This is a genomic window from Polaromonas sp. SP1, from assembly GCF_003711205.1.
Lineage (GTDB): Bacteria > Pseudomonadota > Gammaproteobacteria > Burkholderiales > Burkholderiaceae_C > Polaromonas.
The window spans coordinates 3025696-3478935 of the sequence record NZ_CP031013.1; the positions used below are offsets into that span (position 1 = coordinate 3025696).

A 453240-nucleotide genomic window follows, 5' to 3' on the forward strand; every position below is an offset into this window, starting at 1 on the left:
AAGCGGCCGACAGCAAAAAGAGCGTGACGGCCGGTTTGAGCGTCCAGCGCCAGGCCAGCAGGCTGAGCAGCGCCGTGGTGGCCAGTGCAATCACCAGCACCAGGGCCGTGCTGATCACCACAACCTGGCCGCCGGTCAGGCCCGGCAGGCGGGTCAGCTCGCGCCACAAGGCCACGTTGCACACCGTCGCGATCCACAAGCTTGCCATGACCACCAGCCACAGCGGCCGCATGCCGGGGTTCTGGCGGACGGTGGGCAGATGGACGGGCCGCGATGCGGAGGATGCAGAAGAGGAGGGGCGCAGCGGCATAGCGCTGGATTGTATTGGGGCGGCCTTAACGGGGGCTTAACGGTGGCTTAGGGCCGCTTCATGACGTTCAGCCGGGAACAGGCAGCCCCAGCTGCCGCGCGTGGTGGCGCAGGTGCTCGTCCATAAAGGTCGCGATGAAGTAATAGCCATGGTCATAGCCGGCATGGCGGTGCAGCGTCAGCGGCTGGCCCGCTTTGGCGCAGGCCGCTTCAAAGCGCTCGGGGTACAGCTGCTCGGCCAGGAATTTGTCGTCCAGCCCCTGGTCTATGCGGATGCCGCCCGGGTAGGGCGCTGCGGGCATGAGGTTCATCAGGGCGGTGGCGTCGTGTTCAACCCAGTTTGATTCGTCGCTGCCGAGGTAGCCGGTGAATGCCTTGCGTCCCCAGGGGCACTGGCTGGGTGCGCAGATGGGCGCAAAGGCCGAGACGGAATTGAAAAGATCAGGATGCCTGAGCGCGAGCGTCAACGCGCCGTGGCCTCCCATCGAATGGCCGAAGATGCCGATGCGTGCTGCATCCATCGGCAGCGCGCCCGTCAGCAGTGGCAGCAGCTCCGCGGTGATGTAACTCTCCATGCGGTAGTGCTGCGACCACGGCGCTTGCGTGGCATCAAGATAAAAACCGGCGCCCCGGCCGAAGTCCCAGCTGTCGGTTTCGCCCGGAATTTTGGCGCCGCGCGGGCTGGTGTCAGGCGCGATCAACGCCAGGCCCAGCTCGGCCGCCAGGCGCTGAGCGCCAGCTTTGATCATGAAAGTTTCTTCGTTGCAGGTCAGGCCCGCCAGATACATCAGTGCCGGCACCTTCTCCCCGGCCACGGCTTGTGGCGGCAGGAACACCGAGAACTTCATCGGCAGGCCAACCTCGCGTGAGTCGTGCTGGTAGAAACGCTGCACGCCGCCGAAGCAGCCGTGTTCGCCGAGGAGTTCTAGAGTTGTTGCCATTGGGAGGTCTTCACAAGCAGGAGCCGCGGAACCGGCTTTGCCGGACCGCAGGCGGGCGCCCCTTGAGGGGGCAGAGAGCTACACGAAGTGAGCGAACGTGGGGGCTTGCATTAGTACAGGACCACACCACGAATCGATTCACCGCTCTTCATCAAATCAAACCCCTTGTTGATATCTTCCAGCGGCATGGTGTGCGTGATCAGGTCGTCGATATTGATCTTGCCCTCCATGTACCAGTCCACAATTTTCGGCACATCGGTGCGGCCGCGCGCGCCGCCGAAGGCCGAGCCTTCCCATTTGCGGCCGGTGACGAGCTGGAAGGGGCGGGTGCTGATCTCGGCGCCGGCCTCGGCCACGCCGATGATGATGCTGCGGCCCCAGCCCTTGTGCGTGCATTCCAGCGCCTGGCGCATCACCTTGGTGTTGCCAATGCATTCAAAACTGTAGTCGGCGCCGCCGTCGGTCAGCTGCACGATGGCGTCGACCACGTTCTCGGTCTCTTTCGGGTTGATGAAATGCGTCATGCCGAATTTGCGCGCCATCTCTTGCCGCGCGGGGTTGATGTCGACGCCGATGATCTTGTCGGCGCCGACCATCTTGGCCCCCTGGATCACATTGAGGCCGATGCCGCCCAGGCCGAACACCACGACGCTGGCGCCGGCTTCGACCTTGGCGGTGAAGAGCACCGCGCCAATGCCGGTGGTGACGCCGCAGCCGATGTAACAGACCTTGTCAAAGGGCGCGTCTTCGCGGATCTTGGCCAGCGAGATTTCGGGGGCGACGGTGTAGTTGCTGAAGGTGGATGTGCCCATGTAGTGAAAGATGGGCTTGCCGTCCAGGCTGAAGCGGCTGGTGGCGTCGGGCATCAGGCCCTTGCCTTGCGTGCCGCGAATCAGCTGGCACAAATTGGTTTTGCGCGACAGGCAGAACTTGCACTGCCGGCATTCGGGTGTGTAGAGCGGGATGACGTGATCGCCTTTTTTGAGCGTGGTCACGCCGGGGCCGACATCGACCACGATGCCCGCGCCTTCATGGCCCAGGATGGCCGGGAAGATGCCTTCCGGGTCGGCGCCCGAGAGCGTGTAGTAGTCGGTGTGGCAGATGCCGGTGGCCTTGATCTCGACGAGCACCTCGCCGAACTTCGGGCCTTGCAGGTCCACGGTTTCAATCGTCAGGGGCTGGCCTGATTTCCAGGCGACGGCGGCTTTGGTTTTCATGGTGTGGGGCTTGGGCTTGAGGTGGATGAGCAAGGATTCAGTGCGTCAGCCACTATAAGCCAGCACCCGGGCCGGCCCGTCACCTGGGTCCCTTCTGCAGGTACTCAGCTGTTTCATTTTGAGAAAACCTGTGCCTTGCGTGTTGCAAGCCGGCGCGCCGCCATGCAGGATTTTTCGGACTTATAAGTAAAAAAGCCGTCTAGCCCAATCACCATACGGGCAGACAGCTCCTTATTTGATAGCAAACGGTGCTGGCAGGCGACGCCTGCCCCGCATGGCTTCAGCAGCCTTAGCGGCCGATTTCCTTCAGGTACTGCGCGCGTGCGGCGATGGCCGTGTCGGTGAAGTCGGTGAACACGCCGTCAACGCCGGCGCGGTAGAAAGCCAGGTATTCGGCCTTGGGGTCGCCCTGGTAGTCGGCGGCCAGGCGGCGGCGCTCATCGCGGAAGGTGAAGGGGTGCACGAAGAGGCCTGCCTTGTGCGCATCGGCCACAAAGCTGGTGACGGCCGTCGAGGTGGAGTCGGCGTCGTTGAGTTTGCCGTCGCGGTTGATGTCGACCTGCTTGCCGTCGGCGCCGATGGTGCCCGTGGTGCTGATGATGTAGCGCTTCCAGGGGCCCACGCCGTCGGCGTAGGTTTTGATCTCGGCCAGGCCTGCGGGCGTGGTCAGCGCATCGAAGAAACGCTTGTCGCCGGCCTTGGTCCAGTCGTAAGGACGGTCGCTCGGCACGGCGAAGGTCACGCGGCCGGTTTTCGGGTCAATGCCGTCTCCGTCGATCAGCTGGATCAGTTTCGTGTTGAGGCCCTTGCTCTTCATGTACTTCAGGCTGCCCGGCTCAAACGACTGCACGTAGATGGGCGCGGTCTTGCTGTTCCATCCGGCGGCATTGATGATGGCAATCAGCTTGTCTTCCATCGGCAGGCCGAGTTCGCGGAAGTAGGTCGGGTTCTTGGTCTCGGGGTAGATCGCAATCGTGCGGCCGGTCTTGGCGGACTGGGCCTTGGCCATGTCGACGACCTCCTGAAAGGTCGGGATCCTGTACTGGCCGTTGAACTGCTGCGGGCGCTCGGCGTCGGTCGAGATCGCGCCCAGGGTGCGGATTTCAGCCAGCGTGAAGTCGTTGCTGAACCAGCCGGTCTGCGTTTCGCCGTCGACCTGGATGGTCTTCTTGCGCGAAGCAAATTCAGGGCGTTTGGCCACGTCGGTGCTGATGGCCAGGTTGGGGTCGTGGCGGGTGACGAGCACGCCGTCTTTTGTGACGACCAGGTCCATCTCGATCACGTCGGCGCCGAGTTCAATCGCGCGCACATAGGCCTCCATCGTTTCTTCGGGCACATAACCAGAAGCACCGCGGTGGGCGATGACCAGCGGCGCCTTGCCGTCCAGGGTGGAGAGGCCGGCTTGCGATGTCGTGCCTGAGGACGAGCACGCGGCCAGCACTACGCTGCTGCAAACAAGGGCGAGCAGGCTGCCTTGTTTCATCGTCAAGTTCAAGGCCTTGCGGGTCGATACGGTCATGGGTGCATCCCTCTACTTGTTAAAAGGCTGATCGTATGCGCCGGATCACGACAGGCATGTGACAGTGTGTGTGGCGATGATGTCTATACAACAGGCGGCGAACCGCGTGCCGCATACTGGCGTTCATGGGAACACGCGACACCATCAGGAACTGGGCAAAGCGCATCAAACGCGATGGCGTGACGCTTTGGTTTGCCGGCAAACACCCTGCCACGCCCTGGTATGCCAAGGCCCTCGGGCTTGTTGTCGTGGCCTATGCGCTCAGCCCCATCGACCTGATCCCGGATTTCATCCCTGTGCTGGGTTATGTGGACGACGTACTGCTGCTTCCCGGGCTCATCTGGCTGGCCGTCAGGATGTTACCGGCCGAGGTTCTCGCCGATTGCCGCGAGCAGGCGGATATCTGGATAGCGACGAAGGGGGTGAGTCCGCGCAGCCGGGCCGGTGCGGCCCTCGTCGTCGTGCTCTGGATAGGCGCCGGCGCCGCCCTCTGGATCTGGCTCGTTCAGCCGCGGCTGTAATGAGGCCAAAAAAATGCCGGAGCAAGCCCGGCATTTTTGATAAGAGGTGATGAGCGCGCAGGGCGTCAGGCGATCAGGCGCTGAAGAACCCCTTGAGCTTGTCGGCCCAGCCTTCTTCCGTCGGCGAATGTTTGGCGCCGCCTTTTTTCAGCGACTCATCCAGCTCCTTGAGCAGCTTGCGCTGGTGCTCGGTGAGCTTGACCGGTGTTTCCACCGTGATGTGGCAATACAGATCGCCCGGGTAGCTCGAACGCACACCCTTGATGCCCTTGCCGCGCAGCCTGAACTGCTTGGAGGCCTGGGTGCCTTCGGGGATGTCGATCGCGGCCTTGCCGGCGAGTGTCGGCACTTCAATCTCGCCGCCCAGTGCCGCGGTGGTGAAGCTGATGGGCACCGCGCAATGCAGGTCGTCGCCGTCGCGCTCGAAGATGTCGTGCTTCTTCAGGCGGATCTCGATGTACAGGTCACCGGGTGGGCCGCCGTTGGTGCCCGGCTCGCCGTTGCCGGTCGAGCGGATGCGCATGCCGTCGTCGATGCCCGCGGGGATTTTGACTTCCAGCGTCTTGTTGTTCTTGGTCTTGCCCACGCCGTGGCAGGTGATGCACGGCTCGGGAATCAGCTTGCCCGTGCCTTTGCACTGCGGGCAGGTTTGCTGCACGCTGAAGAAACCCTGGCGCATCTGCACCACGCCGTGGCCGTGGCAGGTGGTGCAGGTCACCACCTTGGTGCCGGGCTTGGCGCCGCTGCCGTGGCAGGTGTTGCAGTCGTCCCAGCTAGGGATGCGGATTTGCGCTTCCTTGCCGTTGGCGGCTTCTTCTAGCGTGATTTCCATGGCGTAGCTCAGGTCGCCGCCGCGGTACACCTGCCGGCCGCCGCCGCGCTGCGCACCGCCGCGCTGGCCGCCGAACACGTCGCCGAAGATGTCGCCGAAGGCTTCGGCAAAACCGCCAAAGCCTTCTGCGCCCGGGCCGCCGCGCATGTTCGGGTCAACACCCGCGTGGCCGTACTGGTCGTAGGCCGCGCGTTTGTCGCTGTCAGAAAGCATCTCGTAGGCCTCTTTGGCCTCCTTGAATTTTTCTTCGGCAACCTTGGACGCATCCCCCTGGTTGCGGTCGGGGTGGTGCTTCATCGCGAGTTTGCGATACGCCTTTTTGATGTCTTCATCACTGGCGTTTTTGGGAACGCCCAGTGTGTCGTAGTAGTCTTTTTTGGTGGCCATGGCGGTCAGTCAGGTCAGTCAGAAATCGTTGTTGTGAAGGGCACACGGGTGGCAAACGCAAAAGCGGAAAGCCGGAATTGCTCCCGGTTTCCGCCTTTGCCTTCTGCCTGTGCCGTCTGCTTTTGCATGCAGTTATCGCGCCAATGCAGGGGTGCTTTGTGAAAAGCGCTTAGCCCTTTTTGACTTCCTTGACTTCGGCGTCCACGACATTGTCGTCGGCGGCCGGCTTGGCTTCAGCCTGTGCGGCGCCCGCTGCACCTGCATCACCGGCTGCTGCCTGCGATGCCTGCATGTCGGCGTACATTTTTTCGCCCAGCTTCTGGCTGGCTTCCATCAGGGCCGTGTTCTTGGCGTCGATGGCGGCCTTGTCGTCACCGGTGAGGGCTTCTTCCATGTCCTTGATGGCGGCTTCGATCTTTTCCTTCTCGCCGGCTTCGAGCTTGTCGCCGTATTCGCCCAGCGATTTCTTCACGCTGTGCACCATGGCTTCAGCGTTGTTCTTGGCGGTGACGAACTCGACCTTCTTCTTGTCTTCTTCGGCGTTCAGCTCGGCGTCTTTCACCATCTGCTGGATTTCAGCTTCGGACAAACCGGAGTTGGCCTTGATGGTGATCTTGTTTTCCTTGCCGGTGCCCTTGTCTTTGGCGCCGACGTGCAGGATGCCGTTGGCGTCGATGTCGAAGGAGACTTCAATTTGCGGCGTCCCGCGTGCTGCAGGCGGAATGCCTTCGAGGTTGAACTCGCCCAGCGCCTTGTTGCCCGAGGCGATTTCGCGCTCGCCCTGGAACACCTTGATCGTCACGGCCGGCTGGTTGTCTTCAGCGGTGGAGAAGGTCTGTGCGAACTTGGTCGGGATGGTCGTGTTCTTCTTGATCATCTTGGTCATCACGCCGCCCATGGTTTCGATACCGAGGGACAGCGGGGTGACGTCGAGCAGCAGCACGTCGGTGCGGTCGCCGGAGAGCACCTGGCCTTGAATCGCGGCGCCGACGGCCACGGCTTCATCGGGGTTCACGTCCTTGCGGGGTTCCTTGCCGAAGAGCTCCTTGACCTTCTCTTGCACCTTGGGCATGCGGGTCTGGCCGCCGACCAGGATCACGTCATGGATGTCGGCGGCGGTGACGCCGGCGTCTTTCATGGCGATGCGGCAAGGCGCAATCGTGCGCTCGATCAGTTCGTCGACCAGGCTTTCGAGCTTGGCGCGGGTCAGCTTGACCAGCAAGTGCTTGGGGCCGGTGGCCGGGTCGTGTGCGATGTAGGGAATGTTGACTTCGGTGGCCGGGCTGTTGGACAGCTCGATCTTGGCCTTTTCAGCCGAGTCTTTCAGGCGCTGCAGGGCCACCACGTCTTTGGACAGGTCGATGCCGCTGTCCTTCTTGAACTCGGCCACGATGTAGTCGATGACGCGCTGGTCGAAGTCTTCGCCGCCCAGGAAGGTGTCGCCGTTGGTGGAGAGCACTTCGAACTGCTTTTCGCCGTCGACATCGGCGATCTCGATGATGGAGATGTCGAAGGTGCCGCCGCCCAGGTCATACACGGCGATCTTGCGGTCGCCCTTTTCCTGCTTGTCCAGGCCGAAGGCGAGAGCCGCTGCGGTGGGTTCGTTGATGATGCGCTTGACTTCAAGGCCGGCGATGCGGCCGGCGTCTTTGGTCGCCTGACGCTGTGCGTCATTGAAGTACGCAGGCACGGTGATCACGGCTTCGGTGACCGGCTCGCCGAGGTAGTCTTCGGCGGTTTTTTTCATCTTGCGCAGGATGTCCGCGCTGACTTGCTGGGCCGACAGCTTCTTGCCGCGCACTTCCACCCAGGCGTCGCCGTTGTCGGCGGCCACGATGGCGTAGGGCATCAGCGCGATGTCCTTCTGGACTTCTTTTTCAGTGAACTTGCGGCCGATCAAACGCTTGACGGCGTACAGGGTGTTCTTGGGGTTGGTCACGGCCTGGCGCTTGGCCGATGCACCGACCAGCACTTCGCCGTCTTCCTGGTAGGCGACGATGGAAGGGGTGGTGCGCACGCCTTCCGAGTTCTCGATCACGCGGGGCGTGTTGCCCTCCATGACGGACACGCAGCTGTTGGTGGTGCCCAGGTCAATGCCGATGATTCTTCCCATGATGATTTACTCCTGCTTTTTTGATTCGTTAAAGATTGAAAGTGGGGTGGCCGGGCGTTTGAAGGCCGCTGGCCGCTGTGGATTAACTATGTTGATAACTTGTGGGTAAGTCCTGCGGCTTCAAGGGCCTCAACAAAGGTTTTTTGTGGTTTTTACTTGGGGGCGGCCACCGTGACCAGGGCGGGGCGCAGCACGCGCTCGGCAATCAGGTAGCCTTTTTGCAGCACGTTGACCACGGTGTTGGCTTCCTGCTCGGCGGGCACCATACTGATGGCCTGGTGCTGGGTAGGGTCGAACCTGGTGCCGGGAGCCGGGTCGATGGCGACCACCTTGTTGCGTTCGAGCGCGCTTTTGAGCTGCTTGAGCGTGGCTTCGGCGCCTTCGCGGATCTGCTCGGGCGTGACGTCCTTGATCGCCAGGCCGGCTTCCAGGCTGTCTGCCACAGGCAGCAGGCTTTCGGCAAAGCTTTCCAGGGCGTACTTGCGGGCCTTGGCGACTTCTTCGTCCGCGCGGCGGCGGGCGTTTTCGGTCTCTGCCTTGGCGCGCAGGTAGCTGTCGGCCAGCTCGGTGTTTTTGGCCTGCAGCGTGGCGACCTCGGCCTGCGCGACGGTCAGCGCGTCAAACTCATTGGCCGCCTGCGCCGCTTCGAGTTCTTCCGGGCTGGGCTCACCGCTAAGTGGTTGATTTTGTTCGGGTTGTGTATTGTCAGACATGGCTCGGAGACAGAGTTGAAGAGGTTGAAGCTGGTAATGGACCCAGCTTGGGGTGGCAAAGCCCTTTTCAAGACAAGGGCTTCAATTTTGGTTACGGGGTGACGAAATAGTGGCTGCGGTGCTGGCATCGGCAGCCGGAAGGGCTCATGAATCGCGGGTGGCCCAATCTTCGGCCCACTGGTGCAGCGGCTTGAGCTTGTGCAGCAAGCCGCTTCCGGTGGGTGTCAGGACATAACCGCCGTCCCCCAGCTCGACCAGTCGGGATTCGCGCAGCTCCTTGAGCCGGTCGTTCATGACCGAAGGCGACATGTTTCCGGCGCTTGCCCCAAGTTGCCGGAAATTTTGCGCCTGCCCGTCACGCAACTCCCACAGCAGCCGCAGTGTGCCGCGCCGACCCAGCAGGTCCAGCAGCGCCATCACCGGCCGGCCTGTGGCTGAGCCACGAACCGGTTTGCCGGGAAGGGGAAGCGTTGAAGTCATCCCCGGGATTGTAGGGGCTGGGGCTGTCGTGTTTGCGACGGTTGCTACGGAATGCGTAGCGATATAGTGGCTTGTCGCTACGAAATCCGTAGCGACGGGGCTTGTTTCCCCGTTCCAGATTCAACAGGACGCTTTCATGACAAACGCCAATACCTATATAGATAGCCATGCCGGCCCCCGCATTGCGCCGCTGCGGCCGCCCTACACCCCTGAGCAGGACGCGCTGCTCAAAAAGATCACGCCGCCTGCCGCGCCCGAGGTGCTGGCGCTGTTCCGGGTGCTGGCCGTCAACCCGAAGCTGCTTGAACGCATGCCGGGCTGGGGCGGCTATTTGCTCGGCTCAGCGGCCAGCCTGCCGCTGCGCGACCGCGAGGTGGTCATCAACCGCGTGTGCGCACGTTGCGGCGCTGAATATGAATGGGGCGTGCATGTGGCCGCGTTCGGCCAGGCGGCCGGGTTCACCGATGCCGACAACGCCGCGATCGCCGATCCCCTGTCAGGCGGCCAGGGCCTGGCCCATCGTGACGGCCTGTTACTGCGCCTGGCCGATGAGCTGCACGACAGCAGCACCGTCAGCGATGCGCTGTGGCAGGAGCTCGCCGCGGTGTGGACGGAGCCGCAACTGATCGAGCTCCTGATGCTGGCCGGCTGGTACCACGCGATCAGCTATGTGTGCAATGCGGCCAGGGTTCCGCTGGAGCGCTGGGCTGCGCGCTGGCCGCAGGCGGGAAATCGGTCTGCTATCTAATTGATAGCGTATAGCCTAGACAGCGTATGGGCTGGAGGCCGAAAAGGCTTGAATTTCTGCGGTTCAGGCCGAGGCCAGTTTTTGCATGCGCGTCATCAGTTCACGCTTGTTGTCGCGGCTGCGGTGGGCGTGCTCACGCATCAGCGCCTCGGCGCGAGCGCCTTCGCCTGCCGCCAGCGCGGCCAGCACGTCTTCGTGGTCACTTTGTGCGCGCTGGATGAAGCTGAACTCCAGCAGCGGCAGCGTTCCGTTGAGGCTTAAGGCGCCTGCGCCGGCCATCGGTGTTTTGCTCACATGCGCCAAGGCCGAGACGAGCGTGCTGTTGCCCGCGGCCTGCACCAGCGCGGCGTGAAAGCGCGCGTTCATGGGCACCCAGCGCGCTGCGTCGATCACATGGCCCGAGGCCTGGGCTTTTTCCAGCAGCAGGCGGCCTTCGTCAATGCAGGCCTGCAGCTCGGCCTGGGTTTCGGGGCTGATGCCGCGCTCGGCGGCCTGCCGCGCCGCCATGCCCTCCAGCACCCCGCGCACGTCGACCGCATTGGTGATCTCGTCGACGCTGAACTGCCGCACCCGAAAGCCGCGCGTCGGCAGCCGTTCCAGCAGGCCTTCTTTTTCCAGCTCACCCAGTGCGATGCGGATGGGCGTGCGCGACACCGCCAGTTGGGCGGAAAGTTCGAGCTCCACCATGCGCTCGCCGGGCGCGACCTGGCCGCTCAGGATTCTTCGCCGCAACTCCTGCGTGGTGTAGTCGATCTGGGAGGACATGGGGGAGGGGTTTTAATAGAGCTCGAAGCAAACAGCTTGAATTATTGCATGCAATATATGGCAATATCAGGGTTTACAAGGTAATTGTGCGGGCGATTGCGCGCAATAATGTAAGATGACTAAGCATTTAGCCGGCGGCGTATCGGCGAAATGCGCCAGGCTTGAACCCCTTTTCACAGGATCCCACAGGATTTCACAGGAGACACGATGACTTCGCCCCGTTCCCATTCCCGGCGCCTGCTGGCCGGCACCGCCGCCCTGGCGCTCATGACGCTGCTGGCCCCCGCCGCCCAGGCCCAGGCCCCTGCGGCCTATCCCAACAAACCGGTCAAGCTGATTGTTCCGTTTCCGGCCGGCGGTGGCGGCGACACCCTGGCGCGGCTGGTCATGCTGCGCGCGGCCAAAGAACTGGGCCAGCCCATCGTGGTGGAAAACCTGGGCGGCGCCGGCGGAAATGTGGGCAGCGCCGCCGCCGCCAAGGCGCCAGCCGACGGCTACACCTTGCTCTACGGCACCAACGGCACACACGCCATCAACCATGCGATCTATAAATCACCCGGCTTCAGCGTGCGTGACTTCGAGCCGGTGACCCAGCTCACACGCATCGCGGCCATGGTGGTGGTGCGGCCCACGCTGCCGGTTAATTCCATGGCTGAACTGACCAGGCTGCTCAAAGCCAGCCCGGGCAAGTACACCTTCGGCTCCGCCGGCAACGGCACCACCTCGCACCTGGCCGGCGAGATCTACAAGTCGCGCGCCGGCCTGGCGGTGGTGCACATTCCCTACCGCGGCGGCGCCCAGGCCATGACCGACCTGATGGGCGGGCAGGTCGACATGATGATTGAAGTGATGCCGAACGCCGCACCCCAGGCCAAAAGCGGCCGTGTCAAACCGCTGGCGGTGACGACGGCCACGCGCGTGGCGGGCTGGCCCGATGTACCGACGATTGCGGAGTCGGGCTTGCCCGGTTTTGATGTGAGCGCGTGGGACGCGATTTTTGTCCCCGCCGGAACGCCGCGCCCCATCGTCAACCGCTTGAACGAGGCGATCCACAAAGCCCTGGCTGACCCCGAGCTGCGCGCGCAACTGCAATCACGCGGCGCTGAAGTGGCGCCCGGCACGCCTGAAGAGCTGGCCAAACATATCGCCAGCAACATGACGCTGTGGGGCGATGCGGTGAAGCGTTCGGGCGCCGCAGTCGACTGACGCGGCCATCCATCACGGCCAACAATCATGGCCAACAAACGGCCAATAAACGGCCAACAAAAAAGCGACCCTGGCGGTCGCTTTTTTTATGACGCCGATGAAACCGGCGAAAGGAAAATTTTACTTTTTCTTGGTCTGGCTCACAGCCCACTTGCCGGCAAATGCCTGCAGGTCGTTCAGGCGCTTGAGCAGGTCGCCGCCCAGCGTGGTGACGGTGTAGCCCTCGGTGCCGTGGGCCACCAGGCCGGCTGCGCGCAATTCCTTGATGCGGGTATTGAGGGTGTTGGGAGTGATGCTGCCGATGCTGTCTTGCAGGAGGCGGAACGTCTGGGGGTGGCCGTCTTTCAAGGCCCACAGCACGCGAAGGGCGTAGCGTGCTTCCAGCAGTTCAAGCAATTGGCCTACTGCTGCATTTTCTTTGGCGCTCATCAGGTTATCTCCTCGGTCACAGTTTGGTCACAGGTGGTTGTTAAGCAAAAAGCTTCTATCAGCTTCATCCAAATATAACGCAAATTCCTGGGTGCTACGAGTTTTGTAGCTAGCAACCCACGCTGGATGTGGTCCAGGGCCTACTAGTGCCTGCCAGCCTTGGAAAACCCTGATGCGGCCAGCTCGTGTGCGTGCACCAAAACCGCGCCGGCTACATCACTGGAATCACCGCAGCCGGATGCAGCGGCACCGCGCTGCCTGCTTTGGACGATGCCATGATGGCCTCAATCACCTGCTGCACCCCGAGTGCGGAGCGGCCGGTCACGGCCGGAGCCGCGCCATTTTGCACCGCACGGATGAAGTCTTCCAGCACGGCCCGATGGGCGGCATGATCAAACGCCATCGGGTCCGCGCCGCCGCCCGAGGCTTGGGCCGCGCCGGCCGTAGCCGTCTTGCCGTTGTGAAACGCGGCCCGCATTTCGCCGCCTTCCAGTGTTGCCGTTCCCTGGGTGAAATTCAGTTCGATGCGCTCCGGAAATCCGGGGTAGGCCGCCGTGGTGGCCTGCACCACGGCCACCGCGCCGTTGCTGTAGTGCAGCAATGCCGCAGCGGTGTCTTCGCCTTCCATGCGGTGCACGGGGCTGGTGCCGGCAATGCCCGTCACACGCTGCGGCATGCCGATCAGGCTGAGCAGCAAGTCCAGTGTGTGGATGGCTTGCGTGATCAACACGCCGCCGCCGTCGCGGGCCAGTGTGCCGCGGCCCGGCTCGTCGTAATAACTTTGCGGCCGCCACCAGCGCACGAAAGCAGCGGCGCCGACCAGCTGCCCAAGTTCGCCCGAGGCGATCAGCGCGCGCAGGCCCAGCGCGGCTTCGCGCAGCCGGTGCTGCAGCATCACGGCCAGCGTCACGCCTGCGGTCTCGCACGCCTCCACCAGCGCGTTGGCGCGGTTCAGGTCGATCTCCAGCGGTTTTTCAACCAGCACGTGTTTGCCTGCGCGGGCTGCGCGCTGCACCATGTCCAGGTGCGCGTTGGGCGGCGTCAGCACCAGCACGGCCTTGATGCTGTCGTCCTCGAGGATGTCTTCCAGGCGCGTGGTTTTGCGCGCACCATCCGGCACTTGCACCGCCGCCAGCCGGCCGGCATCCCGCCCATAGACATAGACAAGCTCGGAGATGCCCGCAAGGTCTTGCAGGCTGCGGAAATGCGGCGCCGAGCCCAGCCCGGCGCCTATGACGGCCAGGCGCAGCCGTTCGGGGGAAATACGCGTCATCTTGGGTTCTGTATCTTTCAATCGATTTTGACGTTCAATCGGCGGTGATGCGGCGTGTCTCTATCAAGGTCTTCCAGCGCTCCCACTCGCGCAGCTGGAAGGCGGTGAACTCTTCCGGCGTGCTGGCAACGATCTCCAGCCCCTGGTCAAGCATGCGCTTTTTCGTCTCTGCATCCTGCATGGCGGCGATCACCGCGTCGCTCAAAATCTTCTTCGTGGCGGCCGGCAAGCCTTTGGGGGCGGCCATGCCCTGCCATGAATAAACCTCGGCGCCTTTCACACCGGCTTCGGCCAGCGTGGGCACATCGGGCAGCACGGGCGAGCGCTTGTCGCCGGTGACGGCGATCGCGCGCAGCTTGCCCGCACGGATGTGCGGCAGAACGGCATTCACGTTCTGGAAAGAAAAGTCGACCTGGTTGCCCAGCAGGTCGTTGACCGCGGGCGCTCCGCCCTTGTAGGGCACGTGCACGCCTTCGGTTTTGGACTGCTGCCAGAACAGCTCGGCCGAAAGATGGTCGGACGAACCGTTGCCCGAGCTTGCAAACGAGACCTTGCCCGGCGTCTTGCGCAGCAGCGCGAGCACATCGGCCACCGTGCGTTCGGGCCGCGCCACATTGGCGACCAGCACATTCGGCGCCTGCACCGGCACGCTGATGTAGTCGAAGTCTTTGGTGGCGTCGTAAGGCACGCTTTTGAGCAGGTGCGGTGTGACGACGAACGCACCCAGCGAAGACACCAGCAGCGTGTAGCCGTCAGGCGCCGCGCGCTTGACCTGGCCGGTGCCTATGGTGCCGGTGGCGCCGGGCCGGTTATCGACAACAAAGGTGCCGCCCAGCCGCGTCTGCAATTGCAGCGCCAGCGCGCGCGCCACCATGTCGGTGGAGCCGCCGGCCGGGAAGGGCACAACGATGGTCACGGTCTTGCCTGCGGGCCACGCGCCTTGGGCCGCTGCGGAAAACGGCAGCGCCGCAAGCGCGGCGCCGGCCAGTGCGAAGTGTATGAGGGAGCGGCGTTTCATGGTGTCTCCTGTGCGTGGTGCCGGAATGACGGCAAGGCATGCAGCGGCCCGCGCCGCTCCATGCCTGCCCGGTTCACTGGTTAACTTGTTTACTTGATGGCCTGGATGCGCTCGTACAGGCTCTTGGGCCACGGTGCATCGGCGGCGGTCAGCGACGGCAACACGGCTGCGGCAAAAGGTGTGCGGTCTACCTTGTTGACGGTTTTGCCCTTTTTCTCGAACTCGGCGACCAGGCGGTTTTCGGCGTCGACGATGTCCTGGCTCGCACGGCTGGAAGCCTCCCACAGAACCTGGTCGAACACCTTTTTGTCGGCGTCGCTCAGCTTGGACCACACCGAGCTGGAGACCGCGGTGATCAGCGATTCGGTGATGTGGCCCGTCAGCGTGATGTACTTCTGCACTTCATAGAACTTCTTGGCCTCAATCGTCGGCAGTGGGTTTTCCTGTGCATCGACCGTGCCGTTTTGCAGCGCCAGGTAGACCTCGGCAAATGCGATGGGCGTGGGGTTGGCGCCGACGGCCTTGGGGAACATGGTGAAGAGCGGCGCATCGGGCACGCGCAGTTTCAGGCCCTTCATGTCCTCGGGTTTGGCGATGACCTTGTTCGAAGTCATGTGGCGCAGGCCGTAGTAGGTGTAGCCCGCAATGTGCTGGCCGCCGGTTTTGCCGGCATAGCCCTGCGCCAGCTCCTGGAAGACCGGGCCGTTGCGGAAAGCCTGGAAGTGGTTGTAATCGCGGAACACGAAAGGCGCGGCGGCAATCGACAGCGGCGGGAAAGCGCGCCCGGCAAACGCGGCGCCGGTGTAAATGATGTCAACGGTGCCCAGCGTCAGGCCCTGGTTGATTTCGGTTTCCTTGCCCAGCGATGAAGCCGGGAAGACTTCCACCACATAGCGGCCATTGGTCTTTTTCTTGATCTCGTCAGCGGCCCACACAGCCTGCTTGTGAAAGGTTTCCGACGTCTCGTAGACGTGGGCCCACTTCAATTTGGTCTGGGCCATCGCGCTGCCTGCGCCCATCGCGCCGGCCAGTGCCAGCAATGTTGCGACGGCAAGGCTGCCAAGGGTTCTGCGTTTCATGATGTTTTGTCTCCTGGTGTTTGTAATAGGAATAGCAGAGTGGGTATCGCTGGTGGAAAAAGGGCGCCGGGGTATACCGCCCCCGGTGCGCCTGATGGGGCAAAAAAGCCCATCGCAAAGGACTTCCGGGAGCCTCTAACTTCCCAAAAGCCCTTCTTGAACTTATCGAACCATGCAGGGCATCTTGTTGTTGAACTTCCAGCCGGGGATCAGGTACTGCATGGCGATCGCGTCGTCGCGCGCGCCCAGGCCGTGCTTGAGGTAGAGCTGGTGGGCCTTTTCAACCTCGGCCATGTCCAGCTCCACGCCCAGGCCGGGCTGCTTGGGCACGGCGACTTCGCCGCCCACGATTTGCAGCGGCGCTTTCGTCAGGCGCTGGCCGTCCTGCCAGATCCAGTGGGTGTCGATGGCCGTGACCTTGCCCGGCGCGGCAGCGGCCACGTGCGTGAACATGGCCAGCGAGATGTCGAAGTGGTTGTTGGAGTGCGAGCCCCAGGTCAGGCCCCAGGTCTGGCAGATCTGCGCTACGCGAACGGACCCCTGCATGGTCCAGAAGTGCGGGTCGGCCAGCGGGATGTCGACCGACTGCAGGTGGATGGTGTGCGAGAGTTCGCGCCAGTCGGTGGCGATCATGTTGGTGGCGGTGGGCAGGCCGGTGGCGCGGCGGAATTCCGCCATCACCTCGCGGCCCGAGAACACACCTTCGGCGCCGCACGGGTCTTCGGCGTAGGCCAATACATCGCCGCGCCCCTGGCAGATGCGGATCGCGTCCTTGAGCAGCCAGCCGCCGTTCGGGTCCAGCGTGATGCGCGCCTCGGGAAAGCGCTCGGCCAGCGCGGTGATGGCTTCCATTTCCTCTTCGCCGCGCAGCACGCCGCCCTTGAGCTTGAAGTCCTTGAAGCCGTAGCGCTTGTAGGCCGCTTCGGCCAGTGCCACGATGCCGTCGGCGTCCATGGCCGCCTCGTGGCGCAGGCGGAACCAGTCGTCTTCGGCGTCGGGCGCCGAAGCGTAGGGCAGACCGGTCTGCTTGCGGTCGGCAATATAAAAGAGGTAGCCCAGCATGGCCACCGAGTCGCGCTGCTGGCCGTCGCCCAGCAGGGCCGCCACGGGCACGCCCAGGAACTGGCCGAGCAGGTCGAGCAGGGCGCTTTCCACCGCGGTGACGGCATGGATCGCCACGCGCAGGTCAAAGGTCTGGTTGCCGCGGCCGCCGCTGTCGCGGTCGGCAAAGCGCGTGCGCAGGGTGTTCAGGATGTGGTTCCAGGCGCCGATCGACTGGCCTTCGATCAGCTCACGCGCATCTTCCAGCGTGTTGCGGATCTTCTCGCCGCCGGGGACTTCGCCCACGCCGGTGCGGCCGGAGCTGTCGGTCAGGATGACCAGGTTGCGGGTGAAGAAAGGTGCGTGGGCGCCGCTCAGGTTCAGCAGCATGCTGTCCTGCCCGGCCACCGGAATCACCTGCACGCGGGTGATGCGCGGGGTTTGTGAGGATGCGGAAGCGGAAACGTTGGACGCAGGAGTGGCTTTGGAAGCGGGCATACCGGGCTTGTGTGTAGGATGGTTGATAAGGAATTTATCAGTTATCGTACAACTCACCGATTTTTTATGCAACCAGATTTGTCCCTAGCGGCTGGGCTGCCTGAAGGTCTGCGGCGTTCCCCGGCGGCTGCATGGTGTGGGCATTGTTGCCCCGGCGCAGGCGCTCACGGCTGTTGGAAAGATGGGTGCGCATGGCGGCACGGGCGGCTTCGGCGTCCTGGTTGCGGATGGCGTTGTAAATGCTTTCGTGCTCGCTGTTGACCCGCTGCAGGTAGTTGAAGCGGCCCTCGGGCGCGCTGTGCGCCGTGTTCACCCGGGTGCGCGGGATGATCATGGTGCCCAGGTAGGTCATCAGGTCGGCAAAGTGGCGGTTGCCGGTGGAGCGGGCCACTTCCATATGGAACTGGAAGTCCGGCGGCACCGCGTCGGAGTCCAGGCTGATGGAGTCGTGGAAGGCGCGCAGGGCAGTTTCCAGGGCCTTGAGGTTTTCGGGGGTCCGCCGCTGGGCAGCCAGGCCGGCGGCCTCGGTTTCCAGGCTGATGCGCAGCTCCAGCACCGAGATCACGTCGGCCACGGTGGCGAAGTCCTCGGCCGTGATCCGGAAGTTGCCGGACTCCTGCGGCTGCAGGACAAACGTGCCGATGCCGTGCCGGGTTTCGACCAGGCCCGAAGCCTGCAGCTTGGACAGGGACTCCCGCACGACCGTGCGGCTGACGTCGAAACGAGCCATGATTTCAGCTTCGGTCGGCAGCTTTTCACCGGGTTGCAGGCGGCCCTCGCGGATGCTGGTGGCCAGGCTTTCGACGATCTCGCCGACCAGCCCGCGCGGGCGCCGCACGCGCACCGGCTCCTCGTGAAAGGCAAGCGTCAGGCCTGTTTCAGGGCGACTAGGGGTTTTCCTTGAGTCCATTAAAAAACCATTGACAAGCTAGGGGGCGAATTGGAGAATTCCGAGTCATCAGACAACCTATGACTGATGCGTTTCTAGGTTGACTTTAACAAACTCCAAAAAAAAGTCCAGTGTTTGCGACCACACCGGGCCTCCCTCCAAAAAATGACGATCAAAGTTCATGAAAAACTGCTGCTGACCGGCGCCGCCGGCGGTTTGGGCAAGGCCTTGCGCGAACGGCTGAAGGCCAATTGCTCGGTGCTGCGCCTTTCCGATGTGCAGGCCTTCGGCGCTGCCGCCGCCAATGAAGAAGTGGTGCTGGCCGACCTGGCGGACTCCGCCGCCGTCCACAAGATGGTCGAGGGCGTGGACGCGATTGTTCACCTGGGCGGCGTCTCGGTGGAAGGGCCTTTCGGGCCCATCCTGCAGGCCAACATCCTGGGCGCCTATAACTTGTATGAGGCCGCCCGCAAACACGGCGTCAAGCGTATCGTCTTCGCCAGCTCCAACCACGTCACCGGTTTTTACCGCCAGGACGAGACCATCACCGCCGACCACCCGCCGCGCCCCGACGGCCTGTACGGCTTGAGCAAAGCCTTCGGTGAAGATCTTTCGCGCCTGTATTTCGACCGCTACGGCATTGAAACCGCCTGCGTGCGCATCGGCTCCTCGTTCCCCGAGCCCAAAGACCGCCGCATGCTCGCGACCTGGCTGAGTTTTGACGACCTGCACCGCCTGATCACCGCCTGCCTGACGACGCCGGTGCTGGGCCACAGCATCGTGTTCGGCATGTCCGACAACGCCGTCACCTGGTGGGACAACAGCCGCGCACGCCACATCGGCTATGTACCCAAGGACAGCTCCGACATCTTCCGCGAGGCCGTTTACGCCCGCACCCCCGCGCCCGACCTGAAGGACCCGGTCGCCCAGTACCAGGGTGGCGGTTTTGTCGTCGCTGGCCCTTTCGGCGATTGAGCAGGCGACAACCAGCATGAGCCAATCCCAAGCCGAACTGGTCCTGGACGCGCGCAACGGCACGGGGGAGAGCCCTGTCTGGAGCGCCGCGGAACAGGCGCTTTACTGGGTCGACATCCCGGCGAAGAGGCTGTGCCGCTGGAGCGTGGCAGACGCCGCGCTGACTGAATGGTCCGCTCCCGAAATGCTGGCCTGTGTCGCATCCATCGGGACAACGCAGGATTGGATCGCCGGCACTGAAAGCGGCATCTTCCGCCTGAGCCCGCAAGCCGATGGCCAGCTTGGTTTCAAACAACTTGCCGCCGTCAGCCATGCCATGCCCGGCATGCGCTTTAACGACGGCCGCTGCGACCGCCAGGGCCGCTTCCTGGCCGGCACAATGTTGATGAATATGGCCGCTGGCGCACGTGCAGGCTGCATCTATAGCTATCAAAAAGATAGCAATGGCATTGCGCAGCTGAAAATGCTGCTGGACGGCTTCATCACGCCCAACGGCATGGCTTTCAGCCCCGACGGCCGCACGATGTATTTGTCGGACTCCCATCCCTCGGTGCAGACCATCTGGGCTTTTGATTACGACACCGACACCGGCACGCCCTCCAACCGCCGTGTCTTCGTCGACATGAACCCGCTGCCCGGCCGTCCGGATGGCGCGGCCGTGGACGCCGACGGCTGCTACTGGATCTGCGGCAACGACGCCGGCCTGATTCACCGCTTCACGCCTTCCGGCAAGCTGGACCGTTCGCTTGCCGTGCCCGTGAAGAAGCCCGCGATGTGCGCCTTCGGCGGCGCCGGGCTTGACACCCTGTTCGTGACATCGATACGCCCCGAAGGCATCGACCTGTCTGATCAGCCGCTGGCCGGCGGTGTGTTCGCGCTGCACCCCGGCGTGCGCGGGCTGCCCGAACCTGCGTGCGCGCTTTAAAAAGACCAAGAGTCAGTAACGAGTTTTCAACCACCAACCTAGAGGAAGAGACAATGAAAGCAACCCTGAAACTCACCGCCCTGGCCGCCGGCCTGCTGGCTTTTTCCGCGCAAGCCGTCGAGCTGCGCTCCGCCGATGTGCACAACAGCGACGACTACCCCACGGTAGCCGCCGTGCGCCACATGAGCGAGACGCTGGCCAAGCAAAGCGGCGGCAAGTACACGATCAAGGTCTTCAACAAGAGCGCCCTGGGTTCCGAAAAGGAAACCCTGGACCAGGTGAAGATCGGCGCGCTGGAAATGAACCGCGTCAACATCAGCTCGCTGAACTCGATCTGCCCGAAGAGCCTGGTGCCCACCATGCCCTTCCTGTTCGACTCGATCGCCCACATGCGCAAGTCGCTGGATGGCCCGATCGGCGAAGAAATCCTGAAGGGCTGTGAGAGCCAGGGCCTGGTCGGCCTGGCGTTCTACGACAGCGGCGCCCGCTCCATCTACGCCAAGAAGCCGGTGCGCAACATTGCCGACGCCAAGGGCCTGAAGATCCGTGTGCAGCAGTCCGACCTGTGGGTCGCGCTGGTGCAGGCCATGGGCGCCAACGCCACGCCAATGCCCACCGGCGAGGTCTACACCGCGCTGAAGGTCGGCACGATCGACGCCGCCGAGAACAACATTCCCTCGTACGAAGGCTTCAAGCACTATGAGGCTGTGAAGGTCTACTCGCATACCGAGCACTCGATGGCGCCGGAAATGCTGGTGATCTCCAAGGTGATCTTCGACAAGATGTCGCCTGCCGACCAGGCCATGTTCCGCGCTGCCGCCAAAGAATCGGTGACGTTCCAGCGCCAGAAGTGGGACGAGCAGGAAGCCAAGGCCCTGGACATCGTCGTCAAGGCGGGTTCTACCATCGTCAAGGACGTGGACAAGGCATCGTTCAAGGCAGCGATGGCCCCGGTGTACGCCAAGTTCATCACCACGCCTGACCTGCAGCGCCTGGTGAAAGCTGTTCAGGACAACAAGTAAATCCGGACCTTTCGAAGCCCGGCCGAGCGTTCGGCCGGGCTTCGCGTTTGCTTTCTAGGACCTTTATGACAACCCCCCAAATGTCGGTTTCGGCCGCAGCCACTACAGCGGCCGTCAGTTCTGTTGCCCTGGGCGTGGACCCGGAGCACGAGCGGCCACCCGCGCGTCACTGGTATTCACGCCTGTGCGGCTGGTTGAGCAAGATCAGCCTGATTCTCGCGATCTTCGGCCTGGCCGGCATCATCGTGTCGGTGCAGGTCCAGGTGTTCGGCCGCTATGTCCTCAACGACACGCCGACCTGGGCTGAAGCGCTGGCACTGCAGCTGGTGCTGTATGTGACTGCGCTCGGCGTGGCAGTCGGCGTGCGGGACGCCGGCCACATTGGCCTGGAGTCGCTGGTCTCGCTGCTGCCCGAGTCGATGCGCCTGAAGCTGGAGATCCTGATCCATCTGTTTGTCGCGCTGTTCGGCGGAATCATGGTGCAAAGCGGCATGCTCTGGACCCGCATGAAATGGGACGAGCTGGATCCGATGCTGCAACTGCCCGTGGGTATCGACTACCTGTCGCTGGTGATCGCCGGCGTGCTGATCGTCATGTTCTCCTTCGAACACATCATTGCGTTGCTCAGGGACGAAGAAGTCGTTCCATCCTGGTACTGATTGAAAGAAAAATATGGAACTGACAGTTCTCTCATTGAGCTTTGCGCTGCTGCTGGTGCTGGGCGTGCCGGTGGCCTTCTCGATCGGGCTTGCCTCGGTGGCCACGGTGCTGTATTCGGGCATGCCGATCGCGATCGTCTTCCAGAAGATGGTCGGCGGCATGCAGGTGTTTTCGTTTCTGGCGATTCCCTTTTTCGTGTTTGCCGGTGAGCTGATGCTGTACGGCGGCATTGCCGACCGCATCGTGCGCTTTGCCAACAGCCTGATCGGCCATGTGCGCGGCGGCCTGGGCATGAGTAACGTGATCGGCTGCACCTTGTTCGGCGGTGTCGCCGGCTCGCCGCTGGCCGATGTGTCCGCGATGGGCTCGGTGATGATCCCGCTGATGAAGAAAGAAGGCTACGACGCAGACTACGCCGTTAACGTCACGACGCACGCGGCACTGGTCGGTGCATTGATGCCGACCTCGCACAACCTGATCATCTTCGCACTGGCGACCACCGGCATTGCCTCGGTCAGTGTGTTCAGCCTGATTCTGGCCGGCGTCATCCCTGCGATGCTGCTCACCCTGTGCAACCTGATTGCCGCGTACTATGTCGCCGTCAAGCGGGGCTATCCGGTCCGCGGCAAGTTCTCGGGCTGGAAGGAAGTGCTGATGGCCTTCCTGGGCTCCCTGCCTGGCCTGTTCATTGTGGTGATCATCCTGGCGGGCATCCTGTCCGGCGTTTTCACCGCGACCGAGTCGGCTGCCACGGCGGTGCTGTGGGCGCTGATCGTCACGGTGCTGGTGTATCGCTCGCTGTCGTGGCAAAACTTTTTGAAGGCCTGCGCGAAGGCCTGCAAAACCACCGGCGTGGTTCTGCTGCTGATCGGCATCTCGTCCGCCTTCGGATATTTCATGGCGCTTTATGAGGTACCGCAGAAAACCGGCGAGCTGATGACCTCCGTGTCCGCCACGCCGTGGGTGATCTTCCTGATGATCAACGTGCTGCTGTTCATCCTGGGCACCTTCCTCGACATGGCTGCCACCATCCTGATCTGCACGCCCATCTTTTTGCCGATCGCGGCACAGTTCGGCATGGATCCCGTGCAATTCGGCATCGTGATGCTGATCAACTGCGCGCTCGGCCTGAACACGCCACCAGTGGGGGTCACGCAATTCGTGGGGTGCGCCATCGGGGAGATATCGGTGGGGCAGGTCATGAAATCGATCCTGCCCTTTTATGGCGCACTGACGGCCTGCCTGATGCTGGTGACCTATGTGCCTGCATTCTCGCTGTGGCTGCCCGGTATGTTCGCGAAATGAACGGGCTTGTCTGACGTTCCCATCATGAGCACTTCGCACGCCATCCGGCACATCCGCATCACGCCCATTGCCTTCCGTGACCCACCGCTGTTGAACGCGGCCGGCATCCACGAGCCCTGGGCGCTGCGCTCGATCATCGAGCTGGAAACCGATTCGGGCCTCGTCGGCATCAACGAAAGTTACGGTGACTTGCCGATGCTTGAGGCGCTGGCCAAGGTCGCGCCCACGCTGGTCGGTCTCTCGCCCTGGTCGCTGACCGGGATGGAGGCGCGTGTCGCCGCGCAGGTCACGCCGCCGAAGCAGACCGCCTCGGAGTTTCTCGGCCAGCAGGTGTCCCTGGCGCCGGGAACCCATGTGTCCAAGACCGTGGCCAAGGTCATCAGCGCCTTTGAGGTCGCCATGCTGGACCTGCAGGGGCAATTGGCCGGCGCACCGGTGGTGGACCTGCTGGGCGGTGCGGCGCGCGACCGCGTGCCGTTTTCGGCCTACCTGTTCTACAAGTATGCAGAACACATCGACAAGCCTGCTGCTTCCGGTTATCCGGCCGACCCCTGGGGCGAGGCGCTCACACCGCCGCAACTGGTGGCCCAGGCGCGCCGGATGATTGCAGAGTACGGTTTCAAGAGCATCAAGCTCAAGGCCGGTGCGCTTGCGCCGGATGAGGAAGCTGCGGGCCTGCTGGCGCTGGCCGAGGCCTTCCCCGGCATGCCGCTGCGCATCGACCCCAATGCCAACTGGAGCGTGGCGACCAGCCTGAAGATCGTTGAAAAGCTGCGCGGCGTGCTCGAGTACTACGAAGACCCCGCGCCCGGCCTGGAAGGCATGGCCGCCGTGGCGCGCGAGTGCGAGGTGCCGCTGGCCACCAACATGGTGGTGACCGATTTCGCCGAGTTCCGCCGCAACGCCGAGATGGGCTGCCCGGTCAAGATCGTGCTGAGCGACCATCACTACTGGGGCGGCCTGCGCGCCACGCAGCAGCTGTCGCGGCTGTGCAGCACGTTTGGCCTGGGCCTGTCGATGCACAGCAACTCCCACCTCGGCATCAGCCTGATGGCCATGACCCACCTGTGCGCCAGCGTGCCGCTGCTGACGTACGCCTGCGACACCCACTACCCCTGGCAGGACGAGGAAGTGGTGGAGGGCGGCCGCCTGCGCTTTGAGGACGGCAGCCTGCGCGTGACGACCACCCCCGGCCTGGGCGTGACGCTGGACCGCACGGCATTGGCGCGCCTGCACGACAACTACCTCCATTGCGGCATCCGCAACCGCGACGACCTGGCGCAGATGCGTAAATACGACCCGGCGTTTACGGGCGCGCAACCCCGCTTTTGACCATGGCCGCGCCGCTCCACATCCGCATGCATGCCGCAGACAATGTGGCCATCGTCGCCAATGACGGCGGGTTGCCTGCGGGCACGGTGTTTGCTGACGGCCTGCGCCTCGTCGACAAGGTGCCGCAAGGCCACAAGGTGGCGCTGGTCGATTTGCCCAAGGGCGCGGCGGTGCTGCGCTACAACGTGCCCATCGGTTATGCGCTGAAAGACATTCCCGCCGGCAGCTGGGTGCACGAGCGCCTGCTCGCCATGCCCGATGCGCGCGGCCTCGACGGCCTGCCGATGGCCACCGTCAAGCCGCCGCCACAGGCCCCGCTGGAGGGCTATACCTTCGAGGGCTACCGCAATGCCGACGGCTCGGTCGGCACCCGCAACATCCTGGCCATCACCACCACGGTGCAGTGTGTGGCCGGCGTGGTCGACTTCGCGGTCAAGCGCATCAAGGCCGAGCTGCTGCCGAAGTTTCCCAACGTCGACGACGTGGTCGGCCTGGAACACACCTACGGCTGCGGTGTCGCCATCGACGCGCCTGATGCCATCATCCCGATACGCACGCTGCGCAACATCAGCCTGAACCCCAACTTCGGTGGTGAGGTCATGGTGGTGAGCCTGGGCTGCGAGAAGTTGCAGCCCGAGCGCCTGATGCCGCCCGGAACCATCCAGATCGTCGACGAACGCAGCGTGGCCGACGTCGGCGCCAATGCCGAAGCGCCGCTCGATGTGGTCTGCCTGCAGTCCGAGAACCATGTGGGCTTCATGTCCATGATCGACTCCATCATGCAGGCGGCCGTGCTGCACCTGGAAAAACTCGATGCACGCCGCCGCGAGACCGTGCCCGCCAGCGAACTGGTGGTCGGTGTTCAGTGCGGCGGCAGCGATGCCTTTTCCGGCGTCACTGCCAACCCGGCGGTGGGCTTTTGCACCGACCTGCTGGTGCGCGCCGGTGCCAGCGTGATGTTTTCCGAAACCACCGAGGTCCGCGACGGCATCGACCAGCTCACCTCGCGCGCAGCCACGCCGGAAGTGGCGCAGGCCATGATCCGCGAGATGGCCTGGTACGACGCCTACCTGCAAAAAGGCCTGGTCGACCGCAGCGCCAACACCACGCCCGGCAACAAGAAGGGCGGCCTGTCCAACATCGTCGAAAAAGCCATGGGCTCCATCGTCAAGTCCGGCAGCTCGCCCATCAGCGGCGTGCTGGCGCCCGGTGAAAAACTCAGGCACAAGGGGCTGACCTACACCGCCACGCCCGCCAGCGACTTCATCTGCGGCACCTTGCAGCTCGCCGCCGGCATGAATCTGCACGTGTTCACCACCGGCCGCGGCACACCTTACGGCCTGGCCGAATGCCCGGTGATCAAGGTCGCCACCCGCAGCGACCTGGCGCGCCGCTGGCACGACCTGATGGACATCAACGCCGGCCGCATTGCCGACGGCGACGCCAGCATCGAGGAGGTGGGCTGGGAGATGTTCCACCTCATGCTCGAGGTGGCCAGCGGCCGCAAGAAGACCTGGGCCGAACACTGGAAGCTGCACAACGCGCTGGTGCTGTTCAACCCCGCACCCGTGACCTGATTTATCGCCCAAAAACACGCAAGGAGACATCACCATGCAACGCCGAACCCTGATTCACACTGCCATCGCCGCAGCCGCCGGCGGCCTGTCGGCCCTCTCTGCGTTGGCGCAAGGCGCCTGGCCCACCGGCAAGGCCATCACCTACGTGGTGCCGTTCCCGCCCGGCGGCAACACCGACACGCTGGCCCGCCTGATCTCGCAGCCGCTGTCCGTCGCGCTGGGCACGCCCATCGTCATCGACAACAAGGGCGGCGCCGGCGGCAGCGTGGGTTCGGCCATCGCGTCGCGCGCGCCGGCCGACGGCTACACGCTGCTGGGCGGCACGATCAGCTCCCACTCGATCAACGTCAGCCTCTACAGCACGCCCATCGGCTACGACCCGGTGAAGTCCTTCGCGCCCGTCGCCATGCTGGGCGTGAGCCCGCTGCTGCTGGTGGTGCCGGCCGCCAGCCCGCTGCGCACCCTGGACGATGTGCTCAAGGCCGCCCGCGCCAAGAACGGCGGCCTGAGCTCGGGCTCGCCGGGCATCGGCACCTCGCCGCACATGGCGCTGGAGCTGCTGGCCAGCCAGTCGGGCGTCAAGTTCACCCATGCGCCGTACAAGGGTTCGGGCCCGGCCGTGCAGGACCTGGTCGGCGGCCAGCTCGACATGATGTTCGACACCAGCCTGATCGTCGGCCCCCACATCCAGAGCGGCAAGCTGCGCCCGATTGCCGTGACCGGCAGCCAGCGCGTGCCCGCCTACCCGAATGTGCCGACCATCGCCGAGAGCGGCCAGAAGGGCTTCGACATGGTGTCCTGGCAGGCCATGTTCGTGCCCGCGAACACGCCGCAACCCGTGGTCGACCGCCTGCACGCCGAAGTGATGAAGGTGCTGGCCCTGCCCGATGTGCAGGCCAAACTCAAGGTGTTCGGCATGGAGCCCTCCAGCATGACGCCCGCGCAACTGCTTGCGTACCAGAAAACCGAGGTCGAAAAATGGGCCAAGGTCATCAAGGCCGCCAACATCAAGGCCGAATAGGCCCGTACCCCTTTCAGAGATCAACAGCAAACCACCATGACACAAGTTACCCCTTACCAATCCTTTCCGAACAGCTTCAAACGCGACCTGCTGGCCGGCAAAAAACTGATCGGCTGCTGGTCCTCGCTGTCCAACGCCATCACCACCGAGGTGCTGGGCGTGGCCGGCTTCGACTGGATCCTGCTGGACGGTGAACATTCGCCCAACGACATGGCCACCTACATCCCGCAGCTGATGGCCCTGAAAGACAGCCGCAGCGCGCCAGTGGTGCGCCCGACCTCCAACAACTCGGTGGAGCTCAAGCGCCTGCTCGATGCCGGCTTCTACAACTTCCTGATTCCCTTTGTCGAAACCGCCGGGCAGGCCGCCAGCGCCGTCGCCGCCACGCGTTACCCGCCGCAAGGCATTCGCGGCGTGTCGGTGTCCCAGCGCAGCAACAAGTACGGCACGGTGCCGGACTACCTCAAGTCCATCAACGACCACATCTGCGTGATGGTGCAGATCGAAAGCATCGCCGGCACGGCGGCAGCGGACGAGATTGCCGCCACCGACGGTGTCGACTGCATGTTTGTCGGCCCGTCCGACCTGGCCGCCGGCCTGGGCCACCTCGGCAATGCCGGGCACCCGGAGGTGCAGGCCGCCATGGTGAAAATTTTTGCCGCCGCCAAGAAGCACGGCAAGCCGGTCGGCATCCTGGCGCCGGTGGAAGCCGACGCACGCCGCTACATGGAGATGGGCGCGACGTTTGTCGGCGTCGGCAGCGACCTCGGCGTGTTCCGTGGCGCCACGCAGGCCCTGCGCGACAAATATCTCGCCTGATACCTCGCCTGATTTTCCCGTCATCCTGGATCGGGTCCGGGATGCACCTTGTGGACCGCGCGTGCGGAGCCACTGTTATTTTTTTTACGAACAAGGAGCATTTTTATGAGCAAGCTTGGATTTATCGGCCTGGGCATCATGGGCAACCCCATGGCAGCACACCTGATTGCGGCAGGGCACGAAGTGTTCATGACCACGCTGGGCAAAGTGCCGGCGGAGTTGTTGACGGGCAAGGGCAAGGCCTGCGACTCCATCACCGACGTGGTCAAGCAGGCCGACATCATCTTCCTGATGCTGCCCGACACGCCCGATGTGGCCAAGGTCCTGTTCGGCGAGGGCGGCGTTTCCGCAGCGCTGACCAAGGGCAAGACCGTGGTCGACATGAGCTCCATCTCGCCGATGGACACGAAAGAGTTCGCCAAGAAGATCAACGCCCTGGGCTGCGACTACCTCGACGCGCCGGTGTCGGGCGGTGAAGTCGGCGCCAAGGCGGCCAGCCTGACCATTATGGTGGGCGGCCCGCAGGCCGCGTTTGACCTGGTCAAGCCGCTGTTTGAACTGATGGGCAAGAACATCACGCTGGTTGGCGGCAACGGCGACGGCCAGACCTGCAAGGTGGCCAACCAGATCATCGTGGCGCTGAACATCGCCGCCGTGGGTGAAGCCCTGCTGTTTGCCAGCAAGGCCGGCGCGGACCCGGCCAAGGTGCGCCAGGCCCTGATGGGCGGCTTTGCCTCCTCACGCATCCTGGAAGTGCACGGTGAACGCATGATCAAGCGCACCTTTGCGCCGGGGTTCCGCATCGGCCTGCACCAGAAGGATTTGAACCTGGCGCTCAGCGGTGCTCGCACCCTGGGCCTGGCCCTGCCGCAAACGGCGGGTGCAGCGCAGTTGATGCAGGCCTGCGCCGCCAACGGCATGCAGGACCTGGACCACTCCGCCCTGGTGCGGGCGCTGGAATTGCTGGGCAACCACGAAGTGGCGAAGTCCGCGTCGTAAGCGGACAAAAAAGCTGCAAACGCGGAGCCCGAAGAGGCTCCCGGCGCAGCGAGGGATTGATGCAACTTTCCTTTTTTTTGAACATCCGGAGACAAACATGGCTATCAATCGACGTGAACTGATCGCGGCTTCACTGGCGCTGGGCGCCGGCGCCGCCACCGGCACGGCAAGCGCGCAGGCCGGCTGGCCGTCCAAACCGATACGCCTCGTGGTGCCTTACCCACCGGGCGGCTCATCAGACATCATTGCCCGCGCCATTTCGCAGCCGCTGTCCGAAGCGCTCAAGCAGTCGGTCATCGTCGACAACAAGGCCGGCGCCAACGGCAACCTGGGCGCCGACATCGTGGCCAAGTCCGCACCCGACGGCTACACGCTGCTGCTGTGCGACACCGGCGCGCTGGCCATCAGCCCTTCGGTCTACACCAAGCTGGGGTTTGACCCGTCCAAGGATTTGCGCGGCGTGACGATGCTGGCGTATTCGCCGCACCTGCTGGTGGTGCACCCTTCCGTGCCGGCCAACAACCTCAAGGAGCTGATCGCGCTGTCGCACAAGTCCGACCTGAACTTTGCGGTGACGGCCATGGGAAGCGCGCCGCACCTGGCCGGTGTCGCCGTCGAACGGGCCACCAAGGCCAAGTGGCAGTACATCCCCTACAAAGGCGGCTCGCAAGCGGTGAGCGACACCATTGCCGGCCAGACGCAGGTGCTGATGAACGGCATGCTGGCGACCTTGCCGCATGTGCAAAGCGGCAAACTGAAAATCCTGGGCGTTTCCAAGAGCACGCGCATGCCGCTGATCGGCAACGTGCCCACGCTGGCGGAGCAGGGCATTCCCGGCTTCGAATCCGGCACGTGGCAGGGTCTGCTGGTGGCCAACGGCACGCCGGCCGCCATCGTCAACCGCCTGAACACCGAACTCATCAAGATCATCCGCAGCCCGGACATCCGCGCCAAGCTGGCCGGGCAGGGCGCCGAAGTGGTGACCATGACGCCGGCGCAGCAAGACGCGTACTTCAACCAGGAACGCAGCCGCTGGGCCAAAGTGGTGGCGGAAGCCAACATCAAGCTCGACTGACGTGCTCCTGATTTGATAGCTGCTTGTCCATGATCCATAAGGGCTGGAGGCACTTTTCATGTAAAAGTTAAATCTCGCCATCCCGTTTTTAGCCAGCCATCGCCAGCCACCGAGACCGCCCAAAGAGGCGGCCGGACAAATTCCAAGACCAGGAGACACAATCATGCAAGCATCCCTCAAGGGCCTCATCGCCCTTTCTTTCGCCCTGTGCGCCGCAACGGGCATGGCCCAGACCAAACTGCGCGCCTGGAACATCCACCCCGACGGCTACCCGGTCTCTGAAGCCATGAAAAGCTTCGTCGAGCAGGTCGCCAAAAGCACCGGCGGGCGCTACTCGATAGAGCTGTTCAACAACGGCTCGCTGGGCGACCAGCCCAAAGCCGTGCAGATGCTCAAGAGCGGCGAGATCGATGTGGCCGAGTTCAGCTCAGGCCCGCTGTCCGACGCCGTGCCGGGCATCAAGGTGTTGAACCTGCCGTTCCTGTTCACCGACTCTGCGCACATGTTTCGCCACCTCGACGGCAAGCTGGGCGAGCGTTTTGCCGGCAATCTGAAGGCCGCCGGTTTTGTCGTGCTGGGCTGGTATGACGGCGGCGGGCGATCGTTTTACTGCGTCAAGCCCGTGAGCAATATCCGTGACCTTGCCGGTACGAGCATCCGGGTGCAGCAGTCCGAGATCTATATCGAGATGGTCAAGCTGATGGAAGCCAAACCGGTGGCCTTGCCCTTCAAGGACGTGCTCGGCGCGCTGGAGCAGGGCAAGGTCGATTGCGCCGAGAACAACATGCCCTCGTACGAATCGACCGGCCACTTCAAGGTGGCCAAAAACGTCTACATGACCAATCACGTCATTTCGCCGGAAGCCCTGGTGGTGTCGACCAAGCTGTGGGACAAACTCAGCAAGGAAGACAAGGCCGCCTTTACGGACGCCGGCGCAAAGTCCGCCATCCTGATGCGCGAGCTGTGGAACAAGCGGGTGGCCGCGGCCCTGGAGGCCACCGCCAAACAGGGTTCGCAATTCGTCAAGGTCAAGGATGCGTCGCCCATGGTTCGCCGCATGGGCCCGCTGTATGGAAAATACATGGCCGACCCGACCACACGCGAAGAGCTGCTGACCATCATTTCAAAATAAGCATTCCGGAAAACGCCCATGCTGCTTGACCCCGCACGCTTTGCACGAGAGATCGACGGCAAGCCCGTCGCGCTGTTCACCCTGCGCAACAGCCGGGGCATGGCTGTGTGCGTCACGAACTACGGCGCGAAGATCGAGCAGGTGCTGGTGCCGGACCGCGAGGGCCGCCTTGACGACGTGGTGCTGGGTTACGACAGCATGGACGGCGTGACCGGCGGAGCGGCCTCGGTGGGCGCCTTCATCGGCCGCTATGCCGGCCGCATTGCCCAGGCGCGCTTTACCCTGAACGGCAAGGAGCACGTGCTGACCGCCAACAACGGCCCGCACTGCCTGCATGGCGGCGTGAAGGGCTCGCGCTTTCGGGTGTTCGACGCCATGCAGCGCAGCGACGCCAGCGTTGAAATGAATTATGTGTTTGCCGATGGGGAGGAGGGCTTCCCCGGAGCGCTGGCGCTGCGCCTGACTTACAGCGTGACGGAAGCGAACGAGCTGGTGCTGGACTACGAAGCCATCGCGCGGGATGTGCCCACGGTGGCGAACTTCACCACGCATGCCTTTTTTAACCTTGAAGGCGCCGGCAGCCGCAGCGCGCTGGGGCATGAAGTGCAGGTATGTGCCCGGCGCTACTTCGGCATGACGCCTGACCTCATCGCGACGGGCGAGCTGCTGCCGGTGGAAGACACGCCCTTTGACCTGCGCAAGCCGGTGGTGCTGAACACGCGGGTGAAAGCGCCACAGGCCGCGGGGGGCCTGGCAGGCTACGACGACTGTTTTGAGATTGACCGCGCTGCCGTCAGTGAGGGGGAACTCGCGCTGTGCGCACGTGTGAGCGCAGCCGCCAGCGGTCGCGTGATGGAAGTCTGGTCCACCGAGCCCACGATGCAGTTCTACACCGGCCTGGTGGCCGGCGAGCCGCTGGCCGGCGGGCCCGGCAAGGGCGGCCGGGTTTATGTGCAGCAGCAAAGCCTGTGCTTCGAGCCGCAGGGCTATCCGAACGCCCCCAACCTGCCGGCGTTTCCGTCGGCCGTGCATGAGCCCGGCAAGGGCCGCCACGGCCGCACGCTGTACCGCTTCAGCACGTCGGCGTAAACGGCCCGGCGAGCATTGCCGTGCGTGTCAGAATGCCCGGCAACCAACAAGGAGCCAAACATGCAATGGTGGAAACTGGTGTTGCTGGTGGGTTTGCCGGCACACGTCCTCTGCGGGACGGCGTGGGCCCAGCAGGCTGAGCGCGTCTCGCCGCAGGTCATCAAATTGCCCCTGGTGATTGACGGCAAGTCCTTCGACGTCGTCACCCATGTCTACAAGCCCGCGGGCGACGGCCCTTTTCCCCTGGTGATCTTCTCGCACGGGCGCGCCCCGTCGCGGGTTGACCGGGCCAAACTCGAGAACCCGGTGTTGATAGGGCATGCCAATTACTGGTTGCGCAAAGGGGTGGCCGTGATTGCCCCGGTGCGGCCCGGCTACGGGGATACCGGGGGCTTCGACAGGGAGGACTCCGGCATCCGCTGGAGCGGCAAGGTGTGCACCGGCGATGCCGACTTCACCCGTGTGGCCAGCCACGCGGGCCAGACGGTCGTCGCATTGCACCAGTGGGCCTTGCAGCAGCCCTGGGTGCGCAAGGACAGGCTGCTGCTGGAAGGGCAGTCGGTAGGCGGCATGACGACGGTGTCGGTCGCCGCGCTCAACCTGCCGGGCGTCATCGGCGCCGTCAATTTTGCGGGTGGCTCGGGCGGTAATCCGGAAGACTCCCCCACCAGGAGCTGCAAGCCCGAGAACATGGCCAAAACGTATGGTGAGCTCGGCAAGCTGGTCAAGGTGCCCAACCTGTGGCTCTACGCCGAGAACGACCAGTACTGGGGCCCAGAGGCTCCCAGGGAGTGGCATGAGGCCTTCAAGGCCGGCGGCAGCGACACCCAGTTCATCCAGACCGGCCCGCTGCCGGGCCACGACGGGCATGCGCTGCTGACCTACGGCGGCAAGATGTGGTCGGTGCCACTCGATGCCTTCGTGCGCAAGGTCGGCCTGACGGCGCCTTGAACATCTTCCAGGCATCAAAAAGCCCGGCGCCTTGCGGGGCCTGGCAATCGGATCCCTGATGTGTCTATGGAAGAAGTTCGGTTTTCTGGTTGAGGTCTTCAGCGCACTGATCAGATGCGCTCCGTCAGCGAGAAGAAGAAATCCAGCATATGGAAATGGTCGTCATGGAAACGATCCTCCATGGCGGCCAGTTGATCCACGGGAATCCATTCAGCGGCGGCCGCGTCGTCGGCCGCCTGCACTTCCGGCAACTGGCGTAAGCCCAGGTCAAAGAAGTGGGCATGGGTGATCACGCGGCCGCGCAGGCTGCGGTCCGGATGGTCAAACACGTGGACCGCTTTCAGCGCATTTTTCATATCGCCATCCAGCAAACGCATCCGGGTTTCTTCTTCCAGTTCACGCAAAGCGGATTGGTATACGGTTTCCCGCTGCTCGATGAACCCGCCCGGCACGGCAAACAAGCCCTTGCCTGGGGAACGCCCGCGCTGGATCAGCAGCACGCGGTCACCGCATTTCACGACCGCATCTACCGTCACAAAAACCGGCGCATAGGGAGAGCCGGCCCACTTTGCCTTTTCCAGCCTGAGGCTTTCCCACTCTTGCGCGAGTTCAAGGAAGTAAGGCAAGGCCGCCCAGGTGCGGAGAAATGCAATGGTGCTGGCCGGCGCCTGACTCACCAGGGCGGCGAGTGCCGGTTCCAGCGCCGCGCCGGCATTGCCAAAGTAAGCGTCACGCAAAGCGCTTGCGTCGATCCTGCCTTGCGATGGGACGGCATCCAGCGTCCAGCCGGGAAAGTTCTTCAGGTACTCGCTGGTCGCATCTTTGAAATGCCCGATGAGCACGGGGGATGTCCCGGACTTCCCGCCCGTCAGTTCCGCCACACCGTGCTTGACTGCCGACACCCAGCGGTCCTGGTCATAGTAGTCACGCACAGGCAGAAAACGGATCCGGTCCCGGTCCGCCTCGGGCAGCGCCAGGCGGATCATTTCTGCGCGCTCCTGCCAGGTAAAAGGGTTTTTGGGCGTACGCGCCTGCCAGGCCGAGCCGAGCACGACGATGCAGAGCGGGGCCGCGTCCAGCGCCCGGCGCAGCAGCGCGAGCTGCCCGTTGTGAAAGATCTGGAAGCGGCCGATGTAGACCGAGACCTCGTGTTTTTGGGGGCTTGATGTCATGGCGACCTAGTGGAATTTGGCGGCGATCGGCATCTGCCGGCCGGAACCGAAAGCGCGTGCGCGCAGACGGATGATGGGAGGCGCCTGCCGGCGTTTGTATTCGTTGCGGGCGATCATGCCCTTGATGCGTTCGATCATCGCAATGTTCTCAGGGGCGCGACGCAGCTGCGCGACGAAAGCCGACGCTTTCTCGTACTCCCACGCGGCCAGGCGCCGGCCTTCGATCAGAAGCTTGAGCACCTCATCGAGCACCGGATACGGTGGCAGGCTGTCCACGTCTTTCTGATCGGGCGCCAGCTCAGCGGAGGGGGCTTTGTCGATGATGGCCTGGGGAATGATTTCTTTGCCGGCCGCTTCGTTGAGGTAGCTTGACAAGGCGAACACCTCGGTTTTGTAGAGGTCGCCGATCAGGCCGAGGCCCCCGTTGGTGTCGCCATAAAGCGTGCAGTAGCCCACCGAAATCTCGGACTTGTTGCCCGTGGTTAGCAGCAGGTGCCCGCAGCTGTTCGAGTATTCCATCAGGATGGTGCCGCGCGCTCGCGCCTGAAGATTCTCCAGTGCGATGCCCTGCAACGCCTGGCCGAAGGCGGCTTCAAAGCCACCGGAAAATTCGCTCACGATACCGGCGATCGGATGGTGCAGCAATTCCACGCCGAGGTTGCGGCACAGGGTTTCAGAATCATCGACGGAGCCGGCCGACGAGAAACGCGATGGCATGGTGATGGCGGTCACGTTGGCGGGCCCCAGGGCTTCGGCGGCAAGCGCCAGGGTCAGTGCCGAATCAATCCCGCCGGACGAGCCGATCACGGCGCGGGTGAAGCCGCAGCGGCGCGCATAGTCCTGCAGGCCGAGCACGATCTGGCGCCGGTAGAACGCCATGGTCGGCAATCCCTGGGCAGGGACCGCGGCCGGCTCATCCCCGGCCAGCGTGAGAAAGCGGCCGTTCTCGAAGCGAAGGGTTGTCACGTCTTCGGCGAAGCGTTCGGCCTCAAACACCACGCCGGCCTTAGGCTCCACCGCGAACGATGCGCCGTCATACACAAGCTGGTCATGGCCGCCAACCTGGTTGACGTAGAGGATGGGCAACTGGTTGCGTTTGCTGGCGGCGGCGAAGATCTGGTGGCGCTGCTCGCGCTTGCCGATGTTGGACGGACTGGCATTGATGGAGATCACAAGGTCAGGTGCGGCGTCGCGCATGCGGTCAAAGGGATTGATCGCGTAGTCCAGGCCCTCGTCGTTCCAGCCGTCTTCGCAGATCAGCACGCCCACCTTGGCTTCGCGGATGCGCAAGACCTTGGCCACGTCCTGGCCGGGTTCAAAGTGGCGGCGCTCGTCGAAGATGTTGTAGGTGGGCAGCAACTGCTTGGCATACTCCAGCAGCACCTCGCCGCCCTTGATCACGCACAGGGTGTTGCGCAGCTTCTTGCCCGGCGCTTCGCGGCGCGCTGGAAGGCCTATCACCCAGTAGAGGTTGGGGATCTGGCGCGAAGCCAGCAGGAGATCGTGGAGGGCCGCATCGACACGCTCCATGAAGCCTTCTTCTTCCAGCATGTCGCCGGGGTAGTAGGCTGTGAGCGACATTTCGGAGAAGACAACGATGTCGGATTGGTCACTCCAGGCCTTGCTGGCGGCCGTAACCATCTTGGCCACGTTGCCGGAGAGATCGCCGATCGTGAAGTTCAACTGGGCTGCGGTGATTTTGAGCATGGTGTCCTTAAGCCGATGCAGGGAAACGGAAGACCTGGCGCAGGTAAGCGAGGAAGGTCTGGTCGTTGCATAGCGTCTTGCCCGGGCTGTCCGACAGTTTGGCCACCGGCCGGGCATTGGCGCCGGTCAGTTTCATGACGATGTTCAGCGGTGTGAGCCCGACATCGTTGGTGAGGTTGGTGCCGATACCGAAGCCGGTCTGGGTGCGCCCGGCAAATGCGCGGTAGAGCTTGAGCGCGGTCGGCACGTCCAGCCCGTCAGAGAAGACCAGGCGCTTGTTTTGCGGATCGACGCGCAGCTTGGCGTAGTGGGCCAGGGCTTTCTCACCCCAGGCAAATGGGTCGCCGGAATCGTGGCGCAGGCCATCGAACAGCTTGGCGAAGTAAAGGTCGAAATCCGCGAGGAAGGCGTCCATGCCGACCACGTCCGTCAGCGCCACACCCAAATCCCCGCGGTACTCCTGCACCCAGTCTTCCAGTGCGGCGCGCTGGAAGTCGCGTAGCGTCATGCCGAGCGCCTGGTAGGTCTGCAGGTATTCGTGAGCCATGGTACCGATGGGTACCAGGTTGAGCTCGCTGGCCAGCAGCACGTTGGAAGTGCCTTTGAAATACTGCGGAACTTCCTGTTTGAGCGTGGTGACCACCTCGGTCTGCCAGTCGCGCGAGAAGCGGCGCCGCACGCCGAAGTCGAAGAACTCGAAGGGATTGCGCAGTGAGGGTTCTTTTTCGAAGGCCCGCAGGATGTTTATCTTGTCCTGCAGGCGCTTGCGGCCTTCTGCAAGCGCGGCGGCCTGGTCCGCGCGGCGGAAGTAGAGCTCGTTGACTATGGCCAGCACGAAGATTTCGAAGGCCATGGTGTGCACTTGCGGGCCCACGGCTTTGATCACCAGCGTAGGGCCGTCTGCCGTGGCCTTGATGAATTCCCGCTGGAGCTCAAAGATGCGCAGGAAGTCCACAAAGTCGCTCTTGATGAAGCGAAGGCTCCGCAGGTAGGCCAACTCCTCAGGCTGAAAGCGCAAGGTGCAGAGATGGTCCAGCTGCGCATTGACCTCTCCCAGCAGCTCACCCAGCGGGTAGCCCGGCTGGTTTCGGCAGACAAAGGTGTATTCGGCCTCGGTCTGCGGGTGCCTGTGCAGCATGGTTTGCCACATGGTGAACTTGTAGAGGTCGGTGTCCAGCAGGCTTTGGATGATGGGTTGCATAGTGGCTTTGTGGGGAAAGGGGGGGGCGGTCAGGCGTTCGCTTGCAGGGTGCTCAGCATCGCCGCGCTTGTTGACAGCACGGCGCCGCGGTGAGCCATGTCATCCAGGAAAGCCTGGTGCTGCGCTTCAAAGCCGCCGACGGGACTCATGCAGTCGGTGAGCAGCACCACCTTGCCTGGCTTGCCGGACGGAAGGTTTTCAACAATGTGCTCGGTGGTCGCTTTCACGCAGTGGCTGCTGGCTTCGCCGGCGATGATGAGCAGGTCGGCCTGGTCCAGTGACGCGATCAGGGCCGTATTGAGCTGCGTTGCCGGGTCCTCTTCATCCGGCACCTCGGCCTGCATGGCGCTGTAATGCTCCGTCCAGGGGTTGCTGCCCTTGTTGATCTTTTGCACCATGGCAAGGCGGCTGTCTTCCCAGCGGTTGTAGGCGGCTTTCACGGCGGGGTGCACGTTGTGGCCCCAGCTGCCGATTTCGCAGTGCACCGGCCAGACCATCAAGGTGTAGCGGCCGCGCTGCTCCAGCTCGTCGATGTAGGCCAGGGCTCTGGGCAGCATCGCAGCATCCCTGGGCAGGTAATCGCCCTTGCGTACTTGTGCGGCGGTGATCGGCGTAAATGGCCCCACGTCTGCACCGGCGCCGGTCTTCCAGAACGTCGGGTGAGCAATGTCAAACCTGTGATGGGAGTCCAGCGTCACGCCAATGGCGGAAATACCGGATGCACCTTTCTGTATCAGCGCGGCCAGGCGCAGCATGTCCGCATGGGCGCCTGCAACGGGCAGGGAGGGAGAAGCGATGGCCCCCGTCACAGGATCCATGGGCCGCCAGTCGACAGGCAGATCGCAAAAGTCGTTTTGCGGGTCGATGATCAGAAGCTGGATGTTTTTCTTCATGCTGTCCTCTGTTGATAGTGATTGGGTGCAATGCTGCCGATTCTCGCAGCAGCGGATTGCCGTTATTCCACCAGGACTCCCTTGGTGGCACAAATACCGATGCGGGCTTCCATGCCTGCGGTAAATCGCAGGAAGTCCGTTTCCATGCCGTCCGAGAAAATCACCCCGTTGTCCGGCATGCGTGAGCGCAGCGTCAACACATCACATTCTTCGATCTCTCCGTAGAGCAGGGATGTCTGTGAAGCCCGGCTGGAAAACGGCTCCCGCACGGCGAAGATCAGGTGATCCGTGTCTCGCGGCATGGGCTCATAGCCGTCACCCTGACCGTGCCCCACAGCGTTGGCAATACCGATGGAGCCGGTGACGATGCTCTTGAGCCATGCCGTTGATCCCAGCCCGGTCGAGACAATGAGGCCGGAAGACGATTGCGCTTCCTTCACGCCCCGGAACTCGATGTCGTAAAGCGCCGAGGTATGGCTTTTGGGGCCTATGAAGAGGTCGTTGACGCCTCGCAATACCTGTCCGTCGGACAGGCTGGCCTCCGCCATGGTGACCAACGAGGTGGTGCGGCTGTCCCTGGCGACGCCGGGCAGCACTGAGGCGACCTGCGCCGGCTCAAAAGGCAGCAGAACGCCGTCCCAGCGTTTAGGCTCTGGATTTACACCGATCAACGGCTGGCCGTTCAGGTACTTCAGGGTGTTGGCCACCATGCCGTCCTGGCCCAGTGTCACCACGATGTCGTCGGCCGCGAAGATGTAGTTGGTCAGGTGCGCACGGTCGATGATCTGGTAGCGGCCCCAGGCCTGCAGCGCTTCAGCGACCACCCTCAAGCTGGAGGCATAAGCCTCGTTCTCACGGAGGTAGTCGGTAAAGTCGGCGCCGAGGTGTTCCAGGTAGAACTGGGCCTGACCCAGGGTCTGGTAGCGCGCCACCAGCTCTTCGAGCCGGGTCTGGCGCGTGACCAGTACGACCTTGCGGTTCTCGGCTGCAGACATGTTTGCTTCCTTTCCTGTTTCTACTTATTTCCGGGCGGCATTCGCACCGGCCAGCAGCGAATTGAGCAGTTCGGGCGACATGTTGAGCTGGCCGATCTTCTCGGCCTTGTCGGCGATGCCGCCAAAGGCCTGGGCGATCAGCTGGGCCGGGTCCATGCCGGCCGAAGCCAGCGCCTGGATGGTGCGGGGATCGACCGCCTGGAAGGTCTTCATGATGGCGTCCAGCCGGGCGGCTTCCGCCTCGGCCAGGGTGCGGGAGTTGGCTGCCTGGCCGTTCACGTAGAGCTTGCGTTTTTCTTCGAGCGCCACGTCCGAATCCATCTGCTCTGTGCGCAGGGCGTTTTCCTTGCGCATCACCGAAGCCTTGGCCGCCATCTTGGCGTCCTCGATCTGGCTGCGCTTGTCTTCCACGGCAACTTCGGTGTCCAGTTCGTTCTCGCGGATGGCGCGTTCATTCTGGACTGCCGCCATTCGGCGCAGGTAGATCGCATCGTCGGCAGCCTTGAGGTTGGCCTCGCGGGATTCGGCTTCCAGGGCTCGCGCGATATCGGGGGTCGGCTTGATGGCCAGAATAGAAACGCCCAGGATCTGCAAACCCAGAGCGGCAATTTCGGGCTGGGCGCCCAGACTGGCTTCGGCATGCCGGGCGATTTCGGCGGAGGATAACAGGGCTTCCTTGAGCGTCAGCGCCTGGACTTTTTGCTGGATGATGACCTGTACCTGCATGCCGACGCGGTCACCCAGCTTGAGCGGATCATCCGAGGCATAGCCTTGTCCGCTGGCCTTGAGCGAGAAGTCCATCAGGCGCGCCGTCAACTGAGGCGTTTTGACCTGGTAGGTGGCCTGGCCCTGGACCGTGACGTTCTGGAAGTCGGAGGTCACCAGGGTCAGCATGAAGGGGTGGTGGGCGCTGGCCACGGGCACCGCCACCACGGTAGAGGTGGGTGCGTAGTAATAGAAGGACTGGCCCGCGCCTTCCCGGACGACTTTGCCTCTTTTGAACTGGATCAAATGAACCGTGGGCTGGGACTTGATGAACCGGATACCTAACATGGTGAACGCTCCTTGTGGTTAATTGCTTTTTAGGTTGTATTGAACAACCTATGTATGAGTTGCATAATACAACTTAATTCAAGTTTGTCAAACAGGAGTCAAATAAATGGCAACCAAACCGAAACACCTGGACTTTGAAAGACCGCTGACAACGGTCGACGTGGTGATCTTCACCGTGCTGGACGAACACTTGCAGGTTCTCTTGGTGAAGCGGCCTGTGGGGCCTGAAGAGCCGTTCCCGGATGCATGGGCGCTGCCTGGTGGTTTTGTGGATGTGGACAAGGACGACTCGCTGGAGGCCTGCGCCAAACGCAAGCTGCTCGACAAGACGGGTGTCAAGAGCCCCTATCTGGAACAGCTTGGCAGCTGGGGCGGCAGTGCGCGCGACCCTCGAGGGTGGTCTGCAACGCATGCCTACTTTGCCTTGCTGCCCGCAAACTCCGTGCAACTGGTGCAGGACGAGGTCAAACCGGCCAAGTGGCATCCGGTGGAGCAACATTCGCCCCGGAAGCGACTGGCGTTTGACCACGGCGACATTCTGCAAGCCGCACTGGAGCGCCTGCGAAGCAAGGTGGAATACACCTCGCTGCCGGCCTTCCTCCTGCCGGAGCCGTTCACGCTGCCGCAACTGCAGAAGATGTATGAGGTGGTATTGGGGCGGCCTATAGACAAAAGCGGTTTCCGCACGCGTGCACTGGCGGCGGATTTTCTGAAAGAAGAAGGTCTTCTCGACGTAGGATCGCCCCGGCCTGCCATGGGCTACCGCCTGAAAGACAGGCGTGCAGTGATGTATTTTCCGAGGACCTTCAGTCCCCGCAGTTAAGAGAGCTGCTTATGCCGGACTCTGCGCGGTGTACACCGTCTCGACCGGCACCAGCAGATTTTGATCATCATCCGTGGCTTGTAGTCGCTGCGATGCGACAAAGCTGCTCATGTCGATCACCTCCAGCAACTCAGTGGTGGCCAGAGCGCGCAGGGCCTCCCCGCGCAAACCGAGCTGGATGGCCCGGCGGGCGAGGTTCGCGCCGGACGGTGCGTGGTCCGGATCCCTCTGGCGCCTGACATTCGAAGCCGCAACCGCGGTTTGCCATTCCTGTGGGCTGGCGTAGGCCTCGCTGTCGAACGTGGAAGGCACGGCACCTGCCAACAACGAATCAAAGAACGTGCGCCTGAGCCTCAGACCCAGAACTCCCTCTTGCCCTTCTTTGCTACCCCAGCCCGAGCGATACATCATCCACAAGAAGTTTGGCTTGATCCAGCTCATGCGGTCAAAGCTGAAGTCAGGGCCTCCCAACTGCCCGTGCGCAACGGCGTACGCGGCCGTACTGGGTCGATAAGCCTGGTAAACGACGATGGTATCCGCGTCGTGGTGCGCCAACACATGGCGACCCTCTGTCGGCCATAGCCGTCGCTGCTGTATGTGGGGAGCCGTGGGTAACTTCATTCCAGGCTCCCGGCGTCGATGATAGAGAGGTAAACCGCTGGTACGTGGTCAGTCAGCCACACGTTGTTTTCCGACCGAAAGAACAGGTAACCTTCTGCCGCCATGCGCTGGGTGTCCACCGCAAGCAGAACCGGTTGACCATAACGCCGGCCCACCGCGGTAGCCGTTTCGCTGCTTTCGCTCAGGTGGACGTGATGACGCTGACGTTTGGTCAAGCCCTCGGCCAGGATGGCGTCGAGAGAGCGCGATGCCGTGCCGTGATAAAGCCTCGCCGGCGGCGTCAAAGGCTGCAAGCCAAGTTCAATGTCAACAGAATGGCCCTGGTTGGCGCGGATGTACAGGCCGTCTTCGCTGAAGGAAAAGCGTTTTTTATCGCTTGTTTCAACTACTTTTTCGAGCAACGCACGGGAAAGTGGCTGGTTGGCCGACGCAGCCCTGGCGAGCAGCTCCTCGACATTGGCCCAGCCGGCCGCATCCAGTGAAAGCCCGATGGTGGACGGCTTGTGCCGCAGTACCAGGCTCAGGAACTTGCTGGTGCTGGTGAGGTGCTGTGGGGTCATAAATTTTCCTTCTTTTTGTTATAAGTTGACTTATTAGGTTGCTTTAGACAACCCATATGGTTGTACAATACAACCAATTAGAAAGGAAGTCAAATCCATCAACTTACTGACCGGTGATGAAACCGGATCTGTGGCGAATACCCAAATATGTTGAAGTTCCTTAACCCGATGGCAACTGACTTGCAGGAATATTGTTGATGGAAGATGCGGAACGCTATCGAGGGTGCTTGCTGGGGCTTGCATGCGGTGATGCCGTGGGAACCACGGTGGAGTTTATGTCGCGAGGCAGCTTCGAACCGGTTACGGACATGAAGGGAGGCGGACCGTTCGATCTGCGGCCCGGTGAGTGGACTGACGATACGTCGATGGCTTTGTGCCTAGCGGCCAGTCTTGTGCACTGCCAGGGGTTTAATCCGGTGGACCAAATGAATCGGTATTGCAACTGGCGCAGCGTCGGGTACATGAGCAGCAATGGAAAATGCTTCGACATTGGCGTCACGGTGGCTACGGCACTGAATCGCTATCTTTTGACCCAAGACCCTTTTGCGGGTCAGCCTGATCCGAAAACCGCAGGAAACGGCGCATTGATGCGCCTGGCGCCGGTTCCCATGTTCTTCCGCGGAAATGAAGCGGACACCTTTCGCTTTGCCGGCGAAAGCACGCGCACAACGCATGGCGCGCAGGAAGCTATCGAGTGCTCACGCTTGTTTAGCCTGCAGATCCGGGCTGCATTGTTGGGCGCTACCAAAGAGACGATTCTTGCAACCAAGGTACCCGAGCCCTTGTCCGTCAATGTCGCTGCGATAGCCGCGGCGGAATTCGCCGGCAAGCCACGAGAGGCTATCAAGGGGTCAGGCTATTGCGTTGAGGCGCTGGAGGCTGCACTCTGGTGCTTTATTCACACGGCGTCTTTTGAAGAGGCCGTCCTTGCCGCGGCGAATCTTGGCGATGATGCCGATACCACAGCCGCCATTTGCGGGCAAATTGCCGGCGCCCATTACGGCAGCCAGTCGATTCCCGCTGCGTGGCTGGAGCGCTTGATCATGCGCGAGGATATTGAACTTCTCGCCGATAGTCTCTTGAAAAGCTCTCTTGATGCATGAGTTTGTGGGTTTCGCCTCGACCGGCAGCGTTCAATAAGTTCATCAAGATTGATGCGCGCAGTTGGCGCAAAAATGTGTCGGGCCGCGCTATCGATAAAAGCGGCGGGCATCAAAAAGCCCGGCGCCTTGCGGGGCCGGGCTTTTGAGGATGCAAGCGGTTTTTACAGCGTATCGATAAAGCTGCGCAGCTTGTCCGAACGCGAAGGGTGCTTGAGCTTGCGCAGCGCCTTGGCTTCGATCTGGCGGATGCGTTCGCGGGTCACGTCGAACTGCTTGCCGACTTCTTCCAGCGTGTGGTCGGTCGACATTTCGATACCGAAACGCATGCGCAGCACCTTGGCTTCGCGCGGCGTCAGGCTGTCGAGGATGTCTTTGACCACATCGCGCAGGCCGGCCTGCATCGCGGCTTCCAGCGGTGCGGTGTTGGCGCTGTCTTCGATGAAGTCGCCCAGGTGCGAATCGTCATCGTCGCCGATCGGCGTTTCCATCGAGATCGGCTCTTTGGCGATCTTCATGATCTTGCGGATCTTGTCTTCAGGAATTTCCATCTTGGCGGCCAGGATGCTGGCGTCCGGCTCAAAGCCGAATTCCTGCAAGTGCTGGCGCGACAGGCGGTTCATCTTGTTGATGGTCTCGATCATGTGCACCGGGATGCGGATGGTGCGCGCCTGGTCGGCGATCGAACGCGTGATGGCCTGGCGGATCCACCACGTGGCGTAGGTCGAGAACTTGTAGCCGCGGCGGTATTCGAACTTGTCGACGGCTTTCATCAGGCCGATGTTGCCTTCCTGGATCAGGTCGAGGAACTGCAGGCCGCGGTTGGTGTACTTCTTCGCGATCGAAATCACCAGGCGCAGGTTGGCCTCGATCATTTCTTTCTTGGCGTCGCGCGAGTTTGACTCGCCTTCGTTCATGCGTTTGTTGATGTCTTTCAGCTGGGCCAGCGGCACCACCACGCGGGCCTGCAATTCGGCCAGCTTGGTTTGCAATTCCTGGATGGGCGGCACGTTACGCGCCATCACCACGGACCAGGGTTTGCCGGAGGCGACCTGTTTTTCAACCCATTTCAGGTTGAGCAGGTTGGGCGGGAAGTCCTTGATGAAGACTTCCTGCGGCATGCCGCATTTCTCGACGATGATGCGGCGCAGCTCGCGCTCTTTCTTGCGCACGTCCAGCACCTGGCCGCGCAGCATGTCGCACAGCTTTTCAATGGTCTTGGCGGTAAAGCGCACGGTCATCAGTTCGTCGCTCAGGGCTTTTTGTGCCTTCACGTAGGTGGGCGTGCCGTAGCCTTCCTTGTCGTAGGTCTTGTGGACTTTTTCGAACAGGGTGGCGATCTTGTCGAAACGGCTGAGCGCTTCTTTTTTCAGCTCTTCGAGCTTCTTGGTCAGGGCCTTGGAGCCGCCCTTGCCGTCGTCGTCGTCTTCTTCGTCGAATTCGTCGAAGTCTTCTTCGGCCACATAGTCGTCGGCCTCATTGGGGTTGGAAAAGCCGTCGACCACGGTGGAGATGACAATCTTGCCTTCGCGGATTTCTTCGCCCAGGCGCATGATTTCGGCAATCGTCGCAGGGCTTTCCGAGATGGCTTCCATCATCTTCATGAGGCCGCCCTCGATGCGCTTGGCGATTTCGATTTCGCCTTCGCGCGTCAGGAGTTCGACCGTGCCCATCTCGCGCATGTACATGCGCACCGGGTCGGTGGTGCGGCCGAACTCGCTGTCCACGGTCGACAGGGCGGCTTCGGCTTCTTCTTCGGCTTCTTCTTCGGTCGCCACCGTCGGGCCGGTGTTGTTCAGCAGCAGGGTTTCGGCGTCAGGCGCCTGCTCGTACACGGCCACGCCCATGTCGTTGAGCATGTTGACCACGACTTCCAGCGTTTCGGCATCGACCAGCTTGTCGGGAAGGTGGTCAGAGATTTCGCCGTGCGTGAGGTAGCCGCGGGTCTTGCCGAGCTTGATCAGGGTTTTCAGGCGCAGGCGGCGCTTGAGCATGTCTTCTTCAGACAGCACGGTTTCGTCCAGGCCGAATTCCTTCATCAAGGCGCGTTCTTTGGCCTTGCTGATCTTCATGCGCAGCGGCTTGACCTTCTCGGTCGTCTCCGCCACGGGTTCGCCGACCAGGTCGTCCTCAATGTCGGACATGTCGAGGTCTTCGCCGGGCTTGCTCGCGCCGGCGGCGCTCTTGGGCTTGCGGCCGCGCTTGGCGCCGGTGGCGGCGGGTGCGCTGCCTTCCGCGGCGGGGTTCTTGGGCGGGCGGCCCGGTTTCTTCTTCACGGGCACTTCGGCAACGGCGGCGGCAACTGGCTTGGCTTCGGGACTGGACTTGGTCGGCACGGGTGGGGCTTTCTTCAGGGGCAAATCAGGAGGAGCGGATTTCACGGTTTTTGCGGAGGCCTTGTTGACCGGGGCGCTTGATTTGCTGGCTTTGGCAGATGAAACAGATATGGCGTGTTTTCCGGGTTTTTCAACCTTGGCGCTCTTTGTTACGCCCTTGGCCGCCGGTTTGGCGGCTGCTTTGACTGGAGGCTTGCTTACCGGCTTTGCAGCAGCTTTGGGTGCTGCTTTGGCTTTGGGCTTTGCGGCAGTTTTGGGCTGCGCGCTTTGCGGCTTCTTGTTGCTCGGCTTCATGGGCTTGGCAGTAGGCATGGGACCTCCAGTTGTCGGAAATTGTTTTAAATATCGATCAGCTACCAGTAAACAAAAATGCGCCTTGGCGCCCATGCAAAAGCACGGGCACGGTCACGAGGATTCAGAGACAAAAAACGGGAGAGGCGAAAAACGGGCCCGATAGCGCCACGGGACAAAAGTCCTGGTGGCAATTCACGGTTCAGTTTTTCGGGCAAGCTGTTTGGGCGAACATTTGGTGTGCAGTCCTTGCGGGAATTCCTTGGAGGAATAGGCCGTCTCGTTGGTTGAGTCCCTGATGTTTCAGGGTGGCCGGGCCGGAGGTGCTGCTGTCGCGCTTGCCGTCGAAAATCGGATTATACCCTGTTGCCTGTTTTTTGGGCGGTTTTGGGGTGGGTTTTTGGCGGTTTTTTGGCGGGTTTTTCACCCGAAAAGAGGCTTTTTTGGCCGCCGGCGGCTCAGCGGGCCGTATCGGCGGCGGTTTTGAGGCTGGCGGCCAGTTCCATGTAGCGCTGGCGGGCGGCCGGGTCAGTGGCGGCCCGGGCGGCGAGCTCGCTCATCTCGCGCTGGCGGTGCAGCCGCAGGAGCTGGTCCAGGATGCTGCGCACCTCGGTCCAGTCGCTTTCGATGCCTTCCGGGATCTGCGCGATCTGCGTGGTGGCGTGCCTCTCAAAGGCATGGCCGCGCAGGCCTTCGCGCAGGGCGGCCCAGGGCTGGGGGCCGTGTTCGTGCAACTGGCTTTCCAGCCACACAAACAGCGGGCCGTGCGGCTCGGGCAACTCGACCAGCAGGTGGTGTTCTTCGGTGCTGAGCTGGTCCCAGGTGCCGGATTCCGTCAGCAGCAGGCGCAGCACGCGGTCTTCACGGCTGGCCGGCAGCATGCGGCCGGCCACGCGGCGCGGCGTGCGGCTGGCGCTGCGGTCACCAAAACTGCGGCCGGGCGCCGAAGGGGGCGGGAAGTAACCGGAGGGCTCGGAGGCGCTGTAGTCGCGCTCGTCGGGGAAGTGCGGGGGGTAGTCCGCAGCGTCGGGCATATCGGCGTGTTGAACCGATGTTGAGGATGATTTTGGCTTGTAGCCCGCACCAGGCTTGCGCATGCTGCTATTGTTTTTATAGTCCGCCTTGTAGCCGGAGGCGGCCGGCTGCCACAGCTGCAGCAGTTCGCGGCTGTCGATCTGCACCTTGTCGGCGATCTCGGCCAGCAGCTGGCGCTTGAGGGCGCCGTCCGGCATCAGGCCCCACAGCGGCCGCGCATTGCTGGCCATGTGGGCGCGGCCCTCGGCGGTGTCCAGGTCGCAGCCTTCGCCGGCGGCGTCAAGCATGAAGCGGCTGAGCGGCACGGCCTTGGTGACGGCGGCGGCAAAACCTTCCTGGCCGTGCTCGCGGATGTAGCTGTCGGGGTCGTGCTCGGCCGGCAAGAACAGGAACTTGACGGTGCGCACGTCGGTGGCAAAGGGCAGGGCGGCGTCCAGCGCCTTGCGCGCGGCGCGGCGGCCGGCGCTGTCGCCGTCGAAGCTGAACACCACCGAATCGGTAAAACGGAACAGCTTTTGCACGTGGTCCGCCGTGCAGGCGGTGCCTAGCGTGGCCACCGCATTGGCAAAACCCAGCTGCGCCAGCGCCACCACGTCCATATAGCCTTCGGTGACGAGCGCGTAGCCGTGTTCGCGCAGGGCGGTGCGGGCTTCAAACAGGCCGTACAGCTCGCGCCCCTTGCTGAAGACAGGGGTTTCCGGTGAATTGAGGTACTTGGGCTTTTCGTCGCTGAGCACGCGGCCGCCAAAGCCTATGCATTCGCCCTTGACGTTGCGGATCGGGAACATGACCCGGTCGCGGAAGCGGTCGTAGCGTTTGGCTTCGCCGGCGGCGTTTTCGTCGCCGGGTTCGCCCGTGATGACCAGTCCGCTTTCGACCAGCAGCGGGTCGTTGTAGTCCGGAAAGACGCTGGCCAGGCTGCGCCAGCCCTCGGGCGCATAGCCCAGGCCGAAGGTCTTGGCGACTTCGCCCGAGACGCCGCGGCCCTTGAAGTAGTCGATGGCGCGCTCCGAATTGCGCAAGGCCTTGATGTAGGCAAGGCCGGCTTTTTCCAGCACGCTGGTGAGCGTGGCCTGCTGTTCGCGCATCTGCGCGGCGCGGGCGCGGTCTTGCGGCGAGACATCGTCTTCAGGCACTTGCAGGCCGTATTGCTGGGCCAGGTCTTTGACGGCTTCGATGAAAGTCATGCCGCCGTGGTCCATCAGGAAGCTGATGGCGTTGCCGTTTTTGCCGCAGCCGAAGCAGTGGTAGAACTGTTTGGAGGGGCTGACGCTGAAGGAGGGCGACTTTTCACCGTGAAAAGGGCACAAGCCCATGAAGTTGGCGCCGCCCTTTTTGAGCTGCACATAGCGGCCCACGATGTCCACCACGTCCGCACGCGCGAGCAACTCCTGGATGAATGTTTGGGGGATGGCCATGGCGTGGAAAGAGGGGGGTCAATTTAGCACACGCATCCCCGGCGGGGTGGGCCCGCGCCGATAGTCCCTGGGGGAATGGGCGCTGGGCTGACACGCATTGGAGGCATCCGGCGGCAGTGTGGCCCGCTTTGGCGGTCCATCATGGGATTTTCCCTGCAGCCCCCGCAGCGGGGCGCCCTTATGACGCTTGCACCCAACCTGGCTTATGTTTTCAGCCACCCCGGCTCGTTCACGCTGCGGGTGCTCAAGGGTTTTCGCGCCAACCAGGGCCTGCTGCTGGCCGGTGCGGTGGCCTATTACGCCTTGCTGTCCATCGTGCCGCTCCTGATCCTGGTGGCGATCGCGCTGTCCCATGTGATATCGCAGGACGCGCTGCTGCAGGCCCTGGGCCGCTACATCGGCTGGCTGGCGCCCGGGCAGGGCAGCTTCATTACCGCTGAACTGGCCAATTTTTTGGCCCACCGCGAGGTTCTGGGCTGGGTCCTGCTGGCGACCATGCTGTTTTTCAGCTCGCTGGCCTTCACGGTGCTGGAGAACGCGATGTCGGTGATCTTTTTGCACCGGGTGGCGATTCGCCGCCGCCATCTGCTGGTGTCTGCGTTATTGCCGTACTGCTATATCGTGTTTGTCGGCCTGGGCTTGCTGCTGGTCACGCTGGTCTCGGGCAGCCTGCAGGCGCTGGGTGAAAAAAGCGTGGATTTCCTGGGCCTGCAGTGGTCGCTCAGCGGGTTTTCCGGCGTGCTGCTGTACCTGCTGGGCCTGGCGGGCGAGGTGCTGCTGCTGACCTCGCTCTACATGGTGATGCCGGTGGGCCGCCTGCAATGGCGGCACGCGCTGCTGGGCGGCGTCACGGCCGCGCTGCTGTGGGAGCTGACGCGCCATCTGCTGGTCTGGTACTTCTCCACGCTGTCGCAGGTGGGCCTGGTGTACGGCTCCCTCACCACCTCCATCCTGGTGCTGCTGAGCCTGGAGGTGGCTGCCACCTTGCTGCTGCTGGGCGCTCAAGTCATTTCAGAGTATGAGCGCCTGGGCACGGCCCGGCAGGACCAGCCTGCCAGGCCCATGCGGCTGGGTTAGAGCACAGCCTCAGTCACCCAGCACCAGCCCTTCGCGCCGCGGGTCCGCGCCGCCAAAGAAGCCGCCGGGCGTTTTCTGGATGGCCTGCAGGCCGCTGGTCATGGCCTGCTCGCGCACTTCGGCGCCGCGGCTTCGCAGTGCCTCGACGGTTGCCGGGGAAAAGCGCTTTTCTTCCAGGATGCTCGGGCCGTTGAGCGAGGCGAAGTTGGGCAGGTCGATCGCCTGCTGGGCATTGAGGCCCCAGTTCAGCGTGCCGTAAAGCGTCTTGGCCGTGAAGTGAATGATCAGCGCGCCGCCGGGGCTGCCGCCGCTCATCACGAGCTGGCCTGAAGCCTTGTCGAACACCAGCGTGGGCGCCATCGACGAGCGCGGGCGCTTGCCGGCCTGCACGCGGTTGGCCACGGGCTTGCCGTCGGCATCGGTCGGGGCAAAGCTGAAGTCGGTGAGTTCGTTGTTCAGCAAAAAGCCGCCGGCCTTGCCGGTGCCGCCGTCGGTCATCAGGCGCGAGCCGAACTGGTCTTCAATCGTCGTGGTCATGGCAATCGCATTGCCGTAGCTGTCGATGATGCTGATGTGCGAGGTGCCGTATTCAGGCTGGTCGGGCATGGGCGCGTAGGCGGTGGTGACAGCGCCCGGAACGCCCGGTTTGGCGGTCTTCATGCTGGGGCCGGTGGGCTGGATCAGCCTGGCGCGTTCGCTCAAGTAAGCGGGTGCCAGAAGGCTCATCCAGTTGCCGCCCGGCGCCTGTACAAAGTCAGGGTCACCCAGGTATTGCGCACGGTCGGCAAAGGCCAGGCGCGAGGCCTCGGTGTAGAGGTGCAGCCAGTCGGCCGACGGCGTGGGAGACACCGTGCCGGGAACGCCGCCGGTGCCGGTGACCAGGCCCAGCGTGGCGGCAGGCGTGTTGTTCAGGATGCCGAGGATTTGCCCGACCGCAATCGCGCCCGAGCTGGGCGGCGGCATGCCGCAGAGGCGGTAAGCCTTGCCGGCGGCGTTGTAGTCGGAGCAGATCGGCTCGCGCTTTTTGGGCTGGTAGCCGGCCAGGTCGCCCAGGGCCAGTTTTCCGGGATTGGTGGCGTGGCTTTGCACCTTGGTGACGATGGCTTCGGCAACCTTGCCCTCGAGCAGCGCGCTGGAGCCTCTGGCCGCAATTTGCCTGAGCACATCGGCCAGGGCCGGGTTGCGCAGCACAGAGCCCACATCCACCGGATTGCCGTCTGCCTTGTAGAAGTAGGCTGCGGCCGTAGCGTCTTTTTTCAGGTGCACTTCGCCCTTGAGCAAGGTGTTGAGCCGCGGGCTGACCCTGAAGCCGCCCTCAGCGAGCTGGATGGCCGGCGCAAACAGCTGGGCCCAAGGCAGGCGGCCGTATTGTTTGTGGGCCATTTCCAGCATGCGCACGGTGCCGGGCGTGCCGACGGAGCGGCCGCCGACCACGCCGTCGTAAAACGCCATGGGTTTGCCATCGGCGCCGATGAAGAGCTTCTCGTCTGCCGCGGCGGGCGCGGTTTCGCGGCCGTCAAAAGCCTCGACCTTGCCGCCGTTGGCGTGCAGCAAAAATGCGCCGCCGCCTATGCCGCTGGATTGCGGTTCGACCAGCGTCAGCACCATCTGCACCGCGATCGCCGCGTCAATGGCGGAACCCCCGGCCTTGAGCACCTGGTAGCCCGCATCGGTGGCCAGCGGGTTGGCCGCGGCCACGGCGAAGGTCTTGGTTGCCCAGCCGGGTTTGGGGGTGAAGCCCGAAGCGCCTTCCGGCTGCATGTACTTGGTGCCGCGCGCCACTTCGTCGGCGGGGACCTGGTAGTTGAACGCGGTGGGGCTGCTGGCACAGGCGGCCAGCAGCGCGGTGGCTGCCAGCGCCGGGAAGGCGTGTCTCATGGGATATCCTTGAATGTAGTTGTTGCTTGTGGCAGGGCTCTGGGCCTGCGCTGCAAATATATCGAGCGACCCATCGCCCCACAATGGCGTTTCGGAGAAATCACTCTTCCATGGAATTTGACAATCTCGATACGCTGCGCGTGCTGCTGGCCACGGCAGAAACCGGCAGCCTCACCGGTGCCGGCAAGCGCTGCAGGCTGTCGACCGCGGCGGTCAGTGCGGCGATCAAGCGGCTGGAAACCTCGCTCGGTGTGCGCCTCTTTGAGCGCACCACACGCGCCGTGCGGCCCACGGCCGAAGGCGCCGTCATGGTCGACCATGCGCGCCGCGCGCTCGAGCTGGTGGCCGAAGGCCAGGCCAAAGTCCGCGCCGGCACCTTCGGCCTGACGGGCAGTATCCGCATCACGGCCACCGCCATGCTGGCGCGCGAAATGCTGGCGTACTGGCTGGCTGAATTTGCCGGCACCCATCCCGGGATTGAGATCGACCTGCAGATCAGCGATGCGCGTGTGGACCTGGTGCGCGAAGGCATCGACATCGCCTTGCGCAACGGGCCGCTGATGGACTCGACCCATTCAGCACGCTTGCTGGCGCCGGCGCGGCGCGTGGCCTGCGCCAGCCCGGAGTACCTGGCGCGACGCGGCACGCCGCTGGAGCCGTGTGAGCTGGCGCAGCACGACTGCCTGGTCTGCCATGTGCGCGAGCGCCGGCAGGATCAGTGGCAGTTCGAGCTGAAGGGCGAGGCCAGCGCGCCGTTTCAGGTGCGCGTGGCCGGGCCGCTGGCCTGCAATGACGCGTCCATCGCGCTGCAATGGGCGCTGGAAGGGCGGGGCATTGTTTACCAGTCCGAGATCGACCTGATGGCCTCTTTGGCCGGCGGCAAGCTGGTGCGCCTTTTTGCGGGCCACCTGGGTGAGCCGGCGCCGCTGTACGCCGTGGTGCCGAGCCGCCAGTATGTGCCGGCGCGCGTCAACGAGGTGATAGAGCGGCTTTCAGCGCTGCTGACGGAGCGGCTGGCAGCGCTGCACCCGATTGCACGCTAAACCGGCTTAGCGCGGAGCGAGGCGGATCGCGCCGTCCAGGCGAATGACTTCGCCGTTGAGCATGTCGTTTTCGATGATGTGTTTGGCCAGGCGGGCGTAGTCTTGCGGTGTGCCCAGGCGCGACGGAAAGGGTACGCCGGCGGCCAGCGAGTCCTGCACTTCCTGCGGCATGCCGAACAGCATGGGCGTGCCGAAGATGCCGGGGGCAATCGTCATGTTGCGGATGCCGTTGCGCGCCAGGTCGCGGGCGATCGGCAAGGTCATGCCGACAATCCCGCCCTTGGAGGCGCTGTAGGCCGCCTGGCCGATCTGGCCGTCGTAGGCCGCCACAGACGCGGTGGAGATCAGCACGCCGCGCTCGCCGGTGGCTTCGGGGTCGTTCTTGCACATGGCGTCGGCCGCCAGGCGAATCATGTTGAAGCTGCCGATCAGGTTGACGGTGACGGTCTTGCTGAAAGCGGCCAGGCCGTGCGCGCCGTTTTTGCCCACGGTTTTTTCGGCGGGCGCAATGCCGGCGCAATTCACCAGGCCCATCAGCTTGCCCATGGTGAGTGCCTTGGCCACTACGGCCTGGCCGTCGGCTTCCTGGCTTACGTCGCATTTGACGAAAGCGGCTTTGTCAGCACCCAGCTCTTTGGCGATGGCTTCGCCTTTGTCGGCCTGCATGTCGGCGATGACGACTTTGGCGCCGTTGGCCACCAGCATGCGCGCGGTGCCTTCACCCAGGCCCGATGCGCCGCCGGTGACGATAAATACTTTGCCTGCGATTTCCATGGTGGTTCCTTGAGTGAGAAGAGAAGTTGAGGTGTTGTGGACGCCGTGTGCGCTTCTTGTGCGACATGACGTTAACGTAAACGTCAATTATGGCCCATGAAAAAAGCCCGGCGCCTTTCGGCTGCCGGGCTTTTCGCAAAAACGGGGCGCTGGCTTATTTGTAGCCGACGCGGTCCAGCATCTGCTGCACCTTGAGCTGGTTGTTGCCCACGGCGCTGATGGGGATGGTTTCCGACTTGAAGCTGCCGTTGCCCGAAGGGGACATGGCCTTGAGCGCAGGGTTGCTCACGCCCAGGCCGGGCACGGCGGCCCACTCGTTGTTGCCGTTGGCAAAGTACTCTTGCGCGCTGGGGCTGGCCAGGTATTCCATGAACTTGACGGCGTTGGCCGTGTTCTTGGCGTTCTTTGCCACGGCCGCACCGGCGATGTTCACGTGCGTGCCCCAGCTGTCCTGGTTGGGGAAGACCACGCCGACGCGGTCGGCCACGGTTTTATCTTCGGCCGAGTTCGAACGCATGATGCGCGCCAGGTAGTAGGTGTTGGTCAGCGCAATGCCGCATTCGCCGCTGGCCACGGCCTTGATCTGGTCGCTGTCGCCGCCTTTGGGGTCGCGCGCCATGTTGGCCACCAGGCCCTTGAGCCACTGCTCGGCCTTGGCTTCGCCCAGGTGCTCGGTCACGGCGCCGAAGAGCGAGAGGTTGTACGGATGGGCGCCGGAGCGGGTGCACAGCAGGCCTTTGTTCTTCGGGTCGGCCAGCTTTTCGTAGGTGTCCACGTCGGCTTTCTTGACCTTGAGTTTGTCAAACACGATGACGCGGGCGCGGGTCGAAAAACCGAACCAGGTCGTGCCTTCGGCTGTTTCTTTGGCGCGCAGCTTGGCCGGGATGGCGGCTTCCAGGGCCGGCGACTTGATGGGCTTGAAGAGGCCGTCCACGTCGCCCTTGTGCAGGCGGGCGGCGTCGACCAGCAAAATCACGTCGGCAGGGGAGGCTGCGCCTTCGGCCTTCAGGCGCGCCAGGATGCCGGCGTCGTCCGCGTCCACGCGGTTGACCTTGATGCCGGTGGCTTTGGTGAAGTCGCTGTAGAGCTTTTCGTCCGTCTGGTAATGGCGGGCAGAATACAAGTTGACCACCTGCTCCTGGGCCGAAGCCAGGCCTGCCAGCAGCATCAGCGACGAAAGAACCACTTTTTTGTACATAACTTCCCACTTTCTTACAGGTGTTTTTAAAGCCCGACGATGATAAAGCAAATAAGAATCATTCGTGAAAGAGTCCCTACGCTTACCAAGTCTTCGCGGGGGCAGGGGCGACTTGCCGGGTGGGGCCTGGCGATGGTTTTGTCAGTGCTGGCCGGTTGCGCCACGGTGCCGTCCGGCCCGGCCGCGCCTGTGGCGACGCCGCCCGCAGAGGCCAGCAAAAAGCCGGTGCGCATCGGCCTGGCGCTGGGCGGTGGCGCGGCGCGAGGCTTTGCCCATGTGGGCGTGATCGCGGTGCTGGAGGAGGCCGGCCTCAGGCCGAACCTGGTGGTGGGCACGTCGGCCGGCAGCCTGGTGGCGGCGCTGTACGCCAGCGGCAAGACCAGCGCGCAGCTGCAGCAGACGGCGCTGAATATGGAAGAAGTCGCCATCACCGACTGGATGCTGCCGATCTTCGGCCGCGGCATGTTTCGCGGCGATGCGCTGGCCCGCTATGTCAACGACCTGGTGGCCAACCGGCTGATGGAGAACATGGCCATCCCGCTGGGCATCGTCGCCACCGACCTCAACAGCGGGCAGGCGGTGCTGTTCCAGCGCGGCGACACCGGCTCGGCAGTGCGGGCGTCCAGCGCGGTGCCGGCGGTGTTTGTGCCGGTCAAGATCAACGGCCGCGAGTATGTCGACGGCGGCCTGGTGTCGCCGGTGCCGGTGCGCTTTGCGCGGCAGATGGGTGCGGATGTCGTGATCGCAGTCGACATCTCCAGCCCGCCCGAAGCCAACCCGGCCGGCGACACACTGCAGATCCTGCTGCAGACCTTTGCCATCATGGGCAAAAGCATCAACCAGTACGAACTCAAGGACGCCGATGTGGTGGTCCGGCCCTCGCTGGCGGGCCTGAAAAGCGCGGACTTCTCGGCGCGCCAGCGCGCCATCGATTCGGGCCGCGCGGCCATGCTGGCGGCCTTGCCGCAATTGAAGGCCAAACTGGAAGCCGCGGGATATGCGGTGCAGAGGCCGCAGCCATAGCCGTAGCGCTATTTGCTATTCTTTTGATAGCTTCTTGCCCAGGCAGCGATTGGGCTGGAGGCCGATTTGGCTTAAATTCTGGCCAAAAAAAAGCCCCATCTTGCGATCGGGCTTTAAGGGGTCCGTGAAATGAATTTCGGAAGGGACCCGAGGAGACAACTGGTCTGAAACCCTGTTCAGCTGAACAGGGCCTGCGAAAGCAGCTCCATGAACGGTAGCGCCGGGGCGCCGGTGCTTAGCGCTTTTTGGCGGCAGGCACTTTGGTGGCGTTCACTGCGGAAGCGGCCACCGTGTTGAAGTTGGCTTCAGCGATGTCGCTGGCTTGCTTCACGGCTTTCTGGACCGACTCAAATGCGTTGTTGGCGGCGGCAACGGCGCTCTTCAGAACAGCCACAGCGGTTTCGGAACCGGCAGGTGCGTTCTTGGCGGCGTTGTCGACCAGGCCGACGAATTTCTTTTGTGCGTCAGCGGTCTGGGCTTCGAAAGTCTTGCCCAGGTCGGCGCCGGCGGCGGAAGCGATGTCATACAGGTGACGGCTGTAAGCGGCGGTCTTTTCAGCCAGGGGCTGGACCAGGCCGGCTTGCAGGGCCATCAGTTCCTGTGCGTCTTTCACGCCCATGACAGCTTGCGTGTGGTTGGCGGTTTCAGCCAGGGCAGCCTTGGTGGCTTGCACATTCAGCTCGACCAGCTTTTCAACGCCTTCGAAGGCTTTGTGGGTCAGGCCAAACAGGGTTTCGATGTTGGCTTTGTGGGAAGCGAGGACTTGTTCAGCGGTCAGCATAATGAATCTCCAATATAGGTGGTTAAGGGTCAACTAAGGGTCAACTTGGGTCAACAGTTGCTTTGCGCTGAATTGCTGCACTGCAACATGAGCCCAAGTATAGGGAATACCCGCCCCATTGCAAGCATTTTTTGCTGCACTGCACCAATTTAGAGGCCGAGCCCTATTTGGCGCACTAAAACAGAGTGCAAAAGTATCCAGATTCGGCCTTTCCACGGCGCTGAAACCCTTGGGCCACAATGGCTAAACCCCTACCGGATTCCCACCTTGCAAGCCTTTTACGCCGACAACTTTGTGCTGCCGCTCCCGCAGGGGCACCGCTTTCCGATGGCCAAATACCGGCTTCTGCGCGACCGGTTGGTGAACGAACTCCCGCAGGTGCGCATGGCGCAGGCGCCGGCCGCCACGGATGGCGAGCTGGCGCTGGTTCACACGCCTGCTTATATAGACGCCATCACCCACGGCACCTTGCCGGCGAACGCGCAGCGCGAAATCGGCTTTCCCTGGAGCCCGGGCATGTCCGAGCGCGCGCGGCGCTCTGCCGGTGCCACCGTCGCAGCGGCCCGTGTGGCAATGGGAGCGGGTGGCAAGCAAGGCGAGGGCGTTGCGGCCAACCTGGCGGGCGGCACGCATCACTCGTACGCGCACAAGGGCGGCGGCTTTTGTGTCTTCAACGACGCGGCGGTGGCCGCCAGGCTGATGCAGGCAGAGTGGGCGCGGCTGCACCGCCACCAACGCAAGCCGTTGCAGGTCGCCATCGTCGACCTGGACGTGCACCAGGGCAACGGCACCGCCAGCATCTTTGCCGCGGATGCCAGCGTGTTCACGCTGTCGCTGCATGGGCAGAAGAATTTCCCGTTCCGCAAAGAGGCCAGCGACCTCGACGTGGACCTGCCCGACGGCTGCGGCGACGCGGCCTATCTCCAGGCGCTGGAGCATGCGCTCGACGAGCTGGAGCGGCGCTTTGAGCCGGGGCTGGTGCTCTTCCTGGCCGGCGCCGATCCGTATGAGGGCGACCGGCTGGGGCGGCTGGCGCTGAGCTTCGATGGCCTGGAAGCGCGCGACCGGCGCGTGTTCGACTGGGCCTGGCAGCGCCGTATTCCGCTGGCGTTTTCCATGGCGGGTGGCTACGGCGTCAACATCGACGAAACCGTGCAGGTGCAGGTGAACACCTACCGCGTCGCGCTGGAGTACTGGAAGCGCTGGAACCCCTGGAACCCCTAGCCGGTCGCGGATTGCTGCTACATTGCCTTGGCCCATTCGGGTGGCCCACCGCTGGAACGCGGGAACAACCAGCACAAGAACATGCAGCCTCATCCCGAAAATTCCCCGAAAAGCGTGGCTACCGGCGCGCTTCGCGTCCTGGTGCTGGGCGGCACCGGCTTTATCGGCCGCCATGCCGTGGCAGCGCTGCATGCCGCAGGCGCGCAACTTGCCATCGGCAGCCGCCACCCTGAGCGCCACGAGGCGGCCTATCCCTTTGCCGCCTTGCACAGGGTGCGCTTTGAGCATCTGCTGCAGCCCGATGCCTGGGCCCCTTTGCTCAAGGACGTGGACGTGGACGTGGTCGTGAACTGCGTGGGCATCCTGCGCCAGCGGCCCAGGGAGTCTTATGACCATGTGCACCACCGCGCGCCGGTCGCGCTGGCCGTGGCATGTGCCGGTGCCAACATCCGCCTGGTCCACACCTCGGCCCTGGGTTTGCACGAAGGCGCCAAAAGCCGGTTCCTGTCGAGCAAGCTGCTGGGCGAGCGCGCCATCGCGGCGACCGGCTGCGACCACGCCATCGTGCGGCCGTCACTGCTGGACGGCGAGGGCGGCTTTGGCGCGCGCTGGTTGCGCGGCCTGTCGCGTTCGCCGGTGCACTTCATCCCGCGCGGCGCGCGCGGCGGCATTGCGGCGATGGCGGCCACCGATCTTGGAAAAGCCTTTGCCGCGCTGGCCGCTTTTCCTTCCCTGGCCGGCCACCGTGAGGTTGAGCTGGGCGGCACCCGCCGCTACGGCTACGCCGAATACCTGCGTGAGCTTCGCGCCGACTACACCGGCACCCGCGCGCTGCAGATTCCGCTGCCCAACTGGGCGGCACGCGTGGGCGCGCATGTGTGCGATGTCCTGCACTTTTCGCCGTTCTCTTACGGGCACTGGATCTTGCTGCAGCGGGACAACATGCCGTCGCCCAACCGCTTGCCGGAATTGCTGGGACGGGAGCCGCTTGCGATCAGGCCGGGCAGCCACCCAAAAGCCCAGCCCGGGACCGGCCAGGGTCACACTGGCAAAATAGGTCCTCATGACCTCCCCGACACGCCCGCAGGCTGAAGCCCGCAGCGCCTACAAGGCCTTCCGCCACATCGGCACCCGCTGGTCCGATAACGATGTTTACGGCCACGTCAACAACGTCGTTTACTACAGCTGGTTCGACACTGCGGTCAACGGCCTGTTGATCGAACGCGGCGCCATCGACATCCACACCGGCAGCGTGATCGGCCTGGTGATCGAAACCCAATGCAACTACTTCGCGCCGCTGGCGTTTCCCGAGCCTGTGGTGGCGGGCATCCGCGTGGCGCATGTGGGCTCATCCAGCGTGCGCTACGAGGTGGCTTTGTTCCCGGGCGACGAAAGCGCACTGTGCGCGGCCCGCGGCCATTTCATCCATGTGTATGTCGACCGCGCCACGCGCCGGCCGGCGCCGCTGCCCCCTGAACTTCTTTCTGTACTGGAGACCCTCCGATGACCCAGGCACCGCCCGTGCTTCCCTACATCACGCCGCGCCGCGCAGGCGATGCCCAAAACGCCGTCGACGAAGCCATCGTCAGCCGCCAGTCGATACGCCAGTTCCTGCCCACGCCGGTGCCGCGCGAGACCATCGCCCACCTGCTGGAAGTCGCCAGCCGCGCGCCGTCCGGCACCAACACCCAGCCCTGGAAGGCCTACGTGCTGCAAGGCGCCAGCCGTGACGCGCTGGTCGCCAAAGTCTGCGAAGCCCACGATGCGATCTACGCCAACCCGGCGCTGGCCGCCGAGTACAAAGAGGAATACGACTACTACCCCGAAAAATGGGTGTCGCCCTACATCGACCGCCGCCGCGAAAACGGCTGGGGCCTGTACGGCCTGCTGGGCATCACCAAGGGCGACAAGGACAGAATGCACGCACAGCATCACCGCAACTTCCAGCTCTTCGATGCGCCCGTGGGCCTGATGTTCACGCTGGACCGCGTGATGGGCCGTGGCTCGCTGGTGGATTACGGCATGTTCATGCAGAGCCTGATGGTCGCCGCGCGCGGCCTGGGCCTGCACACCTGTCCGCAGGCGGCGTGGAACGGCTTCGCCAAAATCATCCTGCCGCATATCGGCGCAGGTGACAACGAGATGCTGGTGTGCGGCATGGCGCTGGGCTATGCGGACGAAGCCGCGTTGGTCAACACTTTCCGCACGCCTAGAGTTCCTGCATCCCAGTTCACCACCTGGCTGGACTGACGTGGCCCCCACGCTTGTCGCTTTGTGTAATGCGCGAGGCCTTGCAGGCCGCGGCTCGCGGGACGCTTCGCCTCTGTCGCCTGTCCAAACCTGCTCAAGCAGGTTTGGAGCCGCAGGCTCCAGCCCCTCGGGGGTTAATTTTCCTTGGGGCGGCCCGGCGGAAAATTGCTGCGCCTTCCCTTCCTGTACGGAATTGAAGGCGTGACCTTTTCCGTGGTCCAGCTGCTGGGCGGGCTGTCTTACGCGACCACGCTGTTCCTGATGGCGGCGGGCCTCACGCTGATCTTCGGCGTGACGCGGATCGTCAATTTTGCGCACGGCAGCTTCTTCATGTTGGGCGCATTGTTCACTGCGCACTGGGTGACGCACTGGTTCCCGGCCTGGGGCGAAAGCGCGCCGCTGTACCTCCTTGCTATTCTTTTAGGAGCTGCGTGTGCAGGTGTGGCGGGGGCTGTGGCCGAATTCTTCTTGTTAAGGCGAATGAGCGGCGCGCCCGAGCTCTACCAGCTGGTGGCCACCTTCGGCCTGACGCTGGCGATGCACGACGCGATGCAGTGGGGCTTTGGCCCCGACGAAGTTTTTGCGCCGCGCTTTCCGGGCCTCAAGGGTTCGGTGCAGATTGGCGAGGACTTTTTCCCCGTCTACCAGCTCGCGATGATCGCGCTGGGCCCGCTGGTCTGGCTGGGCCTGCACCTGTTGCTGCGGCGTTCTCTGTTTGGCCAGCGCCTGCGCGCGGCCACGCAAGACCGCGGCATGCTGGCCGCGCTGGGCGTCAACCCGCGCCCCATCATGCTGGGCGCCGTGGTGCTGGGCTGCGCGCTGGCGGGCCTGGCCGGCGCCTTGCAGCTGCCGCGTGAGCCCGCGCACCTGCAGATGGACATGAACGTGATCGTCGAGACCTTTGTCGTCGTCGTCATGGGCGGGTTGGGCAGCATTGGCGGCGCTTTTGTCGCGGCCTTGCTGATCGGGCTGGTGCATGCGTTCGGCATCAGCGTGTTTCCGCAGGCCACGCTGGTGATCGTCTTCCTGACGATGGCGGTGGTGCTGGTGTTCCGGCCGCAAGGCTTGAACGGCAAGGCCATTTCGCAGGACAGCAGCGGTGTGCGTGAAGCGGTGCAGAAGTTTCGCGGCCTGCAGATGGGGCCGGCGGGCTCTTCGCTGATTTCGCTCGCCTTTGTGGCGCTGGCGTGGCTTGCCTGGGCGGGCGGGCCCTACTGGCAAACGCTGGCCGCCGACGCGCTGATCCTGATGATTTTCGGCATCAGCCTGCAATCGATGATGGCGCTGGGCGGCCTGGTCAGTTTTGGCCATGCCGCTTTTTTTGCGCTGGGCGCGTACGGCGCTGCGCTGTCGCACAGCCTCTGGGGCGCCTCGCTTCCGCTCGCGCTTGCCGCCGGCTGCGGCATGGCGCTGGCGGTGGCGGCGGTGTTTGGCGCGGCGGTGGTGCGCAGCAGCGGTGTGTACCTCGCCATGCTGTCGCTGGCGCTGGCGCAGGTGATCTGGGCCGGGGCCACGCAGTGGATCTATGTCACGGGCGGCGACAACGGCCTGATCGGGTTGACGCTGGTCGATGACGAAGGCCGGCCGCTTTTTTATGCCTTGCTGGCCGGCCTGGCGCTGGTGGCGGTGTTTGCGCTGCGTTTCCTCGGCCGCTCGGTCATGGGCGCCGCGCTCCAGGCGCTGCGTGATTCGCCCATGCGTGCGTCGGCGTCGGGGCTGGCGGTGGGCTGGCTCAAGTACCGCATTTTTGTGGAAAGCGCGGTGCTGGCCGGCCTGGCCGGCGGCCTGTTTGCCGCGCACAAGGGCGCGGTGTTTCCCTCGCTGGCAGCGGTTTCCACCTCGGTCGATGCCTTGCTGGTTGTGCTGCTCGGCGGCGTGCACCAGCTCTGGGGCGCCGTGGTGGGCAGCATGGTGCTGACTTACGCCGGCGCCGAGCTGGGCCGCGAAGTGACTTACTGGCGCGGCCTGCTGGGCGTCTTCATCATGGTGATCATGGTGGCGTCGCCTTCGGGCCTGATGGGACTGGTGGGCCGGCTGTTGTTGCTTCTGGCGCGGCTGCGCAGCCGCGGCCGCAAGACAGGAGGCGCCTGATGCTGCAGGTTCAGGATTTGGTCAAACACTTTGACGGCGTCCGTGCGGTGGACGGCGTGAGCTTTGAGGTGCAGCCGGGCCAATGCGTGGCCTTGATCGGCCCCAACGGCGCAGGCAAGTCCACCACCTTTGCCTGCATTGCCGGCCAGTACCCGCTCACCGGCGGCCATATCGCGTGGAAAGGCGTGGCGCTGGAGGGCCTGAGCCCGCAGGCCCGTTTGCAGCATGGCGTGGCGCGCACCTTCCAGGTGGCACAGGTCTTTGAGGCGCTGACGGTGCTACAAAATGTGCAGCTGGCAGCCCAGGCGCGGCGCGGTCTGCGGGCCATTTCGGCTTTCAAACCGCTGGATGGGCAGGCGCGTGAGCCGGCGCTGGCGCTGCTGGCGCAAACCGGCCTGGAGGCGCTGGCCGACCACGATGCGCTGAGCCTGCCCTATGGCGCCAAGAAGCGGCTGGAGCTGGCGATAGCGCTGGCCGCCGGGCCGCAACTGTTGCTGCTGGACGAGCCCGCCGCCGGCCTGGCCGGGCCCGAGCGCGCCAGCCTGATGCAGCTGGTGAAAAGCCTGGCGGGGCAGGGCATGACCGTGCTCTACACCGAACACAACATGGACGCCGTGGCCGGCGTGGCCGACCACGTGCTGGTGCTCATCGAAGGCAAGCTCGCCGCACAAGGGTCGTTCGACGAGATCTCACGCGACGCGGTGGTGCGCAGCCGCTACCTGGGTGAAACTGCCGTTGAAGGGGTTGAAGGTGCCAGCCATGCTTGACGTGCGCAACCTCAACGCCTTCTACGGCCCGGCGCAGGCCCTGTTCGATGTCTCCCTGCAGGTCGCGCCGGGTGAACTGGTCGTGTTGCAGGGCCTGAACGGTGCGGGCAAGTCCACGCTGCTCAAGTCGCTGATGGGGCTGGAAGTGCGTACTGAAGGTCATATCCGCTATCAGGTGCAGACGCAGCTTGAGCCGATCGAACGCTGGGACACCCACCGCCGCGCGCGCGCCGGCCTCGGTTATGTGGCCGAAGACCGGCGGCTGTTCACCGAGCTCACGGTGCGCGAAAACCTGCGCATCGCCGCCGGCCGCGACGCATCGGCGCAAGAGGCGCGCGCGCTGGATCTTTTCCCTGCGCTCAAAGGCATGCTGGGGCGCCGCGCCGCGCAGATGAGCGGCGGCGAGCAGCAGATGCTGGCGATTGCCCGCACCTTGATGACGGCGCCGCGCATCCTGCTGCTCGATGAACCCTGCGAAGGCATCGCGCCCGTGCTGGTCGAATCCATCCGCGATGCACTCCTGAAGCTCAAGCAGGAAGGCCTGGGCCTTCTGGTCGCCGAGCAAAACCAGCTGCTGGCATCCCGTGCTGACAGGCTGGTTTTGCTGGTTGCGGGTAAAGTCAGGGGTTGATGACGAAAGACCGGTTTCCGCCCGTTTTTTGCTCCTTCCTTTTTTCAATCCTCTCATTTTCATTTCCTTCAGAAGGACCTCCCCATGAGCAACATCACCACCACCCCTTCCGGCCTGCAGTACGAAGACACCGTGCAAGGCACCGGCGCCATCGCCAAGGCGGGGCAGCATGTCAAGGTCCACTACACCGGCTGGCTGTACAACGACGGCGTGCAAGGTGCCAAGTTTGATTCCAGCAAGGACCGCGGCCAGCCGTTCGAGTTCTCGCTCGGCGCCGGCCAGGTCATCCGCGGCTGGGACGAAGGCGTGCAGGGCATGTCGGTGGGCGGCACGCGCCGCCTGATCATCCCGGCGGAACTGGGCTACGGCGCACGCGGCGCCGGCGGCGTGATCCCGCCGAACGCCACCTTGCTGTTCGAAGTGGATTTCCTGGGCACCTGAGCCAGCGCAAGTTGAAGAAGGCTGGCGCGCGGCCATCGCGCCCGGCCTGTTCACCTGATTAACCGCCAAGGCGCCTTCGCGCTGCGGCCCTCAAGCGTTCTCCATGATCATCACGAGCCTCTTAGACACGGACCTGTACAAGTTCACCATGATGCAGGTGGTCTTGCACCAGTTTCCGGGGGCGGAGGTGGAGTACAAGTTCAAGTGCCGCAATGCCGGCGCGCCGGGCATAGGCGACCTGGCGCCGTATGTGATGGAGATACGCGAAGAAATCCGCGGCCTGTGCAACCTGCGCTTTCAGGACGCCGAGCTGGCTTACCTCAAAGCCATGCGTTTCATCAAGAGCGATTTTGTCGACTTCCTCGGCATCTTCCGGCTCAACGAAAAATACGTCACCGTCACCGCCTTGCCCTCGGGCGAGATCGATGTGTCGATCAAAGGGCCGTGGCTGCACACCATCCTGTTCGAGATCCCGGTGCTGGCCATCATCAACGAGGTCTACTTTCGCAACACGCAAAAGAACGCCGACCTGGCCGAAGGCCGCAAGCGCCTGGAGACCAAGATCGGCGAGCTGCAGACGCAAGGCCTGCGTACCCTCAAGATCGCCGACTACGGCACGCGCCGCCGCTTCGGCAAGGCCTGGCATGAAGAAGTGCTGCGCACTCTGGTGACGCGGCTGGGCACCGGGGCGGGCGGCCAGCTGGCCGGCACCAGCAATGTGCTGTTTGCGATGAAGCTGGGCCTGACGCCGCTGGGCACCATGGCGCATGAATACCTGCAGGCCTGCCAGGCGCTGGGCCCGCGCCTGCGCGACAGCCAGGTTTTCGGCTTCGAGTCGTGGGCCAGGGAATACCGTGGCGACCTCGGGATCGCGCTGTCGGACGTCTACGGCATGAGCGCCTTCCTGCGCGACTTCGACATGTACTTCTGCAAGCTGTTCGACGGCGCCCGCCACGACAGTGGCGACCCCTTCGATTGGGGCGAGCGCATGCTGGCGCACTACACCAAGAACCGTGTCGACCCGCAGACCAAGACGCTGATCTTCAGCGACGGCCTCACGGTGCCGCGCACCATCGAGCTGTACCAGCAGTTCAGGGGGCGCTGCCAGCTGGCCTTCGGCATAGGCACCAACCTCACCAACGACCTGGGCTACGAGCCGCTGCAGATCGTCATCAAGATGATCCGCTGCAACGGCCAGCCGGTGGCCAAGCTCTCAGACACGCCTTCGAAGAACATGTGCGACGACGAAAAATACCTCGCTTACCTGAGACAGGTGTTCGAAATTGCCTGAATGCCGCTTGGCGTGAGGAAAAAATAATCATTCGGGAAGGGTCTCCGGACCCGGGGCGGTACGGCCTTTTCCCGTCAATAAAGGAGATGTAGTGGGATTTTCACGCGGCGTTGCCATGATTGCCTTGATGTGTTTGCCGGTGCTGTCGAGGGCGGCCGATATCGATGGCAGCAGTCTCTCGTGGGCCTGGGGCATTCCCTTCGCGGGAATTCTCCTGTCGATTGCCTTGATGCCGTTGCTGGCGGCGTCTTTCTGGCACCACCATTTCGGCAAAATTTCTGCCGCATGGACGCTGGCGTTCTTTTTGCCGTTTGCCGCCGTGTTTGGTCCCGCTGTCGCGGGCGCCAGCCTCGTTCATGCCTTGCTGGCTGAATACCTTCCTTTCATCATCCTGCTGGTCGCGCTCTACACCGTGGCCGGTGGCATCTTCATCCGTGGCAACCTCCATGGCAGTCCTGCGGTCAATGTCGCCATCCTCGCCATCGGAACCGTGCTGGCCAGTTTTATGGGCACCACGGGCGCTTCCATGCTGATGATCCGGCCGCTGATTCGCGCCAACGACAACCGGGTGCACAAGGCGCATGTGGTGGTGTTCTTCATCTTTCTGGTCTCCAACGCGGGCGGCTCGCTGACCCCCCTGGGTGACCCGCCCCTGTTCCTGGGCTTCCTCAAAGGCGTCGACTTCTTCTGGACGGTCAGCCACATCTTTCCGGAAACCCTGTTTCTGGCGGGCAGCCTGCTTGGAATCTTTTACCTGCTGGACCGCTGGTACTACGCCAAAGAGGGGGTGCTTCCTGTCGATCCGACCCCCGACACCCGCGGCCTTGGCTTCGACGGCGCCGCCAACTTCTGGCTGCTGGCGGCGGTGGTGGGCCTGGTGCTGCTCAGCGGGTTCTGGAAGACGCCGATGGGCATCACCGTGTTTGGCACGGAAGTGGGCCTGCCGGGCCTGGTGCGCGATGCCGGCCTTCTGGCGGTCACCTTTATCTCGCTGCGCCTGACGCCGGCGGGCGTGCACAAGGACAACCAGTTTTCATGGGGGCCCATGCAGGAAGTCGCCAAACTTTTCGCCGGCATTTTCCTGACCATCATCCCCGTCATCGCCATGCTCAAGGCGGGTGTGCAGGGGCCTTTCGGCGCCATCGTTTCGGCAGTGACCCGGCCCGACGGCCAGCCCGATCCGGCCATGTATTTCTGGGCCACCGGCGCGCTGAGCTCCTTTCTCGACAACGCGCCCACCTACCTGGTGTTTTTTAACACCGCGGGCGGAGACCCGGCGGCGCTGATGACCACGCTGGCGCCGACACTGGCCGCTATTTCCGCCGGCGCGGTGTTTATGGGCGCCAACTCCTACATCGGCAATGCGCCCAACATGATGGTCAAGGCCGTGGCCGAAGAGCGCGGCGTGGCCATGCCCAGCTTCTTCGGCTACATGGCCTGGTCGGGCGCGGTGCTGATTCCCCTTTTCATCGTCATGACCTTCATCTGGTTCAAGTAAGCCATTCATTGAAAGAAAGCGAAAACCCATGAGCAAGCCCAAGATCCTCGTTGCACGCGCCGTATTCCCCGAAGTCATTGCCCGCCTTGAGCAGCATTTCGAGGTCGAATCCAACCAGAGCGACGAAACCTGGTCCAAGGCCCAGCTGACCGAGCGTCTCAAAGGCAAGGACGGCGCTTTCACCACCGGCGGCGACCGCATCGACGGCGAAGTGCTGGCCGCCTGCCCGGGCCTGAAGATCTGCGCCAACATGGCGGTGGGTTACAACAACTTCGACATCGACGCGATGACCGCAGCCGGCGTGCTGGCCACCAATGCGCCCGACGTGCTGACCGAAACCACCGCCGACTTCGGCTTTGCGCTGCTGATGGCCACGGCCCGCCGCGTGACGGAAAGCGAGCACTACTTGCGCGCCGGCAAATGGACCAAGTGGAGCTACGACATGTTCGCCGGCTCCGACATCCACGGCGCCACGCTGGGCATCCTGGGCATGGGCCGGATCGGGCAGGGCATTGCCAAGCGCGGCGCCCACGGCTTCGGCATGAAGGTGATCTATCACAACCGCTCACGGCTCGACGCAGCGCTGGAGGCCGAATGCAAGGCCAGCTATGTCGGCAAGGAAGAGCTGCTCAAGACCGCCGACCACCTGGTGCTGGTGCTGCCGTACTCGCCGGCCTCGCACCACACCATTGGCGCGGCCGAGCTGGCACTGATGAAGCCGACCGCCACGCTGATCAACATCGCGCGCGGCGGCATTGTGGACGACGCGGCGCTGGCTGCGGCGCTGAAGGACAAGCGTATCTCTGCGGCCGGGCTGGACGTGTTTGAGGGCGAGCCCAAGGTGCACCCAGACCTGCTGACCGTGCCCAACGTGGTGTTGACACCGCACATCGCCAGCGCGACCATTCCCACGCGCCTGGCCATGGCCAGCCTGGCGGCGGACAACCTGATCGCATTCTTTGGAGGAAAAAAACCTTTGACCCCCTTAAATCCTGCGGTACTCGCTATCAAATAAATAGCAGTCCAATCGACGCGGCACAATAAGCAGTTCCTCGCAAAACAACAACCCAGTATCGAGACACGCACACCCATGGAACCCTGGTTGATCTTCGCCCTGGCCTTGCTGGTAGCCAACCTGCTGCTGCTGGTCTGGCTGGCGGTGCGCAAGCCCGCCGCGCCTTCGGACGCAGGCCGCGTCGAGCTGCTGGCCGGCATGGCCGCTGGCCACGACAAGCTTGAGCGCGAGCTGCGCCGCGAGATCGGCGACAACTCGCGCAGCAGCCGCCAGGAACTGGCCACTACGTTTGCGACCTTCCAGCAAACGCTGGTGCAGCAAAGCGCCGAAGCCATCCGCACACAAAACGCGCAGATCGACGCGTTCGCGCAGCAACTCACCTTGCTGCAAAAAACCCTGTCGGACACCCTGACCACGCAGCTCCAGTCCGTCAGCGAATCGAACGCGCGCCGCATGGTGGAAGTGCGTGAAACGCTGGAGCAGCAGCTGGCGCAACTGCAGCAGACCAACTCGGCCAAGCTTGACGAGATGCGCAAGACGGTCGACGAAAAACTGCAGACCACGCTGGAGGCCCGGCTGGGCGAAAGCTTCAAGCAGGTGGCCGACCGGCTCGAGCAGGTGCACAAAGGCCTGGGTGAAATGCAGTCGCTGGCGGTGGGCGTGGGTAGCCTGCAGCGCGTGCTGACCAATGTGAAGACGCGCGGCATGTTCGGTGAAGTCCAGCTTGAGGCATTGCTTGAGCAGGTGCTGACGGTGGACCAGTACGCCAAGCAGGTTGAGACCAAGCCGCGCAGCGGCCAGCGCGTTGATTTTGCGATCCGCTTCCCGGGCCGCGGCGACGACGGCTCGCCGGTCTGGCTGCCGGTCGATGCCAAGTTTCCGCGCGACGACTATGAGCGCCTGCTTGATGCGCATGAACGGGTGGACCCGATTGCCGTCGAGGCGGCCGGCAAGGCGCTGGAGGCGCGCATCCGCGCTGAAGCCAAGTCCATTGCCGAGAACTACCTGGCCGCGCCGCACACCACGGACTTCGCCATCCTCTTTTTACCGGTGGAAAGCCTGTACGCCGAGGTGCTGCGCCGCCCGGGGCTGATGGACGCGATCCAGCGCCAGTACCGCGTGACGCTGGCCGGGCCGACCACGCTGCTGGCCATGCTCAACAGCCTGCACATGGGCTTTCGCACCCTGGCGCTGGAGCAGCAGGCCTCCGAAGTGTGGAAGGTGCTGGGCGCCGTCAAAACCGAGTTCGAGCGCTACGGCGAATGGGTCGCACGCATCAAGGAGCAGGTCGCGAAAGCTTCCGACACGCTGGACAAGGCCGACACCCGTGCCAAGCAGATGCGGCTGGCGCTGCGCAAGGTCGAGGCCCTGCCTGAAATCGAGTCGCAATCCCTGTTGCCGCCGGTGGCCGACACCGACCTGCTGGGCGAATGAGCGTCATGGCGTTGCCTGGCCATGCTATTAAATTAATAGCTGGTAGTGCAGGTGGTGATTGGGCTGGAGCCACTTTTTGCTTAAGAAATGACGCCTGAGCTCGCACGCCTCATCGTGGCGCAGATCTGCCTGCATGCGTGCATGGCGGGCACGCGCATGGCGGCGCCGCTGCTGGCGCTGCGCGAAGGCTACAGCCCTGCGGCCGTCGGCGTGTTGCTAGCGCTGTTTGCACTGACACAAGTCTTTCTGGCCTTGCCCGCAGGCCGCTTTGCCGACCGGCACGGCCTGCGCCGCCCCATCAGCTACAGCGTGTTTGCCGCCGTGCTGGGCGCGGGGGCGGCGGTGGCTTTCCCGATTTTCCCGGTGATGTGTTTTGCGGCGCTGATGACGGGCGGTGCCACCGGCGCGGCGGTGATCTCGCTGCAGCGGCATGTGGGCCGGGCTGCTGTGGGCGCATTGCAATTGAGGCAGGTGTTCAGCTGGCTCTCCATCGGTCCGGCGGTGTCCAATTTCATCGGGCCGTTTTCGGCCGGCCTGCTGATCGACCATGTGGGCGCCTCGCCGGGCAGCACGCCGGGCTACCGTGCGGCGTTTTTGCTGATGGCGATTTTGCCGATCGCCAGCTGGTTCCTGGTGCGCAAGACGCGCGAGCTGCCGCCGGTGATCGCCGCCAGCGGCGGCCCGCAGCCCCGCGCCTGGGACTTGCTGCGCCAGGCGACGTTTCGCCGCCTGATGCTGGTGAACTGGTTCTTGTCGTCCTGCTGGGACGTGCACACCTTTGTCGTGCCGGTGCTGGGGTTTGAAAGAGGCATCAGCGCGTCGGTGATTGGCACCATCCTAGGCGCTTTTGCGATAGCCGCGGCGCTGATCCGCATGGTGATGCCGCTGGTGGCGGCGCATTTGCGTGAATGGAAGGTGCTGGCCGCCTCCATGCTGGCGACGGCGGTGCTGTTCGGCATTTACCCGCTGATGTATTCGGCCATCGGCATGGGCGTGTGCTCCATCCTGCTCGGGCTGGCGCTGGGCATGGTGCAGCCTATGGTGATGAGCATGCTGCACCAGATCACGCCGGAAGCGCGCCACGGTGAAGCGCTGGGGCTGCGGCTGATGGCGATCAATGCCTCCAGCGTGGTAATGCCCATGTTGTTTGGCTCGGCCGGTGCACTGGTGGGGATTGCCGGGGTTTTCTGGGCCACCGGCACCATGGTGGGGCTCGGCTCGCGCGCGGCCTGGCTTCTCAAGGATTCCATGCCCGCGCACGGCGGGCACGAACCTGAAACCTAGAGCCTGAAGTTAAAGGCGGTAGAAGTCCTTGATGAGGTCCCAGGCGACCTGTGCGTCGTCCACATACTGAAAGAGCTTCAGGTCGTTGGGCGAGATCACGCCTTCTTCCACCAGCATGTCGGTGTTGAGCAGGCGCTGCCAGTAGCTGCTGCCGAAAAGAATGATGGGCACCGGTTTGGCCTTGCGGGTCTGCACCAGCGTGACGACTTCAAAGAGTTCGTCCAGCGTGCCGAAGCCGCCCGGGAACACCACCAGCGCCTTTGCGCGCATCATGAAGTGCATCTTGCGCAGCGCGAAGTAGTGGAACTTGAACGACAGCTCGGGCGGCACGTAGGGGTTGGCGGCCTCTTCCATGGGCAGGGCGATCGCCAGGCCTACGCTTAAACCGCCGGCCTCATGCGCGCCGCGGTTGGCCGCCTGCATGATGCCGGGGCCGCCGCCGGTGCAGATAAAAAGCTTCTTGTCGGGCGATTGGTTTTCACTGTACTGCGCCACCAGCTTGCCGAAGGCGCGGGCCTTTTCGTAATAGTGGGCGTTGCGCGCCAGTTTGCGTGCGCGGTCTATGACTTCGGCGTCGCCAGTGGCTTCTGCTTCAGCCACCATGGTGACGGAATCTTCTTCGCTGCGAAACCGGGCGCTGCCGAACACGACGACGGTGTTTTCAATGCCGTGGGCTTGCTGCTCGAGGTCGGGCTTGAGGAGCTCCAGCTGAAAGCGGATGCCGCGTGTTTCGCGCCGCAGCAAGAACTCTGGGTCGGCAAAGGCCAGTCGCGACGCGTCGGCTTCCAGCGGGGTGCCTTCTCTGGCATGGGCTTGAAGTTCGGCCCAGGCGTTGGCGAGGCGGCTGACGGAGAGGTCTTGTTTTTGTTCCATGCGCTTATTGTCAACGATCAAGATGACGGTGAGGCTTTGGACGGAGCACCGGCTCACACAAAGCAAAAAGGCTCCGTGAGGAGCCTTTTTTGGGGGGAGCCGGAGCGGGTGCGTTTAGACGCGCTTGCGGTATTCGCCGGTGCGGGTGTCGATTTCAACCACATCGCCCTGTGCCACGAAAATCGGCACGCCGATTTCAAAGCCGGTGGCGAGCTTGGCGGGTTTGAGGACCTTGCCGGAGGTGTCGCCCTTGACGGCGGGTTCCGTCCAGGTGATTTCGCGTTGCACGCTGGTGGGCAGCTCGACCGAGATGGCCTTGCCGTCGTAGAACACGACTTCCAGTTCCATGCCGTCTTGCAGGTAGTTGAGCGAGTCGCCCATGTTTTCGGCTTCGACTTCGTACTGGTTGAACTCGGAGTCCATGCAGACATACAGCGGGTCGGCGAAGTAGGAGTAGGTGCAGTCCTTCTTGTCCAGGACGATTTGGTCGATCTTGTCGTCGGCCTTGAACACGACTTCGGTGTTGAAGTTGGCGACCAGGCTTTTGAGCTTCATGCGCACGGTGGCAGAGTTGCGGCCGCCGCGGCTGTATTCGGTCTTGAGCACCACCATGGGGTCTTTGCCGTGCATGATGACGTTGCCGGCGCGGATTTCTTGAGCGATTTTCATAGCAGTTTCACTGAGGTAGGCCGCTAAACGCTTGCACCGGTGTGCAGGTTCCGCGGCGGGTTGTGCGGGCCGCCCAGGTTGGGTCGATCTTCAGATTGATCCGCAAAGCCTACGATTTTAGCGTTTTTTTGCCACAAAGCCGAGCAATCGGCTCACCAGGTCGTCCTGGGCCGTCAGGCGCCCGCGTGCAGCCAGCGCCGCCGCCTGCCAGGCCGGCCAGTCGGCAAGCATGGGCCCGAGGCCGCCTGCGGCGGGCGCCGGAGCGGTTTTACCGTTCCAGGCGGCGTGAAAGGCCCTGAGTGAGGGCGGCGCCTGCAGCATGTCCAGGAAGGCCTGCAGTTTGGCCAGATGGGCATCGTCATGCTGCGGGTAAATTTGCCAAACGAAAGGCCTACCGGCCCAGAGCGCCCGCACCAGAGAATCTTCGCCGCGCACGAAGTTCAGGTCTGAAGCCCACAGCAGGTGGTCAAACCCGGCTTGCTCCAGCAGCGGGAGGTATGAAATTGATAGCAGACTCCCCTTGTCCTGTATGGGCTGGAGGCCTTTTTCACCCTCAACGATGGCCCGCACCGCATGGGCGGCGCGCCCGGCTGCCACCAGCAAGCGTACCGGGTTGCCCTGCAGGCCGTGCCGGGAAAGCTGCGCCAGCAAGGCCTCCAGCGCCGGCGGCTCGTAACAAAACAGCGAGACCAGGGTTTCGCCGCGCCACGGGATGTTTTGGGCCTTGAGCCAGCCGGCGCGGTCAAAGCGCGCCTGGCGCTCCTGCAGGCCGGGCTCTCGCAGCAGCCCGCCGGTATGGGCGGTGAAGCCCGGGTAGAAAAACCACTTGGTCCAGCCCGCCGCCGGGCCGCTTTGCACGGGCGAGGGCATGGCGTGGTAACGCTCGACATAGGCTTCGGCGGAGAGGTATTCGAGGTTGATCCATACGGGTTTCAGGCCTGTAGCCCTCATGCTGCTTGCGCAGGCTGCTATGAATTCAGGGGCAATTTCGCAGCCGAAGGCTTCAACCAGCACGTCGGGCGGTTGTTGGGCAAAGCCCGCTGCCTGCAAGTCCAGCGGCGTGCCGTCTCGCGGCCAGGGCAATACCTGAACGCCCTCGCTGCCTGCGGGCGCCATCCAGGCCAACGCCGCAGCATCGTCCACCCACAGGCGCACGCTGTGCCCGCGCGCGGCCAGGTCGCAAGCCAGGCGCCAGCACACGCCAATGTCCCCGAAGTTGTCGATGACTTTGCAAAAAATGTCCCACTGGCGGCGATTCATGAAAGGATTGTCCACAATACGGCCAGTTGCATACTTTTAGCCATGACCAAAGCCCACGAATTCGACCCCCAACTGCTCAGCGAAGTCGCCGCCTTGCCCGCCTTACCCGGCGTGTACCGCTACTTCGACGCGGAAGGCGGTGTGCTTTACGTCGGCAAGGCGCGCAACCTGAAGAAGCGGGTCTCCAACTACTTCCAGAAGAACCACGGCGGCACGCGCATCGGCCACATGGTGACCAGGATCGCCCGCATGGAAACCACGGTGGTGCGCTCGGAAGCCGAAGCGCTGCTGCTGGAAAACAACCTGATCAAAACGCTGAACCCGAAGTTCAACATCCTGTTTAGGGACGACAAGAGCTACCCCTACCTCAAGCTGACGGGCGCACGCGCGCCGGAGGAAGGCGCAGCGCCCACGGCCGCCGTCTTTCCGCGCATTGCCTACTACCGCGGTGCGGTCGAGAAAAAGCACCGCTACTTCGGCCCTTACCCCAGCGCCTGGGCGGTGAAAGACACCATCTTGCTGCTGCAAAAAGTCTTCAGGCTGCGCACCTGTGAAGACACGGTGTTCAACAACCGCACCCGGCCCTGTTTGCTGTACCAGATCAAACGCTGCTCCGCGCCGTGCGTGGGGCATGTGTCGCCCGAGCAGTATGCGCTGGACACGGCCAATGCCGAACGGTTTTTGCAAGGTCAGGCGCAGGACATCCTGACCGAGCTCGAGCGAAAAATGCTGGCGCATGCTGACAAACTGGAATTTGAGCAGGCGGCGGAATTGCGCAACCAGATGTCGGCGCTGTCCAAGGTGCTGCACCAGCAGTCCATGGAAATCGGCGGCGACAAGGATGTCGACATCCTGGCGGTGAAGGTGCAGGGCGGCAAGGCCTGCGTCAACCTGGCCATGGTGCGCGGCGGCCGCCACCTGGGCGACAGGGCGTACTTCCCGAGCCATGTGGAGAACGCGACCGATGTGGCGGCGCTGGATGCGGAAATGGATGCGGATGCAAGGCAAGCCACGCAAACCGGGGCAGGCGGTGAAGGCGCTGCGGTGTCGCCCGTGCCCGCCGTTGCAGGCAAGTCGCTGGAGGCGCTGGTGCTTGAAGCCTTTATCGCGCAGCACTACATCGACGTGCCCGTTCCTCCCACCCTGGTGTGCAGCGAGCCCGTCGACAAAGAGCTGATGGAGGCGCTGAGCGCGCAGACCGGCACCAAGGTCACGGCCATCCACCAGCCGCGTGAGCAGCGCCGCATCTGGCTGGAGATGGCGCAGAAAAACGCCGGCCTGCAACTGGCGCGGCTGCTGGCTGAGCAGGGCTCGCAGCAGGCGCGTACGCGTGCGCTGGCCGAGGCGCTGGATTTGCCGCTCGACAACCTGGATGCGCTGCGCATCGAATGCTTTGACATCTCGCACACGGCGGGTGAGTCGACGCAAGCCTCATGCGTGGTGTTCCAGGAGCACAAGATGGTCAACAGCGAGTACCGCCGCTACAACATCGAAGGCATCACGCCCGGCGACGACTACGCCGCCATGCGCCAGGTGCTGACGCGCCGCTACACGCGCCTGGCCGAGGCCGCGCGCAACGGCGAGGCCAAACTGCCCGACCTGGTGCTGGTCGACGGCGGCAAGGGGCAGGTATCGATGGCGCGCGAGGTGTTTGAAGAGCTCGGCCTGGACCTGGGGCTGATTGCCGGCGTTGAAAAGGGCGAGGGCCGCAAGGTCGGCCTGGAAGAGCTGGTGTTTGCCGACGGGCGCGACAAGGTCTATTTAGGGCGGGATTCGGCCGCGCTGATGCTGATTGCGCAGATCCGCGACGAAGCCCACCGCTTTGCCATCACCGGAATGCGGGCCAAACGCGCCAAGGTGAGGGTGGGCGGCAGCAAGCTTGAAGACATCGCTGGGATAGGGCCCAAGCGTCGGGCCAGCCTGCTGCAGCGCTTCGGCGGCATTCGCGGCATCGCGTCGGCCAGCGCCGAAGACATTGCCACGGTGGACGGTATTTCGAAAGACCTGGCCGAAGAAATCTACCGCGCCTTGCATTGAACGCCAGACGTATTTGAGCAACGGAAACCGCCGTTTTGGTGCGCATTGCACCGCCATCCGGCAGGATGGTGCGGCTCATGCCAAAATCAGCGCATGTTTTTAACCATCCCCACGCTGATGACCTGGACCCGCATTGTTGCGATTCCGCTGATCGTGGGGGTGTTCTACCTGAACATCGCCCCGACGGACCGCAACCTGATTGCGACCGTGATGTTTGTCGTTTTCGCCGCCACCGACTGGCTGGACGGCTTTCTGGCCCGCAAGCTCAACCAGACGTCCTCCTTCGGCGCCTTCCTCGATCCGGTGGCCGACAAGTTCCTGGTTTGCGCCTCCCTGCTGGTGCTGGTCCACCTGCAGCGTGCCGATGTATTTGTCGCGCTCATCATCATCGGCCGTGAGATCGCCATCTCCGCGCTGCGTGAATGGATGGCGCTGATTGGCGCCACCAAGAGTGTGGCGGTGCACATGCTAGGCAAGGTCAAGACCACGGTGCAGATGGTGGCCATCCCCTTCCTGCTGTTCCACGGCACCTTGTTTGGCGTGATCGACACGCAGTTGTGGGGCACCTGGCTGATCTGGATCTCCGCCATCCTCACGGTGTGGTCCATGATTTATTACCTGCAAAAAGCCATTCCGGAAATCCGGGCGCGCGCCAAATAGCCCTGTCTTTTAAAGCCGAGTCTTGAGTTCTTCATCTTCTCCCGGTGCGCTGATCCGGGCCATGCCCGCCGTGTTCGTCCTGATCTGGAGCACCGGTTTCATCGTTGCCAAGTACGGCCTGCCTTACGCACCGCCGCTGACCTTCCTGGCCATCCGCTATTTCCTGTCCATCGCCTGCTTCCTGGTCTGGATCGCCCTGGCCCGCGCCGCCTGGCCGCAAAGCCGTCAGCAATGGCTGCACCTGGCCGTGACCGGCGTGCTGATGCATGCGGCCTACCTTGGCGGTGTCTGGGTGGCCGTCAAAGCCGGCATGGGCTCGGGCTTGACGGCGCTCATCGTGGGCCTGCAACCTGTACTCACGGCGCTGTGGGTGTCGTGGATCGCGCAAGGAAGTGATGCAGGGGAGGGCGCCAAAGTCAGCAAGCGCCAATGGGCCGGCCTGGCGCTGGGCCTGGGCGGCCTGCTGCTGGTGGTGTCGCGCAAATTCGGCACGGGCACCGAGGTCACGGCGCTGACACTGGCCTGCACCGTGTTCGCCCTCATCAGCATCACCGCCGGCACGCTGTATCAAAAGCGCTTCATGAAACCCACCGATGTGCGCACGGCCAATGTGATCCAGCTGGCGGCCGCTTTTGTGGTGACGCTGCCGCTGGCGCTGTTCGAAACCGAGGCCATCACCTGGAATGTCCACTTTCTGGGCGCCATGGCCTGGTCGGTGCTGGCGCTCACGCTGGGCGGCAGCTCGTTGCTGTACCTGCTGATCCAGCGCGGCGCGGCAACGTCGGTCACCAGCCTGCTTTACCTGGTGCCGCCCACCACCGCCCTGATGGCATGGCTGCTATTTGATGAGCCCATCACCGTGACCACGGTGGTCGGCACCGCCCTCACGGCGCTGGGCGTGAGCCTCGTGGTGCGGCCCGCGAAGCCGCAGGCCGCGTAGTTTTCCAGGGCGTACTCTGGAACTGCGCCACCAGGTAGTCGATCAGCAGGCGAATGCGCCTGGGCTGATCGGTATGGTAGGGCGCCAACCAGTGAATGTCGGCATCGGGCATGGAATAAGCCGGCAGCATGCGCACCAGTTCACCTGACGCAAGCTGGGGCGCGATGTCCCAGAGGCTGCGCAGCATGATGCCGCGGCCATCCAGGCACCAGTCGCGCACCAGCTCACCCGAGTTGCTGGACAGCGGGCCGTGCACCCGCACGCGCGCCGGCGCCTTGTCGCGCTCCCTGTGCAAGGGCCATACATCAAAACGCCGGCCCGTGGTGTTGCCGTTCTCCCGCACGATCAGGCAGGCGTGGTCCTGCAGCGCCTCCAGGCTGGCCGGCGCGCCGTGCTGCTTGATGTAGCGGGGCGAGGCCACGAGGACGCGCTGGTTGCGTGCCAGCCGCCGTGACACCCATTGCGCCGCCTGCTTGCCCTCCACCGACCAGAGCCAGATGGCGCCGTCAAACCCATCAATCGAAAGATCGGGCAACTGCTCGGTGAGCTGCAGCTGGATTTCGATGCGCGGGTAGCGCTCCTGAAAGCTGGCGAGCGCCGGCCCCAGCCACAGGCGGCCAAACCCGAAGGTCGCGGCCAGGCGGATCAATCCCGTCGGCTCCGCTTTGCGCTCCTGCAGTTCCGACTCAAGCGCGGTGAAGCCCTGCAGCAGGACTTGTGCGCGTTCGCATACCGTCTCTCCCTCGGCCGTGGGGCTCACTCGCCGCGTGGTTCGCTGAAAGAGCCGCTGGCCCAGTTTGGCTTCCAGGGCGGCAAGCCGTTTGGTCACGACCGGCGGCGCCACGTCGAGGGCGAGTGCGGCCGCGCTCAGGCTTCCGCCGTCGCGAACCGCCAGGACAAGTTCAAGGTCGCTGCGTTCCATTTGTGCCTAAAAGGAAATAATCGATTGCCGGATTATTGCTTGAATCAAAACCGTATCTTCTACAGAATTGGCGCCATGATCAAACGTGCATGGCGGCGGGCAAGCAGTGCCTCAAGAGAATCAAGGGCAATCGATGTTTGAAGGTTTTTCATCACGCGACGTGGAAGGTCCCGCGGGAAAGCTGCGTACGCTGCAAGGTGGCAGCGGCGTCCCATTGTTGTTGCTGCACGGGCACCCGCAAACCCATGTGATGTGGCATGCCGTGGCCGGTGAGTTGGCCAAGGGTTTCACCGTGGTGATGATGGATTTGCGCGGTTACGGGGATTCGGTCCGGGCCGCCGGTGACGCGGAGCATCAGGCTTATTCAAAGCGCGCCATGGCGCAGGACGCCATGGCTGTCATGAAAGCCTATGGCTTCGACCGCTTTCAGGTGCTCGCCCACGACCGCGGCGCGCGGGTGGCGCATCGCCTCGCGCTCGACCACCCGGCTGCAGTCGAGCGTCTCATGTTGCTGGACATCGCCCCGACATTGGCCATGTACGACAACACCTCGGACGCTTTTGCACGCGCTTACTGGCACTGGTTCTTTTTGATCCAGCCGCCGCCTTTGCCCGAGGCCTTGATCGAATCCGATCCGGTGCGCTATCTGCGCAGCGTGATGGGCAAGCGCCATGCGGGCCTGGCGGCTTTTGCGCCTGCCGCGCTGGCTGAATACGAACGCTGTGCGCAGATACCCGGCACCGCCGCCAGCATTTGCGAAGACTACCGGGCCTCCGCCACCATCGACCTGGCGCACGACCGTACGGACGTCGCGGCCGGTTTGCGCCTGGCGCAACCGCTGCGGGTGTTATGGGGCCAGCATGGCGCGGTGGGCCAATGCTTTGATGTCATGAGTCTCTGGCGCGACCGCGCGAAAGATGTTTCGGGCCGGAGCCTGCCATGCGGCCACTACATCGCAGAAGAAGCGCCGGCGCTGTTGCTGGCCGAAGCACTGGATTTTTTCAAGCCCTGAATCAACGGCCCTCAACAGGCCCATCGCGGTCAACCCCATTCAACCCAATCCAAAAGGACCATCATGAGCAAGAGCACCGGAAAAAAACGCATCGCAGTCATCGCAGGCGACGGCATCGGCAAAGAGGTCATGCCGGAGGGCGTGCGTGTGCTCGAGGCCGCGGCCGTCAAATACGGCATTGATTTGCAGTTTGACCACTTTGACTTTTCAAGCTGGGACTACTTCGAAAAGCACGGCAAGATGATGCCGGACAACTGGAAGGACCAGATCGGCGGGCACGACGCGATTTATTTCGGCGCCGTGGGTTGGCCCGAGAAGATCGCCGACCATGTGTCGCTGTGGGGTTCGCTGCTTTTGTTCAGGCGCGAATTTGACCAGTACATCAACCTCAGGCCGGCGCGGCTCATGCCAGGCATCATTGCGCCGGTGGTCCGGCGTGACGGCAGCGCACGCCAGCCCGGCGAAATAGATTTTTACATCGTCCGTGAAAACACCGAGGGCGAATACTCGAGTATTGGCGGAAGGGCTTTTCCCGGCACGGAGCGCGAGTTTGTGCTGCAGGAATCGGTCTTCACCCGCATTGGCGTAGACCGCGTGCTGAAGTTTGCGTTCGAGCTGGCGCAGTCGCGGCCCAAAAAGCATTTGACGAGCGCCACCAAATCCAACGGCATTTCCATTTCGATGCCGTACTGGGATGAGCGCGTGGCCGAGATGGCCAAAAGTTATCCGGGCATCCGGCTGGACAAATTTCACATCGACATCCTGACGGCGCACTTTGTGCAGCGGCCCGACTTTTTCGATGTGGTCGTGGCAAGCAATCTGTTCGGCGACATCCTGAGCGATCTCGGGCCGGCCTGTACCGGCACCATCGGCATCGCGCCCAGCGCCAACCTGAACCCCGAGCGCAAATTCCCCTCGCTGTTCGAACCGGTGCACGGCTCGGCGCCCGACATTGCCGGCCGCAATATCGCCAACCCCATCGGGCAGATGTGGTGCGGCGCGATGATGCTGGAGTTCCTCGGGCACAAGGATGCGCACGACGGCATCCTTGCCGCGATTGAAAAGGTATTGAGCCCCGGAAGCGGCGCGCCGCGCACCCCGGACCTGGGCGGAAATGCCGGCACAACGGACCTCGGCAAGGCTGTGGCGGCCGCTGTTTCGGCGGCCTGAAACCGCCATAAAGACGGTTTTTGTCAAGCATGAAAATTACACATCATGCTTACGATTAAGTCCTGAAAGCGTTAAAAAAGCGTCTAGAATCCGCCTCCGCACGTTGTAAAAACTTGCTGCTGTATTGACAGGTTAGAAGTCCATGGCTCTAATTGGAATCAGCAGAAAACCTGCACATGCCGCTCCCGCTGACACGCTCACCACAGTGTCCCGGGAGATATTTTTTAGAGACAACCAGATTAACTTTTTTTATCAACGAGGGGCTCCTTGTGAACAAGACCGAACTGATCGAGCACATTGCCAAGCATGCTGATATTTCCAAAGCTGCCGCCACGCGCGCACTGGAGTCAACCATTGGCGCTGTGAAAACAACCCTGAAAAAAGGAGGCTCCGTGTCTCTGGTGGGTTTTGGTACTTTTGCAGTGGGCAAACGCGCTGCTCGCACCGGCCGCAATCCGCGCACCGGCGATGCGATTAAAATCAAGGCAGCCAAGGTTCCAAAGTTCCGTCCGGGCAAAGCGCTCAAGGATGCTTTGAACTGAGATGAACGTTTGACGTGGGGTGCTTAGCTCAGTTGGTAGAGCAGCGCCCTTACACGGCGTAGGTCGGCGGTTCGAGCCCGTCAGCACCCACCACCCACGAAAAAAAGGCGAACATGGTTCGCCTTTTTTGTTGTTGGGGCGGGGTTTTTTTGCCAGTAAAGCAGTCGTACAGGAAATTCGAGATGTTTGATTTCATTCGCAAGCACACCAAAGTCACCATGGCGCTGCTGTTTTTGCTGATCGTGCCGTCCTTTATTTTGTTCGGCCTTGACGGCTACAACCAGTCAAGGGACAAGGGTGCGGTGGTTGCCAAGGTCGACGGCAAGGACATCATCCAGTCGGAGTGGGACCAGGCGCACCAGCGTGAAGTTGAAAGGCTGCGCGTCACCATGCCTTCGCTGGACCCGAAGTTGCTGGACTCCCCCGAAGCGCGCTATACGGTGCTGGAGCGGCTGGTGCGTGACCGCGTGATTGCGGCGGCAGCCGACAAGTTCAAACTTGCCACGAGCGACCAGCGCCTGGCGCGCGAGCTGCAGCAGACTCCCGAGATCGCCTCGCTGCGCCGCCCGGACGGCAGCCTCGACATGGATCGTTACCGCGCGCTGCTGGCCAACCAGGGCATGAGCCCTGAAATGTTTGAAGCCAACCTGCGCGCCGACCTGTCCAATCGCCAGGTGCTCGTCGGCATTGGCGCCAGCGGCTTTTCCGCCAACGCTGCTGCGGACATGGCGCTGAACGCCTATTTCGAAAAACGTGAAGTCCAGCTGGCCCGTTTCAGTGTTGCCGACTTCGCCGCCAAACTGAGCCCGACGGATGCGGATCTTGAGCAGTTCTACAAGACCAACGAAAAGCTCTTTCAGGCGCCCGAACAGGCCAGCATTGAGTATGTGCAGCTTGACCTGGACTCCATCAAGAAAGGCCTGACGGTCAATGAGGCGGACCTCAAGACCTACTATGAACAGAATGCCCAGCGGCTCAGCGGCACCGAGGAGCGCAGGGCCAGCCACATCCTGATTGCATCCCCGAAAACCGCCCCTGCCGCCGACCGTGAAAAAGCCAGGGCGAAAGCGCAAGAGCTGCTGGCGCTGGTGAAGAAATCACCCGACACTTTCGCCGACGTGGCGCGCAAGAATTCTCAGGACCCGGGCTCCGCACCCAATGGCGGCGACCTTGATTTCTTTGCCCGCGGTTCCATGGTCAAGCCTTTTGAGGATGCCGCTTTTTCGATGAAGAAGGGCGACATCAGCGACGTCGTGGAGTCCGAGTTCGGCTATCACGTGATCAAGCTGACCGACGTCAAGGCGCCGAAGCAGCGCAGCTTCGAGGAAATGAAACCGGAACTGGAAGCCGAACTCAAAAAGCAGCAGGCCCAGAAGAAGTTTTCGGAGACAGCGGACGCTTTTACCAATGGCGTCTATGAGCAGTCTGACAGCCTCAAGCCGGTCGCGGAACGCCTGAAGCTGGAAATCAAGTCGGCCGCCAGGGTCACGCGCCAGCCTGAGGCCGGCGCCACCGGCGTACTGGCAAATCCGAAGTTCCTCGGCGCACTGTTCGCCGCTGATGCCGTCGAGAAAAAGCGCAACACGGAAGCTATTGAAGTGGCGCCAAACCAGTTGGTCTCGGGCCGGATTGTGCAGCACACCCCGGCGCGCACCCAGCCTTTCGCAGAGGTCAAAGACCAGGTGCGCCAGCGCTGGCTGGCCCAGCGCGGCGCAGAAGAAGCCCGCAAGGAAGGCACGGCGAAGCTGGCCGCCTGGAAGGCCGCCCCTGCGTCCGCCACCGGCCTGTCGGCGCCTGTTGTTGTGTCGCGGGAGCAAACGCAGCAGCTGCCGCCCCCGGTGATCGATGCCGCGTTGCGCGTGGATGGGGCCGCCTTGCCGGGCTTTGCAGGTGTCGATCTGGGCACCCAGGGTTACGCCATCGTCAAGGTGGACAAAGTCGTGGCCCGTGATGTGCCGGTGGAGGCGGCTGCCAAACAACAGCGCAACCAGTACGCACAGTGGTGGACATCCGCTGAAAGCCTGGCTTATTACAACGGCTTGAAAGAGCGCTTCAAGGCCGAAATCCTGGTGGCCAAGCCGGCGCCGGATGCGGCAAACGCGCAAGAAGCCGCAACGCGATAAACACTGGCAGCTTTCCCGCTATAATCTAGGGCTCCGGTGGCTGTAGCTCAGTTGGTAGAGTCCAGGATTGTGATTCCTGTTGTCGTGGGTTCGAGCCCCATCAGCCACCCCAGTATTTAAAATCCCGCGCGCCGCATGGTTCGCGGGATTTTTGCTTTGGCTGGCATGTCGTACACAGGCGGCAAAATGCCGGGCAGGGTCCAAAGAGTCGTAGAGTGGTGGGGTATGTGTCCGGTTGCCGGCTTCCGGGTCGAATCCCGGCCGTACCTGAGCCGGAATTGAAGATCCCCACCGCAGGAGCCACCTTGCCCCAAACCTTGCGCTTTCACAACTTGCGTTTTCTGATGGCAGCCCGAAACACCGTCATGAAACTGTTGGCGATGGCCGTGATGGCCCTGGCGGGCCAAGGGGCGTTTTCGGCCGACACGTGGCTGACGATCACCGGTGACCCCGGCAATTCCGGCAACCATTACATCCAGGTCAATCCGGCGGCCATCGACATCAAGGACGATCTGCGGGTGATCCCGGTGCGCATCAATCGCGCCAAAATCTGGACCACCAACGAAGGCGTCCAATTCCGTTCGGTCGAGACGGAAGTGCAGATCGATTGCACCCAGCAAACCGCGCGGTATGTGAAGGCGTCTTTTTACGCGCACCCAGACTTTCGCGGGCAGCCTTTCAAGGTCGCCGTCTACGCCCCGGACGACATACGCCCGATGGTATTCAAGGACATTGCGGACAATCCCAATGTGCGGATCATCAAGGCTGCCTGCATGGCAAAAGGCGCTACCAATAACTGAAGCGCCGCGAGGCTTGCTTGTGCGGCCGGGCCGTGGCGGGCCGCAGTTTCAGTTGACCATGACCAGCTTGCCCTTGACGCCGCGCGATCCCATGTGCGCGTACGCGGCCTTGAGTTCGGCCATGGGCATGGTGCGGTCAATCACCGGTTTGATCTTGCCTTGTGCATACCAGCCGGCCAGCTCGGCCATCATGGCGGCGTTGGCCTTGGGCTCGCGTTTGGCGAAGTCACCCCAGAACACGCCCACGATGGACGCGCCTTTGAGCAGCGTCAGGTTAAGCGGCAGGGAAGGGATCGGCCCCGATGCAAAACCCACCACCAGGTAGCGGCCGCGCCACGCGATGGAGCGAAAGGCCGGCTCGGAAAAATCACCGCCCACCGGGTCGTAGATCACGTCCGGGCCTTTGCCCTCGGTCAGTGCCTTGATCTCGTCGCGCAGGTTCTTCGTGGTGTAGTTGATGGTGGCGTCTGCACCGATCGATGTGCACAGGGCGCATTTCTCGTCGGTCGATGCGGCGGCAATCACGCGGGCCCCGGCGGCCTTGGCAATCTGGATGGCGGCCGTGCCCACGCCGCCGGCGGCGCCCAGCACCAAAACGGTTTCACCGGCCTTCAGTTGTGCGCGGTCCATCAGGGCGTGCCACGAGGTGGCGTAGATCATGATGAAGGCGGCCGCATCGACATGCGCAAAGCCGGCGGGCAGGGGCATGCACAGGGCTGCCGGCGCGATGGTGTGTGTGCCAAAGCCGCCGGTGCCGGAGAGGCAGGCCACGCTTTGCCCCACCTGAAGGTGCCTGACGCCTTCTCCCACCGCCTGGACCACGCCGGCGTACTCCGAGCCCGGCACAAAGGGGAGCGGCGGCTTGATCTGGTACTTGTTCTGCACGATCAGCAGATCGGGAAAGTTCAGGCTGGCGGCCTTGATCTCGATCAGGACTTCACCGGCCTTGGGCTGCGGCGTGGGCAGCTCTTTCCAGCTCAGGGCGTCTACGCCCGTGGGGTTTTCACAAAGCCAGGCTTGCATGAGGTGTCTCCGGTGAGTAAGGGTGTAGTAGCAGCGCCGAATGACAGCGGCCAGGGAAGTGGCCAAAACCGCAACAGCAGCGCCTTCACCGCATCATAGGCAAAGCCGCGGCTTTGATAAGGCCGAAATACGCCCGGGCTGTCACGGCCGTGACCGTAAAATCACCCCATGAAAATTCTCATCTGCAACGACGACGGTTACCAGGCCTCGGGCATCATCGCCCTCTACGAAGCGCTCAAGACCATTGCAGATGTCGAGGTGGTGGCGCCCGAACAAAACAACAGCGCCAAATCCAATGCGCTGACCCTGCACTCGCCGATGTATGTGCAGACCGCGGCCAACGGTTTTCGTTACATCAACGGCACGCCCGCTGACTGCGTCCACATCTCGCTGACCGGCCTGCTGGGCTACCGGCCCGACCTCGTGGTGTCCGGTATCAACAACGGCGCCAATATGGGCGACGACACGATTTACTCGGGCACCGTGGGCGCGGCCATGGAGGGCTACCTGTTCGGCATTCCAGCCATTGCCTTTTCGCAAACCGAAAAGGGCTGGGCGCACATCGATGTCGCCGCCCGGCGTGCGGCCGAGCTGGTGCAGCAACTGATCCCTTCGCTGGAGACCATTGCTGAAGGCGCAGAGCCGACCGTGCCGCCCTGGTTGCTCAATGTGAACATTCCCAACCTGCCGGACGAGCAGATCCTGGGCGTTAAAGTGGCCAGGCTGGGGCGCCGCCATGCCGCCGAACGCGTCATCATGCAGACCAGCCCGCGCGGCGAGACCATGTACTGGATAGGTGGCGCCGGCCCTGCAAAAGAAGCCGGCGAGGGCACCGACTTCCATGCGACCGGCCAGGGGTTCATTTCCATCACACCGCTGCAGGTGGATCTGACCGACCACGAGCGCCTGCCTTACTGGGCCCAGACCGCGGCCCGCCTGACGCAGTCGCACTGAAAGCCTCGCCCATGAAACCCAGCCTCAAGCCGCCTTTCAACCCTTCCGCCAAGGCGCCGGCTGCGGCCACGCGCCCGGCATTTCCGGTGCGCCTCAAGCCTGACGCCGGCGTTCCATCTGCTACAAAATTGGTAGCGAAAGGTCTAGATACTGCAAGGGCTACAGGCCAAAATGGCTTGAAAAATCCCGTGCCTGCCGTATCCCGCGCTGCTTCCGCTGCACCCGTTCCCGCCGTGCGTCCCGGCGGTATCGGGCTTGACTCGCATGCGGTGCGCGCGCGCATGGTGGCCAGGCTGGCCGCGCAAGGTGTCAGCGATGCGCAGGTGCTGGCCGCCATGGGCGCGGTGGAGCGCCACCGCTTTGTCGATACCGCGCTGGTGAACCAGGCCTATGAAGACACCAGCCTGCCGATTGGGCTGGGCCAGACGATTTCAAAGCCCAATGTGGTGGCCCGCATGCTCGAGCTGCTGCGCCATGGCGTGCCCGGCAAGCTCGGTCGGGTGCTGGAGATCGGCACCGGTTGCGGCTACCAGGCCGCCGTGCTCAGCCACCTGGCAAGCGAGGTCTACAGCATCGAGCGCTTGCGCGGCCTTCACGACAAAGCCAGGGAGAACCTGCGGACACTACGGCTGCCCAATGTGCACCTGCTGTTCGGTGATGGCATGATGGGCTACGCCAAAGGCGCTCCCTATGCGGCCATCATTGCCGCGGCCGGCGGCGAGGCCATTCCGCCCGCCTGGATCGAGCAACTGGCCGTTGGAGGCCGCCTGGTGGCGCCCATGCAAACCGCCGGCGGCGCCCAGGCGCTGGTGGTGGTCGACAAAACCCCCCAGGGCGTCAGGCAAACCTTGCTCGAGGCGGTTCACTTTGTGCCTTTAAAATCAGGAACAAGCTGATCGGTACATCAGTACCCCGCCGGCGCCCCCTGGCGCTGCGGCCGGTTACAAACCATCGGCACCTGTCACAGCTGTCAGTCAAGATTGAAGACGAAAGAACCAATGAATCAAACCGTACGGTCAAACAGGCAATCAGCCCTGGTTGCCACAGGCTCAATCTCCAGCATAAGCACAAGCCCGGGCGGCCTGCACGGCGCCCGCTCCATGCTCGGCAGGATCGCCTTGCCGGCTGCGCTCGCGGCGGTGCTGCTGGTCGCGGCAGGCTGCGCATCGCGCTCGCCTACCCATGCCCCGGTCGAAGACCGCGGCACCGGCCTGTCGCGCCCTGTGCCGGGCGCTGTTGATCCGGGCAACGTCAAGCAGCTGCCGGGCTTTGAGAACGCCGGCAAGCCCGGCTACTACACCGTCAAGCCCGGCGACACCATGATCCGCATCGGCCTGGAAAATGGCCAGAACTGGCGCGACATCGTGCGCTGGAACAACCTGGAGAACCCCAACATCATCGAAGTGGGCCAGGTCCTGCGCGTGGTGCCGCCTGCCAGCGAAAGCGCTGTGGTGACCCGCCCTGTGTCCCCCGGCTCCGCCGCGGCATCGTCCACGCCGGCCCAGGCTGCCAGCGCGGCCAAGCCGGCCTCGGCGCCTGCTGCTGCAGCTGCCAGCCCTGCGCCGGCACCGGCGGCCACGGGCGACGAAGACATCGCCTGGATCTGGCCGGCCCAGGGCACCATGGTCGCGGGTTTTGACGAGGCCAAGAACAAAGGCCTGGACATCGCCGGCAAGCCCGGTGACGCCGTGATCGCCTCTGCCGATGGCCGTGTGGTGTATGCCGGCGCCGGCTTGCGCGGCTACGGCAACCTGATCATCCTCAAGCACAACAACACCTTCCTCACCGCCTACGCGCACAACCAGACCTTGCTCGTCAAGGAAGACCAGAGCGTCAAGAAGGGCCAGAAGATTGCCGAAATGGGCAACAGTGACGCGGACCGCGTGAAGCTGCATTTCGAGATCCGCCGCCAGGGCAAACCGGTCGACCCGGCCAAATACCTGCCCGCCAGGTAAGCGACTCGCGCCTACAACGCACGCAAAAAAGCCCGGCTCAGGTCCGGGCTTTTTTGTTGGCGGGCTCCCCCTCAGTGGGGCTGCAAAATCTCGTCGTAGCCGCGGCCCTTGAACTCGAGCAGGTCCAGCCCGTGGCCAAACGGGTCGGCCAGGCCTGCAATGCGCCCCCAGACGCGCTCGGCGACCGGCATTTCCAGCACGGCGCCGTATTGCTGGAGCCGCGCGACGGCAGCTTCAATGTCTTCCACCACAAAATCAAGGTGAACCGGCGTCCAGTGGCGGCCGTAGTGGCGCACGGCCTCGCTGCCGGCGCCGCTGGTGACAGGCCGGGTGCCCGGTGCGTTAAAGAGCAGGTCAATCGGGCTGCCGGCGCCGAGGATCTCCACAAAGTCGCTTTTGAAGCGGCGGCCCACCTGGAGACCGAGTCCCTCGGTGTAGAACGCGACAGCGCGCGCCATGTCGTCAACGTCGATGCAGATGCGAACTTCCATGCGCATTCCTTTGGTTCGTAAACAGATTCCCGGGTGTTCCAAAAATGGTACCGCAGCCTGAGACAATCGGTTGATGACAGAAGAAAGCCAGAACAAGCAGCCCCCCACGGCTGCAGACTACCCGCCGGATGTACTTGAGGTCGAGTCGCTTGACATCGAAGCGCAGGGCATCGCCCACAGGGCCGACGGCAAGGTGGTGTTTATTGAAGGCGCGCTGCCGTTTGAGCGGGTGACGGCCAATGTGTACCGCAAGAAGAGCAGCTTTGAAAAAGCCGTGGTGATGGCGATCCACAGCGAATCGCCCCAGCGCGTGCGCCCGGCCTGCCCGCATTTCGGCATGCACACCGGCGCTTGCGGCGGCTGCAAGATGCAGCACCTGCATGCGAGTGCACAGGTGGCCGTGAAGCAGCGCGTCCTTGAAGACAACCTCCAGCACATCGGCAAGCTCAAGGCGGACAACCTGCTGCGGCCCATCGAGGGGCCCGCGTGGGGCTACCGTTACCGCGCGCGCCTGTCGGTGCGTTATGTGCGCAAGAAGGGCGCGGTGCTGGTCGGGTTTCACGAGCGCAAAAGCGCTTATGTGGCCGACATGAGCGAATGCCATGTGTTGCCCCGGCATGTCAGCGACATGCTGCTTCCATTGCGCGCGCTGATCGCCGGCATGGACGCCAAGGAAACCATTCCACAGATCGAGCTGGCCTGCGGCGATGAGGTAACGGCGATGGTGTTGCGCCACATGGAGCCGCTCAGCGAGGGCGACCTGGCTCGGTTGCGCACGTTTGCTGCGGCGAACCCCGGCCTTCAGTGGTGGCTGCAGCCGGGCGGGCTGGAGACCGTGAAGCTGCTCGATGACGCCGTGCAGGAATTGAACTACGGCTTGCCCGAGTTCGGCATCACCATGCCCTTCAAGCCGACCGATTTCACCCAGGTGAACCCGCACATCAACCAGGTGCTGGTGTCGCGTGCGCTGCGTCTGCTGGCGGTGCAGCCCGATGAACGGGTGATCGACTGGTTTTGCGGCCTGGGCAATTTCACGCTGCCGCTGGCCACGCGTGCCCGCGAGGTGCTGGGCATTGAAGGCAGCGAAGTCCTGGTGACGCGTTCACGTGAGAATTTTGAACGAAACAAGGCTGCAGCCCATACGCGTCATGCACTTGCTGCTACTAAATTTGTAGCGCGCAACCTGTTTGAAATGACGCCCGCCATGCTGGTGAAAGATGGCTCGGCCGACAAATGGCTGGTCGATCCCCCACGCGAGGGTGCGTTTGAGTTATTCAAATCCCTGGCGGCCTTGCATCAGCAACTCGCCAGCGGTGTTCCGTGCGACGACGGCGAAAACCAGCAGAGCCTGGCGCTGGACGGCTGGACGCCGCCCAAACGCATTGTTTACGTGAGCTGCAACCCCGCCACCCTGGCGCGGGATGCCGGCGTGCTGGTGGACAGCGGTGCCTGGCGTTGCACGGCCGCCGGCGTGGTGAACATGTTCCCGCACACCGCGCACGTGGAGTCGATTGCGGTTTTTGAGCGGGTCTGACTGAACTGCAGGCGGCAATAAAAAAGGAGCCCGCAGGCTCCTTTTTTTGTAGGTGGCAGCGCGCTTTTAGTCGCGTTCGCCGCCGAAGATCCCCAGCAGGGCCAACAGGCTCTGGAAGATATTGAACAGGTCGAGGTAGATGGCCAGCGTGGCGCTGATGTAGTTGGTCTCGCCGCCGTCGATCACCTGTTTCAGGTCATACAGCAGGTAGGCGCTGAAAATCGCGATGGCCAGCGTGCTGATCACTGCCATCATCATGGTCGAGCCGACAAACACGTTGATGACGGCCGCCACCATGATGACCAGCGCGCCGGCAAAGAGCCATTTGCTCATGCCGCTCAGGTCGCGCTTGATGACGGTGGCCAGGCTGGCCATCACGAACATCACGCCGGCCGTGCCGGCAAAGGCGGTCATGACGAGCGAGGCGCCGTTGCTGAAGCCGAGCACCATGGCAATCATGCGCGAGAGCATCAGGCCCATGAAGAAGGTGAAACCCAGCAGCACAGGCACGCCCGCAGCTGAATTCTTGGTCTTCTCAATGGCGAAGATAAAACCGAAAGCGCCGCCGAGGAAAACGATCAGGCCCAGTCCGCCGCTGAGCGAGCGGGTGATGCCGGTGGCCACGCCCAGCCAGGCGCCGAGCACGGTAGGCAGCAGGCTCAGGGCCAGCAGCCAATAGGTATTGCGCAGGACCTTGTTGCGTTGCTCGACCGTTGAGGCTACGCCGTAGTCGAGGGTTTGAACATTGTCAGTCATGAGGGTCATCTCCAGGGCGCCAGCAAATGCAGGCAAGATTATTTTAGGGTGCAATGCCGTTTTTCCAGCCTTCACTCCCTACTTTTTGTAAGGGTTCTATAAGCTAATTTGCCCGCAATGCTGCTGAGGACGGGCGTCAAATTTGCGTATGCTCGGTATCTTTGCCAATAAAACCTCTGGGAATCCCGAAGATCATGAAATCCAAAGCAGTGCTTGAATCCGCCGACGTCAAAATCATCGCCGCCGCAGCGGAAGCAGAAGCCCTCAAGAACAACTGGGCCGTCACCATCGCCATCGTCGACGACGGCGGCCACCTGCTGCACCTGCAGCGCCTGGACGGCGCGCCGCCCATTTCCTCCCATATCGGGCCCGCCAAGGCCAACACGGCCGCCATGGGCCGCCGCGAGAGCAAGGTTTATGAAGATGTCATCAACGGCGGGCGCACATCCTTCCTGTCGGCGCCCTACATCCACGGCATGCTCGAAGGCGGCGTTCCCATCATCAAGGATGGCCAGTGCATCGGCGCCGTGGGCGTGAGCGGTGTGAAGTCCAGCGAAGATGCGCAAATTGCCCGCGCCGGCATCGCCGCCATCGGCCTGTAAACCGCACCCTTGACCCTGCAAAGGGGCATGAAAAAAGCCGACCACGGGGTCGGCTTTTTGTTGGGCGTACAGTCATCGGAAAAAAAGCCTGGCTAAACAACCTCGAGAGATCTGTGGCTGGCTAAAAACGACCTTGGGAGCTTGGTAGCCCCGGATCGCCCCACGATGAAACTGTTAAAACGGGTGTCTGCTTACTTGGTCAGGATCAACTTGCCCAGGCGCGTGGCCTGCAGGCGGTAGGTCGACCCGTTGTGGTTGATTTCCACGGCCTTTTGCCCGCGCAGGATTTCGGCGCTGTTCACGCAGCCGGCAGTGCCGACCGATGCCTGGCCGCTTGAGACGGTCTCTGTGTACGCGGGAGCGCGGGCAGGAAGGCTCAAAGTATGGGAAGCGGGGGAAGGCATGGCGATGGACATGATGATTAAACCTGTTTGGGTTTCGTTGGGTTAATGATAACCATTCTCATTTAAAAGTCAAGCGAATTTTGGCTGCGGTGCTTTTTAAATGTCAAAAAAAGCCTGCGTAGCGTGTTGCCGGCAGGCCGGGATCGCCTGGCTTAGTTCTTCGGCTCGGTGATAAAGCCGATCTTGCGCAGGCCGGCCTGCTGCGCGGCTGCCATCGCCTGCGCCACGCGCTCGTAACGCACCGATTTGTCGCCGCGGATGTGCAGGTCGGGCTGGGGGTTTTGCGCCGCCGACGCCTTCAGCTGGGTGACCAGCGCTTCGTCGGAAATCTTCGCTTCGTTCAGGAAGTAGCTGCCCTCGGCATCCACGCTCAGGCGGATGGTTTCCGGCTTGATGTTCTGCGCTTCATTGGAGGCGCGCGGCAGGTCGATATTGACGGAATGCTTCATCACGGGGACCGTGATGATGAAGATGATGAGCAGCACCAGCATGATGTCCACCATGGGCGTCATGTTGATCTCGTTCATCACCTCGTCGCTGTCGTCTTGGGTTCCAAAGGCCATGGTGCTTCTCGGTCACTGAATAGAGGCCCCGCAGCTTTCGGGCGGGCGGAGCGGGATGGATGGGCTGGCGTTCAGGCCTTCTTCATGGGCACAACATTGGCCTGGCCGCCGGCGCTCACGCGGGCGCCGGTGACGAAGTAGGCGTGCAGGTCGTGTGCAAAGCGGCTGAGTTTTTGCAGCACGCCCTTGTTGCCGCGCACCAGCGCGTTGTAGCCCAGCACCGCGGGGATGGCAACCGCCAGGCCCAGCGCCGTCATGATCAGCGACTCGCCGATCGGGCCGGCCACCTTGTCGATGGTCGCCTGGCCGGCTGCGCCGATGGACAGCAGCGCATGGTAGATGCCCCACACGGTGCCGAAGAGGCCTACAAAGGGGGCGGTGGAGCCGACCGAGGCCAGGATGGCCAGGCCGGACTGCAGCTTGCCGGTGAATTCGTCGATGGTGTTGCGCAGCGTGCGCGTGACCCAGTCGCTCACGTCCAGCGCGTCATGCAGGTGCGCCTTGGTGTTGCGGTGGTGCAGGGTGGCTTCACGGCCTTCCAGGGCGAGCTGGCGGAACGGGTTGGTGGGGTCGGCGCCCAGCTTGGTCAGGCCTGCGGCGAAGTCTTCGCTGTGCCAGAAGTCTTCGGAGACGCGGGCGATCTTCTTGTACTTGATGAGGTCAAGCGTCTTGATGATGATGACCATCCAGGAGGCCAGTGACATGACCAGCAAGAGCACAGCCACCGATTTGGTGACGATATCGCCCTGGCTCCAGACGTTGGCAAGGCCGAATTGGGAATTCATGACTTCAATACTCCACAGTTATCAGAAAAAACTTATTCAAGAACGAAATTGATGGGCACGTTGAACCACATGGCTTCGGGCACACCGCCGCGTTTGCCGGGCACATAACGCCAGCGCATCACGGTGGTGACGGCCGCCTGGTCGAGCCGGTCAAAACCGCTGGACTGGCGGATTTCGGATTTCTGCGGCAGACCGTCGGCGCCGATCAACACGCGTACGATCACTTTGCCTTGTTCACCCAGGCGCTTGCTGATGGGCGGGTAGGGCGGCTTGGGGTTTTGCAGGTAGTCGGCGTCGCTGGAGGGCAACTGCACGGCGGGCGGTGAAGGCGGTGCGACGGGGGCCACAGCCACGGGTGCCGGCGGCAACGGCGGCGTGACGACGCCGGTCGGCGCATTGGGCGACGGCGTTGGATCCGTGATGGCCAGGGGCTGGGGTGCGGGTTGCACGGGCGCTTTGGCGACGGCCTTTTTCTGCACCACCGGAGGTGTCGGCGGTGTCGGGGGAACGGGCTCGACTTTGGGGGCTGGCGGATCGACGAACTGCGTGAGTATTTCCGCGGGAACAATGACTTCAGCGGCGCGCATCAGCAGGCCGCTTTGCAGGGCCCAGATAAACGCGACGTGCAGGCCCACAACCACCAGTGCGATCACGGCATTGCGGCTCAAGGGCTGGCGCGGCGCGGGAGGGCGCGGGGCGCTGGAGAAGGCGGTGGCGGGCATCGGGGGATGGGTGGGGTGAATGGGTGAATCGCCGCGTGCTGCTCGCAGGCGGGACCAAAAATTAGGGATTGAGAATTGGATCAGGATTGGCGGCGAAAGATCCAACAGGTGCAGCCTGTTACCAGAAGCAGGCTAACCGGAAGCGCGGCTATCAGGGCTGTGGAGAGTGTTGCGAGATGTTCCATGGGCTGCCTTCCAAAGTGTGGGTGGCGAGCTTGATATTGGCGGTCGGGCAGCTGGTGCTGCACTGCGCGACCACATCGCGGGCGCAGCCTTCGCATTGGCCGCACTGGGTGGCTACGCCGAGTTCGAACTGGATCTCGTCAAAGCCGAGGCCTGCACGCGCATGGCGGGCAATTTCGCGGTCAGAGATTCGGCGGCAGACGCAAACGATCATGGATTGGCTTGGCTGTTGATGGATTCAATCGGTGAAGCAATTATAAATGCGAATCTGTCGCATTTGCAATCGAGTATCCAGTTTATTTGCCGCAGAAAGGACAGCGACGGGGCGTGCAAGCGTCCGCATTTTCCGTTTGCGCGGAAGTTTTATTATCAAAACACCCGCTAGCCATTGCTGGTATTGGACTATTAGCTATCAAATTAGTAGCGCCCGGGCCTGGAGGCAAACCGCCGGAAACAGCCGGTTTCGCGGTTTGGGGGCCCCGGCCAGCCGCCAAAGACCCTTTCAGCGACTGGTTTGGGCCGGGTGGATGGCCTTAAACCTCAGCCCACATGCGAAGCAGGTTGTGATAACAACCCGTGAGCCGGACGACTTCCGGGCTTTCGGCTGCGCCCTGGGCGGCGCGCTCAAGGTCTTTCTGGCGCAGCGAGGTGATCGCCATGTCCATTTCGTACAAAAGCCGGCGCTGGGCATCGGAGCGGACCATGCTTTCGATCCAGAAAAACGAGGCCAGGCGTTCGCCGCGGGTGACGGGCTCCACGCGGTGCACCGAGGTGCCCGGGTACATCACGAGGTCGCCCGCCTCGAACTTGATGCGCTGCTCGCCGTAGGTGTCCTGCACCACCAGTTCGCCGCCGTCGTAGCTGGCCGGGTCGCTGAGGAACAGGGTGCAGGAGATGTCGGTGCGCACGTGGCGCGCGGTGGCGGCGTGCGTGCGCACGGCGTTGTCGATGTGGTTGCCGAAGTTGTTGGCGCCCCCGCCGTAGCGGTTAAAGAGCGGCGGATAGACCGACTTGGGCAGCGCGCCGGTGACGAACATCGGGTTGCGGGCCAGCGCGACCGACACGATGTGGCGCGCCTGCTGGGCGGCGGGCAGCTCTTCAGGCAGCTGCAGGTTGTTCTTGACGGCGCCGCTCTGGCTGCCGGCGGTGATGCGGCCGTCGGCCCAGTCGGCGGCCAGGATCAGCTTGCGCACCTGCGCGAGTTCGTCCGGCTGAAGGGCTTGATGAATGCGAAGCAGCATGGTGGGGCTTCCCGAAAACGACTGAAACAAAAAAGGGCACCCGGAGTATCCCCCAGGTGCCCAAGAACTCACTTTGTTAAATCAGAACTTGCTGGTGAGCGTCACGCGCACGCTGCGCGCATCGCCAGGCGCCACAAAGCCGCGGTACAGCGTGTTGTAGTAGACCTTGTCAAACAGGTTGTCGATGTTGAGCTTGACGGTATTGCCTTCGCTGATGCGGTATTCCAGCAATGCATCGGCTTTCACGTAGCCGGGCGCGCGGTTGGTGGAGGTAACGCTGTTGGCCGGCTTGTTGGTGCTGACGGCGGTGAAGCCGCCGCCGATGCGCCACTTGTCGCCGATGCGGTAGGTGGTAAACAAGGTAGCCTGGCGGCTTGGGCTCAGGCCGGGGTTCTGCCCGACTTCAGCCTGGCCGGCTGCGTTGGAGCCCGACTTGTCGATCCGGGCTTTCAGGAAGCCGATACCGGCAAACACATCCCACTGCGGCGTCAGACGGCCGGCGACCTCGAATTCCAGCGCGTCGGTATGGCGTTTGCCGGACAGCAGATAGGAATTGGTGTTGGTGTCGATGTCGGTGTTGCGCTCGTTGTACTTCTCGGTGCGGGCAAGGGCCGCGCGCAGCGACAGGTCGCCGCCGTAGAGCTCCCATTTGGCGCCGATCTCCATGTTGCGGCTGCTCTCAGGCGCCGTGTTGGCCGAGTTCGGGTCGAACTGGTACAGGTCGCCTGAAGTGTTGAACGACGTGCCGTAGGCCGCGTAGTAGCTGACCTCGTCGGTCGGCTGGTACATGATGCCAAGGCGTTTGCTCAGCAAGCTGTCGGACCTGGAAAGCCTTCCGTTGTTGGGCGGCACGCCCGTGGGGCGGTCGTAGTCGGCCTTGAAGTTGTCGACGCGCAGGCCGGCGACCAGTTTCCAGTAAGGCGTGAGGTCAATCGTGTCCTGCATGTACAGGCCCAGCGTGGTCGCCTTGAACGACGTTTCCAGGCGCTGCGTGAAGTTACCGCCGATGCCGGTGCTGATCGGGTTGCCCACGGTGGTGCCCGGTTTCGCGCCTGTCAGGAGCGGGTAGCTCAGGCGGTCGGAATTCTCGACCGCGTACTCGGCGCCGATGAGCAGGCTGTTCTTGCGCCCGAACCATTGCGTGGTGGTGAGGTAGTCGGTCTGCAGGAAGGTGTGGTGCTCGTTACCGGCCTTGGCATTGCCCGCGCTGGTGTTGCCGCGGCTGACACCGGTGTTGGCGTTCAGGTTGGCCAGGGTGGTGCCGGCGACAAAGCTGGCCTGCGTGGCACGCAGCGTGCGCGAGTAGTAGCCGTCGCGCACCGTGGTCTTCAGGCTGCTGCCGTCGGTCCAGCGGTGGGTATGGCTCAGGGTGAGGGCGTCCGCCTTGTCGTTCTGGAAGTCCGTGTTCAGGCCATACCAGTACTTTTCGGTCAACGGCGCGGGCCGGCTGTTGAACCAGCCAAAGCCCCAGTCGGGCTTGTCGTTGTAATGCAGGTGGTAGTAGCTGATTTCGAATTCATTGGCGGTGCCGATGCCGAAGCGGTAGTCCAGCGCCAGGCCGCGGCGGTGGGTGGACGCGCTGGCGTTTTCGCCGCGGCCGTCGCCGTCCGTGGCCATGGCGTTGATGCGGAAGGCCGCGTCGTCGCCCAGCTTGAAGTTGAAGTCGCCCTGGTAGCGCTGGTAGCCCTTGGTGCCGACGGTGGCGTTCACCTCGTGCTCGGTGATCAGGCGGGGTTGTTTGCTGACCTGGTTGATCACGCCGCCGGTGGAGCCGCGGCCGAACAGCATGGACGCCGCGCCGCGCAGCACTTCCACGCGCTCGACGTTGAAGAGGTCGCGGTTGTATTGGGCGATGTCGCGCATGCCGTCGGAATACATGTCGCCGGCTGCGCTGAAGCCGCGCAGGCGGATGTTGTCGCCGACGCGGCCGCCTTCGCCGGCCTCAAAGGTGATGCCGATGACGTTTTCGAGCGCGCTCTTGAAGCTGTCCTTGCCCTGGTCGTGAATGAGCTTTTCATTCACCACTGTCAGTGACTGCGGGATGTCCTTGGCCGGCACCGGCATCTTGCCGACGCTGGTGACGCCGCTTTGGTAGGTCTGGTTTTCGCGGTCGCGGGCGCCAGTGACGGTGACAGTCGACAGGCTCTTGCCCTCGGTTTGTGTGGCGGCGGCCGGCGTCCCCGCAGTGGGCGCGGGCGTAACGCTTTGCGCCCAGCCGGACACCGACACTGCCAGCATCAGCGCGCCCAGCGGGAGCAGGGCTTTGTCGGACGATGCGGCAGGGGTGGCCGCGGGGTTGGTGAGGGCGGAGAAAGAAGCGGCGCCGGAGAGGCGCGTTTTTTTATTGCGCGCCAGACGTGCAGCGCGAGCGGAAGGGTGTGCCAAGGTGGCCTCCAAGCGGGGCCCAACCTGAGCGCAGGCGGGGCCGGGTTTCAAAAGTTGCTTGGCTGGCCCGGCGAATTCCCTGGGGAACGCGGGTTGGCTGGCATGTAGTTTTCCGCAAAGAAGTTTATATCAAATGATAATGATTCGTAATATCTTGTTTCGGAATGATGAAGAAATTCCTTTAAAAACAGGGGTTTGTGGCGAAAAAGCAAAAACTGAAGTGTTCAGAATCTGGCCAAGACCGCTTCACCGCCTGGCGCGGCAAGGTATGTCAAAACGATCAGGCCGTTGCAGCCTGGCAGGCGCAGGGCGGCAAACCAAATCCATGAATGGGGCCGCAGAAACGACAACGGGGCCCAGAGGCCCCGTGTTGGATGTGCCAGCCGGTACGGCGACTGCGCCCGGCGGCTTTTGATTCACCCGCTTTCGGCAAAGCGCCTTAGCTGAACTCACCCATCTGGCTTTGCAGGTAATTCTGGATGCCGACCTTGCCGACCAGATCGATCTGGGTTTCCAGGAAGTCGATGTGCTCTTCGGTGTCGTCCAGGATTTCCTGCAGCAGGTCGCGCGAGACATAGTCGCGCACGCTTTCGCAGTGGGCAATGCCGTCCTTGATGGTCGCTTGCGCGCCGGTTTCGGCTTTGAGGTCGCAGTTCAGGGCCTCGACCACGTCTTCACCGATCATGAGTTTGCCCAGATCCTGCAGGTTGGGCAGGCCGTCAAGCATGAAGATGCGGTCCATCAATTTGTCGGCGTGTTTCATCTCGCCGATGGATTCTTCGTATTCCTTCTTGGCCAGCTTGTCCAGGCCCCAGTGCTTGTACATGCGGTAGTGCAGGAAGTACTGGTTGATGGCTGTCAGTTCGTTCTTGAGCTGCGCCTGCAGGTGAACGATGACTTGTGCGTCGCCTTTCATGTGAATTCCTTGTTTGTTTGTATTGCGGATCGCCCATTGTCACTGGGCGAGGGCCGCAACTCAAGCATTACCCTGCTGGCGCGGTCTGTCTGCGTTTGATTGTGATAACCGTTCGTATTGCAAACGGCCCGCCTCCAGACGCAGCTTGTATGTTGAGGATCAGCGCTCGGCGAATGCGCGTTCAACCACAAAGTGGCCGGCGTGCTGCATGTTGCCTTCGTCAAAGCCCTGGGCTTCGAGCATGGCCTTGATGTCGCGCAGCATGTCGGGGCTGCCGCACAGCATGATGCGATCGTTCTCGGTAGAAATCTTCGGCAGGCCCAGGTCGGTGTAGATCTTGCCCGACTGCATGAGCTCGGTGATGCGGCCTTCGTTGCGAAAGCGCTCACGCGTCACGGTGGGGTAGTACATCAGGCGGCCGCGCACCAGCTCGCCCAGAAACTCGTGCTCGTGCAGCTCGTGTTCGATCAGTCCGCGGTAGGCCAGCTCTGCGCTGGTGCGGCAGCCGTGCACCAGCACGACGCGCTCAAAGCGCTCATAGGTGTCCGGGTCCTTGATCAGCGAGAGGAAGGGCGCCAGGCCGGTGCCGGTAGCCAGCAGCCACAGCGTTTTGCCGGGCAGCAGGTTTTGCAGCAGCAGCGTGCCGGTGGGCTTGCGGCCCACCAGAATGTCGTCGCCGGGCTTCAGGTGCTGCAGGCGCGACGTGAGCGGGCCGTCGGGCACCTTGATGCTGAAGAACTCGAGCTGGTCTTCGTGGTTGGCGCTGGCCACGCTGTAGGCGCGCATCAGCGGTTTGCCGTCCACGGGCAGGCCGATCATGGTGAACTGGCCGTTGACAAAGCGAAAGCCCGAGTCGCGCGTGGCGGTGAAGCTAAACAGCGTGTCGGTCCAGTGGTGGACGGAAATAATGCGTTCGGTGTTGAAGGCGCTCATGAGAAGAAGAGGATGAAAAGAAAGAAGGAAGGACGAGAAACGGTTCTGCGTATGCCGGAGCAAGTGGCTCGCCGCGCATCCCTTCAGATCGTGCGTGAGCAGCCATGGATTTTATAGCGCCGGTGGGCCGGTTGTGGGTGGCGCCTATGGCCGCCATGCGGGCATCAAGGTCGCCGGTGTATCGTTTTTTTGTGCTTGTCCAGGGGTTATGCTATTAAATTAATAGCTACAAGCCAAGTATCAATAAGGGCTAGGGACCGATTTTGCTCAAAACTCAAAGTAGTCCCGTGTGGCCTTAGATTGGATTGGTATATGCCGAATGACGTTGCATGCCTTCGACATCGTTTGCGGCCATACAGGCGCACCAGGGCCGCAAGCTAGGATTTGCGGCGAACCTGCCGCTTGCCTGGCGCCCAGGCAAACCAGGCCATGACGGCCACAGGCAAGCCCAACGCCAGCCATGACCACCAGTCACCCCAGCCGCCGTCAGACACCAGCGCGCTCAGAAGGCCAGTCGCGCTGAGCACGCCCAGCACGATGGGCCAGCGCCACAGGTGCCAGAACATGTATGTTTTCATGCGGCACCGCCAGTCGCCTTGTGGCCCGCAGCAGGCAGCGCGGGTGCTGTTTCCGGCTCCACTGCCGCCTTCGTTTGGGCGGCCTTGGCCGATTTAGCGGGGTTACGCCGACCCACCCACAGGTAAAGCCCGCTGCCCAGCACGATGATGGTTGCGATGTCCAGCAGCGCCCAGAGGATTTGCATGGGCATGCCGCCGTAGTCGCCGAAATGCAGCGGCTGCGACACCAGCAGCGCCGTGAGGTACCAGGGCAGCGGCGGGCTGGCGGTGAGCGCGTTGGTGCCGGCATCCACCAGCACAGGTTTGAGCAGGCGCGAGTTGAAGGGCTCGTTGCCGCGCAGGAAGACGGTGTAGTGGTGCGGGCTCGAAAACGCCGTTCCCGGGAAGGCGATGAACGCCATCTTCATCTCGGGCGCCAGCGCTTTTGCCGATGACGCCGCCTGCTGCACCGAGGCCAGCTGCGCGGGCGGCTTTTGCCCCTGGTAGGGCGCCAGCAGCGCGCTGAGCTGGTCGTACTGCCAGTATTTGATGATCAGGTCGGCCCAGGTGTTGATCATGCCGGTGGCGCCCACGGTAAAGGCCCACACCAGCGTCACGATGCCCAGCAGGTTGTGCAGGTCCAGCCATTTGGCGCGCGGGCGGTTTTGCCGCACCTCGCCGAAGTCGAGCTTGCGCATAAAGGGCGCGTACAGCACCACGCCCGAAACAATCGCCACCAGCAGCAAAAGGCCCATGAAACCCAGGAAAAGTTTGCCCGCCAGCCCGGCAAACAGGTCGACGTGCAGCTTGAACATCACATACATAAAGCCCTCGTCGAACTTCGGCTGGGCCAGCACGGCGGCCGTGCGCGCGTCGACGGCGACGGTCTTGTTGTTCTCCTGGGACATCGGCGTGTCGCCCAGCGTGACGTACCAGAAACGGTCGTCGTCGATCTCGTGCGATGCGAACATCGGCACTTTGCCTGGGTGCAGCGCCTGCGCCACTTCCATGACCTTGTCCAGGCTGGCGCGCGGTGTGGCTTTGGGTAAATCGGGCGCCTCGACTTCGGTGCCCAGCAGGTGGCCGATTTCGTGGTGAAAGATCAGCGGCAGGCCGGTCAGGCACAGCAGCAGCATGAAGACGGTAGTGACCAGGCTGCTCCATTTGTGCACCCAGGTCCAGGTCTTGATGCTGCGGCTGCTCATCGGCGCCTTGGCGGTCTTCGTGCTCATCGTGGGTTTCCTTGCAGTGGACTAGAAACGGTAGGTGGCGCTGGCCACCACGTTGCGCCGTGCGCCGTACCAGCAGTCGCCGCGCGCCAGGCACGTGCTGAAGTAGGTTTTGTCGGTCGCGTTGTTGATGTTGACGGCGTAGCGCCAGTTCGCCGTGTCGTACGCGAACATCAAATCCAGCAGCGCTGTGGCGGGGATTTCCGGGCCGTTGCCGCCGCCTTGCTGGTCCTTGAAGGAGCCCATCCAGCGCACACCCGCACCGGCTGAAAACCCGTTCATGCCCGCGATGGAAAACCGGTACTTGGCCCAGGCGCTGGCCTGGTGTTTGGGCAGGCCTTCGAGCTGCTTGTCCAGGTCGGTGTAGTTGTAGTGCGCCACCAGTTCCAGGTTGGGCGTAAGCGGGCCTTTGACTTCGAGCTCAAGCCCCTTGGTGCGCGTGGCGCCGACCTGGGCGTAGACGTTGGGCAGCGGCGAGGAGATCTGGTTTTTCTCGCGCAGGTCGTACAGGGCCGCACTGTAGGCCAGCGCATGGCCGGCCGGCTCGTACTTCAGGCCCAGCTCCCACTGCTCGCCGCGCAGCGGCTTGAACAGCTGGCCCTTGATGGCGGCCTGCGGCGTGAACGATTCGCTGTAGCTCAGGTAGGGCGACCAGCCCGAGGCAAAGGCATACAGCACGCCCAGGCGTTTGGTGGTGGCCGAGCTTTCCTCCTCGGGGCTGCCGTCGGCGCTGGACACGGCCTTGTCGTGGCGCAGGCCCGCCGTCACGATCCAGTTGTGCAACTTCATCTGGTCCTGCAGGTACAGGCCTGTCTGGCGCTGCCGCGTGCCCGGCAAGGCGGTACGGTCGGGCACCAGCAGGTTGCCGTAGACCGGTGCGTAGGCGTTGATGGTGCTGACGGTCGCGCCGGACCAGACGTTTTCGCGGTGGCGCGCAAAGACGGCGCCCACCAGCACCGTGTGTTTGAGCGCGCCGGTCGTGAAATGGCCCTCGGCGTGGTTGTCCAGCGCGGTGATGCGGTTGCGTGTGAGCGAGCTGTCGTTGATGCGGCCCAGCCGCCGTTTGGCCACCGGGTCGGCGCCCCAGCTGCCGGGGCTGCTGAAGAAGTCGCCGTAGTGGTAGCGGTTGTCGTTCTCGTTGCTGGAGGTGCGAAAGTTCTGGCGCACCGTCCAGGTGTCGTTGAACTTGTGTTCCAGCAGCCAGCCGAAGCTCTTGCGCTCGGAGTTGTAGTAGTCGCCCGGTTCGCCGATGAAGCGGCTCGTCGGCAGGCGGCCGTTGGGGTTGGGCAGCAGAGTGCCTTCCCAGGGGAAGAACTGCGAGGTCGAGCCGCTTTTGTCCTTCTGCCACAGCGCCTGCAGGGTGAACGAGGTGGCGGCACTGGGCCGCCAGGTCAGCGAAGGCGCGATCAGGCTGCGGTCGTCGGGCACGTAATCGACCTGCGTGTCCGAGTTGCGCTTGAGCGCGACCAGCCGGTACAGCCACTCGCCGTCTTCCGTGAGCGGGCCGGTCAGGTCGGCCTGGACCTGCCTGCGGCCGTAGCTGCCGTATTGCACGCCCACTTCGCGCTGGGTATCGGCCTGCGGCCTTTTGCTGACCATGTTGACCACGCCCGCGGCCGTACCAGCGCCGAACAGCATGCCCGAAGGGCCGCGCAGCACTTCGAGGCGCTCCAGCGTGTAGGGGTCGGCACGCGTGCGGCTGGTGTAGTAGCCGTAGGCTTCGCGCAGGCCGTCGAGGTAGTTGTCGGGGTTGGCGCCGCGCACACGCACCGAGTCGGTCCGCGAGTCCAGCCCGTAAGCGTCTGAGCGCACACCGGCGGCATAGCCCATCGCGTCCTGCAGGTTGGTGGCACCCTGGTCGGTGATCTGCTGGCTGGTGATCACGGTCACAGCCTGCGGTGTTTCAGACAGCGGCGTGTCGGTCTTGGTGGCCGTGGCGGCCCGTTTGGCGCGATAACCTGTCACCGGGCCGGTCGCGGTTTCCGCGTCGGAGCGCACCTGCACTTCGCGCAGGGTGGTCTCGGCGTGAGGGGCTGGAGCTGCGGTCTGCGCATACGCGCCTTGAAGTGCGGCAACCAGGGAAAGGGCGGTGAACGGGGCCAGGCGGCGCGTGGCGCGCGGCAGGTGCAAGGTGGGCAAGGTCAAAACTCCTGGGGAGGACGCCAGGAAACTGGCGTGCGCACAGGCACCCGAACGCCACGGTGTGGGGCGAAGATCGAAGGGGCTTGTGAGCGGGTTGTTGGCTTGCTACGCCTGGCAGCGAGGCTGCTGCTGGGATGTTCGGCTAGCGAAAGAGGGCGTTGTGAACTATACCATTAGATGAGAGTTATTCTCATCTGAGTTGTACGTGAATGTCACCCGGAACGCCGCTCGGGTCGCGGGCAAGGCGCGCAGAAAGAGCGCTCAACGGCCCCGCCCGTTGAGGGCCGCCATTGAGCGCATCACATCACTGCGCGGCGATCGGGCTGCGGATCAGGTAGTCAAACGCGCTGAGCGCCGCCTTCGCGCCTTCACCGGCCGCGATGATGATCTGCTTGAAGGGCACGGTCGTTGCGTCGCCGGCAGCAAACACGCCCGGCACCGAGGTCTGGCCTTTGGCGTCGACGATGATCTCGCCGTGTTTGGACAGCTCCACCACGCCCTTTAGCCAATCGGTGTTGGGCACCAGGCCGATCTGGATGAACACGCCTTCCAGCTCAACCGTCTTAAGCTCACCGCTGGCGCGGTCCTTGTAGACCAGGCCGTTGACCTTCTGGTCGCCGGTGATTTCGGTGGTCTGCGCGTTGGTGAACACCGTCACGTTTTCCAGGCTGTTCAGCTTGCGCTGCAGCACGGCGTCGGCACGCAGCGCGGTGTCATATTCGATCAGCGTCACATGGCCGACGATGCCGGCCAGGTCAATTGCCGCTTCAACGCCGGAGTTGCCGCCGCCGATCACCGCCACGCGTTTGCCCTTGAAGAGCGGGCCGTCGCAGTGCGGGCAGTAGGCCACGCCTTTGTTCTTGAACTCATGCTCGCCGGGCACGTTGATGTTGCGCCAGCGCGCGCCGGTCGAGATCACGATGGACTTGCTCTTGAGCGAGGCGCCGCTTTCAAGCTGCACTTCAATCAGGTTTTTGTCCGGCCCGCTGTTCGGCACCAGCGCCTTGGCTCGCTGCAGGTTCATGATGTCCACGTCGTAGTTGCGCACGTGCTCTTCCAGTGCGTGGGCAAACTTGGGGCCTTCGGTTTCCTTGATGGAGATGAAGTTCTCGATGCCCAGGGTGTCCAGCACCTGGCCGCCGAAGCGCTCGGACGCCACGCCGGTGCGAATGCCCTTGCGCGCGGCATACACGGCCGCTGCCGCGCCGGCAGGGCCGCCGCCGACGATCAGCACGTCGAAGGGGTCTTTTTTGTCGATGATCTTGGCTTCGCGCTCGACGCCGCTGGTGTCGATCTTGGCCAGGATTTCTTCCAGGCTCATGCGGCCGTTGCCGAACATGGTGCCGTTCAGGAAGACGGTGGGCACGCCCATGATCTCCCGCTCCTTCACTTCGTCCTGGAAGGTGCCGCCTTCGATCATCGTGGTCTTGATGCGCGGGTTCTGCACCGCCATCAGGTTCAGCGCCTGGACGACATCGGGGCAGTTGTGGCAGGTCAGCGAGACATACACCTCGAAGTCGAAGTCGCCATCGAGCGCGCGGATCTGCTCCAGCACGGGTTGCTCGACTTTGGGCGGGTAGCCGCCGATCTGCAGCAACGCAAGGATCAGCGAGGTGAATTCATGGCCCATGGGCAGGCCGGCAAAACGCGGGCCGTGGTTCTCACCGGGGCGGTTGATCGAGAAAGAGGGCTTGCGATGCGGGTCGTCGCGGCTCTCGGTCAGCTTGACCAGCGGCGAGGACTCGGCCACGTCTTTCAGCAGCGACAGAACTTCACCCGAAGCCTCGCTGCCGTCAAGCGAAGCGACGATTTCAATCGGCTGCGTGGCGCGTTCGAGATAGCTTTTCAGTTGGGCTTTGGTGGCGTCGTCGAGCATGGGGAACTCACTTTCAATTTCAATGGGGAACAAAAAAGCCCGGGACGGCACACACGTGTGCCGGGGCCCGGGCCTCCGTCAGGAAGGCAACAGGGCGGTTAATGCCTGTTCTTAGATCTTGCCAACCAGGTCGATCGACGGCGCAATCGTCTTGGCGCCTTCGTTCCACTTGGCAGGGCAGACCTGGCCGGGGTGGGCGGCGGTGTACTGGGCAGCCTTCAGCTTGCGCAGGGTTTCCTTGACGTCGCGTGCGATCTCATTGGAGTGCACTTCAGCCGTCTTGATCACGCCTTCGGGGTTGATCACGAAGGTGCCGCGCAGTGCCAGGCCTTCTTCGGGGATGAACACGTCAAACGCCTTGGTCAGCGTGTGGGTTGGGTCGCCCACCAGCGGGAACTTGGCCTTGCCGACTGCGGGCGAGGTTTCGTGCCAGACCTTGTGCGAGAAATGCGTGTCGGTGGTGACGATGTAGACCTCTGCACCAGCCTTCTGGAATTCTGCGTAGTTGTCGGCAGCATCTTCAACTTCGGTAGGGCAGTTGAAGGTGAATGCGGCCGGCATGAAGATCAGGACGGACCATTTGCCCTTCAGCGATTCGTCGGAAACGTCGATGAACTTGCCATTGAGGAAAGCCTGGGTTTTGAAAGGCTGGACTTGCGTGTTGATCAGGGACATCTATTTGAATTCCTATAGGTGATTAAAAAAGGCTGAAACTTGCCGGCGAATTGATAGTATAACTCTTTTAATCTGTATTGTTCGATAGTTATTTACTATTCATTGAATAGGCGTAACGCTCCGTATCCGGCCCTTCATCCTTACCGGCTGCCGTGACCGGACGATGACCGCTACAGAGGGGAAGACGCACAAGCGGGGCAAATTTCCTGCAGGAATTTTGCATCCAAATGTTGCGAATGAGAACAATTCGCATATACTTCGATCTTCCCCAAGCCAGCCACAAGCAACATTAGCCGCCAGGTCTGCGGCAGTTGCGGTAGCAAGCCCCTCCAAACCATCTTTTTTGGGCTTGTTACGTGATCTCTACCAATCAATTCCCCCGCTTCGCCCTGCGCGAAATCTCCCTGGTTGCAGCGCTGGTCTGCAGCTGCGGCTTTGCCGCACATGCACAAACCGCTCCCGTTGCCTCCGCCCCGGTGCAGGTCGCCTTGCTGAAAGAAGTCGTCGTCAGCGGCTCGCGCAACGAGCAATCCGTGGAAGACATCCCGCAAACCATTGACGTGCTCAATGCCGCCGACATCGAGCAGGGGCAGATCCGCGACATCCGTGATGCGGCCAAAAACATTCCCAACGTGTCGGTGCGCCGCGCGCCCGCGCGTTTCGGCCTGGCGCAAGGCGACACCGGCCGCGAAGGCAATGCCGGTTTCAACATCCGCGGCCTTGACGGCAACCGCGTGCTGATGATGGTGGACGGCATCCGCATTCCGCGCAGCTATGCCTTCAGCCCCAACTCCTTCGGCCGCGACAGCGTGTCCATCGACCTCATCAAGCGCATTGAAATCGTCAAGGGCCCGGCCTCCGCGCTGTACGGCTCCGACGGCATTGCCGGCCTGGTCAACTTCATCACCAACGAGCCGGACGATTACCTCAAAGATGGCAAGACGCTGGGCGGGCGTGCCTCCATCGGCTACAGCGGCGACAACAACGAAACCGCCGTCAGCGGCACGGTTGCAGGCCGCGTCAACGAGATGCTGGCCTGGCAACTCAGCGTGGCCACCAGCCGCGGCAATGAACTGGAAAACCGCGGCGACAACAGCGGCACCGGCTTTACCCGCACGGCGCCCAACCCGCAAACCGACAAGGCCAACTCCCTGCTGGCCAAGGTCGTGCTGAACCCGACGGCCTCGCAAAAACACGTCATCACCTTCGAGCATGTCAACAAGAAGAGCGACTACAACCTGCTGACGGCACGCTCGGCCACGGTGCAGGACTCTTATTCGTCCGGCAAGATGGACCGCGATCGCCTGACCTGGGATGCGAAGTACAAGGTCGACACGCTGCTGACCGACAACATCCAGACCGTGCTCAGCTACCAGGACGCGAAGTCCAACGACTTCACCTATGAGCGCCGCACCGCGCTGCCGCAGGTGCGCACGCGCGACACCACCTACAGCGAGCGCACGCTGCAGGCCAGCGTCCAGGCCGACAAGACCATCCGCATGGGCGGCAACTCGGCGCAGAAGATTACCTACGGCCTGGACTACACCCGTGCAGACATTGAAAACCTGCAGACCGGCCTGGTGCCGCCTGCCGGCGAAACCTTCCCGCTCAAGCGCTTCCCCGACACGAAAGAAACCGCCACGGCGGTCTACGTGCAGGACGAATTCATCCTCGGCGACTGGAGCGTGACGCCGGGCGTGCGCGCCGACAGCTTCAAGATCGACGCGGCGCAGGCCGGCTTCCCCGTGCCCGCCGTGTCGCTGTCGGGCTCGGCTGTGTCGCCCAAGGTCGGCGTCGTTTACCGCGCCACGCCGCAGTGGAGCCTGTTCGGCAATTACGCCAGCGGCTTTCGCGCACCCAATGCCGGCCAGGTCAACGGCTTCTTCCAGAACCCCACCGGCGGCTACCGTACCGTTCCCAACCCCAACCTCAAGCCTGAAAAGAGCCGCAACGTCGAGTTCGGTGTGCGTGCGCGGCTGGACCAGCTGAGCTTTGACACGGCAGTGTTCTACGGCCGCTTCAAGGACCTGATCCAGGACGGTGCCATCGTGAGCGGCGCTTTCGGCAACCCGGGCAACCCCGCCGTGATCCAGTCGATCAACATCGACAACGCGACCATCAGCGGTTTTGAGATCAAGGGCGACATGAAATGGGGCAAGGTCGTCGACGGTCAGCTCAGCACGCCGTTCTCGTACGGCTACACCCGCGGCACCGTGAAGAACACCGGCAAGCCGCTGGACACCATCGACCCGTCCAAGCTCAGCGTCGGCCTGAAGTACGAGACGGCGTCCTGGGATGTCCGCCTGGACGCGAGCCACCACTCCGCCAAGAAGTTCGACGACATCAGCGCGCAGACGATTGCCGCCGCGCCGCCCGCAGTGCCTGTGGCCACGCCGCAGTTCGCCGTGCCGTCCGCCACCACGCTGGATTTGACCGGCCAGTGGCGCATCAGCAAAACCTTGCGTATCAATGCCGGCCTCATCAACCTGACGAACAAGAAGTACTGGAACTGGTCGGACGTCCGCGGTGTGGCGGCCAACTCTTCCTTCCGCGATGCCTACAGCCAGCCCGGCCGTTACTTCAACGTCTCGCTGGTCGCGGATTTCTGATTTCCCGACTTCCTGATTTCTTCCTGAACGTTTTACAAAAAAAGGAAAGCCCATGAGCCAGTTTCCCGACCCCACCAGCAGCGACACCGGCAGCGATAGTGATGCGGCCGACATGCCCCACATGCCCCCCGCGGCGCTGCTGGCCGGGACACTGGCCCTGATGACCGGCCACGCCCAGGCCTGCTGCGAAGGGCAGCGGGCGGCGATGGCCAGGAAGGTCATTACCCACCTCTCGATGCTGTCGGCCCACCCCGACGCATCACCCAATTTCAAGGCCATTGCCGCCAACCTGCATTCCCTGTGGGTGCGGCTGCTGAAGCAAGACCCTGAACAGCCACAGCAGGCACTCCCGTCTGCAGACCATTTTGACCCCCACCGCGTGCTTTGGCACACAACCCCGGAGACCCTTCAATGAGCGCAGTCCTTCCAACCCAGACGCGGCTGGATGCCGCAAACCAGGCAATGGCCAGCACTCCCTTTCATCACGGTAACCCCGCCGCACTGCGTGACAGCTTTGCCGCCGCGCGCAGCAGCGGCAAGCGCGCCAAAGACGCCGCCGAAAGCCTCGGCATCACCGAAGGCCAGGCCATCGCGGCCCACGCCGGCGCGCACGAGCACGCCCTCAAGGCCACGCCGCTCAAAGGCCCCTGGGTCGAAATCCTGCAGGCGCTGGAGCTGTGCGGCCCGGTCATGGCGCTGACGCGCAATGAATCCACCGTGCACGAGAAAACCGGCGTCTACCGCAACATCAGCGCCCAGGGCCACATGGGCCTGGCGCTCGGCGAAGAGATCGACCTGCGCATTTTCTTCAGCCGCTGGCATGCCGGCTTTTACGTCTTCGAGCCGGCCAACGACCCGAAAAACCCGGCTTCGGAAAGCCTGCAATTTTTTGATGCACACGGCGTCGCGGTGCACAAGATATTCGCGCGGCCCGAGACCGACCGCGAAGCCTTCCGGGATGTCGCCAACCAGTTCACCGACGCGGGCAAGGCTTACACCTTCACGCCTGCCGTAGCCAAAGACGCGCCCAAGCCCGATTCCGAAATCGACGCCGCCGCACTGGCCAAGGGCTGGAGCGAAATGAAAGACACGCACGAATTTTTCGGCCTGATCGGCAAGGCCGGCGCCGAGCGCCAGCAGGCCTTCCGCCTGGTCGAAGGCCGCTTCACGCAGAAGGCCGACCTGACCGTCGTGCGCAAGCTGCTCGACGAAGCCTCCATCGACGGCACGTCCATCATGGTGTTTGTCGGCAGCCTGGGCTGCATCCAGATCCACACCGGCCCCGTCAAGCGCATCGAGCCCATGGTCACGCCGACCGCGCAATGGATCAACGTGCTCGACGCAGGCTTTAACCTGCACCTGCGCGAAGACATGATCAAGAGCGCCTGGGTGGTCGAGAAGCCCACCTCCGACGGCGTGGTCACCTCGGTCGAGGTGTTCGACGGCGCGGGCGAGCTGATGGCGATGTTCTTCGGTGCACGCAAACCCGGTACGCCCGAGCTGCAGCCTTGGCGCGACCTTGTGGCGCGTTTGCCCCGCCTCCAGAAAGCTGCATGAGCGGCCCTATGAAAAGTTCTTCATTTCAACTCCGCCGGCGCGACGCGCTGAGGTTTCTGTCGCTTCCGGCAGCCTGCGCCGTGCCTGGTGCATTCGTTCTTTCGGCAACGGCCGTGCACGCCCAGACGGCTACGGCAAAAATGCCGCGCATCGTGTCGGTGAGTGGTGCCACAACGGAAATCGTCTACGCGCTGGGCGCTGAAAAACAGCTCGTCGGCAGCGACACCACCAGCCTCTTTCCGGCTGCGGCATTGCAAACGCCCAAGGTCGGCTACATGCGCCAGCTGTCGGCCGAAGGCCTGCTCTCGCTCAAGCCCGACGCGGTGATCGGAACGACCGAAGCCGGCCCGCACGTGGTGATCGACCAGATCCGCACCGCCGGCGTCAAGGTCGAACTGGTCGAAGCCGACCACACCTGGAGCGAAGTGCAGCGCAAGGTTGCCGCCGTGGGCCGCGCAACGGCGCGCGTCGCGCAAGCCGCGGCGCTGCAGGCCAAACTGGATGCGCAGTGGGCCGAGGTGCTTGCCACCGTGGCCCGCAAGGGCGGCAAAAAGCCCCGCGCTGTTTTTATCCTGTCGCATTCGGGCTCACCACAAGTGGCGGGCGAGAAGACGGCCGCGCACGCGATGTTCGGTTTTGCGGGCCTGGACAACGCCCTCATCACCCCCGGCAGCGCCAGCAACTTTGCCGGCTACCGCGCGATGACGCCTGAAGCGGTGGTGACCGCCGCACCCGACGTGATCGTCACCACGACGCAAGGTATTGAAGCCATCGGCGGGATCGGGAAATTCTGGCAACGCCCGGGCCTGGAGCTCACGCCCGCCTACAAGCGCCGCGCGCTGGTGGCGCTGGATGCGCTCTACCTGATCGGCTTTGGACCCCGCTTGCCGCAGGCGGTGGCTGACTTGCACCAGGCGAGCTTGAAAGCGCTGGCATGAGCGCTGCCGCATCGCACGGCGACCACCGGCGCTGGCCGGCTTCGCTGGTGCTGGGCGCGGGCCTGGTGCTGCTTGCTATCAGTTTTATAGCGGGTAGTGCACGTGGAGCTTACGCAATCAGCCCTTTTCAGTTATGGAATGTGCTGCTCGACATGCTCGCCGGCAGCACCCAGCCGTCGCCCGAACACCTGGTCTTCATGAACATCCGCCTGCCGCGGCTGCTGCTGGGCGTGGCCGCTGGCGCGGCGCTGGGCATGTCGGGCGCGCTGATGCAGGGCCTGTTTCGCAACCCGCTGGCCGACCCCGGCCTGATCGGCGTCAGCAGCGGCGCAGCGCTGGCTGCCGGCATGACCATCGTGCTGGGCAGCATGTGGTTCCCCGAGATGCCGCGCACGCTGGGCAGCTGGACGCTGGTGTCCACCGCCTTTGTCGGCAGCCTGCTGGTGACCGTGCTGGTGTATGCCTTGTCGCAACAGGACGGCGCCACGCGCGTCGGCATCATGCTGCTGGCCGGTGTGGCCATCAACGCCCTGGCCGGCGCTGGCTTGGGCTACCTCACCTTTTTGGCCACCGACGAGCAACTGCGCAACATCCAGTTCTGGCTGCTGGGCAGCCTGGGCGGCGCGCGCTGGAGTGCGGTGGCCCTGGTGTTTTCAATCGTGACGGTGGCGTGCGCTGCGGGCTTGACGCTGGCCCGTCCGCTCAACGCCATTGCGTTGGGTGAGACGCAGGCGGCGCTGCTGGGCGTGCCGGTCGAACGCGTCAAGCGTTTTGCCGTGCTGCTGACCGCGCTGGCGGTGGGGGCTGTCACGGCCACCACCGGCATCATCGGTTTTATCGGCCTGGTGGCGCCGCACTGCGTGCGCCTGGTGGCCGGGCCGGACCACCGCATCGTGCTGCCGGGCTCGGCCCTGCTGGGCGCCGCCCTGGTGCTGGCCGCCGACAGCGTGGCGCGCACCATGGTCAAGCCGGCCGAGTTGCCGCTGGGTGTGCTGACGGCTTTTGTCGGCGTGCCTTTCTTTTTACTGCTGCTGCGGCATTTCCGCAGCAGGCTGTGAGGTTGGCATGAACGCGCGCAACCAGACAGATTTTTCACCGCTGGCAGGCATGCTGGAGGTGGTGGGCGTGGGGGTCGAGGTGCCTGGCCGCTCGCTGCTGCAGGCGGCGTCGGCGCAATTCATCGCCGGTCAGGTCACTGCGGTGCTGGGGCCCAACGGCGCCGGCAAGTCCACCCTGATGTCGCTGCTGACCGGCCAGCGCCAGCCCACAGGCGGCCATGTTTACCTGGCCGGCAAGGCGCTGGCCAGCTATGCATCGGCCGACCTGGCGCGGGTACGCGCTTCGGTGGCGCAAGAAACCCAGGTCGCGTTTGAGTTCACCGTGCGCGAAGTGGTGGAACTCGGCCGTTACCCGCACCGCCGCCACCCCGGCCAGCGCGATGTAGACCTGGTGCTGCAGGCCATGCAGGCGACTGCGGTCGAACGTTTGCAGCACCGCGCGCTCAACACGCTGTCAGGCGGTGAGAAGGCGCGTGTGCACCTGGCGCGCGCACTGGCGCAGGTGTGGGAGCCTGTCACCGGCGTTGCGGGTGACAGCTCAGTGCGCTGGTTGCTGTTGGATGAGCCGACTGCCGCGCTCGATCTGCAGCACCAGCACCGCATGCTGCAACTTGTGCGCGCCTGGGCCACAGCGCAGGGCGTGGGTGTGGTCGCCGTGCTGCACGATTTGAACCTCGCCCTGCGCTACGCCGACCGCTGCGTCGTGCTGCAGGGCGGGCAGGTGGTGGGCAGCGGCGCCACGGCCGATGTGCTAACGCCTTTTTGCATTGAAAAGGTCTGGGGCGTGGTGGCACACCCGGTGGCGACAAAGGGCGGGGCGCCCGGGCCGCGTCAGTATCTGTTCGACGCGCCTGTCTAGAACGCCCGCTGTTCAGGTCGATAAAGCAATCACCACGGCGGATTCGTCAACCAGGGCTTGAACCAGGGCTTTGGTTTTCAGTCCGCTGCCCGCCGCCGCAAACCCCACCAGCTGCAAGCCGCCTTCCAGCTGCAGCGACACCTCATCGCCTGTTGCCCCGCGGCTGATACGAACGGCCTGGCCGTTGAGGCCTTGCACGCCCGGCGCTGTGGCGGCCGCAGGCGACTGCGCCGTCACCGTCACTGCCGTGGCCTTGCACAGCGCCAGCACGGTTTGCCCTTTTTGCAGCCCCAGCAGTTCAGCGCTGGCCTTGGTGATGCGCGAGACCAGCGAAGCCCCGCCCGGCAGTTTTAAATGCACGCGGGCCATCTGGCCCCGCAGCTCCAGCTTGTCGACTTCGCAGGGCAACTGGTTGCGCATGCTGGTGCGCACGCTCATGTTGGAGAGCGCGGGCAGGGCGCGCGGCAGCAGCAGCTCGTTGGACTTGAAGGCGCCCAGCACCTGGCTGCGCGTTTCATTCAAAAGGCCGGCGACGGCCAGCAGCTTCTGGCCGGCCGGCGTCAAGGTGGCGCCGCCGCCGCCCGAGCCGCCCACCGCACGCTCCACCAGCGCCACACCGGCCAGGTTGGTCAGCGTGTCGATGGCCTGCCACGCCGCCTTGTAGCTGACCCTGGCCTGCCGCGCCGCCTGCGAGATCGAGCCGCTCTCGCCGACCAGCCGCAGGATCTCGATGCGTTTGTCGGCCGGCTCGTGGCTGAAGGCATTGGCGAAGGAAGGGGCGGTAGACATTGAAGGTGGCGGCTTTGGAGAGGCTGAGACAGGTAGCGCTATTCTAAAATAGAATAGCGAATCGGCCAACGCGCTTGGCCTTCAGACCGTTCTTTATTCCGATCCCTGCTTTGGAGTCCTGCCATGTCTCTTTCTGGCTTGCGTTACCTGCCGGCTTTGTGCGCCGCCCTCGTATCAAGCGCGTCCTGGGCCGACGAAGTCCAGGTCGCCGTCGCAGCCAATTTCACCGCGCCCATGAAGCTGATCGCCGCGGACTTTGAAAAAGACACCGGCCATAAAGCCGTGCTGACCTTCGGCGCCACCGGCAAGTTTTATGCGCAGATCACCCACGGTGCGCCGTTTGAGGTTTTCCTTTCGGCCGACGACGAAACGCCCGCCAGGCTCGAGAAAGAAGGGGCCGCCGCCAACGGCAGCCGCTTCACTTACGCCACCGGCCGGCTGGTGTTGTGGTCGGCCCAACCCGGTGTGGTCGATGCGCAGGGCGATGTCCTCAAGAAGGGCGACTTCAAGAAGATCGCCATTGCGGCGCCCAAGCTCGCACCCTACGGCGCTGCGGCGGTCGAGACGATGAACAAGCTCGGCCTGCAGGCAGCACTGGAGCCCAAGCTTGTGCAGGGCGAAAGCATCGGCCAGGCTTTCAGTTTTGTCTCCACCGGCAATGCCGAGCTGGGCTTTGTCGCACTCTCGCAGGTGTATGAAGACGGCAAGATCAAGTCGGGCTCGGCCTGGATTGTTCCTGCCAGCCTGCACAGCCCGATTCGCCAGGACGCCGTGCTGCTGGCCAAAGCCAAAGACAGCCAGGCTGCGGGCCGGCTGATGGCCTTCCTCAAAACCGAAAAAGCCAAAGCGGTGATCCGCTCCTTTGGTTACGAGCCCTGAAGCAGGGCATGAAAGACCGCTGACCCATGCTCGACGATGCAAGCCTTCAGGCCCTGGCGCTGACCTTTCGGCTGGCGGCCACCACCACCGTGTTGCTGCTGTTGGCCGGCACACCCCTTGCCTGGTGGCTGGCGCGCACGCGTTCGTGGCTCAAGGGGCCGGTGGGTGCGCTGGTGGCCTTGCCGCTGGTGCTGCCGCCGGTGGTGCTGGGTTTTTACCTGCTGGTGCTGATGGGGCCGAACGGCCCGGTGGGGCAGCTCACGCAGTCGCTGGGCTGGGGCGTGCTGCCGTTCACCTTTGCCGGGCTGGTGGTGGGCTCGGTGCTGTATTCCATGCCCTTCGTGGTGCAGCCGCTGCAAAACGCGTTTGAGGCGATTGGCGAGCGGCCGCTGGAAGCCGCCGCCACCTTGCGCGCCTCGCCGCTGGACACCTTCTTCAGCGTGGTGCTGCCGCTGGCGCGGCCCGCTTACCTCACGGCCGCCGTGATGGGCTTTGCGCACACGGTGGGCGAATTCGGCATCGTGCTGATGATGGGCGGCAACATTCCCGGCAAGACGCGTGTGATGTCGGTGCAGATTTACGACCATGTGGAGGCGCTGGAATACCGCCAGGCACACTGGCTGGCCGGCGGGCTGCTGGTGTTTTCGTTTTTGGTATTGCTCGCGCTGTACACCTTGCAGTCCGGGCGGCGCAAAGGGCAGGGCGCATGACGCCGAACGTTTTGGCCGAAGGCATCACGGCATCGTTTCGCCGCACGTTTGCCGATTTTTCGCTCGACGTGGCGCTGGCCATACCCGGGCGCGGCGTTACCGCCATCTTCGGCCCCTCGGGCTCGGGCAAGACGAGTTTGCTGCGCAGCATTGCGGGCCTGGAGCGCGCGGGCAGCGGCCGCCTGGTGGTCAATGGCGAGGTCTGGCAGGACGATGCCGCCGGCGTTTTTATGCCGGTGCACCAGCGCCCGCTGGGCTATGTGTTTCAGGAGGCCAGTCTTTTTGCCCACCTGGACGTCGCCCGCAACCTCGACTTCGGCCTGCGCCGCGTGCCGGCCGCCAAGCGCCGTGTTTTGCTGGACCAAGCCATCGAGCTGCTGGGCCTGCAAAAGCTGATGCAGCGCGCGCCCGGCACGCTCTCGGGCGGCGAGCGCCAGCGGGTGGCGATCGCGCGGGCGCTGGCCACCAGCCCGCGCCTCTTGCTGATGGACGAACCGCTGGCCTCGCTCGACATCGCCCGCAAGGCCGAAATCCTGCCCTACCTGGAGCGCCTGCACGACGAGCTGGACATCCCCGTGTTGTATGTGAGCCATGCGCCGGATGAAGTCGCCCGGCTGGCTGACCACCTGGTGCTGCTGGACGCGGGCCGCGTCACGGCCTCGGGCCCCACACGCGAGCTGATGACGCGGCTGGATTTGCCGCTGGCGCACGGCGATGCCGCTGCCGCGGTGATCGACGCGGTGGTCAGCGCCGTCGAGCCGCACTGGCACATGAGCCATGCCGAGTTTGCGGGCGGGCGCATCAGCCTGCTCAACCCGACGCTGCAGGTAGGCCAGCGCGTGCGTGTGCGCATCCAGGCGCGCGATGTGAGCCTGACGCTGGCGCGCCAGGACGGCACCAGCGTGCAGAACATCTTTGCCGTCACCGTCACGGCTTTGTCGCCCGACAGCCCGGGCCAGGTCATGGTGGGCCTGGACGCCGGCGGCAGCACGCTGCTGGCCCGGCTGACGCAGAAGTCGGCCGAGGCGCTGCGGCTGCAGCCCGGCAGCCGGGTGTTCGCGCAGGTCAAGGGCGTGGCCGTTCTTGGTTGAGGCGATCAGGCATTAAATCGGCCTCTAGCCCAATCGCTGCCTTGGCTTATAGCTATCAAATAAATAGCAAAACAGCAACTTCACAGCCGGGCAGGGCGCTAGTACTCCAGCCGCTCGGGACGGATTTCCTGCAGGATGGTGGTGGAAATCTCTTCAATCGACTTGGTGGTGGTCGACAGCCAGCGAATGCCTTCGCGCCGCATCATGGCCTCGGCCTCGTGGATCTCTTCGCGGCAGTTCTCCAGGCTGGCGTACTTGGAGTTGGGCCGGCGCTCGTTGCGGATCTGCGCCAGGCGCTCCGGCGCGATCGTCAGGCCGAAGATCTTCTTGCGGTGCGGCACCAGCGCCGGCGGCAACTGGCGGCGCTCGAAGTCTTCCGGGATCAGCGGGTAGTTGGAGGCTTTGAGGCCGTATTGCATGGCCAGGTAGAGCGAGGTCGGCGTCTTGCCGCTGCGGCTCACGCCCACCAGGATGACGTCCGAGCCGGCCAGGTCGCGGTTGCTCTGGCCGTCGTCATGCGCCAGCGAGAAATTGATGGCCTCGATGCGGTCGTCGTATTCCTTGCTCTTGGAGGCATCTGAAAACCGGCCTACCCGGTGGTTGGACTTGATGCCCAGCTCGCCTTCCAGCGGCGCGACGAACATGCCGAACATGTCCAGCAGCATGCCGTTGCAATGGGTTTTGATGACGGCCAGGATTTCCATGTTGACCAGCGTGGTGAAGACGATGGGCCGTTTGCCCTCGACTTCGGCCGTGTGGTTGATTTGCCGGATCGCCTGGTGGGCCTTGTCCACGCTGTCGATAAAGGGCAGGCGGACGTGGCGCGGCTTGAACTCAAACTGCGCCAGGATGGCGTTACCAAAGGTTTCAGCGGTAATGCCGGTGCCGTCGGAGATGAAAAACACGGTGCGTTGGGACATGAAGGGGCTTCAAAAGAGCTTGAAAGGGCGGAAATGGGGGTTTGGCTGGTTGAAAGCCGGGTGAAAGCCTGACGCGGCACGCCCGGCCCCAGCCGCCTACAATCGTGGCAATTATCCAGTTTGTCACATCATGCCCCGCCACAACCCCTTCGAACAACAACAAGGTTGCCTGCCGCGCATGGTGAATTCCCCGGTTTTTAAACCTCCCGGAGTATTTTCATGTCCAAGCTGTTTGAGGCGACCGCCCTGGTCGTACCGTTTGAAAACCTGAGGATGACAGACGTCGAGTCTGTCGGCGGCAAGAACGCCAGCCTCGGCGAAATGATCTCGCAACTGCCCACCGGCCCCCAGGGCGTGCGGGTGCCCACCGGATTTGCGACGACGGCCCACGCTTTCCGCGTGTTCCTGGCCCACGACGGGCTCGACAAAAAAATCAACAGCGTGCTGGACGCGCTGGACACCGACGACGTGCGTGCCCTGGCCACAGCCGGCGCCAAGATCCGCGCACTGGTCGAAGCCCAGCCTTTCCCGGCCGATCTGGAAAAAGCCGTTCGCGACAGTTTTGCCGCTCTCAGCGCCGGTAACGCCCAGGCCAGCTTCGCGGTGCGCTCGTCCGCCACGGCCGAGGATTTGCCCGACGCGTCGTTTGCCGGCCAGCAGGAAACCTTCCTGAACGTCGTCGGCATTGACGACGTGCTGCACAAGATGAAAGAGGTGTTCGCCTCGCTCTACAACGACCGCGCCATCAGCTACCGCGTGCACCAGGGCTTTGCCCATTCCGACGTGGCGCTGTCCGCCGGCATCCAGCGCATGGTGCGCAGCGACAAGGGCGCGGCCGGCGTGATGTTCACCATCGACACCGAAAGCGGCTTTGAAGACGTGGTGTTCATCACCTCCAGCTACGGCCTGGGCGAAACCGTGGTGCAGGGCGCCGTCAATCCCGACGAGTTCTATGTGCACAAGCCCATGCTCAAGGCCGGCAAGCGCGCCGTGATCCGCCGCAACCTGGGCTCCAAGCTGCTGCAGATGGAGTTCACCACGGCGGAAGAGAAAAAATCCGGCGGCAAGCTGGTCAAGACCACCGACGTGCCGACCGAATTGCGCAACCGCTATTCGCTGACCGACGACGACGTCGAGCAGCTCGCGCGCTACGCCCTGATCATCGAAACGCATTACGGCCGGCCGATGGACATCGAGTGGGGCAAAGACGGCACCGACGGCCAGCTCTACATCCTGCAGGCGCGCCCCGAGACGGTGAAGAGCCAGTCCAAAGGCAAGGCCGAGCAGCGCTACAAGCTCAAGGGCACCGGCACCGTGCTGGCTGAAGGCCGCGCCATTGGCCAGAAGATCGGCACCGGCCCGGTCCGCATCGTGCACGACATCAAGGACATGGACCAGGTTCAGCCGGGCGACATCCTCGTCACCGACATGACCGACCCGAACTGGGAGCCGGTGATGAAGCGCGCCAGCGCCATCGTGACCAACCGCGGCGGGCGCACCTGCCACGCGGCCATCATTGCGCGCGAGCTGGGCATCCCGGCCGTGGTCGGCTGCGGCGACGCCACCGAAACGCTGAAAGACGGCATGCTGGTGACGGTTAGCTGCGCAGAAGGCGACACCGGCAACATCTATGACGGCCTGCTCGAAACCGAAGTGACCGAAGTGCAGCGCGGCGACATGCCGCCCATCGACCTGAAGATCACGATGAACGTCGGCAACCCGCAGCTGGCCTTTGACTTCTGCCAGATCCCGAACCACGGCGTGGGCCTGGCGCGGCTGGAATTTGTCATCAACAACAACATCGGCGTGCACCCCAAGGCGATCCTGGACTACCCGAACATCGACGCCGACCTGAAAAAAGCGGTGGAAAGCGTGGCCCGCGGCCATGCCTCGCCGCGCGCCTTTTACGTCGACAAGGTGGTGGAAGGCGTGGCGACGATTGGCGCGGCCTTCTGGCCCAAGCCGGTGATCGTGCGCCTGTCGGACTTCAAGTCCAACGAGTACCGCAAACTGATAGGCGGCTCACGTTATGAGCCGGAAGAAGAAAACCCGATGCTCGGTTTCCGCGGCGCATCGCGTTACCTCAGCCCCGACTTTGGCGAAGCCTTTGCCATGGAATGCGAGGCGCTCAGGCGCGTGCGCGACGATATGGGCCTGGTCAATGTCGAGGTCATGGTGCCGTTTGTGCGCACGCTGGGCCAGGCGAAGAAGGTCACCGACCTGCTGGCCCAGCACGGTCTCAAGCGCGGCGAAAAAGGCCTGCGCGTGATCATGATGTGCGAGGTGCCGAGCAACGCCATCCTGGCCGACGAGTTCCTGGAGTACTTCGACGGCTTCTCGATCGGCTCGAACGACCTGACCCAGCTCACGCTGGGCCTGGACCGCGACTCGGGCATGGAGATCCTGGCGCAGGACTTCGACGAGCGCGACCCCGCCGTCAAGGCCATGCTCAGCCGCGCCATCCAGGCCTGCCGCAAGCAAGGCAAATACGTCGGCATCTGCGGCCAGGGCCCCAGCGACCACCCGGACTTTGCGCAGTGGCTGAAGGACGAGGGCATCGGCTCCATCTCGCTGAACCCCGATACGGTGATCGACACCTGGAAGCAACTGGCCAACTGAAGGCCTGCTGAAATGTGTTGAAAAGGTGCGCTGCGGAGAAATCCGCAGCGCTTTTTTTTGGCCGTTCCCGAGGGAAAACCCCCGGTGGCGGGAGGTTTCCCCGGTAAGCAACCGGCAAGGCCTCCGGTGACAATCGAGGCCGTGTCCCCCTTTCATTCTTTGCCCGCCCCGAGCCATGCTTGCCGTCGCCATCACCGTCAAACTGCTCGCTGAGATTGCGCTGCTGGCATTGGCCGGCCAATGGCTGGTGGGCGTGATGGCTGGCGGCGCGAAGGGCAGCAATCCGGTTTACCGCGTGCTGCAGCTGGTTGGCCGGCCTTGGGTCAAGGCTGCGCGCTGGATATCCCCGCCGGTGGTGATGGAGCGCCACCTGCCGCTGGTGGCGTTTCTGGTGCTGTTGCTTGTGTGGGCTGTTGCTGCCATCGCCAAGGTTCGCATCTGCCTGGAGATCGGGGTGGCGCTGTGCAAATAGGGGCTGGCTTGCACTATGTGTTCCTGAAAGCGCGCGCCTTGCTTTTGCTCGCCTGCGCCAAACGACCCGCCGCACTGGCAACGTTTGACCGGATGCTGCAACTGCGGCCCGCCGATCCTTATGCACTGGCCAGCCGCGGCCATGTGGCGGCTCAACTCCATCTGACGCAAGAAGCCATTGCCAGCTTGAGGCACTTGACCGTTGTCAGGCCCGAACAGGCGGCGGGCTGGTTCAACCTGGGCTACCTGCTGCAGCAAGCCGGCCGGCATGACGAAGCAGGACCCGCATTTGAGCGGGCGCTGGCGCTGGATGCGCGCCTGGACCAGGCCTGGTACGGCCTGGCGCTGGTGCTGATCCAGGCCCGGCGCTTCGAGGAAGCCGCTGAGGCCCTGCAAAAAAATACGGCCCTGCAGCCGTTGAGCCCCTACGGCTGGTACCGGCTCGCGCAGGTCTGGCTGGCGCTGGGCCAGCCGGGCAAGGCGCGCAAGGTGATTGCGCACCTCAGGCGCTTTGAGCCGCGTGTGGCCGCCCAGTTTGAGCGCGAAAACGAGGCTGTTTTTGCGGCCGCCGGTGAGGTCACCCATGCAGCCCACTGAGAGCCATCGCCGCTACTGGCGCAAGAACCTGGCCGTGACGGCGGTGTTGCTGCTGGTCTGGTTCAGCGTCTCCTTCGGCGTGAGCTATTTCGCACGGTCGCTGAACTTCACGTTTTTCGGCTGGCCCTTCAGCTTCTGGATGGGCGCGCAGGGCGCCCTGGTGGTGTATTGCCTCATCGTCGGCTTTTATGCCTGGTACATGAACCGTCTCGACATCGAGCATGACGTGGCGGACGAGGACTGAATGGCCGGCTTCTTTGGTTCACGCGAGGGGGTCCTGCTCTCGAGCCAGCAGTTCAAGCGGCAGCTGGACCGCGTCTACCGCTGGTACACGCTGGGCCTGGTGGTATTTGTGGTCATCCTCGCGCTGCTGGAGCGCGCGGGCCTGCCGCGCCTCTGGATAGGCACGGCCTTTTTGCTGGCCACCATCGGCCTGTACGCGGGCATTGGTGTCATGAGCCGCACCACTGACGCCTCTGAATACTATGTGGCGGGCCGTCGCGTGCCGGCGGTCTACAACGGCATGGCCACCGGCGCCGACTGGATGTCGGCCGCCTCGTTCATCGGCCTGGCGGGCACGCTCTACCTCACGGGTTACAGCGGGCTGGCTTTCATCATGGGCTGGACGGGCGGCTATTGCCTGGTGGCCCTGGTGCTTGCGCCTTACCTGCGCAAATTCGGCCAGTTCACCATTCCCGACTTTTTGGGCGAACGCTACGGCGGAAGCCTGCCGCGGCTCATCGGCGTGGCGGCGGCCATCCTTTGCTCCTTCACCTACCTGGTCGCGCAGATTTACGGCGTGGGCCTGATCACCTCCTACCTGACCGGCATCGCGTTCGAGCTGGGCATCTTTCTGGGCCTGGGCGGAATTCTTGTGTGCTCCTTCCTGGGCGGTATGCGCGCGGTGACCTGGACGCAAGTCGCCCAGTACATCATCCTGGTGGTGGCTTACCTGATCCCGGTGGTCTGGCTGTCCGTCAAGCAGACGGGCGTGCCGGTGCCGCAGCTGGTTTACGGCTTTCAGCTCGAAAAGGTGACGGCCAAGGAAAAAGAGCTGACGGCCGATCCCAGGGAACTGCAGGTGCGTGAACTCTTCAGGCAGCGGTCGGAAGCGCTATCGGGCAAGCTGGCGCAGCCGGCGGAATCACTGGCCGCCGACAAACTGGCCGCCGCCAAACGGATGGAGCAGCTCAAAACCGGCAATGCCTCGGTAGCGGACATCTCTTCGGCCGCCAAAGCCCTGGCCACCATGCCCAGAGACGAGGCGGCCGCCGTCAAGGCCTGGACGGCCGCCAAAGCCGCTGCCGACATCAAGACCCAGCCGCTCAACGGCATGCCGGCCCACGCGACGCAGTTCTCGGGCAACCCGGACGGAACACCGAAAGAGCAGGAGACCTACGACACCTCGCGCCGCAATTTTCTGGCGCTGGTTTTTTGCCTCATGGTGGGCACGGCGGCCTTGCCGCACATCCTGATGCGCTACTACACGGTCCCCAGCGTGCGCGAGGCGCGGCAATCCGTCACGTGGTCGCTGGTGTGCATCTTTCTGCTGTATTTCACCGCACCGGCGCTGGCGGTACTGGTGAAGTACGAGATATTCACCGTGCTGGTCGGCATGCCGTTTGACCAACTGCCGGCCTGGGTGAATTCCTGGACGCGGGTAGACCCTTCGCTGCTGTCTGTCACCGACATCAACAAGGACAACATCCTGCAGCTCAATGAGATGAACATAGGCGGCGACATCGTCGTGCTGCTGACGCCCGAACTGGCGGGCCTGCCCTATGTCATTTCAGGCTTGGTGGCGGCGGGCGGGCTGGCCGCGGCGCTGTCGACCGCCGACGGCCTGCTGCTGACGATTGCCAATGCGCTGGGGCACGACCTCTATTACAAGATGATCGACCCCAACGCCTCGACGGTAAGCCGGGTCACGGTGTCCAAGATCCTGCTGCTCATCGTCGCCTTGCTGGCCGCCTACGTGGCGGCGCAAAAGCCGGCGGACATCCTGTTTCTGGTCTCGGCCGCGTTCTCGTTTGCCGCCGCCTCCTTCTTCCCGGCCCTGAGCCTGGGAATCTTCTGGAAGCGCGCCAATGGCATAGGCGCGGTGCTGGGCATGGTGTGCGGTCTGGGCGTGACCTCGTACTATATGTTCACCAACCAGGCCTGGCTGCGCGCCACCTTCGGCATCACCTCGCCGGTGCAGCTGTGGTGGGGCATAGACCCGATTTCGGCCGGACTTTTCGGCGTTCCGGTCGGTTTTGCGGTAATTGTGCTGGTCAGCCTGGTCACCCGGCCTCCCAGCCAGAAAGTCCAGGAACTGGTCGAATACATCCGCTACCCGGACCTGAAACGCCTCTAAAAACACCCGGCACAGCCGGAATGCGAGGGATTTCGGCGTTTTCAGGTCCAGTGCGGATCTTCCCCGTCTTTACCAGCATGAGCCACGGAACCGGCTTTGCCGGGCCGTAGGCGGGCGGCCCCCTCGGGGGGCAGCGACTCACACAAAGTGGGGGAGCGTGGGGGTGGTATATAATCATGGGCTTCGCCTTGCTGCACCCTTAACGACGCTGGGGCAGCTTCAATCAACCACAAGGAGAGTTTATGCGTCACTATGAGATCGTCTTGCTGATCCACCCGGATCAAAGCGAGCAAGTCCCAGCCATGCTGGAACGTTACAAGGGCATGATTACCGCCGGCGGTGGAAAAGTGCATCGTGTTGAAGATTGGGGCCGCCGCCAGCTGGTGTACCTGATCCAGAAACTCGCAAAAGCCCACTACCTCTGCATCAACATCGAAGCCAGCCAGGCCGTGATGGAAGAAATTGAACACGCGTTCAAGTTCAACGATGCCGTGCTGCGCCACCTGACTGTCGTGAAGAAGAAGGCCGAAACCGGCCCATCCCTCATGATGCGCAACGTCGAGAGGGAAGAAGCCCGTAAAGCCCAACAGCAGGAGTATGCGGCTTAATAGCCAACATGCTGTTGAACGCCTCGCTGACGCGCAGCTGCCATTGAGCAAAAGCACGCAGTGAACCACGTTGAACTGACCGCCTGTATCGCCGAGGCAAGTCCTCTTCGCTACACGCCCGCTGGAATCCCCGCTGCCAATTTCGTTCTCGAGCACGAGTCCGAAGTCGTCGAAGCCGGAGTCACCAGGCAGGTCAAGTTGACGGTCAGGGCGGTGGCCTTCGGAGCGCTGGCTGAGCAATCAGCCAAGTCCCCCCTAGGCAAACCCTTCAGGTTCACCGGTTTTCTCATCAATGCGCGCACCAGCAAAGGTGTTGTTTTCCATATTCAAGCTCTTCACCAGGCAGACCCGGTAGAGCAAGTACAGAACCCCCATTAAGGAGTCCATCATGGCCGGACCAAAACGTTTCAACAAAGACAAGCGCCCCAAGCGCAATACCCAATCCCTGCTGTTCAAGCGCAAGCGTTTTTGCCGCTTCACAGCCGCTGGCGTTGAAGAAATCGACTACAAAGACATCGACACCCTGCGCGATTTCGTAGCCGAAAACGGAAAAATCATCCCCGCACGCCTGACCGGCACGCGCGCGATTTTCCAGCGCCAGATCAACACCGCCGTCAAGCGCGCTCGCTTCCTCGCGATGCTGCCTTACAGCGACCAGCACCGTACCCTGTAAGGAGCGCGACCATGCAAATCATTCTGCTCGACAAAGTCGTGAACCTCGGTAACCTCGGCGAAATCGTCAAGGTCAAAGACGGCTACGCACGTAACTTCCTGATCCCTTCGGGCCGCGCACGCCGCGCCACGGAAGCCAACAAGGCCGAATTCGAAGCCAAGCGCGTCGAACTCGAAAAGGCTGCGGCCGCCAAGCTGGCCGAAATGCAAGCCCAGGGCGAAAAGCTCGGCGGCACCACCGTCAAGCTGACGCAAAAAGCCGGTGTTGACGGCCGCCTGTTCGGCTCCGTCACCAACCACGACATCTCGGCTGAGCTGACCAAGCAGGGCTTCCCCGTGCTGAAGTCGCAAATCCGCATGCCTAACGGCCCGCTGAAGGTGGTTGGCGACCACGCCGTGACCGTTGCCCTGCACACCGACGTGGCAGTGGACATCACCGTCACCGTGTACGGCGAAACCGCTTAAGCGTTTTCTCCCTCCGCAAAAAAGCCGCTCGCCGAGCGGCTTTTTTCATGGTTGTTCCTGTCGATGGGCTGTTCACAAGTTCACAGCCCATTTCCACCCGATTTCCCCCGGTTATCCACAACCTTATCCCGCAGGGGTTTGTGCTCACGGCGTACCATTCACCCTCTCCCAAGGAAACCCATGTCTGCCGTACTTTCCACCTACGACGATCCCGGCTACAGCCCCGACCGCCAGATCGCCCAGCTGCGCATTCCACCGCACTCCATCGAGGGTGAATCCAGTGTTCTGGGGGGCTTGCTGCTCGACAACGGCGCCTGGGACCGCGTAGGCGACCTGCTGGTCGACGAAGACTTTTACCGCTCCGAACACAAGCTGATTTACGCCGCCGTGGGCGCGCTGATCAATGCCACAAAGCCGGCCGACATCATCACTGTCTATGAGTACCTGCAAAACCAGGGCAAGGCCGATGAAGTAGGGGGCCTGAGCTACCTCAATTCACTGGCGCAGTACGTGCCCAGCGCCGCCAATATCCGCCGCTACGCCGAGATCGTGCGCGAGCGCGCCATCCTGCGCAAGCTGGTCTCCGCCTCCGACGAAATCGCCACCAACGCCTTCAACCCGCAGGGCAAGGATGTCGCGGCCATCCTGGACGAAGCCGAGCAGAAGATCTTCAAGATCGGCGAGCAGGGCTCGCGCATGAAGGAGGGTTTCCAGAGTATGGACACGCTGGTCGTGAGCCTGCTCGACCGCGTGACCGAGATGGCCGAGAACCCGCAGGACGTCACCGGCGTGCCCACGGGCTTCTACGACCTGGACCGCATGACCTCCGGCTTCCAGGCCGGCGACCTGATCATCCTGGCGGCCCGGCCCTCGATGGGCAAAACGGCCCTGGCCATCAACATCGCCGAAAACGTGGCCTTGCTCGAAGGGCTGCCCGTCGCCGTCTTCTCGATGGAAATGGGCGCCTCGCAACTCGCGGTGCGTATCGTCGGCTCCATCGGCCGCATCGACCAGACCCATTTGCGCACCGGTGCCCTGACTGACGAAGAATGGCCGCGCCTGACGGAAGCGATTGAAAAGCTGCGCACCGTCTCGCTGCACATCGACGAGACGCCCGGCCTGACCGTGAGCGAGCTGCGCGCCAACGCGCGCCGCCTGGCGCGCCAGTGCGGCAAGCTCGGCCTCATCGTCGTCGACTATTTGCAGCTCATGAGTGTCTCGGGCGGCATGGCCGAAGAAAACCGCGCCACCGCCGTCGGTGAAATCTCCCGCGGCCTGAAGATGCTGGCCAAAGAACTGCAATGCCCGGTGATCGCGCTGTCCCAGCTCAGCCGCGGCGTCGAGTCTCGCACCGACAAGCGCCCCATGATGAGCGACCTGCGCGAGTCCGGCGCCATCGAGCAGGATGCCGACATCATCATGTTCATCTACCGCGACGAGTACTATACCAAAGAGGCCTGCAAAGAGCCGGGCGTGGCCGAAGTCATCATCAGCAAGCAGCGTAACGGCCCCACCGGCACAGTGAAGCTGGCCTTCCTCAACCGCATCACCAAGTTCGAAAGCCTGGCCACGGGCGGAACCGGGGACTTCTGACGCAGGGCGCGCACCCGGCGCTTGCCGGATGCGCCCACACTGCTGGAGTTGTCCTACACCACAGCGCTTCAGCCCGGCCTAGCATGACTTCTCACCCTTGAAACGCCATGCAAACAAGCTACACACTGCGACTGGCAACGCACATCTTGTGCGTGTGCGCAGTTGCGGCCTTTTGCGCAAGCGCAGGTGCACAAGACCCGCAAGGCACCACCACCACGCGCACCACACTCCCGCCCGTCACCATCTCGGCCAAGGCCAACCGCGACCCGGTCGAAAAGTCCTACCGCAAGATGATCCGCGGCATGGACCTTTTCGAAAAAGAGCGCAGCGCCATGTCGCCCGGCGCGTCGCTGCGCTTCAAGCTCCTGCCGCGCAAACGCGAGACCGACATGAGCCGCATCGAGATGGAAGTGATCGGCTCGACCGAGGCGTTTGAGGTGCCCATTGCGCCGGACCACACCTTTACCCTGGTGCGCAACCAGAAGGCCTACGATGAAAACGCGCAGGTCATCCCCAACCGCAAGGCGCAGACCATGACCTGGCGTACCGAGATCCGCACGCCCGGCCTGCCGCCCAACACCCGGCGCCTGGGCGACCTGCGGCTGGAATGCCGTGTGGGCATGGAGGCCGGCCTGGTCTCCAACAGCACCAATATCGTCGGCCGGCTGGCCAGGGTGATCATGGATACCCCGTCGTACTGCGACCGGAAAGACCCGCTCTACCTTTTCTTTTCAGACAAGCCCCTCTTCAGCGTGACGATGGTGGCCGGGGAGCGCAGGGAGGTCTTGCCGGTGAACAAACTCTGGGCCGCTGCAAGCGACGACGCCAGCCTGAACAGCGACCTGCCGGTTTGCGATTGTGAGGTGCTGGTAGACCGCACCTATGTCTTGCCGCTGGGTGACCGCAGCTGGCCCGACGACACACGGGTGGAGTTTGAGTACATGGAGGACGGCGAATGAGCAGGCGCATCACGGGCTTATTGGCCGCTGCCTGCCTGGTCCTGGCCGGCTGTGCCAGCACCATGGACGCGCAGGAGGCCCGCAATGCGGTGCCCGAGTTCCGTGAGCCCGGGATGTCGGTGCAGGCAGCCAAGGACGCCGTGCTGCCCGGCAAGTCGACCAAGGCCGATGTGGCCGCGGCGCTGGGCCAGGGCACGGTGGTCAAATTCGACAGCGGTTATGAGGTGTGGGTGTACCGGGCAAAAAACTACAAGCCCGCGGTGGACGCACCCGGCACGACCGAATTTATCGTGCTGTTTTCACCCTCAGGCGTCGTCAGCAAGACCCGCATCCGCCCTGTGTAGGCGAGCCGCTCAGCGCACGCACTCAAACCCGTACTGCCCGGGCTCCGGCTTGGTGATCAGCCTGGCGCGCATGCGGCTGCGTTTGTGGCATTCGGTTTCGGCAATCTCGGTGATTTCCACCAGTTGCGAAGGGCGGCCTTTGACGACGATCAGTTTTTCGTTGGTGCTGACGAGTTGGGCTGCGCAGCCGGACAGGAAGGCAGAGGCCAGCAGCAGGGACGCCAGGAGCGGGAGTTTGTTCATGAGGGTTTCCTTTTGGGTTGACTATACGAGCCGGCAGATTCTATAAAGGGGCAAGCCGGTGGGTTTATCCCGGGAGTTTGATGATTCTAAGTAAAAATCACCTCCAGCCCATATGGTTGCTGGGCTGATAGCTATCAATTTTGTAGCATTTACTGCGCGAGCCCGAGCGCCATATACACCCGCAGCGCACCATACGCGTCGTTGGCGGCATACACGATTTGGGCTTCTGTCAGCCGCTCATTGGCCCAGTTCGACGTCGCCGCCTTTTTGGATTTGAGAAAACGCTTGTTGAACACCACGGCGATGGCGCCGCGCACGCCCATGTCCTTGCGGTAGCCGCGTTCGCGGAACACCACGTTCAAATCCAGCACGCCCTGCAGGTCCACGCCCAGCTTGTGGATGATGCGGCGCTGGTCGTCGCCCAGGCCGAAGCCGGCCTTGATGATGCCGGGCGAAGCCAGCAGCAGGCCGACCACGCGGCGGCACTCGGCGTCTTCGAGCTGGAAGATCCAGGCCTTGTGCGGCGCCGAGAGCTGCACGATGTGCGGGCCTTCAGAGGCTTCGTTTTTGGCAAACGTGGGTTTGGACTCGGTGTCAAAGCCCAGCACGGTGGCGCCTGCCAGCTCCTTCAGCGCGCCGGCCGCCTGGGCCGGCGTGGACACCACCTCGATCTGGTCCAGGCCCAACCGCTCAAAAGGATCGAGCAGGGCGATTTCTTCTTTGCCGGGGGTGGGGTGGCGCTCGGTCATAGGGATCCGTGGGAAAGATAAAACAAAACAGGGTTGGTGCAGGCCTTAGAGCTTACAGTCAGAAAAACTCACGGGAAAAGGGCGTCGCACCGCACAGCCCAACTGACTCACATCATGGCTACAGCACAGAGCATCACTACCGAGCATTACAAGCTCTTCCCGTCGCCGCGTAACCGGCACCGCACGATTTTTGCGCACCAGGTGTTTGTCCCGCATTCTTTCATGCTGATCGACATGGAAAGCTATCAGTTCAAGGGAAAGTACAGCCTCTTCGGCGCGTGCCGCCTGGCCGACATGCGCATGGGCCAGCTGGTCACGCTGGATCTGCCCGAAGACGAGCTGACCTTCATGGCGAAGTTTGTGCCTGACTGACAAAGGGGGTTCTGCATTGCCGGAATAAACCCCGGGGCATTCTGACAAGCGCGTTCGTGTAATCGCCGCTCGCTTGATTTGGATCAACAGCGCTTGCGGGCGTGCTCCTATAGTGAAAACTGGCGAAACATCTCCGGCCAGCGCTCCTTGCAATTGACTGGGCGTCGGCTGGCAGGGTGCTGCCATTTACAAGGGGCAGATCATGATCGCTCATCACGCCAGTTCCCCGAGCGGGGACCCCGTCGCGACTCCCGCCGGTTTGGGCGCGGCCGACCTTTCGGTACCGTTGACGGGCTTCTCCCAGTGCCACTTCGGTATTGCGTCCCAGCTTCAGGCTTTTATCGAGCTCCCGGCCTTGCTGACTGCGGCCGTGCAGGCGCGCAATATCGCAACGCACACGCTCAGCCTCTTTAAGTACGCGGTGGCAAGTCACCATGCCGATGAAGAAACTGAACTGTTCCCCGCGGTGCTACGCAGCGCCGCCAAGGGCGAAGAGGCCGATAAGGTCAAAGCACTGGTCAAGCGCCTGGTGGCTGATCACCGCAAGATCGAATCCCTCTGGAAAAACCTCGAACCGGCAGTGAAAGCCATCGCGAAAGACCAGCCGGTAGAGCTGGACCTGGAGCTCGCGGAGGCACTGGTGCAAGCCTATCTGCAACACGCGCGCCTGGAAGAGGAGGAATTTCTGCCGCTGGCGCAAACCATCCTGGGGCGCAACGGCAACCACATGGCCGCCCTTGGCCTGTCACTTCACCTCAAGCACGCCCCCATGGTGGTGGGGCACGTCTAGGCGCGTGCGGGGAGGGTGTATATGCACCCTCAAATTCAAACAAAAATGGCCTGAAGCCCAATAAATACGTGGGCTGCATGCTCCTGAAACAATAGCAAGCGGCCTCTTGCGGGCGTTCAATACGCCTGGCGCGCTAACCCTGCAACTGCCGCGCCAGCAACACCGCCACATGCACCGCCTCGCGCTGCGCGCCGTCCTTGATCTGGTGGCGGCAGCTGGTGCCGTCGGCCACCACAATCGCATCGGGCTGCTTGCGCACCGCCGGCAGCAGGCTGAGCTCGGCCATCTGCATCGACACCTCATAGTGGCTGGCCTCGTAGCCAAAGCTGCCGGCCATGCCGCAGCAACTGGATTCGATCAGCTCCGGCTTGGCGCCGGGGATCAGCTTGAGCACATCCATGATGGGCGTGACCGCGCCAAAGGCCTTCTGGTGGCAGTGGCCGTGCAGCAGGATGGGCTGCGTTGAAGGCTTGAGCCGGCCCTTGAGCATTTCGAGCTTGCCGTCGGCCGCCTCACGCGCGAGGAACTCTTCCAGCAGCAGCGCATGGCGGCTGATGGTCTGCGCCGCGTCGCCCAGGCCCATCACCAGCATCTCGTCGCGCAGCGTCAGCAGGCAGGAAGGCTCCAGCCCGACGATGTCAATGTCGCGTTCGGCAAAGGGCAGCAGGGCGCCCACCACCTCGCGCGCCTTGGCCTTGGCCTTGTCGACCATGCCGTTGGCCAGATAGGTGCGGCCGCAGCACAGGCTCTTGCCGTCGGGTGCGGTTTTGGCGGCCACATGCACGGTGTAGCCGGCGGCCTGCAGCACCTTGAGTGCCGCCAGCGCGTTTTCAGATTCAAAGTAGCCGTTGAAGGTGTCGACAAACAGCACCACCGGCCGGGTGGCGGCCAGCACTTCGTCGCGGCTGGCGGTGTGGATGCGGCCGTGCGGCGCCGCGCCGGGCTCGCCGGATGCCTCCAGCTGCGTCCAGAAGGTGTTGCTGCGCCACTGCGGCAGCGTGCGGCGAGCTGACAGGCCCAACAATTTTTCGCTCCAGGCCGCCAGGCCCGGGATCCTGTCGCGCAGGTTGAGCAGCGGCGCAAAACGGCTGGCCCAGTGCGCGTAGTCGGGCAGGCCGGCGATCAGCCGGTCTTTCAGCGTGTGGCCGTGTCTGGCCTTGTAGTGGTGCAAGAACTCCACCTTCATCTTGGCCATGTCCATGCCGGTGGGGCAGTCGCGCTTGCAGCCCTTGCAGCCCACGCACAGGTCCATCGCCTCCTGCACCGCTTCGCTGGTGAAGGCGTCTTCTGCGCTCAGGCCGTCGAGTTGGCCCGACAGCGCCAGGCGCAGCGTGTTGGCGCGGCCGCGCGTCAGATGTTTTTCGTCGCGTGTGGCGCGGTAGCTCGGGCACATGGTGCCGGCGTCGAACTTGCGGCAGTGGCCGTTGTTGTTGCACATCTCCACGGCCTTGGCAAAGCCGTTGGCCGGGTCACCGCCGCTGCCCGGTGCGCTGGTCTTCTCGGTCACCGGGTCGTTCTGCACGTCCCAGGCGGTCCAGTCCAGCGCCGTCCTGATCGGGATGACCTTGTAGCTGGGCGGAAAGCGCATCAGCCGGGTATCGTCCATTTTGGGCGGGTCAATGATGCGGCCGGGGCTCAGCAGCTTGAGCGGGTCCAGGTAATTCTTGATCTGTGCGAAGGCTTCGTTGATCTTCGGGCCGAACTGCCATTCGATCCATTCGCCGCGGCACAGGCCGTCGCCGTGTTCGCCGCTGTAGGCGCCCTTGTAGTGGCGCACCAGGGCCGAGGCCTCTTCGGCAATCGCGCGCATCTTGGCGGCGCCCTCGCGGCGCATGTCCAGGATGGGCCGCACATGCAGCGTGCCGACAGAGGCGTGCGCATACCAGGTGCCCTTGCTGCCGTATTTGCGGAACACGTTGGTCAGTGCGTCGGTGTACTCGGCCAGGTGTTCCAGCGGCACGGCGCAGTCTTCAATAAAACTCACCGGCTTGCCGTCGCCCTTGAGGCTCATCATGATGTTCAGGCCCGCCTTGCGCACCTCCCACAGGTTTTTCTGCGGCGCGTCGTCGATCATCTCGACCACCGAGCCGGGCAGGCCCAGGTCGCCCATCAGCTCGACCAACTGGCGGATCTTGGGCGCCAGCTCGGCCTTGGAGTTGCCTGAAAACTCCACCAGCAAGATCGCATCGGGCTGGCCGATGAGTGCGGTACGCACCGTGGGCGCAAAGGCCGGGTTTTGCAGCGACAGCTCAATCATCGTGCGGTCCACCAGCTCGACAGCGCTCAGCGTGCCGTCGTTGCCCAGCTGCACGATGTGCTGGGCCGTGTCCATTGCTTTGTAGAAGGTCGGGAAGTTCACCACGCCCAGCACCTTGGTGCGCGGCAATTCAGACAGGCGCAGCTTCAGCGATTTGGTCAGCGCCAGCGTGCCTTCGCTGCCCACCAGCAGGTGCGCCAGGTTGACCGAGCCGTCGCGCGTGTACGGCTTTTCGCTCTGGTTGTTGAAGATGTCCAGGTTGTAGCCCGCCACGCGGCGCATCACCTTGGGCCAGTGCGCCTCCAGCTCGGGTTTCAAGTGGTCAGACAGCGCCTTGACGTAGTCGCCCAGCTCGCGCGCCGCGCCGCCGGCCGTGTCGTAGCGCCCCAGTTCCAGCAGGCTGCCGTCGGATCGCCAGGCCGTGGCGCCCAATACGTTGTGCACCATGTTGCCGTAGGCAATGCTGCGGCTGCCGCAGGAGTTGTTGCCCGCCATGCCGCCCAGCGTGGCCTGCGCGCTGGTCGATACATCCACCGGGTACCACAGGCCGTGCTGCTTGAGCGAAGCGTTGAGGTGGTCCAACACGATGCCGGGCTCGACCTCGGCGGTGCGCTCGTTCAGGTCGACCTCGAGGATGTTGCGCACATGTTTGGAGTAGTCGATGACCAGGCCCGTGCCTACGGTTTGCCCGCACTGGCTGGTGCCGCCGCCGCGCGGCACGATGGGCACCTGCATGTCGCGGCAGATGTCGAGCGCGGTTTTCACGTCGTCTGTAGAGCGCGGCACAAACACGCCCACCGGCATGACCTGGTAGATCGACGCATCGGTGGCGTAGCGGCCCCGGTCTGCGGGCGAGAACAGCACTTCGCCCTGCGTTTCGGCGGCCAGCCGCGCGGCCAGGCGGCCTGCCACTTCATTGCTCACGCGCGCAACGTCGTCGTAGGCCTGGGCTGCGGTCTGCCGGGTGATCTTGAGGGGGAGGGGAGCGTTCATCGCGGCGTCGTTTTTATGTGGGGCTATCAGTTGTCGGGATTCAAGCCGGCACAGGTCCGGTCTGCAAGACTCAGGCCTTGGCGGTGTTCGTGGCGGTGTTCGCCTCATTGATGGCGCGCAGCTGCTGCACCACCACATCGCGCTTGCTGGTCAGGTGGCGCAGCAACACCTCGCGCATGGCCGCGCCGTCGCGCGCCTCCAGCGCCTGAACCATCAGCTCGTGTTCTTTCACGGCTGATTTCCATTTCTCTTCGTCCTGGTTGGAGCGAAAGCGCAGTGCCTGCAGGCGCGCATTGACCTGCGTGTAGGTGCTGGTGAGCACCGGGTTCTTGGCGGCGGCGTTGATGGCGCTGTGGATGGCGGAGTTGAGCCGGTAATAGCTGGGCAGGTCGCGGCGCGTGTAGGCGGCCATCATTTCAAAATGCATGGCCTTGATCTCGGACAGCTCGGCGTCGGTGATGCGCTGGGCGGCCAGCTCGCCGGACTGGGCCTCCAGCCCGGCCATGACCTCAAAGGTATTGAGCACGTCGGCTTCCGTCAGCTCCACCGCGATGGCGCCGCGGTTGGGCAGCAACTCCACCAGGCCTTCAGCGGCCAGCATCTTGATGGCCTCACGCAGGGGCGTGCGCGAGACGTTGAGGACCTCGCTGAGTTCACGCTCGTTGAGCTTGGCGCCCGGCGAAATGCGGTTTTCGACCAGCATCTGGCGCAACCGGTGGGCCACCTGTTCATGCAGCGCAGCGCGGGGAATGGGGATGATTTCTGCAGCCATGATGAAATTTTGTATGCAAAAAACCCAGGTGTCAAATCAAACTGTAACCCTTTGGTCTATTGACAAATGAATTTTGTATGCAAAAAATAGGGGCTTACTTCAGGAGCACCCCGCCATGTTGACGCTTGATTTCCATCCCACCGGACGCCACTTCCTGCAAATTCCCGGCCCGTCGCCGGTGCCGGACCGCATCCTGCGCGCCATGAGCCTGCCGACGATTGACCACCGCGGCCCCGAATTCGCCGCGCTCGGCCTGAAGGTGCTGACGGACATCAAGAAGATCTTCCAGACCAAACAGCCCGTCATCATTTACCCGGCCTCCGGCACGGGCGCCTGGGAAGCCGCCCTGTCGAACACGCTCAACCCCGGCGACCACGTGCTGATGTATGAAACCGGCCATTTCGCCGCGCTGTGGCAAAAGCTCGCCGCGCGCCTGGGCCTGAAGACCGAAGTCATCGGCTACCCCGGCGCCGACATCTGGCGCCACGGCGTGCAGGCCGCCCTGATTGAGGAGCGCCTCAAAGCCGACACCCAGCACAGCATCAAGGCTGTCTGCGTGGTGCACAACGAAACCTCCACCGGCGTCACCAGCAACATCGCCGCCGTGCGTAAGGCGATGGACGCGGCCAAACACCCGGCGCTGCTGCTGGTCGATACGATCTCGGGCCTGGCCTCCGCCGACTACCGCCATGACGAATGGGGCGTCGACGTCAGCATCAGCGGCTCGCAAAAGGGCCTGATGCTGCCGCCCGGCATCAGCTTCAACGCCGTCTCCGCCAAGGCGATCGAAGCCAGCAAAAAAGCCACGCTGCCCAAGGCCTTTTGGGCCTGGGACGAAATCATCGAGATGAACAAGACCGGCTACTGGCCGTCGACCCCCAACACCAACTTGCTGTACGCGCTGAGCGAAGCCTGCGACATGCTGCTGGAGCACGGCCTGGAAACCGTGTTTGCCCGCCACCAGCGCTGGGCCGTGGGCGTGCGCGCGGCGGTCAAGGCCTGGGGCCTGCAGATCCAGTGCGCCGACGCGGCCGTGTACTCACCCGTGCTCACCGGTGTGATGACGCCCGAAGGCATTGATGCCGACGCGGTGCGCAAGATCATTTATGAACGCTTTGACTGCTCGCTCGGCACCGGCCTGGGCAAGGTAAAGGGCCGCATGTTCCGCATCGGCCACCTGGGCGACTGCAACGACCTCACCTTGATGGCAGCGCTCTCCGGCTGCGAGATGGGCCTGAAGCTGGCCGGCGTGAAGCTGGCGGGCTCGGGCGTGCAGGCCGCGATGGACCACTTCTCCAGCCATGCGGCGGTGGTGCCGCAGCGCAAGGCGGCCTGATAACAACACCCAACGGCAACCCACTTCAAACTGTCACCGAGCTTATTTAAATTCACCCATCAGGAGGGAAACCATGCAACGCAGAACGTTTATCAGCGCAACGGCGGCCACGGCAGCCGTGGTGGCGTCACCCATGCTCAGGGCGCAAACCCTGCCCGGCGGGCCGGTGCGCATTGTCGTGGGTTTCCCGCCCGGCGGCGGCACCGACGCGCTGGCGCGCGTGGTCGGGCAAAAGCTCTCCACCATGTGGAACACCTCGGTGATCATTGAAAACAAGGCCGGCGCAGCCGGTGTGATCGCGGCCGACTACGTGGCCAAGCAGGCCGGCGACGGCAACACGCTGCTCATGGCCCACATCAACAGCCATGCGCTGGCGCCTGCAATGGGCCTGAAGCTGGGTTACAACGCCGAGCGCGACTTCGTCCCCATCAGCATGGTCGGCGTCACGCCCAACCTGCTCGTCTGCAATGCAGACCAGCCCGCCAAAACCGTGAAAGACCTGGTCGCGCTGTGCAAGTCCAGGCCGGGCCAGATCAGCTTTGCCTCCGCAGGCGGCGGCTCGGCCCAGCACTTTGCGCTGGAGATGTTCAAGCTGCAGGCGAAAATTTTTGCGCTGCACATTCCTTACCGCGGCTCCGGCCCGGCGCTGGTCGATTTGATCGGCGGGCAGGTCAACTACTGCTTTGAGACCATGACCTCGGCCACGCCGCACGTGAAAAGCGGCAAGGCGATTGCGATCGCGCAGACGCGCCTCAAACGCGCCAAGGGACACCCCAACGTGCCCACCATGGCCGAGTCCGGCTTCCCCGGTTTTGAGGCCACGGTCTGGTACGGCCTCATGGGCCCTTCAAAAATGCCGCCCGCCATGGTGCAGCGCATGAACGAAGACGTCAACAAGGTGCTGGCCATGCCCGATGTGCAGGAAAAGATGGAGCTGTACGGCGCCGAAGACGGCGGCGGCAGCACCGAAAAATTTGCCGCCTTCATCAAGGCAGAGCAAAAAAAATGGGCGCAGGTGGCACAAGAGGCCAAGGTCAGGGTTGACGGCTGACACTGCGCGCCGAATGTACAGGCCGGCCTCGAGCCGGCTTTTTCATAGCAGTTTTTTTAACCAAGAGGGTAGGGATTCGTTTCATGAAAGTTGTTTCTTTTTCAAAGGCCGGCGGTTTGCTGGCTGCTCTTTTTTTGAGCCTCGCCAGTTCGGTCGCATCCGCCGACATCGTGCTGGGCCATTCGGGCGATTTGTCGGGCACCAGCGCCGCGCTCACCACCGACTACGTGCGCGGCATGAACGCGTACTTTGACGACATCAATAAAAAAGGCGGCATCCGCGGCGAGAAGATCAAGCTCGTCAGCATGGACGACGGCTTTAACCCCGACAAGACTGCTGAAAACACCAAGGCCCTGATCGACCAGAACGCCGTGGCGCTGGTGGGCTTTCGCGGTACGGCCAACATGCTGAAGATCGTGCCCATCGTGCAGGCCGCCGGCATCGCCCAGATCGGCAACACCAGCGGCGCCAAGTCGCTGCGCGACCCGTATGTGCCCAACCTGTTCCATGTGCGCGCCAGCACCACCGACGAAATCGAAGCGGCCGTCAACCACGCCTGGACCATCGGCATCAACAAGATCGCCGTCGCCTACCAGGACGACGCTTTTGGCAAGGAAGGCCTTGATGCACTGAACGCCGCCATGCAAAAACGCGGCGCCAAGCCCGCCGCCGTGGCCCCGGTGCCGCGCGGCACGGTCGACGTGGCTAAGGCGGTGGACGTGATCGCCGCCGCACAGCCGCAAGCCGTGATGCTGATCGCCCAGGCCAAGCCCAATGCGGCTTTCATCAAGGCCTACAAGGCCAAGGGTGCGAGCGCACAGTTCATGGTGCTCAGCGTTTCGTCGGGCCTGCACGCCGAATTGAAAGAGCCGGCCGCCGGCACCATCGTCTCGCAAGTCGTGCCTTACCCCTTCACCGAGCTGGGCAACGCCGTCGTGAAGGAATACCAGACCGTGATCTCCGGCACTGCCGACAAGAAGTTCAGCTACAACAGCATGGAAGGTTTCCTCAACGCCAAGCTGGTGGTGCGCGCCCTGCAGAAGACGCCGGCACCCATCACGCGCGCCAAGCTCATCAGCACGCTGGAAAGCTTCACCAGTGAAGACCTGGGCGGCTTTGCGCTGACCTACAGCAAGCAGAGCAATCTGGGTTCGCGTTTCGTTAACTTGACGATGATCCGCGCAGACGGCACCTTCGCCCGCTAAGGGCCGGCTCCGTTAGAGCCTCAAGCCGCCGGCATCGGCGTCTTGGGCTCAAAGTCGCACCAGGGCGCCACCGCACACTGCCAGCACAGGGGCTTGCGTGCAATGCACACATAGCGCCCGTGCAGGATCAGCCAGTGGTGCGCGTCCACCAGGTATTCAGTGGGCACGCGCTTGAGCAGGCCCAGCTCAACCTCCAGCGGGTTTTTGCCGGGCGCCAGACCCGTGCGGTTGCTCACGCGAAAGATGTGCGTGTCGACCGCCATCACCGCTTCGCCAAAGGCCGAGTTCAGCACCACATTGGCCGTCTTGCGGCCCACGCCGGGCAGGGCCTCCAGCGCCTCGCGTGTGCGCGGCACCTGGCCGCCATGCTGCTTCACCAGGATCTCGCAGGTGGCCAGCAGGTTTTTGGCCTTGGTGCGGTACAGCCCGATGGTGCGGATGTACGACTCCAGCCCTTCCAGTCCCAAATCAAGAATCGCCTGTGGCGTATTGGCCACCGGGTAGAGCTTGCGCGTGGCCTTGTTCACGCTCACGTCGGTGGCCTGGGCGCTGAGCAGCACCGCAGCCAGCAGCTCGAACACGCTGGTGTATTCCAGCTCCGTCACCGGCATCGGGTTGGCGGCTTTCAGCGTGGCGAAGAATGGGGCGATCGCTTCTTTTTTCATGCTCCGCAGTGTATCGGCGCATGGCGGCGCGCGCGGCGCTTGCCACACGCCCGTCACCGGCTTGTCACCCGGCCCCTCAGAAATTTACAAGAAATCGGGCTCTAGCCCAATATCCACCTGGGGATTGCGCTATTAAAGTAATAGCAATCCAGTCTCAGGCCACCATGCGCGGCACGTCCCACACCGAGCTGGGCGGCTCGCCGGCGCGCTGCAGCTGTTCGTGCACGGCCGTCCAGATGGCGCTGCAGTCGTTGGGCTGGGCGGTGCTGGCTGCGGCATACGCCAGGCGGGCTTCTGCGGCCATGCCCTGCATGCGCACGTGGGTGGCGGCGTCCGGCGCGATGCCGAGCAGCGTGGGCGTGACCGGCAGGCCTTCGCAGGCGGCCACCATGCGGGCCATGAATGCATCGTCAAATTTGGGTGCGCCGCAAAACAGCATCACAAAATGCGGCCAGTCGGGCAAAAAGGCCCGGCGCAGGCCGTGGGCCAGGCCGTTGCGGGCCACGGCGATCATGCGGCACGGGTGGTTGCCTTCCATGAACTCGACGTACTCGCTGTTGCCGTCCATGTCCTGCTCGCCGGCAAAACGCCGCCTGGCCACGGTTCCCCCTGTCCGCTGCGCCAGCCACGCGATCATGCCGAAGGCTTCGTTGCCGCCGGCGGCGGCGATGCCCACGCGGTGAAATGCCTCCGGGTCGGCCAGGCCTTGCGCCTGCGCCAGCTGCATGGGCGCAGACAGGCGCCGCAGCACGGACGAGGGCGCGTATTGCGTGCCTTTGTCAAACTGCTCGCGCAGCGTCATCACACGGCGGCCGAAGTGCACAGCCGATTCGGTGGCCTGCGACATCATCATGGACCACGGCGTGGGCAGGATGCGCCGGCCGCGGCTGGTGTGCAAGGTATGCGGTGAATGGTGGCGCGGGTCGTGGGCCAGAATCTGCAGCAGCCCGCGCACCGATGGCGCCGGGCCTTCCATCCAGTGCAGGAACCAGCCGCTCTGGTGCAACAGCACCGCACGGATGTCGTGTATCGCGTTGTTTTGCAGTGAGGCGGCGCGGATGTTTTCCATCTGCGAGAAGATCCCTTCGCGGATGTGGCAGATGCTGGCCGTCACGACACGCTCGACTTCAACATGCCCCGGGGACGCCACATACGGCGCTACGCTGTTCACCATGCGGCCATCCTGCCCCAGAAGCAAAATCCGCGTCAATCTCTGCACAGGAAAGGTGCTTGTGAATAGTGGCAAAAATGCATCTGCAAAAAGTGCGCAACATTTTTTTGCAAGTGCGCGAGTGGCGAAGTTTTAGTTACTGCACGTCGATTTACGAAAACTAAAGTTCAGCAACGGTGGACGTGCAAGGGTGTTTACCGGTCTCGCATCACCCTAAAGTCCACTAGCATCCATCTCATGAAAGCACACACATTTTTACGACTCGCCATCTGCACTTTTGCGGCGGTGTTGCTGGCCGCTTGCGCTGGTGCGCCGGATACATCGGCCAGTGCGCCGGGCTCTGCGCCGCGCCCCAAACTGGTGGTGCTGTTGGTGGTCGACGGCCTGCCGCAGCGGCAGGTGCTGGACTACCGCGACCAGCTCGCGCCTGACGGCTTCGCGCGCTTCCTGGAACGCGGCGCCTGGTTTGCCAACGCGCACTACGGCCACGCCTTTACCGTCACAGCCGCAGGGCACGCCACCATGCTTACCGGCGCCTATCCGCACCGCACCGGCATCATCGGCAACGACTGGCGTGACCCGCTCACTGCCGAGCCGGTGTACTGCACCAGCGACACCTCGGCCACCTACATCGGCCACGCCACCCAGGCGCTGGACGGCACCAGCCCGAAAAACCTCAAGGCCGAAACCGTGGGCGACGTGCTGCGGCGCGCAGACAAGCGCTCGAAGGTGATCGGCATTTCAGGCAAAGACCGCGGCGCGATATTGCCCGCGGGCAAGACCGGCACTGCCTATATGTACATGGGCGCCACCGGGCAGTTTGCCTCCAGCACGCACTACATGCCGGCACACCCGGCCTGGGTCGACAACTTCAATGCAGCCAAGCCGGCCGACCGTTACTTCAAGGCCGAGTGGAAAGCGCTGCTGCCTGAAGCCGCGTATGCGCGCTCGGTGCCCGACCAGCAAAAATGGTACGGCCCTGCTGGGGGCGGGTTGCCGGCCTTGTACGGCGCGCCAGGCGATGCGGCGCCGGGCGCACGGTTTTACACCTCCTTGCTGCGCGGCCCGTATGTCGATGCCATGTCGCTGGACTTTGCCCGTGCGGCCATTGCCGGCGAACAGCTCGGGCAGGGCGACACGCCTGACATCCTCTCCGTCAGCCTTTCGGGCCACGACTACGTGAACCACGCCTTCAGCGCCGAGTCGCGCCTGTCGCATGACCACCTGCTGCAGCTGGACCGCATGCTGCAGGCTTTCTTCCAGGACCTGGACGCCCGCATCGGCAAAGACAGCTACCTGGTGGTGCTCACCGCCGACCACGGCTTCATGCCGTCTCCCGAATACAACACCAGCCAGGGCCGTGAGGCCGGGCGCGTCAACGGCGGCCAGGTGCTGGCGCGCGTGAACGCCGGCCTTGAGAAACGCTTTGGTGAAGGCAAATGGGCGGCAGGTTATTCAGGCTCCAGCGTGCTCTTCAACAAAACCCTGATCGCGCAAAAACAGGCAGACGCCAACGCGCTGGCCGAAGAAACCCGCACGCTGTTGATGGCCGAGCCCGGCTTTGCCGCGGCCTATACCCGTCGCGAGCTGGCCAGCGGCAGCCGCGCCGGCGCGCCGCATTTTGCGCAGATGCAAAAGTCATGGCACGCCGATGTGTCGGGCGACGTGCAGTACGCGCTCAAGCCCGGGTGGATGTTCGGCAACTCGGTGGCCACGCACGGCTCGCCGCATCCGTATGACACGCAGGTGCCCATCCTGGTGTACGGGCCCGCGTGGGTAAAGCCGGGGCGTGTGGATGCGCGCGTGGAGGTGGTGGACATCGCCCCCACGCTCGCACGCGTGCTGCGCATTGCGCCGCCTTCGTCGGCCGAAGGCAAGCCGCTGCCCTTGCCTGGCCTGTAAGTCCTTTCAGGGCTGGCCGAAGTTGTAGCTCACCAGTGCGCTCAACCTGATCTTGCGGTCGGGGTTGGACGGCGAGGCATCGCCCAGCGGCTTGGACGCGGCGACATCCAGTGAGTAGTACTTGTTGTCCGAGATGCGCACGCCCAGGCTGGCCGACCACAGCTTTGAGGGGCTGAAGGTTCCGGTTTTGGTCGTAACACGCGCACCTTCCAGCAGCACATAGGGGCTCACCTGCCGCAGGTAGGGGGTGTCCAGCGCAAAGCTGCGGTTGACCTCCAGGCCGATACCCCAGCCCGAATCGCCCGACACTTCACCGGCGGCATAGGCGCGGGCAAACTTGCTGCTGCCGAAGGACACGCGCTCCGTACTCGGCAGCGAGTGGGGGGTGTACTGCGCCAGGGCGGTCACGGCCGTGCCCCAGTTCTTGCCCCAGCGGTTGCGCTGGCTGCCCTCCACCAGCAGGCGTGTGAAGTCCAGCCGCGCCGGATTGGTGGGAAGGGGGCCGGGCACATTCGCACGAATGCTGCTGCCCGCACCCAGCGATGTCAGCCCGTGCGTCAGGCGCAGCGAAAGGCTTTGGGCCTGGTTGTCATCAGCGTGGGTGTAGCTGGCCTGGGCATACACGGCACGCACATTGACCTCGTCCGTCAGCATCACGCCGTTGGCGGGGTTGGCGTAGTTGTCCGCGTTGCCCACGCCGTAAATTCCGCCGCTCAGGTACAGGCTCTCACTGCGGGTCAGTATCAACGGGTATTGCGCCGACAACTCGAGCCGCTTGTAGTCGGTCTCGCGCTGGATCAGCGGCGGCGTGTCCAGCGCCGCGTCGGGGTTGCCGCGGTAGATCGACATCTCCGCCTTGAGCGTGAGGCCCTCACTGCCGACCACCTGCGAATAGCTGGCGGCGCCGAAGTGCTCACCCTTGAGCGCGCCTATCAGCGTCGAGGCGGTGAGCCGGCTGCCTCCGGTGAACGGGTCGTTGAGGACGCCGGTGGCCACGACGCGCGGCCGGGATCCGCGCACGTCGGTGGCCAGCGCCACCAGGTAGGGCTGCCGCACAACTTTCAGCAGCAGCGTGCCTGCGCCGTCGGTGGTGGCGGGCGGCGTCGCGCTGGCCTCCACCCGCAGGCCGGGCATTTGCGCCATCAGCTGGGTGTAGCGTTCAAAGCTGGCCAGGCGCAGCGGCCTGTCTTGCTGCAGGTGAACGGCAATCTCGCGCAGCTTGGCTTCGGCCAGGCCGGGGTCGCCCTCGATCTTCACCGTGGCCACATAGCCTTCGACCGCCACGATGCGGACCACGCCGTCCTTGAAGTCCTGCTCCGGTACAAAGGCAAACGACAGGGCATAGCCGCGTTGCTTGTAGAGCGCGGTGACTTCACGGCTGACCTCGGCAATCCGCGCGACGGTGACGGTCTGGCCCGCCAGCGGCTTGAAGAGCCCGGCAACCTCGTCAAAGTCAATGGACTGCACGCCTTCGATCTGGAAGCGTTGCGGTGTGACGTTCAGGCTGCGGCGGGGCTGCGCCTCCAGTTGCGAAGGCAGGATGGTGATGCTGGGGTCGGCCTTTTGCTCACTCGGCAACTGCGGCACGGGCAAGGTGTCGATCGGGTTGCCGCCAGGCGTCTGGGCCGAAGCGAAGGGGTAAAAAAGCCCCACCGCTGCCAGGCAGACGGCGGGGGCAACGGGGTGTTGCCGTACGGGCATGCGATGCGGGGCCCGTACTGCTTAGCGGATCAGGCCTGTGATGCCCCCCAGGAGATTGGCCACCGGTGTGGTTGCTCCGGACGTGGAGCCCGTGGCCCCACCGGTTGTCGTGGTGACGGTGCTTACGACGCTGGTCACCACCGTCGTCACTGGTGCGAGCACGGAAGTTGGCGTGCCGCCGCTGAGGCCGCCTGTCAGGCCCGACACGGTGTTGGTGACTGGCGCGAGCACGGAAGTTGGCGTGCCGCCGCTGAGGCCACCTGTCAGGCCCGACACGGTGTTGGTGACGGGTGCGAGTACCGAGCCCGGCGTTCCGCCGCCGGTCAAACCGCCGGTAAGGCCGGACACCGTATTGGTCACTGGTGCGAGCGGCGAATTCGGCGTTGTGCCGCCCAGTCCGCCGGTGATGCCCGTCACAACACTGGAGAGTGGCGCAAGGGGACTGCTGACGCCGCCGCTGCCGGCCGGCGCATTGACCGCGCCGCCCAGGCTTGCCACGGTGGTGCCCACGGCGCTCACGAGCTGGCCGGTTTCAGCAATGACAGGTTGATTCGTGGCGGTCAGGCCGTCACCCAGGTTGTCAACTGCACCGCCCACACGCACCAGCAGTCCGTCCACGGGCTGTCCCAGTCCGGTGGTGTCACCCACAGCCTGGGTGGTGGACATCACGGTTTCTGCAATCGGCCTGATGAGGGTGCTGGTCGAGTTGGTCACGCGCTCAATCACAGGGTTTTGCATACCCGTACCCAGCTGTGTGCCAATGGATGTGACTGTTTCTCCGACGCGGGTGACCAGCGCGCCTGTGGGGTCCGTCACTGGTTGCAGGATGCCCAGTGCGCCGCTGTCCAGCGAACTCACCGCGCCGCCGGCGCTGCCGACTGCCGCACCCACATATTCAACGGCATTGGGAACGCCAGCCAGCGTGGTGCCGATGGGGTTGGTGGTCAGGTCGCCGATCTGCCCCAGGCCGGCTGCGGTGCTTTGCCCCAGCGCATCGACGGCCGAGCCGGTGTTCTGCAGCACGCCCCCAAGTCCTTGCATCACGCCGTTGTCCATGCCGGGCATGGTCACACCTGCTACGGTGTCGCCGAGGCTGCTGACAAGGTTGCCGCTGCTGCTCACAATGTTCGAAACGCCATCGCCGATGGCGCCAGTCGCGGCCAGTGCCGATGTGACACCGCCGCCGCCGCCGGTGCCAGTGCTGCGTGCTGCAGAGCGGCCGGAAGCCGTGTCTGAATCAAGACCCAGACTGCCGGTGGCAGAGCATCCGCTAAAAAGTATCGAACTGAAAACCGCCATAGCAATCACGCTGCGTTTACCGGAGAATTGAGAGAGAGAATGAATCTTGGACATGGAAGCCTCCGCTGTTGGTTGAGGCATCTGTTAAGGCAATTTGCAGGCCCGCTTTTTGGGTCACCGGGTTTCCTCTTATCCAGTAACAGAAAGTAAGTACAAAAAAGCTTCTTTGTGTTCACTTTTTTTCAAAAGAGTAGTAAATCATTACTTTTAAAAATGTGATTTTTGAGCGGTGTTACCGGCACGTGTGCCACATGGGGTAACAAATCGGTAACGTTGTTTAGGTCTTAAGACCATGTATTCAGGTTTTGCTGGCCTTCAAAACCGAAAAAATAATTAAAAAGGCCGTTAGGGGAGTGTTTATGGTTCGTGAAATATTTCACGCTTGTCCTTGTTGCTTGCGTTGCAGGATTAATTCCATCGACGGCGCGGCTGACTGGAGGTTGAGGAGTAGTGCGGCATGACCGTCAAGGCCAACTACTCCAACATCAGGCTATTTGTTGCGGAGGGCAACGCCAATTTTTTTGATCGGGTCGCCCGTTGCCTCCGCCCCCTGGGCACCGTCGTCAGCCGGGCGGACACCGTGCCCCTTGGCGATATCGTTCCTGGAGACCAGTCCCTGGCGCTGGTCAGCGTGAGCGTATTGGCCCATAACCCGGGCTGGTATGCGCACAACGACATGCCCGTGATATGGGTTGGAACCGAGCGGCGCGACGGGCCCACGCTTGACCCGATGGGCGGCACCAGCCTGCTGCCGCCCGACTTCACGGATGTCGAGTTGCGAACCATGGTGACGAGCGTGGTCGGTGAACTGGCTCCCTTAAGCCTGCCCCCTTTGGCCAACGGCGCGACCGTGGTGGCGCGCTCCATGTCCATGATCTCGCTGCTCGATGAAGTCATGGCGTTTGCCAACAGCGACCAGAACGTGCTGATCCGCGGCGAGACCGGAGTCGGCAAGGAACTCATCGCTGAGCTATTGCACCGCGGCAACAAACACTATTCCCATGGGCAGTTTGTGCCCGTCAATTGCGGCGCCATTCCCGACGGGCTTTTTGAGTCGCTTTTCTTCGGCCATGTGAAAGGCGCTTTCACCGGTGCCGTGCAAATGCACAAGGGCTACCTCGAGCAAGCCAACGACGGCACGCTCTTCCTCGACGAGATAGGCGACTTGCCGCTGTTCCAGCAGGTCAAGCTGCTCCGTGTGCTTGAGTCGGGTGTCATGACGCGTGTGGGCTCTGAAACGCCCATCCAGCTCGACTTCAGGCTGGTGGCGGCCACCAACCGGAACCTGCGCGAGCTGGTGCAGGCGGACCGCTTCCGCTCCGACTTTTACTACCGGCTTGCCGTGATTGAACTCGAGGTGCCCAATCTTGAGCAGCGCGGCGCCGCCGACAAGATCGCCATCTTCAAGATGGTCCTGGCCCGCATGATGACGCCCGGCCAGGAGGGCCGCGCCAACGATATTCCGGGTTGGCTGGTCGACAGTGTTTCCAGCCTCCAGTTCCCCGGCAACATCCGCCAGTTACGCAACCTGGCAGAACGCATCGGCGTGATCGTGCGGCAAACCAATCAATGGGACGAAAAGCTCATCAACCGCGCGCTTGAGATGGTGGTGGACACCGGCACTGAGGTGGCCCCCGTCGTGGCGGCGCGGCGCAGCGCTGACGCCAGCGAGCGTGCGCGCATCCTCAGCGAGCTGGACCGCAACGACTGGCACCGCGAGAAAACCGCGCAGGAGCTGGGCATGAGCCGCAAGTCGCTGTGGGAGAAGATGCGCAAGCTTGGGATCATGGGCTGAGCGGCGAAGCGCGCCCCGCCAGGACCCGGCGTTACAGCGTCCGCACCGGCACGCAGAGCCAGCAGCTGAACGCGCCGGTCTTCGGGTCCACCACGAAGTCTTCGTCGTACAACTCCAGCGCCGGGTTGTTGTCGGGCTGGTAGCCGCTTTGCGGCAGCCACACGGCAAACATGTGCGTCCACGCCTCGTGCACGTCGTTACCGGCCCGGCCGGTAAAGCGCCCGCAGGCATAACGCCCGCCACCAAAGTTTTGCACGCCCATATCGCCTTGCGGCTTGAAGGCCTCGTCCACTTCGATGCAGGCGTCGTAGCGGCATTTGTCGGCGGGCGTGATCTCGGGATTGTCCTGGCTGATGCCGTACATCTTGCGGCGCGGGTGCATGTAGCCCTGCTGGCCGCACCAGGCGGCAAAGCGTTGCCACAGCTGCGCCACGGCTTGCCCGTACGGCCCTGTGTTGCGCATATAGGCCAGGCGCATCGGGGGAATGGTTTTCAGTTCAACGTGCATGGAAAAAGCTCTTTCAGATGAAGGTACCGGCCCGGCGGGCCAGAGGTTTCTATCTTTAAAGAGCGTCGCCGCCACGTCTTGATTTGCCTTGTGATGGGCTTGATGAATCTTGCGGAGTTCCATCTGGTGGCGCGTCGCCCAGTCGCGCCAGCCGCCGCGCCGCCAGGCCGTGGGCGTCATGCCGAAGTGCGCACTGAAGGCGCGGCTGAAAACTTCCGCCGAAGCAAAGCCGGTGTCGAGCGCAACCTGCAGCGCCGTCTGCCGCGTAAAAATCAGGCCCTGCGCGGCCGACTCAAGCCGCAGCCGGCGCACGCAGTCGGCCAGGGTTTCGCCCGTGACGGCCTGAAAGACCCGGTGAAAGTGCCAGGGCGAAAAGTACGCCACATCGGCCAGCGCCTGTAAGTCCAGCGTGCCGGCCAGGTTGGCGCTGATGTGGTCTATCACCCGGTTGATACGGGCGATGTAGGTGGTTTGGGCGTTCTGTTGGGGGTTAGGAGGTGCGATTGGCGGCTGGCTGGAATGCATGCCGGCAAGTCTAGCGCCGCCACCTGCGGTTTTAGCCAGCCTTGCGAATGGTGCCTTGTGCCGCGGCGCATAGCGTGCGCTCTTCACCGCGCAGCACAAAGATATCGCAGCGGCACACGGCCTGCGTCTTGCCGCTGCCCACCACGGTGGCCACGGCCAGCAGGCGCTCGGCGTCTTTGGCCGGGCGCAGGTAGTTGATCTTGAACTCCGCCGTGACCGAATCGCCCAGCACCGAGCCGCCCGCAAAAGTAAGCGCGTTGTCGGCCAGGTAAGACAACACACCGCCGTGTACAAAGCCGTGCTGCTGCAAGAGGCCCGGCACTACCGGCACCGACAGTTCAGCAAGGCCGGGCGCGAAAGCATCGAGCCGCGCGTTCAGCATTGCGCTGAAGGGCTGGCGGCTGAGCGCATCGCGGCCAAAGGCGAAAAGGTCGGCAGGTGTGGGCATGTCAGCGGGCATGTTGACTCCGGGGAATGGGCGGCGCCAAGCGCTTGCCGCCCGAAGCCAGCCAGTGCAGCAAACGCGTTCGCGCCGGCCAGGGGACTGGCTTGGGCGCATTGCCCAGCGATGCCTGCGCCTGCGACAGCGCGTCTTCCACACACGCGTCATGCAGGTGCCGGACGGCGAACGCCCAGGTCAAGAGGGCAGGGCCGCGCGCATCCATCTCGATGCGGTGCTCCAGCACACAATGCGCGGCCGTGGCGTCCAGCACTTCAAAGCCGTGCCAGCCGTCAAAGCCTTTGGGCCCGGTGAACCGGAAGCGGATGGCGTGGCCCGGCGTGTAGGCCTCCACCACATAGCGAATAGGCCCATGCCCGCCGGCAGCGCCAACGCCCAGCGGCCGGTCGAACTTCATGCGCGGCCAGGCGCGGCCGGGCCACAACGCGTCAGCCGGTGAGGCCAGCGTGTCGATGAGCGCGCCCACCCGTTCGGGCCTGGCGTGCAACAGGCGCTGGTGAACGTTCACGACTTTCATGGGGACACTCCTTTAATTCAGTTCAAGCGGCCACGGCCATCCATGCGCCATGCTCCAGCGCGGCCCGCACCTTGGGCGCCACTGCCGGCTGGGGCTGGCTCACCCACCGCTGCGTGAGCGAGAGCGCCGGCGAAAACACCAGCGCCATCCACACATGAAACGGCATGGCCCGCATCTCGCCCGCTTCAACGCGTTGCGCAATCCATGTCGTCAGCGTGCCAAATGCCTCGGCATTCACGGCGTCCCGCTCGGCCTCATTGGGGCCATCGGCGCCGTTAGAGATATCGCCGCTGCGCCGTAGCGCATGCAGCAGCTGGGCACTTTGCGGGTTCTGCAGCACCCACTGGATGTAGGCGCGGATCAAACCCTTCACGCCTTTCTCAGCCGGCACGGCGCGGCCCGTGATGGGCGGCAGCAGGGCGGCATGAAAGCTGCGCAGGATGTGGGCATACAGCGCGTCGGCCAGTTGCGCCTTGGTCGGGAAGTGGTGGTACAGGCTGCCGTTGCTCACGCCCGCCTCCTGGCGCACCATGTCCATCGAGGCGGCGGTGAAGCCGTGGGCCAGAAACACCGTGGCCGCGGCGTCCAGCAGGCGTTCGCGCGTGCTGCCGGCGTTCTGTTTGGCGGGGGAGGGGGTGCTCATGACTAGAGTATTACTCTAGACCAATACTCTGTCAACTTTTCGGCGGCCGCAGCGCGATCGGCGGCCCAGGCCGCAGGAAACCTGCGCGCAAATTGGCGACAATACCCACCAGAAAGCGAGAAACCCATGCCACTGCAATTTGCGGACCGCCTCAACAATGTCGAAACCTCCGCGATTCGCGAACTCTTCAAACTGCTGGGCAAGCCCGGCATCGTCAGCTTTGCCGGCGGCTTTCCGGACCCGGCCATGTTTGATGTCGAAGGCATCAAGGAAGCCAGCAACAAGGCCCTGACAGAAGAGCCCGGCGGCGCACTGCAGTACGGCGCCACCGAAGGCTACGGCCCGCTGCGCGAGCAGCTCAGCGCCTTCATGGCCACCAAGGGCGCCAAAGACGTCGCCCCCGACCAGCTCATCGTCACCACCGGCAGCCAGCAGGCGCTGGATCTGCTCGGCAAGACCATGATCTCGCCCGGCGACAAAGTCATTGTTGAGGGCCCGACCTTCCTCGCCACCATCCAGTGCTTTCGCCTCTACGGCGCAGAACTCATCAGCGCACCGATTGATGCGCACGGCGTCAAGACCGACGAGCTCGAAAAACTCATCGCCCAGCACAAGCCCAAGTTTGTTTATCTGATCCCCACCTTCGGCAACCCCAGCGGCGCACTGCTGAGCCTCGAGCGCCGCAAGCAGGTGCTGGAGATGGCCGTCAAACACAACACCCTGATCGTTGAAGACGACCCCTACGGCGACCTCTACTTCGGCGAAGCGCCACCGCCCTCATTGCTGGCCCTGAGCGCCACCGTACCCGGCAGCCGTGAGCTGCTGGCACATTGCGGATCCCTCAGCAAGGTGCTGAGCCCCGGCCTGCGCGTGGGCTGGATGATCGCCCCCGCCGAGCTGCTGGCCAAAGCCACCATGTGCAAGCAGTTCAGCGACGCGCACACCAGCACCTTCGCCCAGGCCACCGCCGCCCAATACCTCAAAGCCGGCCGCATGCCCGACACACTCAAGCACGTGCGCAAGGTGTATGGCGAACGCGCCCTAGCCATGGGGGCCGCCCTCAAGCGCGAGCTGGGCGACGCGATTGCCTTCACCCAGCCGCAAGGCGGCCTGTTCTTCTGGGCCAGCCTCACCGGCGCCAACGGCAAAAGCAAAGATGCCGGCGACTTCGCCAAAAAGGCGATCGAGCAACTCGTGGCCTTTGTGCCCGGCGCGCCGTTTTATGCGGCCAATCCTGACCTGGCCACGTTGCGCTTGAGCTTTGCCACGGCCGATGTGGCGAAGATTGAAGAGGGCGTGGGGCGGTTGGGGCGCGCAATTTAGCGGGAGTCGAAGGATCTTCAGGGATGTCTTCTCAATTCGCTCTCAAGCTTCTTTACGGGGCGAATGCCGCTTTAGTTGCTCTCGCAGGGGTAATGTGCTTTGGAATTGTTTTTCTAGCAGGTGGGCATCTTCTATTAATGTCCGTCCCGTTAGGAATCGTTTTCTTTACTTGGGCCGCCATCAGCTTCAGCATAAAACTCAAAGCCGACAGTTTGCCGAAGGCTGTGGGAGTTGCTGTGGCCCCTTTGGTATTCGCCCCAGTTTGGTACACCCTGATCTACAAAATAATGGATACAAATTGCTCTGGTTGGAGCTGCTTCTGAGCTTCCTGGCCGCTTCCTCGCTTGACGATACCGGAGAGGGTGATTAGCCGGGAGGCCGCTTCTTGGTGGCTTGGATTGCCAAGGCAATGCTTCTACGATGGCTACGATAAGCTGGCGCGTTCGCAAACCATCAGCAACGCCGCCCCATCCGGCGTCTGCACTTCACCCACCGCACGAAACCCGGCCTTTTCATAACAACGGATCGCACGCGCGTTGCGCGGGTCCGGGTCGGTCTGGATGTGGGTGACTTGCGGGTCAGTGAACAGCTTCGCAACCCAGGCTTTCACCATCGCCGTGCCCAGGCCGCGGCCTAGCTGCGTGGCGTCAGCGATGGACTGGTCGATGCCGCGCACCCCGGGGTCGGTTTCATCCTCCCACCAGCCATCGCCCGAACCCATGGCCACATACGACTGGATGTAGCCGAAAGGCTGGCCGTCCAGCAACGCAATGTGCGGCTGTACCTGAGTAGGGTCCTGGATCCAGGGGCCGTATTCGGCTTCGACCTCCGCCAGGGTGGGCGCCGGCCCCCACCACTGCGTCCAGTGGGGCTGTGCCACCCATTCGTGCAGCATGGGCAGGTCGGTCATTTGCAGGGGCCGAAAGCTGAAGCGTTCAACCAGGCTGGTTTCTACATTCGTGTCATTCATGTTGCGGCAGTCTCCGGTGCGGCTGGCATGGTGTCTCCAAATTCAGGCAAGCTGCGATTTTGCACAGCGGGGCAGGGACGTACAGTATTCCAGTAGGGCGCGCACGGGTTTTACCTGCGCTGCCTACAATCCAAAAGAGCGCCGGCCTGTTGCCTGCGGCACCTTGATTCGGGCCTGTTCACCTTCATGACTTCCGCTGCCGCGCAAAGCGCCACCCATTCCAGCATTTCCCCGGCCACCCGCCGCTCCATCCTTCTTCTTTCCTTCGGCACCTTCTCCAGCATGTGCGCACAGCGCATCTGCGACGCCATGCTGCCCGAGCTGTCACGCGTGTTCGCCGTCAGCATCGCGCAGGCGGCGCAGGTTGTGTCGATATTCGCCATCACCTATGGCGCGTCACAACTCTTTTACGGCCCGCTGGGCGACAGGCTGGGCAAGTTCCGCGTCGTCACCTTTGCCACCTTCGGCTGCAGCGTCGGCAGCGTGCTGGCCGTGTTGTCCCAAAGCCTGGACATGCTGATTTTTGCCCGGCTGTTGATGGCGCTGGGCGCGGCCGCGCTGATCCCGCTGGCCATGGCCTGGGTGGGCGACAACGTGCCCGCTGACGAGTTGCAGGTGATGTTGACGCGCACCGGCCTGGGCAGCACGCTCGGCATTGTGGGCGGGCAACTGTTGGGCGGCTTGTTTACCGACCTGCTGGGCTGGCGCTGGGCCTTTGTCTTTATGACAGTGCTGTTCGCCATCGTGGGCACACTGCTGTGGCGCGACCTGCGCCGCCAGACCGCCGCGCAGCATTGCGAGATGAAATCACTCGTCGCCACGCCCAGCCAACCGGTGCAACGCGCCAACTTCATCAAACAGGCGCTGGAGATCATCACCGGCAAATGGTCACGCGTCGTGCTGCTCATGGCCATGGTGGAGGGCGCAGTCGGCTTCGGCGTTCTGGCCATCTGGGCATCCCACCTGCACCGCTCGCTGGGTTTGTCACTCTCCATCTCTGGCGCCATCGTCGCGCTCTTCGGCCTGGGCGGCATGTTCTACATGGCCGTTGGCCCCCACCTGATCCGCCGCTTCGGCCAACAAGGCCTGGTCATCATCGGCGGCGCCATCGTTGGCGTGAGCGCATTGGTGCTGGCCTACACCCCTCACTGGGGTCCCGCCATTCCCGCCAGCCTATTAGCAGGCTTCGGCTTCTTTGCCTTTCACAACACCATGCAGGCGAATGCCACGCAGATGACGCCGCATGCGCGGGGTACGGCGGTGTCCTTGTTCTCGTCGTTCCTGTTTTTGGGCCAGTCGCTGGGGGTGGTGCTGGCTGCCGGCTTGATTGACCGCATAGGGACTAGTGCGGTGGTGGCGCTCGGTGGGTTGGCGATTGCGGTGGAGGGGGTTTACTTTGCTTGGGCGTTGAGGCAAAGGGATGTCGTTGGTGGCGAAACCCAAAGGTGATATGGCAAAAGGGGACTCGCCCTTTGAGAAGGGTAGCCTTTAGATCTCGATTTAGTTGAAGGCGTGAAGATATTCTTCTCGAACTGTGACGTATCGAATCGGAGAAGAGATGGTCTGAGAGGCGTGATCTCAGATTAGGACGTATTACTGTGCGGATTTTGTGAAATCGCCTAGACTGGAAGCTTGGATTGCCGCGATAAGTTAAAGCGCTCGACCTTGCCTGCGTCTAGCCGCACCATTTAGATCAATAAAAACGAATTTGGGAGATTCTCTTGAAACAAGCACCACAGAGTCGCGGCGCCGAACATTCAGTTTTGACAGATCAAAACAGTCGCTGGCATTTTCAAGGCCTCAGCAATACGGTAATTGTTTTCATTCACGGCCTGTTATCTAGTTCAAACACATGCTGGATGAATGCCAATGGACAGTTCTGGCCAGATTTGGTGATGGGGGATCCTGTATTCCAGAATAGTTCCGTATATCTTGCTGGGTATCACACTAGTGTCGATGCAGGTTTATATGATGCGGCTCAATGCGCTCAGGAGGTTTTTTCTAGTCTGCGATTTGACAACGGCTCTTCCAGAGCCCCGATGGACTATGACCGTATTATTCTTGTGGCACACAGCTTAGGTGGCGTTGTCGCTCGACGAATGCTAGAGGAGAATGCCGCAGCTTTTTCGGCCAAAGCCGTTGGTTTAATTCTTATGGCGTCACCAACATTAGGATCGGCATATGCTGCCGCCCTCACGCCTCTCGCCAAGCTTTACAAAAATCGAACTGGCTTGGAGCTAATCCCCGAGGACAGAATATTAGAAGATCTTGATCATCGCTTTAGACGGTTGCTAGATGAGAAAAAGATTCCTCGATTAGTCGGTGCAGAGGCCTCTGAGCATCACGGCCCCCTAAAGTGGAAATATCTTCCTTGGCGAAGTAGACAAATCGTAGAAGTTTCGTCGTCTTCTCGTTATTTTGGTAGCCCTCGGATTATTGCTAATACTGATCATTTCACTATTGTCAAACCTGAGAGTCGCAATCATCTCAGTCATAAATTTATATCGAACTTTTACATAGAAAAATTTTCGGGTAATTCTGTTCAACCATCTTTAGCACCTATCGAGTATGTTCTAACGGAGAGCTTGCAGGCGAGGGTTCTTTTTGACGTCTACCACTCTCAATGTAGGGAGTATTGTCTTCGACGTACTGCGGATAGAACGTTCTCTGAACTGTTGGCGATTGCCAGTGTTTGGATATGCGGAGAGTCTGGTGTCGGAAAGAGCACTATCGTCAAACGATATCTAGATATGCAGGCATTTCGTCCCGTTGAATTAACACTGGGTCACGTGGCCGGAGAGTTGAGCGACGATCGCTTGTTGGCAGAGTTAATTCAAACCATTAATACGATTGAGCAGGGCCGCAAAAGGAGTACAACTTTTGCAGAGGCAGTTGATGCTCTGACAGAGGTTCGGAAGAAATCCGAAGTTGTATTGTTCATCGACGAAGTTCCTCTATCGGAACTGTCAACTGCATCCGCAGCCAGGCTGTTGAAATTCTTCTCGGGCCTGATAGATGCAGTGAAAAAAAAGGCCGGCCCCGGAGCCCAATTTGTTATTTGTTCAATAGATGAACCGGAAATTAAAGCGGGAGGCGAAAAATTGGTTGAGCAGATGCATCTACTCAAGCTTTCTAGTTGGTCTAGTGACGAGCTTCTAGATTTGGCAAGAGCTATTGAATCAGCTATACCCACGCTTCAAACTCAAGGCCTATTGAACTCAGCCCTCATTGGGGCTGCAAGCGGTTCACCGCGATTTCTTAAAAGCTTCTACAAGCGACGGTTGAGTGTTGGTCAGAACGAAACTGAAGCAATGAGTCTCGAAATAACAGCTGGTGATTTTGAAAAAAATAAGGTTCACTCATGAGCAAGCTTCGCAGTCACACCATTGTTCCAGGAAACTTATATGTTCGACGAAAGGCCGATGAGCAGGTTGCTCAGATCATCGAAGATATGGGAAGGCCTGGATATGTTCTGGTTGCACGGCAAATGGGGAAGACCAACTTATTACTAAACGCCAAACGTGAAGCCAGTGAAACCGATCTGTTTGCTTACCTTGATGTGTCAAATGTTTTTCCTGACTTGAGAGGATTTTTCCGAAATATCGTTGACGTAGCCACTGAGGCTCTAAAAGAGCAGGGCGTGTTTCTCGCGGAGGCAATAAATCGGGATCGCGGTAGCGAAGAGTTGTTGTCGCATAAGGAACATGAGCGCGAACTAAGGCGGATCTTGCAGGTTGTTACGGGAAAACTCATTATTTGCTTAGATGAGATTGACGCTCTCACTAAGACACCCTATTCGGATCAAATATTTTCATTTATTCGTAGCATCTATTTCTCAGGACGATCAAATATTCCTGAGTTTTCTCGTCTTACATATATTCTTTCCGGTGTTGCTGAGCCCACCGAATTAATTCGAAACAAGGCAATTTCCCCATTCAATATTGGTGAAAAAATCTACCTTGATGATTTCACTTTCGATGAATTTGATCGCTTTCTGAAACTCACGGAAATCGAGTTTAGCGAAGAGGTTTGTGATCGAATTTTTTACTGGACGAGTGGCCATCCTCGAATGACGTGGGATGTTGTTTCTGCTGTCGAGAAACGCTCCCCCCCGTTCACTGGTGAGGTAGTTGACTCGGCTGTGCAAGAGCTTTATTTCTCAGCTGTTGATTTGCCGCCAATTGACCATATTAAAAGCATCGTAGAAAACAGTCGGGAAATCCGCGATGCCGTTGTGGCGATTCACTATGGAAAGGCTGGAAGCCTGACTGAGAGTTTGAGGACAAAGCTCTACTTGGCTGGAATTAGTCGATTTGACGTGCAGACTAGACAGGTATTTTTTAAGAACAAGGTCCTCGAGACGTCTTTGTCCGAAGAATTCCTACGAAGCGTCGGTGAACGGCAAACCTCATTTGAGGTAGGCCTAAAGTATTTTGGCAACGCCATTTTTGATGAATCTCTGAGCGCGTTCGCCGAGTTCATAACTAATCAACCGTCTGATCCACGGATTCCGTTGGCGCAATATTGGGCAGGTGTTTCATGTTATCGCCTAGGACGCTATAAAGAGGCCATTGCCTTCTTTGGAGTGGGCAACGCGAGCCTCCCCGTTAAAAGCATTGTTGCTCGATACTTCTTTTTGGGAATGTGCCATTTAGCGGTTCAGGAATACGTCATGGCCGTCGAATTTTTGCAACAAGCGGTAGCTGGCCGTCAAGTGTCCGATTTTCCTCAAACTTACTATGAAGCGAAGATCGCCTTGTCTGGGGCTCTTCTTCATCTTAAGTCTGCTCAGAATGAGAAAACATTCTTAGACGCAATTGCTCTTAGTCGAAGTGTTCTTGAAGAAGAAGGGGACATGAGATCCCTCTTTGATGATGAAAGTGCGGTCAAGTCACTTTTATTGCGCGCCCATCTAAACATCGCGAGAGCAGCGGGTCAAACGAGCACCAAAGAACAAGCCATGGCTTCTATTGAAGAAGCCCGACAGTATGCGGATGGTGCCGCGAGGTTGACCCTATTATTGTTTGAGCACGATCTCTCTGGAAGCTACTCTGAGAGTGCCTCAATATTGGATAGAGCTGTCCAGGAAGTATTTGGTGTTCGGACCTTTGATGCTGACACTGTTGGTGGCGGTACCTCCACGATGGGGGATGTGGTGCAACTCCTGGGGAAACTACAAAAAGCGGGGAAATTAGATCAACTTGCGCAAGTAATTGATCATGTGGCTGATCACCTAACGGCCACGGTGAACATATACGACTTCGTGAGCGACCTAGTTGTTGATCTGTTTAACGCAGGTAAGCATCAACTTGCGCGAAGAATAGTTGATAGATCTTTGAAGACTCAGGCCACCCCACATTCGCTTGAGGATAGGCGAGGGATGCTGACTCTTGCGATCATCATTAACGAAGCCGATGCCGATAGATATGGTGAGGCTTATCTTGCGACTTTTGAGTCCGGGGAGGCGGTCGCTGATGTTGATCTGCGCTTTTTAGCTGCGATTACCGCCGCTGCCCTAAATAGATCTAATGGGACTCTCGCAAAGCGTGCTCGTGATGTGGCCCTTAAAGTCGAAACTTATCAGAGCCTCACCGAGAACGGTTCTCAATCCATTCACGGTTCCGAACTGGTGAAGGAGTATTTGGATCTGCTGGTGAAGCTTCGAACGAGCCCCGATCCCGGCGTCGCAGCTCAAGCATCGGTATTCTTACGGCGCTTAGCTTCACTTAAAAGTTTTAGCCTTACCTATTTTCCGGAGAATTTCCATCGAACGATGCAAGTAGAGCTATTGCGTCGTATGCGCGGAAACGTGAGAACGGTGCCCTTCAAGCGAGATAAAAAGAAGTACGGTCGAAATGATCTAGTCGTTGTGGACTATGACGGTGTGCTGAAGAAAGGCAAATATAAACTGTTCTCCAACGACATCGACCGCGGACTATGCAAGCTGGTCGACGTGCCTGAGATTTCCACCCCACGCAAGACTTAACTCATCTTGCTGCTTTTTACCCATCCTCACTTGAAAGCTTCTCCACTCTGAACGGAGGTCTCGTGGAAGTTCCACAGATCTTCGCTCTTCAGCTGAATTACCCTCACCCCGTCCTAATCACGGTCACAAACTCCGTCCCACTCTCCGGCAACCAAACCTCCCCAGCCCGTCCCAGTATCTGCCGCACACTGACAGCAACACGCGGCAGCGGGATCACATCAAAATTCTCACGCGCCGGATCAAAGCGCAGCATGGCGTTGTTGCTCCACTCTGAGGCCCAGACGATGTCTTTGTTGTCTACGTAGACGACATACATGTGGGTTTCGTTGCCTGGGGCCTTCCAGGTTTTCCAGCTGTTGGTGCCTGCGCCTAGGGAGCTTTTTCCAAAGAAGGCTCACCAAAGTCCTTCGATGACAAACCCGCATCGCCATCAAACGCTCTTGAGACAGCGGCCGCATAAGCAGGTGCCCAGTCTTTCAAAGCCTCATAGATTTTTTTACGTTCGGTGCCAAGCGAGACTGAGCTTGGATTCCAGTCGTTGAATGTGCGTTCTGGTCTCTTGCTCCTTGCTGTTCCATAAGGTTCGGGGTTGAACGCAATGCGCATGGCGAGAAAGTCATAGTTTGTGTATTTGGTGACGGTGACGAATGGCATGTCTGGCGAATACTTGATGCCTTGCGCAACGATGTTCCGCGCCCACGTTTGGTAGTCTTCCCCTCGGGCGCCATCTACTACGCCACTGAGATAGCCCACGCGAATGCAAAACTGGTCGTTGAAGCCTCGTTTGCGATCATCGATCCAGTAGGCGTCCCCCTTTGTTTTGCAGGGCTCATCAATCCAGTTCAGGTTTCGCGAGTATTTGGTTGCTGAGATCAGTAGAAGCCTGTCCAGGCGGCCATCAACGATCTCGTCAAAAGATGCGTCGAGCATGGTTGCTCCTCCACCCGACGTGCTGGAATCTCGCTCTTTGTAAGTCGTCAATCTCCACGTGCCTGCGGGCAGCGTGATGATGCGGCGTCCGTACTTGACGGCACCTGAAACACTGTCCCCCACACGAAGTGACTCGGCCGGTACAACCTGTTCTTGCGAGTGAGCTGCCCGCAGCGCAACCAATAAAAAGAAAGCCAGGATTAACTTGCCGGGGGCAAGCAGCTTTATGGTGGAAATGAATGACATGTAGCTCCCTCGATATGCCGTGTTTTTGCAAACAGTCTATCGAGTATGGTGCGAGTCAATCGTTATGTCATCCCGCAGTTGACGGGGCTCGAAACGCAGGCAGGCCGATCAGCCCTGCAAATACCGCGGCAACAACCGCGCAGCGCGCTGCAAAAACTCGAACTCCTCATCCGTCAACGGCTGTTCCCCAAAGTCAAAGTGGCACAGGGTGCCAAACATCTTGTCGGGGGCCGACATTAACGGCAGGCCGACGTAGCTTTCGAGAACGCTTTGGTAGGGGTGGCCGTTGAGCACTTCCATGCCGGTGGTCCGGCTGGTGCGGAAGAAGCCGTCGCGCAGCACAAACTGGCAAAAGCTGTCGCCCATCGGAACGGACTGCAACCCACTGCGGTCGAAGTCGTCGTCGACTTTGTCGATCAGCTCTACGTTGTGCAAGACCATGTCCTCCAGCCGGTAGATGGCGGTGAAGCGGTGGTCTACCCGTTGATTGAGGAATTTGAGCCCAGCTTCCAGGCCTCCGCGCTTGAGGTGTTCCGAGAGCTGGTCGTAGTCGTGCATGGGGTGACTTTAGCCTAGTGGGCGGTTTGCTGCTCTTTCAAGGCTACTTGGGGTGGTGGACGATCCACGCGGGCTTGTTCGGGCTCAGCGCTTCGACCCGATCCGAATTGGTGGTGCTGTGGCTTCCCTTGAGGTGCATTTCCACATCGGCGGCTTTGTCGCCCACGGCCGCAATCGCTTCGCGCAGTTGCTCGCGCGTGGCGCTGAGCTTCTGGGTCCAGGTGTCGGTCGATGCCTTGTCGTTGAGGTTGATGCGTTCAGGCTGTACACCGGCTGGCGGGTGGGCGTGGGTCATGTAGTTCCAGGGAGAAGGGGGGTAAAGAACAACTTTGGCCCCCGGCCTGCGGCGCCGCTGTAGTCCATCGCGCCCTTGGGGGCGGGGCGCTTGAGACCTTTCTCCGCTGGATGGCCCCTCGGCGGATGGGGCTACTTGCCGGCTTGCGCCACCGGCACGGGCCGTCGTCACGCTCACGGCCTGAAATTCCGGTGTTGCCGTGTCACCGGCCCTCAAATCCCCTGGCCCCCGGACACCTCAATCCGCTGTGCGTTCACCCAGCGGTTATCTTCGGTCAGCAGGCTCGCAATCATGGGCCCGATGTCGTCGGGCAAGCCGGCGCGGCCCAGGGGGGTCATCTCTGCAAAGATTTTGTTGATGTCGGGGTTGTCGCGCACGGCGCCGCCGCCGAAGTCGGTTTCGATGGCGCCTGGGGCGACGGTGTTGACAGCGATGCCGCGAGCGCCCAGCTCTTTGGCCATGTAAACGGTGAGTATTTCGACCGCGCCCTTGACGGCCGCATAGGCTGCGTAGCCGGGATAGGACACGCGCGTGAGGCCTGACGAGAGGTTCACAATGCGGCCGCCGTCTGCGATCAGTGGCAGCAGGGCCTGCGTCAGGAAGTAGACGCCTTTGAAGTGCACATTGACGAGGCCGTCGAACTGCGCCTCGGTCGTCTGGCCGATCAACGCGTAATCGCCGTGGCCGGCATTGTTGACCAGGTGGTCGATGGTGTCGCGGTGCCAGGTGCCACGCAATGCGGTGCGCAGGCTTTCGGCGAAAGGGGCAAAGGCGGCTGCGTTGCCGGTGTCGAGCTGGAAGGCGATTGCTTTGCGGCCCATGGCGGTGATCTCGGCGACGACGGCCTGGGCGTCTTCGGCGCGGCTCTGGTAGGTGATCACGACATCGCCGCCGCGGCGGGCGATGCTCAGAGCGGTGTTGCGGCCGAGGCCGCGGCTGGCGCCGGTGATCAAGGTGATTTTTGTCATGTCTGAACTCCTGTGTTTTGACCTGTTCAGTGTCTTGCGCGGGGGGGCAGCCCGTGTTGCCGGAAGCTCGGCGTTTCTTGCCTGATCCTCCAAATGGCGTGCGAAACGGCACGTGACCGGTTAGGCTTGCGCCATGAACACACTTCGTGAGGTGGTGGGCCGCTATGCGCAGGCCCACGCCAATGCCGCCGGCCTGGCGCAGACCCCGATTCCTGGCCTTAGCGTCGTGCGCGCCCCCGCGCCCAGCGGGCTGACGTACGCGATTTCGCAGCCGATGGTTTGCCTGGTGCTGCAGGGCGCCAAGCAGGTGACGATGGGTACGCGGCCCTTCCCGTTCACCGCGGGTGAGTCCCTGCTGATCACGGCGGATGTGCCGACTGTCAGCCAGATTACGCGCGCGAGTTTTACCGAGCCTTATCTGTCGCTGGTGCTGGAGCTTGACCTGGGGGTGATCGCCGGGCTGGTGGTGCAGATGAAGGATGAGCACGCGGCCGACCCTGCACCGGTGCGCGTCGGCCCCACCGAGCTTGAAGTCGCTGACGTGGCGCTGCGGCTGATGCGCCTGCTGGAGCGGCCGGCGGCGGTGCCGGTGCTGCAGGCGCAGTTGGTGCGCGAGATGCACTACTGGCTGCTGGCGGGCCGGCTGGGTGCGGCGATACGGCGGCTGGGCTGGCCCGACGGGCATGCGCAACGGGTGGCGCGCGCGGTGGCGGTGCTTCGGGCCGAGTTTGCACAGCCACTGCCTGTCGAACGGCTGGCGGCGGTGGCGGGCATGAGCCCCTCGTCATTTCACCAGCACTTTCGCAATGTCACTTCGCTCTCGCCGCTGCAGTTTCAGAAACAGCTGCGCTTGATTGAAGCGAGGCGGTTGATGCTGTCTGAAGATGCGAGCGCCAGCAGCGCCGCCTTTGCGGTGGGTTACGAAAGCGTGCCCCAGTTCACGCGCGAATATGGGCGGATGTTCGGCTTGCCCCCGGTGCGCGAAACGGGTGTGACCCGGAGCCGGGCGCGGTCACCCGCATAAGCTTGCCCGGTTTGCGCCCCGCTTACTTGCCGGCCTGCGCCACCAGCACGGGCTTTTCACGCCACACCTCGGGCATGGTGGTCTTCAGGTTCTCGATCTTGGGCAGGTCAAACCTGGCGATGTAGGGCTGGTTGGGGTTGAGCGTGGCGTAGTCCTGGTGGTAGGCCTCTGCGGGGTAAAAGGCGGCCAGCGGCGCGACTTGTGTGACGATCTTGCGCGGGAAGGCTTTGGCGGCGTCCAGTTGGGCGATGTAGGCCTCGGTGACTTTCTTTTGGTCTGCCCCTTGGTAGAACACGGCCGAGCGGTATTGCGTGCCGGTGTCGGGACCCTGGCGGTTGAGCGTGGTGGGGTCGTGGGCGACGGAGAAGTAGATCTGCAGCAGCTTGCCGTAGCTGATCTGCTTGGGGTCGTAGGTGATCTGCACGGCTTCGGCGTGGCCGGTGCGGCCTGAGCCAATCTGGTTGTAGGTGGCGGTGGAGGCGTCGCCGCCGGAGTAGCCAGACACGGCGTTGAGCACGCCCTTTGTGTGCTGGAAGACGGCCTGCACGCCCCAGAAGCAGCCGCCGGCGAAGACGGCGGTGGCGGTGCCTGCTTGCGCGGCGGCCGGTGTGTCCAGGGCCGGCAGGGGCAGCTTGACGGCTTTTTCTTCAGCGGCACTGATGGCCATGCCGCCACCCAGGAAAGTCCAGGTGGCGAGGGCGATGGCGCCCAGGGAGAGAAGGTATTTGTTCATGGGTTTGTCCTGGCTTGTTTGGGCTTTGAGGGCGGGTGTGGCTGTTGGTCGGCTTCAGGGGCGGTTTCTTACGCGGGCCTGTGCGGCTTTGGGATGGAAGGTAGATAGAAGGGCAGGCCGTTCGGTTCCCCTTGCCCGCGCCAAAACCACGGGCCGGGATAGGGAATAACGGGGCAAGACAGGCTGTACGCGCTTCAACCAGTCCGCCTATTTGCTATCAAAACTGTAGCTACAAGCCAAGGTGGTGATTGGGCTGGAGGCCGATTTGGTGAATAAACCCCGCCGCCGGCCCATAACGGCCATTTTTCGCTCCAATCAGGCCATTTTTCGCCGCGCCGCCGTCCTACAGGGTGGTTTACAGCCGGCCTTTAGACTTGCGGGCAACGATGAATCAGTTCCCGACTCCATGAACAAGCTCCAGACTCTCCTGACCCAAGCCCGCGAATTTGCGGCGACCATACCCGGCCGCCTGCGCCACCCGACCCGGCGCGGCGTTTTGCTGGGGCTGGCGGCCATCCCGGCGCTGATGGTGTTGTATGTGCTGCTGCTGATTCCTTTCACGCCCAGCATTTCAGACCTGCAAAAAGCCAAGACGGCCAAGCCTTCTGTCGTGATGTCGTCTGACGGGCAGGAGCTGGCGTCTTTCAAGCGGGCCAACCGCGAATGGGTCAAGCTCGAAGACATCTCGCCCAATGTGATCGCCGCGCTCATCGCGACCGAAGACCACCGCTTTTACGACCACCACGGCATGGACATCAAGCGCACCGTGTCGTCGGTGTTTAAAACAGTCACGGGCAAAAAGCAGGGCGGCTCCACCATCACGCAGCAGCTGGCGCGCAACCTCTACCCTGAAGACATCGGCCGTGCGGCCACGCTCACACGCAAGCTCAAAGAGGCCATCACGGCCTTCAAGATCGAGGCGGTCTATACCAAGGACGAAATCCTGGAAAGCTACCTCAACACCGTGCCTTTTTTGTACAACGCCTACGGCATCGAGATGGCGGCGCGCACCTACTTCGACAAATCGGCTGAAGAGCTGGACGTGCTGCAAAGCGCCACGCTGGTAGGCATGCTCAAGGGCGCCAGCTACTACAACCCCGTGACCAGCCCCGACCGCGCGCTGCAGCGCCGCAACATCGTGCTGGCGCAAATGGTCAAACACGAGAAGCTGCCGCAAGACAAGTTTGCGGTGCTGAAAAAGCAGCCGCTCAAGATCGACTTTGAGCGGCAAGAGGCCGAGCTGGGCGCGGCCCCGCACCTGTCGCAGCAGCTGCGCCGCTGGCTGATCGAATGGGCCGACCGCAACGACTACAACATTTATGCCGACGGCCTGGTGGTGCGCACCACGGTGGATTCGCGCCTGCAGGCCATGGCCAATGCGGCCGTCACGCGCCAGGGCGACAGGCTGCAAAAGATCGCCACCTCGGCGTGGGGCGGGCGCAATGTCTGGCAAGCCAAGTCGGGCTCGAATAAAGAACTGGTGCAGACCTGGGTGCGCGACACCGCGGAATACCGGGCCGCGCGCACGGCGGGTAAAACGGACGAAGAGGTGCTCAAGGCCTTGCAGGCCGACAGCGGCTTTATGGACACGCTGCGCGACGAGAAGACGCGCATACAAGCCGGCTTCCTGGCGCTGAACCCATCTAACGGCCATGTCCTGGCGTGGGTGGGCAGCCGTAATTTTGCGGACGACCAGTTTGACCACGTGGCGCAGGCGCGCCGCCAGCCGGGCTCGACCTTCAAACCCTTTGTGTATGCCGCTGCATTTGAAGCCGGCGCCAAACCGTATGAAGGTTTTATGGACGGCCCGGTAGAGATTCCTTTGGGCAACGGCGCCTTCTGGCGGCCCACCGACGGCGGCGGCCCCAGCAACGAGATGATGACGCTGCGCCAGGGTTTGATGTATTCCAAGAACACCATCACCGCGCAGGTGATGCAGGTGGTCGGCCCGGCACATGTGGCCAAACTGGCCAAGTCCATGGGCGTGCGGCAAAGCAAACTGGAGGAAGTGCCTTCACTTGCGCTGGGCACCAGCCCGGTCACGCTGAAAGAAATGGTCTCGGCCTACGGCACGATTGCCAATGACGGCCGCTATATCGAGCCCATCCTCATTACCCGGGTGGAAGACCGCAACGGCAAGGTGCTTGAAGAGTTCCAGCCCAAGCTGGCCGAAACCGCCATGACCGCCTCGGTGGCCGAGACGCTGCTGGACGTGATGCGCGGCGTGATCGACCAGGGCACGGGCGCCGGTATTCGCAGCCGCTTCGGCATACGCGCCGACGTGGCGGGCAAGACCGGCACCACACAAGACAACACCGACGGCTGGTTCATCCTGATGCACCCGCAACTGGTGGCGGGGGCGTGGGCGGGCTTTAACGACAACCGGGTCACCATGGGCAACTCCTGGGGGCCGGGCGCGCAAAGTGCGTTGCCCATGGTGGGTGAGTTTTTCCAGCAGGCCATCAAGGCCAAGGTGATTGACCCGCAGGTGCGCTTTCCGGTGCCCGAGGGCTCCAGCGTGATTGACCCGACCATCGCGCAGGGTGCGCCTGCCGAGGCGCAGCCGCCGGTTGAACCGCCGGCCGAAAACCCGGCCGCCGTGGCGAACTCCGGCGGGATTGGGCCCGCATGGGGCAATTCAGTGCCCGCCAACCCGGAGCCGCGCGTGTGGCAGCCTGCGCCGGTGATCAAGTACGTGACGATCAATGTGCCGGGGAATGCGCCCGTGAATCCGCCTGTGAATGCACCTGCCGCCGACAGTGCGCCGTCAATGCCGGTTGTGCAGGGGGCCGTGGCGGGGGCGGGGCAGGGCGGTGGTCAGGGCCAGGGCTCACCCATCAGCCAGCCCGGCATGGTCCTTTCCCCAGTTGAAACGCGCAGGCCGCAGCGCGTGGATGTTTCGCCTGATACGCCGCAGGAAAACTTTCCGGTGTTCCCGGGTGTGGTGGTGGGCGCGCCGATTGCGCCGCGCTGACGATGGCGATTCTTACTTCCTCTCCCAGAGGGGAGAGGGAGTAAAACCAACCTATGCCTTGCTTCTTTTCTTCGGCCGGTCGTCCGTGTTGATATAGCTCGCATTCCCCAGCCCGGTGCCCACCGTCAGCACCGCCCAGCGCTTTACGCCCTGCATAAAGGGCAGCTCGGACAGGCCTTGCACCACCGCATCGTTGTGCAGCCGCACCTGCGTGGCCTGGCCGTTGATGTCGGGCAGGCGTTCGCACAGCTCATGCGCCAGGTTAAAGCGCGCGGTCTCCCAGTTGCCCGGCAGGTTCTGCGCGCCGGCTGAGATGGAGCCGTCTTCATTGATCAAACCCGGGCAGGCCACACCCACAAAGGGCGCCAGCGACAGGCCTTTGCGCTTTGCCTGCTTGATCAGCTTTTTGAGCATGTCGGCAATGCCTTGCACCAGGTCTTCACGGCGCGTGGCGTCGCTGTCGCCGGCGTGGCCCCATTTCTCCAGGCCCATCACCCGCACGTCCGTCAGGTCGGCGGCCTTGTGGAGCCGCGGCCGCACGATGCCGCAGCGCACGTTGGTGCCGCCTATGTCTACCGCCATGAAGCAGTCGTATTGCGCCAGCAGCTCGGGCGGCGCCAGGTGCACCCAGCCGATCAGGCCGCCTTCGTCGGGGTGGTGGCGCAGCGTCATCAGGTGCACGCGGCTGCTCTCCTGGTAGAGCAGCTCGGCTGCGCGGTCTATGGCCAGCTCGCCCACCAGGCTTTGCTGAAACCCGCCGCCCACCACAATGCGCCGCACGCCTTGCCACGAGGGCTGCGCCAGAAAGCGGCGCACCACGCGCGCCAGTTGCCAGGCGTAGTCTTCTGACGCGGCGGAAATAATCGCCGCGGCCTTGCCGTTGCGGCGCAGCAGTTCATCAAGCCGCTTTTTGCTGATGTCGCGTGTGGCCTTGGCGCCCAGCGGGTCCAGGCCGCTGATGCGGCGGTACAGCTGGCGCCACACATCCAGAATCTCGCTGTAGGCCACGCGGCTCACGCTGTCGCCGACAAAGCCGTCGCCGTCGTGCAGTGCCAGGCTGTAGCCGTTGATGGTGACGCCGGGGCGTTTGAGGCCGCCGTGGGTGAGGTCGTCGGGTAGCGATGCGCGGGGTGGTTTACGGGGCATTCAAATAATCCAGTCGTTGGCTTTTCACCATCATGGGCAACGCGATTCAACCGCGCTATCGGCAAAGCGCCCGTGGCTGCGTCAGAAAACAAAAAAGCCGCTCATGGAGCGGCCGTTTTGCAGGGGAAGGAGTTATCAAGGCTTCAGCGGATCGCGGTTCAGATCCTTCTTCACTTCCTTGGCGGTGTCCTTGACGTTTTCTTTCACGTCGCCGTAGGCCTTTTGCACCTTGCCTTCAACTTCGCGGGCGTGGCCCTTGGCTTCCTGTTCGGTGCTGCCAACCATGCGGCCGGTGTGCTCCTGCACTTCGCCGGCGACTTCCTTGATCTTGCCTTTGACTTGGTCCTTGTTCATGGGATGTCCTTTCAGGTGGTTATGGAAAATTCCATGCCTTCAAGTTAACGCCCTGCACTGGTGCCCGGCGCAGGGCTGCAGCGCAGCTTGTTGTCGGCTGGCACCTACAGGGCCCATTTGACGCGGGTTTGCAGGGGATAGGCCTAATTTTCATTAGCGGAACCAGGCACATACCAGTAGACTGACAAAAATGTGACGTCGTGTAAAAGTGCACGGCGCGGTTGGCCTCAAACCAGCCGCAAAGCGCGATGGGTGCCGCCACATCACCCCCTAAAGAGAACGTATAGAGAAGCCATGAAGACAGCGATCATTGGTGCGAGTTTGCTCGCGGGTTTCGGCAGTGTGGGCCCTGTGCATGCGCAGACCACCTGGTTCAATGTGATGGGTGACCCGAAAGATGCCACTGTCAACACCATCGAAGTCGACCCCGTTCCCGTGGCCGTCAGCGGCGACTTGAAGACCATGCGCATCCGCGTCAGCCGCTCTGAGCAACGCACGAGCTGGGACGGCGTGCCTTACCGTTCCTACACCTCCACCGTGGTGTTCGACTGCGCCAATAAAAAAGCCCAGTACCTCTCGCTCGACTTCTACATGGAGCCGGCGTGGAAGGGCGCTTCGCACAAAACATCCACCTACACCGGCGAGGTGAAGCGGCCCATGGAGTTCAGGGACGTGACGCCCAACCCGACGCAGCGCCTGGTTCGCGCCGCCTGCCGCACGACCGTCGCGAAGAAGTAAGCGACGGCGGGGGCGCGCCCTTGTGCGGGGGCGGTAGCGGCGCTACGATGGTTCGTCGCCTGCCGCATAGGGCGTGCCCGGCGACCCATCCTGCAGAAAGGCCCCCATGCCGCAACTCATTGCATCGGTCGAAGGCGTTGAGATCAAACACGTGTATCTCAAGAGCGACCGGACCACGCTGGGCCGCCGGCCCTACAACGACATCATCCTGGACAACCTGATCGTCAGCGGCGAGCACTGCGCGTTTTTGATGAAGGGCATCGCAGACGTCTACCTGGAAGACCTGGGCAGCACCAACGGCACCTACCTCAACGGCCACATGATCAAGTCGCGTGAACTGCTGCAGGACAACGACGTGATCAACATCGGCAACTTTCGCATCGTGTACCTGGCCAGGTCCGAGCATGAAGAAGAGGCCGACGCCAGCCAGGAAACCACCGCCATGTCGCTGGACGCGATCGGCCTGCCCGGCACCAGCGGCGCGATGCAGGCCAGCCTGAAGGTGCTGTCGGGTTCATCCGCGGGCCTTGAAATGCCGGTCGTCAAGGCCGTCACCACCTTCGGCCAGCCGGGCGTGGCCGTGGTGTCGATCTCGCACCGGCGCGACGGCTATTACGTCGCCCATATGGATGGCCCGACCCCTTCAACCTGCAACGGCAAACCGATAGGCCCCAAAGCCATGCCGCTGGCACACCACGATGTGCTGAACCTGGCCGGGACCGAGATGGAGTTTTTGCTGAAGGGCGGTTAGGGCCTTACTCCCTCTTCCTCTCCCTCACCCTCCGGGAGAGGGCGCAAACCCCGAGCAGGCGGCAATCAGATGATCGAGCTGCTGGTGCTTGTGCTGGGGTAGCCCATGTGCCTGCGCGGCGGCGCTTCGCCAGCCACCCGCAACGCAAAGGCCCGGGCCAGCGCCCGCAGCTTGAGGGTTGACTTCAAATGCAGCGGTGTCAGCCCGGTTTTCGTGAGGTCCGACGCGTTGCTCGACACGCGCGACAGCTGCGGCTGCTCAAGCTTCGCAGGCGCAGGGCGGGGCGCCGGTTTTGCGGGCTTGGCGGCTTCGGCATTGGCCGGGCCGATGAATTTTTCCCGCAGCAGCGCCGCGCTGGGCCGGCGCTGGCTTTCGACGATCCAGTAGGGGATGCCGGCGCGCGCCAAAAGCTCGCGCTTGAACGCGTGTTTGCGGTCCGTCACCTCGCCGCGCCCCAGCACGTCGATGCAACCCAGGACAGTGCCCGAGCGGTCGGCCACCGCGCAGGAAAAGCTCACCGTGCTCAGCAGCGCCTGCCAATGCGCATCGCCGCCGCGCTGGTTGGGTTCAATAAAGCCGGTAAAAGGCACTTTCACCAGGACGCGATGCTCGGGAAAGACTTCTTCGAGCCAGCGCCAGACGGCGAGTTCGTCCCGGCTGGTGATCGGCTTGCGGCGCAGTGCGTGGTTGCGCGCCACCTTCTTGCGGGCCGACACCACATGCGACAGCCAGCGCTCGTAGCCCAATGCCCCCAGGGCAACGCTGCCCACAAAGATAAAGAAGCCGATCAGAAAACTCGTACCCGTCATTGTTCTAGTCCTCAAGTCGCCCGGAAGTTGTTATGTGCCGAAGGGGGGCGTACTGTCTATCCCTGCCGTGTTTATAAGGTACATTTCCTTTTTTTCGTGAAGTAAGTCACGATTTTTTCCGGGCGGTCGTTCTAAAACTACACCTTTCGTGTTGATTCGGCGCCGGGCGGCCGCGAGTGTCTCCCGAGCGACTTTCTTCTGTACCTTGTTCGGTTTTTCCACGGTTCAACCGCGGCCCGGTTAACAATCCCCCCATGAAAAAAACGTCCGCCAGCGGCGGCCTTGTGTATTCCACCGACGCAGGCCGCATGTGCCCCGGCTGCCGCCAGCCCGTTGCCGCCTGCACCTGCCAACAGGCGCCGACCGTACCCGCCCCGGGCGCCGTGGCGCGCGTCAGCCGTGAAAGCAAAGGCCGCGGCGGCAAAACCGTCACGGTGATCAAAGGCCTGCCGCTGGACGCCCCGGCACTGGCGCAACTCGGCAAGCAGCTCAAGGCCGCGTGCGGAACCGGCGGCACCGTGAAGGACGGCGTGATTGAAGTGCAGGGCGACCACTGCGACACCGTCATGCAGGCGCTGCAAAAGCTCGGCCATGCCGCCAAGCGGGCCGGCGGCTAAGCGGCTAAGCGGCTAAGGCCAAGCCCTTAAAGCAGACATGAACCCCGAAGACCTTCTCTTATTAGTGACGCGTGAAATGCCCTACGGCAAACACAAGGGCACGCTGATTGCCGACCTGCCCGGCAACTACCTCAACTGGTTTGCCCGTGAAGGTTTCCCCAAAGGCGAGATTGGCCGCCTGCTGGCGCTGATGCAGGAGATCGACCACAACGGGCTCAAGCCCTTGCTCGATCCGTTGCGGCGTTGACGGGGGACTATTTTTAAGCCAAATCGGCCTCCAGCCCTTTATCTACCTGGGCTGGTAGCTATCAAAAGAGTAGCGCCCCGGCCAAGCTCAGATCGCCGCCGCCACCCGCGTTCCCTGGTCAATCGCACGCTTTGCGTCCAGCTCGCTGGCTTCGTCGGCGCCGCCGATGAGGTGTGTCTTGACGCCGGCTGCGCGCAGGGGCTCCAGCAACTCACGCAAAGGCTCTTGCCCGGCGCACAGCACGATGTTGTCGACCGTCAGCACGGTGCCGTCCAGGCGCTTTTCGCCGAAGGTGATGAAGAGGCCCAGGCCGCCGTCGTGCTCGCCGATGCGTTCGTAGTTGACGCCCGAGAGCATCTCGACGTTTTTCATCTTCAGCGCGGCGCGGTGAATCCAGCCGGTGGTTTTGCCCAGGCCTGCGCCCAGCTTGCCGGCTTTGCGTTGCAGCAGGGTGACCTGGCGTGCGGGGGGCGAGACTTGCGGGCGCACCACGCCGCCGCGCACGTCGGCCGGGTCGGCCACGCCCCATTCGGCCAGCCAGGCGGGCAGGTCGAGCGCGGTGGAATGCCCGGTGGGCGTGACAAGAAACTCGGCCACGTCAAAGCCGATGCCGCCTGCGCCAATCAGCGCCACGCGTTCGCCCACCGGTTGGCGGCCGAGCAACACGTCGATGTAGCTGAGCACCTTGGGGTGGTCTTGCCCGGGGATGCGCGGGTTGCGCGGTGTGACGCCGGTGGCGAGCAGGACTTCGTCGAACTTCTGCGCGATAAGGTCTGCGGCGCTGACACGCGTGTTCAGGTGCAGGCGCACGCCGGTGCCGGTGATGCGGTGGCCGAAGTAGCGCAGGGTTTCTTCAAACTCCTCCTTCCCGGGCACGCGTTTGGCCAGGTTGAACTGGCCGCCGATTTTGTCGGCCGCGTCATACAAATCAACGCTGTGGCCGCGCAAGGCCAGCGTGGTGGCGGCGGCCAGGCCGGCGGGCCCGGCGCCGATCACGGCCACGCGTTTTTGGGCTGGCGTGATGTTGATGATGAGCTCGGTCTCGTGCCCGGCGCGGGGGTTGACGAGGCAGCTCGCCAGCTTGGCTTTGAAGGCGTGGTCCAGGCAGGCCTGGTTGCAGGCGATGCAGGTGTTGATCTCTTTGCTGCGGCCCTGGGCGGCCTTGTTGACGAACTCCGGGTCGGCCAGGAAGGGGCGGGCCATGCTGACCATGTCGGCGGCGCCGTCGGCCAGCACCTGCTCGGCCAATTCAGGCATGTTCAGGCGGTTGCTGGTGACGACGGGGATGGTGAGGCCGGCGGCGCGCAGGTCGGCCCGTAATTTTTTGGTCACCCAGGTGAAGGCGCCGCGCGGCACCGAGGTGGCAATCGTCGGCACGCGGGCTTCGTGCCAGCCGATGCCACTGTTGATGAGCGTGGCGCCGGCGGCCTCTACCGCCTTGGCCAGCAGCACGACTTCTTCCCAGCTGCTGCCGCCGGGGATCAGGTCGATCATCGAGAGGCGGTAGATGATGATGAAGTCGGGCCCGACGGCTTCGCGCGTTCGGCGCACGATCTCGACGGCCAGGCGCATGCGGTTGGCGTAGCTGCCGCCCCAGTCGTCGGTGCGCTGGTTGGTGTGGGTGACGAGGAACTGGTTGATGAAGTAGCCTTCGCTGCCCATGATTTCGACGCCGTCGTAGCCGGCGTCGCGGGCCAGCATGGCGCAGCGGATGAAGGCGCGGATTTGCCGCTCGATGCCGCCGGCGCTGAGCTCACGCGGGGTGAAGGGCGAAATCGGGCTCTGGATGCGTGAAGGCGCCACGCACAGCGGGTGGTAGCCGTAGCGGCCGGTGTGCAGGATTTGCAGGGCGATCTTGCCGCCTTCTGCGTGCACGGCGTCGGTCACCTGCTTGTGGCGGCGCGCCGCGCCCGAGCTGGCGAGCATGCCGGCGAAGGGCTTGGTCCAGCCCGCGATATTGGGCGCAAAGCCGCCGGTGACCATCAGGCCGACGCCGCCGCGTGCGCGTTCGGCAAAGTAGGCGGCCATGGCGGGAAAGTGTTTGCGCCCGTCTTCCAGGCCGGTGTGCATGCTGCCCATCAGCACGCGGTTCTTCAGCGTGGTGAAGCCCAGGTCCAGCGGGGCGAGCAGGTGGGGATAAGGAGAAGATGAACCAGAAAAGGAAGCGGAAGCGGGGGGCGTTGTCGCCGAAGAGGGGGTCGCGGCCAAGGCAGGTCTCCTGTCAAAAACTGCCTGCATGGTAGTCGCAACATGGCGCGCTACAAAGGCGGCCGGGTGCTCTAGGGGACAAGCTCTACCGGGGCTTCGGGCTTACCCTAGGGTGGTTTACCGGTTCTCATTTGCTATGAATTCAGGAGCGGGTAGCCAAGGTGGATATTGGGCTGCAGGCACTTTTTGCTTGAATTTCCGATGTCGTCGCAGAAAGCCTTGCGGTTTTGTCCGACACCCGCTTTCCACCGGCGGGGGTAATTTAGGTGCAACACCATCCGGAGCCTCCATGCCCAAACCCAGCACCAGCCCGACACGCGCCAAAACCGGTGAAGGCGTAAGTCCGCCGCATCCCCATCCCACCGAGCCGGATGACGAAGCCGACGGCAACGATGCCAGCACCTTGATTGAAAACCCGGTGAAGCCGCCTCAACCTGGCGAGGCAAGCAAGCTCAAACAGCACACTTTCCCGGATGGTGGCGGCAGCGGCGGTGCGGAAGCCTTCCGGCGCGGACCGCGCAAGGGGAAGCCCTCACCGGGTGTTTGACCGCTACTGATGAAACTCGCGACCTTTAACGTCAACGGCATCAAGACGCGGCTGCCGCAGCTGCTGGCGTGGCTCGCCAAAGAAGCGCCCGACGTGGTGTGCCTGCAGGAGTTAAAGGCGCTGGACGGCGTCTTTCCGCGCGCTGCGTTGGAGGACGCCGGTTACGGCGCGTTGTTCAAAGGCCAGCGCTCGTGGAACGGCGTGGCGATCCTGGCCAAAGGCGAGGCGCCGATTGAAATCAGGCGTGAGCTGCCTGGGGACCCGGCCGACGACCAGAGCCGCTACCTTGAGGCGGCGGTAGACGGCATCGTGGTCGCCTGCCTGTATTTGCCCAACGGCAACCCACAGCCCGGCCCCAAGTTTGACTACAAGCTGGCCTGGTTCAAGCGGCTGCAAAAGCACGCTGCGGGGCTTTACGCGTCAGGCCACCCGGTGGCGCTGGCGGGGGATTTCAATGTGATCCCGACCGACCTGGATGTGTACAACCCCAAATCGTGGAAACGCGACGCGCTGATGCAGCCCGAAAGCCGGGCCGCGTATGAAAAGCTTTTGGCGCAGGGCTGGGTCGACAGCCTGCGCCATCTGCACCCCGATGAGCGCATTTACACCTTCTGGGATTACTTCAGGCAGCACTGGCAGCAGGGCAAAGGCTTGCGCATCGACCACGTGCTGCTCAATGCCGAGCTGGCGCCGCGGCTGAAGGCTGCGGGCGTAGACCGCTGGGTGCGTGGGGAAGCGCACGCCAGCGACCATGCGCCGGTGTGGGTGGAGCTGGGCGCGCCGGCGCGGAAGGCCGCACCCCGAAAAAAAGCTCCCTGACTTTGCTATGAATTCAATAGCATATAGCCAAGGCGGATATTGGGCTAGCGGCTCTTTTTGATCGCAATCGCGGCGCTGGTGACGAGCTCGGGGCCTTTGTAGATCAGCCCGGTGTAGATCTGCACCACGTCGGCGCCGGCCTTGATTTTGGAGACGGCGTCAGCGCCGCTCAGGATGCCGCCCACGCCGATGATGGGAAAGCCCTTGCCCAGCGCGGCGCGCAGCTGGCCGATGACGCGGTTGCTGGCTTCGAGCACGGGCGCGCCGCTCAGGCCGCCGGCTTCTTCCGCATGGCGCATGCCTTTGACGGCGTCGCGGCTGAGCGTGGTGTTGGTGGCGACCACACCGTCCATGGCGTGGCGCTTGAGCGTAGCGGCAATCACGTCGACCTGCGCTTCGTCGAGGTCGGGCGCGATCTTCACAAAAATCGGCACACGTTTGCCGTGCTGCGCCGCCAGGGTTTCGCGGCGCTCTGCAATGCGGCCCAGCAGGGCGTCGAGCGCTTCGTCGCTTTGCAGTGCGCGCAGGTTTTTGGTGTTGGGGCTGGAGATGTTGACCGTGACGTAGTCGGCATGCGGGTACACGCCGTCCAGGCAAATCAGGTAATCATCGACCGCGTTTTCGATCGGCGTGGCGGCGTTTTTGCCGATGTTCAGGCCCAGCAGCAGCTGGCCTTTGCCTTGCGCGGCCTGCTTGCGCACGCTGGACTTCTGCACATTGGCCAGAAAAGCGTCCAGCCCTTCGTTGTTAAAGCCCAGGCGGTTGATCAGCGCGTTGGCTTCCGTCAGGCGGAACATGCGCGGCTTGGGGTTGCCCGGCTGGGCCTTCGGCGTGACGGTGCCCACCTCGACAAAGCCAAAGCCCATGGCGGCCAGGCCGTCGATGCAGCGGGCGTTTTTGTCGAGTCCGGCGGCCAGGCCCACGCGGTTGGGGAAGGTGAGTCCGGCCAGCTCGATCGGGTCGCTCACGCGGCTGGACAAATAGGCCAGCGACAGCGGCGTGCCCTGGGTGCGCGCCAGTGAAGCCATGGTCAACTCGTGGGCGGTTTCGGGGTCCAGCCCGAATAAAAACGGACGGGCCAGGGCGTAGGGGAGCAGGGACATTGGATAATTCAGTGCAAGTGGCTATGGATGGGCGTCAGAGCCCTGATTGTCGCAAAACCGTTTCATCCTCCCGATTTCCCTCTCCACACCTTCCCTTCCCAACACACCATGACCCAAGACGAACTCAAAACCCTGGTCGGCCAGGCGGCCCTGCACTACGTGGAAGCCGGCAGCATTGTCGGCGTCGGCACCGGCTCGACCGTCAACAAATTCATCGACGCGCTGGCCACCATGAAGGACAAGATTGCCGGCGCGGTGTCCAGCTCGGTGGCTTCGACCGAACGCCTGCAGGCGCTGGGCATCAAGGTGTTCGATGCGACGGAAGTTGACGAGTTGGCGGTCTACATCGACGGCGCCGACGAGATCGACAACGCCGGCTACATGATCAAAGGCGGCGGCGCGGCGCTCACGCGCGAAAAAATCGTCGCGGCCCAGTCGCGCAAATTTGTCTGCATCGCCGACGAGTCCAAGCTGGTGCCGGTGCTGGGCAACTTCCCGCTGCCGGTTGAGGTGATTCCGATGGCGGCCAAGCGCATCACGCGGCAGTTTGCCGGCCTGGGCGGCAAGGCGGCGCTGCGCCTGAAAGACGGCAAACCGCTCATCACCGACAACGGCCAGCACATCCTGGACGTGACGGGCCTGAAGATCACCGACCCGCTGGGTTTTGAGTCGCAAGTCAACCAGTGGCCGGGTGTGGTGACGGTGGGGGTGTTTGCCTTCCAGAAGGCGCATGTGTGCCTGCTGGGCGCGCCGGGTGGCGTCAAGACGCTGGTGTTTTAAAACCCCGCAAGACGGTAAGACGGTAAGGGGCCTGCTTCAGGCCCGGAAAGCAAAACGCCGGGTTGAGCCCGGCGTTGTTGTTTCTGAAGTCAGGTCCCGTTTAGAACTTGATGCCGGCCGGGTTGTCTTCTTGCGGAGGTGCCACAGGAGTTGGCGCAACAGGGGCCGCCGCGGCAGGCCGCGCGGCGGCCGATGCGGTGGTGGGTGCGCTCACGGTCACCAGCGGCGTGGCCGCAGGGCGGCGATAGCTTGCGGGAAGCGTCGAGGTTTGTGGATAACCCGCAGCGTTCAGGAACTGCGTCCACTCCGCGTCGGAAAACCCCTTGAGCTGCTGGCCGCCGATGGTGGCGAAGGGCAGGGAGGCGTCGCCGCTCAGGCGCTGGAGCGCCTGGACATCTTCGCTGGTGGAGACGGTTCGCTCGGAAAAGGGAACGCCACGGTTGGTGAGCAGGGCCCGCGCCGAGCCACAGGGGCCGCAGTTGTCACTGGTATACAGGGTGACGGGATATTTGCTGGCGATCTGCCGGAGCTCAAAGGGAAGGCCGGTGGATGCGCTGCCGCCGCCGGAGCCGGTATTGGCCGTGCTCACCCTGCCCGTTGCGGCGGGCGGCGGTTGGTCGGAGAAGGTCACTTTGCCGTCGGGGCCCACGATGCGGTAGACCTGCTGGGCCTGCGCCAGCGGCGAAAACAGACCGCCTGCCAGCACCGCCAGGGCCGCGAGTGCGTGAGGCGCGAGAGATTTCATTGCGTTTGATTTCATGATTTTCCAGTCGGTCTCAGGGACGGTATTTGAATACGGGGCAAAGGTGAAGGTTTCAAAGGTTAGAAGTCTAATAAGTCTACTAACGTTTTCAAGCCATTCCCTGATGACGCAATAAAGCATCAATCGAGGGTTCACGGCCTCTAAAGGCCTTGAATGACTCCATTGCGGGGCGGCTTCCGCCTGCTTCGAGGATGGCTTGCCGGTACTTTCGGCCGGTTTCCACGGTCACCGTGGTCTTGCCGCCATCGTCGCCAGGGGCCGAGGCGGCCGCTGTCGCGGTTTCCTCAAAGGCGGCGTAGGCATCGGCCGACAGGACTTCTGCCCACTTGTAGCTGTAGTAGCCCGCGGCATAACCGCCTGAAAAAATGTGACTGAATGTGTGAGCCGTGCGGCTGTAGGCTGGTGCAGGGATCACAGAGACCTCCTTGCGCACCTCATTGAGCAGGCCCATCAGGTCGTCTGCGGGGTTGTGCGAGGTATGCAGCAGCATGTCGAACAGCGAGAACTCGACCTGGCGCAGTGTCTGCATGCCGCTCTGGAAGTTCTTGGCGGCGAGCATCTTGTCGAACAGTGCGCGGGGCAGCGGCGCGCCGGTGTCGACGTGGGCCGTCATGTGCTTGAGCACATCCCATTCCCAGCAGAAGTTCTCCATGAACTGGCTAGGGAGCTCGACGGCGTCCCACTCCACGCCGCTGATGCCGGAGACGTCGCGTTCATTGACCTGTGTCAGCATGTGGTGCAGGCCGTGGCCGAACTCGTGGAACAGCGTGGTCACGTCGTCGTGTGTGAGCAGCGCAGGCTTGCCGCCCACGCCGTCGGCGAAGTTGCACACCAGGTGCGCCACCGGGGTTTGCAGCTTGCCGGTGTCCGGGCGCAGCCAGCGGGCGCGCACATCGTCCATCCAGGCGCCGCCGCGCTTGCCGGTGCGGGCCGGCTGGTCGAGGTAAAACTGGCCCACCAGCTGGCCGTTGCGCTCGATGCGGTAGAACTCCACGCCGGGCTTCCACACCGGGGCCGAGTCCTTGCGGATGGCGACTTCGAACAGGGTTTCCACAATCTTGAACAGGCCGGCCAGCACCTTGGGGGCGGTGAAGTACTGTTTGACTTCCTGCTCGCTGAAGGCGTAGCGCGCTTCCTTGAGCTTTTCGCCGATATAGGCGTAGTCCCAGGGGTTGGGGTCTGACAGACCGAGCTGGCTGGAGGCAAAGGCGCGCAGGTCGGCAACGTCTTTTTCGGCATAGGGGCGGGCGCGCCGGGCCAGGTCGCGCAGGAACGAAACCACCTCTTCGGGCGACTTGGCCATCTTGGCCACGACAGACACTTCGCCGAAATTTTTGTAGCCCAGCAGCTTTGCTTCTTCAAGCCGCAGCGCCAGGATCTCTTGCATGATTGCGCTGTTGTCGAATTGGCTGAACTCGGGCGCTGCCTGGTCGCTGGCGCGGGTGGTGTAGGCCTTGTACAGGGTTTCGCGCAGCTTGCTGCTGACGGCAAACTGCATGACGGGCAGGTAGCTGGGCATCTTCAGGCTGAGGCGGTAGCCGGTTTTGCCTTCTGATTCGGCCTGGGCGCGCGCGGTCTGCAGCACGTCGGCGGGGATGCCGGCGATTTCAGCCTCGGTGGCGTAATAGGCAAAGGCATCGGTCGCGTCCAGCGCGTTTTCGCTGAATTTCTGGCTGAGCTCGGCCTGGCGCTCCTGGATTTTCGCGAAGCGGTCGCGGTCGGCGCCCTGCAATTCGGCGCCTGAGAGCACAAAGTTGCGGATCGCGTTTTTGTGCGCCTGGCGCTGTTCGGCATTCAGGGTGCTGACGTCGATGGCCTTGTATTTGGCGTAAAGGCGCTCGTCGGCGCCCAGGCGCGTCCAGAACTCGGTCACGCGCGGCAGGGCGGCGTTGTAGGCGACGCGCAGCTCGGGCGTGTCGGCCACGCTGTTGAGGTGGCTGACGGCGCCCCAGGCACGGCCCAGGTTTTCGGTGGCGACGTCCAGCACGCGGGCGATGCCGGCCCAGGTGGCCGGGAAGTCCGCCGCCGTGACTTCTTCCAGCGCCGTATCGGCTTTGGCCAGCAATTCGTCAACGGCCGGAGCCACATGTTCAGGCTGGATCCGGTCAAACAGCGGGAGGTCGGAAAAATCGAGGAGGGGATTGGTCATGACGGTAGCTGTGGGCGAAAGTCTCGAATCTAAAGGCTTGCGGGCCGTGCGGCGAAAAGAATGTCGCTATGGCAGCGATTGCCCCGGGCCTTTTTGGGGCCGCCGGGGCGGGGAGCGCGTCAGCCTTGCGCGCTTTTCTTGACGCTTTTGAGCTGGGGCTTTTTGGCGCGCTTGACGGTGCCGCCCGGCGTGAGGCGCTGGTTGCCCAGCACGCGCAGGGTTTTGACCTCGGGCCGCTGGCCGTAGCGGGAGCTGTTTTTCAGGACCTTGACGTCGCGCGGGCCGGGCATGCGGTCTTCATTGACCTTTTTTTCCTTGGGAGGCATCGGGCGCCACAGCACCAATAGCTTGCCGATGTGCTGGATGGGCGCGGCGTTGAGTTCGTCGGCCAGGGTCTGGAAGATCTCTTCGCGGCCGGCGCGGTCGTCGGATTGCACCCGCACCTTGATGAGCCCGTGGGCGTTGAGCGCCGCATCGGTTTCTTTCTTGACGGCAGCGGTCAGGCCGTCTGAGCCGATCATCACAACCGCATTGAGGTGGTGGGCATCGGCGCGGTGATCCTTGCGCTGGGCGGGGGTAAGTTGTATTTGAGCCATGCCCCAATTATCGGGCGTGTCGGGAAGAGGACAATAGACCCCATGAAAGTAAATGCCAAGACCGATTTCAAGCCCGGCGTCCAGACCGACGCCAAAGCCGCTGCCAAGGCGGCCGGGAAGGTCGCCGCAAAAGCCGGCGGGAAGGGGAAAAAGGTCAATAAAGCGTGGCTGCACGACCACATCAACGACCCTTACGTCAAACTCGCCCAGAAAGAGGGCTACCGGGCGCGCGCAGCTTACAAGCTGAAGGAAATCGACGAAACCTTCGGCCTGGTCAAGCCGGGCGACTGCGTCGTTGACCTGGGCAGCACGCCGGGCGCCTGGAGCCAGTACGTGCGGCGGCGCCTCTCGCCCACGGGGGCCGCGGCCGGCACGCTCAACGGCCGCATCATCGGGCTCGATTTGCTGCCCATGGAGCCGATCGAGGGCGTGACCTTCATCCAGGGCGACTTTCGTGAGGCCGAGGTGCTGCAACAGCTTGAAGAGGCCCTGGCCACGCCGGAGGGGCAGGTTCGGGTGGATCTTGTGATCTCGGACATGGCGCCCAATCTTTCGGGTATTGAGTCGGCCGACGCGGCCCGTATTGCCCATCTCATCGAGCTGGCGGTGGAATTTGCCCGGAACCGCATGAAACCCGACGGCACGCTGGTGGTCAAACTCTTTCACGGCAGCGGCTACGACCAGCTGGTCAAGCTCTTCAGGGAGACCTTCAAAGTAGTGAAACCCCTGAAGCCCAAAGCCTCGCGACCCGGCTCCTCCGAAACCTTCCTGATCGGCAGGGGGCTGAAAAAGCGGGCAGAAGCCGCTCAATGAGTGCATCCTGAACACACCTGAGCGGTAAAAGTCACCTAAACCCGCTTCAAACCAAGGGCCGGGACGGGAATACGCGGTTTTTGCCCTTGAAACGCCTAAAATCAGGCGCATGTGACTTTTGTTCTTATATCGGAGTAGTCCTTGAACAATCAGTGGTTTTCCAAAATTGCAATCTGGCTGGTGATCGCCATGGTGCTGTTCACCGTATTCAAGCAATTTGATACACGCGGTGTTGGTAGCGGTACTACGGTGGTCTACTCCGAGTTCCTGGAGCAGGTTCGCGCCAAGCGGATCAAGTCCGCGGTTATCGCCGAAAGCCCCGGCGGTACCGAAATTCTGGCGACCACTGTGGACGAAGGCAAAGTCCGCACCATGGCCACCTTCCGTGACCCTGGCCTGATCGGCGACCTGATCACCTACGACGTCAAGTTCGAATTCAAGCCCCGCGAAGAAACCTCTTTGCTCACCTCGCTGTTGATCAGCTGGGGCCCGATGCTGCTCCTGATTGGCGTATGGATTTATTTCATGCGGCAGATGCAAGGCGGCGGCAAGGGCGGCGCATTCAGCTTCGGCAAATCCAAGGCCCGCCTGCTCGATGAATCCACCAATCCCGTCACCTTTGCTGACGTGGCCGGTTGCGACGAGGCCAAGGAAGAGGTCAAGGAAGTGGTCGACTTCCTGCGGGACCCGCAAAAATTCCAGAAGCTGGGCGGCCGTATTCCGCGCGGGCTGCTGCTTGTGGGCCCTCCCGGCACCGGCAAAACCTTGCTGGCCAAGAGTATTGCCGGCGAGGCCAAAGTCCCTTTCTTCTCGATTTCCGGCTCCGACTTCGTCGAAATGTTTGTCGGCGTGGGTGCATCGCGGGTGCGCGACATGTTCGACAACGCCAAGAAAAACGCTCCTTGCATCATCTTCATCGATGAAATTGATGCCGTTGGCCGCCAGCGCGGCGCCGGCCTGGGCGGCGGCAACGACGAACGTGAACAAACCCTCAACCAGATGCTGGTCGAGATGGACGGCTTTGAAACCAATGTCGGCGTGATCGTGGTGGCCGCCACCAACCGTCCCGACATCCTGGACGCTGCCTTGTTGCGCCCCGGCCGTTTTGACCGCCAGGTGTATGTGACGCTGCCCGACATCCGCGGCCGCGAGCAGATCCTGAACGTGCACATGCGCAAGGTCCCGCTTGGCCAGGACGTCAGCCCCGGCGTGATCGCCCGCGGCACGCCCGGCATGTCTGGTGCCGACCTTGCCAACCTCTGCAATGAAGCCGCCCTGATGGCCGCACGCCGCAATGCGCGCACCGTCGAGATGCAGGACTTCGAAAAAGCCAAGGACAAGATCCTCATGGGCCCCGAGCGCAAGAGCATGGTCATGCCCGAGGAAGAGCGCCGCAATACGGCGTACCACGAGTCCGGCCATGCGCTGCTCGGCAAGATGCTGCCCAAGTGCGACCCTGTCCACAAGGTCACCATCATCCCGCGTGGCCGTGCACTGGGCGTCACGATGAGCCTGCCGGCGCAAGACCGTTACAGCTACGACCGTGAATACATGCTCAGCCAGATCAGCATGCTGTTTGGCGGCCGTATCGCCGAAGAAGTCTTCATGAACCAGATGACGACCGGCGCCAGCAACGACTTTGAACGTGCCACCGCATTGGCCCGCGACATGGTCACGCGCTACGGCATGACGGAAGCATTGGGCCCCATGGTCTATGCTGAAAACGAAGGCGAAGTCTTCCTCGGCCGTTCGGTCACCAAGACCAACAACATGAGCGAGTCGACCCTGCAAAAGGTCGACGGCGAAGTGCGCCGCATCATCGACCAGCAATACGCCCTGGCGCGCAAGCTGATCGAAGAGAATCAGGACAAGATGCACGCCATGGCCAAGGCCCTGCTCGAATGGGAAACCATCGACGTGGACCAGCTCGATGACATCATGGCCGGCAAGGAGCCGCGCCCGCCCAAGGACTGGACACCGCGCAATTCGTCCGTCGGCGGCGGTGGCGGCCCGACGGGCGGCACACCGGCCGTCAGCACCGATCCGGCGCCGACGGTGGCCTGAAGGAACGAACAACCAGTGGCTGCCAGGCAGTCGCCATAACCGGGGCCAGTCCCCGGTTTTTTATTTCCGGCAAATATGGTCCCCACGCTTGTCACTCATCGTGTACTACGCTGCCCCCCCGAGGGGGCTGTGCTTGCTTCGGGCGGCCCGGCGCTGCGCACGACTTCTGGATGCTGTTTGAGGATAATTTTGTGATCTGGCAAACCTCCCGCTTTCAAATAGACCTGTCGCAGCCCCGCGTCATGGGCATCGTCAATGTCACGCCGGACTCGTTTTCTGATGGCGGCAAGTACTTCACTCCGGACGGCAGTTTTGCAAGCGTCCTGAAACACTGCAACAAGCTGCTGCGAGACGGCGCCGACATGCTGGACATCGGCGGCGAGTCCACCCGCCCCGGTGCGCCGCCCGTGCCGCTGGAAGAAGAACTCGCGCGCGTGTTGCCGGTGGTGAAGCATGCGGTCAAGCTGGGCGTGCCGCTTTCGATAGACACCTACAAACCGGAGGTCATGCAGGCTGTGCTTGATTTGGGCGCCGATGTCATCAACGACATCTGGGCGCTGCGCAAACCGGGAGCTGCTGAAGTCGTGGCGGGCCACCCCAGCTGCGGTGTTTGCCTGATGCACATGCACCGCGAGCCTCAGACCATGCAGCTTGCCCCCATGGACGGCGACGTGGTGCCGCAGGTGCTGGCATTCCTGGAGGCGGCCGCGGCCCGCCTGCAGGCGGTGGGTGTCGACAAGTCCCGCATCGTGCTGGACGTGGGCGTGGGCTTCGGCAAAACCGTGGCGCAAAATTTTGCCTTGCTGGCACGCCAGAACGAGCTGCTGGCCGCAGGCTACCCGCTGCTGGCCGCCTGGTCACGCAAATCCTCATTGGCCGCCGTCACCAGCACCTCGCTGGCCGCAGTCGCCCAGCTTGATGTGGCCGACCGCATGGTGCCCAGCGTAGCGGCAGCCTTGCTGGCTGTAGACCGCGGCGCCCGCATCGTGCGCGTGCACGATGTGAAAGAGACTGTTCAGGCGCTGAAGGTGTGGTCGGCCGCACGCCAGCAACCCGTCTAGGCCGTAAGCCGGTTCTGGTTCTGAGACTTTGGCTGACAGGCGGGCAGGGCGGCGCGACCTAAAATAGCCCTGCATTTTTCCGAACCTCCGGAACAACAAGCCCAGAACAACAAGCTTTACAGGGACAAAAACCCATGACCAGAAAATACTTCGGCACCGACGGCATTCGCGGCACGGTGGGCCAGGCGCCCATCACGCCCGACTTCGTGCTGCGCCTGGCGCACGCCGTGGGCCGCGTGCTGCGCCGCACAGAATCCCGCCCTACGGTGCTGATCGGCAAGGACACCCGCATCTCGGGCTACATGCTTGAAAGTGCGCTGGAGTCGGGCTTTAACTCCGCCGGGGTGGATGTGGTGCTGCTCGGCCCCCTGCCTACACCCGGCGTGGCCTACCTCACGCGGACCTTGCGCGCCAGCCTGGGTGTGGTCATCAGTGCCAGCCACAACGCCTACCCCGACAACGGCATCAAGTTTTTCAGCGCCCAGGGCACCAAGCTCGACGACGCCTGGGAGCTGGCCGTCGAGGCAGCCGTCGAAGAGCCGCCCGTATGGGTCGACTCCGCCACCCTGGGCAAGGCCCGCCGCCTCGACGACGCCGCAGGCCGCTACACCGAATTTTGCAAAAGCACGTTTGCCAACGACCTCACGCTCAAGGGCCTGAAGATCGTCGTCGACGGCGCCCACGGCGCGGCGTACCACATTGCTCCCATGGTGTTCCATGAACTGGGCGCTGAAGTCATCGCCATCGGTTGCGCGCCTGACGGCCTCAACATCAACCGCGACGTCGGCGCGACGCACCCCGAGGCGCTCATCAAGTCGGTGAAGGCCAACAAGGCCCACTACGGCATCGCGCTCGATGGTGACGCCGACCGCCTGCAGATGGTGGACGCCGACGGCCGCCTCTTCAACGGCGACGAGGTGCTCTTCCTGATGGTCAGCGAACGACTGGCGCGCGGCGAGAAAGTCCCCGGCACCGTCGGCACGCTGATGACCAACATGGCGGTGGAAGTCGCACTCAAGAAAAAAGGCGTGGAGTTCGTGCGCGCCAAGGTGGGCGACCGCTATGTGCTCGAAGAGCTCGACAAGCGCGGCTGGCTGCTGGGCGGCGAGGGCTCGGGCCATTTGCTGGCGCTCGACAAGCACACCACCGGCGACGGCCTCATCAGCGCCCTGCAGGTGCTGCAGGCCTGCGTGCGCAGCGGCAAGACGATTGCGCAATTGCTCAGCGAGGTGGTGCTCTTCCCCCAGACCCTGATCAATGTGCGCCTGAAGCCCGGCCAGGATTGGCAAAGCAGCAAGCAACTCGCCGCCATGACAAAAACGGTGGAAGCCGAGCTTGGTGACACCGGCCGTATCCTGATCCGTGCCAGCGGCACCGAGCCGCTGCTGCGTGTGATGGTCGAGGCGCGTGACGCGGGCCAGGCCAAGAGTTGCGCCGAGCGCGTGGCCGACACGGTGCGCTCCTGAAGTTTCTTAAGGAAAAAGTGGCTGCAGCCCAATAACCACGTGGGCAAGCAGCTACTAAATCGATAGCACTCCGTCAACCTGTCCAGGTGGCGGCGGCCTGCATCAAGCGGGCCCGCTCATCCGGCGTGAGCACTTTGGGATGCACACGCGGCGTCCCGTCATCCGGATTGAAGAAGGGCGTGATCTTGTAGCTCCCATTGAGCCGGGTGCGTATCAACTTCGCCATGAACCCGAAAATCGCCACGGTGGTGCTGACCGCCATGCCTTGGGGCGTGCCCTTGGCGCTCTTCATCCCGACCTTCATGCGCACGGGCCCGAAAGCCTTGTCCAGGCTCGTCGAAGGATCTTGCAGGCAGTTGTGCAACAGCCCGACATGCGAGACCTTGAAGTCCCGCGCCGTATTGCCGATGGGCGTGTTGCAGCAGCTCGCGTACCAGCGCAGCATGCCCCTGTTGCTGAGTGACATGCAGGTCAGTGATTCAATACCGTGGCTGAAGGTGACATGCTGGGGCAGGGTGGCGATCACATCCGAGCCGCCCATGTCGTCCAGAATCTCGCCGGGTTTTCCCAGGAAATGCGCATAGACCTGGCAGTCCTTGCAGTAGCAGATGCCGCGGCAGACGGATTCAGGATGGTTGACGTAGCCGCGGAGAGTGCCGCATTGGCATTGCAATGGGTGGTTCATGGCTGTTGCGTTCCTGACTCGAGGTGGAGCACATGCGACGCCAACATCCACAACACCACCGGCAACAGAAGCGCCGCAGCCGCGACCTCGGAAAGAATCGTGGCGTTGGCGATCCAGGGGTGGAACTCAATGGGCGCCAGTGCATAGTGGCCCAGGCCGTCAAAGCCCATCGCCGCATACACGGCCATCAACAGCAGGCCCGTGGCCATGTATTTCTTGCGCATCAGCAGCAGTCCCACCACGCCGACTGACGTGATGGCCGCCCACACCGCATAGACCTGTGCACGGGTCAGCCAGGCCGGCAGGTTCGGGTATTCGCAAATGAACTCCGCGTTGTGGCTGAAGTGGCCGAGGCTGGTGAGAAAGTAGGCCGCGGTCAGTGCGAGAAGTATCCTGGGGATGTGGTTGAGTTGGAGCATGGGTGGCGCTTTGAATGGTCAAGAGGGATGACGCGAAAGACCGCGCGTCTATTTTCCGAATCCGAGAAGCGGCATGGCCAACGCGAAGGCGGACAAGAACAGCGCGATCAGGCCCAGGCGGCGGACCATGACGCGATTTTCGGCGAGGCTTAAGGGACGAAGTCTGGCTTGAACTGCCAGCCCGATGAGGAAGGCAGGGAAGGTCGCAATAGCCGCGCCAAACCACAAACTTTCAAACCAGCGGGGGAATTGCGGAAACACCAGGCCGGCAAGCCCACCGGCAATCTGCGCGCCAAACACGATCACTGCCAATGCACGGACGGCTGAAGGTCCGCCCACGAGTAATGGAAACCAAACTGGGATTCTTTCATGGGCGTGTCGATGTGGGTTGATCGGCTGAAGGATGATCTGACCGATTCTATGAAGCTTTCACCTCGCGTCATATATTTCAGCGCTCTGCACCGGCTGGCCGCAACGCCGTTGCGACACGTCCGCTTGAGAGACGATGCCGCACCGGGCACCGCCGCCTCACTAACCTCAGGCCAGCGTATACGCCGTCTTCACCGTGGTGAAAAACTCCTGTGCGTACCTGCCTTGTTCACGCGGGCCGTAGCTGGAGCCCTTGCGGCCGCCAAAGGGCACGTGGTAGTCGACGCCCGCTGTCGGCAAATTCACCATCACCATGCCGGCCTGGCTGTGGCGCTTGAAGTGGGTCGCGTATTTGAGGCTGCTGGTGGCGATGCCGGCTGACAGGCCAAAGGGCGTGTCGTTGGCGGTGGCCAGGGCTTCGTCGTAATTCTTCACGCGGATGATGCTGGCGACCGGGCCGAAGATTTCTTCGCGGTTGATGCGCATGCCGGCTGCGCTTTCGGTGAAGAGCGCCGGCTGCATGAAGTAGCCTTCCGCGCCGCTGCCGGTATGGCATGGGATGCGTGCGCCGCCAAAAGCCAGCTTTGCGCCTTCGGCCTTGCCGATTTCGATGTAGCTCAAGTCCTGCTCCAGCTGCGCCTGTGACGACACCGGGCCCACGTCGGTGCCGGCGGTGAGGGCGTCGCCCACCTTGATGCGTGCCATGCGCGCCTGCAGTGCCTCGATAAAAGCCGGGTAGATGCCGTCGGTCACGATGAGGCGGCTGGACGCCGTGCAGCGCTGGCCGGTCGAGTAGAAGGCGCTCTGCGCGCTCAGCTCAACGGCCTGCGTCAGGTCGGCATCGTCCAGGATGATCTGTGGGTTCTTGCCGCCCATCTCGAGCTGAACCTTCTTCAGGTTCTTGGCGCAAGCCTCGGCAATGCGGCCGCCTACGCCGACCGAACCGGTAAAGCTGATAGCGTTCACGCCGGGGTGGTTGACCAGCGCATCGCCGATCACGCGGCCCGGGCCCATGACCAGGTTGAACACGCCGGCCGGGATGCCGGAGCGCGAGATGATTTCAGCCAGCGCCCAGGCACTGCCCGGCACCAGGTCGGCGGGTTTCAACACCACGCAGTTGCCGAATGCCAGCGCCGGTGCGATCTTCCAGGCCGGGATGGCGATGGGGAAATTCCATGGTGTGATCAGGCCGACCACGCCCACAGGCTCGCGTGTGATCTCCACGCCGATACCGGGGCGCACCGAGGGCATCGTTTCACCCGACAGGCGCAGGCATTCACCGGCGAAGAACTTGAAGATATGGCCGGCGCGGGTGGCCTCGCCAATGCCTTCGGGTTTGGTCTTGCCTTCTTCACGTGACAGCAGGGTGCCCAGCTCTTCGCGGCGCGCGAGGATTTCGGTGCCGATTTTGTCGAGCGCATCCGAACGCGCCTGAATGCCCGAGGTAAACCACGCCGGGAAGGCCGCCTGCGCCGCCTTGACCGCCGCATCCAGGCCGGCCGCATCGGCCTGCGTGTACTGGCCGATCACGTCAGACAGATTGGACGGGTTCAGGTTGTCGGTAGCGCCCGTGCCCTCCACCCATTCGCCGTTGATCAGGTTGCGGTGCAATGTGTCGGTCGAGGAAGTCATGGTGTCCTGAAGATAGGTTTGGTTTAGCGGGCCCGGCGCAAGACCATCGGATCCAGTCGGCGGGCGGTTTCAAGGAGGCCGGCGCGCACCGCAGGGTGCATGGCGGGGAAGGGGTGGCGCGGCGCCTCAGACGCAATGATGCCACCTTCCTTCATCAGCGACTTGGCCGTGAGGATTCCCCCTGGCGGTTCTCACCACCACCAACCTGATCGCCGAGACCGACATGGTGGGCGTGATGCCGCTGTCGATTGCCGGCACCTATGCCAGACACGGCTTGCTGGCCATCCTGCCCGGCCACATCCAGCACAAGATGGAGGCCTTCGGCAGCATCACCCGCAAGGACAGGCCGCTCAGCGAGGCGGCGGGGCTTTTCCTGGCGGCGCTGCACGGGCGCTGAAGGTTCATACCGGACTGATGCCATTTGCTATATTTTTAATAGCTAAAGGCCAAGACAGGGATTGGGCTAGAGGCCTTTTTTCCCTAAAAAGATGAGGACCGGGCGCGCGGCCCCCGGCGCTTACTTGGCCGCTTGCCAGCCGCCACCCAGTGACTGGATCAGCGCCACCGCCGTGGTCTGGCGGTCGGCCATGGCCTGCACCAGCGCGCGGCGGGCGCTCAGGGCGGTGGCCTGGGCCGTGATGACCTCGGTGTAGCCCACCTGGCCGCTGCGGTAGCGGTTCAGCACCTGCTGCTCGACCTGGTCGGCCGCAGCGGACGCCTGGCGGCGCAGCTCCTGCTGCGTGAGGAGCACGCGGGTGGCGGAGAGCTGGTCTTCCACGTCCTGGAAGGCGACCAGCACCGTTTGCCGGTAGCGCGCCACGGCTTGCTCGTGCTGGGCGGTCGCACCGTCCACGCGGGCGCCGGTCGCACCAAAGTCAAAAATCAGTTGCGCTGCAGACAGGCCCAGCGACCAGACGCTGCTGGACGCCTTGAAAAGATCGGCCACACGGCTGGCGCCCGTGCCGGCCGAGGCGCTGAGCGACAGGCTGGGGTAGTAGGCGCTTTTGGCAATGCCGATCTGCTCGTTGGCCGAGGCCACGCGCCGCTCGGCTGCGGCGATGTCGGGGCGGCGCTGCAGCAGTTCAGACGGCACGCCCACCGGCACCTCGGGCACCACCGGTTTCCATTCGGCCGGCGGCAGCGAGAAGTTGCCCGGCGCTTCGCCCACCAGCACGGCAATCGCGTGCTCCAGCTGCGCACGCTGGCGCTGCAGCCCGGCGTTGTCGGCCTGGGCGTTGGCCAGCTGGGTTTGCGCCTGCAGCACATCGGTCTTGGCGGCGATGCCGGCGGTGTAGCGGTTTTGCGTGATCTCGAGTGCGCGCTGGTAGCCGGCCAGCGTCGTTTCAAGCAGCGCTTTTTGTGCGTCGGTCTGGCGCAGCGAAAAGTAATTGGCGGCCAGTTCGCCCTGCGCCGACAGCTTGGCCGAGGCCAGGTCGGCGGCGCTGGCCTGCTCGCCCGCCGTGGCGCTGTCGACAGCGCGGCCCAGGCGGCCCCACACATCGGGCTCCCAGCTGCCGCCTATGCTGAGCTGGTAGTTGTTGCCGACGCGGCCGGTGGTGCCGGTGGCCACGTTGCCGCTGGCGCGCGAACGCGAGGCGCCGCCGTCCAGCGTGACCGAGGGGAACAGCGAGGCACGCTGCTCACGCACCAGCGCGCGCGCCTGGGCATAAGCGGCCACCGCCAGCGCGACGTTCTGGTTGGACACGTCCACGCGCGACTGCAGCTGGTCCAGCACGGGGTCATTAAAGAGGCTCCACCACGGGCCGCGCTCCAGCGCATCAGCGGGCGCTGCGGGCACCCAGCCTTCGGCTTCCTTGAAGGTGCTGACGTCGGCGGTGGCGGGGGTTTTGTAGTCGGGGCCGACGGCGCAGCCGCCGAGCGCAAGCACCAGCGCGGCGCTGAGCAGATGGAGCGTGAATCGCGGCGTCGGGTATGTGAAGGTGTAGTTCATGGCAGTCATTCGTCAATCACTGCAGTTGCAGCGGGGCGCCGGGCGGCGTCATGCCGGGCTCGTCAGGATGGCGGCCAAGCTGGCGCTCGGATGGGCTGCGGCGGCGCAGCTTGTCCATCAGCACATAGACCACCGGCGTGGTCAGCAGCGTCAGCACCTGGCTGGCGATCAGCCCGCCGATGATGGCGATGCCCAGGGGGCGGCGCAGTTCTGCCCCTTCGCCGAAACCGATGGCCAGCGGCAGCGCACCCAGGATAGCCGCCAGCGTGGTCATGAGGATGGGGCGAAAGCGCAGCAGGCAGGCTTCGCGCACGGCTTCCAGCGCGGACAGCCCACGTGAGCGCTCAGCCTCCAGTGCGAAGTCGATGATCAGGATGGCGTTCTTTTTGACGATGCCGATCAGCAGGAACACCCCGATCAGCGCGATGATGGAAAAGTCCAGCTTGAACATCAGCAGGGCCAGCACCGCGCCCACACCGGCCGAGGGCAGGGTAGAGAGCACCGTGATCGGGTGCACCAGGCTTTCATAGAGGATGCCCAGCACGATGTAGATCACCACCAGTGCCGCCAGGATCAGCAGCGGCTGCTGCTTTTGCGAGTCTTGCGCGCTGCGCGCCGTGCCTGCAAAACTGCCGCGCACGTTGTTGGGCAGGCGGATATCGGCCTCGGCCTGGTGAACCGCCGCCTCGCCGTCGCTGAGGGTCGCGCCCTCGGCGAGGTTGTACGAGATCGTGGTGGACAGCTCGCCGTCCTCGTGGCTGACCGAGGCGGCCGTCGGGTTCTCGCTGAAGCTGGCGATGGCCGACAGCGGCACCATCGTGGTGGCCGTGGTGCTCAGGACCTGGCCCGTGGAGCCGTCGCGCAGCGAGGGATTGGCGGAGCTGGAGCTTGTAGATGAGCTCGATGAACTCGACGTTGCTGTCTGCGTGGTGGTGCTGGCGATCGATGTGGCGCCCGTACCGGTGCTTGTTGCAGCGGTGGTTGTCGTGCTGGTGGCGGCGGCCGTGCCGCCCCCGCCCGCATTCCTGGCCGGCACATAGATGTCTTTGAGCGCCTCGGGGCTGCGCGTGTAGCGCGGCGCCACCTCCATGATCACATGATACTGATTCAATTCAGCATAGATGGTGGCCACCTGCCGCTGGCCGAAGCCGTTGTAGAGCGCGTTGTCGACGTCGCGCGAGCTGATGCCCATGCGCGCCGCGCTTTCCTTGTCGACGGTGACCATGGTCTCCACGCCGTTTTCCTGCTGGTCGGTGTCCACATCGATCAGGTCGCCCTGCAGCTTCATCTGCTCGGTCAGACGTGTGGCCCACACTCGCAGGTCGGCGGCATTGTCGCTTTTCAGGGTGTACTGGTAAGTCGAGTTGCTCTGGCGTCCGCCCCCGCGCAGGTCTTGCACGGTGTTGAGGAAGAGGCTCACCCCCGTCACTTGCGCCAGCTGCGGCCGCAGCCGCGTGATCACCGCCTGGCCTGAGACGTCGCGCTGGCCCACCGGTTTGAGGTTGATGAACATGAAGCCGCCGCCTGCGCGCGAGCCGCCGGTAAAGCCCACCACGGTGTCGACCGCCGGGTCGGCGCGGATGATGTCGACCAGCTGCTTGAGTTTGGCCTGCAGCGCCTGGAAGGAAATGCTGCGGTCGGCCCGCAGCCCGCCATTGATCTGGCCGGTGTCCTGCTGCGGGAAGAAGCCTTTGGGCGCCTTGACGTAGAGGTAGACATTCAGGCCCACCACCGCCGCCAGGATCAGCATCACCAGCAGCTTGCTGTGCAGCGCCCAGTCCAGGCTGGTTTCATAGCTGCGGTGTACGCGGTTGAAGGCGCTTTCAAACCATCGCGCCACGCCCGAGAAGCGGCCCGTTTTTTTCTGGTGAGCATCGGGCTTGAGCAGCCAGGCGCACATCATGGGCGTAGTGGTCAGCGAAATCACCAGCGAAATCAGCACCGCTGCCGACAGCGTGACGGCAAACTCGCGGAACAGCCGACCGATCTGCCCGCCCATGAAGAGCAGCGGGATGAACACCGCCACCAGCGACAGGCTGATGGACAGCACGGTAAAACCGACTTCGCGCGCACCCAGCAGCGCCGCCTTGAAGCGGTCCATGCCGGCCTCGATGTGGCGGCTGGTGTTTTCCAGCACGACGATGGCGTCGTCCACCACAAAACCGGTGGCCACCGTCAGCGCCATCAGGCTCAGGTTGTTGAGCGAAAAGCCCAGCAAATACATCACGCCGAAGGTGCCCAGCAGCGACACCACGGTGGCCACCGCCGGGATGATGGTGGCGCGCGCGCTGCGCAAAAAGGCGCTGACCACCAGCACCACCAGCACGATGGAAATCAGCAGCGTGACTTCAATCTCATGCAGGGACGCGCGAATGGAGTTGGTGCTGTCCGACGCGACCTGCAGGTTCACGTCTTGCGGCAGCGCCGCCTGCAGCTCGGGCAGCAGGTTGCGCACGCCGTCCACGGTGGCGATCACGTTGGCGTCGGGCTGGCGCGTGACCAGCACGATCACGGCGGGCTCACCGTTAAAAAGGCCCAGCGTGTTGATGTTCTCCACACCGTCGACCACTTCGGCCACGTCCGACAGGCGTATGGCCGCATTGTTGCGCCAGGCCACCACCAGGTTGCGGTAGTCGACGGCCTTCAGCCCGCCGGTAGTGGTGTTGGAGCCCGAGTAGATCTGGAAGCGCTGTCCGTTGCCTTCAATCGCACCCTTGGGCCGGTTGGCGTTGGACGCCTGCAATGCGGCCCGCACGTCTTCCATGCTGACGCCGTAGCGGTTCAGCGCAAAGGGCAATAACTCAACCCGCACGGCAGGCAGCGAGCCGCCGCCGAGCTCCACATCGCCCACGCCCGGCACCTGGGCGATTTTTTGCTGCACAAGGTTGGACACCTCGTCATAAATTTGTCCCGGCGAACGCGTCTTGGACGTGAGCGCCAGGATGATGACGGGTGCCGAAGCCGGGTTGGCCTTGCGGTAAGTCGGGTTGCTGCGCAAGGTGGCCGGCAGGTCGGCACGTGAAGCATTGATGGCGGCCTGCACTTCCCGCGCGGCCGCGTCGATCTTGCGATTGAGGTCAAACTGCAGGCTCACGCGGGTCGAGCCGTTGCTGCTGTTGGACGTCATCTCGTTGACGCCCGCGATCACGCCGAGGCGCCGCTCCAGCGGCGTGGCCACGCTGCTGGCCATGGTGGAAGGGCTGGCGCCTGGCAGCGAGGCGCTGACGGAGATGACCGGGAAGTCGACTTGCGGTAATGGGGAAACCGGCAGGACGAAGAAGGCACCTATGCCCGCCAGGGCCAGGCCGATGGTCAGCAGGACGGTGGCTACTGGGCGGCGGACGAACGGCTCTGACAGGTTCATGGCCTTGCTCCTCCGAATCCGCTCGGGCTGAGGTATCGAAGCCTTGACCCTGCCGTTCGGGCTGAGCTTGTCGAAGCCTCTGGTTGTTCTGTCGATGCGTTTTTTGTTGAGGATGGCTGGCCGGGGGTTGCCCGGCGGCAACTCACTTTTCTTTGCTTCGCCAAAGAAAAGTAAGCAAAAGAAAGGCGACCCTGGCTCCTGCGTCCCCTACGCTTCGCTACGGGGCAACCTGCGGTGCTCGGCCCAGCCGGGGTCAAAAACAACTCGCTTCGCTCAAACAAGTTTTTGCCCTGATCCGTCTGGTCCTGCGCTCCTCGGCGCATCCACAAGGGGTAATCGGGAGCGGGAACGCGGACAAATACCAACAAGGACTCGCCGTAGCGAGTCCTTGTTTCTTCCTGTATTCGGGGTTCTGCCTTCGGCTGTTGGGATTTGGAGTTCTGGGTTTTTGGCTGTTCGGTATGGGTATTCCTCTCCCCACCCCTTCTGGCTGCGCCGAGGAGCGCAGGGCCAGACGGATCAGGGATCGCGATTGTCTGAGCGAAGTGCAACGTAGCGAGTTCGAGCGAGACCCCGTCTGGACCGAGCACCGCAGGTTGCCCGCAGCGAAGCGGAGGGACGCAGCCAGTAGGGTCGCCTTTTCTTTGCTTACTTTCTTTTGGCGAAGCAAAAGAAAGTGAGTTGCCGCCGGCAAACCCGGCCCCGGAACCAAGCACACCAGAGAAGAAAGAAAGAGAAGCCGGCCTCACAAAGAAACCTCCTCAACTTTCCTCTTACCCCGAAACCTCTCCCCCAACCGATCAAACGCCAAATAGATCACCGGCGTCGTAAACAGCGTGAGCACCTGGCTCACAATCAGCCCGCCAAAAATCGACAACCCCAGCGGCCTGCGCAACTCCGCGCCTTCACCCCAACCCAGCATCAGGGGCACAGCTGCAAACAGCGCCGCCAGCGTGGTCATCAGGATCGGCCGGAAGCGCAGCAGCGCTGCCTGGTGGATGGCGTCTTGCGGCGACTTGCCCTGGTTGCGTTCGGCGTCGATCGCAAAGTCGATCATCATGATGGCGTTCTTCTTCACAATGCCGATCAGCAAAATGATGCCGATGATGCCGATCACCCCGAGGTCGGAGCCGCTGATCATCAGCGCCAACAGTGCGCCAACGCCCGCCGAGGGCAGGGTCGAAAGAATCGTCAGCGGGTGGATATAACTTTCATACAGCACGCCCAGCACGATGTAGACGCAGATCACCGCCGCCAGGATCAGCCACAACTGGTTGGAGAGCGATGCCTGGTAAGCCCCGGCCGCGCCGAGGAAGGTCATGGTCACGCTGGCCGGCATGGCGATGTCTTTGGCAGCCTGTTTGATCTCGTCGACCGCCTTGCCGAGAGAGACGCCGGGCGCGGTGTCAAAGCCCAGGGTGGTAGCAGGGTACTGGGCCACGCGGGTGATCTGCAGGGGCGCGGGCTGCTCGGCGATGGTGGCGATCGCCGACAGCGGTGTGGGCGTGCCCGAGCTGGTCTTGAGCTGCAGGCTGCCGAGCGAGGCGGGCGTGCGCAGCTGGTCGGGCATGGCTTCCAGAATCACGCGGTACTGGTTGGTCTCGGTGAAGATGGTGGAGACGATGCGCTGGCCGAAAGCGCTGTAGAGCGCATCGTCAATCGACGAGGTGGTGACGCCCAGGCGCGAGGCGGTGTCGCGGTCGACCGTGATGTAGGCCCCGGCGCCGCTGGAGCCTGCATCGGACGCCACATTGCGCAGGGTTTTGAGTTCCTGCATGCGCCTGGCGAGTTTGGTGGCCCATTCCACCACCGTGGCGTTGTTGGAGCCCTCGAGCGAGACGCGGAACTGCGTGGGGCCGGTTTCGGCGTCAATCGTCAAATCCTGCGTGGGCTGCAGGTAGAGCGTCACGCCGGCCACGGCGGCCGCGCGGCGCTGCAGGCGGTCCATGGTTTCCTGCTGGCTGGTGGTTCGCTCTTTTTTCAGGTTGATCAGCATGCGGCCGGTGTGCAGCATGGTGTTGTTGGCTGCATCGACGCCGATGAAGGAGCTCAGCGTTTCAACGTCGGGGTCTTCCAGGATCGCCTTGGCCGCGGCCTGCTGCAGATCGGCCATGCGGGCGTATGACACCGACTGCGCCGTTTCCACGCGTGCCTGCAACTGGCCGGTGTCTTGTGTCGGGAAGAGGCCTTTGGGAATCAGCACATACAGCAGCACGGTGAGCACCAGCGTACCCAGCGCCACCAGCAGCGTCGCGCCCTGGCGCTTGAGCACCCAGGTGAGCCAGATGTCGTAACGCGCAATCACGCCGTCAAAGAAGCGCTGCATCCTGGCACCGGCCTTGGCCAGCCGGCCGTCGCCCGTGGTTTCAGGCACGTGCTTGAGCCACCGGGCCGACATCATCGGCACCAGCGTGAGCGAGACAACCGCCGAAATCAAAATCGTGATGGCCAGCGTGATGGCAAATTCGCGGAAGAGCCGGCCCACCACGTCGCCCATAAAGAGCAGCGGGATCAACACCGCAATCAGCGACACCGTCAGCGAAATGATGGTGAAGCCGATCTGCGTCGCGCCCTTGAGGGCCGCGGCCATCGGGTCTTCGCCTTCCTCGATGTAGCGCGAGATGTTCTCGATCATGACGATGGCGTCGTCGACCACAAAGCCGGTGGCAATCGTCAGCGCCATCAGGCTCAGGTTGTTCAGGCTGTAGCCGAGCAGATACATGGCGCCGCAGGTGCCGATCAGTGAAATCGGCACGGCCAGGCTGGCGATCACGGTGGCGCGCAGGCTGTGCAGGAAGGCAAAGATCACCAGCACCACCAGCAGCACGGCCAGAAGCAGCTCGATCTCTACATGCATGACAGAGGCGCGTATGCCGGTTGTGCGGTCGCTCAGCACATCGACCTTGATCGAGGTGGGCAGGCCGGCCTGCAGCTCGGGCAGGCGCTCCTTGATGGCGTCGACCGTGGCGATCACGTTGGCGCCCGGTTGGCGCTGCACGTTGAGGATGATGGCCGGTTTCAGTCCGGACCATGCGCCCAGCTTGACGTTTTCTGCGCCGTCCACCACCTGCGCCACATCCGACACCCGCACGGCGGCGCCGTTGCGGAAAGCGATGATGAGATTCTTGTAGTCGGTCGCGGCCACGAGCTGGTCGTTGGAGTTGATGGTGTAGGAGCGCGTGGGGCCGTCAATGCTGCCCTTGGCGGCGTTGGCGTTGGCGGCAGAGATGGCGGTGCGCAATGAATCCAGCCCCAGCCCGTAAGAGGCCAGCGCACGCGTATCAGCCTGAATGCGCACGGCAGGGCGCTGCCCGCCGCTGAGCGACACCAGGCCCACGCCGTTGACCTGGCTGATCTTCAGCGCCAGCCGGGTGTTGACGATGTTTTGCACCTCCGTCAGCGGCATGGTGTCGGAGGTGATGGCCAGCGTCAGCACCGGTGCATCGGCCGGGTTGACCTTGGCATAGACGGGCGGGGCGGGCAGGTCGGCCGGCAACAGCGAGCCGCCGGCGTTGATGGCGGCCTGCACCTGCTGCTCGGCCACGTCGAGCGCAAGGCCCAGGCCGAATTGCAGCGTGACGATGGAGACACCGGCCGCGCTGGTGGAGCTCATGCGCGAGAGCCCGGCCATCTGGCCGAACTGGCGCTCCAGCGGCGCTGTCACGGTTTGCGCCATGACCTCGGGGCTGGCGCCGGGGTAGAGCGTCTGCACCTGGATGGTCGGGTAGTCGACTTGCGGCAGGGCCGAGAGCGGCAGGAACTTGAAGCCCACCAGGCCGGCCAGCACGATGGCCACCATCAGCAGCGAAGTCGCTACCGGGCGCAGGATAAAGGGACGTGAGGGGCTCATTCGCAGGAGTCCCGGATCATTGCGCCGGCCGTTCGCCCTGGCGGCGGTTGTCCTTCATGCCTTGCCAGCGGGCCAGTGCGGCCGGGTCGCCCTTGTCGATCTGCTCCAGAAAGCGTTTGCGGCGTTCCAGCGCGGCCGGGTCGTCTTTGACCTGGTCCAGCATGCGCTGGCGTTGTTCGGCCGTGGGGCCGGCAATCGAAGGCGGGGCGGCGTTGGGTTGCAGCGCTGCGGCTGCGGGCGCCGATGACGCCGGCGATGGAACTGCAACCGGCGCCGTAATTGGTACTGAGCCTGCTGCATCGGATGCCGCACGGTTGCGCGCTCCCGGCGCGCCGCTGCCCGGTGCGCTGGCCCCGCGGCGCCTGCCGCCTGCCCCCGCTCCGGCGCCGGGGGCGTCGCCGGGCAGCACCACGCTGGCACCGTCCTTGAGGCGGTCGGCGCCTTCGGTGATGACGCGCTCGCCGGCTTTCAGCCCGGAGGCGATCACGATTTTTTCAGCTGTGGCCTGGCCGCGCTTTACCGGCCGCAGCGAGACGGTGCGGTCGGCGTTGAGCACATACACATAGTCACCACTGCCGCCCAGGCGCAGCGCCGTCACGGGCACGACGACGGCGTCTTCAATCGTTGTGACCTGCAACTGCACGTTCACGAACTGGCTGGGGAAGAGGTTGAGCTTGCTGTTGGCAAAGCGCGCCTTGGCGCGCACGGTGCCGGTGGTGGTGTCGACCTGGTTGTCGAGCGAGGCGAACACGCCGGTGTCCAGCGGGGTGGTGCGGGTGCGGTCCAGCGCGACGACCTTCATGGGTGTGCTGCCGCTGGCGTTTTGCTGCAGCTCGCCGGCGCGGTCTTGCGGGACGGAGAACACCACGTCAATCGGGCTGACCTGCGTGATCAGGGCCACGCCGTTGGCGTCGCCGCTGCTCACCACGTTGCCGACGTCGACCGTGCGCAGGCCGACACGCCCGCTGATGGGGGCCACCACGCGGGTGTAGCCCAGGTTCAGGCGTGCCGTGCCTTCATTGGCCTTGTCGATCACGACCGTGGCTTCGAGCTGCTTGACCAGTGCGGCCTGGGTGTCGACCTCCTGGCGCGCAATCGAGTCTTGCTCCAGCAGGGTCTTGAAGCGTTGCAGCGTGACGCGGGCGCTTTCAAGTTGCGCTTCATCCCGCTGGCGCTGGCCGCTGGCCTGCATCAAGGCCATCTCAAACTGGCGCGGGTCGATGGTGGCCAGCAGTTCGCCGGCCTTGACCATCTGGCCTTCCTTGAAGAGCACTTTTTCCAGCACGCCCGAGACCTGCGGCCGCACCCGGACGGTGGCCTGCGGCGTGACGGTGCCCAGGGCTTCGAGGACGATGGGGATGCTGCTTTTCTCGGCGGTGGCCACGCCCACCGTGGTGGACGGAGCGCCGCGCCGGAAGGCGCCGCCGGGGCCTGCGGCTGCGCCGGGCTCGGCGGGAGGCCGCGTCAGGTGCCAGGCCAGCCAGCCGGTGCCGGCCAGCGCCAGCACGGCAATCACGCTGCCGATGATGGACGCACGGCGGCTCAGGCGTTTGCGGGGAGGGGTCACGGCGCCGTCTTGCGGCGTTTCTGCTTTCGGGTCCATCAGCTGTCCTTGGTGCCCGCCGCTTCAACCGGTTTTACCCAGGCCGGCGCGGCATTTTTTTGTGTTTGATGGTCGGAACCGGCAGGTTCCAGCCACTGCCGGATCAAGGCTTTGGGGGCTTTGTACGGTCAGCGCTGAATAATTATCACTGCAACACTGCGGGTGCAGATATACGCCCGGAAAGAAGCTCGTAAACGTCCTGTAAAGGAGAGGCCGGACTACAGGCCGGCGGGCAATTCCGGCGTTGCCGTCAGCCTGCGAGGCGGATTGCTATCGTTTTGATAGCTAATAGCCAAGGTGGTTATTGGGCTGGAGGCCGATTTTTCTTAAGGCCGGGCTTGTTCAGCCCAGCAGCGCCGCGACCTCGGCATGCCGCGGGATGCCGTCGATCGCGCCGTGCTTCGTGACCGACAGCGCTGCCGCAGCGTTGGCCCATTGCATGGCCGCGGCCAATGTTTCACCGCGTGCCAGTGCCGCGGCCAGCGCGCCGGTGAAGGTGTCGCCCGCGCCTATGGTGTCGCGCACGGGCATGGTCCGGCCCGCCAGCGTGACCGGCGCCTGGCCCTGTTGATAGAGCCGGCAGCCTGCTGCGCCCAGTGTGACCAGCACGGCGCGCGCGCCGCGCCCGAGCAATTGCCGGGCGGCCTCGGCAGGTGAGCCGTCATGCCCGGGGCCGGCCAGCAAATAGAGTTCGCTTTCGTTGGGCGTGAGCACGTCTACCAACGCGAGCAGCTCGTCCGCCAGTGGGTGCGCGGGCGCCGGGTTCAGCAGGGTGACGGCGCCGCCTGCCCGCGCCAGGCGAAAAGCCTCCAGGGTGGCTTCAGCCGGCACTTCGCACGATGCCATCACGACGCGACAACCCGCGAGCAGCTGCGCCGCGTCCTGCGCATGGCGCACGCCCAGGCCGGTGCCCGCGCCGGGGTAGACGGCAATGCTGTTGTCGCCGTCTTCATAAACCAGGATTTGCGCGATGCCGCTGCGCTCGCCCGCCACCTGCTCGACATGGCGGGTATCAATACCCTCGTTGTGCCACAGCGTCATGCCCATCCGGCCAAAGTCGTCGTCGCCGATGCGGGCGATCAGCGCCACATGCGCTCCCTGGCGCGCGGCCGCCACGGCGGCATTGCTGCCTTTGCCGCCGGGGCTGATGCTGAAGCTATTGGCCATCAGGGTCTCGCCACGCGCAATCGGCCGCGCCACCTGCGAAATCAGGTCGGCGTTCCAGCTGGCAACGCAAACGACATCGGTATTCACTTCGTCATTCATATCAATCTATGGAGAAAAGCGTCGGCCTGAGCTGAGGGCGTGAGTGACCAAGCAGGCGCCACGGAACCGGCTTTGCCGGGCCGTAGGCGCACGGGGGGAGCTACTTGTACCCCATGGTCTGGGGCAACCAAAGAACGATTTGCGGGAAAAAAGTCATCGCCAGCAGCAAGAGCAGCAGCATCGCCAGGAAAGGCCAGCCTTCTTTCATCATCTCGCCGATCGGAATACCGGTGAGCGCCTTGGTCACAAAGAGCAGCATGCCGAAAGGCGGGTGGATCAGGCCGATCATCATGTTGAGCACCACCAGCACGCCGAAGTGCACCAGGTCCACGCCCAGCAGCTTGGCCGCGGGCAGCAGCATGGGCACAAACACCAGCAGCAGCACCGACACGTCAAGGAAGCAGCCCAGCACCAGGAACATGACATTCACCATCAGCAGGAAGCCGATCTGCGAAAGGTGCATGCCGTCGACCCAGGCGGCCATGGCTTGCGGCACGCCCTCGGCAGTGAAGGCGTAATTGAGCATGAAAGAGCCGGCCAGGATCATGGTGATCACCGCGCTGCCGCGGGTCGACTCCATCACCACGCCCCAGAAGCTGCGCCACGTGAGCGCGCGAAACACCACGGCGGCCAGGATCAGCGCATGCAGCGCCGCCACGGCGGCGGCTTCGGTCGGCGTGAAGACACCCGAGTAAATACCGCCCAACAGCACGATGGGCATGGACAGCGGCAAGGCACCGCGAAAAATCAGCCCCGCCCACTCCGAGCGCGGCACGGGTTCGTCGCGCGGCATGTTGCGTTTTTTTGCGATGATCGCGACCACGCCCATCATCAGGCCGGCCATCAAAAAGCCCGGCACCACACCGCCCAGAAAGAGTGCGCCCACCGAAGCGCCAGACACCAGCGCGTAAATCACCATCGGGATCGACGGCGGAATGATGGGCCCCAGCGTGGCGCTGGCCACCACCACGGCGCCGGCAAAGCCGCGCGTGTATTCGGGCTTCTTCAGCATCTGGCGGATGGTGACGAGGCCTGGGCCGGCCGCGTCGGCAATCGCGCTGCCGCTCATGCCCGAGAAAATCACGCTGACCAGAATGTCCACCTGCGCAAGCCCGCCGCGAAAGCGGCCCACCAGGATGCGGCAGAAGTCGAAAATACGCTCGCTCACCGTGCCCGCATTCATGATGTTGGCGGCAAACACAAAAAGCGGCACCGCCAGCAGCACGTAGCTGTTGTAAAGGCCGTTGCCGATCTGTTCGGCCACCAGGCCAATGTCTTGCCCCTTGACCGCCAGGTAGCCGATGCCGGCAGCAATCATCGAAAAGCCGATGGGCATGCGCAGCAGCATGCCGCCCGCCAGCACCCCCACCAATATCCAGAGACCGCTTGTCATATCCGCAACTCCGCTTCAAGACCCTTGCCACGGATCGCGTTCCAGATCGCCCAGGCCGAGCGCACCGCCAAAGCGGCGAGCAGCAGCACAAAAGGCATGAAGACCCACTGGAAGGACACGCCCAGAACGGGTGTTCCCTCGCGGGCCATGAAGTGCACGTAGTCCCAGCAGCCCGGAATGCCCCAGGCCGCCAGGCCGCCGACCAGCAGGTTGCCGATGATGGCCATGGCCTGCCGGCCGCGATAGGGCATGCTGTTCCACACCAGGTCAAACACCACATGCTCACGCTCGGGCACCACCACGGCAGCCGCCCACAGGATGACCCACACGTAGAGGATCACGGCGGCTTCATCCGTCCAGGCCAGGGGCTTGCCGAAGAGAAACCGCGCCGTGATCTGGATCACGAACACGATGAACAGGGTCAGGAAGAGTCCGCCGCCAATCAGGTTGGCGGCTTTTTGAGGCCAGCTTTTCATGGGAGTTGTTGTGGTGCCTGGTGCTTGCCGCCGGACTTACTTCGTCGCGTTGATGCGCTCGAGCAGGCCTTTGGGCCAGACCTTGGCGTAGTCGGAGTTCAGGTAAGTCGTCTGCACGGTCTTGCGGAAAGCGTCCACGTCCGGTGTGGTGACCTGCAGGCCTTCTTTCTTGAAAAAGTCCACCAGCTGGCCTTCTTCCTTGATGCGGTTTTCATTGTTGTAGACGGCTGCGGCCTGTGCTGCGGCAGTGACCTTGGTCTTTTGCGCCGCGTTCATGCCGTTCCAGGCCTTGTTGGAAATCGCGATGAAGATGCCGTCCACCAGGTGGCTGGTCATGACGATCTGCTTGGTCACTTCGTAGAACTTGGCCGCACGCACGGAGGGCAGGGGGTTGTCCTGGCCGTCGATGGTGCCGGTCTTCAGGCCCAGGTAGACCTCGCCGAAGGCCAGCGGCGTGGGGGTGGCGCCCAGGGCTTCACCCAGAAACAGCCATTCCTTGGAGCCCGGCATGCGCAGCTTCACGCCTTTGAGGTCGGCCGGCACCTTGACGTTGCGGGCTTCGCGCAGGTTGACCTGGCGCGTGCCGAGGTAGACGGTGGACAGCGGTGTGACTTCCATCTTTTCCGCGACATGCTTGAACATCTCGGTGCCGATGGGGCCGGAGAACACCTTTTGCTGGTGGTCCGGGTCGCGCACGATGTAGCCGGCAGTGAAGATGGAGAACTCGGGCACCAGCTTGGCGATGTCGAAGGCCGAGATGGACGAGAGCTCCAGGTTGCCGCGCGCCATGGCGGCCGGCTCCGTGCCTTGCTTGAAAAGCGACGCATTCAGGTTGATCTGCACGTCGAATTCGCCAGGCGCGCTTTTTTCGAGGTTCTCCTTGAAGACCGTCCACATCTTGGCGTGCCAGTCGTCCGGCACGGCGGGCGTCGACACGCGCAGCACCATCTTGTTCTGGGCCTGGGCGGCGGGCAGCAGGGCGCCCATCAACACGGTGGCGGAAGCCGCGGCCAAAAGGGTGCGGCGAAGGGTGGATGAGAGGGAAGTCTTCATGGTTGTCTCCTTTTTTAGGTCAATCGTTGGGGCTCAGGCCCCGGTTCTACTTTGGGCAATCAGTCGGATTTTGTATCAATCCCGAAAGCGGCGATGGTTTTTTCCAGCGCCTGGTACTCGTCGGCCGTCAACGCCACCAGCGGCGCGCGCACGCGCAGCCAGGCCTTGTCGCCGCTCAGCATGGCCATGATGCCCTTGAGCGCCGGCATCAGCGAGTAGCCGTTCAGCAAGCCGATCAGCTGGACGACGCGCTCGCGTTCGGCCGGTGTGGCGGCGGCTTCGGGCTCTGTCACCAGGCGTTTGACCAGGCGCGGCATGAAGTTGGCCAGGCCGCTGATGGCGCCTGTGCTGCCGCGCCTGCCCATCTCTGGAAGGTCGGGCTCAAAGCCGACGTAAACCGTCATGTCTTTCATGAAGGCGTTCGCCAGGCCCACCGAATGCTCGGTGCTGCAGGCGCTGTCCTTGATGCCGACGATGGTGTCGGGGTATTGCTTTTTGAGTGTGCTGATGACGTGGTGCGACAGCGGCACGCCCGTGACCTGGGGGATGTGGTACAGGTACATCTTGAAGGGCGTGCCGGCCATGCCGTCGATGACATAGCGGTAGCCGTCGATGATGCCCTGGTCGGACACGCCCTTGAGGAAAAACGGCGGCAGCATCAGGCAGCCGTGCACACCGGCCTTGACGGCGTGGCGCGTGAGCTCCAGCGTTTCGGGCAAGGCGGCGCAACTGGTCGAGACCATGATCTGCGCGGCCGGAATGCCGTTTTTGATGAGCTGGTCGATCGCGTCCTTGCGCTCTTGCAGCGAGAACGAAGGGCCTTCGCCCGTGGTGCCGAAAGCCGTCACGCCTGGGCAGCCGGTGGCGATCAGCGTCTTGCAATGCGCCGCAAATTTGGCGTGGTCAATGTCTAGCCCGGCCGTGAGCGGCGTCAGCAGGGCGGGCCAGATGCCGCGAAAGGATTTGTCGGCGGCGGGGAAAGAACGCGTCATTCAAGGGTCTCCAAAGACCACGGCATATCGGGCCGCGGCAAACCGAGCACGCGGCGGTGCGCACTGTCGATGTGGTGGCTCAGGCGGTCGACCACGGCTTGTGCGTCGCGCCGCTTGAGGGCGTCAATAAACCAGAGGTGCTCTTCCATCGCGGGAATCAGCACGTCCGGGGAAAGGGTGGAGCCTTCGAGCTTGATCAGCCGCACCCGCAGGCTGTTGATGCGGTAGACCTCGGAGATCAGTTCGTTGCCCAATGCGTCGATCATCAAATCGTGCAGGCCCCAGTCGACCGTGGTGGCGTCTTCCAGCAGGGCGTCGTCAATGGCTTTCTTTTTGGCGCGCTTGACGATGTTGAGGTGGGCCAGCTCAATCATGGCCAGGTCGGAGTCGGACACCGTCGTCACAAAGCGGCTGGCGGCCTCGCGCTCGAGCAGGCGGCGCAGCTGGAAGGCGTTGTTGATCAGCTTCAGATCGACATGGGCCACCTGGAGGCCGCGCTGCGGCACGGTCTTGAGCAGGCCTTCGGCTTCCAGGCGCGGAATCAGCTCGCGCACCGCGCCCAGCGGCATGCCCAGCAGTTGCATCAGCTCGCGCTGCGAGATGAATTGGCCCGGGCGGATGTTGGCGTCAACGATCTGCTGCTGGAAACTCTCGTACGCCTGCGCGCGCAGGCTGATCGGAGCGGAGGCCGTGGAGTGCGCAGCGTTGCTCATGAGCTTCAGCTCGCGTCGCTGGAAATCACACCCTTGCGAAGCAGGATGTTGCCGTACTTTCGCTGCTCACCGGTTTGCAGGATGAGGAAGGCGTTTTGGGCTTGTGCGTAAAAGTCAAAGCGCTCAAGCGAGACGGCGGGGCGCTCGCCGGCTTGGCGAAGTACGTTCGTAAATTCGGCCACGGGCTCGGGAATGGCTGAAGCATCACCGACGACCTGCATGGTCCAGGCAGCGTCGGGCACAAAGTTGTCTAGCGGCAGAAGCTGCAGCACCGCTTGAAGTGCTTGAGGCGCAGTGGCACCCGCCAACTGCACCAGCCGTGCGCCGCTTTTGCCTGCCACCTGGGCAGCAGGGAAGTTCGCATCCACAATCGCCACGTCGTCGCCATGGCCCATGCTGGCCAGGGCATGCAGGGCGTCGGGCGTGAGCAGGGGGGAAATGTTTTTGAGCATGGGAGCAATGTGGTGAACAGCTGCGGAGCCCGGTTTTTGCAAAACCTCGGGATTTCCCGCTGTCGATCACTGACATGTTAGTCATAACATAACTGACCTTTTATCAGGACTAACCCTGAATCCGAACGAAATTGAACAAAGTCAAAGCCGACATGACCACTGCGACTGGGGGCATGGCCCCTGTTTTTTCTGCCTGCGAAGGAAGCGGCCTCAGGCTGGGCCTGGGCGGTGCGCCGCTGGGCAACCTGTTCAGCGCCGTCTCTGATGCCGATGCCAGGGCGCTGGTGGATGCCGCCTGGGCCGATGGCTGCCGCACCTTTGACACCGCGCCGCATTACGGCCACGGCCTGTCGGAGCGGCGCCTGGGTGATGCGCTGCGCGGGCACCCGCGGGACAGCTATGTGCTCTCCAGCAAGGTGGGCAGGCTGCTGCTGCCCGATGCGAATGCCCCGCGCGCGCAGCACGGCTACGTCGACATACTGCCCTTTAACCAGGTGTGGGACTTCAGCGCCGCCGGCACACGCCGCAGCGTGGAAGAAAGCCTGCAGCGCCTGGGCCTGCCGCGGCTGGACGTGGTGTATGTTCATGACCCCGATGCCGCCTCGCACGGTGAACGCGCGCCTGCGGTACTGCGTCAGGTGATTGAGGAGACTTTGCCCGAGCTGCGGCAGATGAAGCGGGAAGGGTTGATACGCGCCATCGGCCTGGGCACCAACGACGTGGATGTGGTGTTGCAGGTGCTGCGCGAAGTCGGGCTGGATGTGCTGATGCTGGCCGGGCGCTACAGCCTGCTGGACCACAGCGCGCTGGCTGCGCTGCTGCCCCAATGCGCGGCGCGCAACGTCCTTGTTGCACTGGGTGGGGTGTTCAATTCGGGTATCCTGGCCACGGGCGCACGCGGCGGCGCGGCGAGCTTTAATTACGCGCCCGCTGCCGGCGAATGGCTGGAGCGGACTTCCCGCATTGAGTTGGTTTGTGAGGCGCATGGCGTGCCGCTGCGCGCGGCGGCGCTGCAGTTTCCGCTGGCCCACACGGCGGTGGAGATCGTGATGCTGGGCGCACGCAAGGTCGCCGAGTGGGCCGATGCGGTGGCGATGATGCAGCACCCGATTCCCCCGGAATTCTGGGCCGACTTGCGCAAGCAGGGCCTGCTGCCATCAGAGGCACCTACGCCATGACCGCGATGGCAAAGATCGACGCGCACTTTCATTGCTGGCAACTCGCGCGCGGCGACTATGGCTGGCTGACCCCGGCGCTGGCGCCGATTTACCGCGATGTGGCCGTGGCCGACTGGAAGGCGCAATCCGTGCCGCACGGCATCACGGGTGGCGTGCTGGTGCAGGCTGCACCGGCCGAGGCGGAGACACAGTTTCTGCTGGCGCAGGCCGATGCCAACCCCGCCGTACTGGGCGTGGTGGGCTGGGTAGACCTGCTGGCCGCTGACGCTCCGGCCCGTATCGAAAAACTGGCCAGTCACCCGCGCCTGAAGGGTTTACGGCCCATGCTGCAGGACATCGCGGATCCCGAATGGATATTGCAACCCGCACTGGCGCCGGCCCTGCGCGCCATGGCCGATTGCGGCCTGGTATTTGACGCGCTGGTGAAGTCCGTGCACCTGCCGCACATCCTGACGCTGGCTGCGCGCCACCCTGAGTTGCGCATGGTGATAGACCATTGCGCCAAGCCGGACATCGCTGCGGGCGAGTGGCAACCCTGGGCAGATGGAATGGCGCGCATCGCCAAGGAAACCAATGCCATGTGCAAACTCTCAGGCCTGATGACCGAGGCTGGTCCGCGACCACAGCCGGGCGCTGTAAGGCGCTGGGGCGAACATGTGCTGCAGAGCTTTGGCGCTGACCGTGTCGTGTGGGGAAGCGACTGGCCGGTGCTGGAGCTGGCCGGTAGTTATGCGCAATGGTGGGGCGAGACGCAACAATTGCTTGCCGGGCTGGATGCGAAAGACCAGGCGGCGGTGATGGGGGGCAATGCAGCGCGGCTTTACCGGTTGGGCGGGGCTTAAATATTCTCGTCACTCAGGCTCCACACCGTTCGGGCTGAGCGTGACGAAGCCCTTCGCCACCGACAGGGTGGTCATGGTTTGCGTAAACCCCATTGAAGTGATGAGGTATTTAGAATCGCCCGATGACTGAATCAACAACTTCCTCCTCCGTACGCGTCTGCCGCGCAGACTACGCTAACCCCGTGCACGCAGCCGCAGTCGTAGACCTACTCGATGTGTATGCGCGCGACCTGGCCGGCGGCGGCCACCCGCTCAGCGACTTCGCCAAAGGCAACCTCATCAAGGAACTCGCCGCGCGCCCACAGGCTTTTAGCGTGCTCGCCTTCGAGGGCGAGCAGGCCGTGGGCCTCATCAACTGCATCGAGGGCTTCTCCACCTTCGCCTGCCGCCCACTGGTCAATGTCCACGACGTGTCCGTGCGCCCCGGTCATCGCGGCCAGCGCATCGGCGAAAAGATGCTGGCGAAGGTGGAAGAGATCGCGCGAGAACGCGGCGCCTGCAAGCTGACGCTGGAAGCACTGCAAGGCAATGAGCGCGCCATCAAGCTGTATGAGCGCGTGGGCTTTGGTGGCTTCCAGCTGGACCCGGCCATGGGGCAGGCGCGGTTCTTTCAGAAGTGGCTGGAGTGAGGGCGCCTCAATGCCTCAATCGGTCAGAACCAGATATCAGGATCCAGAAGCATGAAACGCTGGTGGAACAGTCCTTATCTTTCCTTGATCGGCAATATCGCCGCGCTTTGCTTCGCGCTTATTCTCGGACGGGTTTGCCTCCAGGCCGTGTTTACTGGCGAAATCAAGTTCAGCAAGGCCAATCGATGGATTCGCCTGGAAAGCGAGCCAACGGTGTTTTGGCTTGCTTTCTGATTTCAATTCGCCCTCGCAGTTTTCGTGGCGATAGTGACTCCCAGATCCATACGCAAAGACGTTCACGCCATCCGGGAAAGTCGAGCACAACAAAAGAAGGCATGACGTCCGCTTGGGGCCAAAGCAGCCTTTTTCCCCACTGACTGCAGGCTCGCTTCGATCTAACCAGCCTTCGCTCCCTCCTACGGCTGGTCGCGTGTTTTTCTCCTTCTTCCAGGTAGCAGGCCCAAGCACCATGGCTTTTTAGTATCAGCCACGGATGCAACATGAAAAACAACGGTCTGCTTTTCTCCGCCCTCATCGGCGCGGTCGCCTGCGCGCGCTCCATGACGCCAATGGCCACCATCGCGGCAGCACGGGTTCTTGGCCGTCGCACGCCGGGGAGGCTTGTCCTGCTGGACCGCCCGCTGTTCAGGCATGGCGCCCTGGCCATGGGTGTGGGCGAATTGTTGGGCGACAAGATGAAGACCGCACCTGACCGCACCGTCTTTCTGGGACTGCTGGCGCGCGTGATGAGCGCAGGCATCGCAGGCGCTGCACTGGCTCCCCGTGGCCGCGAACAGGCCGGCGCTTTAACGGCGGTTGCAACGGCCGTACCGCTGGCCTACATCACGCTCGCAGGCCGCAAGCGCGCGATGGCACGCATGGGCCAGACCCGCAGCGGTTTGATTGAAGACGCGCTGATTGTTGCCGCCGGGGCGGCGGTTGTGGCGCTGGCGGTCCGGCGGTAAACGGTCCGCCTGCTTCTCTTCGACAGGAATTAATTCTGACGCTGGGCCTTTACGCGCGAAGAGTCTTGCAGCAGCATCAGCGCCGCAAAAGCCACCAAACCCAATGCCGCTGAAAACCACAACGCGCCCGCGCCGAAGCGGTCAATCGCCAGGCCGAACAGCCACGGCGCCGTGGCTTGCGCAAAACGCGCCGGCACCATCAACACGCCTTGGCGCGCACCGTAGTCGCGCACACCGAACAAGACCAGCGGCAGCGTGCCTTTGGCAATCGTCAGCACACCGTTGCCGGCGCCGTGCAGCACGGTGAACAGTGCACCGGCCGGCACGCCGAAAAACAGAAACACCGCTGCGCCCAGCGTGTGCATCGCACCGGCCACGCGGGCTGAGATCAGCGGGTGGATGTTGCGCAGCAGGCCGTATTCCAGCAATCGGCCAGCCACCTGCGCGGGGCCGACCAGGCCGGCAAAAATCAGTGCGGTGGCCAGCGGCACGCCATGGGCCTGCAGCAGACGCGGCAGGTGGGCGGCCATGGCGGTGCTGATGAACCAGGTCACCGCGAACACCAGGGCGAGCAGGATGGCGGTGCGGGTGGCGGAGTTTGCCGTTGATGCGGCTGCGGGGTTTGCTGTTTCAACGGGGGTGACTTCAAGCGGTGCTTCTGCGGCTCCGTGCGGCGTCGCGTGAGCCGGCGAGGCGGGCAGCCGCCAGTTGAGCGGCAAGCCCAGCAGCAGATGCAGCGCCGCCCAGGTGAGGCAGGTCGCGCGCCAACCCCATTCCAGCTCCAGCCAGGTTGTGAGCGGCCAGCCCACGGTGCTGGCAAAACCGGCAAACAGCGTGATGCCGGTGATGGCGCCGCGCGCGTCTTTGCCGTAGAGATGCACCAGCGCAGCAAAGGCTGCTTCATAAAGGCCTGCGGACATGGCCACGCCCAGGATCACCCATCCGGCAAGGAGGCCCACCGGCCCCTGCGCGAAGGCCAGCGTGGCCAGCCCGGCGGCAAAAATCAGGCTGTTGGCCGCCAGCACAGGCTTGCCGCCGTGCCGGTCTATGGCTTTGCCGGCCGCCGGCCCCAGCAGTGCGGACACCACCAGCGCGGCAGAGAACGCGGCAAACACAGTGGGTGTGCTGACGCCGAGGTCGCGCGCCATCGGCACCGCCAGGATGGCCGGCAGGTAGTAGCTCGAAGCCCAGGCCAGCGTCTGGGCAATGCCCAGCTGGACGATGGTGGCGGTGCGGCTGGTCGAAGTCACGAGCCCAAGGGTACCAAGGATGCGCCCGCCTCAGGCTGGGTCGGGCGCCTGCCGTACGCCGAGCGCGCGGTGCAACACCACACCCGCCAACGCCCCGGCCGCCTGCGCCAGCACAAAGCCCGGCGCACTGACGGGCGCGATGCCGGCAAAGCTGTCGGACAGCATGCGGCCCAGTACGGCCGCCGGGTTGGCAAACGAGGTGCTGGCGGTGAACCAGTAAGCCGCGCCGATGTAGCAGGCCACCAGCGCCGGCGCCTTGGCGGGCGGCGCGCGCAGCACGACCAGGATCAGCCCGCCAGTCGCCACGGCTTCGGCCAGCCACTGGCCGCTGCCGGTGCGGACCTTGCTGCTGAACTGCATCACGTTCATGTCAAACATCGCATGCGCCAGCCAGGCGCCGGCCACCGCACCCAAAAGCTGGGATGCTATAAAAGATATAGCTAGAAGCGCATGCGCAGTATGGGCTGGAGGCCTTTTTGACCACATAACCAGGGTGACCAGCGGATTGAAGTGCGCACCGCTGACCGGGCCCAGCACCTCGATCAGCACATACAGCGCAAACACCGTGGCCAGCGTGTTGGCCAGCAGCGCCACGCCCATGTTGCCGCCCGACAGGCGCTCGGCCATGATGCCCGAGCCGATGACGGCGCAGAGCAGGGCGGCGGTGCCCACAAACTCCGCGAGCGCCTGGCGCGCGAGCGAAGGCGCGTCAGGGAGCTGCGGCGTTGGAGCCGCGGCAGGACTTAACAGCACGCCGCTTTTGCGCCGGAGGGTGCGTCAGCCGGCACGGCGCAGCAAGCCTTGCCGGTGGCGGGCTTGGCTTCGCTGAACACCGGAATGTTGTCCAGCGTATGGAACTGCTCCCAGGCAATACCCTGCGGGTCGGTCAGCCAGTATTTGTCGCTGCGGGCATAGCAGCAGGTGGTGGGGCCTTCATCCAGCAAGGTCATGTCGGCGCGGGTGGCGCTGGCCTTGAGGGCATCCAGCTCTTCGGCCCGCTCGACCTGGATGCCCAGGTGGTCCACGCCGGGTGCGTCGCCGCGTGTGGAGATGGCGAAGTTGACCGGTGGGTCGTTCAGCATCCATTTGGCGTAGTCGGCCTCGGTGCGTGCGGGTTGCTGCTCGAACATGGCCGAGTAGAAGGCGATGTTTTTTTGGAGGTCTTTGACGTGCACATGGACGTGGAAGCGTTTCATGAGGTTCTCCTTGACGTAGGTGTGTGGGTGGAATATTGGTTAGCAGGCGGCGCAACCGGCTTGCGCATCGACTTCGCAGCTGCCGCCTTCGCAGCAGTGCTCGGTCAGGTAGCCGAGCAGGGCGTTCATCTGGCCGAAGCTGGCGCGGTAGATCAGGTTGCGCCCGCGTGCCTCGCTGCTCGCCAGGCCTGAGTTCGCGAGTTCTTTCAGATGGAAAGACAGGGCGCTGGGGGCAACACCGAGCTGTTCGGCCATGACGCCTGGCGTCAAACCTTCAGGGCCGGCGACGACGAGGGCGCGGAAAGCACGCAGGCGCTGGGCTTGCGCCAAGGCGGCCAGTGCCTTTACGGCGGTGCTCTCGTCGAGTGTGGTGAATTGCGGCAAAGGGGTTAAAGATTCCATAATTCAAATATAATTGAATTATTGAATCGATGCAAGCCACCCACAATCCATTCATCTTCAAGGAGCTCCCATGCCGTCCCACCCGCCAGTCACCATCTATCACAACCCGAAATGCGGCACCTCACGCAACACGCTGGCGCTGATCCGCAATGCCGGCATCGAGCCGGAAGTCATCGAATACCTGAAAACACCGCCGACGCGGGAAAAGCTGCAGGCGTTGGTGGCCCAGATGGCAGTGCCGGTGCGTGAGGTGATCCGGCAAAAAGAAGCGGCGTATACGGAGCTGGGCCTGGACGACCCGGCGTTGGGTGACGACGCGTTGATTGACGCGATGCTGGTCCACCCCATCCTGATCAACCGGCCCATCGTGGTGACGCCGCTGGGCACGCGCCTGTGCCGCCCTTCGGAAGCCGTGCTGGACATCCTGCCCTTGCCGCAGCGCGGTGCGTTTGCCAAGGAAGACGGCGAGCAGGTGATTAACGAGCGGGGTGAACGTGTTGCAGGCCGTTGATACCTTGATGGCCGACCTGCCGAACATTGACCCTACGCTCTTTGCATTGCCCTCGCTAGGGCTGCGAGACTCCGCACCCGGCACGCATGCGCCGCGCATCCTGCTGCTCTACGGCTCGGTGCGTGAACGCTCCTACAGCCGCTTGGCCAGTGAAGAAGCGGCACGCCTGCTTCAGGCCATGGGCGCGGAGACGCGCACCTTCAACCCGAGCGGCCTGCCTCTGCCCGACGACGCGCCGGACACGCACCCCAAGGTGCAGGAGTTGCGGCAACTGGCGCAGTGGGCCGAGGGCATGGTCTGGTGCTCGCCCGAGCGGCACGGCGCCATGACCGGCATCATGAAGTCGCAGATCGACTGGATTCCGCTGGCCGATGGCGCGGTGCGGCCCACGCAGGGCAAAACGCTGGCGGTGATGCAGGTCTCGGGCGGTTCGCAGTCCTTCAACGCCGTCAACCAGATGCGCGTGCTGGGCCGCTGGATGCGCATGCTGACGATTCCCAACCAGTCGTCGGTGGCCAAGGCTTTTCTGGAGTTCGACGAAGCCGGGCGCATGAAGCCCTCGGCGTATTACGACCGCATCGTTGACGTGATGGAGGAACTGGTGAAGTTCACGCTGCTCACCAGGGATGTGTCGCCTTACCTGGTGGATCGCTACAGCGAACGCAAGGAAAGCGCCGAAGCCTTGTCCAGGCGCGTGAACCAGCGCGCCATTTAAAGAAAGCTGCGGCCCCTGTCGGGCCGTTATTTCGCCGAGGCCGCGTTGCGCCTGCGGGTGGCCGCGGCTTTTTTCGCCGACGCTGAGCGCTCCGCTGCGGGCCGGGCGGCCGCTGCGGAGCCGCCCAGTCGCCCGCCCTTGCGTGAAGCCGAATGGTTCTCCGGCTTGCCACGCCCTGAGCCGGACTTTTCGCCGCCGCCGCTTTCCTTGTTCACCGTGGCCCAGGCGCGGCGTTCGGCTTCTTCCTTGCCGACGCCGCGGTCTTCATAGCCTTCTTCAATGTGTTCGGCCTTGCGCTTTTGCTTGTCGGTGTAGGCCGACTTGTCGCCTTTTGGCATGGTGCGTCTCCTTTGGGTGCATGAGTCCTTGATGCTGGGACCTCCAAATTAATGCGCGGGAAGCGGGGCCTTTGAACGCGGCATTCCAAAAGCGAAGTCGGCCGTTTCCTACGTGAAAAAGGCCGCCAGCCAAGACGGGGTATTGGCTTTTAGCTATTGATTTAATAGCAAGCTGGATACCCGTGCGCAGGGTTTCCGGCAAAACGCGGTTTCAGCAGATTTCTTTGGCGCTGTCACACAACTGCCATTGAACTGACACGAACGCGTCACCCCCCACTTCCAGAATCACGTCATGACCAGCATGACAGAGCACCCGATGGGAACCGAATCGACACAAGCCAGCCGCAGCTTGAGCGCCGGCATTCAAGACCTCAACAAGCAGTGCCTGCGCATTTTGCGTTGCACGGCCCAGGCTTTTGCCAACAGCCCGGGTGGTTTGCGTTTCAAGGCAGGGACCCGGCCCTGGCTGGAAGGTTTGTCAAATGCGCGGCCCATGCTGGCCGCGGGTTTGGGGCGACGTGACAAGGCGGGTTTTCTGACCGCCGGTGATTGAGAGTCGAAGCCCCATTTCTGGGGCTTTTTTACAGCGCGATTTGAAGTTGTCGAGATTGTTGAGACACAAGGAAACAAGGAGTTAGCCATGAAAGAACTGCCCAATCCCACCTTTGCATTGTCGCCAGTCGCAATGCCACGGGGGTCACTTCATCAAAGCGGTCATGCTGTCATTCCCGCCGTTGTTCAAAGGCCTGCCGTGGGGAAAATCTCGGTCAGCTGGGCCCGGCACCAGGACGAGGTCCGGCAGGCGCAGCGCCTGAGGTACCAGGTCTTCGCGCTCGAAATGGGCGCGAACCTGTCGAAGACGCTGCCCGGCCACGACGTAGATCTGTTTGACGACTATTGCGAACACCTGCTGGTGCGCGATGAGGCGACGCAGGACGTCATCGGCACCTACCGCGTGCTGACGCCGACGCAAGCCCGGCGCGTCGGCAGCACTTACAGCGACACCGAGTTCGACCTGACCCGCCTGCGCGCGTTGCGCGAGCGCATGGTCGAGCTGGGCCGCAGCTGCGTGCATGCCGACCATCGCCACGGCGGCGTCATCCTGGCACTGTGGGGCGCGCTGGCCGAGTTCATGTCGCGCAACCAGCTCGACACCATGATCGGCTGCGCCAGCATCCCGATGCAGCACAACGGTGTATCGAGCGGGCATGCGGCCGCCAGCATCTGGCGCCAGGTGCGTGAAACGCATCTCGCACCTATCGAATACCGCGTTACGCCGCGCCTGGCGCTGCCGGTGGAGCAGCTGGACGACACGCTGGATGTGGAGCCGCCCGCACTGATCAAGGGTTATTTGCGCCTGGGCGCCAAGGTGCTGGGCGCACCGGCCTGGGACCCCGATTTCAACTCGGCCGACCTGCCCATGATGATGCGCATCGCCGACCTGCCACCGCGCTACCTGAAACATTTCTCCGGCAAACCGCTAGCCGGCAACTCGTCGGAGGCCTGATGCGAAGCATGTTTGACGCGATGGGCGCGCTCGGTTCGTCTGGGAGTGGCTTTGGCGGGGGCAGCGACGACCATGACGACGACGACTCGCTGCGCAAACGCTACCGCACCATCTTTATCTCCGACATCCACCTGGGCACGCCCGGCTGCCAGGCGGCCGCGCTGCTGGACTTTTTGAAAGCCCACCCCAGCGACAACCTCTACCTGGTGGGCGACATCGTGGACGGCTGGCAGCTGCGCCGCCGCTGGTACTGGCCGCAGTCGCACAACGACGTGGTGCAAAAACTGCTGCGCCGCGCCCGCAAAGGCTGCCGCATCATTTATGTGCCCGGCAACCACGATGAGTTTGCGCGTGAATTTATCGGCAACCAGTTCGGCGGCATCGAGGTGATCGATGAAGCCGTGCACACCACCGCCGACGGCCGCCAGTTGTGGGTCATCCACGGCGACTACTTCGACGCCGTGGTGCAGTGCGCCAAGTGGCTCGCCTATGTGGGCGACAACCTGTATGAATTCACGCTCAAACTCAACCGCCACCTGAACAGCCTGCGTGCCCGCATGGGACTGCCTTACTGGTCGCTGTCGGCCTACCTGAAGCAAAAGGTCAAGAGCGCGCTCAACTACGTCACCGATTTTGAAGTGGCGGTGGCCAACGAGGCACGCCGGCGCGGCCACCAGGGCGTGGTCTGCGGGCACATCCACCGCGCTGAAATGCGCACCATCAACGGCGTGCTGTACTGCAACGACGGCGACTGGGTGGAAAGCCGCACCGCGCTGGTGGAAAACTTCGACGGCACGCTGGAGCTGGTGCACTGGGCGCCCGCACATGAAACGCAGGGCCGCGGCCATGCGGCATCGACGGTGGTGGCATGAAGGTCGCGCTGGTCACCGACGCATGGCAACCGCAGGTCAATGGCGTTGTCACCACCCTGGTTGAGCTGGTGCGCGAACTTGAAGCCCTGGGGCACCAGGTGGAAGTCATTCACCCGGGCCTGTTCAAGACGCGGCCTTGTCCGGGTTATGCGGGCATTGACCTGGCCGTGCGGCCCAAACGCGGCCTGACGGAAAAGCTGGACGCGTTTGGCCCCGAAGCCATCCATGTCGCGACTGAGGGCCCGCTGGGCTGGGCGGCACGCGGCTACTGCCTCAAGCGCGGCCTGCGTTTCACAACCGCGTTTCACACCAAATTCCCCGAGATCCTTCACGCTGCGCTCAAAATCCCGCTTTCATGGGGTTATGCGCTGTTCCGCCATTTCCACAGGCCGTCGTCCGGCGTCATGGTGCCGACCCACGGCGTGCTGCGCATGCTGGAGCAGCGGGGCTTCCAGAACCTGCGCAGCTGGACGCACGGGGTGGACACAGCGCTTTTCGGCTTTGAGCCGCAGCCGCGCCTGTACCCGCCCATGGGCACGCTGGTGCGCCCGGTATCGCTGTTTGTGGGCCGGGTGTCTTATGAGAAAAACATCGACGCCTTCCTGAAGCTGGACATTCCCGGCACCAAGGTGGTCTGCGGGGTGGGGCCGCTGGAGGTCTCGCTCAAGGAGCGTTATCCGCAGGTTCGCTGGATGGGTGTGCTGGCGCGGGACGAACTTGCCAAGGTGTATGCGGCTGCCGATGTCTTTGTGTTTCCCAGCCGGTCGGAAACCTTTGGCCTGGTGATGCTGGAATCCATGGCTGCCGGCACGCCGGTCGCGGCCTACCCGGTCGATGGGCCACTTGAAGTGCTGGGGAAACCCGACGGAAGCTGTCACGGCGGTGTCATGAATGAAGACTTGCAACAGGCTTGTTACAGCGCATTGGCGGTGCCGCGCCATGAAGCCCGTTTGCGCGCATTGGACTTCAGCTGGGGTCAAGCCGCGCAATTGTTCGAGTCTTACCTCGTGCCGGCAGCACCAAACACTGCAAAAGCAACCCCCGTAAGCCCAAGGGCAACCCTTGTCAGTCCACTCAGGTAGGTGCAACATCAGTCAAAAGTACTGTCACGCCTTTGTCATAAAAACCGTCAACACTGTGACTTACTTTTACTGACAGATACCTCCTTGTTGATGCCCACCTCACCCGCCTCGGTGGCCGCCGCCGCGCCACCCGTCCAGTTCCTGGATCGCGACCACAGCATTCTTGCCTTCAATGAGCGGGTGCTGGACTGGGCCAAGCGCCCGGACGTGCCCTTGCTGGAGCGGCTGAGGTATTTGTGCATCGTCTCGTCCAACCTGGACGAGTTCTTTGAGGTTCGCACCGCGCCGCACCTCACGGCCGCCCAGGCCGGCGAATCGAAGGGCGTCTATACGGCCGATTCCTTCAAGGCCCTGTCTGCCGCCGCGCACGACATGGTGGCACGCCAGTACTCGCTTTACAACGACGACCTGCTGCCGGCTTTTGAGCGCCAGGGCATACGCATCGTCTCCCACGGCGAGCGCAATGCGGCCCAGCGCCGGTGGGTGAAAGAGTATTTCGAAAGGGAAGTGCGGCCTTTGCTGATCCCGGTGGGGCTTGATCCTTCGCACCCCTTTCCGCAGGTGGCTAACAAATCGCTCAATTTCATCGTGCGCCTGAGCGGCCACGACGCCTTCGGCCGCGAAAACGACATTGCCATCGTCAAGATTCCCCGGGTGCTGCCGCGCTTTATTCACATGCCGGCCCACGGCAAGGACAAGAGCCGGCTCTTCGTGTCGCTCTCCAGCGTGATCCGTGCGCACCTGGCGGAGCTGTTCCCCGGCCGCGATGTGGGTCAGTTCTCGCAGTTCCGCGTCACGCGCCACTCCGATCTGGCGGTGGATGAAGACGATGTGAAAAACCTGCGCACCGCCTTGCGCCAGGGGCTGGAGCAGCGCCACTACGGGCAGGCTGTGCGGCTGGAGGTTTCTGCAGGGTGTTCCGAGCACCTGGCCAGCTTTTTGCTCAAGCAGTTCAACCTGCCGGCGCCCTCGCTGTACCGCGTGCATGGCCCGGTAAACCTGGTGCGCCTGACGCAGCTGGTGGATCTGGTCAACGACCCCAAACTGCTGTTCCCCAGCTACAGTGCCTGCTACCCCACGCAGCTGCAGCCCGGCGAGTCCTTCTTTGAGCGGCTCAAGGAAGGCGATGTGTCGATTCACCAGCCTTTTGAGAGCTTTGACGGCGTGCTCGCCTTCCTGCGTGAAGCCGTCAACGACCCGCAGGTGCTGGCGATCAAACAAACCATTTACCGCACCGGCGCCGACTCGGAGCTGATGGTGCTGCTGCGCGAAGCCGTGCGGCGCGGCAAGGAAGTCACCGTGGTGGTGGAATTGAAGGCGCGCTTTGACGAAGAGGCCAATATCAACTGGGCCGAAATGCTGGAGTCGATAGGCGCGCAGGTGGTGTACGGCGTAGTTGGACTGAAGACCCACGCCAAGATGCTGCTGGTGACGCGCCGCGAAGGCAGGCACCTGGTGCGCTACGCCCATCTGTCGACCGGCAACTACAACCCGCGCACGGCGCGCCTGTATACCGACCTGAGCTACCTCACGGCCGACCACCTGATGACGGCCGACATCGACAACGTGTTCGTGCACCTGGCCAGCCAGAGCCGCCTGCCCAAGCTGCACCATTTGCTGCTGGCGCCGTTACAGCTGCACCGCAAGCTGATCGAAAAAATCGACGCGCTGGGCGAGGCCGCCTTGCAAGGCAAAGACACGCGCATCGTGGCCAAGATGAATGCGCTGACCGACGAAGACCTGATGCTCGGGCTGGTCAAGGCCGGCCAACGCGGCGTAAAGATCGATCTGATCGTGCGCGGCGCCTGCATGCTGCCGGCCCAGGTGCCGGGCGTGACGGACAATATCCGCGTGCGCTCCATCATCGGCCGTTTCCTTGAACATTCACGGGTGTTTTACTTCCGCAGCGGCGAAGAAGAGACCTTGCTGCTGTCCAGCGCCGACTGGATGAACCGCAACATGCTGCGGCGGGTCGAGCTGGCCTGGCCGGTGAACGACCCGGTGCTCCGCCAGCGCATCATCGACGAATGCCTGGTGGCTTATTTGCACGACGGGCGCGATGCCTGGGACCTGCAGCCCGACGGCACCTACCTGCGGGTGAGCCAGCAGGGCGACGCCCCGCGCCACGGCGCGCAGGCGGCCCTGATGGCCCGCTACTCGGCCCCCCAACACCAGGACAAATGACATGGACCTCATCCTGTGGCGTCACGCAGAGGCAGAAGACTGGCCCGAAGGTGACCCGCAGGGCGGCAGCGATCTTGAACGCTCGCTGACGAGCCGGGGCGAGAAGCAGGCAGCCCGCATGGCCAACTGGCTGGACCGCCAGCTGCCTGAAGGCGCGCGCATCTTCGTCAGCCCGGCGAGGCGCTGCGAGCAGACCGCTCTCGCACTCGGCCGCAAGTACAAAATCCGCAACGAGCTGGCGCCCGACGCCACGGTGGAACAGCTGCTGGAATTGGTGCAATGGCCCACGGCCAAGTCACCGATTCTGGTGGTGGGTCATCAGCCCATACTGGGCCAAACCATTGCGCATTTGCTGGGGCTGCAGGAAAGCGATTGCCCTGTGAAGAAGGGCGCGCTCTGGTGGCTGCGCAACCGCGACCGCGATGGCATGGACCAGACGGTGGTGGTGACGGTGCAGTCGCCTGAGGTACTCTGAGCTGGCGCGAATCGGCTCAAGCCGCGACGAGCCTTTGCGTCCATGCCGGTGAATAACCAAACGTACTGAAGCTTTTGAGTCCAAAGCCATAGCTTAAACACCGCATCGTTCCCGGACTTGATTCAGGAGTGGATAGACGGCGATACAGCGCTACGGGTTTCCCTGAAATTCTGCTGTCGGTAGGACTTCCGTAAACTGCCTGAAAGTCCAATACGTGGTCGGCTTGCAGGAGGTTTGGATGTCCAGATCAGATTGCAGTCGCCAGGTTATGCCGCAGGTTTTGCGGCATACATTACTTTAGGCGGGATTGCGGGACGGTTCTGCAGTTGCCTTATTAAACGTTAGCCAAGATCAAATGTCATTCTGGATTGAAGGTTGGGTGGAAGTTGCCTGCTCGGTGGATACACCGGAGAAGAATGCCTGGGCGGGTTTAATTCGCTTAGGGCCTCTCATTGACACTTATGACGAGGTGTCGGAAGAGCTTTTTTGCTTGTCCAAGCGCGTTGTGACTGGCGAAGTACAAATCCGTGCACTGGCGCCATTGCGTGGTATCCCCGATGACGCTTCAACCTCCGTGAAATATGATCTTGCAGGCATTGCTGACCATGAAGAGCAGTTTGGCACCGGAGAATTCGGTGGCTACACGCATGCTACATGGCGCGATATGAAAACCCACCCGTTAACGTCGGAAGTAGCACCGCACACTGAGTGGTCAACGGTGTTTGATCTTCTCCGTACCTTGGAACGATCTGGTAAGTACAACGATGAAGGCATCCGTATCGTCGTCTGGTACAACTGGTGATGGCAAAGTTTGGGTGACGCTTGTAACGCCATTCATCCGCCGTCTGTCAGTTCCGCCCAACCCTTCGTTACCCCGACATGCTAAAGCTGCCTTCCCTGGCCTCCACAGGCGGGCGCGTTTAAACGTTAACCGCATAACGTGTATGTGTCGGAGAGTCATAGATGCATTATTGGAACCAAACAAACTTCGAAGGCTTGGCGTCCATTGGAGCCGCCTATAGGTCTGAGACCGATTTGGCACTTTTCGGCCAATACTGCCTTCTTCGCGAGAAAGGCCTCAGGAAACAGGCGCACGAAGCCGCGTCATTGTTTTCCAGGCATCTCAAAACCCTGGACCTTGCATCTCAACGGAAAATTTGTGTGCGCCTGGTTCAACTCCAAAGCGCAAATCCCGGCGTGCATCAACTACTTCCGCATCCGATAAAAACGGAACTGATGCACATTCTGGAGGAGTGGATTGAGGCCTGCCCACAGGAAGTTTTGCCTCGCGTTAACCTGGGGCTTCTGTCGCATGACATCCGGCATTTCCAGGCCGCGCTGGAGCTTCAACCAGATGAACAAACCTCCGTTGTGCGGCTCGCCGAATGTTGTTTGAGCGATGTAGATTTTCAAACGCATCACCTGTCGGAATCTCGCCTCATCGGAACCGTCGATGAAGCGAACGAGACGCTTTGCAAAGCTGCAGGATTCATCGGGAAGGTAGAGAGTCTCCCTCATCGAGCTGCCTTAAATAATGAGCTGGAGCATTACAGGCGCTTGATGTCAGAGTGGGCTACCTACTGCGCAGAGATGCCGGATGCGGCATTCGCGCAGTGGAGTCAAGCTCGTGGGAACAACTTCGAATTCCCATCCGTCGTTTATTACGACAAATAAAGCCGTTAGATTTGCTTACTGCAGTTGCCTCATAACCAGCGCTCTTGCGAGCGCTGGAAGTTGCCTTTGCGTGGCTTAAGAACCGAGCGTAGGGCGACCAGTCTTGATGGCGGGAACCTGCTCCAGCGCCGTCAGGAAAGCCGCATCGGAAATGCTGGCCAGCAGCTTGATGCCGGCGCGCAGCAGTTCGCTTTTCTTGGCCGGGCGGGTGAGCTTGGCGGCGCGTTGTTTGAGGTCGTCGAGGACCACATACTCAGCCTTGGGGATGGTGAAGCTGTCGCGCACCAGTTTTGGTTTTTTGGTTTTTTCGGGCTTGGTGGCTTTGGCGGGCTTGGTGCTGGCCTGGGGTTTTGCTGCGGGCTTTTTGGCGCCGGCCTTTTTCACGGTGGCTTTTTTGACGGTGCCTTTGCCGGCGGGGGCCTTGGCGGGGGATGCCTTTTTCGGGGCGGGCTTGGCCGCGGTTTTCACAGGGGCTTTCGGCGTTGCAGCCGGTTTGGCCGGCGTTGCCGGAGCGGCCGTTGCAGAGGTTTTCGCAGTTGCTTTTTTGCTGGTTGCCATGGATTGATCCTTTTAGTTGAGCGGTCAAATAAACCGTATATACAGTTTATACGGTTTAATTGGGCGCGGTCAAGCCTGCCCGGCTGCGGCTGCATTGCGAGGCGAAAGAGGGGAGGCGGCGGCTCAGGCGCTGGGAACGACCAGCGTCCATGGCGTTTTTTGCCACGCCAGGACTTCTTCCTGCAGCAGGTGCGCCGATTGCGGAAAGGCCTGCGCCCAGCCGGCGCGGCAGTTCAGCACAAAGAGCCTGCCGGGCTCGGCGCCGCTTTCAAGTTGCAGGCCTTTGAGGTCGGGGTCGCGCCGGGCGTGGCAGAGGATGACGGCCAGGCGCAGGCACAGCAGCTGCTGGATGAACACCCGGTCTTCAAAATTGACTTCCAGCTTGCGCAGCTTGCCGCGGTGGCCCAGCACCAAGAGGCTCAGGCGGTGCAACTCGGGCAGCGCAAAACCCGGCGCGTCGGCGTTGTCCAGGATGTAGGCGCCGTGCTTGTGATAGTCGCTGTGCGAGATCTGGCTGCCAATCTCATGGAGTTCGGCCGCCCATTCAAGCTTGCGCTGAAAGCGCGCAGATTCCGCGGCGGGCATGCCGGCGCAAACCATAACGAACAATTGCTTGGCGACTTTGCTGACGCGCTGGGCTTGTGCGCTGTCGGCGTTGAATTTGCTGGCGAGGCGCTGCACGGTGGTGGAGCGCAGGTCCGTCAAATCCTGTTCGCGGTCTACCAGGTCATAGAGCACGCCATGACGCAAGGCGCCTTGCGCGGCTTCCATCTGCGTGATGTCCAGCAGGTCGAACACGGCGCGCAGCACGCTGACGCCGCCGCCTATCACGGCGCGCCGGTCGTCTTTCATGCCGTCGAGCTTGAGGCGGTCTGCGCTTTGCGCCTTGAGCAGGCGGTCCAGCAGCCAGTCGAGGCCTTCGCGCGTGACATGGCCTGCAGGCCAGCCCGATGCGGTCAGCACATCGCTGACGGCCCCAATGGTGCCGGAGGACCCGTAGGCGGTGTCCCAGGCGCTGGAGCGGTAGGCATTGACGGCTTCGTCGAGCACCGCCTTGGCGGCCACCTCGGCCGTCTGGAAGGCGCGGGCGGTGAACTGGCCGTCGGGGAAATACTTCATCGACCAGGCGACGCTGCCGACGCGATAGGACTCCATGGTGCGTGCGTCCAGCCCTTTCCCCAGAATCATCTCGGTGGAGCGCCCGCCAATATCGACGACCAGCCGGCGTTCGTCGGACTGCGGCAGCAGGTGGGCCACTCCCTGGTAAATCAAGCGGGCTTCTTCGCGGCCGGGGATCACGTCGATGGGAAAGCCGAGGATTTTGTGGGCGCGCGCCAGGAACTCTTCGCGGTTGCGGGCCTCACGCAGGGTCTGGGTGGCGACGGCGCGCACCTGGTATTTCTTGAAGCCGGCCAGGCGCTCGCCGAAGCGTGCCAGGCAGTCCCAGCCGCGCTGCATGGCTTCAGGAGTCAGGTTGCGGTCGGCGTCGAGCCCGTTGCCCTGGCGGACGGTTTCCTTCAGGTATTCGGTGCGGTGGATGCGGCCGTGGTCAAAGCGGCCAATTTCAAGACGAAAGCTGTTGGACCCGAGGTCAACAGCGGCGAGCAGCGTTCCATTTTGCATGCCTGAGTTTAAGAACCTATTTACGATTTATTGGGGGCCGCGCAGGAATCTTTTCGGGATGGGATGCAAGGCGCGGTGCGCCGCCAATAGCCCGCTATTGGCTAGCGCCGCAACGCCGCAGACCGCCCGAAAAGGCTCCTGCCCTCCGGGTTGGGGTGACGCAAACGCTGTCGCGTTTGCATCCCCGTTGGGGCAGCTGCACGACGCCCAGCCGGCCGGCTGGGCGGTCAGGCGATTTGGCGCCCCAGTCCCTTGCATGGGCATGAGCCCATGCAGCGGGCCCTGGGCCACCAACTCATCCCGATTGCACCCCAACGTGGCCCTCAATAAATCGTAAACAGCTTCTATGGGCTGGGCATAGTGTTCACGTGGGACTCGCATCAGCATTACCCGCTCTTACCCAATGAGCCGGCCGTCGACTGTCATCATGCTTTGCGTGACGTAGGTGCCGCTACGGCGCTGGGGGTTGAAGCTGACGGCGAACCCGCCGACGTTCAGGTTGGTTCGGCGCTGGAAAGCGCTCAGAACGCTTGCGCGGTTCAGGGCGCCTTCCACGTCGTTCAGCACCTCGTAGGTGTAGCGTGCGGCGATAAAGCCGGCCAGGCTCAGCGGTGTGGGCGGCTCGTCAAACAGGCGGGCCAGTGTTTCGCGGTAACTGCGCACGACCGGCAGGCTGGCATTGACCAGCGGCACCGGCTGGGTGGCGATGACGGGGGTGTTGCGGCCGGCGCCCATTTGCAGCATGGTCTGCAGGTTGACGTCGGCCAGGGCCACGATGTAGCGCTGGCGGGCCTGCTTTTCCATGCCCTGCGTGAACTCGGCCAGTTCGGGCGTTCCGCCCACAAACAGCAGAACGGCGGGCGTCTTGGGGGTGAGCTTCTGGCCCAGGGCGCGCAAATCACCCGCTGCCCTGAAAGCCTGCAGCTTGAGCTGCATGCCGGCGGCGATGCGTTCGACGTCGGTGTGGTACGCGGCGTAGTCCTGCGCGGTGGCGTAAATCGCCCCCAGCTCCTTCAGGCCCATGGCCGTGAGGCTTTTCAGGGCATAGGCAATCTGCTCCTGGCGCGCGGCAAAGATGGGGAAGGTTTTGTCGTCGATCTCAAGGCTGGAGTTTTGCAGCCACGGCGCGGCGTGGGGGATGTTCAGCCCGCCCTGCATGGAAAGCGCCACGATCTGGCTGGCAACCTGGTCGCCGACGCTGCCCGAGAGCACCACGCAGGAGGGGTTGTCCTTGACCGAGTCGAGCGCGGTGCGCAGGCTGGCGGGCGTGCCGTCCGTCTCCAGCGCCTGGTGCTGGACCTGCCGGCCGCGAACGCCGCCGCGCAGGTTGATGTCCTGCCAGGCGGCACGTGAGCCGATCAGGAAGTCCTTGGACACGTCCTGCTGCGCCTGGGAAAAGTCGACCGCTTGCGCCACCGTGATGCTGCGCGATGAAGCGCTTTTGCCGGGCTGTGCCCAGGCGGGGCGTGCAACCGCTGCGGCTGCCGTGATCAGGCTGGCGCGTTGCAGCAACTGGCGGCGGCTCAAGACGAGCGTTTGAAATGGCATTGAATGCTCCCTGGTGGGCGATGCCGCCCCGGTATGTTTGCTATAAAAACAGTAGCTGAAAGTGCAGGCTGTACCTGGGCTAGAGCACGAAAACGCTATAAATTCAAATGAAAAACGGGCCAAACCCGGAGGCTTGGCCCGTTGATGTGACTGCCGATTTACCTGGCGGGTGGAATCAGCACCGCGTCCACGATATGCACGACGCCGTTGGTGGCGGAAATGTCGGCCTTTTGGACCAGGGCTTCCTCGACGGTGACGAATTCACCGGCTTTGGAGAGCGCCACATTGGCGCCGTTGACGGTTTTGGTGTTGCCGTTCTTGACGTCGGCGGCCATCACCTTGCCGGGAACCACGTGGTAAGCCAGAACCGCCTTGAGTTTGGCGGGGTCTTTGCCCAGTTCGTCCATGGTTTTGGCGGGCACTTTGGCAAAAGCCTCGTTCGTGGGGGCGAACACGGTGTAGGGGCCCGTGCCCTTGAGCGTGTCGGCCAGCCCGGCCTTGGCCACCAGGCCGTTGAGCGTGCTGAGCTGGGATTGGGCGGCGATGGTGTCGGTCACGGACACCGGCGTGGAGGTGGTGGCGCAGCCGGCGAGGGCGGCAACGGCGGCGGCAAGGACCAGAAAGCGACGGTTGGACATGGAAAGTTCTCCTGATTAATCCTGATTGAGACGAGGCCAAGGGTAGGAGAACCGGATGACAAATTCGTGACGCTAATTTGAAGGTTTTGTGACGCTCCCGAGTGGAAAAGAGGGGTAAATGAGTGGGCAATGGCCGCCCCCTGAGGACTGTCATAGTTGTCACAAGCCTGTCACACAAGATTTCTACAGTCAACGCATGTCACCGCATCGTTCCTGCCAATCCCAACCGATTTCCCTTATTTCCAACCCAAGAGGTGTTCTGATGAACCTGACTTTCAAAGCTTCCCTGACGACCGTAGTGGGCCTTGCCCTGGCATCGTTTGCCACGCTGGCCGCCGCCCAGGACGTGACCGGCGCCGGCGCCAGCTTCCCGGCTCCCCTGTATTCCAAATGGGCGGCTGATTACAACAAGGCCACCAGCGTCAAGATCAACTACCAGTCGGTCGGTTCCGGCGCTGGTTTGCGCCAGATTGAAGCCAAAACCGTCGATTTCGGCGCTTCTGATGCGCCTCTGAAAGACGAAGAACTGGCCAAGAAAGGCCTGATGCAGTTCCCTACCGTGATCGGCGGCGTGATTCCCGTGGTCAACATCAAGGGCATCACCCCAGGCCAGCTCAAGCTGAGCGGCCAGGTGCTGGGCGACATCTACCTGGGCAAGATCACCAACTGGACCGACCCGGCCATCAAGGCCCTGAACCCTGGGCTGGCATTGCCTGATGCAGCCATCGCACCGGTTCGCCGTGCTGACGGCTCCGGCACCAGCTTCATCTTCACGAACTACCTGAGCAAAGTGAATGCCGAGTGGAAGTCCAAAGTGGGTGAGGGCACCGCAGTGAACTGGCCCGTGGGCGCCGGCGGCAAGGGCAATGAAGGCGTGGCGGCATTCGTCGGCCGTCTGCCCAACTCGATTGGCTATGTGGAATACGCCTACGTCAAGCAAAACAAGATGACCTTTGCCCAGCTGAAAAATGCAGCCGGCAATTTCGTGTCCCCTGAAGACGGCGCTTTCAAAGCCGCCGCCGCGGGTGCCGATTGGTCCAAGAGCTTCTACCAGATCCTGACGGAACAGCCCGGCAAGGATTCGTGGCCCATCACCGGCGCTACCTTCATCCTGATGCAAAAAGTACAGGACAAGCCTGCCCAGGCCGCTGCCTCGCTCAAGTTCTTTGAGTGGGCCTACAAAAACGGCGACAAGACCGCCGACGACCTGGACTATGTGCCCATGCCCGCCGCCGTGAAAACCATCATCGAAAAAGCCTGGGGCGACATCAAGGACGCATCGGGCAAAACGGTTGCCTACAAGTAAGCAAGTCAGCATACCCAGCTGATTTCCGCAGTTGTTACAAACCATAGGGGTTTCTCACGTGTCCTCTACACTTCCGGCTAGCCGGGCTGCTTTTGACCCCCCGGCCAAAGCGACCGGACGCGATATGACCAATCCTCCCCCTGGCAGCGCTGTGCGCAGAAGCCCCCTGGCAGACCGCCTTTTCGGCTGGGCTGCACAGGGCGCGGCCTGGCTCACACTGGGCCTGCTGTTTGGAATCCTTGTTTCGCTGGTGATCGGTGCCTGGCCCGCCATCAGCAAATACGGCCTCGGCTTCCTGACCAGCAGCGTCTGGGACCCTGTCAAGGGCGAGTACGGCGGCCTGGTCATGATTTACGGCACCATCGCCACCTCGCTGATCGCACTGGTCATCGCGGTGCCGGTGAGCTTCGGCATTGCGCTGTTCCTGACCGAGCTGTCGCCCGCATGGCTCAAAAGGCCGCTGGGCACCGCCATCGAGTTGCTCGCTGCCGTGCCGTCCATCGTTTACGGCATGTGGGGCCTGCTGGTGTTCGGCCCCATCCTGGCCACCTATGTGCAGCAGCCGCTGCAAAGCCTGTTGACCGGCGTGCCTTACCTCGGCGCCCTGGTTTCCGGGCCTCCGGTCGGCATCGGTATTCTTTCGGCCGGCATCATCCTGGCCATCATGATCATCCCCTTCATCGCTTCGGTGATGCGGGACGTGTTTGAAGTGACGCCGGTGCTGCTCAAGGAGTCGGCCTACGGGCTGGGTTCCACCACCTGGGAGGTCGTCTCCAAAGTCGTACTGCCTTACACCAAGGCCGGCGTGGTGGGCGGCATCATGCTGGGACTGGGCCGCGCGCTCGGCGAGACCATGGCGGTCACCTTCGTCATCGGTAACTTCAACCAGCTCGATTCGCTCAGCCTCTTCCAGGCGGCCAACAGCATCACGTCGGCACTGGCCAACGAGTTTGCCGAAGCGGGCGAAGGCCTGCATCAGGCGGCGCTGATCTATCTGGGCCTCGTGCTGTTCTTCATTACGTTTGTCGTGCTGTCGCTGTCCAAGCTGCTGCTGGCCCAACTGCGAAAGAGTGAAGGGGTGAAAACATGAGTACCGCGATGCAAGACGCACGCCTGGCCAAGTTCGCCCGCCGCAAGCGGGTCAACGGGATCGCGCTGGTGCTGTCCCTGGCGGCCATGTCGTTCGGCCTGTTCTGGCTGGCATGGATCCTGTGGGAAACCATTCGCCTGGGCGTGGGCGGCCTTTCATGGGCAACCCTGACCCAGATGACGCCGGCGCCCAATGAAGAGGGCGGTATTGCCAATGCGCTTTACGGCTCCTTCCTGATGGTGCTGCTGGCCACGTTTGTGGGCACGCCCATCGGCATCATGGCGGGCATCTACCTGGCGGAGTACAACACCAAGGGCATGCTGGCTTCGGTGACGCGCTTTGTGAACGACATCCTGCTGTCGGCGCCGTCCATCGTGATCGGTCTCTTCGTTTATACGGTCGTCGTGTCGCAGTTCAAGTCCTACTCGGGCTGGGCCGGTGTCCTGGCGCTCGCGCTGATCGTGATTCCGGTGGTCATCCGCACCACCGAAAACATGCTGCAGCTGGTTCCGCCGGGCCTGCGCGAAGCCGCGTATGCCCTGGGCGCACCGAAGTGGAAGGTGATCACCAGCATCACGCTGCGTGCCGCACGTGCCGGCGTGACAACCGGCATCCTGCTGGCGGTTGCGCGCATTGCAGGCGAAACGGCGCCTTTGCTCTTCACCGCGCTGAACAACCAGTTCTGGACGTCCGACTTGAGCCAGCCTATGGCCAGCCTGCCCGTGACGATCTTCAAGTTCGCGCTGAGCCCCTATGAAAACTGGCAACAGCTGGCATGGGCAGGCGTTTTCCTGATCACGATGGCCGTGCTTGGCCTGAACATCCTGGCGCGTGTTCTCACGCGTGCAAAAAACTGACCGGCTGACGCTCCTTGGCTTTAGCCCAACCCAACACAACAAGGTCACAGATGGACACCATCACCGCACAACGCGAGCAATCGAAAATCTCGGTCAAGAACCTCGACTTCTACTACGGCAAGTTCCACGCCCTGAAGGGCATCAACCTGGAAATCCCGGAAAAAAAGGTCACCGCCTTCATCGGCCCGTCGGGCTGCGGCAAATCCACGCTGCTGCGGATCTTCAACCGCATGTACGAGCTTTACCCCGAACAGCGTGCCGAAGGCGAGATCATGTTCGACGGTGAAAACCTGCTGACATCCAAAAAAGACGTGGCGCTGATCCGCTCCAAGGTCGGCATGGTGTTCCAGAAGCCAACACCGTTCCCCATGTCGATTTACGACAACATCGCTTTTGGCGTCAAGCTGTTTGAAAGCCTGAACGCCTCCGACATGGATGAGCGTGTGGAGTGGGCGCTGCGCAAGGCAGCGCTCTGGACCGAAGTCAAGGACAAGCTGAACCAGAGCGGCTCCAGCCTCTCGGGCGGCCAGCAGCAGCGCCTGTGCATTGCCCGCGGCATCGCCATCAAGCCTGAAGTGCTGCTGCTGGACGAGCCTTGCTCGGCGCTGGATCCGATCTCTACCGCCAAGGTGGAAGAGCTGATCGCCGAGTTGAAGAACGATTACACCGTGGTCATCGTGACACACAACATGCAGCAGGCCGCACGCTGCAGCGACTACACCGCCTATATGTACCTGGGCGACCTGGTCGAGTTCGGCGCGACGGAAGACCTGTTCTTCAAGCCGAAACGCAAAGAAACTGAAGACTACATCACCGGCCGTTTCGGCTGATACGGATTAGGGAGCACACATGCCTGATAAACACCTCTCGACCCAGTTTGACAGCGAACTCAACGGCGTTTCTTCGCGCGTGATGGAGCTGGGCGGGCTGGTCGAATCGCAGATTCGCCTGGCCATTTACGCGCTGTCGCAGTTCAATGCAGAGAGCGCCAACCAGGTGATCGAAACCGAATCACGCGTCAATGCGATGGAAATCGACATCGACCGCGAGCTTTCGTCCATCATTGCGCGGCGCCAGCCCACGGCCCGCGACCTGCGCTTGCTGATCGCCATCTCCAAGACCACGGCCAACCTTGAACGCGCCGGCGATGAAGCCGAAAAAATCGCGCGCATGGTCAAGTCCATCATTGAAAGTGGATCGTCCCGCGCGCTGCCTTCTTCCGACCTCCGTGTGGCGGCGGAACTGGCTTCGGGCCTGCTGCGCAAGGCGCTCGATGCCTTTGCGCGCCTGGATACTGCGGTGGCGGTTTCCATCCTCAAGGAAGACGACCAGATCGACCAGGAATTCGACGGTTTTGTGCGCAAGCTCATTACCTACATGATGGAAGACCCCCGCACCATTTCGCCGAGCCTGGATCTGCTGTTCGTGGCCAAAGCCATTGAGCGTGTGGGTGACCACGCCAAAAACATCGCAGAATTCATCATCTACATCGTCAAAGGGGCTGACGTCCGCCACACCCCGATGGAGCAGATTGAGTCTGCAGTAAAGTAAAACTGGAATGAAACATCTGCCACGCGTATTGATTGTTGAGGACGAGCCGGCCATCGCCGAACTGATTGCCGTCAACCTGCGGCATGGCGGCTTTGACCCCGTGGTGGCGGAAGACAGTGTCTCGGCGCAGCGCGAACTCGATGCCGTGTTGCCCGATGCGATATTGCTCGACTGGATGTTGCCGGGGCAAAGCGGTATTGCGCTGGCCCGCCACTGGCGCAAACAGGCGCGCACCAAGAGCATCCCCATCCTCATGCTGACGGCGCGCGGCGACGAACCCGACAAGGTGGCGGGCCTCGACGCCGGCGCGGACGACTACATCACCAAACCGTTTTCGACCCAGGAACTGCTGGCGCGAATTCGCGCCGTATTGCGCCGCCGTGCCCCGGAGTCGGTCAATGACAGCGTGACGGTCGGCGCCCTGGTGCTGGATGCGGCCACCCACCGTATTTCCTACCAGGGCCAGGAGCTCAAGCTGGGCCCCACCGAGTTCAAGCTGCTGCACTACCTGATGAAGCACGCCGAGCGTGTGCACAGCCGCAGCGCCCTGCTCGACAAGGTGTGGGGCGACCACGTCTTCATTGAAGAGCGCACGGTCGACGTGCACGTCAAACGCCTGCGGGAAGCGCTTGGATCCGCGGGTGTAATGGTGGAGACCGTTCGCGGCGCAGGCTATCGCCTGACGGCGATGGCCGCCAACAATCCGGTAGCTGCTGCACAATCCAGCGCATGATCAACCGCTGGATCATTTTTGCCGCCTGCATGCTTGCCGGTGGCGGTTTGGGCTTTTGGGCGCGCACTGCCAATGGCTTGACCTTCGGACTGGGCATAGGCTTGGCAGTGGGTGCCATGGTCTGGCTGCTGATCGACAGCTTCTTCATCAACCGCCTGCTGCGCTGGCTGCGCACCGAGCAAAACAACGACACCCCAGCCATCACGGCGGGCAGCGCCCCCAGCATGCCTGGTGTCTGGGGCGAGGTCGCCGACCGCACCCGCAGGCTGTTGAAGAACCGCGACCAGCAGTTGCGGGAAAGCCAGGCGCGCCTGGACGAATTCCTGGCGGCCATGCAGGCCTCACCCAGCGGTGTGGTGTTGCTCGATGCCCAGGGCCGTATCGAATGGTGTAACCAGATGGCAACGGAGCATTTTGGCTTCGACGCCCAGCGCGACGTGCTGCAGCACATTGCCAACCTGGTTCGCGACCCGGCCTTCAAGGCTTACGTGGCGGCGGGCAATTTCTCCCACGACGTGGTGATTCCCGGCAACTTCAGCACGCCCGCCCGTCCCGTCAAGCTGTCTGTGCACGTGCACTCTTACGGCAAAGACCGCAAGCTGCTGCTGTCGCGCGACATCACCGCGGTCGAACTGGCCGAAGCCATGCGCAGGGATTTTGTGGCCAATGTGTCCCACGAAATCCGCACGCCGCTGACCGTGCTGTCCGGATTTATTGAGACCTTGCAGACCCTGCCGCTCAAGGAGCCGGAGCGCGCCCGCTACCTGTCGTTGATGGCGCAGCAGTCCCAGCGCATGCAGACGCTGGTGAACGATTTGCTGACGCTGTCGCGCCTCGAAGGCAGTCCGTTTCCGGGTGCCCATGACTGGACCACCCTGAGCGCGCTCCTGGCCCAGTGCGAGCAGGAGGCGCGAGCCCTGTCAGGCGTCATCGCGCCGCAGGGGCACCACCTGGAGTTCGACGCCGGCCCGGCCTGCGAAATCGCTGGCGTGCAAACCGAGCTTTACAGCGCCATGTCCAACCTGGTCACGAATGCCGTGCGTTATACCCCCGAAGGCGGCCTGGTCCGCGTCAGCTGGGCGTTGCTCGAAGACGGACGCGGTGAGTTCAAGGTCAAGGACACCGGCCCGGGTATTGCGCCTGAGCACCTGCCGCGGCTGACCGAGCGCTTTTACCGGATTGACCGCAGCCGTTCGCGCGAAACCGGCGGAACCGGGCTGGGCCTGGCCATCGTCAAGCATGTGGCCCAGCGCCATGGCGCGGAATTGCACATCACCAGCGAATTGGGTCAGGGCTCCTGCTTCTCGATCATCTTTCCGATGACGCGCGTGCGCCGGATTCAGGCGGCTCAAGCTGCGCAGGCGACTCAGGCGGCCTGAGCTGCAGGCGCCACCGCCACCCGCAGGCTGCGCCTGACGGCGTACCACAGCAAACCCAGAAAGCAGGCCGCTACCAGCGCAATGGCCACCGTGCTGGCTGCCCAGAAGCTTGTGGTGGACTGCGTGGGCGCGTGGCCGGCAATGCCGGTGTAGGCCAGCCGGTAGCCGCCCAGCAGCCCCAGGCCCCACAGCAACACGCCATAAAGCGCCAGCGGCGTGATCGTGATGCGGTAGCAGCGCAGCAAGAAGGCGGTCAAAGCCTGGGTTGCATCGGCCACATGGTAGAAGGCCACCCACACCAGCAGCGACGAAGCGAGGGCTACGATCTCGGGACTGCCTGAATACCATCCCGCAAGCACGGGGCCAGCCAGGGAAACAAGCGCTGCCAGCGTGATCGCGGCAAATCCTGTGAGTTTGAGCCCCAACAGAACGACGCGTTTGGCGTAGTCCGGGCGGCCCGCACCGATCCAGAACGACACGCGTGCGCTGCAGGCAATCGCCATGGACAGCGGCATCATGTAAAGCACGGCCGCCACGCTGGACGCAATCTGGTGGCTCGCGGATGCCACCGTGCCCAGCCGGGCGATAAACAGCGCCATCAGGGTGAACGACGTCACCTCAACCAGGTAGGCCAGCCCGCCCGGGATGCCGAGCCTGGCGAAGTTGCCGATCTGCGACCAGTCGGGCCGCTCCATGCGGCGCCAGATGTTGTACGGCTGGTAGAGCGACTGCGAACGCAGCATCACAATGGCCAGCACCAGCAGCAGGTAGTTGACGATCAGCGTCGCCCAGGCACAGCCCACCGCGCCCATGGGCTCTACACCCGCACCGCCGGCCACCAGCCAGATGGACAGCGGAATCTTGACCGCCAGGGCGCCGACCTGCAGCCAGGTGACCAGCAGCGGTTTGCCCAGCGCCTGGTTGAAGGTGCTGTAGATGCGAAACAGCAAGGAAGGGGCGAAGGCAAAGGCCAGCACCGCGAGGTAATGCTGCACTTCATCCCGCATCAGTTCGGGCACCTGCGCCCAGCGCAGCAGCGGGCCGGGAAAAAGCATCGCGGCCATGCCGGCCACCACGATAAAACCGCAGAGGTACATGCTTTGCCGCACTGATGCGCCCACGGCCTCATGCCTGCGTGCGCCCAGCATCTCGGACCAGATCGGCAGCAAGGCCTGCACGATGCCTATCAGGCCTACGTAGACGCTGACATACAGGGCGGAGCCAATCGACAAGGCAGCCAGTGCTTCGTCGCTGTAGCGGCCGGCGATCACGGTGTCGGCCACCCCGAAAGCCATGATGGCCAGTTGTCCGATGAGCACCGTGCCTGCGTGCCGGCTGAGGATCTTGAGTTCGCTCAAGGACTGGTTCTGGGTTTGGCGCGGCGGGCGACGCCGGCAGGCTTTGCCGCCGGCCCGGCGTCAGAGCTCACGCGCTTGTAAAGAAGGACGTTCTCCGTCTTGTCCGTGGGCCTGCGCACTGTTGCCTGGAACGCCCAGTCGGGCAGGTTGACGGTGTTGCTGAGCGTGCCTTGGGCTTCGATATCGACAATCAGGTAGGGGCAACTTGCCTGGGGGCCGGCCTGGCGCAATTCAAGTTGGCCGTGGTACTGCAATGCCGCTGCCTGTGCGCTGCCGATGCCATAGATCTCGACGCAGGCATTTTTGTCGACCAGGCTGGCGATCTGGCGTGACATGGGCGCAAAGCTGCGCGCGTAGTCCAGCAGGGGCATCCAGAGCGTCATCAGCAGCAGCCAGCACAGGGTGGCGCCGCCGGCAGGCAGCACCAGCGATTTCCACACGGCCGCACGCTGCGCGCCGGCCCGCCATTTGACGAGCCAGGCCCAGGCCAGCGTTGCCATCAGGGCGACCAGGAAGGCCAGCCATGAAAAGCTGGGCTCAAAGCCGGGCGCCAGTTTGGCGACGTTGGCCGCAGGCTGGCGCGGCACGCCGGTTTGCATGGCGATCCACACCACCCAGATGATGATGCCGCACCCCGTGAAAAACAGCAGCGTGAACCAGTCAATGAGCGAAGCCACGCTGCGCTTGAGCGTAGGCAGCGCAAAGGCCGCCAGCGCGGCAAGGGGCGGCAGGCTCAGCAGCAGGCTGCGGTCGGAGGCTGCCGTGGTCAGCGTGGCGGCGACCGCCATGGCGGCGAACCAGAGCGGCAGTGCGACGTGGCGGCTGGCCAGTTGCCTGCGCCAGCGAAAAAGCGTCCACATCGCCAGCGGCCAGGCCGGCCAGGTGAACCACAGCAACAGGCGCCCCAGGCTGCGCAGGTCTTTCCAGGCAGAAGGCTCATCGGCCCCGGGCAGGTCAATGCGCCAGCGCCATAGATCCAGCCAGTACGCCAGCACCGAGACCCCCAGCGTGATGGCGGTAATCAGCAGCACCCAGTGCCAGGACTGCTGCTTGGCCGCAGGGTCGTCCTGATTCATGCCCCAGCGCATGTGGGTCCATTCCACCAGCGCGCCGCCCACCCCGAACAGCAGGGCCAAGGTAGGGGCGCCGCTCAGGGCCAGGCCCCCGAGCCCGATCAGCAGGCCGAAGGCGGGGCCCAGTATTTTGGTGGCCCTGCGGTACGGGCTGGCCGCCATGGCGTAAAAGGCCAGCGCGGTAAAGCCCAGCTGCGCCAGCGCCGGCGTGGTTTCGTGGGAGAGCTGCGCCAGGCCCAGGCAGGCGATCAGCGCCAGCAGGCCGGCATCGGCAATGGCCCGGGCGTAATCCACCGGGCTGGCCTCGCCGCCGAAGGCAAAGGCCACCGGCTGGGCTTGCGGGCTGCGGGCAAGGTAATAAACGGCATACCAGGTGGCCAGCAGGGCCAGCACAAGCAGCATCACAAACGGAATGCGCACGGCCAGGGCCGGATCCAGGACGGGCAGGATTTTGATGGCAACGGCGCCGAGCCAGTAAGGCACGAGCGCATCGAAACCTGTGACCTGACCGAGAAGCTGCGGCTGAAGCCAGTTGGATGCGGCAGAAGCGAGTTCGCGCATGACCCCGAATGCCGCAATGTCCTCGTTCTTCCAGGGGCCCCGCCCCAAAAAGCCCGGCAGCACATAGGCAATGCAGAACAGCAGGAGCGCCAGCCGGGGCAGGCGGCGCACGGCGGACTGGGCAATGATGGCGGGCGAGGGTTTGTTCAAAACGATGGTTGTTTGAAAAGCGGAAGCGGTGAGGCGTGCAGACGAAGCGATCGGCCCACTTACTGCGGACCGTCAGTGATTTTGCGTCAAACCGGGCCGGGAGACCGGGGGCCCCCGGCGAATTTTGCCGAAAAAAAAGCAGCCTGAAATTCAGGCTGCTTTTTGGCAGGCTGGCGAAAAATTCGCAGCTTACTTCGAAGCGGCGGGTGCGGCCTCTTTGGCAGCGGTTTTGCCGAAACGGTTGCGGAATTTCTCAACGCGGCCGCCCATGTTGTCCACGGATTTTTGCGTGCCGGTGTAGAAGGGGTGCGATTCGCTGGACGTATCGAGCTTGTACAGGGGCAACTCGCGACCGTCGTCCATCGTCACCATTTCTTTGGTGTTCACGCAGGAACGGGTCACAAACTTGAAGTTGTTGGACAGGTCCAGGAAACAAACTTCGCGGTAATTGGGGTGAATGCCTTCTTTCATGATCTTCCTTGTTCGATGCGGGAGCCACACAAGCCAGTCCTGGGCACTTTCCGCTAAGCCACACATTATAGCACCCCTGTCCAAGCTCACTGCGTGTAGCTTGTTCTCCCCTCGAGGGGACGGCGCCTGCGGTCTGGCGAAGCCAGTCCCGCGGCTGCCCGCTGGCGAAGACCCCCGCTGGTCGCGCCCAAAGAATCTTCAAACCAGCATGAGCCCGCGGAACTGGCTTTGCCAGGCCGCAGGGCGGGCGGCCCCCTCGGGGGGCAGGGAGCTACACGAAGTGAGCGACCGTGGGGGCCATATTTGGCGGGGTGGCTTCAGCCACCTCGCCGCATCATGTCGAAAAACTCGTGGTTGTTCTTCGTAGCCTTCATGTTCTTGAGCATCAGCTCCATGGACTCGATTTCATCCATGTTGTACATGAATTGACGCAAAATCCGGGATTTTTGGAGGATTTCGGGTGCAAGTAGCAGCTCTTCCTTGCGGGTGCCGCTGCGGTTGAGGTGAATTGCAGGGAACACGCGCTTTTCATACAAGCGGCGGTCCAGGTGGATTTCGCAGTTGCCGGTGCCCTTGAATTCTTCAAAGATCACTTCGTCCATCCGGCTGCCGGTGTCGACCAGGGCAGTGCCGATGATGGTCAGGCTGCCGCCTTCTTCAATATTGCGGGCCGCGCCGAAAAAGCGCTTGGGGCGCTGCAGCGCATTGGCGTCTACGCCGCCGGTCAGCACTTTGCCCGATGAAGGCAGCACGTTGTTGTAGGCACGGGCCAGGCGGGTAATCGAGTCGAGCAGGATGACCACGTCCTTGCCGAGCTCGACCAGGCGCTTGGCGCGCTCGATCACCATTTCGGCTACATGCACGTGGCGTGCGGCGGGTTCGTCGAAGGTGGAAGAGATGACTTCGCCGCGCACGCTGCGCTGCATTTCGGTCACTTCTTCAGGGCGTTCGTCCACCAGCAACACCATCATCACGACTTCAGGGTAGTTGGCGGTGATGGCGTGGGCGATGTTTTGCATCATCACCGTCTTGCCGGACTTGGGCGGCGCGACCAGCAGGGCGCGCTGGCCCTTGCCGATAGGCGAGACGATGTCGATGATGCGGCTGGTCAGGTTTTCTTCACCCTTGATGTCGCGCTCGAGCTTGAACTGCTCGCGCGGGAACAGCGGGGTCAAGTTCTCGAACATGACCTTGTGCTTGTTGTCTTCAGGAAGGCCGTCGTTGACCTTGTCCAGCTTGTTCAGGGCAAAGTAGCGCTCGCCGTCTTTGGGGGTGCGCACTTCGCCTTCGATCATGTCGCCGGTGTGCAGGTTGAAGCGGCGGATCTGGCTGGGGCTGATGTAGATGTCGTCGGTCGAAGCGGTATAGCTCGAATCCGGTGCGCGCAGGAAACCGAAACCATCGGGGAGCACTTCCAGCACGCCGTCGGCCACGATGGTCTCGCCGGTTTTTGCACGTTTTTTGATGATGGCGAACATCAGCTCCTGCTTGCGCATACGGCCAACGTTTTCGATCTCAAGGGCTTCGGCCTGCTTGAGGACTTCAGACACGTGCAGTGCCTTGAGTTCGTTTAAGTGCATGGAATTACTCCTTGCGGAGTTCATTGATGGAAAACGGGGGAGGTTTGAAAAGAAGCCGCAGAAGATGGCTTACAAACCGGGAACTCGAACCGGAGGGCGGAGGGCCAGCCGGTGAATAAAACACATTATGACAGGAAAATCAGGCGGGAAATCAGGCCGTTTTCGTGTGGCCGGGGCGGCCGTTGAAGGGGCTGGAGCCGGAGAGGAAGCGGCAGGGCGCCGGGCTTCCTTTCCGATACCCAATAAGGTTCATCAGGCCAGTTGCTGGTCGATGAACGCGGTCAATTGGGCTTTGCTCATGGCGCCCACTTTGGTGGCGGCCAGCTGGCCGTCTTTGAACAGCATGAGCGTGGGGATGCCGCGGATGCCGAACTTGGCGGGGATATCGCGGTTTTCGTCGACGTTCATCTTGGCGATTTGCAGTTTGCCGTCGTAGCCGGTTGCCACTTCGTCAAGGATGGGCGCGATCATCTTGCACGGACCGCACCATTCGGCCCAGTAATCCACCAGCACAGGTTTGGAGGATTGCAGCACGTCGGCTTCGAAGGTGGCATCGGTGGTATGTTTAATCAGTTCGCTTGCCATGACGGCTCCTTTTTTGGTCTGTTTAGGATGGGTACCATAAGGTACAGGGCTGAGTTGCAGTCATTGTGGCAGAAAGCAAGTGGCGGGGTCGGGCGGGCGGGGGCTATCACCCTGATAGCGACGTCCTCCATTGACAGGGCGCTCCTGGCGCTTTTTGCCTTATGCCCGCCGCAGGCCGCTGCCTGTTTTCCCGTGTTTTGCAGATTGACCCGCCTTTCCCACTCCTTCATCCATGCCACCTGCCCAGATTGCCGACACCACCCTGGCGCCGCCTGATGCGCTTTGCTGGCAGCAGGCCGTGGCGCAACTGGCCGCAACGCTGCAGGCGCGGGGCGTTCACCCGGCTGAGGCCGTCGTGCTGCTGCCGTATGCCCAGCTGATCCAGCAGGCGCGCCAGGCCTGGGCCGCGCAGGCCGGGGCGACGTTTTTTGTGCCGCGTTTTGAAACTACCATGAACTGGGCCAGCGGGCTGGGCGGCACGCTGGGCCTTTTTGCGCCCTCGGGCGACGACTTGCGCATGGACATGGCGGTCGACATGCTGACCGCCGCGTCTTTGCTGGCGCGCGCCGGGCTGGGCGGCCAGCAGGATGCCCTGGCCGGGCGCCTGGTGGAAGCGGCCTGGAGCCTGGCGGGCGTGGCCGCCGCCGTCATGCCTGCGCGGCGCCAGGCCTGGAGCGAGCGCCTGGCACTGACGCTGGGCGCGGGGCTTGACTCGCCCGCGCTGGCGCTGGAAGCCGCCGTGGGCCGGATTGCGCTGGCCTGGGCCGCCAACTCCGCTTACCCCACAGACCGCCTTTTCCAGGCGCAGCCCTTGCTGTTTGCTGTGCTCGAAGGCTTCCAGGCCGACCCGCTCACCGAGGCGCTCAAGGCACATTTCGGCGAGCGCGCCGTATCCATCCCGCTGTGCATTCCGCTGGTGGACAGCCCGCAGCCGCCGGCGCTACACGCCGCGCAGGATGCCGAAGACGAGGCCGGGCGTGCCGCCGCCTGTGTGCTGGCGCACCTGGCGCAAGGCCGCAGCCCGGTGGCGCTGATTGCGCAAGACCGGCAGCTCACGCGCCGCGTGGGCGCCATGCTGGCCGAGCGCGGCATCGCCATGCGCGATGAAACCGGCTGGAAGCTTTCGACCACACGCGCCGCCGCCAGCCTGATGAGCCTGCTGCGCGCGATGCCCTGGGACGCCTCGACCGACGCCGTGCTGGATTGGCTGAAGAATGCGCCGGCCTTTGACGGCGCCATGCTGACTACCGCCGAAACCGAGCTGCGCCGGGCCGGCGTGCGCGCCTGGCGCGACCTGCCGGACTTTCCGGAAGAGGGGATCGTGCCGCCCGCATTTGCCGCAACCGGGCCGCTGGCGCGCCAGGTCAACGCGCTGCGCACGCCTTTTGCCCGCGCGCGCCCTTTGGCGATGTGGCTGCGCGACCTGCGCACCGCCCTGCAATCGGCCGGCCAATGGGATGCGCTGGCCCAAGACGAAGCCGGCCAGACGGTGCTCGACGTACTGCGCCTGCACGAAGGCGCCGAGGCTGAATTTGAAGCCTCGCCGGTGATGCGGCTGCACGACTTCACCCAGTGGGCCAACCAGGCGCTGGAGGGCGGCAAGTTTTCCCCAGCGCATCCGCCCGCCGAGCAGGTGGTGATATTGCCGCTGCCGCAATTGCTGGGCCGGCCCATGCAGGCGGTGGTGCTGCCAGGCTGCGACGAAATCCGCCTGCCGGTTTCGCCCGAGCCCACCGGCCCCTGGACACCGGGCCAGCGCGAACTGCTGGGCCTGGCTTCGCGCGAAACCCTCGCCGCCGCCCAGCGCCAGGCCTGGCAATACGCGCTGCGCATGCCGCATGTCGATGTGCTGTGGCGTACCAGCGAATCGGGCGAGCACCTGATTCCCAGCGGATTTGTGCAGGAGCTTTTGCTGGCCCAGGATGACGCGGAAGGGGCGCCCCCCGTTGCCGCCGACCCGCGCGTGCTGCGCGCCGTCGACATCCAGCCCACGCCGCACCCCTTTCCAACAGGTGAGGCCTTGCCCGTCACCCGCCTGTCGGCCAGCGCGTATGAAGACTTGCGGCGCTGCCCCTACCGGTTTTTTGCGTTGCGCCAGCTCAAGCTGCAAGAGTCCGAAGAGCTCGAAAGCGAGCTCGGCAAGCGCGACTTCGGCAACTGGCTGCACAACTTGCTGCACCACTTCCATGAAGCATTAAAAACGGCTTCAGCCCAGGACCTGCCTGGGCGTATAGCTATGATTAATATAGCAGCCGACACCGCCACGCAAGAGCTGGCGCTGAGCGAGAGCGAGTTTTTACCCTTTGCCGCTGCCTGGCCGGGCGTGCGCGAGGGCTACCTGAAATGGCTGGCCGAGCACGAAGCCACCGGCGCCACCTTTGAGGCCGGCGAAGCCTGGCGCGAAGTTCCGCTGGGCAGCATCACGCTGCTGGGCAAGCTGGACCGCATAGACCGCCAGGCCGACGGCCACGCGCTGCTGATCGACTACAAGACCGAGCCGCGCAGCACCACGGCGGAGCGCATCAAGAACGGCCAGGAAGACACCCAGCTGGCTTTTTATGCCGCCCTGATGACGGACGACACGCTGGCCGCCGCCTATGTGAACCTGGGTGAAAAAGAGCCGACCAAAACTTACGAGCAACCCGACATCGTTGGTTTGCGCGACGAGCTCATCGACAGCATCCTGACCGACATGGCACGCATCGCGCGCGGTGCGGCGCTGCCGGCGCTGGGCGAAGGCAAGGCCTGCGACTACTGCGCGGCGCGCGGTTTATGCCGCAAAGACTTCTGGAGCCTGGATGAATAAGGCCCCCACGCTTCTCGCTTCGCGTAGTACGCTGCCCCCCGAGGGGGCCGCCCGCCCTGCGGCCCGGCAAAGCCGGTTCCGCGGCTCATGCTGGTATGAGACATCTGTGCCTACCGCGAGGAGTGGACTATGAAAATCGCCCACACCGCCGCCTACGAGTGCAACGGCGAGCCGGTCTCGGCCGAGGCCTTCTACGCCATCGCCTGCGACCCGCGGCGCAGCGTCGCAGTGGAGGCCTGCGCTGGCGCGGGCAAGACCTGGATGCTGGTGTCGCGCATCGTGCGTGCGCTGCTGGATGGGGCCACGGCCGAGGCCGGCAAGCAGGTGCTGCCGCATGAAATCCTGGCCATTACTTTCACCAAAAAAGCCGCCGGTGAAATGCGCGAGCGCCTGGACGACTGGCTGAAAGCTTTCGCCCATGCCGACGATGAGACCTTGCAGCGTGAACTTGAAATGCGCGGCGTCCGGCTCGACGTTTCAACCCAAAAAGGCCTGAAGTCCGCACAGGACGTGCGCCAGCAGCTATCAAATTTATACCGCTCGATTTTGTCCAGCGGCCGCTCGGTGCAGATCCGCACCTTCCACAGCTGGTTTGCCGCCTTGCTGCGCAGCGCGCCGGTGGCGGTGCTGCAGCGGCTGGAGCTGCCCGTCAATTACGAGCTGCTGGAGGATGACGCACCGGCGCGTGCGCTGGTCTGGCGCCGCTTTTATGCGGCGGTGGCGGCAGACGCCTCGCACCGGGCCGACTTCGAAGCCGTGGTGCTGGCGCATGGGCGCTTTCAGACCGACAAGGCCTTGCAGGCCGCGCTCGACAAGCGCACAGAGTTCACGCTGGCTGATGAAAAGGGTGTCATCGATGCGTCGGTGCAAACGTTCGGGGAGCAGTTCCCCGAGTTCGCCGGGCTGAATTTGCCTGAAGACTGCCTGGCTGCGGATGCCGCCGATGCTTCCAACCACCGCCTGCTGCTGGAAGCCGCCAAGGCGCTGGGCCGCGCCAGCGCGCCGACCTTCTCGGCCAAGGGCGTAGAGCTGGAACTGGCCTTGAGCGCCGGCAACATGCCCGCCGTTCTTATCGCGCTGCTGACGGAGAAGGGCACGGCCCGCAAGTTCGGCGACAAGATCGTGGGCATTGAACGAGTCCGGGAAGCGCAAGACCTGGTGCTGCGCGTGGCGCAAGCCCGCCAGCAACATGACGCCTGGCAATACCAGCAGCGCATGGCGCGCCTGACGCGCGTGCTGATCGCGCAGTTCACCGCCTTGAAGCGCGACCGCGGCTGGGTCGACATGAACGATGTCGAGCGCGCCGCGCTGCTGATGCTGGCCGACCCTGTCCTGTCGGGCTGGGTGCAAGAGCGCCTGGACGCGCGCATCCGCCACCTGATGATTGACGAGTTCCAGGACACCAACCCGCTGCAGTGGCAGGCGCTGTACTCGTGGCTCATCGGCTACTCGGGCGCGGGCACGGCGCCCAGCGTGTTCCTGGTGGGCGATCCCAAACAGAGTATTTACCGCTTTCGCCGCGCCGAGCCTCAGGTGTTCCGCGCCGCGCAGGCCTTTGTGGTGCACGGCCTGGGCGGCGATTTGCTCAGCTGCGACCACACGCGGCGCAATGCCGAAGCGGTGATCGACACCGTCAACGCCGCCATGGCCACGGCGCGCGAAGCCGACGGTTATGAAGGCTTTCGTGAACACACCACGGCATCAGGCGTGGCCGGCGCCGCAGGCCGCCTGCCGCCGATTGCACGGAACAGGGATGAGGAAGACGCCTCACCCCTGGCCGCCGGCTGGCGCGACAGCCTGACCACGCCGCGCGAGCTGCCTGAAGAAACCCTGCGCACGCGCGAGGCCCGCCAGGCCGCGGCGTGGATTTCAGAGCAGTTGGCCGGTGGCCTAAGGCCGCAAGACGTGATGGTGCTGTCGCGCAAACGCGCCGGCCTGCTGCCGCTGCAGGACGAATTGCGCGCACTGCACATCCCCGCCCAGGTGGGCGAGAAAACCGAGCTCATCGATTGCTGCGAAGTCCTGGACGTGGTGGCGCTGCTGGACGTTCTGGTGTCGCCGCAGCATGACCTGTCTTTGGCGCGCGCGCTGCGCTCGCCGCTCTTTGGCTTGGGCGACGACAGCCTGGTGCAACTGGCGCTGCTGCATCGCGAGCACGGCATGCCCTGGTACGACTTGCTACAAAAAGAGGAGCTGCTGGCCCACAGCCTGATTGGGCTGGGGCCTGTTTTGGCCAAATGGAAAGGCTGGCTGGACAGCCTGCCGCCGCACGATGCGCTGCAGGGCATTTATGACGACGGCGATGTGCTGGCGCGCTTTGGCGCGGCCGCGCCGGCGGCCGAGCGCAGCGCGGTGGTCGCCAACCTGCGCGCGCTGCTGGGCGTGTCGCTGGCGCTGGACGGCGGGCGTTACGCCACGCCTTACAGCTTTGTGCGCGCCCTCAAGGCCGGCGGCACGCAGGCGCCCGCCACCGTCAGCACCGAGGCCGTGCGCCTCTTGACGATTCACGGCGCCAAGGGCCTGGAGGCCGAGGCCGTGCTGCTGCTGGACACCGACACGGTGGAGCGCAACGCCGACAGCATGGGCGTGCTGGTCGACTGGCCCGGTGAGGCGACCGAGCCGCGCAAGTTTGTTTTCCTCGTCAGTGAAAGCCGTCCGCCTGCCTGCGCGGCCGAGACGCTGGCCAACGAGCAGGCCGCCCGCAAGCGCGAAGAGCTCAATGCGCTGTATGTGGCGCTGACACGTGCGCGCCACACGCTGGTCATCTCGTCGATAGAGCCGCACCGCGTGACGACCGAGAGCTGGTGGCAGCGGCTGCAGGGGCTGGTGGGCGAATTGCCCGCGCCGGTGGCGGACGAGTCCGCGGGCGAGCATCTTGATGCGGCGGACGCCGGCGTGTTCTACCTGCCTGAGCTGCCGGAACTGCCCGAAGCGCTGATGCCCGCCGTGCCCGCCGCGGAGCGCGTGGAGGAAGACTCTCTCACGGCGCGCGTCGGCAGCGCCATGCACCGTTTACTGGAGTGGGGCGGCGCTCTGTCGGTGGAGCAGGTGAAAGCGGTGACGCGCGAATTTCGCCTGAGCCCGGTTGAAGCAAAGCGGGCAGCCGAGTCGGCGCGGCGAATTCTGGTGGGCGAGGGCGCGTGGGCGTGGAGCCCGCAGGCCATTGCCTGGCAGGGCAATGAGGTGGGCTTGGTGTATGAGGGGAAATCGCTGTACCTGGACCGCCTGGTGCAGCGCAAGGACGCCGGCCACGAAGGCCATTGGTGGGTGCTTGACTACAAATCCAGATTTGCACCGCAAGACCTCCCTGAACTGGTCGCCAAGATGCAAAGCTACCGCGCGGCGGTGCAGCTGATTTACCCCGGCGTTCCCGTGAAAGCAGCTTTTCTCACGGGGCAGGGAACTGTGGTGATGGTGGATTGATCTCACCGGGCCTGTCCGGCGCACATTCCGATCACCTTCCGATCCTTCCGATCCTTCCGATTACATGCCGGCTGAAAGGCACCTCATGATCAAGTTCAAGCACCTGGCCACTTCGCTGGCGTCCCTCGTTTTGCTGGCCGCCGTTCCCCTCGCGACGGCGCAGGCGCCCGCCAACCCCACGCTGCGCCTGCGCGCCACGATTGAAAAAGTCGACGCCACCAGCCTGACCGTGAAGGAGCGCAGCGGCGAAGTCATCACGCTGGTGCGGCCCGCGGCCATGGATGTGTCCGAGGTGTATCCGCTGGCGCTGGCCGACATCAAGCCGGGCAGCTACATCGGCACCGCCGCCATGCCGCAGGCGGACGGCAGCCAGCTGGCGCTGGAGGTGGTGGTGTTTCCGGAAGCAGCGCGCGGCGCCGGTGAAGGCCACCGGCCCTGGGACTTGCGGCCCGATAGCACCATGACCAATGCGACGGTGGCCGACCTCGCGGCCGCGCCTTCGTCGGTGCCCGGCGGGCAAAAGTTGACGCTGCGCTACAAGGATGGCGAGAAAACGGTGATCGTGCCGCCCGGTGTGCCGGTGGTGTCGTTCAAACCCGGCAAGGCCGATGAAAACGTGTTGCTGGTGCCGGGCGCCAAGGTGATGATCACCGCGCAGGAGCAGGCCGGCAAGCCGACCGCGCTGCGGGTGATCGTCGGGCGCAACGGGTTTGCGCCGCCTATGTAGCCACTCATTCCCGTTCGCCCTGAGCCTGTCGAAAGGCTCAGCCCGAACGGTTGACGGCCATCAGGTCAGCAACCGCCCGTCAAAGCCCACCACGCCGACGTCGACAAAGGTGCTGCCCACGCGGTTGCCGTTGCCGTAGTTGACGCGCATGCCGCCCAGGTCGAAATTCGTGATGCTGTCCAGCCCTGCGATCAGCGATTCCCGCGTCACTTTGGCGCCGGCGCGGCGCAGGCCTTCGGCCATGACGCGTGCATTGACGTAGGCCTCCAGGCCAAACAGGGTGAAGTCTTTCCAGCCGCTGGCCTGCATGTCGGCCTGGTAGCCGCGCACCAGCGTGTTTTTGCTGGAGGCCGGCGAGGGCACGATGATGGCAAAACCCACACCGCGCGCCTTCTCGCCCATGGCCGCAATGTTGACGGCGCTGGCCGCGTTGGACAGGCCGTAGACCGTGCTGGTGCCGCCCGCATCGCGCAGGGCTTTCACAAACAGCGGCGCCACGCCCGACAGCACCATGATGACCACTTGCGGCTGCGCCTTCGCGATCGCCTTGGCAGCGGGCTCGACTTCCGTGCTGGTGTTGGTCGGCGTCGTTGCGATGATGGCCGGCTCCAGCTTCATCTCGGCCATGACCTTCTGGAACGATGCCAGGATCGAGAGGCCCAGCGGATCCTTCGGGTGCACGATGCCGATGCGGGTGGTGCCCAGCGTGACGGCGGTGTGAATCAGTTTTTCGATTTCGGCGTCGAAGGTGGCGCGCACCCAGAACACGTTGGACGGGCTGTTCTTGCGCACCGCCGCAGCGCCGGCAACCGGCCCCACCACCGCGAAGTCGCGTATGGTTTCAACGATGGCTGCGCAGGGGCGTGTGCCCAGCGGGCTCAGGATGCCGAGGACGGAGCTGTCGGCCTGGAAGGCCTGCGCATTGGCCTTGGCGATGTCGGGCTTGAACTGGTCGTCCGAAGTGACGAGTTCGATCCTGGCGCCGTTGATGCCGCCGGCCTTGTTCACCGCGTTGAAGTAGGCCGTGGCGCCCCGCACCAGGTCGCTGCCGATGCCTTTTTCGAGGCCGGTCTGGTCTACCGTGGTGCCCAGGCGCAGGGTGCGCGACTGCGCCCAGGAGGGCGCTGCAAAGACCGCTGCGGCCGTTCCGCATTGCTGGAGGAAATGCCTGCGCGCCAGCGGGCGGGTGGCTGTCTGGGTGGCTTTGCTGTCTCGTGTCGTCACTTGTAAATCCCTCGTTGTTTTTTCGGGTGTCTGCCTATTTAGTAAGCATGCTTACTAAATGCTAGCACCGCAGTTTATGCAATTTGTGACAGGTCAATAGTCCTGTGCAGAATATTTTTTTGAACCGTCTCAATCTGCGGTGATGGGTTAGGTTGTTCGTATTAAGTCTTTGAAAATTCTGTTGTTTTGCGGGCGTGCGTGGTGCTTTCGGTGCACCTGCAATAATTGCGGACTCCCGTTGTGCAGCGCGCCAGCTGCTGCCTGCAGCTGCTACCCAACACGGGCTCTGCGGTTTTGGCTTTGCCCGCTGCCGGCTTCCCTGAGAACGGCTTTTTCTTTCATTCAACTTGTGACCCGCAACAGGCGGCAACCCCATTGACCTCTACCGCCGCACCTTCTGACTCTTCCCTGACCCGGCCGCTGCGCATCGCGGTGATCGGCGGCGGGCCTGCCGGCCTGATGGCCGCCGAGGTGCTGGCCGGCGCTGGTGCGGCGCTGTCTGTTCAGGTGTATGACGCCATGCCTTCGGTGGGCCGCAAGTTTTTGCTCGCCGGCATCGGCGGTCTCAACCTCACGCATTCGGAGCCGCCGCAGATTTTCATGAGCCGTTATGGCGAGCACGCCGCACAGCTGCAGCCCTTGCTGGCCGGTTTTGGTGCGGCCGAGTTGCGTGCCTGGGCCGAGGCGCTGGGCGTGGAAACCTTTGTCGGCACTTCAGGCCGCGTGTTTCCCAAAGACATGAAAGCCGCGCCGCTGCTGCGCACCTGGCTGCAACGCCTGCGCCAGTCCGGTGTGCAGTTTTCCATGCGGCATCGCTGGCTGGGTTGGGCCGATGACGGCGCGCTGAAATTCTCAACGCCCGCGGGTGAGGTGCTGGCCGGGGCTGACGCCGTGGTGCTGGCGCTGGGCGGCGGCAGCTGGGCGCGGCTGGGCTCAGACGGCGCGTGGGTGCCGCTGCTGGCCGCGCACGGCGCGGCGGTGGCGCCGCTTTTGCCGTCCAACTGCGGCTTTGACGTGGCCGCAAGGCCCGACAGCCCGGCGCAGATCCAGGAAGCCGCCGCAGAGCCCGGCGAAACCCGGCGCGAATTTTTGCAGGAGCTCATCGGCAAAAAACCGCAAGCACCCACCGGCTGGACAGAACACTTCGCCAGCCGCTTTGCCGGCCAGCCCTTCAAGTCGGTCGCCATTCATTTCACCGACTCGCGCGGCCGCAGCTTCAGCCGCAAAGGCGAATTCATCGCCACGGCCACTGGCGTGGAAGGCAGCCTGGTCTACGCTGCCTCCAGCCTGCTGCGCGACGAGATCGCCGCCCACGGCAGCGCCACCTTCATGCTGGATCTGCTGCCCGACAAATCGCCCGAGCAGGTGCTGGTCGAAGTGCGTCACCCGCGCGGCTCGCGTTCGCTCTCCAGTCACCTCAAGAGCCGGCTGAACCTGGACGGCATCAAGGCCGCCATGCTGTATGAGCTGCTGGGCAAGGACGCGATTGCAGACCCCGTGCGCCTGGCCGCCGGAATCAAGGCGCTGCCCGTGCGCGTCACAGCCACCAGGCCCATTGACGAAGCCATCAGTACGGCGGGCGGCGTGATGTTTGAAGGCATGACTGCACAGTTGCAGCTGGCCGCCGCTACCGTGCCCCAACCCGTGTTCTGCGCCGGCGAAATGCTTGATTGGGAAGCGCCCACAGGCGGTTATTTGCTGACAGCGTGCTTTGCCAGCGGCCGCGCCGCAGGGCAGGGCGTTATGAGCCATTTTGGCCTCTAGCCCAGGAACGGCGTGGGCTACCAGCTATTGATTTGATAGCGTTTGCAGGAAGGAATCAACACCATGATCGTGCGTTTTCACATCGACCCGATGATGCAAGAAGAGTTTGAGTACCGCGTCAGCTACGAAGGCGAAGAGCTATACGGCGACGCCGGCCTGGACAGCGTGGAGGCCTGCATCATCGCCGCCACCGAAGGCCTGGGCCAGGACGCCATCGCGGCCGAGATCGCCTACAAAGGCATCATCAGCGGCACCTATGCGTTGGCATCGCTGGCGCTGGCCTCAGCGCAGATCGCGCAGCACGCATTGCAGACCACCGAGGCGATTGAAGAGGCTGCCCGGTAAGGGCACCGTCACATGAAGCGGTATTCCATCCTCTTCGTCTGCATGGGCAACATCTGCCGCAGCCCTACAGCCCACGGCGTGTTCCAGCAAAAGGTCAAAGACCGCGGCCTGGCCCAACTGATCCAGGTCGACTCCGCCGGCACCCATAACTACCACCCCGGCAACCCGCCCGACGAGCGCTCGCAGGCACATGCATCCAGGCGCGGCTACGACCTGTCTGCCCTGAGAGCCCGGCAAATGTCAGATGCGGATTTCGAGCGCCACGATTTGATCCTTGCGATGGATTGGGACAACCTGGCTTTGATCCAGGAGGAGTGCCCCGCCGAACACCTCCGCAAGGTACGCAGGCTGACGGAGTTTTGTTTAAAGCATGACAGCCCGGTCGTGCCTGATCCTTATTACGGCGGCAAGGACGGCTTCGAGCACGTGCTCGACCTGGTCGAGGATGCCTGCGAGGGCTTGCTTCAGCATGTTGAGCGCCAGCTGAAGCCGGCGCTTTGAGAGGGCAGCGGCTGCGTGCGCTGCAATTTGAATAAGGTGACGAGCCTTGACCCCGGCACTGACTCCACAGTTAGGGCTGCTTGGTTCCCCACCTGACCCGGTTGGCCGCTTTACCATGCGGGAAGGCCCGTCGCTTCTCATTGTACGCGGTGAAATCACATCACGAAATAACCACGCGCCTCTGTGGCACAATTTTGGCAACTCTGCTTAAGGAACTATGCGGCATCTGGAGCCCAAACAATTGATGGACGAGGATGCCAAGCGGGTTCAGCCAAAAAAAGGCCATCTGTTTCCTCTTGTGGCAGGCGTGATTCTTATGGTCGCACTTGGTGGTTTTGGGTTAACCCGTCTCTATCCGCCGTCAGTTCCAGATCATGTAAGCCAATCCGAAGCGAAGGAGCGCAGCGAAGCCTTCGCGAAGATAAAAAGCTTCCCCGTCTCAATCGTCCCCCAGGAAAAGACTGTCGCGACCCTGGCAAATATGGGGCTCAAGCCTCCCGAACTGGAGGCGTTGTCGCAGGCGCTGGCACAGCCTTCCGCCAAGACCACGCCTGTTGGATCACCTTCACCAGCCGCCGCAGTTGGCAGTGAACAGAAAGTCAGTCTGGTCGAACTCGTTTTGTGGGATACGCATGCGCCGGATGGTGATATGGTGCGCATCACCAGTGCAGGTTATGCGCGTGATGTGCTTCTCTCGAAAATTCCTACCGTCATTCATGTTCCCGGCATCGGTGCAGGTGTGATTCAGGTGACAGGTCTTAAGGACGGCGGCGGAGGTATTACCCTGGGGATCAAGGGTTCGCAGCAGTCAGTTCTCATGCCGATCATGAGCGAGGGGCAGTCACTTTCTTTGCCCGTGAATTTTCAGTGATGTACTAAAGACATGCTTGCATGGCTCAATCGCTACTTGCCCGTATTTATTGCCCTGAGCGTGCTGATCATGGTGGTTCAGCTGCTGCGGCAGGTATGGCCGGCCACTTCGGCTCTCTCGTCCTGGTATGTGGCAACGGAGCTTTTTTTGCGGACCTGGAGCTGGTATTTCATCGCGGCCGGATTGACTTTAGTATTTCTTAGCCTGGTTTGCTGGCTGCATTGGCTGGATCGGGCCCCTCAATGGATTTACCGGGTGATAAGCATGGACATACTTGACCGTCTAACCAACAAGCAGCAGGTGCAGGATGCTGCCGCGCTCATGGATCAGGAGTCGCTTGTTATTGACGCTGAGAGCCTTGGTGCGGCGTTGAAAGCCAAGGTCGTGGGTCAGGATGCGGTGTGCAACGATTTGTCGATGCAATTGCGCCGCCGGCTCGCTTTGATGCAGCGGCAAAAACCCGCAGGGGTTTTCCTGTTTGCGGGCCCTCCGGGGACGGGCAAGACCTATCTGGCCAAGGTGTTGGCTGCGGAACTGAACCGCAAGCTGCTTCACTTCGATATGACGCAGTTTTCCGCCGGTTCGTTTTCCGCGACGCAGCTCTTTGGCATGACCAAGGGTTATGTAGGCTCCGACTCCTACGGCAAGCTGACGGGAGGCCTGAGAGATCATCCTGCGGCGGTTGTTCTTCTTGATGAGATTGAAAAAGCCCACCCGGAAGTGTTGAAAGGCTTTCTGACTGCGTGGAATGACGGGTTTGTCACTGAAGCTTCTGATGGAAAACAGATTTCGACCAGCCAGGCGATTTTTATCCTGACTTCCAACGCGGCCACCGATGTACTGACGGCTCTGCAAAAAGATTTCGCCGCCGATCCTGACAGCTTGCGGATGGCATCGGTCAATGCATTGAAAGAAAACGGATTTGCGCCGGAGGTTCTCAACCGCATTGACCGGATATTCGTCTTTGCAGCGCTTGCAGGCCTGGACGTGGCGCGCGTTTGCGCGCTCGAAATGGAGGCGATGATTCGCGGTTACGGACTGGAAGTTGCGGGCGGGGGAGTGGATCCGGTAATTATTGTGCAACTAATGCAAAGGTACCGGCGCATGGGATCGGCCGCATCTTCACGTGATGTGGTTCGTGCTCTGGAAGAGTCAATTGCCGATTCCCTGATCAAGGCGCGTCAGTTGGGCTATGACCTGATCGAGTTGCGCATTGAAGATGGAAAGATTCGGGCCAAGGCGTCACAGAAAGCGGGCCTGGCAGCCAAACCGCAAGACGCTGACAGAGAATGATCGCGCTTGCACGGCAGAGCCTGTGGCACCAGTCCAGCTATTGGCGATGGCTTACCAGCTTTGCCGTACTGGCGTTGGCATTGGGTATAGCGGGTTCCCCGTGGCGCCAGAATCAATCCGGTGCAGAACTCGCGCCACCCACTTATGCCGCGCCACAATCTCCGGCGATGACTCAGCCGGGAAACGGCGCTTCGCAGATAGCCGGTGCACCGGTCAGAACACAATCTGCGGGTAGTGCGGATACCGACAAACTTGACACGGCGTCGTCGCCTCCCTCGCTGGCCAGAGAGCCGGCGGGAGCGCCCCCTCAGGCAACGGGCGTCCAGTCACGCGGTGCTGTGGTCTGGAGTGGTGGAGGGCGGGCTACCGGAGGGACGATTTCAGGTGGCGGGCTAATAGCGGCGTATTGCTGTGCAGGCGCGATGTCTACCGTGTGGACTTCAAAGCACGTCTCTAATGGCCGCCATTACTGGGAACTGACGCTTTCGGCCCGTCCCGGCGAGCAGACGGCCGATACGTGGACCTCCGCAGGGGTTGCATCGCACGGCGCGGGCGGCGGCAGTAGCCCCATGCCGATAAGCAGGGGCAGCGGGACGCAGACGGCCTTGAACATTGAAGTCGGCAGAGACAAATCCATCCGCAGCGGAGATGTGCTTATGTTTGCCCTGGATGCCGACAAGAAGCTCGCTTTTTGGGGTGTCAATGGCCAATGGCGCAACGGCACGCCTGGCCTGCAAGGGGGAACACCACTGCAGTTGACGCCGGGGGAGCAATTTTCCCCTTTCGGCTCACTGAGCGCGTCGTCAGGCAACACAGCGCCGGAAGGCGACCGCTGGATTGCCAACTTCGGTAACCAGAAATTCCGGTTTCCGCTACCAGCGGGATTCGATTCTTACGGCACTTCAGGAGGGGCGGTTTCTTCTGCGCAAACTCCGGCTGTTGCTTCGCAGCAAGCGGCGGCGCACTCAGGATTGCCAGGACTGCCGGACTCTGTGATTGGACGGATGAGCAGCACCTCGGTCATGGTGAGCGGGCAATCCATCCCGTTGCCGGAGGGGCAATGGATGACGCTTGCGCTTTTCAAGGGTTCGCAAGCCGCGCCGGGTGATGCCATGCTGTTGGGCCAGATCGTCTCTGGACAGCTCAAGCGGATGGTTGCCATTCGTGCTTACCGTAGAACCAGCGAGGCAAGCTTCAAGGCGGTTCCGATGAAATCCTGCTCGCGGCAAGACATGGCCTTTGTTGAGGACGTCGGGGACAATCCCGATTCAACCCGATGCTGGTGGGTAAACCATGCAACGTCGGTTTGGGAAAACCAGGCATTGTTTCGCTCCGCAAGCCTCGAACTGGCACAGCGCAAGGTTAATTTTTCAAGTGTTTTCCTGAATGTGGGATTTCATCGGGCCAATTCGGACGGCTTTGCAACGGCTTTCTATTATTTTGATCCTGCTGAGGCGGGCATTGCCAGCAGCGCAACACAGTGGCAACTCAGCGAGTGGCACAAGAGCAGGATTTCAAGCGATTCGCAGCGGGTCGCCTATGTCGAAAAATCCATTGCTTGGGGGCGTGGCTGGGCGCCTATCTACTTCGCCATCAAATAGCCGTCAGGCTGGCACCCGGCTGGTTTGCGGGTTTTCGGATTTGCAGAGGTAGCACCTCGTAGAATTGGGTGTATGTCCTATCTCGTTCTCGCCCGCAAATACCGCCCCAAAAATTTCTCTGAAATGGTGGGGCAGTCGCATGTGGTGCAGGCGCTGGGCAATGCGCTGGCGACCCAGCGCCTTCATCATGCCTATTTGTTCACCGGCACGCGGGGTGTGGGCAAGACGACGATCTCGCGGATTTTGGCCAAATCGCTCAATTGCCTGGGGCCGGACGGGCAGGGCGGCATCACGGCCACGCCTTGCGGGGTGTGCCAGGCCTGCACCGATATCGACAGCGGCCGCTTTGTGGACTACACCGAGCTGGACGCGGCGTCCAACCGCGGTGTCGATGAAATCGCCCAGTTGCTTGAGCAAGCCGTTTACAAGCCGGTCGTCGGACGCTTCAAGGTCTTCATGATCGATGAGGTGCACATGCTGACGAACACGGCGTTCAACGCCATGCTCAAGACGCTGGAAGAGCCGCCTGAATACCTCAAGTTTGTGCTGGCTACGACCGACCCGCAGAAGGTGCCGGCCACGGTGCTGTCGCGCTGCCTGCAGTTCAACCTGCGGCCGATGGCACCCGAGACGGTGCTGGAGCACCTGACGCAGGTGCTGGGCGTGGAGAACGTGCCGGCCGAGCCGCAGGCGCTGCGCCTGCTGGCGCGCGCGGCGCGGGGCTCGATGCGTGACGCGCTCTCGCTGACCGACCAGGCCATTGCCTTTGGCTCGGGCTCGCTCGAAGAAGCCAGCGTGCGCACCATGCTGGGGAGTGTGGACCGCAGCTATGTGTACCGCCTGCTCGATGCGCTGGCGCGCGGCGACGGCAAGACGGTGATGGAAACCTCCGAAGCGCTGCGGCTCAATGGCCTGAGCGCGGCATCTACGCTCGAAGAAATGACGTCCGTCCTCCAGCGCATGGCTGTGTTGCAGGCTGTGCCTGAAATGGGCGCGGGCGACGACGGCGCCGACCCGGACATCGCCGAGACGGCCCGGCTGGCGCAGGCGCTGCCTGCCGACGAAACCCAGCTGCTGTACAGCCTGTGCCTGCATGGGCGCGGTGAACTGGGCCTGGCGCCCGACGAATATGCCGGCCTGACCATGGTGCTGCTGCGCCTGCTGGCCTTCAAACCTTCGGGGTCTGCCGCACAACCCGCCATGGGGGGTGCCGCCGAGCCTGGAAAAAAGCCTCAGCCTGAGCCCGCCCGGGTGAGCGCGCCCGGGCCGCCCGTATTGCCTGAACGCGTTGCAGCGCCGCCCCGTGCGCCTGCGCCTGAACCGGTTGCGGCGCGGACCCCGCCCGCAGCGGCGCCGCAAAATTTTGAATCAAATCAGCCTTCGGCCCAGGCAGCGCCTGCACAAGCAGCTCCTGATTTGATAGCAAGCCCTGCCGCCGTGCCTGAGCTCGCCCCCATGCAGGCAGCACCGCAGCCACAGCGCCCGCAGCCCGGAGCGCCTTCCGCAGCGCCCGCGCTGCTGGTGCCTGTGCCTCTGGGGGAAGCGTGGAGCCAGACCGTCAACCAGATGGTGGCGGCCGAGGCGGTGGCCGCGCTCACGCGTGAGCTGGGCCTGCAGTCGGAGTTGCGCAGCCAGGACCAGGGACTGTGGACGCTGCGCGTGGAACGCGAATCCCTGAATCAGGCCGCCGCGCGCGAGAAGCTGCAGGCTGCGCTGCAAGCCCATGTGGGCAATGCGGCCCTCAAGCTGGTGGTGGAAGTGGGCCCGGTGACCGACACCCCGGCGCGCCGCAATACCGCCGCGCAGGCCGAACGCCAGCGTGCGGCTGAAGAGATGATCCAGGGCGACCCGCTGGTGCAGGACCTGATGCGCGACTGGGGCGCCCGGATTGTCCCCGGCAGCATCCGGCCGCTGGCGGCCAAGTCGATATGATCAAAGGCAGTCTTTGAGACGCATTTCAGACGCAGAAGCACAACCCGATTTCAAGTTTTAAAAGGAACAACCATGTTTAACAAAGGACAACTCGCAGGCCTCATGAAGCAGGCGCAGGCGATGCAGGACAACCTCAAGAAGGCCCAGGAAGAGCTGGCGTTTGTCGAAGTCACCGCCGAAGCCGGCGCCGGCCTGGTGAAGGTCACCATGACCTGCAAGCACGACGTCAAGCGCGTTGAAATCGACCCCAGCCTGCTGGCGGACGACAAGGACATGCTGGAAGACCTGGTCGCCGCGGCGTTTAACGCGGCCGTGCGCAAGGCCGAAGAAGTGAGCCAGGAAAAGATGGGCAAGCTGACGGCCGGGATGCCAGGCCTGCCCGGCGGCATGAAGCTGCCCTTTTAAGGGCCACTGCCCTTAATGGCTGACTCCAACGCCCTTGAAGGCCTGACCCAGGCGCTGCGCAAGCTGCCGGGTGTGGGCGCGAAGTCGGCTGCGCGCATGGCGTTTCACCTGCTGCAGCACGACAAGCCTGGCGCCTTGCAGATCGCCAGGGCGATGGAGCATGCCGTCAACAGCGTGAAGCACTGCAGCTTGTGCAACACCCTGACAGAGCAGGAGCTTTGCTCCACCTGCGCCAATCCGCAACGCGATCGCAGCAAGCTCTGTGTGGTCGAGACGCCCGCGGACCAGGCAGCGCTGGAGCGCACGCTGGCCTACAAGGGCCTTTACTTCGTCCTCATGGGCAAGCTCAGCCCGCTCGACGGCATCGGCCCCAACGACATCGGCCTGCAAAAACTGTTTGACCGTGTGGTGCCGAAAGATGCACGCGGCGAGGCGCTGCCGCCCGCGTCACGCGAAGTGCAGGAAGTGATCCTGGCGACCAATTTCACGGCCGAGGGCGAGGCCACGGCCCATGTGATCGCCCAGGCGCTCAAAAGCCGCGGCGTGCAGGTCACGCGCCTGGCGCGCGGTGTGCCCGTAGGCAGCGAGCTTGAATACGTCGACCTGGGCACGATTGCCCATGCACTGGTGGACCGCCGCTAAGCCCGGCGATCTCACAACCGGAAGAACTGAAAACCGAAGCCCGCAATGGGCGATAACAAACGAAAGACGAAAGAGATTCCACCATGACATTCGCACGCTTCACCATCGCCTACTGGTGTGTCCTGATCATGGCTTTGATGCCGATTGCCTGCGCCGCCCTGGCCAAGTACGGGATGATGAGCACGCCACGGCGAGACGGCGGCTACGACAACCACAACCCGCGCGGCTGGCTGGCGCGGCAAAGTGACTGGCGCGGCCGTGCCAATGCGGCGCAGGCCAATACCTTCGAATCGCTGCCGTTTTTCTTTGCTGCTGTCATCATTGCGCACCTGCTGCAGGCCGGGCAGACGCGGCTGGACATCCTGGCGCTGCTCTTCGTGTTCCTGCGCATCGCCTACATCATGATGTACGTAGCCGACCTCGCCAAAGCCCGCTCGGCGATCTGGGCTGTCGCGCTGTTCATCAATATCTGCATTCTGTTTTCGGGCTATCGCTGATGGCTCATTGCTGATACGTGGGGCGCTGCGGTAACCATTGGTAACCTTCCGCCCTTACGGAAAAACCCGCACGGGATGACCCCGATGCGGGTTTTTTTACGCCTCGATAAGCTTGCGACAACTATAAAGAGAGGCCCAGCATGAACCGCCAACCCCTGATTTCACGCCGGATTTTTGCCGGCGGCACCGCGCTGGCTGCAGCAACGCTGGCACTTCCCGCCCTTCGCGCCCAGCCCAAGCTGGAGAAGACAAAAATTTCGATTGCAGTGGGCGGCAAGGCAGCGTTTTATTACCTCCCGCTCACCATCTCAGAGCAGCTCGGCTACTTCAAGGCCGAGGGCCTGGACATTGAAATCAGCGACTTCGCCGGCGGTGCGCGTGCGCTGCAGGCTGTGGTGGGCGGCTCGGCAGATGTCTGCTCGGGTGCTTATGAGCACACCATCAACCTGCAATCGAAGAACCAGATGTTCCAGGCCTTTGTGCTGCAGGGCAGGGCGCCGCAGATCGCCTTTGGCGTGTCGACCAAGAACATGCCCAACTACAAAACCGTGGCGGACTTGAAGGGCAAGAAGATCGGCGTGTCGGCGCCGGGCTCGTCCACCAACATGATGGCCAACCTGGTGCTGTCGCGTGCGGGGCTCAAGCCCGGCGACGTGAGCTTCATCGGCGTGGGCACGGCGGCCGGCGCACTCACCGCGCTGCGCTCGGGCCAGATCGACGCGATGAGCAACACTGATCCGGTGATGACCATGCTGGAGCAAAAAGGCGAGGTGAAGATCATCAGCGACACGCGCACCCTCAAGGGAACGGTGGAGGTCTTTGGCGGCTCCATGCCGGCCGCCTGCCTGTATGCGCCGGTCGAGTTCATCCAGAAGAATCCCAATACCTGCCAGGCCATGGCCAACGCCATCGTGCACGGCCTCAAATGGCTGCAGACCGCGGGCCCGGGCGACATCATCAAGACCGTGCCCGAGAGCTATTTGCTGGGCGACCGGGCGTTGTATCTCGCATCGTTCAACAAGGTGCGGGAATCGATCTCGCTGGACGGCATCATTCCCGACGATGGCGCACGTACGGCGCTCAAGGCACTGGCGAGCTTTGATCCGACGGTCAAGGCCGACAAGATTGATCTTGCCAAGACGTATACCAACGAGTTCTCACGCAAGGCCAAGGAGCGCTTCAAGGCCTGAGCCTCCGATCACGCCTTGCTGCCTGCTTTTTGCAAGCAGCTTGCCATAAGCTCCCGTCATGCCTGAACCCGACAACGCCCACGCCCTTGAGTTGATTGACATCAGCTGCACGTTTCGCTCGCGGGACGATGCGGGCCAGCGCTACACCGCGGTCAGCAACACCACGCTGCGCATCAGCGCCGGCGAGTTCGTGTCCGTCGTCGGCCCCACCGGCTGCGGCAAATCAACCCTGCTCAATATCGGCGCGGGCCTGCTGGCGCCCTCATCGGGCGAAGTGCGGGTTTTCGGTGCACCGCTGGCCGGCATCAACACCCGTGCCGGGTACATGTTCCAGACCGAGGCCTTGATGCCGTGGCGCAGCGCCATTGCCAATGTGATGATGGGCCTGCAGTACCGGGGCGTCGCCGACGACGAGGCGCGCCGGCAGGCGCAGGCGTGGCTGGAGCGTGTGGGCCTGGGCGAGTTTGGGGATCGTTACCCGCACCAGCTCTCGGGCGGTATGCGCAAGCGCACCGCGCTGGCCCAGGTGCTGGCGCTGGATCCCGACATCATCCTGATGGACGAGCCCTTCAGTGCACTCGACATACAGACCCGCCAGCTGATGGAAAACGAAGTGCTGGACCTGTGGGCCGCCAAAAAGAAGGCGGTGCTGTTCATCACGCACGACCTGGACGAAGCGATTGCCATGAGCGACCGGGTGGTGGTGCTGTCGGCCGGCCCGGGCACGCACCCCATCGGTGAATTCACGATCGACCTGCCGCGTCCGCGCGACGTGGCCGAGGTGCGAAGCCAGCCGCGCTTTGTGGAACTGCACAAACAGATCTGGGATGTGTTGCGCGATGAGGTGCTCAAGGGCTATGCGCAGCAGCTCAAAAAGGCTGCCTGACCATGTGGCGCCATATCAAGCCCACCGAAAGCAATCTGCGCGCATGGCAAATCGGTTTGCTGGTGTTCATCCTGATCGGCTGGCACCTGGCTTCACGTGACGAGAAGATTGCGTTTTTCCTGGGTGAGCCCATCAAGGTGGCGGGCAGGGTGTGGAGCTGGTTCATGCCCTTCGGGTTCGGCCCAAGCCTTCTCTTCCCCGATGGCCTGAAGGGCAACGCCGACATCTATTTGCACCTGGGCACCACGCTGCTGGAGACTGTTCTGGCCTTCGGCATCGGCACGGCGCTGGGCCTTGCCTGCGGGCTGTGGCTGGCCCTGGCGCCCACGGCCAGCGCGATCCTGGACCCTTACATCAAGGCCGCCAACTCCATGCCGCGCGTGATCCTGGCGCCCATCTTCTCGCTCTGGCTGGGGCTGGGCATCTGGAGCAAGGTGGCGCTGGCCGTGACGCTGGTGTTTTTCATCGTGTTCTTCAACGTCTACCAGGGCGTGAAAGAAGTCAGCCCGGTGGTGCTGGCCAATGCCCGCATGCTGGGCGCCAACCAGCGGCAGCTGCTGCGCACCGTGTATTTGCCGAGCGCCACCAGCTGGGTGTTCTCCAGCCTGCATACCTCGGTGGGCCTGGCGTTTGTGGGGGCGGTGGTGGGTGAATACCTGGGCTCCGCGCGCGGGGTGGGTTACCTCATCCTGCAGGCTGAGGGCACGTTTGACGTCAACACCGTGTTTGCCGGCATCGTGGTGCTCACGGCATTCGCGCTGGTGCTGGACGGCATTGTCGGCCGGGTGGAAAAGCGGCTCATGAAGTGGCAACCGCGCAGCGGCGAGACGGAAAAGCTCTAGGGCTTTGGCTATTGGCACCCGCCCTGCGTAGGAGGGAGCCGCTCGTGTGCATAACTCTTCCTGTCGTCCTACAACCCCATGTTGTGCGCCTTGCGTAAAGTCGGGTCTCGCATCCAACCTTACAAGGAAAACACCATGAACCTCTCACTCAGCATCGGACCTCTCATGTCCCTGATCGCGGGCATCCTGATCCTGATCATGCCGCGCCTGCTGAACTACATCGTTGCGATCTACCTGATCGTCATGGGCCTGATCGGCCTGTTCGGCATGGGCTCGATGAAGCTGTAGTCGTTCTGCGGCGGTTGACGAAGAGGCCGTTTAAAAAAAGCGCCTCAGCGCTTTTTGGACTTCACAACGGGTTTTGCGCTGCTGCGCTTGACGGCCTTGACATTGCTGCGGCTGCGGCCATGGCTGGAAGATGCCGCATGGCTCTTGACCGGCAGAAACACCACCACCTGGTGGCCCAGCTTGAATGCGGTGGAGGTGCTGACATTGTTCCATTCGGCCACGCTGGCGGCGCTCAGCCCATAGCGTTTTGCGATGGTAGCCACCGATTCGCCTTTGCGGGCCTTGACCGTGGTGCGCCGGGTCACAATTTCAGGTGCAAGTGAAACCTGGGCGTTGTCGGCGACATGGCTGGTCACATCGGTTTCAACCTTGGCTGAGCGAGGCACCAACAAGGTGGATCCAGCCTTGATCAACATACGCGGCGGGATATTGTTGACGCCGCGAAGGTCGGCTTCGCTCATGCCGGTGCGCCGTGCCGCTTCAGCCGGGTTCATGGTGCTGGGGGCGGTCCAGGCCGTCCAGCTGGCGTATTGCCCCTGGCTGTAAGCCTCGAAGTTGCGCTGGAACACCGTGGCGTTGTCCCACGGCAGCAGGATTTGCGGTGTGCCCGCAGCGATGATCACGGGGCGGTGTGCCGAAGGGTTGAGCGCCTTGAAGTCTTCAATCTTGACGTCGGCCAGCCGTGCCGCCAGGGCCACGTCGATGTCGCGCGTGATCAGCACCTGCTGGAAGTACGGGTGATTTTCAATGAGCGGCAACTCGGTGCGAAAGGCCTGCGGGTTGGCGACGATGTTTTTGACCGCCTGCAGCTTGGGCACATAAAGGCGGGTTTCGGCCGGCATGTTCAGGTCGGTGTAGCTGGTGCCAAGGCCGGCCTTCTGGTTTTTGGCAATGGCGCGGCCCACGCTGCCTTCGCCCCAGTTGTAGGCGGCCAGCGCCAGGTGCCAGTCGCCGAACATGCCGTAGAGCTTTTGCAGGTAGTCCAGCGCAGCGCGGGTAGAAGCCAGCACGTCGCGGCGGTCATCGCGAAAAGCGTTCTGCTTCAGGTCGAAATATTTGCCGGTGGCCGGCATGAATTGCCACATGCCGGCGGCTTTGGCGCTTGAAACGGCCTGCGGGTTGAAGGCGCTTTCGATAAAGGGCAACAGTGCCAGCTCGGTCGGCATCTGGCGGCGCTCGAGCTCTTCAACGATGTGAAACAGGTACTTGCTGGAGCGCTCGGTCATGCGCTGGATGTAGTCCGGCCGGCTGGCATACCACTGTTCGCGGTCGGTCACCAGTTCGTTTTGCAGGTCCGGCATGGCAAAGCCGCGGCGGATGCGGTCCCAGAGCTCCTTGGGGGGCTCGGTCGAGGCGATCTGGTGTGAGCCGGCCTGGCCCGGCGTGATGGCCTGCAGCGGGCCGCTGGGCAAGATGGGTTTGGAAGCAGAACCTGCACCCGTGGTGAGCACCGGGTCGCCCGGCATGCCCGGGGGCTGTTGTTGCGTGGCGCAACCCGCCAGCAGCGCTGCGGCCAGGAGAAACGCGAACGAAACGATGCGGGAATTGAGGGAGTTGAAAGAGCGGGGGGCTGCAGTGGTGCGGTGATGTGGCGTCATTTGAATTGGTTTTTCCACTGCCGGATGGCGGCAAATACGGTGGTGTCGTCACGGGCCGACGCATCAAAGTGCCGGGCAGCCGCCATGATAGTGGCTTGCCGGGTTCGTAAAAAGGGGTTAACCAGCAGTTCCTGCGCAATCGAGGTCGGCAACGTCGGCCGGCCTTGCTCGCGAAGGCCGATGCATTGCGCCTGGTAGTTCGCGAGGTCGGTGTTGCCCGGCTCTACGGCCATGGCAAAACGCAGGTTGCTCAGTGTGTATTCGTGGGTGCAGCACACCACGGTGTTGCCGGGCAGGGCGGCGAGCTTGTCGAGCGAGGCGAGCATCTGCGCCGGCGTGCCTTCAAACAGGCGCCCGCAGCCACCGGAAAACAATGTGTCGCCGCAGAACAGCAGCGGCTTTCCGTTCACAGCTTGTGTGTAATAAGCGATGTGGCCTGCGGTGTGGCCCGGCACGTCGATCACCTGAAAATCCAGGCCGAGGGCGTGCGCTGTGTCGCCGCCGTTGAGGTGCGTGTAGGGTTGCGGAATGCGTTCGGTGGCCGGGCCGTAGACCTTGGCGCCCGTTGCCTCGCGCAGGGCATCCACACCGCCTGTATGGTCCGCATGGTGGTGCGTGACTAGAATCGACTCCAGTTGCAAGGCATGCTGCTCCAGCGCACGCTGCACCGGCCCGGCATCTCCCGGGTCCACAACCAGGGCGCGTTTGCCGTCATGCAACAACCAGAGATAGTTGTCGTCGAAGGCGGGGATGGGAATCAAATACATGCGGTGGTTTCGATGAACATGCGGGATCTCGATGAGCTCTGAAATTATAGGTTTGACCGACTGGCTGAAGACCCCGCCCGGCGCTTATCTGCTGGACTGGGAGCGTACGCATTTCGACGAGGCCGTCAGCGATGTGTTTGGATATCACGCCCTGCAGTTGGGCCTGCCTGAACTCGACGCGCTGCAGGCCAACCGCATGCCGCACAAATGGCTGGCGCTCGAATCGCCGCCCGCCCTTGCCGCAGCTGCGCCGCCTGACGGTGCGACTGCCGTTCCTGCCGCAAGTTCCCGGCGCGCGGCCTTGCTGACCGATTCAGGTGCGCTGCCGTTTCCGGAAAGCAGCCTGGACCTGGTGGTGCTGCCGCACACGCTGGAGCTCAGCCGCGACCCGCACGCCACCTTGCGTGAAGTCAGCCGCGTGCTGGTCCCTGAAGGACGCGTGGTCATCAGCGGCCTGAACCCCACCAGCTTGTGGGGCCTGCGCCAGCGGCGCGGCCACCTCTACCAGCGCTGGGGTTACGACAGCCTGTTCCTGCCCAAGACCGGCGAGTTCATCGGCTACTGGCGCTTGCGCGACTGGCTGCGGCTGCTCGACTTTGAGGTAGAGTCGGGGCGCTTTGGCTGCTACCGCCCGGCGCTGACCAGCCAGGCATGGCTGGACCGCTTCGAGTGGATGGATGCCGCCGGCGAGCGCTGGTGGCCCATCTTCGGCGCTGTGTACTTTCTCGCGGCGGTCAAGCGCGTGCGGGGCGTGCGCCTGCTGGAGCCCGCCTGGAAGGCGCGCAAAGCCCCTGCTGCGGCGCCCGCCGTAGTCGCCAACAAAGAGACGGCAACCCGTTCGCGGCCGCCGGCCTGATCCATTTTTTTAACGCATGACCGATTCATCTTCAACTGCAGACACTCCATCTTCCCAACGCGTCGTTATCTATACCGACGGTGCATGTAAGGGTAATCCCGGGCCCGGCGGCTGGGGCGTCCTGCTGTCCCAGGGCGGCACCGAAAAGGAACTGTTCGGCGGCGAACTGGGCACCACCAACAACCGCATGGAAATGATGGCCGTCATCGAGGCCCTGGCGGCGCTCAAGCGGCCCTGCAGCGTCACGCTCTACCTCGACAGCGAGTACGTGCGCAAGGGCATCACCGAGTGGATTCACGGCTGGAAGGCCCGGGGCTGGCGCACGGCGGCCAAGGCGCCTGTCAAGAACGTGGACCTGTGGCAGCGGCTGGACGCGCTGGTGAGCTCCAGCGGCCACAAGATCGACTGGCGCTGGGTCAAGGGCCATGCCGGCGACCCCGGCAACGAGCGTGCCGACGCGCTGGCCAACAAGGGTGTGGAGCGTGCGCTGGGCCGTTTGTAACAGCGCCGCTTGAAGCAGTCCGGCAGCGGCCCGGCTGCACCGAAAAAAAGCGCATGAGCACATACGCATTTGTCCGCACCATAAGCGTACTTAGTGTTTGCACCAATACGGCCGCGCAGCCTTGCGTAAAGCCGTTGTAAAGCTACCGCGCTTACCCCTTGGCTGGGCTTCAAAAAGGCTGCTTCTGCCATGGTGTCCTGCTACATTGGAAGTTTGTATCTTTGTATAACAAGCTTTCCTTCCCATGGCATCAAAAGTAATCTACATCGCGGTTGCCGCAACGGGCATTGCAGTCGCATCGGGCGCTGCCTGGTGGCTCCAGAAACCCAAGGCGCCGGGCAACGCTGCGCAGGCCTCATCGGCCGCCACCGGCAATGGCGCCGAGGCGGGAAAGCCGGTCGCTGTGGAAGCCGCCAAAGTGGAGCTTGCCAGGCTGTCGGATGACACGCAGGCCGTGGGCAGTCTTCGTTCACGCCGCGGTGTCGTGCTACGGCCCGAGGTCAGCGGACGCATCACCCAACTCAATTTCACCGACGGCCAGCGCGTGCGCAAAGGCCAGGTGCTGGTGCAGTTCGATGACCAGTTGCCGCTGGCGCAGGTGCAGCAAAGCCAGGCCGAGTTGTCGATTGCCCGGGCCAACCAGAAGCGCAACCAGGAACTGGTGGCGCAAAACTTCATCAGCCAGCGCTCCCTTGATGAAAGCGCGGCCAACCTCCAGGTCGCCGAGGCCAAGCTGTCGCTGGCCAAGGCCACTGCGGCCCGCCTGAAAATCGTCGCGCCTTTTGACGGCATTGCCGGCATCCGGCTGGTCAACGTCGGCGATTACCTCAAGGACGGTGCGGACATCGTCAACATCGAAGACATCGAAGCGATCTTTGTCGATTTCCGCCTGCCCGAGCGCTTCCAGAACAAGGTCAGGCGCGGCCAGACGGCCAAGCTCGACATCGACGCCTTGCCCGGGCGTTCCTACACCGCGCAAATCCAGGCGATCGACCCGCTGATCGACGCCAACGGCCGCTCCATCGGCATCCGGGGTTGCATCGACAACCGCCAGCTGCAGCTGCGCCCCGGCATGTTCGCCCGTGTCAACACCGTGTTCGGCGTGCGCGAGAACGCCCGCGTGATACCCGAAGAAGCCATTGTTCCGCAGGGCGGCCGGCAATTCGTCATCAAGCTGCTGGAGGGGCCGAAGGCGCAGACCTGGACCACCAAGCGCGTGGAAGTCAAGGTCGGCCTGCGCAGCCCCGGCAAGGTCGAGATCCTGGAAGGGCTTGAAGCCGGCGACACCGTGGTTGCGACCGGCCAGCAGCGTGTGCAGAAGGACGGCACCGTGGTGAGCATGGTGGAAGTCGCGCGCGGCAACCGCCCGGCCGCTGCCGAAAACGCCGCCGGCCCTGCGGCGGCGCCTGGCGCGGTTGCGGCAGCACCGGCCTCCGCGCCCTCCGCGCCTGTATCCGGCAGCCAGAACGTGGCGGCCAAAGCCCCGCAACCCGCATTGGCCGGCCCCAATCCGTGCGGCGTGGTGGTCTCGGAGGCCGCCGCCATGGTGGTGCCGGTTCGCAGCGTCAGCACGCCGCCACGCAGCCCGGCCCCCACGGCCGCTCGCGACCCGGCCTGAGCATTGAGCGGCACCGACCCGACAGATCACCATGCAACTCGCTGAAATCTCCATACGCCGCCCGGTTTTTGCCACCGTGCTGTCGCTTCTGATCGTGCTGATTGGGGCGGTCAGCTTCAACCGCCTCACGGTGCGCGAATACCCCAAGATCGACGAGCCCGTCGTCACCGTCAGCGTGCGCTATGTGGGCGCGTCGGCCGAGGTGATCGAGTCGCAAGTCACCAAACCGCTCGAAGACTCCATCGCCGGCATCGACGGGGTGGACGTGATCACCTCCATCAGCCGCGCCGACCAGGGGCAGATCAGCGTGCGCTTTCGCCTTGAAAAAGACGCCGACTCCGCCGCCGCCGAGGTGCGCGACCGCACCTCGCGTGTGCGCAACCGCCTGCCGCAGGCCATCGAAGAGCCGGTGATCGCCAAGGTCGAGGCCGACGCCTTCCCGGTGATCCAGATCGCGTTTTCCAGCGAGTCGATGACGCCGCTGCAGATCAACGACCTGGTCAACCGCATCGTCAAGCCGCGCCTGCAGACCGTCACCGGCGTGGCCGATGTCCGCATCTTCGGTGAGCGTAAATACGCCATGCGCGTGTGGCTGGACACCGACAAGCTCGCGTCCTACCGCCTGACCACGCAGGACGTCGAAGACGCCATCCGCCGCAGCAACCTGGAGCTGCCGGCCGGCCGCATCGAGTCGCAGCAGCGCGAATTCAGCGTGACCTCGCAGACCGACCTGGTCAGGCCCGGCCAGTTCGGCGAGATCGTGATCAAGAACGTCAACGGCTTCTCCGTCAAGGTGCGTGATGTGGCGCGGGTGGAAGAGGGCGCGGCCGACGAGCGCACCGCCGTGCGCCTCAACGGCCGTTCCGCCGTGGCGATCGGCGTGATCCGCCAGGCGACGGCCAATCCGCTGGATTTGTCCAAAGGCGTGCGCGAGGCCATTCCCAAGCTCAAGGCCGATCTGCCGCCCGACGTGCTGATCGACATTGCCAACGACAACTCGGTGTTCATCGACCGTTCGGTCAAAAACGTCTACCGCACCATCGCCGAGGCCATCGTCCTGGTGGCGCTGGTGATCTTTGTTTTCCTGCGCACGATGCGCGCCTCCATCATCCCCATCATCACCATCCCGGTGAGCCTGATCGGCACCTTTGCCCTGATGGCGCTGGCCGGTTTCACCATCAACACGCTCACGCTGCTGGCGCTGGTGCTGGCCATCGGGCTGGTGGTGGACGACGCCATCGTGATGCTGGAGAACATCTTTCGCCACATCGAAGAAGGCATGGACCCGTTTTCCGCGGGCATCAAGGGGGCGCGTGAAATCGGTTTCGCGGTGATCACCATGACGGCGACTTTGGTGGCCGTGTACGCGCCGCTGGCCTTTACGCCGGGCCGCACCGGGCGTCTGTTTGTCGAGTTCGCGCTGGCGCTGGCCGGTGCTGTGGTGGTGTCGGGCTTTGTGGCGCTCACGCTCACGCCCATGTTGTGCACCCAGCTGCTCAAGCACAACCCCAAGCCCAACCGCTTTGACCGCACCATGGAAAAGGTGCTGACCGGCATCTCCGACCGTTACGGCGATTTGCTGCGCTGGATCGTCACCAAACGCTGGGAGCCGTCCGGCGGCAACCCGGGCTGGGGCCAGAGGCTCAGGGCGTTCGCCTTCCAGGCGCGCTGGATCGTGGTCGGCGTGATGGCGGTCAGTGCGCTGGCCATCGCCCTGGTTTTCCCGACGATGAAGCAGGAGCTGTCGCCGATTGAAGACCGCGGCGTGATCCTGGCCAACGTGACCGCGCCCGACGGCGCCACGCTGGACTACACCAACCGCTATGCGCAGGCCATTGAGAAGATGGGCCAGCCGTTCCCCGAGTTCGACCGCATTTTTGCCAACGTCGGCAACCCGACAGTGGCCCAGGCCAGCGTGGTCTACCGCACGGTGGACTGGGACGAGCGCAAGCGCTCGACCATCGAGATGGCGCGCGAGTTGCAACCCAAGTTCAATGCGCTGCCGGGCGTGAACGTCTTCACCATTACGCCGCCGTCATTGGGCCAGGGCTTTCGCGACCGCCCGATCAACTTCGTGATCCAGACCTCCGACAGCTACCAGAACCTGAACGCCGTCACGCGCCAGATGCTCGACGAGATCGCCAAGAACCCGGGCATTGTCTCGGTCGACGTGGACTTGCGGCTGAACAAACCCGAGCTGCGCATTGAGGTCGAGCGCGACAAGGCGGCCGACCTCGGCGTGAGCGTCGAGGTGGTGGCCAAGGCGATTGAAACCCTGCTGGGCGGGCGCAACGTGACACGCTACAAGCGCGATGGCGAGCAATACGACGTGATCGTGCAAACGCAGGCCAGCGGACGCACCACACCCGACGACATCGACCGCATTTATGTGCGCGGCCGCAACGACGCGATGATTCCGCTGTCGGCGCTGGTCAAGGTGCGCGAAAGCGTTTCGCCGCGCGAACTCAACCACTTCGGCCAGCGGCGCTCGGTGTCGTTTACCGCCAGCCTCTCCGGCGACTACTCGCTGGGCGAAGCGCTCAAGTTCATGGACCAGACGGCCTCCAGGGTGCTCAAGACCGGCTACAGCACCGACCTGAACGGCACCTCGCGCGAGTTCCGCAACTCGCAGGGTGCGCTGGCCATTGTGTTTGTGCTGGCCTTGCTGTTCATTTTCCTGGTGCTGGCCGCGCAGTTTGAAAGTTTTGTCGACCCGCTGGTGATCATGCTGTCGGTGCCGCTGTCCATGCTGGGCGCGCTGCTGGCGCTGAAGTGGACGGGCGGCTCGCTCAATGTGTATTCGCAGATCGGGTTGATCACGCTGGTGGGTCTGATCACCAAGCACGGCATTTTGATTGTCGAATTCACCAACCAGCTGCGCGGGCAGGGCATGGAGATGATCGACGCGGTCGTCAAGGCCTCGTCGCAACGCCTGCGGCCCATCATGATGACCACCGGCGCCATGGTGCTGGGCGCCTTGCCGCTGGCCCTGTCGCACGGCGCGGGCGCCGAAAGCCGTACGCAGATCGGCTGGGTCATCGTGGGCGGCATGACGCTGGGCAGCGTGCTGGCCGTGTTTGTGGTGCCCACCATGTACACGCTGTTTGCCCGCAAGGCGATTCCGGGCGCCAACAAGGCTGTGGCCAGGGATGAGCCGGATGCACACCATGCGCACGAGCATCCCGAATACGTAGCCAAGTAGCGGCTCCAATTTCCTCCCATGCAAAACGCCCTCTCCGGAGGGCGTTTTGCTTCGGGGCCACAAAACCCATTCCCTTCGTGTCGCCCAGTGCCCCGCCGCGGCTGCCTGGCGGCGAAACCACCGGCGGTATTTCGGTTGCTATTATTTTGATAGCTGAATGTGATTGCCTGGTATTGGCTGCAAGGCTTTTTCTTTAAAAGAATACGTCTGGCGGCCATGGCTGCCGGGGCGACTGCTTATTTGTCTTGCGTCGCGGATTGGTAGTTCATTTGTATTAGGTGGAAACCTAAAGTCGGAAATAGGTACTAGCGAACCGAAAGCCGCGCGATGGTCCTCAGATCCGCTGTTTTTCGTTTTCGGCGCCCGCGTTTGTGAGTGCGACTGAACTTGCCGAGACAGGCGGATTGCAGGCTTGCCGACTTCAGCCGGCAGCGTTCATCCAGTCCATACGCGGGTTTTGTCATGACACATCAGGTTAAATCGCCCCAGGAGTCCCGGCTGTTACGGGATTTTCTGGCCGTGCATCAAGCGCACCCAGCGCACGAAGTCGTTGAGGCATCGCGCACCCCAGGCAGGGGCCCTGCTGCGCTGACGGGGAAACCGGCTTGACCGCGAACCCTGCGGGCCGAATCCGCACAGTTGCGTCTTTCCTGATTCCCTTCTTGCTTGCGCTGGCCCATACGGCTTCTGTGCAAGCCCAGGAAGCGCCCGGCGCGAGGGCCTATGGTGTGCAGTTCGTCTGCTCGCCTGCCCAGCTGGCGCAGCTCAGCCCCGGGATGCTCCGCTATCTCCGGCAACTGGGCATCCCGGCCCACCTGGTGCAGGAAACTTTCGACAAGTCCCGGGGCGCCGTAACGTATTCCCTGCTGGGCCCAGGCGCAGCCGTAAGCACCCTGTTTCTGGCGCAGCGCCCGGAGCTGGCGATCGAGAACGAGGTGGTGGTGCTGCCGGTGCGAAACAACAAGACACGCAAGCTCAAGACGGTTTCCAGAAAAGAAATCCTGTTGGCTTTGCTGCACCCGGGCCGTTTGACTGAATTCCGGGGAAAGGCCTGTGATGTGCAGGCGCTGGTTGACCATGTAGGCATTCGCCAGAACATCGTGGCCTGGGCACAGAAACTGGAGTGGGGGTGGCCCGAGGGCGGCCCTGCAAAGTGGAATTCCCGTTACTGGATCAAGGGGACACCCAGGCCAGATGTCCCTTTGTATAAAGCCCTCAACGACATGTTTTTTGAGCAGGGGAAATACGCCATTGGCTGCTACACCGCGACCAAGATGGTGTACGCCCACGGTTTGCTGGACTACTTCCGCCGCGTCAAGGGCGACGCGGATGCGGCACACGCCGTGGAGCGGCGATTACTGGGCGACGGGTGAGCGCTGGTTGACGTCGAACCCGGCGCCATGTGGAGCTTTGAAACGGACTTTGACCCGCTGGAGCTGGAGCGGCCGGGCAAGATCCTGCGCATGACCGGCGGTGCTGCCCCTGGCAATTTTGTTCCCGGTGATTGGACCTATCTGCTGAATACCGATGTGCGCACCAGCCAGAAAACGGGTTATGAAGGCTCCAATGCCATCTACCTGGGCGGCAACCGGTTTGACGACTATTACAACGACAACAACCACTACTACACCTACAAGGAAAAACTCAGTGAGGTCTATCAGTGGCGCCACGATGTTTTCAGCCGGCGACGCGATTTCAAAAAAATAAGGCACCTGAGCCCGCAAGACTATGAGCGCCTGAACGCTGCGCCGGAACACGGCGGCTTGCTGATGAGTTATCGGGTGGTGCCGTATTTTTTCGGCTACGAAGACTTGCCGCCGCTGCAGGAAGCCCGGCCAGACTAGGGCGCTGCCAGCGCCGCGCATGCAGGCGGTCTACAGCGCACCCTCAAACATGAGGACGTCGACCTCGTCGCCCACCGCCACATTGCCCTGCGCGTGGTGCAGCACGATCAGGCCGTTGGCTTCGGCCATGGAGCGCAGCACGCCCGAGCCCTGGCTGCCGGTGGTTTTGACCTGCAGCGACCCGTCGGCCGCAGTCGATACCCAGCCGCGCTGGTATTCGGTGCGGCCGGCTTTCTTGCGGATGGCTTCCGTGCTGCGGGCCTTGAGCAGCGGCGGCTGCGCCGCGCTGGCACCCATCATCTGCAGCAGGGCGGGGCGCACAAACGCGAGGAAAGTCACCATCACCGCCACCGGGTTGCCGGGCAGCCCGAACAGAATGGCGCCATTCGGATTGCTATGATTTTGATAGCTATCAGCCCTTGCGTTATCTGGGCTAGAGGCCAATTTGGTTGGTGAAATTCGCCCCACGGCCATAGGCCGTCCAGGCCGCATCGCAATGCGCCAGAAGGCCACGTCGCCCAGCTTCTTCATCATGGCCTTGGTGAAGTCGGCCTCGCCCACGCTCACGCCGCCCGAAGTGATGATGGCGTCGGCCTGCAAGGCGGCGCGGGTAAACGCCGCCTCCAGCAAGGCCGGTTCGTCGCGCACCACGCCCATGTCGATCACCTCGCAGCCCAGGCGGGTGAGCATGCCGAAGACGGTGTAGCGGTTGCTGTCGTACACGGCGCCTTCGCGTGGCGCTTCGCCCAGCGACAGGATCTCGTCACCGGTAGAAAAATAGGCCACCCGCAGCGGCCGCCAGGTGGCGAGAGTTTTAAGGCCTAAAGAAGCCGCCAGCCCAAGCCGGGCAGGGGTCAGCTGCTCTCCTTTTTGTAGCGCCGGCCGGCCCTGCATCAGGTCTTCGCCGCGCAGGCGGCGGTTGTCGCCGGCGCGCAGCAGCTTGGGGGGAATGGTGATGAATTCGGTTTGGCCGGCCCCGGCGCGGACGGAGACGAACTCCTGCGGCACCACCGTGTCCAGGCCAGGCGGCATGATCGCGCCGGTCATGATCTTGACGCACTGGCCGGGCTGCACGCTGCCTTGCCAGGCCTTGCCGGCCAGCGCGGTGCCGGGCGCCACCTGCAGCTCCAGCGCCGAGTCCGACAGTTGGCTGCCGTCAAAGGCGTAACCGTCCATGGCCGAGTTGTCGTGCGGCGGCACGTCAAAGGGCGAGACCACGTCGGCGGCCAGCACGCGGCCAAAGGCCTGCATCAGGGGCAGCTCAACCACGTCCTGCACCGGCATGACCAGCCGCGAGAGGAAGTCCAGCACCTGGCTCGCAGACAGGGCTTGCGGGTCGTAGCCTTGCAGCTCCGCGGCGATTTGGTCCAGGGTTTTCACGGCAGGCATCAGTCGCGGCGGGATTCCAGCTGGTGCAGCTCGGCCAGCGTGTTGGCGTTGAAAAAGCCGCGCGTGTCGTCGCCGGGCCGGTCAAAGGGCACGATGGCGGTTTTGTGCTGCGCCGTCCAGGCGTCGATCTTGCGGCCGCCGCTGTGGGTAAAGCGCACCAGGCTTTCCAGCATGTGGGTGCCCATGAGGCAAAACACCGGCTGGGGCCTGAGCTGGCCGTCTTCTTCAGGCGCCGCGGCCATGGCGAAGTCGGCGCCTTCGCGCACAAAGGCTTCTGCCAGCCGTGCCACCAGGTCGTCCGGGAACAGCGGCGTGTCGCAGGGCACGGTCAGCATGTAGGGCGTCTCGCAGCGCTCCAGGCCGGTCAGGAAACCCGCCAGCGGCCCGGCATAGTCGCCCAGCCCGGTGCTGTCGGGCCACACCGGCACGCCAAAAGATTCATACGCCGCCAGGTTGCGGTTGGCATTGATCATGACCTCGCCGACCTGCGGCGACAGCCGCATCAGCGTATGCAAGGCCAGCGGCACGCCGTTGAAGTTTTGCAGGCCCTTGTCGACCCCGCCCATGCGCGACCCCCGGCCGCCGGCCAGGATCACGCCGGTAATGGCTTCGGCGTGGAGGGGCATGGGGTGGTGGTCATTGGGTGTCAAATCATCCGCCTATGTAGCTCATCTCGACCCGTTTCGCATTGGAGTCGGGTGTAGTGGTGTCGGCCGGCATCGCAGCGCGCAGTTCCGAATAGCGGTCATCACGCCCCTGCCAGATGTGCGCCACGGCGGCCGAGATCTGGTCGTCGGCGTAACCGCCGCGCAGCAGGGCGCGCAAGTCCTGGCCCTGGCTGGCAAAGAGGCACAAAAACAGCTTGCCTTCGGTCGATAGCCGTGCCCGGTTGCAGTCGCTGCAAAAAGCCTGGGTCACGCTGCTGATCACGCCGATCTCGCCGGCGCCGTCGGCATACCGCCAGCGCTCGGCCGTCTCGCCGGCGTAGTTCGGGTCTATGGCCACCAGGGGAAACTCAGCGTTCAGCCGCTCCACCACCTGGGCAGAAGGCAGCACTTCGTCCATGCGCCAGCCGTTGGTGGCGCCCACGTCCATGTATTCAATAAAGCGCAGCACCGCACCGCTGTGGCGGAAATGCCGGGCCATGGGCACGATCTCGGCGTCATTGGTACCGCGTTTGACCACCATGTTGACCTTGAGCGGCGCGAGGCCGACTTTTTGCGCGACCTCGATACCCTTGAGCACATCGGCGACGGGGAAGTCCACATCGTTCATGCGCCGGAAAATGGTGTCGTCCAGCGCGTCCAGGCTCACTGTAACGCGCTGCAGGCCTGCGTCCTTGAGCGACTGGGCCTTTTTGGCCAGCAGGGATGCGTTGGTGGTGAGCGTGATGTCCAGCGGCTTGCCTTGCGGCGTTTGCAGTTTGGCCAGCATTTCAATCAGCACCTCCAGGTGCTTGCGCAGCAGCGGCTCGCCGCCGGTCAGCCGGATCTTCTCGACGCCGTGTGCCACAAAAATCTTTGCCAGCCGGGTGATTTCTTCAAAACTGAGCAGCGAGGTCTGCGGCAGGAAGGCGTAATCCTTGTCGAACACCTCGCGGGGCATGCAGTAGCTGCAGCGGAAGTTGCAGCGGTCCGTCACGCTGATGCGCAAGTCCCGCAGCGGCCGGCCCAGGGTGTCGCTGAGCAACCCGCTGGGCGCCTGCAGTTGCTCGGGCACATACGGTACGCGCGAGGCGTAGCGTATGTCGGCAATGGGAATGATTTTCTCGGTCATGTGAGGGCCAGGCGGTGAATTTACCCTATTGGCTATCACCAGGGCCATGACAGGTGAATGTATGACGGCGTTGCCGCGGCGTCCCGTTCAGCCAAGCCAGCGCACGTTTTCCACAATCTCTGCGAAAAAAGCCCTCAAGGTGGAGGTGCTCATGGCATAGGGGTCGAAGTCCGAGGAGCTTGAATATTTAAGAAAGATCTGCCGGTTCTCCTCCAGTGAGGCAACCAGCCCCATGGACCAGCTCGAAAACCGGCGGTGCGAGATTTCCGAGAAGTCGAGTACCGCAAACTCTCTGTGGCGCCCGTCGCGCAGGATACGGTGATACAGGGCGTTGACCGCCATCTTGTCGCCTTCGAGTTGCTGCAGAAAAATGCCGTTGTTCAGGCACAGCGCGCCCGTTACCCCGGCCCGGCTGTTGTTGCGCTTAGATGAAGCCAGAATGTCCTTGATATCGCCCGGGCCCAGCGCGCCGGTAGTCCGGCTTGCATAAGTGAGTTGTACCAGCATCGTTGTCCCCAGAAAAGTTTCAGTTTGTCACAAAGACAAATACCCTGTAACGCACTGGGGTGTGCCTCAAACGCAGCGGGCGCCGTCGACTTCAAGGCATACGCCGCTGATGAAATCGGCCTCGTCGCTGGCAAGATAAAGCGCGGCATTGGCTACATCCAGCGCTGTCGAAAAGCGCCCCAAAGGAATGCTCGCGCGAAAGCGGGCTTTGCGCTCCTCATCCACTGGCCCACCGGCAAATTCGGCAGACAAGCCTGTGTCCGGGTTGAACACCGGGTTGATGCAGTTCACCCGGATGTTGTCGGGGCCCAGCTCGGCCGCCAATGACTTGGAGGTGGTGATGACCGCCCCTTTGGAGCCGTTGTACCAGGTCAGGCCCGGGCGCGGGCGCACGCCGGCCGTCGATGCGATGTTGATGAAGCTGCCGCCGCCCAGGCTGCGGAACACGGGCGTGGCATGGATGGTGGCGAGGTAAATGCTTTTGACGTTGATGGCGTAGCACTTGTCGAAATCGTCTTCGCTCACGTCCAGCGCGGGCTGGTTGCGGTGCGTCCAGCCGGCGTTGTTGACCATCACGTCGAGCCGGCCGTAACGGTCCACGGCGGCCTCGACCAGCGCTTTCACCTCGGCGGATTTCGTCACGTCGGCGGCAAAGAAGGAGGCCGTGCCGCCGGCTTTGGTGATGGCGGCTACCACTTTTTCGCCCAGCGCGACGTTGATGTCGTTCACGATAACCTTGGCGCCCTCGGCCGCCAGTCGCCTGGCAATGCCTTCACCGATCCCGCCCCCGGAGCCGGTGACGATGATGGATTTGTCTTTGACCCGCATGGGTTTGTCTCCAGGTATTTTTGGTTTTGGGCTTTGAATTACTACGTGAGCTTATTACATCTCAGCCGTGGCGAACGGCCACCGTCTTCAGCGTCGTAAACCCGTACAGCGCCTCAAAGCCTTTCTCACGCCCGTAGCCCGAAGACTTCACGCCGCCAAACGGCAGCTCCACGCCGCCGCCGGCGCCGTAGTTGTTGATGAACACCTGGCCGCTTTTGACACGTTTGGCCATGCGGAACTGGCGCGCGCCGTCGCGCGTCCAGATGCCGGCGACCAGCCCGAACTGGGTGGCGTTGGCCAGCTCGACCGCGTGGTCTTCGTTCTTGAAGCTCATGGCGCACAGCACGGGCCCGAACACTTCGTCTTGCGCCAGCCGGTGCGTCACCGGCACATCGCGCAGCAGTGTGGGGGCCTGGTAGAAGCCGGTGTCGGGCGCCTCGTCGACGATCTGGCCCTGGGCCACCATGGGGATGTTGGCGACCTGCGCGTCGCTCAAAAAATCCCACACGCGCTGCTGCTGGGTTTGCCGGATCAGCGGGCCCACGTCCAGGTCCATGGCGGCGGGGCCCACGCGCAGGTTTTCAAAGGCCTCGCCCAGGCGCAGCAGCAGCGGCTCGTAAATCGCCTGCTCCACGAGCAGGCGCGAGCCGGCCGAGCAGGTTTGGCCCGCGTTTTGCACGATGGCATTGATGATGGCCGGGATGGCCATGTCCAGGTCGGCATCGGCAAAGACGACCTGCGGGCTTTTGCCGCCCAGCTCCAGCGTGACGGGGCAGTGGCGCTCGGCCGCCACCTGCTGGATCAGCGTGCCCACCGTGGGGCTGCCGGTAAAGCTGATGTGGTCAATGCCTTTGTGGCGGGCCAGCGCGTCGCCGACTTCATGGCCGTAGCCGGTCACGATGTTGATGGCGCCGGCCGGAAAGCCGACCTCGGCGGCCAGCTGCGCCACGCGGATCAGTGACAGGCAGGCGTCTTCAGCCGGCTTGACGACGCAGACATTGCCCGCAGCCAGCGCACCGCCCACGCTGCGGCCGAAGATCTGCATCGGGTAGTTCCAGGGTATGACGTGGCCGGTCACGCCGTGCGGCTCGCGCCAGGTCATCACGCTGTAGCCGTCCAGGTAGGGAATGGTGTCGCCGTGCAGCTTGTCGCAGGCGCCGGCATAAAACTCGAAGTAGCGCACAAGGGCGGCCGCGTCAGCGCGGGCCTGTTTGGTCGGTTTGCCGCAGTCGCGCTGCTCGATCATGGCCAGCTCTTCAGCGTGCTCGGCGATCTTGGTGGAAAGCCGCATCAAGAGGCGCCCGCGCTCGGCGGCGCTGAATCGGCTCCACACCAGCTCCAGGCATTCGCGGGCGCTTTGCACGGCGGTGTCGATGTCGTGCGCGTTGCTGCGCTGGATTTCGTCAAACACCTGGCCGTCGGACGGGTCGATGACGGGGATGGTTTTGCCGGAGGTGGAAGGAACGGAGGCGTTGGCGATGTAGTTGAGCTGCATGCGTAGGATTTTGCTTGAAACCGGGTCATGGCGTTCCCGGGGATAAATTTAAGAAAAAAAGGCCTGTAGCCAAGGAGCTGCCTAGGCCTGCAGCTATCAATTCAATAGCAACAGGGTTTCACGGGGCCGGCCAGGCGCTGCGGCCGCGCGCTTGCCGTATGGCCTGCCCGCAGGGCCATCAAAAAAGCCCGCCGAAGCGGGCTTTTTGACGGATTGGCCGGGCGCTTATTTCGACGCGGCCGGTGTTGGCGTGGCCGCTGCATCGGCTGCCTGCGTGGGCGCCGGCGCCGGCATGGCAGGCGCTGTGGGCGTTGCGGCCGGTGCGCTCACCGCGGCGGGCGCTGCCATGGGGGCGCTGGGCGCAGCTTGCGCGGGGCCGCCGTGGAACTTCATCACCAGCGGCACGATGAGCAGCGCCACGATGTTGATGATCTTGATCAGCGGGTTGACGGCCGGGCCGGCGGTGTCCTTGTAGGGGTCGCCCACGGTGTCGCCGGTCACGGCGGCCTTGTGCGCCTCCGAGCCCTTGCCGCCGTGGTTGCCGTCTTCAATGTATTTCTTGGCGTTGTCCCAGGCGCCGCCGCCGGTGCACATCGAGATCGCCACAAAAAGGCCGGTGACGATGGTGCCCATCAGCAAGCCACCGAGGGCCTGCGGGCCGAGCGCCAGGCCGACCACAATCGGCACCACCACGGGCAGCAGCGACGGGATCATCATTTCCTTGATGGCGGCGGTGGTCAGCATGTCGACGGCGGTGTCGTACTCGGGCTTGCCGGTGCCGTCCATGATGCCCTTGATGTCGCGGAACTGGCGGCGCACTTCCACCACCACGGCGCCGGCGGCGCGGCCCACGGCTTCCATCGCCATGGCGCCAAACAGGTAAGGAATCAGGCCGCCGATGAAGAGGCCGATGATCACGTAGGGGTTGCTCAGGTCAAAGCTGATGGTGTTGCCATAGGCCTCAAGCTTGTGGGTGTAGTCGGCAAACAGCACCAGCGCAGCCAGGCCGGCGGAGCCGATGGCGTAGCCCTTGGTCACGGCCTTGGTGGTGTTGCCCACGGCGTCCAGCGGGTCGGTGATGTCGCGCACACTGCTGGGCAGCTCGGCCATCTCGGCAATGCCGCCGGCGTTGTCGGTGATGGGGCCGTAGGCGTCGAGTGCGACCACGATGCCGGCCATGCTCAGCATGGAGGTGGCGGCAATCGCGATGCCGTAGAGGCCCGCCAGCTTGAAGGCCACCAGGATGGCAATGCAGACAAAGATCACGGGCCAGGCGGTGGAACGCATGGACACGCCCAGGCCGGCAATGATGTTGGTGCCGTGGCCGGTGGTGGAGGCTTGCGCGATATGCTGCACCGGTTTGTATTGCGTGCCGGTGTAGTACTCGGTGACCCAGCAGAGCGCGCCGGTCAACACCAGGCCGACCGCGCAGGCGCCGAAGAGGCGCATCTGCGTGCCGGTGGCCGTCACGGCGTTGTCGGGCATCAGCCACACCGTGACGAAGTAGAACGCGATCAGCGACAGCACGCCCGCGATGGCCAGGCCCTTGTAGAGGGCCGGCATCACGTTCTTCATGCCGGGCGAGGCCTTGACGAAGAAGCAGCCGATGATGGAGGCGATGATGGACACGCCGCCCAGCGCCAGCGGATACACCGCGGCGGTGGCGCCCGCGCCGGACAGCAGCAGCGCGCCCAGCACCATCGTGGCGATCAGCGTGACGGCGTAGGTCTCAAACAAGTCGGCGGCCATGCCGGCGCAGTCGCCCACGTTGTCGCCCACGTTGTCGGCAATCACGGCCGGGTTGCGCGGGTCGTCTTCGGGAATGCCGGCTTCGACTTTGCCCACCAGGTCGGCGCCGACGTCAGCGCCCTTGGTGAAGATGCCGCCGCCCAGGCGGGCGAAGATGGAGATCAGCGAGGAGCCGAAGGCAAAACCGATCAGCGGGTTGAGCAGGTTGGCCAGTTTCAGGTCGGGCGTGTAGTTGCCGTTGCCGACCAGGAACCAGTAAAAGCCGGCCACACCCAGCAGGCCCAGGCCCACCACCAGCATGCCGGTGATGGCGCCGCCGCGGAAGGCGACGTCCAGGGCGGGGCCTATGCCCCGGGTGGCGGCCTGCGCGGTGCGCACATTGGCGCGCACCGACACATTCATGCCGATAAAGCCGCAGGCGCCCGAAAGCACCGCGCCGACCACAAATCCGACGGCGGTCTTGCCGTCAAGAAAGAAGCCGATGAGCACCGCCAGGATGACGCCGACGATGGCGATGGTTTTATATTGCCGTGCAAGGTAAGCAGCGGCGCCGGTCTGGATGGCGGCCGCGATTTCCTGCATGCGGGCATTGCCTGCGTCCTGGGAAAGAATCCAGCTGCGTGCCCAGATGCCGTAACCGACGGCGATGAGCCCGCAGACCAGCGCAAGAATGAGCGCCGAGTTGCCTGTCATGGATGACATGTGAAATCTCCTACGTTGTTTTTCGCTTGGAGGGGGTTGCAACGCTAGCAAATGGTGTCTTAACCCCCGCTGCGTTGCTTCCTCGTTGCTCTCAACATGCTGTGGAGACGATTGGCCAACCTTTGAAATTTACTGCCAAAACGTGACAACTTGGCCAGGCGTAAGGTATGAATCAGTAAAATGAGGGTAAATACCGAGCGCTGGCTCAGGCAGCCTGGTGGTATTCGCCACGACTGGCCCTCTTGTTTTCATCCCCCGTTCTCTCTTTTCATTCTTTTTCCTTACCTACCCAAAGCGACCATGTCCCTCGATAAAGTTTCCCCCGGTAAAAACGTTCCCGAATCTTTTAACGTGATCATCGAAATCCCGATGAACGCCGACCCGGTGAAGTACGAAGTGGACAAGGAGTCCGGCGCGATTTTTGTGGACCGCTTCATGAGCACGTCCATGCACTACCCGACCAACTACGGTTATGTGCCCAAGACCATCAGCGGCGACGGCGACCCGGTCGACGTGCTGGTGATCACGCCCGTGCCGCTGATCCCCGGCGTGGTGGTCACCTGCCGCGCCATCGGCATTTTGAAGATGCAGGACGAGGCCGGCGAAGACGGCAAGGTGCTGGCTGTGCCCATCGACAAAAAATGCTCGCTCTACACCCAGTGGCAGAAACCGGAAGACATGAACCCGCTGCGCCTGAAGACCATCTCCCACTTCTTTGAACACTACAAAGACCTGGAAGAAGGCAAGTGGGTCAAGGTGCTGGGCTGGGAAGGCCCGGACGCTGCGAAGAAAGAAATCACCGACGGCATTGCCAATTACGCGAAAGACGGCAAGGCCTGAAAATTTAAACGATTTAGGGCTCTGGCCCAATTGCAGTGTGGACTGGCTGCTATCAATAAGATAGCGATGTCTCGCTGCAGAACATGAAAAAGCGCCTGAAGGTCGATTCCTTCAGGCGCTTTTTGTTTGTCTGGCCGGCGAGGGCTAGGCCCGCGCAGGGTCCGGGTACACCAGGCCGTGCAGCCGGCCTTTGTCTTCACGCGGAAACGGCTTCCAGCGGCCTTCGGCTTGCGCCAGCCGGTCGGCCACGGCCCACCAGGCGCTGGGGTTCACGCCCAGGCCGATGTGGCTGGCCAGCACTTCGATGTTTTCGGTGTGCGGGTTCGCGGCGGCCGGCGCCTGGATGCTGGCTTGCCAGGCCACCACGCCGTCGGTGCGTGAATAGATGCTGGTGGTCGGCACCGGCGGCGCGGCGGGCAGGTCGTAGTTCTCGGACTCGCGTTCCACATTGCGGCCGCTGGTCAGTTCATAGATGCGCCAGGCGTTGGTGGCCTTGTGCGAACCCGCAAAGGGCGTGCCCAGGGTGATCACGCCACGCACCATGTGCGGCATTTCCTTGGCCAGTTCGCGCGCATACACGCCGCCCAGGCTCCAGCCGATCAGGCTGACCTTGCGGCCCGTGGATTTGAAGGTGCGCGCCAGGCTGTCGCGGGCTTCTTCCAGCACGCCGGCGCGCGGGCCGAAGTTAAAGCCCTGGTCCCAGCCCCAGGGGCTGTAACCGAGCGACTGCAGGTAGTGGCGCAAGGGCACGGTGCTGACGTCATTGGCCGAGAGTCCGGGGAACACCATCACCGCATGGCCGTCGCCCCGTGGGGCACGCGCCAGCAGCGGCCAGCTGGGAAGCAGGGCGCCAAACTCCCAGAACGCGCGCAGCTCAAGCGCCAGCAGCCAGGCGCTGGGGGCTACGTCGTGCAGGGGCGGTTTGTTGGTGTCTGTAGGGGGACTGGAAGAATTTCGCTTGGATGACGGGCTTGCCATGGCTTGGAGCATTGAATGTCTTTTTGGAGTTCCGACTTAAACAGTATGGAGGCGGTTGCGGTTGTTTACAGAGGGAGGCGCCTCTAACCTGGCCGCTTCGCTGTCGTTTTCGTCGCCTTCGGGACAGCGGCTTTGCGGGTTTTTACGGGGACTGCTTTCGCGGGTGCCTTTGCAGCTGCTTTCTTGACGGGTTTCTTTGCCGCTACCTTGATGGTCTTTTTGGGTACGGGTGCCGCAGCAGGCTCTGCCGGCGGGGCTGTAGCCATCAGCGTCTGTGCTTCCGCGAAGGCATCTTCAATCGCCTTCGCCAGGTCTTTCGCATGCGGCAGCGCCTTCTTGTCGGCAATGATGCCGAAGTCCACATGGCCGGCATAAGTCTGGATGGTGATATTGAGCGCCAACCCGTGCAGGATGATGGACAGCGGGTGAAATGTCAGGAACTTCGCACCGGCCAGGTACAGCGGCACCGGTGGGCCCGGCACATTGGAAATCGCCAGATTGGCCACCATGGGCAGGCGGCTGGCCATGCCGCTTTTGCCGTAGGCGTTCAGCGCCATCTTGGCCGCGCCGCCCACCAGCCACGGCGCCAGCAGGGAAGGGTAGTCCGTCGGCAGCAGCCCCTTGAGGCTTTGCATCGAACTTTTGACCTTGCCGGTAGAAGCCATGATGGCGTTCATGCGTTTGAGCGGATGCGCCAGGTGTGTGCCCAGCTCGACCAGGCTCATGCTGACCTGGTTGCCCAGGTTGCTGGCGTCGCTGGCGCCGGCTTCGCGCAGCGACACCGGCATGGCAGCCACCAGTGATTTTTTGGGCAGGCTGTGGTGCTGCGTGAGGTAGTTGCGCAGCGCGGTCGAGCAGATCCACAGCACCATGTCGTTGAAGGAGCCGCCCACTGCCTTGCCCATGGCCTTGGTCTCGGCCAGCGGGATGGTGGCGGTGACGAAGACACGGCCCGTATTGATTCCGGCGTTGAAAGGCGTTTGCGGCGCCAGGCGCATCGGTATCTTGGCCTTGACGCCGGTGGCCGAGCTGCCGATGGATTGTTTGGCCAGGGTGCTGCCGAAGGTGGAAGCCGCCGCCGGCAGCGATTTGGCCACCTTGGCCAATTGTCCAAGGGAGCTGGAAAACACCGAGCCGATCATCTTGCCCAGCTTGAGGTCGGCTTCCAGCTTGCGTTTGCGCTCAGGGTCCGGCGGCGCCACGTCACGCGGCACGGGGCTCAAGTCCAGCATGGCGTTGGCCAGCATCACGCCGCCTTTGCCATCCAGCGCGGCGTGGTGGATCTTGGAGAAAAAGCCCGCCACGACCTTGCCGCCTTGCGACGCCGGCAGCTGGATGCGGTCAAAAATATAGAACTCCCAGAGCGGGAAGTTGCGGTCTATCACCTCGCCGTGCAGCTGCGCGCACAGCTTGTGCACCTCGGCCAGCGTCATGGGCGCAGCGCCTTTCTTGACAGGGTCGGCACGCCGGATATGAAAGTCGATGTCGACCTCATCGGCGTCCACCCACAGCGGATGGCCCAGGTCGAGCGGCATGAACACCAGCTTGCGGCTGAACACCGGCGCCAGGTGCATGCGTTTGCCGATGTGGTCCTTCACGGCCTTGTGAAAGCTGCCTTTGAAGCCTGCCGGCAGTTCACACAGGTTGAGCGAACCCACGTGCATGGGCATTTCGGGGGTTTCGAGATAAAGAAAGGTGGCGTCGAGGCCGGTGAGGGATTTCATGGTTGTTGTCTCCGTGCGGAGACCTTAACCGAGCGGGTCGTTTTGCGGCACTAGGGTTTGCCGTAGCCGCATGTGTCGCCGCGGGCTCAGCGCGCGGCCGGCATCCGCTTCACGCTTCGCAGTCGCCCAGCATGCCCTGCTCGTCATCAAGCAGCCCGGCCACCGGCGTCGCCTTGGCCAATGCCATCCACACACCCAGCGGCAACTGCTGCCGCGTACGGCGCGGTGCCGCACGCACGACGGCCAGGCGATTGTTTTCCATCACCATCACGCCGCATTCGGTGGGGATCTCATCGGCGCTGCCGATGGGCCGGCCCTTCGCGTCGCAACCCAGCACATACCAGCATTCGCCGCCCAGGTCGAGGTAGGCCGCGCGTTTTTCGGGGCGGCGCAGGTCGCCCAGCAGGTCGGAGCGGTGCACCTTGATCTCGTGAACGATCGGGTCCACGTACGCTTGCACGGTGGTATTGCGGATGGAAAACACGTCGGGCCGCGCGATGCACCAGCGCACCTTGCCGCCTTCGGTTTCGGGCGGCAATTGGGCGCGCAGGCCCAGGCCGCGCCAGGTGATGCGGCCGGCGCGCACCATCTCGCCGGCCACGTGCCCGACCAGCGCCTCATGCTTTGACAAGGCCGTGCGGTTGCGCAGCAAGGTGGCCGCCAGGTAGGCCACACCGGCATCGGTGACGCGCACCGTTTCATGTCCGGCCGGGCCGGCCACGCGCTGCAGCATGCCGTTGGCCAGCAGTTCAATCTCCAGCAAATCCTGGCTGGGCCAGCCCGCCGAACGGTAGATTTCGCGCAGGCGCCTGGCATGGTGGCGGCCCAATGGCGCGGCGGCGGCGGGAGGGGTGATATCACTCATCGAACAGAAGACCTTGCGGCTTTCAGAGCGGGACGATCTCGAAGCGCGCGTTGTCCTGGTTGTCGCCCAGCGGCCTCATTGCAGCCAGAATCGCATCGGTTTCGGCGTGCTGCCACAGGGCGATGACTTGCTCCTCGGCTTCGGAGGCGCCTTCCAGCGGCAGGTCTTCCTGCAGGGTTTGCGCCAGCATGTAGGCCTGCAGCGAAGGCAGCACGTACTCGGGGTCGCCCAGCGCAAATTCAAGCGCCATGCGAAAGCGCAACTCGGCGGCGGCGCGCGCGTCGGCGCTCAAGCTGTTGGCGTCGACCATGTTGACGGTGTAGGTTGGTGTGGCTGCCATGTGGTCCTTGCGGTAAGTCAAAAAAATGCCAATGAAAAAAGCCGGGACAAGCCCGGCCTTTTTTGAGGAGCGCAGCTTATCAGAAAGCGTATTTAAGGCTGATGCCGTAGTTGTCGCCACGGATGGCGGTGCCGGAGACGCGGTTGTTATCGTTAAATTTGCCGAAGTCTTCGTATTCGAAGCGTACCGCCAACTGGGGCGTGAAATTGTAAGCAACGCCGATACCGATCATCGGCGAGGTTTTGGTGCCGCTGTTCCCGACTGAGCTGACCTTTCCGTGGTTGCTGGAAATGCCCAGCTTGCCGAAGAGCGAGAAATTGGACGACAGCGGCAGCGTGCCGGTGCCGGCAACGCTGTACTGCGATGCTTTCAGGCTGCCTGTGCCGACCAGGGCGCCTGTTGCGTCGCGAACCGCCAGGTCCCGGTTGCCGAGGTCGGAGTACTGGGCCTCTACGCCCCAGTTGGGAGTGATCTGGTAGCCGCCGTAGATCTTGACGGAGGCCTTGCTGGAGTCGCCGCCGGTAAGGGTGAACGGGGCGACCGTACCATCTACGCCGCGAATCGAGGATGAACCCACGCCGCCGCCGATATACCACTGGGCCGAAGCCGGCATCGCTACGAACGCTGCGGCAATTGCGCCAGCCAGGAAAACTTTTTTCATCGAAATATCTTTCAAAAAATGGAACACTAGGAAACCGGGGCTGAGGATAATTAGCCCGGTAAAAATGTCGGCTACGGATGGGTTACCGCTTCAACATTCACCTATTTGCAACATTTTTTGTTCGATGGCGCGGCCGTGGCGGCGCGCTCTCATTCAGTTGGAGGGGGCGCTTTGAACGGATTGCGTCGCTCCAGGTCGTCCATGTAGTTTTCAATGCCGGCGCCTTCACGCTCGAGAAAGCGCTCCACCGCGTCGGCAAATGCCGGGTGCGCCAGCCAGTGGGCGCTGGTGGTCTTGACGGGCAGCAGGGCGCGGGCCATTTTGTGTTCACCCTGCGCGCCGCCTTCAAAGCGCTGCACACCGTGCGCGATGCACCATTGCAGCGGCTGGTAGTAGCAGGCCTCGAAGTGCAGACAGTCGACGCGGGCGAGGGCGCCCCAGTAGCGGCCGTAGGCGGTCAGGGGCTGATCTTTTGCATCAAATTGGCCTCCAGCCCAGGTGGCGCCTTGGCTTATTGCTATCAAACTTGTAGCAATGGGCCGGCGCTCGCCGTTGGCGTTTTGTTCGGCCACAAACAGCAGCCAGTTCTCCGGCATGGTGTCCTGCATGCGCTGGAAGAAATCGCGGCTGAGGTAGGGCGCATTGCCGTGCTCGTAGTAAGTGCGCTCGTAGCAGCGGTAGAAAAAATCCCAGTCGGCGTTGCTGATGTCTTTGCCCAGCGACCAGCGGAAGGTGATACCGGCCTCCGCTACCTTGCGGCGCTCCTGGCGGATTTTTTTGCGCTTTTCCTGCGTCAGCGACATCAGGAAATCGTCGAAGTCGCGGTAGCCGGCGGGTGATCCGGTCCAGTGGAATTGAACCGTGTGGCGCAGCATCAGGCCGGCTTCCTTGCAAGCCGCGACGTCTTCATCGGCGGTAAACAGCAGGTGCAGGGACGAAAGCTCTTCTTGCGTGCACCAGGCCACGAGGGCGTTGACCAGCAGCGTGCGTTCGGCCGCCGTGCGCGCCAGCAGGCGGGCGCCCGGAACCGGCGTGAAGGGGACGGCCGCCACGGCTTTGGGGTAGTACGCGAGCCCGTGCTGCTGGTAGGCGTTCGCCCAGGCGTGGTCGAACACGTATTCGCCGTAGGAGTGCTCTTTGAGGTAGAGCGCGCAGGCGCCGGCCAGCGTGTCGCCCTTCCAGAGGGTCACAAAGCAGGGCGTCCAGCCGGTCTCGGGTGTGGCGCTGCCGCTTTCGTGCAGCGCGGCCAGGTATTCATGGCGCATGAAGGGATTGACGGCCTCGCCCGGGCATTGCGCCGCCAGCAGGGCGTTCCACTCGGCGGCATTGACCTTCAGCGGCGAATCCAGCACGCGGATGACATAATCGTTTGAGTCTTTTTTCACGTGTTTCGGGGTTTTACTTCTACATGCCACTCAAAATCTGCGTTGCCCAGCTGAACTATTGTGTGGGGGACATGCCGGGCAATGCGCAAAAGATCATCGACGCAGCGCGCACAGCCTATGCGGACGGCGCCCGGCTGGTGCTGACGCCCGAACTGGCCATTTGCGGCTACGCGGCCGAAGACCTGTTTTTGCGCCCCTCTTTCATCCAGGCCTGTGATGATGCCGTGAATCGGGTGGCCAGTGAGCTGGCCGGGTTAAAAGGCCTGACAGTGGTGGTGGGCACACCCACCCACGGCGACAACGGCAAGGGCCTGCGCACCAAAAGCGTGGAAGTGCAGCAGCGCCACAACGCCGCCAGGGTGCTGCGTGAGGGCCGCATGATCGAAACCTACGCCAAGCGCGAGCTCCCCAACTACCAGGTGTTTGACGAGCGCCGCTACTTCACGCCGGGGCAGGGCACCTGCGTGTTTCAGGCCGGCGAAGGCGATGAGGCCATCAGCATCGGCCTGCTGATTTGCGAAGACGCCTGGTTTGAAGAGCCGGCGCGCCTGGCCAAAGAGGCCGGCGCCGAGCTGCTGGTGGTCATCAACGCCTCGCCCTTCCACGTGGGCAAGGGCGGCGAGCGCGAACAAATGATGCAGGTCCGCACGCAGGCCACCGGGCTGCCGCTGATCTACGCCCACCTGGTGGGCGGGCAGGACGAGATCGTGTTTGAAGGCCGCTCTTTTGCGCTGCAGGCCGACGGCACGCTGGCCGGGCGGGCCGAGAGTTTTAAGGAAAATCTGTTTGTAGCCCAGGCGCAGCGTGCACAAGACGCTATTAAATTAATAGCGGGCATCGTCCCCGAGCGAAGCCATGAGGCCGACTTGTGGGACGCGCTGGTGCTGGGCGTGCGCGACTACCTGGGCAAAAACGGCTTCCCGGGCGCGATTTTGGGCCTGTCGGGCGGCATCGACTCGGCGCTGGTGCTGGCGATCGCGGTCGATGCGCTGGGCGCCGACAAGGTGCGTACGGTGATGATGCCTTCGCCCTACACGGCCGACATCTCCTGGATCGACGCGCGCGAAATGGCCGAGCGTGTGAAGGTGCGCTACGACGAAATTTCCATCGTGCCCGAGTTCGAGGCCTTCAAGGCTTCGCTGGCCGGCGAGTTCAAGGGCCTGAAGGAAGACACAACCGAAGAAAACATCCAGGCGCGCATACGCGGCGTGTTCTTGATGGCGCTGTCCAATAAATTCGGCTCCATCGTGCTGACCACCGGTAACAAGAGCGAAATGGCCACCGGCTATTGCACGCTTTACGGCGACATGGCGGGTGGCTTTGCGGTCATCAAGGACGTGCTCAAGACCTCGGTGTTCCGCCTGGCGCGCTGGCGCAACGCCAACGACCCGTACGGCACCGGCAGCAACCCGATTCCCGAGCGCATCATCACGCGCCCGCCCAGCGCTGAGTTGCGCCCCGACCAGACCGACCAGGACAGCCTGCCGCCCTACGAGGTGCTGGACGCCATCCTGTCGCGCTACATGGAAAACGACGAAAGCGCCGAAGGCATCATCGCCGCCGGCTTTGACCGGGCGGTGGTCGAGCGCGTGGCGCGCCTGATCCGCATCAACGAATACAAGCGGCGGCAGGCGCCGGTGGGCATCAGGGTCACCCACAGGAGCTTCGGCAAGGATTGGCGCTATCCTATTACCAGCCGATTCAGGCAATGAGGCCCCCACGGTCGCTCGCTTCGCGTAGCTTCCTGCCCCCCGAGGGGGCCGCCCGCCTTGCGGCCCGGCAAAGCCGGTTCCGCGGCTCATGCTGGTGAAGAGCTTCTGGTGACCTTCAAATGCTTTTGACGATTTTTAGAACTACTAACGGAGATATTCAGTGAAACAAATTACCGCTGTCCTCAAGCCTTTCAAACTCGAAGAAGTCCGCGAGGCTTTGGCCGAATGCGGCGTGACCGGTCTGACCGTCACGGAAGTCAAGGGTTTCGGCCGCCAGAAGGGCCACACCGAGCTGTACCGCGGCGCCGAATACGTGGTCGACTTCCTGCCCAAGGTCAAGGTTGAGGTCGTGGTGAAAACCGAAGACGTGGAGCGCTGCGTGGATGCCATCGTGCGTGCCGCACGCACCGGCAAGATCGGCGACGGCAAGATCTTCATCACCAGCGTGGAGCGCGTGGTGCGCATCCGCACCGGAGAAGAGGACGAAGCGGCCGTCTAGATGGCCCCCACGTTCGCTCACTTCGTGTAGCTCCCTGCCCCCTCGAGGGGGCCGCCCGCCCTACGGCCCGGCAAAGCCGGTTCCGGGGCTCATGCTGGTTGAGAAAATCTCGCTGCCCGTATTAGATCTGGTCAAGGCGTGTGGCTGTTGGTGTCATGCCGGCTGCCTGCACCAGGGCTTCGAGTAGCGGCTCCGCGTCCGTGCCGGTGCGTATCAGGTCCATCAGCCATTCGTTCATGAACCCGGTCTTCACCGAAGACGCCAGGAACGCCAGCAGGCTGTCGTAGTAGCCGCCCATGTTGAGCAGGCCTACCGGCTTGTCGTGGTAACCCAGCTGGCGCCAGGTCCACACTTCAAAAAACTCTTCCAATGTGCCGATACCGCCCGGCAGCGCCAAAAATGCGTCCGCCTTTTCGGCCATGATGCGTTTGCGCTCGTGCATGTTCTCGACAATGTGCAGTTCGGTGCATCCTGTGTGGGCCCATTCCTTTTCAACCAGCGCTTTGGGAATAACCCCCACCACACGCGCGCCGGCCGCCAGCGCGGCGTCGGCCAGGATGCCCATGAGCCCGTTACGGCCGCCGCCGTAGACCAGTTGCCCGCCGCGAGCCCCGATCCAGGTCCCGACGAGGGCGGCAATGGCGGCAAATTCAGGCTGGTTGCCGGGGCGCGAGCCGCAATAAACGCAAATGGAAAAGGCGGGTTTTTGGGCTTCTGTCACTTCGTTGATGCGCTTGTTCATGCCGTAAACCGTTGAAAGAGCGCCAGGGCCCAGGTGCCTGCGCAAAGCAGCAGGCTGAGCAAGACGGCGGCACTGCCCATGTCCTTGGCACGCTTGGAGAGGTCATGCCATTCGGGGCCGATGCGGTCGATGGCGGTTTCGATGCCGGTGTTGAGCAACTCCACAATCATGATGAGGATGACCGTGCCGGCCAGCAACACGGTTTCGACCCAGCTGCGGCCCAGCCAGAAGGCAGCGGGTATCAGCACGATGGAGGCGATGGCTTCCTGGCGAAACGCTGTTTCATGCCAGCCGGCGCGCAGGCCGGCAATGGAATAACCCGTGGCGTGCCAGACGCGGTTCAGGCCCCGGCGGTACTTTTGGGGGTTGACCGGCTCCTCGGCGGAAGAGGTTGGGGCGGTGCTGCTGGCGGAAGCTGGCGCAGACGTGGAAAACGGGACTTGTTCGGGCATGGGGCGATTGTCGCGCAGCTTTATGGCATGTTGATGTTAGAGCCTGGCGCTACCGGGATGTTTCGGCGGCTGGCTTGCTTTTGCTTTTGCGGCCGGGCCTTTCCGGCGCCACCCAGGTAATCAGCCGCGTGCCTGCAAAGGCGTCATGCCAGAACTGCTTTTGCGGGTGAAAGCGCGCCAGGATCGCCCAGATCGCCACCCAGCCCAGCGCCAAAACGGCGCCTTCGCGGCCCGGCAGTGCAAATATCCAGCTGGCGGCCAGCGGCGGCAGGAACCAAAGCCAGCTGAGCGCATAGCGCAGCAGGGCGCGTTTTTGTGTGATGGGCGCACCGTGAACGTCCACCACGCGGATATTCCAGGTCTTCATGGCCAGCGTCTGGCCTTTGGCCCAGAACCAGACAAAGTAGATGCCAAATATGACGAAAACAAAGGCTTGCAGCGCATGGCGGTTGTCCAGTGCATTGCGGGTCTGACTGAGGGTGCTGAAGAGGTATCCGGCAAGGAAAACCACGCCGAACATCAGCATGCCTTCGTACATCCAGCAGGCCATGCGCCTGGGGATGGACGGTATTTGGGAAGTGTCGGTGACGGTCACGTGTGTTGCTATGAATGCCCGCTGGCAGCGGGGCTGCAGCAAGGCGGGGCCAATATTTCGGGCCGGCTGGGCGCCGGCGGCGCTTCAGCGCAGCGGCGTGGCGGCCGGACCACCGGCGGCGCTGCTTGCAGGTAAAACTGCAGCGGCGGCTACCGGCTGTGAAGCAATGATTCTAGGTGCAGGTTTGCTGGCGGCCTTGACCGTATGCGGCGGGACAGGGGCCAGCTTTTGCGGCGCCACCGGTTTGACGGCTGTTGCCGCGCCCAGGGGTTTGGGGTTGGCCTTGGCTGCCAGCTTCTGTTTTTCTTCGGGGCTGAGGGCCTGATAGGTCTCCCACTTGGCCTTTTTCTCTTCGGGCGTCAGTTGCTTGGAGAGCTCTTTGGTCCTGGCGAAGTTAAGCCGTGCCTGTGCCCGCTGCTGGGGGCTCAGGGTGACCCATTCGTTCATGCGGCTGTGCATGGTGGCCTGCTCTTCAGGCGAAAGCGAAGGGTAGTTTTTCGAAATTTCCAGCCATTTGCGCTTTTGCGGCTGACTGATGTTGGTGTTCCAGCTTGAAGCCAGGGGCTTGAGAGCCTGCTGCTGCATGGGGCTGAGTTCAGCCCAGGAGGGTTTGGATGCCATGACCTTGGCAGGAGCGCTGGCGGCTGATTTAGTGGCGGCGGGCGCGCTGGACGCGGTCGGTGCAGGCTTGACCGCTTGCGCAAAACTGAAGGATGGCAACGTCAGCAGTGCGGCGATCAAGAGTGCCCCGCCGAACGACAGCCACTGCAGCCGTAACTGCGTCGAGTGGCCAGAAGGCAATAGAGTACGTCTAACAGCGGCTTGCAGGATCATTGGACCGTAGGGGCCTGACGGGTGGTTTTAAGGTACTGGACAAACCCAGGGTCTGCGAAAGCGGCTGGGGGAAGTTCGTCAGTCAGCAGCGCCACGTCAACTTCTGCCACTTCCTGAGCGCGGTTGTCGTCCTGGATCGAATTGATAACCAGCAAACCCACCACCAGCGCAACAAGGGGTAAAACCGACCCGATACGCGCCCACCAGCCCAGGCCATCTTCGGAGCCCCAGGTGAGTGCGGCACTTCCGCCCGTCGCGATGACGCTGGAGGACGTCTGGATTTTTGCCACTTTGCGCCTGGAAACGGCTTGGGCGCGAGCAGCGCGCAGGCGCTCGGAGACGTCGTACGGCAGATCTGCCGCGCCTGCGGACAGGTATGACGCGGTTTTCAGGCCAAAACGGTCCTGCAGGATATCGGCTCTTTTTTGTAGTGAATTAGTCATAGTCTTATACCTTTGGCGCTCAGGGCTTTACTGAGGGCGTGGACCGCGCGGGAACAGTGCGTTTTGACACTGCCCTCTGAGCAGCCCATGGCAGCCGCTGTTTCGGCAACATCCATTTCCTCCCAGTAACGCATCAGAAAGGCTTCCCGTTGACGGCCGGGCAATTCCTTTACCTGCAGTTCGATCTCATGCAATATTTGCGCCCGCTCAGTGGCATCCTGGGCGCTTTCTGTACCTTCAGAGTTGGTCAGGCTCTCTAAAGTTTCCAGAAGGTCGAAATCTCCTTCTTCCCCTGGCGATTCAAAGTCGCTCATGTTGGAAAAAAGCGCATTGCGGGTCTTGCGGCGGCGAAACCAGTCCAGGGTGGTGTTGGAGAGGATCCGCTGGAACAGCATCGGCAGCTCCGAAGCGGGCTTGTCGCCATAGTGCTGCGCCAGCTTCATCATGCTGTCCTGAACGATATCGAGAGCTGCTTCCTCGTCCCGCACGTGGTAAATGCTGCGCTTGAAAGCCCGTTTTTCAACGTTTTTCAGGAAATCGGAGAGTTCTTGTTCAGTTGCCAACGGTGTGGGGTCCGGTTCGTCCAGCGCTGCATTGAGGAATCCGCGAATGCCGCAGGGCGAGTCAATGTCAATCAGGCCGCATCCGGTGACGCAGCTGGAAAATTATCGCACTGCAACCGACGGTAGCAGGCCCCTTTTTAGGCATCTGCTGCCATTGCGCAACGCGAAATGCCATAATACGGCCTGCAATTCAAAAGGCAAACGGGTCATGGCTCGGCGGTTTATGTTTCCGCTTATGGTTTTGGCCTCAAGTTTCAACGCCGCTTCACAAGAGTAGGCGAAGAAGCACCCAAGGTATTTCGTTAGAGAAATTCACAAAGGTTCATCATGGAAATCTCCAAGGCGGAAATCGCTTCCGCAGCAGCTGCGTCTGCACAAACAAATTCCCAGGAACTCCGCGGCGCGGAAATCCTCATCAAGTCGCTTCAGGCCGAGGGCGTCAAATACGTCTGGGGCTATCCCGGCGGTGCAGTCCTGCACATTTACGACGCTTTTTACAAGCAGGACTCGATACAACACATCCTGGTTCGCCACGAGCAGGCGGCGGTGCATGCCGCCGATGGTTATGCGCGCGCCACGGGCGATGTCGGTGTTGCGTTGGTCACCTCCGGCCCCGGCGTGACGAACGCGGTCACTGGTATTGCCACGGCGTACATGGACAGTATTCCGATGGTCATCATCACGGGCCAGGTTCCCACCCACGCCATCGGCCTGGATGCGTTCCAGGAATGCGATACGGTCGGAATCACCCGGCCCATCGTGAAGCACAATTTTCTGGTCAAGGATGCACGGCATATGGCCGAGACCCTGAAAAAGGCCTTCCATATTGCCAAGAGTGGCCGGCCCGGTCCCGTGGTTGTAGACATTCCCAAGGACGTGTCTTTCAACAAGGTGCCCTACAACGGCTATCCGCAAAGCGTCGAGATGCGGTCTTACAACCCGGTTCGCAAAGGCCACGGCGGGCAAATCCGCAAGGCCCTGCAACTGCTGTTGTCCGCCAAGCGGCCTTATATCTACACGGGCGGTGGCGTATTGCTCAGCAATGCCTCACAAGAGCTGCGCACACTGGTCGACATGCTGGGCTACCCCTGCACCAACACCTTGATGGGGCTTGGCGCCTACCCGGCCAGCGACAAGAAGTTCCTTGGCATGCTGGGCATGCACGGCACGATCGAAGCCAACAATGCAATGCAGAACTGCGACGTGCTGCTGGCCGTTGGTGCCCGGTTTGACGATCGCGTGATCGGCAACCCCAAGCATTTTGCGCAGAACGAACGCAAGATCATTCATATAGACATTGATCCTTCAAGCATCTCCAAGCGTGTGCGGGTCGATATCCCCATCGTGGGCGACGTGAAAGACGTGCTGACCGAGCTGATCAGCATGATCAAGGAATCCGGCCTGAAGCCCGACGCCAGTGCACTGGGCGGCTGGTGGGAGACGATTGACGGCTGGCGCAAGCGCGACTGCATGAAGTACAGCATGGGCAAGGGCGATGTCATCAAGCCCCAGCATGTGGTCGAAACGCTCTGGAACCTGACCAAGGATGCCGACACCTACATCACGTCCGATGTGGGCCAGCACCAGATGTGGGCCGCGCAGTACTACAAGTTTGACGAGCCGCGCCGCTGGATCAACTCCGGCGGCTTGGGCACCATGGGCGTGGGTATTCCTTACGCCATGGGTATCAAGATGGCCAAACCTGAGTCGGAAGTGTTCTGCATTACCGGTGAGGGCTCTGTCCAGATGTGCATCCAGGAGCTCTCAACCTGCCTGCAGTACAACACGCCGATCAAGATCGTGTCGCTGAACAATCGCTACTTGGGCATGGTGCGCCAGTGGCAGGAAATCGACTATGAAGGCCGCTACAGCAGCAGCTACATGGACGCGTTGCCCAACTTCGTGAAGCTGGCTGAGGCCTATGGGCACGTCGGCATGCTGATTGAAAAACCGCAAGACGTGGAACCCGCGCTTCGCGAAGCGCGCAAGCTCAAGGATCGCACGGTCTTCATGGACTTCCGTACCGACCCGACCGAAAACGTGTTCCCCATGGTCAAGGCAGGCAAAGGCATCACTGAAATGCTGCTGGGGTCGGAAGACCTCTAAGCCCTTCGTCGCCATCCCTATTCATTCACCGTCACCCTGACGAATCTATTGTCTGCCGAGCCTGCGCATTACCGTGCGCAGGGGAGGGCAGCGAAAAGAGGAATCTTCTTATGAAACACATCATTGCAGTTTTGCTGGAAAACGAGCCGGGGGCTCTTTCCCGTGTAGTCGGCCTGTTCTCAGCGCGCGGCTACAACATCGAAAGCCTCACCGTCGCGCCTACCGAGGATCCGAGCCTCTCGCGCATGACGATTCAGACCACTGGCTCCGACGACGTCATCGAACAGATCACCAAGCACTTGAACCGCCTGATCGAAGTGGTCAAGGTGGTTGACCTCACTGAAGGCGCCTACACCGAGCGTGAGCTCATGATGGTGAAGGTGCGCGCGGTCGGCAAGGAGCGCGAAGAGATGAAGCGCATGGCGGATATATTTCGCGGGCGAATTATCGACGTGACAGAAAAAAGCTACACGATCGAGCTGACCGGCGACCAGTCCAAGAACGATGCTTTCCTCGAAGCCATAGACCGCAGCGCGATTCTGGAGACGGTGCGAACCGGCTCCAGCGGCATCGGCCGCGGCGAGCGAATTTTGCGAGTTTGATTCAAGCCGTCCGTGCGCGCGTTTCGACAGGCTCAACGCGAACGGACTTCCAAGTGGCGATATGCGGTTACCGTTCGCCCTGAGCCTGTCGAAGGGCATTTTCGCCAATACTTATCCCGGAGAGAAAAATGAAAGTTTTTTACGACAAAGATTGTGATTTGAGCCTGATCAAGGGCAAAACGGTCGCCATCATCGGTTACGGCAGCCAGGGCCACGCCCACGCGCAAAACCTGAATGACAGCGGTGTCAAGGTTGTGGTGGGCCTGCGCAAGGGCGGCGCCTCATGGCCGAAGGTCGAAAAGGCCGGTCTGAAGGTTGCTGAAGTCGCCGATGCTGTCAAGGCCGCCGATGTGGTCATGATTTTGTTGCCTGACGAGCAAATCGGCTCGGTTTACAAGAATGACGTTGCTCCCAACATCAAACAGGGCGCTTCGCTGGTGTTTGCCCACGGTTTCAACGTGCACTACGGTGCCGTGATCCCCCGCGCTGACCTCGATGTCTGGATGGTCGCTCCGAAAGCTCCCGGCCACACGGTGCGCAACACGTACACCCAAGGCGGCGGTGTGCCACATCTGGTCGCAGTGCATCAAGACAAGTCCGGCAAGGCCCGCGACCTGGCGCTCTCCTACGCAATGGCCAATGGCGGCGGCAAAGCCGGCATCATTGAAACCAACTTCCGTGAAGAGACCGAAACCGACCTGTTTGGCGAGCAAGCCGTTCTGTGCGGCGGTACCGTTGAACTGATCAAGGCCGGCTTTGAAACGCTGGTGGAAGCTGGCTATGCCCCTGAAATGGCCTACTTCGAATGCCTGCACGAACTCAAGCTGATCGTTGATCTGATCTATGAAGGCGGCATCGCCAACATGAACTACTCGATCTCGAACAACGCCGAATACGGCGAGTACGTGACCGGCCCCAACATCGTGACCTCGGCAACGAAGGATGCGATGCGCAAATGCCTGAAAGACATTCAGACCGGCGAATATGCCAAGAGCTTCCTGGTGGAAAACCAGGCTGGTGCGCCAACCCTGTTGAGCCGCCGCCGCCTGAATTCCGAGCACCAGATCGAAATCGTGGGTGAAAAACTGCGCGCGATGATGCCCTGGATCGCGAAAAACAAACTGGTCGACCAGACTCGCAACTGATTTCAGGGCCCTGTGAGGGGCCTTGTCCTGCAAAAAGCCGCGCAAACTTCCTGCGCGGCTTTTTTGTTGATGGCGTCAGGCTCACATGAGCGATGCTGCGATAAAAATAATTGCGGCGTTGATCTTGGTATCCTTGGCGCCTTGATCCGGAAATTGCAAGTCTTTGGCGGACAAACCGGTTCCTCGATGGTGTCCTTGGATGCTATGAAATTAATAGCTAATTGCGCGCACCAGTTGTGCTTCAGGAGTGTTTTTATGCATGATGGCGAAGAATCCACGGGCAACAACCCGGCGGTGGTGATACGCAAGCGCCGCAAGGGCATTTACATATTGCCCAATCTGTTCACGCTGGCCGCATTGTTCGGTGGCTTCTACGCCATCGTCATGGCCATGAACGGGCGGTTTGACCAGGCCGCTATCGGTGTCTTTTGCGCAATGATCCTTGATAGCCTGGACGGCCGGGTGGCCCGCATGACCAATACGCAAAGCGCATTTGGTGAGCAGATGGATTCGCTTTCCGACATGGTGTCGTTCGGGGCTGCGCCAGCCCTTATTGCTTACGTCTGGGCATTGACAAGCCTGGGACGCTGGGGTTGGATTGGCGCATTCGTTTATTGCGCCTGCGCTGCGTTGCGCCTGGCCCGCTTCAACGTGAACACGGCGGTTGTCGACAAGCGCTTCTTCCAGGGTTTGCCGTCACCGGCTGCGGCTGCGCTGGTAGCGGGCTTTATCTGGTTGATGACCGATGCAGGCATTAGCGGAATGGAAGTACGTTGGGTGACATTTGGCCTGACCTTGTATGCGGGCCTCACGATGGTGACCAACGTCCCGTTCTACAGTTTCAAGGATGTCCAGATGAAACGCAGCGTGCCTTTTGCCGCGATTGTGTTGATTGCGCTCGGGATCGCCGTCATCAATATTCACCCACCTACAGTCATGTTCGGACTGTTTGTCCTCTATGGCCTGTCGGGTTACGTGCTGTATGGCTGGCGCAAGGCCAAGGGCCAGCAAACCAGCGTGATTTCGACCTCGACCGACGAGCCCGACGAGCGCGGCCTTCACAAATAAATTGTGGTACATTGACCTGATGAAACGAATTTCGCTAGCACTACTGCTATCTGCCAACGGGCGGAGACGGTAGCGCACGCGTACACCTGATTCAACGGCCCGTTTGCACCAGCAACGGGCCGTTTTTGTTTGGGTTGCTGGTTTTTGTAATCTTTGGGGTTGACGAGATGACCATGTTGAAAACACCTTCCAGCAAATACAAATCCTTCGCGCCAGTCAGACTGGCAGACCGCACCTGGCCAGATGCCGTGCTGACGCAAGCGCCCATCTGGTGCAGCGTAGACTTGCGGGACGGCAACCAGGCGCTGATCGAACCAATGGACATTCCCCGCAAGCTGCGGATGTTCGATACCCTGGTGAAGATCGGCTTCAAGGAAATCGAAGTGGGTTTCCCTTCGGCCTCCCAAATCGAATTCGACTTCCTCCGTCAGCTCATCGAGGGCAACCTGATTCCCGATGACGTGACCATCCAGGTGCTGACCCAGGCGCGCGAGCCGCTGATTCGCCGCACTTTCGAATCGCTCAAAGGCGCCAAGAAGGCCATCGTGCATCTCTACAACGCGACCGCGCCGGTCATGCGCCGTGTGGTGTTGGGCATGGATGAGGACGAGATCGTCAAGCTTGCCACCGACAACGCGCGCCTCTTTCAGCAATTGGCCGCGCAGCAACCTGAAACGCGATGGACTTTCCAGTATTCACCCGAAATGTGGTCGGGCACCGAACTGGTGTTTTCCAAGCGCGTGGTCGATGCCGTGACCGATGTCTGGCAGCCGACACCTGAACGCAAATGCATCATCAACCTGCCGTCCACGGTCGAACATTCCACGCCGAATATTTTTGCGGACATGATGGAGTGGATGCACCGCCACCTTGCCAGGCGCGATTCCATCGTGATCTCGGTCCATCCGCACAACGACCGTGGTACGGGCACCGCGGCCGGTGAATTGGCATTGATGGCAGGCGCCGACCGGATTGAGGGTTGCCTCTTCGGCAATGGGGAGCGCACCGGCAATGTGGATCTCGTGAACATCGCGCTCAACCTTTACACCCAGGGTGTATCACCCGGGCTGGACTTCTCCGAAATCGACGAGATTCGCCGGACGGTGGAGCATTGCAACCAGCTGCCTGTGCATCCCCGCCACCCCTACGCAGGTGACCTGGTCTATACGTCTTTCTCGGGCTCACACCAGGATGCGATCAAGAAAGCTTTCGCCGCACGCAAAGAGGGCGATGTGTGGGACATGCCCTATCTGCCCATCGACCCCAAAGACCTGGGCCGCAGCTATGAGGCGGTGATTCGCGTCAACAGCCAGTCGGGCAAAGGCGGCATTGCCTACTTGCTCGAAAGCGAATTCGGCCTGGAGCTTCCACGTCGCCTGCAGATCGAGTTCAGCCAGGTCGTGCAGTCGGTGATGGATGCGACCGGCAAGGAACTGACGGGCAAAGATATCTTTGCCTTGTTTGAGAAAGAGTACGGCGTGCAAACCATTGCCGCGCCCCAGCGCCTGGTGATCGAAGAGACGGGGAAAACAGGCGCAGAGGCGTTTCATATCAAGGCCAATGTTCAGTTCGCTGACAGCCTCCACACCATTGAAGGAACCGGAACCGGGCCCATTGACGCCTTTGTGGCAGGCTTGATGGCGGCGACCGGCCATACGGTGCGCGTGCTGGACTATCACGAGCATGCGATTGGCGCCGGTGCAGGTGCGCAGGCCGTGGCGTATCTGGAGCTGCGCATTAACGACCAGACGCTTTTCGGCGTTGGCATGGACGGCAACATCGTGTCGGCATCGCTCAAGGCCATCGTCTCCGGGCTGCAGCGCAGCAGGGCCGGGCAGTCTGTCGACCAAGCTACCATCACGAACTGAGCCTCTTTCGGCCACCCAAAACACAGAGCGCCCGGCGCATCAGGAGTCCCACCATGACTGAAAAACTCATTATTTTTGACACCACCTTGCGCGACGGGGAGCAGTCGCCCGGCGCCTCCATGACCAAGGATGAAAAATTGCGGATCGCCCGCCAGCTGGAGCGCCTCAAGGTCGACGTGATTGAAGCCGGGTTCGCGGCCAGCTCCAACGGCGATTTCGAATGCGTGAAAGCCATTGCGGAAGTCGTCAAGGACTCCACGGTCTGCTCACTGGCCCGCGCCAACGACAGGGACATCTCCCGCGCCGCCGAAGCCCTCAAGCCGGCAGCCTCCGCACGCCTGCATCTGTTTTTGGCGACCAGCGCCCTCCACATGGAAAAGAAGCTGCGAATGACACCTGACCAGGTGTTTGAGCAAGCCAAACTCTCGGTGCGTTTTGCCAAGAACCTGATGGGCGATATCGAGTTCAGCCCGGAAGACGGCTATCGCTCGGACCCCGATTTCCTGTGCCGTGTGCTGGAGGCCGTGATCAACGAAGGTGCGACCACCATCAACGTACCCGACACCGTGGGTTATGCCATCCCTGAGCTCTACGGCAACTTCATCAAGAACCTGCGCGAGCGCATTCCCAACAGCGACAAGGCGATCTGGTCGGTGCATTGCCATAACGACCTGGGCATGGCCGTGGCCAATTCCCTGGCCGGCGTCAAGATCGGCGGTGCACGGCAGGTGGAGTGCACCATCAACGGCCTTGGCGAGCGCGCGGGCAACTGCTCGCTCGAAGAAGTCGTGATGGCCGTGAAGACGCGCAAGGATTACTTCTGCCTCGACCTGGGCATAGACACGCAGCACATCCTGGCGGCCAGCCGCATGGTGAGCCAGACCACAGGTTTCGTCGTGCAGCCCAACAAGGCTGTCGTCGGCGCCAACGCGTTTGCGCATGCCTCCGGCATTCACCAGGACGGTGTGCTCAAGGCGCGCGATACCTACGAAATCATGCGCGCGGAAGATGTGGGCTGGAGCGCCAACAAAATCGTGCTGGGCAAGCTGAGCGGGCGCAACGCCTTCAAGCAGCGCTTGCTCGAGCTCGGCGTTTCCATGGAAAGCGAAACGGACATCAATAACGCGTTTGCCAAGTTCAAGGAACTCGCCGACCGAAAAAGCGAGATCTTTGACGAGGACATCCTGGCGCTCGTCAGCGACGAAAGCGCTTCCCATACCAACGAGCAATACGGCTTTGTGTCGCTGTCGCAGCACAGCGAAACCGGTGAGCGCCCGCAGGCCAGCGTGGTGTTCACGGTTGCCGGCAAGGAGGTCAAGGGTGAATCAGACGGTAACGGTCCTGTAGATGCCTCCCTCAAAGCCATTGAGTCACACGTCAAAAGCGGTGCGGAGATGGTGCTTTACTCTGTGAACGCCATCAGCGGATCGACAGAAAGCCAGGGGGAAGTCACGGTGCGCCTGCAAAACAGCGGGCGGGTGGTCAATGGCGTGGGGGCGGATCCCGATATCGTGGTGGCGTCGGCAAAAGCCTATTTAAGTGCCTTGAACAAACTCCAAAGTAAAGCTGATCGCGTGGCGGCGCAGGGCTAATGTAACAATTCAGAAAATAAAATACTTTAAATTCAATGACTTAGGATTGTGAGTTGCGGCAAACAGTGCTGATGGCAGCAAAATTGCTTCAAAGTGAGTGTGTTTTTAGGAAAGTCACGCAAGTTTTTGATATTGCGTGACTTTTTCTATTTGTATACACTCCAGCCATCCCATCCATTGCAATCTCCACGCAGGCAATACCACCATGTCTCATCTGATTTTCAATCGCGCATTAAAAATCGTTGGATTCCTGGCCCTGGCAGCCGCCTTTGCAATCCCCGCCGCGAATGCCGCGGGCAAAAACACCATCGTCAAAAAGCAGCACGCTTCGAAGGCGGCCACTTCCAAAAAAGTTATCTCCACGCGCAAGAGCGTACGTTTTGTTGCAGGTGCAAAACAGCGCAGAAGCATCATCCGCGTGTCGGCGCCGCCAAAACCTTCTTTCGGCCAGATCGCCGGCCTGCACAGTGCGCAGGATCCGCTGGAACTCAAATCCAGCGTGGCTTTGGTGATTGACCAGGAAACGCGTGAAGTGTTGTTCAGCAAAAACGACCACGCCGTGCTTCCGATCGCATCCCTCACCAAACTGATGACCGGCGTGATCGTCAGCGGCGCCAAGCTGCCGATGGACGAACTGATCACCGTGACGCAAGACGACGTGGACACCGAGAAGGGCAGCAGCTCGCGCCTGAAGGTCGGCACGACGCTGACCCGTGGTGAGTTGCTTCACCTGGCGCTCATGTCCAGCGAGAACCGCGCGGCGCACGCCTTGGGCCGGACCTATCCAGGCGGCATGGGTACTTTTGTGAGCCTGATGAACGCCAAGGCCAAAATGCTGGGGATGAACGACACCAGCTATGTCGAACCTACCGGTCTTTCCAGCCGCAACCAGTCGAGCGCACAAGACCTGGCTACGCTGGTCAATGCCGCACACGGTGACCCCATGCTGCGTGAGCTTTCCACCTCCACCGGTTATCAGGTGGCTGTCGGCAGCCGCACGCTGCAGTACAACAACACCAACCGCCTTGTGAAGAACCCCGAGTGGGACATCGGCCTGCAGAAAACCGGCTACATCTCGGAGGCCGGCCAATGCCTGGTCATGCAGACCAAAATCGCCGGCCGCAAGCTGATCATGGTGTTCCTGGATTCCGCGGGCAAGCTCAGCCGCCTGGGCGATGCGGAGCGCGTACGCCGCTGGGTGGAGTCCAATCCGGTGAGCGTTGAGCAAAAGCTCAATGTCAGCGCACCTGCCAGGCAGGTGAACGGCTAAACAGCTGTTCTTGCCGTAACCCGGACCGGGGCTGCCCCCGGTGCAAGCTTCGCCCGGCCCTATCCTTTGCTATCGTATTGATAGCTGTAGGCCAAGGATCCAAAAGGGCTGGAGCCTGTTTTTACTAAAAGAAGTGCTACTTGGGCTTGTAGCCCAGCGCTGCCGATATTTCGTTGGCCGTTGCCTGTAGCTTGGGCAGCCAATGCTCGTCCAGCCTGTCGGCGGGCGCCGAGATGGACAAGCCTGCCACCAGCTTGTTCTGGTCGTCATAGATGCCTGCGGCCATGCAGCGCACTCCCAATTCCAGCTCTTCGTTGTCACGCGCAATGCCATATTGCCGCGCCTTGGACAGCTCTCTTTCGAGGATTGGCAGCTGGGTGATGCTGTTGCGCGTCTGCCCCGAAAGGCCGGTGCGCGTCGCATAAGTGCGCAGTCGTTGGGGGTCGTCAAAGGCCAGGAAGAGCTTGCCCACGGATGTCAGGTGGAGCGGCGCGCGGCCGCCAATGGCGCGCACCACCTGCATGCCGGAGCGCTCGCTATAAGCGCGCTCCACGTACACAATCTCGTCGCCCTGGCGCATGCTCAGGTTGACCGGCTGCTGGATGATTTTGTGCAGCTCGCGCATCGGCAGCAGCGCCGCATCGCGGACATCCAGCCGCGCCTTTACCAGATTGCCCAGTTCAAGCAGGCGCATGCCCAGCCGGTAACTGCCGGCAGCAGGACGGTCCACAAAGCGCCCCGTCGCGAGGTCGTTCAGGATGCGGTGCGCCGTCGACGGGTGAAGGCCCGATTTCTCGCTGATTTCCTTGAGTGAGAGCGCTTCTTCACGATTGGCCAGAATTTCCAGCAACGTGAACATCCTCTCAATGACCTGGACGGTCGGTGTGGCGGGCAGTGCGGCGTCGGGTTTTTTCATATGCAGGCTTCCTGCTGCAAATTTTACCCTGTGAAATGTAAGTGCACTTAGTGATTTTGCGGACAGCGGTCAAAGCCCAGTGCCATCCGTGGCGTTTCCGTCATGGGCATTGCCTAGGCCCGCTGCAGCATCGGGGGCGCCGGAAGCGCTCCCGGCAAGCATCCACCGGCCGTCAACCAGCACTTCATTGGGTTTGAACCCCGCCTTGTAGTTCATTTTCGGGCTTTCGGCGATCCAGTAGCCCAGGTAAACATAAGGCAGATCCAGCGTGCGGGCCTGCTCGATTTGCCAGAGCACGCTGTAGTTGCCATAGCTGGCTTTGGCGTCAGGTTCATAGAAGGTGTAAACCGCCGAAATGCCGTCTTCCAGGACATCCAGGATGGACACCATCTTGAGCGCGCCCGGCTCGCCGTTGGGCAGGTTTTCGCGGAATTCCACCAGCCGCGAATTGACGCGGCTTTGCAGCAGGAACTGCGTGTACTGGTCGATGCTGTCGTGGTCCATGCCGCCGCCGGCGTGCCGGCCATTCTGGTAGCGCAGGTAGAGCTGGTAGTGCTCGGGCATGAAGCAGAGCTTGAGGATGCGGGCATGCAGCGTGTGGTGGCGGTTCCAGGCGCGGCGCTGGCTGCGGTCGGCAGTGAAGCTGTTGACGGGCACCCTGAGCGGCACGCAAGCCTGGCAGCCGTCGCAATAGGGGCGGTAGGTAAACATGCCGCTGCGCCGGAACCCGTTGGTCACGAGGTCCGAATAGGCATCATTGTGAATGAGGTGGCTGGGCGTGGCGACCTGCGAGCGGGCCTGCTTGCCCGGCAAATAGCTGCAAGGGTAGGGCGCCGTTGCATAAAACTGCAAGGTTTGCAGGGGCAGATCTTTGAGGTGCGTCACGGTAGGTCTGGCATTCCCGTCGATAGAAGCTGATTCCAGTATACGGGTTTGAACTGCCAGCCGGGGGCGGTTTTGCCCACGTTGCCGTGGAGGTGGGCGACAAATTCCGGCCTGCTGATTTCACCTGCCCCCAGCGAGGCGAGGTGCTGGGTGTTTTGCTGGCAGTCGATCATGTCGATCTCGTGGGCACGGCAAAAGGCAACCAGAGCCGACAGCGCGATCTTGGAGGCATCGGTCTGGTGGGCAAACATCGATTCGCCAAACACCATCCCGCCCAGGTTGACGCAATACAAGCCCCCCGCCAGTTCGCCGTTGATCCAGGTCTCCACGCTGTGGGCGTGGCCTGCCCGGTGAAAAGCTGTGTAGGCCTGCACCATGTCGGGAACAATCCAGGTGCCCGGCTGGCCGGCTCGCGGTTTGCTGGCGCAGGCATTGATGACGCGTTCAAAATCGCTGTCAAACCGGATTTCGCAGCCTGGCTCTTCCTGAAACCGGATGATCCGTTTGCGCAGCGAACGATGCAGCCTGAAATGGGGTGTCTGCAACACCATTCTTGGATCGGGACTCCACCACAGCACCGGCTGGCCCAGGCTGAACCACGGGAAAATACCTTGCGAATAAGCCTCAATCAGCGTGGGCACGTCCAGCGCCGCACCCGCTGCCAGCAGACCGGGTGCAGGATCGTGGTGGCTCCAGGCGTTTTCCAGTGGCGGGAAACTTTCGCCGGCTGCCAGCCACGGAACAGGGCGCGGGAGTTTTCCCATGGCTTAAAAGCGCATTGGCATCAATGCCGTGAAAAAACGATGTGGAGGCAGAGGCGGCGGGTGCATGCGCACATGGTAGCCGAGCAGGTTCCGGCGGCGAAGCCGGTTTCCGCGGTCAACGCGGTTCACGGTTTTGCTATTAATTTGATAGCTATTGCTGCTTGCAATGCAAGGGCTGCAGGCCGATTAAATAAGGGGTCTATGCTGCGATGCAAAGATGGCGCAGGTCAGAATCGGCCGCACTTAAAAAGCATAAAAAATGACGCTATAATCTAAGGCTGTATTCCTCAATAGCTCAGTTGGTAGAGCGCCGGACTGTTAATCCGTAGGTCCCTGGTTCGAGCCCAGGTTGAGGAGCCAAAAATAAGCCGAACAGGCACCCCGAAAGCCCGCAGTCCACCCGATTGCGGGCTTTTTTGTTGCGTGCGTTGCGCATCCCATGGGTGTGGCAAGCCGCAATGCAGCGTTCCGTGATAATTGACTTTGCATGCCCGTGCTGTACGGGCAAATGCCCGCGACACCGCGCCCGCGAGCACCTCGCCCCAAGGAACAAATGGCTCCCACTCTTTCTGCTGCAGATCTCTGGTCGGACCTCGTGGCGGTCCGTGAGCGTTCGCCGCTGGTGCATTGCATCACCAACCTTGTGGTGATCAATTTCAATGCCAATGTGCTGCTGGCCGCAGGCGCCTCGCCTGTCATGGCCCACGCGCATGAGGAAGTACAGGACATGACGGGCATCGCCCAGGCTCTCGTGCTTAATATCGGCACACTCGACCCCTACTGGGTGCAGAGCATGAAACTGGCGCTGGCGGCAGCGGCAGCGCGGGGGATTCCCTCGGTGCTGGACCCTGTCGGCGCCGGTGCGACGCCTTACCGCAATGCCACGCTGGAAAGCCTTCTGGATGTCGCCGCGCCCAGTGTGATTCGCGGCAACGGCTCTGAAATCATGAGCACCGCCGGCGCCGCCGTGAAAACGCGCGGTGTCGACAGCAGCGCCGCAGCGGGTGACGCGTTGGGCGCAGCGCAGGCGCTTGCGGCGCGCACCGAGGGCGTGATCTGCGTGAGTGGCGAGACCGACCACATCCTCGATGCCGGCCATCGCTGGGCCCGGCTTTCCAATGGACACCCGTGGATGACGCGCATCACCGGCGTGGGTTGTTCGGCCACCGCGCTGGTGGGCGCTTTCTGCGCGGTGCAGCCCGATGCCTGGCGCGCCACGACGGCGGCCATGGCCTTTCTGGGTGTGGCCGGCGAAGTCGCCGCAGAAAAAACGCAGGCGCGCGGCCTGGGCGTGGGCAGCATGGCCGTGCAACTGCTGGACGAGCTGCAACTGCTCGACCAGGCCACGTTTGAATCCCGCCTGAAGCTGCAACTGGCGAGCTGGTGAGCCAGTAAACAGGTGACCTTGTGGCACGACTGAACCCTGACGTATTGCGGCTGTACCTGGTCACCGACCAGACGCTGACGCGCGGCCGGCCCCTTGCGGATGTGGTGGCGGCTGCCGTGCAGGGCGGGGTGACTTGCGTGCAACTGCGCGAAAAGCAACTGGGCACACGTGAGTTCCTGGCCCAGGCCTTGATTCTCAAGGCGCTGCTGGCGCCCCAAGGCATTCCGCTGGTCATCAACGACCGTATCGACATTGCGCTGGCCTGCGGTGCGGACGGTGTGCATCTGGGCCAGAACGATTTGCCGGCGGACGAGGCGCGCAAGTTGCTGCCGCCCGGCGTCTTCATCGGGTGGTCGGTCGAGTCCATGGACGATGTGCAGCAAAGCGCGGCGTTGCCGGTTGATTACCTGGGCGTAAGTCCCATCTTTTCAACGCCGACCAAAACCGACACCAAAGACCCCTGGGGCCTGGAAGGCCTGGCGGTGGTCAGGGCCGCGACGCCATTGCCGCTGGTGGCCATTGGCGGCGTCCACGCGGGTAACGCGCGTGATGTGCTGCGCGCCGGGGCCAACGGCCTGGCGGTGGTGAGCGCCATTTGCGCCGCAGGCGATCCGCAGGCTGCTGCCGCTGCGCTCAGGGCCTTGTGTGTTTAGCGCAAGGCCTGCCAAAACAAACAATGAATGCCATCCATGACTGACAACGCTTTTGATTCCGAATACCCCCGCGTGCTGAGCATCGCGGGTTCCGACAGCGGCGGCGGGGCCGGCATCCAGGCCGACCTCAAAACCTTTGCGGCGCTGGGCTGCTATGGCATGACGGCCATTACCGCGCTGACGGCCCAGAACACCCGCGGCGTTCGCGCCATCCATGGTGTCCCGCCGCAAATGCTGCGCGACCAGATCGATGCCGTGATGGAAGACATAGGCACAGACGCCGTGAAGATCGGCATGCTGCATGCGCCGGACATCGTGCAGACCGTGGCGGAGGCGATTGACCGCCATGCGCTGAAGAGTGTGGTGCTGGACCCGGTCATGGTGGCGACCAGCGGGGCGGTGCTGATCGACAACCCGGCCATCGCGGTGTTGGTGCGCGAGCTGTTTCCACGCGCCCTGGTGGTCACGCCCAACCTCGACGAGGCTTCTTTGCTGGTCGGCAGGCCGCTGGCGACCGAGCAGGATATGCAGGTTGCGGCTCGGGAACTGCTGGCCAAAGGTGCGCGTGCGGTCCTGCTCAAGGGCGGACACTTGCCGGGCGATGTGGTGGCCGATTTGCTGGCGACGCAAGGTGGCGAGCTGCACTGGATGCGCGGGCCGCGCATTCCAAGCCCGAATACCCACGGCACCGGTTGCACGCTGTCGTCGGCGATCGCTGCGCACCTGGCGCTGGGGCAGACCTTGCTGCAGGCCGTGCAATCCGCGCACGCCTATGTGCGTGCAGCACTGGAGGCAGGCGCCCGGGTGCGCACCGGCGCCGGCAGCGGGCCGCTGAACCACGGCCATGCTCCCATCGTGATGCGGCTCAAGCCGCTGCGGTAATACCGGTGCGGGCGCCGCGGGTGAGGCGTGCCAATGCAAACGTCAGCACCAGCGTTGGCAGGGCGGCACCCCACTCGGGGGCAAATTTCGCACACAGGTGGTAGCAGGCAATGCCCAGAAGCCAGATGGCAACCGCACTTGCATTCACCTTTCGCTGCGTCACCAGCGAAGCGACACCGGCCGTGCCGGCCAGCCGCGCCAGGATCACGCCGTACAAAGGCACGAACACGGAGCTGAGCATCAGCAGGAACGGCTCCAGGCTGTGCATGGGCAGCACCAGCGCCAGCGCGGTGCACAGCAGGGCCAGGCCGACGCCCCAGCGCCGCACGCTCCAGCCCGGCTTCAGGCTGTGGCCGGCGACCGAGCCCGAGTACAGGTCGCCGTAAGCGTTGTCCACTTCGTCGATCAAAATCAGCCCCAGCGCAATCAGGCCGCCTTGCGCCAGCAGCAATGCGGCGACCAGGTCGGTGCTGGGGGCGGTGATGGCGACCAGAACCCCCAGGGCATAACACCAGATGTTCGCGATCGCGTAGCCCAGCCAGGTGCCGCGCAGCGCGCTGTTGCCGTCACGCCCGTGGCGTGCAAAGTCAGCCACCAGCGGCAGCCACGAGACCGGCATCGCAATCACCAGGTCCAGTGCCGACAGCGTGCTCATGCCGCCTTCGCCGGGACGGTTCCACAGCGTGCCCAGGCCCTGGGCGTTGGCCTTGGACAAAAATTGCCAGCTCAGCCATAGCAGCGAGGCGATCACCAGTGGCAAGCCATAACGGCCGATGAATTTGCGCACCAGTTTGACCATGGAGCCCGACAGCAGCGCCAGCAGCACGGCGCCCCACAACAAGGTGGCCAGCAGCGGCCACAAGGCGCCTGAAAAACTGCCGGACTGGCGTGCGATGGCGACCGTGCCGTCGCGCATCACCACCAGCTCAAAAGTGGTCCAGCCGATCAGTTGCACGATGTTGAGCAGCACCGGCAGGCGCGCAAAGCTGCTGCCGTAGGTGGCATGCATCAGCCCGGCGCTGGAGAGCCCGCTGTCGCAGCCGATCTTGGCTGTCCAGGCCAGCAGGCCCGCACCCAGGATGGAGCCGCAAACGATGACCGCCAGCGCTGTCTGCGTGCCGACCGCCGGCACCAGGTAGGCGCCGATCTGCATGACCAGCAGGCCCACGCCCAGGCTGAGCCAGAGCGCGGCATGGTCGCTCCAGCCGAAGAGGCGGTCGCCTGCGGGCAAGGGCGAAAGTGCGGTGTTGTTGTTCGAAGCAGAGGCAGAAGGGGCAGAAGGCGTGGTCATCAGCAGTTCCAGTCGTCAATGACAGGTCGGCCTGCTTGAAGCCCGCAAGAACAGCGGACGTCCGGAACATGCTTCCCTGCGCGAGGATTACCTCAAATCAGGTTCAAAGGGACTTTCTCAGCCGCTGCCGTCCGCTATCACGAACCGCAGCAACACCCCCAGCGAAAACGCCCTTGCGGGCGCTGCGTAAATTGTAGGCGGGTTCAGCCCGGTTTTGCCGGTTGGGCGGCGCTGGCGGGCCGGGCAGTAAAAAGCCCGCACTCGGCGGGCTTTTAGTCGAGGACCGAACCGCGCACTGCCGGCTCAGTCATCAAATACCGGCGACTCCACACCCAATACCTTGTGCAGTTTCGGGCTGGTCGTGGTGTATTGCAGGTGGATTTTTTTGTCGGGGAAGATGAAGGGGGCGGCGCCGAAAGCAGCGAGCGCGCATTCATGAAAGCCGCTCAGGATCAGCTTCTTCTTGCCGGGATAGGTGTTGATGTCGCCCACCGCAAAGATGCCCGGGACGTTGGTGGAAAACTTTTCGGTGTCGACCTTGAGCTGCTTGCGCTCGATGTCCAGGCCCCAATTGGCGATAGGGCCGAGTTTGGGTGAAAGGCCGAAGAACACCAGCAGCACGTCCAGCGGCACGATGCGTGTGATGCCGTCGGAGCCGGTGACCTTGGCGCCGGTCAGTTTTCCGTCTTTTTCTTCGTAGCCGGTGATCTGGCCCACGACGAATTGCATTTCATGGGCGTCGCAGAGCTCGCGCATTTTGGCCACGCTGGCGGGCGCGGCCTGGAAGCCGTCACGGCGGTGGATCAGGATGACGCTCTCGGCCTTGTTCGGGCCGTCCGCGACAAAGTTCAGCGCCCAGTCCAGCGCGGAATCACCGCCGCCCACGACCACCAGGTTCTTGCCGGCAAAGTCGGCGGGGTTCTTCACCCGGTAGAACAGCTGGCTGTCGTCAAACTGGTCCAGGCCGTCCACGCGCAGCAGCTTGGGCTGGAAGGCGCCGACACCCGCGGCGATAAAGATGGTCTTGGCCAGGAAGCGCGTGCCTTTGGAGCTCTCGACAAGAAAACGGCCGTCCTGCTGCTTCTCGACCAGGCTGACTTCCTGCCCGAAATGAAAAGTCGCACCAAAGGGTTCGATCTGCTTGAGCAGGTTGTCGGTGAGCTCCCTGCCGGTGCACACCGGCACGGCGGGAATGTCGTAAATCGGCTTGTCGGGGTAAAGCTCTATGCATTGGCCGCCGGGGTAGGCCAGCGAGTCGATCACGTGGGCCTTGATCTCAAGCAGGCCCAGCTCAAACACCTGGAACAGGCCCACAGGCCCGGCGCCCACAATGACCGCATCGGTTTCGATGGGGCCGTCGTGCTCGGCCGCGGTGTTGATCACTTCTTGGTTCAGTTGAGGTTCCATGGGGTTGGGGGCAATGCCGGGGAGCAGGGATGCCCCGGCCGTCGCCTGGGGCGCCGGCGCTCCCGGTCCGGTCAGCGGACCAGCTCGGACAGCTTGCCCGTCTTGTCTTTCCATTCCTCGGCATCAGGCAGCGCGTCTTTGCGCTTGGTGATGCTTTTCCAGCCTTCGGCGCGGCTCAGTTCGACATTGAGCTTGATAAAAGCGATCTGGTCGGCCGGCACGTCTTCTTCGGCGTAGATGGCATTGACGGGGCACTCGGGGATGCAGACGGCGCAATCGATGCATTCGTCCGGATCGATCACCAGCATGTTGGGGCCTTCGCGGAAGCAATCCACCGGGCAGACGTCCACACAGTCGGTGTATTTACAGCGGATGCACGATTCGGAGACTATGTGAGTCATGTTGTTCTAGGCTGGTCGGTGGAAACCCTTGATTTTAAGAGGTTTCCGCCAACAGGGTTATCGGGAATGCGAAGGGCCGTGCGCCCCGGGTCAAGGCCGGCTCAAATGACCAGCGCCGCGCCGGAGGTCCGGTGCGAGGCAGTATCCACAAGCACCAGGGAGCCCAGGATGCGCGAACGGGCATAAGGCAGGGTGGCCAGCGGCTCCTGCAGGCTCAACTCGATATGGCCGATCGCATTGGGCGGCAGCTCGCTGGCGTCTTCCTCGGCCAGGGTATTCACATCGAGCTTGTGCACGATGCGCTTGACCTTGGCCTTGACCCAGCGATGGCCGTGCAGCGTCCAGTACACACGCCCGGCCACCAGCGGCTCGTCGTCCATCCAGGCAATGGTGGCCGATATCTCACGCGATGGTTCAAAGGTGTTGACCGCCAGCAGCCAGTCACCGCGCGACACGTCCACTTCGCGGTCGAGCACGATGCCGGCGCTGTGGCCGGCCAGGATGGACTTGGGCTGGCGCGTGTGGTCCAGTACCTGGGCCACCACCGCCGTCTTGCCGCTGGGCAGGATGGTCACGCTCTGGCCGGGTTGCACGCCGCCCGTGGCGACACGGCCCCAGAAGACGCGGCGGCCCTGGGAGGTGTCGGACGAGGACGAGAACTTTTCCACCCACTGCACCGGGAAGGAAAACGCTTCGGTCGTTTCTGCCGTGGTGGCGGGCAGGTGTTCCAGCAGTTCCAGCAGCGACAGGCCTTCATAGCCGCACCAGCCGGGTTTGGCATCGACGACGTTGTAACCCTTGAGGGCCGACACCGGCACGGTGGCTTTCACCGGAATTTGCGCGGCTTGCGCGAAAGCCGCCAATGCCGAGCTGATGTTCTTGAACGCCAGCACCGGGTCTTCGACCGCGTCGAGCTTGTTCACCGCAAACACGATGGACGGCACGCGCAGCAGGTTGACCAGCAGCGAATGGCGCCGGGTTTGCTGCAGCAACTCCAGCGACGGGTTTTTCCAGTCGAGCTTGGTGGCGTCGACCAGCACCACCGCGGCGTCGGCACTGGAGGCGGCCGTCACCATGTTGCGGGTGTATTGCTCATGGCCGGGCGCGTCGCCGATGATGAACTTGCGGCTTTCGGTGGCGAAATAACGGTAGGCCACGTCGATGGTGATGCCCTGCTCACGTTCGGCCGACAGGCCGTCGGTCAGCAGCGCCAGATCGGTTTCACCGCCGCGCTGCACGCCGGCCAGGTGGTCCTGCAGCACCGCACGGCTGTCCACCAGCAGGCGGCCGATCAGCGTGCTCTTGCCGTCGTCGACCGAACCGCAGGTGATGAACTTCAGTGCGGATTTCAGGTCATTTTGGCCTGTAGCCAGCGCGGGCTCTGGGCCTTTAGCTATCAAATCTATAGTGCTCATCAGAAATACCCATCTTTCTTGCGCTTTTCCATGGAGGCGTCCGAGGTCTTGTCGTCCATGCGCGTGGCGCCGCGCTCGCTCACGTCGGCGGCCAGCGTTTCAATCACGATCTCGGCGGCCGTGGCGGCGGGGCTGTCGACCGGGCAGGTGCAGGTAATGTCGCCGACGGTGCGAAAACGCACGGTTTTTTCAACGACCTGCTCGCCGTCGCGCGCGGGGGTGAGGTCCGTCACGGGGACCAGCAGGCCCTTGCGTTCGACCACCTTGCGCTGGTGCGCGTAGTAGAGCGAGGGCAGCGCGATCTTTTCGCGCTCGATGTATTGCCAGACGTCGAGTTCGGTCCAGTTGGAGATCGGGAACACCCGAAAGTGCTCGCCGGGCTGCAGCCGGGTGTTGAAAAGTGTCCAGAGCTCGGGCCGCTGGGCCTTGGGCTGCCACTGGCCGAAGCTGTCGCGGTGCGAAAAGATGCGCTCTTTGGCGCGGGCTTTTTCTTCATCGCGGCGGGCACCGCCGATCAGCGCGTCAAAACGGAATTCGTCGATCGCCTCGAGCAGCGTGACCGACTGGTGCACATTGCGCGATTCGCCCGGGTGGGCCAGGCGCACGGTGCCGCGCTTCATCGAGTCTTCGACGTTGCGCACGATCAGTTCGGCGCCCAGTTCTTTCGCCCGCAGGTCGCGGAAGTCGGTGACTTCGTGGAAGTTGTGGCCGGTGTCGATCATCAGCAGCGGGTAGGGAATGCGGCCCACGCCGAAGGCTTTCTCGGCGCATTTGAGCATCACCAGCGAGTCCTTGCCGCCCGAAAACAGCAGGGCGGGGCGCTCGAAGGCGGCTGCCACTTCACGCAGGATGAAAATGGTTTCCTCCTCGAGCGCGTCGAGGTGGGCGTTGGACAGCCGCGCGATGGAGATCGCCGGGTCGGCAGGCAGCAGTTGGGAGGGTGTACGGGCGTTCATAGGTCAGTCAGTGCGCAAGGTGCAGGCCGCATTCGCGGTTGTCCTCGCCCTTGGTGGGGTCCACATAGTCGAAGTTGTTGGGCAGGCCGTTGATCTCGCAGTACTGGTAAAGGTCCTTGGACGACCAGTGCAGCAGCGGCGCGACCTTGATCAGGCCGTCGGGGTTGACGCTGACCGGGTCCATCTGGGCGCGCACCGCGGTGTCGGTGGCGCGCAAGGCTGTGAACCAGACCTGAGGCGCGGTCTCACGCAGCGCGCGGGCAAAGGGCTCGAGTTTGACTTCTTCCGTGAAGGCCGCATGGCGCGGGTCGTCCAGCGCCGGGGTCGGGCCTTCCACCGCCTCGCGGTGCGCGCGGGAGCGGCGCGGCAGATAGATATGCAGGTCCAGCTTGAGCAGCTTTGTCACTTCGTCAGCGAAGCGGTAGGTGGCCTCGGTGTTGTAGCCGTTGTCCATCCACACCACGGGAACGTGCGGGTTGGCGCGCGTCACCATGTGCAGGATCACCGCCTCGAAGGGACGAAAATTGGTGGTGACGATGGCGGGCCGGCCCAGCCCGACGGCCCAGCCCACCAGGCCCTGCGCGTTGCGGCCGAGTTCTTCGTTGATTTTTGCAAGGTCGAGGCTCATGGTGTTCAGGCGGCAGCCGCTTCCTTGAAGTGGGGTTGTACGTCGACCGCGTCGCCCTGGTATTTGCCCGCGGCATAGCCCGGGTAGCTGCCCAGCACGCGCTGCGCAACGGCCAGGTCCTGGTCGGCGCGCAGCACGGCGGTGTCAAAGCCGCTGCGCTCCATCTGGGCCAGCTGGTCCACCAGCACGTCGCCGGTGGCGCGGATTTCACCCTTGAACTCGCGGCGGCGGCGCAGCAAAAAAGCCTGGCTGTAGGCGCGGCCGTCGGTGAACTTGGGGAAGTGCAGGTCGATGCGCGTGACGCCGTCAAGCGCGGCCTCGAAGGGGTCCGCATCGTTGGCCAGCACCAGGGTGCCGGTTTGGTCGGCGCCGCTTTGTTCGCTGAAAGGCAGTAATTTCATGATGGCTTCCTTTCAATGCTCAGTGCGCGACGGTGTTGGGGGCAAAGCGCGCAGCCTTGGCGGCGGCTTTGTACGGATCGATTCCGACGCGGCGGAAGGTGGCGATAAAGGTTTCGCCGTCTTCGCGCAGTTGGCGGTAGGTCTCCAGCACCGCCTCGATAACTTCAGGCACTTCGGCGCCGGTAAACGAGGGGCCCACCACCTTGCCGGGCACCGGGGTGCCGCTCAGCGTGGAGCCGTCAGAGCCGCCCAGCGAGACCTGGTACCACTCCAGGCCGTCCTTGTCGACGCCCAGGATGCCGATGTGGCCGCTGTGGTGGTGGCCGCAGGAGTTGATGCAGCCGCTGATGTGCAGGTCGATCTCACCCAGGTCGTGCAACTCGTCCATGTCCTGGTAGCGCTCGGTGATCGCCTCGGCGACCGGGATGGAACGTGCATTGGCCAGCGAGCAGAAATCACCGCCCGGGCAGGCGATCATGTCGGTCAGCAGGTGGATGTTGGGTTTGGCAAAGCCGGCCTTGCGGGCGGCGCGCCAGAGTTCGGGCAGCTCGTCGCAGCGCACCCAGGGCAGCAGCAGGTTCTGGTCGTGCGTCACACGCACTTCCCCGGCGCTGAACTGGTCGGCCAGGTCGGCGGCGATGTCCAACTGGTCGGCGGTGGCGTCGCCGGGCGCCTGGCCCAGGCGCTTGAACGACAAGGTCACGGCGCGCAGGTCGGGGTTCTGGTGCGGGGCCACGTTGCGCTGCAGCCAGCGGCCGAACTCCACGTCGTCCTCGGCGGCGGCGCGCAGGATGTTGGCGATCTTGACGTCCGCGCTCTTGCGGTCGCAATTGAGCGCGGGCGGCACAAAGGACGCCGTCACGCGGTCGAGTTCGGCCTGGGTGATGGTGTGCGGTGCACCGTCGTGCTCAAGAATTTGCTTGTATTCAGCCTCGACGTCATCGATATAACGCTGGCCTTCGGCCTTCACCAGGATCTTGATGCGGGCCTTGTAGATGTTGTCGCGGCGGCCGTAGCGGTTGTACACGCGCACCACGGCTTCCAGGAAATTCATGATCTGGTTCCAGGGCAGGAACTCGCGGATCACGGTGCCGATGACGGGTGTGCGGCCCATGCCACCGCCCACCAGCACCTTGAAGCCGAGTTCGCCCTCGGCGTTGCGGATCAAATGCAGGCCGACGTCGTGCCAGGCGGTGGCGGCGCGGTCTTCGCGGGCGCCGCTGATGGCGATCTTGAACTTGCGCGGCAGGAAGGCGAACTCGGGGTGCAGCGTGCTCCACTGGCGCAAGATTTCGCCGAAGGGCCGCGGGTCGGCGATCTCGTCGACCGCGATGCCGGCGCGCTCGTCGCTGGTGATGTTACGGATGCAGTTGCCGCTGGTCTGGATGCCGTGCATGTTGACGCTGGCCAGCAGGTCCATCACGTCGGCGGATTTATCGAGCGGGATCCAGTTGTACTGCACGTTCTGGCGTGTCGTGAAATGGGCGTAGCCGGTGGACAGCTTGGAGCTGACGGACAGGCCGTTTTTCAGGTTGACGGGGCCAAGCTTGTCCTGTTTGGCCTGCGCTTCATTGAACAGCGCGGCATTGGGCTGGTCGTACTCGCGCGCGATTTTGGCCAGCACGCGCACCTGCGCGCTGGAGAGCTCGCCATAAGGCACGGCCACGCGCAGCATGGGCGCATAACGCTGCACATACCAGCCGTTTTGCAGGCGCAGGGGGCGAAACTCGTCTTCCGGCAACTGGCCGGCCTGCCAGCGGGTCAGCTGGTCGCGGTATTGGTTGGCGCGGGCTTTGACAAACTCTCGGTCAAATTCTGTGTATTGGTACATGGCTGTCGGGGTTCAACGTCGTGGGGATTTTTATAAACAGAGCGGGTTCAGATCAGGTCAAGTCAGATCGAAATCAGTTTCACGCCGGCATAGGCCAGCAGTACGGATAAAAGCGAGCGGATCACGCGGTCTGGCGTTTTGTGCACCAGGTGCGAGCCCAGCCAGATGCCGGGCAGCGAGCCGGCCAGCAGCTTGACCAGCAAAGGCCAGTCGACCGAGCCGATGGAAGCATGGCCCAGGCCCGCCACCAGCGTCAGCGGCACGGCGTGCGCAATATCGGCCGCCACAATGCGCGGCAGCGGCAGGGTGGGGTAGAGCAGCATCAGCACGATCACGCCGATGGCGCCCGCGCCGACGGAGGTCAGCGTGACCAGCGTGCCGATGACGGCGCCAAACAGGATGGGCAGCGACCGGTGGCGCGCCCGCGTGGCCTGGCCGATGAGTTCGGGTGCGATGGTGGTCGGGGCGGCCTTGCCGCGCAGCACCTTGTAGAAAGTGGCGCCGGCCGTCAGCAGCAGCGCCAGGCCCAGCGTGGTGGTCATGATGCTCTGCGTGGCCGGGTTGGCGGGGCCCATGCGCTGCAACATATAAAGAGTGGCCAGAGCCGCCGGGATGCTGCCCGCGGCGGTTTGCCCAACGATTTTCCAGTCGACCACCCGGGCGCGAGCCAGGCTGACGGTGCCGCCCATTTTGGTGAAAGCCGCAAAAAGCAGGTCGGTGCCGATGGCCAGGTGTGGTTTGACGCCGAAAAAGAAGATCAGCAGCGGCGTCATCAGCGAGCCGCCGCCCACGCCCGTCAGGCCCACCACCAGGCCGACAGCAAACCCGGCAAATACAAAGGCAAAGTCATGCATAGCCGGAAAATGTAAGTGTGCTGCTTATAAAAACAAACTACACATTTGTTCGACCGTTATCCGGATAAGCTTATTCGCCTGATTTCATGCGGGTTTGCGGGGGATTTGGTGTTAAGTCTGCTTAAGGCTTGTGCCTGCTGCGCACAACATCCTCCCCGTATTCACAATGCGCTGGTACAGTCCCTGCTTTTCCCGCCTGACGCACTGCGTGCCTGTCAGCCCGGTGGACCGAATCGCTTACTTTCTGGAGAAAACCGTGAAATTTACGAAATCTGCCCTGCTGGGCGGTTTGTTGCTTGCGTCCGCGGCGGGCCTGGCGCTGGCGGAAAGCAGCGCAAAAGCGCCCATCAAGATCGGCGAAATCAACAGCTATTCGACCATTCCCCAATTCACGCAGCCCTACCGCCAGGGCTGGCAATTGGCGGTTGAAGAGATCAATGTCACCGGCGGCTTGCTGGGCCGCAAGGTCGAAGTCATCGCGCGTGACGACGCAGGCAAGCCCGAAGAAGCCTTGCGCCACGCCATCGAGCTGACCTCCAAAGAGAAGGTCGACGTGCTGGCTGGCGGTTTCCTGTCCAACGTCGGGCTGGCGCTGGCCGACCATGCCCAGAAGAACAAACGGGTGTTCATCGCCAGCGAGCCGCTGACCGACGCGCTGATCTGGGACAAGGGCAACCGCTACACCTTCCGCCTGCGCCCCGGTACTTATATGCAGGCGGCCATGCTGGTCGAAGAAGCCGCCAAGATGCCGGCCAAGCGCTGGGCCATCATTGCGCCCAATTACGAATACGGCACCAGCGCCGCCGCGGCCTTCAAGGAGCTGCTCAAGGCCAAACGCCCCGACGTCGAGTTCGTCGGCGAACAGTGGCCCGCACTCGGCAAGCTGGAAGCCGGCACCACGCTGCAGGCCACCATGCAGAGCAAGCCCGACGCGATCTTCAACGTCACCTTCGGCGCCGACCTGGCCAAGCTGGTGCGCGAAGGCAACCAGCGCGGCATTTTCCCGCGCGTGCCTGTGGTGTCGCTGCTTTCGGGTGAGCCTGAATACCTGGATGTGCTGAAAGACGAAACGCCCAAGGGCTGGATCGTCACCGGCTACCCCTGGGACCAGATCGACTCGCGCGAGCACGCCAGCTTTGCCGCCAACTACTACCGCCGCTTCAAGGAATACCCCAAGGTCGGCTCGGTGGTGGGCTACGCCACCATGCAGGCGATTTTTGCGGCAATCAAAAAAGCCAATTCCACCGACAACGAAAAACTGGTGACGGCGCTGCGCGGCCTGAAGTTCTCCACGCCCTTCGGGCCGGCCGAGTTCCGCGCCATCGACCACCAGTCCACCATGGGCGCGTATGTCGGCAAGCTGGACCTGCGCGGCAACAAGGGCACGATGGTGCAGTGGCGCTACGCCGACGGCAAGGCCTATTTGCCGGGCGACGCCTATGTCAAGGCCCGCCGCCCGGCAGAAGCGATGAAGTGACCTTTTGACAACGCGGGTGCTGATTTGATTGGAATGGGCGCGCGGAATCCCCGCATAATCGGGCGCAAATGACGAATACGGGTGGCGAGGCTGTCAAGCGGATTTTTGTAAAAGTGTTCGGGTTCGATGACGTTGAACGTCATGCCCTGAACACCGTGTTCCGCCTTTCTGAAACCCGGCCAACGGGCTATGCACTCTGGACGCCTTCCGCGCCCGAAGACGCCGACCTGGCCCTCATCGACGGCGACAGCTGGGAAGCGGCGCTGGAGCTGGCGAATCCCGCCAACGACCATCTCAAACTCATCTGGATAGGCAGCAACGCGCCCGACCGGGCCATCCTGGTTTTCAGGCGACCCCTGCAGTGGGCCGCCGTGATCGACGGCATGGACAAGCTGCTGGAGCAGGCCGTGCATGGCGCGGCGCCCGATCTCGATCTTGACCTGCTGTCCGAATCCACCGCCTTGCTGGACCTGGACCTCGATGTGGACGCCGAGGCGCCCACCGCGCCGTCGCCGCTCGATACACTGCCGCCCGAGGCCGGCCACGCGCGCGTGCTGGTGGTCGACACCGACCTCGGCGCCCGCCTGTACCTGCGCGCCCGGCTGGCCATGGCCCGCCTGACGCAGGTCGACGAGGCGGCCACCGGCGTCGAGGCGCTCAAGCTCATGCAGGCGCAGCGCTACAAGCTGGTGGTGCTCGACATGGACCTGCCCGACATCGAGCACCGGGAGATGGTCAAACGGGTAGGGGCGGTGCGCCCGGCCCCGGAGTTCCTGATCCTCACCGGCAGCAGGCTGTCGCCCGCCGACGCGGTGCGCGGCTGGTTTGCCGGCGCGCGCGGCAGCCTGCGTAAACCCCTGCATCCCGGAAAACTCAAACGCCTGCTGCGCAGCGTGAACTGAAGGCCCGGCCCCGGCCCGGTTTTGCTATCAATTCAATAGCTGAAAGCCTAGGTGGTAATTGGGCTGGAGGCCGATTTCGCTGAAATTTCGCCGCCTCAGTTTTTTGCGGCCCATTGAGGCGCCAGGCCGTCTGCCAGCCGCTGTTCCACGGCCAGCGGTTCCGCGTGCAGGCGGGCCGCCAGCAGCTCTGCGCACAGCGCGGCAAATGTCAGGCCCCGCGACCCCATGCCGCTGCACACCCAGACACCGGGCGCTTCTGACGCCTGCAGCGGGCCCAGCATGGGCAGGCGGGTCGGCGTGGCGCAGCGCACGCCCGCCCAGTGCTGGGCTTTGCCCGGCCCAAACTGTGGGGCCAGCACGCGCGCCGCGCCCGGCAACAAGTCTTGCAGCTTGCCGAGGTTGTGCAGGCCGTCTTCAGGCTTGATCTCGGCGCGCTCGTTGTCGCGCTCAAAACTCGAACCCATGACCCAGGCCAGGCCGCCTGCCGCTTTATTCATGGGCACAGCCGGCGCCAGGCTGCCATGGCCGTTCACGGGGAAGGGCGGCAGCGCCTCGGCCGTACCGGCTTCATGCGCGCCCCAGGTGACCTGGCCGCGGATGGCCTGCAGCGCCAGACGCTTACTTTCGTCACTGCCTTGAATACCGGCGGCCATCGCGCGGCTGGCATGGCCAGCGGCCAGCACCACCAGTGCGGCTGAGGCCAGTTCGCGGCCTCCGGCATCCAGTACCCGCCATTGATCGGGTGCGGACTGTTCCACGCGGCTGGCAACGCACTGACCCCGCCATTGAATACCTGGCGTGGCCAGCCAGGCGTTGACCAGCTGTGCCGGCCGGACCCATCCGCCACGGGCATGCCATAGCGCCGGCACTTCAGCCGGCAGGCCGCATTGCGCCAGCTGCCCGGCGCTGGCGGGCTGTGTCCAGTCGCTTGCGGCGTCTGCCCAGTCGTGCTGCCAGGCCTCAGGCAGCTTGCGCGGGTGCTCCACGCAGTGTTCCAGCACACCGGTGGCGGCCCAGTCGCTGCCGGCTTGCAACAGCGCACCCGCCTGCTGCAGCGTGGCGCGGATGCCGCTGCGCGACAGGCGCGACAGCGGGTTGTCGTCGGGCGAAACATGCGGCGCCAGCAGGCCGGCCGGCAGGCCCGAGGCGCCCGCGGCGGGCGCCTCCGCCGCATCCAGCACCGTGACTTGCCAGCCGCGGCGCGCCAGGCTGGCCGCCACCGCCGCCCCGGCCAGGCCTGCGCCAATCACCACGCAGGTGGAGGGCGTACGCCGCGCGGGCGGTGGCTGCGCTTTTTTGGGCGCCCAGGCCGGGTTGAACTCGCCCTGCAGGTTGTCGCGCTTGGGTGGGATGCCCGGCACCTTCTTCGCCACAAAGCCGCACTGCGCCAGTGCGTCGCGCACGCTGCGTGCGATCGTCCAGGTGGCGATGCGCGTGCCGCGCCGGCTGCAGCGCGCCACCGCCTTGAAGGTGTGCAGGTCCCAGATGTCGGGGTTGCGCTGCGGGCTGAAGCCGTCCAGGTAGACCGAATCGGCCTCGAACGATTGCTCGCGCAGCATGGCCTTGGCGTCGCCGATGCACAGCGTCAGCAAAACATGGCCGCCCTCAAATACCAGGCGGTGAAAGCCCGGCAGCAGGCCCCACAACTGGTCCCGCAATTGTTCGGCAAAGGGAATCAGTTCGGGGTGGGTTTGCGCGCTGCGAAACACGTCGTCGGCGCTGGCCGGAAACGCTTCGGTCGAGACGAAATGCAGCAGGCGGGGGCGCTGCGGGTCGGCCTTCCAGGCGGCCCAGGTGACGAGGAAATTCAGGCCCAGGCCAAAGCCGGTTTCCAGCACCGTCCATTGCGGCTGGCCGCCCCAGGCTTCTGGCAGGCCGCAGCCTTTGAGGAAAACTTCTTTGGCCTGGTCGAGCCCGCCCAGCTCGCTGCGGTAGCGGTCGCCAAAGCGCGGGCTGAAGGGGCTGCCGCCGGCGGTGCCGTCGTCCAGCCACTCGATGCGCTCGGGCATGCCTTTAGATCAAGGCGTGGGGGTCGTAGGCGGAACGTAGCCCTGGACGGCGTCTGCGCCGTCGCCGAAGAAGTGTTTCTCCATCTGGCGCGCCAGGTACTGGCGGGCGCGGGCGTCGGCCAGGTTCAGGCGGTTTTCATTGACCAGCATGGTTTGCTGCTTCATCCACTCCGCCCAGGCTTCCTTGCTGACTTCTTCCCAGAGGCGCTTGCCCAGCGGGCCGGGGTAGGGCGGGAAGTCCAGGCCTTCGGCTTCTTTACCGAGCTTGATGCAATTGACGAGGCGTGCCATGGCGGGGGTTCTTTCGTGTATCGAGGGGGCTAAAACGGGACCCGAAAAGCGGATCCGGTGAGTTCTAAGGATGATTACAGAATAAAGAACTGAGTTTTTATTCGTTCCAGTTTTCTAAGGCTGCTTCCAGAATCCATTTTGTCTGCATTTACACGCATTTTTCTGGAAAAGAGAGCAACCATGACTTCACGCCGCAACTTTATCAATGTTTCCACCCGCACGGCCACCGCCCTGGGTTTGGGTTTGACGCTGGCAGGGTCACTGCTGACGGCGCAGGCCCAGCCGGCGCCTGTCACGCTGCTCAACGTGTCTTATGACCCGACGCGTGAGCTCTATGTGGAATACAACGCCGCCTTCGCCAAATACTGGAAGGCCAAGACTGGCCAGGAGGTGACGATCAAGCAGTCGCACGGCGGCTCCGGCAAGCAGGCGCGCTCCATCATTGACGGCCTGGACGCCGACGTGGCCACGCTGGCGCTGGCCGGCGACACCGATGCGCTGGTCAAAAACGGCGGTTGGCTGTCGGCCGACTGGCAAAAGAAGCTGCCGCACAACTCGTCCCCCTACACCTCGACCATCGTGCTGGCCGTGCGCCAGGGCAACCCCAAGGGCATCAAGGACTGGGATGACCTGGTCAAGCCCGGCATCACCGTGATCACGCCCAACCCCAAGACCTCGGGCGGCGCCCGCTGGAACTACCTGGCCGCCTGGGAATTCGCCAAGCGCAAATACGGCAGCGACGCCAAGGCCAAGGAGTTTGTCGCCAAGCTGTACGGCAATGTGTCGGTGCTGGACACCGGCGCCCGCGGCTCCACCATCACCTTTGCCCAGCGCGCCCAGGGCGACGTGCTGATTGCCTGGGAAAACGAGGCCTATTTGCTCGAAAAAGAATTCGGCGCCAAGTTTGACGTGGTCGCGCCTTCACTGAGCATCCTGGCCGAGCCCGCCGTCGCCGTGGTCGACAAGAACGTCGACAAAAAGGGCACCCGCGCCATTTCCGAGGAATACCTGAAGTACCTCTACTCGGAAGAAGGCCAGGACATCGCCGGCAAAAACTTCTACCGCCCGGCCGTCTCCCAAAAAGCGATTGCCAAATACGCCAAACAATTCCCCAAGCTGAACCTGTTCACCATCGACCAGGCCTTCGGCGGCTGGGCCAAGGCCGATAAAGAGCATTTCGCCGACGGCGGCTCCTTCGATCAGATTTACACGAAGAAGTAAGCCGCGCGCATCAGAAGTCACACGCATCAGTTCTTTCCAAGTGCCAGCGCGGAACCGGCTTTGCCGGGCCGCAGCTGGCGCCCCTTGAGGGGAGGCGGCCGCAGGCCGCTTCGGGGAGAACTTCATACCTTCAGGGAAAAATTAAATAATGTCTGCGCAACAATCCGTTTTGCTGATTGCCGGCAGCCCGTCCGAGCAGTCGCGCTCGTCGGCGCTGCTGGACTCGATCAGCCACAGGCTGGCCCTTCGCGGCGGCCTGTCGGTTGAGCGGCTCAACATCCGTGAACTACCGGCCCAGGCATTGCTGCTGGCCGAATGGAACCACCCGGCCATCGTCAAGGCGATTGACCAGATCGCGCGGGCCAAGGCCGTTGTGGTGGCTACGCCGGTTTACAAGGCGGCCTACAGCGGCCTGCTCAAGGTGCTGCTCGATCTGCTGCCGCAAAGCGCACTCAAAGAAAAAACCGTGCTGCCGCTGGCCACGGGCGGCAGCCCGCACCACATGCTGGCGCTCGACTACGCCTTGCGCCCGGTGCTGCAGGCGCTGGCCGCCCGCCACATCCTGCCCGGCGTTTACGCCACCGATTCCCAAGTGCCGCAGGCGGCCGACAAGCGTTATGACGTCGGCCCCGAGATCACCGTGCGGCTGGACGACGCGGTGCTCACGCTGCTGGCCGAAACCTTTCGCCAGCCGGCCACCACCGGTTTTGAGCCGGTGCATTTTTCGCGGGTGCGATGTAGCGTTTAACGCCGCGCCAGGCGGCAGGCCTGATTGGCTGTAGCCGCACCAGATATCCCTGAACGCAGATTTTGAAACCGCCTCGCAGGCGGCCGGGGAGAGGCTTTGCCCATGACGGCCCAGCCACCCGGAAGACCACCAAAAAGGACAAGACCATGACCATCGCATCCGACTATCCGTCGAACATTGAACCCAGTTTTTCATCCGGCATTCCAGATCGGCCAAAACACAAGGCGCGCATCTGGTTCGACCTCATCCTGAGCCTAGTACTCGTCGGCCTGCTGGCCGGCGTCATCACCCTGCTGACCCTGCCTGTGGCGCACGCACAAGACAAGGTCGAGTTGCGCATCGGCTACCAGAAGTCCGCAAGCCTCTTTGTGCTGCAAAAAGCCCAGGGCACGCTGGAAAAACGTTTGCAGCCGCTCAACGCCACCGTGAAGTGGGTGGAGTTCCCGGCCGGCCCGCAGCTGCTCGAAGGCCTGAACCTCGGCGCCGTCGACGTGGGCTATGTGGGTGAAGCACCGCCGATTTTTGCGCAGGCCGCGGGTGCCAAATTTGCCTACATCGGCTACGACCCGGCCGCGCCTGAGGCCGAGGCCATCGTGGTGCCCAAAGACTCCACCATCAAGTCCGTGGCCGAGCTCAAGGGCAAAAAAGTCGTGCTTAACAAAGGCAGCAATGTTCACTACCTGCTGGTCAAGCTGCTGGAGAAAAACAAGCTCAAGCTCAGCGACATCCAGGTCGTCTACTTGGCCCCGGCCGATGCACGCGCGGCCTTTGAAAGCAAAAACGTCGACGCCTGGGTGATCTGGGACCCGTTCACCGCCGCCGCTGAAAAAGCCATTGGCGCCCGCGTGTTGGCCGACGGCACCGGCGTGGTCAACAACTACCAGTATTACCTGGCCGAGCGCAACTTCGTGAACAAGAACCCCAAAGTCATCCAGGCGCTGTTTGACGACTCGGTGGAGCGGGGCGTCTGGCTCAAGGCCAACATCAAGAAGGCCGCCGAGCTGATCGCGCCGCTGCAAAGCCTGCCGGTCGATGTGGTGGAGCTCAGCCTCAAGCGTTACGAATTCAACGTCAAGCCGGTGCCGGCCAGCGTGATCGCCGACCAGCAAAAACTGGCCGACACCTTCTTTGAGTTGAAGCTGATCCCCAAGGCCATTGTTGTCAGCGACGCCGCCTACAAGCCGGCCCCCTGATTGCCACTAAAGGAATCACACCATGAACACCATCACACCGCTGCAATTGCGCCGCCGCTTCCTCAAGATCGTCGCCACCACGGCATCGCTGTGGGGCTTGGGCCTCAAGGACGCAAGTGCCCAGTCCGCCGCCGGTAAAACGGAGAAAGCCCCCGAGCAACTGCGCATCGGCTACCAGAAGTCCGCCGTCAACCTCGTCGTGCTCAAGCAAAAAAGCGTGCTCGAAAAGCGCTTTCCCAACACCAAAATCGTCTGGGCCGAGTTTCCCGCCGGGCCGCAGTTGCTCGAAGCACTGGCCGTGGGCAGCCTGGAGTTCGGCCTCACCGGCGATTCGCCGCCCGTGTTTGCGCAGGCCGCCGGCAAAGACCTGGTCTACGTCGGCGTCGAGCCGCCCAAGCCTGACAGCTCGGCCGTCCTGGTGCTGGGCGATTCGCCCATCCGCAGCCTGGCCGACCTCAAGGGCAAAAAGATTGCGCTGCAAAAAGGCTCGAGCGCGCACTACCTGCTGGTGCGCGCGGTCGACAAGGCCGGCCTGAAGTGGGACGACATCCAGCCCATCTACCTGGCGCCTGCCGATGCGCGCGCCGCCTTTGAGCGCAAGAGCGTCGACGCCTGGGCCATCTGGGACCCGTTCTACGCCGCCATTGAACTGGCCATCAAGCCGCGCGTGCTGGCCACCGGCCGTGATCTCTCGAGCAACAACTCGTTCTATCTCGCATCGCGGCCCTTTGCCACCCAGCACGGGCAAACGCTGGCCGCGCTGTTTGAAGAGCTGACACGCGCCGATGCGCTGGTGCAAAGCGACCGCAAGCAGGCCATCAAGCTGGTGTCTGACTTCAGCGGCCTGGATGCCGGTGTGGTGAGCCTTTTTATCCAGCGCCGGCCGGTGTCGCCTGTCGGCCCGCTTAACGCCGCTGCAATCGCCGACCAGCAGCGCGTGGCCGATGCTTTTTTGCGCCTGGGATTGATCCCGCGCGCAGTCAAGGTCGCCGACATAGTCTGGCGGCCGGAAGCCACACAAGTGGCGCGCAACTAACACCACCCACCCATCCACGGCACAACACAGGAGTTTTTCATGCAGGTTTTCTGGTTCATCCCCACCCACGGCGACAGCCGCTACCTCGGCACGGGCGAGGGTGCCCGTGAGGTCAACCACGACTACCTCAAGCAGGTCGCCCAGGCGGCAGACACGCTGGGCTATGAGGGCGTGCTGATTCCCACCGGCCGCTCTTGCGAAGACCCCTGGGTGGTCGCCTCCAGCCTGCTGCCCGTCACCAGGAACCTCAAGTTTCTGGTGGCCGTGCGGCCCGGCCTGCACCAGCCCAGCCTGGCCGCGCGCATGGCCGCCACCTTTGACCGGCTTTCGGGCGGGCGCCTGCTGATCAACCTCGTCACCGGTGGCGACCAGACCGAGCTGGAAGGCGATGGCGTTTACCTCGACCATGCACAGCGCTATGAACAATCGGCCGAGTTCATCCGCATCTGGCGCGAGATCATTGCGCGCAGCCATACGGGCGAAAGCTACGACTACAAAGGCCAGCACCTGAGCGTGAAGGGCGCCAAGCTGCTTTACCCCTCGGTGCAAAAACCGTATCCGCCGGTGTACTTCGGCGGCTCCTCGGCTGCCGCGCACGACCTGGCTGCCGAGCAGGTCGACACCTACCTGACTTGGGGAGAGCCCCCCGCCGAAGTCGCCAAAAAAGTCGCCGATGTACGGGCACGCGCCGCCAAGCACGGCCGCACCGTCAGGTTCGGCATCCGTCTGCACGTCATCGTGCGCGAGACCGACGACGAGGCATGGCGCGCCGCCGAAAGCCTGATCAGCAAGCTGGACGACGACACCGTGGGCCGCGCGCAAGCCGCGTTCTCGCGCATGGATTCGGAAGGCCAGCGCCGCATGGCCGCGCTGCATGCGGGTGGTGGCAAACGCACGCGGGCCGAGCTTGAGATCAGCCCTAATCTCTGGGCCGGCGTTGGGCTGGTGCGTGGCGGTGCCGGCACAGCGCTCGTCGGTGACCCGAAAACCGTCGCCGCCCGCATCGAGGAATACGCCGCGCTGGGCCTGGACACCTTTGTGCTCTCGGGCTACCCGCACCTCGAAGAGGCCTACCGCTTTGCCGAGCTGGTGTTCCCGCTGCTGCCGCGCAAGCTGCGCCAGAAGCTCTCTGGCCAGGTTCTGAACGGCCCCTTCGGCGAAGTCGTGGCCAATGAGTATTTGCCGCGCGTTTCGCAAAGCTGAACTCCACTACAACGGAACAAAGGACTTCCCATGACTGAACAGGTTCGTGAACTGCAGGTCACGCCGTTGCCCGATGCGGTCGATGCGCCGGGGCTGGGCTTTTTGCCGCTCGGCAATGTCGGGCCTTCCCAGACTGCGGCCTTTCTGCGCGACATGGGCCAGCGGCTGCTGCCCTGGGTGGTGCCTGTCGGCCTGATCGCGCTCTGGCAGATTGCCTCGTCACTGGGCTGGCTGTCGACGCGGGTCTTGCCCGCGCCTTCCGAAGTCCTCAAGGCCGCGTGGACGCTGGCCGTCTCTGGCGAGCTGTGGACGCATGTGAAGGTCAGCGCCGGGCGAGCGCTGGCGGGCCTGGCCATAGGCGGCGGCCTGGGGCTGGTGTTGGGGCTGCTGACGGGCTCGGTCAGGTTTCTGGAGACCTTGCTGGACTCGACCATCCAGATGGTGCGCAACATCCCCGCGCTGGCGCTGATTCCGCTGGTGATCCTCTGGTTTGGCATTGACGAAACCGCCAAGCTCTTTTTGATCTCGGTGTCGGTCTTCTTCCCGATCTACATCAACACCTTTCACGGCATCCGCAATGTGGATCCGGGCCTGATCGAGATGGGCCGCACCTACGGCCTCACGCGCTGGCAGCTGTACCGCGAGGTCATCCTGCCCGGCGCACTCTCGTCCATCCTCGTGGGCCTGCGTTTTTCGCTGGGGCTGATGTGGGTCATCCTGATCGTGGCGGAGACCATTTCGGCGCAGTCCGGCATCGGCTACCTGACGATGAATGCGCGTGAGTTTTTGCAGACTGACGTGGTGCTGGTCGGCATCCTGCTGTATGCCTTGCTGGGCAAGCTGGCCGACGTGTTTGCGCGGGGCCTGGAGCGCTACTGGCTGCGCTGGCATCCCGGCTATCAATCGGTTGCTGCCTGAGGACGCACTATGAGCATCGAAATCAATCCCCCCAAGACCCGGTTTTCCTCCGTTCGTCCTGAGCTTGTCGAAGGACTTTCCCCGGCTTCGCCCGTTCGCCAGGCTCAGGACCGGCCAAGCTCAGCCCGAACGGATGGGGGCGAACCCAACCGCGGCGTGCGCCTTGAAATCCGCGGTCTGTCCAAACGCTACGGCCAGCGCCAGGTGCTGCAGCACACCGAGCTCGTCATCGAGCCCGGCGAGTTTGTCGCCATCGTCGGCCGCAGCGGCTGCGGCAAATCCACTTTGCTGCGCCTGGTGGCAGGCCTGGAAGCCGCCACGCAAGGCAGCATCCGGCTGGACGGGCAGGACGTGACCGGCCTGCGCGAAGACACCCGCATCATGTTTCAGGATTCGCGGCTCTTGCCATGGCGCCGCGTGATCGACAACGTGGCGCTGGGCCTGGCCCGCGGTGCGCATGCCGCGGCGGCCAATGTGCTGGCGCAGGTCGGTTTGGCGGACCGCCAGCCCGACTGGCCGGCGCGCCTGTCGGGCGGGCAGCGCCAGCGCGTGTCGCTGGCCCGGGCCCTCGTGCACAACCCGCGCCTCTTGCTGCTCGACGAGCCGCTGGGCGCGCTGGACGCACTGACCCGCATCGAGATGCACCAGTTGATTGAGGGCCTGTGGCAGCGCAACGGTTTTACCGCCTTGCTCGTCACGCACGATGTGCAGGAAGCCGTGGCGCTGGCCGACCGCGTGATCCTGATCGAAGACGGCCGCATTGCGCTGGACGAGCGGGTGAACATCGCCCGGCCGCGTGAGCGCAGCGACCCGCTGTTCGGCCAGATCGAAAAGAAGATCCTCGACCGCGTGCTCCAGCAGCCCGGTGACGTTGCCCCTTCCACCGAGCCCGTGTGGCCGGGCACGCCTGCGCATGGCCTGCGCTGGGCGGTCTGAACCCTGCCTTCCAATTTTCAAACCCGTTTTTTAACCAAGCTCCAGGAGAACCCCATGTCCATCCAAGCCATCAATGTCCGCAACCAGTTCCGCGGCAAGGTCAAAGAAATCATCCGCGGCGACGTGGTGTCCGAGCTCGACGTCGAAACGCCCTGGGGCATCGTGACCTCGGTCATCACCACGCGCTCCATCGACCAGCTTGAGCTGGTGGTAGGCAGCGACGTGGTGGCGCTGGTGAAGTCGACTGAAGTGTCGATCGCCAAGCTGTAATTGACGGCCGGCCAGGCTCTGCGGGCTTCAGGAATTTCTTAAGTAAAAAAGGCCTGAAACCCTTTTTCCGTCTGCACTTACAGCTATCAAAAATATAGCAAACCCGGCGAAGCTGCTACTGCAGCTCCACGCCGGCCTTCTTCACCAGCCGGGCGTACTTCACCATCTCCGTGCGAAAGAACTGCGCGGCAGCCTCGGGCGTGCCGGGGTTGATGGTGTTGCCCTGTTTGGCCATGGCTTCCTTCACTTCGGGCGTGGCGTAGGCCGCGGCCACGGCGGCCTGGATGCGCCTGGCTTCGGCCAGCGGCAGCTTGGCCGGGCCGATCACGGCAAACCAGCCTTCGATGTTGTAGTTGGGCAGGCCTTGTTCGGCGATGGTCGGGATCTCGGGCGCGGCCGCCACGCGCGCCGCGCTGCCCACGCCGATGGCGCGCAGTGCGCCGCTCTTCAAATGCGCCTGCACGGAGGGCAGCGACAGCACGCCAATCTCCACCTGGCCGCCAATCAGGTCGGTCACCATGGGGCCCACGCCCTTGTAGGGGATGTGTTTGACCTTGACCTGCGCTTCTTCCATGAACATCTCGGTCGCCAGGTGCAGGATGGTGCCGTTGCCGGACGAGGCGTAGTTGTAGCTGTCCGGCTTGGCCTTGAGCTGCGCGACAAGGTCCTTCACGTTGGTTGCCGACACTTTGGCCGGGTTGACCACCAGCACAAACGGCGTGCTGCCCAGCACGGTGATGGGCGTGATGTCGTTGATCGGGTCAAACGGCAGCGACTTGTAGACGCTGGGGTAGACGACGTGGTTGTTGGACACCACGCTGAGCGTCATGCCGTCCGGTGCTGATTTGACCAGCGCCGAGGTGCCGACGATGCCGCCGGCGCCGGGCTGGTTTTCAATCACCACCGGATGGCCGAGGGTCTTGCCCAGGGCGGCGCCGGCGGCGCGAACAATGGTGTCGACGCCTGAACCTGCGCCCACCGGCAGGATGAAACGCACGGCGCGCTCGCTGGTTTGCGCCAGCAGGCTGAGCGGCGAGCTGATCAGGCCGCTGCCGAGGAGCAGGGCGCCCAGGCCGCGCAGGGTGTGGCGGCGGTTGGTGTGTGTAGGTGCTTGATGTGTTGTGGGGGTCATGCTTGTCTCCGGTTTTATGTTTTTGTTCAGTTCAACTTAGCTCAGGTCAACTCACAACGGCCTGCTGGTGCAGCCGCTCGATTTCGCCTGCACCGTAGCCCAGTTCGGCCAGCAGTTCGGCGGTGTGTTCGCCCAGCGTGGGCGGGTCCAGCCGCACGCCCAGGCGCTGGCCGTCCATGGTGAAGGGGCACAGCGTGGTGCGCGCGGTTTCGCCGGCGCGCGCGCCATCGGGCAGGGTGATCTCGGCCAGCCCGCCGGTGGCCAGCAGGTGCTCGTCGTCGTACAGCTCTTCGGGCCTGCGGATGGGGGCGAACGGCAGGCCGGCTTTTTCAAACAGCGCGGCCAGTTCTTCCGCGCTGCGCAGCGCCAGGCGCTCACGCAGTATCGGCATCAGCGTGGGGCGCTCGGTCACGCGCGCGTTGTTGCTGGCGTAACGCACGTCGCCCCTGAGGTCGTCAAAACCCAGCACCTGGCAGAAGGTGGCCCATTGCCCGTCGCTGACGGCCGCCAGGAAGATCTGCTCGCCGTCTTTGACGGTGAACACGTCGTACACCGCCCAGGCTGAAATACGGTCCGGCATGGGCGCGGCGGGCCGGCCGGTGATGGCGTACTGCAGCATGTGCTGGCCGACCAGGAAGACGTTGTTCTCAAATAAGGCCGACTGCACCTCCATGCCTTTGCCGGTGATGCCGCGCTGGATCAGCGCGCCCATCACCGCGATGGCGCCGAACATGCCTCCCATGATGTCGTTCACGCTGCTGCCGGCGCGCAGCGGGTCGCCGGGCCGGCCTGTCATGTAGGCCAGGCCGCCCATCATCTGCACCACTTCGTCCAGCGCAGTGCGGTGGTCGTACGGGCCGGGCAAAAAGCCTTTGTGGCTGGCGTAGATGAGGCGCGGGTTGGCGGCGCTGAGCGAGGCGTAGTCCAGGCCGTACTTGGCCATGGTGCCGGGCTTGAAGTTTTCGATGACCACGTCGGCGCCGGCGCACAGCTTGCGCGCCACGGCGGCGCCGGCTTCGTCGAGCAGGTTGATGCCCATGCTTTTTTTGTTGCGGTTAAACAGCGGGAAAAAGCCCGCGCCCGCGCCCAGCAGGTGGCGCGTGCGGTCGCCGCCCGTGGGCTCGACCTTGATGACCTCGGCGCCCATGTCGGCCAGCACCATGCCGCAGGTGGGGCCCATGACCATGTGGGTGAATTCCACGACGCGAAGGCCGGCCAGGGGCTGGGGAGGGTTTGGTTTGTCTTGCATGCTTTTTGATCAGGAAAGAGATGTCGCCGGTGTGTTCGTTGATGGATCCGGCCAGTGAAATTTGAACCGTTCGCCCTGAGCCTGTCGAAGGGCTTCGACAAGCTCAGCCCGAACGGATATTGGGTTCAGGGCCAATGGTTCAAGCTTCATCGGATTGGATCAGCGGGTTGCCGTTTGTGCCAGCATGGTTTTGGGCAGGCCCGCACGCCAGAGCGTACCGTGCAGCGTTTCCCCTTGCAGCCACTCAGCCACCTGGGCGCGCAAGGCCATCAGCTTGTCGAAATCAATGCCGGTTTCGATGCCCATGCTGGCAAACATATAAGCCAGGTCTTCGCTGGCCACATTGCCGCTGGCGCCCGGCGCATGCGGGCAGCCGCCTATGCCCGCCAGGCAGGCGTCGAAGCGTGTGATGCCGGTCAGCAGCGCGGCATACACATTGGCCACGCCCATGCCGCGTGTGTCGTGAAAATGCCCGCAGGCCAGCTTGTCGCCCGCCACGGCAAACGCGGCTTCAAAAAGGCTTTGCACCATGGCCGGGTCGGCGTACCCCACCGTGTCGGCCAGGCCCACGCGGTCGGCGCCGGCGTCCAGCACGGCCTGCAACAGGCGCAGCACCTCGGCCGGCTCGACCCGGCCCTGCAGCGTGCAGCCGAAGGCCGTGCTCATGCCGACTTCAATCATGATCTTCGAGCCCGACGCGTCGCGCGCCGCGCGTATGCGGGCTATTTCAGCGACCACTTCGTCGGGCGTCTTGCGCAGGTTGGCCAGGCTGTGCGCGTGGCTGGCCGAGAGCGGCACCAGCATCTGGTGCGCGCCGGACTCGATGGCGCGCTCGGCGCCCTTGAGGTTGGGCACCAGCACCGAGGCCACCAGGCCCGGCAGGGTTCTGGCAAACGCCACCAGCTCGGCAGTGTCTGCCAGCTGCGGCAAGAGGCGCGCCGGCACAAAAGAGCCGACTTCGATTTCGCGCTGGCCGGCGTCATAGGCCTGCTGTATCCACTGCAGCTTGCGGGCCGTCGGCAAGGTGGTGGCAATGCTTTGCAGGCCGTCGCGCAGGCCGACTTCGCGGATGCTGACACGGCGCGGCAGGGTGTTGGGGCTGAATGGGGAGGGTGGGGTCACCGGTCGTCTCCAGGGTTCGGAATTTGGTGGGTTGATGCCTTGCGTGGAGTTTAGAATTTCCTGAAACGTTTGGTTTTTCAATTTTGGAAGCTTTGGTGTTCCATTTAGGAATATCTTAAAGGCCCCAATGACCGCAGGAGGCACGCCATGAGAGAGCTCGACCTGACCACCCTGCGCCTTTTTGCTGCTGTGTGTGACGCACGCAGCATCGCCCGCGCGGCCGAGCAGGCCAACATCGTCGGCTCGGCCGTCAGCAAGCGGCTGGCGCAGCTCGAAGACACCGTCGGCACGCCGCTGCTGCAGCGCCGCCGCCACGGCGTGGAGCCTACGCCCGCCGGCGAAAGCCTGCTGGAACACGCACGCGCCATGCTGGCCAGCGCCGACCAGATCGAGCGCGACATGGGCGCCTATGCGCTGGGCATACGCGGGCAGGTGCGCATCCTGGCCACCGCGTCTGTCATGGCCGAATCGCTGGCCGACGACGTGGCGGCTTTTTTGCAAATCGAAGCGCACCACGACATCCGCGTCACCATGGAAGAGCGCGTCAGCCCCGACGTGATTCGCGGCATCAAGGAGGGCGTGGCCTCGGTCGGCATCTGCTGGGACGCGGCCGACCTGACGGGCCTGCAATCGTGCAGCTACCGCCACGACCACCTGGCCATCGTGGTGCACCCCTCGCACCCGCTGGCCGGCCACGAGACGCTGACCTTCGAGCAGACGCTGGCGCACGAACATGTCAGCCTGCCGGCGCACAGCGCGGTGCAGCTGATGCTGCAGCGCGCCGCGGCGCTCAAAGGCCGGGCCGTGGTGCACCGGGTGATCGTCTCCAACTTCGAGGCGGCGCTGCGTGTGGTGCGCGCCAACCTGGCCATCAGCGTGGTACCGCGCGAGGTGGCCGAGCCCTATGCCCGTACCTACGGCCTGCGCGTGCTGCCGCTGACGGACGAGTGGGCCAAACGCCGCTTTGCCATCTGCTTTCGGGGCGAAGCCGGCCTTTCGGCGGCGGCCAGGCTTCTGGTGCGGCACCTGGCGGCCACTGCGGTGGATTAATGACCGATTTGCTATGAAATCAGGAGCGGGTGGCGCATGTGCAGCAAGGGCTTGAGCCTCATTTGATGCAGAATCGCCAACTTGCGAAATCTGCCGAAACCCCTAAAACCCCAAGGCCGTCTGCGGTGAAGGGGCGGCGCCGCGCTTTTGCGTTAAAATAGGCCTCCAACCCACGGCAGACAAGCGCCACCCGCTATAAAAAATATAGCACCCAGGGCTGATCCAGGCTAGGCCCAAACGGGCCTGGTTGCCGCCGAAAGGCCGGCGTCCTGGGCCCGCAGGCGCTTGATTTTGGGGAAGGAAGCCCCAGATTCACTGCATGAACGCCACCCATCCTCACCCCCACAAAACCGACCTGACGGTCACCCACGTGCTGGCCGAGTTGCTGGAACGGCTGGAGCACAGCGCTGTGCCGGTCGGGCCCGAGCAATACCGCTCCGTGGTGCTGCATTTGCTGGATGAGCTGGGCGACGTCGAGCCGGGGACCGCGCTGGGCGCCTTGCTGGACACCCATCCGGCAGCCGCCGAGCTGTATGAAAACGTCAACTACCAGTACGCGGGCCTGTGCCGCTCAGAACTGGACGCCTCGCTCGCCGCCGAGCTGAAGGCCAAAGAGGCCATTGAAAAGGCCATGAAACCCATCAACCCCCAACTGAAGGAAGACCCCAACCATGGCAAGAGCTGACGCAAAAACCGCCGTACTCGCTGACGGCCTGCGCTACAAGTCCAAGGTATCGGGCTCACCGTTCGCTGCCACCACGTCTTTTGGCGCCGCCACCATGTCGTGCTTCATGTGCGGCAAACACCGTGCCCGCTCCCTGATGGGCACCCGCAAGGTCCTGGGCAAGTCCCAGGCCGTGTGCTCGCCCTCCTGCAAGGCGCTCGACGAAGCGCTTGAGAACGCCGCCAACCAGAGCTGATCAGCCGATCGGCTCACCTACAAAGGCCGCCTTGCGCGGCCTTTGGTCTTTGTTTGCCCCGCAAGGGCCGCAACGCAGGCTTTGCTTACCTTGTCAGCCGGCTGCCGTCTTGATCACCGCACACCCCCGGGCGCATACTGTGTTTGCAAAAACGCACAGCTGAAAGGTGACTTCCATGGCCTCCCTGCCCACGCCGGACCCCATCCTCGAACCTGACGAGGCCATAGACCACATCCGCGGCCGCCAGTCCGCGCCGGTCACCGTCGTCGAATACGGCGACTTCGAATGCCCCTCCTGCTTTCAGGCCCACGCCGCGCTGAAGATCATGCTGCCGCACTTCGACAAACAGCTGCGTTTTGTCTTCAGGCACTTCCCGCTGCGCGAAATACACCCCCACGCCGAGATGGCCGCAGAAGCCGCCGAGGCCGCCGGCGCACAGGGCAAGTTCTGGCCGATGTATGAGTTGCTGTTTGCCCACCAGCAACACCTCAAAGACAAACACTTGCTCGAGTACGCCGAGCAGGTCGGCCTGGACATGGCCCGCTACCAGAATGAGATGAGCGACCACGTCTACCTGCAACGCGTGCAGGAGCACATGCAAAGCGGCCGCCACCTGGGCGTGCGTTCAACGCCGGCGTTTTATGTCAACGGGGTGTTTTGCGATGTGTCGTTTGGCCTGCAGCATCTGCATGAGGCCATCGACAAGGCGCTGGCCGGCCAACAGAGTTAGCCCTTAGCCATCCACCGGCTGCAGCGGCGTTGTCAGCGTCTTCTGCAAAAACGCCAGGTCCAGCCAGCGGCCGAACTTGAACGCCGCCTGTTTGATGGTGCCGCAGTGCTCAAAGCCCAGGCGCTTGTGCAACTCGATGCTGGCGCTGTTGTTCAGGTCAATCGCGCCCACCACGACGTGCATGCCTTGCCCTTCAGCCTTGGTCACAATCGCCTCCAGCAGCTTGCGCCCCAGCCCCTGGCCGCGGCAGCTTTTTTCAACGTAGACCGAGTGCTCCACCGTGTACTTGTACGCCGGGAAGGCACGGAAGGTGCCGTAACTCGCAAAGCCCAGCAGCTTGCCGGCGTCGTCCTCCAGCCCGATCACCGGAAAGTTGTTGGCCCGCTTGGTGGCAAACCAGGTCACCATGCTTTCCGGCGTGCGCGGCTTGTAGTCATACAGCGCTGTTGAGTTGGCAATCGCCTCGTTGAAGATGGCGAGGATCTGGCCGGCGTGGCGTTCTTCGGTGCAGGTGACGGGGTGCATTTTTTTGGGGGGACGATGTGGGAGCTTGCTCTGCCCGCTGGCCTCAGGCACCAGCGGGCGTAGCGCGTGCAGGTATTTTGCCGGGCTTCAGCCCGCCGCAGCCGAGCCGGGCAGGGCGCCCGCCTGCGCGGCATTGCGTGCACGAATGCGCCGCACCTGCAGCGTCCCGCCAATGATGTAGAGCAACAGCAAGACCCCCGTGGCAGCCTTCAACTCGGGTGCGTCGGGATTGGGCAGCAGCGGCGCCCCCAGCGGCAGGCGGGTCGATGTCTCGGTAATTGCCGGGATCATGTGGAAGACAAAGGTGATCGAGTAGCTCAGCGTTTCGACATAGGCAGAGGCGCGGCCCAGCACCTTGGTGTTGCCTGCCACCCAGGCAATGCCCAGCACCAGCAGCGTGATGATGCCCAGCGCATGCGGCTTGCCGAAGCCGCCATGCTGGAAGATGCCGAAGCCCGTGAGGCAGGTGAAGATGGTGGTCCAGATATAGACCTTGCCCAGCGTGGACGCGGCGATGATTTCCTTGTCGCGAAAAAAGGCAATGAGGGCGGCCGCGACGGCCACCAGGCTGATGGCGGTGTGGATCACACCCAGGTACGTTAAACCGTAGATCATCGGAATCTCCTTATGCCCTGTGACGCCAGGGCCGTGGGGTTGTTGTTGAAGCTGGCGTCCATCCCAAGCAAACGCCATGCCGCGCCGATTGTGGCCCGCACGGCCGGTTTCGGCTACCGTCCTGGGGGGTAAGGGCGGCTACGGCCCGATAATCGGTAGAACATCGTTGCAACAGCGTGCAAAAGCTCTAAACCAAAGTACTCATGAAAAAAACATTCCAGCTCAAAGTCGAAGGCAAGAACCGCGAGCGCCTGCTCGAAGCCGCCAAACACGACATCCGCAAATACTTCAAGCGCGAACGCGCCAAGGCTTTGCCCAAGGGCGTGGACTTCTGGGACTTCGACTGCAAATCCGGCTACAGCCAGGACTCGGCCACCGCGGTGCCCGAGGCCGGTCTCATCAAGTCGATTGACGAGATCGTCAAAGACGGCGGCGAGCAGTTTTATGTCGAGGTACTGGCCAAGGCGGGCGTGAAAGCGCCCCGGCCCCAAGGTGACGGTGACGACGGCTTTGATGACGGCGAATAAGGCATGCGCAAACTCCTGGCGCTACTTTTGATGACAACCTCCATGACCCTTCACGCCGGCAACTTCTTTCCGCCCGACTACAAGACCTTTCCGTTTAAAGAAGGCGACCTCCTGGCCAGCCAGCGCGCCGATGGAAAATTTTCCGTCAACAAGGTTTTGAAGATTGACCGCGTGGCGCTGAAGAAGGGCGAATCCATCAACATACAGGGACAGTCTTTTGCGGCCACCGAAGACGACTTCCTGCTGGTTGTCGGCTGCTCTTACGGCGCGGCAGAATTCAAGACGATCGAAGAGGCCCGCGCAGCGGCAGCCAGCGGCAAATGGACCGTCCAGCTCGGCCATGCACCCAACCGCGCACCCGGCGCGGCAGCGGGCCAAACCCGCATCGGGCATGCCGCAGTGACAGAAAGCGAATTGGCCGGCTACCGCGAGTGGCGAGCCGCGTTCGACAAAGGCCAGGCAGGTGTTTTCTAAAGCGCTTTCGCCCGGCCGGCTGTTGCGGCATGCAACGCATGGATAGAGATACCGAGGCCTTTCAAGGCCCGTTTTCCGGCACCATCCAGCAAGGCGACATATTCTGGATAGAAGCCGACCCCTCACGCGGCGCCATCCCCGGCTCCCCGCATCCCCACGTCGTCGTGCAAGACGATCTGTTTAACCGCTCACGCATCAGCACCGTGGTGGTTTGCGCACTCACCTCCAACCTCCATCGCGCCACCGAGCCGGGCAATGTCCTGCTCGAGCCCGGCGAAGGCAGCCTGGAAAAGCAGAGCGTGGTGGTCGTCTCCCAGGTATCCAGCGTCTACAAGACGCGCTTGGGCCAACACATCGGCACGCTATCGGCCGAACGGGTTCAACAAATATTGGCCGGAATGCGTTTTCTCCAAACATCGTTTCATCGCCGCTGACTTCAACGCGCGATTCTTACGGAACGCGGCGCATTGCGGCCCATCGCCAGGTTTTCGTGGGTGCTCATCCACGCCAAAGAATGATTGAACGAATGGGCCTCCAGCCCAATAACTGTATTGGCTCGTAGCTATTGATTTGATAGCGAACTTTGACGGCCACTGGCGAGGGTTGACGGATCAATAACCACATGGTTATGATTTGGGCATGCAAACAGTCGCGAATGTCGTTTCAAACCAGGTTTCGGACGAAATCTTCAAGGCCCTGGCCGACCCCACCCGCCGGGCGATCTTTGAACGCCTGGCCCGCGACGGGGCGCAGACCGTGCGCGCCTTGACCGACCAGGCCGGCGTGTCTCAACCCGCCGTGTCCAAACACCTGCGTGTCCTGAAGCAGGCGCAGCTGGTCATCGACAGGCCCGAAGGCCGCGAGACGCATTACAGCGCCCAGCCGCTGGCGCTCTCGGCCCTGCGCGACTGGGTCAGCTTTTACGGCGCCTTCTGGAACGACCGCATCGACGATCTCGAATCACTTTTAAAAAGGATGGACCAATGAGCACTCACCTTGCCACCGAAACCCGCTCCGTCGTCATCGAGCGCGAAATCGCCTATCCGCCCGAAAAGATCTGGCGCGCACTCACGCAGCCGCACCTCATCCAGGAGTGGCTGATGAAAAACGACTTCAAGCCCAGCGTGGACCACCGCTTCAAGCTGACCGCAGATTGGGGCGCTGTCGAATGCCAGGTGCTGGTGGTTGAGCCGAATCAGACGCTGTCTTACACCTGGGCCGCCTACGGCCTTGAGAGCATCGTCACCTGGACGCTCACCCCCGCGGGCACCGGTACGCACCTGCGCATGGAGCAGTCAGGCTTCAAACCAGAGCAAGAGCAGGCTTACCAAGGCGCCAAACACGGCTGGCAGCAGTTCTTTGCCAACCTGGAGAAAGTGCTGGTGCGGGCGGATTGACCACCTGACGGCACTCTTCAAAGCGAGAGGCAGCAATGAACGCAACGCCCAAAAAGACAAGCGCGACGGCAGCGAAGAGCGCCAAGCCGGCCCCCAAACCGGCGTTGCTGTCAGGCGGCAACCCGCAGATCCCAAAAGGCGAGGGCGACGCCCCCGTGCAGGCCTATATCGCCGCCATGCCCGGCTGGAAGCGCGATGTGGGACGTAGTCTCGACGCCCTCATCGTGCGCACCGTGCCCGGCGTACACAAGGCCGTCAAATGGAACTCGCCGTTTTACGGCGTGAAAGAAGAAGGGAAGGGCGAGGGCTGGTTCCTCAGCTTCCATTGCTTTAACAAGTACATCAAGGTCGCCTTCTTTCGCGGCCTGTCGCTAAAGCCCGTGCCGCCCGTCGAGTCCAAAAGCCAGGACACGCGCTACTTCCACATCCATGAGGGCGAGCCGCTGGACGAAGCGCAGTTAGCCGCCTGGGTCAGGCAGGCCAGCCAGTTGCCGCTTGAAAAGATGTGAGCCGTATCAACACGAACAACACGTAGAAAGGAAAAACACCATGCCCAAAACCACCGCGACCAAACCACCCGCAGCCACGAGCAAAAAAGCTGCGACAGAAAGCAGCGTTCCAGCCTCCCAGCTGATCGACGAAAAAATCGCAAGCCTGAACGACTGGCGCGGCGAAACCCTCGCCAGGCTCCGAGCCATCGTCAAGCAGGCCGTCCCCGGCGTGGTCGAAGAATGGAAGTGGAGCGTCCCGGTCTGGTCCCACAACGGCATCATCTGCACCGGCGAGACCTACAAGGCGGCTGTGAAGATGACCTTTGCCAAAGGCGCGAAGGTCGACGACCCCTCAGGTCTTTTCAACTCCAGCCTCGAAGGCAACACGCGGCGTGCGATTGATTTTCATGAGGGGGATGAGGTTGATGAGAAGGCTTTGAAGGCGCTGGTGCGGGCGGCTGCGACGCTGAACAAGACGTAGCCCTTCAATTTTTACCGCCCCCAAAGGTCTCGGTCGGCGAGCATGCGGCAAAATCGATGCATGCCCACCCTTCTCCCAAAGCAGGCGTTCATCCCCCGTTCCATCGCCAACGAGAACGAGCGCCGCCAGTTCGCTGAGAAACGCGACCGGCTGTTCGCACTCTGCACGGAGCCGGAACAGTGCTGCCTGCTCGCCCTCGCCGACTGGTACGAGTCGCATTGGCACCGGTTGATCGCCCAACCCAATATCTTTGCAACCTGCATGGGAGCCTCCTTCGGGCTGCGCTACCAGTGGATGCCCGGCCCCAAACAGCACCCGCTGCTCGTCGCGTGGATTCAGGCTATGGCGGTGGTCGGACGTGGCATCAACGCCGTGGAGAACCGCATTGGCGCCTGGTCGCAGTGGCGTGGCATCGCGTTCCTGCGCTCGTCCGTGCAGCCGGGGAACGACGATGTATTGCTAGGGGTCGTGGACTTCCTGCGCGTGTTGCCGCTTCAGGTGGGGGTGTCCTGGGGCAAGAGGTCACTCCAGGATCGCCTGGCGGCCTTGACGACGAGCTGCATGGCGAGCCCACGGGTCTCGGCGCGCCGGCGCATGGATGCAGCCATGCGCTGCATCGATCGAAACTACGAACCCAAGAACTACACACTGCCTGACGGCACCAATCATCTGCGCAAGCAATGCTGGCCACTGTTGCTGGAGTTGACGCAGGAGGACATGCAGGCGGCCCTGCACATCGTCGACGAACAGAAGGCGCGCCACGGCAAGGCGAATGGCTTCAGCACGTTGGACCTGCACGAGGCACCCGAGCTCGCCTACCACCTGGCCCGGGCTCTGCGGCCGCACCGGTCTGCGTTCGCGGCGGTGCTGCTGCGCGAATCGATTCAGTATTCGTCGTTCCAGCGCTCCCGGCTCACGGGCGAGCCAGCGGCAGTACTCGACCGGGTGATGGACGCGTCTTGCCGACTGCTAGCGGATTGGATCGCGCCCGATCTGGGCATGTCCGAAGACGAGGTGCTGCAATCCATCCACCAGCTGCTCTGGTATGGCAACCCCGCGGACGCCTACTGGGCCACCCTGCCCGCACGAGCTTTGGAACTGGTGCGCCGGCTGCCCGAACGCGACCTCGATCGCCGCTTGCGTGTGAGCGCGCAAATCGCGTTCTACGGGGAGGCGACCGATCCCGCTGCGGCGAAAGAGGCGCACACACTCTTTAACGAATGGATCACGCTGGAGCTGGATCGCGTGCAATTGATGGAACGGGACCGCGAACGGGACCAAGACGATCTGTTCTCCACCGTCGGCCATGCTGTCTGGGAGATGAGCCGGTCGCTAGAGATACTGGAGGACAAGCAGGGCAGCATGCGCAACCGCCACATTGCTGCAGCGCCGGACCATCGGCTCATGCGCACTTTCGAGATGCGCCTGGAACCCTTCGTCCAGAGATTGCTTTCACAAGAACCTGCCGTGGCCCTTCATCAGCTAGGGCGCATCGCCGCGTACATTCACCACGAGGGCCTGTTCCGCAAGTACCACGCCCTGTTCCGGGAGCAGTTCACCCAGCGCGCACCCCTGTTCCCCGAGGATGCGGGGCGTGCCCTGAAGACTGTGATCAAGTCCTGCGGTTACAGCCAGTCCGACGATGAGGTTTACCGTAAGGCCGTCTGTAAGGAAACCTTCGAGGCCATGCTGCCCTTGCTGGAGTCGATCTCGCCCGAGGCCGCCGCGCACGCGCGCACAGGCATTGGCTGGAGCCCGCGTGGCGACATTTGAGACCGGCGTTGCGGGACGGCGCAGCCGCGCAATTCAACCCTCGGCAAGGAGCCAGTGGATAGGCGCTGCAAGGAGAGGATAAAAGACGTAGGAAAGGTCGGTATCACCGCCTGACGTGCATATGCGTAGGGAAGCGCAGCCGGCGATGGCGAATCCACTGGCAACAGTGGTACCTATCGTGACAAGAAAAGCAATCCCGAAAGCGCCGCTTTTTCCCGTGTTGATTTTCTGACGCCTGTTCTTGCGACCCATTAATGAGGCGATGACAGCGCCGGCCAGCACCACACAGAAAACTAGAATTAATTTAGTCATCGCGCACTCTCTCAACTGTCTGTCTGTCCTTGCGCAGCCCGCAACTTATCTTTCTTGCTAGGCCGCTTCCCCTTGATCCCACCAGTCCTCGCAGGATCAGCCGGATTCGGCGCCAGCACCTCCACAGGCTCAAACCCCACGACCTGCTCACGCGCTACCTTGATGCCCTGACGTTTCTCGATGAGGCGGAAATGCGCCTCGGTCGCCGCGCTCACAAAACTCACCGCCAAACCCGATTCACCAGCCCGCCCGGTGCGGCCTATGCGGTGGGTGTAGTCGGTGGCTGAGCGCGGCAGGTCGTAGTTCACGACTACGGGCATTTGCGCGATGTCGATGCCGCGGGCGGCGACGTCTGTGGCTACCACCACTTGCACGGCCTTGATCTTGAAGTCTTGCAGGACCTGGGTGCGTTTGCCCTGGCTGAGTTCGCCGTGGAAGGGTTCTGCTTCTATGTCTGCTTTGCGGAGTTTGTCGGCGACGATTTCGGCGGCGTGTTTGGTGGCGACGAAGACTAAAACCCGTGCCCATTTCTCGGTCTGCACCAGGTGGCGCAGCAACTGGGTGCGGCGGGGTGCGTCTACTTCGATGGCGCGTTGGGTGATGTCGGGGATGGCTTGCTCTACGGGTGCGACTTCTACGCGCAGCGGGTTGCGCAGCAGGCTTGAGGCCAGGGCTTCGATGGCGGGCGGGAAGGTGGCTGAGAAAAACAGGGTTTGGCGCTTGGTTGGCAGCAGGGCCAGGATGCGGTTGAGTTCTTCGCCAAAGCCGAGATCCAGCAGACGGTCGGCTTCGTCGAGGACCAGGGTGCCGGTGTGGGTCAGCGTCAAGGCGTTGTGGTCGATCAGGTCTAGCAGGCGGCCGGGTGTGGCGACGACGATGTCGGCGCCGCCGCGCAGGTTCATCATCTGCGGGTTGATGGAGACGCCGCCGAAGACGACTGCGACCTTCACGCGCTGTGGCAAATATTTCGCAAACCCAACAATCGCTTCACCGACCTGCGCGGCCAGCTCACGTGTGGGCACCAGGATGAGCGCGCGCACGGGCCGGTGCTGGCGTTCAGCAGACGCCGGCGCATTGACCAGCTTCTCCAGCAGCGGCAGCGAAAACGCCGCTGTCTTGCCGGAGCCCGTCTGCGCCGAGCCCAGCACGTCGCGCCCTTCCAGAATGGCGGGGATGGCGGCTGACTGGATGGCGGTGGGGGCGGTGTAGCCCTGTTCCTCCATGGCGCGCAAGAGTGCGGGCAGCAGTGCGGGCGAAAAGCCCAGTGAGGAAAATGGCATGGGGTTGGGTGTGGAAGAGGGTGTGAGAGAGGGCGGTTTGCGCGGCCGCTTGAAGCCGCAAGTTTAAGCTTCGGGCCTTTGGCAGCGCCATTCGAGGGCGCCGCACACGTCACGTCCCACGTCGCGTGATTCACCCTGCAAGCAGTTAGCTATCAAAAAAGGAGCTGCAGGCCCAGGTACCGCATGGGCTACAGGCCTTTTTCGCTTAAGAAATTCAGCGAGGCCTCATCGTGCGGGCCGGCCAGCCGGCGCCAGAAACACCAATGCGCACGCCGACGCCCCCAGCGCGCACAGCGCACAACCCAGCACCACCCAGCGAAACGCGTTGATCAGTACCTCAGGCGCCGCTGATTGCACCGGCCCCTGCAGGCCGGCGGCAAACACCACACCGAGAACCGCCACGGCCAGCAGGCCGGCCACGCGCGCGACCGCGTTGTTGATGCCCGAGGCAATGCCGGCGTGGGCGGTCGGCACCGCGTTCATCACGGTGGTGGTGAGCGGCGCGACGGCGATCGTCATGCCCAGGCCCAGCACCACCATGGCCGGGAAGAAGCCCACCCAGTACGACCAGCCCACACCAGGCAAGGCCAGCAGCGCAAAACCGGCAGCGGACACCGCCGGCCCGGCGATCAGCATGTTGCGCGCACCAAAGCGTTCGGTGATTTTGGCCGTGCTGGACGACAGGAAACCCAGCAGCAGCGAAAACGGCAGCAGCGTGGCGCCGGCGGCGGTGGCGGAATAGCTGAAGGCGCCTATCAAGACAAAGGGCAGAAAGAACAGCGCACCGCTGAGCGCAAAGTACAGCAGCAGCGTGAGCAGGTTGGTGCCCACAAAGTCGCGCGACTTAAAAAGGCCCAGCGGCATCATGGGCGCACGCGTGCGGGCCTGCGTGACCACAAACGCCACCAGCAGCGCCGCACCGAGTGCGATAAAGCCCAGCACGGCGCCCGCCTGCCAGCCGCGCTCAGGCGCCAGCGTCAGGCCGTAGGTGAGGGCGCCCAGCCCGCCGGCCACCAGCAGCACGCCCAGCCAGTCGAGCTGCTGCGGCGCGTCCGGGTCGCGGCTGTCGGGCACGGCGTAGAGCGCCAGCCACACCGTGGCCACTGCCATCGGCACATTCAAAAAGAAGATGGACCGCCACGACACCGCATCGACCAGCCAGCCGCCCAGCACCGGCCCGGCCGCGCCGGTGATGGCGGCCCAGGCGGCCCAGGTGCCAATCGCCTTGCCGCGCGCCTCGCCCTCAAACACATTGCCGATGATGGCGAGGCTGGCCGGCACCAGCAGCGCCGCGCCCACGCCTTGCAGCGCGCGTGCGGCAATCAGCGCCAGCGGGCCGGGCGCAAAACCGCAGGCTACCGATGCCGCCGTGAAGATCGCAATGCCGAGGATAAAAATGGTGCGGCGGCCAAAGCGGTCGCCCAGCGAGCCGCCCACCAGCACCAGCGAGCCCAGCGCCAGCAGGTAAGCATTGATGACCCACTGCATGGCCGCCAGCCCGTCGGCCGAGCCGCCCGTCAGGTCGCGCTGGATGGCGGGCAGGGCGATGTTGACCACCGAGCCGTCGATGAACGCCATGGAGGAGCCCAGCACCGTGGCCGCCAGCGCAAAACCGGGGTGCGGTGCGTTGCCGGTTTTCGGGTGCTGGGCGCGGATGATGCCTTCGTCGCAAGGGGCGTGCGGGTTGCCGGGCATGGGGGCTCCTGGTGTGCGGGTGGTATCTGCGGTGAATGGATGCTTGTTTGGTATTTGACAAATAGTCTAACAATGGATAATATTTCCAGATGACTTCAAGCCATGTCCAGGCAGCGCATTGCCCTCCATCCTGCCAGCTTCCCCGCCCCAGCGTGAATCTTCCCGGGAGCCGCCATGCGGGCTGATGCGCAACTGCTGCTGCTCGACAAACAGCAGGTCGAATCCATGCTCTTGCCGGCCGATGTGCTGGAGGCGGTGCGTGAGGCCTTTGTGCTGCACAGCCAGGGCGAGGGACGCGTGTTCCCGGTGGTGCGAGAGGCGCTGTCCACCGGCGGCGTGTTCGGCATCAAGTCGGGCAGTGTGCCGGCGCAGGGCGTGCTGGGCTTCAAGGCCGCAGGCTTTTGGCCGGGCAACCGTGAGCAGGGCGGCGAGCCGCACCAAGCCACCGTCATGCTGATGGACCCGGCCACCGGCCGGCCGCTGTGCGTCATCGACGGCAATGCCATCACCACCCAGCGCACGGGCGCGGCGGGCGGCCTGGGCTTGCAGCAACTGGCGCGGCCGGGCAGCACGCGGCTGTGCGTCTTTGGCGCGGGTGTGCAGGCGCAGGTGCAGCTCAGCTTTGCGCTCAGGTTGATGCCATCGCTGCGCGAGGTGCGCTATGTCACGCATGACGGCAAGCCCAATGCGGCGTTTGAAGCGCGTTTTGCCGGGCAGTGCCGGCTGGCGCATGCGCTTGACGGCAACGCCGCCGTGGCAGACAGTGATGTCGTGATCACCGCCACCCCGGGCGCAGGCCCCTTGTTTGATGTTGCGGCCGTGCAACCCGGCACGCACCTGAACTGCGTGGGCGCAGATACCAAAGACAAGCGCGAATTGCCTGAAGGCCTGCTGGCGCGGGCCCGGCTGTTTGTGGACGACCTCACGCAGGCGCGGCAGATTGGTGAAACGCAATGGGCGCCTGAAACACCTGCCGTTGAACTGGGAGACCTGCTCACCGGCAAGGCCCAGGCGAATCGCCAGCCGGCCGACATCACCGTGTTTGACATGACGGGCCTGGCGCTGCAAGACCTGACCGTCGCGCGCTTTTTGTACACGCGTGCCCTGACGGCCGGCACGGGCCACCGCATGGCCTGGCCCTGGTGAAATTGTTTCAATCGGAGAACCCTCTTGTCTGCCATCCCTGAATCCCTCACAAGCCTCGAAACGCCCGCTGCGCTGATCGACCTGCCGCGCATGCAGCGCAACATCACCCGCATGCAGGCGCGCATGAACGCGCTGGGCGTGCGCTTTCGCCCGCATGTCAAAACCAGCAAGTGCACGCCGGTGGCGCAGGCCCAGCGGGCTGCGGGTGCGCAGGGCATCACGGTGTCGACGCTGAAAGAAGCCGCGCAGTTTTATGCCGATGGTTTTGGCGACATCCTTTATGCCGTCGGCATGGTGGCGACCAAGCTGCCGCAGGCGCTGGCCCTGCGCCGCCAGGGTTGCGATTTAAAAATCATCACCGACAGCGTGGCCTCGGCCGAGGCCATCGCCGCCTTTGGCCGCCAGCACGGCGAGGCCTTCGAGGTCTGGATCGAAATCGACAGCGACGGCCACCGCTCGGGCATCAAGCCCGGTGAGGCCGCCTTGCTGGAGGTGGCGCGCACCCTGCACCAAGGCGGCATGCAACTGGGCGGCGTGATGACGCACGCCGGATCGAGCTACGACCTCAACTCACCCGAAGCGCTGGCGGCCATGGCCGAGCAGGAGCGCGCCGCCTGCGTGCTGGCCGCCGAACGCGTGCGCGCGGCGGGTTTTCCGTGCGCGGTGGTCAGCGTGGGCTCCACGCCCACGGCGCTGTCGGCCGCGCAGCTTGACGGCGTGACGGAAGTTCGCGCCGGCGTGTATGTTTTCTTTGACCTGGTGATGCACAACATCGGTGTGTGCGAGACCTCGGACATCGCGCTGAGCGTGCTCACCACAGTGATCGGCCACCAGGCGGAAAAAGGCTGGGCGATTGTGGATGCCGGCTGGATGGCCATGAGCCGCGACCGCGGCACGCAAAAGCAGCGGCACGACTTCGGCTACGGCCAGGTCTGCAGCACCGATTGCGAAGTGTTGCCCGGCTACGTGCTCAGCGGCGCCAACCAGGAGCACGGCATCCTGTCGCGCGAAGGCGAGGCCGATACGGACATCGCTACGCGCTTTCCCATCGGCACGCAACTGCGCATCCTGCCCAACCACGCCTGCGCCACCGGCGCGCAGTACCCGGCGTACCACGCGCTGACGGAAGACGGCGAGCTGGCGACCTGGAGCCGGTTGCACGGCTGGTAGATTCCCGGTCGCCTGTTTGCTATTAAAAACATAGCTGAAAGCCAAGACTCCGCCTTGGCTGTGGCTATTATTTCCTTAAACTTTCTGCGATGCCGGATCCGGCAGCGCCCTACCGGCACATGCTGAAGCCGCCGGTCTCCAGGTGAAAGTGGTCGCTGTGCACGGCGTTGTAGTCCGGGCCCAGCACGCCCTTGAAGTACTTGCAGGCGCCGCTGTGGGCGTCTCTCAGCAGCAGCGCTTCGGCACTGGGCGGCGTTGCGGCTTCTTCCTTTGGCCAGTCGCGCAGCACCGTGATGCGTTTGCCGCTGGCCAGCGTGAAGGCGGCAATGTCCAGCGCATTGGCCGTGGCATGGCGGCTGCGTGAGCGGGCCGGCGCATTGGGCGGCGCGCCTTCGCCGCCGTTGATGTTGCGGCAGGCATAACTGCCGAGGTGGTCGATGCCCGCCACAGGCTGGCCCATGTGTAATTGCGCGGCGGGCTGCAAGGCATGCCTTTCCCACATATAGAAGGACAGCGCCATCGGGCAGCTGAGCGACAGCGGCGCGCCGATGCGGACCGCCGCCGTGCGCAGCCGCACCGCATTGCTGAAGCCGCAGCCGTCGCCGGTGACCCGGTCGGGCAGGGTGTCGTACTGCATGCCGGTGCTGGCCAGCGCGGCCAGGCAGCGCGCCGGGTCGCTGCGGGCGCGTGAGAGTTTGTAGCCGGTCAGCAGGTTGGGCTGCGCCGTCACGTCCAGCGGCGCCCAGGGATTGAGGTGGCCGGGTATCTCAAGGACGCCGTTGTAGATGCCCCAGGCGCCGGCGCCCAGCGCACCCCAGATCAGCAATGCCAGCCAGCGGCCCCAGCGAAAGCGCCGGGCGGGCGGTGAGGAAGACGTATCAGTGGAGGGGTCGGGAGCCGGCATGGTCCTTTATAACGCGGGCCCAGCCTGCGGGTGTGCTACTTTCCCGTTCATCCTCAATTCATCGTCTAATGACACAAGCGTCAACTGACCGGAGCTTTCTGATGGCCGACGACCCGACCCGTAACCCAATTTCCGCACCGCCAACCCCGCCCACGCCAGACACCAGCCGCCGGCACCAGATGTTCCCGGTGCTCACCGCGGCGGAGATTGCGCGCATCCAGCGCTTCGGCACGGTGCTGCAGTTCAAAAAAGGCGACAGGCTGTTTGCCGCCGGTGAGCCCGGCCCCGGCATGTTTGTCATCCTCAAGGGCTCGGTCACCATCACCCAGCGCGACGGCCTGGGCCATGTGGTGCCCATCGTCACCCAGGGGCCGGGTGAGTTTCTGGCGGAGGTCGGGCAGCTCTCAGGCGCACCCGCGCTGGTAGACGGCCATGCCGAAGAGGACGTCGACACCTTGTTGGTGCCGCCCGGCCAGCTGCGCGCCCTGATCATTGCCGAAGCCGACCTGGGCGAGCGCCTGGTGCGTGCGCTGATTTTGCGGCGCGTGGCGCTGATCGAAGCCGGCGCCAGCGGCCCGGTGCTGATCGGCCAGCCGCAGTCGGCCGGCGTGATCCGCCTGCAAAGTTTCCTCAACCGCAACGGTGAGCCCAACCACGTCATCGACATCGCCCATGACGCCGGTGCCGCCGCGCTGGCCGAGCAATACGGCGCTGCGGCGACTGACGTGCTGGCCGTCTGCCCCGACGGCTCAGTGCTGCTCAACCCGAGTGAAGACCAGTTGGCGCGCTGCATGGGCATGGTCGACACCGCAGAGCACCCCGAGCTGTTTGACGTGATCGTCGTCGGCGCCGGGCCCGCCGGCCTGGCCACGGCGGTGTATGCGGCCTCCGAAGGTCTGCAGGTGCTGGTGCTGGATTGCCGGGCCTACGGCGGGCAGGCCGGCGCCAGCGCACGCATTGAAAACTACCTGGGCTTTCCCACCGGTATCTCCGGCCAGGCGCTGGCCGGCCGCGCATTTGTGCAGGCGCAAAAGTTCGGTGTCGAGATGCTGATCCCCGCGCAAGCCCAGTCGCTGGATTGCGCACACAAGGCGATCAAGGGCGAGCTGCATTTGAAGCTGACCGACGGCCGCAACCTGCGCGCCAAAACCGTGGTGGTGGCCAGCGGCGCGCGTTACCGCCGGCCCGAGGTGCCGCGGCTGGAGGAGTTCGAAGGCCGCGGCGTCTGGTATTGGGCTTCGGCGCTGGAGGCCAAGATGTGCAGCCAGACCGAAGTCGTGCTGGTGGGCGGTGGCAATTCAGCCGGCCAGGCGGCCGTGTTTTTGTCGCAGCACGCGGCCAAGGTCAACATGCTGGTGCGCGGCCCCAGCCTTGCGGCCAGCATGTCGCGCTACCTCATTGACCGCATTGAAGCGGCGCCCAACATCGAGCTGCGCCCGAACACCGAGGTCGTGCAACTGCACGGCGACGGCGACGCGGGCCTTTCGGCTGTGACTTGGCGGCACCGCAAAAACGGCAGCGAACAGGAAGCCGCCGTGCGCAATGTGTTCCTGTTTGTCGGCGCCGACCCGGAAACCAGCTGGCTCACCAGCTGCGGCGTCGCGATTGATGCGCACGGCTTTGTCATGACAGGCGAGTCCGTCACCTGCAAACACTCCGACTACAAACCCGCCCCGCTGGAGACCAACATCCCCGGCCTGTTTGCCATCGGCGATGTGCGCAGCGGTTCTGTCAAGCGCGTGGGCGGCGCGATAGGCGAGGGCGCTGCTGCGGTGGCGATGATTCACCAACACCTGGCGGCGATGGAACGTGCAGCGGCTGCTGCCTGATTGACGTTTTCTGGAGTTCTCTATGCGTATCAAACCCTGTACCCATGTCCCCGCCGAGATTCATGGCCCGAATTCAAGAGGCTGCGAAGAGTGCCTGAAGATGGGGGATACCTGGATGCACTTGCGGCTCTGCGTGCACTGCGGCCATATCGGCTGCTGCGACGACTCGAAAAACAAACACGCCAGCAAACACCATGCGGCAACAGGCCATGCGGTGATCCAGTCGTTTGAGCCGGGTGAGAGTTGGATGTGGTGCTACGAGCACAAGCTGCAGGTGGGTTAGCCCCAACGTAGTTCATTGAAGTGCTGCTACAACCCCGTTCGGGCTGAGCTTGTCGAAGCCTGTTTGCGCTCTCGCGACCCTTCGCCCCTTCGACAAGCTCAGGACAGGCCAAGCTCAGGGCGAACGGTTGTGCGGGCAGTATTTGGGTTAGCCCGCGCCGTCCGGCTTTTGCGTGGTCTTGGTGAATTCGGTCGAAGCCACCATCACCGGGCTGGATTTGGGGCTGCGCTGCCAATGCTCATCGGCTGCTTTTTGAACAGCCGCCTTGTCGTAAGCGCCTTTCGACAGATCAGCCCACACATGCTCGTAGGCCCGGCACCACGCGTCGTGGGCTTCATTGATCTTCTCTTCGGAGAGCTCCGGCGCTGGTTCTGGCTCGGGGGTGGGGTCGGGTGTCATAAGGTCATCCTAGCCAGCCCGCTGCAGTGAGTCCACGCCGGCAGTCGTTTTGCGGTGTCGGCTTACAAGCGGATGGAACTCACGGGTTTTGGTAGACCTTGTCGCTGTGCGGCGCCGCCACAAACTCCGGCAACTGCTCAGCCCGCGCCGAGAACTCCCGCAAGGCCGGGTAATCCGCCGCATTCACCACCTCGGGAATCATCGCCTGCGTGAAGTGCCACACGATGCCGACGGTGACGCCGTCCTGGCCCATGGTGTCACTGGTCATGGCCAGTGGCTTGCGTTGCAGCTCTGACTCCAGTTCGCCATAGGCCGCCAGCAGCTGGGTGGTCACGCGTGAGACCCAGGGCTGGTGCAGTTTTTCAGCAGGGCGCAGCATGCGTTCATACACAATCTGCACACTTTTTTCACAGGCGGCCAGGGCCAGACCGATGACGCGCAGGGCCTGCTGGCGCTCGGCAATCGTGGCCGGCATCAGGCTTCTGTGGGCCGGGGCCTGGGCGGCCAGCGCCTCGGCGTAGTCGATGATGAGCGTGGAATCCATCAGCACGGTGCCGTCGTCGCAGACAAGGCTGGGGGCCTTGACCACCGGGTTGATGCTGCGGAATTTCTCGAACGTGCTGAACACCGAGACCGACTGGTGTTCAAAGCGCAGGCCGAGCAATTGCAGCGAGATGGCTACGCGGCGGACGTAGGGCGAGTCGAGCATTCCGATGAGTTGCATGGGGGTTCCTTTTGCGGGGCTTGGCGGGTAGCTGTGACATCGTATCAAGGGTGTTGTTCTTGTTTTTTACTGGGCTTTTGTTGAGGACGGCTGGCCGGGGGTTGCCCGGCGGCAACTCACTTTCTTTTGCTTCGCCAAAAGAAAGTAAGCAAAGAAAAGGCGACCCTGGCTCCTGCGTCCCTTCGCTTCGCTACGGGCAACCTGCGGTGCTCAGCCCAGCCGGGGTCAAAAACAACTCGCTTCGCTCAAACAAGTTTTTGCCCTGATCCGTCTGGTCTTCCGCTCCTCGGCGCATCCACAAGGGGCAATCGGGAGCGGGGACCAAAGACAAATACCAATACCAATACCAACAAGGACTGGCCGTGGCAAGTCTTTGTTTCTTCAGGTATTCGGTATTGGTATTCCTGTCTCCACCCCCCTTCTGGATGCGCCGAGGAGCGGAGATTCAGGCGGATCAGGGATCGCGTTGTTTGAGCCGCAGGCGAGTTTAGCGAGACCCCGCCTGAATCGAGCACCGCAGGTTGCCCGTAGTGAAGCGGAGGGACGCAGCCAGCAGGGTCGCCTTTCTTTTGCTTACTTTTGGTGTTTGCGTAACTTCGCTACGCGAAGTGAGCAAACCCCGCGCGCATAGCGCGCCTTTGGCGAGCAAAGAAAACCCGCTTTGCGGTTTCGGTAAAAGTGAGTTGCCGCCAGGCAACCCCCGGCCAGCCGTCCTCATTAACGATAACGCCGTAAAAATCAACAACGGCCTAAATCAAGCGCTTGATCGCCCGCTTGCGCCACACGAGGCGGTAATACGCCGTCTGCAAACCCAGCATCGCCACAAAGGTCACCGGGTAGGCCATCCAGATCCCGTTGATGCCGATGCGGTGGCTCATGAACCAGGCCACGGGAACCTCGATCAAGGCGATGCAGAAAATCGAAATACCCATGGGCACCCAGACCGTGCCGCTGGCGCGCATCACGCCCGACACCACCCCCTGCATGCCGAAGACCACGCTGCTCCACAGCATGATGTGCAGCAGGGTTTGCGACAGCTCGATCACCGGCTCGCTGGTGATGAAAAAGCCCATCAGGTGGCGCGAGAAAAGATAGCCCAGCAACACCAGCACGCCGGTCAGCGCCAGGTTCATCTGCAGGCCGGTGCGCGTGATGGCGCCCAGCTTGTCGGTGCGGCCCGCGCCAATGGCCTGCGCGCCGAGGACGGAGGCGGTGATGGCGATCGAAATCGCCGGGAACTGCACATAGGCCACGACCTGGTTCACCGCGCCGTACGCCGCCGTGGCGCTGGAGCCGTAGCCGTTGACCAGCGAGAGCAGCGCGATCTCGGCCAGCGAGATGACGATGAGCTGCACACCGGTGGGTATGCCGACTTTCAGCACGGTCTTGAGGATGGCCGGGTTCACGCGCAGGTGCCGCCTGAACTCGGCGTCAGGCGCCAGCGGGCTCTTGATGCGGTGCAGGCGCCAGGCCAGCCAGCCGGCCGCGACGATGAAGGACACGATGGTGGCAATGGCGCTGCTGGCCACACCGAGTTGGGGCAAGCCGCCCCAGCCGAGGATGAGCGCAGGCGTCACCACGAGGCCGCAGGCTGTTGAAATGCAGAGCGTGTAGAGCGGCGTCACGGTGTCGCCCACACCGCGCAGCATGGACGTGGACAGCAGGAAGACGAAGAGCGCGGGCATCGCCATCAGCATGATGCGGGCATACAGCGTGGCGTCGGCCAGGATGTCGGGCGGCGTGCCCAGCGCCTTGAGAAGCGGCGCGGTGAAGGCGCCGCCGAAGATCGCCACCAACAGGCCAAAGCCCGCGCCTACCGCCAGCGTGGTGCCGGCAACGGCCTTGACCTTGCTCGTATCGCGAGCCCCCCAGGCCTGGCCGATCAGCACCGACGCGCCTGCGCCCAGCCCGATGGTGAAGGCAATGAAGAAAAACATGATGGGGAAAAAACTGGTCACGGCCGCCAGCGCGCCCACGCCAATCATCTGCCCGATGTAGATGTTGTTGATGGTGCCCGAGAGCGACTGCAGGATGTTGGCCAGCAGCATCGGGCCGAGGAAGGCCGCGAAGGTCTTCCACATCGGCACGCTGTCGCTCAGGGCTTTGGGCGCGATCGGTTTCATTCGGCGCTCCAGCTGGCGGCGGCAAGTTTGGCCAGTTGGATGCGCACATCTTCAGGCCAGGGCGCGACCAGGTTGTCGAACCGGGCTTTGTCGCCGGCAAACAGCGCACGCGTGGCTTCTTCAAAGCCGGCAAAATCGCCCGCCATTTCGCTCATGAAGCGGTAGGCGTTCTCGCGCGAGGCGCGCACGCTGACACGGCCTTCGCTCGCCTTGCGGGATTCGTCGACCAAACGGCGCAAGGTGACGGAGGCGCCGCCCGGCTGGCTGCCCAGCCATTCCCAGTGGCGCGGTAGCAGGGTGACTTCACGCGCGACCACGCCGAGTTTGGGGCGGCCCACCGGGCGCGGTGCAGCCGCTTCTTCGGCCGGGGCGGGTGAGGCGGGTGAGGGCGCCGGCTCCGCTTCGGGGCGCAGGTCCAGGTCGATGCGCTCGCCGGTGGTGTCGTTGAAAACGCGGATCAGCGTTTCTTCGGTGGTGAACAACTTGCGCAGCGCGTGCACGACCTGCGTGCGGTCGCCGGCGGCGACTTGCCGGAAGCCTGCAAAGGCAACCAGGCGCGGAGAACTGTCGGGTGATGAAAGAGATGACATGGAGAGGGACTCGTGAAAGGCTTTAAAAGGCTGTTAAAAGGCTCAACAGGAAGGCAAAACGGAAGCAAAAGTGGATTAATTAAATCCGGGTGAATTAATTCTATAACACCCGGATATAAATTGTCCAGAAGAATTTTAGCCGGGTTAAATTGCACGGTATTCTTGTTCTATATCCGAAATCAATCTAATTACCTTATTTAATATTCTTTTGAGTTTGAGGTTTAAGCCTTTACATTCCCTACCTGTTCAAAAAGAGCCGGCACTTTCCACAAGAAAGAAGGGCGGCAGAAAAAAAGGTCAGCGGATTTTCATGATCGAGCTCAAGGGTATTTTTCAAACCTACAAGGGTCCCACGGGCCCGGTCCAGGCGCTCCGGGGTGTGGACCTTCATATCCAGCCGGGCGAGGTCTACGGCATCATCGGCCGCAGCGGCGCAGGCAAAAGCTCGCTGGTGCGCGTCATCAACCTGCTGAACCGGCCCACCGAAGGCCAGGTGCTGGTGGGCGGGCGTGAGCTGACTTCGCTGAACGGCGACGCCCTGCGTGTGGCGCGCCGCGACATCGGCATCATCTTCCAGCACTTCAATTTGCTGTCGTCCCGCACGGTGTACGGCAACGTAGCCTTGCCGCTTGAGATCGCCGGCTTGTCCGCGGACGAGATCAAGGCCCGCGTGGGCCCGCTGCTGGAGCTGGTCGGCCTGAGCGCCCTGGCTGACCGCTACCCGGCGCAGATCAGCGGCGGGCAAAAGCAGCGCGTCGGCATTGCGCGCGCCCTGGCCAACCGGCCCAAGGTGCTGCTGTCGGATGAGGCCACTTCGGCGCTGGACCCGGAAACCACACGCTCCATCCTCGGCCTGCTGCGGCAGATCAACAAGGAATTTGGCCTGACCATCGTGCTGATCACGCACCAGATGCAGGTCATCAAGCAGGTGGCCGACCGCGTGGCGGTGATTGACGCAGGGCGCATCGTTGAAAGCGGGCCGGTGATCGATGTCTTCACCCGCCCGCAGCATGAAACCACCCGCAGCCTGATCGCTGAGATCGTGCCGCAAGACTTGCCCGACAGCGTGCTGGCGCGCATCCGCACGCTGATGAGCGCAGAGCACGCCGAAGAAGGGCAGTTGCTGCGCCTGGCGTTTGCGGGTGACGAATCGGATCGGCCGCTGCTGTCGGACGTGATTCGCCGCTTCGGCATTGACCTTTCCATCGTGCACGGCCAGGTGGACGAAATCCAGGGCAAGCCCTTCGGCTCGCTCGCGGTGTTTGCGCGCGGCGCGCGTGAGCAGCTCAACGCAGCCGTGGCGCACCTGCGCGGCGCGGGTGTGCATGTCGACCAGGTCGGCGCGGATTTGCCTGGAGGCGGTGCGCCGCGCCGGGCCGCCCCAAGCAAGCACAGCCCCCTCGGGGGGCAGCGCATTACACAAAGTGAAAAGCGTGGGGGCTCGTTAATTCATGTTCAGTAATTTCTCGCAAGCATTGCTCGAGCTCTTTGTCAGCTCGCTGTGGGAGACCATCGTCATGGTCGGCATCTCGGGCCTGGTGGGCGCGCTCATCGGCATCCCGCTGGGCGTGTTTTTGCGCCTGACGGACCAAGGCGGCGTGCTGCAGAACGCGGCCACGAATCGCGTAGTGGGCGGCATTGTGAATGCGGTGCGCTCCACGCCTTTCATCATTTTGCTGGTGGCCATCATTCCGTTGACGCGTTTTCTCACGGGCTCGTCCATCGGCACGGCGGCGGCGGTGGTACCGCTCACGATTGCGGCGGCGCCCTTTATTGCGCGGCTGGTGGAAACGTCCTTGCGTGAAGTCGACCACGGGTTGATCGAAGCCGCTTTGGCCATGGGCGCGACCACGCGGCAGATCGTACTCAAGGTCTTGCTGCCCGAAGCGCTGCCCGGCATCGTTGCCGGCCTGACCATCACTTTTGTGAGCCTCACCGGTTACTCCGCCATGGCTGGCGCGATCGGCGGCGGCGGCCTGGGCGACCTGGGCATCCGCTACGGCTACCAGCGCTTTTTGCCGGAGGTCATGCTGGCCGTGGTGCTGGTGCTGATCCTGTTTGTGCAGGCGGTGCAAAGCCTGGGCGACTGGGCTGTGCGCAGGCTGAGCCACAAGTGAGGCCGCCCATGAACACCCTGCAGATTTGGCAGATCGGCACGCGATGTTGAGCTTGCTATTGTTTTGATAGCTGCTTACCCATATAGCCATTGGGCTAGAGCCTTATTTTCCTTAAATTTCTTTCTGCGACCGCAAGGCCGCATTCACTTTATCCTCTTCTTCACAAGGCAACACCATGAACAAACGCACTCTTATCAAGTCCGCCGCCGCGCTCGCGCTGGCCGTATCGCTGCCGGCCGCCGTGCTCGCGCAAGACAAGCCGCTGAAGATCGGCGTCACCGCCGGCCCGCACGCCCAGATTTTTGAGCAGGTCAAAAAGATCGCCGAAAAAGACGGCCTCAAAATCCAGATCGTGGAGTTCAGCGACTACATCCAGCCCAACGCCGCGCTTGCCGCCGGCGACCTGGACGGCAACAGTTACCAGCACAAGCCTTTCCTCGACCAGCAGGTCAAAGACCGCGGCTACAAGATCGTCAACGTCGGCTACACCGTCAACTTCCCGATCGGCCTCTATTCCAAAAAGGTCAAGAGCCTGGCCGAGCTGAAAGAAGGCGCGCGCTTCGGCATCCCGAACGACCCGACCAACGGCGGCCGCGTGCTGCTGGTGCTGCAGGACAAGGGCCTGATCAAGCTCAAGCCCGAGGCAGGCCTCAAGGCCACGCCGCTGGACGTGATCGAGAACCCCAAGAAGCTCAAGTTTGTGGAGCTCGACGCCGCCCAGCTGCCGCGCTCGCTGGACGACCTGGACGCCTCGGCCGTCAACACCAACTACGCGCTGTCCGCCGGCCTGAACCCCAAGGACGCCATCGCCCAGGAAGCGGCCAAGTCGCCGTACGTCAACCTGCTGGCCGTGCGTGAGCAAGACAAAGACAAGCCATGGGTGGCCAAGCTGGTGAAGGCCTACCACTCGGAAGAAATCCGCAAGTACGTGCAGGCCGAGTTCAAGGGCGCGGTGCTGGCCGGGTTCTAGTCCTGGCTTGTAAAAAGCCGGCGCAGGTAAGGGGCGGTACGGCTGTCAGCAGCCTTGCAGACATCGGCGGGCGGCCCTTGTGCCACGATGCGCCCGCCTTCCTCGCCGGCCCCTGGCCCCACGTCGATGATCCAGTCGGCTGCGGCCACCACGCGCAACTCGTGCTCCACCACGATCACGGTGTTTCCGGCGTCGACCAGGCCCTGCAGCTGCGCCATCAGTTTGTCGACATCGGCGGGGTGCAGGCCGGTGGTGGGTTCGTCCAGTACATAGAGCGCGTCGCCGCGCTGGGCGCGTTGAAGTTCAGTCGCCAGCTTGATGCGCTGGGCTTCGCCGCCTGAGAGTTCTGTGGCGGGCTGGCCCAGCCGCAGGTAACCCAGGCCGATGTCGCGCAGCAAGGCCAGCGGCTTGAGCACGGCGGACTCATCGGCAAAAAACACGCAGGCTTCTTCAACCGTCATCTGCAGCACTTCGGCGATGTTCTTGCCCTCCCACGTCACCTTCAGTGTCTGCTCGTTGTAGCGAGCGCCATGGCAGGTGGGGCAGGGCGCGTACACGCTGGGCATGAAGAGCATCTCCACGCTGACGAAGCCTTCGCCTTCGCAGGTGTCGCAGCGGCCCTTGGCCACGTTGAAGGAGAAGCGGCCTGCGTCATAACGTTTTGCGCGGGCGGCTTTGGAGGCCGCGAACAGTTTACGCACGTGGTCAAAGAGGCCGGTGTAGGTCGCCAGGTTGGAGCGTGGTGTGCGGCCAATGGGTTTTTGGTCGACCCGCACCAGCCGGCGAATGCCTTCCATGCCGGTGTGCAGGTGCCCGCGCGTGATGGCGGCGACGCTGGGCCCTGGTTCGTCGCTGTCGTCCTCCGCGTTTTCGGGCTCGTGGCCCAGGTGTCCGCCCACCAGCTCGACCAGCGCCTGGCTGACCAGGCTGGATTTGCCTGATCCCGACACCCCCGTGACTGCCGTCAGCACGCCCAGCGGGAAGCGTGCGTCCAGTCCGTGCAGGTTGTTGCGGGTGATGCCGCGCAGCTCGAGCCATCCTTTGGGCGATCGCGGCGTGCGGGCCTGCGCCGACGCATCCGCAAACAGGTAACGCGCAGTCTGCGAGTCCGAATGGCCTTTCAGCCCTTGCGGTGGCCCGCTGTAGAGAATGTGCCCGCCATGTTCGCCGGCCAAGGGGCCCACATCCACCAGCCAGTCGGCTCGCCGCATCATGTCCAGGTCATGCTCGACCACAAACAGGGAGTTGCCGGAGCCCTTGAGCTGGTCCAGCGCGATCAGCAGCGCTTCGCTGTCGGCGGGGTGCAACCCGGCCGAAGGCTCGTCGAGCACATAGACCACGCCGAAGAGGTTGGAGCGAATCTGCGTGGCCAGCCGCAGGCGCTGTAGCTCACCGGGGGAAAGGGTTGGTGTGCTGCGGTCCAGCGACAGGTATCCCAGACCCAGCTCGCGCAGGGTGCTGACGCGGGTCAAAAGGTCTTGGGCAATGCGTTGGGCGGCAATGCGTTTTTCTTCTGACAGATTGGGTGTGCGCCGCACGTCGCTGGAGGCTGCGTGCGCCGAACCGCCCGAAGCCACGCGGCGGGCGGTGTCTTTTTGGGAGGCCTCACGGCTCAAGCTGGCCTGGGCTGACTTGGCCTTGGCCTCTGCCTGGTCAAAACGCCCGTCCGCCGCAGCCTGCAACACATCGGCCAGGCGATTGAGCGGCATCTGTGAGAAGGCGCCGATGTCCATGCCGGCGAAAGTGACCGACAGCGATTCGCGCTTGAGGCGTTTGCCCTCGCAGACGGGGCACAGGCTGCCGGCCATGAAACGCGAGACACGCCTTTTCATGAGTGCACTTTGTGTGGTGGCAAAGGTGTGCAACACATATTTGCGTGCCCCGGTAAAGGTGCCCTGGTAGGCTGGCTCGGTCTTTCGGCGCAGCGCGGTTCTGGTTTCGGCCGGCGTGAAACCGGGGTACACCGGCACGGTGGGTTGTTCCTCGGTGAAGAGTATCCAGTTGCGGTCTTTTTTGGGCAGGTCGCGCCAGGGGGTGTCGACGTCGTAGCCCAGGGTGACGAGGATGTCGCGCAGGTTTTGCCCATGCCAGGCGGGCGGCCAGGCGGCGACAGCCCTTTCGCGGATGGTGAGCGTATCGTCAGGCACCATCAGTTTTTCCGTCACCTCAAACACATGGCCGAGGCCGTGGCAATGCGGGCAGGCGCCTTGCGGTGTATTGGGTGAAAAGTCTTCGGCATACAGCATGGGCTGGCGCGGCGGGTAGTTGCCGGCACGCGAATACAGCATGCGCACAAAGCTCGACAAGGTGGTGACGCTTCCAACGGAAGATCGGGCGCTGGGTGTACCGCGCTGCTGCTGCAGGGCCACCGCAGGGGGCAAACCTTCGATGGAGTCGACATCCGGCACGCCGACCTGGTCGATCAGGCGGCGGGCGTAGGGGGCGACCGATTCGAAGTAGCGCCGCTGTGCTTCTGCATAGAGCGTGCCGAAGGCCAGCGAGGACTTGCCCGAGCCCGAGACGCCGGAGAACACCACCAGCGCGTCGCGCGGGATATCGACGTCGATGTCTTTCAGGTTGTGCTCGCGCGCGCCACGCACGCGAACGAATGCGTCGCGCGTAGTGCCTGCCGCGCCGGCAGCAGCAGCGTTTATGACGTCTTGGGGAGGTTTGCGATGCACGTGGCGGCCTGGCTTGGGGTTTATTGAAGGCGCCGGAACAGGTCTCCAGGTCACGCCGCAACCAGTATTCGTGCGGGGCAAGCAGCGCTGTCGTCGGCCCGGGGCCTGGGCCGCTGTAGGCCGAAGTGACTTTCATGCTGCCATCGGTCAGTGCGGTGGGACAACGGGCCGCATACCCCCGGTCTCACAAGGTGTTTCACTTGCGCGCGGGCCGGACGCAGCAGCACTTTGCATAATGGTTCGAGGGCTGCAGGCCGATCCGCTTTCGCTGCCCGTGATGATTCATCCCCATTTCCAGGAGAACCCATGGCCCAATACAACATCGCCGTCATCGTCGGCAGCATCCGCAAGGACTCGTTCAACAAAAAGCTCGCCCTGGCGCTTGAAAAGCTGTTCCCCGCGGACTTCAGCTTTACCCATGTGCGCATTGACGACCTGCCGCCCTACAACCAGGACGACGATGCCAACCCGTCGGCCGAGGTGAAGCGGCTCAAGGGCGAAATCCTGGCAGCGCAGGGCCTGCTGTTTGCCACGCCTGAATACAACCGCTCGATTCCCGGCGTGCTGAAAAACGCCATCGACCATGCCTCGCGCCCTTATGGCCAAAGCGCCTGGAACGGCAAGCCCGCCGGCGTGATCGGCGCATCGGTCGGCCCCATCGGCACGGCGCTGTCGCAGCAGCACCTGCGCAACATCCTGGCCTACCTCAACGCGCCCACGCTGGGCCAGCCTGAAGCCTTTATCCACAACAAGGAAGGCCTGTACGACGCCGACGGCAATATCGGCGAGGCCAGCCGCAAGTTCTTGCAGGGCTGGGTCGATGCCTATGTGGACTGGGTCAAGAAGCACGCCTGAGTACGTCGGACTTGGGCCGCACCCTTTCGCCGGTTATTTGGCCCACGCTACGCGGTCGCTATTGACCGTTGGGTTGCAATCATCCGCAACTTGCGTACAATTTGAACGGGGAAAGCCGTCTTCGTAGAACTACCCGCCTTCTCCCGCTACCGGGCCGGCTATTTGGATGACGAGGGCTTTCGTGGCCTGCAAGAGGCCATGATGAGGAACCCCGAAGCCGGCGACGCGATCGAAGGTACGGGCGGTCTGCGCAAGTTGCGGCATGGTGATCCGCGTCGAGGCAAGGGCAAACGCGGCGGCTTGCGGGTGATTTATTACTGGTGGGATGGCGGCTCGCAATTCTGGTTGTTTACGTTGTACGACAAGGACGAAATGGCCGACCTGAACGCCGGCGAGAAGAAGGCGCTCAAAGGAATGTTGAAAATGGAACTGGAGGCGAAGCGATGAAAAAGCGGAACCTGTTTGCAGAAATTACCGAGGGCTTTGACGCCCTGTCGAACGCACGGGCCGGCAAGCAGACGCTGCGCACGCATGAAGTGGAAATAAACCCTGCGCCAGACGTGACCGCTGACGAACTGCTGGCTTTGCGCGAAAGCCTGCACCTGTCGCGTCCGGTGTTTGCCCGCTATTTGCGAACAAACCCGCGTACGCTGGAGAACTGGGAGCAAGGGCGGGCCAAACCCAACGCCCAGGCCGCCTTGCTGATTCGCCTGGTCGAGAAATTCCCGGACACGGTGGACCGGCTGGCCGCAGTGTGAGATCCAGAATGCTGCAGCTCAGCGGAAACGCGAGGGCGACAGCTACCTGATAAGGTCCATCCATAAAAAAGCCCGCAGTTGCGGGCTTTTTGCTGTGCGCACGATGGCGCCGGGATCAGGCGGCGAGGGCGGCCTTGGCCTGGTTGGCGGACGGCTGTGTGTGCGTCACGATTTCGATTTCTGCAGCAGCCAGCGCGGCCGCCTTGGCAGCTTCGCCCATGGCCAGGCCTTCGGCGCGCACAAAGCGCACGTCGGTGATGCCGAAGAAACCGAACACCACTTTCAGGTAGCTTTCTTGATGCTCCATCGCGGTAGCAGCTTCGCTGGTCGAATACACACCGCCGCGGGCGGAGGCCACGATCACCGTCTTGCCGCCGGCCAGGCCGACGGGGCCTTTGTCGGTGTACTTGAAGGTGCGGCCGACTTGCGCGATGCGGTCGATCCAGGCCTTGAGCTGGCTGGGGATGGCGAAGTTGTACAGCGGTGCGCCCACCACGATGACATCGGAGGCCAGGAATTGCGACACCAGGGCTTCAGACACGGCGTTTTCGCGCTTTTGCGCGTCGCTCAGGGTGGCCTCGGCCGGCATGCGGAAACCCAGCGATTCGGCCGACAGGTGGCTGGGCGTGTTGACGGCCAGGTCCAGGTAGCTGACTTCGGTGCCGGGGTTGGCGGTGCGCCAGGAAGCCACGATCTGGGCGGTGAGCTGGCGGGACACCGAGTTGCCGCCAAGAATGCTGGAGTCGACGTGAAGAAGCTTGGTCATGATGGAAATCCTTGAAAGTTACGTTAAGAGGGTTTGTGAATCAGGTTCTTAGGCCGTGTTCACCATGAATCGCAGCCATGGATAGATTGTGCGGATGAGGCGAGTGTTTGATAAGTCAGTGAAAATGTGACTTATCGTTCTATTGGTGGGACAATAAAGGCCTGAAAATCCTGTTTTGCGTCGTAGAAAGGAAGCCGCGCCATGCAAGACCTCAATGACATGCTGTATTTCGCCGAAGTGGTGGAGCGGGGCGGTTTTGCCGCCGCCGGGCGGGCGCTGGGCCTGCCCAAGTCGCGCCTCTCGCGCCGCGTGGCCGAGCTGGAGACGCGCCTGGGGGTGCGCCTTTTGCAGCGCACCACACGCAAGCTCTCGCTGACGGAAGTCGGCGAAATCTATTTGCGCCACTGCAACGCCATGCGCGACGAGGCCCTGGCGGCGTCTGAAGCGGTCGCGCAAATGCAGGTCGAGCCGCGCGGCACGTTGCGCATCACCTGCCCCGTCACGATGGCGCAAGGCGCGGTGGGCTACCTGGTGCCGCGTTACATGGCGCTCTACCCGCAGGTGCGCATCGACATGCGCGTGACCAACCGCGTGATCGACCTGGTGGAAGAGGGCATCGACATCGCGCTGCGCGTGCGGCCCACTCTGGACGAAAGCGGCAGCCTGGTCATCAAAAACCTGGGCTCCAGCACCGGCCAGCTGCTCGCCAGCCCGGCTTTGCTCAAGCGCCAGGGCACGCCCGAAAAACCCGAAGACCTGCACAAGCTCGACACCGTGGCCATGTCGTGGGCAGACGGGCGCACCTCATGGACGCTGATCGGCCCGGAAGGCAAAGAGTTTGTGCTGCAGCACCAGCCGCGCTATGTGGCCGACGACCTGCAAACCCTGAAGCTGGCCGTGCTGGCCGGCACCGGCATGAGTTTTCTGCCCGAGTCCATGAGTGCGGCCGAGCAGCAGGCGCAGCTGCTGGTGCCTGTGTTGCCGGGTTGGGCCATACGGCCCGGCTTGGCCCATGCGGTGTTTACCTCCCGGCGCGGGCAGGTGCCGGCGGTGCGGAGCTTTCTGGATTTTCTGGGCGAGCGGATGCGGGGCGAGATGCTGGTTTAAGCATTTTTGGCCTCCAGCCCTTGCTGTACCTTGGCAGACCGCTACCGAATTGATAGCAACTACCCTGTTTCTGCGGCGTGTGCAGCCTGGCGCAGGCCACGAGTCAAATTTTTGTTATGCACAAATTCAAATAAATTAAGAGCGATATATTCTTTTGAGTTTTAACGCTAGCTCCCCACAATGCTTTGAACCAGCAATTTAAGGAGCAGCACATGGCCACCCTCAGACTCGGCGACACCGCCCCCGACTTCACCCAGGACTCCACCGCCGGCAAGATTTCTTTCCACGAATGGGCCGGTGATTCATGGGTTGTGCTCTTTTCGCATCCCGCAGACTTCACGCCCGTTTGCACCACCGAACTCGGCAAAACCGCCGCTTTGGGCGGTGAATTCGCCAAGCGCAACGTCAAGCCCATCGCCATCAGCGTGGACGCGCTTGAATCCCACGGCAAATGGGTCAACGACATCAACGAGACGCAGAACACCACGGTGAACTTCCCCATCCTGGCCGATGCCGACCGCAAGGTCGCCAACCTGTACGACATGATTCACCCGAATGCCCTGAGCACCGGCCCCACGGCCACCGTGCGCAGCGTGTTCATCATCGACCCGAAGAAGGCGATCCGCACCACCTTCACCTACCCGGCCAGCACCGGCCGCAATTTCGACGAGATCCTGCGCGTCATCGACTCGCTGCAGCTGACCGACGGCTACAAGGTGGCCACGCCGGTGAACTGGAAAGACGGCGACGACGTGATCATCGTGCCCAGCCTGCAGGACCCGGCCGAGCTGGCCCAGCGTTTCCCCAAAGGTTTCAAGGCCGTCAAGCCTTACCTGCGCATCACACCGCAGCCTAATAAATAAGCCACAGCGGACTCAAGCAAAGTGCGTTTCATCATCGTTCCCGGCTGGCGCGACTCCGGACCCGGCCATTGGCAAAGCCTGTGGGCCGAGCGCCTGAGCAATGCGGTGCGCGTCAAGCAGGACGACTGGATCACGCCTTCGCGCAAATCGTGGGTGGCGACGCTGGCCAACACCATCTTGCTGCAAGACGAGCCGGTGGTGATCGTGGCGCACAGCCTGGGCTGCATTGCCACGGCCCATCTGCCGCCGGAAGCGGCGCAACGCATCCACGGCGCTTTGCTGGTAGCACCGGCTGACCCTGAGCGCCGCGCCGTGCTGAGCGACTTTGCCCCCGTGCCCTACCAAAAGCTGCCTTACCGCAGCGTGCTGGTGGCCAGCAGCAACGACCCTTACTGTCCGGTGCGCCTGGCCGGCGCTTATGCCCGTGCCTGGGGCAGCGAGTTTGTGCGCCTGCAGGACGCAGGGCATATCAATATCGAATCGGGCCATGGCGAATGGCCATTGGGCATCGCGCTGCTGCAATCCCTGGCAGGCGATGTGTCACTGTCAGCCACCCGCCTTGATTTTTCTTCTCAGAGCACTTCTTCATCTTCTTCTTTTGGATCCCTGGAAACGGCATGACTTCTTCAAAACTCAAAATCGCGCTTGCAACACTGGCTTTGGCAACCAGTGCAGGTTTTCCCGGTGTGACCTCGGCGCAAACCCAGACGCTGCTCAATGGTTCGTACGACGTGGCGCGCGAGTTTTATAAAGACTACAACGCCGCCTTTATCGCCAACTACAAAAAGACCACCGGCAAGGACGTGAAGGTCGACCAGTCGCACGCAGGCTCCAGCGCCGTGGCGCGCTCGGTGGCCGACGGCCTGGACGCCGACGTCGTCACGATGAACACCTCGACCGATGTCGACTTCCTGGCCAACGCCGGTGTGGTCTCCAAAGACTGGACCAAAAAGTTTCCGGACAACGCGTCGCCCACCACCTCGACCATGCTGTTTCTGGTGCGCAACGGCAACCCCAAGGGCATCAAGGACTGGGACGACCTGATCAAGCCCGGCATCCAGGTGATCGTGGTCAACCCCAAGACCGGCGGCAACGGCCGCTACGCCTACCTGGCTGCCTGGGGTTATGCCAAGAAAAAGGGTGCGACCGACGCGCAAGCCGCCGAGTTCGTCGGCAAGCTCTACAAAAACGTGCCGGTGCTGGGCAAGGGCGGGCGCGACGCGACCACCGTGTTCCTGCAGCGCAATATCGGCGACGTGTTGATCACCTTTGAGTCCGAAGTGCTGTCGGTCAACAAGGAATTCGGCGAAGGCAAGGTCGACGCGATTTACCCGTCCATCAGCATCGTGGCGGAAAACCCGGTGGCGGTGGTTGAACGCACCGTCGCCAAGAAGGGCTCGGCAGACCTGGCCAAGGCGTACCTGAACTACCTCTATTCGGAAGAGGGCCAGGAAATCGCCGCACGCCACGCGCTGCGCCCGCGCTCGCAGGCCGTGCTGAAGAAATACGCCAGCACCTTCAAGCCGCTGCAGCTCTTCACGGTGCAAGACGTCTTTGGCAGCCTGGGCGAAGCGCAAAAAGTGCACTTCAACGACGGCGGCCAGTTCGACAAGCTCTACACCGTCAAATAAAAATCATGACTGCCTTGTCTTCTGTGGCGCCGCCTTCCGCGGTGGCGCCGGGTGTGCCTGCGGGCAGCAAAAGGGCGGCCAAACGGGTGTTGCCCGGTTTTCGCCTCACGCTGGGCTACACCGTGCTCTACCTCAGCCTGATCGTGCTGATCCCGATCTCGGCGCTGTTCTTCAAGACCTTCACGCTCAGCTGGGACCAGTTCATCACCGCGGTGACCTCGCCGCGCGTGCTGGCGTCTTACCGGTTGACTTTCGGTGCGTCGTTGATCGCGGCGTTGGTGAACCTGGTGTTCGGCCTGCTGCTGGCCTGGGTGCTGGTGCGCTACAAGTTCCCGGGCAAAAAGATTGTCGACGCGCTGGTGGATTTGCCTTTTGCACTGCCCACGGCCGTGGCCGGCATTTCGCTCACGGCCTTGCTGGCCGGCAACGGCTGGATTGGCCAGTACCTGGAGCCCATGGGCATCAAGCTGGCCTTCACGCCTGCGGGCGTGGTGATCGCGTTGATCTTTATCGGCCTGCCGTTTGTGGTGCGCACGGTGCAGCCGGTGCTCGAAGACGCCGAGAAAGAGCTTGAGGAGGCCGCCACGTCGCTGGGCGCCACGCGGCTGCAGATCTTCACCAAGGTCATCCTGCCGCACATCACACCTGCGCTGCTCACGGGTTTTGCCATGGCGTTTGCGCGGGCGATCGGTGAATACGGCTCGGTCATCTTTATCGCCGGCAATATGCCCATGATTTCTGAAATCACGCCGCTCATCATCATCGGCAAGCTCGAGCAATACGACTATGCCGGCGCCACCGCTGTGGCGGTGGTGATGCTGCTGGTGTCGTTTGTGCTGCTACTGGTCATCAACGGCCTGCAAGCCTGGCAGCGCCGCAATGCAGGAGCGCCGGCATGAGCGGCCCCTTGAATCAACCTGTGCGCCGTGCCACAGCCGGCACGACCGAATCCCCGTGGGTTCGCTACACGCTGATCACTGTGGCGCTGCTGTTTGTGGTCTTGTTCCTAATCCTGCCGCTGGCCGCCGTCTTCACCGAAGCCCTGCGCAAAGGCTTTGGCGCCTACCTCGCCGCACTGCGGGAGCCCGACGCCTGGTCCGCCATCCGCCTCACGCTGATCGCCGCCGCGATTGCTGTGCCGCTGAATCTGGTGTTCGGCGTGGCCGCCGCCTGGGCGATTGCCAAATACGAATTTCGCGGCAAATCAGTGCTGACGACGCTGGTGGACTTGCCGTTTTCCGTCTCGCCCGTGGTGGCCGGCCTGATCTACGTGCTGATCTTCGGCGCGCAGGGCTGGTTCGGGCCCTGGCTGCTGGCGCATGACATCAAGATCATCTTTGCCGTGCCGGGCATTGTGCTGGCCACCGTGTTCGTGACCTTTCCGTTCATTGCGCGGGAGCTGATTCCGCTGATGCAGGCGCAAGGCAACGACGAAGAGCAGGCCGCCATTGTGCTGGGCGCGACCGGCTGGCAGACCTTCTGGCATGTCACGCTGCCCAACATCAAGTGGGGCCTGATCTACGGCGTGATCCTGTGCAATGCGCGCGCCATGGGTGAATTCGGTGCGGTGTCGGTGGTCTCGGGTCACATCCGCGGGCAGACCAACACCTTGCCGCTGCACGTCGAGATCCTCTACAACGAATACCAGTCGGTCGCCGCCTTTGCCGTGGCGTCGCTGCTGGCCATCCTCGCGCTGGTCACGCTGGTCATCAAGTCGGTCGCCGAATGGCGCCATGAAGCAGAAATGAAAGCCGCGGCCGATTTGCCGCCTGAACGCCCGCAGCCCCAGGCTGCCGTGGCCGCCGTTCGCTAAGGAAACATCATGAGCATCGAAATTCGCAACGTCAGCAAACATTTTGGCGACTTCCAGGCGCTGGGCGACGTGAGCCTGGACATTGAATCGGGTGAGCTGGTCGCCTTGCTCGGCCCCTCGGGCTGCGGCAAGACCACGCTGCTGCGCATCATCGCCGGCCTCGAAACCGCCGACCGCGGCAGCATCCTCTTCAGCGGCGAAGACACCACCGACGTCCATGTGCGCGAGCGCCAGGTCGGTTTTGTCTTCCAGCACTACGCCTTGTTCCGCCACATGACGGTCTTTGAAAACGTGGCTTTCGGCCTGCGCGTGAAACCCCGCGGCCTCAGGCCCAGCGAAGCGCAGATCAAGGAGAAAGTCCATTCGCTGCTCAACCTCGTGCAGCTCGACTGGCTGGCCGACCGCTTTCCGTCGCAGCTGTCCGGCGGGCAGCGCCAGCGGATTGCTTTGGCACGTGCCCTGGCGGTCGAGCCCAAGGTGCTGCTGCTCGACGAGCCCTTCGGCGCGCTCGACGCCAAGGTGCGCAAGGAATTGCGCCGCTGGCTGCGCCGCCTGCACGACGACCTGCATGTCACCAGCATTTTTGTGACGCACGACCAGGAAGAAGCGCTGGAAGTGGCCGACCGCGTGGTGCTGATGAACCAGGGCAAGGTCGAGCAGATCGGCTCGCCCCAAGACGTCTGGGACCATCCGGCCAGCCCTTTTGTGTACGGCTTCCTGGGCGACGTCAACCTGTTCCACGGCCGTGCGCATGAGGGCGAGGTGCAGCTCGAAGGCCTGCGCCTGAACGCCCCCGAACACGCCGGCGCGCAGGACGCCAAGGCTTTTGCCTATGTGCGCCCGCATGATCTGGAGGTGCAGCGCTATGCGCCCGGCGCCGAAGGCATCGTGGCCCACCTGGAGCGCGCCATCGTCATCGGCCCCATCGCGCGTCTGGAGTTGATTCCCGCCGAAGGCTACGAGCAAAAAGGCAATGTCTCAGGCGACGCCATCATCGAAGCCCAGATGCCTTCGCAGCAGTTCAGGGAAATGGGGCTGCGTGAAGGCGACATGCTGGTCGTGACGCCGCGCAAGGCGAGGGTGTTTGTGGAGGGCTAGTTGCCGGTTCGCGCGGGCAGCCGGATATGCAGATCGAATCTCGCCCGGCTTCAGCCAATATGCTGCTGCAAACCTTCGACCAATGCGTCGAAGGTGACACGGCAACGCGGGCTGTGGCGCAGGTCTTCGTGCATGGTCAGCCAGGTTTCGAGTTTGAAGGACAACTCGCCAGGCAGAACCCGCACCAGGGCGGGGTCACGCGCCGCCAGCGCTGACTGGCACACGCCGATGCCGGCGCCGGCGCGTATCAATGCCAGTTGCGCGAGGTCGCTGTCGGTGCGAGTTGAAAACGCCGCCCGCTTCCAAGCGGGCAAGGCTTTGCGCGCCGAGCGCAGAAAGGGCGTCTCTTCGTCGAACCCAATCAGCGCATGCCGCGCCAGGTCCGCTGACGACTGTGGCGTGCCACGCGCGTCCAGGTAATCGCGGCGTGCATAAAGACCCAGTTCCACTTCGCCCACACGGCGAGCGATCAACAGTTCCTGCTTAGGCTGTGTCATGCGCACGGCGATGTCGGCTTCGCGTTGCAGCAGGTCCTGCACGCGGTTGGTCAGCACCAGTTCGATGGTCAGACCCGGGTGCGCGCGCTGCAACTGCGCGACGATGGGCGGCAGCACTTCGACACCGATGACTTCGCTCACGGTGACCCGCACCGTGCCGCGCACGCCGTCCCCCTGGCTTTCGGCGGCGCGGCGTAAGGCGGCTGCGGCGCTGGCCATTTCTTCAGCGAAGGGCTGCAGTCCCAGCGCGGCCTCGGTTGGCGCAAAACCGGTTTGTGAACGCGTGAACAGCGCCAGATCGAGCGACTTTTCGAGTGAGGCAACATGGCGTCCGACCGTAGGCTGTGCCACCCCCAAAGACCGTGCCGCACCGGAGAGCGAACCCTCGTGCAGCACCCCCAAAAACGAACGATAAAGCTCCCAGCCGGCATCTTCTTCCATGCAAAAATGTATAGCCGTTACCCTCTCTTAGTCAATTCCATTTTGACCTTTCAAGGCTCAGACTTTCCCCATCGCAACTTTTCAGGGAATTGGCATGAGCAACAAACAAGACAGATCAAGCACAGCACTTGTGCTGGGTGCAACCGGTGGCATCGGCGGTGAAGTCGCCCGGCAACTGGAGGCGGCAGGCTGGCAGGTTCGCGCGCTTAGCCGCAGCGAGCCGCCGCCGAGCGAACTACGTGGCGGCATTACCTGGCTGCGTGGCGACGCGATGAATCCGGGGGATGTCTTGGCTGCGGCACAAAGCTGCGGCGTCATAGTGCACGCCGTCAATCCGCCCGGCTATCGTCGCTGGGGCGAACTGGTGCTGCCCATGCTGGATAACACGATTGCTGCCGCCCGGGCGCACGGCGCGACCATCGTGTTGCCTGGCACGGTCTACAACTACGGGCCAGACGCATTTCCCAGCCCCCGGGAGGATTCACCGCAACACCCGCACACTGCCAAAGGCGCGATTCGTGTGCGGCTTGAGCAGCGGCTCAAGGACGCGACCAGCGACAGTGGCCAGTGCGGCTGCCGGGTGATCATCGTGCGCGCGGGCGATTTTTTTGGGCCGAGGGCCGGTAACAGCTGGTTCTCGCAAGGCCTGATCCGGCCGGGCGCTTCGGTGCGCAGCATAAAGCTGCCTGGCAAGCCTGGCGTCGGCCACCAATGGGCCTATTTACCGGATGTTGCGCGTACCATGGTTGCCTTGCTCGCACGGCGGGACGTTCTGCCTGCATTCGCAACTTTCCATATGGACGGCCAGTGGGACACCGACGGCCGCCAGTTGGCCGAAGCGATCTGCCGTGTCGTCGCGCGGCGCGGCGGTCCTGCGCCATCCATAAAATCCTTTTCCTGGTGGGCGGTGACGCTGGCCGCGCCCTTTGTCGAGACCCTGCGCGAGCTGCGCCGGATGCGCTACCTCTGGAACACGCCGGTACGCATGGACAACGCCTCCCTGGTGGCGGCGCTCGGTGCGGAGCCGCGCACGCCGCTGGACACTGCTGTGGAGGAAACGCTGCAAGGGCTGGGTTGCCTTGGTACGCATGGCGAGGATATAAACCACAGTGGTGTGCGCCGCGGTGACTGATGCAAGCCAGGCTCCGGCTACCGGCTCGTGCCAAACCTCATTGCTGACCTGGTACGTGCCCGTTCGGCCTCAACCTCCCGATTGCGCGGTTCGGCGTTGGTTACCAATGTCCGGATGAGAACCCGCGCAGAGGCCGCAACTTCTTCCACCGCGCGGTCAAACGCGGCTTCGTTGGCCTTGGACGGTACGTTGAAGCCGCTGAGCTTTCTGACGAACTGCAGCGACGCGTCGCGGATTTCGAGCTCGGTGGCGGGCGGCTCGAAGTTGAACAAGGTCTTGATGTTGCGGCACATGGCTACTGCTCCTTGAGGCAAAGACTTGGAATCATTCAAGGCGCATTTTGCCGCCGGCCGCAGCCCCTTGCCGGACTTGCGCCTGGTCAGGCAGGTTTGATCACCACCGACTCAGCCGAAGCCGTGAAAGGCCCGTGGTACACGGCCTCGATGTTGTTGCCGTCCGGGTCCAGCACAAAGGCGGCGTAGTAGCCGGGGTGGTATTTGCGGTCACCCGGCGCACCGTTGTCGGTGCCGCCTGCGGCCAGGGCCGCCTCGTAAAACGCTTTGACTTCTGCGTGGTCTTTGGCCCGGAAGGCCAGGTGGACGTGCGAAGTAGGGCCGTCGGCCTGGTCTATCCATAACTCGTCGGCCGAGAAATAGGCCTTGTCTTCAATGATGGCCTGTGCCTTGTTGAGTGACTGCAGCACGGCGCGGTAAAAGCGCTTGCTGGCGGCCAGGTCGTGGGCCCGTAGATGGATGTGGTCGACAAGGCGACCGCGGTGTATTTCCATGACATCTCCTTGGTGTGGTTCAGCCCGGCCAGCGAGCGGTTCGATCCTGAAATTTACGCGCGCCGATTCACCGTACCTGTAGGACAAATGCGGGCAAGCCGCCCTGAAACCCGGCAACAAAAAGACAAAGATTGGCCCTGATTTTGTGGCTCGAAGGAACTAATGCCGGTCCAAAAGCCACGAACCATCGGACAATTCACAATCACGCTCACGCCAATTCAAAAAAGAGGGTTCCGATGCTTTTGACGTATTTCGATGCCATGCCGCGCCGTGTGCTCGCCCTGGTCGCTGTCGCCTGTGTGGCCATGCTGGCGTTTGGCCTGTATTTGCAGCATGTGGTCGGCCTGGAGCCTTGCCCGATGTGCATCGTTCAGCGTTATGCCCTGGTGCTGGTGGCGGTGGTGGCCGGCGTGACCGCCATGGCCAAAAGCCGCGGCCTGCTGGTGGCCGGTTCGGGCCTGATGGTGTTGCTCTCCGGCTTCGGCGCTTTTGTGGCGGCGCGCCAGAGCTTTCTGCAGTGGTACCCGCCTGAGATCGCTTCTTGCGGGCGTGACTTTTACGGAATGATCGAAACCTTTCCGCTCAAGCGCGCCATTCCGATGATCTTCAAGGGCAGCGGCGACTGCACCAAGATTGACTGGACCTTCCTGGGCCTGTCGATTGCCAACTGGTCTTTCCTGTGTTTTGTGGCGATTGCGGCTGTGGGCTTGCTGCTGATGGCTCGCCAGCTGCGCAAGCGTTAAGGCCCACGCACTTTGCCGATCAGTCGATGATCGGTCGCCGTCCGGGATGAATTCACTCCCGGCGGCATGGATGGATTGAGGCCAGGCATCCATTTGGCCCCGTGTTGAGTCGGCCAATCCGGCATATTTGCCAAGGTTTGAATCGGCAATATACTGTACATAAATACAGTATTTTCGCCCATTTGAACCTGCCGCCATGCTTTCCCCCAACTCACTGGACCGCGCCTTGCCGGACCTCGCCCACGTATGGCGCGCCGGCGAGCTGGGCAGTGCGAGCCTGCAAACGGCGGCAACGGGCTATGCGGCGCTGGACGGCGCTTTGCCGGGTGGCGGCTGGCCGCAGGGCGCTTTGGTTGAAGTGCTCCAGCCGCAGGCGGGCCTGTATGAATGGGGCCTGGTGGCGCCGGCCCTGGCCGCTTTGCAGGCAGAGGCACCCGGGCTGTTGACGGTGATGGTGGGTGCGCCGCACCTGCCTTTTGGGCCGGCGCTGGGCGCGCGCCGGCTTTCGATGCAGCGGCTGCTCAGCATTCATGGCAAACCGGGTGATGCACCGTCTCTTCTGTGGGCCACGCGTGAAGCCCTGCAGTGCGGCGACGTGCACAGTGTGCTGGCCTGGCTGCCCGATGCGCGCAGCGCGCATTTGCGCCGCCTGCAGATCGCCGCCCATGCGCACAACAAGCTGCTATTTGTCTTCAGGCCGCTGCGGGCGCAGCAGGAGTCCTCGCCGGCGCCGCTGCGTTTGCTGCTTGAAGGTGCGGCGGCCGAGGCGGGCAACCTGCTTGTGCACGTGCTTAAACGCCGCGGCCCGCCGCTGGCCGCGCCGCTGCTGCTCGACACCCGGCCGGCCCGGCTGTCGGCGCTGCTGGCGGCCAGCCGTGAAAGGGCGCGGCGCCAACGCGAGGACGTGGCGCCCATGCTGCTGCCTTCGCTGGTGTCGCTTCCCGTCACTTCACCCGAAAGTCCGATTCATGCCTTGCTGGATCGCATTGCACATCTCGATCACCACTGAGGCGGCTTCCCCTGGGCCGGCCTTGCTGGATGCCTCTGCCGTGCAGCGGGCCGCGGCCAGCATCGCGCTGGGCTTCACGCCGCGCGTGGCGCTGGTGGACGAAACCGTGCTGATGGACGTGACGGGCAGCCTGCGCCTCTTCGGCGGGCTGGCCAAACTGGCGGAACAGCTGCAGCGCCAGCTGCACCTGTTTTTTGAATCAAATCGGGCTCCAGCCCAGGTTGTGCTTGCACAAGGCGCTACATCTTTGATAGCAATCGCCCGTCTGCGGCTGCAGCTTTCAGCGCAAAAAAGCGGCGCCGCCACCCGCAAAACCCGCGTGGCCGACTTGCCCCTGCACACCCTGACGGCAGCCCGCCCGCACCTCGATGTGCTGGAGCGCATCGGCTGCCGCAGCTGGGACGGCCTGCTGCGCCTGCCGCGTGACGGCGTGGCGCGGCGTTTTGGCGCCGGCTTGCTGGCGGCGCTGGACCGCGCCCGGGGCAGCGCGCCAGACGACTACGCGTGGCTGGTGTTGCCTGAGCACTTTGAGGAAAAGCTCGAGCTCAACGCGCTGGTCACCCACGCCCCGGCGCTGATGGCGGGTGTCGAGCAGCTTCTGGTGCACCTGCATGCCTGGCTGCTGGGGCGCCAGAGCGGCCTGTGCGCGCTGAAGATCACCTGGCACCTGGACCCGCGCCGCGACGTGCCGCCCACCGGCGAGCTCGACATCCGCACCGCCCAGCCCGCGCAAGACCTGCGCCATGTGGCGCGCCTGATCGCCGAGCACCTGGCGCAGCAAAAGCTGCCGGCGCCGGTGCACAGCGTGAGCCTGCAGTCGCTGGCGACCGAGCTGCTGGCCGATTCGGCGGCGGCCACCGGCAGCCTGCTGATGGAAGCGCGCCAGCAGGGCGACACCGCGGTGGAGCTGGTCGAGCGGCTGAGCGCGCGCCTGGGCGATGCGCGGGTGCAGGCCTGGCAGCCGTGCGAAGACCACCGGCCGGAACACATGCAGCGCTGGGTGGAGGCCCGTGGCGCTATTAAATCGATAGCGGGTGGCGCAGGCACCGCCTTGGCTACAGGCCTGAAACGCTTGAAAAATTCACCCGGTCCAGCGGCGCCGGCGCCGCGTGTTGAAGCCCTGTACCCGAGCTGGCTGCTGCCCGAGCCGCTGCGCCTGGCGACCGAAGGCCACAAGCCGGTCTACCAGGGCCCGCTAACGCGCCTGGCCGGGCCGCAGCGGCTGGAGGCCACCGGCTGGCTGGCGCCCAGCGAGGGCGCCCACCAGGTGCATACCGAGCGCCAGACACCGCCGGCGATGCGCGACTACTACATCTACCGCAGCGAGCAGGGCAGCTTGCTCTGGGTTTACAGCGTGCGGCTGGCCTTGCTGGCCTCAGACGGCACGGCGGCGCTGCAGCCGCGGCACCACTGGTACCTGCACGGTTTTTTTGCCTGAGTTGCTGCGATGCTGCCCGACGCCTTGTCAGAAACCCCTCGGCTGCCCGACTACGCGGAGCTGCACGCGCTGAGCAATTTCAGCTTCCAGCGCGGCGCCTCGCATGCGCAGGAGCTGGTGGTGCGCGCGGCCGAGCTGGGCTACCGCGCGATTGCCGTCACCGACGAATGTTCGGTCGCGGGTGTGGTGCGGGCGCATACGGCGGCCAAGGCGCTGGCAAAACTCAGCGTGTTCATCCAGCTGCTGCCGGGCGCCGAATTCCTGGTCAAGGACCGGAACGGGCATGACGCCTTCCGCCTGGTGGTGCTGCCGCACACCGCCACCGGCTGGGGCAACCTGTGCGAGTTCATCACCACGGCACGCCAGGTGGGCGACAGGATTGAAAAGGGCAGCTACCGCGTGGCCCTGGGCGAGACGGATTTTTCGGTGCTGTCGCACTGCGAGGTCTTGCTCTCGCCCTTGCCCGGCGCCATCGAGCTTGACAGCCTGTGCACCCATGCCCAGTGGGCGGTAGCCTGTTTCGGCGCCAGCGCCTGGCTGGCCGTGACCTTGCTGCAGGGCATGGACGACGCCTTGCGGCTGGCGCAGCTGCGCGAAACCGGCCGGCGCACCGGCATCGCGCTGGTGGCGGCCGGCAACGTGCTGATGCACATCCGCTCACGCAAGCCGCTGCACGATGTGCTGACGGCCATCCGGCTGGGCTGCACCGTGCATGAATGCGGCTTTGAGCTGCAGGCCAATGCCGAAGCGCACCTGCGCCAGCGCATGAAGCTCGCCGAGGTCTACCCGCGCGACCTGCTGCGCGCCACGCTGGAGGTCGCCGGCCGATGCTGCTTCAACCTTGATGAAATCCGCAGCCTGTACCGCTACCCGCAGGAAGACATCGTGCCGCGCAGCGAAAGCCCGGCGCACTGCCTGCGGCGCCTGGCCTGGCAGGGCGCGCACCAGCGTTACCGGCACGGCATTCCGCACAAGATACGGCGGCAGGTGGGCAAGGAGCTGGCCCTGATCGAGGAGCTCGGCTACGAGATGTACTTCATCACGGTGCATGACATCGTGCGTTTTGCCCGCAGCCAAAACATCCTTTGCCAGGGCCGCGGCTCGGCGGCCAACTCGGCGGTCTGTTATTGCCTGGCGGTGACGGCCATTGACCCGTCGGAAAGCAAGCTGCTGTTCGAGCGTTTCATCAGCCGCGAACGCAGCGAGCCGCCCGACATCGATGTCGACTTTGAACACGAGCGGCGCGAAGAGGTCATCCAGTACATCTATGAAAAGTACGGCCATGACCGCGCCGCCATTGCCGCCACCGTGATCAGCTACCGCTCGCGCAGCGCCGTGCGCGACGTGGGCAAGGCCCTGGGCATAGACCCCGACACGGTGGAGCTCTATGCCAAAGAGCATTTCTGGTTTGACGGCAGCCAGGTGCTGGAAGAAAAAATCCGCGAGGCCGAGGTGCAGGCCGATATCGGGCCGGTGCTGCAGTGGCTACAGTTGGCGCGGCTCTTGATGGCGGTGTATCCGGACAAGGAAGACGAGATCGCCGAGGCCGATGACCGCAAAAAGCGCGAAAAGGAACGCCCGGCCTTCCCGCGCCACCTGAGCCAGCACGTGGGCGGCTTTGTGCTGACACAAGGCAAGCTCACGCGGCTGGTGCCGGTGCAGCCGGCGTCGATGAAAGACCGCCGCATCATCCAGTGGGACAAAGACGACCTGGAAGACATCGGGCTGATGAAGGTGGACGTGCTGGCGCTGGGCATGCTCTCGGCCATCCGGCGTTGCCTGGAAATGGTGAACCGGACAAGGAAAACGCAGTATGAGATGCATTCCCTTCCCCTGGAGGACCCGCAGACCTACGACATGATCTGCGAGGCTGACACCACGGGCGTCTTCCAGATCGAGAGCCGTGCGCAGATGTCCATGCTGCCGCGCCTGCAGCCGCGCTGCTATTACGACCTGGTGGTGGAAGTCGCCATCGTACGGCCGGGCCCCATTCAGGGCGGCATGGTGCATCCGTATTTGAAGGCTCGGGAGCTGGAGCGCGGCGGCGGCAAGGTCGAGCCCGAGTACCCGTCCCTGAACCCCGCGCTGCAACGCACCCTGGGCATTCCCATCTTTCAGGAGCAGGTGATGCAGGTTGCCATGATTGCGGCCGACTTCACGCCCGGCGAGGCCGATGAATTGCGCCGCGCCATGGCCGCCTGGAAGCGAAAAGGCGGCGTCGGGAAGTTTCACGCCCGGCTGGTCAACGCGATGGTGAAAAACGGCTACAGCGAAGAATTTGCCGAACGCATCTTCAGCCAGATCAAGGGCTTCGGCGACTACGGTTTTCCTGAAAGCCACGCCGCCAGTTTTGCCAAGCTGGTCTACGTGAGCTGCTGGCTCAAGTGCCACGAGCCGGCGTGTTTCCTGGCCGCGCTGGTCAACTCGCAGCCCATGGGTTTTTACGCACCCTCACAACTGGTGCAGGACGCGCGCCGGCACGGGGTGGAGTTGAGGGCGGTCGACGTGATGCACAGCGAATGGGACTGCACGCTGGAGCCTATTGAGAACACACCTCCATCGCAATACCCAGGTATCCATAAAGACCAGCCCGCCGTCCGCCTGGGCTTGCGCCTGGTGTCCGGCCTGTCTGAAGCAGCGGTGATCCGGCTGGTGCAGGCGAGGGCGGACGCGCCCTTTACCTCGACCGAAGACCTGGTCTCACGCGCGCAGCTGGGCTCGCTCGAGGTCAACGCCCTGGCCGCGGCCGATGCCTTGCTGCCGCTGGCCGGCCACCGCCGCCAGCAGGTCTGGGAAGCCTCGGCCATCAAGCCGGCGCCGGGCTTGCTCAAGGCCGTGCCCACGCACGAGGCGCCGCTGGTGCTGCCGGACACGCCCGAAGGCGAAAACATTTTGTTCGACTACAACGCCACGGGCCTGACCTTGCGCCGCCATCCGCTGGCCTTGCTGCGCGCCCGCCTGGCCAGGCGCGGCCTGCTGACCGCCAGCCAGCTCAACGCCTTGCCCGACGGCCAGGAGGTCGCCGGCTGCGGCATCGTCACCGTGCGCCAGCAGCCGCAAACCGCCAACGGCACCATCTTTGTCACGCTGGAAGACGAGACCGGCCCGGTCAATGTCATCGTGTGGAAATCATTGCGCGAAGCGCAGCGCGCCGAGCTGCTGCACTCGCGCCTGCTGGCGGTGCACGGCGTGTGGCAACGCAGCGAGGAAAGCGGCACCGCCAAAGGTTACGGCGCGGTGCGCAACCTGGTGGCAAGCCGGCTGGAAGACCTCACGCCGCTGCTGGGGCGGCTGGGAACTTCCAGCCGGGACTTTCATTGACGCTTGCAGGCGCATGTTCAGCATCAGGTAAAACGAGGTGGTTTTTCTGGCGGCTATGTACGATAACGAACATATGAAACGCCGCCAAACGCCTACACTGGCGGGCTGATGCAAGACCTTTTCCGGTAGTGCCCCTGAAGCCAACCCGACTGGGACTTTCCTGATGGCCACTTCCGCCCACGCCTCCCCCGCCAAATCACTGCCCCGCGACAACCAGTTGCTGGCAGCCCTTCCCGAGGCCGAACTTGAGCGCTGGCTGCAGCAGCTCGAATGGGTGGAAATGCCGCTGGGCCATGTGGTCTATGAGTCGGGCAAGGTGCAAAGCCATGTTTACTTTCCGACGACCGCCATCGTTTCGCTGCTTTATGTTCTCGAAAACGGGGCGTCCGCCGAGATCGCCGTGGTCGGCAATGAAGGCTTGGTCGGTGTATCGCTTTTCATGGGAGGCGGCTCCACACCCAGCCGCGCGGTGGTGCAAAGCGGGGGCCAGGGCTTTCGCTTGAGCGCAAGCGCCATGAAGGAAGAGTTCGACCGCTCCGGTCCGGTTCTGCATTTGCTGCTGCGCTACACGCAGGCGCTGATTACGCAAATGGCACAGACGGCGGTCTGCAACCGCCACCATTCACTCGACCAGCAACTGTGCCGGTGGCTGCTGCTGAGCATGGACCGCCTGCGGGGGAACGAGCTCGTCATGACGCAGGAACTGATCGCCAACATGCTGGGTGTGCGCCGCGAAGGCGTGACCGAAGGGGCAACCAAACTGCAGCAGGCCGGGCTGATCAAATATTCGCGCGGGCGCATTACGGTGCTGGACCGCCTCGGTCTGGAGCAACGTACTTGCGAGTGTTATGCGGTGGTCAAAAAAGAATACGACCGCCTTCTGCCCGAGAATAAAACCCCATAACAGTATTTCCCTGGGACTTTGTGTCCTGGTGAACAGGCGGGATACCGCCACTGCGATAGACTGGGGCACCTGCCAAAACTGCCATCGACAGCAGCCGGGCCGTGACGCAGCCTCCCGCCCCGGGAGGTCGGCAAGCACACCAGAGAACGCCCCGTGAAACCTGTCGAAAACAACTTGCTGGCGCTTTTGCCCCGCCAGGATCGCGCACGGCTGCTCAAGCAGTGTGAACCCGTGGAACTGGTACTGGCGAAGGTGTTGTCCGATCCGGGCCAACCCACTCGCCACGTCTACTTTCCCACCCAGGGTTTTATTTCATTGATTGCGGTCGTTCAAGGCAGCCCCGGCGTGGAAGTCGGGATGGTCGGCCGTGAAGGCATGTTGGGGGTACAACTGGCGCTCGGCGTGGCTACCGCGCCGCTGCATGCGCTGGTGCAGGGTGCCGGCACCGCCTGGCGCATCGGAAACCGGGCCTTCAAGGCAGAACTCGCCGCCAGTCCGGCCCTGCAGCGCAGCATGAACCGCTACCTCTATGTGCTGATGGCCCAACTGGCCGAATCGACCGCCTGCGTGCGCTTTCACCAGATCGGCCCGCGCCTGGCGCGCTGGCTGCTGATGAGCCAGGACCGTTCGCAGGCGTCCAGTTTTGACGTGACGCAGGAGTTCCTGGCTTACATGCTGGGTGTGCGCCGCGTGGGGATCACGGCGGCGGCCGGTGAGCTGCAGCGCAGCGGCCTCATCGCCTACAGCCGCGGCAAGCTCACGGTGCTGGACCGCAAAGGGCTGGAAGCGGCCTCTTGCGGCTGCTATGCGGCTGACCGCAAGGCCTACATGGACCTGCTGGTCAAGTAGGCGTCCGGCTGCGGGTCTGCCGCGGCTTGTTGGACGGCCATTTCCAGCAGCTTGCTGTAGTTCTCCAGTTTTTTATACAGCAGGCGCACTTCCAGCGCGTTGTGGATGCGCGTGCGGACTTCGATCAGGTCAAACGGTTTGCTGATGAAATCCTTGGCGCCGGCTTGCAGCGCGCGCAGTTTGTGGCCAGGCTCCGCCGTCAACACGATGACCGACAGGTATTTGTCGTGCTTGTCCTGCTTGAGCGCCTCCATCACCTCAAAGCCGTCCATGCCTGGCATTTTCAGGTCGAGCAGGATCAGGTCGTAGCGATGTTCGGCATGCAGCGCGGCCACCTCCAGCGGATTCATGGTGGAGCTGACGCGGGTATAACCCGTCTCGCTGAGCAATTGCCTGAGCAGCTGCACGTTGACGGGCTGGTCGTCCACCACCAGGATGGCGGCATTGAGGAGGTCGAATTCAGTGTTCATGAGAGGGTTTCGTTGGCAGCCGCACGGTCGGTCCGGGTTTTTGCGAGCGTGGCCATCAGGTCAAGCGTCTCCATGAACTCGTTGATCTTGATCGGCTTGGTCAGGTAGCGGAAGAAACCGGCCTGCAGGCCTTTTTCAATGTCGCGGGGCATGGCGTTGGCGCTGAGCGCCACCACGGGAATGTGTTTCGTCAAAGCGTCCTCTGACAGGATCTTCATGGCCGTGATGCCGCTGATGCCCGGAAGGTTGATGTCCATCAGGATGAAATCCGGCAGCGAGGCTTTGGCAATCGCAATGCCGCTGATGCCGTCGCGTGCGGACAGCAGGCGGAAATCCGCGCGCCTGGCGATCAGGTCCTCCACCAGCATCAGGTTGGCGGGGTTGTCCTCGACATACAGCACGGTGCAGGTTTGCGGGTCGGCGGGCTCGTGCGCGGTGCGACCCAGCGCCAGATCGAGCAGCTCCGGGGAGAGCTTTTGCTCGGTGGTGACGTTCAGGTCGATCCAGAACATGCTGCCCTTGCCTATCGTGCTTTCCACGCCGATGGTTCCGCCCATCAGCTCCACCAGCCGCTTGGTCATGACCAGGCCGATGCCTGTGCCCTGTTCTGTGCTGGCTTCCTGGCCGAGGCGGTTGAAGGGCTGAAAAAGCTGCTCCAGCTTCTCCCCAGCCAGGCCTTCACCGGTGTCTTCCACGCAAACGCGGAAGCGCCCGGGCGCAAGGTCGACGTACTTGAGCGTTACCTTGCCGTGCGCCGTGTTGTATTTGATGGCGTTGGACAGCAGGTTGATCAGCACCTGCTTGAGGCGTGTGCGGTCCACGTTGACGAAGACGGGCGCGGCCAGCTCGGGGAAGCTCACGGCAATGCCGCGTTTTTCGGCTTGCGACTCAATCATGGTTTCGCACTCGCGCACGACTTCGGCGAGCGACACCGGCTCGAGCGACAGCGAGAGCTTGCCCGATTCAATCAGCGCCAGGTCCAGGATCTCGTTGATCAAGTCCAGCAAATACCAGCCGGCCTGCAGGATCTGGTCGACGCTGCGCTTTTGCGACGGCGTGGGTTGCGGTGTGCCGGACTCGATCAGCTGCGCAAAGCCGAGGATGGCGCTGAGCGGCGTGCGCAGCTCGTGGCTCATGCTGGAGAGGAAATCGGATTTGGCGAGGTTGGCCTTCTCGGCCACCGCCATGGATTCCTTCAGCGCCATTTCGACCTGCTTGCGCACCGAGTTGTCGGTGCCGATCAGCAGGTAGCCGATGATGGTGCCGAAATCGTCGCGCAGCGCGGTAATCGACACGATGGCCGGAAAACGGCTGCCGTCCTTGCAGATGCAGGTCAGCTCGTAAATGTCTTCGATGCCGCGCGAGGCCTTGAATGTGAGCGCCTCAAAGCCCGGCGCGATGGTGGTGGCGAGCTCCTCGCTCAGCGCCTCAGCGCGCGCCATCACCTCTTGCGGGTCGTGGATGTCGCTGGGGTTGAGTTTGTTGACGACTTCGGCCGCCATATAGCCCAGCATGCGCTCGGCGCCGACATTAAAGAGCTGGATGATGCCTTTTTCGTCGGTGGCGATGATCGAGAAGTTTTCGCTCGTCAGGATGGCGGTTTGCAGCGCGCCGGTTTTGAGCAGCGCTTCCTGGCGCAGGGACTCTATGCCGTCGGCCCTGGCAATAGCGTCAAGGACGCTCAGGCTGGAAATAGGTGACATGGGCCATGTTGTGTAGAAGTAACGACGATCCTGCGGGGCGCCGGCTATGGGCGGCGCCTCCAGGATCCTGGCCGGGGGTGTGCGAAGTCTTTTTAAAGACTCCGCGAGTATGACAGCTTGGTCTGGAAAGTCTGTTCGTCAACGCACATAAGACATAAGACGAGGCCTCGCGGGCCTGCGGGGCGCCTAGGTGTTGGCCCGGCGGTAAAACGCCAGCGAGCCGGCCAGCGCCAGCAGCGCGCCGCCGCAGGCGCGGTCTATCCAGCGGGTGGCCGAGGCCTTGAGCAGGCGGATCGCCTTCGCGCCGATAAAGGCGTACGCGAACATGACGGAAAAATCGATACCCGCAAACACCAGCGAAATCGCGAGGTACTGCGGCGCCTGGGCGGCGGTGGGGTCGATGAACTGCGGCAGCAGGGCCGAGCAGAACAGGTAGCCCTTGGGGTTGGTGACCGCCACCAGGAAGGACTTCATGAAGATCGCCCGGCCGCCGTGCTGCGTGCCGGCGGCGCCTTCGGCCGGAATCTCAAACCCGCCGCGCGAGCGCAGCAGGCGGATGCCCAGCCAGGCCAGGTACACGGCCCCGGCCCACTTGAGCACGGAAAACCAGAACTCGGACGCGGCCAGCAGCGCACCCAGGCCCAGCGCGACTGCGCCCACCAGCACGAAGTCGGACACCACTGCGCCCAGCATGCCGGGTACCGAGCGGCGCACGCCATAGCGCGAGCCGTTGGCCAGCGCCAGCAGCACGGTCGGGCCGGGCGTGGCAATGGCCACCAGCGCGACGATGGAAAAAAGCAGCAGGGTGGTGGTGTTCATGCCGCCGCCGCGCAGCCTTCAGGCTTGTAGACGCGCTCGGTCGAGGGCGGGTATTTGGCGAGGAGGCGCTCAGGGCGGCTGGGCCGCACCGTAAAACCGCCGCCGCAATTGGGGCAAACGCCCTTGAGCCGGGTGTCGGCGCATTCGGCGCAGAAAGTGCATTCAAAGGTGCAGATGCGTGCGTCGGGCGACTCGTTGGGCAGGTCGCGGTTGCAGCATTCGCAGTTGGGACGGAGCTGGAGCATGGTGGGCCTTCCGTGTTGATGAGCGGCCATTATGGCCAAAGTGATGCCCGGCCGTCAGCTCAGCTTCTTGACCAGCACCTGGCTCTTGCGGTCCCAGTTGTACTTGCGCTTGCGGGCTTCGGGCAGCCAGTCCGGGTCGACCTGGACAAAACCGCGTTTGATGAACCAGTGCATGGTGCGGGTGGTCAGCACAAAAATGCTTTGCAGGCCGGCGGCGCGGGCGCGTTGCTCGATGCGTTTGAGTATCTTCTCGCCGTCGCCCTGGCCCTGGCTTTGCGGCGACACGGTGAGCGCCGCCATCTCGGCTGTTTTAGCCTCGGGGTAGGGGTAGAGCGCGGCGCAGGCAAAGATCACGCCGTCGTGTTCGATGATGCTGTAGTTGTCGGCGTCGCGTTCGATCTCGGTGCGGCTGCGCTTGACGAGGGTTCCGTCGTTTTCAAAGGGCTCGATCAGCTGCAGGATGCCGCCCACATCGTCGCCGGTGGCTTCGCGCAGCTCCTCGAGCTTTTCATCGACCACCATGGTGCCGATGCCGTCGTGCACATAGATTTCCAGCAGCAGCGAGCCGTCTACCGCAAAAGGCAGGATGTGGCTGCGCTCTACGCCGGCCTTGCAGGCCTTGACGCAATGCTGCAGGTAAAACGCGGTGTCGGTGGGGCGCTCGCCATTGGGCAGGCCGGCCAGCAGCTTTTCGGCGGCGGCCAGCGGCAGTTCGGTGTCGATGGGGTTGTCTTCGCTTTCGGGCTGGTCGTGGTGGATGCGGATGCCCGGGATCTCGGTCAGGAAGATCAGCTTGTCGGCCTGCATGGCGATGGCCACCGAGGTGGCGACTTCTTCCATCGTCAGGTTAAAGGCCTCGCCGGTGGGCGAAAACCCGAAGGGCGAAAGCAGCACCATGGCGCCGAAGTCAAGCACCCGGCCGATGGCGGCCGTGTCGACCTTGCGCACCATGCCCGAATGCTTGAAGTCCACCCCGTCCAGGATGCCGACCGGCCGCGCCGTGAGGAAGTTGCCGGAAATCACCCGCACCGTGGAGCCGGCCATCGGCGTGTTGGGCAGGCCCTGGCTGAAGGCGGCTTCAATTTCATAGCGCAGCTGACCGGCGGCCTCTTGGGCGCTGTCCAGCGCCACTTCGTCGGTGATGCGCATGCCGTGGGAGTACTTGGCCGTGTGGCCTTTGGCCTTGAGCTGCTCGTTGACCTGCGGGCGAAAGCCGTGCACCAGGACGATCTTCACGCCCATGCTCTGGATCAGCGCCAGATCCTGCGCAATATGCTGCAGTTTGCCGGCGGCAATGGCCTCACCGGCGATGCCCACCACAAAGGTTTTGCCGCGGTGCGTATGGATATAGGGCGCCACCGAGCGGAACCAGGGAACAAAGGTGAAATTGAAGACGGCGGACATGGGCGCGCTTTCGGGATCGGTTGGGGGCAGGCCAGGGGCGGAAAAGTCCAGTGAGTGTAAGGGAGACGCCGCTTTTACGCGGTCATGGCGGGGCCGGCCGGCCGGGCGGCCCGCGGGCGGGCGGCGTAGTCAAATTTGGGGATAGCGAAACCGGGCGCGGCAGGTTATGGTTGACGGCTATGGACAAATACGCGATCGGCTTTTGGGGCTGCTATTTCGGGGCGGCCGGGCTGATGCTGGCCGGCTCGGTGTTTGCCTATATCCGCTCCCTGCGCCGCATTGCGGTCAACGCGGCTGCTTCGGCCGTGGCCTCGACATTTTTTGTGGTGGCTTTTCTGGGCGGCCTGCCGATCAGCGACGGTGCCACCCTGGACCGCTTCCTGGCGCATGTGGCCAGCCTGGTGTCGGTGCTGCTGGCTTACCTGCTGTTTTCCATCCTGGGCCTTCTGCGCAGCCCGAAGGCGCAGCGCAGGGCGCTGGTGTTGCTGGCGGCGCTGGCGCTTTCGGTCATTGCCGCGGGCTGGGCGTTCAGCCCGCAGCAGGCCCTCTTGCTGAGCCTGGCTGGGGCCATGTTGCTGGGCCTGGTGGCGCTGGCATTCAGCCTGCGCAACGCGCGGCGCGGGGATCGGCTGGCCTGGGTGGCCGTTTCGGGCGTGCTGTTCATGCTGGTGGCCATTGCGGGTCTTGGCTGGATGGCGCTGGACCGTGCCCATGTGCCATGGCAGGCGCATGCCGTCACCGCGCTGGCCGGCACTGCCTACCTGGCCACCATGGCCTCGGTGCTGTGGACGCGCTACTCCTATCTGATCGAGCTGAACCGCGTGATGGCACACGGCCCCGCCTATGACCCGGTCACCCGCATGCGCTCCAACAGCGAGACCAACAACATGGTGAGTGCGGCTTTCAGCCACTACAGGGACCAACCCGTGCCGCTGGGGGTGATCGTGGTGACGATCGCCAATCTGTATGTGCTGGAAAAACTCTATGGCCTGGCGGCCGTCAACCATGCGCTGTTTGTGTGCGCCGGACGGCTGCGGCGAGCTGTCCCGGCCCATGTCGAGATGGGCCGCCTCGGTGAGGACGGGTTTTTGCTGCTGATGCGCAATTGCCATGACAGCGGCGACCTGGTTCACCTGGCACGCCGGGTTCAGGAGACTTTGTCCCGTTCAGTGGTGCTCAACACGACCCTGGACCCGGGCACCGCGGCGAACCATCAGACACGATGGGGGGCGGAAACCGGCGTGGGCGTGCTGAGGGTGTCCAAAACAGACGCCCGTGCCGATTCAGCGGCGGGTATAGGGCGCAGCATGTCACGGGCAGCGCTGGGTTACCCCAGCCGGATTGCCTGGTTTGACGAGACCAGCGGGGAAATTGTCGACATGCCCGTGCTGACGGACTGAGCAGGCGCGAAGGCCTGCGCGGGAACCGCCGATAATTGACGGCTTTGGCCGCTCCGGCGTCCCCACCCTTTTTTCTCCGCTCTTGCTTTGCCGCCTGCTTTGTCCCCCCTGACCATCACATTCCCCGAATCGCTGCCCGTATCGGGCAAGCGCGACGAAATCACCGCCGCGATGACGGCCCACCAGGTCATCATCGTCTGCGGCGAAACCGGCTCGGGCAAAACCACGCAGTTGCCCAAGATCGCGCTGGCCATGGGGCGCGGCAAGCTCAATTACCCGGCGGGGCAGGGCCGCCTCATCGGCCACACCCAGCCGCGCCGGATTGCAGCATCGAGCGTGGCCAAACGCATTGCCGAAGAGCTGAAAACACCGCTGGGTGACGTGGTCGGCTACAAGGTGCGTTTCCAGGACCGGCTCTCGCGCGACGCCTCCGTCAAGCTGATGACCGACGGTATCCTGCTGGCCGAGACGCAGACCGACCCGCTGCTCAAGGCCTATGACACCATCATCATTGACGAGGCCCATGAGCGCAGCCTGAACATCGACTTTTTGCTGGGCTACCTGCGCCAGCTGCTGCCGCGCCGGCCCGACCTGAAAGTGGTCATCACCTCGGCGACGATTGATGCGCAGCGGTTTGCGGATTACTTTGCTTCGGCCAAAGGGCCTGCCCCCGTGATCATGGTGTCGGGTCGCATGTTCCCAGTGGAGCAGCGCTACCGTCCCTTTGAAGAGTCGCGCGAGCATGACCTGAACGACGCGATTGCCGATGCGGTCGACGAGCTCTGGCTGAGCCCGCACAGCGCGGGCGACATCCTGGTATTTTTGCCCGGCGAGCGCGAGATCCGCGAGGCGGCAGACCATTTGCGCAAACACCTGGCGCACCAGCCGCTGACGCGCAACGCCGAGGTGCTGCCGCTGTTTGCGCGCCTCAGCCAGGCCGAGCAGGACCGCATTTTTGACGGCCACAGCGGCCGGCGCATCGTGCTGGCCACCAACGTGGCCGAGACCTCGCTGACCGTGCCTGGCATCCGCTATGTGGTCGATGCGGGCACCGCGCGCGTCAAACGCTACAGCTTTCGCAACAAGGTCGAGCAGCTGATGGTCGAGCCGGTGTCGCAGGCCGCCGCCAACCAGCGTGCGGGCCGCTGCGGCCGCGTGGCCGACGGCATCTGCATACGCCTCTACGACGAGAAAGACTTTCAGGGTCGTCAGCCTTTCACCGACCCTGAAATTTTGCGCAGCTCGCTGGCTTCGGTGATCTTGCGCATGAAGGCGCTGCACCTCGGCAACGTCGAGGAATTTGCCTTCATCGAGCCGCCGCAGCGCCGTGCCATTGCCGACGGCTACCAGTTGCTGGCCGAACTGGGCGCCGTCGATGCCGACAACGAGCTCACGGCCGTGGGCCGCACGCTGGCCAAGCTGCCGCTGGATCCGCGCGTGGGCCGCATGATCCTGGAAGCCAAAGACCGCAATGCGCTCGACGAGGTGCTGGTGATTGCCAGCGCGCTCAGCGTGCAGGATGTGCGCGACCGGCCCATGGACAAGCAGGCCCAGGCCGACCAGCAGCACGCCAAGTTCGACGACGAGAAAAGCGAGTTCAGCGGCTACCTCAAGCTGTGGAAATGGCTGGGCGACGCGCGTGGTGGCCACGGCACCGACCATAAACTCTCCAATCGCCAGTACGAGAACCTGCTGCGCGAGAACTACGTCAACATCCGCCGCGTCCGTGAATGGCGCGACATTCATTCCCAGCTCCACACGGTGGTGGGCGAACAGAAGTGGGTCTTGAATGACAAGCCGGCCAGCTATGAACAGCTGCATCTGTCGATGCTGTGCGGTTTGCTCGGCAACATCGGCTGCAAGAGCGACGAAGAAGACTGGTACCTGGGCGCACGCGGCATCAAGTTTTACCGCCATCCCGGCGCACGCCTGAGCAAGAAGCCGGGCCGCTGGATCGTCGTGGCCGAGCTGGTGGAAACCACGCGCCTCTTCGGCCGCGGCATTGCCAACATCGACCCGGCCTGGATAGAGCAGGTCGCCGGGCATTTGCTCAGCAAACAGCTGCTGGACCCGCACTGGGAGAAAAAAGCCGCGCAGGTGACGGCGCTGGAGCGCGCCACGCTGTACGGCCTGGTGGTCTACAACGGCCGGCGCGTCAATTTCGGCCGTGTCGACCCCATCACGGCGCGCGAGATTTTCATCCGCGAGGCGCTGGTGGCCGGCAACTGGGACACCAAACTGCCCTTCCTGGCGGCTAACCTGAAGCTGATCCAGCAGGTGCAGGACCTGGAGCACAAGGCCAGGCGCCAGGACGTGCTGGTGGATGAAGAGCTGATCTACGCCTTCTACGACCAGCAGTTGCCTGCCGATGTGCACAGTGGTGCGAGCTGCGAGCACTGGTACAAGGAAGAGTCGAAAAAGCAACCCAGGCTTTTGCTGCTGACCCGCGAGGAGCTGATGCGCCACGAGGCGGCCGGCATCACCACGCAGTCTTTCCCCAAAACCCTGCGCATGGGCGGCGTGGATTGCACCGTCACCTACCTGCACGAGCCCGGCGATGCGCGGGACGGCGTGACGGTCGATGTGCCGCTGTTTGCACTCAACCAGGTGAACGAGGAACGCTGCGAGTGGCTGGTGCCCGGCATGCTCAAGGACAAGGTCCAGGCGCTGATCAAGACGCTGCACCAGCGCCCGCGCTCACGCCTGGTGCCGCTGCCGGACACGGCCGCACGCATGACGGAGCAGCTGCTTCAGCCTGAAATCTTCGGCGCCGGGTCGCTGACGGACGCGGTGCTCAAGCTGGTGAGGGACGCCACCTCGCTGGACATCAAACGCAACGACATGAAGCTGGACATGTTGCCGGCCCACCTGTTCATGAACTTTCGGGTGGTGGACGAGCACGGCCGGCAACTGGGCGCCGGGCGCAATCTGGGGGCGCTCAAGGGCGAGTTGGGGTCTCAGGCGCGTGGCGCTTTCCAGGCACTGGCAGGGCTCAAGAACCTGGCGAAGGCTGTCGAGCCGGAGAAATTCGCCGGTCAGGGCTCTTCCAAAGATTCAGCATCAAATCGGCCTCCAGCCCAATCGGGGCATGGACAATCTGCTATTGAAAAGATAGCGCCCAGGGCGCCGGAGCGCTACACCGGCTGGAGCTTTGGCGAGCTGCCGGAGCTGATGGAGATCAGGAAGGGCGCCCAGACGCTGATCGGGTTTCCGGCGCTGATCGACCTGGGCGACGCGGTGACGATTGAGGTGTTTGATGAGCCGGAAGCTGCTGCCGCCAAACACCGCGCCGGCCTGCGCAGGCTGTTTTCGCTGCAGATCAAGGACGCGCTGAAGTACCTGGAAAAGAACCTGCCCGACCTGCAGAAAATGGCGACCAGCTACATGCTGGTGGGCCGCGCCGCCGACAACTCCGGCGGCGGCACGCTCGAAGAGCTGCGCGAACAGATCATTGAAGTCGCGCTGGACCGCGCTTTCCTGCAGGAGCCGTTGCCGACGAACGAGGGTGAGTTCAAAAAACGCATCGACGACGGCCGCGGACGCCTGACATTGATCGCCAGCGAAGTGGCCAGGCTGGCCGCCGGTATCCTGGTGGAGTTTGCCGTGGCCCAGCGCAAGATCAAGGACAGTAAAAACGCCGCCGAAGCCGCAGCCGATGCCGCCCAGCAACTGCAGCGCCTGGTGCCCAAACGGTTTTTAACCGCCACGCCTTACGGCCAGCTGCAGCACTTTGCGCGCTACCTCAAGGCCATCACGCTGCGCCTTGAGAAATGGCGCGCCGACCCGGCACGCGACGCCAGCCGTCTGGTCGAGTTGCGGCCGCAAGAGCAGCGCTACTGGCGCCTGGTGGCCGAGCGCAAAGGGGCAGTCGACGCCCGCATGCAGGAATTCAGGTGGCTGCTGGAAGAGCTGCGGGTGAGTTTTTTCGCGCAGGAGTTGCGCACGCCGCAGCCGGTCAGTATCAAAAGGCTTGAGAAGGTCTGGCAGCAACTGAATAGCTAAGCCGGACTTCGGATGCAGACAAAAAAATGGCCTTGCAATGCAAGGCCATTTTTTGTGAAGCATGCGGTAAGACTAGATGCGTCCCATCAGCAGCAGGATCACCAGGATCAGCACCACGAGGCCGATGCCACCACTGGGCCCGTAACCCCAGCTGCGGCTGTGGCCCCAGGTTGGCAGTGCGCCAACCAGGATCAGGATAAGAACAATCAGCAGAATGAGCGAGAGGGACATTGAAAGCACTCCTTGTTATGTGTGCCTCGATTCTTGCCCGGCGCCGGGCGGAATCAAGCAGGAGGAGGGCGTGTCCAACCGTCGGCAGGCACTGACAGCCTGCGCCTACAGACCACAGGGTTACAGCTTCGCCAGGCGCTGCAGTGCCGTGTTCAGCGTCTCGTCTTTCTTGGCAAAACAGAAACGCACCACGCGCTGGTCAAAGCCGTTGCCGTAGAAGGCCGACAGCGGAATGGCGGCCACACCGATCTCGGTGGTCAGCCATTTGCAGAATTCGGCTTCGCCCAGGTCGCTCACCTCAGAGATATCCACGCACTGGAAATAGCTGCCTTCGCTCGGCAGCAGCTTGAAGCGGGTTTTGGCCAGGCCTTCGCGGAACAGGTCGCGCTTGCGCTGGTAGAAGGCCGGCAGGCCCAGATAGGGCTGCTCATCGGCCATGTAGCTCGCCAGGCCGTACTGCACGGGCGTATTGACGGTGAAAACATTGAACTGGTGCACCTTGCGGAATTCGGCCGTCAGCGCAGCGGGCGCGGCCACATAGCCGACCTTCCAGCCGGTCACGTGGTAGGTCTTGCCGAAGCTGCTGACGATAAAGCTGCGCGCCGCCAGGCCAGGAAAGCGGGCCGCGCTCTGGTGGATGCGGCCCTGGGCGGCGTCGAACACCATGTGCTCGTAGACCTCGTCGCTGATCAGCAGCACGTCGGTGGGCGCCAGCAGGTCCTGCAGGGCGAGCATGTCGGCCTCCGTCCATACCGTGGCGCTCGGGTTGTGGGGCGAGTTGACGATGATCGCGCGCGTGCGCGGCGTGATGGCCGCGGCGATCTTGCCGAAGTCGGGGCGGAAGGTGCCGGGCGTGAGCGGGACACGCACGACAACGCCGCCGGCCAGCTCGATGTTGGGCACATAGCTGTCGTAGCAGGGCTCGAGCACGATGACTTCATCGCCGGGATGGACCACCGCCAGGATGGCGGTGATGATGGCCTGTGTGGCCCCGGCCGTGATGGTGATCTCGGTGTTGGCGTCGTAGCGGTGGCCGTACAGTTTGGCCACCTTGGCGGAAATCGCCTCGCGCAGCACCGGTACGCCCGTCATGGGCGGGTACTGGTTCAGGCCCTTCGTCATGGCGTCCGTGACGGCATTGACCAATTGCGGGTCACATTCAAAATCAGGAAAGCCCTGGCCCAGGTTGACGGCGCCTTTTTCGGCGGCCAGGGTGGACATCACGGTGAAGATCGTGGTGCCAACGGCGGGGAGCTTGGTGGTCAGCTTGGGGGTGCGTTCGAGGATGGTTGTCATGATTGAAGCAATGAGTGTTTTTTATTCAAGTGGCCGCCGCGGAACCGGCTTAGCCGGGCCGCTAGCGGCGCCCCCTTGAGGGGGAGGCGGGCAAAGCCCGCTATGGGGGGAGTCAAACCTCATAATCGTTGACGCGGCCGGCCATGGCCTTGGTAATGAGCGCACGGTCCAGCTTGTCGCTGAGAAGCTCGGCGAATTTATACACAAAGTTGCGCAGGTAGGCGCTGCGCTTGAAGGCGACACGCGCCACATTGATGCCGAACAGCGGGCCTGCCGGGATGGCGACCAGGTCGCTGTTGGTGCCGTCTTCCTTGATGGCCATTTCGGCCACGATGCCCACGCCCAGGCCCAGGCGGACATAAGTCTTGATCACGTCGGAGTCGATGGCCTCCAGTGCGATACGCGGCTGCAGGCGCTTGGCGGCGAAGGCCAGGTCGATCTTGGTGCGGCCGGTGAACGACGGGTGGTAGGTGATCAAGGGCTCGTCGGCCAGGTCTTCGAGCGTGATGTTTTCTTTTTTGGCCAGCGGGTGGTCGACGGGGATGACAAGCATGTGCTGCCATTCATAGCAGGGCAGGGTGACCAGGTCTTCATATTGGGTCAGCGACTCGGTCGCGATGCCGATTTCGGCCACTTCGTCGAGCACCATGCGCGCCACCTGGTCGGGCGAGCCCTGGTGCAGGCTGACATTGACTTTGGGGAAGGCTTCACGCAGCTTGGCCACCGGTTGCGGCAGCACATAGCGGGCCTGGGTGTGGGTGGTGGCGATCGACAGCGTGCCGCTGTCCTGCGCCGAGAACTGCTCGCCGATGCGGCGCAGGTTGCCGACCTCGCGCATGATCAATTCAATGCTTTTGAGGACATGCTCGCCGGGTTCGGTCACGCGTTTGAGGCGCTTGCCGTGCCGGGCAAAGATTTCCACGCCCAGTTCCTCTTCCAGTTCGATGATGGCTTTGGACACCCCGGGCTGCGACGTGTGCAACGCCTTGGCCGTCTCGGTGAGGTTCAGGTTGCGCCGGATGGCCTCCTGGACGAATCGGAATTGGTGGAGGTTCATATCAAATTCAGGCTAATTATTCACTTCATTATGCCTGTTTTGCCCTAAGGAGGCGTGGTGGCTGCGTGGCCTTTAGCCGCGCCAACCGGCCTTCAAGCCAGTGCGATACCGGCCATCAGGGCGGTCAGTTCGTGGTACTCGCCGGCAGTCGGCAAGAGCTCCACGTCGACGCCTGGATGGTTTGCGCGAATCTCATTCACCAGCCGGGGCAGGTCTTCACGCGCGTGTTTGCCAACCCCAAAAAAAAGCGGGAAGACCCTTATGGAGCTTGCACCTTCAGCTATCAAATTTATAGCAGCTTCAGACAGGGAGGGGGCGCAAAGCTCCACGTAGGCGCACAGCACAGGCGTGTCGGGTGCGGTGGTGCGGATTAGCGCCGCAACGGCTTCGATGGGCGCGCGCCATTGCGGGTCGCGCGAGCCATGGGCCAGCAGGATGATGCCGCGGGTGGCGGCTATAGCGGGTGCTGCAGGCATCCGTTAGCGCCTCAACACCAGCCAGCCGAAGGCGCCCAGCGACACGGCCATGTAAAGCAGGCCCGGCGTGGCCGCTGCCAGCCAGGGTTGCCAGTTGCGCAGGTTGCCGATGTAGCCAAACACGTTGTTCAGCAGGAAAAAGCTGATGCCGATCATGACGCCGGCAAAAACGTAGCCCGCGATGCCGCCTGAGCGGAAATGCAGGTAAGCAAAAGGCAGGGCCAATATCACCATCACCAGGCAACTGAGGGGGTAAAAGACCTTTTTCCAGAACTCGATCTCATAGCGCTGGGCGGTCTGGCCGTTGGCGTCGAGGTGGCGAACATAATTAAAGAGGTCGATGGTGCCCATGCGCTCCGGCTTGAGCAGGGCCACCGAGACCATCTCTGCGCTGATTTCGGTGGGCCATCGGAAGGTTTCAAGCGTCGCGCGGTTGACCCTGGCGGCGTCTTGCGGCTTGCCGGTGCCGGTGATGCCGGCGGAAACCTCAAACTCGGCGCGGACCGCCTTGTGAAGCACCCAGGCATCGCCTGTGGCAAAAGTGGCCAGCGGCGCCTGGGTGGTCGAGACCACCAGCCCCTTGTTGTTGAATTCAAAAACCTGCACGCCCTGCATTTCGTTGTCGGGCGACAGCGTTTTGACGTTGACGACATAGGTGTTGTAGGCCTGTTTTTCCTTGAGCCAGGCGCCGGTCTGGCCGATGGTGATCTTGTTCTGGTAGCGCGCCTTGAGCAACTGCGCCGCCCGTTCGCTGGCTGGCGCAACGTAGTCGCCGATCGCGAAGCTGAACACCACAAACAGCGCACCCAGCGCCAGCAGCAGTTTCAGCGCGCGCCAGGGACCCAGGCCGCTGGTTCGCAAAATCGTGTATTCGGAGCTTTGGGCCAGCCGGGCCATCACGAAGATCGTGCCGATCAGCACCGAGATCGGCAGGAGTTCATAGAGGTGATTGGGAATCAGGAGCCCGACGTACAAAAGCGCATGGCGTATCTGGTAGATGTCTGCGGCATTGATGCCGGTGCTTTTGCCGAGGTACTGGAGCTCGTCGACCAGGTCAAAAAAGAAGAACAGCGCCAGGAAACCCAGGGCCACCAGGGCGATGGCGGCCAGGATTTCACCGTAGATGAGGCGGCGTATGGTTTTCATGGGTGGCTTTCGCTGCCGCGAACGGCCAGGGGCGACCTGTTGAGCCGGCGGGCGGGCCGCAAAACCCAGTTGAACTGCCGCTTGGACAGCCAGGCCAGTCCAAGCACGAGGACGCCGCCGTGAAGCAGCAGCAGGAAGTTGCTGAAGCTGATCAGGCCGACAAAGATCCAGCTCTGGCCGAGGTTGACGAGGTTGTTGTAAACCACGAAGGTCAGCAGCACAAAAATCATGTTGCCGCTGCGCCCGCCCCGCGGGTTGACGCTGGCCAGCGCCACCGCCAGGATCACAAAATTGATCGAAGCCAGCGCCAGGCCCACGCGCCAGGCGAGCTCGCTGAGGTTGCCGCGCGTGGGGGCCTTGATCAGGTCGCGCGTGGACAGCAGTTTGGACTCGGGGGCGTTTTCGATCAGCGGGTTGGAGTCGCCGGTCTTGGTGCCGTACTCTTCAAAGTCGCTGATCTTCAGGCCCGGCTGCCCGATGACGCTTTCAAGGCGCTGGCCGTTTTCAAGCATCAGGAACTGGGCGTCGCCGAGGGCGTCGATGCGGCCGGAGCGTGCGGTGGTGATGGAGCTTTTGCCCTTTTCGGTGGAGGCAATGAAGACGTTGTTGCTGGCCCGCTCGCCCGCCAGGTTCCGGTCGATAAAAAACACCCGGTTGCCGCTGGAAGACTCCTGGAACTGGCCCGGCGCGATGCGGTCAAGGTCGCCGCGCTGCTCGTAGCGGCTTTGCATGTCTTTGGTCTGCTGGTTGGTCCAGGGCCAGACAAAAAGCGCCATCAGGGTGATGACCAGCAATACCGGCCAGGCAAAACGGAAGAGCGGCCTTAAAAACCCCGCCAACCCCTGGCCGGCGGTGAACCACACCACCATTTCGCTGTCGCGGTACATGCGCGACAGGGTGCTGACCATGGCGATGAAAAGCGACAGCGTCAGGATGGTCGGCAGCCGGCCCAGCGCGGAGTAGGCCATGAAGAGCATCACGTCCTGCGGATTGATGAAGCCGCGCGAAGCCTGGCCCAGCGTTCGGATCAAAACGATGGTCATGACGATGGTGACCAGCACCACCAGGGTGGCCCCGAAACTGCGCGCCAGCTCTTTGCGAATCGAAGATTGGAATAACATTGACTGACTGTCTGCTTTTGCCTGTGTTCTATTTCGGTTTGATTTTTGTCTTATTTTTGTTCTGCCCGGTGTATTGCCCGGTTTATTTACCAAACCCCTGAATTATGGACTTTGAACTCAAAACACTGACCCGCGCGCGTATTTGCAGCGAAAAAACCGACGCACTGGTCGTGCTCGTTCCCCAGGACATGGCCTCCGGCGCCGACGCTTTGTCGGTGCTCGCCGCGCTGGCGATCAAGTCGGGGGACTTTGAAGCCAAGCCAGGCAAGCTCCTGAGTGCCTATCGCACGACCGGCATTGCGGCCACGCGTGTGGTGCTGGCAGGCGTGGGCGATGCCAGCCCCAAAAATGTCCGTTCTGCAGTCAGCGCAGCCCTGGGCGCACTGAAGTCCAGCAACGCGCAGCGCCTGACCCTGTGCTTCAGCACGCTGGATGGCGTGCAGGCTGAAGCCGTTCGCGCTGCCGTGACGGCGTGCAGCGACGCAAGCTATACCTACACCACCACCAAGTCCAAAGCCACCCCCGCAAGGCTGCGGCATGTGGTCGTTGCTGTGCAGGACGCCGCGACCGCCAAAACAACCAGGGCCGGCTTCGACAAGGGCGCGGCGCTGGTCAAGGGTGTGGAGTTTGCCAAGGAGTGGGCCAATCGCCCGGCCAATCACGCCACGCCAACCTTGCTGGCCGGCGCGGCCAAAGAGCTGGGCAAGCTGCGCAATATCAAGGTCGACATACTGGGCCCCAAAGAAGTGGCCAAGCTGGGCATGGGCTCTTTCATGGCCGTCGCCCAGGGCACGGCCGAGCCCTTGCGCTTCATCGTGCTGCGTTATGCGGGCGCTGCCAGGGATGCGGCGCCTGTGGTGCTGGTCGGCAAGGGCATCACCTTCGATACCGGGGGCATTTCCATCAAGCCCGCGGCGGAAATGGACGAGATGAAGTTCGACATGTGCGGCGCCGCGAGCGTGCTGGGCACCTTCCGGGCTCTGGCCGAGCTCCAGCCGGCGCTGAATGTAGTGGGCCTGATCCCGGCCTGCGAGAACATGCCGGGTGGCCGCGCCATCAAGCCTGGCGATGTGGTCACCAGCATGAGCGGGCAGACCATTGAAATCCTCAACACCGATGCCGAAGGCCGCCTCGTGCTGTGCGACGCACTCACTTACGCCGAGCGTTTCAAGCCCAGGGCGGTGGTCGATATCGCCACGCTGACCGGCGCCTGCGTGATTGCGCTGGGCGGGGTGCGCAGCGGCATGTTTTCCAGCGACGATGCGCTGGCTGCCGCGCTGTCGGAGGCGGGCGAATCGTCCATGGACCTGTGCTGGAGGATGCCGCTGGACGACGACTACGCAGAGGGACTCAAAACCAATTTCGCCGACGTTGCCAATGTGGCGGGCCGGGCCGGCGGCGCCATCACGGCGGCCAAGTTCCTGCAGCGATTTTCGGCCAGTTTCCCGTGGGCACACCTGGACATTGCCGGTACGGCCTGGAAGAGCGGCGCCGCCAAAGGCGCCACGGGACGGCCCGTGCCCCTGCTTCTGGACTACCTGCTCGGCCAGGTTTCCGCTGAAAAGGCCAAGCCTTCGGCCAAACCGTCCAGGCCGTCGGCGAAGGCGTCAGCCAAAGCCAGGCCAGCACCAAGAACCCGGGCATGACAGAAATCGCCTTTCACTTCAACGTGCCCGACAAGCTGGCGTACGGCTGCCGGCTGCTTCGCAAGGCCTACCTCAGTGGCGCCAGCGTGGTGGTCACTGCGGAACCGGCGGTGCTGGCCGAACTGGACCAGCTGATGTGGAGTTTCTCGGCCGCCGAATTTGTGCCGCATTGCCGGGCAGATGCCGGCGACAGCACGCTGGCTGCGACGCCCGTGGTGCTCGCCGAATCGCCAGGCATGTCTCCCCATCACGGCGTGCTGGTCAATCTGGGGCAGGAGATTCCTGCTGAATTTGAGCGCTTCGAACGCTTTATCGAGGTGGTTGCACGAACGGACGACGACCGCCTGGCTGCGCGCAGCCGATGGAAGCATTACACCGACAGGGGCTACGCGATGAAGCGGCATGACCTTGCAACGGCCGGGGAGGGTGCATGAGCCGCCCGCCCACGCCGCCCCGGTTTGTTCCCACGCTGACGGAAGTCATCCGGCCGATGCCAGCGCCGGCCGCATCGGCCGTGGCGCCGCCGGCCCCGATGACCGCAAGCGAGCCTCCGCTGGCTGCCGCGCCGTCGCCGGCAGCGTCCTCCCTGGCGCCCTCAGCGGATGTGCAGGAACAGATGGTGCAGCGTGTACTGCAGCGGGTGGACCTGGTCCTGGAGCGGCGCTTGCGGGAGGTGGTCGGGCAGCTGATTCTGGAGCACACGCAAAACCTGGCGCCGCGTCTTCGCGAAGAAATTGAAGTGGTCGTGCGCCAGTCCGTCAGCCAGGCTTTTGACTCCGAAGCGGCAGCGCCAAACAGGCCTTCGTGACCGAGCGTTTCAAGGTCGCAAAGGCGACTGTTCGTCAGCCTGTTTTACGCGTGCGGAAAGCCGTGAAAACACAAGTTCACATAAGGCAATCTGCTCCCCGGGTAAACCCCCTTATCAGAATTTAACCTAGGGACGTTGCTATGGTGCGGGCCCGGAAATTGCGTTATGTTCGGCCCCGTTGAGTAAAAAAATTGTTCTCAACCTTTAACGGTAATTTCCTAATCGGAGTGTTTTTATGCAAATGAAATTAAAACTGACAGTAGTGGCTGCTCTCGCTGCGGTAGCGGGTTTTGCCTCTGCCCAAGACGCAGTGGTCAAAATCGGTCACGTGGCGCCGCTGTCCGGCTCACAAGCCCACTACGGCAAAGACAATGAAAACGGCGTGCGCATGGCCATCGAAGACCTGAACGCGCAAAACGTGGTCATCGGCGGCAAAAAGGTCAAGTTTGAAATTGTTGCTGAAGATGATGCTGCTGATCCAAAACAGGGCACCGCAGCCGCACAAAAACTGTGCGACTCCAAAGTTGCCGGCGTGGTCGGCCACCTGAATTCCGGAACCACCATTCCTGCATCCAAGGTGTACAACGACTGCGGCATTCCTCACGTCACGGGCGCTGCAACCAACCCCAACCTGACCAAGCCCGGCTACAAGACCACCTACCGCATCATCGCCAACGACAACGCCCTGGGCGCTGGCCTGGCTTTCTATGCTGCCGACACGCTGAAGCTGAAGAAAGTCGCCATCATTGATGACCGTACCGCTTACGGCCAAGGCGTTGCTGAAGTGTTCAAGAAAACGGCCCTGGCAAAAGGCATGACCGTGGTTGACGAACAGTTCACCACCGACAAGGCAACCGACTTCATGGCCATTCTGACGGCTATCAAGGCCAAAGCCCCTGATGCCATCTTCTACGGCGGCATGGACCCACAAGGCGGCCCAATGCTGCGCCAGATGGAACAACTCGGCATGGGCAACGTCAAGTACTTCGGCGGCGACGGCATCTGCACCGCAGAGCTGGCCAAGCTGACCGCAGGCGCCAAGACCATCGGCAACGTGGTTTGCGCTGAAGGCGGCGCATCGCTGGCCAAAATGCCAGGCGGCGAAGCATGGAAAAAGCGTTACGACGCCAAGTACCCGAACCAGTTCCAGGTTTACAGCCCGTACACCTATGACGCGACTTTCGTTCTGGTCGACGCCATGAAGCGTGCCGGTTCGTGGGATCCAAAGGTCTACACGCCTGAGCTGATCAAGTCCAACTTCAAGGGCGTGACCACCACGATCGCTTTTGAACCCAATGGCGAACTGAAGAACCCCGCCATCACCCTGTACGTCTACAAGGACGGCAAGAAATCTGCTCTGAACTAATCGTTCACTGCCGGTAAAAAAGCCACCGCAAGGTGGCTTTTTTTTGCCTGCTCCCTGCCAAAGGAAGAGGGCGCAGGAAGGGAGCCGGGAATTAGGAGGTGGCGCCGCACGTGTCGGGCTGGAAAGCGAAGCGGGCACAAAAAAGCCCAGACTGGCTGGGCTTTCAGGTGTTTTTGCTGCCGTGTGGAACCTCACGGCAACTAGACATTTTGGCGGAAGAGGCGGGATTCGAACCCGCGGTAGGTTTAACCCTACGCACGCTTTCCAGGCGTGTGACTTAAACCGCTCATCCACCCTTCCGCGAAGCCTTTGATTATAGCAGTGCTGCAGGTGTATGGCGCCAATCAGTCCAAATACGTGAACCTAGTGCACCGCGCCCTGGAACCGGTGCTTCTCCAGTTGCGCGAGGGTAACAAACTCCAGCGCCTTGCTGTGGGTCGACTCCAGGATAACGGGTGGTGCAAAGCCGGCTTCCAGCGCCTCCCGCCAGCGGTTGGCGCAAAGGCACCAACGGTCGCCCGCCTTCAGCCCGGCAAAGCGATGCTCGGGCCGCGGCGTGGAAAGGTCGTTGCCGCGGGCGGCGGAAAACACCAAAAACTCGCTGGTGACCCGAACGCACACCAGGTGTGAGCCCAGGTCCGAGGCGTCCGTGTTGCAGCACCCGTCACGGAAATAACCGGTAAGCGGGTCGTAGGAGCAGGGCACGAGGTCCGTACCCAGAACATTCTTGGCTTCCATGGCGTCGTCTGTGAAAAGAAGATGGGGTTCGAGTGAAAAGCGCGGCTTCAGGTTCCGGTTTTAGGCCTTGTTGGCCTGCACCATTTTCATGGCCGAGCTGATGAGGGCGGTGACCTCGGTCATATTGCTAGGCACCACCAGCGTGGTTTTGGCATCCTTGGCCACCTTGGAATAGGCGTCGACAGCCTGTTCAGCCACCTTCAGCTGCACGGCCTGCTCGCCGCCGGGCTGGCGGATCGCTGCGGCCACCATCTCGATGGCCTTGGCGTTGGCGTCGGCAACGGCCATGATGGCGGCGGCTTCACCCTGGGCGTTGTTGATGGCTGCCAGTTTTTCGCCTTCCGAGCGGGCGATAAAGGCTTCGCGTTCGCCGGTGGCGATATTGATCTGCTCTTGCCGGCGGCCTTCGGAGGCGGCGATCAGCGCGCGCTTTTCGCGCTCAGCCGTGATCTGCGACTGCATGGCATGCAGGATTTCCTTGGGCGGCGTCAAATCCTTGATTTCATAACGCAGGACCTTCACGCCCCAGTTCAGCGCGGCTTCGTCGATGGCGGCAACCACTTGCGCATTGATGATGTCGCGCTCTTCAAAGGTCTTGTCGAGCTCCAGTTTGCCGATCACCGAACGCAGCGAGGTTTGGGCCAGCTGCGTGACGGCGACGATGTAGTTGGACGAGCCGTAGCTGGCGCGCATCGGGTCGGTCACCTGGAAGTAGAGAATGCCGTCGACCTGCAACTGCGTGTTGTCGCGTGTGATGCAAACCTGGCTGGGAACATCCAGCGGGATTTCCTTCAGGCTGTGTTTGTAGGCCACACGGTCCACAAAAGGCACCAGGAAGTTCAGCCCCGGCGTGAGGCTGCCGTGGTATTTGCCCAGCCGTTCGATCACCCAGGCGTTTTGCTGCGGCACGACCTTGATGCTGCGGACGATAAAGATGCCAGCCACGATCAGGATGACGAGTGCGATTTCCATGGTTTCTCCGTTCAGTTATTCGTTATTGATGCGTTTTTTGACGCGTCCCGGTCCTGGCTTTCGGGCACAGGCCGGGTTTCCCTCAAAGCCTACAGCTTCTCGATGACCAGCCGGTTGCCCAGCATTTCCTTGATGCGGAAGCTGCCGGGGCTGCCCGGTTCCGCCGGATCGGCCGCTACCGCGGTCCAGTTGGCGCCACGGAATTTCACCGTCGCCGTGCCGTCGGGGTTCCATTGGGCCACCTGCACTGGCTCACCGATGTCCAGGTTGACATCGCGGTTCGCGTTGGCGGGCAGCGGGGCCGGGCTTTTGCCGCGCTGCCAGTGCCAGGCTGCGACTGCGCCGCCGCCAACCACCGCCGCCGCCACGATCTGGGCAACCAGCGGCAGGCCCAGGTGGGCGGCGATGGCACCTGCCACCAGGCCCACGGCGATCATCAGCAGGTAAAAGGTGCCGGTCACCAGCTCCACCGCGACGGCCACACCGGCCAGCAACCACCAGATAGTCGATTCACTCATGCTTCCTCCTTTTGTCGGTCATCCGCGACATTTTGGGGCAATTAGACCCCAAGACAAGCGTAGCGCAACAATATGTCCTTACACTTCGCTGCTTGGAAAAAGCTTCCTCTCACCGCCCGGGCTCAACCTGTCTATGCCCTTTGAGCGTTCCCCATGCCCTCCGACAGGTTCAGGGCGACCATGAACTCCAGCCCACGCCATGAAATTTCGCTTTCCCATTGTCATCATTGACGAAGACTTCCGCTCCGAAAATACCTCCGGGCTGGGTATTCGCGCGCTGGCGCAAGCCATCGAAAGCGAGGGCTTCGAGGTGCTGGGCGTCACCAGCTACGGCGACCTGTCGCAGTTTGCCCAGCAGCAAAGCCGCGCCAGCGCCTTCATTTTGTCGATCGACGACGAAGAGTTCTCGCCCGGCCCCGACCTCGATCCCGCCGTGCTGAACCTGCGCACCTTCATCGAGGAGGTGCGCCGCAAGAACCTGGACGTGCCGATCTATGTCTACGGTGAGACCAAGACTTCGCGCCACATCCCCAACGACATCCTGCGCGAGCTGCACGGCTTCATCCACATGTTTGAGGACACGCCCGAATTTGTGGCGCGCCATATCCTGCGTGAAGCCAAAAGTTATCTGGAGGGCGTGCAGCCGCCATTTTTCAAGGCGCTGCTCGATTACGCCGAAGACGGCTCCTACTCCTGGCATTGCCCGGGCCACTCCGGCGGCGTGGCTTTTCTCAAAAGCCCTGTGGGGCAGATGTATCACCAGTTCTACGGTGAGAACATGCTGCGCGCCGACGTCTGCAATGCGGTGGAAGAGTTGGGCCAGTTGCTTGACCACAATGGCGCGATCGGTGCCAGCGAGCGCAATGCTGCGCGCATTTTCAATGCCGACCATTGCTTCTTTGTGACCAACGGCACATCGACCAGCAACAAGATGGTTTGGCACCACACGGTGGCGCCCGGCGACGTGGTGGTGGTCGACCGCAACTGCCACAAGTCCATCCTGCACTCCATCATCATGACGGGGGCGATCCCTGTTTTCCTGAAGCCGACGCGCAACCATTTCGGCATCATCGGGCCGATTCCCCAGAGCGAATTCGAGCCGGATGCCATCCGCGCCAAGATCGATGCCAACCCGCTGCTCAAGGGCGTGGACAGCAGCAAGGTCAAGCCGCGCGTGCTGACGCTGACGCAGTCCACCTACGACGGCGTGCTCTACAACACCGAAACCATCAAGGGCATGCTGGACGGCTTTATCGACAACCTGCACTTCGACGAAGCCTGGTTGCCGCACGCAGCTTTCCACCCGTTCTACGGCACCTACCACGCGATGGGCAAGAACCGCATACGGCCGAAAAACGCCGTCGTCTATGCCACCCAGTCCATCCACAAGCTGCTGGCCGGTATCAGCCAGGCCAGCCACGTGCTGGTGCAGGACTCGCAGGACGTGAAGCTCGACAGGCACCTCTTTAACGAGGCCTACCTGATGCACACCTCGACTTCGCCGCAGTACAGCATCATCGCCAGCTGCGACGTGGCCGCCGCCATGATGGAGCCGCCCGGCGGCACCGCGCTGGTGGAAGAAAGCATTGCCGAGTCGCTGGACTTCCGGCGCGCGATGCGCAAGATCGACGAGGAATACGGCGACGACTGGTGGTTCAAGGTCTGGGGTCCGGACAAGCTGGTCGAAGAAGGCATCGGCGAAGCCCAGGACTGGATCATCAAGGGCGAATCCCGCAGCGCCAAGACGGCCAAAAACGGCGCCAACAACTGGCACGGCTTCGGCCAGATGGCCACCGGCTTCAACATGCTGGACCCGATCAAGTCCACCATCGTCACGCCCGGCCTCGACCTGAACGGCAAGTTCGCCAAGACCGGCATCCCGGCCAGCATCGTGACCAAGTTCCTGGCTGAGCACGGCGTGATCGTCGAAAAAACCGGCCTCTACAGCTTCTTCATCATGTTCACCATCGGCATCACCAAGGGCCGCTGGAACACGCTGCTGACGGCGCTGCAGCAGTTCAAGGACGACTACGACAAGAACCAGCCGATGTGGCGCATCCTTCCGGAGTTTTGCCAGAAGTACCCCAAATACGAGCGCATGGGCCTGGCCGATTTGTGCCAGCACATCCATGCCCTGTACGCCAAGTACGACATCGCCCGCCTGACCACCGAGGTGTATCTGAGCGACCTGGCCCCGGCCATGAAACCCAGCGACGCCTATGCCCACATCGCGCACCGCACAACAGAGCGGGTCGAGATTGATCACCTGGAAGGCCGCATCACCGTGGGTCTGGTGACACCTTACCCGCCGGGCATTCCGCTGCTGATTCCGGGCGAGGTGTTCAACAAGCGCATCGTGGACTACCTCAAGTTCTCGCGCGAGTTCAATGCGCAATGCCCGGGCTTTGAGACCGATATCCACGGCTTGGTGGAAGAGGTCGATGCCAAGGGCAAGACCCGCTACTACGCCGACTGCGTGAAGAAATAAGCCCGCGGCGTTCCGTCAGGGCGGCAAAAAAAGCCGGTGCATTTGCACCGGCTTTTTTGATGGTGCGCTCACCAATGGGTTCTAAAGGGCTGCCTCTTCGCGCGTGCGCATAAAGCTGGCAAAGCGGGGAATGCCGCTGTCGTTCAGGCCCCGAAAGCGGTAGGTGACGGTGCTGCCCACCGGCGGCGGGTTGCGGCGCTGCTCGTCGCTCAGGCCTGTGCCCAGCTTGAAGCGCCGGGCGGCCTTGCCATCCTGCCCCGGCATTTCTACCAGCAGGGCGCCCACCACACCGGCATATTTGCCTTTGCCCGGAATGTGCGCGACCACGCGGGCTTCCGTGTCTTCGTGGGTTTTGGCTTTGAGCAGGTCGTCATTGCGCCCGCTTTTATAGAGCGACGCGCCCCGGTGCAGCATCAGCCCTTCGCCGCCGCTCTTGGCGGTCCTGGCCAGCATTGCCTGCAGGGCAGGGTGATTTGCCACTTTTGATTGCGCTACGGCCTGCACCCAGGGCTGGTCGATCCGGCTCACCAGCCCGCCCAGGGCGGGAATCCGGTCGCTGAAGCTGCCGCCGTGCGCGGGCAGGTCGAACACCATGAAGCGCATCGCCCGCCATGCCGCATCGTCCGGGGTTTGCTGGCGCACCGTGGAGACGGCCCGGGCGAACTGGCCGCGGCCTGCCCATAGCTCCCCGTCCAGGGGCGTCTTGGGCCAGCCCGCGGTAAACCAGGCGGGGGCGGCAATGCGCTCGCCGCCCCGGGTCAGCAATTTTTCACCGTCCCAGTAGCCGCGTACCCCGTCGTATTTTTCGCTCACCCAGTGGTCGGACAGGGAAATGCCTGGCTGGTAATTTTTGGCCAGCATGAGTGGCGGGGCGCCCAGCGTGGAGGAGGTGGAAGAAGTAGAAGAAGTAGCGGAAGGGACAGCGGCAGATGCAGCAGAGACGAAGGGAAAGGCCGGTGTCAGAAGGCCTGCCGCCACCAGCAGCAGATGCAGTGCAGTCAGGCGAAAACGCGTCACGCGGGGACGGTGAGTGGTGGCTGGAGCGGCTGGAGCGTCAAGCCGGAATTCGTTTTTCATGGTTGATTTGACTTTTTGCTGTATGAATATACAGTCTATATTTCACCGTGCCGAGGTGCAAGCGTCTCTGTGCAATCGGTTGGCCATCTGTAGCCCCTTTCACTGGCCGCTCGTGATCAGCCCCACCATTGACCCACGTTCAGTCTGCAAATGACCAGGAAAGGATTCGGCCATGACGACCCAGCAAGGAAGCTGCCACTGCGGAAAAATCGCTTTTGAGGTGGAGGGCCAGCCTGAAAGTGTGCTGGCCTGCAATTGCTCCATGTGCCAGCGCAAGGGTTCGCTGCTCTGGTTTGTGGCCCGCGACAAACTCCGGCTGCTGACGCCGGAAGACAACGCCAGCACCTACCTCTTCAACAAGCACGCCATCCGCCACCGGTTTTGCCCGACCTGCGGCATTCACCCTTATGGCGAGGGAACCGACCCAAGCGGCAAGGGCATGGCCGCCATCAATGTGCGCTGCCTGGAAGGCATCGACCTTGCCGCCATTCCCGTCCAGCATTTCAACGGGCGCGCTTCCTAGTCTCGGGGGCGCCTTGGCCCGCTTCGCCGGGTTGAGACGCATCTGGCGAGGCGGCCCGCCTCTATGTCGCGTCTCTCGGGCGCTCCCCAAGATCCCCGAATGCGCCAATAATCAGCAGGACTGACAACTGACTTCCTGCTGCGCCCGGCGCTGTGGGCTTTCCTCCAGAGACAATGAATTCGAGCGACATCGACTCCATAGAGCGCGCCACCGTTGCGGCGGTATCCCCCGAAGCCGTTGAAGAATTTGACGGCTGGCTGCTGGCCTTTGACCACGGAACGGTCAACCGGGCCCACTGCGCTGTCCCGCTGAGACATGCACCCGCCGGGAACACCGTGGTCGGCCAGATTGAGGCACGCTACCGGGCGCGCGGGCTGCGCACGCTGTTCCGGCTGGCCAATGAGCCCTGTTTCGACAGCTTGCGGCTGGAACTTGAGCGGCGCAATTACCAGCGCGGCCGGCCGGTGCTGGTCCAGGTGGGCTCCGCGCAGGCCATGCGCGATGGCTGTGCCGCCACCCCTGCCGAAACCGCCGATGTACCGGATGCGCAATGGGCAGCGCTGTTTCTCGCCGCAGGTTTTGACCCGGTCGATGGCGCGAGCCGGGTCAAGGCCTTGGGCCGCGCCCGCGGCTCTGTGTTTGCCAGCGTCCGTGAAAACGGCAAAACCGTGGCGGCGGGCGCCGGCGCGTTCAGCCATGGCTGGTCTAGCGTGCACGGCATGCGTACCGACCAGGCGTGGAGGGGGCGGGGGCTTGCCGGGCGGGTGCTGGCGGGCATTGCGGACGTGGCGATCCAGCGCGGCATTGAGCGGGTGTTCCTGCAGGTGGAAGATATCAACGCCCCCGCGCTGTCGCTTTACCGCCGCGCGGGGTTTGAAACGGCCTGGAGTTATGACTACTGGAGCCAGCCCGCAGTGTGAGTGGACGGCGGGGCGTCTGGCTACCGCTCTTCTTTTGATAGCAGCCAGCCCATGTAATTAAAGGGCTGGAGGCCAAAATGGGCCAAACTGGCATAAAAAAGGACTTCCGCTGCTCGCGCATCGGGCAAGCACCGGAAATCCCTTGGGTTTCAGCATCAAAAAGGCCTGAAGCCCTTTAAAAACCTGGGCTAGCTGCTCCTGAATTGATAGCGTGAGGCCTCAGCCTGCTCAGCCCGCCTCGGCCGGCTCGGCAATCCCGCCCACCACGTGGCTGAAGCCGCCGTCGACATAAGTGATCTCGGCGCTCACACCGCCGGCCAGGTCGCTCAGCAAAAAGGCCGCGACATTGCCCACATCCTCAATCGTCACGTTGCGGCGGATCGGCGAGGCCTCGGCGACCACGCTCAGGATCTTGCCGAAGCCCTTGATACCGCTGGCGGCCAGGGTTTTGATCGGGCCGGCGCTGATGCCGTTGACGCGCATGCCTTTGGGGCCCAGCGATTCGGCCAGGTAACGCACCGACGCCTCCAGGCTGGCCTTGGCCAGGCCCATGGTGTTGTAGTTGGGCACGGTGCGCACGGCGCCCAGGTAGGTCAGCGTGAGCAGCGCCGATTTTTTGTTCAGGTAGGGCAGGGCGGCCTTGGCCATCGCCGGGAAGCTGTAGGCGCTGATGTCGTGGGCGATCTTGAAGCTCTCGCGCGAGAGGCCGTCCAGGAAGTCGCCGGCAATCGCCTCACGCGGCGCAAAGCCGATGCTGTGCACAAAGCCGTCAAAGGTCGGCCAGGTTTTGGAGAGATCGGCAAACATTTTTTCGATCTGCGCGTCGTCGCCCACGTCGCAGTCAAAAATCAGCTTGGAGTCGAAGTCGGCGGCGAACTCGGTGATGCGGTCCTTGAAGCGCTCGCCGACGTAGCCGAAAGCCAGTTCGGCACCCTGTGCATGGCAGGCCTTGGCGATGCCGTAGGCGATGGAACGGTTGGAGAGGACCCCCGTGATCAACAGTTTTTTGCCAGTGAGGAATCCGGTATGTGTCGCCATTGAGGTGCTCCAGTAAATGCGCTTCGGGTATGCCGGCAGCGGCGCGGCGTCTGCGCGCCGGAATTTTGCCGACTCAAGTAGTGCAGAATTGTCGCATGCGAAGTTTGCTGGTCTGGGCCCTGATGGGAGTTTCATCGCCGTTGTGGGCCGCGCACGGCTACGCGCTCTGGGGCGACCTCAAATACCCCGCGGGCTTTGCCCACTTCGACTACGTCAATCCTGCCGCGCCCAAGGGCGGCGACCTGCGCCTGGTCAGCAACCTGCGCTACTCGACCTTCGACAAATACAACCCCTTCACGATCAAAGGCTCGGCCCCGGCGTACCTCTCGGACTTCATGTTCGACTCGCTGCTGACCGGCGCCATGGACGAGACCGCCTCGGGCTACGGCCTGCTGGCCGAAGACGTCGAGGTGGCGCCTGACGGGCTGGCGGCCACCTTCCGCCTGCGCAAAGAGGCGCGCTTTCACAACGGCGACCCGGTGCTGGCCGCCGACGTCAAGTACAGCTTCGACACCCTGATGGGCCCGCATACCTCGCCGAGCTACAAGACCCTGCTCGAGGACGTCGCGGCCTGCGAGGTAACCGGTGAGCGGACCGTGCGCTTTCGCTTCAAAAAGCCGAACCGCGAACTGCCGCTGACGGTGGGCGGCCTGCCGGTGTTCAGCCGCAAATGGGGTATGGACGGTGCCGGCAAAGCCAAGCCTTTTAACGAGGTAGTGACCGACATCCCCATCGGAAGCGGTCCCTACCGTATCGGCCCGGTGGTGTTCGGCAAGGACATCACCTACGTGCGCGACAAGGCCTACTGGGGCGAAAAGCTCAATGTCCGGGTCGGCACGGAAAATTTCGACAACGTGACCGTCAAGATATACAGGGACAACACCGCCAAGTTGGAGGCGCTCAAGGCCGGCGAGTTCGACATCATGCGGTTCTTCTCGGCCGGCGACTGGGCCCGGCGCCTGAGCGGCAAGCGCTTTGACAGCGGCGAGCTCGTCAAAGGCGAGTTCAAGCACCGCCTGCCCTCGGGTTTCCAGAGTTACGTGCTCAACACCCGGCGCGAAAAGCTCAAGGACCCGCGCGTGCGCGAGGCCCTGGGCCTGGCGATCGACTACGAATGGATGAACCGCCAGCTCTTTTACAACGCCTACCAGCGTGTGACCGGCATTTTCGGCAATACCGATTGCCAGGCCACCGGGACGCCGTCGGCCGAAGAACTGGCGCTGATGGAACCCTGGCGCAAACAGATTCCGGTGGGCGCCTTCGGCCCCATGTACGTGCCGGCGCGCACCGACGGCGATGCCTCCCTGCGCGCCAACCTGCGCCGCGCCCAGACGCTGCTCAAGGAGGCCGGCTGGGAAGTAAAGGACGGCAAGCTGCGCAATGCCAAGGGCGAGGCCATGGTGCTGGAATACCTGGATAGCAACGAAGGCGGCGTGCGTACGATTTCGCCCTGGATGCGCGCCCTCGACAAGCTCGGCATCCAGCTCAACTTCCGCCAGGCGGATTTCGCGCTGTATCAGCAGCGCCTGCAGAAGTTCGAGTTCGACATCGTCTCCATCGCCTACGGCGGCACCAACAACCCGGGCCAGGAGTTTGCCGACCTCTTCGGCAGCAAGGCTGCCGGCATCGAGGACTCAGGCAACTTCAGCGGCGCCGCCAATCCCGCGATTGATGCCATGATCGCGAAGATGACCAGCGCCAAGACCAAGGCCGAACTGCTGCCCGCCTGCCATGCGCTGGAGCGCATCGTGGCGCACAGCCATTACCTGTTGCCGCAGTGGACGGCGGGCACCCACCGCGTGGTGTACAACGCACGCCGCCTGGCCATGCCGGGCCAGATGCCGCCTTATGCGCCTGGGGAAACCTGGATCATCAATACCTGGTGGGCTAGATGAACACCCCCGTCGAAAAGATGTACCCCCCCGTCGGACGTTCGCTTCGCGTAACGCCTTCCCCCCTCCAGGGGGCGGCGCCTGTGGCCTGGCGGAGCCAGCTCCACGGCGCCTGCTGGGTTTGAGAGGTCTGGCTATTCATGTTTGCCTACATCCTCAAACGCTGCCTGTTGATGATTCCGACCTTGTTCGGGGTGCTGCTGATCACCTTTGTGGTGATGCAGTTTGTGCCGGGCGGGCCGGTCGAGCAATATATGGCCGAGGCCAAGGCCGGTGCGGGCCGCGGCACTGAAGGCGGGGGCCTGAGCTACCGGGGCGGGCAGGGCGTGGACCCGAAGCGGGTCGAGCAGATCAAGGCGCTTTACGGTTTCGACAAACCGGCGCCCGAGCGCTTTTACCTGATGCTCAAGCAGTTCCTGAGCTTCGACCTGGGCAGGAGCTTCTTCCAGAACAAGGAGGTTTGGCAGCTGATCAAGGAGAAGCTGCCGGTTTCCATCAGCCTGGGCCTGTGGACTTTCTTCATCAGCTACCTGGTGGCCGTGCCGCTGGGTGTGGCCAAGGCGGTGCGCGCCGGTTCGCGCTTTGATTTCGTCACCACCTTGCTGGTGCTGGCCGGTTATGCAATACCGGGTTTTGTGCTGGGCGTCGCGCTGCTGGTGATCTTCGGCGGGCAGTTGCAGTGGTTTCCGTTGCGCGGCCTGACCTCGTCCAATTGGGAAACCCTCAGCTGGGGGGCGCGCATCACCGACTACCTCTGGCACATCACCTTGCCCGTCACGGCCATGGTGCTGGGCAGTTTTGCCGTCACGGCCATGTTGACCAAAAACGCCTTTCTCGAGGAAATCCGCAAGCAATACGTGCTGACCGCCCGCGCCAAGGGCCTGGGCGAGCGCCAGGTGCTCTGGAAGCATGTGTTCCGCAATGCGCTGATTCCCATCATCACCGGCTTTCCGGCGGCTTTTATCGGCGCGTTTTTCACCGGCTCGCTGCTGATCGAAACCCTGTTCTCGCTGGACGGCATGGGGCTGCTCAGTTACGAAAGCATCATCCGGCGCGACTACCCGGTTGTGCTGGGCACCCTTTACCTGTTTACCTTGATCGGCTTGTTCACCAAGCTGATTTCCGATTTGTCTTATGTCTGGGTGGATCCGCGTGTCAGATTTGACTAACCCCCCCGAAGCGGCCTCCGGCCGCCTCCCCCCCAGGGGGGCGCCGTTGGCGGACGGGCGAAGCCCGATCCGCGACGGCACTGGCGAAAACCAGTCCCCCGCTGCCAGCCTTAGCCCGATCCGCGGCGGCGCTGAGCAGGAAAAATACGTGTCGAATTCCCCCGCGCGCCGGGCCTGGAGGCGGTTTCGGCGCAACAAGCTCGGGTTCTACAGCCTGGTGCTGTTCTGCACATTGGTGGCGCTGAGCCTTTTTGCAGAGCTGGTTTCAAACGACCGGCCGCTGCTGGTGCGCTATGAGGGTAGCTATTACTTCCCCATGGTCAAGAACTACAGCGAGAAAACCTTTGGCGGTGATTTCGACACGGCGACGGACTACCTGGACCCTTTCATTCGCGAACGGCTGGCGCAGGGCAGCAATTTTGCGCTGTACACGCTCAATCCCTATGGCCCGAATACCCTCAACTATTTTGCGAAAGAGCCCAACCCCTCCAAACCCACACGCGCCAACCTGCTGGGCACCGACGACCGCGGGCGTGACCTGTTGGCCCAGCTGATCTACGGCTTTCGGGTGAGCGTGCTGTTTGCGCTGGCGCTCACGGCCACCGGCGTGCTGCTGGGCCTGCTGACCGGCGCGCTGCAAGGCTACTTCGGCGGTAAAACCGACCTGCTGTTCCAGCGTTTCATCGAGATCTGGGGCTCCATGCCAGAGCTGTATTTGCTGATCATCTTCAGCGCCGTCTTTGCGCCCAGCGTGGCGCTGCTGCTGATCCTCCTCAGCCTGTTCGGCTGGATGGGCTTGTCCGATTACGTGCGCGCCGAGTTCCTGCGCAACCGCCAGATGGACTACGTGCGCGCGGCCCGCGCGCTGGGCGTGGGCAACCTGCAGATCATCTGGCGCCACATCCTGCCCAACAGCCTGACCCCGGTCGTGACCTTCCTGCCGTTTCGCATGAGCGGCGCGATTCTGGCGCTGACCTCGCTCGACTTCCTGGGCCTGGGCGTGCCGCCGGGAACGCCCTCGCTCGGCGAGTTGCTGTCGCAGGGCAAGAACAGCATCGACGCCTGGTGGATTTCGCTGTCCACCTTCGCCGTTCTGGTGATCACCTTGCTGCTGCTGACCTTCATGGGCGACGCCTTGCGCGACGCCATGGACCCCAGGAAGGCCGACTGATGGCCACGCCGCTGCTTGACGTCCAGAACCTGCGGATATCGTTCGCGGGCAAATCCGTGGTCCACGGCATCGATTTTTCCATCGCGCCCGGCGAAAAGCTGGCGCTGGTGGGCGAGTCGGGCTCAGGCAAGACCGTGACGGCGCTGAGCCTGCTGCGGCTGGCGCAAAACGCCGCCGTTAACGGAAAGGCCGTTTTTACCGGCGTCGACGGGGCAGGGCGGACGGCCAGCGGGGCGCCGCCCAGGTCGCCCGTGGACCTGCTGTCTTTGCCGGAGCAGTCGCTGCGCGGGATACGCGGGCGCGACATCGCCATGATCTTCCAGGAGCCGATGACGGCGCTGAACCCCCTGTTCAGCGTGGGCAACCAGATCGCTGAAGTTATACAGCTAAAACAGGGCCTGGCCCAGGCGGAGTCTGCACAAGCCGCTATCAAATTGCTAGCAGATACAGGGATTACCGAGCCTGAAAGGCGGGCCAATTCCTTCCCGCACCAGCTTTCGGGCGGGCAGCGCCAGCGGGCCATGATCGCGATGGCGCTGGCTTGCCAGCCCAGGCTGTTGCTGGCCGACGAGCCCACCACGGCGCTGGACGTCACCCTGCGCGGGCAAATCCTGGACCTGCTGGGCGACTTGCAGCAGCGCAACGGCATGGCGGTGCTGATGATCACCCATGACCTGAACCTGGTGCGCAAGTTCGCCGACCGTGTGGCCGTGATGGAAAACGGCCGCATCGTGGAGCAAGGCCCGGTGGCAGAAGTTTTCGCCCGGCCCCAGCACGCCTACACCCGCAAACTGATCGACAGCAAACCGCAGCGGGACGGGCTGGCCGCGGCGGACGGCGGCGCCGACCGCGATGCGCCCGCCATGAAGGCGGACAAGCTGCGCGTTGCCTACCCGGTGCCCATTCCCGGCATCCGCGGCTGGTTCCGGCATGCCGAATTTGTGGCCGTCAAAAGCGCCAGTTTCCAAATCCCCCCCGGCAGGACGCTGGGCGTGATCGGCGAATCCGGCTCCGGCAAATCCACCCTGGCCCTGGCCAGCCTGGGGCTGCTGCCTTTTTCAGGGGAACTGCAGGCGGCCGGCCAGGCCTGGAGCCGGCAAGCGGCACGCAACAAGGCCATCCGCCGCGCCGTGCAGGTGGTGTTCCAGGACCCGTTTTCCTCGCTGTCGCCCCGCATGACCGTCGAAGCCATCGTGGAAGAGGGCCTTTTGGTGCATGAGCCCGGGCTGGCCGCCCTGGGCCGCAGGGAGCGGGCGCTGCAGGCGCTGGCCGATGTCGGCATGACCGACGCCCAGTTTCCGGGGCTGCTGCAGCGTTATCCGCATGAGTTTTCAGGCGGGCAACGCCAGCGCCTCGCAATTGCCCGCGCGCTGATCGTCAACCCCAGCCTGCTGGTGCTGGACGAACCCACCAGCGCCCTGGATGTGACCATTCAGAAGCAGGTGCTGGGGCTGCTGCAACGGCTACAGCGCGAACGGGGCTTGAGTTATTTGCTGATCACGCACGATGTCGATGTGATTCGTGCCATGGCCCATGAAGTCATGGTGATGAAAGACGGCGACGTGCTGGAAGCAGGTTCGTTGAGCGCTGTGCTGGATACGCCGCAGCATCCTTACACGCGGGTTCTGGTGTCTGCCGCCTGAGGCTGGAGGTCGGAAATTTCTCATAAATCACTTTAACTATAAAAAATAGTAGATTGATTTATATGGATATTTTAGAAAAAAAGTCTTGACTTGAACAAGACCGGCCAAGTCCCATTTATTTTCCCGGGGACTCCTTTTCTTCTCCATTGCATTAGGGTGTTCAAGCGCCGATTGAGGTTTCAGGCTTCAGTCACCAGCTGCATATCTGACAATTCATATTTGCAGCAACGGGTTTCAGGCGTTCCCTTTGGTTTCAGGCACGGAAATTGTTTGCATCGAAGGGCGCGGCACGTTACAATAAGAGCTTCACGACCAAATGGGCGGGTTTTCACCGCCCATTTTTTTTGGGCGTTTGTTTTTGAACGATTGATTTAAACCGGGTATTAAAAGACTGAATGGCATTGCAAGAGACGATTGAGCAAACTGTGACTGGGCTGGGCTACGAGCTGGTCGAGATCGAGCGCACCGGCGGCGGTTTGCTGCGCGTCACGATCGACATGCCCTACGTCCAGGGCGCCGAACAGTTCATCAATGCCGAAGATTGCGAAAAAGTCACCCGCCAGCTCCAGTTTGTGCTGGAAGTCGAAGGCGCCGAATATGCGCGGCTGGAGGTCAGCTCCCCCGGCATCGACAGGCCCCTGCGCAATGAAAAGGATTTTGAGCGTTTTGCCGGGGAGTTGATCGACATCACCCTCAAGGCGCCGATTGGCGTGGCAGCCAGCGCCGGTTCAACCGTCGCGGCCAGCCGCAAGAAATTCCGCGGCACGCTGGAACGTGCCGCGACCGGTACAGCCGGCTGGCAAATCGTCTGGAGCGACGAGCCCGCCGTGAAACCTGGCCAAAAAGTTAGCAAGAAGAAGGTCCCCGCACCGCTGCAGGCGCTGGGTTTTACGCTCGACGAGATCCATCAGGCGCGCCTTGCGCCCGTGGTTGATTTCAAGGGGCGTAAACCCAAAATAGCCCCTGGTGCCGAACCCTCTACAGACAATTAAATTTCAAGAAATGAAGAAAGGCAGGCTTGTGAAATGAATCGCGAACTGTTGATGTTGGTGGATGCCATCTCGCGTGAAAAAAATGTGGAACGTGACGTCGTCTTTGGCGCCGTCGAGCTCGCGCTCGCCTCGGCCACCAAGAAGGTGTACGAAGGCGAAGTGGACATCCGCGTGGCCGTCGACCGCGACAGCGGCAATTACGAGACCTTCCGCCGCTGGCTGGTGGTGCCTGACGAGGCCGGCCTGCAAAACCCTGAAGCCGAAGAGCTGGTCAGCGATGCCCGCGACGAAATCGCCGACATCGAAGAGGGCGACTACATCGAAAAGCCGGTGGAAAGCCTGCCCATCGGCCGTATTGGCGCGCAAGCCGCCAAACAGGTCATCCTGCAAAAGATCCGTGACGCCGAGCGCGAAATGCTGCTCAACGACTTCATGTCGCGCGGCGACAAGATTTTTGTGGGCACCGTCAAGCGCATGGACAAGGGCGACATCATTGTCGAATCCGGCCGTGTTGAAGGCCGCCTGCGCCGTTCCGACATGATCCCGAAGGAAAACCTCCGCTCCGGCGACCGCGTCCGCGCCATGATCATGGAAGTGGACACGACCCTGCGCGGCGCGCCCATCATCCTCTCGCGCACCGCGCCCGAGTACATGATCGAGCTGTTTCGCCAGGAAGTCCCTGAAATCGAGCAGGGCCTGCTGGAGATCAAATCCTGCGCCCGTGACCCCGGCTCTCGCGCCAAGATCGCCGTGCTGTCGCACGACAAGCGCGTCGACCCGATCGGCACCTGCGTCGGCGTTCGCGGCACCCGTGTCAACGGCGTGACCAACGAACTCGCCGGCGAGCGCGTCGACATCGTGCTGTGGAGCGAAGACCCGGCCCAGTTCGTGATCGGTGCGCTGGCTCCGGCCAACGTGTCTTCCATCGTGGTGGACGAAGAGCGCCACGCCATGGACGTCGTCGTCGATGAAGAAAACCTGGCGATTTCGATCGGCCGGGGCGGGCAGAACGTGCGCCTTGCCGCCGAGCTGACCGGCTGGAAGATCAACATCATGACGGCCGACGAGTCTGCCCAGAAGCAGGCCACCGAAACCGACACCAGCCGCAAGCTTTTCATGGAAAAGCTCGACGTGGACGAGGAAATCGCCGACATCCTGATCTCCGAAGGCTTTACCAGCCTGGAAGAAGTGGCTTATGTGCCGCTGCAGGAAATGCTGGAGATCGAATCCTTCGACGAAGACACCGTCAATGAGCTGCGCACGCGCGCCAAAGACGCACTCTTGACGATGGAAATCGCCAAGGAAGAAAATGCCGAAGGCGTTTCGCAGAACCTGCGCGACGTTGAAGGCCTCACGCCTGAGCTGATCGCCAAACTTACGGAAGCGGGCATCAGCACCCGCGACGACCTGGCCGATCTGGCTGTGGACGAACTTACCGATATCACCGGCCAGTCTGCGGACGAAGCCAAAGCCCTGATCATGACCGCTCGCGCGCATTGGTTTACCGATGAGCCCGCTGCCGCTGACACCCCTGCACCCGCAGCGGCCCAAGAGCAATGATCATGAAAGGCCTGCAGGAAAAAAACATATGTCCAGTACCACTACCGTCGCTGAATTCGCAGCTGAACTCAATAAATCTCCCGCCACGCTGATCGAGCAATTGACCAGCGCCGGGGTTGCCAAGGCGCAAGCCAGCGACCCCCTGTCCGAGGCGGACAAGCAGAAGCTCCTGGGCTATCTGCAGGCCAGCCATGGCACCGTCACGGCCGAGCGCAAAAAAATCACGCTGGTGAAAAAGTCCACCAGCGAAATCAAGCAGGCCGACGCCACCGGCAAAGCCCGCACCATCCAGGTGGAAGTCCGCAAAAAGCGCACCTTCGTCAAACGCGAGGACGGCTCCGACCTGCCCGCGGAAGAAGTCCAGCCTGAAGTGGCTGCAGCGCCGCAGGCGCCCGTCATCGACCAGGCCGAACTCATCCGCCGCGAGGAAGAAGCCAGCCGGCACGCAGAATTGCTGCGCCGCCAGGAGCAGGAACTCGCCGAAAAACGCCGTCTGCGTGAAGAGCAGGACGCCAAGGACGCCGCCCGCGAGCAGGAACGCCTGGCCGCCGAGCACACCGCCCAGGCGGCCGCCGCCGCTGCTGAAGCCGCCGTCGTCAAGAAGGCCAAGCCCGCCGGAAAAGCCAAGGAAGCCGCTCCGGCCACGGCCGAAACGGCCAAGGCCGCAGAGACCGCCGCCGCCGAGCAAGCCACCAAGTCGGCTGATGCCGCCGCGGCCGCCGCTGCCGCCAAAGCCAAGGCCACCGCTGAATTCCAGGCCGATGCCGCCAAGGCGCAAGAGCTGCAGGATCGCCGCCGCAAGGCCGAGGCCGAGGCGGCCGGCATCCGCGCCATGATGTCGGCGCCCAAGCGCGTCCTGGTGCCGCACGTCGACCCCAAGGCCGCCATCAAGGGCACGTTGCACAAACCGGCCGGCGCGCCGGGCGCAGCCGCCAGGCCCGGCGCTCCCGCTGCTGCGGGCGCACCGGCCGCAGCAGGCAAGAAAGAAGTCAAGTCGGAGAACCTGTCTTCGACCTGGAAAGACGACGCAGCCAAGAAAAAGGGCATCCCGAGCCGTGGCGCGCCCGTCGTGCCGGGCCGTGGCAATTTCCGCAGCGGCCCGCGCGGCCGCCGCAGCAACGACCGCGAAGCACGTCCGGAATCCACGTTTGTGGCGCCGACCGAGTTCAAGGTCATTGAAGTGCACGTGCCCGAAACCATCACCGTGGCCGAACTCGCCCACAAGATGAGCGTCAAGTCTTCCGAGGTGATCAAGCACTTGATGAAGCTTGGCCAGATGGTCACCATCAACCAGCCGCTGGACCAGGACACCGCCATGATCGTGGTGGAAGAAATGGGCCACAAGGCGGTCACCGCCGCGCTGGACGATCCGGAAGCCTTTACCGACGAAGACGTCCATGGCCAGCAGGCAGAACTTCTGCCGCGCGCACCGGTTGTCACGGTCATGGGCCACGTCGATCACGGCAAGACCTCGCTGCTGGACTACATCCGCCGCGCCAAGGTGGCCGCGGGCGAAGCCGGCGGCATTACCCAGCACATCGGCGCCTACCACGTGGAAACCCCGCGCGGCATGGTGTCCTTCCTGGATACCCCGGGCCACGAGGCGTTCACAGCCATGCGTGCCCGTGGCGCTCAGGCGACCGACATCGTGATTCTGGTGGTGGCTGCCGACGACGGCGTGATGCCGCAAACCAAGGAAGCCATCAAGCACGCCAAGGCGGCTGGCGTTCCCATCGTGGTTGCCATCAACAAGATCGACAAGCCGGGCATCAACCTGGAACGCGTCAAGGGCGAGCTGGTCACCGAAGAAGTGATTCCCGAAGAGTTCGGCGGTGATGTGCCTTTTGTGGGTGTCTCCGCCCATACCGGCGCCGGCATCGACGCCCTGCTGGAGCAGGTGCTGCTGCAGGCCGAAGTGCTTGAGCTGAAGGCGCCGGTGGATGCACTGGCCAAGGGCCTCGTCATTGAAGCCCAGCTGGACAAGGGCCGCGGCCCCGTGGCCACCGTGCTGATCCAGGCCGGTACGCTCAAAGCCGGCGATGTGGTGCTGGCCGGCTCGACCTACGGCCGCGTGCGCGCCATGCTGGACGAAAACGGCAAGCCGATCAAGAGCGCGGGTCCGTCGATCCCGGTCGAGATCCAGGGCCTGACCGACGTGCCCCAGGCCGGCGATGAGTTCATGGTGATGACCGACGAGCGCCGCGCCCGTGAAATCGCCACCTACCGCGCCGGCAAGTTCCGCAATACCAAACTGGCCAAGCAACAGGCCGCCAAGCTGGAGAACATGTTCTCCGACATCGGCGCCGGCGAAGTCAAAATGCTGCCCATCATCATCAAGGCCGATGTGCAGGGTTCGCAGGAAGCCCTGGCCCAGTCGCTGCTCAAGCTGTCGACAGACGAGGTCAAGGTCCAGCTGGTGTACTCCGGGGTCGGCGGTATTTCCGAGTCCGACGTCAATCTGGCCATCGCCTCCAAGGCGGTGGTGATCGGCTTCAACACCCGCGCCGATGCCCAGGCCCGCAAGCAGGCCGAAAACAACGGCGTGGACATTCGTTACTACAACATCATTTATGACGCTGTGGACGAGTTGCGCTCCGCGATGTCGGGCATGCTGACGCCGGACAAGAAGGAAGAAGTCATCGGCAATGCCGAGATCCGCCAGGTGTTCAAGGTCAGCAAGATCGGCTCGATCGCCGGCTGTATGGTCACCGCCGGTGTGGTTCGCCGCAACGCACGCCTGCGCCTCTTGCGCGAGAACGTGGTCATCTTCACGGGTGAACTCGACTCGCTCAAGCGCTTCAAGGACGACGTCAAGGAAGTCAAGGAAGGCTTCGAGTGCGGCTTGAACGTCAAGGGCTACAACGACATCCAGGTTGGCGACATCCTGGAATTCTTCGAAATCAGGGAAGTGGCCCGGACGCTGGAGGCCTGAAGCCCGGCCGGCCGGCAAGCCCTTCAAGCTGCCGGCCACCGCCCAACAGGCCCCACCATTTTTTGACATGCGTAAAAAATCTTCCACCCCCAACCGCGGCTTTCGCGTTGCCGATCAGATCCAGCGGGATCTGACGGAGCTGATCGCGCGCGAGTTGAAAGACCCGCGGGTCGGGATGGTGACCATCCAGGCCGTCGAGGTGACGGCCGACTATGCGCATGCCAAGGTGTATTTCAGCGTGCTCGTCGGCGACCCGAAAGAGTGCGAAGAAGCGCTCAACCAGGCGGCCGGCTTCCTGCGCAACGGCCTGTTCAAGCGCCTGATGACGCACACGGTGCCGACCCTGCACTTCCACTTCGACCGCACGACGGAACGTGCGGCCGACATGAACGCCTTGATTGCCAAGGCGGTTTCTTCTCGCGCGCAAGACGACTGAGTTCGCGCCGTTTCCCTTGATGACAGGTTCAGGGACAACGGTGCCAACGGAGCGCCCGGGCCAGCCCGCGCGCTGAGCCTGTCGGAATTTATGACGCAAACCTCTTCACATCGCCAGAAAATCCAGCGACGTCCCGTGCACGGCGTGCTGCTGCTCGACAAGCCGCTGGGCCTGTCGAGCAATCAGGCCTTGCAGAAGGCCAAATGGCTGCTGCGCGCCGACAAGGCCGGCCACACCGGCACGCTGGACCCGCTGGCCACCGGCGTGCTGCCGCTGTGCTTCGGCGCGGCGACCAAATTCAGCCAGATCCAGCTCGACGCCGACAAGACCTACGAGGCCGTGTTGCTGCTGGGCCAGAAAACCACGACAGCCGACGCCGAAGGCGACGTGATCGAAACCCGGCCTGTGCCCGAGATCACGCCCGCCTTGCTCGAGGCCCTGACGGCGCGTTTCACCGGCCCGCTGGCGCAGATCCCGCCGATGTACTCGGCGCTCAAGAAAGACGGCAAGGCGCTGTATGAATACGCCCGCAAGGGCGAAGACGTGGAGCGGGAAGCCCGCCATATCACGATTTTCAAGCTGAATATGGCTCTGGCCCAAGACAGCCGTGCACCTGCTGCTATCAAAATAATAGTGACCTGCAGCAAAGGCACCTACATCCGAACGCTGGGCGAAGACATCGGCGAGGCCATCGGTTGCGGCGCCCACCTCGGCTCGCTCAGGCGGCTGGAGACCGGCGGCTACGGGACGCAGCAGTGCGTGACCTTGCCGGCGCTGGAGGCCATGACCGAGCCCGAACGCGAAGCCTGCCTGCTGCCGGCGCAGTCGCTGGTGTCGGCGTACCCGTCTGTCACATTGGACGCCGACAATGCAGGGCGGTTTTTAAGCGGCCTGCGCCGCCGGGGCGAGCCCGGCCAGTGGGGCGCCGATGCGCCGCTGGTGCAGGTTTACGGCACTGCACCCCCGGCCTTCCTGGGCTCGGCCCATGTGACGGCCGACGAATTGATTCCGCAGCGTCTGCTGAGCCCGATTGAAATACAGGACATCCTGCAAGCCGCCAAAACGCGTGCCGAACTTTTTTCACCCGATCCCGCTGCCGCGCCCACCGGCGCCGAAGCTCCTTCTTTCCAACATTAACCCGTACCGTTTCGAGTCTTCCTGAAAGCCAACCATGAGCCATAAACAAATCCGCAATATCGCCATCATCGCCCACGTTGACCATGGCAAAACCACCATGGTTGACCAGTTGCTGCGCCAGTCCGGCACCTTTGCCGAGCACGAAAAGGTGGTCGACACCGTGATGGACAACAACGCGATCGAAAAAGAACGCGGCATCACCATCCTGGCCAAGAACTGCGCCGTGACCTGGGAAGGCACGCACATCAACATCGTCGACACCCCGGGCCACGCCGACTTCGGCGGTGAAGTGGAGCGCGCGCTGTCCATGGTCGACGGTGTGGTGCTGCTGATCGATGCGCAGGAAGGCCCCATGCCCCAGACGCGTTTCGTGACCAAGAAGGCCCTGGCGCTGGGCCTCAAGCCCATCGTCGTGGTCAACAAGGTCGACAAGCCGGGCGCCAACCCCGACAAGGTCATCAACGCCGCTTTCGACCTGTTCGACAAGCTGGGCGCGACCGACGAGCAACTCGATTTCCCGGTGGTGTACGCCTCGGGCATCAACGGCTGGTCTTCGCTCGAAGAAGGCCCGCCGAACGAGCAGTGGGGCCCCGACATGTCGGCGCTCTTCAACACCATCCTCAAGCACGTGCCTGCGCAAAAGGGTGACCCCGCAGCGCCGCTGCAACTGCAGATTTCCGCCCTCGACTTCTCGACCTTCGTCGGCCGCATCGGCGTGGGCCGTATCAGCCAGGGCACGATCAGGCCCATGATGGACGTGGTTGTCATGGAAGGCCCGGACGGCAAGGCCGTCAAGGGCCGCATCAACCAGGTGCTGACCTTCCAGGGCCTGGAGCGTGTGCAGGCGACCGAAGCCGGCCCCGGCGAGATCGTGCTGATCAACGGCCTGACCGACATCGGCATCGGCGTGACGATCACCGACCCCACCAACCCGGCGCCGCTGCCCATGCTCAAGGTCGATGAGCCGACCCTGACCATGAACTTCTGCGTCAACACCAGCCCGCTGGCCGGCCGTGAAGGCAAGTTCGTCACCAGCCGCCAGATCTGGGACCGCCTGCAGAAAGAGCTGCAGCACAACGTGGCCCTGCGCGTGAAGGAAACCGACGAAGAAGGCATCTTCGAAGTCATGGGCCGTGGTGAGTTGCACCTGACCATCCTGCTGGAAAACATGCGCCGCGAAGGTTATGAAATGGCGGTGTCCAAGCCGCGCGTCGTGATGAAGGACGTCAACGGCGAAAAGCACGAGCCTATCGAACTGGTCACCGCCGACATCGAAGACCAGCACCAGGGCGGCGTGATGCAGGCCCTGGGCGAGCGCAAGGGCGAGCTGGTGAACATGGAGCCGGACGGCCGCGGCCGTGTGCGCCTTGAGTACCGCATCCCGGCGCGCGGCCTGATCGGCTTTACCAACGAGTTCCTGAATCTGACGCGTGGTTCCGGCCTGATCTCCAACATCTTCGACAGCTACGAAGCGCACAAGGGCGACATCGGCGGCCGTAAAAACGGTGTGCTGATCTCGATGGACGACGGTGAAATCTTCACCTACGCCCTGGGCAAGCTGGACGACCGCGGCCGCATGTTCGTGCGCGCCAACGACCCGGTGTACGAGGGCATGATCGTCGGCATCCACAGCCGCGATAACGACCTGGTGGTCAACGCCACGCGTACCAAGCAGCTGACCAACTTCCGCGTCAGCGGCAAGGAAGACGCGATCAAGATCACGCCGCCTATCGAGCTCACGCTCGAATACGGTGTCGAGTTCATTGAGGACGACGAGCTGGTTGAAATCACGCCCAAGTCGGTTCGCCTGCGCAAGCGCCACCTCAAAGAGAGCGATCGCAAGCGCGCCGGACGGTCTTGAGCCCCACGCTGAGTAGCGCCCCCACGGTCGCTCACTTCGTGTAGCTTCCTGCCCCCCGAGGGGGCCGCCCGCCTGCGGTCTGGCAAAGCCAGTCCCGCGGCTCATGCTGGCATGAAGAAAGGGCAGCTCCGTGTAGTGCGGTGAATCGCCAGAAACCAGGCCGCTGTGTGTGTAAGCTCCAGCGGCCTTTTTAACTTTTTTTGTGTTCGCTTTCAGCCTGAATTGATTGCCCATGAAACTCACGCATTCCAAAGCCGTTTTCCTGATGATCCTCGTGACGATGATGTGGTCGATTGCGGGTGTGGTCACGCGTCACCTGGAGTCGGCACGCAGCTTTGAGGTCACGTTCTGGCGCAGCTTTTTCACGGTGGTCTCGCTGCTGGTGATCCTGCCGTTGTGGCAGGGCAGGGCAGTCTTCACCAAAATCCGCAACGGCGGCTCGGCGCTCTGGATCTCCGGCTTTTGCTGGAGCGTGATGTTCACGGCTTTCATGGTGGCGCTGACGCTCACCACGGTGGCCAATGTGCTGGTGACCATGGCGGTCAGCCCCTTCATCACGGCCTTGCTGGCCCGGGCCTTTATCGGCCACAAAATCCCCGGCCGCACCTGGCTGGCCATTGCCATGGCCGGCGCCGGTATTGCCTGGATGTACGGCGGGCAAATGGACCTTTCCAGCCACCTGGGCGGCACGCTGGTGGCCCTGATGGTGCCGCTGGCCAGCGCTAGCAACTGGACGGTGGTGCAGCACAGCCGCGCGCACGGCAAAAACATCGACCTGGTGCCGGCCGTGCTGGTGGGTGCGGTGATTTCGACGCTGGCGACCTTGCCGCTGTCGTTTCCGTTTTCCGCGACGCCGCACGACATCGGCCTGCTGGCCTTGCTGGGCCTGGTCCAGCTGGCCATTCCCTGCGTGTTGTCGGTAATGTGCGCCGGCGTCCTCAAGGCGCCCGAAGTGGCCTTGCTGGCGCTGCTGGAAGTGATTTTCGGGATTTTGCTGGCCTGGTTTGGCGCGGGCGAAGTGCCCGGCGCCAGCGTGCTGACCGGCGGTGCGCTGGTCATAGGCGCATTGGTGGTCAATGAACTGATTGGATGGAGGCAGCGGGCATGAGTGGAATCAGTGGAATGAGCGGAATGAATGCGGAAAGCAAAACCGAGGTGCTGGTGGAGCGGCGTGCAAACGCCGGGCTCATCACCCTGAACCGGCCCAAGGCGCTCAACGCGCTGTCGCTGCAGATGATCCGGGACCTGACCCAGGCCTTGCTGGCCTGGCGTGACGATGCGTCGGTGCAGGTCGTGGCGATTCGCGGCTCCAACAAAAAAGGACAGCCCGGCACGCCTGAAAGCCTTTTTGGCGGTTTCTCGGCGGGCGGCGACATCCGCTTCTTTCACCAGGCCGTGCTGGCCGGTGACCCGGCGCTCGAAGACTTCTTCACCGAGGAATATGCCCTCAACCACCTGATCCACACCTATCCCAAGCCGTACATCGCCTTCATGGACGGCGTGGTCATGGGCGGCGGCATGGGCATCAGCCAGGGCGCGCGTGTGCGCATCGTGACGGAACACACCAAGATGGCCATGCCGGAGACCAACATCGGGCTGTTTCCGGACGTGGGCGGTGGCTACTTCCTGAGCCGCTGCCCCGGACACGCCGGCGAATACCTTGCGCTGACGGGCGACGTCATCGGTGCAGACGACGCGCTGGCTTACGGGCTGGCGGACGTCAAGGTCGATGCAGCGCGCCAGCCGGCGCTGTGGGACGCCCTGGGCAATGAGTCATTTGCTTCGACCGCAGATGCTGAGCGATGGATTGCTACTGAATTGATAGCTAAAAGTCCAGGTTCCACCTGGGCTGGAGGCCAAATCGACACTTATTTCTCGCTGGACCGCGTGAAACACATCGTCGACGCGCTGGAAGCTTCGTCCGAGCCTTGGGCCGTCAAAACGGCGGCCACCCTGCGCAAACGCTCGCCCTTGATGCTGCACGTGACGCTCGAGCAGATCCGCCGCGCCCGCAGCATTAGCCTGGCGGACAACCTGCGCATGGAGCGAGACATGGTGCACCAGTGCTTTCACTTGCGGCCAGGCACGGCGAGCGAGACCGTCGAGGGCATACGCGCGCTGGCTATCGACAAGGATTACAAACCGCAGTGGAACCCGGCGCGCATTGAAGACGTGAAGCCGGACATGGTGAAAGCGTTTTTTGCCAGCCCGTGGACGGCCCAAACGCATCCTTTGCGTGGCTTGACGTAAAAAGCGCTTTACCAGGCCAGTTACGCTATTAAATCGATAGCTGAAAGCCTATGTACCGCCTGGGCTGGAGGCGGATTTCATTTAAATTTGCGGGCCGGGCCTCAGAGTTGCTGATACACCAGCTGCGCCAGCCTCATCAGCTCTTCCCGTGAAACTGCGCCGCTCAGCGCATACCCAAAGCCCTGGTCCACCCAATAAAACGAGGGCACAGGCCCGTCGCCGCTGTAGCGGAAGGCGGTTTCCAGGCTGCCAGGCTGGGGTGCAACCGGGGGAGGTGCAAGGCTGACTGAAGCACCGGAAGCACCGGAAGCACCGGAAGCGGTGGCATCCAGCGCCCCCAGGTACAGCGTCAAACGCAGGCCGGCCGCGTTCTGGAACATGAACTGCGCCCGGGCGCCGCCGTCACCGGACAGCAGCCGCCCGCCGACCAGCTCATAGCCTTGCGAAGCCAGCACCGGAACCTTCAGCGGGCGCCCCACACGTTTGGACAGCCACTGCACCAGATGGTCTTGCTGCGCGGCTGTGACCTCGACCGGGTGGCGCACCTCGGGTGAGAACACCGCGTGCGCCAGCGAGGCCTGGCGTACAAAGGATTGGGAAGATTGCATCGCAAGCTGCCCCCGCGCCGGGCCGCCGATCTGGCCACGCGACAGCCAGCCCACACCAAAAGCCAGCATCACCGCCGCCGCCATGCCGCCCCAGCGCTGCCATTGCCCGATCCGGCGCCTGCCGGCCTCGCCGCGCCGCGCTGCCGCCAGCAGCGCATCGGGAATGGCTTCGTCCAGCACCGGGCGGTGCAGCGCGCGCAAGGCCTCGCGTTGGGACTTCCACGCGGCCAGGGTCTCGCGGGCAGCGGCATCGCCGGCCAGCAGGGCCTCCAGCTCCGCACGCCGTGCGGGCGGCAACTGGCCGTCGACCATGGCATTGATCTGGTCGTGCATCGGTTCGCCGTGAGGGTCAAGGGAAGTGCCTTGCGGTTTGTCCATGGTCGTCATGCCTTTATTTCAGGCGCCTGAGCTGCGGGGGTGCACCGGTTTCGGCGGGGGTAGCGGGTGTGGCGGGCATGGCCGGTGCGTCCATCAATTCCCGCAGGCGGCTGCGCGCCCGCGACAGGCGCGACATGACGGTCCCGACAGGCACACCGGTGATTTTGGCGACTTCGTCATACGAAAGGTCTTCCAGGCTGACCAGCAGCAACACCACCCGCTGGTCTTCGGGCAGTCGCAGCAGGCAGCGCTGCAAGTCCAGCGACTGCGCCGTGCCGGCTTCGGGTGCGGCCATTTCGTGCTCGACGTCATCGACATTGACGGTGGCGCCGGCTGCCGCCTGTCGCACAGAGCGCCGAACCTGGTTGATAAAAATGTTGTGCATCAGCGTGAAGAGCCACGCGCGCAAGTCGCTGCCCACCGCCCACAAGCGCCATTTGGTGCAGGCCCGCTCCAGCGTGTCCTGCACCAGGTCGTCCGCCATCCAGGCGTCACCCGTCAGCGCGCGCGCATAGCGGCGCAGGCTGGGGATGTGGTCGGTCAGCGGGGCCATGGGTTGGGGATGCCTGCGGCCATCGTAGCGAAGTCAGCTGCAGGCCTCACAGCATTGCGGCGTCAGGGCTTGACGACGTGCCAGACATTCATGAAGCCATCACCGGTCTTGTCGCCGGGCTTGGCATCCTTGGCCCAGTAGTAAAGCGGCTTGCCCTTCATGGCCCATTGTTTCTTGCCGTCGTCGCGTGTGATGACGCTGTAGTCACCGGCGGCTTTGTCGGCGTCTGCGGCCATCAGCGGCGGCCAGTTGGTCGCGCAAGGGCCGTTGCAGACAGACTTTCCGCTGCCTGCCGCGTCGCGGTCAAAGACATACAGCGTCATGCCGTTGGGGCCCACCAGCACGCCGTCGGCGACTTTGGCCGGGCTGCTGGCAGTCATGGAGGCGCAGCCGCCGAGCAGGGCGGCCGTCAAAAGGGCGGTGGACAGCAATTTCATGGAATTCTCCGGTGTGGTGGTGGGCAGGGTATCGGTTTGCACGCCACGTTTGACGCGGCTGCACACGGATAAACACCGGCCGGGGCCGGTTTATTCCATCGCCGGAGAAAAATAAACGGATGTGCTGCGGCCAGCCGGCCGCGTGCCTGCCGATCAGCGGTTGCGGGACTTCATCGCGCGCTCCACCTCGCGTTTGCCTTCGCGGTCCTTGATGGTGTCGCGCTTGTCGTGCTCGCCCTTGCCCTTGGCCAGGCCGATTTCGCATTTCACCTTGCCGGCCTTCCAGTGCATGTTCAGCGGCACCAGCGTGAAGCCTTTTTGCTCGACTTTGCCGATCAGGCGGCGGATCTCTTCCTTGTGCATCAAGAGCTTCTTGGTGCGCACCGAGTCCGGACGCACATGGGTCGAAGCCGTGCCCAGCGGGTTGATCTGGCAGCCGATGATAAAAAGCTCACCGCCGCGCACCACCACATAACCGTCGGTCAGCTGCACCTTGCCTTCGCGCAGGGACTTCACCTCCCAGCCTTCCAGCACCATGCCCGCTTCAAAGCGCTCTTCAATGTGGTAATTGAAAAGCGCTTTTTTGTTGTCGGCAATGCGCACGGCCGCCGCAGCTGCCTTGGGGGAGAGATTGGCGGAAGGCGTTGCGGCCGATTTTTTCGAGGAGGATGCTTCTTTGGTGGCCATGGATAAGAGATAAGGGCGAAATCTGGAAAGTACAGTGTCAGCAACGCGGCTAATACAATTGACAATTGCGCCCAGACCCTGATTGTATGAAAACCGTTCACAAGTCCGTTTTAATTTGGTACAGCGCCGCCGAGATGTTTGCGCTTGTGACGGATATCGCCAGGTATCCCGAGTTTTTGCCCTGGTGCGACCAGGCTTCGGTGCTGGAGGAAGATGCCAACGGCATGACCGCCAAGGTCGGCATTTCGTTTGCCGGCCTCACGCAAAGCTTCACCACCCGCAACACGCACCAGAAAGACCGCAAGGTCAGCCTCAAGCTGGTCGACGGCCCCTTTTCAAAACTCGACGGGCATTGGGATTTCACGCCGGTAGGCAAGGGCGGCGAAAGGGCCTGCAAGGTCGAGTTCACCCTGCGCTATGACTTCGACAACGCAGCGCTGGCGGCCCTGGTCGGGCCCGTGTTTGAAAAGATCGCCGGCAGCCTGGTCGATGCCTTCGTCAAGCGGGCGTCGGACGTCTATGGCGAAGGCTGAGGCCACGGCGCTCCTGGCGGTCGCTATCGTTTATTCGCCCGCGCCCCGGCAGGTGCGCGAATGGCAAGTCAAGATCCCCGCCGGAACAACTGTTGCCAAGGCACTGGCGGCCTGCGGGGTGCTGGATGAATTTCCGGAACTGCAGGCGAGCCGGCCGGTGCTGGGCATCTGGGGCCGCAAAACCGTGCCCGGGCATGTGCTGCTGGAGGGTGACAGGGTGGAAATCTATCGCGGCCTGCGTGTGGACCCGAAAGTCGCCCGGCGTGAGCGGTTCCGCCGGCAGGGCGCAAAACGGGCAGGGCTTTTTGCCAAAACCCGGATGGGCGCCAAAGCGGGCTACTAAGCCATCACAGGGCCATGCGGCCTATTTGCAATCGCTGTCAATAATCGCTTGAACGCGCTTTGTTTCTGCGGCCTTGGCGTTGTCATCCATGATTTCCCGCTCGCCCTTGGCGTTGACCGCAGCCATTCTGACGCCGGCCTGCAGATTGGCCTGGGCTTTTTTGGCGCGCTCACAGTTGTCGGCCCTTGCCTTGGCGACTTTTTCCTCGTCGGCCTTCTTTTTGGCCGCTTCTTCTTCGTCGGCCTGCTTCTTTTTGGCTTCCAGCTGGGTGTCTTTGCCCGAAAGCTTGGGGGCAGTGCCTGCGTTGGGTTTGGGTGCAGCGCCTGCTGGAGCCGGTGCTGCCGCTGAATCTTCAGGCGCAACGGGCGCCGCAACCATCCGGGATCCGGCCGGCCTTTTCAGAATGTTTTTTTCCTGGATGTCGGCAGGCGGCGAGCGGTCGCTGTAGACCTTGCGGCCGTCCTTGTCGATCCATTGCCACTGGGCCAGCGCCGGGATGGTGAAAGACACGCCGGCCAAGGCCAGGAGGAGTGTTCTTGAAACGAGTTTGAGGTCCATTTTGCGAGTGTAGCGCCGCGCCGTGCGGATTGTTGGCTGTCGCGGTGCAAAGCAGCCTTTTTACAACCGCAGAGCAACAGGTGCGCCGCAAGCTGCCCCGGCGGCGCCAGGGACGCTAGGGTTAGTACCGACGGGTCTTTACGACAAGGGTACAATCGTGTTTTTGGAGCCATCCCTATGCGCCTACTCGGCAAAGCGCTCACCTTCGACGACGTATTGTTGGTGCCAGCGTTCTCCCAGGTCCTGCCCAAGGACACTTCACTTTCCACCCAGTTCTCCCGAAACATCCGCCTGAATCTGCCGCTCGTGTCGGCCGCCATGGACACGGTCACTGAAGCCCGGCTGGCCATCGCCATTGCGCAAGAAGGCGGCATCGGCATCGTTCACAAGAACCTCACGGCCCAGCAGCAGGCCGCCGAGGTCGCCAAGGTCAAGCGCTACGAAAGCGGCGTGCTGCGCGACCCGGTTGTCATCACTCCCACCCACACGGTGCGCCAGGTCATGGCGCTGAGCGAGCAGCTCGGCATTTCCGGATTCCCGGTCATTGATGGCGGCCGGGTCGTCGGCATCGTGACGGGGCGTGACATGCGCTTCGAATCGCGCATGGACGTGCCGGTCAGCACCATCATGACGCCGCGCGAGCGCCTGATCACCATTTCCGAAACCGCCTCGCTGGCCGACGCCAAGGCGCTGCTCAACAAGCACCGCCTCGAGCGCGTGCTGCTGGTCAATGACAATTTCGAGCTCAAGGGCCTGATCACCGTCAAGGACATCACCAAACAAACCACCTTCCCGAATGCTGCACGCGACTCGCACGGCCAGCTGCGCGTGGGCGCCGCGGTCGGCGTGGGTGAGGGCACTGAGGAACGCGTCGAAGCGCTGGTCAAGGCCGGCGTTGACGCCATCGTGGTGGACACCGCCCACGGCCACAGCAAGGGTGTGCTCGACCGGGTGCGCTGGGTCAAGCAGAACTACCCCCAGGTCGACGTGATCGGCGGTAACATCGCGACCGGCGCCGCGGCGCTCGCATTGGTTGAGGCCGGCGCCGACGGCGTCAAGGTCGGCATCGGCCCCGGCAGCATCTGTACCACCCGTATCGTCGCCGGCGTGGGCGTGCCCCAGATCATGGCCATCGACAACGTGGCCACGGCCTTGCGCGGCACCGGCGTTCCGCTCATCGGCGACGGCGGCATCCGCTACAGCGGCGACATCGCCAAGGCCATCGCGGCGGGCGCCAACACGGTGATGATGGGCGGCATGTTCGCCGGTACCGAAGAAGCGCCGGGCGAAGTCATCCTGTTCCAGGGCCGCAGCTACAAGAGCTACCGCGGCATGGGCAGCATTGGCGCGATGCAGCAGGGCAGCGCCGACCGCTACTTCCAGGAATCAAGCACCGGCAACCCCAACGCCGACAAACTGGTCCCCGAGGGCATTGAAGGCCGCGTTCCTTACAAGGGTTCCATGGTCGCCATCGTGTTTCAGATGGCCGGCGGTCTGCGGGCCAGCATGGGTTACTGCGGTTGCCCCACCATCGAAGACATGCGCGACAAGGCCGAGTTTGTGGAAATCACGTCCGCCGGCATACGCGAAAGCCATGTCCACGACGTACAGATCACCAAGGAAGCGCCGAACTACCGGGCTGATTGAGCCTGACAGCGGCCCAAGGCGTCTGATAAACCAGACGCCTTTTTCTTTTTTTGCCTTGGAGTAACACCCTCATGCAGCACCAGAAAATCCTCATCCTCGATTTCGGTTCCCAGGTCACCCAGCTGATTGCCCGCCGTGTGCGCGACGCCCACGTGTTTTGCGAAGTGCATCCCTGCGATGTCAGCGACGATTGGGTCCGCGAATACGCCAAAGACGGCACGCTCAAGGGCGTCATCCTGTCGGGCAGCCACGCCAGCATTTACGAAGAAACCACCGACAAGGCGCCGCAAGCCGTCTTTGAACTGGGCCTTCCGGTGCTGGGCATCTGCTACGGCATGCAGGCCATGGCGCACCAGCTGGGCGGCAAGGTTGAGGGCGGCCACAAACGCGAATTCGGCTCCGCCGACGTGCGGGCCCGCGGCCACACCGCCTTGCTCAAGGACATCGCCGACTACACCACAGCCGAAGGCCAGGGCATGCTCGACGTCTGGATGAGCCACGGCGACAAGGTCACCGAAATGCCGCCGGGCTTCAAGCTCATGGCGTCGACCGATTCCTGCCCCATCGCCGGCATGGCTGACGAAGACCGCCGCTTTTACGCGGTGCAGTTCCACCCCGAAGTCACCCACACCAAGCAGGGCAACGCCATCCTCAAGCGTTTTGTGCTGGATATCTGCGGCACCCGCCAGGACTGGGTCATGGGCGACTACATCAGCGAGGCGGTCGAGAAGATCCGTGCGCAGGTGGGCGACGAGGAAGTCATCCTGGGTCTCTCGGGCGGTGTTGATTCATCGGTGGCCGCTGCGCTGATCCACCGCGCCATCGGCGACCAGCTGACCTGCGTGTTCGTCGACCACGGCCTGCTTCGCCTCAATGAAGGCGACATGGTCATGGAGATGTTTGTCGGCAAGCTGCATGCCAATGTGATTCGTGTGGACGCAGCCGGCCAGTTCCTCGGCCATCTCGCAGGTGTCAGCGAGCCGGAGGCCAAACGCAAGATCATCGGCCGCGAATTCGTTGAAGTTTTCAAGGCCGAGGCCGCGCGGCTCAAAGCCGGCACCGGCGGCCACAAGGGCGCCAAATGGCTGGCCCAAGGCACCATTTACCCTGACGTAATTGAGTCGGGCGGCGCCAAGAGCAAAAAAGCCGTCACCATCAAAAGCCACCACAACGTGGGCGGCCTGCCTGAGCAACTGGGCCTGAAGCTGCTCGAGCCCCTTCGCGAGCTGTTCAAGGATGAGGTTCGCGAACTGGGTGTTGCGCTGGGCCTGCCGCACGATATGGTTTACCGCCACCCGTTCCCCGGCCCGGGCCTGGGCGTGCGCATCCTGGGTGAAGTCAAAAAGGAATACGCCGACCTGCTGCGCCGCGCCGACGCGATCTTCATCGAAGAGCTGCGCAACTTCAAGGACGCGGAAACCGGCAAAACCTGGTACGACCTGACCAGCCAGGCCTTCACCGTGTTTTTGCCGGTCAAGAGCGTGGGCGTGATGGGCGACGGCCGCACCTACGACTACGTGGTGGCCTTGCGCGCGGTGCAGACCAGCGACTTCATGACGGCTGACTGGGCCGAGCTGCCCTATGCACTGCTCAAAAAGGTCTCCGGCCGCATCATCAACGAAGTGCGCGGCATCAACCGCGTGACCTACGACGTCAGCAGCAAGCCGCCGGCGACGATCGAGTGGGAATAAAGCGGCCACGGCATGTCAGCGCAGTCGTCATTTCCGGGGTTTGACGAGCCCAAGGCAACTGACCGCCTTTTTCTGGCGCTGTTCCCGCCGCCGGAGATTGCCCTGGAGATCGCCTCGCTGGCCGGCCGGCTCCGCGCAGACCACGGGTTGCGCGGCCGGCCGCTCGAGGCGGCACGCTTTCACATCACCTTGAACCATTTGGGCGACTACGCCGGTCTGCCGCCCGACATCATCAGGCAGGCCGGTACCGCAGCGCGAAAGACCGCAGCCGGCGCAGCGCCGTTTCAGGTCGCGTTCAACCGCGCCGAAAGCTTTGCCGGCAAGCCCCGTAGCCGGCCTCTGGTTTTGCGCGGGAATGACGGTCTGGCGGATTTGCTGGCCTTTCAGCAAACGCTTGGCACCGCGCTCAAGCAGGGCAACCTGGGTCAATGGGCCAAAGGCCCTTATACGCCGCACGTGACCTTGCTCTACGACGACCAGTTGCTGCCGCCAACGCCGGTGCCGGCCATTGGTTGGACGGCGACGGAAATGGTTCTGGTGCACAGCCTCCTGGGCGAAACCCGACATGTGCACCTGGAGCGCTGGCCGTTGTCGGGCCGCGGCGCCTGAAACGCACCAGGCCTGCTGTCTCCGCGGATCGCACACTGCCTTAATCCCTGTCGGAAACAGATGTTTTGGCGCTTTTGAATCCGGTGCCTGGCCATTTGCGTAATACTTTGGTGCACATTCGGCTTTTTTTTGCCTTTCCCTGATTGATTGCGATGCTCCTAGCCCCCATTCCGGACACCGACAACGAGCGCCTGGATGCCTTGCGCAACGGCTTTTGTGCATATGCACCGCGTGAGGAGCGGTTTGATCGCATCACCCGCACCGCCAAAAGGCTGCTCGATGTGCCGATTTCCCTGATCTCCATCGTTGAAGAGGATGAGCAGTGGTTTCGCTCGGTGCAGGGCATCGAGGTCGACCACACCGCACGGGACATCTCTTTCTGCGGCCACGCCGTGGCGATCAACAAACCCCTGTGCATCCCGGACGCCTGGGAAGACATCCGGTTTCATGACAATCCGCTGGTGCTGGGCCCACCCGGAATTCGCTCTTACCTCGGTTGGCCGCTTGAAATCGCGCCCGGCCTGCCGGTCGGCTCGCTCTGCGTGATCGACACCATGCCGCGCACCTTCGGGCCTGAAGAGTGGGAGGCGCTGAGAGACCTGGCGGCCATGGCCGAAGCCGAATTGAGGGTCAGGGCGATGTCCAGCCTGCAAGGCAAGCTGATGATGCGGCTTTCCGCACTGCAGCGCAAAGGAGCCCTCGATCCGCTGACCGGCTGCTGGAACATCCGGGGATTTCGTGAGCTGCTCGCGTTGGGGGTTGAAGATGCACGTGCCAACGCGACCGACCTGGCGGTCTGCAGCTTGCGCGTGGACAACCTCGAAGAGGTCGCCGAGGTCGCCGGCTTTTCCAACCACGACGCCCTGACGTTGATGCTGGCGCAAGTCCTGCGGCAGCGGCTGCCGCAAAATGGCGCCCTTGCGCGCCTGGGCCCCCATGATTTTTGCGCGCTGGTGCCGGCCAAATCAGCCATGGCGCTGGAAGAGGAACTGGCCAAGCTCTCCTTTCCTTCTGCCACAGTGAACTTGCCGGGCAGCAAGCTCAGGCTCGACATTGCGCTTTCGATTCGCGTGTCGTGGCTGGCAGATCTGGGCCCCAAAGCCAGCGCCGACAAGCTGTGGGCACATGCGCTGCTGACCCGCGCCGCCTGAATTTCCCTGTTTTTGGCCTATGCTTCAGGCCATGTACACGCCGCCCCAATTCAAAGGCGACCGCGCAAAGGCTGCGGCGCTGATCCAGGAACATCCTTTTGCCAGCCTGATCAGCATCGACGACACCGGTCTGCCCTACGTCACGCATTTGCCGCTGCATCTGGAAGATCGCGGCGAGCAACTGGTGCTGCTGGGCCACGTGGCCAAGCCCAACCAGCACTGGCGCTACCTGCAGGCGCGGCCCCAGGCGGTGGTCACGTTTCTCGGGCCCCATGCCTACCTGTCGCCCAAGGTCTACCCCGACCTGGCGCGCGTGCCGACCTGGAACTACCTCGCCGTGCATTGCACCGTGCAGGCCACGCTGATCGAAGACCCGGTGGGCAAGGACGCCTTGCTGAAAAAGCTGATCGGCGACCATGAGCCGCCCTATGCCCAGCAGTGGCGCGACCTCGGCGAGGAGTTCGGCCACAAGATGATGATGGGCATCGTGGCGTTTGAACTGCAGGTCACCGACTTGCAGTGCAAGGTGAAGATCAACCAGCACCGGCCCGAGTCCCACGCCGCGATGAAGGCGATGTACGCGGCCGGCAACGAAAACGAGCGCGGCCTGGCCGGCTGGATGGACCGCCTGGGCATGGCGGGTGCAGACAACGCATCGCCGGAGGTTTGACGTGCGCGCTGTTTTCAGCATCGTGAGCCTGCTGGTCGTCCTGGCCATCGTGGGCTTCGTGGTCAAGAAGCAATTGGGCAGCCAGGTGACTGCGGCGCCACCTGCGGCCGGCATGCCCGCTGTTTCTCCCGGCGCGACGCCGCAAGCGCAGGGCCAGCAAGTGCAGCAGCAGGTCAAGGAGGCCCTGCAAGGCACCCTGCAGCAGGCACGACCCATGCCGACTGATGACAAGTGAATTTTTAATGAAAACAGGCTCTAGCCAAGGTGGTATATTGGCTTTCAGCTATCAAAATAATAGCAAACAGCAACGATGAGCGACGCCACCTTCATGCAACAGGCGCTGGCAGAAGCCCGCGCGGCCGCTGCGGCAGGCGAAGTGCCTGTGGGCGCCGTGGTGGTGCGCCGCGGCGAGGTGATTGCCACCGGCCGCAATGCACCGGTAGACGGCCATGACCCGACAGCCCACGCCGAGATCGTGGCCCTGCGCGCCGCGGCGCGTGCGCTGGGCAATTACCGGCTCGACGACTGCGAGCTGTTTGTCACGCTGGAGCCTTGCGCCATGTGCAGCGGCGCCATGCTGCATGCGCGGCTCAAGCGGGTGGTGTTTGGCGCGCCCGATCCCAAAACGGGCGCGGCCGGCTCGGTGCTCAACCTGTTTGCCGAGCCCCGACTGAACCACCAGACGGCGTTGCAAGGCGGCGTGCTGGCACCGGCCTGCGGCGAATTGCTGCAGGAGTTCTTTCGCCAGCGCCGTTCCGACAAACGCGAGGAGTCGAGGCTGGCGCACCCGCTGCGCGACGACGCGCTGCGCACGCCCGACGCGGCATTCGCCGCCTTGCCGGGCTACCCGTGGCAACCCCGCTATCTCAGTGATTTACCGGCGCTGGGCGGCTTGCGCATGCACTACCTGGACGAAGGTGAAGGTGGGGGCGAGGGTGGCGAGGGCGGGTTGACTTACCTTTGCCTGCACGGCAACCCGGCCTGGAGCTACCTCTACCGCAAGATGATCCCCGCGCTGCTGCAAGCCGGGCACCGGGTGGTGGCGCCCGACCTGATCGGTTTCGGCAAAAGCGACAAACCCAAGAAGGACAGCTTTCACAGCTTCAGCGGGCACCGGCAGATATTGCTCGAACTGGTGGAAAGGCTCAACCTGCAGAACATCGTGCTGGTGGTGCAGGACTGGGGCGGGCTGCTGGGCCTCACGCTGCCCATGGCCGCGCCGCAGCGCTACCAGGGCCTGCTGGTCATGAACACCACGCTGGGCACGGGCGATGCGCCGCTGCCCGCAGGCTTTCTCGCCTGGCGTGAGATGTGCGCCAAGAACCCCGAGTTCGACGTGGCGCGCCTTTTTGCCCGCGGCAACCCGCAGATGAGCCCCGCGGAATGCGCGGCCTACAACGCGCCGTTCCCCGACAAGGGGCACCGCGCCGCGTTGCGCGCTTTTCCGCCCATGGTGCCGGACACGCCCGATGCCGACGGCGCGGCCGTGTCGCGCCAGGCGCGCGCCTTCTGGCAAAACGACTGGACCGGCCAGGCGCTGATGGTGGTGGGGGCGCAAGACCCGGTGCTGGGCCCGCCCGTCATGCGGCAACTGCAGGCCTTGATCCGGGGTTGCGGCGAGGCTGTGGTTCTGCCGCAGGCGGGGCATTTTGTGCAGGAGCACGGCGAGCCGGTGGTGCAGCAGGCGCTGCGGTTTTTCAGGCCGGCAGCTTGAAGACCGGCAAGTGCCAGCCCAGGAAGATGGCACTGAGCCGCAGCGCCGCCACGGCCACCAGTCCGATTCCGAACGCCCAGGAGGGTTTGAGGCCGAGCGCCTTCAGGGCCAGGTAAAGCGCAATCCCTGCAATCGCCGCGCTGGCGTAGATGTCCTGGCGCAGCAGCAGCGGGATCTGGTTGCTGCAGATGTCCCGCATCACGCCACCGGCCACGCCGGTCATGGTGCCCATCAGCACCACGATGATCGGCGAGAGCCGGGCCGCTTCAGCCAGTTGCGCACCCGACAGCGCAAATACCGCCAGCCCGACGGCATCGGCCACCAGCAGGGCCTGAGCCGGGATCGGCAAGAGCTGCACATACAGCACCGTGCCCAGCGCCGCCGCGCAGATCACCACCAGATAGACCGGGTTGGCCATCCAGAACACCGGGTGCCGGTTCATCAGCAGATCCCGCAGCGTGCCGCCGCCAATCGCTGTCAGTGACGCCAGAACCAGCACGCCCAGCAAATCAAGCTGCAGGCGCCCGGCCGCCAGCGCGCCGCTCACCGCAAACACGGCAACACCGAAGAGATCAAGCAGGTACAAAAGCATGGTTGCCGTTTATACCCGCAGCCGCTTGGCAGAGGGGCCCGGGACAGTACGGAGGCAGTGGGATACTTGCAGCCGTGAAAAAACATATCTATATCTACTCCCCGTCCAGCGCCGTGCGCGACAAGGCAGCCTTCAAACGCGGCGTCAAGCGCCTGACGGCACTGGGCCATGAGGTCGAAGTCGACACCGACGCGCTGGCGCGCCACCAGCGCTTTGCCGGCGACGACGACACCCGCCTGGCCGCCATTCACCGCGCGGCGGCCAGCGGCGCCGACATCGCCCTGATCTCCCGTGGCGGCTACGGCCTCACGCGCATCCTGCCGGGCATCAATTACAAAGCGGTCGCCAAAGCCATTGCCGGCGGCACCCGTTTTGTGGGCGTGAGCGACTTCACGGCCTTCCAGATTGCGGTGATGGCCAAAACCGGCGCCGTGACCTGGGCCGGCCCCGCACTGGGCGAAGACTTCGGCGCCGAGGCGCCCGACGACATCATGGAAGCCTGCTTTGACGACCTGATTGCGGGGCAGGGCGAAGGCACCGGCTGGCAGCTGTCCAAGTCTGCTATGGATTTAATAGCTGAAAGCCCAGTCATGGCAAGGGCTAAAGATGGATTTATCATCAAAGATGCGGTGCTGTGGGGCGGCAACCTGGCCATGCTGTCTTCGCTGGTCGGAACGCCTTACCTGCCGGCCGTCAAAGGCGGCATCCTGTTTATCGAGGATGTCAGCGAGCACCCTTACCGGGTCGAACGCATGCTGACGCAACTGTTGTATGCGGGCGTGCTGGCCCAGCAAAAGGCCATCATTTTTGGCCAGTTCACCAACTACAAACTTGTGCCCCACGACAAGGGCTTCAAACTGGCCTCCGTCGTGACCTGGCTGCAGAGCAAGGTCAAGGCTCGCGTGCTGACCGGCCTGCCGTTTGGCCATGTGCCGACCAAGGTGCTGCTGCCCGTGGGCCTGAAAACCACCCTGGCGCTGGAAGGCCGCGATGCTTTCCTGCTCTGGGGCCACTTGGGCGGTGAACACGATCACCATTCGCACGAGCCTCATCACCCGCACGACGCCCATCATGGGCACCACGGACATCACGGCCATTGATGGGCTGAAAGCCCGGTTTCCGGCTGCTGGCAGGCAAAAATAAACCAGCCGAAGCTGGTTTAAAGGACCTTGGAGGCCAGGAAGAAACTGAAAGTTTTTTTCAGGTGGTCAGTGGGCTTGACCGTGAGCTGAGGCCGCGTGGAAGCATGCCTTTAAATTTGTCGCTGATGCGGCTGACCTTTTCGCGGGCGATGGTTTCGCCATGCATGGCGGCCAGTACGGCCATCACGTCGCCTCGGGTGTACCAGAGGCCCTGGACGTCCTGGGCATAGCGCACGCGGCGGGTAATTTTGGGATAGTGTTTTTCGCCGAATTCACCGAGCTCGTCGAGGATGAATTCGCGAATCTCTTCGGTGCGGTCTTCCAGCACGGAAGGTGTCACTTCGCCTGACCCCAACAAGGCCATGAAACTGCTTTTCAGATTGGGTTTTAACCAGCGCATGTGTTTCACAACTTTCTACCAGACATCCGTGGGTATGTGTTTGCGTTCCCATGGAACGGCTTCTTCTGTTAGATTAAGACTGCCCGGGTTCATATGCAAGTTGTTTTGTGTGAAATGGTTAACGTAAAACAACAAATGAATCAAGGAGTTAGTAACCAGATGTCATGTCGATTCTGGAATTGAACACTGTTTAAATCTTTAGGCCTACACAAATTTTTACGAGTGAGCCAAAAGACCTTTTCCCGCCATAACCCCCAAAAAACCCCGAATCCCTTCATTTTTCAGGTTGCCTGACCGCTATGAGCACTTCAATGACTGTTTATCCCGCGCACTACATCAACGGCCAATGGGTCAAGGCCCAGTCTTCCGAAACCCTGCCGGTTCATGACTCCAGCACCGAGGAACTGATGGCGACGGTGCCCGCCGGCACGGCCGCCGAGGCCGAAGCCGCCGTGCTGGCGGCGCGTGCCGCGTTTGACAGCTGGTCCAGCTTGCCGGTGGAGACGCGCGCAGCCTACCTCGACAAGGTGGCGGCCGGCGTCAAGGCCCGTACCGAAGACCTGGCGCTGGCCATTGCCCGTGAGGTGGGCATGCCGCTGAAGATGGCGCGCATGGTGCAGGTCGGCGGCCCGGCCTGGCATTGGGGCAACTTTGCCAAGGTGGCGCGCCAGTTTGAGTGGGAGAAAAAGGTTGGCAACTCGCTGGTGGTGCGTGAGCCTATCGGCGTGGTGGGCTGCATCACGCCCTGGAACTTCCCGCTCAGCCAGATCACGCTGAAAATCGCGCCCGCCATGGTGGCCGGCTGCACCGTCGTGCTCAAGCCGAGCGAAATCGCACCCGTCAACGCCATGATCCTGGCCGAAATCATCCATGAGGCAGGCCTGCCGCCCGGTGTCTTCAACCTCGTCAACGGCCCCGGCCCGGTGGTCGGCGAAGTGCTGGCCACGCATCCCGAAGTCGACATGGTGAGCTTTACCGGTTCGACCCGCGCCGGCAAGCGCGTCGGCGAGCTGGCCAGCCAGTCGGTCAAGCGGGTGGCGCTCGAGCTGGGCGGCAAGTCGGCCAGCTTGGTGCTGGACGACGCCAATTTCGAGGCGGCCGTCAAAGGCACGGTGTCGGCCTGCATGCTCAACAGCGGGCAGACCTGCTCGGCGCATACCCGGCTGCTGGTTCCGGCCAGCCGCTATGAAGAAGCCAAGGCGCTGGCCCAGGCCGCCATCGCCAAATTCAGCATTGGCCCCAGCCTGGAAGAAACCAGCAGGCTGGGCCCGCTGGTCAGCGCCGCGCAGCGCGACCGCGTGCTCGGCTTCATCCGCACCGGCATTGAAGAGGGCGCGGATGTGATCGCCGGTGGCGCAGACGCACCGGCCATCGCCAGGGGCTACTTTGTCCAGCCCACCATTCTGGGCATCAAGCCGACGGACACGCTCGCGCAGGAAGAAATCTTCGGCCCCGTGCTGGTGGTCATCCAGTACAAGGATGAAGACGAGGCGGTGGCCATCGCCAACAGCACGATTTACGGGCTGGGCGGCGCCGTGTGGGCCGGCACCGATGAGCGCGCCATGAAAGTGGCACGCCGGTTGCGTACCGGGCAGGTGGATATCAACGGCGGGCCCTTCAATGGCCAGGCGCCGTTTGGCGGCTACAAGCAGTCGGGCAACGGGCGGGAGAACGGCGTCTACGGGTTTGAGGAGTTCCTGGAATTCAAGGCAATGCAGCTCAAGCCCGCCGCGGCCTGAGATACCGGCAGGGGCCGGCAGGGAAAAACGGAATCCGGCCCGCCGCGCCGCATTCAAGCTCCGGTCATATGGCTATGTTTTAATTACGCACAATAACTACAAGCAGTTACACCAGACCCATGGCAGAAGTTACCGTCGTTTTTGCCGATCTCACAGGAAGCACAGGGGTTTTTGAATCACTGGGCAACGCCAAGGCAACACAGGCCATCACACGGCTCACGCAATGGATAGGCAAGGTCTCTGAAGCCTACCGCGGCCACGTCGTGAAGTACCTGGGCGACGGTGTGCTGGTTGTCTTTCCGGACAACGCCGACGCCGTCGATGCCGTGATCGAGTTGCAGCGCGTTCACCGCGAACGCATCCGCAACTGGCCCGAGCAACTCAAAATGCGCCTGCAGCTGGGCGTGGCGCGCGGTGAAATCGTTGAGCAGGACGGCGACTGCTTTGGTGACGCGGTCAATATCGCCTCCCGCCTGAGCGATCTGTCGGGCCCGGACCAGATCCTCGCGACCGATGTCGTCATCGACCGCCTTCCGCCCGATACGCTGATACGTTCGCGAAACCTGGGCGCCATGGACATACGCGGCCGGGTCGAGGCCTGCATGGTGCACCGGATCGAGTGGCAATCCGAAGTCGCCTCGGAGGCTTTTACGGTGCCGGCCAGCCTGACGGTGCGTCCTGCCGAGCCTGCCGGGCCGGTACCTGCCATCGAGTTGTCCTGGCTGGACATCAACACCGCTTTTGTGTCGAGCGACCTGCCGATTTTCCTGGGCCGCGACCACGATGCGGAGTTTGTCGTGACGGACCCGCGTGTGTCCCGCAGGCACGCCCGGATCGAATGGCGCGCCGGCAAGTTCTACCTGGAAGACGTCAGCAGCTACGGCACCTGGGTGCGCTTTTCCGACAGCACCGCCGCCGTGGCCCTGCGCCGGCAGGAATGCGTGTTGATGCTGGAAGGCGAGATTGCGCTGGGCGCGCCTTTTGAGGATTTCACGGTGCCGACGGTCACCTTCAAATTTGCCGACGGCAAAGTGCACCTGAAAAAGAAGTAACACCGGCGCACCCTGTTGCCCCCTGGCGGCGGGCGGGCCTGTACCATGGCTTCGCGTTACGGCTGCAATTTACGGGGAGCGTGATCTTGATCTGGTTGAAGCGGCTGTCTGCCGGACTGCTGGTGCTGGTGTTGCTGGCTGCGTCTGCAGCGGCGATTTATGTGTATCGCACTTTTCCTTCGCTTGACGGCGAACTGAAGCTTGACGGCCTGCAGGGCCCGGTGGCCGTGGCGCGTGACGCCGCCGACGTCACCCACATCAAAGCCCGGTCGCCGCGCGACGCATGGTTCTCCCTCGGCTATGTCCATGCGCAAGAGCGCGGCTGGCAGCTGGAGTTGAACCGGCGCGTCATGCACGGCGAACTCTCCGAGGCGTTTGGCCCGGCCACGCTGGAGACCGACAAGCTGCTGCGGACCCTGGGCATCGTGCGCGCCGCCGAGCGGCAATGGCAAAACCTGCCGGCCGAAGGGCGTGACGCCATGCAGGCCTACAGCGACGGCATCAACGCGTTTTACGCCAACTCATCGCAAGCGCTTTCCCCCGAATTCCACATCCTCGGCGTCAAGCCGGGCGGCCCTTCGGGCAAGGCCTGGTCGCCGGTCGACAGCCTGGCCTGGTCGCTGATGATGGCGCTGGACCTGGGCGGCAACTGGGGCACCGAGTTTGCGCGCCTCTATGCCGCACGCACGCTGAAAACGGCGGAGCTCTGGCAGCTGTTTCCGCCTTACCCCGGTGAGCAGCCGGCTTCCGGCGTGGACTTTTCAAAGCGCTATGCCGAGCTGGGCGTCTACCGCACCGACATCCCGGTTGCTACAAAAAAGGTAGCGGTATCCCAAGGTGGGGATTGGGCTGGAGGCACTTTTGATGCCCAATCGCCGGTGGCTGCGGCCACAGCGGCGGTGGCCGGCGGCATCAACGACTGGGCCGCGGCGCTTGGCCAGGCCGACGGCAAGGGCTCCAACAACTGGGTGGTGGCCGGCAACCACAGCCGCAGCGGCAAACCGCTGCTCGCCAACGATCCGCACCTGGGCCTGTCGGCCCCGGCGGTCTGGTACTTTGCGCACCTGCAGGCCGACGGGCTGGACGTGATCGGCGCCACCTTGCCGGGCTTGCCGTTTGTCGTGTTGGGGCGCACCCGGAAAGTGGCGTGGAGCTTTACCAATACGGCGCCGGATGTGCAGGACCTCTACCTGGAACAAATCAACCCGGCGAATCCGAAGCAGTACCGCGTTCCGGACAGCAATCCGAACGCAGAGGCTTGGGCGGAATTCCAGACCCGCGAGGAAACCATCAAGGTCAAGGGCCAGCCCGACCTGGTGCTGACCGTGCGCGAAAGCCGCCACGGCCCGGTGCTCAGCGATGTGCAGAAGTCGCATGCGGACCTGCTGGACACCCGCAAGTATGTGATTGCGCTGCGCTGGAGCGCGCTCGACGCAGACAACCAGACTGTGCTGGCAGGGCTGCGCGCCAACCGGGCCCAATCAGGCGATGAAATGATCGCCGCGTTTGCCGCTTATCACTCGCCCATGCAAAACCTGGTCACGGCCGACGTCGACGGCGGCATGGCCTTCAAGGCGGCCGGCAAGGTCCCGCTGCGCAAACCCGGCAACGACATTCGCGGCATCGCACCGTCGCCTGGGTGGGATGCCCTTTACGACTGGGCCGGCTGGGCGCCCTATGACCAGACACCGCAAACCGGGCAGGGCGAGATCGAGGCCAAAGGCTGGCTGGCCACCGCCAACCAGCGCATCACGCCGCCCGGCTTCCCGATCTTCATGGGCCAGGACTGGACCGTGCCTTACCGCTACGACCGCATTGAGCAGCTGCTGGCGGCCACGCCGCTGCACGACATGGCGTCGATGCAAAAAATCCAGGCCGACCAGCTGTCGCCCGCCACCGTCAAGCTGCTGCCGTTTCTGCAGAAAGCGCTGTCGCAGCCTTCCGGGCATCCGCTGGCGGAGCCGGCCCGCAAGGCCATGGCCGGTTTTGACGGCGTCATGCGTGCCGACCAGGCCGCACCGCTGATCTTCGCAGCCTGGGCGGACGAGCTCACACGCGGCATCGTCGGCGGCAAACTGGGCGAGCCGGCACTGGGGGCGCTTTACGGCAAGCGCCATTTCAGGAGCACGCTGGAAGACGTTCTTGCGCGCAACGACGCCAACTGGTGCGGCACTGCCGGGTGTGCCGCGCAATCCACGGCCGCATTGAGCCGCGCGCTGGATCGCCTGCAGGCGGCTTACGGTGCGGATGTTGCCAGCTGGACGTGGGGCAGGGCGCATCCGGCGCTGTCGGCCCACAAGCCGTTTGGCAATGTGCCGTTGCTGGCGCGCTTTTTTGACGTTCGTGTGCCCACCGGCGGCGACGCATTCACCGTCAACGTCGGCCAGTACTGGGCCACCAGCGACGACACACCGTTTGCCAACCGGCAGGCGGCCTCACTGCGTGCCATCTATGACATGGCGGATCCCGAAAATTCCCGCTTTATCTACCAGACAGGGCAAAGCGGGCTGGTGTTCTCCAGCCGCTATCGCGACATGCGGGGCAGCTGGGCGGCCGTTGAATACCGGCCCCTGCAGATGAACCCGCCCGCATTTGCGCACGAGCTCACGCTGAAGCCCTGACGCCGGTGCTTACGCCGGAATGGCGTCGACGTTGAGCCGGTCCCAGTGGCGGTGCAGGGCAATAGCGGCCATGAAATCCTGCGACACCTGGCCGTCCGTCACCTTGCGTGCATCGGCAATGATCACACCCGGGGTCGGCACATGCAGTGATTCCGGGTCTTTGCCCATGCTGAACCCCAGCGTGCCCAACAACTGCACGCCGTCGTTCACGGCGCAGATCGTCTTGCAGTGTTTGTAGGCTTCCAGCACAAAGTGCACGGCGTCGCCCATCGCACCCAGCGCAGCGGCGCTGTCGCTTCCGCCTGGAATCAGCACCGCATCGAACATCACCGACGGCATGTTGGTAAAGGTATGGTCCACCGCCAGCTGCCGGCCCGAGGACGTGCTGATGGTGCCCAGGTGCGGCGCGACAAGCTTGCACTGGGCGCCGGCCTCTGTCAGGTCCTGCTGCAGGCGCTTGAGGGCGCCGGCCTCCACGCCGTCGGCCACCAGGATCGCCACCTTGCGTGTTTTGATGCTGCCGCCCGGCCGGCCCACCATGCGCAGGGCCGGGTCTTCCTCGACCTTGCTGGTGATGCGGTAGTCGCGAAAGCCCAGGCGGCCGGCGGCGGCTTTCGGGTCCGGCGGCTTGATGCCCAGCGGCGCCGCCACGCGGGCCGCCAGTTTCAAATCGACATGGGCCAGGTTGTCCACCATGCGCTGGCGCACCTCGGGCGTTTCAACCTTGGAGAGCTCAAAACGGAACGCCGCCACGATGTGGTCTTTTTCGACCGTGCTCTGGCTGTTCCAGAACAGCGTGGCCTGTGAGAAATGGTCGTCAAACGACGGGCTGCGGCGGCGGATTTTCGGCGACTCGAGCTGTTCGGGATAAGACTGGAAGCCTTGCGCGCCGCCGTCCACCCGGAACTCCGTGCCATTGCCCAGCGTATTGGGCTCATAGGCCACGCGGCCCTTGGCGATGGTCTGGCGGTGCAGGCCGTCGCGCTGGAAGTTGTGCATGGGGCACACCGCGCGGTTGATGGGAATCTCATGGAAATTCGCACCGCCCAGGCGTGACAGCTGCGTATCGGTATAGGAAAAAAGACGGCCCTGCAACAAGGGGTCGTTGGAGAAATCGATGCCCGGCACCAGGTGCCCGGGGTGAAACGCCACCTGCTCGGTCTCGGCAAAGAAGTTGTCCGGATTGCGGTTCAGCACCATCTTGCCGATCAGCTGCACCGGCACCCGCTCTTCCGGGATCAGCTTGGTCGGGTCCAGGATGTCGAAGCCCAGTTCGTCTTCCTTGCCTTCGTCCACGATCTGCACGCCCAGTTCCCATTCGGGGAAATTGCCGCTCTCGATCGCTTCCCACAGGTCGCGGCGGTGAAAGTCGGCATCCTTGCCGGCGATCTTTTGCGCCTCATCCCACACCAGGCTGTGAATGCCCAGCTTGGGTTTCCAGTGGAACTTGACGAAGTACGACTCGCCGCGCGCATTGATGAAACGAAAGGCGTGAATGCCGAAACCTTCCATCATGCGCAGGCTGCGCGGGATGGCGCGGTCCGACATCGCCCACATCAGCATGTGGGTGGACTCGGGCATCAGCGAGGCGAAGTCCCAGAAGGTGTCGTGCGCGCTGGCGGCCTGGGGCATGCCGTGATGGGGCTCGGGTTTGACGGCATGGATCAGGTCCGGAAACTTGATTGCATCCTGGATAAAGAACACCGGGATGTTGTTGCCCACCAGGTCGTAGTTGCCTTCAGAGGTATAGAACTTGACGGCAAATCCGCGAACGTCCCGCACGGTGTCGGCGGAGCCCTGGGAGCCCGCCACGGTGGAAAAGCGCACGAAGACCGGTGTTTCCACATCCGGGTCCTGCAAAAACGCGGCACTGGTGTACTGCACCATGGACTTGTAGGGCTTGAAGTAACCGTGCGCGCCGGAACCGCGCGCATGCACGGCGCGCTCCGGGATGCGTTCGTGGTCGAAGTGGGTGATTTTTTCGCGGAGGATGAAGTCCTCCAGCAGGGTGGGGCCGCGCCCGCCCGCCTTCAGTGAATTGTGGTTGTCGGGCAGTTGCAGGCCCTGGTTGGTCGTCAGCACCGGCGCAACGCCGGTGGTGAAACCCTCAAGCTGTGTCTTCTTGTCTTTCGCGCCATCCGTATTTCGGCCTGGGTTTGCAGCGTTGCGCTTGGAGGGCGGCATGGAGAGTCCTTGATTGAATGAAAAAATGCAGAGGAACCCGGTGCTTCATGACCGGGTGGCCGGGTGAGTCAGGAAATCAGAAAAAGAAAAAGAAAGGTAATGAGAAAGGAAATGCAGAACTGCGCAGTGACTGCCGTGATCACGTGTCCAGCAGGCCTTCCAGAACCTTCACGCCGGCAAGCAGTGCCAGCGCACCGACCGTTCCGGCCAGGCACCAGGCCATGAATTCCTGAACAACGGCCGCCAGCGACTCAGGCAATGCCATGGAGAACAAAAACAGGCCGGCAGCGCACACCAGCACGGTCAGGAAGGCATGAAGCAGGTCAATGTCTTTGCGGTTTTCGCGAACGCGCCAGGTCGTGAAAAGCCCGGCGGCCATTCCGGCCAAAAGTCCGGCCAGCAGTTTCATGATGTTTCTCCGTGGTTGTTCGCTTGTTGCAGTTCAGGTTTTGCAGCCCCGGGCAGTTTTAGCGGCCCGTTGCCAGACCATAAATGCAGGGGCCCCGCAAACCAGTAGCCCGATGACGGCCCCCTGTGTAAGGCCTTTCTTTTCCTGGCGTAAGACTTGGCTTACCGCCGGCGGAGTACGCGGCGATGCGGGCGAGTGGCCGCACGTGGCCTTTTCTCCTACACGGCCATGGTGAGCCTTCCGGCAATGCGCCAGGCATGCGTCACGTAAATTCAAAGGCATGAAACCCGTCGAGATTTACACCTGCTACTAAGGGCCTGAACATGAAAATGAGAACCTACCTGGTAGAGGACAACCCCACCATCCGCGAGAACCTGATCAGCACGCTGGAGGAACTCGCTCCGGTTGAAGCGGTCGGCTGCTCGGAAACCGAAGATGAAGGCGCAGCGTGGCTGACCCGCAACGAAGCGCAGTGGGACCTGGCCATCGTGGACCTGTTCCTTAAAAAAGGCAGCGGCCTCCATGTGCTGGAGGCTTGCCGCAGGCGCAAGCCCCTCCAGAAAGTGGTGGTCTTCAGCAACTACGCCACCCAGGAAATGCGAAGGCGCTGCGCTGAACTCGGCGTGGATGCCGTATTCGACAAATCCACAGAGATCGATTGCCTGCTTGCCTATTGCGTCACCCAGGGCCAGAAGCTTGGCGCTGTGGCCAATGACGATTGCCAGCTGCAAACGGCTTGATAAACGGCCTGATTTTTAACGCCTGTGATTTTTAATGCCTGATATGTCAACCGTTTTATCTACACCGTCATCCACACTGTCGCCCCTGGTGAACCCGCCGTCGTTACCGGCTGCCGTCTTGCCCAACGGCGGGTCGCGGGATCTGGGGGAGGATGTGCTTCAGTCGGCGGAAGAGGCGGTGCTGGCGCGAGATCCGCTTACCGCGGCGGTAGATGCGGCGCCCTTCAGCGCAGCGCGCACTGGTCGCCGAACCGCCGGCCATCCGGCGGGCAAGTCTTACCTGGGTGCCATTCGCTCGCAGGTTGCCGCCCACCCCGGCCGGTGCGCCTTGATTGCCGCCGCTGCCGGCGCGCTGGTTGCCGCCTTGTTGCGCCGGCAGTGGAGGGGGCGGTAAGCGGGGCAAGAGCCAAGAGGCCGTCAAGAGGGCGTTGCAAGCTCGGCCCAGCAACCAACGCGTGCGCAGGTTGTGCCCATGTGGATCGCTATTAATTTAATAGCATAAAGCCTATATAAATAAAGGGCTGGAGGCCGATTTTCCATAATTTCAGGCGCCAGCGTTTCCGTCCACCCTGTCCACTCCGTCCACTCCGTCCATTCTTTCCCTTTTTCAGTAAGGAATCTCCATGCATCTTCAGCTCCACGTTCCCGTGCCGCAGCCAAGCCCAGGCGCTCCCACCTATGTCCCGAATGAAGTTCCGCCTTTAGTTGTTCCGCCGGCGCCCGGCACCCCACCTGAGGTCACCGATCCTCCGCCTGCAGGACCCACTTTGCCGATCCGCGAGCCAGGGACGAATATTCCGCCGCAGGCTTCACCGCATTAAAGGCACGGCCTACAACGGCGTCTGCTGACGCTGGTATTCGGCCCGCTTCATGACCAGGTAGTCTTCCTTGTCCACCTCATGAAGCTGGCGGGGGTATTGTTCGGTCGCATCAAACCAGTGCTGCAGGCGCAGTTCAAGCTGCTGCGCCGCCGGCTTGTCGACGGAGGCCAGGTACGCTTCGATCGCCAGGTAGTAGCGCATGGTGTTGCGCTCGACGGCCCCGCGCATGCCTTCGACATAGACATTGGCCGGCCCCTGGTGCACCTGGGTGAAACCGACCTTGCCGTTGCCCACCGTGGCGAGGTAGCCCTGCATGGCCAGGCGGCTGGCCACGCCGTAACCATACGAGTAGCGCATGTGCATGAAGGTCTTGCCGCCCGGCAGCGGAACGGCCTGCAGTTCGATCCGGTAGTTGTTGGTGCCCAGCGGGCCCTTGTCGGCCTGAAGCTGCGCAGCCAGGTAGTTGGGGGATGCGGCGGCAAGCCGGTAGGCGAACTGGAGCGAAAACGCGTCCGCCAGCTCTTGTGCCGTTTTCTTGCCCACGCTGACTCTCAGCATGCTCGGGCTGCCGTCGGACCCTGCGTGGCAGTATTTGGTGTTGATGTGCAGGATCAGCATTTCACACCAGCGGTGGGGGCTCTTGAATGTGGTGCTGACAGTGCTGAAGGGTGAATCAAGCACCGCATAGGCATTGCCGCTGACCATGTTGTTGCCCTCCGAAGAATCCAGGAACAAAGGCCGGCGATAAGCGTTTTCCGCCAGTTGTTTGCTCAGGGCGGCGTGCTTTTCCAGCAGGGCCGCGGCGCCTGGTTCGGTGCCCGTTGCGGCAACGTGCTGCGCCTGTACAAGGCCGGGGGTAGCCAGGGCCAATGCCGCGAGGCAGCTCAGCCGGACAACAAAATTCGAAAGGTTCGGGAAAGGGTTCGGGAAAGGGTTCGGGATAGTGCGCATGGCACCAGTTTGCCAGCGGGAAAGCATTGGTTTGGCGATACGCTCCGCCGTCCTACAAGCATTTGTTGCAACGGGGAAGGCGAAAGGCGCGAGTGTTTTGTTCAGGCCTGCCCGGCCATGCTTACATCCTGGGGGGCGTTCTGGGTGGCGGATGGAAATGCCATCACCACCTCGTCTTCGGTATGGCTCAGGCGGACAAGGGTGCCGGCCAGCGCCTGCACATCGCGCCACTCAATGCGCCGGTAAGGTTTGCTGCCCGGCAGGCTCGCCGGTGCATTGGTCTTCTTCAATGAGACCCGGATGGAAACGGTGCCGTCTGAAGACTCTGCCTCGACCACGATCTCATGCGGCGTGGCCGTCGCGTCGGTCAGGGCAATCACGGCGGCGGTAAATACGTTGCGAAGCGCCGTAAGGGAGATCTCCCCCTCGGCCTGCGACGTATTGTTGGTGATGGAAAAGCTCCTGAAGGAGAGCTCCGTGGCGATCATGTCCAGGCACTCCGCCACGCCCTTGCTGGCGGCAACGAGCGGGTCCTCCTTGGGCGCAAACCAGCCCATCAGGCTCATGCAGGACGCTGCCGCCTCTTTGGACAAGGCGACGATATCGCGGGCGTTTTTTAACAGGGCTTCCGGGGCAGTCTCCGGTTTTTGCAAACGTCTTTCCAGCATGCCGGCAACCATGGCAATAGGCTGCAAGGACCCGGCCATGTTGTGGCGGATGACGGGCGCCAGCCGTCGCAGGAGTGCGTACTGCGCCGCTTCTGCCTGCGTGTTGCCTGAATCTGCTTGCTGGTTTGCCACGCGGTTTGACTGAGTGTTCATGTTGCTTGTACCGTTGAAATGCGCCGCGAAATTGCGCGCCCTGACGCAGGCCAAACCACGCAGCCCGCGAAACATTTGCTGCCTGTTTTTTCAGGACGTAACTGAAAAATATACAGCGTTTGCAAAGGAATCCGCGTAGGCCAAAACCTACACTTCGCGCCTTGTATCGAACACGCCTCAATTTACTTTTCCCAGAGGGGAAATACCCCGCGATTTTGTTGTCACCCTGGATATTCGCGAGTAATCTCGGCACCCGTTTATACAAAACGTTACCGTCAACACAGGATGAATGACATGGAGGCAATTACAAAGCTTTCGGTGGTGGAGCGCGAGCGCGACAACGAGCTCAAGGCCATTCTCAAATCGCTGGGCGCACTGCGGCGCGGCGAGGCCGGCGTGACACTTCCAACCGAGTGGGAAGGTGTTCACGGAAAGATTGCCGCCGAGTTCAACCAGCTGTCTGCCATGACCTCTGCAACGACAAGCCGCTGCAAGGGGCTTGCCACCAAGAGCCGTTCTTCGGCCCGTGCAAACCGCCGCTTGCCGGAAGAAAAACTGTCCGGGTTCTGGCTCGAGAACGCGGTTGCCATCAACACCGTGCTCGATGAAGCCGATGAAGGGGCCGATCACGCCAAGACCATTCTGGCGGCTTTGATCGACCTGAAAAAAGGCGATGTGCATGCGTCGCTGCCGCAGGACTGGACCGGCGTGGCCGGCAAACTGGCCGATGCTTTCAATGATGTGGTTTCCGAAAACGTCAGGATGTCGCGCGAGCTGGAGCGCTTGAGCCGCGTGGTCGGCAAGGAAGGCCGTTTGAAGGAGCGGGCGTTTGTTCCTGATGCTACCGGCTTCTGGCGGGACTCCGCGGAGTCCATCAACTCCCTGATCGCGGACCTGGTTCACCCCACCAGTGAAGTGGCACGCGTGATCGGTGCGGTTGCGCAAGGCGACCTCTCCAAGAGCATGGCCCTGGAAGCCGAGGGCAAAGCGCTTGAGGGCGAATTTTTGCGCACCGCCATGATCATCAACAAGATGGTGGAGCAGCTCGGCACCTTCTCTGCCGAAGTGACGCGTGTGGCGCGTGAGGTGGGTACTGAAGGCAAGCTGGGCGGCCAGGCCGATGTGCAGGGTGTGGCCGGTACCTGGAAGGATTTGACAGACTCGGTCAACTCCATGGGCTCCAACCTGACGGCGCAGGTGCGCAATATTGCCGAGGTGACCACCGCTGTGGCGGCGGGTGACCTTTCCAAGAAGATCACGGTGGACGTGAAGGGTGAAATTCTCGAGCTCAAGAACACCATCAACACCATGGTGGACCAGCTGCGGTCGTTCGCGTCTGAAGTGACGCGGGTGGCGCGCGAAGTGGGTACCGAGGGCAAGCTGGGCGGCCAGGCCGATGTGCAAGGTGTTGCGGGTACGTGGAAGGATTTGACCGACAACGTGAACTTCATGGCCGGTAACCTGACCAGCCAGGTGCGCAACATTGCCGACGTGACCAAGGCCGTGGCGGCCGGTGACCTGTCCAAGAAGATCACGGTGGACGTGAAGGGCGAGATTCTCGAGCTCAAGAACACCATCAACACCATGGTGGACCAGCTTTCTTCATTCGCCTCCGAAGTGACGCGGGTGGCACGGGAGGTGGGTACCGAAGGCAAACTGGGCGGTCAGGCCGATGTGCAGGGCGTGGCCGGTACCTGGAAAGACTTGACCGACTCGGTCAACTCCATGGGCTCCAACCTGACGGGCCAGGTGCGCAACATTGCCGAGGTGACGACGGCCGTGGCGGCCGGTGATCTCTCCAAGAAGATCACGGTGGACGTGAAGGGCGAGATTCTCGAACTCAAGAACACCATCAACACCATGGTGGACCAGCTTTCTTCTTTTGCCTCCGAGGTGACGCGGGTAGCGCGCGAGGTGGGTACCGAGGGCAAACTGGGCGGACAGGCTGACGTGCAGGGCGTGGCAGGTACCTGGAAAGACTTGACCGATTCAGTGAACTCCATGGGTTCCAACCTGACGGGCCAGGTGCGCAACATCGCCGAGGTGACCAAGGCCGTGGCCGCCGGGGATCTTTCCAAGAAGATCACGGTGGACGTGAAAGGCGAAATCCTGGAACTCAAGGCCACCATCAACACCATGGTGGACCAGTTGCGGTCTTTCGCGTCTGAAGTGACGCGGGTGGCGCGAGAAGTGGGTACGGAAGGCAAGCTCGGCGGCCAGGCCGATGTGCAGGGCGTGGCCGGTACCTGGAAGGACTTGACCGACTCGGTCAACTCCATGGGCTCCAACCTGACCGCGCAGGTGCGCAACATTGCCGAGGTGACGACCGCTGTGGCGGCTGGTGACCTTTCCAAGAAGATCACGGTGGACGTGAAGGGCGAAATCCTGGAGCTGAAGAACACCATCAACACCATGGTGGACCAGCTGCGATCGTTTGCCTCTGAAGTGACGCGTGTGGCCCGTGAGGTGGGTACCGAAGGCAAACTGGGCGGCCAGGCCGATGTGCAGGGCGTGGCGGGTACCTGGAAGGATTTGACAGACTCGGTTAACTCCATGGGCTCCAACCTGACGGCGCAGGTGCGCAATATTGCCGAGGTAACGACGGCTGTGGCAGCCGGTGACCTTTCCAAGAAGATCACGGTGGACGTGAAGGGTGAAATTCTCGAGCTGAAGAACACCATCAACACCATGGTGGACCAGCTGCGGTCGTTTGCCTCCGAAGTGACGCGGGTGGCGCGTGAGGTGGGCACCGAAGGCAAGCTGGGCGGGCAGGCCGATGTGCAAGGTGTTGCGGGTACGTGGAAGGATTTGACCGACAACGTGAACTTCATGGCCGGTAACCTGACATCCCAGGTGCGCAACATCGCCGACGTGACCAAGGCCGTGGCGGCCGGTGACCTGTCCAAGAAGATCACGGTGGACGTGAAGGGCGAAATCCTGGAGCTGAAGAACACCATCAACACCATGGTGGACCAGCTACGGTCTTTCGCGTCTGAAGTGACGCGTGTGGCCCGTGAGGTGGGTACCGAAGGCAAACTGGGCGGCCAGGCCGATGTGCAGGGCGTGGCCGGCACGTGGAAGGATTTGACCGACAACGTGAACTTCATGGCCGGTAACCTGACCGGCCAGGTGCGCGGTATCGCCAAGGTGGTGACGGCGGTGGCCAACGGCGACCTGGACCAGAAACTCACGGTGGAGGCCAAGGGCGAAATCGCCGCGCTGGCCGACACCATCAACAGCATGACCGACACGCTGGCCACTTTTGCCGACCAGGTGACGACGGTGGCGCGTGAGGTGGGGGTGGAGGGCAAGCTGGGCGGCCAGGCCAAGGTGCCGGGCGCCGCAGGCACCTGGAAGGGCCTGACCGAAAACGTGAACCAGCTGGCCGCCAACCTGACCACCCAGGTGCGCGCCATTGCCGAGGTGGCGACCGCCGTGACGCAGGGCGACTTGACCCGCTCCATCACGGTGGAAGCGCTGGGCGAAGTCGCGGCGCTGAAAGACACGATCAATGAAATGATCCGCAACCTGAAGGACACGACCCAGGTCAATACCGAGCAGGACTGGCTGAAGACCAACCTCGCCAAGTTCAGCCGGATGCTGCAGGGGCAAAAAGACCTGGTGGCAGTCGGCCACCTGATCCTGTCGGAACTTGCGCCGGTGGTGGGGGCCCAGCAGGCGGAGTTCTATGTGCTGAGCTACACGCAGGAAAGGCCGCGCCTGCGCCTGATGGCGAGTTATGCCTCTGAAGGGCAGGGCGCTTACGGCAAGGAAATCGACCTCGGCCAGGGACTGGTGGGGCAGTGCGCCTATGACAAGCAGAAGATCCTGCTGACCTCTTCCATGCCGCAGGGGCTCAAGATTTCTTCGGGCCTGACCGAGATCGCGCCGATGGACATCCTGGTGCTGCCCATTATTTTTGAAGGGCAGGTCAGGGGCGTGGTGGAGCTGGCCTCGGTGGAGCGCTTCAACCCGACCCACCAGGCTTTCCTGGACCAGCTGACGGAAAGTATCGGCATTGTGATCAACACGATTGAAGCCAATATGCGCACCGAGGACTTGCTGACCCAGTCGCAGTCCCTGGCGCAGGAGCTTCAAAGCCGCCAGGAAGAGCTGCAGCAGACCAACGAGGAGCTGCAGGAAAAAGCCCACCTGCTGGTCCAGCAGAACGACGAAGTGGAGCGCAAGAACCAGGAGGTCGAGCAGGCACGCCAGGCGCTGGAAGAAAAAGCCAAACAGCTGTCGCTGACGTCCAAATACAAGTCGGAGTTCCTGGCGAACATGTCGCATGAGCTGCGCACGCCGCTCAACAGCCTGCTCATCCTGTCCGACCAGCTTTGCAAAAACTCGGAAGGCAACCTGACCAACAAGCAGGTCGAGTTCTCCAAAACCATCCACTCGTCGGGCAATGATTTGCTGATGCTGATCAATGACATCCTGGACCTGTCCAAGATCGAGTCCGGCACGGTGGTGGTGGACGTCAACGAGCTGCGCCTGTCCGACCTGCAGATGTATGTGGAGCGCACTTTCCGCCACGTGGCCGAAGCCAAGAATGTGGACTTCCTGATCACCACCGGGCTGCAACTGCCGGTTTCCATGGTGACGGACGTCAAGCGGATGCAGCAGATTCTCAAGAACCTGCTGTCCAACGCCTTCAAGTTCACACACCAGGGCCATGTGGCCTTGTCGATTGAAGAAGCCTTTACCGGCTGGAGCCCGGACAACGAAGAGCTCAACCGCGCGCAGCAGGTGCTGGCGTTCTCGGTCACCGACACCGGCATCGGTATCTCCTCCGACAAGCAGCAGATTATTTTTGAGGCTTTCCAGCAGGCCGACGGCAGTACCAGCCGCAAATACGGCGGCACCGGCCTGGGCCTGGCCATCAGCCGCGAGCTTTCGCGCTTGCTGGGCGGCGAGATCCGCCTTTCGAGCGCGCCGGGCGAGGGCAGCAGTTTCGTGCTGTACCTGCCGCTGACCTATTCTTCGCCGCGCGGCGCACGCAAGCCGGGCAGCAGCGCCGAGCAGCGCATCGAGCCAGGCGCACCCGTTGTCAGCCGGCTGGGTTTTGAGAAGCTGGAGGCCTCATTCGACGACTCGTCGCTCGCGCCGGATGCGCAAGCGTCCGTCAACGAGGCCGCCGATGACCGGCAAACCATACAGCCCGGCGACTTTGTGCTGCTGATTGTCGAGAACGATCTGGCGTTTGCCAGTTTCCTGCTCGATGCCGCACGGGCCAAGGGCTTCAAGGGCCTGGTGACCTCGCTGGGCGCCCGCGCGCTGACGCTGGCGGCCGAGTTCAAGCCCTCGGCCATCACGCTGGACATGCACCTGCCGGACATGGAAGGCTGGCGCGTGCTGGACCGCATCAAGCAGGACATCAGTGTCAGGCACATCCCGGTGTGCGTGATCTCCACGGATGACTCCAGGGAGCGCGCCTACCGTTCGGGCGCCATGGCCTTCATTGAAAAGCCGATACAGGCCAAGGAAGTGCTGGACGAGATGCTGGACCAGCTGCATCGCTATGTGTCGCGCCCCGTCAGGCACGTGCTGGTTTCGCTGAAAGACGAACAGGTGCGCAGCGAGGTGACGTCCCTTTTGGGCCACAGCCACATCCAGTGCATGGCCGTGCCCTCGCTGGAAAACGTCAAACCCCAAGACCTTGCCCGCTTTGAATGCGCCATCACCGATGAGCCTTCGCTCGCGGGCGGGCTTGAACTGATGCGCCATGCCTTGCTGGCGCCTTCAGCGTTGGGGCCGCTGTCGGTCGTGCTCTGGCGCGAGGGCCCGATTGATGCGCAGAACCAGCCGGCCTGGCAATTCCGGGACGGCTACGTGATCCGCGAAGCCAGGTCGGTTCCGCGGGTCATCGACCTGGCCCTGCATGCGCTGCATGTGAACGAGGCGCGCATGACGGACAGGCAGCGGGGCACCTTGAGGAACCTTCACGATGCCAACAAGTCGCTGGCGGGCAAGCGGGTGCTGATCGTCGACGACGACATGCGCAACATCTTCGCCCTGGCCACCGTGCTGGAAGAAGAGGGCATGGACATCGTCTGGGCGGACAACGGCCATGACGCCATCGCCAAGGTGGCGGCCGACCCGAAACTCAGCGTGGTGCTGATGGACATCATGATGCCGGTGATGGACGGGCTGGTCACCATGCAGGAAATCCGCAAACTGCCGGCGGGCAAGAGCCTGCCGATGATTGCCGTCACGGCCAAGGCCATGAAGGGCGACCGCGAGAAATGCATCGAGGCCGGCGCCTGGGATTACCTCTCCAAGCCCGTCAATACCGAGAACCTGCTGGGGGTGCTGCGCGCCTGGCTACCGCGGTGAGCGCCGTTTTGCAGCCGCAGGAGCCGGCCAACATGCCCGACGTGAACCAGGTCAACATCCTGATCGTTGACGACCTGCCCGAAAAGCACGTCGTCATGGGCAGCATCCTGGAGGAACTGGGGCAAAACATTGTCAGTGCCCGGTCGGGCAGGGAAGCGCTGCGCCTCATCCTGCAGATGGAGTTCGCGGTCATCCTGCTTGACGTGAACATGCCCGACATTGACGGCCTTGAAACAGCCAGCCTGATACGGCAATACAAGAAAACGTCGCAGACACCGATCCTGTTCATCACCGCTTACGTGGATGAGGCGCAAGCCACCAAGGGCTATGCGCTGGGGGCGGTGGACTACATCTCCTCGCCCGTTATCCCGGAAATACTGCGCTCCAAGGTCAAGGTGTTTGTCGACCTGCACCGCATGAACCGGCAACTGCAGCAGCAGGCGACGGAGCGGGAGGCGCTGGCGCGGGCCGAGGCGGCACGCACGGCTGCCGAGGACGCGACAAAACGCTCCGACTATTTGTCAGATGCCAGCCACCGCCTTTCGATGTCGCTGAACATCGATGCGACGGTGCATGCGCTGGCGGATGTGGCCGTGCCTCGCCTGGGGGCCGCCGCGGCGGTGGTCTTGCTAGATGCCCATGGCGAACTTCATTGCAGGTGCCTTAAAGGCTCTTATGACGAAGAGCTGCCGGCAGACCCTGTCTTTGTCGGCCGCCACCGCAAACTGAACCCCAAAATAGCGGCCGCCATTCAGGCTGCGATGCATTCGCGCAGGGTCGAGTTCTCGCCTCCCGTGCCGATCTGTGAAGCCGAGGACGCTGCCGGCAAGCCTTCTTTCACCTGGCCACGCCTGCCGCATGAGCCCGAGCGGATGGCGATCTGCCCGCTGGTCGCCGGCGAGCAGATGCTGGGGGCGCTGGTCCTGTTTGGTGATGCAGCGGAATTCAGGCAGGCCGATGCGGCCTTGCTCAGCGAGGTGGCGGGCAGGGCGTCCATCGCCATGGAAAACGCCAGGCTGTATTCGCTGGTCCAGGACGCTGACCGCCGCAAGAACGAATTCCTCGCCATGCTGGCGCACGAGCTTCGCAACCCGCTGGCCCCGATCCGCAACGCCGTGCACATCATTCACGCCGCCCCGGTGGTAGAGCCCACAGTGGCCTGGGCGCGCGACGTGATCGCCCATCAGGTCGACCACATGTCGCGGATGGTCGATGACTTGCTCGATGTTTCGCGCATCGTCCGGGGCAAGGTGACGGTGCATACAGAGCCCCTGCTGCTGTCGACGCTGTGCGAGCGCGCGGTAGAGGCCAGCAGCCCGCTGCTGGCAGCCCGGCACCAGGAGCTGGAGGTCAGCATGCCGGCCGAGACCGTCGTACTGCAGGGGGATCTGGTGCGCCTGTCGCAGGTGCTTTCCAACCTGCTGAACAACGCGTCGAAGTTCACCGACAAGCACGGAAAAATCACGCTGGGTGCTTCGTTTGAAGGCGAGACCGTGACCATCATCGTGTCGG

At 63.1% G+C, this 453240-nt stretch carries 426 protein-coding genes, 4 tRNA genes, 1 other RNA gene, 1 pseudogene and 1 riboswitch (2 of these 433 cut by a window edge); of the genes and pseudogenes, 240 read left to right on the forward strand and 192 right to left on the reverse strand.

Annotation, left to right across the window (positions count from 1 at the left end):
* The 4 genes from DT070_RS14400 to DT070_RS14415 all read right to left on the reverse strand — a co-directional run.
* A protein-coding gene (locus DT070_RS14400) for a phosphoethanolamine transferase (protein ID WP_122956025.1) crosses the window boundary here: on the reverse strand, positions 1-310 show its beginning. 1385 nt of this gene lie to the left of the window's left edge; 310 of the gene's 1695 nt are visible here — the first part of the coding sequence; its start codon is at positions 308-310; the stop codon falls past the left edge of the window.
* A gap of 67 nt (positions 311-377) precedes the next feature.
* Positions 378-1250, reverse strand: a complete 873-nt coding sequence (gene fghA, locus DT070_RS14405; RefSeq protein WP_122956026.1) for an S-formylglutathione hydrolase — start codon at positions 1248-1250, stop codon at positions 378-380.
* Between the two features lie 110 nt (positions 1251-1360).
* Entirely contained in the window at positions 1361-2467 is a 1107-nt protein-coding gene (locus DT070_RS14410) for an S-(hydroxymethyl)glutathione dehydrogenase/class III alcohol dehydrogenase (RefSeq protein WP_122957416.1), read from the reverse strand.
* Positions 2468-2756: 289 nt separating this feature from the next.
* Positions 2757-3950 (reverse strand): glycerophosphodiester phosphodiesterase, encoded by a 1194-nt coding sequence (locus tag DT070_RS14415; protein WP_122956027.1) that lies wholly within the window; start codon positions 3948-3950, stop codon positions 2757-2759.
* A gap of 161 nt (positions 3951-4111) precedes the next feature.
* Between DT070_RS14415 and DT070_RS14420 the strand changes: the two genes are divergently transcribed.
* Positions 4112-4507, forward strand: coding sequence for a YkvA family protein (locus DT070_RS14420; RefSeq protein WP_122956028.1), 396 nt, complete (start codon positions 4112-4114; stop codon positions 4505-4507).
* 73 nt (positions 4508-4580) lie between these two features.
* On the opposite strand, the gene dnaJ is transcribed toward DT070_RS14420, so the two are convergent.
* The 4 genes from dnaJ to DT070_RS14440 all read right to left on the reverse strand — a co-directional run bounded on the left by dnaJ (position 4581) and on the right by DT070_RS14440 (position 9032).
* The gene (gene dnaJ / locus DT070_RS14425) at positions 4581-5726 is read right to left on the reverse strand and encodes a molecular chaperone DnaJ (protein WP_122956029.1); all 1146 of its coding nucleotides are present in this window, start codon (positions 5724-5726) and stop codon (positions 4581-4583) included.
* 169 nt (positions 5727-5895) lie between these two features.
* Complete coding sequence (dnaK, locus tag DT070_RS14430; protein WP_122956030.1) at positions 5896-7839, reverse strand: molecular chaperone DnaK; 1944 nt, start codon at positions 7837-7839, stop codon at positions 5896-5898.
* 152 nt (positions 7840-7991) lie between these two features.
* Positions 7992-8552 carry a nucleotide exchange factor GrpE gene (grpE, locus tag DT070_RS14435; protein WP_122956031.1) on the reverse strand — a complete coding sequence of 187 codons (561 nt, stop codon included), beginning with the start codon at positions 8550-8552 and terminating at the stop codon, positions 7992-7994.
* Positions 8553-8696: 144 nt separating this feature from the next.
* On the reverse strand, positions 8697-9032 hold the full coding sequence (locus DT070_RS14440) for a helix-turn-helix domain-containing protein (RefSeq protein WP_122956032.1): 336 nt from the start codon (positions 9030-9032) through the stop codon (positions 8697-8699).
* Between the two features lie 136 nt (positions 9033-9168).
* Between DT070_RS14440 and DT070_RS14445 the strand changes: the two genes are divergently transcribed.
* Complete coding sequence (locus DT070_RS14445) at positions 9169-9780, forward strand: carboxymuconolactone decarboxylase family protein (protein ID WP_122956033.1); 612 nt, start codon at positions 9169-9171, stop codon at positions 9778-9780.
* A 63-nt stretch (positions 9781-9843) separates the two neighbouring features.
* Here DT070_RS14445 and DT070_RS14450 read toward each other — a convergent pair whose 3' ends face one another.
* Entirely contained in the window at positions 9844-10545 is a 702-nt protein-coding gene (locus DT070_RS14450; RefSeq protein WP_122956034.1) for a GntR family transcriptional regulator, read from the reverse strand.
* A gap of 207 nt (positions 10546-10752) precedes the next feature.
* Here DT070_RS14450 and DT070_RS14455 point away from each other — a divergent pair, with 207 nt between their 5' ends.
* On the forward strand, positions 10753-11751 hold the full coding sequence (locus DT070_RS14455; RefSeq protein WP_122956035.1) for a tripartite tricarboxylate transporter substrate binding protein: 999 nt from the start codon (positions 10753-10755) through the stop codon (positions 11749-11751).
* 120 nt (positions 11752-11871) lie between these two features.
* On the opposite strand, the gene DT070_RS14460 is transcribed toward DT070_RS14455, so the two are convergent.
* From DT070_RS14460 to DT070_RS14485, 6 genes are all read right to left on the reverse strand, one after another.
* Positions 11872-12180 carry a helix-turn-helix domain-containing protein gene (locus DT070_RS14460; protein ID WP_122956036.1) on the reverse strand — a complete coding sequence of 103 codons (309 nt, stop codon included), beginning with the start codon at positions 12178-12180 and terminating at the stop codon, positions 11872-11874.
* Between the two features lie 211 nt (positions 12181-12391).
* Positions 12392-13453: a Gfo/Idh/MocA family protein gene (locus tag DT070_RS14465; protein WP_122956037.1), complete on the reverse strand. Its 1062-nt coding sequence runs from the start codon at positions 13451-13453 to the stop codon at positions 12392-12394.
* A 34-nt stretch (positions 13454-13487) separates the two neighbouring features.
* Positions 13488-14471, reverse strand: coding sequence for a tripartite tricarboxylate transporter substrate binding protein (locus DT070_RS14470; protein WP_122956038.1), 984 nt, complete (start codon positions 14469-14471; stop codon positions 13488-13490).
* Between the two features lie 89 nt (positions 14472-14560).
* The gene (locus DT070_RS14475; protein WP_122956039.1) at positions 14561-15550 is read right to left on the reverse strand and encodes a sialic acid TRAP transporter substrate-binding protein SiaP; all 990 of its coding nucleotides are present in this window, start codon (positions 15548-15550) and stop codon (positions 14561-14563) included.
* Positions 15551-15712: 162 nt separating this feature from the next.
* Positions 15713-17089: a glucarate dehydratase gene (gene gudD / locus DT070_RS14480; protein ID WP_194965915.1), complete on the reverse strand. Its 1377-nt coding sequence runs from the start codon at positions 17087-17089 to the stop codon at positions 15713-15715.
* A 64-nt stretch (positions 17090-17153) separates the two neighbouring features.
* The gene (locus DT070_RS14485; protein WP_228778492.1) at positions 17154-17999 is read right to left on the reverse strand and encodes a FadR/GntR family transcriptional regulator; all 846 of its coding nucleotides are present in this window, start codon (positions 17997-17999) and stop codon (positions 17154-17156) included.
* A 144-nt stretch (positions 18000-18143) separates the two neighbouring features.
* Between DT070_RS14485 and DT070_RS14490 the strand changes: the two genes are divergently transcribed.
* The 14 genes from DT070_RS14490 to DT070_RS14555 all read left to right on the forward strand — a co-directional run bounded on the left by DT070_RS14490 (position 18144) and on the right by DT070_RS14555 (position 32860).
* Complete coding sequence (locus DT070_RS14490) at positions 18144-18953, forward strand: NAD(P)-dependent oxidoreductase (protein ID WP_122956040.1); 810 nt, start codon at positions 18144-18146, stop codon at positions 18951-18953.
* A gap of 16 nt (positions 18954-18969) precedes the next feature.
* On the forward strand, positions 18970-19878 hold the full coding sequence (locus DT070_RS14495) for an SMP-30/gluconolactonase/LRE family protein (RefSeq protein WP_122956041.1): 909 nt from the start codon (positions 18970-18972) through the stop codon (positions 19876-19878).
* Positions 19879-19931: 53 nt separating this feature from the next.
* Positions 19932-20900: a TRAP transporter substrate-binding protein gene (locus DT070_RS14500; RefSeq protein WP_122956042.1), complete on the forward strand. Its 969-nt coding sequence runs from the start codon at positions 19932-19934 to the stop codon at positions 20898-20900.
* 65 nt (positions 20901-20965) lie between these two features.
* Positions 20966-21559 (forward strand): TRAP transporter small permease, encoded by a 594-nt coding sequence (locus tag DT070_RS14505; protein ID WP_369973876.1) that lies wholly within the window; start codon positions 20966-20968, stop codon positions 21557-21559.
* A gap of 13 nt (positions 21560-21572) precedes the next feature.
* Positions 21573-22865 carry a TRAP transporter large permease gene (locus DT070_RS14510; RefSeq protein ID WP_122956044.1) on the forward strand — a complete coding sequence of 431 codons (1293 nt, stop codon included), beginning with the start codon at positions 21573-21575 and terminating at the stop codon, positions 22863-22865.
* Positions 22866-22889: 24 nt separating this feature from the next.
* Positions 22890-24197, forward strand: a complete 1308-nt coding sequence (locus DT070_RS14515; protein WP_122956045.1) for a glucarate dehydratase family protein — start codon at positions 22890-22892, stop codon at positions 24195-24197.
* Positions 24198-24199: 2 nt separating this feature from the next.
* Complete coding sequence (gene garD, locus DT070_RS14520; protein ID WP_194965914.1) at positions 24200-25774, forward strand: galactarate dehydratase; 1575 nt, start codon at positions 24200-24202, stop codon at positions 25772-25774.
* Positions 25775-25808: 34 nt separating this feature from the next.
* Complete coding sequence (locus tag DT070_RS14525; RefSeq protein WP_122956047.1) at positions 25809-26795, forward strand: tripartite tricarboxylate transporter substrate binding protein; 987 nt, start codon at positions 25809-25811, stop codon at positions 26793-26795.
* 36 nt (positions 26796-26831) lie between these two features.
* Positions 26832-27614: a 2-dehydro-3-deoxyglucarate aldolase gene (gene garL, locus DT070_RS14530; protein WP_122956048.1), complete on the forward strand. Its 783-nt coding sequence runs from the start codon at positions 26832-26834 to the stop codon at positions 27612-27614.
* Positions 27615-27719: 105 nt separating this feature from the next.
* Positions 27720-28613, forward strand: coding sequence for a 2-hydroxy-3-oxopropionate reductase (gene glxR, locus DT070_RS14535; protein ID WP_122956049.1), 894 nt, complete (start codon positions 27720-27722; stop codon positions 28611-28613).
* A 97-nt stretch (positions 28614-28710) separates the two neighbouring features.
* A complete protein-coding gene (locus DT070_RS14540) occupies positions 28711-29688 on the forward strand; it encodes a tripartite tricarboxylate transporter substrate binding protein (RefSeq protein ID WP_122956050.1) in 978 nt (325 codons plus the stop codon).
* A 163-nt stretch (positions 29689-29851) separates the two neighbouring features.
* Positions 29852-30820 (forward strand): TRAP transporter substrate-binding protein, encoded by a 969-nt coding sequence (locus DT070_RS14545; protein ID WP_194965913.1) that lies wholly within the window; start codon positions 29852-29854, stop codon positions 30818-30820.
* Between the two features lie 18 nt (positions 30821-30838).
* On the forward strand, positions 30839-31909 hold the full coding sequence (locus tag DT070_RS14550; RefSeq protein WP_122956051.1) for an aldose epimerase family protein: 1071 nt from the start codon (positions 30839-30841) through the stop codon (positions 31907-31909).
* Between the two features lie 60 nt (positions 31910-31969).
* On the forward strand, positions 31970-32860 hold the full coding sequence (locus tag DT070_RS14555) for a dienelactone hydrolase family protein (RefSeq protein ID WP_122956052.1): 891 nt from the start codon (positions 31970-31972) through the stop codon (positions 32858-32860).
* Between the two features lie 110 nt (positions 32861-32970).
* Here DT070_RS14555 and DT070_RS14560 read toward each other — a convergent pair whose 3' ends face one another.
* The 6 genes from DT070_RS14560 to DT070_RS14585 all read right to left on the reverse strand — a co-directional run bounded on the left by DT070_RS14560 (position 32971) and on the right by DT070_RS14585 (position 39881).
* Positions 32971-34032 (reverse strand): NUDIX domain-containing protein, encoded by a 1062-nt coding sequence (locus tag DT070_RS14560; protein ID WP_122956053.1) that lies wholly within the window; start codon positions 34030-34032, stop codon positions 32971-32973.
* Between the two features lie 6 nt (positions 34033-34038).
* Positions 34039-35739 (reverse strand): NAD+ synthase, encoded by a 1701-nt coding sequence (locus DT070_RS14565; RefSeq protein ID WP_122956054.1) that lies wholly within the window; start codon positions 35737-35739, stop codon positions 34039-34041.
* Between the two features lie 7 nt (positions 35740-35746).
* Positions 35747-36940 carry a nicotinate phosphoribosyltransferase gene (gene pncB / locus DT070_RS14570; protein ID WP_122956055.1) on the reverse strand — a complete coding sequence of 398 codons (1194 nt, stop codon included), beginning with the start codon at positions 36938-36940 and terminating at the stop codon, positions 35747-35749.
* Positions 36941-36969: 29 nt separating this feature from the next.
* On the reverse strand, positions 36970-37833 hold the full coding sequence (locus DT070_RS14575; RefSeq protein ID WP_122956056.1) for a cysteine hydrolase: 864 nt from the start codon (positions 37831-37833) through the stop codon (positions 36970-36972).
* Between the two features lie 62 nt (positions 37834-37895).
* A complete protein-coding gene (locus DT070_RS14580) occupies positions 37896-38828 on the reverse strand; it encodes a sugar kinase (RefSeq protein ID WP_122956057.1) in 933 nt (310 codons plus the stop codon).
* Positions 38829-38852: 24 nt separating this feature from the next.
* Positions 38853-39881, reverse strand: a complete 1029-nt coding sequence (locus tag DT070_RS14585; protein ID WP_122956058.1) for an SPFH domain-containing protein — start codon at positions 39879-39881, stop codon at positions 38853-38855.
* Positions 39882-39987: 106 nt separating this feature from the next.
* On the opposite strand from DT070_RS14585, the gene DT070_RS14590 reads away from it, so the two are divergent.
* On the forward strand, positions 39988-40704 hold the full coding sequence (locus DT070_RS14590) for an NUDIX domain-containing protein (RefSeq protein ID WP_122956059.1): 717 nt from the start codon (positions 39988-39990) through the stop codon (positions 40702-40704).
* Between the two features lie 9 nt (positions 40705-40713).
* On the opposite strand, the gene DT070_RS14595 is transcribed toward DT070_RS14590, so the two are convergent.
* Both DT070_RS14595 and DT070_RS14600 read right to left on the reverse strand, forming a co-directional pair.
* Positions 40714-41325 (reverse strand): DUF4291 domain-containing protein, encoded by a 612-nt coding sequence (locus tag DT070_RS14595; RefSeq protein ID WP_122956060.1) that lies wholly within the window; start codon positions 41323-41325, stop codon positions 40714-40716.
* Positions 41322-41885 carry an RNA 2'-phosphotransferase gene (locus DT070_RS14600; RefSeq protein WP_122956061.1) on the reverse strand — a complete coding sequence of 188 codons (564 nt, stop codon included), beginning with the start codon at positions 41883-41885 and terminating at the stop codon, positions 41322-41324. The genes DT070_RS14595 and DT070_RS14600 overlap by 4 nt, the downstream gene beginning before the upstream one ends.
* 197 nt (positions 41886-42082) lie before the next feature.
* Between DT070_RS14600 and DT070_RS14605 the strand changes: the two genes are divergently transcribed.
* Positions 42083-42988 carry an ADP-ribosylglycohydrolase family protein gene (locus DT070_RS14605; protein WP_122956062.1) on the forward strand — a complete coding sequence of 302 codons (906 nt, stop codon included), beginning with the start codon at positions 42083-42085 and terminating at the stop codon, positions 42986-42988.
* A 161-nt stretch (positions 42989-43149) separates the two neighbouring features.
* On the opposite strand, the gene rpoD is transcribed toward DT070_RS14605, so the two are convergent.
* Entirely contained in the window at positions 43150-45366 is a 2217-nt protein-coding gene (rpoD, locus tag DT070_RS14610) for an RNA polymerase sigma factor RpoD (protein ID WP_228778491.1), read from the reverse strand.
* Positions 45367-45385: 19 nt separating this feature from the next.
* On the opposite strand from rpoD, the gene DT070_RS21605 reads away from it, so the two are divergent.
* On the forward strand, positions 45386-45778 hold the full coding sequence (locus DT070_RS21605) for a hypothetical protein (RefSeq protein WP_228778490.1): 393 nt from the start codon (positions 45386-45388) through the stop codon (positions 45776-45778).
* A gap of 292 nt (positions 45779-46070) precedes the next feature.
* On the opposite strand, the gene dnaG is transcribed toward DT070_RS21605, so the two are convergent.
* The gene (dnaG, locus tag DT070_RS14615; RefSeq protein ID WP_122956064.1) at positions 46071-48065 is read right to left on the reverse strand and encodes a DNA primase; all 1995 of its coding nucleotides are present in this window, start codon (positions 48063-48065) and stop codon (positions 46071-46073) included.
* A 180-nt stretch (positions 48066-48245) separates the two neighbouring features.
* On the opposite strand from dnaG, the gene DT070_RS14620 reads away from it, so the two are divergent.
* Positions 48246-49142 carry a YihY/virulence factor BrkB family protein gene (locus DT070_RS14620; RefSeq protein ID WP_122956065.1) on the forward strand — a complete coding sequence of 299 codons (897 nt, stop codon included), beginning with the start codon at positions 48246-48248 and terminating at the stop codon, positions 49140-49142.
* A gap of 9 nt (positions 49143-49151) precedes the next feature.
* Here the strand turns inward: DT070_RS14620 and DT070_RS14625 are convergent, their stop codons facing one another.
* Positions 49152-51020 (reverse strand): gamma-glutamyltransferase family protein, encoded by a 1869-nt coding sequence (locus DT070_RS14625; RefSeq protein WP_122956066.1) that lies wholly within the window; start codon positions 51018-51020, stop codon positions 49152-49154.
* Positions 51021-51130: 110 nt separating this feature from the next.
* On the opposite strand from DT070_RS14625, the gene DT070_RS14630 reads away from it, so the two are divergent.
* The gene (locus DT070_RS14630) at positions 51131-52063 is read left to right on the forward strand and encodes a LysR family transcriptional regulator (RefSeq protein WP_122956067.1); all 933 of its coding nucleotides are present in this window, start codon (positions 51131-51133) and stop codon (positions 52061-52063) included.
* A 6-nt stretch (positions 52064-52069) separates the two neighbouring features.
* Here the strand turns inward: DT070_RS14630 and DT070_RS14635 are convergent, their stop codons facing one another.
* Together DT070_RS14635 and DT070_RS14640 are read right to left on the reverse strand one after the other, a co-directional pair.
* Positions 52070-52837, reverse strand: a complete 768-nt coding sequence (locus tag DT070_RS14635; protein ID WP_122956068.1) for a 3-hydroxyacyl-CoA dehydrogenase — start codon at positions 52835-52837, stop codon at positions 52070-52072.
* A 154-nt stretch (positions 52838-52991) separates the two neighbouring features.
* On the reverse strand, positions 52992-54035 hold the full coding sequence (locus tag DT070_RS14640; RefSeq protein WP_122956069.1) for an extracellular solute-binding protein: 1044 nt from the start codon (positions 54033-54035) through the stop codon (positions 52992-52994).
* A 132-nt stretch (positions 54036-54167) separates the two neighbouring features.
* On the opposite strand from DT070_RS14640, the gene DT070_RS14645 reads away from it, so the two are divergent.
* Positions 54168-55058: a patatin-like phospholipase family protein gene (locus DT070_RS14645; RefSeq protein WP_122956070.1), complete on the forward strand. Its 891-nt coding sequence runs from the start codon at positions 54168-54170 to the stop codon at positions 55056-55058.
* A gap of 235 nt (positions 55059-55293) precedes the next feature.
* Here DT070_RS14645 and DT070_RS14650 read toward each other — a convergent pair whose 3' ends face one another.
* On the reverse strand, positions 55294-55842 hold the full coding sequence (locus DT070_RS14650) for a phasin family protein (protein ID WP_122957420.1): 549 nt from the start codon (positions 55840-55842) through the stop codon (positions 55294-55296).
* Positions 55843-56106: 264 nt separating this feature from the next.
* Between DT070_RS14650 and DT070_RS14655 the strand changes: the two genes are divergently transcribed.
* The 13 genes from DT070_RS14655 (at position 56107) to DT070_RS14715 (ending at position 69765) form a co-directional block, all read left to right on the forward strand.
* Positions 56107-57063 (forward strand): histone deacetylase, encoded by a 957-nt coding sequence (locus DT070_RS14655; RefSeq protein ID WP_194965912.1) that lies wholly within the window; start codon positions 56107-56109, stop codon positions 57061-57063.
* An 81-nt stretch (positions 57064-57144) separates the two neighbouring features.
* Complete coding sequence (locus DT070_RS14660; RefSeq protein WP_153976360.1) at positions 57145-58155, forward strand: NAD-dependent epimerase/dehydratase family protein; 1011 nt, start codon at positions 57145-57147, stop codon at positions 58153-58155.
* Positions 58127-58570 carry a thioesterase family protein gene (locus DT070_RS14665; RefSeq protein ID WP_122956073.1) on the forward strand — a complete coding sequence of 148 codons (444 nt, stop codon included), beginning with the start codon at positions 58127-58129 and terminating at the stop codon, positions 58568-58570. Before DT070_RS14660 ends, DT070_RS14665 begins: the two co-directional genes overlap by 29 nt.
* The gene (locus DT070_RS14670) at positions 58567-59313 is read left to right on the forward strand and encodes a nitroreductase (protein WP_122956074.1); all 747 of its coding nucleotides are present in this window, start codon (positions 58567-58569) and stop codon (positions 59311-59313) included. The genes DT070_RS14665 and DT070_RS14670 overlap by 4 nt, the downstream gene beginning before the upstream one ends.
* A gap of 201 nt (positions 59314-59514) precedes the next feature.
* Positions 59515-61404 carry an ABC transporter permease gene (locus tag DT070_RS14675; RefSeq protein ID WP_122957421.1) on the forward strand — a complete coding sequence of 630 codons (1890 nt, stop codon included), beginning with the start codon at positions 59515-59517 and terminating at the stop codon, positions 61402-61404.
* Positions 61404-62171: an ABC transporter ATP-binding protein gene (locus DT070_RS14680; protein ID WP_122956075.1), complete on the forward strand. Its 768-nt coding sequence runs from the start codon at positions 61404-61406 to the stop codon at positions 62169-62171. Before DT070_RS14675 ends, DT070_RS14680 begins: the two co-directional genes overlap by 1 nt.
* Complete coding sequence (locus DT070_RS14685; protein ID WP_122956076.1) at positions 62164-62802, forward strand: ABC transporter ATP-binding protein; 639 nt, start codon at positions 62164-62166, stop codon at positions 62800-62802. The genes DT070_RS14680 and DT070_RS14685 overlap by 8 nt, the downstream gene beginning before the upstream one ends.
* A 93-nt stretch (positions 62803-62895) precedes the next feature.
* A complete protein-coding gene (locus DT070_RS14690) occupies positions 62896-63243 on the forward strand; it encodes an FKBP-type peptidyl-prolyl cis-trans isomerase (protein WP_092127293.1) in 348 nt (115 codons plus the stop codon).
* A 103-nt stretch (positions 63244-63346) separates the two neighbouring features.
* Positions 63347-64534, forward strand: a complete 1188-nt coding sequence (gene pncB, locus DT070_RS14695) for a nicotinate phosphoribosyltransferase (RefSeq protein ID WP_122956077.1) — start codon at positions 63347-63349, stop codon at positions 64532-64534.
* 115 nt (positions 64535-64649) lie between these two features.
* On the forward strand, positions 64650-66032 hold the full coding sequence (locus DT070_RS14700; RefSeq protein WP_122956078.1) for a sodium:proton antiporter: 1383 nt from the start codon (positions 64650-64652) through the stop codon (positions 66030-66032).
* A 28-nt stretch (positions 66033-66060) separates the two neighbouring features.
* On the forward strand, positions 66061-67047 hold the full coding sequence (locus DT070_RS14705) for a D-glycerate dehydrogenase (RefSeq protein ID WP_122956079.1): 987 nt from the start codon (positions 66061-66063) through the stop codon (positions 67045-67047).
* Positions 67048-67122: 75 nt separating this feature from the next.
* Entirely contained in the window at positions 67123-68481 is a 1359-nt protein-coding gene (locus DT070_RS14710; RefSeq protein WP_122956080.1) for a DNA recombination protein RmuC, read from the forward strand.
* Between the two features lie 87 nt (positions 68482-68568).
* The gene (locus DT070_RS14715; protein ID WP_122956081.1) at positions 68569-69765 is read left to right on the forward strand and encodes an MFS transporter; all 1197 of its coding nucleotides are present in this window, start codon (positions 68569-68571) and stop codon (positions 69763-69765) included.
* A gap of 9 nt (positions 69766-69774) precedes the next feature.
* On the opposite strand, the gene DT070_RS14720 is transcribed toward DT070_RS14715, so the two are convergent.
* The 3 genes from DT070_RS14720 to earP form a co-directional block, all read right to left on the reverse strand.
* Positions 69775-70638, reverse strand: coding sequence for a TIGR00730 family Rossman fold protein (locus DT070_RS14720; protein ID WP_122956082.1), 864 nt, complete (start codon positions 70636-70638; stop codon positions 69775-69777).
* A 114-nt stretch (positions 70639-70752) separates the two neighbouring features.
* Positions 70753-71307 carry an elongation factor P gene (gene efp / locus DT070_RS14725; RefSeq protein ID WP_092126478.1) on the reverse strand — a complete coding sequence of 185 codons (555 nt, stop codon included), beginning with the start codon at positions 71305-71307 and terminating at the stop codon, positions 70753-70755.
* Positions 71308-71424: 117 nt separating this feature from the next.
* A complete protein-coding gene (gene earP, locus DT070_RS14730) occupies positions 71425-72567 on the reverse strand; it encodes an elongation factor P maturation arginine rhamnosyltransferase EarP (RefSeq protein WP_122956083.1) in 1143 nt (380 codons plus the stop codon).
* A gap of 42 nt (positions 72568-72609) precedes the next feature.
* On the opposite strand from earP, the gene uvrC reads away from it, so the two are divergent.
* The 3 genes from uvrC (at position 72610) to DT070_RS14745 (ending at position 76204) form a co-directional block, all read left to right on the forward strand.
* Positions 72610-74604, forward strand: a complete 1995-nt coding sequence (gene uvrC, locus DT070_RS14735; protein WP_122956084.1) for an excinuclease ABC subunit UvrC — start codon at positions 72610-72612, stop codon at positions 74602-74604.
* A gap of 93 nt (positions 74605-74697) precedes the next feature.
* Positions 74698-75264, forward strand: a complete 567-nt coding sequence (pgsA, locus tag DT070_RS14740) for a CDP-diacylglycerol--glycerol-3-phosphate 3-phosphatidyltransferase (protein WP_122956085.1) — start codon at positions 74698-74700, stop codon at positions 75262-75264.
* Positions 75265-75325: 61 nt separating this feature from the next.
* Positions 75326-76204, forward strand: coding sequence for a DMT family transporter (locus tag DT070_RS14745; RefSeq protein ID WP_194965997.1), 879 nt, complete (start codon positions 75326-75328; stop codon positions 76202-76204).
* Here the strand turns inward: DT070_RS14745 and DT070_RS14750 are convergent.
* The gene (locus tag DT070_RS14750; protein WP_122956087.1) at positions 76149-77126 is read right to left on the reverse strand and encodes a LysR family transcriptional regulator; all 978 of its coding nucleotides are present in this window, start codon (positions 77124-77126) and stop codon (positions 76149-76151) included. The genes DT070_RS14745 and DT070_RS14750 overlap by 56 nt on opposite strands.
* 133 nt (positions 77127-77259) lie before the next feature.
* On the opposite strand from DT070_RS14750, the gene DT070_RS14755 reads away from it, so the two are divergent.
* From DT070_RS14755 to DT070_RS14785, 7 genes are all read left to right on the forward strand, one after another.
* Positions 77260-78138, forward strand: a complete 879-nt coding sequence (locus DT070_RS14755) for an alpha/beta fold hydrolase (RefSeq protein ID WP_122956088.1) — start codon at positions 77260-77262, stop codon at positions 78136-78138.
* A gap of 63 nt (positions 78139-78201) precedes the next feature.
* On the forward strand, positions 78202-79308 hold the full coding sequence (locus DT070_RS14760; RefSeq protein WP_122956089.1) for a tartrate dehydrogenase: 1107 nt from the start codon (positions 78202-78204) through the stop codon (positions 79306-79308).
* 269 nt (positions 79309-79577) lie between these two features.
* Complete coding sequence (locus DT070_RS14765) at positions 79578-79850, forward strand: HU family DNA-binding protein (protein WP_007874140.1); 273 nt, start codon at positions 79578-79580, stop codon at positions 79848-79850.
* A 17-nt stretch (positions 79851-79867) separates the two neighbouring features.
* Positions 79868-79943 (forward strand) — tRNA-Val (locus tag DT070_RS14770).
* Positions 79944-80032: 89 nt separating this feature from the next.
* Positions 80033-81973, forward strand: a complete 1941-nt coding sequence (locus DT070_RS14775) for a SurA N-terminal domain-containing protein (protein WP_122956090.1) — start codon at positions 80033-80035, stop codon at positions 81971-81973.
* A 36-nt stretch (positions 81974-82009) separates the two neighbouring features.
* A tRNA-His gene (locus tag DT070_RS14780) sits at positions 82010-82085 on the forward strand.
* 193 nt (positions 82086-82278) lie between these two features.
* Positions 82279-82773 (forward strand): surface-adhesin E family protein, encoded by a 495-nt coding sequence (locus DT070_RS14785; RefSeq protein ID WP_122956091.1) that lies wholly within the window; start codon positions 82279-82281, stop codon positions 82771-82773.
* A 48-nt stretch (positions 82774-82821) separates the two neighbouring features.
* On the opposite strand, the gene DT070_RS14790 is transcribed toward DT070_RS14785, so the two are convergent.
* A complete protein-coding gene (locus tag DT070_RS14790; RefSeq protein ID WP_122956092.1) occupies positions 82822-83796 on the reverse strand; it encodes an NADPH:quinone oxidoreductase family protein in 975 nt (324 codons plus the stop codon).
* 168 nt (positions 83797-83964) lie between these two features.
* Between DT070_RS14790 and surE the strand changes: the two genes are divergently transcribed.
* The 3 genes from surE to DT070_RS14805 all read left to right on the forward strand — a co-directional run bounded on the left by surE (position 83965) and on the right by DT070_RS14805 (position 86705).
* Positions 83965-84750 carry a 5'/3'-nucleotidase SurE gene (gene surE / locus DT070_RS14795; RefSeq protein ID WP_122956093.1) on the forward strand — a complete coding sequence of 262 codons (786 nt, stop codon included), beginning with the start codon at positions 83965-83967 and terminating at the stop codon, positions 84748-84750.
* Between the two features lie 11 nt (positions 84751-84761).
* Positions 84762-85646 (forward strand): protein-L-isoaspartate(D-aspartate) O-methyltransferase, encoded by an 885-nt coding sequence (locus DT070_RS14800; RefSeq protein WP_228778488.1) that lies wholly within the window; start codon positions 84762-84764, stop codon positions 85644-85646.
* Between the two features lie 204 nt (positions 85647-85850).
* A complete protein-coding gene (locus tag DT070_RS14805; RefSeq protein ID WP_122956095.1) occupies positions 85851-86705 on the forward strand; it encodes a peptidoglycan DD-metalloendopeptidase family protein in 855 nt (284 codons plus the stop codon).
* Positions 86706-86776: 71 nt separating this feature from the next.
* On the opposite strand, the gene DT070_RS14810 is transcribed toward DT070_RS14805, so the two are convergent.
* A complete protein-coding gene (locus DT070_RS14810) occupies positions 86777-87196 on the reverse strand; it encodes a VOC family protein (protein ID WP_122956096.1) in 420 nt (139 codons plus the stop codon).
* 73 nt (positions 87197-87269) lie between these two features.
* Between DT070_RS14810 and rlmD the strand changes: the two genes are divergently transcribed.
* On the forward strand, positions 87270-88730 hold the full coding sequence (gene rlmD / locus DT070_RS14815; protein ID WP_122956097.1) for a 23S rRNA (uracil(1939)-C(5))-methyltransferase RlmD: 1461 nt from the start codon (positions 87270-87272) through the stop codon (positions 88728-88730).
* A gap of 66 nt (positions 88731-88796) precedes the next feature.
* Here rlmD and DT070_RS14820 read toward each other — a convergent pair whose 3' ends face one another.
* Complete coding sequence (locus DT070_RS14820) at positions 88797-89486, reverse strand: Bax inhibitor-1/YccA family protein (protein ID WP_122957422.1); 690 nt, start codon at positions 89484-89486, stop codon at positions 88797-88799.
* A 194-nt stretch (positions 89487-89680) separates the two neighbouring features.
* Here DT070_RS14820 and DT070_RS14825 point away from each other — a divergent pair, with 194 nt between their 5' ends.
* Positions 89681-90088, forward strand: coding sequence for a heme-binding protein (locus tag DT070_RS14825; protein ID WP_122956098.1), 408 nt, complete (start codon positions 89681-89683; stop codon positions 90086-90088).
* A gap of 191 nt (positions 90089-90279) precedes the next feature.
* Here the strand turns inward: DT070_RS14825 and DT070_RS14830 are convergent, their stop codons facing one another.
* The 14 genes from DT070_RS14830 to ahpC all read right to left on the reverse strand — a co-directional run bounded on the left by DT070_RS14830 (position 90280) and on the right by ahpC (position 104699).
* Positions 90280-90504, reverse strand: a complete 225-nt coding sequence (locus DT070_RS14830; RefSeq protein ID WP_122956099.1) for a hemin uptake protein HemP — start codon at positions 90502-90504, stop codon at positions 90280-90282.
* Between the two features lie 140 nt (positions 90505-90644).
* Entirely contained in the window at positions 90645-91055 is a 411-nt protein-coding gene (locus DT070_RS14835; RefSeq protein WP_092126439.1) for a biopolymer transporter ExbD, read from the reverse strand.
* Positions 91056-91126: 71 nt separating this feature from the next.
* Positions 91127-91840, reverse strand: a complete 714-nt coding sequence (locus tag DT070_RS14840; protein WP_122956100.1) for a MotA/TolQ/ExbB proton channel family protein — start codon at positions 91838-91840, stop codon at positions 91127-91129.
* Positions 91841-91872: 32 nt separating this feature from the next.
* A complete protein-coding gene (locus DT070_RS14845) occupies positions 91873-92562 on the reverse strand; it encodes an energy transducer TonB (protein ID WP_122956101.1) in 690 nt (229 codons plus the stop codon).
* Between the two features lie 151 nt (positions 92563-92713).
* On the reverse strand, positions 92714-92959 hold the full coding sequence (locus DT070_RS14850) for a bacterioferritin-associated ferredoxin (RefSeq protein ID WP_122956102.1): 246 nt from the start codon (positions 92957-92959) through the stop codon (positions 92714-92716).
* Positions 92960-93278: 319 nt separating this feature from the next.
* Complete coding sequence (locus tag DT070_RS14855) at positions 93279-93986, reverse strand: Fe2+-dependent dioxygenase (protein WP_122956103.1); 708 nt, start codon at positions 93984-93986, stop codon at positions 93279-93281.
* Between the two features lie 81 nt (positions 93987-94067).
* Positions 94068-96371, reverse strand: coding sequence for a TonB-dependent siderophore receptor (locus tag DT070_RS14860; RefSeq protein WP_153976357.1), 2304 nt, complete (start codon positions 96369-96371; stop codon positions 94068-94070).
* A 439-nt stretch (positions 96372-96810) separates the two neighbouring features.
* Positions 96811-97287: a bacterioferritin gene (gene bfr, locus DT070_RS14865; protein WP_122956105.1), complete on the reverse strand. Its 477-nt coding sequence runs from the start codon at positions 97285-97287 to the stop codon at positions 96811-96813.
* A 159-nt stretch (positions 97288-97446) separates the two neighbouring features.
* Entirely contained in the window at positions 97447-98220 is a 774-nt protein-coding gene (locus DT070_RS14870) for a ferredoxin--NADP reductase (RefSeq protein ID WP_122956106.1), read from the reverse strand.
* Positions 98221-98597: 377 nt separating this feature from the next.
* Positions 98598-98798 carry a hypothetical protein gene (locus DT070_RS14875; RefSeq protein ID WP_122956107.1) on the reverse strand — a complete coding sequence of 67 codons (201 nt, stop codon included), beginning with the start codon at positions 98796-98798 and terminating at the stop codon, positions 98598-98600.
* Positions 98795-99982, reverse strand: a complete 1188-nt coding sequence (locus DT070_RS14880; RefSeq protein WP_122957423.1) for a PepSY domain-containing protein — start codon at positions 99980-99982, stop codon at positions 98795-98797. The genes DT070_RS14875 and DT070_RS14880 overlap by 4 nt, the downstream gene beginning before the upstream one ends.
* Before the next feature lie 48 nt (positions 99983-100030).
* Positions 100031-102145, reverse strand: a complete 2115-nt coding sequence (locus DT070_RS14885; RefSeq protein WP_194965911.1) for a TonB-dependent siderophore receptor — start codon at positions 102143-102145, stop codon at positions 100031-100033.
* A gap of 307 nt (positions 102146-102452) precedes the next feature.
* Positions 102453-104024, reverse strand: a complete 1572-nt coding sequence (gene ahpF, locus DT070_RS14890) for an alkyl hydroperoxide reductase subunit F (RefSeq protein ID WP_122956108.1) — start codon at positions 104022-104024, stop codon at positions 102453-102455.
* A gap of 111 nt (positions 104025-104135) precedes the next feature.
* Entirely contained in the window at positions 104136-104699 is a 564-nt protein-coding gene (gene ahpC, locus DT070_RS14895) for an alkyl hydroperoxide reductase subunit C (protein WP_007874200.1), read from the reverse strand.
* Between the two features lie 356 nt (positions 104700-105055).
* On the opposite strand from ahpC, the gene DT070_RS14900 reads away from it, so the two are divergent.
* Genes DT070_RS14900 through DT070_RS14925 form a run of 6 tightly spaced genes read left to right on the forward strand, consistent with a single transcriptional unit; the run spans position 105056 to position 111720 of the window.
* Complete coding sequence (locus DT070_RS14900) at positions 105056-107308, forward strand: TonB-dependent hemoglobin/transferrin/lactoferrin family receptor (RefSeq protein ID WP_122956109.1); 2253 nt, start codon at positions 105056-105058, stop codon at positions 107306-107308.
* 52 nt (positions 107309-107360) lie between these two features.
* Positions 107361-107723, forward strand: a complete 363-nt coding sequence (locus tag DT070_RS14905) for a hypothetical protein (protein WP_122956110.1) — start codon at positions 107361-107363, stop codon at positions 107721-107723.
* Positions 107724-107770: 47 nt separating this feature from the next.
* Positions 107771-108865 carry a hemin-degrading factor gene (locus tag DT070_RS14910; RefSeq protein WP_164483814.1) on the forward strand — a complete coding sequence of 365 codons (1095 nt, stop codon included), beginning with the start codon at positions 107771-107773 and terminating at the stop codon, positions 108863-108865.
* An 8-nt stretch (positions 108866-108873) separates the two neighbouring features.
* A complete protein-coding gene (locus tag DT070_RS14915; protein WP_122956112.1) occupies positions 108874-109803 on the forward strand; it encodes a hemin ABC transporter substrate-binding protein in 930 nt (309 codons plus the stop codon).
* Positions 109800-110861 (forward strand): iron ABC transporter permease, encoded by a 1062-nt coding sequence (locus DT070_RS14920; protein WP_122956113.1) that lies wholly within the window; start codon positions 109800-109802, stop codon positions 110859-110861. Before DT070_RS14915 ends, DT070_RS14920 begins: the two co-directional genes overlap by 4 nt.
* Positions 110862-110868: 7 nt before the next feature.
* A complete protein-coding gene (locus DT070_RS14925) occupies positions 110869-111720 on the forward strand; it encodes a heme ABC transporter ATP-binding protein (protein WP_122956114.1) in 852 nt (283 codons plus the stop codon).
* 12 nt (positions 111721-111732) lie between these two features.
* Here DT070_RS14925 and DT070_RS14930 read toward each other — a convergent pair whose 3' ends face one another.
* Positions 111733-112509: a TOBE domain-containing protein gene (locus DT070_RS14930; protein WP_122956115.1), complete on the reverse strand. Its 777-nt coding sequence runs from the start codon at positions 112507-112509 to the stop codon at positions 111733-111735.
* A 123-nt stretch (positions 112510-112632) separates the two neighbouring features.
* On the opposite strand from DT070_RS14930, the gene modA reads away from it, so the two are divergent.
* From modA to modC, 3 genes are read left to right on the forward strand one after another with little or no spacing between them, the layout of a single operon-like run.
* The gene (gene modA / locus DT070_RS14935) at positions 112633-113388 is read left to right on the forward strand and encodes a molybdate ABC transporter substrate-binding protein (RefSeq protein ID WP_122956116.1); all 756 of its coding nucleotides are present in this window, start codon (positions 112633-112635) and stop codon (positions 113386-113388) included.
* 26 nt (positions 113389-113414) lie between these two features.
* Positions 113415-114098 (forward strand): molybdate ABC transporter permease subunit, encoded by a 684-nt coding sequence (gene modB / locus DT070_RS14940; protein ID WP_122956117.1) that lies wholly within the window; start codon positions 113415-113417, stop codon positions 114096-114098.
* Positions 114095-115189 (forward strand): molybdenum ABC transporter ATP-binding protein, encoded by a 1095-nt coding sequence (gene modC, locus DT070_RS14945; RefSeq protein ID WP_122956118.1) that lies wholly within the window; start codon positions 114095-114097, stop codon positions 115187-115189. The genes modB and modC overlap by 4 nt, the downstream gene beginning before the upstream one ends.
* 98 nt (positions 115190-115287) lie before the next feature.
* Here modC and DT070_RS14950 read toward each other — a convergent pair whose 3' ends face one another.
* The gene (locus DT070_RS14950) at positions 115288-116109 is read right to left on the reverse strand and encodes a pyruvate, water dikinase regulatory protein (RefSeq protein ID WP_092126396.1); all 822 of its coding nucleotides are present in this window, start codon (positions 116107-116109) and stop codon (positions 115288-115290) included.
* A 219-nt stretch (positions 116110-116328) separates the two neighbouring features.
* Between DT070_RS14950 and ppsA the strand changes: the two genes are divergently transcribed.
* The 12 genes from ppsA to DT070_RS15010 all read left to right on the forward strand — a co-directional run bounded on the left by ppsA (position 116329) and on the right by DT070_RS15010 (position 126793).
* Positions 116329-118728: a phosphoenolpyruvate synthase gene (ppsA, locus tag DT070_RS14955; protein ID WP_122956119.1), complete on the forward strand. Its 2400-nt coding sequence runs from the start codon at positions 116329-116331 to the stop codon at positions 118726-118728.
* Positions 118729-118903: 175 nt separating this feature from the next.
* Positions 118904-119200 (forward strand): hypothetical protein, encoded by a 297-nt coding sequence (locus tag DT070_RS14960; protein WP_122956120.1) that lies wholly within the window; start codon positions 118904-118906, stop codon positions 119198-119200.
* Between the two features lie 38 nt (positions 119201-119238).
* Complete coding sequence (locus DT070_RS14965) at positions 119239-119796, forward strand: tetratricopeptide repeat protein (RefSeq protein ID WP_240642553.1); 558 nt, start codon at positions 119239-119241, stop codon at positions 119794-119796.
* Positions 119783-120040, forward strand: a complete 258-nt coding sequence (locus DT070_RS14970; protein WP_122956121.1) for a DUF4212 domain-containing protein — start codon at positions 119783-119785, stop codon at positions 120038-120040. Before DT070_RS14965 ends, DT070_RS14970 begins: the two co-directional genes overlap by 14 nt.
* Complete coding sequence (locus DT070_RS14975) at positions 120041-122152, forward strand: sodium:solute symporter family protein (protein ID WP_122956122.1); 2112 nt, start codon at positions 120041-120043, stop codon at positions 122150-122152.
* Positions 122153-122394: 242 nt separating this feature from the next.
* Positions 122395-122760 carry a 30S ribosomal protein S6 gene (rpsF, locus tag DT070_RS14980; protein WP_007871089.1) on the forward strand — a complete coding sequence of 122 codons (366 nt, stop codon included), beginning with the start codon at positions 122395-122397 and terminating at the stop codon, positions 122758-122760.
* A 60-nt stretch (positions 122761-122820) separates the two neighbouring features.
* Entirely contained in the window at positions 122821-123138 is a 318-nt protein-coding gene (priB, locus tag DT070_RS14985) for a primosomal replication protein N (RefSeq protein WP_122956123.1), read from the forward strand.
* 10 nt (positions 123139-123148) lie between these two features.
* Positions 123149-123433: a 30S ribosomal protein S18 gene (gene rpsR, locus DT070_RS14990; RefSeq protein ID WP_007871078.1), complete on the forward strand. Its 285-nt coding sequence runs from the start codon at positions 123149-123151 to the stop codon at positions 123431-123433.
* A gap of 11 nt (positions 123434-123444) precedes the next feature.
* Positions 123445-123897 (forward strand): 50S ribosomal protein L9, encoded by a 453-nt coding sequence (gene rplI / locus DT070_RS14995; protein WP_122956124.1) that lies wholly within the window; start codon positions 123445-123447, stop codon positions 123895-123897.
* A gap of 180 nt (positions 123898-124077) precedes the next feature.
* Positions 124078-125490: a replicative DNA helicase gene (dnaB, locus tag DT070_RS15000; protein ID WP_122956125.1), complete on the forward strand. Its 1413-nt coding sequence runs from the start codon at positions 124078-124080 to the stop codon at positions 125488-125490.
* Between the two features lie 107 nt (positions 125491-125597).
* Positions 125598-126449 carry a hypothetical protein gene (locus DT070_RS15005; RefSeq protein ID WP_122956126.1) on the forward strand — a complete coding sequence of 284 codons (852 nt, stop codon included), beginning with the start codon at positions 125598-125600 and terminating at the stop codon, positions 126447-126449.
* Positions 126446-126793: a hypothetical protein gene (locus tag DT070_RS15010; RefSeq protein WP_122956127.1), complete on the forward strand. Its 348-nt coding sequence runs from the start codon at positions 126446-126448 to the stop codon at positions 126791-126793. The genes DT070_RS15005 and DT070_RS15010 overlap by 4 nt, the downstream gene beginning before the upstream one ends.
* Before the next feature lie 9 nt (positions 126794-126802).
* On the opposite strand, the gene DT070_RS15015 is transcribed toward DT070_RS15010, so the two are convergent.
* Positions 126803-127036 carry a hypothetical protein gene (locus DT070_RS15015; RefSeq protein WP_122956128.1) on the reverse strand — a complete coding sequence of 78 codons (234 nt, stop codon included), beginning with the start codon at positions 127034-127036 and terminating at the stop codon, positions 126803-126805.
* 149 nt (positions 127037-127185) lie between these two features.
* Entirely contained in the window at positions 127186-127785 is a 600-nt protein-coding gene (locus tag DT070_RS15020; RefSeq protein ID WP_122956129.1) for a 3'-5' exonuclease, read from the reverse strand.
* Positions 127786-127899: 114 nt separating this feature from the next.
* Between DT070_RS15020 and DT070_RS15025 the strand changes: the two genes are divergently transcribed.
* Positions 127900-128157: a hypothetical protein gene (locus tag DT070_RS15025; RefSeq protein ID WP_122956130.1), complete on the forward strand. Its 258-nt coding sequence runs from the start codon at positions 127900-127902 to the stop codon at positions 128155-128157.
* A gap of 202 nt (positions 128158-128359) precedes the next feature.
* Positions 128360-128947: a hemerythrin domain-containing protein gene (locus tag DT070_RS15030; protein ID WP_122956131.1), complete on the forward strand. Its 588-nt coding sequence runs from the start codon at positions 128360-128362 to the stop codon at positions 128945-128947.
* Between the two features lie 133 nt (positions 128948-129080).
* Here the strand turns inward: DT070_RS15030 and DT070_RS15035 are convergent, their stop codons facing one another.
* Positions 129081-132197: an FAD-binding and (Fe-S)-binding domain-containing protein gene (locus DT070_RS15035; RefSeq protein ID WP_122956132.1), complete on the reverse strand. Its 3117-nt coding sequence runs from the start codon at positions 132195-132197 to the stop codon at positions 129081-129083.
* Between the two features lie 70 nt (positions 132198-132267).
* The gene (locus DT070_RS15040) at positions 132268-132969 is read right to left on the reverse strand and encodes a GntR family transcriptional regulator (RefSeq protein ID WP_122956133.1); all 702 of its coding nucleotides are present in this window, start codon (positions 132967-132969) and stop codon (positions 132268-132270) included.
* 115 nt (positions 132970-133084) lie between these two features.
* Between DT070_RS15040 and DT070_RS15045 the strand changes: the two genes are divergently transcribed.
* The 3 genes from DT070_RS15045 (at position 133085) to DT070_RS15055 (ending at position 136561) form a co-directional block, all read left to right on the forward strand.
* Positions 133085-134305 carry an alanine--glyoxylate aminotransferase family protein gene (locus DT070_RS15045; RefSeq protein ID WP_122956134.1) on the forward strand — a complete coding sequence of 407 codons (1221 nt, stop codon included), beginning with the start codon at positions 133085-133087 and terminating at the stop codon, positions 134303-134305.
* Between the two features lie 73 nt (positions 134306-134378).
* Positions 134379-135356, forward strand: a complete 978-nt coding sequence (locus DT070_RS15050) for a tripartite tricarboxylate transporter substrate binding protein (RefSeq protein WP_122956135.1) — start codon at positions 134379-134381, stop codon at positions 135354-135356.
* 83 nt (positions 135357-135439) lie between these two features.
* Positions 135440-136561, forward strand: a complete 1122-nt coding sequence (locus tag DT070_RS15055) for an ABC transporter substrate-binding protein (protein WP_122956136.1) — start codon at positions 135440-135442, stop codon at positions 136559-136561.
* Between the two features lie 20 nt (positions 136562-136581).
* Here the strand turns inward: DT070_RS15055 and nth are convergent, their stop codons facing one another.
* Together nth and DT070_RS15065 are read right to left on the reverse strand one after the other, a co-directional pair.
* A complete protein-coding gene (gene nth / locus DT070_RS15060; protein WP_122956137.1) occupies positions 136582-137226 on the reverse strand; it encodes an endonuclease III in 645 nt (214 codons plus the stop codon).
* Positions 137227-137380: 154 nt separating this feature from the next.
* Complete coding sequence (locus tag DT070_RS15065) at positions 137381-138400, reverse strand: BLUF domain-containing protein (protein WP_122956138.1); 1020 nt, start codon at positions 138398-138400, stop codon at positions 137381-137383.
* Between the two features lie 234 nt (positions 138401-138634).
* Between DT070_RS15065 and DT070_RS15070 the strand changes: the two genes are divergently transcribed.
* Positions 138635-140299 carry an alkaline phosphatase family protein gene (locus tag DT070_RS15070; RefSeq protein WP_122956139.1) on the forward strand — a complete coding sequence of 555 codons (1665 nt, stop codon included), beginning with the start codon at positions 138635-138637 and terminating at the stop codon, positions 140297-140299.
* Positions 140300-140305: 6 nt separating this feature from the next.
* On the opposite strand, the gene DT070_RS15075 is transcribed toward DT070_RS15070, so the two are convergent.
* Positions 140306-142000, reverse strand: a complete 1695-nt coding sequence (locus tag DT070_RS15075) for a ShlB/FhaC/HecB family hemolysin secretion/activation protein (RefSeq protein ID WP_122956140.1) — start codon at positions 141998-142000, stop codon at positions 140306-140308.
* A gap of 21 nt (positions 142001-142021) precedes the next feature.
* On the reverse strand, positions 142022-143353 hold the full coding sequence (locus tag DT070_RS15080; RefSeq protein ID WP_164483764.1) for a collagen-like triple helix repeat-containing protein: 1332 nt from the start codon (positions 143351-143353) through the stop codon (positions 142022-142024).
* Between the two features lie 403 nt (positions 143354-143756).
* Between DT070_RS15080 and DT070_RS15085 the strand changes: the two genes are divergently transcribed.
* Positions 143757-145094, forward strand: a complete 1338-nt coding sequence (locus tag DT070_RS15085) for a sigma 54-interacting transcriptional regulator (protein ID WP_122956142.1) — start codon at positions 143757-143759, stop codon at positions 145092-145094.
* Between the two features lie 31 nt (positions 145095-145125).
* On the opposite strand, the gene DT070_RS15090 is transcribed toward DT070_RS15085, so the two are convergent.
* Genes DT070_RS15090 through DT070_RS15105 form a run of 4 tightly spaced genes read right to left on the reverse strand, consistent with a single transcriptional unit; the run spans position 145126 to position 147747 of the window.
* On the reverse strand, positions 145126-146127 hold the full coding sequence (locus DT070_RS15090; protein ID WP_122956143.1) for a GyrI-like domain-containing protein: 1002 nt from the start codon (positions 146125-146127) through the stop codon (positions 145126-145128).
* A 31-nt stretch (positions 146128-146158) separates the two neighbouring features.
* The gene (locus DT070_RS15095) at positions 146159-146587 is read right to left on the reverse strand and encodes a PaaI family thioesterase (RefSeq protein WP_228778487.1); all 429 of its coding nucleotides are present in this window, start codon (positions 146585-146587) and stop codon (positions 146159-146161) included.
* Positions 146577-147104 (reverse strand): SRPBCC family protein, encoded by a 528-nt coding sequence (locus DT070_RS15100; RefSeq protein WP_122956144.1) that lies wholly within the window; start codon positions 147102-147104, stop codon positions 146577-146579. Before DT070_RS15100 ends, DT070_RS15095 begins: the two co-directional genes overlap by 11 nt.
* Positions 147105-147126: 22 nt before the next feature.
* A complete protein-coding gene (locus DT070_RS15105) occupies positions 147127-147747 on the reverse strand; it encodes a TetR/AcrR family transcriptional regulator (protein WP_122956145.1) in 621 nt (206 codons plus the stop codon).
* A gap of 132 nt (positions 147748-147879) precedes the next feature.
* Here DT070_RS15105 and DT070_RS15110 point away from each other — a divergent pair, with 132 nt between their 5' ends.
* Both DT070_RS15110 and DT070_RS21385 read left to right on the forward strand, forming a co-directional pair.
* The gene (locus tag DT070_RS15110) at positions 147880-149070 is read left to right on the forward strand and encodes a PLP-dependent aminotransferase family protein (RefSeq protein ID WP_122957427.1); all 1191 of its coding nucleotides are present in this window, start codon (positions 147880-147882) and stop codon (positions 149068-149070) included.
* Positions 149071-149093: 23 nt separating this feature from the next.
* A complete protein-coding gene (locus DT070_RS21385; RefSeq protein ID WP_153976356.1) occupies positions 149094-149393 on the forward strand; it encodes a hypothetical protein in 300 nt (99 codons plus the stop codon).
* A 101-nt stretch (positions 149394-149494) separates the two neighbouring features.
* Here the strand turns inward: DT070_RS21385 and DT070_RS15115 are convergent, their stop codons facing one another.
* Positions 149495-150040, reverse strand: a complete 546-nt coding sequence (locus DT070_RS15115) for a GNAT family N-acetyltransferase (protein WP_122956146.1) — start codon at positions 150038-150040, stop codon at positions 149495-149497.
* A 186-nt stretch (positions 150041-150226) separates the two neighbouring features.
* Here DT070_RS15115 and DT070_RS15120 point away from each other — a divergent pair, with 186 nt between their 5' ends.
* From DT070_RS15120 to DT070_RS15130, 3 genes are all read left to right on the forward strand, one after another.
* A complete protein-coding gene (locus DT070_RS15120) occupies positions 150227-151489 on the forward strand; it encodes an MFS transporter (protein ID WP_122956147.1) in 1263 nt (420 codons plus the stop codon).
* A gap of 272 nt (positions 151490-151761) precedes the next feature.
* Entirely contained in the window at positions 151762-153405 is a 1644-nt protein-coding gene (locus DT070_RS15125; RefSeq protein WP_164483765.1) for an alpha/beta fold hydrolase, read from the forward strand.
* A complete protein-coding gene (locus tag DT070_RS15130) occupies positions 153402-156026 on the forward strand; it encodes an AAA-like domain-containing protein (protein ID WP_122956149.1) in 2625 nt (874 codons plus the stop codon). Before DT070_RS15125 ends, DT070_RS15130 begins: the two co-directional genes overlap by 4 nt.
* 103 nt (positions 156027-156129) lie before the next feature.
* On the opposite strand, the gene DT070_RS15135 is transcribed toward DT070_RS15130, so the two are convergent.
* The 5 genes from DT070_RS15135 to DT070_RS15155 form a co-directional block, all read right to left on the reverse strand.
* On the reverse strand, positions 156130-156342 hold the full coding sequence (locus tag DT070_RS15135) for a hypothetical protein (protein WP_228778486.1): 213 nt from the start codon (positions 156340-156342) through the stop codon (positions 156130-156132).
* 53 nt (positions 156343-156395) lie between these two features.
* Positions 156396-157202 (reverse strand): hypothetical protein, encoded by an 807-nt coding sequence (locus DT070_RS15140; RefSeq protein ID WP_122956150.1) that lies wholly within the window; start codon positions 157200-157202, stop codon positions 156396-156398.
* Between the two features lie 108 nt (positions 157203-157310).
* The gene (locus tag DT070_RS15145; RefSeq protein WP_122956151.1) at positions 157311-157760 is read right to left on the reverse strand and encodes a GAF domain-containing protein; all 450 of its coding nucleotides are present in this window, start codon (positions 157758-157760) and stop codon (positions 157311-157313) included.
* A 43-nt stretch (positions 157761-157803) separates the two neighbouring features.
* Entirely contained in the window at positions 157804-158055 is a 252-nt protein-coding gene (locus DT070_RS15150; protein WP_122956152.1) for a DUF3606 domain-containing protein, read from the reverse strand.
* Positions 158056-158267: 212 nt separating this feature from the next.
* Positions 158268-159023: an SDR family NAD(P)-dependent oxidoreductase gene (locus DT070_RS15155; RefSeq protein ID WP_122956153.1), complete on the reverse strand. Its 756-nt coding sequence runs from the start codon at positions 159021-159023 to the stop codon at positions 158268-158270.
* Positions 159024-159156: 133 nt separating this feature from the next.
* On the opposite strand from DT070_RS15155, the gene DT070_RS15160 reads away from it, so the two are divergent.
* Positions 159157-160047, forward strand: coding sequence for an AraC family transcriptional regulator (locus tag DT070_RS15160; protein ID WP_122956154.1), 891 nt, complete (start codon positions 159157-159159; stop codon positions 160045-160047).
* A gap of 22 nt (positions 160048-160069) precedes the next feature.
* Here the strand turns inward: DT070_RS15160 and msrA are convergent, their stop codons facing one another.
* A complete protein-coding gene (gene msrA, locus DT070_RS15165) occupies positions 160070-160780 on the reverse strand; it encodes a peptide-methionine (S)-S-oxide reductase MsrA (RefSeq protein WP_122956155.1) in 711 nt (236 codons plus the stop codon).
* 406 nt (positions 160781-161186) lie between these two features.
* Between msrA and DT070_RS15170 the strand changes: the two genes are divergently transcribed.
* Complete coding sequence (locus DT070_RS15170; RefSeq protein WP_122956156.1) at positions 161187-163754, forward strand: transglycosylase domain-containing protein; 2568 nt, start codon at positions 161187-161189, stop codon at positions 163752-163754.
* 51 nt (positions 163755-163805) lie between these two features.
* On the opposite strand, the gene DT070_RS15175 is transcribed toward DT070_RS15170, so the two are convergent.
* Together DT070_RS15175 and DT070_RS15180 are read right to left on the reverse strand one after the other, a co-directional pair.
* The gene (locus DT070_RS15175) at positions 163806-164900 is read right to left on the reverse strand and encodes an ROK family protein (RefSeq protein WP_122956157.1); all 1095 of its coding nucleotides are present in this window, start codon (positions 164898-164900) and stop codon (positions 163806-163808) included.
* Positions 164901-165035: 135 nt separating this feature from the next.
* Complete coding sequence (locus DT070_RS15180; protein WP_122956158.1) at positions 165036-165254, reverse strand: CsbD family protein; 219 nt, start codon at positions 165252-165254, stop codon at positions 165036-165038.
* Between the two features lie 294 nt (positions 165255-165548).
* Here DT070_RS15180 and DT070_RS15185 point away from each other — a divergent pair, with 294 nt between their 5' ends.
* Positions 165549-165992 (forward strand): surface-adhesin E family protein, encoded by a 444-nt coding sequence (locus tag DT070_RS15185; protein ID WP_122956159.1) that lies wholly within the window; start codon positions 165549-165551, stop codon positions 165990-165992.
* A 106-nt stretch (positions 165993-166098) separates the two neighbouring features.
* Positions 166099-166743 carry an FHA domain-containing protein gene (locus tag DT070_RS15190; RefSeq protein WP_122956160.1) on the forward strand — a complete coding sequence of 215 codons (645 nt, stop codon included), beginning with the start codon at positions 166099-166101 and terminating at the stop codon, positions 166741-166743.
* 65 nt (positions 166744-166808) lie between these two features.
* On the opposite strand, the gene DT070_RS15195 is transcribed toward DT070_RS15190, so the two are convergent.
* Positions 166809-167552 carry a DUF2726 domain-containing protein gene (locus DT070_RS15195; protein WP_122956161.1) on the reverse strand — a complete coding sequence of 248 codons (744 nt, stop codon included), beginning with the start codon at positions 167550-167552 and terminating at the stop codon, positions 166809-166811.
* 254 nt (positions 167553-167806) lie between these two features.
* Here DT070_RS15195 and DT070_RS15200 point away from each other — a divergent pair, with 254 nt between their 5' ends.
* Both DT070_RS15200 and DT070_RS15205 read left to right on the forward strand, forming a co-directional pair.
* Positions 167807-168169, forward strand: a complete 363-nt coding sequence (locus DT070_RS15200; protein ID WP_122956162.1) for a translation initiation factor Sui1 — start codon at positions 167807-167809, stop codon at positions 168167-168169.
* Between the two features lie 37 nt (positions 168170-168206).
* Positions 168207-168416, forward strand: coding sequence for a DUF3820 family protein (locus tag DT070_RS15205; protein WP_122956163.1), 210 nt, complete (start codon positions 168207-168209; stop codon positions 168414-168416).
* Positions 168417-168503: 87 nt separating this feature from the next.
* Here DT070_RS15205 and DT070_RS15210 read toward each other — a convergent pair whose 3' ends face one another.
* The gene (locus DT070_RS15210) at positions 168504-170624 is read right to left on the reverse strand and encodes an NADPH-dependent 2,4-dienoyl-CoA reductase (RefSeq protein ID WP_122956164.1); all 2121 of its coding nucleotides are present in this window, start codon (positions 170622-170624) and stop codon (positions 168504-168506) included.
* Between the two features lie 289 nt (positions 170625-170913).
* On the opposite strand from DT070_RS15210, the gene DT070_RS15215 reads away from it, so the two are divergent.
* Positions 170914-171171, forward strand: a complete 258-nt coding sequence (locus tag DT070_RS15215) for a hypothetical protein (protein ID WP_122956165.1) — start codon at positions 170914-170916, stop codon at positions 171169-171171.
* 9 nt (positions 171172-171180) lie between these two features.
* Positions 171181-171990: an exodeoxyribonuclease III gene (xth, locus tag DT070_RS15220; RefSeq protein ID WP_122956166.1), complete on the forward strand. Its 810-nt coding sequence runs from the start codon at positions 171181-171183 to the stop codon at positions 171988-171990.
* A gap of 44 nt (positions 171991-172034) precedes the next feature.
* Here xth and DT070_RS15225 read toward each other — a convergent pair whose 3' ends face one another.
* Entirely contained in the window at positions 172035-173093 is a 1059-nt protein-coding gene (locus DT070_RS15225) for a quinone-dependent dihydroorotate dehydrogenase (RefSeq protein WP_122956167.1), read from the reverse strand.
* A gap of 108 nt (positions 173094-173201) precedes the next feature.
* Between DT070_RS15225 and rpiA the strand changes: the two genes are divergently transcribed.
* On the forward strand, positions 173202-173873 hold the full coding sequence (rpiA, locus tag DT070_RS15230; protein ID WP_122956168.1) for a ribose-5-phosphate isomerase RpiA: 672 nt from the start codon (positions 173202-173204) through the stop codon (positions 173871-173873).
* A gap of 100 nt (positions 173874-173973) precedes the next feature.
* Here the strand turns inward: rpiA and DT070_RS15235 are convergent, their stop codons facing one another.
* From DT070_RS15235 to DT070_RS15245, 3 genes are all read right to left on the reverse strand, one after another.
* Entirely contained in the window at positions 173974-174633 is a 660-nt protein-coding gene (locus DT070_RS15235; protein WP_122956169.1) for a glutaredoxin family protein, read from the reverse strand.
* Positions 174634-174724: 91 nt separating this feature from the next.
* The gene (locus DT070_RS15240; RefSeq protein ID WP_122956170.1) at positions 174725-176785 is read right to left on the reverse strand and encodes a M3 family metallopeptidase; all 2061 of its coding nucleotides are present in this window, start codon (positions 176783-176785) and stop codon (positions 174725-174727) included.
* A gap of 119 nt (positions 176786-176904) precedes the next feature.
* Complete coding sequence (locus tag DT070_RS15245) at positions 176905-177381, reverse strand: YhbY family RNA-binding protein (RefSeq protein WP_122956171.1); 477 nt, start codon at positions 177379-177381, stop codon at positions 176905-176907.
* Between the two features lie 42 nt (positions 177382-177423).
* Between DT070_RS15245 and DT070_RS15250 the strand changes: the two genes are divergently transcribed.
* From DT070_RS15250 to glmM, 4 genes are all read left to right on the forward strand, one after another.
* Positions 177424-178194 (forward strand): RlmE family RNA methyltransferase, encoded by a 771-nt coding sequence (locus DT070_RS15250; protein WP_228778485.1) that lies wholly within the window; start codon positions 177424-177426, stop codon positions 178192-178194.
* Between the two features lie 141 nt (positions 178195-178335).
* Positions 178336-180258, forward strand: coding sequence for an ATP-dependent zinc metalloprotease FtsH (gene ftsH, locus DT070_RS15255; protein ID WP_122956172.1), 1923 nt, complete (start codon positions 178336-178338; stop codon positions 180256-180258).
* A gap of 191 nt (positions 180259-180449) precedes the next feature.
* A complete protein-coding gene (gene folP, locus DT070_RS15260; protein ID WP_122957429.1) occupies positions 180450-181319 on the forward strand; it encodes a dihydropteroate synthase in 870 nt (289 codons plus the stop codon).
* 134 nt (positions 181320-181453) lie between these two features.
* On the forward strand, positions 181454-182785 hold the full coding sequence (glmM, locus tag DT070_RS15265; RefSeq protein ID WP_122956173.1) for a phosphoglucosamine mutase: 1332 nt from the start codon (positions 181454-181456) through the stop codon (positions 182783-182785).
* A 73-nt stretch (positions 182786-182858) separates the two neighbouring features.
* On the opposite strand, the gene DT070_RS15270 is transcribed toward glmM, so the two are convergent.
* The 5 genes and pseudogenes from DT070_RS15270 to DT070_RS21610 form a co-directional block, all read right to left on the reverse strand.
* Complete coding sequence (locus tag DT070_RS15270) at positions 182859-183470, reverse strand: DUF6151 family protein (RefSeq protein WP_122956174.1); 612 nt, start codon at positions 183468-183470, stop codon at positions 182859-182861.
* Positions 183467-183889, reverse strand: coding sequence for a hypothetical protein (locus DT070_RS15275; RefSeq protein ID WP_122956175.1), 423 nt, complete (start codon positions 183887-183889; stop codon positions 183467-183469). Before DT070_RS15275 ends, DT070_RS15270 begins: the two co-directional genes overlap by 4 nt.
* Positions 183890-183937: 48 nt before the next feature.
* Positions 183938-184201, reverse strand: coding sequence for a hypothetical protein (locus DT070_RS15280; RefSeq protein ID WP_122956176.1), 264 nt, complete (start codon positions 184199-184201; stop codon positions 183938-183940).
* 225 nt (positions 184202-184426) lie between these two features.
* Complete coding sequence (locus DT070_RS15285; RefSeq protein WP_122956177.1) at positions 184427-185890, reverse strand: aldehyde dehydrogenase family protein; 1464 nt, start codon at positions 185888-185890, stop codon at positions 184427-184429.
* A gap of 23 nt (positions 185891-185913) precedes the next feature.
* Positions 185914-186072 (reverse strand): annotated as a pseudogene (locus DT070_RS21610) (dihydrodipicolinate synthase family protein); the annotation flags it as partial.
* 41 nt (positions 186073-186113) lie between these two features.
* Here DT070_RS21610 and DT070_RS15295 point away from each other — a divergent pair.
* Positions 186114-186287: a hypothetical protein gene (locus DT070_RS15295; RefSeq protein WP_228778700.1), complete on the forward strand. Its 174-nt coding sequence runs from the start codon at positions 186114-186116 to the stop codon at positions 186285-186287.
* Between the two features lie 120 nt (positions 186288-186407).
* On the opposite strand, the gene DT070_RS15300 is transcribed toward DT070_RS15295, so the two are convergent.
* From DT070_RS15300 to DT070_RS15355, 11 genes are all read right to left on the reverse strand, one after another.
* Complete coding sequence (locus DT070_RS15300; protein WP_122956178.1) at positions 186408-187841, reverse strand: efflux transporter outer membrane subunit; 1434 nt, start codon at positions 187839-187841, stop codon at positions 186408-186410.
* A gap of 16 nt (positions 187842-187857) precedes the next feature.
* Entirely contained in the window at positions 187858-191205 is a 3348-nt protein-coding gene (locus tag DT070_RS15305; RefSeq protein WP_122956179.1) for an efflux RND transporter permease subunit, read from the reverse strand.
* A 745-nt stretch (positions 191206-191950) separates the two neighbouring features.
* A complete protein-coding gene (locus DT070_RS15315; RefSeq protein ID WP_122956180.1) occupies positions 191951-195055 on the reverse strand; it encodes an efflux RND transporter permease subunit in 3105 nt (1034 codons plus the stop codon).
* Positions 195056-195071: 16 nt separating this feature from the next.
* The gene (locus tag DT070_RS15320; RefSeq protein ID WP_122956181.1) at positions 195072-196658 is read right to left on the reverse strand and encodes an efflux RND transporter periplasmic adaptor subunit; all 1587 of its coding nucleotides are present in this window, start codon (positions 196656-196658) and stop codon (positions 195072-195074) included.
* Between the two features lie 342 nt (positions 196659-197000).
* A complete protein-coding gene (locus DT070_RS15325) occupies positions 197001-197924 on the reverse strand; it encodes a ribokinase (RefSeq protein ID WP_122956182.1) in 924 nt (307 codons plus the stop codon).
* A 100-nt stretch (positions 197925-198024) separates the two neighbouring features.
* A complete protein-coding gene (locus tag DT070_RS15330) occupies positions 198025-199317 on the reverse strand; it encodes a TRAP transporter large permease (protein WP_122956183.1) in 1293 nt (430 codons plus the stop codon).
* Positions 199314-199793, reverse strand: coding sequence for a TRAP transporter small permease (locus DT070_RS15335; protein WP_122956184.1), 480 nt, complete (start codon positions 199791-199793; stop codon positions 199314-199316). The genes DT070_RS15330 and DT070_RS15335 overlap by 4 nt, the downstream gene beginning before the upstream one ends.
* 36 nt (positions 199794-199829) lie before the next feature.
* Positions 199830-200846: a sialic acid TRAP transporter substrate-binding protein SiaP gene (locus DT070_RS15340; RefSeq protein ID WP_122956185.1), complete on the reverse strand. Its 1017-nt coding sequence runs from the start codon at positions 200844-200846 to the stop codon at positions 199830-199832.
* 59 nt (positions 200847-200905) lie between these two features.
* Positions 200906-201838 carry a dihydrodipicolinate synthase family protein gene (locus DT070_RS15345; protein ID WP_122956186.1) on the reverse strand — a complete coding sequence of 311 codons (933 nt, stop codon included), beginning with the start codon at positions 201836-201838 and terminating at the stop codon, positions 200906-200908.
* Positions 201835-202551, reverse strand: coding sequence for a GntR family transcriptional regulator (locus tag DT070_RS15350; RefSeq protein ID WP_122956187.1), 717 nt, complete (start codon positions 202549-202551; stop codon positions 201835-201837). Before DT070_RS15350 ends, DT070_RS15345 begins: the two co-directional genes overlap by 4 nt.
* A gap of 5 nt (positions 202552-202556) precedes the next feature.
* Complete coding sequence (locus DT070_RS15355; protein WP_122956188.1) at positions 202557-203003, reverse strand: RbsD/FucU family protein; 447 nt, start codon at positions 203001-203003, stop codon at positions 202557-202559.
* A gap of 152 nt (positions 203004-203155) precedes the next feature.
* On the opposite strand from DT070_RS15355, the gene DT070_RS15360 reads away from it, so the two are divergent.
* The 5 genes from DT070_RS15360 to DT070_RS15375 all read left to right on the forward strand — a co-directional run bounded on the left by DT070_RS15360 (position 203156) and on the right by DT070_RS15375 (position 206617).
* Positions 203156-204181 carry an aldo/keto reductase gene (locus DT070_RS15360; RefSeq protein WP_228778484.1) on the forward strand — a complete coding sequence of 342 codons (1026 nt, stop codon included), beginning with the start codon at positions 203156-203158 and terminating at the stop codon, positions 204179-204181.
* Positions 204182-204186: 5 nt separating this feature from the next.
* Positions 204187-205023: an amidohydrolase gene (locus DT070_RS15365; RefSeq protein ID WP_122957431.1), complete on the forward strand. Its 837-nt coding sequence runs from the start codon at positions 204187-204189 to the stop codon at positions 205021-205023.
* A 122-nt stretch (positions 205024-205145) separates the two neighbouring features.
* Complete coding sequence (locus tag DT070_RS15370; RefSeq protein WP_122956189.1) at positions 205146-205652, forward strand: GNAT family N-acetyltransferase; 507 nt, start codon at positions 205146-205148, stop codon at positions 205650-205652.
* 51 nt (positions 205653-205703) lie between these two features.
* The gene (locus tag DT070_RS21390) at positions 205704-205886 is read left to right on the forward strand and encodes a hypothetical protein (protein WP_153976355.1); all 183 of its coding nucleotides are present in this window, start codon (positions 205704-205706) and stop codon (positions 205884-205886) included.
* Positions 205887-206152: 266 nt separating this feature from the next.
* Complete coding sequence (locus DT070_RS15375) at positions 206153-206617, forward strand: hypothetical protein (RefSeq protein WP_122956190.1); 465 nt, start codon at positions 206153-206155, stop codon at positions 206615-206617.
* Positions 206618-206646: 29 nt separating this feature from the next.
* On the opposite strand, the gene DT070_RS15380 is transcribed toward DT070_RS15375, so the two are convergent.
* The 4 genes from DT070_RS15380 to DT070_RS15395 all read right to left on the reverse strand — a co-directional run bounded on the left by DT070_RS15380 (position 206647) and on the right by DT070_RS15395 (position 209465).
* Positions 206647-207867 (reverse strand): MFS transporter, encoded by a 1221-nt coding sequence (locus DT070_RS15380; protein WP_122956191.1) that lies wholly within the window; start codon positions 207865-207867, stop codon positions 206647-206649.
* A gap of 30 nt (positions 207868-207897) precedes the next feature.
* Positions 207898-208539 (reverse strand): aquaporin, encoded by a 642-nt coding sequence (locus DT070_RS15385; RefSeq protein WP_228778679.1) that lies wholly within the window; start codon positions 208537-208539, stop codon positions 207898-207900.
* A 71-nt stretch (positions 208540-208610) separates the two neighbouring features.
* Positions 208611-209063 carry an ArsI/CadI family heavy metal resistance metalloenzyme gene (locus tag DT070_RS15390; RefSeq protein WP_122956192.1) on the reverse strand — a complete coding sequence of 151 codons (453 nt, stop codon included), beginning with the start codon at positions 209061-209063 and terminating at the stop codon, positions 208611-208613.
* Positions 209064-209102: 39 nt separating this feature from the next.
* Positions 209103-209465: a helix-turn-helix transcriptional regulator gene (locus DT070_RS15395; protein ID WP_122956193.1), complete on the reverse strand. Its 363-nt coding sequence runs from the start codon at positions 209463-209465 to the stop codon at positions 209103-209105.
* A 70-nt stretch (positions 209466-209535) separates the two neighbouring features.
* Here DT070_RS15395 and arsC point away from each other — a divergent pair, with 70 nt between their 5' ends.
* Together arsC and arsH are read left to right on the forward strand one after the other, a co-directional pair.
* The gene (gene arsC, locus DT070_RS15400; RefSeq protein WP_122956194.1) at positions 209536-209976 is read left to right on the forward strand and encodes an arsenate reductase (glutaredoxin); all 441 of its coding nucleotides are present in this window, start codon (positions 209536-209538) and stop codon (positions 209974-209976) included.
* Between the two features lie 7 nt (positions 209977-209983).
* Entirely contained in the window at positions 209984-210691 is a 708-nt protein-coding gene (gene arsH / locus DT070_RS15405) for an arsenical resistance protein ArsH (protein WP_122957433.1), read from the forward strand.
* A 26-nt stretch (positions 210692-210717) separates the two neighbouring features.
* On the opposite strand, the gene DT070_RS15410 is transcribed toward arsH, so the two are convergent.
* A complete protein-coding gene (locus DT070_RS15410; RefSeq protein WP_122956195.1) occupies positions 210718-211029 on the reverse strand; it encodes a plasmid stabilization protein in 312 nt (103 codons plus the stop codon).
* Positions 211030-211321: 292 nt separating this feature from the next.
* On the opposite strand from DT070_RS15410, the gene DT070_RS15415 reads away from it, so the two are divergent.
* The 8 genes from DT070_RS15415 to DT070_RS21395 all read left to right on the forward strand — a co-directional run bounded on the left by DT070_RS15415 (position 211322) and on the right by DT070_RS21395 (position 218823).
* Positions 211322-211582 (forward strand): hypothetical protein, encoded by a 261-nt coding sequence (locus DT070_RS15415; protein ID WP_122956196.1) that lies wholly within the window; start codon positions 211322-211324, stop codon positions 211580-211582.
* A gap of 87 nt (positions 211583-211669) precedes the next feature.
* Positions 211670-212536: a GNAT family N-acetyltransferase gene (locus DT070_RS15420; protein WP_122956197.1), complete on the forward strand. Its 867-nt coding sequence runs from the start codon at positions 211670-211672 to the stop codon at positions 212534-212536.
* A complete protein-coding gene (locus DT070_RS15425; RefSeq protein WP_122956198.1) occupies positions 212536-213408 on the forward strand; it encodes a UDP-2,3-diacylglucosamine diphosphatase in 873 nt (290 codons plus the stop codon). The genes DT070_RS15420 and DT070_RS15425 overlap by 1 nt, the downstream gene beginning before the upstream one ends.
* Positions 213405-214490, forward strand: a complete 1086-nt coding sequence (locus DT070_RS15430) for a glycosyltransferase family 1 protein (RefSeq protein ID WP_122956199.1) — start codon at positions 213405-213407, stop codon at positions 214488-214490. Before DT070_RS15425 ends, DT070_RS15430 begins: the two co-directional genes overlap by 4 nt.
* Positions 214491-214580: 90 nt before the next feature.
* Entirely contained in the window at positions 214581-216674 is a 2094-nt protein-coding gene (ppk1, locus tag DT070_RS15435) for a polyphosphate kinase 1 (protein ID WP_122956200.1), read from the forward strand.
* A gap of 1 nt (position 216675) precedes the next feature.
* Positions 216676-217149 carry a histidine phosphatase family protein gene (locus DT070_RS15440; RefSeq protein WP_122956201.1) on the forward strand — a complete coding sequence of 158 codons (474 nt, stop codon included), beginning with the start codon at positions 216676-216678 and terminating at the stop codon, positions 217147-217149.
* Positions 217150-217504: 355 nt separating this feature from the next.
* Positions 217505-217951, forward strand: a complete 447-nt coding sequence (locus DT070_RS15445) for a hypothetical protein (RefSeq protein WP_122956202.1) — start codon at positions 217505-217507, stop codon at positions 217949-217951.
* A gap of 161 nt (positions 217952-218112) precedes the next feature.
* Positions 218113-218823: a hypothetical protein gene (locus DT070_RS21395; protein ID WP_153976354.1), complete on the forward strand. Its 711-nt coding sequence runs from the start codon at positions 218113-218115 to the stop codon at positions 218821-218823.
* A 75-nt stretch (positions 218824-218898) separates the two neighbouring features.
* Here the strand turns inward: DT070_RS21395 and DT070_RS15455 are convergent, their stop codons facing one another.
* The 4 genes from DT070_RS15455 to DT070_RS15470 form a co-directional block, all read right to left on the reverse strand.
* The gene (locus tag DT070_RS15455; RefSeq protein ID WP_122956204.1) at positions 218899-219381 is read right to left on the reverse strand and encodes a hypothetical protein; all 483 of its coding nucleotides are present in this window, start codon (positions 219379-219381) and stop codon (positions 218899-218901) included.
* Between the two features lie 123 nt (positions 219382-219504).
* Positions 219505-221004 (reverse strand): exopolyphosphatase, encoded by a 1500-nt coding sequence (gene ppx, locus DT070_RS15460; protein ID WP_122956205.1) that lies wholly within the window; start codon positions 221002-221004, stop codon positions 219505-219507.
* A gap of 396 nt (positions 221005-221400) precedes the next feature.
* Complete coding sequence (locus DT070_RS15465; protein WP_122956206.1) at positions 221401-222552, reverse strand: ABC transporter substrate-binding protein; 1152 nt, start codon at positions 222550-222552, stop codon at positions 221401-221403.
* Between the two features lie 158 nt (positions 222553-222710).
* Complete coding sequence (locus DT070_RS15470) at positions 222711-223190, reverse strand: fasciclin domain-containing protein (RefSeq protein ID WP_122956207.1); 480 nt, start codon at positions 223188-223190, stop codon at positions 222711-222713.
* A 262-nt stretch (positions 223191-223452) separates the two neighbouring features.
* Between DT070_RS15470 and pstS the strand changes: the two genes are divergently transcribed.
* The 7 genes from pstS to phoR all read left to right on the forward strand — a co-directional run bounded on the left by pstS (position 223453) and on the right by phoR (position 230106).
* The gene (gene pstS, locus DT070_RS15475) at positions 223453-224496 is read left to right on the forward strand and encodes a phosphate ABC transporter substrate-binding protein PstS (protein ID WP_122956208.1); all 1044 of its coding nucleotides are present in this window, start codon (positions 223453-223455) and stop codon (positions 224494-224496) included.
* 124 nt (positions 224497-224620) lie between these two features.
* Positions 224621-225586 carry a phosphate ABC transporter permease subunit PstC gene (pstC, locus tag DT070_RS15480; RefSeq protein WP_122956209.1) on the forward strand — a complete coding sequence of 322 codons (966 nt, stop codon included), beginning with the start codon at positions 224621-224623 and terminating at the stop codon, positions 225584-225586.
* Positions 225583-226443 (forward strand): phosphate ABC transporter permease PstA, encoded by an 861-nt coding sequence (gene pstA, locus DT070_RS15485; RefSeq protein ID WP_122956210.1) that lies wholly within the window; start codon positions 225583-225585, stop codon positions 226441-226443. The genes pstC and pstA overlap by 4 nt, the downstream gene beginning before the upstream one ends.
* 50 nt (positions 226444-226493) lie before the next feature.
* Complete coding sequence (gene pstB / locus DT070_RS15490) at positions 226494-227273, forward strand: phosphate ABC transporter ATP-binding protein PstB (RefSeq protein ID WP_092126178.1); 780 nt, start codon at positions 226494-226496, stop codon at positions 227271-227273.
* Positions 227274-227292: 19 nt separating this feature from the next.
* Positions 227293-227994, forward strand: a complete 702-nt coding sequence (gene phoU, locus DT070_RS15495; protein ID WP_122956211.1) for a phosphate signaling complex protein PhoU — start codon at positions 227293-227295, stop codon at positions 227992-227994.
* Between the two features lie 7 nt (positions 227995-228001).
* Positions 228002-228727: a phosphate regulon transcriptional regulator PhoB gene (phoB, locus tag DT070_RS15500; RefSeq protein ID WP_122956212.1), complete on the forward strand. Its 726-nt coding sequence runs from the start codon at positions 228002-228004 to the stop codon at positions 228725-228727.
* The gene (phoR, locus tag DT070_RS15505) at positions 228724-230106 is read left to right on the forward strand and encodes a phosphate regulon sensor histidine kinase PhoR (RefSeq protein WP_228778483.1); all 1383 of its coding nucleotides are present in this window, start codon (positions 228724-228726) and stop codon (positions 230104-230106) included. The genes phoB and phoR overlap by 4 nt, the downstream gene beginning before the upstream one ends.
* Here the strand turns inward: phoR and DT070_RS15510 are convergent.
* The 5 genes from DT070_RS15510 to trxA all read right to left on the reverse strand — a co-directional run bounded on the left by DT070_RS15510 (position 230094) and on the right by trxA (position 235884).
* Positions 230094-231464: an MATE family efflux transporter gene (locus tag DT070_RS15510; RefSeq protein WP_122956213.1), complete on the reverse strand. Its 1371-nt coding sequence runs from the start codon at positions 231462-231464 to the stop codon at positions 230094-230096. The genes phoR and DT070_RS15510 overlap by 13 nt on opposite strands.
* Positions 231461-233248, reverse strand: coding sequence for a hypothetical protein (locus DT070_RS15515; protein ID WP_122956214.1), 1788 nt, complete (start codon positions 233246-233248; stop codon positions 231461-231463). The genes DT070_RS15510 and DT070_RS15515 overlap by 4 nt, the downstream gene beginning before the upstream one ends.
* A 189-nt stretch (positions 233249-233437) precedes the next feature.
* Positions 233438-233719, reverse strand: a complete 282-nt coding sequence (locus tag DT070_RS15520; RefSeq protein ID WP_122956215.1) for a type B 50S ribosomal protein L31 — start codon at positions 233717-233719, stop codon at positions 233438-233440.
* A 317-nt stretch (positions 233720-234036) separates the two neighbouring features.
* Complete coding sequence (gene rho, locus DT070_RS15525; RefSeq protein WP_007875125.1) at positions 234037-235299, reverse strand: transcription termination factor Rho; 1263 nt, start codon at positions 235297-235299, stop codon at positions 234037-234039.
* Positions 235300-235551: 252 nt separating this feature from the next.
* Positions 235552-235884 (reverse strand): thioredoxin TrxA, encoded by a 333-nt coding sequence (gene trxA, locus DT070_RS15530; RefSeq protein WP_007875124.1) that lies wholly within the window; start codon positions 235882-235884, stop codon positions 235552-235554.
* A 232-nt stretch (positions 235885-236116) separates the two neighbouring features.
* On the opposite strand from trxA, the gene DT070_RS15535 reads away from it, so the two are divergent.
* The 3 genes from DT070_RS15535 to DT070_RS15545 all read left to right on the forward strand — a co-directional run bounded on the left by DT070_RS15535 (position 236117) and on the right by DT070_RS15545 (position 242840).
* Positions 236117-238690 (forward strand): PD-(D/E)XK nuclease family protein, encoded by a 2574-nt coding sequence (locus tag DT070_RS15535; protein WP_122956216.1) that lies wholly within the window; start codon positions 236117-236119, stop codon positions 238688-238690.
* 129 nt (positions 238691-238819) lie between these two features.
* Positions 238820-242113 carry an exodeoxyribonuclease V subunit beta gene (locus tag DT070_RS15540; RefSeq protein WP_122956217.1) on the forward strand — a complete coding sequence of 1098 codons (3294 nt, stop codon included), beginning with the start codon at positions 238820-238822 and terminating at the stop codon, positions 242111-242113.
* Positions 242114-242198: 85 nt separating this feature from the next.
* On the forward strand, positions 242199-242840 hold the full coding sequence (locus DT070_RS15545; protein ID WP_122956218.1) for a hypothetical protein: 642 nt from the start codon (positions 242199-242201) through the stop codon (positions 242838-242840).
* A 60-nt stretch (positions 242841-242900) separates the two neighbouring features.
* On the opposite strand, the gene DT070_RS15550 is transcribed toward DT070_RS15545, so the two are convergent.
* Complete coding sequence (locus DT070_RS15550; RefSeq protein ID WP_122956219.1) at positions 242901-244064, reverse strand: ABC transporter substrate-binding protein; 1164 nt, start codon at positions 244062-244064, stop codon at positions 242901-242903.
* A 375-nt stretch (positions 244065-244439) separates the two neighbouring features.
* Between DT070_RS15550 and DT070_RS15555 the strand changes: the two genes are divergently transcribed.
* The 3 genes from DT070_RS15555 to DT070_RS15565 all read left to right on the forward strand — a co-directional run bounded on the left by DT070_RS15555 (position 244440) and on the right by DT070_RS15565 (position 246674).
* A complete protein-coding gene (locus DT070_RS15555) occupies positions 244440-245828 on the forward strand; it encodes a TIGR03862 family flavoprotein (protein ID WP_255416836.1) in 1389 nt (462 codons plus the stop codon).
* Between the two features lie 63 nt (positions 245829-245891).
* Positions 245892-246173, forward strand: coding sequence for a hypothetical protein (locus DT070_RS15560; RefSeq protein ID WP_122957436.1), 282 nt, complete (start codon positions 245892-245894; stop codon positions 246171-246173).
* A gap of 12 nt (positions 246174-246185) precedes the next feature.
* Positions 246186-246674: a low molecular weight protein-tyrosine-phosphatase gene (locus tag DT070_RS15565; protein ID WP_122956220.1), complete on the forward strand. Its 489-nt coding sequence runs from the start codon at positions 246186-246188 to the stop codon at positions 246672-246674.
* Positions 246675-246709: 35 nt separating this feature from the next.
* Here DT070_RS15565 and ffs read toward each other — a convergent pair.
* Positions 246710-246806: signal recognition particle sRNA small type (ffs, locus tag DT070_RS15570), an RNA gene on the reverse strand.
* Between the two features lie 85 nt (positions 246807-246891).
* On the opposite strand from ffs, the gene DT070_RS15575 reads away from it, so the two are divergent.
* From DT070_RS15575 to DT070_RS15625, 11 genes are all read left to right on the forward strand, one after another.
* Entirely contained in the window at positions 246892-247545 is a 654-nt protein-coding gene (locus DT070_RS15575) for a hypothetical protein (RefSeq protein ID WP_122956221.1), read from the forward strand.
* Between the two features lie 12 nt (positions 247546-247557).
* Complete coding sequence (locus tag DT070_RS15580) at positions 247558-248838, forward strand: AAA family ATPase (RefSeq protein WP_206074044.1); 1281 nt, start codon at positions 247558-247560, stop codon at positions 248836-248838.
* Between the two features lie 605 nt (positions 248839-249443).
* Entirely contained in the window at positions 249444-250439 is a 996-nt protein-coding gene (locus DT070_RS21400) for a hypothetical protein (RefSeq protein ID WP_153976352.1), read from the forward strand.
* A gap of 72 nt (positions 250440-250511) precedes the next feature.
* The gene (gene dnaX / locus DT070_RS15590) at positions 250512-252371 is read left to right on the forward strand and encodes a DNA polymerase III subunit gamma/tau (RefSeq protein ID WP_122956223.1); all 1860 of its coding nucleotides are present in this window, start codon (positions 250512-250514) and stop codon (positions 252369-252371) included.
* A gap of 72 nt (positions 252372-252443) precedes the next feature.
* A complete protein-coding gene (locus tag DT070_RS15595; protein ID WP_122956224.1) occupies positions 252444-252776 on the forward strand; it encodes a YbaB/EbfC family nucleoid-associated protein in 333 nt (110 codons plus the stop codon).
* 15 nt (positions 252777-252791) lie between these two features.
* The gene (gene recR, locus DT070_RS15600; RefSeq protein WP_122956225.1) at positions 252792-253418 is read left to right on the forward strand and encodes a recombination mediator RecR; all 627 of its coding nucleotides are present in this window, start codon (positions 252792-252794) and stop codon (positions 253416-253418) included.
* 83 nt (positions 253419-253501) lie between these two features.
* Positions 253502-253915 carry an MAPEG family protein gene (locus DT070_RS15605; protein ID WP_122956226.1) on the forward strand — a complete coding sequence of 138 codons (414 nt, stop codon included), beginning with the start codon at positions 253502-253504 and terminating at the stop codon, positions 253913-253915.
* 140 nt (positions 253916-254055) lie between these two features.
* Positions 254056-255105: an ABC transporter substrate-binding protein gene (locus tag DT070_RS15610; protein ID WP_122956227.1), complete on the forward strand. Its 1050-nt coding sequence runs from the start codon at positions 254056-254058 to the stop codon at positions 255103-255105.
* Positions 255106-255163: 58 nt separating this feature from the next.
* Entirely contained in the window at positions 255164-255991 is an 828-nt protein-coding gene (locus tag DT070_RS15615; RefSeq protein ID WP_122956228.1) for an ABC transporter ATP-binding protein, read from the forward strand.
* A 2-nt stretch (positions 255992-255993) separates the two neighbouring features.
* On the forward strand, positions 255994-256833 hold the full coding sequence (locus tag DT070_RS15620) for an ABC transporter permease (RefSeq protein WP_122956229.1): 840 nt from the start codon (positions 255994-255996) through the stop codon (positions 256831-256833).
* 135 nt (positions 256834-256968) lie between these two features.
* The gene (locus DT070_RS15625; RefSeq protein WP_122956230.1) at positions 256969-257121 is read left to right on the forward strand and encodes a DUF3096 domain-containing protein; all 153 of its coding nucleotides are present in this window, start codon (positions 256969-256971) and stop codon (positions 257119-257121) included.
* A 44-nt stretch (positions 257122-257165) separates the two neighbouring features.
* Here DT070_RS15625 and DT070_RS15630 read toward each other — a convergent pair whose 3' ends face one another.
* A complete protein-coding gene (locus DT070_RS15630) occupies positions 257166-258719 on the reverse strand; it encodes a transglycosylase SLT domain-containing protein (protein ID WP_369973880.1) in 1554 nt (517 codons plus the stop codon).
* Entirely contained in the window at positions 258716-259486 is a 771-nt protein-coding gene (gene gloB / locus DT070_RS15635; RefSeq protein ID WP_122956231.1) for a hydroxyacylglutathione hydrolase, read from the reverse strand. Before gloB ends, DT070_RS15630 begins: the two co-directional genes overlap by 4 nt.
* Before the next feature lie 31 nt (positions 259487-259517).
* Between gloB and DT070_RS15640 the strand changes: the two genes are divergently transcribed.
* The 6 genes from DT070_RS15640 (at position 259518) to DT070_RS21790 (ending at position 267508) form a co-directional block, all read left to right on the forward strand.
* Positions 259518-260342: a class I SAM-dependent methyltransferase gene (locus DT070_RS15640; protein ID WP_122956232.1), complete on the forward strand. Its 825-nt coding sequence runs from the start codon at positions 259518-259520 to the stop codon at positions 260340-260342.
* Positions 260343-260358: 16 nt separating this feature from the next.
* Positions 260359-260844, forward strand: coding sequence for a ribonuclease HI (rnhA, locus tag DT070_RS15645; protein WP_122956233.1), 486 nt, complete (start codon positions 260359-260361; stop codon positions 260842-260844).
* Positions 260845-261088: 244 nt separating this feature from the next.
* Complete coding sequence (locus DT070_RS15650; RefSeq protein WP_122956234.1) at positions 261089-262462, forward strand: efflux RND transporter periplasmic adaptor subunit; 1374 nt, start codon at positions 261089-261091, stop codon at positions 262460-262462.
* Positions 262463-262493: 31 nt separating this feature from the next.
* Positions 262494-265664 carry an efflux RND transporter permease subunit gene (locus DT070_RS15655; protein ID WP_122956235.1) on the forward strand — a complete coding sequence of 1057 codons (3171 nt, stop codon included), beginning with the start codon at positions 262494-262496 and terminating at the stop codon, positions 265662-265664.
* A gap of 605 nt (positions 265665-266269) precedes the next feature.
* Positions 266270-267037, forward strand: a complete 768-nt coding sequence (locus tag DT070_RS21785) for a hypothetical protein (RefSeq protein WP_122956236.1) — start codon at positions 266270-266272, stop codon at positions 267035-267037.
* Positions 267038-267064: 27 nt separating this feature from the next.
* The gene (locus DT070_RS21790) at positions 267065-267508 is read left to right on the forward strand and encodes a hypothetical protein (protein WP_122956237.1); all 444 of its coding nucleotides are present in this window, start codon (positions 267065-267067) and stop codon (positions 267506-267508) included.
* A gap of 30 nt (positions 267509-267538) precedes the next feature.
* Here the strand turns inward: DT070_RS21790 and glp are convergent, their stop codons facing one another.
* From glp to DT070_RS15700, 7 genes are all read right to left on the reverse strand, one after another.
* Positions 267539-268888 carry a gephyrin-like molybdotransferase Glp gene (gene glp / locus DT070_RS15670; protein ID WP_122957439.1) on the reverse strand — a complete coding sequence of 450 codons (1350 nt, stop codon included), beginning with the start codon at positions 268886-268888 and terminating at the stop codon, positions 267539-267541.
* Positions 268889-268896: 8 nt separating this feature from the next.
* Positions 268897-269523, reverse strand: coding sequence for a molybdenum cofactor guanylyltransferase MobA (gene mobA, locus DT070_RS15675; RefSeq protein ID WP_122957440.1), 627 nt, complete (start codon positions 269521-269523; stop codon positions 268897-268899).
* Between the two features lie 25 nt (positions 269524-269548).
* On the reverse strand, positions 269549-270673 hold the full coding sequence (gene moaA / locus DT070_RS15680; RefSeq protein ID WP_122956238.1) for a GTP 3',8-cyclase MoaA: 1125 nt from the start codon (positions 270671-270673) through the stop codon (positions 269549-269551).
* 87 nt (positions 270674-270760) lie between these two features.
* Positions 270761-271180, reverse strand: a complete 420-nt coding sequence (locus tag DT070_RS15685) for a BLUF domain-containing protein (RefSeq protein ID WP_122956239.1) — start codon at positions 271178-271180, stop codon at positions 270761-270763.
* A gap of 66 nt (positions 271181-271246) precedes the next feature.
* A complete protein-coding gene (locus tag DT070_RS15690) occupies positions 271247-272008 on the reverse strand; it encodes an SDR family oxidoreductase (protein ID WP_122956240.1) in 762 nt (253 codons plus the stop codon).
* 61 nt (positions 272009-272069) lie between these two features.
* Positions 272070-273503, reverse strand: coding sequence for an aldehyde dehydrogenase family protein (locus DT070_RS15695; RefSeq protein ID WP_122956241.1), 1434 nt, complete (start codon positions 273501-273503; stop codon positions 272070-272072).
* A 225-nt stretch (positions 273504-273728) separates the two neighbouring features.
* Positions 273729-275945 (reverse strand): sodium-translocating pyrophosphatase, encoded by a 2217-nt coding sequence (locus DT070_RS15700; RefSeq protein WP_122956242.1) that lies wholly within the window; start codon positions 275943-275945, stop codon positions 273729-273731.
* A 309-nt stretch (positions 275946-276254) separates the two neighbouring features.
* Here DT070_RS15700 and ppa point away from each other — a divergent pair, with 309 nt between their 5' ends.
* Positions 276255-276794 carry an inorganic diphosphatase gene (ppa, locus tag DT070_RS15705; protein WP_092126101.1) on the forward strand — a complete coding sequence of 180 codons (540 nt, stop codon included), beginning with the start codon at positions 276255-276257 and terminating at the stop codon, positions 276792-276794.
* A gap of 144 nt (positions 276795-276938) precedes the next feature.
* Here ppa and DT070_RS15710 read toward each other — a convergent pair whose 3' ends face one another.
* From DT070_RS15710 to DT070_RS15735, 6 genes are all read right to left on the reverse strand, one after another.
* Complete coding sequence (locus DT070_RS15710) at positions 276939-277772, reverse strand: alpha/beta hydrolase (RefSeq protein ID WP_122957441.1); 834 nt, start codon at positions 277770-277772, stop codon at positions 276939-276941.
* An 83-nt stretch (positions 277773-277855) separates the two neighbouring features.
* Positions 277856-279496, reverse strand: coding sequence for a wax ester/triacylglycerol synthase family O-acyltransferase (locus tag DT070_RS15715; RefSeq protein ID WP_122956243.1), 1641 nt, complete (start codon positions 279494-279496; stop codon positions 277856-277858).
* A gap of 109 nt (positions 279497-279605) precedes the next feature.
* Positions 279606-280361, reverse strand: coding sequence for a hypothetical protein (locus tag DT070_RS15720; protein ID WP_122956244.1), 756 nt, complete (start codon positions 280359-280361; stop codon positions 279606-279608).
* 22 nt (positions 280362-280383) lie between these two features.
* Positions 280384-280701, reverse strand: coding sequence for a hypothetical protein (locus tag DT070_RS15725; protein ID WP_122956245.1), 318 nt, complete (start codon positions 280699-280701; stop codon positions 280384-280386).
* A gap of 79 nt (positions 280702-280780) precedes the next feature.
* Complete coding sequence (locus tag DT070_RS15730; protein ID WP_122956246.1) at positions 280781-281362, reverse strand: outer membrane beta-barrel protein; 582 nt, start codon at positions 281360-281362, stop codon at positions 280781-280783.
* A 149-nt stretch (positions 281363-281511) separates the two neighbouring features.
* Positions 281512-282747 (reverse strand): GNAT family N-acetyltransferase, encoded by a 1236-nt coding sequence (locus DT070_RS15735; protein ID WP_122956247.1) that lies wholly within the window; start codon positions 282745-282747, stop codon positions 281512-281514.
* Between the two features lie 23 nt (positions 282748-282770).
* Between DT070_RS15735 and DT070_RS15740 the strand changes: the two genes are divergently transcribed.
* A complete protein-coding gene (locus DT070_RS15740) occupies positions 282771-284459 on the forward strand; it encodes an NAD+ synthase (protein WP_122956248.1) in 1689 nt (562 codons plus the stop codon).
* Between the two features lie 160 nt (positions 284460-284619).
* Entirely contained in the window at positions 284620-284958 is a 339-nt protein-coding gene (locus DT070_RS15745) for a P-II family nitrogen regulator (protein WP_007869659.1), read from the forward strand.
* 121 nt (positions 284959-285079) lie between these two features.
* Here DT070_RS15745 and DT070_RS15750 read toward each other — a convergent pair whose 3' ends face one another.
* The 6 genes from DT070_RS15750 to DT070_RS15775 all read right to left on the reverse strand — a co-directional run bounded on the left by DT070_RS15750 (position 285080) and on the right by DT070_RS15775 (position 288587).
* Positions 285080-285700 carry a TIGR00730 family Rossman fold protein gene (locus tag DT070_RS15750; RefSeq protein WP_122956249.1) on the reverse strand — a complete coding sequence of 207 codons (621 nt, stop codon included), beginning with the start codon at positions 285698-285700 and terminating at the stop codon, positions 285080-285082.
* A complete protein-coding gene (locus DT070_RS15755; RefSeq protein WP_122956250.1) occupies positions 285697-286152 on the reverse strand; it encodes a diacylglycerol kinase in 456 nt (151 codons plus the stop codon). The genes DT070_RS15750 and DT070_RS15755 overlap by 4 nt, the downstream gene beginning before the upstream one ends.
* 49 nt (positions 286153-286201) lie before the next feature.
* Positions 286202-286747 (reverse strand): RDD family protein, encoded by a 546-nt coding sequence (locus tag DT070_RS15760; protein ID WP_255416837.1) that lies wholly within the window; start codon positions 286745-286747, stop codon positions 286202-286204.
* An 84-nt stretch (positions 286748-286831) separates the two neighbouring features.
* A complete protein-coding gene (locus tag DT070_RS15765; RefSeq protein ID WP_122956251.1) occupies positions 286832-287581 on the reverse strand; it encodes a DUF3106 domain-containing protein in 750 nt (249 codons plus the stop codon).
* The gene (locus tag DT070_RS15770; protein ID WP_122956252.1) at positions 287578-288024 is read right to left on the reverse strand and encodes a DUF3619 family protein; all 447 of its coding nucleotides are present in this window, start codon (positions 288022-288024) and stop codon (positions 287578-287580) included. Before DT070_RS15770 ends, DT070_RS15765 begins: the two co-directional genes overlap by 4 nt.
* Positions 288021-288587 carry an RNA polymerase sigma factor gene (locus tag DT070_RS15775; protein WP_092126079.1) on the reverse strand — a complete coding sequence of 189 codons (567 nt, stop codon included), beginning with the start codon at positions 288585-288587 and terminating at the stop codon, positions 288021-288023. Before DT070_RS15775 ends, DT070_RS15770 begins: the two co-directional genes overlap by 4 nt.
* Positions 288588-288914: 327 nt before the next feature.
* On the opposite strand from DT070_RS15775, the gene DT070_RS15780 reads away from it, so the two are divergent.
* The 7 genes from DT070_RS15780 to pbpG all read left to right on the forward strand — a co-directional run bounded on the left by DT070_RS15780 (position 288915) and on the right by pbpG (position 298238).
* Positions 288915-290693 carry an acetolactate synthase 3 catalytic subunit gene (locus DT070_RS15780; RefSeq protein ID WP_122956253.1) on the forward strand — a complete coding sequence of 593 codons (1779 nt, stop codon included), beginning with the start codon at positions 288915-288917 and terminating at the stop codon, positions 290691-290693.
* Between the two features lie 110 nt (positions 290694-290803).
* The gene (gene ilvN / locus DT070_RS15785) at positions 290804-291295 is read left to right on the forward strand and encodes an acetolactate synthase small subunit (protein WP_007869681.1); all 492 of its coding nucleotides are present in this window, start codon (positions 290804-290806) and stop codon (positions 291293-291295) included.
* A gap of 128 nt (positions 291296-291423) precedes the next feature.
* Entirely contained in the window at positions 291424-292440 is a 1017-nt protein-coding gene (gene ilvC / locus DT070_RS15790; RefSeq protein WP_122956254.1) for a ketol-acid reductoisomerase, read from the forward strand.
* A gap of 255 nt (positions 292441-292695) precedes the next feature.
* Entirely contained in the window at positions 292696-293508 is an 813-nt protein-coding gene (gene pssA, locus DT070_RS15795) for a CDP-diacylglycerol--serine O-phosphatidyltransferase (protein WP_122956255.1), read from the forward strand.
* Between the two features lie 173 nt (positions 293509-293681).
* Complete coding sequence (gene leuA / locus DT070_RS15800) at positions 293682-295376, forward strand: 2-isopropylmalate synthase (protein ID WP_122957443.1); 1695 nt, start codon at positions 293682-293684, stop codon at positions 295374-295376.
* 53 nt (positions 295377-295429) lie between these two features.
* On the forward strand, positions 295430-296968 hold the full coding sequence (locus DT070_RS15805) for a 2-isopropylmalate synthase (RefSeq protein ID WP_122956256.1): 1539 nt from the start codon (positions 295430-295432) through the stop codon (positions 296966-296968).
* 205 nt (positions 296969-297173) lie between these two features.
* Complete coding sequence (gene pbpG / locus DT070_RS15810) at positions 297174-298238, forward strand: D-alanyl-D-alanine endopeptidase (protein WP_122956257.1); 1065 nt, start codon at positions 297174-297176, stop codon at positions 298236-298238.
* Positions 298239-298374: 136 nt separating this feature from the next.
* Here the strand turns inward: pbpG and DT070_RS15815 are convergent, their stop codons facing one another.
* The 3 genes from DT070_RS15815 to aat form a co-directional block, all read right to left on the reverse strand.
* On the reverse strand, positions 298375-299154 hold the full coding sequence (locus tag DT070_RS15815) for an IclR family transcriptional regulator (protein WP_122956258.1): 780 nt from the start codon (positions 299152-299154) through the stop codon (positions 298375-298377).
* A 69-nt stretch (positions 299155-299223) separates the two neighbouring features.
* Complete coding sequence (locus DT070_RS15820; protein WP_228778482.1) at positions 299224-300039, reverse strand: arginyltransferase; 816 nt, start codon at positions 300037-300039, stop codon at positions 299224-299226.
* Positions 300036-300803: a leucyl/phenylalanyl-tRNA--protein transferase gene (aat, locus tag DT070_RS15825; RefSeq protein WP_122956259.1), complete on the reverse strand. Its 768-nt coding sequence runs from the start codon at positions 300801-300803 to the stop codon at positions 300036-300038. The genes DT070_RS15820 and aat overlap by 4 nt, the downstream gene beginning before the upstream one ends.
* A gap of 284 nt (positions 300804-301087) precedes the next feature.
* On the opposite strand from aat, the gene DT070_RS15830 reads away from it, so the two are divergent.
* The 4 genes from DT070_RS15830 (at position 301088) to thiD (ending at position 303725) form a co-directional block, all read left to right on the forward strand.
* Positions 301088-301163: transfer RNA gene (locus DT070_RS15830), tRNA-Asn, on the forward strand.
* Positions 301164-301356: 193 nt separating this feature from the next.
* The gene (thiM, locus tag DT070_RS15835; RefSeq protein ID WP_122956260.1) at positions 301357-302190 is read left to right on the forward strand and encodes a hydroxyethylthiazole kinase; all 834 of its coding nucleotides are present in this window, start codon (positions 301357-301359) and stop codon (positions 302188-302190) included.
* Between the two features lie 20 nt (positions 302191-302210).
* Positions 302211-302843 carry a thiamine phosphate synthase gene (gene thiE / locus DT070_RS15840; protein ID WP_122956261.1) on the forward strand — a complete coding sequence of 211 codons (633 nt, stop codon included), beginning with the start codon at positions 302211-302213 and terminating at the stop codon, positions 302841-302843.
* A gap of 36 nt (positions 302844-302879) precedes the next feature.
* Positions 302880-303725, forward strand: a complete 846-nt coding sequence (thiD, locus tag DT070_RS15845; RefSeq protein ID WP_122956262.1) for a bifunctional hydroxymethylpyrimidine kinase/phosphomethylpyrimidine kinase — start codon at positions 302880-302882, stop codon at positions 303723-303725.
* On the opposite strand, the gene DT070_RS15850 is transcribed toward thiD, so the two are convergent.
* The 9 genes from DT070_RS15850 to DT070_RS15890 form a co-directional block, all read right to left on the reverse strand.
* Positions 303709-305016: a cytosine permease gene (locus DT070_RS15850; RefSeq protein WP_122956263.1), complete on the reverse strand. Its 1308-nt coding sequence runs from the start codon at positions 305014-305016 to the stop codon at positions 303709-303711. The genes thiD and DT070_RS15850 overlap by 17 nt on opposite strands.
* 56 nt (positions 305017-305072) lie before the next feature.
* Positions 305073-305186, reverse strand: a riboswitch (TPP riboswitch).
* A gap of 133 nt (positions 305187-305319) precedes the next feature.
* Positions 305320-306423: an NAD(P)/FAD-dependent oxidoreductase gene (locus DT070_RS15855; protein WP_122956264.1), complete on the reverse strand. Its 1104-nt coding sequence runs from the start codon at positions 306421-306423 to the stop codon at positions 305320-305322.
* Between the two features lie 71 nt (positions 306424-306494).
* Entirely contained in the window at positions 306495-306824 is a 330-nt protein-coding gene (fdxA, locus tag DT070_RS15860) for a ferredoxin FdxA (protein WP_122956265.1), read from the reverse strand.
* A gap of 101 nt (positions 306825-306925) precedes the next feature.
* On the reverse strand, positions 306926-308239 hold the full coding sequence (locus DT070_RS15865) for a sulfate adenylyltransferase subunit 1 (protein WP_122956266.1): 1314 nt from the start codon (positions 308237-308239) through the stop codon (positions 306926-306928).
* Positions 308239-309195 carry a sulfate adenylyltransferase subunit CysD gene (gene cysD / locus DT070_RS15870; RefSeq protein ID WP_092126045.1) on the reverse strand — a complete coding sequence of 319 codons (957 nt, stop codon included), beginning with the start codon at positions 309193-309195 and terminating at the stop codon, positions 308239-308241. The genes DT070_RS15865 and cysD overlap by 1 nt, the downstream gene beginning before the upstream one ends.
* A gap of 7 nt (positions 309196-309202) precedes the next feature.
* Positions 309203-309823: a phosphoadenosine phosphosulfate reductase family protein gene (locus tag DT070_RS15875; RefSeq protein ID WP_122956267.1), complete on the reverse strand. Its 621-nt coding sequence runs from the start codon at positions 309821-309823 to the stop codon at positions 309203-309205.
* A gap of 5 nt (positions 309824-309828) precedes the next feature.
* Complete coding sequence (locus DT070_RS15880) at positions 309829-310224, reverse strand: DUF934 domain-containing protein (RefSeq protein WP_122956268.1); 396 nt, start codon at positions 310222-310224, stop codon at positions 309829-309831.
* A gap of 19 nt (positions 310225-310243) precedes the next feature.
* Positions 310244-312055: a nitrite/sulfite reductase gene (locus DT070_RS15885; RefSeq protein WP_122956269.1), complete on the reverse strand. Its 1812-nt coding sequence runs from the start codon at positions 312053-312055 to the stop codon at positions 310244-310246.
* A 62-nt stretch (positions 312056-312117) separates the two neighbouring features.
* Positions 312118-312909, reverse strand: coding sequence for a sulfite exporter TauE/SafE family protein (locus DT070_RS15890; RefSeq protein WP_122956270.1), 792 nt, complete (start codon positions 312907-312909; stop codon positions 312118-312120).
* A 256-nt stretch (positions 312910-313165) separates the two neighbouring features.
* Between DT070_RS15890 and DT070_RS15895 the strand changes: the two genes are divergently transcribed.
* Together DT070_RS15895 and DT070_RS15900 are read left to right on the forward strand one after the other, a co-directional pair.
* Entirely contained in the window at positions 313166-314386 is a 1221-nt protein-coding gene (locus tag DT070_RS15895) for an ABC transporter substrate-binding protein (RefSeq protein ID WP_164483766.1), read from the forward strand.
* A gap of 155 nt (positions 314387-314541) precedes the next feature.
* On the forward strand, positions 314542-315288 hold the full coding sequence (locus DT070_RS15900; protein WP_228778481.1) for a response regulator: 747 nt from the start codon (positions 314542-314544) through the stop codon (positions 315286-315288).
* Positions 315289-315383: 95 nt separating this feature from the next.
* Here DT070_RS15900 and mnmC read toward each other — a convergent pair whose 3' ends face one another.
* Together mnmC and DT070_RS15910 are read right to left on the reverse strand one after the other, a co-directional pair.
* A complete protein-coding gene (mnmC, locus tag DT070_RS15905) occupies positions 315384-317297 on the reverse strand; it encodes an FAD-dependent 5-carboxymethylaminomethyl-2-thiouridine(34) oxidoreductase MnmC (RefSeq protein WP_122956272.1) in 1914 nt (637 codons plus the stop codon).
* Between the two features lie 9 nt (positions 317298-317306).
* Complete coding sequence (locus DT070_RS15910; protein ID WP_122956273.1) at positions 317307-317588, reverse strand: oxidative damage protection protein; 282 nt, start codon at positions 317586-317588, stop codon at positions 317307-317309.
* A gap of 180 nt (positions 317589-317768) precedes the next feature.
* On the opposite strand from DT070_RS15910, the gene DT070_RS15915 reads away from it, so the two are divergent.
* The 8 genes from DT070_RS15915 (at position 317769) to DT070_RS15950 (ending at position 325113) form a co-directional block, all read left to right on the forward strand.
* Entirely contained in the window at positions 317769-318809 is a 1041-nt protein-coding gene (locus DT070_RS15915; RefSeq protein WP_122956274.1) for a sulfate ABC transporter substrate-binding protein, read from the forward strand.
* A 148-nt stretch (positions 318810-318957) separates the two neighbouring features.
* Positions 318958-319557, forward strand: coding sequence for an NADPH-dependent FMN reductase (ssuE, locus tag DT070_RS15920; RefSeq protein ID WP_122956275.1), 600 nt, complete (start codon positions 318958-318960; stop codon positions 319555-319557).
* Between the two features lie 146 nt (positions 319558-319703).
* Positions 319704-320750, forward strand: coding sequence for a sulfonate ABC transporter substrate-binding protein (locus DT070_RS15925; protein ID WP_122956276.1), 1047 nt, complete (start codon positions 319704-319706; stop codon positions 320748-320750).
* A gap of 22 nt (positions 320751-320772) precedes the next feature.
* Complete coding sequence (locus DT070_RS15930; protein WP_122956277.1) at positions 320773-321786, forward strand: aliphatic sulfonate ABC transporter substrate-binding protein; 1014 nt, start codon at positions 320773-320775, stop codon at positions 321784-321786.
* Positions 321787-321825: 39 nt separating this feature from the next.
* Entirely contained in the window at positions 321826-322989 is a 1164-nt protein-coding gene (ssuD, locus tag DT070_RS15935) for an FMNH2-dependent alkanesulfonate monooxygenase (RefSeq protein WP_122956278.1), read from the forward strand.
* Positions 322990-323019: 30 nt separating this feature from the next.
* Entirely contained in the window at positions 323020-323907 is an 888-nt protein-coding gene (gene ssuC / locus DT070_RS15940) for an aliphatic sulfonate ABC transporter permease SsuC (protein WP_122956279.1), read from the forward strand.
* A 9-nt stretch (positions 323908-323916) separates the two neighbouring features.
* On the forward strand, positions 323917-324843 hold the full coding sequence (locus DT070_RS15945; RefSeq protein ID WP_122956280.1) for an ATP-binding cassette domain-containing protein: 927 nt from the start codon (positions 323917-323919) through the stop codon (positions 324841-324843).
* Positions 324844-324897: 54 nt separating this feature from the next.
* A complete protein-coding gene (locus DT070_RS15950; protein WP_122956281.1) occupies positions 324898-325113 on the forward strand; it encodes a molybdopterin-binding protein in 216 nt (71 codons plus the stop codon).
* A 115-nt stretch (positions 325114-325228) separates the two neighbouring features.
* On the opposite strand, the gene DT070_RS15955 is transcribed toward DT070_RS15950, so the two are convergent.
* The 3 genes from DT070_RS15955 to DT070_RS15965 all read right to left on the reverse strand — a co-directional run bounded on the left by DT070_RS15955 (position 325229) and on the right by DT070_RS15965 (position 328616).
* Positions 325229-326245: a tripartite tricarboxylate transporter substrate binding protein gene (locus DT070_RS15955; protein WP_122956282.1), complete on the reverse strand. Its 1017-nt coding sequence runs from the start codon at positions 326243-326245 to the stop codon at positions 325229-325231.
* A gap of 46 nt (positions 326246-326291) precedes the next feature.
* On the reverse strand, positions 326292-327494 hold the full coding sequence (locus DT070_RS15960; RefSeq protein WP_122956283.1) for a CaiB/BaiF CoA-transferase family protein: 1203 nt from the start codon (positions 327492-327494) through the stop codon (positions 326292-326294).
* Positions 327495-327653: 159 nt separating this feature from the next.
* Positions 327654-328616 carry a hydroxymethylglutaryl-CoA lyase gene (locus DT070_RS15965; RefSeq protein ID WP_228778480.1) on the reverse strand — a complete coding sequence of 321 codons (963 nt, stop codon included), beginning with the start codon at positions 328614-328616 and terminating at the stop codon, positions 327654-327656.
* A 147-nt stretch (positions 328617-328763) separates the two neighbouring features.
* Here DT070_RS15965 and DT070_RS15970 point away from each other — a divergent pair, with 147 nt between their 5' ends.
* The 4 genes from DT070_RS15970 (at position 328764) to DT070_RS15985 (ending at position 331316) form a co-directional block, all read left to right on the forward strand.
* Entirely contained in the window at positions 328764-329666 is a 903-nt protein-coding gene (locus DT070_RS15970; protein WP_122956284.1) for a LysR family transcriptional regulator, read from the forward strand.
* Between the two features lie 319 nt (positions 329667-329985).
* Complete coding sequence (locus tag DT070_RS15975; RefSeq protein WP_122956285.1) at positions 329986-330351, forward strand: hypothetical protein; 366 nt, start codon at positions 329986-329988, stop codon at positions 330349-330351.
* Entirely contained in the window at positions 330338-330586 is a 249-nt protein-coding gene (locus DT070_RS15980; RefSeq protein WP_092126012.1) for a hypothetical protein, read from the forward strand. Before DT070_RS15975 ends, DT070_RS15980 begins: the two co-directional genes overlap by 14 nt.
* 175 nt (positions 330587-330761) lie before the next feature.
* Positions 330762-331316 carry a thioredoxin domain-containing protein gene (locus tag DT070_RS15985; RefSeq protein ID WP_122956286.1) on the forward strand — a complete coding sequence of 185 codons (555 nt, stop codon included), beginning with the start codon at positions 330762-330764 and terminating at the stop codon, positions 331314-331316.
* A gap of 3 nt (positions 331317-331319) precedes the next feature.
* On the opposite strand, the gene DT070_RS15990 is transcribed toward DT070_RS15985, so the two are convergent.
* On the reverse strand, positions 331320-331841 hold the full coding sequence (locus tag DT070_RS15990; protein WP_122956287.1) for a GNAT family N-acetyltransferase: 522 nt from the start codon (positions 331839-331841) through the stop codon (positions 331320-331322).
* A gap of 87 nt (positions 331842-331928) precedes the next feature.
* The gene (locus tag DT070_RS15995; protein WP_122956288.1) at positions 331929-332456 is read right to left on the reverse strand and encodes a hypothetical protein; all 528 of its coding nucleotides are present in this window, start codon (positions 332454-332456) and stop codon (positions 331929-331931) included.
* A gap of 203 nt (positions 332457-332659) precedes the next feature.
* Here DT070_RS15995 and DT070_RS16000 point away from each other — a divergent pair, with 203 nt between their 5' ends.
* The 8 genes from DT070_RS16000 (at position 332660) to DT070_RS16035 (ending at position 337599) form a co-directional block, all read left to right on the forward strand.
* Complete coding sequence (locus DT070_RS16000) at positions 332660-332983, forward strand: DUF6172 family protein (protein WP_122956289.1); 324 nt, start codon at positions 332660-332662, stop codon at positions 332981-332983.
* Between the two features lie 42 nt (positions 332984-333025).
* A complete protein-coding gene (locus DT070_RS16005; protein ID WP_122956290.1) occupies positions 333026-333457 on the forward strand; it encodes a hypothetical protein in 432 nt (143 codons plus the stop codon).
* Between the two features lie 38 nt (positions 333458-333495).
* Positions 333496-333891: a type II toxin-antitoxin system PemK/MazF family toxin gene (locus DT070_RS16010; RefSeq protein ID WP_122956291.1), complete on the forward strand. Its 396-nt coding sequence runs from the start codon at positions 333496-333498 to the stop codon at positions 333889-333891.
* 205 nt (positions 333892-334096) lie between these two features.
* Positions 334097-334444: a helix-turn-helix transcriptional regulator gene (locus DT070_RS16015; protein ID WP_122957446.1), complete on the forward strand. Its 348-nt coding sequence runs from the start codon at positions 334097-334099 to the stop codon at positions 334442-334444.
* Positions 334441-334854 (forward strand): SRPBCC domain-containing protein, encoded by a 414-nt coding sequence (locus tag DT070_RS16020; RefSeq protein WP_122956292.1) that lies wholly within the window; start codon positions 334441-334443, stop codon positions 334852-334854. The genes DT070_RS16015 and DT070_RS16020 overlap by 4 nt, the downstream gene beginning before the upstream one ends.
* A gap of 35 nt (positions 334855-334889) precedes the next feature.
* Positions 334890-335363: a DUF1801 domain-containing protein gene (locus DT070_RS16025; protein WP_122956293.1), complete on the forward strand. Its 474-nt coding sequence runs from the start codon at positions 334890-334892 to the stop codon at positions 335361-335363.
* A gap of 40 nt (positions 335364-335403) precedes the next feature.
* Positions 335404-335826, forward strand: coding sequence for a DUF1801 domain-containing protein (locus DT070_RS16030; RefSeq protein WP_122956294.1), 423 nt, complete (start codon positions 335404-335406; stop codon positions 335824-335826).
* Positions 335827-335886: 60 nt separating this feature from the next.
* Complete coding sequence (locus tag DT070_RS16035) at positions 335887-337599, forward strand: hypothetical protein (protein ID WP_122956295.1); 1713 nt, start codon at positions 335887-335889, stop codon at positions 337597-337599.
* 33 nt (positions 337600-337632) lie between these two features.
* On the opposite strand, the gene DT070_RS21405 is transcribed toward DT070_RS16035, so the two are convergent.
* The 3 genes from DT070_RS21405 to DT070_RS16045 form a co-directional block, all read right to left on the reverse strand.
* Positions 337633-337911 (reverse strand): hypothetical protein, encoded by a 279-nt coding sequence (locus DT070_RS21405; protein WP_153976349.1) that lies wholly within the window; start codon positions 337909-337911, stop codon positions 337633-337635.
* Between the two features lie 11 nt (positions 337912-337922).
* On the reverse strand, positions 337923-339191 hold the full coding sequence (locus DT070_RS16040; protein WP_122956296.1) for a DEAD/DEAH box helicase: 1269 nt from the start codon (positions 339189-339191) through the stop codon (positions 337923-337925).
* A 225-nt stretch (positions 339192-339416) separates the two neighbouring features.
* Complete coding sequence (locus tag DT070_RS16045) at positions 339417-340886, reverse strand: MFS transporter (protein ID WP_122956297.1); 1470 nt, start codon at positions 340884-340886, stop codon at positions 339417-339419.
* A 174-nt stretch (positions 340887-341060) separates the two neighbouring features.
* On the opposite strand from DT070_RS16045, the gene DT070_RS16050 reads away from it, so the two are divergent.
* A complete protein-coding gene (locus DT070_RS16050) occupies positions 341061-342032 on the forward strand; it encodes an ornithine cyclodeaminase family protein (protein WP_122956298.1) in 972 nt (323 codons plus the stop codon).
* 24 nt (positions 342033-342056) lie between these two features.
* Positions 342057-343202, forward strand: a complete 1146-nt coding sequence (locus DT070_RS16055; protein ID WP_369973882.1) for a DSD1 family PLP-dependent enzyme — start codon at positions 342057-342059, stop codon at positions 343200-343202.
* Between the two features lie 109 nt (positions 343203-343311).
* Here DT070_RS16055 and DT070_RS16060 read toward each other — a convergent pair whose 3' ends face one another.
* The gene (locus DT070_RS16060) at positions 343312-344106 is read right to left on the reverse strand and encodes an extensin family protein (protein WP_122956299.1); all 795 of its coding nucleotides are present in this window, start codon (positions 344104-344106) and stop codon (positions 343312-343314) included.
* A 101-nt stretch (positions 344107-344207) separates the two neighbouring features.
* Here DT070_RS16060 and DT070_RS16065 point away from each other — a divergent pair, with 101 nt between their 5' ends.
* Positions 344208-345935, forward strand: a complete 1728-nt coding sequence (locus tag DT070_RS16065) for an FAD-dependent oxidoreductase (protein ID WP_122956300.1) — start codon at positions 344208-344210, stop codon at positions 345933-345935.
* A 22-nt stretch (positions 345936-345957) separates the two neighbouring features.
* Complete coding sequence (locus tag DT070_RS16070; RefSeq protein WP_122956301.1) at positions 345958-346218, forward strand: UBP-type zinc finger domain-containing protein; 261 nt, start codon at positions 345958-345960, stop codon at positions 346216-346218.
* Positions 346219-346365: 147 nt separating this feature from the next.
* Here DT070_RS16070 and DT070_RS16075 read toward each other — a convergent pair whose 3' ends face one another.
* From DT070_RS16075 to DT070_RS16095, 4 genes are all read right to left on the reverse strand, one after another.
* Entirely contained in the window at positions 346366-346617 is a 252-nt protein-coding gene (locus DT070_RS16075) for a hypothetical protein (protein ID WP_122956302.1), read from the reverse strand.
* Positions 346618-346696: 79 nt separating this feature from the next.
* The gene (locus DT070_RS16080; RefSeq protein WP_122956303.1) at positions 346697-347341 is read right to left on the reverse strand and encodes a glutathione S-transferase; all 645 of its coding nucleotides are present in this window, start codon (positions 347339-347341) and stop codon (positions 346697-346699) included.
* Between the two features lie 749 nt (positions 347342-348090).
* Positions 348091-349464, reverse strand: a complete 1374-nt coding sequence (locus DT070_RS16090) for an MATE family efflux transporter (protein WP_122956305.1) — start codon at positions 349462-349464, stop codon at positions 348091-348093.
* Positions 349461-350054, reverse strand: coding sequence for a DUF2239 family protein (locus DT070_RS16095; RefSeq protein ID WP_122956306.1), 594 nt, complete (start codon positions 350052-350054; stop codon positions 349461-349463). Before DT070_RS16095 ends, DT070_RS16090 begins: the two co-directional genes overlap by 4 nt.
* A 310-nt stretch (positions 350055-350364) precedes the next feature.
* Here DT070_RS16095 and DT070_RS16100 point away from each other — a divergent pair, with 310 nt between their 5' ends.
* The 3 genes from DT070_RS16100 to DT070_RS16110 all read left to right on the forward strand — a co-directional run bounded on the left by DT070_RS16100 (position 350365) and on the right by DT070_RS16110 (position 353141).
* Complete coding sequence (locus DT070_RS16100; protein WP_304608916.1) at positions 350365-351516, forward strand: methionine ABC transporter ATP-binding protein; 1152 nt, start codon at positions 350365-350367, stop codon at positions 351514-351516.
* Complete coding sequence (locus DT070_RS16105; RefSeq protein ID WP_122956307.1) at positions 351506-352171, forward strand: methionine ABC transporter permease; 666 nt, start codon at positions 351506-351508, stop codon at positions 352169-352171. The genes DT070_RS16100 and DT070_RS16105 overlap by 11 nt, the downstream gene beginning before the upstream one ends.
* Before the next feature lie 175 nt (positions 352172-352346).
* Positions 352347-353141 (forward strand): MetQ/NlpA family ABC transporter substrate-binding protein, encoded by a 795-nt coding sequence (locus DT070_RS16110; protein WP_122956308.1) that lies wholly within the window; start codon positions 352347-352349, stop codon positions 353139-353141.
* On the opposite strand, the gene DT070_RS16115 is transcribed toward DT070_RS16110, so the two are convergent.
* Positions 353138-355795, reverse strand: coding sequence for an excinuclease ABC subunit UvrA (locus DT070_RS16115; RefSeq protein ID WP_194965995.1), 2658 nt, complete (start codon positions 355793-355795; stop codon positions 353138-353140). The genes DT070_RS16110 and DT070_RS16115 overlap by 4 nt on opposite strands.
* Before the next feature lie 333 nt (positions 355796-356128).
* Between DT070_RS16115 and DT070_RS16120 the strand changes: the two genes are divergently transcribed.
* The 3 genes from DT070_RS16120 (at position 356129) to DT070_RS16130 (ending at position 357435) form a co-directional block, all read left to right on the forward strand.
* Entirely contained in the window at positions 356129-356677 is a 549-nt protein-coding gene (locus tag DT070_RS16120) for an NADPH-dependent FMN reductase (RefSeq protein ID WP_122956310.1), read from the forward strand.
* 201 nt (positions 356678-356878) lie between these two features.
* Positions 356879-357124: a type II toxin-antitoxin system RelE/ParE family toxin gene (locus DT070_RS16125; RefSeq protein ID WP_228778479.1), complete on the forward strand. Its 246-nt coding sequence runs from the start codon at positions 356879-356881 to the stop codon at positions 357122-357124.
* Positions 357121-357435: a DNA-binding transcriptional regulator gene (locus tag DT070_RS16130; RefSeq protein WP_122956312.1), complete on the forward strand. Its 315-nt coding sequence runs from the start codon at positions 357121-357123 to the stop codon at positions 357433-357435. Before DT070_RS16125 ends, DT070_RS16130 begins: the two co-directional genes overlap by 4 nt.
* Before the next feature lie 115 nt (positions 357436-357550).
* Here the strand turns inward: DT070_RS16130 and DT070_RS16135 are convergent, their stop codons facing one another.
* Entirely contained in the window at positions 357551-358201 is a 651-nt protein-coding gene (locus DT070_RS16135) for an FMN-dependent NADH-azoreductase (protein WP_122956313.1), read from the reverse strand.
* Positions 358202-358402: 201 nt separating this feature from the next.
* Here DT070_RS16135 and DT070_RS16140 point away from each other — a divergent pair, with 201 nt between their 5' ends.
* The 7 genes from DT070_RS16140 (at position 358403) to DT070_RS16170 (ending at position 364713) form a co-directional block, all read left to right on the forward strand.
* Positions 358403-359308 carry a LysR substrate-binding domain-containing protein gene (locus DT070_RS16140; protein WP_122956314.1) on the forward strand — a complete coding sequence of 302 codons (906 nt, stop codon included), beginning with the start codon at positions 358403-358405 and terminating at the stop codon, positions 359306-359308.
* 212 nt (positions 359309-359520) lie between these two features.
* The gene (locus tag DT070_RS16145; RefSeq protein ID WP_122956315.1) at positions 359521-360171 is read left to right on the forward strand and encodes a peroxiredoxin; all 651 of its coding nucleotides are present in this window, start codon (positions 359521-359523) and stop codon (positions 360169-360171) included.
* 21 nt (positions 360172-360192) lie between these two features.
* Entirely contained in the window at positions 360193-360792 is a 600-nt protein-coding gene (locus DT070_RS16150) for an alpha/beta hydrolase (protein WP_122956316.1), read from the forward strand.
* Positions 360789-361802: a sulfate ABC transporter substrate-binding protein gene (locus tag DT070_RS16155; protein ID WP_122956317.1), complete on the forward strand. Its 1014-nt coding sequence runs from the start codon at positions 360789-360791 to the stop codon at positions 361800-361802. The genes DT070_RS16150 and DT070_RS16155 overlap by 4 nt, the downstream gene beginning before the upstream one ends.
* Before the next feature lie 5 nt (positions 361803-361807).
* A complete protein-coding gene (gene cysT / locus DT070_RS16160) occupies positions 361808-362701 on the forward strand; it encodes a sulfate ABC transporter permease subunit CysT (RefSeq protein WP_122956318.1) in 894 nt (297 codons plus the stop codon).
* Positions 362698-363615 (forward strand): sulfate ABC transporter permease subunit CysW, encoded by a 918-nt coding sequence (gene cysW / locus DT070_RS16165; protein WP_122956319.1) that lies wholly within the window; start codon positions 362698-362700, stop codon positions 363613-363615. The genes cysT and cysW overlap by 4 nt, the downstream gene beginning before the upstream one ends.
* Positions 363616-363624: 9 nt before the next feature.
* The gene (locus DT070_RS16170; RefSeq protein WP_122956320.1) at positions 363625-364713 is read left to right on the forward strand and encodes a sulfate/molybdate ABC transporter ATP-binding protein; all 1089 of its coding nucleotides are present in this window, start codon (positions 363625-363627) and stop codon (positions 364711-364713) included.
* Between the two features lie 50 nt (positions 364714-364763).
* Here DT070_RS16170 and DT070_RS16175 read toward each other — a convergent pair whose 3' ends face one another.
* Positions 364764-365651 (reverse strand): LysR family transcriptional regulator, encoded by an 888-nt coding sequence (locus DT070_RS16175; protein WP_122956321.1) that lies wholly within the window; start codon positions 365649-365651, stop codon positions 364764-364766.
* 94 nt (positions 365652-365745) lie between these two features.
* On the opposite strand from DT070_RS16175, the gene DT070_RS16180 reads away from it, so the two are divergent.
* A complete protein-coding gene (locus tag DT070_RS16180) occupies positions 365746-366783 on the forward strand; it encodes an NAD-dependent epimerase/dehydratase family protein (protein ID WP_122956322.1) in 1038 nt (345 codons plus the stop codon).
* Positions 366784-366800: 17 nt separating this feature from the next.
* Here DT070_RS16180 and DT070_RS16185 read toward each other — a convergent pair whose 3' ends face one another.
* Together DT070_RS16185 and DT070_RS16190 are read right to left on the reverse strand one after the other, a co-directional pair.
* Positions 366801-367076: a DUF2277 domain-containing protein gene (locus tag DT070_RS16185; protein WP_122956323.1), complete on the reverse strand. Its 276-nt coding sequence runs from the start codon at positions 367074-367076 to the stop codon at positions 366801-366803.
* Between the two features lie 86 nt (positions 367077-367162).
* Positions 367163-367570 (reverse strand): VOC family protein, encoded by a 408-nt coding sequence (locus tag DT070_RS16190; RefSeq protein ID WP_122956324.1) that lies wholly within the window; start codon positions 367568-367570, stop codon positions 367163-367165.
* Between the two features lie 236 nt (positions 367571-367806).
* Between DT070_RS16190 and DT070_RS16195 the strand changes: the two genes are divergently transcribed.
* The 6 genes from DT070_RS16195 (at position 367807) to DT070_RS16220 (ending at position 375834) form a co-directional block, all read left to right on the forward strand.
* On the forward strand, positions 367807-368313 hold the full coding sequence (locus DT070_RS16195; protein ID WP_122956325.1) for a disulfide bond formation protein B: 507 nt from the start codon (positions 367807-367809) through the stop codon (positions 368311-368313).
* Positions 368314-368509: 196 nt separating this feature from the next.
* Positions 368510-369322 (forward strand): translesion DNA synthesis-associated protein ImuA, encoded by an 813-nt coding sequence (gene imuA, locus DT070_RS16200; protein WP_122956326.1) that lies wholly within the window; start codon positions 368510-368512, stop codon positions 369320-369322.
* Positions 369282-370760 (forward strand): DNA polymerase Y family protein, encoded by a 1479-nt coding sequence (locus DT070_RS16205; RefSeq protein ID WP_228778478.1) that lies wholly within the window; start codon positions 369282-369284, stop codon positions 370758-370760. The genes imuA and DT070_RS16205 overlap by 41 nt, the downstream gene beginning before the upstream one ends.
* 9 nt (positions 370761-370769) lie before the next feature.
* Positions 370770-374081: an error-prone DNA polymerase gene (locus DT070_RS16210; RefSeq protein WP_122956327.1), complete on the forward strand. Its 3312-nt coding sequence runs from the start codon at positions 370770-370772 to the stop codon at positions 374079-374081.
* Between the two features lie 163 nt (positions 374082-374244).
* Positions 374245-374985 carry a Crp/Fnr family transcriptional regulator gene (locus DT070_RS16215; protein ID WP_122956328.1) on the forward strand — a complete coding sequence of 247 codons (741 nt, stop codon included), beginning with the start codon at positions 374245-374247 and terminating at the stop codon, positions 374983-374985.
* Positions 374986-375138: 153 nt separating this feature from the next.
* Positions 375139-375834, forward strand: a complete 696-nt coding sequence (locus DT070_RS16220) for a Crp/Fnr family transcriptional regulator (RefSeq protein WP_122956329.1) — start codon at positions 375139-375141, stop codon at positions 375832-375834.
* Here the strand turns inward: DT070_RS16220 and DT070_RS16225 are convergent.
* The 5 genes from DT070_RS16225 to argA form a co-directional block, all read right to left on the reverse strand.
* Positions 375810-376304 carry a response regulator gene (locus tag DT070_RS16225; protein WP_122956330.1) on the reverse strand — a complete coding sequence of 165 codons (495 nt, stop codon included), beginning with the start codon at positions 376302-376304 and terminating at the stop codon, positions 375810-375812. The genes DT070_RS16220 and DT070_RS16225 overlap by 25 nt on opposite strands.
* Entirely contained in the window at positions 376301-378007 is a 1707-nt protein-coding gene (locus tag DT070_RS16230) for an ATP-binding protein (RefSeq protein ID WP_122956331.1), read from the reverse strand. The genes DT070_RS16225 and DT070_RS16230 overlap by 4 nt, the downstream gene beginning before the upstream one ends.
* Before the next feature lie 186 nt (positions 378008-378193).
* Positions 378194-378826, reverse strand: a complete 633-nt coding sequence (locus DT070_RS16235; protein WP_122956332.1) for a LysE family translocator — start codon at positions 378824-378826, stop codon at positions 378194-378196.
* On the reverse strand, positions 378823-379071 hold the full coding sequence (locus DT070_RS16240; RefSeq protein WP_122956333.1) for a DUF1272 domain-containing protein: 249 nt from the start codon (positions 379069-379071) through the stop codon (positions 378823-378825). The genes DT070_RS16235 and DT070_RS16240 overlap by 4 nt, the downstream gene beginning before the upstream one ends.
* Positions 379072-379125: 54 nt before the next feature.
* Positions 379126-380475, reverse strand: coding sequence for an amino-acid N-acetyltransferase (argA, locus tag DT070_RS16245; RefSeq protein WP_122956334.1), 1350 nt, complete (start codon positions 380473-380475; stop codon positions 379126-379128).
* Between the two features lie 179 nt (positions 380476-380654).
* Here argA and DT070_RS16250 point away from each other — a divergent pair, with 179 nt between their 5' ends.
* On the forward strand, positions 380655-381875 hold the full coding sequence (locus DT070_RS16250; RefSeq protein WP_122956335.1) for a GGDEF domain-containing protein: 1221 nt from the start codon (positions 380655-380657) through the stop codon (positions 381873-381875).
* A 99-nt stretch (positions 381876-381974) separates the two neighbouring features.
* The gene (gene hrpA, locus DT070_RS16255; RefSeq protein ID WP_228778476.1) at positions 381975-385877 is read left to right on the forward strand and encodes an ATP-dependent RNA helicase HrpA; all 3903 of its coding nucleotides are present in this window, start codon (positions 381975-381977) and stop codon (positions 385875-385877) included.
* Positions 385878-385949: 72 nt separating this feature from the next.
* Here hrpA and DT070_RS16260 read toward each other — a convergent pair whose 3' ends face one another.
* The 6 genes from DT070_RS16260 to lptF all read right to left on the reverse strand — a co-directional run bounded on the left by DT070_RS16260 (position 385950) and on the right by lptF (position 391204).
* Positions 385950-386108 (reverse strand): DUF3309 family protein, encoded by a 159-nt coding sequence (locus tag DT070_RS16260; protein ID WP_007856361.1) that lies wholly within the window; start codon positions 386106-386108, stop codon positions 385950-385952.
* 120 nt (positions 386109-386228) lie between these two features.
* Positions 386229-387404, reverse strand: coding sequence for a pyridoxal phosphate-dependent aminotransferase (locus tag DT070_RS16265; RefSeq protein WP_122956337.1), 1176 nt, complete (start codon positions 387402-387404; stop codon positions 386229-386231).
* Between the two features lie 112 nt (positions 387405-387516).
* On the reverse strand, positions 387517-388461 hold the full coding sequence (locus DT070_RS16270; RefSeq protein ID WP_122956338.1) for a CysB family HTH-type transcriptional regulator: 945 nt from the start codon (positions 388459-388461) through the stop codon (positions 387517-387519).
* 92 nt (positions 388462-388553) lie between these two features.
* Complete coding sequence (locus DT070_RS16275) at positions 388554-388937, reverse strand: sirohydrochlorin chelatase (RefSeq protein ID WP_122956339.1); 384 nt, start codon at positions 388935-388937, stop codon at positions 388554-388556.
* A 3-nt stretch (positions 388938-388940) separates the two neighbouring features.
* On the reverse strand, positions 388941-390083 hold the full coding sequence (lptG, locus tag DT070_RS16280; protein ID WP_122956340.1) for an LPS export ABC transporter permease LptG: 1143 nt from the start codon (positions 390081-390083) through the stop codon (positions 388941-388943).
* Positions 390080-391204 (reverse strand): LPS export ABC transporter permease LptF, encoded by a 1125-nt coding sequence (gene lptF, locus DT070_RS16285; RefSeq protein WP_122956341.1) that lies wholly within the window; start codon positions 391202-391204, stop codon positions 390080-390082. Before lptF ends, lptG begins: the two co-directional genes overlap by 4 nt.
* 104 nt (positions 391205-391308) lie before the next feature.
* Between lptF and DT070_RS16290 the strand changes: the two genes are divergently transcribed.
* The 4 genes from DT070_RS16290 to DT070_RS16305 all read left to right on the forward strand — a co-directional run bounded on the left by DT070_RS16290 (position 391309) and on the right by DT070_RS16305 (position 395024).
* Positions 391309-392850: a leucyl aminopeptidase gene (locus DT070_RS16290; protein ID WP_122956342.1), complete on the forward strand. Its 1542-nt coding sequence runs from the start codon at positions 391309-391311 to the stop codon at positions 392848-392850.
* The gene (locus DT070_RS16295; protein ID WP_122956343.1) at positions 392847-393284 is read left to right on the forward strand and encodes a DNA polymerase III subunit chi; all 438 of its coding nucleotides are present in this window, start codon (positions 392847-392849) and stop codon (positions 393282-393284) included. The genes DT070_RS16290 and DT070_RS16295 overlap by 4 nt, the downstream gene beginning before the upstream one ends.
* Positions 393281-393658, forward strand: coding sequence for a hypothetical protein (locus DT070_RS16300; RefSeq protein ID WP_122956344.1), 378 nt, complete (start codon positions 393281-393283; stop codon positions 393656-393658). The genes DT070_RS16295 and DT070_RS16300 overlap by 4 nt, the downstream gene beginning before the upstream one ends.
* A 235-nt stretch (positions 393659-393893) precedes the next feature.
* Positions 393894-395024, forward strand: coding sequence for a branched-chain amino acid ABC transporter substrate-binding protein (locus tag DT070_RS16305; RefSeq protein WP_122956345.1), 1131 nt, complete (start codon positions 393894-393896; stop codon positions 395022-395024).
* Between the two features lie 210 nt (positions 395025-395234).
* Here DT070_RS16305 and DT070_RS16310 read toward each other — a convergent pair.
* From DT070_RS16310 to DT070_RS16325, 4 genes are all read right to left on the reverse strand, one after another.
* Positions 395235-395324, reverse strand: a tRNA-Ser gene (locus DT070_RS16310).
* A gap of 63 nt (positions 395325-395387) precedes the next feature.
* Entirely contained in the window at positions 395388-395762 is a 375-nt protein-coding gene (locus DT070_RS16315) for a DUF2237 family protein (protein WP_122956346.1), read from the reverse strand.
* A gap of 60 nt (positions 395763-395822) precedes the next feature.
* Complete coding sequence (locus tag DT070_RS16320) at positions 395823-396734, reverse strand: SPFH domain-containing protein (RefSeq protein WP_122956347.1); 912 nt, start codon at positions 396732-396734, stop codon at positions 395823-395825.
* Between the two features lie 89 nt (positions 396735-396823).
* On the reverse strand, positions 396824-397252 hold the full coding sequence (locus DT070_RS16325) for an NfeD family protein (protein ID WP_122956348.1): 429 nt from the start codon (positions 397250-397252) through the stop codon (positions 396824-396826).
* 199 nt (positions 397253-397451) lie between these two features.
* Here DT070_RS16325 and DT070_RS16330 point away from each other — a divergent pair, with 199 nt between their 5' ends.
* Entirely contained in the window at positions 397452-399740 is a 2289-nt protein-coding gene (locus tag DT070_RS16330; RefSeq protein ID WP_122956349.1) for an arginine/lysine/ornithine decarboxylase, read from the forward strand.
* 81 nt (positions 399741-399821) lie between these two features.
* Here the strand turns inward: DT070_RS16330 and DT070_RS16335 are convergent, their stop codons facing one another.
* A complete protein-coding gene (locus DT070_RS16335) occupies positions 399822-400817 on the reverse strand; it encodes a DNA ligase (RefSeq protein WP_122956350.1) in 996 nt (331 codons plus the stop codon).
* Positions 400818-400989: 172 nt separating this feature from the next.
* Between DT070_RS16335 and DT070_RS16340 the strand changes: the two genes are divergently transcribed.
* A complete protein-coding gene (locus tag DT070_RS16340; RefSeq protein ID WP_122956351.1) occupies positions 400990-401340 on the forward strand; it encodes a GFA family protein in 351 nt (116 codons plus the stop codon).
* Between the two features lie 173 nt (positions 401341-401513).
* Positions 401514-402260, forward strand: a complete 747-nt coding sequence (locus DT070_RS16345) for a GNAT family N-acetyltransferase (RefSeq protein ID WP_122956352.1) — start codon at positions 401514-401516, stop codon at positions 402258-402260.
* A 228-nt stretch (positions 402261-402488) separates the two neighbouring features.
* On the opposite strand, the gene fabI is transcribed toward DT070_RS16345, so the two are convergent.
* A complete protein-coding gene (gene fabI, locus DT070_RS16350) occupies positions 402489-403298 on the reverse strand; it encodes an enoyl-ACP reductase FabI (protein WP_122956353.1) in 810 nt (269 codons plus the stop codon).
* A gap of 95 nt (positions 403299-403393) precedes the next feature.
* On the opposite strand from fabI, the gene DT070_RS16355 reads away from it, so the two are divergent.
* From DT070_RS16355 to DT070_RS16410, 12 genes are all read left to right on the forward strand, one after another.
* Entirely contained in the window at positions 403394-405193 is a 1800-nt protein-coding gene (locus tag DT070_RS16355) for an extracellular solute-binding protein (protein ID WP_194965909.1), read from the forward strand.
* A gap of 137 nt (positions 405194-405330) precedes the next feature.
* The gene (locus DT070_RS16360) at positions 405331-406359 is read left to right on the forward strand and encodes a microcin C ABC transporter permease YejB (RefSeq protein WP_122956355.1); all 1029 of its coding nucleotides are present in this window, start codon (positions 405331-405333) and stop codon (positions 406357-406359) included.
* Positions 406325-407530 (forward strand): ABC transporter permease, encoded by a 1206-nt coding sequence (locus DT070_RS16365; RefSeq protein ID WP_369973883.1) that lies wholly within the window; start codon positions 406325-406327, stop codon positions 407528-407530. Before DT070_RS16360 ends, DT070_RS16365 begins: the two co-directional genes overlap by 35 nt.
* On the forward strand, positions 407530-409173 hold the full coding sequence (locus tag DT070_RS16370) for an ABC transporter ATP-binding protein (protein ID WP_122956356.1): 1644 nt from the start codon (positions 407530-407532) through the stop codon (positions 409171-409173). Before DT070_RS16365 ends, DT070_RS16370 begins: the two co-directional genes overlap by 1 nt.
* A gap of 395 nt (positions 409174-409568) precedes the next feature.
* Positions 409569-410165, forward strand: a complete 597-nt coding sequence (gene rimP, locus DT070_RS16375) for a ribosome maturation factor RimP (RefSeq protein WP_122956357.1) — start codon at positions 409569-409571, stop codon at positions 410163-410165.
* Positions 410166-410198: 33 nt separating this feature from the next.
* Positions 410199-411725, forward strand: coding sequence for a transcription termination factor NusA (nusA, locus tag DT070_RS16380; protein WP_092127446.1), 1527 nt, complete (start codon positions 410199-410201; stop codon positions 411723-411725).
* Positions 411726-411753: 28 nt separating this feature from the next.
* The gene (infB, locus tag DT070_RS16385) at positions 411754-414657 is read left to right on the forward strand and encodes a translation initiation factor IF-2 (RefSeq protein WP_122957449.1); all 2904 of its coding nucleotides are present in this window, start codon (positions 411754-411756) and stop codon (positions 414655-414657) included.
* 67 nt (positions 414658-414724) lie between these two features.
* The gene (gene rbfA / locus DT070_RS16390; RefSeq protein ID WP_122956358.1) at positions 414725-415093 is read left to right on the forward strand and encodes a 30S ribosome-binding factor RbfA; all 369 of its coding nucleotides are present in this window, start codon (positions 414725-414727) and stop codon (positions 415091-415093) included.
* Positions 415094-415183: 90 nt separating this feature from the next.
* Positions 415184-416230 carry a tRNA pseudouridine(55) synthase TruB gene (truB, locus tag DT070_RS16395; RefSeq protein WP_122956359.1) on the forward strand — a complete coding sequence of 349 codons (1047 nt, stop codon included), beginning with the start codon at positions 415184-415186 and terminating at the stop codon, positions 416228-416230.
* 34 nt (positions 416231-416264) lie between these two features.
* Positions 416265-418091: a translational GTPase TypA gene (gene typA, locus DT070_RS16400; protein ID WP_122956360.1), complete on the forward strand. Its 1827-nt coding sequence runs from the start codon at positions 416265-416267 to the stop codon at positions 418089-418091.
* A 232-nt stretch (positions 418092-418323) separates the two neighbouring features.
* The gene (locus DT070_RS16405; RefSeq protein ID WP_122956361.1) at positions 418324-419199 is read left to right on the forward strand and encodes a DMT family transporter; all 876 of its coding nucleotides are present in this window, start codon (positions 418324-418326) and stop codon (positions 419197-419199) included.
* 14 nt (positions 419200-419213) lie between these two features.
* On the forward strand, positions 419214-420341 hold the full coding sequence (locus tag DT070_RS16410) for an enoyl-CoA hydratase/isomerase family protein (protein ID WP_122956362.1): 1128 nt from the start codon (positions 419214-419216) through the stop codon (positions 420339-420341).
* 101 nt (positions 420342-420442) lie between these two features.
* Here the strand turns inward: DT070_RS16410 and DT070_RS16415 are convergent, their stop codons facing one another.
* The 4 genes from DT070_RS16415 to smpB all read right to left on the reverse strand — a co-directional run bounded on the left by DT070_RS16415 (position 420443) and on the right by smpB (position 423004).
* Complete coding sequence (locus DT070_RS16415; protein WP_122956363.1) at positions 420443-421327, reverse strand: anti-sigma factor; 885 nt, start codon at positions 421325-421327, stop codon at positions 420443-420445.
* Positions 421328-421340: 13 nt separating this feature from the next.
* Entirely contained in the window at positions 421341-421880 is a 540-nt protein-coding gene (locus tag DT070_RS16420; RefSeq protein WP_122956364.1) for an RNA polymerase sigma factor, read from the reverse strand.
* Between the two features lie 62 nt (positions 421881-421942).
* Positions 421943-422317: a hypothetical protein gene (locus DT070_RS16425; protein WP_122957450.1), complete on the reverse strand. Its 375-nt coding sequence runs from the start codon at positions 422315-422317 to the stop codon at positions 421943-421945.
* Between the two features lie 153 nt (positions 422318-422470).
* Complete coding sequence (gene smpB, locus DT070_RS16430; protein WP_228778475.1) at positions 422471-423004, reverse strand: SsrA-binding protein SmpB; 534 nt, start codon at positions 423002-423004, stop codon at positions 422471-422473.
* 86 nt (positions 423005-423090) lie between these two features.
* Here smpB and DT070_RS16435 point away from each other — a divergent pair, with 86 nt between their 5' ends.
* Positions 423091-423537 carry a type II toxin-antitoxin system RatA family toxin gene (locus DT070_RS16435; RefSeq protein ID WP_122956365.1) on the forward strand — a complete coding sequence of 149 codons (447 nt, stop codon included), beginning with the start codon at positions 423091-423093 and terminating at the stop codon, positions 423535-423537.
* Positions 423524-423880 (forward strand): RnfH family protein, encoded by a 357-nt coding sequence (locus DT070_RS16440; RefSeq protein ID WP_122956366.1) that lies wholly within the window; start codon positions 423524-423526, stop codon positions 423878-423880. The genes DT070_RS16435 and DT070_RS16440 overlap by 14 nt, the downstream gene beginning before the upstream one ends.
* A 21-nt stretch (positions 423881-423901) precedes the next feature.
* Here DT070_RS16440 and DT070_RS16445 read toward each other — a convergent pair whose 3' ends face one another.
* A complete protein-coding gene (locus tag DT070_RS16445; RefSeq protein ID WP_122956367.1) occupies positions 423902-424438 on the reverse strand; it encodes a DUF4124 domain-containing protein in 537 nt (178 codons plus the stop codon).
* 177 nt (positions 424439-424615) lie between these two features.
* Between DT070_RS16445 and guaB the strand changes: the two genes are divergently transcribed.
* The 7 genes from guaB (at position 424616) to tadA (ending at position 431920) form a co-directional block, all read left to right on the forward strand.
* Complete coding sequence (gene guaB, locus DT070_RS16450; protein WP_122956368.1) at positions 424616-426085, forward strand: IMP dehydrogenase; 1470 nt, start codon at positions 424616-424618, stop codon at positions 426083-426085.
* A 71-nt stretch (positions 426086-426156) separates the two neighbouring features.
* Complete coding sequence (gene guaA, locus DT070_RS16455; protein ID WP_122956369.1) at positions 426157-427776, forward strand: glutamine-hydrolyzing GMP synthase; 1620 nt, start codon at positions 426157-426159, stop codon at positions 427774-427776.
* 12 nt (positions 427777-427788) lie between these two features.
* Complete coding sequence (locus DT070_RS16460) at positions 427789-428385, forward strand: 2'-5' RNA ligase family protein (RefSeq protein ID WP_122956370.1); 597 nt, start codon at positions 427789-427791, stop codon at positions 428383-428385.
* Between the two features lie 152 nt (positions 428386-428537).
* Complete coding sequence (locus DT070_RS16465; protein ID WP_122956371.1) at positions 428538-429536, forward strand: GAF domain-containing protein; 999 nt, start codon at positions 428538-428540, stop codon at positions 429534-429536.
* A 31-nt stretch (positions 429537-429567) separates the two neighbouring features.
* Positions 429568-430206 (forward strand): FMN-binding negative transcriptional regulator, encoded by a 639-nt coding sequence (locus DT070_RS16470; RefSeq protein ID WP_122957451.1) that lies wholly within the window; start codon positions 429568-429570, stop codon positions 430204-430206.
* 1 nt (position 430207) lies between these two features.
* Entirely contained in the window at positions 430208-430441 is a 234-nt protein-coding gene (locus DT070_RS16475; protein ID WP_122956372.1) for a hypothetical protein, read from the forward strand.
* Between the two features lie 75 nt (positions 430442-430516).
* A complete protein-coding gene (tadA, locus tag DT070_RS16480; protein ID WP_122956373.1) occupies positions 430517-431920 on the forward strand; it encodes a tRNA adenosine(34) deaminase TadA in 1404 nt (467 codons plus the stop codon).
* On the opposite strand, the gene DT070_RS16485 is transcribed toward tadA, so the two are convergent.
* Positions 431904-432512, reverse strand: coding sequence for a trimeric intracellular cation channel family protein (locus DT070_RS16485; RefSeq protein WP_122956374.1), 609 nt, complete (start codon positions 432510-432512; stop codon positions 431904-431906). The genes tadA and DT070_RS16485 overlap by 17 nt on opposite strands.
* A gap of 74 nt (positions 432513-432586) precedes the next feature.
* On the opposite strand from DT070_RS16485, the gene DT070_RS16490 reads away from it, so the two are divergent.
* Positions 432587-433612, forward strand: coding sequence for an LD-carboxypeptidase (locus DT070_RS16490; protein WP_228778474.1), 1026 nt, complete (start codon positions 432587-432589; stop codon positions 433610-433612).
* A gap of 100 nt (positions 433613-433712) precedes the next feature.
* On the opposite strand, the gene DT070_RS16495 is transcribed toward DT070_RS16490, so the two are convergent.
* Positions 433713-434018 carry a hypothetical protein gene (locus tag DT070_RS16495; protein ID WP_122956375.1) on the reverse strand — a complete coding sequence of 102 codons (306 nt, stop codon included), beginning with the start codon at positions 434016-434018 and terminating at the stop codon, positions 433713-433715.
* Positions 434019-434365: 347 nt separating this feature from the next.
* Between DT070_RS16495 and DT070_RS16500 the strand changes: the two genes are divergently transcribed.
* The 3 genes from DT070_RS16500 (at position 434366) to DT070_RS16510 (ending at position 439466) form a co-directional block, all read left to right on the forward strand.
* The gene (locus DT070_RS16500; protein WP_122956376.1) at positions 434366-435793 is read left to right on the forward strand and encodes an aldehyde dehydrogenase family protein; all 1428 of its coding nucleotides are present in this window, start codon (positions 434366-434368) and stop codon (positions 435791-435793) included.
* A gap of 119 nt (positions 435794-435912) precedes the next feature.
* Positions 435913-436845 carry an FHA domain-containing protein gene (locus DT070_RS16505; protein WP_122956377.1) on the forward strand — a complete coding sequence of 311 codons (933 nt, stop codon included), beginning with the start codon at positions 435913-435915 and terminating at the stop codon, positions 436843-436845.
* Between the two features lie 86 nt (positions 436846-436931).
* A complete protein-coding gene (locus DT070_RS16510) occupies positions 436932-439466 on the forward strand; it encodes a penicillin acylase family protein (RefSeq protein WP_122957452.1) in 2535 nt (844 codons plus the stop codon).
* 9 nt (positions 439467-439475) lie between these two features.
* Here DT070_RS16510 and DT070_RS16515 read toward each other — a convergent pair whose 3' ends face one another.
* A complete protein-coding gene (locus tag DT070_RS16515; RefSeq protein WP_122956378.1) occupies positions 439476-441650 on the reverse strand; it encodes a catalase in 2175 nt (724 codons plus the stop codon).
* A 139-nt stretch (positions 441651-441789) separates the two neighbouring features.
* Complete coding sequence (locus tag DT070_RS16520) at positions 441790-442059, reverse strand: hypothetical protein (protein ID WP_122956379.1); 270 nt, start codon at positions 442057-442059, stop codon at positions 441790-441792.
* 323 nt (positions 442060-442382) lie between these two features.
* Here DT070_RS16520 and DT070_RS16525 point away from each other — a divergent pair, with 323 nt between their 5' ends.
* Complete coding sequence (locus DT070_RS16525) at positions 442383-442799, forward strand: response regulator transcription factor (RefSeq protein ID WP_122956380.1); 417 nt, start codon at positions 442383-442385, stop codon at positions 442797-442799.
* 830 nt (positions 442800-443629) lie between these two features.
* On the opposite strand, the gene DT070_RS16535 is transcribed toward DT070_RS16525, so the two are convergent.
* Positions 443630-444571, reverse strand: a complete 942-nt coding sequence (locus tag DT070_RS16535; RefSeq protein WP_369973884.1) for a hypothetical protein — start codon at positions 444569-444571, stop codon at positions 443630-443632.
* A gap of 101 nt (positions 444572-444672) precedes the next feature.
* Complete coding sequence (locus DT070_RS16540) at positions 444673-445392, reverse strand: hypothetical protein (RefSeq protein ID WP_153976348.1); 720 nt, start codon at positions 445390-445392, stop codon at positions 444673-444675.
* A 294-nt stretch (positions 445393-445686) separates the two neighbouring features.
* Here DT070_RS16540 and DT070_RS16545 point away from each other — a divergent pair, with 294 nt between their 5' ends.
* Positions 445687-451728 (forward strand): HAMP domain-containing protein, encoded by a 6042-nt coding sequence (locus DT070_RS16545; protein WP_206074046.1) that lies wholly within the window; start codon positions 445687-445689, stop codon positions 451726-451728.
* Positions 451725-453240, forward strand: partial view of a response regulator gene (locus DT070_RS16550; protein WP_228778472.1) — the 5' portion only. Its footprint extends 665 nt past the window's final position; only the first 1516 of its 2181 coding nucleotides appear in the window; its start codon is at positions 451725-451727; its stop codon lies off the right edge, out of view. The genes DT070_RS16545 and DT070_RS16550 overlap by 4 nt, the downstream gene beginning before the upstream one ends.

Bases quoted from the DNA above. Each gene is read 5' to 3' on its own strand.
- DT070_RS15700 (WP_122956242.1), bottom strand. From the start codon at position 275,945: ATGACAGGCAACTCGGCGCTCATTCTTGCGCTGGTCTGCGGGCTCATC.
- DT070_RS15025 (WP_122956130.1), top strand. From the start codon at position 127,900: ATGGCTACAGCACAGAGCATCACTACCGAGCATTACAAGCTCTTCCCG.
- DT070_RS14625 (WP_122956066.1), bottom strand. From the start codon at position 51,020: ATGAGACACGCCTTCCCGGCGCTGGCAGCCACCGCGCTGCTGGCCGCC.
- DT070_RS15305 (WP_122956179.1), bottom strand. From the start codon at position 191,205: ATGAACCTGTCAGAGCCGTTCGTCCGCCGCCCAGTAGCCACCGTCCTG.
- DT070_RS15625 (WP_122956230.1), top strand. From the start codon at position 256,969: ATGAACCTCTCACTCAGCATCGGACCTCTCATGTCCCTGATCGCGGGC.
- DT070_RS16090 (WP_122956305.1), bottom strand. From the start codon at position 349,464: ATGAAACCGATCGCGCCCAAAGCCCTGAGCGACAGCGTGCCGATGTGG.
- DT070_RS16230 (WP_122956331.1), bottom strand. From the start codon at position 378,007: ATGTCACCTATTTCCAGCCTGAGCGTCCTTGACGCTATTGCCAGGGCC.
- DT070_RS16195 (WP_122956325.1), top strand. From the start codon at position 367,807: ATGCTTTTGACGTATTTCGATGCCATGCCGCGCCGTGTGCTCGCCCTG.
- DT070_RS16240 (WP_122956333.1), bottom strand. From the start codon at position 379,071: ATGCTCCAGCTCCGTCCCAACTGCGAATGCTGCAACCGCGACCTGCCC.
- glmM (WP_122956173.1), top strand. From the start codon at position 181,454: ATGACCAGAAAATACTTCGGCACCGACGGCATTCGCGGCACGGTGGGC.
- rlmD (WP_122956097.1), top strand. From the start codon at position 87,270: ATGACAGAAGAAAGCCAGAACAAGCAGCCCCCCACGGCTGCAGACTAC.
- DT070_RS14930 (WP_122956115.1), bottom strand. From the start codon at position 112,509: ATGTCTACCGCCCCTTCCTTCGCCAATGCCTTCAGCCACGAGCCGGCC.
- DT070_RS14855 (WP_122956103.1), bottom strand. From the start codon at position 93,986: ATGCTGCTTCGCATTCATCAAGCCCTTCAGCCGGACGAACTCGCGCAG.
- DT070_RS14440 (WP_122956032.1), bottom strand. From the start codon at position 9,032: ATGACTTCAACGCTTCCCCTTCCCGGCAAACCGGTTCGTGGCTCAGCC.
- DT070_RS15535 (WP_122956216.1), top strand. From the start codon at position 236,117: ATGCCACCTGCCCAGATTGCCGACACCACCCTGGCGCCGCCTGATGCG.
- pstC (WP_122956209.1), top strand. From the start codon at position 224,621: ATGACCAATCCTCCCCCTGGCAGCGCTGTGCGCAGAAGCCCCCTGGCA.
- DT070_RS15540 (WP_122956217.1), top strand. From the start codon at position 238,820: ATGAAAATCGCCCACACCGCCGCCTACGAGTGCAACGGCGAGCCGGTC.
- DT070_RS16210 (WP_122956327.1), top strand. From the start codon at position 370,770: ATGCTGCCCGACGCCTTGTCAGAAACCCCTCGGCTGCCCGACTACGCG.
- DT070_RS14925 (WP_122956114.1), top strand. From the start codon at position 110,869: ATGAACGCGCGCAACCAGACAGATTTTTCACCGCTGGCAGGCATGCTG.
- DT070_RS16365 (WP_369973883.1), top strand. From the start codon at position 406,325: ATGTCTGGGTGGATCCGCGTGTCAGATTTGACTAACCCCCCCGAAGCG.
- ssuE (WP_122956275.1), top strand. From the start codon at position 318,958: ATGTCTGCGCAACAATCCGTTTTGCTGATTGCCGGCAGCCCGTCCGAG.
- DT070_RS15145 (WP_122956151.1), bottom strand. From the start codon at position 157,760: ATGCACGACTACGACCAGCTCTCGGAACACCTCAAGCGCGGAGGCCTG.
- DT070_RS15545 (WP_122956218.1), top strand. From the start codon at position 242,199: ATGATCAAGTTCAAGCACCTGGCCACTTCGCTGGCGTCCCTCGTTTTG.
- DT070_RS15160 (WP_122956154.1), top strand. From the start codon at position 159,157: ATGAACACACTTCGTGAGGTGGTGGGCCGCTATGCGCAGGCCCACGCC.
- surE (WP_122956093.1), top strand. From the start codon at position 83,965: ATGAAAATTCTCATCTGCAACGACGACGGTTACCAGGCCTCGGGCATC.
- xth (WP_122956166.1), top strand. From the start codon at position 171,181: ATGAAACTCGCGACCTTTAACGTCAACGGCATCAAGACGCGGCTGCCG.
- DT070_RS16270 (WP_122956338.1), bottom strand. From the start codon at position 388,461: ATGAACCTCCACCAATTCCGATTCGTCCAGGAGGCCATCCGGCGCAAC.
- DT070_RS15950 (WP_122956281.1), top strand. From the start codon at position 324,898: ATGTCCATCCAAGCCATCAATGTCCGCAACCAGTTCCGCGGCAAGGTC.
- DT070_RS16020 (WP_122956292.1), top strand. From the start codon at position 334,441: ATGAGCACTCACCTTGCCACCGAAACCCGCTCCGTCGTCATCGAGCGC.
- DT070_RS14505 (WP_369973876.1), top strand. From the start codon at position 20,966: ATGACAACCCCCCAAATGTCGGTTTCGGCCGCAGCCACTACAGCGGCC.
- aat (WP_122956259.1), bottom strand. From the start codon at position 300,803: ATGGGAAAACTCCCGCGCCCTGTTCCGTGGCTGGCAGCCGGCGAAAGT.
- DT070_RS15190 (WP_122956160.1), top strand. From the start codon at position 166,099: ATGCCGCAACTCATTGCATCGGTCGAAGGCGTTGAGATCAAACACGTG.
- DT070_RS15130 (WP_122956149.1), top strand. From the start codon at position 153,402: ATGAGCAAGCTTCGCAGTCACACCATTGTTCCAGGAAACTTATATGTT.
- DT070_RS14705 (WP_122956079.1), top strand. From the start codon at position 66,061: ATGAGCAAGCCCAAGATCCTCGTTGCACGCGCCGTATTCCCCGAAGTC.
- DT070_RS16405 (WP_122956361.1), top strand. From the start codon at position 418,324: ATGAAACTCACGCATTCCAAAGCCGTTTTCCTGATGATCCTCGTGACG.
- DT070_RS21395 (WP_153976354.1), top strand. From the start codon at position 218,113: ATGCATTATTGGAACCAAACAAACTTCGAAGGCTTGGCGTCCATTGGA.
- DT070_RS15050 (WP_122956135.1), top strand. From the start codon at position 134,379: ATGCAACGCAGAACGTTTATCAGCGCAACGGCGGCCACGGCAGCCGTG.
- DT070_RS14840 (WP_122956100.1), bottom strand. From the start codon at position 91,840: ATGAATTCCCAATTCGGCCTTGCCAACGTCTGGAGCCAGGGCGATATC.
- DT070_RS14830 (WP_122956099.1), bottom strand. From the start codon at position 90,504: ATGTCCATCGCCATGCCTTCCCCCGCTTCCCATACTTTGAGCCTTCCT.
- DT070_RS15715 (WP_122956243.1), bottom strand. From the start codon at position 279,496: ATGAAATCCCTCACCGGCCTCGACGCCACCTTTCTTTATCTCGAAACC.
- rpiA (WP_122956168.1), top strand. From the start codon at position 173,202: ATGACCCAAGACGAACTCAAAACCCTGGTCGGCCAGGCGGCCCTGCAC.
- DT070_RS14510 (WP_122956044.1), top strand. From the start codon at position 21,573: ATGGAACTGACAGTTCTCTCATTGAGCTTTGCGCTGCTGCTGGTGCTG.
- DT070_RS15135 (WP_228778486.1), bottom strand. From the start codon at position 156,342: ATGTATGTCGTCTACGTAGACAACAAAGACATCGTCTGGGCCTCAGAG.
- DT070_RS16260 (WP_007856361.1), bottom strand. From the start codon at position 386,108: ATGTCCCTCTCGCTCATTCTGCTGATTGTTCTTATCCTGATCCTGGTT.
- DT070_RS15045 (WP_122956134.1), top strand. From the start codon at position 133,085: ATGTTGACGCTTGATTTCCATCCCACCGGACGCCACTTCCTGCAAATT.
- DT070_RS15140 (WP_122956150.1), bottom strand. From the start codon at position 157,202: ATGTCATTCATTTCCACCATAAAGCTGCTTGCCCCCGGCAAGTTAATC.
- DT070_RS16545 (WP_206074046.1), top strand. From the start codon at position 445,687: ATGGAGGCAATTACAAAGCTTTCGGTGGTGGAGCGCGAGCGCGACAAC.
- DT070_RS14835 (WP_092126439.1), bottom strand. From the start codon at position 91,055: ATGGCCTTTGGAACCCAAGACGACAGCGACGAGGTGATGAACGAGATC.
- thiD (WP_122956262.1), top strand. From the start codon at position 302,880: ATGACTGACAACGCTTTTGATTCCGAATACCCCCGCGTGCTGAGCATC.
- DT070_RS14495 (WP_122956041.1), top strand. From the start codon at position 18,970: ATGAGCCAATCCCAAGCCGAACTGGTCCTGGACGCGCGCAACGGCACG.
- DT070_RS15885 (WP_122956269.1), bottom strand. From the start codon at position 312,055: ATGTACCAATACACAGAATTTGACCGAGAGTTTGTCAAAGCCCGCGCC.
- DT070_RS15630 (WP_369973880.1), bottom strand. From the start codon at position 258,719: ATGACGCCACATCACCGCACCACTGCAGCCCCCCGCTCTTTCAACTCC.
- DT070_RS16110 (WP_122956308.1), top strand. From the start codon at position 352,347: ATGAACAAACGCACTCTTATCAAGTCCGCCGCCGCGCTCGCGCTGGCC.
- dnaX (WP_122956223.1), top strand. From the start codon at position 250,512: ATGTCCTATCTCGTTCTCGCCCGCAAATACCGCCCCAAAAATTTCTCT.
- arsH (WP_122957433.1), top strand. From the start codon at position 209,984: ATGGCCGACCTGCCGAACATTGACCCTACGCTCTTTGCATTGCCCTCG.
- smpB (WP_228778475.1), bottom strand. From the start codon at position 423,004: ATGGCCACCAAAGAAGCATCCTCCTCGAAAAAATCGGCCGCAACGCCT.
- DT070_RS15200 (WP_122956162.1), top strand. From the start codon at position 167,807: ATGAAAAAAACGTCCGCCAGCGGCGGCCTTGTGTATTCCACCGACGCA.
- DT070_RS14715 (WP_122956081.1), top strand. From the start codon at position 68,569: ATGACGCCTGAGCTCGCACGCCTCATCGTGGCGCAGATCTGCCTGCAT.
- DT070_RS15325 (WP_122956182.1), bottom strand. From the start codon at position 197,924: ATGAATGACGAAGTGAATACCGATGTCGTTTGCGTTGCCAGCTGGAAC.
- DT070_RS14545 (WP_194965913.1), top strand. From the start codon at position 29,852: ATGCAAGCATCCCTCAAGGGCCTCATCGCCCTTTCTTTCGCCCTGTGC.
- bfr (WP_122956105.1), bottom strand. From the start codon at position 97,287: ATGAAAGGCGACGCACAAGTCATCGTTCACCTGCAGGCGCAGCTCAAG.
- dnaJ (WP_122956029.1), bottom strand. From the start codon at position 5,726: ATGGCCACCAAAAAAGACTACTACGACACACTGGGCGTTCCCAAAAAC.
- DT070_RS16495 (WP_122956375.1), bottom strand. From the start codon at position 434,018: ATGGCCTTGTTGGGGTCAGGCGAAGTGACACCTTCCGTGCTGGAAGAC.
- DT070_RS15355 (WP_122956188.1), bottom strand. From the start codon at position 203,003: ATGCTCAAAAACATTTCCCCCCTGCTCACGCCCGACGCCCTGCATGCC.
- DT070_RS16515 (WP_122956378.1), bottom strand. From the start codon at position 441,650: ATGCCGCCCTCCAAGCGCAACGCTGCAAACCCAGGCCGAAATACGGAT.
- DT070_RS14665 (WP_122956073.1), top strand. From the start codon at position 58,127: ATGACCTCCCCGACACGCCCGCAGGCTGAAGCCCGCAGCGCCTACAAG.
- DT070_RS14845 (WP_122956101.1), bottom strand. From the start codon at position 92,562: ATGCCCGCCACCGCCTTCTCCAGCGCCCCGCGCCCTCCCGCGCCGCGC.
- DT070_RS16540 (WP_153976348.1), bottom strand. From the start codon at position 445,392: ATGAACACTCAGTCAAACCGCGTGGCAAACCAGCAAGCAGATTCAGGC.
- typA (WP_122956360.1), top strand. From the start codon at position 416,265: ATGAGCCATAAACAAATCCGCAATATCGCCATCATCGCCCACGTTGAC.
- DT070_RS15300 (WP_122956178.1), bottom strand. From the start codon at position 187,841: ATGAACTACACCTTCACATACCCGACGCCGCGATTCACGCTCCATCTG.
- DT070_RS15005 (WP_122956126.1), top strand. From the start codon at position 125,598: ATGCAAACAAGCTACACACTGCGACTGGCAACGCACATCTTGTGCGTG.
- DT070_RS16500 (WP_122956376.1), top strand. From the start codon at position 434,366: ATGACTGTTTATCCCGCGCACTACATCAACGGCCAATGGGTCAAGGCC.
- mnmC (WP_122956272.1), bottom strand. From the start codon at position 317,297: ATGCCCGAGCGCATCGAGTGGCTGGACGACGGCACCGCCGGCGGCAGC.
- DT070_RS15040 (WP_122956133.1), bottom strand. From the start codon at position 132,969: ATGGCTGCAGAAATCATCCCCATTCCCCGCGCTGCGCTGCATGAACAG.
- DT070_RS15065 (WP_122956138.1), bottom strand. From the start codon at position 138,400: ATGGTGAACAGCGTAGCGCCGTATGTGGCGTCCCCGGGGCATGTTGAA.
- DT070_RS15710 (WP_122957441.1), bottom strand. From the start codon at position 277,772: ATGGCAAGCCCGTCATCCAAGCGAAATTCTTCCAGTCCCCCTACAGAC.
- DT070_RS14970 (WP_122956121.1), top strand. From the start codon at position 119,783: ATGCAGCCCACTGAGAGCCATCGCCGCTACTGGCGCAAGAACCTGGCC.
- mobA (WP_122957440.1), bottom strand. From the start codon at position 269,523: ATGCCCCTCCACGCCGAAGCCATTACCGGCGTGATCCTGGCCGGCGGC.
- imuA (WP_122956326.1), top strand. From the start codon at position 368,510: ATGCTTTCCCCCAACTCACTGGACCGCGCCTTGCCGGACCTCGCCCAC.
- DT070_RS16275 (WP_122956339.1), bottom strand. From the start codon at position 388,937: ATGCCTGCAGCACCCGCTATAGCCGCCACCCGCGGCATCATCCTGCTG.
- thiM (WP_122956260.1), top strand. From the start codon at position 301,357: ATGGCTCCCACTCTTTCTGCTGCAGATCTCTGGTCGGACCTCGTGGCG.
- DT070_RS15085 (WP_122956142.1), top strand. From the start codon at position 143,757: ATGACCGTCAAGGCCAACTACTCCAACATCAGGCTATTTGTTGCGGAG.
- DT070_RS15250 (WP_228778485.1), top strand. From the start codon at position 177,424: ATGAAAGTAAATGCCAAGACCGATTTCAAGCCCGGCGTCCAGACCGAC.
- fdxA (WP_122956265.1), bottom strand. From the start codon at position 306,824: ATGACTCACATAGTCTCCGAATCGTGCATCCGCTGTAAATACACCGAC.
- pssA (WP_122956255.1), top strand. From the start codon at position 292,696: ATGCATGATGGCGAAGAATCCACGGGCAACAACCCGGCGGTGGTGATA.
- DT070_RS15780 (WP_122956253.1), top strand. From the start codon at position 288,915: ATGGAAATCTCCAAGGCGGAAATCGCTTCCGCAGCAGCTGCGTCTGCA.
- DT070_RS14950 (WP_092126396.1), bottom strand. From the start codon at position 116,109: ATGTCCCAACGCACCGTGTTTTTCATCTCCGACGGCACCGGCATTACC.
- DT070_RS14760 (WP_122956089.1), top strand. From the start codon at position 78,202: ATGAGCAAGAGCACCGGAAAAAAACGCATCGCAGTCATCGCAGGCGAC.
- DT070_RS14975 (WP_122956122.1), top strand. From the start codon at position 120,041: ATGGCCGGCTTCTTTGGTTCACGCGAGGGGGTCCTGCTCTCGAGCCAG.
- DT070_RS15955 (WP_122956282.1), bottom strand. From the start codon at position 326,245: ATGACCCCCACAACACATCAAGCACCTACACACACCAACCGCCGCCAC.
- DT070_RS15610 (WP_122956227.1), top strand. From the start codon at position 254,056: ATGAACCGCCAACCCCTGATTTCACGCCGGATTTTTGCCGGCGGCACC.
- DT070_RS15115 (WP_122956146.1), bottom strand. From the start codon at position 150,040: ATGAATGACACGAATGTAGAAACCAGCCTGGTTGAACGCTTCAGCTTT.
- DT070_RS15095 (WP_228778487.1), bottom strand. From the start codon at position 146,587: ATGCCCGCTGACATGCCCACACCTGCCGACCTTTTCGCCTTTGGCCGC.
- DT070_RS14875 (WP_122956107.1), bottom strand. From the start codon at position 98,798: ATGAAAACATACATGTTCTGGCACCTGTGGCGCTGGCCCATCGTGCTG.
- DT070_RS16415 (WP_122956363.1), bottom strand. From the start codon at position 421,327: ATGGACAAACCGCAAGGCACTTCCCTTGACCCTCACGGCGAACCGATG.
- DT070_RS14810 (WP_122956096.1), bottom strand. From the start codon at position 87,196: ATGGAAGTTCGCATCTGCATCGACGTTGACGACATGGCGCGCGCTGTC.
- ilvN (WP_007869681.1), top strand. From the start codon at position 290,804: ATGAAACACATCATTGCAGTTTTGCTGGAAAACGAGCCGGGGGCTCTT.
- DT070_RS15565 (WP_122956220.1), top strand. From the start codon at position 246,186: ATGAAGCGGTATTCCATCCTCTTCGTCTGCATGGGCAACATCTGCCGC.
- DT070_RS15890 (WP_122956270.1), bottom strand. From the start codon at position 312,909: ATGCATGACTTTGCCTTTGTATTTGCCGGGTTTGCTGTCGGCCTGGTG.
- DT070_RS15320 (WP_122956181.1), bottom strand. From the start codon at position 196,658: ATGGACCCGAAAGCAGAAACGCCGCAAGACGGCGCCGTGACCCCTCCC.
- DT070_RS15595 (WP_122956224.1), top strand. From the start codon at position 252,444: ATGTTTAACAAAGGACAACTCGCAGGCCTCATGAAGCAGGCGCAGGCG.
- DT070_RS16215 (WP_122956328.1), top strand. From the start codon at position 374,245: ATGGCCACTTCCGCCCACGCCTCCCCCGCCAAATCACTGCCCCGCGAC.
- DT070_RS15340 (WP_122956185.1), bottom strand. From the start codon at position 200,846: ATGAAGACTTCCCTCTCATCCACCCTTCGCCGCACCCTTTTGGCCGCG.
- arsC (WP_122956194.1), top strand. From the start codon at position 209,536: ATGCCGTCCCACCCGCCAGTCACCATCTATCACAACCCGAAATGCGGC.
- DT070_RS15995 (WP_122956288.1), bottom strand. From the start codon at position 332,456: ATGATCTACGGTTTAACGTACCTGGGTGTGATCCACACCGCCATCAGC.
- DT070_RS15225 (WP_122956167.1), bottom strand. From the start codon at position 173,093: ATGTCCCTGCTCCCCTACGCCCTGGCCCGTCCGTTTTTATTCGGGCTG.
- pstS (WP_122956208.1), top strand. From the start codon at position 223,453: ATGAACCTGACTTTCAAAGCTTCCCTGACGACCGTAGTGGGCCTTGCC.
- dnaB (WP_122956125.1), top strand. From the start codon at position 124,078: ATGTCTGCCGTACTTTCCACCTACGACGATCCCGGCTACAGCCCCGAC.
- DT070_RS15725 (WP_122956245.1), bottom strand. From the start codon at position 280,701: ATGGCAGCCACACCAACCTACACCGTCAACATGGTCGACGCCAACAGC.
- DT070_RS16175 (WP_122956321.1), bottom strand. From the start codon at position 365,651: ATGGAAGAAGATGCCGGCTGGGAGCTTTATCGTTCGTTTTTGGGGGTG.
- DT070_RS16440 (WP_122956366.1), top strand. From the start codon at position 423,524: ATGGCGAAGGCTGAGGCCACGGCGCTCCTGGCGGTCGCTATCGTTTAT.
- DT070_RS16460 (WP_122956370.1), top strand. From the start codon at position 427,789: ATGTCAGCGCAGTCGTCATTTCCGGGGTTTGACGAGCCCAAGGCAACT.
- DT070_RS15855 (WP_122956264.1), bottom strand. From the start codon at position 306,423: ATGGAACCTCAACTGAACCAAGAAGTGATCAACACCGCGGCCGAGCAC.
- cysW (WP_122956319.1), top strand. From the start codon at position 362,698: ATGAGCGGCCCCTTGAATCAACCTGTGCGCCGTGCCACAGCCGGCACG.
- DT070_RS14555 (WP_122956052.1), top strand. From the start codon at position 31,970: ATGCAATGGTGGAAACTGGTGTTGCTGGTGGGTTTGCCGGCACACGTC.
- DT070_RS16470 (WP_122957451.1), top strand. From the start codon at position 429,568: ATGTACACGCCGCCCCAATTCAAAGGCGACCGCGCAAAGGCTGCGGCG.
- DT070_RS14640 (WP_122956069.1), bottom strand. From the start codon at position 54,035: ATGTACAAAAAAGTGGTTCTTTCGTCGCTGATGCTGCTGGCAGGCCTG.
- ppx (WP_122956205.1), bottom strand. From the start codon at position 221,004: ATGCAAAATGGAACGCTGCTCGCCGCTGTTGACCTCGGGTCCAACAGC.
- pncB (WP_122956055.1), bottom strand. From the start codon at position 36,940: ATGCAACCCATCATCCAAAGCCTGCTGGACACCGACCTCTACAAGTTC.
- DT070_RS15035 (WP_122956132.1), bottom strand. From the start codon at position 132,197: ATGAACGCTCCCCTCCCCCTCAAGATCACCCGGCAGACCGCAGCCCAG.
- DT070_RS15865 (WP_122956266.1), bottom strand. From the start codon at position 308,239: ATGAGCACTATAGATTTGATAGCTAAAGGCCCAGAGCCCGCGCTGGCT.
- DT070_RS16265 (WP_122956337.1), bottom strand. From the start codon at position 387,404: ATGACAACCATCCTCGAACGCACCCCCAAGCTGACCACCAAGCTCCCC.
- DT070_RS15245 (WP_122956171.1), bottom strand. From the start codon at position 177,381: ATGGCTCAAATACAACTTACCCCCGCCCAGCGCAAGGATCACCGCGCC.
- DT070_RS14475 (WP_122956039.1), bottom strand. From the start codon at position 15,550: ATGAAACGCAGAACCCTTGGCAGCCTTGCCGTCGCAACATTGCTGGCA.
- DT070_RS16485 (WP_122956374.1), bottom strand. From the start codon at position 432,512: ATGCTTTTGTACCTGCTTGATCTCTTCGGTGTTGCCGTGTTTGCGGTG.
- DT070_RS15980 (WP_092126012.1), top strand. From the start codon at position 330,338: ATGGCAAGAGCTGACGCAAAAACCGCCGTACTCGCTGACGGCCTGCGC.
- DT070_RS15075 (WP_122956140.1), bottom strand. From the start codon at position 142,000: ATGCCCGTACGGCAACACCCCGTTGCCCCCGCCGTCTGCCTGGCAGCG.
- DT070_RS14960 (WP_122956120.1), top strand. From the start codon at position 118,904: ATGCTTGCCGTCGCCATCACCGTCAAACTGCTCGCTGAGATTGCGCTG.
- guaA (WP_122956369.1), top strand. From the start codon at position 426,157: ATGCAGCACCAGAAAATCCTCATCCTCGATTTCGGTTCCCAGGTCACC.
- garD (WP_194965914.1), top strand. From the start codon at position 24,200: ATGGCCGCGCCGCTCCACATCCGCATGCATGCCGCAGACAATGTGGCC.
- DT070_RS15375 (WP_122956190.1), top strand. From the start codon at position 206,153: ATGAAAAACAACGGTCTGCTTTTCTCCGCCCTCATCGGCGCGGTCGCC.
- DT070_RS14700 (WP_122956078.1), top strand. From the start codon at position 64,650: ATGATTGCCTTGATGTGTTTGCCGGTGCTGTCGAGGGCGGCCGATATC.
- rimP (WP_122956357.1), top strand. From the start codon at position 409,569: ATGGCATTGCAAGAGACGATTGAGCAAACTGTGACTGGGCTGGGCTAC.
- DT070_RS15740 (WP_122956248.1), top strand. From the start codon at position 282,771: ATGCCACTCAAAATCTGCGTTGCCCAGCTGAACTATTGTGTGGGGGAC.
- DT070_RS14455 (WP_122956035.1), top strand. From the start codon at position 10,753: ATGACTTCGCCCCGTTCCCATTCCCGGCGCCTGCTGGCCGGCACCGCC.
- modC (WP_122956118.1), top strand. From the start codon at position 114,095: ATGACGCCGAACGTTTTGGCCGAAGGCATCACGGCATCGTTTCGCCGC.
- DT070_RS15070 (WP_122956139.1), top strand. From the start codon at position 138,635: ATGAAAGCACACACATTTTTACGACTCGCCATCTGCACTTTTGCGGCG.
- DT070_RS15520 (WP_122956215.1), bottom strand. From the start codon at position 233,719: ATGAAAGAAGGCATTCACCCCAATTACCGCGAAGTTTGTTTCCTGGAC.
- DT070_RS14905 (WP_122956110.1), top strand. From the start codon at position 107,361: ATGAGCCAGTTTCCCGACCCCACCAGCAGCGACACCGGCAGCGATAGT.
- DT070_RS16520 (WP_122956379.1), bottom strand. From the start codon at position 442,059: ATGAAACTGCTGGCCGGACTTTTGGCCGGAATGGCCGCCGGGCTTTTC.
- DT070_RS14820 (WP_122957422.1), bottom strand. From the start codon at position 89,486: ATGACTGACAATGTTCAAACCCTCGACTACGGCGTAGCCTCAACGGTC.
- ssuC (WP_122956279.1), top strand. From the start codon at position 323,020: ATGACTGAACAGGTTCGTGAACTGCAGGTCACGCCGTTGCCCGATGCG.
- ahpC (WP_007874200.1), bottom strand. From the start codon at position 104,699: ATGTCCCTGATCAACACGCAAGTCCAGCCTTTCAAAACCCAGGCTTTC.
- trxA (WP_007875124.1), bottom strand. From the start codon at position 235,884: ATGGCAAGCGAACTGATTAAACATACCACCGATGCCACCTTCGAAGCC.
- phoR (WP_228778483.1), top strand. From the start codon at position 228,724: ATGATCAACCGCTGGATCATTTTTGCCGCCTGCATGCTTGCCGGTGGC.
- DT070_RS14470 (WP_122956038.1), bottom strand. From the start codon at position 14,471: ATGAAACGCCGCTCCCTCATACACTTCGCACTGGCCGGCGCCGCGCTT.
- uvrC (WP_122956084.1), top strand. From the start codon at position 72,610: ATGACCAAAGCCCACGAATTCGACCCCCAACTGCTCAGCGAAGTCGCC.
- DT070_RS14710 (WP_122956080.1), top strand. From the start codon at position 67,123: ATGGAACCCTGGTTGATCTTCGCCCTGGCCTTGCTGGTAGCCAACCTG.
- DT070_RS15425 (WP_122956198.1), top strand. From the start codon at position 212,536: ATGCGAAGCATGTTTGACGCGATGGGCGCGCTCGGTTCGTCTGGGAGT.
- DT070_RS16120 (WP_122956310.1), top strand. From the start codon at position 356,129: ATGGCCCAATACAACATCGCCGTCATCGTCGGCAGCATCCGCAAGGAC.
- DT070_RS15690 (WP_122956240.1), bottom strand. From the start codon at position 272,008: ATGCGGGTCAAAGACAAATCCATCATCGTCACCGGCTCCGGGGGCGGG.
- fghA (WP_122956026.1), bottom strand. From the start codon at position 1,250: ATGGCAACAACTCTAGAACTCCTCGGCGAACACGGCTGCTTCGGCGGC.
- DT070_RS16155 (WP_122956317.1), top strand. From the start codon at position 360,789: ATGACTTCTTCAAAACTCAAAATCGCGCTTGCAACACTGGCTTTGGCA.
- DT070_RS16035 (WP_122956295.1), top strand. From the start codon at position 335,887: ATGCCCACCCTTCTCCCAAAGCAGGCGTTCATCCCCCGTTCCATCGCC.
- DT070_RS21390 (WP_153976355.1), top strand. From the start codon at position 205,704: ATGAAACGCTGGTGGAACAGTCCTTATCTTTCCTTGATCGGCAATATC.
- DT070_RS16095 (WP_122956306.1), bottom strand. From the start codon at position 350,054: ATGTCATCTCTTTCATCACCCGACAGTTCTCCGCGCCTGGTTGCCTTT.
- DT070_RS15880 (WP_122956268.1), bottom strand. From the start codon at position 310,224: ATGAAATTACTGCCTTTCAGCGAACAAAGCGGCGCCGACCAAACCGGC.
- DT070_RS15455 (WP_122956204.1), bottom strand. From the start codon at position 219,381: ATGGCAACCAGCAAAAAAGCAACTGCGAAAACCTCTGCAACGGCCGCT.
- DT070_RS16445 (WP_122956367.1), bottom strand. From the start codon at position 424,438: ATGGACCTCAAACTCGTTTCAAGAACACTCCTCCTGGCCTTGGCCGGC.
- DT070_RS14605 (WP_122956062.1), top strand. From the start codon at position 42,083: ATGGAAGATGCGGAACGCTATCGAGGGTGCTTGCTGGGGCTTGCATGC.
- DT070_RS15975 (WP_122956285.1), top strand. From the start codon at position 329,986: ATGAACGCCACCCATCCTCACCCCCACAAAACCGACCTGACGGTCACC.
- DT070_RS16315 (WP_122956346.1), bottom strand. From the start codon at position 395,762: ATGGAAGCCAAGAATGTTCTGGGTACGGACCTCGTGCCCTGCTCCTAC.
- DT070_RS15185 (WP_122956159.1), top strand. From the start codon at position 165,549: ATGAAGACAGCGATCATTGGTGCGAGTTTGCTCGCGGGTTTCGGCAGT.
- DT070_RS15370 (WP_122956189.1), top strand. From the start codon at position 205,146: ATGACTGAATCAACAACTTCCTCCTCCGTACGCGTCTGCCGCGCAGAC.
- DT070_RS16005 (WP_122956290.1), top strand. From the start codon at position 333,026: ATGACCCTTCACGCCGGCAACTTCTTTCCGCCCGACTACAAGACCTTT.
- DT070_RS14560 (WP_122956053.1), bottom strand. From the start codon at position 34,032: ATGACATCAAGCCCCCAAAAACACGAGGTCTCGGTCTACATCGGCCGC.
- DT070_RS15440 (WP_122956201.1), top strand. From the start codon at position 216,676: ATGGACCTCATCCTGTGGCGTCACGCAGAGGCAGAAGACTGGCCCGAA.
- DT070_RS15465 (WP_122956206.1), bottom strand. From the start codon at position 222,552: ATGCCATTTCAAACGCTCGTCTTGAGCCGCCGCCAGTTGCTGCAACGC.
- DT070_RS16080 (WP_122956303.1), bottom strand. From the start codon at position 347,341: ATGCAACTCATCGGAATGCTCGACTCGCCCTACGTCCGCCGCGTAGCC.
- DT070_RS15275 (WP_122956175.1), bottom strand. From the start codon at position 183,889: ATGCTCCAACTCAACCACATCCCCAGGATACTTCTCGCACTGACCGCG.
- DT070_RS16140 (WP_122956314.1), top strand. From the start codon at position 358,403: ATGCAAGACCTCAATGACATGCTGTATTTCGCCGAAGTGGTGGAGCGG.
- DT070_RS14550 (WP_122956051.1), top strand. From the start codon at position 30,839: ATGCTGCTTGACCCCGCACGCTTTGCACGAGAGATCGACGGCAAGCCC.
- DT070_RS15175 (WP_122956157.1), bottom strand. From the start codon at position 164,900: ATGCCCCGTAAACCACCCCGCGCATCGCTACCCGACGACCTCACCCAC.
- DT070_RS16535 (WP_369973884.1), bottom strand. From the start codon at position 444,571: ATGCGCACTATCCCGAACCCTTTCCCGAACCCTTTCCCGAACCTTTCG.
- DT070_RS15650 (WP_122956234.1), top strand. From the start codon at position 261,089: ATGGCATCAAAAGTAATCTACATCGCGGTTGCCGCAACGGGCATTGCA.
- guaB (WP_122956368.1), top strand. From the start codon at position 424,616: ATGCGCCTACTCGGCAAAGCGCTCACCTTCGACGACGTATTGTTGGTG.
- DT070_RS14595 (WP_122956060.1), bottom strand. From the start codon at position 41,325: ATGAAGTTACCCACGGCTCCCCACATACAGCAGCGACGGCTATGGCCG.
- ppsA (WP_122956119.1), top strand. From the start codon at position 116,329: ATGTCCAAGCTGTTTGAGGCGACCGCCCTGGTCGTACCGTTTGAAAAC.
- DT070_RS16320 (WP_122956347.1), bottom strand. From the start codon at position 396,734: ATGGAAATCGCACTCGTCATCCTGATCGTGGCTGGCATCTTTATCGTC.
- DT070_RS15750 (WP_122956249.1), bottom strand. From the start codon at position 285,700: ATGAACAAGCGCATCAACGAAGTGACAGAAGCCCAAAAACCCGCCTTT.
- DT070_RS15605 (WP_122956226.1), top strand. From the start codon at position 253,502: ATGACATTCGCACGCTTCACCATCGCCTACTGGTGTGTCCTGATCATG.
- DT070_RS15925 (WP_122956276.1), top strand. From the start codon at position 319,704: ATGACCATCGCATCCGACTATCCGTCGAACATTGAACCCAGTTTTTCA.
- DT070_RS21385 (WP_153976356.1), top strand. From the start codon at position 149,094: ATGTCTTCTCAATTCGCTCTCAAGCTTCTTTACGGGGCGAATGCCGCT.
- DT070_RS14635 (WP_122956068.1), bottom strand. From the start codon at position 52,837: ATGGAAATCGCAGGCAAAGTATTTATCGTCACCGGCGGCGCATCGGGC.
- glxR (WP_122956049.1), top strand. From the start codon at position 27,720: ATGAGCAAGCTTGGATTTATCGGCCTGGGCATCATGGGCAACCCCATG.
- ilvC (WP_122956254.1), top strand. From the start codon at position 291,424: ATGAAAGTTTTTTACGACAAAGATTGTGATTTGAGCCTGATCAAGGGC.
- DT070_RS16105 (WP_122956307.1), top strand. From the start codon at position 351,506: ATGTTCAGTAATTTCTCGCAAGCATTGCTCGAGCTCTTTGTCAGCTCG.
- DT070_RS15010 (WP_122956127.1), top strand. From the start codon at position 126,446: ATGAGCAGGCGCATCACGGGCTTATTGGCCGCTGCCTGCCTGGTCCTG.
- DT070_RS16300 (WP_122956344.1), top strand. From the start codon at position 393,281: ATGAGCCGCCCGCCCACGCCGCCCCGGTTTGTTCCCACGCTGACGGAA.
- DT070_RS15615 (WP_122956228.1), top strand. From the start codon at position 255,164: ATGCCTGAACCCGACAACGCCCACGCCCTTGAGTTGATTGACATCAGC.
- DT070_RS14415 (WP_122956027.1), bottom strand. From the start codon at position 3,950: ATGAAACAAGGCAGCCTGCTCGCCCTTGTTTGCAGCAGCGTAGTGCTG.
- DT070_RS14490 (WP_122956040.1), top strand. From the start codon at position 18,144: ATGACGATCAAAGTTCATGAAAAACTGCTGCTGACCGGCGCCGCCGGC.
- DT070_RS14445 (WP_122956033.1), top strand. From the start codon at position 9,169: ATGACAAACGCCAATACCTATATAGATAGCCATGCCGGCCCCCGCATT.
- DT070_RS16410 (WP_122956362.1), top strand. From the start codon at position 419,214: ATGAGCGGAATGAATGCGGAAAGCAAAACCGAGGTGCTGGTGGAGCGG.
- ppk1 (WP_122956200.1), top strand. From the start codon at position 214,581: ATGCCCACCTCACCCGCCTCGGTGGCCGCCGCCGCGCCACCCGTCCAG.
- DT070_RS16465 (WP_122956371.1), top strand. From the start codon at position 428,538: ATGCTCCTAGCCCCCATTCCGGACACCGACAACGAGCGCCTGGATGCC.
- DT070_RS15270 (WP_122956174.1), bottom strand. From the start codon at position 183,470: ATGAACCACCCATTGCAATGCCAATGCGGCACTCTCCGCGGCTACGTC.
- tadA (WP_122956373.1), top strand. From the start codon at position 430,517: ATGAGCGACGCCACCTTCATGCAACAGGCGCTGGCAGAAGCCCGCGCG.
- DT070_RS15685 (WP_122956239.1), bottom strand. From the start codon at position 271,180: ATGCTGGTACAACTCACTTATGCAAGCCGGACTACCGGCGCGCTGGGC.
- DT070_RS15985 (WP_122956286.1), top strand. From the start codon at position 330,762: ATGGCCTCCCTGCCCACGCCGGACCCCATCCTCGAACCTGACGAGGCC.
- DT070_RS16295 (WP_122956343.1), top strand. From the start codon at position 392,847: ATGACAGAAATCGCCTTTCACTTCAACGTGCCCGACAAGCTGGCGTAC.
- DT070_RS16525 (WP_122956380.1), top strand. From the start codon at position 442,383: ATGAAAATGAGAACCTACCTGGTAGAGGACAACCCCACCATCCGCGAG.
- dnaG (WP_122956064.1), bottom strand. From the start codon at position 48,065: ATGGCCATCCCCCAAACATTCATCCAGGAGTTGCTCGCGCGTGCGGAC.
- DT070_RS16325 (WP_122956348.1), bottom strand. From the start codon at position 397,252: ATGAGTGAATCGACTATCTGGTGGTTGCTGGCCGGTGTGGCCGTCGCG.
- DT070_RS14460 (WP_122956036.1), bottom strand. From the start codon at position 12,180: ATGAGCGCCAAAGAAAATGCAGCAGTAGGCCAATTGCTTGAACTGCTG.
- DT070_RS15350 (WP_122956187.1), bottom strand. From the start codon at position 202,551: ATGAGCAACGCTGCGCACTCCACGGCCTCCGCTCCGATCAGCCTGCGC.
- DT070_RS16040 (WP_122956296.1), bottom strand. From the start codon at position 339,191: ATGCCATTTTCCTCACTGGGCTTTTCGCCCGCACTGCTGCCCGCACTC.
- DT070_RS16130 (WP_122956312.1), top strand. From the start codon at position 357,121: ATGAAAAAGCGGAACCTGTTTGCAGAAATTACCGAGGGCTTTGACGCC.
- pstB (WP_092126178.1), top strand. From the start codon at position 226,494: ATGGACACCATCACCGCACAACGCGAGCAATCGAAAATCTCGGTCAAG.
- fabI (WP_122956353.1), bottom strand. From the start codon at position 403,298: ATGGCGACACATACCGGATTCCTCACTGGCAAAAAACTGTTGATCACG.
- DT070_RS16025 (WP_122956293.1), top strand. From the start codon at position 334,890: ATGAACGCAACGCCCAAAAAGACAAGCGCGACGGCAGCGAAGAGCGCC.
- DT070_RS14910 (WP_164483814.1), top strand. From the start codon at position 107,771: ATGGCCAGCACTCCCTTTCATCACGGTAACCCCGCCGCACTGCGTGAC.
- DT070_RS15575 (WP_122956221.1), top strand. From the start codon at position 246,892: ATGCGGCATCTGGAGCCCAAACAATTGATGGACGAGGATGCCAAGCGG.
- DT070_RS14540 (WP_122956050.1), top strand. From the start codon at position 28,711: ATGGCTATCAATCGACGTGAACTGATCGCGGCTTCACTGGCGCTGGGC.
- infB (WP_122957449.1), top strand. From the start codon at position 411,754: ATGTCCAGTACCACTACCGTCGCTGAATTCGCAGCTGAACTCAATAAA.
- DT070_RS15235 (WP_122956169.1), bottom strand. From the start codon at position 174,633: ATGAAATCAAACGCAATGAAATCTCTCGCGCCTCACGCACTCGCGGCC.
- DT070_RS14580 (WP_122956057.1), bottom strand. From the start codon at position 38,828: ATGTCTGCAGCCGAGAACCGCAAGGTCGTACTGGTCACGCGCCAGACC.
- DT070_RS16170 (WP_122956320.1), top strand. From the start codon at position 363,625: ATGAGCATCGAAATTCGCAACGTCAGCAAACATTTTGGCGACTTCCAG.
- DT070_RS15015 (WP_122956128.1), bottom strand. From the start codon at position 127,036: ATGAACAAACTCCCGCTCCTGGCGTCCCTGCTGCTGGCCTCTGCCTTC.
- DT070_RS15020 (WP_122956129.1), bottom strand. From the start codon at position 127,785: ATGACCGAGCGCCACCCCACCCCCGGCAAAGAAGAAATCGCCCTGCTC.
- DT070_RS14630 (WP_122956067.1), top strand. From the start codon at position 51,131: ATGGAATTTGACAATCTCGATACGCTGCGCGTGCTGCTGGCCACGGCA.
- lptF (WP_122956341.1), bottom strand. From the start codon at position 391,204: ATGTTATTCCAATCTTCGATTCGCAAAGAGCTGGCGCGCAGTTTCGGG.
- modA (WP_122956116.1), top strand. From the start codon at position 112,633: ATGTCTCTTTCTGGCTTGCGTTACCTGCCGGCTTTGTGCGCCGCCCTC.
- DT070_RS14880 (WP_122957423.1), bottom strand. From the start codon at position 99,982: ATGAGCAGCCGCAGCATCAAGACCTGGACCTGGGTGCACAAATGGAGC.
- DT070_RS16370 (WP_122956356.1), top strand. From the start codon at position 407,530: ATGGCCACGCCGCTGCTTGACGTCCAGAACCTGCGGATATCGTTCGCG.
- DT070_RS14805 (WP_122956095.1), top strand. From the start codon at position 85,851: ATGCTCGGCAGGATCGCCTTGCCGGCTGCGCTCGCGGCGGTGCTGCTG.
- DT070_RS14585 (WP_122956058.1), bottom strand. From the start codon at position 39,881: ATGTTAGGTATCCGGTTCATCAAGTCCCAGCCCACGGTTCATTTGATC.
- DT070_RS15030 (WP_122956131.1), top strand. From the start codon at position 128,360: ATGATCGCTCATCACGCCAGTTCCCCGAGCGGGGACCCCGTCGCGACT.
- DT070_RS15295 (WP_228778700.1), top strand. From the start codon at position 186,114: ATGGTGGGCGTGATGCCGCTGTCGATTGCCGGCACCTATGCCAGACAC.
- dnaK (WP_122956030.1), bottom strand. From the start codon at position 7,839: ATGGGAAGAATCATCGGCATTGACCTGGGCACCACCAACAGCTGCGTG.
- pbpG (WP_122956257.1), top strand. From the start codon at position 297,174: ATGTCTCATCTGATTTTCAATCGCGCATTAAAAATCGTTGGATTCCTG.
- DT070_RS15755 (WP_122956250.1), bottom strand. From the start codon at position 286,152: ATGCCCGAACAAGTCCCGTTTTCCACGTCTGCGCCAGCTTCCGCCAGC.
- DT070_RS21405 (WP_153976349.1), bottom strand. From the start codon at position 337,911: ATGACTAAATTAATTCTAGTTTTCTGTGTGGTGCTGGCCGGCGCTGTC.
- DT070_RS15875 (WP_122956267.1), bottom strand. From the start codon at position 309,823: ATGAGCCTCGACCTTGCAAAAATCAACGAAGAACTCGGCCGCAACGCG.
- DT070_RS16205 (WP_228778478.1), top strand. From the start codon at position 369,282: ATGCCTTGCTGGATCGCATTGCACATCTCGATCACCACTGAGGCGGCT.
- DT070_RS14600 (WP_122956061.1), bottom strand. From the start codon at position 41,885: ATGACCCCACAGCACCTCACCAGCACCAGCAAGTTCCTGAGCCTGGTA.
- DT070_RS15215 (WP_122956165.1), top strand. From the start codon at position 170,914: ATGCCCAAACCCAGCACCAGCCCGACACGCGCCAAAACCGGTGAAGGC.
- DT070_RS16505 (WP_122956377.1), top strand. From the start codon at position 435,913: ATGGCAGAAGTTACCGTCGTTTTTGCCGATCTCACAGGAAGCACAGGG.
- DT070_RS15805 (WP_122956256.1), top strand. From the start codon at position 295,430: ATGACTGAAAAACTCATTATTTTTGACACCACCTTGCGCGACGGGGAG.
- DT070_RS14790 (WP_122956092.1), bottom strand. From the start codon at position 83,796: ATGCAAGCCTGGCTTTGTGAAAACCCCACGGGCGTAGACGCCCTGAGC.
- DT070_RS15180 (WP_122956158.1), bottom strand. From the start codon at position 165,254: ATGAACAAGGACCAAGTCAAAGGCAAGATCAAGGAAGTCGCCGGCGAA.
- DT070_RS15390 (WP_122956192.1), bottom strand. From the start codon at position 209,063: ATGAAACGCTTCCACGTCCATGTGCACGTCAAAGACCTCCAAAAAAAC.
- DT070_RS16305 (WP_122956345.1), top strand. From the start codon at position 393,894: ATGCAAATGAAATTAAAACTGACAGTAGTGGCTGCTCTCGCTGCGGTA.
- DT070_RS14915 (WP_122956112.1), top strand. From the start codon at position 108,874: ATGAAAAGTTCTTCATTTCAACTCCGCCGGCGCGACGCGCTGAGGTTT.
- DT070_RS15090 (WP_122956143.1), bottom strand. From the start codon at position 146,127: ATGCATTCCAGCCAGCCGCCAATCGCACCTCCTAACCCCCAACAGAAC.
- argA (WP_122956334.1), bottom strand. From the start codon at position 380,475: ATGTCCGCCGTCTTCAATTTCACCTTTGTTCCCTGGTTCCGCTCGGTG.
- DT070_RS16335 (WP_122956350.1), bottom strand. From the start codon at position 400,817: ATGAAAAACGAATTCCGGCTTGACGCTCCAGCCGCTCCAGCCACCACT.
- DT070_RS16045 (WP_122956297.1), bottom strand. From the start codon at position 340,886: ATGCCCGGCAACCCGCACGCCCCTTGCGACGAAGGCATCATCCGCGCC.
- ssuD (WP_122956278.1), top strand. From the start codon at position 321,826: ATGCAGGTTTTCTGGTTCATCCCCACCCACGGCGACAGCCGCTACCTC.
- DT070_RS16190 (WP_122956324.1), bottom strand. From the start codon at position 367,570: ATGGAAATACACCGCGGTCGCCTTGTCGACCACATCCATCTACGGGCC.
- DT070_RS16100 (WP_304608916.1), top strand. From the start codon at position 350,365: ATGATCGAGCTCAAGGGTATTTTTCAAACCTACAAGGGTCCCACGGGC.
- DT070_RS15315 (WP_122956180.1), bottom strand. From the start codon at position 195,055: ATGAGCCCCTCACGTCCCTTTATCCTGCGCCCGGTAGCGACTTCGCTG.
- DT070_RS15240 (WP_122956170.1), bottom strand. From the start codon at position 176,785: ATGACCAATCCCCTCCTCGATTTTTCCGACCTCCCGCTGTTTGACCGG.
- DT070_RS15415 (WP_122956196.1), top strand. From the start codon at position 211,322: ATGACCAGCATGACAGAGCACCCGATGGGAACCGAATCGACACAAGCC.
- gudD (WP_194965915.1), bottom strand. From the start codon at position 17,089: ATGCCCGCTTCCAAAGCCACTCCTGCGTCCAACGTTTCCGCTTCCGCA.
- DT070_RS15470 (WP_122956207.1), bottom strand. From the start codon at position 223,190: ATGTCCAACCGTCGCTTTCTGGTCCTTGCCGCCGCCGTTGCCGCCCTC.
- pstA (WP_122956210.1), top strand. From the start codon at position 225,583: ATGAGTACCGCGATGCAAGACGCACGCCTGGCCAAGTTCGCCCGCCGC.
- DT070_RS14525 (WP_122956047.1), top strand. From the start codon at position 25,809: ATGCAACGCCGAACCCTGATTCACACTGCCATCGCCGCAGCCGCCGGC.
- DT070_RS14745 (WP_194965997.1), top strand. From the start codon at position 75,326: ATGCCCGCCGTGTTCGTCCTGATCTGGAGCACCGGTTTCATCGTTGCC.
- DT070_RS16070 (WP_122956301.1), top strand. From the start codon at position 345,958: ATGCGTATCAAACCCTGTACCCATGTCCCCGCCGAGATTCATGGCCCG.
- DT070_RS15850 (WP_122956263.1), bottom strand. From the start codon at position 305,016: ATGACCACGCCTTCTGCCCCTTCTGCCTCTGCTTCGAACAACAACACC.
- modB (WP_122956117.1), top strand. From the start codon at position 113,415: ATGCTCGACGATGCAAGCCTTCAGGCCCTGGCGCTGACCTTTCGGCTG.
- DT070_RS16060 (WP_122956299.1), bottom strand. From the start codon at position 344,106: ATGCCGGCTCCCGACCCCTCCACTGATACGTCTTCCTCACCGCCCGCC.
- msrA (WP_122956155.1), bottom strand. From the start codon at position 160,780: ATGAACAAATACCTTCTCTCCCTGGGCGCCATCGCCCTCGCCACCTGG.
- DT070_RS14670 (WP_122956074.1), top strand. From the start codon at position 58,567: ATGACCCAGGCACCGCCCGTGCTTCCCTACATCACGCCGCGCCGCGCA.
- DT070_RS15990 (WP_122956287.1), bottom strand. From the start codon at position 331,841: ATGCACCCCGTCACCTGCACCGAAGAACGCCACGCCGGCCAGATCCTC.
- DT070_RS14450 (WP_122956034.1), bottom strand. From the start codon at position 10,545: ATGTCCTCCCAGATCGACTACACCACGCAGGAGTTGCGGCGAAGAATC.
- recR (WP_122956225.1), top strand. From the start codon at position 252,792: ATGGCTGACTCCAACGCCCTTGAAGGCCTGACCCAGGCGCTGCGCAAG.
- DT070_RS15720 (WP_122956244.1), bottom strand. From the start codon at position 280,361: ATGAGTGATATCACCCCTCCCGCCGCCGCCGCGCCATTGGGCCGCCAC.
- DT070_RS14850 (WP_122956102.1), bottom strand. From the start codon at position 92,959: ATGATCGTTTGCGTCTGCCGCCGAATCTCTGACCGCGAAATTGCCCGC.
- DT070_RS15120 (WP_122956147.1), top strand. From the start codon at position 150,227: ATGACTTCCGCTGCCGCGCAAAGCGCCACCCATTCCAGCATTTCCCCG.
- DT070_RS14920 (WP_122956113.1), top strand. From the start codon at position 109,800: ATGAGCGCTGCCGCATCGCACGGCGACCACCGGCGCTGGCCGGCTTCG.
- DT070_RS14825 (WP_122956098.1), top strand. From the start codon at position 89,681: ATGAAATCCAAAGCAGTGCTTGAATCCGCCGACGTCAAAATCATCGCC.
- phoB (WP_122956212.1), top strand. From the start codon at position 228,002: ATGAAACATCTGCCACGCGTATTGATTGTTGAGGACGAGCCGGCCATC.
- DT070_RS15155 (WP_122956153.1), bottom strand. From the start codon at position 159,023: ATGACAAAAATCACCTTGATCACCGGCGCCAGCCGCGGCCTCGGCCGC.
- DT070_RS16015 (WP_122957446.1), top strand. From the start codon at position 334,097: ATGCAAACAGTCGCGAATGTCGTTTCAAACCAGGTTTCGGACGAAATC.
- DT070_RS14680 (WP_122956075.1), top strand. From the start codon at position 61,404: ATGCTGCAGGTTCAGGATTTGGTCAAACACTTTGACGGCGTCCGTGCG.
- DT070_RS16030 (WP_122956294.1), top strand. From the start codon at position 335,404: ATGCCCAAAACCACCGCGACCAAACCACCCGCAGCCACGAGCAAAAAA.
- DT070_RS16185 (WP_122956323.1), bottom strand. From the start codon at position 367,076: ATGTGCCGCAACATCAAGACCTTGTTCAACTTCGAGCCGCCCGCCACC.
- ahpF (WP_122956108.1), bottom strand. From the start codon at position 104,024: ATGCTCGACGACGCCACCAAAGCCCAACTGAAAAGCTATCTCGAACGC.
- DT070_RS16360 (WP_122956355.1), top strand. From the start codon at position 405,331: ATGTTTGCCTACATCCTCAAACGCTGCCTGTTGATGATTCCGACCTTG.
- cysT (WP_122956318.1), top strand. From the start codon at position 361,808: ATGACTGCCTTGTCTTCTGTGGCGCCGCCTTCCGCGGTGGCGCCGGGT.
- DT070_RS16145 (WP_122956315.1), top strand. From the start codon at position 359,521: ATGGCCACCCTCAGACTCGGCGACACCGCCCCCGACTTCACCCAGGAC.
- DT070_RS16340 (WP_122956351.1), top strand. From the start codon at position 400,990: ATGACGACCCAGCAAGGAAGCTGCCACTGCGGAAAAATCGCTTTTGAG.
- DT070_RS15945 (WP_122956280.1), top strand. From the start codon at position 323,917: ATGAGCATCGAAATCAATCCCCCCAAGACCCGGTTTTCCTCCGTTCGT.
- DT070_RS16010 (WP_122956291.1), top strand. From the start codon at position 333,496: ATGGATAGAGATACCGAGGCCTTTCAAGGCCCGTTTTCCGGCACCATC.
- DT070_RS15420 (WP_122956197.1), top strand. From the start codon at position 211,670: ATGAAAGAACTGCCCAATCCCACCTTTGCATTGTCGCCAGTCGCAATG.
- cysD (WP_092126045.1), bottom strand. From the start codon at position 309,195: ATGAACGCCCGTACACCCTCCCAACTGCTGCCTGCCGACCCGGCGATC.
- DT070_RS14645 (WP_122956070.1), top strand. From the start codon at position 54,168: ATGGTTTTGTCAGTGCTGGCCGGTTGCGCCACGGTGCCGTCCGGCCCG.
- DT070_RS15055 (WP_122956136.1), top strand. From the start codon at position 135,440: ATGAAAGTTGTTTCTTTTTCAAAGGCCGGCGGTTTGCTGGCTGCTCTT.
- DT070_RS14500 (WP_122956042.1), top strand. From the start codon at position 19,932: ATGAAAGCAACCCTGAAACTCACCGCCCTGGCCGCCGGCCTGCTGGCT.
- DT070_RS14420 (WP_122956028.1), top strand. From the start codon at position 4,112: ATGGGAACACGCGACACCATCAGGAACTGGGCAAAGCGCATCAAACGC.
- truB (WP_122956359.1), top strand. From the start codon at position 415,184: ATGACGCAAACCTCTTCACATCGCCAGAAAATCCAGCGACGTCCCGTG.
- DT070_RS15915 (WP_122956274.1), top strand. From the start codon at position 317,769: ATGACTTCACGCCGCAACTTTATCAATGTTTCCACCCGCACGGCCACC.
- DT070_RS15170 (WP_122956156.1), top strand. From the start codon at position 161,187: ATGAACAAGCTCCAGACTCTCCTGACCCAAGCCCGCGAATTTGCGGCG.
- DT070_RS14465 (WP_122956037.1), bottom strand. From the start codon at position 13,453: ATGACGCGTATTTCCCCCGAACGGCTGCGCCTGGCCGTCATAGGCGCC.
- DT070_RS14720 (WP_122956082.1), bottom strand. From the start codon at position 70,638: ATGGAACAAAAACAAGACCTCTCCGTCAGCCGCCTCGCCAACGCCTGG.
- DT070_RS15815 (WP_122956258.1), bottom strand. From the start codon at position 299,154: ATGAAAAAACCCGACGCCGCACTGCCCGCCACACCGACCGTCCAGGTC.
- DT070_RS15395 (WP_122956193.1), bottom strand. From the start codon at position 209,465: ATGGAATCTTTAACCCCTTTGCCGCAATTCACCACACTCGACGAGAGC.
- DT070_RS15360 (WP_228778484.1), top strand. From the start codon at position 203,156: ATGACCACTGCGACTGGGGGCATGGCCCCTGTTTTTTCTGCCTGCGAA.
- DT070_RS15580 (WP_206074044.1), top strand. From the start codon at position 247,558: ATGCTTGCATGGCTCAATCGCTACTTGCCCGTATTTATTGCCCTGAGC.
- DT070_RS15445 (WP_122956202.1), top strand. From the start codon at position 217,505: ATGTCATTCTGGATTGAAGGTTGGGTGGAAGTTGCCTGCTCGGTGGAT.
- DT070_RS16345 (WP_122956352.1), top strand. From the start codon at position 401,514: ATGAATTCGAGCGACATCGACTCCATAGAGCGCGCCACCGTTGCGGCG.
- DT070_RS16250 (WP_122956335.1), top strand. From the start codon at position 380,655: ATGGACAAATACGCGATCGGCTTTTGGGGCTGCTATTTCGGGGCGGCC.
- moaA (WP_122956238.1), bottom strand. From the start codon at position 270,673: ATGACCGAGAAAATCATTCCCATTGCCGACATACGCTACGCCTCGCGC.
- rho (WP_007875125.1), bottom strand. From the start codon at position 235,299: ATGCACTTAAACGAACTCAAGGCACTGCACGTGTCTGAAGTCCTCAAG.
- DT070_RS14660 (WP_153976360.1), top strand. From the start codon at position 57,145: ATGCAGCCTCATCCCGAAAATTCCCCGAAAAGCGTGGCTACCGGCGCG.
- rpsF (WP_007871089.1), top strand. From the start codon at position 122,395: ATGCGTCACTATGAGATCGTCTTGCTGATCCACCCGGATCAAAGCGAG.
- DT070_RS15430 (WP_122956199.1), top strand. From the start codon at position 213,405: ATGAAGGTCGCGCTGGTCACCGACGCATGGCAACCGCAGGTCAATGGC.
- rplI (WP_122956124.1), top strand. From the start codon at position 123,445: ATGCAAATCATTCTGCTCGACAAAGTCGTGAACCTCGGTAACCTCGGC.
- DT070_RS14590 (WP_122956059.1), top strand. From the start codon at position 39,988: ATGGCAACCAAACCGAAACACCTGGACTTTGAAAGACCGCTGACAACG.
- DT070_RS14750 (WP_122956087.1), bottom strand. From the start codon at position 77,126: ATGGAACGCAGCGACCTTGAACTTGTCCTGGCGGTTCGCGACGGCGGA.
- grpE (WP_122956031.1), bottom strand. From the start codon at position 8,552: ATGTCTGACAATACACAACCCGAACAAAATCAACCACTTAGCGGTGAG.
- DT070_RS16000 (WP_122956289.1), top strand. From the start codon at position 332,660: ATGAAAAAAACATTCCAGCTCAAAGTCGAAGGCAAGAACCGCGAGCGC.
- DT070_RS15930 (WP_122956277.1), top strand. From the start codon at position 320,773: ATGAACACCATCACACCGCTGCAATTGCGCCGCCGCTTCCTCAAGATC.
- DT070_RS15100 (WP_122956144.1), bottom strand. From the start codon at position 147,104: ATGAAAGTCGTGAACGTTCACCAGCGCCTGTTGCACGCCAGGCCCGAA.
- DT070_RS15970 (WP_122956284.1), top strand. From the start codon at position 328,764: ATGAGAGAGCTCGACCTGACCACCCTGCGCCTTTTTGCTGCTGTGTGT.
- DT070_RS14775 (WP_122956090.1), top strand. From the start codon at position 80,033: ATGTTTGATTTCATTCGCAAGCACACCAAAGTCACCATGGCGCTGCTG.
- phoU (WP_122956211.1), top strand. From the start codon at position 227,293: ATGCCTGATAAACACCTCTCGACCCAGTTTGACAGCGAACTCAACGGC.
- efp (WP_092126478.1), bottom strand. From the start codon at position 71,307: ATGAAAATCGCTCAAGAAATCCGCGCCGGCAACGTCATCATGCACGGC.
- DT070_RS16180 (WP_122956322.1), top strand. From the start codon at position 365,746: ATGAGCAACAAACAAGACAGATCAAGCACAGCACTTGTGCTGGGTGCA.
- DT070_RS15730 (WP_122956246.1), bottom strand. From the start codon at position 281,362: ATGAAAAAAGTTTTCCTGGCTGGCGCAATTGCCGCAGCGTTCGTAGCG.
- DT070_RS16425 (WP_122957450.1), bottom strand. From the start codon at position 422,317: ATGAAATTGCTGTCCACCGCCCTTTTGACGGCCGCCCTGCTCGGCGGC.
- DT070_RS15640 (WP_122956232.1), top strand. From the start codon at position 259,518: ATGAGCTCTGAAATTATAGGTTTGACCGACTGGCTGAAGACCCCGCCC.
- DT070_RS15105 (WP_122956145.1), bottom strand. From the start codon at position 147,747: ATGAGCACCCCCTCCCCCGCCAAACAGAACGCCGGCAGCACGCGCGAA.
- DT070_RS14685 (WP_122956076.1), top strand. From the start codon at position 62,164: ATGCTTGACGTGCGCAACCTCAACGCCTTCTACGGCCCGGCGCAGGCC.
- DT070_RS15205 (WP_122956163.1), top strand. From the start codon at position 168,207: ATGAACCCCGAAGACCTTCTCTTATTAGTGACGCGTGAAATGCCCTAC.
- DT070_RS14755 (WP_122956088.1), top strand. From the start codon at position 77,260: ATGTTTGAAGGTTTTTCATCACGCGACGTGGAAGGTCCCGCGGGAAAG.
- DT070_RS16125 (WP_228778479.1), top strand. From the start codon at position 356,879: ATGAGGAACCCCGAAGCCGGCGACGCGATCGAAGGTACGGGCGGTCTG.
- rbfA (WP_122956358.1), top strand. From the start codon at position 414,725: ATGCGTAAAAAATCTTCCACCCCCAACCGCGGCTTTCGCGTTGCCGAT.
- DT070_RS16135 (WP_122956313.1), bottom strand. From the start codon at position 358,201: ATGACCAAGCTTCTTCACGTCGACTCCAGCATTCTTGGCGGCAACTCG.
- garL (WP_122956048.1), top strand. From the start codon at position 26,832: ATGACACAAGTTACCCCTTACCAATCCTTTCCGAACAGCTTCAAACGC.
- rnhA (WP_122956233.1), top strand. From the start codon at position 260,359: ATGACCGATTCATCTTCAACTGCAGACACTCCATCTTCCCAACGCGTC.
- DT070_RS15960 (WP_122956283.1), bottom strand. From the start codon at position 327,494: ATGCAAGACAAACCAAACCCTCCCCAGCCCCTGGCCGGCCTTCGCGTC.
- DT070_RS15560 (WP_122957436.1), top strand. From the start codon at position 245,892: ATGATCGTGCGTTTTCACATCGACCCGATGATGCAAGAAGAGTTTGAG.
- DT070_RS14515 (WP_122956045.1), top strand. From the start codon at position 22,890: ATGAGCACTTCGCACGCCATCCGGCACATCCGCATCACGCCCATTGCC.
- DT070_RS16420 (WP_122956364.1), bottom strand. From the start codon at position 421,880: ATGGCCCCGCTGACCGACCACATCCCCAGCCTGCGCCGCTATGCGCGC.
- DT070_RS15195 (WP_122956161.1), bottom strand. From the start codon at position 167,552: ATGACGGGTACGAGTTTTCTGATCGGCTTCTTTATCTTTGTGGGCAGC.
- DT070_RS15695 (WP_122956241.1), bottom strand. From the start codon at position 273,503: ATGCAGCTCAACTACATCGCCAACGCCTCCGTTCCTTCCACCTCCGGC.
- earP (WP_122956083.1), bottom strand. From the start codon at position 72,567: ATGAATCGCCGCCAGTGGGACATTTTTTGCAAAGTCATCGACAACTTC.
- DT070_RS15330 (WP_122956183.1), bottom strand. From the start codon at position 199,317: ATGACAAGCGGTCTCTGGATATTGGTGGGGGTGCTGGCGGGCGGCATG.
- leuA (WP_122957443.1), top strand. From the start codon at position 293,682: ATGTTGAAAACACCTTCCAGCAAATACAAATCCTTCGCGCCAGTCAGA.
- DT070_RS15345 (WP_122956186.1), bottom strand. From the start codon at position 201,838: ATGACGCGTTCTTTCCCCGCCGCCGACAAATCCTTTCGCGGCATCTGG.
- DT070_RS15655 (WP_122956235.1), top strand. From the start codon at position 262,494: ATGCAACTCGCTGAAATCTCCATACGCCGCCCGGTTTTTGCCACCGTG.
- pgsA (WP_122956085.1), top strand. From the start codon at position 74,698: ATGTTTTTAACCATCCCCACGCTGATGACCTGGACCCGCATTGTTGCG.
- DT070_RS16235 (WP_122956332.1), bottom strand. From the start codon at position 378,826: ATGAACACCACCACCCTGCTGCTTTTTTCCATCGTCGCGCTGGTGGCC.
- nth (WP_122956137.1), bottom strand. From the start codon at position 137,226: ATGAAAAAAGAAGCGATCGCCCCATTCTTCGCCACGCTGAAAGCCGCC.
- nusA (WP_092127446.1), top strand. From the start codon at position 410,199: ATGAATCGCGAACTGTTGATGTTGGTGGATGCCATCTCGCGTGAAAAA.
- DT070_RS14575 (WP_122956056.1), bottom strand. From the start codon at position 37,833: ATGAAGAAAAACATCCAGCTTCTGATCATCGACCCGCAAAACGACTTT.
- DT070_RS15335 (WP_122956184.1), bottom strand. From the start codon at position 199,793: ATGAAAAGCTGGCCTCAAAAAGCCGCCAACCTGATTGGCGGCGGACTC.
- gloB (WP_122956231.1), bottom strand. From the start codon at position 259,486: ATGTATTTGATTCCCATCCCCGCCTTCGACGACAACTATCTCTGGTTG.
- DT070_RS16355 (WP_194965909.1), top strand. From the start codon at position 403,394: ATGCGAAGTTTGCTGGTCTGGGCCCTGATGGGAGTTTCATCGCCGTTG.
- DT070_RS15410 (WP_122956195.1), bottom strand. From the start codon at position 211,029: ATGCCAAAAGGCGACAAGTCGGCCTACACCGACAAGCAAAAGCGCAAG.
- DT070_RS16290 (WP_122956342.1), top strand. From the start codon at position 391,309: ATGGACTTTGAACTCAAAACACTGACCCGCGCGCGTATTTGCAGCGAA.
- DT070_RS15620 (WP_122956229.1), top strand. From the start codon at position 255,994: ATGTGGCGCCATATCAAGCCCACCGAAAGCAATCTGCGCGCATGGCAA.
- DT070_RS15365 (WP_122957431.1), top strand. From the start codon at position 204,187: ATGGCAAAGATCGACGCGCACTTTCATTGCTGGCAACTCGCGCGCGGC.
- DT070_RS15150 (WP_122956152.1), bottom strand. From the start codon at position 158,055: ATGACCCACGCCCACCCGCCAGCCGGTGTACAGCCTGAACGCATCAAC.
- ppa (WP_092126101.1), top strand. From the start codon at position 276,255: ATGTCCCTCGATAAAGTTTCCCCCGGTAAAAACGTTCCCGAATCTTTT.
- DT070_RS14565 (WP_122956054.1), bottom strand. From the start codon at position 35,739: ATGCTCAAAATCACCGCAGCCCAGTTGAACTTCACGATCGGCGATCTC.
- DT070_RS16225 (WP_122956330.1), bottom strand. From the start codon at position 376,304: ATGAACACTGAATTCGACCTCCTCAATGCCGCCATCCTGGTGGTGGAC.
- DT070_RS15910 (WP_122956273.1), bottom strand. From the start codon at position 317,588: ATGGCACGCCTCGTCAATTGCATCAAGCTCGGTAAAGAAGCCGAAGGC.
- DT070_RS15080 (WP_164483764.1), bottom strand. From the start codon at position 143,353: ATGTCCAAGATTCATTCTCTCTCTCAATTCTCCGGTAAACGCAGCGTG.
- DT070_RS16075 (WP_122956302.1), bottom strand. From the start codon at position 346,617: ATGACACCCGACCCCACCCCCGAGCCAGAACCAGCGCCGGAGCTCTCC.
- DT070_RS14410 (WP_122957416.1), bottom strand. From the start codon at position 2,467: ATGAAAACCAAAGCCGCCGTCGCCTGGAAATCAGGCCAGCCCCTGACG.
- DT070_RS16050 (WP_122956298.1), top strand. From the start codon at position 341,061: ATGCGGGCTGATGCGCAACTGCTGCTGCTCGACAAACAGCAGGTCGAA.
- DT070_RS16435 (WP_122956365.1), top strand. From the start codon at position 423,091: ATGAAAACCGTTCACAAGTCCGTTTTAATTTGGTACAGCGCCGCCGAG.
- DT070_RS14620 (WP_122956065.1), top strand. From the start codon at position 48,246: ATGACGCTTGCACCCAACCTGGCTTATGTTTTCAGCCACCCCGGCTCG.
- DT070_RS16065 (WP_122956300.1), top strand. From the start codon at position 344,208: ATGGCCGACGACCCGACCCGTAACCCAATTTCCGCACCGCCAACCCCG.
- DT070_RS16330 (WP_122956349.1), top strand. From the start codon at position 397,452: ATGAAATTTCGCTTTCCCATTGTCATCATTGACGAAGACTTCCGCTCC.
- DT070_RS14800 (WP_228778488.1), top strand. From the start codon at position 84,762: ATGAAACCCAGCCTCAAGCCGCCTTTCAACCCTTCCGCCAAGGCGCCG.
- DT070_RS14870 (WP_122956106.1), bottom strand. From the start codon at position 98,220: ATGAGCGCCTTCAACACCGAACGCATTATTTCCGTCCACCACTGGACC.
- DT070_RS14485 (WP_228778492.1), bottom strand. From the start codon at position 17,999: ATGGACTCAAGGAAAACCCCTAGTCGCCCTGAAACAGGCCTGACGCTT.
- DT070_RS15285 (WP_122956177.1), bottom strand. From the start codon at position 185,890: ATGACTTCCTCGACCGACACATTGCACCGCAACCTGATCAACGGCGAA.
- rpsR (WP_007871078.1), top strand. From the start codon at position 123,149: ATGGCCGGACCAAAACGTTTCAACAAAGACAAGCGCCCCAAGCGCAAT.
- DT070_RS15765 (WP_122956251.1), bottom strand. From the start codon at position 287,581: ATGATCCTGCAAGCCGCTGTTAGACGTACTCTATTGCCTTCTGGCCAC.
- DT070_RS15770 (WP_122956252.1), bottom strand. From the start codon at position 288,024: ATGACTAATTCACTACAAAAAAGAGCCGATATCCTGCAGGACCGTTTT.
- pncB (WP_122956077.1), top strand. From the start codon at position 63,347: ATGATCATCACGAGCCTCTTAGACACGGACCTGTACAAGTTCACCATG.
- DT070_RS21790 (WP_122956237.1), top strand. From the start codon at position 267,065: ATGTGGAGCTTTGAAACGGACTTTGACCCGCTGGAGCTGGAGCGGCCG.
- lptG (WP_122956340.1), bottom strand. From the start codon at position 390,083: ATGAAAACCATACGCCGCCTCATCTACGGTGAAATCCTGGCCGCCATC.